Origin of the sequence: Actinopolymorpha singaporensis (genome assembly GCF_900104745.1) — a bacterium.
Lineage (GTDB): Bacteria > Actinomycetota > Actinomycetes > Propionibacteriales > Actinopolymorphaceae > Actinopolymorpha > Actinopolymorpha singaporensis.
Window position 1 is genome coordinate 2391692 of the sequence record NZ_LT629732.1, and the last position, 461373, is coordinate 2853064.

Here is a 461373-nt window from a genome sequence, read left to right on the forward strand (position 1 = left end):
CCCGAGATCTACCAGGACCTCGAGGCGTACCTGAAGACGCAGACGCCCGAGCGGATCGCGTCTCGAAACCCCGACTACTCGGCATACACGGTGACAAGGCCCCGGCTCGCGGCCGGCGACCTGCTGATCTGGACGACCCGACTCCTGCATGGAAACGGCCACAACACCTCACAGCGTCCGCGGTTCGCACAGTACCTCAGCATGAATCCCGTCGGCACCGATGAGGCTGCGCGTCAACAGCGGATCCAGTGCTGGCAGGCCAACACCCACCCGTCCGGCGCGGCGTTCCCGGGCGATCCACGCGGGATCGAAGAGAAGCGATCTGCGCCCGCCGAGTTGACTCCGCTGGGACGCAAGCTCCTGGGCGTCGACCTCTGGGACTGAACCATGACCGGCCTCCGTGCGCGAGGGCGCCGGTGTGTCGGGTGTACGAAGGGAGTCGGAGGTGGCCGTCCAGGGCTCAGCAACGAGTTCGGACACTGTCGAGAGGAGCAAGCTTCCGGCGCGTCCGGATGATTCCCGGCACGTGTCCTTGTGGTCGCGAGTGTGGCAGGAACGAGCGATGTATCTGTTCATCCTGCCCGGGTTCTTGTTCTTCGTTGTCTTCCGGTACCTGCCGCTGGCCGGCAACATCGTGGCCTTCGAAAACTACTCGCCGTATCAGGGAATCATCCAGAGCGAGTGGGTCGGGCTGAACAACTTCGTCCAGCTCTTCCAGGACCCGAGGGTGGGTCAGGCCCTCGTTAACACGCTCGTCATCAACGGACTCCAGCTGATCTTCTTCTTTCCCGCTCCCATCGCACTTGCCCTTCTGCTGAACAGCATTCTCTCGCCGACGGTCAAACGGGTCATCCAGACGATTGTCTATCTGCCCTATTTCATTGGCTGGGTCGTGCTGGTCAGCGTTTGGCAGTCCGTGCTTGGTGGCGACGGCCTGCTGAACCAGGCGCTGGCCGACCACGGCTTCGGTGCGATCAACCTGATGAGCAATCCGGAGCTGTTCAAGCCGATGATGGTCGTGCAGTACATGTGGAAGTACGTGGGTTGGGGCACGATCATCTTCCTCGCGGCCCTCACGAAGATCGACCCGGCGCTGTACGAGTCGGCCGTGGTCGACGGCGCCAGGCCGATCCGTCGAATGTGGCACGTCACCCTGCCGGGGATCAAAGGGATCGCGATCCTGCTGCTGATTCTCAACCTCGGAAACATCCTGACCACCGGGTTCGAGCAGATCCTCCTGCAGGAGCCAGCGGTGGGTGAGCAGGCCGGCCAGGTCCTCGACACCTTCGTCTATCTCGAGGGAGTCGTGGGCGGCAACTGGGGCTTGGCGACCGCCGTCGGCTTGTTCAAGGGTGTGGTCGGCACGATCCTGATCGTCGTGGCGAACAAGGTCGCGCACCTGCTCGGTGAGGATGGAGTGTTCTGATGGCACTACGCACGGCACCGCCACGGGCGTCCCGGCCGATCTGGATCGAGAAGGCGTCCGTCGGCACCAGTATCACGAAGGTCGTCACCATCGCGGTCATCGTCGGCGTGATGCTGTTCCCGTTCCTCTACGTCCTGTCGGTCAGCCTGTCCACCCAGGCGGACCTTGCCGGATCGTCGGTGACGCTGATCCCGAAACACCCAACGCTGGAGGCGTACCGGCAGATTCTGGCCGGTGGCGTGGTCACCCGCGCCCTGCTGGTGAGCGTGTGCGTCACAGTCGTCGGCACCGTCGTGAGCATGGTGATGACGACGACATTGGCGTACGGGCTGACCCGCACCCGGCAGGTACCCGGAAGCAGACTCGTCCTGCTCATGGTGCTCGGGACGCTGCTGTTCAGCGCCGGCATCATCCCCAACTACCTGCTCGTTCGGTACCTGGGGATGCTCAACTCCTACGGGGCCCTGATCGTGCCCGGACTGATCAGCGCGTTCAACCTGGTTGTCGTCCGGCAGTTCTTCATGAACATCCCCGACGAGTTGACCGACGCAGCACGGATCGACGGGGCCGGTCCCTTCCAGGTGTTCTGGCACATCATCCTGCCGTTGTCGAAGGCGGTCCTGGCCGTCGTCGCGTTGTTCTACGGCGTGGCCTTGTGGTCGGACTTCTTCAACGCGCTCATCTACCTGAACGACACGACAAAGTGGCCCATCCAGTTGGTCCTGCGACTGTTCGTCCTTCAGGGCCAGAACATCGCACAGAGTCAGCAGGTCGGCCAGCCGGCTCCACCGGCGGAGACCGTGCAGATGGCAGTCGTGATCATCGCGACCGCGCCGATCATCCTCGTGTATCCCTTCCTGCAGAAGTACTTCACACAGGGCGTTCTGTCAGGTGCGGTCAAGGGATGAGAAGCGACAACGCGGCCCCAATTAGATGCCCGTCGATGCTCCAGGAAGGTGAACAGCGATGGAATCTGGCGATCTACCAAGCCCAGGTATCGGCGTTGGTGGGAGAGTGGACAGAAGGATCTTCCTTTCGGGACTCGCGGGAGCGGGCCTGGCGTTCCTGGGCGGGTGCGGAAAGGCGGGCTCGTCGAGTGCCAGTTGTGTCTCCGAGCTGAAATTTCCGGCGAGCACGGTGAAGCACCAACCGGAGGAGGTCGTGTCGAAGGTCAAGAACACGCCGATCGCGTGGACGGCCTACCCGAAGCCGTACGTCACGATGCCGGAGCCCCCCGGCAAGGGCGGCACGGTGTCCACGTTCCAGATCCTCTTCAGCTCGCCGCCGCCGGGGCTGGGCAAGAACCCGTGGTGGCAGGAGCTGAACAAGCGACTCAACGTCAAGTTGCAACCAACTCTCGCGCCGTCGCCGGACTACGCCACGAAGCTGCTGACCCTGGCTGCGAGCGGCAACTTCCCGGACATCACCTACATCAACTTCAACCAGAACGGCCAGTACAACGGTGCCGGCTTCCAGAAGTTCATCGCCCAGGGCGCGTTCCACGACCTGACGCAGTACCTCAGCGGTGACGGGCTCAAGGACTTCCCCAACCTGCAGCGGATCCCGCCGCTGACGTGGCAGGGCAGTTCGTTCCAGGGAAAGCTCTACGGTGTCCCGTATCCGATCCAGGCCGTCAACGGGCAGCTCGGCATGTACCGCAAGGACTGGGCCGAGAAGCTCGGCGTGGACAACCCTAAGAATGCCGACGAAGTGCTGGAAATGTTCGTCGCCTTCGCCACCCAGGACCCCAACGGTGACGGGAAGAGGAACACCTACGGCCTGGACGGGTTGCGCCAGAGCATGTGGATGGGCATGTTCCGCGCTCCGAACAACTGGCGCCTCGGCAAGGAGGGCACCCTGCAGAAGGACTTCGAGACCGAGGAGTACAGGGCGGCGCTGGAATTCACCAACAAGCTCTGGAAGAAGGGCGCGATCCACCCCGACGCGCTGACCCTGACGCTGAACCAGAACCAGGACCTCTTCCATGGTGGACGGACGGGGTTCTTCACGCAGGGTGGGTGGGGCTTCTTCGGCAACCAGCCGAACACCGACTACACCCAGACGAGGCAGAACAACCCGAAGGCGAATCCCCAACCATGGCTGCCGCCAGGTCACGACGGCGGGAAACCCGCGATGGCGATCGGAACGGCGAGCTACGGCTTCGGCGGTATCCCGTCGTCCGTCAAGGACGAGAAGAAGATCGTCGAACTGATCCACATCATGGAGTACTGGGCGGCTCCTTTCGGCAGCGAGGAGTTCACCTTCATGTACAAGGGCATCGAGGGCAAGATGTTCAACTACGTGAAGGGTGCGCCGGTCGCGGTGTCCAACGGCAACCAGAACTGGGCGAACGGCATCAACTACCTGTGCGGCCCGGGTGAGATCAACTACTTCTACGCCAACCAGCCCGGCGAGGCCGAGCGGATGCAGCACTGGCAGGAGGAGTCACTCGACGGCGCGACGGCGGACCCGACCCAGGGCCTCTACTCGCCGGCATGGGTGCAAAACGCGGCGAGCCTGGTGAAGATGGAGCAGGACGCGTTCAACCGGATCGCGACGGGCGCCCAGCCGATGTCCCACCTCGACGAGGTCATCAAGACCTGGAAGCGCCAGGGCGGCGACCAGGCTCGCAAGGAGTTCCAGGACGCCCTCCAGAAATGCAAGTGACGAGCTGAGCGCTGACGGTCGAGCACCCCACCAGGGGTCAGGTAACAATCGGAAGGGCAGGCGGTCGCCCGACGCAACGTCGAAGGCCGATGGTACGGAGGGGGTGCGCGGGATCAGGTCGCTACAGGACCGGCACGACCACGGGCACCCAGGGTGCTGAGACCGCCTGCCGGCCGATCTGGTCCCGGCGGGACTTCACCGCCCAGGCTCCGGACCGGGGGTGGCTGGCCGACCTGACGTATGTGCTCACCCACTCCGGCTGGTCCGGAATAGCAAGGTGAGGTGCGGCGTAACGGTGTGCTGGCCGTCGACGTCGGTGGTGTCCTCCTGCGCCACCTCGGACCCGAGGTGTCGCAGGAGCGGTACGACACGAACCCCAGCTCCGCACATGGTGCCGGGGCGGTGACGGTCTGTTCGTCCAGCGCGGCCTGGATCGCCTCGGCATTTGCGCGCCCATCTGGGGTGTGTTCTTGACCGCGATCGAGGTGAGTTTGCGGCGTCCGGCGTTGCGAAGTCCGATCGGTCCGCCGCAGCGGGCCAATAGCTCCAGCACCGCCGGGTGCTGCACCTTCGGACCGAGGACTCGTTCCAGGGCCGGCTGGATCTGGGTGAGCAGGCCGCGGGTGCGGTTGGCGAGGCGGGTGGCCTCACCGGCGAGGTCGTCGTCGTAGCCGACGAGGACCTCCAGTTCGGCCAGTGTCTCCTCACCGGTGTCGACCCGCCGCAAGGTGTGCGGCAGGGTGCGGGCCGCGTCAGCGATCACGTAGGCGTCGCGGGCGTCGGTCTTCGCCGCGCCGGGGGGCAGGTCGGCGATCCGCCGCATCGCCAGACCGGGCAGGTGGGCCACCTGATGGCCACAGGCGCGGGCGACGCTACCGGCAACGCACCGATCGAGGCGGGCTGGTCGACCACGACCAGTACCGAGCCCTAGGTGGTGAGCTTGTCGAACAGCTGCCGCAGCCTGGCCTCGGTGTTGGGCAGCGGTGCGTCGTCGTGCAGCCGCGTTCCGTCTGGAGCCAGCCCAACCGCGTGGTGATCACCCTTGCCCAGGTCCAACCCGAGGAACACCCCGTAGCCGCCGTGCACGCCCTTCGCCTCCCAGTCCCGTGCCACTTCCTTCAGCCGCTGGTCCAAGCGCCGGGCTGCCGGCAGCCACGTTACGAAGAGACCTACCCGAAGGTGGCCGTGTCCCTATCAGCGGTCCGCTGACGCCACCCGACCCGGCGACAAAACCCCGGATCATGCCTACGACTGGGGCAGTAAGTCATACCGAGCCGGGCGACCGAGGAGTCCCCGACCGGGGACGATCAAAAAGGTAACGGGGGCACACCCTCAGCGGCGTCCGCGTACGACGGCCACGCCCGGGCCCGACGAGCGTCTCGACGAGCCGGGCGCCGAGGTGTCGCGCGTGCTGTGTGAAGCCGTCGGCCGCGGTGTGGTCGTCAAGGGGCTCATCTGGCGTTCGCACTGGGACCGGTTGGCGTTCAGCGCGGAGCAGAACCGGCATTTGGGCGAGGACATCAATGCCGCGGGCGGTGAGTGCATCCGCGACATGCGGGTGCGTCCGGGCGGGTCTCATCATCAGAAGTTCGTCGTCGTCCGGCACGTCCGACACCCCGAGCGGGACGTGGCATTCGCCGGCGGTATCGACCTGTGCCACAGCCGGCGCGACACCAGCGAACACCACGGCGACCCGCAGCGGCAGCCGATGAGCGAGGTCTATGGATCTCGTCCGTGATGCGGACGAGCGTGGGGGGATCGCCGACGACCGCGAACGGCCTTGGTGGTCGGCGGTGCGACCGCCCGGTCCAGCCGGGCGATGGCGGCACCGACACGCCGGCAGTCGTTCGCAGAGATCGAAGTCAATCCAGGTCAGGGCCCGCGTCAACACGGAGCGTAACGCGGCGTCATCCTCACAGACCGCAACTGTCTACACGGCGGCCACCACAGCGATGGTTCCTGCGGCATGCGTGTCATGCTCGGTGCGCGGCTCCGGTCCGGTCGCCACCGATGGCGGGGGTGGGCCGGCGGTGCCGGCAGGTGCGGTGGTGAGCTTGGGGAACGAGCGGTCCAGCGCTGTCACATCCACCCGTCGACGCCGAGGAGTTCGCGTGTCTCCTGGTCGGCGTCGGGCAGCAGGCTGTCGGTCAGGGGATGGGCGGGTCGTTCTCCGTAGATGGAGGATTTCATCCACGTGGGCCCGTAACCCAGGATGAGCAGACGCCGGACGGTCCCGTCCGGACGGTTGGGCATGGCGCGGTGCCAGAGAGCTCCATGAGCGAAGACGCATCCTCCGGCCGGCACTCGCAGCACCACCTGGTCGGGTTTGTCTGCGTAGTCGTCCAGGGGAAGGTCCTGCCCGATCCGCTGGTGAGAGCCCGGCACGACGCACAGCGGACCGTTCGAGTCATCCGCCTCGTCGAGGTAGACCAGAGCCTCGACGGTGTGCGGGCGGCTGAAGAACGGCGGCAGCGGGTCTGGGATGAGCCGCTGGTGGAAGTGCCATTCGGTCTCCTGGTCCGGCTGGTCCGGATAGACGACCCGTGCGGACACCCCGCGCATCTGCACCTGCGGTCCGAGGACCGCACGAACGACCGACAGGATTGGCTCGAACCGCAGAAGGTCGAGGAAGGCTGGGTGCTTGTCCATGAGATGCCGGACGAAGACGCCACCAAATCGTCGGGAGCCTTCACTGTCGGCCTTCGGTGACCGGGCGCCGGACTCGGCTTCCACCACCTCGTCGAGCGCGGTCCGCAGGGCTTCGAGTTGGTCTCGTTCTATCATGCCTTCCCGCAACAGATACCCATCCTCGACGAGCCGGCCGATGCTTTCCTGTGACGCGTGCACTCGTATCGTTCGGTGTGGGTCACCGAAATCGTGACTGCGGAGGCGGTAGTTCAGTACGTACGACTCTTCGTTTTTGGCGGCGGTCATAGTACTCCTTGTCTGTGAGCTCTCACCCGAGGCGATGGCTTCTCAGGAATTGAGGAAGAACTGCTCCGGCCTGTCGGGGCCGGGGTCCGGGTGAAGGTACGCGAGGATCATCGGGTCCGGCGCGTTCTTGAAGTTGTCGGTCTTGACGCCGTACACGCTCAGGGGAAGTACTGTTCCGATCACGTAGAACTGCTGCTTGGCGATCTTGAGGATTTCTCGGAAGATGTCTGTGCGACGGTCGGCGCCGGGCTCTTCGAGTAGCTTCCAGTACAGCTGCATCTGCCGGAGTGGTGCGGCCGGTGGCTTCTCGCCGGACTGTCCACGGCTGGTGAACCATGTCGCCCACGGAACGGCGTAGTTCGACTCCGCGTTCGCTGGAAAGTACCATCGCGGGTCCAGCATGGCGTCCTTGAGGCCGCCGTCGCCGCCCCACACGCTCGCGTCGTGTTTGTTGGCTTCCTTGCGGGTGTAGAACAAGGAACGGTCGATGCTGTTGATTTCGATGTGGATACCTAGGTTCTTCCAGTCGTCACGCACGAATCCGAGCGCGTCCACCGCCTGGGTGTCGCCGTTGTTGACGTCGAAGGTGATGAAGATCGGTTTGCCGTCGGCGCCCAGGCGGGCGCCGTTCTTGTCGCGCTCGTAACCGGCGGCGTCAAGCAGCTTGTTTGCCTTGTCGAGGTCGTACTCGGTGTATTGGGTGGCCATCTCCTCGTCGTAGAACTCGGCTTGCTCCTGACGCGGTGCTGCCTGCCAGGGCTTGCCTGTTCGCTGGAAGACGGCCTCGATGAGCTGGGTGCGGTTGATGGCATGGGAGAGCGCGATACGAAAGTCTCTGTTCTGGAAGGTGCGCCGCGTCGCCGCGTCCCTGTGGGTGAGGTTGAGGGCGATCACCATCCAGTTCATCCGGGTGAAGGTCATCGGGAAGATCTTGTACCGACCCCGGTCACGGTAGCGCGCGATGACGGGCTTGTTCTGCAGGGTGTTGACGACCGGGTAGTGAAACTGATACTCGCCGTTCATGACCTTCAGGAGCATTGTGTTCGGGTCGCCTGCGGTGTCGTAGACGATCCTGTCGATGTAGGGCAGTTGCTTCCCGTCGGTGTCGACCTTCCAGTAGTACGGGTTGCGCCCGACCGAGGCCTGGTTTCCCCTGCCCACTGGTGAGGTCAGGTGCCAGGCGTTGAGGGTTGGCAGGTCAAGGTTCGTCGTGTAGTCGGCCTTTGACAGGAACAACTCCGTCCACTTGGAGAAGTGCTGCTTCCTGGCGTCTTGCTTGGCGCTCGGGTTGTATTTCGGGTGGGACTTCCCCAGGTAATGGCGCGGATAGCTCGCGGTGTCTCCGAACACCGTGCCGTAGGACTGTGATGCCATGCGCTGAAGGAAGAGGCCGTTCGGCGTGTCGAAGCTGACGCGAAAGGTGTGGTCGTCCACCTTCGTGAGCTGGGCCGGCTTTCCGTCGGCGCTGACCATGAAGCTGACCGGGATGGGGAAGAGGTCCTTGTTGAGCATGCAGTCTTCCCAGGAGAACATGATGTCCGCCGCCGTGAACGGCTTCCCGTCGGACCACCTGACGCCCTTTCGTAGCGTGAAGGTGAACTCCTTGCCGTCGGGGGACGCCTCGACCGACTCCGCGACGTTTGGGACGACCTGGTTCCACTTGCTGTCCCACCGCACGAGGCCCTCGTATCCGGCCGTGTAGTAGATCCAGTAGCTGTTGGCCGGGCCCAGGAAGCCGGTGCGCCAGGTCCCGCCGTACGTGCCGACCTTCTCGACAGGGGTTACGACCAGCGGCTTGTCAGGAAGCCGCCTGCTCAAGGGCGGAAGTTTGCCTGCCTTGACCTGCTCGGCCAGGGCGGGAGCTTCGCGCGTGTCGCCGGATCCGCCGCCGTGCTGTTCGTGGCGGGACCTGGGACTGGTGGACAGGTCGCAGGCGGCAGCGGATGCGGTGACCAGAAGGCCCGCCCCGGCAGCTTGGAGGACGAACCTCCTGGAGGGACGGGGAGTCTCGGATGGGAGAGCACTCATGCTCATACCTCCGTGATGTGATCCCACCTCGCCAGGAGTCTTGTTCTGGGACCGCGCAAGGTCAATGCGTCAGGCGGGCGCCCATCGCGTATTGCGGAAGTTGGCCACGCGTCGGAGCAACTGACGTGGCGGAGGGCCCCGCCGCCACTCTCAGAGCCGCTCGCCGACGAACGTCCACGTCGAGAACAGCGAGGAGTCCCACGCGTTGCCGATGCCGGGCGTCCAGTAGATCCAGCCTGACCGGCCGGAGCCGTCGTTGTCGTTGACGAGGAAGTCCATGCCGATCCGGGTGCCGACGCCCGGTTCGATGCCCAGCTCGGTCATGGGCAGGGCGAAGGTGTAGACGATCCCGCTGTTCTCGCCGCGTCGGCACACCAGCCTCGCGCCGGGGACGTCGCTCGACCCGCCGCTGAAGCGGTGCACCTGTTCGCCCTGGGACGTCAGAGCCAGTCCGTACTCCTGGGCGCCCGGGGGCATGCCCTGCTTGACGTTGTCCGGATCGAACATCAGCTGCACGCTGTCACCGTTCCAGATGTCGCCACCGGTGTACGGCTGGTGGAACACGTCGTCGGTGACGCTGACGGCGAAGTAGAAGTTGTCCTCGTCCCACATCGCCCAGGCGGTCGCCGAGCATCCGGCAGGAGTCCAGTTCGGGATGCCGACCACCTGGTCGGGGCGTTGGACGTGCACCGGTGCGGCTGTCCGGAAGCCGTCCAGGGTCCCGTCGATGGGGGGTGTTCCGCGTACGACGGCGGTGACGAACAGGGTGGTTTGGGCGGTGACCACGCCGGGCGCGGCGGGAGTGGTCGCGCTGATCCGGACGGGGTAGGTGTTGTCGGGGTTCGTCGGGGCCTGTTGGAGTCGGTAGCGCAGGACGGTCGACGCGCCGGGTGCGAGTGGCCCGTAGGGCAGTTCGGGTTCTGCGACGCTCCAGCCGTCGGGCAGGGTGAGGGTGGCGGTGCCGTGTTGGTCGACGTTGACGCGGTTGGTGATCGTCACGGTCAGGTCGGGCAGGTTCACGGGCAGGTCGGCGAGGTTGTCGATACCGATGTCCAGCGGGGTCAGGCCGTGGACGGAGCCGGCCTTGACGATCCGGGCGAGCCGCTCGGGGGAGAGGCCGGGTGCTACCAGGAAGACCGGCCGCCCGGTGAGCGGCACCTCCACGGGGCCTCGTCCGGTGTCGAGGCGGTTGCCCATGACGTCGTGGGGCTGGATCTGGTGCGCACCGGCATGCAGGTTCAGGCTGCCGTTCTCCGCGGTGCTCCACACCACCGCCGTGGCGCCCTGCTCCGCGCCGAACACGTAGGCCCGGACGGCTGACCCCATGGGCACGCCCACGGAGGGGCGGTGGTCGCGCAACCGGTCGGTCAGGGCCGCGTAGGCGGCGTAGGCGACCCGGGGATGGAGGGCGTCGTCGAGGATTCCCCAGCCCTCACCGCCGTATTGCAGGGTGAAGTCCAGGACCCGTTCGACTCCCGCGGCGACCGCCTCGACGTTGGCGCGGACGATGTACGCGGCCTGCTCCCACGGCGAGACACCGCCGTGGACGTTCCAGCCCGTCTCAGTGACCCACAGCCTCACCTGCCTGCCGTCGTTGCGGTCCAGGAACGTGCGTGCCTGGTGGATCTGCTCGACGAACTTGCCCTCCTCCGGTCCGGCCGGGCCCGGGTAGAGATGGATGGCCATGGCGTCGTAGGAGCCGATGCCGGCGACGTCGACCACCTGCTGGTCGAAGCTTTCCCCGCCGTTGGACACGACCACGAACGCATCCGGGTCGGCGCGGCGGATCGCGGCGGAGGCGGCGCGGACTAGCCGGCCGAACTCCTCGGCGGTGCCGAACCAGAAGGTGGGCGGCTCGTTCCACACCTCCCAGTGGCGGATGCCGTAGTCGTCGTCCCAGCCGAGGACGCGGGCAAGGGTGCCTCCCGGTTTGTAACGGGACACGACCTGAAAGCAGTAGTTCGCGAAGTTGTCGATGGCCTCCGCCCAGGGCGTCGGGTGGGACTGGCCCTGGTAGCCGTCGGGCAGCGACCAGCTCGCCCAGTAGTCCAGCAGGGCGAGGAAGAGAACCTTCTTGTTCCGCGCAGCGATGACGGCCGGGTCGAACCGCTCCCAGTGCCATTCGCCTTCGCTGGGTTCGATGGTGTCCCAGAAGATCTCCTCCCGGCTGAACGCGATGCCCGCCTCGGCGACCAGTTGGAGGCGGGTGGCGATGGTGGTCTCGTCGAAGCGGATCCCGATGAACGAGCCGCCACCGCCGATGCCCCATGGCGAGTCCGGCTGGAGCCGGTCCGGCGATTGGGGCACCCGAGCCAGCGCGGTGGTGGTGGTCGCGACCGTCGTTCCGTCGCTGGCGCGGAGCGTGGCGTCGGCGGTGTAGGCGCCGTATGCGTCGGCTCCGACGGGTGCGACGTACTTCACCGGCTCGGCCGAGGCGACGCGGAGCGTTTGGGTGTGGCGGGACACGATGATCCCGTCGGCGTCCCTGCCGACCAACTCGACCTCGTAGGTGCTGGGCCGGCCGGAGGGGTCGCGCAGCACTTCACGAAGGCGCATCGGTTCGTCGCCCGCGAAGACGTTCCCGGGCTGTACGTCGGTGAGGTCGAGGGTGACCGGTGTCGCAGCCCAGGCGTGTGGCAGGCGGTGGATGCTTTCCGGCACCAGTCCGGATCCCAGCGCCGAGGAGGCCAGGACCAGGCCACCGCCGCGCTGGAGGAACCGCCGCCGCGACCATTTCGGGGTGTTCGCCCTCGCGTTCATCTCGACCTCTCCTTACCCAGATTCCTCGGACTGTCAGGTTCCGCGGCCAGCTCAGGGCCGCGTTCTCGGCGCTCCGTGCTCAGATCGAGTCCAGCCCCGGCCGCGCGGGCTCCGCGCGCACGGCCGGGATGGTGACCGCTTCAGCCTCGTAGAGCGGAGGGTGAGTCGGCGGCCGGTGGGACAGGTCGACGTGCGTACCGGTCACGCGGTCACCTCCGCGGTCTCGACCGTGGAGCGTAGGTGAGAGACAGGCCCGACGGCGTGGGACTGGTCCGTACTTGGCCGTCACCTCGTCCAGCCACGGCACTACGCTTGGTGACACTTGGGCTGCGCAGTCCTCATCGACCAACGACAGATGGAGGTGGCGGATGTCGCACCCGCCTGAGGTTCGCCCGCACGCACAGGGTGGAGCTGGAGCCGCGTTGCCGCGGCGGAGGGTGTTGCAGCTGTCAGGTGTCGCCACGGTGGGGGCCGCGCTGCCGGCGTTGGGTGGCGTGAGCGCCCAGGCGTCGAGTTCGGTGCGTACGGTCGAAGTCGACACCAGAGCGGTGACGGGCGCGTTCAACCGGGCCCTGTTCAGCTGCACCGGCTACGCCCAGCTGAAGCTCGACGGGTCGGCCCTGGCGTTGGACAGCTACCGCCAGCTCCACCCGGTAGGAACGCAGGCCCGCATCGAGGTCATGATGAACCAGGCCTCACCGGCGCCGGGAGAGTTCCGCCCCGACCAGATGCTCCGGTTCGTCGACAACACCGGCGACGCCTACGTCAACCACGTCGAGGGTCTGGGCATGGAGCCGGTACTGCTGTGCGCGTACAACACCGGCTGGCTCACCCGGACCGGAGCGTTGAACGAGGCGCCGACCGACCCGAGGGCGTGGGCCGACATCGTGGCGAACGTCGTCTCACACTTCAACGGCGAGGGCACCGACCCCGGCTACCGGTTGCGCGTCCGCCATGTCGAGGTGTGGAACGAACCGAACCTGGAACAGTTCTGGCTCGGCAGCGACGAGGAGTACTTCGAGCTGTTTCGGATCACCGCGGACCTCATCCACGCCCGGTTCCCGGGAGTGCTGGTCGGCGGACCGGTGTTCTCGCCGGGGATCGAGGGCTACTACGACTACGGTAAGGCGTTCATCGACGCGGCTGGCGAGCACATGGACTTCTTCGTCTACCACTCCTACGGCGACACCCCAGCCAAGGTCGTCGCGGACCTGGGGCTGTGGGAGTCCTACATCCGCGATCACACCACCAAGGCGGACCCGAAGCTGATGGTGACAGAGTCGGAGTCGTTCTTCGACTCCGACGCGCTCAAGGTGCAGGACCTGATGAGCCGGCAGTTCTCCCTCATCGAGAACGGCGGCCACCTGCTCGGCTGGCACCAGTTCACGCTGCTGGAGTATCGCGAGGGCACCTACACCTTCGGCCTGGTCCGCCGCGACGGCTCGGTGTTCGATCGCAACTACTGGCCCTACTGGATATTCCGCGATGCCCGAGGCGAGACTCTGCGCGTCCGGACGCAAGGCGCCCGGTCCCCTGGGGAGCACGTGGTGGCGACCCGCGACGGGGACGGCCGTCGCTTCAGCGTCGTGTACTGGCGTGACCCGGCCCTCGCGGCCGGAACCCAGCCGACCCGGTTCACGATGGAGCTTCCGGGCGACGGGCGCGACCGAATCCTTGTCGTGTCGATGGTGAGTGGTACGTCCGGGCAGGTCGTCGCGGCGCGACGCGTCGACGGGCACACCGGGCAGCTGACCGAGACGGTGCGGCTCGCCCCCGGCGCCGCCGTCGCCCACACCCTCGTCGATGCCGGCGATGCGAGGGCGCCGTGGCTGGGGCTGTCCGCGAGCGCGCCGAGCGTCACCGTCGGGTCGACGTTCACCGCCACCGCCCGCCTGGTCAACACCACCCCTGCCGCGATCGGCGGGGTCCTGCGGCTGGTCGGCCTTCCCGGGGACTGGCAGGTGCGGCTCGTCTCTGGCGCGAAGGAGTTCGCGGACCTGGAGACCGGAGGCGTGGCCAGCGCGGCATGGGAGATCTCGGCCACCTCAGCCGTGACGGACGTCGCCTACCACGCGGACGTTCAGGTGACCGGCGCCGACGCCACGCACTCCATCCCCCTCCGGATCAACGCCACCGCGAGCTGACCAGACCACGTCGTCGCCGTCAACGACACCTTGCGCCAGTGCCTTCACATCCGCTGAGCACCTCGAGAACCTGACTGGAGGCCTCATGCCCCCCGATTCGTGGATCGGCCGACAACTTCGGCGGAGGGAGCTCCTTGCCTATGGGGCGGCGATAGGCGCGGCACCACTCGGACCGCGGATGGGCGATGGATTCGTTCGGCAGAAGTTGGAACCGACCGGTGACACCTGTTTCAGGGCGGTCGTGAGCACGTTCGACCTCGACGGCCAAGACAAGGGTGTCCGGGTGGCGCTTGCCTCGTTGCAGGGGCTGGTTGCGCGCCGCCGACCGGAGATCTATCTGCTACAGAGCTGGGACGATGTACGCAGCAATCACGGCTACCTGCGGTGGTACATGGACAAGGCCTGGGTCAAGGAAGAACACCGCTACGACGATCCGTACCGGCTGATCGCCGCCTTCCGTGATGCTGCCCATGGGCTCGTGGTCGTCGATCCCGAGCAGGAGCACACGCTCAACGTGGCGACCAACGTCGCCGGTGTGGAGAATCTTCTGATCGTCTACCCGGACCAACTGCCCGAGGTGGACCTGCCGGTGGTATGTGACCTGCGCGGGAAGTTCGCCGATGCGGCCGGCGCCTACGCCTGGGCATACAAGCGTTGCTGGCCGAGGCAGAGCCGGGCGATGCTGTGCTGTTTCCACACGTCCGTCGCGCACGACTTCCAACGGGACTACGCCGTCCAGCACCGTCTGCACACGTTCTGGCTGCCAGGCCCGGACGACCCCGACCACAGCCCGGATCTGGAGGCGCACGTCGAGAGGCTGCTGCACGATGCACCTGCGAACATTCCGGTCCTGGGGTTCTGGAGTGCGGTGAGCGACGACGGCGCTCCGCGGGGAGTGGGGGAGTACGCGGGGGTCAGGCTGGCCGGCACGTACGCGAAGTACACCTGGGTGTCGGACTGGGCTGGCAACTACAGCTTCCACGCGGCCGCGCCGGTCGACGCGACGGTATTCGAGCGCCAGCCCGCTCGCCGCAAGACCTTCCGCCCCTACCGGCCGGACGTGACCTACGTGGCGCTGATCATGATCGAGAGCGGGGACGCGCCCGGCTATCTGCAGTACGGGCTGCGGTTCTTCCAGTGGGACGACCCGACTCGCGGGAAGGTGCCATTGTCGTACGGCATCACACCAGCGGCGCGGAAGCTCCTTCCCGGGATCCTGCAATGGCTGTACGAGACCGCCACACCGAACGACTACTTCTTCTCCTCGATCTCCGGGGCCGGGTACTGCTACCCGCTGGAGGGGTACGGCTCAGCGAGCCCGGTCGACCAAGACGGCCGTCGGGTCACCGAGCACGAAGCGGTCGCGGAGTACTTCCGGGCCACCGACGAACGGATGTCCGGCCTCGACATGGACATGCTCGGGCTGTACTCCCACCCCTGGACGCCATGGACCGATGCCGACGACACGTTCGTTGACGACACGATCGTCCCCCACATGCCGAAGGTGACAGCTGTCCTTGCAGACATGGGACGCAACGACGGCACCACCCCAGCCAATGCAAACCGGATGGCCGCGGGCGGCGTCAGTGTTCACCACACCCTCACGCGCTGGCCGAACCAGGCGTGGTACCCGCCGTACGACACCACCAACGACGAAGCCGCAGCGCAGTGGCTCGCTGACCAGATCCGTACGAACGCAGCCGGGGGAAGGTTCGTCCAAGCGATGTTCTACAGCTGCACTACGGGCCTCGGCGACTGCGACGGGTCGCCGACCTCCTCCAACCAGATGGCTACGTCTTCGTCACAGCCGACGAGTTCGACCACCTCTGGAGAACAGCGAACGACCAGAACGGACCGAGTTGAAGCCGCATCTTGCACAAGGGTGGAAGCTGGTGGGACTGCGCTGCATCGAGGTCAACTGCACGGCGGGCCTCGGTGCGATAGCCGCGCCCCCAGATGGTGCGGTCGGGGACGTCGAAGGCGGCCGGCAACTCGAGGCCTCGTCGTACGGCATCCTCGGCGTGCGCCAGGACTGTGGCGTCCCCTGTGACGATGCGCGTGCCGCCGGTGGACGAAGGTCGTGCGGGCGCCGAGCTACTGGTGGAGCGGCCCAGAACGGACGGTGGACCGGGCACCGCCACCTACCAGGAATACCTGGATCGCTTTGTTGCGGAGGTAGAGCCAGCTCTCATCTCCTTTGATCATTACATGCTCGTCGGCCCGAGCCCGGGTGTCCGGGAGACTACTTCTACAACTGGGTGCTCGTACGCAACAAGTCCTTTGCAGACCGGGCTACCTTCATGGGTGTTCATCCTGGCCTGCCAGCACTTCGGTTTCCGCCTACCCACCGAGGCAGAGCTGCTCTGGCAGGTCAATGTCAGCCTCGCCTACGGTTGCAAGGGGACCCAGTACTTCACCTACTGGACGCCTGACGGCGACGGGCTCTACCAGGGGCGGGCAGTACGCCGCCGTACGGCAAGATGACGCCGCGATGAGGAAAACCACACGCAACCCATCGGGACCACGGAGCGTTGTTCCCCTGGATGGTTGCGCAGGGGGTGCGGGCCGCGAGGGGAGAGCTGGTTGCGTATCCGTTGGATCGGTGTGGCCGCTGCCGCGTTCGGACCGTGTCGACTTCCGGAGTGGCGCTGTCGCGGGCATGCCCGACCAGGAAAGTCTGAATTTCACGGAACGTTGACGCCGACTTGATGAGGTAAATTCCGACTTCCGCTGTGTCGGCAACAGGTCGGCCTGGATCGAGGCCTGGGGTAGTGGATTCGTCTCGCCCTGCTGGTGTGACTGTGCCGAACGCATCGGGAAACAATGGGCGGGCAATCGCGTTCTTCTTTGCACGTTCTTGCCTGCAAAAGTCTACGTCACAATTGAACCTTGGCTCTGTAAAGCAGAGACTGAACCACGATGAACGGGGGATTTGTATGGAACGCGTCAAGACACTGGGAAACTGCGGGCGACGACCTAGGCTGGGACATGTCGTCGCCCTAACTGCGTTGTTGTTTCTGTGCGGGGGCACGGCCGCTTGTGGTGCTGAGCAGAAAAACGACGCTGTATCCTCGGCTACACCCTCCAACACTGCAACGCCGTCTCACACGCCGTCACAAACGCCGTCACAAACCCCAACTCCCACCTCAACACCGTCCCCGGCGGCTCTCACTCAGGGCACGCCGTCGCCGACACCCACTACCGTCTACCGGGTCGTACGCACGACTGAAACCATCCCCTATGAGTCGCGGACCGTAAACTCTGCGGCCCTTAAAAAGGGGACCATTAGGCTAAAGCAGAACGGCCGGAATGGGCTCCGGACCAAGGTGTTTCGAATTGCTGTAAGAGGTGGCGTCGAGGTCGGGAGAACGCTTGTGAACACCACGGTGCGAGAGCCTGTCACCCAGGTAACACTCCGCGGCACACGGGTCCCTCGTCCCGCCCCACAACCCAAATCTGCGTGTGATCCTAATTACACAGGCGCTTGCGTGCCAATCGCCAGCGATGTCGACTGCGGTGGAGGCAGCGGCAACGGCCCCGCGTACGTATATGGCACCGTGAAGGTCGTCGGCACAGACATCTACGACCTCGACCGCGATGGTGATGGATATGGGTGTGACTAGTTGTACTGCCCACACAGGTTGGTCACGGGGAGACACGAGCTCGATGATCTGGAATGGGTGAGGACCTCCGGGTGAGGTGTCGAGCTGCCACAGCTATCCACACCAGGCGTCGTCCTGCAGGCGAGCTGGAACACGATGCAACCCGCGCACGGCGGGACGGGCGGTTGGCACCAGGACGGTTCGGGTGCGTACGACTTCGGCAAGCTCGGTTACCCGGTGGCGCTGATCCAGTTGTGGGTGTCGTTCCTGCTGGCGGACCAGACGCGACCGGGCACCGGGAACATGGAGTTGATCCCCGGCAGCCACCGCAGCTCGGTACCGTTGCCCGCCGACATCCGGGCGGCTCGTGGGGACACGCCGATCGGGCACGTGATCTGTGCGCCGACCGGGTCGGTGCTTGTGTTCCACAACGGTGTCTGGCACCGGACGTACCGCCACGACGGGGACCGGGACCGCTTCACCGCGCACTACGTCTACAGCCCGCCATGGGTACGCCCGGCCGACCGGTTCACGAACTCGGGCGGCTTCCTGGAACGCACCACACCCATGCGCGGGCTTTGATGGGCGAGTTCGAACGGCCCGACGCACCCTACGGCGCCGGCTACGACCCACTGCCGTTCGGCTGACCGGCCGATCCTGCCGGGGCCCTTCCCGCGCGTCACACCTGCCGGAGGAGGTCCGTCTCCGCGTTGTCGAGAACCTGTTGCAGGTGAAGACCCCGGCGTACGTCGAGCTCGGGTGAGGCGTGGTTCTCGACCGCCGTCGCGAACTCGTCGTACATCGTCTTGAACGCGTCCTGGTCCACACCCGTCAGGCAGTCGACGTCGGCCGCCCCACCCGGGCCGAACACCTCGACCTCGGCACGGTTCGACACGTGGGCGTGGCCGTCCGCGCGGTGTTCGATGTGCGCGTACAGCGACGCCTCGCTGAAGTGCCCGCCCTCGTGCTCGAGCATGATCCCGACCCAGCCGCCGGGGTCACCGTGCGCACGTACCGCGAGCACCCGGCCGAGTGCCGCGTCGAGGAGATCCACAAGATCGGTTCCGTACGCCCTCAGCACACCGCGCTCCACCTGCCAGAGGCTTGCCCATCGTGGATCGGCGAGCACGCCGGAGATCACCCGTCCGCTGCCGCCCTGCGGCCTGGCACGTGGAGCGGTGAAGGTCAGGAACTCCCGCACCGCGACGGCGTAGCGCCATGTCAACGCCAGTTGGGAGACGACGCGGGTGGTGGCCACCGCGTCCGCCACCTGCTCGGCTCCGGCGAGGTCGCCGCCCAGGGGCTTCTCCAGCAGAAGAGCCTTGCCGGCGTGTGCCGTGCTCACGGCGAGGTCGGCCTGCACCGCCGGGGGCACGGCGAACGCGACCGCATCGCAGTCTCGGAGGAAGTCGGCGTAGCGGGTGTATGCCGACGTCCCGGTGCGCTCGGCGAGGTTCTGGATCAGTGCGGGCGAACGCCCCCAAACTCCAGCCAACCGCACCTTCGGACAGCCCGCGATGGCCGGGGCATGAATCCCGGCGGCTCGGCGCCCCGCTCCCGCGAGGCCGACGGCCACGACCACCACTTCACTCTACGAGCGTGGGCGGGAACCGCGAGCACCGCGCCCAGCACGTCGGGCCGGGGTGCGGACTCGTCCCTGCTCTCCTGCAGTACCAGGGCGCGAGCACCACCGCGGCGACGCCCAACGGCGCGAGGATGAAGAAGCGCCAGGGCCGGCCAAGCGATGCGGTCAACACTCCGCCCAGCACCAGTCCGGCCACCATGTCGGCGTCCAATTGGGTGGCCTTCCCGTACGTGCGCTCGAGTGGGATTCGCGCGACGCTGGTATTGCCGCTGGCGCTCGGCGACACCAGCATTTGGCACCGCTTCCGTCCTCGCGGTGAGGGCGGACAGCTTCACTGAACGCAACATCCAACTTGCCCAAGCAGTCGTCGAGCTTGCGGCTATCGGCATGTATCAGGCCAGCCGTGCGCAGCAGGGATGGCTGGGCCCGCGAGCTCGACTCAGCCCAAGCGAGTTCGACGAGATCGACCAGCGGTCCGCGGCCCTGACCGTGACCGGCGCCCGCGGCAGCGGCCACGAAAGCTACCGCTGATCCACCCGGTGTGCTCATCCGCCGTCACCAGGGAAGGAAACCAACGTGTCTGACGACAACCTGACAGCCACCCAACGTCTGGTCGGGGACTCCGCCCCGAAGCTGGCCGCGCTCACCGACGACATCTTGTTCGGCCACGTGTGGGAACGCGCCAAGCTGTCGAAGCGGGACCGCAGTCTGGTCACGGTGGCCAGCCTGGTCACTTCCGGCTGCACCGATCAGCTCGTCGCTCATCTGCGCCGGGCGAAGGACAACGGCCTCACCGAGGACGAGCTGAAGGAGGCGATCATCCATCTCGCCTTCTACGCCGGCTGGCCGAAGGCCATGTCGGCCGTCCAGATAGCCAAGAAGGTCTTCGCCGACAACTGACTCGGCACGTCCAAGTAGACAGGAACCTCTCATGGTTGACGACCACGCCGCCGGCCCAGGCGCCGGCCAGGTCGCTGTGATCACCGGTGCGTCGTCCGGGATCGGCGCCGCGACGGCTCGTGCCCTCACCGCTCAGGGCTACCGGGTGGCGCTGCTGGCCCGTCGCGTCGACCGCCTCGAGCAGCTGGCGACTGAACTCGGCAGCGGGACCCTGGCGATCGCCGCCGACGTCACCGACCGCGATGCCCTGCTAGCGGCAGCGGACCGTGTCCAGCGGGAACTGGGCGGGGCCGACGTGCTGGTCAACAACGCGGGCGTGATGTTGCTCGGCCCCTTCGGGTCCGAGCAACGCGAAGAGGCACGGCGGATGGTCGAGGTCAACCTGCTCGGCGCGATGACCGCCACCGAGGTGTTCCTGCCGCAGCTGCGCCAGGGCGGTGGAGACCTGGTGAACATCTCCTCCGTCGCCGGCCGGACCGCCCGCGCCGGGAACGCTGCCTACGCCGCCACCAAGTGGGGTATGAACGGCTGGTCGGAGGCACTGCGGCAAGAGCTGCAGCCGGACATCCGCGTCACCGTGATCGAGCCCGGCGCGGTCGCCACCGAACTCACCGATCACATCACCGATCCCTCCACCAAGCAGAACACCGAACAGTTCTACGCCCAGCTGGCCATCACCGCCGAGGACGTCGCCGATGTGATCGCGTTCGCGGTCACCCGCCCCCGCCGGATGACACTCAACGAGATCCTGATCCGGCCGACCGCTCAACCCGGCTGACGAGCGACGCCCCAGCCGACCCGAAGGACCCAGCTGAGACGTCTGCTAGTGCCATCGGCTCTGTTGGGGACGGCAGATCGCGTTCCTCAGCCGCGCCCTGACGCTGATCCTGGTCACCCTTTACGGCGCCACCCGCCGTGGAGGTCGGCTGGGTGCTCGCGATCTACAACGCCAGGGGCTTCGTCGCCTCCCTGCTGCTCCCCGCCTACGCCGCCAAGAAGCCAAGAAGTACGACTACCTCGGCCCATGCTGGCCTGTGGCGTTTGACGCTGCTTCTCGCCGTCGTCCTGGCGACGGTCACCTCGCTCCCGCCGGCCACCATCGCACTGGTCGTGATCGGCGGACCCGCCGGCGTCGGCAGCTCGATGCTGTACGCCCACCTACGCCACTCCGGAGCCCGGCCCGCCGAGGGCTGATGCTCGCTCCAGGCGTCCCTGCCGTCGAGCACGTACCGTCCGTGCTCGATCAACTCCCGGGCCCGCACGTACCCGCACTCGTTCAGCGTGACCGCCATGCGTCGTCACCGTCCCGATGAGCCCGTAGACTGCGGTCAAGCACACGCTGGCGGCCGGACGGCGGGCAAGGCCGAAAGCCCTGTCCTTTTCGGGTCGACCGGACCGCCCACATCCCGGGCCGCGGTCGTGAACCCGGCTCCCCGGATCGGTCGTGAGCCCGGGGTTTCCGCGTCGAAGGAATAACAACGGCCGCGGGCTGGGGCAGCACAGGGAAATCGGCGGAAGGAATGGCGCCGTGAAAAGGATCATCGAGTTCGACTCGGCCCCACCGGGATGGTACGCACGCTGGCGGATGAGCCATGAGGTCACCCGATCGTCCCCGCTGACCGTCTGGGCGTTGGTGGAGGACTCCGACTCCGGCGCCACACAGGTCGTCGGCGTCGACGCCCTCGGCCAGTGGCAGGGCAGCCTGGAGAATGAGCCCGGCTGGGACTTCGTGCGTTACTTCTACCTGCCCGTCGACGCCGGGCAGCCGGACGACCTGTTCAGCCCGGCGCAGACCGAGATGGAGCGGGTGCCGCACCCCCAACGGTGACTGGTGTCCTGAGTCATTACTGATGACGAGCGGGTGCAGTTGCAGGCGTGGTCGCGTCGGCCGTCCTCGGCTCAGGCTCTGGCTACGCGGTCGCGGGTCGTGCTGGCCTGTGTGCAAGGGCCTGATGAATCGAACGGTCAGATCGCTTGCGGGGCTCGGGATCTCGCGTCGCCGACGCCGATGTGGAGCGAGTGATCACCACGACCCTGGAGGCCACACCCAGGGACGCCACGCACTGGTCGACGCGGTCCCTGGCCGCGGAGGTCGGTCTGTCGAAGGATCCGCAGTTCATCGCTAAAGTCTGCGACGTCGTCGGCCTGTATCTGGACCCGCCCGAACGTGCGGTCGTGTTGTGTGTCGATGAGAAGAGCCAGATCCAGGCCCTGGACCGCACCGCGCCGGTGCTGCCGATGCTGCCGGGCACCCCGGCCCGTGCCAGCCACGACTACGTGCGAGCCGGCACGTCCAGCCTCTACGCCGCTTTGGATCTGACCACCGGCAAAGTGATCGGCAGCCTGCATGCCCGCCACCGGGCGATCGAACCTGGTCGAACGCTGGTTCGGTGAGCTGACAGCGAAGAAGCTGCAACGCGGGACCCACCGCAGCGTCCGCGCTCCCAAAAAGACATCCGCGACTGGATCGGGACCTGGAACAACGAACCCCGCCCATACGTAAGGACCAAGACCCGCCGACCAGATCCTCGACTCCATCGCACGCTACTGCACACGCATTAACGACTCAGGACACTAGACCTTCCGGAGCACTAGACGCATGGGTGGCCGCTCCGCGTGGGTGGTTGCGGGCCGGGGTCTCGCTCGCGCAGATTCCCCGCGACCCGCATGTGCCAATGCCCAAGAGGTCGATGGTGGACTCCGCCGACGTCTGCGCCGGTCGGGGCACGACATATCACCATTAGCCGTCTGTGGCCCGTCTCTCGGACAAACAACCAGGCTCGACCGGCCGGCAGGGATAGGAATGAACCCGGGTAAACCCGGCAACGCCGTAGCTTCGTGGCTTCCGCGCTAGCGTCGACTGAGGGGAACTCGCGGACTACGTGCTGCGCGTCGATCGCGTCGCCTTGTCGAGCGGCAGGGCCTGAAGCGGAGGCACTCGGAGGGATGGGTGGCGAACGTGGCTATGCCCTTCGCGACGCTGATGGGGCAGGTGGCGGCGGGCTATGGAAATGACCGACGAGTCGCTCGTACGACAACATTCCACCAGCGTGCTCTGCGTCACCTGCGGCTTATGAGTCGGTCGAGGCACAAACCCGCTTGGCGCCTACCGCGAACCGGGGCTTTCCAAAAGGGAGGACAGCGATGGAAACCTTCGTGAGCGATTCCCGTGCCACCGCAGATTATCTTCCGATTGCCGACCATGGCGTGATCGGCGACCTGCGTACGTGTGCGCTGGTTGGTACGGACGGGACGATCGACTGGTATTGCTGCCCACGCTTTGATTCGCCGAGCGTATTCGCCTCGATCCTCGATGCTCGGCGCGGAGGAAGGTTCGCGCTGCACCCGGAAGACGTGATCAGGTCCAAGCAGCTGTATTTTCCGGATACCAATATCTTGATCACGCGCTTCTTCACGGCCGGTGGTGTGGCCGAGGTTCAGGACTTCATGCCGATCATGGGGGATGTCAGGGAGGTGGAGCGGCACCGGCTGGTTCGTCGTGTCGTGTGCACACGGGGCAGCGTGCCCTTTGTGGTCGAGGTTGCGCCCCGCTTCGACTACGGGCGCGAGCAGCACAAGCTTCGTTTCGAAGGCGGGCACGCCGTCTTCGAGGGGGAGTCGCTGACTCTGGCGCTGTCAGCCACGGTCCGGCTGGACCAATCCGATCAGGATGTCACCGCACGGTTCGTGTTGCGTGAGGGCGAGACCGCACCCTTCGTCCTTGACAGGCTGACCAGCAGCATCGTGCCGCGCGTCTGCCCCACGCGGGAGGCCGAGATGTTGTTTCGTCAAACCGTGCAGTTCTGGCGGAGTTGGCTCGCCCAATCGCGCTATGCCGGGCGCTGGCGGGAGGTCGTACACCGCTCTGCGCTGGTGCTGAAACTGCTGACCTACGCCCCTACAGGAGCTATCGTCGCGGCGGCCACGACGAGTCTTCCGGAGAAGCTCGGAGGAGAACGCAACTGGGACTACCGCCATACCTGGCTCAGAGACGCCGCCTTCTCGGTCTACGCATTGCTCCGCCTCGGGTTCACCCAGGAGGCACAGGCATTCATGGGCTGGCTCGGCGACCGGCTTCGAGACCATCGCGGTCCGGGGGCCGAGCCACTGCAGATCATGTACGGCATCGACGGGCGTGCAGACCTGGCAGAGTCAGAACTAACTCATCTGCAGGGGTACCGCGGGTCAGCACCGGTCCGCATCGGGAACAGTGCCGCCGCACAGCGCCAGCTTGACATCTACGGTGAACTCATCGATTCGGTCTACCTCTACAACAAGTACGGTGAGCCGATCGGGATCGACCTGTGGGACGATCTCACCAGAACCGTCGACTGGCTGTGCGAGCACTGGGACCAAGCCGACGAGGGAATCTGGGAGACCCGCGGAGGACCCAAGCATTTTACGTACACCCGCGTACTGTCATGGGTGGCGATCGAACGCGCGATCAGAATCGCCCGGCAGCGCGGCCTCCCGGCCAACGAGCCCCACTGGGCGAGGCAGCGCGACGCGATCTACCGGCAGGTTCTGTCCAATGGTTGGTCGAGAGACCGGCAGGCATTCGTTCAACACTATGAGGACGATGTGCTCGACGCGTCGCTGCTCATCATGCCGCTGGTCAAGTTCGTCGCCCCCACAGACTCTCGCTGGCTGGCCACGCTGGATGCCATCTCCAGCGACCTCGTCTCGGACTCGCTCGTGTACCGCTACGATCCCGATGCCAGCCCCGATGGTCTGCGCGGACATGAAGGCACCATGTCGCTGTGTAGCTTCTGGTACGTCGAGGCGCTCGCCCGAGCCGGAAGAGTCGAAGACGCCCGCCTGGTGTTCGACAAGATGCTCACCTACGCCAATCACCTCGGGCTGTACTCCGAACAGATCGGCACCACCGGCGAACAGCTCGGCAACTTCCCACAAGCCTTCACCCACCTCGCGCTGATCAGCGCCGCGTACAACCTCGACCGCGCCCTCAAATAGCCCTTCGGACAGCTGACCCCGCTGCGCCGAGAGCAAGGCACTGCGTGTTGCGTCTCACCGCCATGCCGCCCACTCATTCACGGTGAACCGGTCGCCGAGACGTCGCACTTCGACCGCGCCCTGCCCGGGGAAATGCGCGGGGAACAGCAGGGCACCTCGGTCCGCTGCCTCACCCAGCACGCGGCGGCGACTGTCCCGTGCGCGGGCTCGTCCTCGTCGAAGGTGGAGCAATCGTTTGGGCGTCGACGGTGTAGTGGTCGCCCTCCCACAGCACAACCTGCCCGGACAGGTGCACGGGGCGACGCTGTCTTCGAAGACATTGGCCATCCGGAGGCCGGAGCGGGTCCGGTGTCCATTGGCCGGGTTCCAGTAGTCGAAGTGGGCGCGTGAGATGACGTACTGGGCGGTGGGGAAGGTCGGTCGCCACTCTCCCTCAGCCGTCAGGCAGGTGTTCCAGCCAACGTGGTCGCCGTGGACGTGGGTGCAGATCACCGTGTCCACATCCGGCGGGCGGACACCGGCTGCTGCCAGCTCGTCGAGGTAGTGGGTGTGCAGATGGTGGAATGACGGCATGGCGGGCGCTCTGTTTGGGCAGCGGTGGGCGGTCGTAGGGCTGATACGGCTCGTCACCGATCATCGTCAGCGGCCCCGTGAACCTCTCTCTACGTAAGGTCTTCGCAGCGGCCAGACCTGCCAGTGAGGCTCCCACGATCACGATCACGATCACGATTACGATCCGACCGGACCGGCGAAACGCCCCCATTGCCGCGTCTCGGTAGCTCGCCGGGTCCGGGCCCGCCGTCCGTGGCGACGGCACAGATCGCGACACCGGCGTCTTGGACGGCGGCACAGCCGACACCCCCGCCGGTGAAGCATCCCCGCCGTCCAGCCGGTCGACCGCACCGCCTGCACTGGACATGCCGCCGCTGCCCGCAGTACCCGCTCCCGCTGACCATCGTCAGGTTCCGGGTCGTGTTACGAGTGCCTCCTCGCCTCGCATCCGGAAGACATCAGGGGCGAGGAAGGCACACTGCGCATACCCCTGGCGGGTGAGGTTCACGAAACACGCACGACTCGCCTGTCCTGACCCACCGTCTCAACGCATTCCGTGGGCGGGCAAGTGTTCAGCGTCCGTCTGGACGACCTTGCAGCCAAGTGCCCAAAGTCCATTGGGTTCCCGCGGACTGGCAACAGAGGGAGGTCACGTCGACCAAGCACGATGAACCGGATGACGTGATTTGACGCCGCCGGACCGCTGCGCTGCACCAGTGCAGCACTTCTGGCCGGCGTAGTGTCGGAGTAGTCGCACGTCGCGAAGCGCCAAAGAGGTAAGCGTGTTCATCGAGGTCATTCAGGGGCACGTCACGAATCCGGGAGCCCTCCGAGCCTCAGTGGAGCGTTGGGTTGAGTATCTCGCGCCGCGCGCCGAGGGATGGCTCGGCTCGACATCTGGTGTGGCGGCTGACGGGACGGCGATCGCGTTGGCGATGTTCGATTCCGAGGCGGCGGCCCTGGCGACGAACAAACAAGCCGATCAGGCAGCTTGGAGACGTGCGGCTGAGGTGCTCTTCACGGGAGGTGTGAGCGTTCACAACTGCAGCGATGTGATGACGATGCTCATCGGTTACCCCGACGAAGCTGGTTTCGTTCAGGTTCTGCAATGTAGGGTCGCGAACCCGGACAGGTGGCAAGCGCTGGTTGCCCAAAGCGAAGCAGTGCTGCGCAGGGAACGGCCCGAGATCCTCGGCACGGTAATCGCCGTTCATGATGACGACCCGGCCAGGATCACCGAGGCCGTGTACTTCACCAGCGAGTTCGAAGCCCGAGTCGGTGAGCAGAAGGCATTGCTCTCACCCGAAGTCAGCAGAGTGTTCCACGACATGAGGACAGACCTGACCTACATCGATATCCACGAGCCATGGCTGCACCGGCTGCCCATGTAAACCGAATGGTTCATCGCTGCTGGCATCATTTCACGTCAACCCTTGAGGTCAGATGACCGGTCAGCCACTGGCATCAACACTGGCTGGCGCGACGCGCGAAACGAGCGCGACACTGTGGTGGTGAGGAAGGAGATCGTCATGACCGTCCAGCTCAACCACACCATCGTCCGTTGTTCTGACAAGCACGCCTCTGCCAGCTTCTACGCCGACATCCTCGGTCTCCCGCAGCCGACCGCCTTTGGACCGTTCATCGTCGTGCAGGTCGACAACGATGTGTCGCTCGATTTCGCCGACGACCACGGAGAGCCGCATCCGCAGCACTACGCCTTCCTGGTCTCCGAGCAGGAGTTCGACGCCATCCATGCCCGTATCCGGGAGCGTGGACTCACCTGGTGGGCCGACCCCGCGCACAAGGTCGAGGGGGAGATCAACACGAACGACGGTGGCCGCGGACTGTACTGGGATGACCCGGACGGCCACCGCCTGGAGATCATCACGGTTCCTTACGGCGGTTGACAGACGTCAAGGACGCCAAGAAGCCCGAAGGGGAAGAGCAGCAAGGACGCGCGGCTTGTTCGTGTGCCCAGGTGATCAGGTTGTCTCGGCCAAATTTGGGGGCGAGGTGGTAGATGTCAGCGAAGTCGCGTCCTTCTGCCCGGCCGTAGAGGGCGAGGGTCCTGCGGGCTGCGAGATCGCGCTCGGCGAGGGTGGGGCCGAGAACAGTGTGTTGGGTTGGTTGGTCGGGTGGTGAGTCGCGCGCCAAGTCGGGACCAGCCACCGACGAGCAAAGGCCCGCCGGGCATCGCCCGGCGGGCCTTTGCGGTGCTACAGGGGTCGTGCTGGGCACTGCGTCAGCATCGAGGTCAGTCGACGTCGGCGGAGGGGATGGCGGCGCCCGGAACGTCGTCCGGGAGGTAGATCTTGGCGTCACCCGGGTAGGGCAGGTCCCAGTTGTGGGTCTGGTACCAGACGTAGCGGTTCATCTGCTCCGGGTGCGCGAAGTCGGCACGCGGGGTCTTGCCGCTGAAGTGCTGCTTCTTGGCCCACTTCTCCCACTCGACCGAGGCCGAGACCTGCGCCGGGGCGACCCTCGGAGCCGCCGGAGCGTTGGCCACCGTGTCGAGACCGCAGGCGGGCGGGGTCGCGACGTTCTCGGTCAGCGGGATCTGGTTCGGACGAGCGGTGAACGGCGTGAAGTCGGGCTTCGAGGTGAATGCGTCGAACATCGGCGTCGCTGCGGCGAGCTTCTGGTTCAGCGGCTCGGCACCGAGGATCTGCTGGATGGTGCGGATCATGCTGATCTGCGAGTAGTAGGTCGAGACGGTCTTGTCGTGCACCGCGTACGGGCTGATGACCTGGATCGGGGCGCGGTGGCCGTCGACGTGGTCCGGGCCGTTCTGGCTGTCGTCCTCGACCACGAAGATCGCGGAGTCCTTCCAGTACTTGCTGTGCGAGATGGTCTCGACGATCTTGCCGACCGCGAGGTCACCGTCGGCGACCTGGGCGCGTGGGTCGGGTGCACCGCCGGTGTGGTCGCTGGACAGCCAGAACATGTTGAGGTTGGCGGGGCCGAACTTCTCGAACTCCTGCTTCCAGATCAGGTAGCGGTAGATGTCGGGGATGTTCGTGTCGAACATCGGGGCGTCGTGGTTCGAGATCTCGTTGAGCGACGGGATCGGCGACTGCTGGTTGACGCGGATCGACGGGTCGATGAGCTGGGCGGGGTCGCCGCCATCCATCACGCTCGTCGCGGCGCAGTAGTACTTCTGCCACGTCGCACCGGCCGGCTTGTTCACGTAGTAGGAGAACTCGCCGAAGTTGCGGGCCGTCTTGCCGGCATCCTTGACCGAGGTCCACAGGAAGCCGGAGCGCTGGTGGCCGAGGACGTCGTTCTCGGTGTCGTAGGAGCGGGTGTACTCGCCGGCGCTGGACTCGGTGTACTCGGGGTTGTCACCCTGCATGAGCCAGTTGTGGCCCTCGGCAGAGTTCGTGCCCACGTCGTAGGTGTTGTCGTAGAGGCCGAACTGGCGCGCCAGCGCGTGCGTGTTCGGCGTCACCTTCTCACCGAACTGGGCAAGCGTCGGGTCGCCATTGCCCTCCGGCATGTCGCCGTGGACCTGGTCGTAGGTCCGGTTCTCCTTGACGATCAGGAAGACGTGCTTGATGGCCGACGGGTCACCGATGCGCTTGGGCACGGCGACGGCGGATGTCTGGTTGCCGTTGACGTTCGCGTGCTTGACGTCGGTGTCGCCAGGGCCCCAGCCGTTCTGCTCGAAGACCCGGGGGGTGAGTTTTGTCTTGATGTCGACGTCGCTCGGCAGGGTGAAGCGGGTCAGCGAGGCGGTCGTGGCGTGGGTGCCGTGACCGGTCGCCGGGGTGGTGCCGAAGCCCGCGTTGAAGGTGAGCTCCGGGCCGCGGGCGTCGATGCCGCGACGGTTCGCAACGACGACCTGCCCGTCGACCGAGAAGACGTCCTCGGGGTAGAAGTCCGTCGGGACGAGGCCGACGAAGCTGACCGGGTCGAGGGCACGCTCGCCGAGCTTGTATACGGCGACCGCGTTCGCGCGACCGAGGGTCACCAGGAGGCGTCCGTCGACAACCGTCATGCCGGTCGGCTCGTAGCCGACTTCGGAGCTCTGCCACGGCTTGGTCTCGATGGTCTGGACGACCTTGCCGATCGTGGTGTCGACGACCGAGATGGTGTCGTCGTTGGTGTTCGCCACGTAGAGGGCGGTGCCGTTGACGTACATCGCGGTGGGGTGGAGGCCCACCGGGATGGACGTGACGGCGGCACCGGCGTCGGCGGTGTCGATGACGCTGAGCAGGCCGTTCGTGGAGTTGCCCAGGTAGGCGTCGGCCGGAACGTCGGTGCCGTACGACGGGATCGTCGTCTCACCGGCCCGGGCCCTACGGCCGCCCTCGTCGGAGACGTAGAGCTTGGTGCCGACGAACTTCAGCTGACGCGGCGCGATGCCGACGTTCCACGTGTGCGTGATCGTGCCCGCGGCGGGGTCGATCGCGACGACGGTGTTCTGACCGTTGACGGCGGCGTACAGGGTGGTGCCGTCGGGCGAGAAGGTCAGGCCCGCGGTCAGAGCCTGGCGGCTCGGATTCGCGGCCGTCGGGATGGTGATCTTCGTGGGGGCCGACAGCGTGCCGTCGGCGGCGACCACGAAGCGGGTCATGCCGGTGGCGTTCGGCATGAACAGGAACTTGCCGTCGGGTGAGTAGGTCGGGCCCTCCTGGCCGACGGTGTTGTCCGCCAGACGGAGGTCGACGCCGGCCGCGGTGCCACCGCGCCAGATGAGCTTGTAGCTCTGCAGATCGAAGATCTGCAGCGAGACCGAGCGGTCGTTCGCCGTGGCGGCCAGGAAACGGCCGTCGGGGCTGACGGTGGAGCCCATGAACTTGCCGTACTCGGTGACCAGACGGTCACCGATCGGCTTGATGATCTGGTTGGAGGAGATCTGGAGGCCGTTGGCGTACTCCGTGCCGACCAGGTTCTCACCGAAGCCCGTCGTCGCGCCGTAGGCGACGCCGCTGCCGGCGACCGCCAGGGCGGCTGTGCCGGCGAGGGTGAGTCGGACCTTGCGGCCGAAGAGTCCGCGGCGCGGGGCCGTGGGTCTCTTACGCTGTCGCGTGACCTGCATGGGGGATGCTTCCCTTCTCAGTTTGCGTGGGAGTGCGGATCGAGCAGTCGAAGAAAGACCCTCGAGCTGCCGGAGCGGGTCGGTACGCCGAGCAGTGGTGTGCGACCCGGAAGAAGGCGTCCTCGAGTCCATCTCCGTCGGCGACGTACCGCCCGGATGCGTGACGTCGAGCTGGTCGATGGCGGAGCCGACTGCGCGCCGGGTGCCGCCACGAGCCGCCTGTGCAAGCGTGCTGTCGGCGAAGGACTGGCTGCGTGGAACTACCGGCTCAGTGGTTGCCCTTGACGGCGCCGACCGGGGCGGTCGGGTACGAGGTCTCGGTGTAGAAGTCGCCCTGGTAGTGGCCGGTGACGGTCACGGTGATGAGCGTCCCGCGCAGCTTGCCGTCGATCTTCAGTGACGGGCCAGTCGCGCCGGGGAGCGGCTTCTCGTCGGCGTACCACTGGATGTCCAGGCCCGGGTCAGCCGGCGACCAGGTGCCCGGGTCGACCGTCAGGGTCTTGCCGACCGAGGGACTGCCGGAGATGACCGGGGTCGGGTACTCCGGAACCGGGGTCGGCGTGGGAGTCGGGGTCGGGCTGGGCGTCAAGCCGAGCTGCTCGGGCGTGACCTTGCCCGGGCTGCCTTCGGCCTCCATCAGGTGCGCGGCAGCCGTGCTGCCCGCCGCCGGGACGACCAGGTGGGCCGAGACGCCGGGCGTGGTGGACGAGCGCGCCCCGTAGTAGGAGGAGCTCACGATCTGGCCGGTGGGCGTGACCAGCGCCAGGATGCGGTCGCCGGTGTTGGCCATCCCGTTCTGGCCCTCCACCTTGTAGATCGGCGCCGTGGCCGGCACGTCACCGTAGTAGCTGCGGAAGTTCGCCTCGTCCAGGACGTAGGTGTTCAGGCTCGCGCTTGAGGTGTATTCGATCCAGAAGACGGCGCTGCCGTGGGCCGGGATGGTCGCGTTGAGCGGGCCCGCTGCGACCGCGTTGCCGGCGACGCCGTCCGTCAGCGCGAACTTCGCGGCCGTCGCAGGCGTCGTGCCCGCCCCGTAGCTGATCTGGAGACCCTCGGCCGCGAGGTTGATGGCCGCACCTGTGGTGTTGGTGACCTCGAAGAACTCGTGGTTGTCGTCGCCCGGGTCGTCAGGGTGGATCTCGGAGATGAAGAGATCCTGTGCCGTAGGTACGACGGCGGCCGCGTTCGGGCCGGCGCTGACGGCATCGTCCGCGAATGCGGCGCCGATGCCGACGAGGGCCGCGGTCGCGATGGCGGTTGCCGCAGCGACGGCGCCGAGCGCGGTCCGGCGAGGGGACATGGGCGGGTCCTTCCGTTGGGGGTGCCAACGAAGGCTGATCGCGCGGCATGACCGTCGGGGTGCAACTTCCTGACTAGTAGATAGAGGAACGATGAAATGTCTTAACCGTCCGTTCGGCGCGCACCGCCCGTGCTGTACCGCCACCACGCGTGCGGCAGCGCCGGGCAGACGTGGATGCTCGGCGTACGAACTCGGCGCCGACGACGCTTTGGTACTCGAAGCACTTCGAGGCGCGGACAAGGCCGGCATCAACTGCCGACTACCAGGTGCCGGTCGGCAAGCCTGCTACAACACAGCCCGGTCCGACCTACTGCGACCCTGCCCAGTACACGACGGTGACGGGCGACGCGTGGAGTGAACGTCTGCGGCGTATTTGTGGCCCCAACAGCCGCGGAGCGCAAAGCTGCTGGTCAGCTAGCAGTTGGGACCTTCTTGCATGGCCGGCCGTCGCGGCCGTAGCCGTCTTCGCCTTCCAGGGCGCCTGGAACGACTTCCTGTGGCCCTTGGTGATGACCAAGAGCAACGACGTGCAGACGGTTCAACTGGGACTTACGGTGTTCATCCAACAGAACACGACCCAGTGGTCGCTTCTCATGGCGTCGGTGATCGTGATCAGCATCCCGGTTGTGGTCTTGTTCCTGTTCGGCCAGCGCACGTTCCAGGAAGGCGTCGCCGCAGGCGCGGTGAAGGAGTGACGACATGAACCAAGCGTCCTTGCGGCCGAACATCGTGTTCGTCCTGATCGACGACCTCGGCTGGGCTGATCTCGGCTGCTACGGGTCGACGTTCTACGAGACGCCGCACCTGGACCGTCTCGCGGCGGCCGGGGCTCGGTTCACCGACGCCTACGCGGCTGCTCCGGTGTGCTCGCCGACGCGGGCCAGCATCATGAGCGGCAAGTATCCGGCGCGGGTGGGTGTGACGCAGTGGATCGGCGGCCACGCGGTGGGACGGCTGCGGGATGTGCCGTACTTCCGCGAGCTGCCGATGGAGGAGTACTCCCTGGCCCGGGCCCTGCGTGACGGCGGGTACCAGACGTGGCATGTCGGTAAGTGGCATCTGGGTGAGCGGCGTACGTGGCCGGATCGGCACGGGTTCGACGTCAACGTGGGCGGCTGTGGTCTGGGGCATCCGCCGAGTTATGTGAGTCCGTACGGCATACCGACGCTGCCGGACGGTCCGCCCGGTGAGTATCTCACCGACCGGCTGACCGACGAGGCGATCAAGCTCGTGGAGAACGCGGGCGAGCAGCCGTTCTTCCTCAACCTGTGGCACTACGCCGTGCACACACCGATCCAGGCGCCCGAGGATCTGGTGGGGAGGTACGAGCAGAAGGCGAAGACGCTCGGACTGGACGAGATCGACGCCATCAAGCCTGGTGAGCCGATGCCGACCTGGCACCAGCGCCACCAGCACGTGCAGCGGCGGGTCGTGCAGTCCGACCCGGGCTACGCGGCTATGGTCGAGAACCTCGACGCCAACATCGGACGGCTGCTGGATGCCCTGGACCGTACCGGCAAGGCGGACAACACCCTTGTGGTCTTCACCTCCGACAACGGCGGGCTCGCCACATCGGAGGGATCGCCGACCTGCAACGCTCCGCTGGCCGAGGGCAAGGGCTGGATGTACGACGGCGGCCTGCGCGTCCCGTTGATCGTCCGCTGGCCCGGCACAGTCGAGCCGAACAACGTGCTGCCCGACCTGGTCACGAGCCCGGACTTCTACCCGACGTTCCTGGACGCCGCAGGCATACCCCGACCGGCGCAGATGCACGAACTGGACGGGCAGTCCATCCTTGCGGCACTGACAGAAGGCCACGCCGAGGACAGGCCGATCTTCTGGCACTACCCGCACTACGGCAACCAGGGAGGCACCCCAGGTGCTGCGATTCGCGAGGGCGACTGGAAGCTGGTCAGGTTCTTCGAGGACAACCACATCGAGCTCTACAACCTCGTCGACGACATCGCCGAGACCCACGACCTCGCAGACACCAAGCCCGGTGTGGCGGCCAGACTGAACGCCAAGCTCGGACACTGGCTCGAAGACGTCCAGGCGAGGATCCCCGCCCCAAACCCCGTCAGCGCCTACGCCGACCTACCCGGCTGACAACGCTCGACGTATACGTCGCGGCGTGAGCCCGCCTCCGCGACTCGGGCGGCTGGGACGAGGTTGCCCGGCTGCCGTCGCGGCCGTAAGAACGACCCGCTCTACCGCGCCCGGCGAACCTGCACACCCGTGCCGACCTGCTCACCGACAAGCAGGCCGCCCGACTCACGGCCCTGTTCACCATCGATGTGCACGTCGAGGTCGAGGCCACCTGGGGCATCTACGAAGTGAAACGGCGCCTCGGGGTCCCAGCCCTTGGGTTCCGGCCGGTGCGTCACGACGGCAATGGCGGGCCCGCCCCAAACCTGCTCCACCGTCACCGGCCGGTCACACAGCTCGGCCGCGGGCATCGGCAGGAACGGCGCCAGCCCCCACGGCTTGAAGTGCACGCCGACGGACCGGGTCCGGAGTGGGTAGCCGAACTCCAACGGCGTCCTCGACGGGGCGCCCTCGATGGGGGCGCCCTCGACGGGGCGCTGTCGCCGGACGAGTTGCGGCCGTACCGGGCTGGGCTGTCGTAGTGCCGGTGGTCAGCTGTGACATCCGTCCCGTGAGTCCCGGCTGCGAGGTAGCTAGGTTCGCGGTAGGGAGCAAGGCTTTGGGGGAGCCATGAGAGCAGTTGCATGGCACGGCAGGAGGGACGTTCGCGTCGACAAAGTGCCAGACCCGAAGATTGAGGAGCCTACAGACGCGATCGTACGAGTTACGACAGCAGGGATTTGTGGCTCGGATCTGCATGTGTACGAAGTTCTCGGCCGCCCGTTCATGGAGGAGGGCGACATTCTGGGCCACGAGACCATCGGAGTCGTCGAAGAGGTAGGACGCGAAGTAGGTCACATAAAGCCCGGCGATCGGGTAGTGATCCCTTTCAACATTTCCTGCGGGCATTGCTTCATGTGCGACCGCCAGCTCTACACACAGTGCGAGACGACCCAGGTCCGAGCGCAGGAAAAGGGTGCCGCGCTGTTCGGTTACACCAGGCTGTACGGCACCATCCCAGGGGGCCAGGCTGAGTATCTCCGCGTCCCTCAGGCGCACTTCGGGCCGATAAAGGTGCCCCATGGTCCGTCGGAGGAGCGGTTCGTCTATCTCTCCGACGTATTGCCGACGGCGTGGCAGGCAGTTGCGTACGCCGATGTGCCTCCCGGAGGGAGCGTCGTGGTTTTCGGCCTCGGTCCGATCGGGCAGATGTGTGCGCGCGTTGCTCGCCATGCCGGGGTGGAGAAGGTCTTCGGTGTCGACCTCGTTCCTGAGCGGCTGGAACTTGCTCGCCGGCACGGCGTGGAGGTTCTGGACCTTGGCAACCATGACGACATCAGCGACTCGTTGCGCGCCCTGACCGACGGACGTGGGCCCGATAGCGCCATCGACGCGGTTGGCATGGAAGCCCATGGTGCCTCGGTGGTCAAGCTGACCCAGCAACTCGTCGGGTTGCTACCGGGCCCGATGGCGATGTTGATGATCGAGAGGGCCGGCGTCGACCGGCTCAGTGCGTTGTACGCGGCGCTCGATGCCGTACGACGGGGCGGAACGGTCTCGATTACCGGTGTCTACACCGGAATGATCGATCCGCTTCCACTGATGGAGATCTTCGACAAGCAAATCCAGCTGCGTATGGGGCAGGCGAACGTCAAAAGGTGGATTGAGCCACTCATGCCCTTGGTGACCGGCGACAGCGATCCCCTCGGCGTCGAGGACCTGGCCACCCACCGGTTGCCGCTCGCCAGGGCGCCGTACGGCTACGAGATCTTCCAACGGAAGCGGGAGGGCGCCATCAAGGTACTGCTGGAACCCTCGCCATGAGCGAGACGTCAGGCGCGCCGATGCGTGACAAGGGCTGGTGATAGTGAGCCTCGACGGATCGACGTGTCCGTGGGTCGGCAGTCGTTCCGTCTGGGCCTTTGTTCGACGACCCTGCGCCTATCCAGCCAGCCTGCAGGGGTTCCGTCCTCAGGGCCGGAGGGAGAAGAACAACGGACACTCGGCGTCCGGGCCGGGAACCGGAACTGTCGCCAGCTCGATGGACCCTCTCGTGTCCGTCCGTACGACGGCCCATTCGCCCTCGTCGTAGACCGTGGCCAGGACGTGTCTGTCGTCCTCCCACGTCATGGCATTGATGTGGACCATGTCCCGGTCCTGCTTCTGGTAGTGGGCCACCACAGCACCGGTCTTCGCGTCCAGGATCGCAAGAGTGCCGAAGCCGATCCCGTCCCGGTGGGCGTCGGTCGCGAGGATGTACCGCCCGTCGGGGCTGAACTGCTCGAAGCTGAAGTCGCAGGTGCTCCAGAGCTGAGCGAACCCGTCGGCGCGGACCACTGCCGAACAGGAGCCGTTGTCCGACCTGTCCGTGGCCCCCGCGATCAGCCCGTGTTCGGTGGCATCCGAGGCGCCGAGGAGGCCTGGGACCCTCTCGGAGCCGGCCACCGTGGCGACGAAGACTTCCGGCCGCTCGCCGTCGGTCCCGTAGACAACGGCCGAGTCCGACAGGAAGCCGACGGGAGTGGCATCGGCCGGGACCGGGACGCGGAGCTTGCCCGCCTCCGATCCCAGAGTTGGTGCCACGACGAGCTGGGTCGTACGGTTCGTCGACTCCGCAGCCGTCACGTAGGCGACCTGGGAGCCGGACGCGTTCACGACGGCGCCGGCGCCGGGCTGGCCACGCAGCAGGTCTCCGTGAGCGTCGAGGAAGTTCAGGCGCGGACCGTTCTCGTCGTACGAACCTGCGAGCCAGCCCTGGGCGTACGGCGTGATCCAGCTGAACCGACCGTCGAGCGTCAGGCCTCGCGCGTCCGGAGTGATCAGCTCCGACCCGTCGAGGTAGCCGATGCGGGGGGCCGCGCCCCGGTCCAGACCGTCGAGGCTGAGCCGCACCGTGTCGTCGGAGGGGCGTTCCGTCGTAGAGGTCGTGGACAACGTGGTTCTCGGGGGGCGGCCACGGTGGGGTCGTCGGTCGGCCCCTCGACGATGCCGAGTCCGAGGCCCAACGTCATCACTACCGGAACGGTAACGGCCGCGACCACGGCGGCGACCGTGCCGCCCACCAGGGCGCGGCGGCGCTGCATCCGGCGGGCGCGTCGCTTGACCGCGGCAAGGTCGATCGAGGAGTCCCCGACCTCCTGGGAGCGTACGTCCAGCTCCCTGACCAGCAGGTCCTTGTCGAAGCCGCTCATCGCTCCTCCTCCCGATCCTTCGCGAGCATGGGTTGGGTGTGTACCCGCTGGCGCATCGCAGCGAGCGCTCGGCTTGCCTGGGACTTCACCGTCCCGACGGAGATGCCGAGAATCTCGGCGATCTCCGCCTCACTGAGGTCCTCGTAGTAGCGCAGCACGATCACCGCGCGCTGTCTGCGCGGCAGCGTCTGCACGAACTCCCACAGCGCGGATCTCTCGCCGTGGTCGTGCTGGTCGGTGACAGACCCGTGTTCGGGCACCTCGCCGGTGGTGAACTCCTTGCGTCGCCAGGCAAGGCGCCACAGGGAGTTGTTCTCGTTGACCAGGATCTTCCGAACGTATCCGTCCAGATGCTCCCGTCGTCGTACCTTGTCCCAGGAGAGGTAGAGCTTTGCGAGCGCGGTCTGCACCAGGTCTTCGGCGCTGTGTCGTTCTCCGGTGAGCAGGTAGGCGGTACGGAGCAGGCTGGACTGTCGCGCGGCCATGTATGCCTCGAACTCCGCGTCCTTGACGTCCTTCGCCGACCGGCGTGCCTCAGCTTCCACGGCTCCGACCACTCCGGATTCGATCACACCCAACGCGCTCACCGTCTCCTCGGGGCATTCCTGCCACCAAGACGCGAGTCCCCCGACATCGGTTGCAGGAACGCGGGCCCCGGCCAGCCACGGGATCCTTGGATGGCCCAGCCCGAGCCCGAGCCCGAGCCCGAGCTCGCGCTCGAGCCCGCGCCGATCCGAGGCCGGGTATTCAGCGCCTGGTCTGGTACCTGGTCAGGAGCACGCCGCCGGGAAACGTCCGGGTCTCCACCAGGTTCAGGTTCACCCAGTTGTCCAGAGCTGTGAAGAACGGCGTCCCGCCGCCCACCAGGACCGGGTGGGTGACGATCGCGTACTCGTCGATCAGCCCGGCCCGCATGGCTGCCGCGGCGAGGGTGGCGCCGGCGATGTCCATGGGACCGCCATCCTCGGTCTTGAGCCGGGTGATCTCGGTGACAGCGTCGCCGGTGACCAGGCGGGCGTTCCAGTCGACAGCGCTGGTCGTGGAGGAGAACACCACCTTCGGCATGTCGCGCCAGCGGCGGGCGTACTCGATGTGCGCCGGTGTGGCGCCGGGCTGCTGGTCGGCGGTCGGCCAGTGGGAGCTCATCATCTCCCACAGTCTGCGGCCGTACAGCGCCAGGCCCGTCGCCCCCACTCGGTCCGACCACCACTGGAACAGTTCGTCGCTCGGCACGCTCCAGCCGAGGTCGTCGCCGGGCGCGGCGATGTAGCCGTCCAGGCTCAGGCTCATGCCAAAGGTCAGGTACCGCGTCATCTCATCACTTCCTTGTCCCGGCGGCCTCCTCCGGCCAACCTCTCACCCCTGCTACGAACGCCTCGCACCGGATCCGACAGGCTGCCGGCAGAAAGTTCTCTTCGCGTCACGGCGTCGCTTTCCGCCGCCGACGGCACCACCCTGGCCGATCCGGACCCCAACCGGCCGGAGCAACGCTCACAGTGCCCTATGTAATGACGGGCTGACGAGGGGCCGGTGCATGCGGCAGGGTCCTACAGATCTCGACGGCACCAGTGCCGGATGAAAGACAGGGCCACGCATCGCACATTCCTGAGCGTGAGATCCGTACGACCTTTACGGCTCACGCAAGTTTGGTCCCGAGCAGCCGGGCCTTGTGTGAGGAGTCTGCAAGGTCAACCGGGTTCGCCGCATGAGCCTTCGGCCATCTCGTCCGACCACCGCGCATGCAGTCAGCTTGGGGCCATGGGTGAATCGAGTAATCGGCGGATCCGGCCTACACGCAGGGATCTGGTCAGTGCCGTGGTGTTGGGAGCGGTCGTCGCGCCGTTGACCTACGCAGGCTCCGTACGACAGAAACAGGAGGGCGAGGTACCCCTCGTTCACAGCGAGGACCTGGGCCTGGAGCTCGTCGGGTGGTCGCGGACCATGCCGCCCACGCCGTCGTTCCCGGCGAGGATCGACAGGTACGCCGCCTACGACGGAGGGACGAGGTGTGCCACGACGGCAAAGCCCGGTGTCGTCGACGTGAAGAACCTCATCCTCCGTACGTACGGCGACCGTCCCTGGAGCATCGGGCACCCCTGCACCGGCGGCGTCAGCGAGCACGCGGAGGGCCGTGCCCTGGACGTGGCGTTCAACGCGTACTCGCGCTCGTCCCGCAAGGCTGCCAACGACTTCTTCTGGTGGCTGCTGCGACCGGACAGCCACGGCAACCGGCACGCCATGGCCCGCCGGTTGGGAATCATGTACGCGATCTGGAACCGCAAGATATGGCGCGCATACCGGCCCGACGAGGGATGGCTGCCGTATTCGGGGACGCCCAACCCGCACACCAACCACTTCCACCTCAGCTTCAGCTGGGCCGGTGCGCTCCGTCGTACGACCTGGTGGACGCTGCGGTAGTCCTGGATGCCGGTCCGCTCCGGATGCCAACGCCTTGGGCGCTCATGGCTCGGAGGGCGGGGTCCATGGAATCCATTCGTCCGCGTCTGGGTCGTGGGTGAGCCAGTAGTCGGCGGGGCGGCTCGCCGCCCACCTCAGCACGGCGTCCTTCTCCCGATCCCGGAAGGAGCTACCGACGTCCCCGCGCTCCCAACGCGCCTCCCAGCCATGCCCCGACTCGCTGCGGCGGATACGGACGGTGCCTCCGGAATCAGTCATGAGTTCTCCCGCACCCAGTCTGCCCGCACCCGGCGGGTATGAGGCAGAACTCCTGCGGCGCGTCTCATACCTCTGAGGTGTGCGAGCGCTCACGACCGGCTCCGAACACGCGTCGGCCCGACCACCCCTGACGGGGCGGCCGGGCCGACGCGTGTTGTCGTACTGGTCAGGAAGCGTCCGGGGCGACGATGACCGGGAGCTCCTGTTCGAACATGTCCGCGAACGTCAGCGAGGGCAGGATCTTGCCCTGCGGGCGCGCGGCGTCGGCGATGCCGGCGGCCCAGGCGGAGGAGCGCAGCCGCTGGTTGGGTGTGCCGTGGTGGCCGTCGTTGGTGAAGGCGCAGTCGCCGACCTCGTAGAAGGTCTTCTCCGCCTGCAGCACCCGCTTGGTGTTGAGCGAGAGCCCGCGGGCGTGGGTGGCGAAGTAGGTGCCGAACGCGTCGGCCATCAGTTCGGTACGCCGGGTCGCTTCGGGCCCGGTCAGCGGGGAGTCGAACAGGTTGTCCTCGAACTGGACGTGGTGGCCGAACTCGTGCCCCATCACCGCACGCGGTCCGACGTCGCCGATGCCCATGGCGTTGAGGGCGTCGACGATGCCGTCACCGAAGATCAGCTTGTCGGGTACGCCCTTGACCAGGGGGTCGGGGTCGCCTTCGGCGGTGAACGCGAAGGCGTTCAGCGTGAACAGCGGGTTGTTGCCGCCGTCGAACATGCCGCTGTCGACCGCTTCGGCGATCTCCTTGGCGTGCTTGTCCGCCTCGGCAGGGGACTTGCTGAACGGCTCGCCGAGTGGCAGCTGCAGGACGCGGGAGACAGCTGCCGCGTCACCCATGATGCTGCCGTGCATCGACATCAGCTGGATGTCGCCGGACTGGATGTCCCAGAACCGCTTGACGTCCCGGAACGTGTGGGTCAGCTGAGTCCGGTAGTCGCTCCTCAGCGCGTAGCGCTGGTCGGTGTCGGAGCCGTACAGCAGTGCGTCGTACGTCGGGACGTCCAGCATCTCGATGTGGCCGACGAGGAAGGTGAACTCGTCCTTGGAAAGACCGTTGATCAGGCCATCGATGTAGGCGTCGAAGTCGGTCGGTCCGCACTGGTAGTCGTCGCGGTTGATGGCCCGGTCGACGGCTGCGCGTGCGGGGGACCGGTCGATCCCGAACCGGTCGGCGGCCTGGTCGCTTCGCGCCAGCGCGGTGCGGCCGGCGGTCGCAACGGCGGCGGAGGAGGGCGCTGCGGCGGAGGAGGAGGGTGCGGCGGCGTCGACGCCAGTGCCGGCGAACGCAGCTGTGGCTGTTCCGATCGTGAGGACGATGCTCGCGCCGAAGGCGGCGAGGAAGCGTGGGGACTGCTTCAAGAGGGAGTCTCCTTCGTACTGGCGCGGCGACGTGCGGCCGGAGAACGAAGGGACCCGGAGCGCTGGATCTCTCAACGCGAAGAACCCCCGTGCAGCCGGCCCTGAGGACCTGTTGGTCCTCCGGGTCGTGCGCGAACCAGATAGTGCACGCGTTCGGGACGTATTGCAAGGCTTCCGGTCGAACCGGACGTCGGTTTACCCGACCTGCCCCGTTGGAGAACGAATCGTTCCCGCCGACGGGCCGAAGAGTCGCCACTGACACAGGGCCTGGGGTACGGGAGACTGCCTTGCGTACTCCCTCCGATAGGAGAGCCCGGTGATCGAGACCTACCACGACCCCGCTCGTTCCGTCGGCGACCGGGTGGAGGATCTCCTCGCTCGGATGACGTTGGCGGAGAAGGCCGGGCTGATGTTCCAGCCCATGGTGGCGATGGGGCCCGGCGGGCGGCTGGCGGAGGCCAACGAGGCCTTCGGCCTGCCCAGCACGCAGCACCTGGTCGCCGACCTGTTCCTCAACCACTTCAACCTGCTGGGTTCCGTGGACGACCCGCGCCAGGTGGCGGAGTGGCACAACGGGCTGCAGGAGGCCGCGCGTCAAACGCGGCTTGGCATTCCGGTTTCGCTCTCGACCGATCCTCGCCACCACTTCACCGAGAACGTCGGTACGGCCTTCAGGGCAACGGCATTCAGTCAGTGGCCGGAGACGCTTGGCTTCGCGGCCCTGCGTTCGCCCGAGCTCGTGCAGGAGTTCGCCGACATCGCTCGCCAGGAGTACACCGCGGTCGGCTTCCGCGTCGCTCTCCACCCGCAGGTCGACCTTGCCACCGAGCCCCGCTGGGCGCGGGTGTCCGGCACGTTCGGCGAGGACGCCGACCTGTCCGGTGAACTCGTCGCCGCGTACGTCAAGGGCTTCCAGGGCGACGAACTCGGCCCCGGCAGCGTGTCCACGATGACCAAACACTTCCCCGGCGGCGGGCCGCAACTCGACGGGGAGGATCCGCACTTCGCCTACGGGCGCGAGCAGGTCTATCCGGGCGGCAACTTCGACCATCACCTCAGACCGTTCGAGGCGGCGCTGGCCGCGGGCACCTCGCAGGTGATGCCGTACTACGGCATGCCGGTCGGCACGGAGTACGAGGAGGTCGGATTCGCCTTCAACAAGGGCGTCATCACCGGCATCCTGCGCGAGCGGCTCGGCTTCGACGGCATCGTGTGCACCGACTGGGGGCTGGTCACCGACGCCGAGATCATGGGCCAGCCGATGCCCGCCCGCGCGTGGGGCTGTGAGCAGCTGAGCGAGCTCGAACGAGTGGTCAAGATCATCGAGGCCGGATGCGACCAGTTCGGTGGTGAGAGCCGTCCGGAGCTCGTGATCGAGGCTGTCGAGAAGGGGCTGGTGACCGTCGACCGGATCGACGTGTCCGTACGCCGGCTGCTGCGGGAGAAGTTTCGCCTCGGCCTGTTCGACAACCCGTTCGTGGATGTCGACGCCGTGGCGGGTGTCGTCGGCAGGCAAGACTTCGTTGCGCGCGGCGAAGACGTCCAGCGGCGGTCGGTCACCGTGTTGACCAACAAGGAGCACATCCTGCCGCTGCGCAAGGGAATCAGGCTGTACGTGGAGGGCGTCGACGCCGAGGTGGTCGCGCCGTACGCGACGGTGGTCGACTCTCCGGCAGACGCGGACGTGGCGTTCCTTCGGTTGGGTACGCCGTTCGAACCGCGGCCGGGTGGCTTCGAGGCGATGTTCCACGCCGGGTCGCTGGAGTTCGACGACGTCGAGAAGGCGCGCCAGGCAGCCGTCTACGCCGCGGTCCCCACGGTGGTGGACATCCACCTCGAACGCGCCGCCGTGATCCCGGAGATCGCCGACCAGGCGGCGGCCGTGGTCGCCACGTACGGCACGAACGCGCGTGCGCTGCTCGACGTGCTCTTCGGGGACGCAAGGCCCGAGGGCCGGTTGCCCTTCGACCTGCCCTCGTCGATGCGAGCGGTCGAGGGCAGCCGAAGTGACGTGGCTTTCGACACCGCCGAGCCGCTCTTCCGGTTCGGCCACGGACTGAGCCTCTGACCCGCCGCCGGCCTCCGTCCGCCGTCCGACGGCCGGCGTCCGCCGTCCGACGTCCGGCGGCGTCCCGTCGTCGGACGATGGCCTGGATCGGCCCCGGCCAGGGCAGGCGGATTGGTATTGACAACCCTCGGCTCCGACATTACGTTCCCGGTTGATCTTGCGGTGACCGCATCGGTCGAAGTGCCGCTGTAACTTCCCGGAGGAACGAATGGGCGCACGCGCAATGCTGGCCGCAGGACTCCTCGCGGCTGCCGGCTTGGTACTTACCAATGCCCAACCGGCGGCAGCGGAGGACGACCTCGTCCCGGTCGAGTCGTTGGGGACCCAACAACAGATTCCGAAGCCGACGCTGACCGCGACCGGTCCGCACCTGATCCTCTCGGACTCACCCGAGCTTCCCGACGCCGACACCGCGCTCCCCGGCGCGTTCTACCGGGACAGCGTGGAGGGTCTGGTCCGGGTTCTCGGCCACCAGCAGAACAACGCCCAGGTGCCGATGGTGCTCGGGGTGGCGGTGACGAACACCTCCGACGGGCCCGTGCTGTTGTTCGACCGCGGTGTAGGCCGCAGCGCGGACTACTGGCCGGACGTCGCGGGCCAGGCCTCGCTGACGGCGTTCATGAACGCCCATCACAGTGCGAAGTACCTCACCACGCTGAAGGCCGGCGAGACGTACTGGTCGACTCGGACCGTCGCACCGACCTACACCGAGGCCAGCATCCAGGAGTTCGCCGCGGTCACCTCCGGGACCGCCGACAACATCAGCCAGCTTCAGCGCGTCCTCGACCCGGACATCCCCACCGACCAGTTGCGGCTTCCGCGCGGAGCGGCACCGGCCCGGGTCACCGTGACCACCGTCGGCTACTGGTACACAGAGCCGCGCCCCGCCGACCCGCTCACGCTGCCCGTGCTTCCCGGCGACACCGACCATGTGCGTGGCACCTTCGACTACGCCGACCTGAACGGCACGGTCCCGGTCGAGTCCGACGGGGGGCTGCAGAGACTGTCCGTCGACTCCGCACCTCCCGGCAAACCGTGGAACGACTCGATGCCGGGTGAGTACCGCCTGGGCCACAGCGCGGTCGACGGCGATGCCGCGGTGTACAACGACGGCAACTACGGCGTGCTCTACCACCTCGACGTGGTGCTGAAGGGAGACCGCAGCTCGGCCGGTACGCCGGTCGGCCTGTTCCTCAATCCGGCTGGTGGCGGAGGTCACTTCGTCGTTGCCGTCAACGACACCTTGCACCAGTCTCCGTACGTCGACTGGCCCAGGGCGTGGCACTACGGCCAGGCCGCGTTCGGTGCACGCGACGTGCACCTGCGGCTCACCACCAGCCTGACCGGGGGGTCGGCCGGTCCTCAGGTGCTGTTGTTCGCGCCCAACTACACCTCCGCTTAGCAGAGGAGCTCACCCATGACCAGTCGTCCGCTCTCCCGTCGCGCCGTCCTCGGCGGCGCCGTCGCGTCGGCCTCTCTCGCCGTCGGTTCCGGTCTCCTGACCGGCCAACCCGCATGGGCAGCCGAGCGGTCGTCGGCGCGAGTCCACCCCAGGGGCCTGGCGGGTCCGAGCATCCAGCTCGACCCGACGTTCCCTTACTACCAAGGTCGGTCGCCGGACAGCATCGCCGACGAGCTCGCGGTCAACGGCTACCGGATCGTCCACTACTTCGTCGTGAACGAGCGGGACGTGAACGGGTCCGTCGTCGAGGCGTTGCGCCGGCGGGGGATCACCGTGTGGGCCATGGTCATCGGTAACGGTTCGTACTCCGTGTCCGGTTTCCCCGACGACTGGCCCACGTGGCAGATGCGGTTGCTGAAGCCTGTCGACGACGGCTTCTACCGCTTCTCCCCGTTCAGCCCCGACTACCTGAGCTGGAAGAAGCAGGTCGCGTCGAAGCTCCTCTCGACGTATCCGTTCGACGGCTTCGAGGTCGCCGAGCCCTATTTCCCGGAATGGAACGGCCTCGCCTCGGGTGTCTACGGCGACGTGGGCCCGTTGGCGCAGGACGCGTTCATGCGCAGGTACGGTCTGGAGATCCCCGACTTCGCAGATCCCTCGTCCCCGCGGTACTACAAGACCGACACCGAGCGGTACGCGAAGTGGATGCAACTACGGGTTGACGCGGTGAACGGGTTCCTCGCCGAGCTGGTCAACGGCGCCGGAGGCGTACGCGAGGCCCGGCCCGACATCCTCGTCGGCACCTGGTCCCTCGGCGTGGACGCGGGCCCTGAATCGGTCGCGCTCGAACGCGAGTATCAGGGACTCGACGCGGCCGCCATGATCTCCGCGGTGCGGCCCGACATCCACATCCTGCAGACCAACTGGCCGGACTGGGTTCGGCCCGACCTCCCGGCGACGTACCTGCGGACGTACCGGCCGTTCCTGGACCAGATCCGTGCCACTCATCCGGCGATCCCGCTCGGCGCCCAGACCGACATCGGTTCGACGCCTGCCATGACCCGTGACGACGACTGGCTGCGGACCTTCGCCCACACCGCGGGTGAACTCGGACTCGCGACGTGGACCGGGTACGAGTACCACCTCGGCGGTTACATCTACGACGACCGTCCCGTCCCGCGGCACGTCGAGCGGGTGACCGACGCCAGCGCCGTCATCTCGTTCCAGAAGCGGATCGACCCCGCGTCGGCGAAGTTGCCGCACAGCTTCGAGATCGTCGGCGGCCGGTGTCGGTTCGTCGAGCCCAGCGCGGTGAGCGTCGACGGAAACCGCGTCACCGTGGGCACGCTCCCACGTCGAGCGCCGGTTCGCCTTCGCATCACCAATCTCACCGACCAGCCGTCGACGTGGCTTTATCACAAGGACGATCCTGCGAACGCCGTCCCCGACGGTCTGGAGGTCGACATCCCGCCCGCCGGTCGCTGAAGCGGACTGGGCTCGTGCTCAGCGGCGCGGTTCGACAAGGATCGGGTTGCCGAGTTGGCGTTCACCGGTCGCGTCGGAGGGGCGGTTGACAACTCCGGCGTTCATGGTGGCCATCACGGTCGATCCGCCCCCGTCGAAATTGAGGGCTTGTACAGCGCCGAGCCGATGCATGATCGCGCTTCCTCTTGGATGCTCACGCCCTCGCTGTAGCCAGGTTGGCGGCCGTCGATCGCTACGAGCAGTAGCCTGCCCTGGGTGTCCACACCGATGACCGAACGCGGATTGCCGCGCACAGTCCAGTTGTAGGTGAAGGTCTGGTCGGTGCCTTCGTCCCCCACATCGCTTGCACTGTGGATGATTCCGTCGGCATAGGCGTTGATGGACACCTTCCCGTCTCGGACCAGGGTCGGGCCGGTCTGGATGATCGTCGTGTCACGCGTCAGGTGGACCGGCTTGCCCCTACCGTCGGTGACGGCGGTTTCTACTCGGACCGTGTCACCGACACGGACGTGGGTGGCAAGCCACGCCGCGTCGTCGCCGGTGCCCTGAACTGTGCTGCCCGTGGCAGGGACGGTCGTGCCGCGGGCGTCGTTCACTGCGACGACTCGATGCTTCGCGTCGAGCACGACCTCGGTTCCCGGACCGCTGGGTGTGTCCTTCCATTCGGGGGTGAATTCCACGAGCTCACTGGAGTCGGTGCACAAGACGTCGTGCATGGGGTGCTCAGTTGGTTGGTCGCCGCCGATACCGCCGCAGTTCCAGACCTGCCCGGGCACGCGGTTGATTCCATCGACAGGGATGGTCGACACCGCGGCGTACAGGGTGGTCGTCGACTGGTAGGTATCGACGTGGATTCCCTTGCCGCCGCGGGTTATCGCCACACCGCCGCGACCCTGTGTGGCGGCCCCCAGCACCTTGCCGTCCTTCACGTACAGGCCGCCGGGCGCCTTGTTGTAGAACCACTGCGTGTTGACTCCCGCCAGCGCTTGACAAGCGGGCACGATGTCGGACAGGTGGTCAAGTTCGTTCCAGCGTGGTGGTGGTCGTATCGCCTGCCAAGGAGCCTGATGCCGATCCTGTGGGTACAGATTGGGCCGGCGGCGCGACCAGCGTCACCGAGGCCAAGGCGGCAGCAGCGACAAGAGCCCGGGCAAGCACCTTCGAAGCCATGCCAACCTCCCGTGACGGCCACAAGGTCGTCCGGGACGCTAAGTCGGCTCGTGCAGACCGTCAACGAAATCGTCCAGCTTGGCCGCACCGATCCGCAGAGCAGAAGAGCAGGGTTCGGCGTTCTCACTGGCTGCGGCGCAGCGTCTGCTCCAGGCTGTAGCGGTCGCCCCGGTACAGCGACCAGGCGAGCTCGACTGCCCGCCCCCGTACGTCGAACGCCACCCTCTCGACCTGGAGAGCAGGTGTCAGCGCGGGTACCTCGAGCAGCCTGGCCTGCGCCGTGTCCACCACGGTCGCCCGCACCTGCTGCTGGGCGCGGTCGAGCGTGATGGAGTACCTCCTGAGCAGCGTCTCGTAGAGCGAGTCCTCCAGCGGAGTTTCCAGCAGGCCGGGCACCAGCCGTGCCAGCAGCCACACTTCCTCCAGGCACATCGGCACCGAACTGGCCAACCGAAGCCGTACCAGATGCAGCAGCGGCTCACCCGGACTCACGCCGAGCAGCCAGCTCTCCCGGGCACCGGCCAACGTCTGCTCGGCCCTGAGCAGCTTCGCGCCGGGCACGAGGCCGCGAGAACGCATGTCGTCGCTGAACGACGTCAGAAACTCGCGCTTGCGGATCGCCGGCTCCGCGACGTAGGTGCCGGATCCCTGGATCCGGTAGACCTCACCCTCACTCACCATCTGCTCGACGGCCCTGCGGACAGTCAGCCGGCTCACCCCGAGCTCCTCGCTCAACCTCCGCTCCGTCGGCAACTTCTGGTGAGGCTCCAACCTGTCGCGGATCAGGTCGAGCAGATGCGCGCGGACCACGGCATGCTTTGCGAGCCCGCTTCCGGAGCCGGACCGCCCCGTGGTCCCCGCACCCTCCGAACTACCCACGGCAGCTCTCGGCACGCCGGCAGTGCCGTCATCCACGCGCGCCGGCGGAAGCGGTCGCCTCCGCCAGCACGGCGATCGCGCGCGCTCCGTCGGCCGGGGTGACCCGCGGCTGCTCTGTGCCGGCGACACAGCTCAGGAAGTGCCTTGCCTGGCGGGTGAACCGATCCTCTCCGGTGACCTCGACGACCGACTCGGTCCCGTCGACGGCCACCTCGGTCAGCCTCATCGTGGCGTAGTCCAGCTGTAGGCGCCCGTGGGTGCCGGACACCGTGACGACTGCTTCCCCGGGTGCGGTCCGCCAACTGGCCTCGATCACCCCGAGCACGCCGTCTGCCGACTGCAACGACAGCACCGCACTGTCCTCGACCTCCAGAGCCGGGCCGCGGGAGGTGGCCGTGGTCGCCGTCAGCGCGCGTACCTGGTCGACCTCACCCAACAGGTACCGGAACAGGTCGACCGAGTGCACACACGTGTCCATCAGGACGCCGCCACCGGAGATCGCCGGCTGGGAGAACCAGGACGACTCGACGCCGTCGAGTGGTCCGGAGAACCGGTTCCGGAACGTCAGCACGGTGCCGATCCGACCCTCGGCGATGGCTGCCTTGATGGCCTCGATCTCGGGCTGGAACCGGTGACAGAATCCGACGGTGAGCACGGTCCGGTTGACGTGGGCGGCCTTGATCATCAGTTCACATTCGTCGAGCGTGCGCGCCATCGGCTTCTCGCACAGGACCGCGACTTTCGCTTCCAGCGCTCGCACCGTGAGTGCCTGATGCGTGGACGGCGGTGTGCACACGCTGATCGCATCGAGGTCGCCGTCGGCGAGCATCGCGGCGATGTCGGTGTACGCGGTCGCGCCGAACTCGGCGGCTACCGCCTCGACGGCGGCCGGATCGACGTCGGCGACCGCGACCGGGTCCACGCCGGCTCGGCGGTAGGCGTTCAGGTGGGCGCGGCCGATGCTGCCGGTTCCGACCACACCGATCCGCGGCTGGTGCGCGCTCATTCGTTCCCTCCGGGCATCGCGTCGGGCATCACGTCGGGCAGTACGTCGGTCAGGCGGACCGGCGCACCGATGGTGGCCGAGCGCTGCCCGGCTGCCAGGATCGCGAGCACCTCCAGCGTCGCCTGCCTGTCGATGGGAGCCGTCCCGGTCCGGGCCATTCCCACCGCCGCCGACATGGTGTTGGCGTAGAACGACTGGTAGTCGGCCACCTCGGTCTGTACGACTCCCTGAGGTCCGTACGAAGTGAGGTGGAACCCGGCCCTGGCATCGCGCAGGGTGCCGACCACGATCCGCGGCCCGGTCTCGTCCTCGATCACGGTGATGTCCCGGTCAGCGCTGCTGAACTGCTGCACCTGCGTCGCCCCTGGGCCGCGGACGGCAAGCGCGGCCTCGACCGCGTGGATGCCGTAGTTGTACCAGTCACCGGGCCCGACGCTGACCAGGGTGCTGAGCTCACCTGCGCCGTCCTGGCGGAGTACGTCCAGTTCGGATGCGAAGCGGAGTGCCGAACAGCTCATCAAAGGAGTGCTCTTCTCCTCGGCCAGCGTGAACAGAGCGACAGCCTCGTCCACGGCGAGGGCCATCGGCTTGTCGACGTAGATCGGCACACCGGCTTCGAGGAAGGGCCGGGCCAGCTCCGGATGCAGTGCCCCGCCGTCGAAGTCGTCCAGGATCAGCGCCAGGTCGATGGTGCCGATCAGCTCGGAGGGCTCGGTCGCCACCCGGTCGATGCGGTACGTCCCGGCGAGCTCGGGCGCAGCGGAGTGCATCCCGGACAGCCCTTCCTTGCCGCTGCTCCATACGCCGACGACGCGAGCGTCCTCGACCTGCGGCGGCCCGCCGTCCACCCCGTTCAGGAGTCCGGCGAACACGCCGGCGTGGGACGTGTTGGTGCCCACGATGCCGACCCGAATCATCGATTGCGTCCTTTCCTGTGGCTTTCCTTGCAAGCTCTCCACCGGTCAGCTCACGAGCAGCAGGCGTACGGGAGGAGCGGTCATTTCATGCCGGTGACGCTGATGCCCTGGATGAAGTAGCGCTGCGCCACCATGAAGATCACCAACGCGGGAATCGTGAAGATCATGCAGGCCGCCATCAGGGGGCCCCAGGCGACACCGTGCTCGCCGAAGAAGTTGTAGAGGCCGATGGAGAGCGTGTAGTTCTCCTGGCTGTTGAGATAGATCAACGGCAGCAGGAAGTCGGTCCAGGTCGCGACGAACTGGAAGACGGCCACCGTCGCGATCGCGGCTTTGGCCTGCGGCAGGATCAACTGCAGATACACCCGCAGCTCCGAGGCGCCGTCGATGAGACCGGCCTCCCGAAGCGAGTCCGGGATGCCGGTGAAGAACTGCCGCAGCAGGAAGATGTAGAACGGCGAACCGAAGAACGCCGGGATGATGAGCGGCCAGAGCGTCCCGACCGCGCCGAGGCGGTCCCACAGCAGGTAGAGCGGGATGAAGGTCACCTGAGCCGGCAGCATCATCGTGGCGAGCACGGTGCCGAAGACCGGCGAGCGGCCCCGCCAGTGCAGTTTGGCCAGTCCGTACGCCACCAGCGGGCAGGAGATGAGCGTGCCCGCGACGTTGAGGACGACCAGCAGAACGGTGTTGGCCAGGTAACGCAGGAACGGCATCGCGTGTACGGCTTCGGAGAAGTTCCCCAGCACCCACCGATCCGGCAGCAACCTCGGCGGCACCCGGAAGATGTCGCCGCTGGTCTTGAACGCGGTCGTGATCATGACCAGGAACGGCGCCAGGAAGGCGAGGCTGATGATGATCAGGATCAGGTGATGGGTGAGCCGTCGACCCAGATACTGCCGACGTGGCCGGGGCGCTGGTCCGCCGCTGGTGGCCGTCCCCGGTCGGCCGGCTCGCAGGACGTCACTCGCTGCCATAGTGCACCCACCGCCTCGAGGTCAGCAGGATCAACAAGGTCAGCAACCCGATCACGAGGAACAGGATCCAGGCCATGGCGGCGGCCTGGCCCATCTTGAGGAAGACGAACGCGTTGTGGAACAGGTGCATGGTGTAGGTCAGCAATGAGTCTCCCGGCCCACCGTTGGCCCCGTTGCCTCTGCTCTGGGTCAGCAGGTAGGTCGGGGCGAAGATCTGGAGCGCCGCGATCACACCCATGATCAGCTGGAACAGAGTGACCGGGGTGAGAGCCGGCCAGGTGACGTACCAGAACCGCTGCCAGCCGTTCGCGCCGTCGACGGCGGCGGCTTCGTACAGCTGTTGCGGCACCTGTTTGAGGGCCGCGAGGTAGATCACGGCGGTGGCACCGATGCCCCACCAGATGATGATGAGCACCGCGGGTTTGGTCCACAGCGGATCGGCCAGCCAGTTGGGCTGCGGCAGGCCGACCCGGCCGAGGACCTGGTTGAGGTATCCGTACTGCGCGTTGAAGACCCAGCGCCACAGGTAGCTGGCCGTCACTACCGGCACGATCGCCGGAAGATAGACGATCGCGCGGTACAGCGGCTGTCCCCTGACCGGGAAGTTCAGTGCCAGAGCGACCAGCAGCGCGAACGCCAGGCCGAGGGGAACGCCGATGATGGCGAGGTAGGCGGTGTTGAACACCGACCCGAGGAACTTCGGGTCCTCCAGCAGGGTCGCGTAGTTCTTCAACCCGACCCAACGCGGGGACTGGAAGAGGTTGAACTCGGTGAAGCTGTAGTAGAGCGACACCAGGATCGGGCCGGCCATGAACACGACGAGCCCGATGATCCACGGCGAGGAGAAGGCGAACCCGGCCCACGCCGGCCGGCGGCTCGGCCGTCGCCTGGCGAGAGTTGCCTCAGCCATAGCTCTTGGCCGACTTGGCCACCTGGGCGTAGGCCTCGGCCGGGGTCTTGACCAACCGGGTGATCTTGTCGTCGGCGGTGGCCAGGTCGGAGGTGTACTCCGCCAGGCTCGGCTCGCTCGGGATCGAGGTCGCGTTCTTGTTGGCCAGCAGGTCGAGGAAGAGGTCGAAGTTCTTGATCGACTTGTACGCCGGGTCCGTCAGGAGCGACTTGCGAGCCGGAAGGTTGGACAGTGTCTTGGTGAAGGACAACATCGCTTCCTTCGACACGAGGTACTTCATGAACTCCCAGGCCTCGTCGGGGTGCTGGCTGTTGCTCGGGATGAAGAACGTCCCCGGCGCGACCAGGTTGGTCTTCGCCAACTCCGGCTTGTCATCGGGATACGGGACCGGAACCACTCCCCAGTCCAGGTCAGGTGCGAACTCCTTGATGAACGACGGCTGCCATTCCCCGTCGATCACCATCGCCAACTTGCCCTGGTAGAAGGGGTTCTGCGGCGACTGGTAGTCGCCGAAGCCGGACACGAACCGCTCGATCTCCTTGATGCCGTACTTCTTGATGACCGTGTCGACGTAGAAGTTCGCACCGGCGATGTTGCCCGGGTCCTCAGGCGTCGGCTTCCCGTTGTCGTACCACTTGCCGCCGTGGGTGACGCCCAGCAGTCGGTAGTCGGCTCCGGCACCGCTGGCTCCGGCCAGGCCCAGCTGGGTCAACCGCCCCTTGCTGTCGGTCTTGGTCAGCTTGCCGATGGCCTCGGCCCACTCGCTGGTGGTGGTCGGCGGGTTCTTCACGCCTGCCTCGGCGAACAGCTTCTTGTTGTAGAAGAGCGCTGAGTTGTTGACCGCGATCGGCAGTTGGTAGACCTGGCCCTTGTACCGGCACTGCGCCATCGAGGAGTCGGTGAAGTCGCCAAGGTCGAACGAGTCCTTCTTGATGTACTCGTCGAGGGACTTGATGACGCCCTTCTCCGCCCAGGCGCCGGTGGCGCTCCCGAAGTTGTCGGAGATGTCGAACGCGCCCTTGCTCCCGGTCATCGCGGCCAGCTGGGCCTGCGCGTCCGGGTTCGACACTCCCTTGACGACGATCTTGGACTGGCTCTGGTTGAACTTCTTGATCACCTTCTCCAGCGCCTTCGCCTCCTGCCCGGTCCACAGGTAGGAGAACCGAAGCGTGACCTTCCCGCCGGACGAGGAGGAGTCGCTGGAACACGCAGCCAGACCGCTGAGACCTGCCGCGGCGATGCCCATTCCTACAAAACGCCGACGGGAGAGTTGACCTGCTCCAGACATGGGAACCTTCCGAGAGTTCGTCTGTGGAGACGTCAGCATGCTGACGCTAGCCTCGATGGATCAGGGAGTGGTCTGTACCAATGGGGGGTAGTCGATCGTGAAACGTGGAGGGGAAGGTCACGGCCTGTGGTCATGGGCTGCCCGCCCGACGGCGTCGTCGGGCCGCAACGGCTGCGTCGTCTGCGGCCCACCTGGGCTCGACCATTCGACCTCTTTGGAGAAGCTTGGTACCTACCAATTCAGTGGCCGATTCTGGATGATCGGTCCATGACAGGTCAAGGGGCCAAGCGAGGTCGTCTCGGTCCTTGTTACCTACGGCTCGAAGATGTGGACCCCGCGGCCCGCAACCAACCGATGGCCTGAGTCCCGGACGATCACCGCTCGTCTGCGGTCGGCGCCCGCCCGCCGCCCGCGGCGCCGTTCCGCCGGGCGGTTCGCTGTGCGAGTTCGGCCTCGAGGACGGTAGGTGACCGGCCGTTCGTGAACAACCATCCGAGGCCGATGCCGGCGAGACCGCTGACAGGGGCGACGTACTGCGCGGCAACGGTGGGGTCGTGCTCGATCAGCGCCCAGATCACCATGGCCAGGACGCCCACGACCAGCAGGATCGTGATGGCTATGCGGGCGGCGTCGATGCGTGCGTAGTGGCTGCTCGGGCCGCCCCCTCGGGGTGGTGGAGGTGGCGGTGACACTTGTACGGCATGCTCTGCCGCGATCGCGAGAACTCGGGCTGTCTCCTCGGCGTCCGTCGCACTCATGAGCAATCGGCCGACTGCCTGCTCGGCGGCCGTCTGCTGCCGCATCACGGGCTCGACGGAATAGTTTCCGAACAGTCCTCGGACGCCGCGCTCGGGAACCTCCCGCCAGCCGACGAGAATGCTGCTCCCGGTGAGATCAGGGTTCGTCTGCTTCTGAAGACCTGTCACCTCGGCCTCGCGGCTTGAGTTCATCGAGTTCTCGTCTCCTGGCTTCGGAGATGCGCGACCCCATCCACTGGGCACATGGTGATCGCGGAGACGAAGAGGGTCAAGTTCGACTCCTGGCGCCGGTCCAGGAGCAGTCGGAGGCTTCGAGTGAGTCAGCGATTACTGCCGGAGGGGCACTGCGCGGGGGAAACTTCCGGCGCGTGTTGTCGATGCCCGGCCGGTAAAGACTTGTACAATCCTTCGACGCGAGTCGATGCTCCCGACCTCTCGTCAAGCCCCGCTTGCGGGCCGGCACACGCGGAGGACGCCGACCTACCGACAACGGAGCTCGCGGGAAGGGCCGGACAGTGAAAGAGATGATTCGTGCCGCCGGGTTGGTGAAGCGGTACAAGGCGGTGGAGGCCCTTGCCGGCCTCGACCTCACCGTTCCCGAGGGCCGGGTGCTGGCGCTGCTGGGGCCGAACGGCGCCGGCAAGACGACCGCCGTACGCATCCTGGCCACGCTTCTGGAGCCGGACGAGGGGACCGCCGAGGTCGCCGGAGTGGACGTACGGAAGGACCCCGACGGCGTACGCTCGCGGATCGGGCTGTCCGGCCAGTATGCCGCCGTCGACGAGTACCTCACCGGCTACGAGAACCTCGAGATGGTCGGCCGGCTCTACGGACTCGGCAAGGCGAGGTCCGGCCGTCGGGCGAGGGAGCTGCTGGAGCGGTTCGACCTGGCCGACGCCGGCGACCGGCCGTCGAAGACCTACTCGGGCGGGATGCGGCGTCGCCTCGACCTGGCCGGCGCGCTGGTCGCGGAGCCTCCGGTTCTGATCCTCGACGAGCCCACGACCGGGCTCGACGTACGTGCCAGGCAGCAGATGTGGGACGTCATCCGCAGTCTGGTGGATGCCGGTTCGACCCTGCTCCTCACCACGCAGTACCTCGAGGAGGCCGACCGTCTCGCACACGACATCCTCGTCATCGACCACGGCCGCGCCATCGCGCACGGAACCGCCGACGAGCTGAAGGCACAGGTGGGTGGCGAGCGGATCGAGCTCCTGCTGGCCGACCCCGCCGACCGGTCACGAGCCTGCGAGGCGCTCGCCGCGGTCGCGGTCGGGGAAGTGCAGGTCGACGACAACGGCCGTGGCCTCACCGTCGCGGTGGCGGGCGGTGCGCCGGCGTTGCGGAGGGTGCTGGGCGACCTGGAGTCCGCCGACGTACGAGTACTCGACGTCGGTCTGCGCCGGCCCACCCTCGACGACGTGTTCCTGAGCCTCACCGGACACGCCGCCGACGAGGTGGGGGAGCCCGCCGGCTCCGACAAGAGGCAGGAACAACCGGAGGTGGCGCGATGAGCAGCGGACCCGTCGGAGCGGTTGTGGACGGCTGGATCGTCGCTCGCCGCAACCTGATCAAGATCAAGCGCGTCCCCGACATTCTCGTGTTCGTGCTGATCTCGCCGATCATGTTCGTGCTCCTGTTCGCGTTCGTGTTCGGCGGTGCCATCGATCCCGGTGGCGCGGTGCCGTACCGCGAGTTCCTGATCGGCGGCATCTTCGCCCAGACCGTCGTGTTCGGCGCGACGTTCACCGGTGCGGGGCTCGCCGAGGACATGCAGAAGGGCATCATCGATCGGTTCCGGTCGCTGCCGATGTCCCGGTCGGCAGTGCTCACCGGGCGTACGACGTCCGACGTCGCGTACAACGTGCTGTCCCTCATCATCATGGGATCCACCGGCCTGTTGATCGGCTGGCGGATCCGCGAGGGGATTCTCAAGGCGCTGCTCGCGTTTGCTCTCCTGTTGTTGTTCGCCTACGCGATCAGTTGGGTGATGGCGTACGTCGGACTGCTGGTGCCGAGCCCGGAGGTCATCAACAACGCGTCGTTCATCGTGATCTTCCCGTTGACCTTCGTGTCCAACGCGTTCGTACCCACCGAGTCCTTCGCGAGCGGCCTGCGAGTCTTCGTGGAGTGGAACCCCGTCTCCGCGGTGACACAGGCATCACGTGAGCTGTTCGGCAACGTCGACCCGCGCGGACCGGCTCCCGACTCCTGGGCGCTGCAGCACCCGGTGATCTACACCCTTGCGTGGGTCGTGCTGATCCTGCTCGTGTTCGTGCCACTGTCGGTACGCCAGTTCCAGAAGTCCAGCCGCCGCTGACCTTCTCGGCGTCGCATCCGGGCGTTCGCGGTTTGCTCAGCCGAGGTAGAGGTTTCTGTGTGCGGCGACGAACGCCTCTATGGTCTGCGGTGGTACGCCCGTCACGCGTTCGACGTCGGAGGACGCGCGGTCGTAGCGGTTCTCACGGTGTAACCGGGCCATGGTGGCGATGTGGTCTTCGACGTGCGGGGGCAGGCCCAGCTTCGAGAGCACCTCGCTCTCCCATCGGTCCGGCGGCACGTCCACGTAGGAGATGGGACGCCCAAGAGCCCGGGAGAACTCCTCGGCCAGCTCTGTCATGTCGACCGTGCGCGGCCCGGTCAGCTCGTAGACGTGCCCAATGTGCGGAGCGGGGTCACGGAGCACGGTGGCGACCACCCTGGCTACGTCTTCGATGGCGACCGGCGACGTCCGTCCTGTCCCGAACGGCAACGCGACCGTGTCGTTCTTCCGGATCGACTGGGCCGCCAGGCTGGTGAACAGGGGATTGTCGAGGAACGACGTCGGCCGAACATGGACCACCGGCAGGCCCGACCAGTTGAGTACCTGTTCTGCCAGCCACTGCAGCCGCTGCTGGCGTGACTCCGTCGTACTGGTGGCGGTCATCTGCGACACGGTCATCTGCGACAGGTCGACCAGGCCGGCCAGCTGTCCGTGCGTGCGGGCCACGGTCGCGACCACCGTCGCTGCCAGTAGATGGTCCGGTGACACGGGCATGGCGAAGTACATCCGTGCCACGTCCTCCAGGGCGGCGGCGACGCTCTCAGGCCGGGTGAGGTCACCGACGACGACCTCCGCGCCGAGCGCACGCAACCTGGCCGCGCGGTCGTCGTCGCGGCGGACCATGACGCGTACCGGCACCTCCTGCGCGCGGAGCAAGGAGAGGACAGCGTGTCCCACGCCTCCGGGTCCGGGGAGGAGAACCAGCTCGCCGGCAACCATCGGTTGATCTCCCTCGCCACGTACGGATCCGAATTCGGTGTCAATCCAGCATTGCAGGAGTGCGGTGTGGATGGTGATGTCGTCGCGACCGGAAGAACTGATCGGTTTCCTGAAGGCACAGGCCGTCCGGCTGGACGATGATCAGAACGTCCCGAGCGGTCGGCCCGCCTCCAACGGGCGGTCGCCCGTTGGAGGACGCTTCGTCCCCCCTTGTCCGACAGGTGCGAATGAGACGCGGACGAAGGAGCGCGGGGCGATCAGCACGGGTGCCTGGGCGCCTTGGCGCGGCATGCCGGTCAGCCGACGCCGACCGTCAGGTTACGTGCCTTGCGTACGCCGGGACCGGTGAAGAAGACGATCCGCTCGCCGTGCGCGCCGACGTAGATCGGCGTGCTGTGCGGCGATCCGTCGGGGAGGACGGTGGCGAGGTGAGCGATCGAGGCGCCGTCGAGTACGCGGCGAACGTCGACATCAAGCATGACTGTGCTCCTTCAGCAGTGGTTGAGGTGGCTGAGTAGGCGGATCATCGGAGGACCCGGTAGTGCAGATGTGTGACGCCCGGCGCCGGGACGGCTTCGAGGAGTTCCAGACGCACGTGCTCGGGAAGTGACCGGAAGAAGGGCCGGCCGCCGCCGAGCAGGATCGGGACCTGATGCAGGATCACCTCGTCGACGAGGCCGGCCGCCAGGGCGGCGGTCGCGACGCCACCGCCCATGAGACCGACGTCCTTGCCGCCGGCAGCCTCCCGCGCGGCCGCGACCGCGTCCTCGATCCCGGTCGTGACCAGCGTCTGACGCTCCAACTCCGGTATCGGCCGATGGCTGAGTACCACAAGTGGCGCCGTCGGATGCGGCGTACCGCCGTTGGCCCACCCCGAGTCGTCGTAGGTGTTGCGACCGGCCAGGGTGGCGCCGACCCGTCCGGCCACGGCATCGAAGACGCGGGCGCTGGCCTCGCTCAACCTGAACCCGTCGAACACCCGACTCGAAGTGTCGCCGTCGAAGTACCAGTCGAACAGCAGCGGCGCGTCGCCGAGGCCGCGTCCGGCTCCGGGATCGCGACCGGTGATGTAACCGTCGACGGACACCGACAATGCGACGAAGACCTTGCTCATGCTGTGAATCCCTTCAAAAGTTCCTTCAAGAGACTCAGGGACCATATCAGCCAGGGTTCCCTGAGGGAACCCTGAGTGCTAGATTGTCGCCATGCAACGGACAAACTTCGGTGAGATGGCGTGCTCGATCGCGCGCACGCTCGACGTCATCGGGGAACCCTGGTCACCGCTGGTGCTGCGTGACGTGTACGTCGGGTTCACCAGGTTCGAGCAGATCCAGGCCGACCTCGGGATCTCACGGAAGGTCCTGACCGAGCGGCTGAACCACCTTGTCGAGCACGGAATTCTCCGGCGCCGGCCCTACGACGCCCGGCCACGGTACGAGTACGTCCTGACCGAGAAGGGCGCCGAACTCTTCGACCTGCTGATGGTCATGGTCGGGTGGGGCGACAAGTGGCTTGCCGGCAAGGCCGGACCGCCCGTGCTGTACCGCCACCACGCGTGCGGTGAGATCAGCCACGTCGACCTGCGCTGCGCCCGCTGCGGCGAGCCGATGCATGCCGGGGACATCGACCTGCTTCCCGGTCCTGGCGCAGCGACCTGACCCGTCGGACTATTCTGCGTTGCGGGGCGTCGACGTTTCACGGCATGTTGATGCCGGTGCGGTGAAGTAGCCTCCGGCAACCCGCCGTGAAGACGCGAGACTCGTCCTCGCGCTTCGGGCGTACTGGTTGAAGAAATTGCGCGATATTGGAGATGCGGTGGCGTACCCAACCGATCCACGCACCCGTGCTCAGCTGCCGGTGGCGCCGACCAGGCCGGCGTGGTACGTGATTCTTGGCAGCTGGCTGTGGGCATTGCTCCCGCTGTACCTGTTCGGCCTCCTGAGCTGGGTCCCCGTGTTGCACGCCTGGATGAGACTACGGCGGCGAGCACTGCGCAACTGGACCCTCACCCTCGGCGGCGTGACCGCGCTGGCGTTCCTGCTCCTCGTGCTCGACCCGTCCGACAGCGACGCGGACACCTCGTTCATGACAGGCCTGGCGACCACGCTCCTGTTCGCGGCGATGGTGGCGGGTTCGATCCAGTCGTTCCGTCTGCGCCGTGAGGTCTTTGGTGACACGGCCGGCCGCGGTGGCCGGGCCGGTGCGTCCGACTGGCACTCGATGGCGGCTGTGGCGCAGGTGGAGCACGCACGTGTCCGGCGCGCGGAGGCGCGGGCGCTGGTGGAGAAGGACCCGGGTATGGCACGCGAGCTTCGGATCGGGCGTCCCGACCTGTCGAACCGTGCCTACGACGACGGTGGACTGGTCGACGTCAACCACGCGAGCGCGCAAGCGATGGTCAACCTGTTGGAGTTGCGTCCGGAGTACGCCGAGGAGATCGTGCGTGCCCGCGAGGAGGCAGGCGGATTCAGCGGAGTAGCCGAACTCGGCGCCTACACCAGCATCCCGGCACCGATCGTGGACGGGCTGCGCGAACGCGCCGTCTTCCTCCGCTACTGACTACCTCCTGCTCTGGCGAGACGTCATCGACTCCGTGTTCGTCGCAAGCGACGTACAAGCGATCGGTGCTCTGCGCGCCCGCGCCGAACTGGGCTGCCGCGTGCCAGAAGACATCGCTCTCGTGGCGTTCGACGGCACGCAGGCCGGCGTCTATACCGACCCGAGCTGGTGAGGTCGTCCGTGGCCGGTAAGGATGTCGTGCAGGTGGCGGGGCCGCCTAGCATTGGCGGGGTGCTCACCGTAGGGGTCGACCTGGCCGCCGAGCCGGCGAAGACAGCTGTGGCGTGGATCGACTGGTCGCCGGAGGCTGCTTCGGTTCGCCGGCTCACCCTCGGCTCCGACGACGCTCTGGTACTCGAAGCACTCCGCGAAGCGGACAAGGCCGGCATCGACTGCCCGTTCGGCTGGCCGGGACCGTTCGTCGACTTCGTCACCGCGCACAAGAACGGTGACGTGGCCGACCCGCACGAGTTCGCCGGCCGGGAGGGGCGCCGCCGGCTGGCGCTGCGTACGACCGATCTCTTCACGTACGACAGGACAGGGCTGATGCCGCTGAGCGTCGCAGCGGACCGCATCGGCCACACCGCGATGCGATGCGCCGGGCTGCTCGCGCAACTGGCGCGGGACGGGCAGTCTGTGGACCGTTCCGGGGCGGGAGCCGTGGTCGAGGTGTATCCGGCGGCATCCCTGAAGAGGTGGGGTCTTCCCTCCCGGGGTTACAAGCGTGCCCGAAACGTCGACAGTCTGGGGGCATCCGTCGATGCTCTCCTGGCCGCGGCGCCGTGGCTGAGCCTCGGGAACTGCGAAAACCTGTGCCGGCGCTCCGACGATGCCTTCGACGCGGTGGTTGCCGCGATGACCGCGCGAGCCGTCAGCCAGGGGCTGGTCGAGCCGCTGCCCGACGAACACGCGTCCGTCGCCAGGAGCGAAGGTTGGATCGCCCTTCCGGCCACCTCCGTCGACGCACTCCGCCCGTGACACGTCGCAGCCGGACAGGAACCCAACTCCCGACTTCGGTGATTTCGCGACCAGCCTGAATGCCGACATCTGCCGGGATCACCGCGCCCTGGTCCGGCGCCCGCGCAACACCTACGTGACGTGGCCGGAGCCGGTGTAGAACTCTTCGGTGACCACCACCGAGAATCCGCTGCTGCTCGCCTTGGACCTGGCCGGAACGTTCGCGTTCGCGCTCAACGGGGCCCTCACCGCGGTACGCGTTGCCCGGCTGGACATCGTCGGAGTCGTCACTCTCGGCATGATCACCGCACTGGGTGGTGGCATCATTCGCGACATCCTGATCGACTACCTGCCGCCGGCCACCTTCAGCGACTGGCGCTACCTCGCCGTCGCCGCCGCCGGCAGCCTGATCGCCTTCGGATTCAGCCACCGCCTCCACCGGCTGTCCCGGTCGATCTTGGTCTTCGACGCCGCCGGGCTCAGCCTGTTCGCGGTCACCGGTGCCAGCAAGGCCCTCGACATGGGGCTGGGCCCTGCCCAGGCAGTCATCCTGGGAGCGATCACCGGGGTGGGCGGGGGAACGCTGCGCGACGTCATGCTCCAGCGGATCCCGACGGTTCTTCGCAGCGAGCTCTACGCCATTCCCGCCCTGGTCGCGGCGACCATGACCGTTCTCACCATCCGCTTCGGCGTCTACGGCATTCCCGCGGCGGTGAGTGCGGCCTTCGCCTGCTTCGCCATCCGGATGATCGGTGTTCGGTTCGGCCTGAACGCGCCCCGGCCGCCAGGGCAGGCCGACGACGAACCGGACGATGAGCGGTAGAAGAGACCGGGTGGTGATTCCCTTCAGGGCCGGGGAATCACGGTCAGCACGCGTTCGATGTGGACGCGGAAGTCGCGTATGAAGTCGGTGAGGAAGGCGGCTGTGGCCTCGTCGGAGACGTCACCGTCGGCTGTGTACATCTCGGGGCTGAAGGTGACGTAGGCCTCTGGGGCGGTCATCTGACGGGCGTTGCAGTAGCTCAGAACTGCGCGCAGGCTCTGTTGGGCCAGGGCGGTTCCGATCTTGCCCGGTGAGGCGCCGATGACGGCTGCGGGCAGGTGGTCGAAGGAGTTGTTTCCGTAGGGCCGCGAGGCCCAGTCGATCGCGTTCTTCAGGGCCCCGGGGATGGAGCGGTTGTACTCCGGTGTCACGAACAGGATGGCGTCGGAAGCGGCGATGGCGTCCTTGAGCGCCTTCGGCTCGGGCGGGTAGTCACCGTCGAAGTCGGGACTGTAGAGCGGCAGATTGCCGATGGGGATCTCGGTGAACTCGAGGTCCTGCGGCGCCAGCCGGATCAGCGCCCTGCTGAGGGTCCTGTTGATGGAGGCGGACGAAAGACTCCCGACGAAATACCCGACCTTGTACGTTCGCACGTCGATCTCCTTCATCTGGTGGGTTGGGATGCGTCCTTGCCGGTTGCTTCAGCCGGCCAGCCAGGCCATGGCGGCCACGACCAGCGCCTGGGTCCCGACGTCGAGAGTGGGCTGGATGACGGGGGCGAACTTCGGCGAGTGGTTGACCGGGACGTCCTGACTGATGCGGCCGGCCGCTGCCGCCCGTTGGTACGCCTCCTCCTCGATCCCGCCGAGCCCCCAGTAGGTGTACGGCACTCCCATTGCCGAAGGGATGTCGCTGAAGTCCTCGCTCGCGGTCTGTAGCTCCATCGTCCGCACCTTGTCGCCGAAGACCTCGGTGAACGCCCGCCTCACCCGGTCGGTCACCGTGGGGTCGTTGCTGGTCAGCGGAAAGCGGTCGAACAGTTCGAACTCCGGCTCCTGGGGGCACCCGGAGGCCTCACACTCGGCGGAGACGATGCGGCGTATCGCGTCCAGGACCCGGCGCCTGGTCTGCTCGCTGTAGGTGCGCACGTTGAGCTGCAGCTCAGCCGAGTCGGGGATGATGTTGCTCTTGGTTCCTGCGTGGATGCTGCCGACCGTCAGAACCGCTGTCTCCCCTGGTGGTGTCTCGCGGGAGACGATGGTCTGGAGCCGGACCACGATCGTCGCGGCCAGCACCACCGGGTCCACCGTCGCCTGCGGCATCGAACCATGCCCACCGTGCCCGTGCACGGTGATCCGCATGCTGTCGGCGGCCGACAGGACGGGCCCGGAGCAAGGGCCGAGGACTCCGGCCGGTGCCGGCAGGACGTGCTGGGCCAACGCCACGTCCGGGGTGGGAATCAGGTGTGCCAGACCGTCGTCGATCATGCCCGCGGCACCGTCGCCGGTCTCCTCGGCAGGTTGGAACAGCGCGATCAGCGAACCGTTCCACTGTCCGGTGCTGTTGGCCAGCAGCGTCGCGGCGCCGATCAGACAGGCCACGTGCAGGTCGTGTCCGCAGGCATGAGCGACCGGAACCTCGTTGCCGCTTGCGTCGGTGGCCGTGGCGGTGCTGGCGTACGACAGTCCGGTGGTCTCGCGTACCGGGAGCGCGTCCATGTCCGCGCGCAGCAGCACCGTCGGGCCGTTCCCGTTGCGCAGCAGGCCCACCACACCGGTGTTCCCGACACCGTCGTGCACGTCGAACCCGGTCCTGCTGAGCCGCTCGCCGATCTTCCCGGCGGTCCGCCTCTCGTGGTGGGACAGCTCGGGGTGTTGATGAAGATCCCGGTAGAAATCCTCCTGCCATCCACGGATGTCACTCAGTCCTGCCAGTACCGGCCCCAGAGCTGACGAGCCCGCCATAGTGCCCTCCTGTCAAGGCGGAGTTGGCAGGAGACCTACCCATCCGGTGCCTGGAACGTGGGTGTGGAGGGAACAGCCTTCGGGGGAGTAGCGTGAAACGGCGATGAGATTCCGCAAGCCTCGACGAGACGTGATCGTCGTCCTCCAGATCCTCGCCCTGGCGGCGGCCATCTACCTGACCTCGCAGATCGGGTTGGTGATCGGGCTCGGTCAGGGAAGAACCAGCCCGTTCTGGCCCCCCACCGGGGTTGCCGTCGTAGCGCTGCTCGCCTTCGGGATCGACCTGTGGCCGGGGATCCTGCTGGGCTCGGCGATCGTCGAGATGTTCACCGGCCCGGTGATCGTGGCGATCCCTACTGCTTTCGGTACGACACTTGCATGTGTATGTGCCTACTGGGCGCTGCGGAAGGTTGGTTTTCGTGTCGAGCTGGACCGGTTGAAGGATGCTCTGGCCCTGGTGTTTCTCGGTGCCTTCGCTGCCATGTTGATCAGTTCCACCGTCGGAACCACGCTTCTGCTGTACACCGGCGTGGTGTCGATCGACACCTTCCTCCCGACCTGGCTGACCTGGTGGACCGGAGATGCCATGGGGGTTCTGGTCGTCGCGCCGTTCCTGCTGACCATGGTCAAGCTCCCATGGCGCCGGTACCACGACATCGACTCCGTGCGTCTTGTGGAGTTTGTGGCTTTGCTGGTGATCACCTTCGGGCTGATGCTGGTTGCCGAGAAGGCGTTGGGCGTCATCTTCGTGGCATTTCCGTTGCTGGTGTGGGCCGCCTGGCGCTTCCAGCTACCCGGTGCGGCACCCGTGGGGCTCCTTGCGTCGGCGATGGCCATCCACGCCGCGGTGGTCGGATACGGGACCTTCGACGGCAGGAACCAGTCCGACACGATGATGATTCTGCAGTTGTTCAACGGGTCGGTTGCCCTGACCGGTCTTCTCTTGTCGGTCGCGGTCACCGAACGCAGGCGGATGCAGGCCGAACTCGAACGTGCCTGCGGTCAACTCGGTCAGGTTATCGAGCGCATCGACCGCGCGATGCGTCCCGACGAACCATCGCGGCTGCGCCGGTGGGCCGAGGACCGCACCACAAGCAAGTGAGCGTGAGCCGCGGAGTCTCCGGCGCCAACGGCGATGGCGCGGGGTGCCTCTACGGCTCCGGCTGGGCGTCAGTACCACTTGACCTCGAGCAGAAGGCCGTTCTGGACGTAGAACTTGCTGGCCCCCGGTGACAGCGCGGCAAACCCGGCCACGTAGTTCGGGCCCACGTCGACCAGCGTGTCCGGATCAATCCGCCGGGTCCGGCCGTTGGTCGCGTAGATCGCACCGTCGGCAGGGTCGTACTCCATGTTCACCGCGCGAGGCTGGAAGCCCGTCACCGTCGACCAGGGGTAGTCGAACTCCTTCACCGAACGGATCAGCGAGCCGTCGGTCGGCGAGATCTCGAACACCGTGCCGTACGTCATGCCGAACAGCCTGCCCTGTCCGTCGAACGTCAGCCCGTTCACGCCCTGCTCGTCCGGGAGCGGCGTCGACCGCCAGAGCACCGAGCCGGTGGCGGCGTCGAGCGCGAACACCTGCCCCGGATGCTTGGAGTTGTCCGAGGGGTTGCAGCAGCCGAGCGATCCGCCGTAGATCACGCCGTCGCGGTAGGTCAGCGTCGAGATCTGGTTGGCGCCGTCGACCAGGCCGGAGTTCCAGGTCCGCCGCTCCCCCGTCGCGGGGTCGTACAACGTGACGGCGCCGTTGTCCTGGGTGTTCTTCGGTGAGGTGCCGATCGCGACGTACTTGCCCGCGCTGACCACGGTCCAGGGTCGCTCCTGGCCGTACTCCTTGAGGTCGAACAGCTTCTTCGGGTTCGTGTCGCCGAACGGCAGGGCCGGGTCGTACTCCCACAGTTCCGCGTTCGCATAGACGCCGAAGTACATCTTGCCGTTGTGGGCGCCCATGCCCTCGATCTGGTGTCTGAAGACGTACTCGGTCCACTTCGTGGTCGCCGGGTCGTACGCCACCAGGCCGCCCTGGAAGTAGCCGCCGGCGTAGATCCGGCCGTCCGGGCCCTTCGCCAACGATCGCGGAGCGGTCGGCGTCCCGACCAGGCCGACGGCGTGCTCGAACGTGCTCGCCTTGGTGGCCGGGTCGTAGGTCCACATGTCACCACCGCCGGTCGAGCCGTAGATCAGCTCGTGACCGACCCGCTTGTCGACGGCCCGGGCGACCCCCTTTCCGGCGCCGAGGCCGCCCTTGTCGGCCTGCTCGGGCCCGCCCTTGAAGCCTGTCTTCGTCATCGTCCCCTTCCGGGGGTCGAACAGCGACAGCTCGCCGTCGGCGATCAGGTACACCCGTCCCTGGTCGTCGGCCTGCGAGATCGTCTGCCCCAGGTAGCCGGGGATCTCGTACTTCCACTTCAGGGTTTTGAGGTCGAGCACCCAGCCGACCTGCGCGGTCGTGCCGCCGGCGAACAGCACGTACAGGTAGCCGGCCTCGTCCTCCATCTGGTAGGCGTACTTGTCCGTGGGCATCCCGGGCGGTAGCGGGATCTCGACCCGCGCGCCGGTCCTCGGGTCCACCTGGAAGAGCCCGGTCGTCTGCCCGAGGCCGGCGTAGATCTTGCCGCCGCTCGCCTCGACCGACCGGACGAAGAGATACTTCGACCCGAAGTCACCGTAGTCGCGGTACTTCCCCGTCGCCGGGTCCCAGGAGAACAGCCGTCCACCAGGCAGCGGAGCCGGGCCGAAGCCCTCGGTCGTGCCGAAGTAGAAGACGCCGTGCTCGTCGGTGTCGCCCTCCCAGGTGAAGCTCGTCCGCGGCGAGGGACGGCCGAGGTCCTCGACCGCGTCCGCCTTCCAGGGAAGGCGATACACGTGGCCGTAGCCGTACGTGCTGACGTAGACCGTGCCGCGCTTGTCGATCGACACGCCCCACGCGCCCTGGGCGCCGAGGTCGGCCGGCACCTCGCCGGAGGGGGACCCGGGGACGTAGAGGGGCAGCATGCGCATGACGCGCTTGGTGAGCGTGTCGGTCTCAGCAAGGTATGCGGGCTTGCCGCTGAACGCCTGGTACGTACGAACGGTGCCGTCCGGCATCCGCGCGGTCTCGCCGCCCGCCGCGGTCGTCGAGTAGAGCGGGATCGTGCCGCGGTTCCACCACTGCGGCGTGGTCGGAGTGACCGCCGCTGGGGCTGCTCCGGCGCCGGCTGCTCCGGCGCTGGCTACTCCGGCGACGAGAGCCGTACAGACGATGAGGATCCTGCGCCACGGTCGTGTCCACCTGCTCATGGTTCACCTCGCGCGCGATCGGGAAGCTGCCCGGACGGTCCGCTGTTGTGGTCGTGACCGTAATCGCGCGGATCGGTCTCGTCAACGCGTTGGTGTGAACTCGTAGGGCTCTGCCGGGGCCCGGTCGGCCGCGCCGCCGTCGGCGTTGACACTGCCGTTAGCATCGGGATTCTTGCGGGCGTTGTGATCAACGAGTCACGGTCCCGGACCTTATGGGGGAGGTTCGACGGTGGGGAGCTCCTCGTGGTCACCCGACCATCCCGTCCTGGCGGTAGGCGTCGTCTCCGGAGTGCTCACCCGCGGAAGGAGCGCGCCATGCTGCAGCGCCGGATGAGCGAGCCCGACGGGGAGCCGTACGTGCTGGACCTCTCTCCGCTCGGCTGGATGCCAGAGGTCAAGCGGCACGAGATGGACCCGGGCCGGATCATCGCCGGGGCACGCGGGGCTTACGAGGTGGCGTACTGCGCGATCGAACGCCGCCACCCGGGCCTGATCCTCGACGACCGCATCCGCGCCGTGCCCCGACTGACGATTGTGGCGAGGGGATGACCCCCGGCACCGCGACGGAGGAGCGGTTCTGCACCGTCCTTCGGCTGATCTTCGCCGACCAGAGAGACCGTCGTGCGGCCGAGTCCGAGTTGGGTTCCTGGGGCGACCAGGAGTGGAAGCAGTTGCTCATGGATCTCCCGACCGACGCGTCCAGCTTCCTCGTCCGGTTCGAACGCCCCTGGGCCGACGTCATCGACGCCCTTCACCAGTGGTGGACGGCGGCCCGTGAACGAACGACGCCGGATGAGCTCGGCACGGACCTGGTGCTCGGCTTTGCCGGCTTCACGTTGCTGACGCTCGTGTCACTGCGTCATTCCGACGAGGTCCGGCATGCGCGTGGGACGGTCGGTGCCGCTTCGGGCGCGTCAACCCACGATTGCGACGGGATCTGCAAGCCGCTGGTCGCCGAGCCTGTCGTACGCGCCGCGATCCGCACGCTGTACGGTCCGCAAGCGTGGCTTGCCGGCCCGAGTGTCAGTCAGGAAACGACGAACGCGCGACCGACCGGGCAGGAGTGGGAGAAGGCGAGGTTCGACGAGCTCAGCTTCCACCGGCACGGCACCACGTCGTTCATCCTTGCCGGGACTGCCGAAGAGGTGCACGGCCGCGCCAGCAGGTTCGCCCTCAAGTGCCTGCTCTGTCCTTTCCTGCGGGCGGCGAGCGTGGTTCGGTCGACGTACGACTACATGGCGGAGTACGGCCTGCCCACAAAGAAGCTGAGGCATGTGGTCCGGGTATGGGCCAGCAGCCCGAACTGGATCCTGATGGACTTCGTGGAGGGGGAGACCCTCGCCGAGTACCTCGCTCGCCGTGGAGCGGAGGCGCCGGCCCGGTCGGGCCTGCTCCGTCTGGCGCCCAGGCGCTGTCGCGACCTCGCGCTCGAGCGACGAAGGGCGGCGGAGGAGCGGGCGGTCCGTGTCGATCTGCTCGAGAACGTCGGACGAGAACTCCTGGCGGCGTTGGCCGACCTGGAGCGAGTCGGTCTGCGGCACTGCGACCTGTCGCCGTCGAACATCATCGTGAACCAGGACAGCGGTCAGTTCGTACTGATAGATCTCGGTGTCAACTACCTGTACGTGCACGCCGTTGCCGGGCAGGGCGGGCCCGACGCGGGTTATGTCGCACCCGAGGTGCGCCGCAGCGGCACCGGTGCGTACACCTCCGATCTGTACTCCCTCGGGCAACTTCTCATCACCGCCGCCGCACCCAAGCGCCACCACGACGGCTTCGTACCGGACTCGTTGTACGCGGAGACTCCGATCCTGGCGCGGTTCATCGAGGATCTCGTCGACGGTGACCCGGCGCGTCGGCTGTCGCTGTTCAAGCCCGATCCGGCCGAGCCGCTGTACCCGCAGCTGCGCATCCTCCTGGACGAGGAACTCGCCGGGGTGCAGGCGGCACGGAGCGATCGTTCGGCCGCGCCCGGCCTGCTGGCCGATCTGATCGGCTTGTTCAGGCCGCTGTCGGGTGCGCCCGGCAGGCAGTGGCGGTTGTGGAAGGTACGCAGGCGCCAGGGCCTCTACCGGGACACGTCCCGAGGGATGCACGTACGCTGGCTGCTGTTCTGGGCATGGCTGTCGGGAGCGGCATGGTATGTCGGTGCGACGATCGTGCTCTGGTGGTGGGCGCGAGACCTCGGCTGGGACTGGGGCAACCAGGTTGTCACCGCGCTGCATCGACTGACCGGCGCGTCGCCGGACAGCTTTCCGTACCTCGACGACCTGCGGCAGCCGGACTATCGCGTCCCTGATCTGGTGACCAATCTGGCGGCCCGGATGGTGTGCCTGAGCTTCCTGCTGGTGTGTGCGCGCTACTACCAGAACCTGTTCGCGGGTCTCACCCCACTGACAGCCGGACTCGGGCAGGGTCGGCTGGGCAAACTCGCGCTCCTCGCCGAAGTACACATGCGGCTGGCTTCTGTGGTGGGGTTCGTGCTCGTGCTGCCGACCACCCTGATTCAGCAAGCCTGGTGGCCGGTGTGCACGACCATAGGAATGATCGTCACGTCCCTGTGCAACTGGACCTGTCGGAAGTTCGCACAGACGGCCGTGGCGGAGGCCCGCACGTCAGGACTGTCCACCGTGCCGGCCGGGCGGATCGCCGCACTGGAGGAGTTCTGCCGGTGGGCGCCGTCGTCGACGTTCTACACGTTCACGGTCGCGGTCATCCTGGTGTGCATGCAGGTCGGTGTCGCGACGGACCTCCCCGTCTACGCGGCAGGCGTCACGCTGACGAACCTGGTGCTCTTCTACGGCGTCAAGTGCAGTGGCAACAGTGCCGCCGACGTCCGGGCGGCGCTGGGCAGAGGGTGCCTGGCCGCCGAACGGCTGCGGTACACGCGGCATCTTCCCAACCCTGCCGACGTCGACGCGGCTCAGGACCCCGAGCACTTGGCAGCCGTGGACCGGCCGGAGTAGCGGGCCCAACCGGGGCTGAACGGATCCCGTTCGTCATCAGTTGGTGATGTTGGAACCCGTGTGGCCCGACCACCCGCCGAAGCGGTGCAGAGCCGATCCGGCGAGGGACGCGACCTTCTCGAGGACAGCGATGCACTGTGCACTGGGAACCCCGGAGTTCGGCCAGCATGCACCGATGGCGCCCACAGGCTCACGATCGATGATCGGGCACATCATGACGCTGTGGACCGGCGTCGGCAGGTGCACCACCTTGGCGGGGCGCGTGTCCTTGTGAATGTCGGGCGCGACGGCCGTCATCTGGTGACGTATTGCCCAGCCGCTGAGGCACTTGTCCATCGGGAAACGCTGGCCGAGCCACAACGGGATGTCGGAGTCCACCGACACGTGGTGGCACAGATCGCCTTCCCTGACGACCAAGCATGTGCCTGCTGCACCGGTGAGTTCTCGAGCGGAGCGACATACCTCAGCGTGAAGCTCCTCACGGCTGTCACACCGCTCGAAGCGGGTCTCAAGGTGGCGGAACGGATTCGCACGATCCATGCAGACCTCCCGTTCTACTGCGGGCTCGCCACGATCGGCGCCCACGAGCCCAAGCTAGGCCGCCGGTAGCGAACCCGGCATCGCAGGTGCCGGGGATCATGCACTCCTGAATGGCCCCCAGGCGAGCTCCGTGGAGGCCGGTATGTGCGATCACGATGGTTCGCACATGTGGTTGTCAGCAGCCCTTTACCGTCATATGCCCTAAGTCGTGATGAGCCGTCCACGGCAGTCTTCACGCTCTGGACGGCCGTGGCTGGAAGGTGCGGCTCAAGTCGTACGACGGTGGGGCGTGGCGTTTCCGCGAAGACGCAGCGGCCGCGGCGCCTCTACTGACAGAGGCCCCGCGGCCGGTCGCGCATTCGGTCGTCACTTCAGGGCGACGTAGTCACCGGCCGCAGAGACGGACGCGACGGTGGAACTGCCCGCGTACGACCACCGCCAGTAGCCGGTGGCCCCGGCCGTGGCGGTCGTCTTCAGGTAGCCGTTCGCATCGGTGTAGACGGTCTTGACCGTGACGTAGGTGCTGCTGCCTGCCTTACGGAACTGCATCTGCACCGGCTGGCTGGCGTAGCCGACGAACGTCGTGGCCTCGTCGGTGGTGGCCCGGGTCAGCCGCCCGGTCACGGTCAGCTTGCCGCCCTTTGCGACCGGCTCCGGAGAGGCGTTCACGCTCACCTTCGCGACCTTGTAGAGGGTGACGTTGTCGCCGGCCGAGACCGAGGCCGCGGTCGTGCTGCCTCCGCCGAACGACCACCGCCAGGCCCCCGACGTCGTGGCGGCGACGGTCGTCTTCAACGTGCCGTCCGTGGCCGAGGTGATCGTCTTGACGGTGGCGTATGACGTGGCGCCGGCCTTCCTGAACTGCAGGCGCACCGGCTGGCCGCCGTAGCCGACGGAGATCGCGTTGCCGTCGAGGTCCGTGGAGTTCCAGTTGGGCTGGGTGAGCCGCCCGGTGACGGTGAGGGTGCCGTTCTTGCGAACGGGCTCGGGGGTCGCGTTCGCAGTCGCCAGCCTGGTCTCCTTCAGGAGGAGGACGTCGTCGGCGGGATCGCTGTAGAGGTTGTACTGAAGGCCGTCGTAGGTGTAGCCGCTCATCCGCAACTGGACCGGGCGGCCGGCGGAGGAGTTGCTCAGGTCGTACAGGTGGATGACCGCCGTGCCGGTGCAGGTCAACGTCGTGGACGTACGCGTCACGCAGGTCATGTTGTAGTTGGTGGGCCCCTCCAGGTACTTGAAGAAGGGGCCGCCGACGCTGCGGAGGTGGGCATCGACCCAGCCCAGACCTCCGGAGTCCTCGGTGGCCTCGACGGTGACCGGGACGGTGCGGGCGATGGAGCCACTGGTGCCCATCACGATGGGCTTGTCGTTGTTGATGGTGGTGCTGGTGACCTTCGTGTCGTAGTACTCGGCGTTGGCCGGTGGCGCCAGCAGCAGGCAACCGGCGACCGTTCCTGCTGCGAGCAGGGCGACGGCGCGCACAGATTTCAAGGATCCCCCCTGAAGCAGAACCTCACCGCCACATGCGGTGCGCGCATCTTGCCACACGCCTCGGCAGGGGTGCACTCACTGCCAGGAGATCCCCGCGTAGCGGTCGAACTCGTCCCGGCTGCGCTTCACCGAGTCGAGTTCGTCCAGCTGGGTGTGGTCCTGTTCGAGCAGCAGGTACTCGAAATTCGGGCACTTGTCGGCGGCGTCGACGATGGCCTGGATGGGCATCATGCCAGTTCCGATCTCGGTGAAGCAGAGAGGGTCCTTCGTTTCCAGGAACGACTTGAGCGTGATTTCAGAATTCCTGTCGACGGTCCCGTCGAACATCACGGCAGGTTAAGGCGCGTCGCGGGGGAAGTCCTTCTGGTGGAGGAGAACCAGCCGGTCGCGGTACTTCTCGATCATCTCGACCGGGTCCTGTCCGCCTCGCATCATCCAGTACGTGTCCATCTCCACGAACACGAGTTCGGGATCGGTGTTCTGCATGATGAGGTCGTAGACCGTACGCCCGGCGACGAGCTGAAACTCCTGGTAGTGGTTGTGGTAGTAGAACCGCATTCCTCGTTGCCGGCAGAGCTCCCCGACCTGGTTGAAGAACTCCGCGCGGCGCAGAACGTAGTCCAGATCGTCGTACGGATAGAACTCGATGTCACAGCCGATCTGGCTGTTGCCCAGTTCGCGGTGGTAGTCGAGGACCGCCGGCAGGCGTTGCGGGTCCAGAGGATTGATGTGGCAGCCGACGACCTGCATGCCGAGCCGGTCCAGGGTGGCGCGAAGATCCTTGGCCGGGACGCCGAAGCCGATTCCGTCGTCGGTGTCGGCGTTGTGGTTTGCCCCCTCGAAGTTCCTGAAGCCGAGCTCGGCCAGCCGCTCCAGCGTTCGATAGGGATCCCGGGCCATGGACTGCCTGACGGAGTACAGCTGGATGCCCACTCTCACCGATACGCCCGTCACCTCCGCGTAGGTCGCTTCGTTGCTGCGTGAAGGGCAACGCTACGGCAGACGGCGAGTCCGTGTGGTGTCCGTTCGAGGACCCCGGCACCCCGGCACCTCGGCGGCGGGCGAAACCAAGGGGTCTACCAGGTGCCGCGATGAACGACCTCGCCGAACGGGCGGCGGTTCGGCCGGGCGATGGGGCGCAGCGGCCGGTCGGCCGGGTATCCGACGCCGAGCAGGTAGGCGACGATGTGGTCGTTCGGGACACCGAGGATGGCGCGAGCCCTGTCCTGGTCGCTGACCGAGGAGTGACCGGTGCCGATTCCCAGGTCGGCGGCGGCGAGGGCGATGGCGTAGGTCGCCTGCCCCAGGTCGTACTGGTCGATCATTCGGTTCCGGTCGTCGGCCGGCTGTGGAACGACCAGGGCGATCGCAGCAGGGGCGTCGGCGATGTGGCGGGCTCCCTGCCACACGGTCGACAGCTCGGTGAGCTGGTCCCGATCGGTGACGATCACGAAGTCCCAGTGCTGGCGGTTGGACGCCGACGGCGCCCGCCGGGCGGCCTCCACGATCCGATCAAGGTCGGCGTCACTGACCGGGTCGGGGCGGTACGAACGGACGTTGCGGCGAGCTCTGATCGCGTCCCACGTCTCCATGCTGTACGACCTCCGGTTGAGGCGATGAATCCGGCCGTGGGGGCCGGCTGCCGTACTCGGCTCGGCAGGTCTGACACTACTCAGGATGCCGGAGATCAGCCGCAGAACGCATCGTCACGAGGTCGTCGACCGCGTCGTCAGGATCGTCGCGATGGTTGGGCATGACGGCATGGCAGCGATCGCGACCTGACGGATGCCGAGACGGCCGACTGTGGCCGCGGCCAGTGTCCGACGGGAGATGGCGATCGCCGCGGTCGGTGTACTTGTGTCGCGAGGACGTCAGGACGGATCGCATGTCGTCGCCGCGGAGCGGATGGTCGGCACTGCGGTCGGATCGGATGCAAGGAGGCCGTCGCATGTCCGCCAGGGATACCGACCCTGCTCCGGACGCGTACGGGCTCCTACGGCGGGTTCGCCACGGCGAGGGCCGAGCCGGACACGATGAAGCGTTACCGGGCCGTCTGGGACATGATCAAGATCCATCTGTCCGACGGGCCGTTCTACCAGGGCACGGTCGCCAACTATCCGATCATCGTCTACGCCCCGCTGATGTGTTTGTCGATGGCGTCCTGTGCGGCCGGCGGGTCGCCGAGCGCCAGTGCGTCACGGAACTCCAGGTAAAACGATTTGTCATTGACAGTTTTCCGAGCACCGGGGGACACTCGTCGCCAATCCCGCGTCGTGATCCGAGGTCACTCGTATCTCACCTCGGATGCGGGCGCAGTTCCTCCCTGACACGAAGCGCCTCCCCACCGAGAAGTGAGGCTGATCCAGGGTCATGAACACCACGACCGGCTCCCATGTCAGCAGAGTCCAGCTCGGGCCGTTCCCGCCTGCGGCTCCCAGCGATCCCGGCGCACCGCACGTCCTGCGAGCGCGGGTCGACGTGGACGCCTCGGTAGTGGAAGGGCCCCTCACCCGGGTCTGGGAGAGCATCGGATACGACGAGATCAACTGGACGTACACGCCGACCGGCAGACGCCTGCTCCGCAAGTTCGCGAACTTGTCCCATGGCGGTTACCACGTCCGTCCGCACTACGTCTTCTGCTCAGGCAGCGGCTTCGGCATCCCGCACTGGGGTTCTGGCAACGTCTACCACGAGGACGACGAGGGGAAGCCGTACTACGACTTCACCATCGTCGACCAGGCGTACGACGCGATCGTCGGCGCGGGCCACCACGTACTCGTCGAACTCGGCTTCACCCCTCGCGACCTCGTGCCGCCCGAGGCTGCCGAACTCACTGTCACTCCGAGCCCGACCGTCTACACCTCCTACGAGGCCGGCACCTGGGGATACCCACCTCGCGACTACGGCAGGTGGGCCGGCCTGGTCGAGGCCCTCGTACGCCACTGCCTGGAGCGGTACGGCGAGACCGAGGTCCTCAGCTGGCTGTGGGAACTGTGGAACGAACCCGACATCAACTACTGGCGGGGCACCCCGGAACAGTTCAACGAGCTCTACACCGTCACCGCGCGAGCCGTTCGCAACGTGCTCCCGAACGCCAAGGTCGGCGGCCCGACCGTCACCAGCGGCGGCCTCGAGTTCCTCAAGGGCTTCCTGGACTACACCTCGAGCCGGAACGAGCCGCTGGACTTCATCTCCTATCACACCAAGGGATGCCGCTTCCCGACCCGGGAGTACCGCCCGATTGGCAGCCGGCCGAGCGAGCGACTGAACCCGTCGTCGACGAAGATGCTGTACGACCTGCGCGAGTTCAACCGGGCGATCGCGGAGTACGAGCCCTACCGTGACCTTCCGGCGATCGTCGACGAGTGTGACGCCGCTGTCCCCGCTCACTTCGGCCGCTACGACAACCGCAACTACGAGTTCCAGAACACCGAGTACTACCCCGTCTTCCAGGTCAAGCTGATGAAGAAGATCCTGGACCTCAACGCCAGCGAGATCGTGCAGGTGCAGCGGGCGACCTCGTGGAGCTTCTACTTCGAGGGCGAGCGGTTCTTCGAGGGCACCCGCTCCTTCCTCACCGCGGGCGGAATCGAGAAGCCGTTCCTGAACGCGTACCGCATGCTGTCGCTGCTCGGCGACGAGCGGATCAGGGCGACCTCCGACGCGGCCTGGAGCGTCCGTGCGCTGGACGACACCGACGGAAGCAGCATGCCCGAGGAGGTCGACGTCCTGGCCTCCCGCGCCGGCAATGGGACGTTGACAGCACTGGTGTGGCGGCACATCGATGACCAGTACCACACCAGCGAGCTGGAGACCACCGTCAACCTGTCCTTGCGCAACCTGGAGGGACGGACGTACCGAGTACGCCACTACCGGGTCGACGCCGAGCACAGCAACGCCCACACCGTCTGGAGGGCGCTGGGTTCACCCCAGGACCCGACCGGCGAGGAGCTCGCCGAGATCACCGCGAGGCAGGGACTGGAGGAGTTCGAGCCCGCCCGCACGGTCGAGGCCGACGCCGGCGGCGTTTCGTTCGAGATCTCCCTTCCGTTGCCGGCCGCGTCGCTGCTGAGTCTGGAGCCCATCGACTGAGCGCACGAGACCTCGGCGTGCGTGCGGAGACGACATGGGCCCGGCGCCGACTACGAAGCCTGAGGGCAGCGGCGCCGCGATTCGGGGGTTCAGCCGTCGACGTGACCGTTTGTGGTCCTGCACTGCCCTGCCCGTAATGAAATTTGAGTTCTACGATACGAAATCAGTCCTCTAGGTCCGGCGTCTCCGCCGAGCACCGCGGAGCACCCGTCGGCCTCCCCACGCGCGGACAGACGTGCACGCTGACGACCCAGGAAGGGACGACGGATGAGTGCTTCGGCCGGTCATGACCATGCCGCGACGGTCCTTGTTGTCGTGGACCCCACGAGTTCGGTGGCGAACGAGTCTCCGGTGCGGTGGTCGGTCGACTACCTGGCCGAGACCCTGGAAGGGGCCGGCGTCGTCGTGCGGCGGCCGTCGGGCCGGCGAAGGGACCGGCAACCGGACTCGCAGCAGGACTCCCAGCCGGACTCGCAGCCGGACTCGGCCGACGTGCTGATCCGGGTGGCAGGTGGGAACGCCGGTCCCGCGGAGTCCTTCGAGCTGAGCCGCCCGGACGGGGCCGACGGACAGGTGAGCGTGGCGGGAGCCGACGCGCGCGGTCTGGCGTACGGCGTGCTGGAGCTGGCCGACCGTGTGCGCTGTGCCGAGGACCCCGTTGCCGAGCTCCGCAGTACGGAGCCGGAGAGCAAGCAGCCGGCGACGCCGGTACGAAGCATCCTGCGGACGTTCACCAGCGACGTGGAGGACAAGCCGTGGTTCTACGACCGGGACTTCTGGTCGGAGTACCTCACCGAGCTCGCTGTCAACCGGATCAACCGCTTCCAGCTGGCGTTCGGGATGCAGTACAACTACGGGCATCACCCCGCGACGGAGAACTACTTCTGCTTCCCGTACCCCTTCCTGCTCGACGTTCCCGGCTTCGACGTCGGCGTAGGAAACGTGCCGGCCGAGGAACGCGAGGCCAATCTCGCCACGCTGAGGTACATCAGCGACGAGGCGAAACGGAGAGGGATCCATTTCCAGTTGGGGCTGTGGAACCACGCCGACGACCAGGGCGAGGGCTCGGCACCGCTGTATCCGGTCAGCGGCATCACCCCGGACAACCATGCGGCGTACTGCGCCGCCGCTCTCGACCTCCTGCTTCGGGAGTGCCCGTCGATCGACGGGCTGACGATGCGGGTGCACTACGAGGGCGGCATCCCGGAGCCTGACCACGAGGCGTTCTGGCAGACCGTGATGGGGGCGGTCGCCGCTGTCGGACGCCCGATCGAGATCGACATGCACGCCAAGGGCGTGGACGAGGCGCTGCTCGACATCGCCCGCGGGACCGGATGCCGGGTGGTGGTCTCGGCGAAGTACTGGGCAGAGCACCAGGGCCTGCCGTACCACCAGACGACGATCCGCGAACGCGAACGTGCCACGAAGGAACCCGGAACCGGGCTGATGGCGATCACCGCGCACCAACGCCGGTTCACCCGTTACGGCTATGGCGACTTCCTGCGCGAAGGCAGCGACGTCGGGCTGCTGTTCCGCATCTGGCCCGGCACGCAGAAGGTGTTGCTCTGGGCAGATCCGGTCCTGGCCGCCGGGTACGGCCGGCTGGGCACGATCGGCGGTGCGCTGGGGATCGAGTGGTGCGAGCCCCTGAGTTTCAAGGGCCGCAAGAACACCGGGGAGCCGAACGGCAGAGATCCCTACGCCGATCCGGCGTTGCGGCTGGACGGGCAGGACTGGCGCAAGTACCGCTACTCCTACCGGCTGTGGGGGCGGCTGCTCTACGACCCGGACGCCGATCCTGAGCAGTGGCGGCGGTTCCTGCGGGCGGAGTTCGGTGACGCGGCCGAGGCCGTCGAGAACGCGTTGGCGCCGGCGAGCCGGGTGCTTCCGTTGGTCACCGTCGTGCACGGCATCGGCGCGTCGAACAACGGCTACTGGCCGGAGATGTACCTCAACATGCCGATCGCCGGCGGTCCCAACGCCGACCACTATCGCGGTGACACGGCGAGTCCGCCGACCTTCGGCGGGGTGAGCTCGTTCGACCCCAGCATGTTCTACCGGGTGGACGAGTACGCCGAGGACGTCGTGGCCGGCCGCCGCGACGGGCGGTACTCGCCGATGGAGGTGGCCGACTGGCTGGACCGGCTCGCGGAGGAGGCCGAGCAGAATCTCGCGGTGGCGCGGGACAAGTCGGCACGGGCGGACGATCCGGAGTTCCGTCGGGTGGCGATCGACGTCGCGGCGCAGGCAGGGCTGGGCCGGTTCTTCGCCGGCAAGTTCCGGGCCGGTGTGGCGTACGCCCTGCACGAGCGCACCGGCGACGCCAGCCACCTGGGCGAAGCGGTGGCCGCGTACCGGGCTGCACGAGACGCCTGGGCCGGCGTGGCGGAGGTGACCACCGGCGCCTACCGGCCCGACCTCACCTTCGGTGACCTGCGCTCCGAGCACGGTCACTGGGCCGACCGGCTACCGGCGATAGAGGAGGACCTGGCCGACCTCGAACGGCGGTTCGGGCAGGCGAGGACGGCGGAAGCCGCCGCGGAGCAGGGGCCTCCGCTACTGCCCGCGGTCGAACGGATCCGGTTCGACCACACCCCGCCGCCGCCGTTCGCGCGCGGCGAGGAAGTGCGGATCGAGCTCACTCCGAGTGCAGCGTTCGACGGAACGGTGGTCTGCCACTACCGCCATCTCAACCAGGGTGAGGATTTCCGGACCGTCGACATGAGCGTCGACACCAATGCCGACAGGGGAGGGGACGGCATCGGCACCTACGGCACGAGTGTCGGCGGCAACTACACCGATTCCGACCATGCCCTCGTCTACTACTTCACCGTTCACCACCCCGCCGGGGACGCGTGGATCCTTCCCGGGCTCGACCAGACGCTGGCCAACCAGCCGTACCACGTGATCCGGCAGCGACAGGAGTGATTCCGGTGCCCAACGAACGGGCAGACGTCCCGCATGTGCTCGACGACCCACCGCCGTTCCACAGCAAGCTTCTCGACTACGGCGAACGGCCTTACTGGTCCGCGGACGGGACCAGGATCGCGTTCGTCGAGACGAACTACGGTGATGTCTGCGAGCTGGACGTCGAAACGGGCAAGGTACGCAATCTCAGGCAGGGGCCGGGAGAACACCACGCCTTTCTGCGCGTGCTGATCCTTGCCAACGGCGACTACCTCCTGATCGGCCCACGTACGTTCAAGGATCGTGACACCAGCCGGCACGTGGAGTCGGAGCTGTGGGTACTGGACAAGAACGCCGACCGGCCGCCGAAACCGCTCGGCGGTCGCATCTTCGAAGGTTGCGGTGTGTCCGCCCGGACCCCCCTGATCACCTATGCCGTCGGTGGCCGCAACGACCCGGATCGGCTCGAGCCGGATGCGTACGAATGCCATGTCACCGAGATCGTCTACGGCGACGACGGCCCCGAGTTCGGCCGGGACACGGTCTTCTACCGGACCCGGGGCACGCTCCGCCCGGAGCCACAGGACTTTCGCCGAGACGACACGGAAGTGGTGTTCGCGGAGTATGTCGCGGGCGCCGAGCCTCCTCACCCGCGATGTGTGGTCAGGGGTTGTCACGTCGAGACGGGGGAGTTCACGACGTACGTCGAGGAGGCGATGGTGCACAACGAGTGCGAAGGCATCTTCCCCGACCGCGACCACATCTGTCTGGAATCCTCCTGCGACACCGAATGGCCGCTGTTCCCACCGCGCGAACCAGTGGGAGACTCCCGCCGACCGAGCCCGCGACAACGCCCGGAAACTCCTCAGCTCTCCCGTTCCTGGTAGCTGAGCTCCGCCGACAGGTCGCTCGCTGCCTGCCGCAGCAGGGGCACGGCGCCGGCCACCACGTCGTCGGTGATGCGAGCTTCCGGGCCCGACACCGAAAGCGCCGTGGGGGTTGGTGTTCCGGGGACCGTCAGCGCGACACAGCGCACTCCCACTTCCTGTTCGCCGTCGTCGATGGCGTACCCACGTTTCCTGATGGTGGCGAGTTCCTCGAAGAACCTCCGTCGCCGGGTGATCGTGCGTGGTGTCCGGGCCGGCATCCCGGTGCGGTCCAGAATGGCCCGGACCTCCTCGTCGGTCTTCAGTGCCAACAGCGCCTTGCCCACCCCGGTGGCGTGCAGGGAAACGTGCCGTCCCACCTCGGTGAAGATCCGCATCGCGTGCTCAGACTGCACCTGTGCGACGTACACCGCCTCGTCACCGTCCAGCAAGGCGAGGTTGGCGGTCTCGCCGAGGGCCTTCATCAGGCTGCGCAGGTGTGGGCGAGCCCAGGTGCCGAGCATGCGGTTGGCGGCCTCGCCGAGCCGGATCAACCGTGGGCCGAGGGCGTACCGCCGTGACTCCTCCTGGCGTACGTACCCGCCTGCGGCAAGCGTCCGCAGCAGGCGGTGGATCGTCGGTGCCGGCAGCCCGGAGGAGGCGGCGAGTTGGCTGAGGGTGACGTCCCCGCCCGCATCCGCCAGGAGTTCGAGCAACTCCAGCGACCGCTCGACGGACTGCACGCCACCGGTTCGCCGGCCAGAAGGCTCTGTCATGTGTTGTTTCCTCCGCTTGGTGGGCGGGCCTCACCCCGTGGTGTCGGCCGACGTAGACGGTGCCCGTATCCGGTCACCGGAGGCCTCAGTATCTCGTTGACGACGTGAGACCTCCCTCGTAACCTCGGCGCTACCAGTAGTTCCACCATGTGGATTCCTTTTTCCATGGAACGCGACTCCCGAAGGGGGTCTGGTCGATGCCTGGGAATTTCGGTTCGAGACGCGACATCTCACGCAAGGACTTCCTCGCGCTGGGGGCGGCACTGGCCGGCGCCAGTCTGCTCCCCGGTTGCAGCGCCTTCTCCATGGATCCGGACACCGCCGACCGGTCCAAGTCCGGTGGCAAGGCGGGTGCGGGTGCGGGTGCGGCGGGCAAGGGCAAGGAATCCCCGATGCTGGCGGCGCGAGTGAAGGCGGGGAGCCTGCCGCCGGTGGAGAAGCGACTACCGGCGAACCCGAGAGTCATCCAGCCGCTGGAGCGGCTCGGTGTCTACGGCGGCACCTGGCGCACGGTCGAGGCGAGCACGGACCCGAGCTGGCTGTGGATGACGGTGTGCCACGACCACCTGATCTCGTGGGATCCGACCTGGACCAAGATCATTCCGAACGTCGCCGAGTCGTACGAGATCAGGGGCAACGGTCGGGAGTACGTCTTCAAGCTCCGTGAGGGTATGAGGTGGTCCGACGGCCAGCCCTTCACCGCCGACGACCTGCTTTTCTGGTACGAGAAGATCTACCTGAACAAGGAGATCACACCGGTTCTCCCGTCCACGCTGCAGATCAACGGCAAGCCGTTGGTGGTCGAGAAGCAGGACGACCAGACGGTGACGTTCAGGTTCCCCGAACCCAACGCCGTCTTCCTGCAGAACCTCGCCATCCACGGGCCGCCGTTCCGCCTGCTGCCACGCCACTATCTCGAGCGGTTCCACAAGGACTTCAACCCCGAACTCGGCAATGACTGGGCGCAGAAGTTCCTGGAGAAGATCGACGAGCTCAACAACGTGGACCTTCCGGTGGTCACGGGATGGGTGCCGAAGAACCCGCACGGAGACGGCGACCGTCAGGTCTGGGAGCGAAACCCCTACTACTTCAAGGTGGATCCGGACGGCAGTCAACTGCCGTACATCGACAAGGTCGTCTTCACGTTCTTCCAGGAGCAGGGGCCGCTCATCCTCCAGGCGGCCAACGGTGACGTCGACCTGTACATGCGGGCGGAGGTGACCACGCCGAAGAACCGCCCCGTGCTCGCACGCGGAACGCGGACCGGCGGCTACAAGCTGGTCAAGGTGAAAGACCCGACCCACAACACCGTCGGCATCTGTCTCAACCTCACCCACGAGGACCCCGACAAGCGAAGGATGTTCCAGAACAAGGACTTCCGCATCGGCCTGTCGCACGCCATCAACCGTCCGCAGATCATCGACCTGGTGTTCCTCGGGCAGGGCGTGCCATGGCAGACAGCGCCCAGGCCCGAAGTGCCGTTCTACAAGTCCGACGACATGGGCAAGCAGTACACCGAGTACAACCTGGAGCTGGCCAAACGGTATCTGGACAAGGCCGGTTACGCGCGGACCGACGCGAGAGGCCGCCGGCTCGGTGCGGACGGCAGGCCGATCGTCATCAGCGTGCTGATCCAGAGTCGCTACCCGGTGATGATCGACGCGATGGAGTTCGTGAAGGGAACCTGGGCGAAGGTCGGGATCGAGTTGCGCATCGACACCGCGAGCCCCGAACTCGTGGGTACCCGCATGGACGCCAACAAGTACGACTGCACCCTGGACGTCGGTGAGCTCGGCTACAAGGGGATGCTCACCGACCCGCGGTGGTTCTTCGCCACCGGCGGTTCGTCGTACGCGCCCTTGTGGTCACGATGGTACGAGGGCGGAACGCCGCAGGAGAAGCCGCCGGAGGCGATGCGCCGCCAGGCGGCGATCTACCGGCAGAAGGTGGTGGGTTCCAGCGACGTCGACACGCAGTACGCCGGCATGCGGGAGATCATCGAGATCGCCCGGGACGAGTTCTGGACCATGGGCATCAGCAGGCCGGCCGAGTCGTACGCGATCGTCAGCGACCGCATCCACAACGTGCCCGGTGACAACAAGATGTGGCTCGCCTTCAAGTGTCCGTACCCGGCGGTGACGAACATCAGCCAGTACTACCTGGAAGGGGAGTGATGCTCACCTTCGTAGTGCGCCGTGTGCTCTACATGGTCCCCACGGTGTTCCTGATCTCGGTCGTGACGTTCGCGATCATCTCCCTGCCGCCGGGTGACTACCTGACGACGTTGGTAGCGCAGATGCGGGCGCAGGGAGTCCAGGTCGACGCGGGACAGCTCGCCACCCTCGAACAGCGGTACGGGCTGGGTCAGCCGCTCTACGTCCAGTACCTCAAGTGGGTCTCGGCCATCGCCCTGCACCTGGACTTCGGCCAGTCGTTCCAGTACAACCGGCCGGTGGCGGACCTGCTCGCCCAGCGGCTGCCGCTCACGATCGTGATGGCGCTCACGACGCTGGTGTTCACCTGGGTGATCGCGTTCCCGGTCGGGCTCTACTCCGCCGTTCGGCAGTACTCGCTGGGGGACTACCTCTTCACCACGATCGGGTTCCTCGGCCTGGCCGTGCCCAACTTCCTGATCGCCCTGGTCCTCATGTATCTCGGATACCGCTTCTTCGGCCTCAGCGTGGGTGGGTTGTTCTCTCCGACGTTCGCCGACGCGCGGTGGAACCTCGGCAAGGTGGTCGACCTGCTCGGCCACCTCTGGGTGCCGGTGGTGGTGCTGGGGACGGCCGGCACGGCGGGACTGATCAGGATCCTGCGGAACAACCTGCTGGACGAGCTGCGCAAGCCCTATGTCGTGGCCGCCAGGGCTCGCGGCATCCGCGAACGCAAGATCGTGGTGAAGTACCCACTGCGGATCGCCATGAACCCGTTCGTCTCGACCATCGGGTGGATCCTGCCGCTGCTGGTCTCCGGCGAGGTCATCGTCGCGCAGGTCCTGTCGCTGCCCACCACGGGCCCGTTGCTGCTGAGCGCCCTGCTCAGCCAGGACATGTACCTGGCCGGGTCGCTCATCCTCATCGTCAGCGTCCTCACCGTCATCGGAACGCTCCTGTCCGACATCGCGCTGGCCTGGCTGGACCCGCGGGTCCGGCTGGGCACCTGACAAGCCGGGAGTGCGACCATGACCACACTGCCGGAGAACCCGCAGCCCCGGCGCACAGAGTCCGCAACGGCAACCGCCGACGCGCCCGAGTCCCGGCAGGCCGAAAGCCGGCCGAACCCGCCGCGAGGACGGGCGCACCAGCGTGGCTCGGCGAGCCAGTCGAGGCTGGTGTGGCGGGCGTTCAGGAAGCACCGGCTGGCCATGATCGGGGCCGCGGTCACCCTTCTCCTCTACCTGGTGGCGGCGTTCGCGGAGTTTCTGGCGCCGTTCTCGGTCGCGAGGTTCGACCAGGCCCACCCCTACGCGCCACCACAGCGCCTGCATGTCGTCGACACCAGCCAGGGTGGGTGGGAGTTCGGGCTCTACGTGAACGGGTACGTCGCGGGCAGGGATCCCGACACCCTCGAACGCGTCTACCGGGTCGACACGTCGAAGAAGGTTCGGGTTCGGCTGTTCGACCGTGGGGAGGAGTACCGGCTGTGGGGGTTGGTCCCGAGCCGGATCCACCTCGTCGGACCGGTGGACGACCGTGAGCCGATGTACCTCCTCGGCTCCGACCGGAGCGGGCGCGACCTGCTCTCCCGCCTGGTCTACGGCACCCGCGTCTCGATGACGATCGGCCTGATCGGCGTCACGATGGCGTTCGTGCTGGGGGTGGTGCTCGGCGGCATCTCCGGCTACTTCGGCGGCCGGACGGACACCCTCATCCAGCGCGCTGTCGAGTTCTTCATGTCCGTTCCCACTCTGCCGCTGTGGCTCGGGCTCGCGGCGGCGGTTCCCAGCGGCTGGGGACCACTGAGACGTTACTTCGCGATCACGGTGATCCTCGCGACGTTCGCCTGGACCGACCTCGCCCGGGTCACCCGGGGGCGCTTCGTCTCCCTGAGGGTGGAGGACTTCATCAGCTCCGCCAGGTTGGACGGCAACCGCCCGGCGCGGATGATCTTCCGGCACATGCTTCCGCTGTTCACCAGCCATTTGATCGCCTCGCTCACCCTGTCGATCCCGGGCATGATCCTGGCCGAGACCGCCCTGTCGTTCCTCGGACTGGGCCTGCAGGCGCCGGTCGTCAGCTGGGGAGTGCTTCTGCAGGCGGCGCAGGACGTGCAGGTCGTCGCCACGGCGCCGTGGTTGATGCTGCCGGGCGTGGCCGTCGTCCTTGCCGTACTTTCACTCAACTTCGTCGGGGACGGCCTGCGTGACGCGGCAGATCCCTACCGGCAGTAGGAGAAAACCCGATGGCGCCCGACGCACTGCTGACCGTCGAGGGACTCAGGACCCACTTCTTCACCGACGAGGGCGTGGTGCGAGCCGTCGATGGTGTCAACCTGAGCCTGCCGGCTGGTCGTACTGTCTGCGTGGTGGGAGAGTCCGGCTGCGGCAAGAGCATCACCGCCCGCTCCATCCTGGGCCTGGTCGATCCACCGGGGCGGATCGTCGACGGCCACATCTGGTGGAAGGAACGCACCGACCTCGCGGCGCTGGACTCCCACGGCGAGCAGATGCGCCAGGTGCGGGGCGCCCAGATCGCGATGGTCTTCCAGGAGCCGATGGCGTCCCTGTCGCCGGCGTACACGATCGCGAACCAGTTGACCGAGGCGATTCTGGCGCACCGGACGATGTCCCGGGACGAGGCGTGGCGGCGCGGCGTCCAGTTGCTGGAGCGGGTCGGCATTCCCCGCCCCGTGCAGACCATGAACAGCTACGCCTTCCAGTTGTCCGGCGGCATGTGCCAGCGGGTGATGATCGCCATGGCCCTGTCGTGCGAGCCGAGCCTGCTCATCGCCGACGAGCCCACCACCGCCCTCGACGTCACCACCCAGGCCCGGATCATCGACCTCCTGGTCGACATCCAGTCCGACACGGGCATGTCGATGATGTTCATCACCCACGATCTCGGGGTGGTGGCCGAGATAGCGGACGAGGTTGTCGTGATGTATCTCGGGACGGTCGTCGAGCAGGGAAGTGTCGACGACATCTTCCACGACCCGAAGCACCCGTACACCAGGGCCCTTCTCGCCTCCGTTCCCACCATGGGCAGGGGAGCACGCCAGCCGCTGAACTCCATCCGCGGACAGGTCCCACATCCGCTCGACCGGCCGGGCGGATGCCCGTTCCACCCGCGGTGCGACGACGCCGTACCGGGGCTGTGCGAGACCGTCGACCCGCCCGTGGTGGAGCTCGGCGGCTCTCGACGAGTCCGTTGCGTACGACACGACCCGGACGTGATGGCCGGCCACACCGCCGTGGTCCCGGAGCTCGGAGAGGAACGTCGATGACCTCTGCGCCACAGGAGCCGCTGTTGCGGGTGGAGAACCTGCAGATGCACTTCCCGATCAGGGGGCGGGGGCTGTTCGCCCGTACGAGGGGTCATGTCCACGCCGTCAACGACGTCAGCTTCACCATCCGCCCTGGCGAGGTGCTCGGGCTGGTCGGTGAGTCGGGCTGCGGCAAGACGACCCTGGGAAGATGCATCGTCCGCAGCGTGCAGCCCACCGGCGGTCACCTGCACTACCGGACCGAGGGCGGTGGCACGGTCGACCTGGCCGCGCTGGGAACTCGTGAGTTGCGCCCTTACCAACAGCGGATTCGGGTCGTGTTCCAGGATCCGTTCTCCTCGCTGAATCCCAGGATGACGATCCTACAGATCGTCGGTGACCCGTTGGTCGCCAACGGCCTGGCGCATGGTTCGGAGGTGGAGGACCGGGTGGCGGAGATCCTGAGCCGGGTGGGGCTGTCCCCGGGCCACATGCGCCGCTATCCGCATGCCTTCTCCGGGGGAGAGCGGCAGCGGGTCAACATCGCCCGTGCCCTGATCCTGCAACCCGAGCTTGTCATCGCCGACGAGGCCGTGTCCGCCCTGGACGTCTCCGTCCGGGCGCAGATCCTCAACCTGCTCAGGGAACTGCAGGACGACCTTGATCTGACGTACCTGTTCATCTCGCACGACATGTCGGTGGTGGAGAGCATCTGCAACCGCGTGGCCGTGATGTATCTCGGCAGAATCGTGGAGCTAGCGGACACCGACCAGGTGTACCGCCGGCCCGAGCACCCCTACACCGAGGCGCTGCTGTCCGCGGTGCCCCGGCCCGATCCGCGCCTACGCGGCACCGGCCGAAGGGTTCGACTGTCGGACAACTTCCCGGACCCGGCGAACCCCCCGGACGGGTGCTACTTCCACACCCGATGCCGGTACGCCGACAAGGAGCGCTGCGTCGCCGAGGCGCCAGACCTCCGCGCGGTCACCGGAGATCACCTGGCGGCCTGCCATCACTCCGAGGCGCTGCGGCTGGCCGGGGTGGTCTCCGAGCACGCAGATGAGTCCCGCTGATGACTCGGTGGCAACCGCCTTCGTCAGAGGTGAAGGACCACCAGCCGACGGTCGACCTCCACGCGGTAGGTCTCGGCCTCGTAGGGTCCCCGCTGGTAGCCGGCAGCGTCCAGGTCCGCCTCGCAGGCGGTGGCGCCTCCCTCAGTCTCGACGGAGGTCCCGGTCGTGGTCTCGACCGAGGTCTCGTACGTCGCGACCCTGGTCTTCGCCGGATCGAACCACGACCGTCCGGACCTGATGTCGAACTCCCACTGGTGCCACGGACATCGCACGATCTCGCCGCGCCGTACGTAGTCGTACTCTCCCGGGGTCCTCGAGCTCACCAGCCCGGACACGACGCCCTCGCACAGCGGGCCGCCCTCGTGGGGACACTGGTTGCGGATCGCGAAGAAGTCTCCGCCCAGGTTGAAGACGCCGATCGACCGGCCCTCGACCGACACGATCTTCCGCTGCCCGGGCGGTATGTCGTCCACCTGCGCGACCACGTGCTTCGGCATCGTCCCAACCCTTCGAAGGTCGCGGGGTCACCCGAGCCCGTACAGGTCCTTGGCGTTCCGGGAGAAGATCCGTTGCCGGTCCTCCTCCGGTAGCCGAACCCGGAACGCCCGGTCGGGATCGTCGTAGTCCCAGTGCGGATAGTCGGTGGAGAACATCACTCGCTCGGAGCCACCGAGGTGTTCCAGCACCGTTCGGATGTCGCGGGGATCGTGCGGTTCCTCGATCGGTTGGGTGGTCACCCAGACGTGCTCGCGGATGTACTCCGACGGTTTGCGCGTCAGCTGCGGCACCTCGTCCCTGAGCCTGCGCCAGTGCTTGTCGAGTCGCCACATCAGCGGCGGAAGCCAGGCGAAGCCACCCTCGATGAGGACGACTCGCAGGCCGGGGTAACGCTCGAAGACCCCTTCGCAGACGAGGCTCACCACATGTGCCTGGAACGCCTGTGCCATGTCGGTGTGGTCCTCGATGTAGTACGACGGCCAGCCCGAGGCGGTGACCGGCACGCCGCGGGCTCCGCCGCCGAAGTGAACGCCTACCGGAAGGCCGTGGCGCTCGGCGGCCTCGTAGATCGGCCAGTACTTGCGCCGACCGAGCGGCTCGGCCGTACGTGCGATCAGCAGTACCTGGACGAAGCCCGGCTGGTCGGCGTAGCGGTCGATCTGCTCGACCGCGAGCTCGGCATCCTCGTACGGCACCGCGATGCCGGCCCGCAGACGCGGCTCCTTTTCCAGCCATTCGGCGATCTGCCACTCGTTGGTGGCCCGGCACAGCGCCGAGGCGTAGTCCGCGTTGAGCTGGGTGCCGGCGGGTCCCAGACAGTTCAGGACGCCGTACTCGATGCCTTCCGGATCAAGGTGCTGCCTGCGCATGAACTCCAGATCGCCACCCGGTGGCCTCCCCGACGGTGGCCAGGAGTCGTGGCGGGCAGCAGCAGGACTTCCCTTGGGGTAGAACGATCCTGGATGGGTCCGCGATCCGAAGAGCTCGCCGTGTCTGCGCCAGCGAGCGGACAGGTAGGGGTCGAGCGCCCCCGGCCAGACCGCATTGTGAATGTCACAGTCGACCACCATGCCGCGGTTCCTTGTGGCGGTCGCGACCATGACGTGTCCTCTCGTCGTCGCCATGCTCCTTCGGAGCCTGCCGTGCTTCTTCAGAACGTGTAGGTGTCGTGGGCGTTGCCCGCAAGGATCCTGTGCTCGACCTCGCGCGGCAGGCCGGACGGGAGTACGCCCTCGTCGGAGTCGAACTGCCAGTGCGGATAGTTGGTGGCGAACATCAACAGCTCGTCCGAGCCGAGCTGTTCGATCGTCTCGACCAGGTGCTTGGGGTCGTCCGGCTCGTCGAGCGGTTGGGTCGTGAGCCGTACGTGGTCACGAATGATCTGCGAGGGCGGCCGATCCACCCACGGAACCTCACGACGTAGCCCCTTCCAGTTCTTGTCGAACCGCCACATCAGGCCGGGCAGCCAGGTGAAGCCGCCTTCGGTGAGCACCACCCGGAGACGGGGGTACTTCGTGAAGACACCCTCGCTCACCAGGCTGACCACCTGCGCCTGGAACGCCTGCGCGTAGGAGACGTAGTCCTCGAGGTAGTACGACGGCCAGCCCACCGGAGTCGTGGGGTTGCCACTCGTACCGCCGGCGAAGATGCCGACCGCCAGGCGGTTCCGCTCGGCGGCCTCATAGATCGGCCAGTACCGCCGTTTCCCGAGCGGCGTCTCGGCGCGCACCGGGAGCAGGACCTGGACGAATCCCGGATGCCGGCCGAGCCGGTCGATCTCCTCGGCAGCCGAGCCGGGACTCTGCGGCGGTACGACGATCGAGCCGCGGAGCCGGGTGTCATGGGCGAGCCACTCGGTCGCCAACCAGTCATTGACAGCCCTGGCCATCGCCAGCGCCCAGTCCTCGTTGTGGAGTGACGAGATCTCCAAACCACAGTTCAGTACGGCGTACCTGGCCTGCCAGCGATCGAGAAGGCGGTCGCGGAGCAGGTGGAGGTCTACCGACGGGCCGGGCAGCTTCGGGTACCGCTCCGCGCCGATCGTCCCTACACCGCCTTCCGCCATGTAATCCTGCCACCGTGGCTGGAGGAACGGCCTGAGAACGTCCACGGAGGAGACGGCCACGCGTACGTCACAGTCCACCAGCTCGGCCTCCCCCCATCGCGGGAGCCGGCCCGGAGTCACGGCGCCGGACGTAGCCATCATCTCGTCGCCCTCATGGAAGTGCCTCGTTGTCGGTTGTGGAACAAAAGTTCCACCTGGTGACAGCCTTGTCACGGTCTCCGGTGGCGTCAAGGTTCCGCCACGGCCGAAGCCTGACCCTGTGCGTAGTGCCTGCGTCGTACGCGAAGATGCTCAGCGCAGGGCGGCGACGGCGATCTTCGCGGCCCGTGCAATGGCGGCGTCCGCGGCGGGGAGGATCAGTCTGTTTCGCGGAGACCGGGTGAACACCGCCACGGCGTACGCCTCGCCGTTCGGGTACTCCACCACTCCGACCTCGTGCCGAAGTGCGATGAAGGTTCCCGTCTTGCCGGCGACCACCACGTCGTCGAACGGGAACGCCGCCGCGAGCCGCTGGGTCCAGATCTGCTGGGCGAGCACCGTCCGGATGTACGCGCACTGACCCGGCGACGCCGCCCGGTCTGCCCAGATCGCCGCGAGCAGGCTGGTCATGTCCTGGCAGGTGCCGACGGTGCTGCCGGGATCGGCCGGATCGAGGACGGGGATCTGGTCCATGGTGCCCGAGTCCCGCAGCCACGCGATCGCCTCGGCCAGGCTGGAGCAGCCGCTCTCCTGAAGGACGGCATCGAACAGGTCCCGGGTACCTCCGGTGATCCGGGTCTGGTGCAGGCCGAGATCGTCGAGCAGCGAACGAACCCGGTGGAGTCCCACGGCGTCGAGGAGTTCGTCCGCGGCGGCGTTGTCGCTGACGGCGATCATCGACCGGGCAAGGTCACGCCAGGAGACGGTGACGGCATCGGCCATCGCCGCGAACCCGGTGCTTCCCGGCGTTCGCCGCGAGGGTTCGAGGATGACGGTCGCCTCCGGCTCGATCTCGCCGGCGTCGACCATGCGGGCGTACGCGACGAGCAGTGGCAGCTTGAACACCGAGGCCAACGCGACCTGCTCGCGGGAATGGTGGCCGATCTCCCGGTCCTCGTCGTGCAGGTCGACGGCGTGCAGCCAGCCCCAGACCCCCGCGTCCTCGAAACACTGCCGGATCGCCAGGCTCTCCGCGTTGGTCGTGGGGGTCACGGCGCGGGCACCTCCGAGACCGGCCGCGGCGCCGGACCGAGGCCGCCCGGTCGCCGGGGGGTGCCGAGCACGTCCTGGAGTATGTCGGGGAGCCGCCGTGCCGGGCCGGTCAGCGTCCCGGCCCACGCCACCCGGAGGGAGAGAGCGAGCGGATCGCCGTCCAGCCGTACGATCCGGACCCCCTCGCCCGACCCGGGTGGGTCGGTCGTGAACGCCACCACCCCACCCGCGGCGATGAGCCCGCGCGCGACCCGCTCGTCCGACATCTCCCGCACGACGCGTGGCAGGAACCCGTGCCGCTCGCACATCGCCAGGAGATCGTCGTGCGCGGCGGGCGCCTGGTCGCGGGCGGGGAGCAGCAGTTCGTACCCACCCAGGTCGCGGAGCCGCGGGGAGTCGCGGACGGATCCGTCGTCGGGTACGAGACAACGCAACGGCACCTCCAGCGTCGGTCCGAGGGTGAGGCCGCGCGAGACGATCGGCTCGTGGAGGACGCCGAGGTCGGCGCGCCCGCCGAGTAGGTCCCGGATCAGGTCTCGGGTGGTCTGCTCGCTCACCTCGATGTCGGCCTCCGGGACGGCCCGCCTGCACGCGGCGACCACCTGCGCGTAGTGGCCGCGGCCCAGGCCCGAGGCGACGCGGATTCGGAGGACTTCCCTCTCCGGGTCGCGCTGCCGCCTCGCCAGGAGATGCAGCTGCTGGACCTCGTCGAGCACTCGCTGGGCCGTGGGCAACAGCGCGCGGCCTGCCTCGGTGAGCCGTACGCCCTGACTGTCCCGATCGAAGAGTCGCGTACCGAGTTCGTCCTCGAGCCGTCGCAGACCCTGCGACAGCGGAGGCTGGCGCATCCGAAGCCGCTGGGCGGCCCGGCCGAAGTGTCCCTCGGCGGCGATCGCCGTGAAGTACTCCAGATGCCGAACCATGTCCATGAGCAGGGATGATATCCAGGCCGGGATAGTCGTCCGCACCATATCCATATTGGCGCCGGATGGAGGCGATCCTGTTTGATCGCCGGGTGGAACTTGTGACGGAGTGGGAGCTGGAGCAGCGTCGCAGGCAGCGGCGGTTCCGGGCCATCGTGGGGGGCGTCGCCGTGACACTGCTGGTCGTCGGGGGAGCGGGCGGCGCCCTGATGCTCTTCGGCGACCCCGGCCGGGCCGCGGAGCGGGAATCGGCGGTGCGCGCCCAACAGCGGATGGACGCGTTCGCAACGGCCTGGGAGAAAGGCAGATGGGCGGCGGCGGGGAAGCTCACCGACAGCCCCACGAGTGCGGCGTCGCTTCTCGCGTCCGTACATCGCAACCTCGCGCCGACTGCGTTCACGATCGAGGTCGGCCGGCCGAGCGCGAGCGAGCGGGACGACAGCACGTCCGTGACCTTTCCTTTCACCGTACGGCTGAAGGTGCCGCGGGTCGGCCCGTTCACGTACGGGTCGAGGGCGCGAGTCGTGGAGACCTCTGCCGGCCGGGAGGTCGTCCACTTCGAGTCGTCGACGGTCCATCCGGAACTCGAGGCAGGCCAGACGCTCGCCGTCGCGAAGATGTCGACGCGCGGATCGGTGCTCGATCGCAACGGTGACGTTCTGAGCACGCCCTCACTCGTGGGGCGGGTGGACGAGAACGGCGTAGGGGTTTCCGGCCTGCAGAAGCGCTACGACGAACAACTCGGCGGCTCCGGACAGGCGTACGCGATCGCGATCACCGATCGCCAGACCGGCCATGCGGTGAAGCCCCTCCAAAGAACCGGGACCACGCGGCACGGCGAGGACGTGCGCACCACGATCGACCCCGGCGTGCAGCGCGCGGCGGCTAAGGCGCTCGAAGGAGTCGCCACGCCGGCGGCGATCGTCGCGACGCAACCCTCCAGCGGCGACATCCTTGCGGTAGCTAACCGGCCCGGCGGGTACAACCGTGCACTGGTCGGGGAGTACCCGCCGGGATCCACGTTCAAGGTGGTGACAGCCGCCGCCCTGCTCCGGACCGGCTTGCGCCCCTCGGACCCACTCGACTGCCCGAGATTCGAATGGGTGAACGGCTACCGCTTCACCAACCAGGACGAGTTCGTGCTGCCCCAGGGGTCGACGTTCAGGGACGCGTTCGCCCACTCCTGCAACACCGCGTTCGTGCAGGCCCGTGACCGAATCGACGACGCCGCCCTCGCCAGGACCGCGGCCGCGTTCGGCATCGGCGGCACCTGGGACACCGGTGTGGGCACCTACGACGGATCCGTGCCGACGAACAGCGACGTCAACGACAAGGCCGCCTCGATGATCGGCCAGGGTCGCATCCTCGCCTCGCCACTGGTGATGGCCTCGGTCGCCGCCACGGTGAAGAACGGGAAGTTCGTCCAGCCCAGGCTGGTCCCCGAGGCGGTCCGCCACCCCTACCGGGCACCGGAGTCACTCGATCCGGGCGTCGTCGACGACCTTCGGTCGATGATGCGCTCGGTCGTCACCGAGGGCGCGGGCAAGGCCCTGCGGGGGCTGCCCGGCCGCCCGCACGCCAAGACCGGCACCGCGGAGTACGGCGACGAGACTCCGCCCCGCACCCACGCCTGGATGATCGGCTACCAGGAGACCAGTGACATCGCGTGGGCGGTTCTTCTCGAGGGCGGTGGGTCCGGAGGCTCCGACGCCGGGCCGATCGCGGCAGCCTTCCTGAGGAACCTCAGCGGTAGCGGGCCTTCCTGACCTTCGGTCTGGGTCAGTGGGTCAGTACGGTCAGTACGGTCAGTACCCCCTCACGTCCGGCCAGTGACGCTCGACCCCGGCCCGGTCGAGCACCCGAGCGAACTCCGCGAAGCGGGCCTCGTCGCCGTGGACCTGCTGGGGTTCGGTCCCGGTTTCGATGCAGTGCGCCGCCAGCCGTCCGGCGACCTCGCCGATGTTCCACTCGACCGGGTGCAGCCGGAACGAGCCGTTGCTGATGTGGGTGGTGCCGAGGTTCTTCGCCGCCGGCAGGAGGTTGCGCATCCTCCTCGGAACCATCGCTCCGAGCGGGATCTCGAACGGCACGCTCTCCAGGTCGATGTAGGTGTCCCCGCCGGTGCTCGGATGCAGGTCGAGGTGGTAGCTGCCGATTCCGACCGAATCCGTACGGGAGACCCTGCCGTAGGGTCCGAGCACGTCGAGCGACACGTCGTTCTCGGTGACGGTGGTGAGAGCTCGGATGCGCCGGGACTCCCGGATGTACGGTGCCTTCGCCAGCCCGTCGACAGAACCCGTCACGTCGCCGCGCAACCGCAACCCCGGCCAGCCGGTCCCGCCGTCCGGCCGCGGCGCCTCGGTCTGCAGCCAGTACAGCAAGGAGAAACTGAGCTGCCTGGCCGCTGTCAGGCTGGCCTTGACGGTCTCCTCGTCGACGTCGACAACGTTGCCCAGCCAGTAGTCGTTCATCGGCCAGTTGACCAGGGTGATGTCGGAGTCGAAGCTGCCCGGCTCGTGCATCCCGCGGGCGAGGATGCGGCGGAAGAGCCACAGGTCGAGGTCTCCGCCGTCCTTGCTCTGGTCGGCGGTGACCTCCAGCGGGTCGTCGTCCGGATTGGGCACGAAGGTGCGGGGCACCGGTTCGAGCGTCCGAGGGTGCGGTGCCAGCAGGCCGAGCAGCGGGCCCGGCCAGAAGTCGGGACGATACTCCCGCCAGAAGGAGTACGTCTCCGGCCGGTCGATGGTGTGGTCCTCACCCGCGCGGTGGTCGATCGCGAAGCAGAACGTGAAGCCCTGCTGGTTCCCGGGCGCGGCTTCGGCCGGTGCGTGCGGCTCGTCGTACTCCTCCCGCGACTCCGCGCCGGTGACGTACTCCGTCTTCGTCAACGCCAGCAGGTCACCGCACTCGGTGGCGTCGATGACGTACGGCGCGGACACGGTGACATGGCGTCCCGTACGCCGGTCCTGCAACTCGACCGCGCGCACGTGATCACCGTCTGTCTCGGCGGACACCGGCACGGTCTCCAGCAACATCGTGAGCCGGCCGGCGGCGCGGTGGGGCGCGAGCATCGCCTCCAGGACGGCGAGCGCAACCCGGGGTTCGTGGCACAGTTTGCTGACCCGGCCGGCACCCGGGTTCAACCGGGGGTCCTCGGCGGCGCGGGCCCGCAGCGGGTAGTGCCGGCGGTAATAGGCGCGGATGCCCTCACGAAGCTCGCGGTACGTCGCGGTGGCGCCGAACTGCTCGATCCAGGGGTTCTCGTCCGGGGGAACCGCCTGGCTGGTCAGTTGCCCACCTATCCAGTCGGTCTCCTCGGTGAGTACGACCCGTCGCCCGGCGCGGCAGGCCGCGAGGGCGGCGGCCACACCGCCCAGCCCGCCGCCGACGACGAGCACGTCCGCGTTCAGTTCAGGCATCGTGTCCTCTTCTGGCTGAGTTCTGGTTGTGTTCTGGTCTCGGTCGGCGGGCGGAGGTCCGGCAACCCGAGCCTAAGGCCCTTCTCTGGTAAGCCGGCGTCGGCGCATGTCGTCGGCGTATCGAAAACCGCATACGGGCCGGCAACACCACGCCACCTTGACTTGGGGGCATGACCCACAGCGGACCAGTACCAAGAGCCGCCTCCCGCCTCCGATCCGTCGCGGCCCCCTCCTCGTCCGTCCCCACGAGGGGAATCACGATCTACGGGTGCGGCCAGGACGAGGCTGCGCTCTTCCGGCAGTTGGCGCCGCGCTTCGGCGTACTGCCGACCATCACCGAAGCAGGGGTGTCCGAGGTCAACATCGAGTTGGCGGTCGGGAACCGATGCATCAGCATCGGGCACAGGGCCCAGGTCACCAACCCCGCCCTGCTCGCACTCAGCGAGGCCGGCGTGGAGTACATCTCCACAAGAAGCATCGGATACAACCATCTCGACGTGGAGTACGCAGCGAGCATCGGCATCACCGTCGAGAACGTCGTCTACTCACCCGACAGTGTGGCCGACTACACGCTCATGCTGATGCTGATGGCGGTTCGTCATGCGAAGTCCACCATCCGACGCGTGGACGCTCACGACTACCGGCTGAGTGACGTACGCGGGAAAGAGTTGCGCGACCTGACCGTCGGCGTGGTCGGAACAGGGCGCATCGGCAGGGCGGTCATGGACAGGCTGAGTGGTTTCGGCTGCCGGGTCCTGGCCCACGACAGTCAGCCTGTGGCCACCGCCGACTACGTGCCTCTCGAAGACCTCCTACACCTCAGCGACATCGTCACGCTCCACACGCCACTCACTCCGGAGACTCACCACCTTCTTGATGGTGAACGTATCGCGCGGATGAAACCCGGTGCGTTCATCGTCAACACCGGACGTGGGTCGCTCGTGCAGACCGAGGCCCTGCTCTCGGCGCTGGAGAAGGGCGAACTCGGCGGCGCGGCGTTGGACGTCCTCGAGGGAGAGGACGGAATCTTCTACGCCGACTGCCGGGACAAATCCCTCGAAGGCCTGCCGCTGGCACGCCTGCAGCAACTGCCGAACGTGCTCGTCAGTCCGCACATCGCCTACTACACCGACCACGCCCTGAGCGACACCGTGGAGAACAGCCTCGTCAACTGCGTGAACTTCGAAAGCGGGGAGCATCATGGATAGGTTGAAGATCGGAATCATCTTCGGAGGAGCGTCCGAGGAGCATCCCGTCTCGGTCAAGTCCGCGCAGGAGGTCGCGAAGAACCTCGACACTCGGAAGTACGAGCCGTTCTGGATGGGGATCACGGCGGGCGGCGCCTGGAAGCTCTGTGACGGTCCCGGCGCGGGCTGGGAGGTAGGCGACGACTCGCACGCGGCGATGCTGTCACCGGACAGAAGTGTGCACGGTCTCCTCGTCCTGAAGCAGGGGCGCTACGAGGCGGTCAGGCTGGATCTCGTACTGCCCGTTCTGCACGGCAGGCTCGGCGAGGACGGTGCGATGCAGGGTCTGCTGGAACTCTCCGGCATCCCCTACGTCGGCTGCGACGTCCAGAGCTCTGCCCTGTGCATGGACAAGGCTCTCGCCTACACCGTCGCCGGAAGCGCCGGAATCGCAACGCCGAACTTCTGGACGGTCACCGCGGACGAGAAGCCGGATCCCGAACTGTTCGCCTACCCCGTCTTCGTGAAGCCGGCGCGTTCGGGGTCCTCGTTCGGCGTCAGCAAGGTTTCTCGTGCAGAAGAACTGGCCGCTGCGGTGCAGACCGCGAGGCAGTACGACTCGAAGGTGCTGATCGAGGAGGCCGTCGCCGGCAGCGAGGTCGGATGTGCCGTCCTGGGAGACGACCTGGAGCTGGTGACAGGCGAGCCGGATCGAATCGCCCTGTCCCACGGCTTCTTCAGAATCCATCAGGAGAGTCGGCCCGAGAGCGGTTCGGAGAACTCGACCCCGATCGTCCCCGCAGACATTCCGGTCGAGATGCGCCGAGCCGTTCAGGAGAAGGCCAGGGCCATCTATCGCGCGCTGGGATGCAGAGGTCTGGCGCGGGTGGACATGTTCCTGAAGGACGACGGAACGGTGGTCCTCAACGAGGTCAACACGTTCCCTGGCATGACTTCCTACAGCCGCTACCCGAGGATGATGGCGGCCGCCGGTTTGCCGCTTGCCGAGGTGATCGACCGGATCGTGTCGTTGGCGCTGCCCGGGAGGATCCGGTGAGGGACGGCTTCGTCTTCGTGGACGAGTGCGTGCCCGGAGTTCGCTGGGATGCCAAGTACGCCACCTGGGACAATTTCACCGGCAAACCCGTGGACGGGTACCTTGCGAATCGTATTGTCGGCACGAGGACGCTGTGCGCGGCACTGCAGAAGGCCCAGGGCATGGCGGCGTCTCTTGGCTTCGGCCTGCTTCTGTGGGACGGCTATCGCCCGCAGCGCGCGGTGGACTGCTTCGTGCGCTGGTCACGACAGGCGGAGGACGGCCGGACGAAGCTGCGGCACTATCCGAACCTCGAGAGAGCCCAGATGCTCGAGAAGGGCTATGTCGCCGCCAGGTCGGGTCACAGCCGGGGCAGCACCGTCGACCTGACGCTCTTTCACCTGGCCACCGGTGAACTCGCTCCGATGGGTGGTGACCACGACCTGATGGATCCGATCTCGCACCTCGGCGCACGAGAGATCACGCCGATCGAGGCGAAGAACCGGCGGTACCTCTGCTCGATCATGGAGGGCTCCGGGTTCACCCGGTACGACTGCGAGTGGTGGCACTACTCCCTCAGGGAGGAGCCCTACCCGGACACGTACTTCGACTTCCCCATCTCCTCACCGGTAGCCGCGGGCCTGCAGCTCGTAGAGATCTCTGCCCACCTGGACGACAAGCAGAGAAGGACCCAGGCATACCGAGAACACTCCACGTGATCTACTGACCGGATGCCAAGCGGGGTGGACCCGATGGGTGGTGTGCGCCGATGAGTCTGGACGTCGTTCAGGCGCTCAACGAGTGGGCCGGCTTGGGGTTGGAGCTGGTGGGCCTGATCGAGGAGGGGCAGTCAGGTGCCGCCTGTGTTCGCCGGCCGGACGGCAGGGACGCGATCGTCACGACGGCGTTCGCGTCCATCGAGCTGATGCGTCAGACGGCCGATGTGCTGGCGGAGGTTCGCACGCACGGGATCCCCGTCCCGCTTCATGAGTTCGTCTTCGACCTCGGCGACGGAAGGGTCGCAGTCGTGCAGGAGCGTCTGCCGGGCTCGACCGTGACGAAGCCCGACGCCGGCACTGTCGACGCCATCATCGCGATGAACGAGCGGTTCGCGGGCCTGCTGGCCAACAGGCCGGAGGTCGCGCCACCTCCGCTCAGCCTTGGCCGGCCCGGAGACCAGATCCCGGCGGAGCTGATCGAACGGCACAGCCCCCGAGCCCGGCGCCTGCTCCACGCAGTCCGCCGCGTGGCCGGCGACCCTGACGCCGAAGTAGTCGGCGACGACCTCGTCCATGTGGACCTGACGGTCGCCAACATGCTCTTCGACGCGACTGGTGCCATCTCCGGTGTGATCGACTGGAACTACGGCGTCGCCCGCGGCGATCGGTACTTCGGCGTCGTGAAGCTCCTGCACACGTTGAGTTTCGCCGCGGCTTCGCCCGACACCGACGTGGACTGCCGCCCCACCGCGGACGTGGTGGCCCGGGTGGAGGAGGTGCTCGCCCGCTGCCTCGACCCGGACATGCTGCGGCGGTACTGGGCACACCAGACGGTCAACATGCTGTATGTGAGCCGCCGGTGGGGAACCGAGGAGGCGTTCACGACCTACCTCGACCTCGGCGAGTCCAAGCTCGGCTGACCTCGACGCCAACCGACCGGGTAGTGCGGTGGGAGCGGACGTTTTCGAGGGGCGAGGTGGGGTAGCGGCTCGTCATGACTTCGCTGCCCGAACAGCATGGGTCGGCAAAGCGTCCCGACCGACCCGTCGTTCATCGTCGTCCGGATGGGGTGAGCGATGCGACCGTCGCCGCGCTCGGAAAGCTGTCCGAGGCGTTCGAGGTCGTGGAGCATGCGCGCGGCGTGCTGTTCGAGTTCCACCGCCTTTGCGGCACCGCCGACCTCACCCTCCAGGACGCGGTCGCCGAGCTACGTGAGGCCGGCCATCCGGAGCTCGCCGACGAGATCGACGACTGCCTGGTGGGGCGCGACGTCGTCGACGGCCGGTGGAGTTTCCAGCTCGTCGAGGCCTACGACCAGCACTACTGGAGCGTGTTCCGCGACGTCGAGCGCGCGGCCCGGCAACGGGTCGGCGATCTGCCGCGGCACCTGTTCGAGGCGGAGATGAAGCACCGCGAGCAAGGAGGAGCGCCTGACGGCGTTTCGTGAGGCGACCGGGTCCACTGCCCGGGGTGACCCCTGCCCGCCCGCCGAGGAAGGTTGCGTACCTCTTGTCCCGGCCGGTGTGTGGGCGCTGCCGAGCAACCAATTGAGTGGTGGCCTCACTGCCGCCCTTGCCAGAATCCACGTTCGGTGACCGGAAACATCGAACGTGGGTGGTGACACGATGTCCTGACGACCCGGCGAGCGCGGCCCGACGATTCCGTGATCTCGGGTAAGCTCCGCGACCGCCTCAGTGAACGCCTTGCCGATGACCGACAACTCTTCGAACGTCTCCTCGGCCATCCGGTGCCCCATGACTGGAGCTGGGCGACTTCGGCGTCCGTCTGAGCGCGCAGGGTCCCTGGCTACCGACGGGAACTCCGCCGTTCGGCGCGTCGAGACGGACCAGTTCGACATGTACCGCCTCGTCGACAACCTCAGGTGACGACGACTGGCCTGGGTACCGGGCCGGAGCCTTGGTTGTAGGAGACGTAGACGCCGGCGTCGCCGAAGCCCACGATGTCCCCGCGTCCGTCACCGGTCAGGTCGGCGACCACGCGAGGGTGGCGTTCGACTCGCCAGCTGCCCTCGTTGTAGGCGAAGTTCTGTACGACGTATTGCGGGGACAGGGGCCCGGTCGTGTCGAGGACGGCGACCCACACGCCGTCGTCGGCGAAGCCAACGATGTCGCTCGCGCCGTTGCCGGTCAGGTCGGCGAGCAGGCGCGGAGTCGTGGTGACCAGCCACTGATGGTACGTAGTACTGGTGCCGAAGAACGGAATCAACCGCTGTGCGGGCTCGAAACCACCGGCGCCGTCGTTGAGCGCCACCCAGACTCCGGCGTCGCCGAAGCCGATGATGTCGGCGCGGCCGTCGCCGGTGAGGTCGGTGACGAACCGCGGGTGGGCGTCGACGCGCCAGCTCTGGTCGACGCCGAAGTTGTCGAGTACGTACCGGGCGGGTCCGAAGTTGCCGGTGCCGTCGTTGAGGGAGGTCCAGACTCCGGCGTCGCCGAAGCCGATGATGTCGGCGCGGCCGTCGCCGGTGAGGTCGGTGACGAACCGTGGATGTTGGTCGACGCGCCAGCTCTGGTCGACCCCGAAGTTGGCGAGTGCGTACCGGGCGGGTCCGAAGTTGCCGGCGCCGTCGTTGAGGGAGGTCCAGACTCCGGCGTCGCCGAAGCCGATGATGTCGGCGCGGCCGTCGCCGGTGAGATCGGCGGCGAACCGCGGGTGGGCGTCGACGCGCCATCCTTGGTCGACGCCGAGGTTGTCGAGTACGTAGTGGGCTGCGCCGAAGTTGCCGGCGCCGTCGTTGAGGGAGGTCCAGACTCCGGCGTCGCCGAAGCCGATGATGTCGGCGCGGCCGTCGCCGGTGAGATCGGCGGCGAACCGCGGGTGGGCGTCGACGCGCCATCCTTGGTCGACGCCGAGGTTGGCGAGTACGTAGTGGGCTGCGCCGAAGTTTCCGGCGCCGTCGTTGAGGGAGGTCCAGACTCCGGCGTCGCCGAAGCCGATGATGTCGGCGCGGCCGTCGCCGGTGAGGTCGGTGACGAACCGTGGATGTTGGTCGACGCGCCAGCTCTGGTCGACCCCGAAGTTCGCGAGCACGTACCGGGCAGGTCCGAAGCCGTGGCCGTACGGGATCAGCCAGGGGTCACTGCCGTGCTGCACCGCTTCCGCTGTCGAGGCGAACACGTAATGCCCGTCCGGGTCGTAAACGATGTGGTCGGGCGTGGACGCGTCGGTGGGGCGCAGGATGCGGAACCATCCCTCGCGACCCGGCCCACCCGGGAGGACGCAGAACATGTTCGCGCCGGACGTTCGGGACACGACTTGCTGGTTCTCGTCGTAGATCACCACGTCTCCGCTCGGGCCGACTGCCTCGACCCACGGAAGTCCAGGCTCGAGTCCCATCCGCCGCCACCTCCCGTTTCCCAGCCTTTGCGTGCTGTCTGCGCGGCTGCCGGGCCGACCAGCGAACCGCACCCGGCCTGATCAGATTGTGAACCGTCGCAAAGACGAGTGTGGCCGTTCTTCCTCAAGTGAGCGAAGGCGGAGGGAACGTCAGCCTGCCGCGAAGCTGAGCGCCCACCGCCAGCGCGGCCGTGATCTCCGCTCGGTCCGCGGGCAGCCGCAGGCCGCGACACCACTGTTCGAACAGCGCAGGCTCGGCGCGAAGGGCCTGATGAAACTCCGCGACCTCCGGCGTCTCGGACAAGCCGTTCAGCCGGAGGTTGAGGGCCTTGCCCACGTTCAGCCGGATGGACACCTTCAACAGCCAGTCGAGGTAGGACGCGAGATCGGCGGCACGCCCGGCGCCTCGCATGGCCGCCACCTTGTGGGCGATCTCCTCGTACGTCTCGTCAGCGTAGGTGAACACCGCCCACGCCGCGTCCTCCGGCCCCAGTCGACGTACGAGCTCCGGGTCGGCCAGCCACTCCCGCAACGCCCCGGCCAGCACATGGAAGGCCTGCACTCCGTACGCGGCGGTCTCGAGGTCGACGTCCAGCCCGAGGCCCCGCTGCAGTGGCTCGTAGAGGTGTCCGCTTCCCGTCGTCTCCAACGCGCTCCGGGCGCTGGCCAGGAAGTGAGTGGGGGAGGCGCGCAGCGCGCTGGTCTCGATGAGCGCGACTGCGACGTTCTCCAGTGCCAGGCGGGCAAGCAGTGTCGCCAACGTGAGGTCGTCGTCGGCGTCGGTGAGCAGGCGGCGAGCGGCCTCGGAGTGGGCGAGGCTCGCGTCGTACCAGGGCCTGGCTCGCCGTGCGCACATGTCCGGGTGGCGGAAGGTGGCGCTGACGCGGGCGCGCAGGCCCGCGAACCAGCCGTCGGTGTCGGCGAAGATCAGCGAACGGGCGACGCGGGCGTGCCAGATGCCTTCGTCCACAGCGTTCTCGAAGTACTCGGCAGAGATCCGGTCGATGTCGGCGAACACCGGCGACGTCGGCAGTTCCGGGGTGGTGCGTCCCAGGATGTCGGCCACCCGGACCCGGGTCACCAAGCGGTAGCCCACGGGCCTGTCCAAACACAGCATGAGATCGATGTCACTGGCCTCGTTGGCGTCGCCCCACGCCACCGAGCCGAACAGGACCGCGGCTCGCACGTCGTCGTCGGGAAGCTTCGCCACCAGCCTGCGGGCGACCTCGGCCATGCGCCGGCTGATGGACGCGTCGTCGTTCACGAGCACCAGCTCCCTCCCCCGGACCGATGCCAAGACGAGGCCCAGGTCTGTCAGGCCTGTCCTACGGATCATGGCGGTTCGTCTGCGAGCCGCGTGGATGCACTTTGCCGCACCTATCGAGAAACGATAGATTCCGATCGTAGTTCGATCGGGGAGGGATGATGGGGAAGCTGACGGTACTTGCGCTGCGGGCCGTGCTGATGGCGTTGTTCGCCGGCTCGGTGTTCGTGCAGACGGTGATGGTGCCGCTGCTGGCGGAGGATCTGCGCGACCCGGACGCCGAGCTGGTGGCGTACCAACGCATCTGCGTCGTGGTGATCCTCGTCCTCGGATTCCTGGCGGTGGAGGTCGTCCTTGCCTGCGTCTGGCAGCTGGTGACCATGGTGGGCCGCGGGACCGTGTTCTCGTACGGTGCCTTCCGGTACGTCCACGTCGTGATCGGCGCGATCGTGGCGGCGGCCGTTCTGCTGTTCGCGCTCGCGGTCGTCCTGGCGCCGGGGGAGGCCGTTCCTCCGGGGATGGTCCTGCTGATCTGCGGTGCCGCGGTCGCGGTCCTGGGGGTCGCACTCGTCGTGGTCGTACTCCGGATGCTGCTCGCCCAGGCCGTTGCCCGCGATGTCGAGGCGACCAGGCTTCGGTCGGAGCTGGACGAGGTGATCTGATGCCGATCGTCGTCGACATCGACGTGATGCTGGCCAGACGGAAGATGTCGGTGGGTGAACTCGCGGATCGGGTCGGGATCACTCCCGCCAATCTCGCGGTGCTCAAGAACGGCCGCGCCAAGGCAGTGCGCTTCACCACCCTCGAAGCTCTCTGTGAGGTCCTCGAGTGCCAGCCCGGAGACCTGCTGCACTGGGAGAACAACGGTGAAGCGGACTGACATGGACACCCACGACGTGCTGGTTGTCGGTGCAGGACTGGCGGGACTTCAAACCGCCACGTTGCTTGCCCGGCAGGGCCATGACGTTCTCCTCGCGGAAAGGCGTCCGAGCCTCACGGGCGCCATCCGTACCACCGGGATCTTCGTCCGCAGGACGCTCGACGATTTCCCTTTGCCTGTGGAGTGTCTGGGCCCACCGATCAGGCGAGTGGTGCTCTACCCGCCTGGACTGCGCGGGCCGGTGGCGCTGGTCAGTGAGCGCGACGAGTACCGGGTCGGCGACATGGCCCCCATCTATGGGCGGGCGGCCGCCGCGGCAGCCGATGCGGGCGTACGCATCCTGCTGGGTACGCGCTATGCCGGCCGGCAAGGGCAGATCTACACCCTGGTCGGGAGGGGCGGGCCGACCCGGGTGCGAGCGCGGTTCGTCGTGGGCGCTGACGGTGCGCGGTCTCGCGTTGCCCGCGACCTCGATCTGGACCGAAACCGGCACCTGCTGATCGGGGCCGAGGAGGTGTACGAGATCAAGCGTGGTGAGGAGCCGCCGACGTTCCACTGCGTGCTCGATCCCTCGCTTGCCCCCGGATACCTGGCATGGGTCGTGAACGACGGCCGACATGCCCACGTCGGTACGGCTGGTTACGCGAACCGCTTTCCGGAGGGCCTTCGCCGGGCGCTCGAGCGGTTCGCGTCCTCGGCGCCCGGCCTGGATGGTGTCGAGCGTCCCGATGGTCCCGATGCGGTCGAACGGCGGGGAGGGCCGATCCCGGTCGGTGGTCTGCTGCGCCGGATCAGCTGCGCGGACGGGCTGCTTGTGGGGGACGCCGCAGGCGCGGTCTCCCCGCTCACGGCCGGCGGTCTGGATCCGTGCCTGCGCTTGTCGGAGCTCGCGGCTGCCGTCCTCCACGAGTCCCTGCGCTCCGGGCGCAAGGAAGCGTTGACGCACTTCGACGGAGCCGCGCTGCGTTCCCGTTTCCGCGGGAGGCTGGCGATGCGGTGGGGACTGGACAAGGTTCGTACGCCTGCCCTCGCGGACGCGGCGTTCGGGTTGCTGCGTACGCCTCCTGGGCGGGCGGCAGCGCGGCGGATCCTCTTCGGCGACAGGTCCTTTCCTGGTACGACCTGATCACTCCCTTCCTGGTACGGACCTGATCAGCTGACGTCAAGGACTTCCCGGAGTCGTTCTCCGGCTTCCTGCGGGTTTCTCGGTTGCCAGTCGATGGCGACCAGCGTGCGTCCGCCGGCGTCGATGTCGAGGGCATCCTCCGCAGAGGCGCGGGACAGCCTCTGTCGAGCTTCCTCCGACCGCCAGGTCCGGCTCCCCGCACTGCTGACGGCGAACAGCATGCGTGCCGCCAGAGTGTCGCCGTACGGAGACGGTACGTCGACCCATTCGCCGTGCCAGGGTTCGCCGAGTCCGGGCACCGGGCCGGGAGCCGTTTCGAGGTACTGCCGTTCGACCTCCGTGGTCAAGCGTTCCAGCAGGGCTGTGCGCAGAGCTCCCTCTCCGGCCCTCACGACCTCGCTGCCTGGCGCGCTCTGCGGCGCTTCGAGTGTCTCCTCGGCATGAGCCGACAGTGCCCGTCGCAGTTCGGCCATCCGCCGGGTGGACGACGGCACCGGGCCGGGCGCTGGGAAGCTGAAGAGGTCGACCGTCGTGGACGTGGGTTGGATCCACGTCCACGCCATGCAGAGCTGGTCCGTCCGCTGCGAACGGGACCAGGCGAGGAGTTCGCCCAGCCGCCTGCGCTCGAGCGCGGCGACGAGCGCCCGCTGTGGCTCGCGAGCGTCCCGACCGTGACACTCGCCGGCCACCACCCGTTCCGGGAGGCCGAACCGGAAGTCCGGACCGATCCGCCGTCCACCGCCGGCATAGATGTGCTGCGCGTCCGCAGGCAGCGCGTCGAGGTGAACGATGCCGGGAGCCGGCCCGTGGACCTTCTCGAGAGCCGTGGTCAGCGCTCCCAGTGCGACGACCTCCGTCGTGAACCGGCGGATGTGGGAGGAGCTGTCGGCGAAGGCCGCGTGCCGGGTGAGAGGTTCGCCCACGCGGTCGCGGTTGAAGAGAGTCAGTACGAGCGCCAGCTCGCGGGTCACCAGGCGCATCAGCTTGTGCCCGCCGTAGGGAACGGCAAGGGCGTTGCGCCGAATGGTCGCCGCGAGCGACACCTCCAGGAAGTCCTCGGCCCGGAGGATGATGTCGTCCACCCGTATCGAACGCGCCTTGGGCCGCGGGACGACGTCGAACCGTCGGAACCGAACCTGTCCCATGGCACCCCCAGGGCCCGGACCGCGCGCCAGTGCACGCCGGCATCTCCTCCCACGATGAGCGTGCGAACGGCCTCGATCAACAACCTGGGTCGAACGAATTTTCGATGGCCGGGATTGGTAGCGACGTACCACGCTTCTGGACACTCGGCCGGGGGTCGGGAAGGATGACAAGGCTTTCACCGTTCCTGTGAAGCGAGCACCGGACCCGAGCACAGCTCGCCGAGACCACGAGGATGTTCCGCTGAACACTCAGTTGCCCGACGGGCCTCCCGCTTCGCAAGGTGTCGACGCGCGCGGCGTGCACGCCTTCCTGGACGCACTGGAGCAGGCGCCGGAGATCGAGCCGCACAGCCTGATGATCGTTCGGCACGGCCGGCTTGTCGCTTCGGGCTGGTGGGCTCCGTACGCACCTGACCGGCTTCACCTGCTCTACTCGCTGAGCAAGAGCTTCACGTCGACGGCGGCCGGCTTCGCGGTCGCCGAGGGACTCGTACGGCTCGACGATCCGGTGATCTCCTACTTCCCGGAGTTCGAGGCCGACATCACCTCCCCTCGAAGCCGTTCGATGCTCGTACGCCATGTCGCGGCCATGGCCTCCGGCCACGTCGAGGAGACTCTGCCGCGGGCGATCGAGGCAGACCCGGACGAGATCGTCCGCGGATTCCTCCTGGTGCCGCCGGATCGCGATCCCGGCACGGTCTTCGCCTACAACCAGCCCGCGACGTACACGCTCGGCACCATCGTCCAGAAGGTGACCGGACGGTCGCTGACCGACTACCTTCGGCCGCGGCTGTTCGAGCCGCTGGGCATCGGTGAGGTCGCGTGGCACCAGCGGCCGGCCGGTCGTGACCTCGGCTTCTCGGGGCTGCACGCGACCACCGACGCGATCGCCCGGCTCGGCCTGCTCTACCTGCAGCAGGGGAGCTGGGAAGGCAAGCAGTTGCTGCCCGCCGCATGGGTCGAGGAGGCGACGCGTTCGCACCTCTCGAACGCGGACGGCACCCCGGAGGGGGCGAACTCCGACTGGCAACAGGGGTACGGATTCCAGTTCTGGATGTCCCGGCACGGCTATCGCGGCGACGGGGCGTACGGCCAGTTCTGTGTGGTCCTGCCCGGTCACGACGCGGTGATCGCGATGACAGCGGCGACCGTGGAGATGCAGACGCTGCTGGACGCGATGTGGGACAACCTCCTGCCGGCGTTCGGGTCGGCGCCGCTCGACGGCCGGGAGGACGACGACGCCGCGCTGGCGGAACGACTGTCCCGCCTGGCGCTCCCGGCGGCCGTCGGCCAGGCGGCACCGCCCGCTGACCCCGCGGCGTGGTCCGGCGCGGAGTTCACACCGGCCGGTGGCACGTGCGCCGATCAGGCGACGCTGACCGGGATCGCGGTCACGTCGACGGACGGCGGCTGGGCGATCTCGCTGAGTGACGCCGGCGAACAACTCGAACTCCGGCTGGACGGAGGTACTTCCTCCGGCTGGACGGTCGGTTCGGGTGGCGACGCAGCGGCGACCGTACCCACGGCCGTCAGTGGTGGCTGGGCCGACCAGGACACGTTGGCGTTCGACGTGGTGTTCCTGGAGACACCGCACCGGTTGGCGGTGACGTGCTCGCTCGCAGATCGTACGTTCACCGCACGGTGGCGGACCGTCCCGCTCCATGGTGGCCCGCTGCGATCGATGCGCGCGCCGCGTCGGTGACGCTGGGGACCGACGGTTCCCGGCCAGGACGGACAGGACGAGCAGGGGCAGAGCGAGCTACCGTTCCCGTGGTCGCGCTGACCGCCTGCCTTCGCCGGACTGGTTACCGCGGAGCGACGAGGAGGTCCAGGACGGCCACAGACGTCGGGCGACCTGCACCGGTAGCCTGCCGCCGAGGTGCATGGACTTCCACGCGCCGCGATACCCGGGCAGGATTCCGGAGGCGATCGTGACGTGTCCGAGGATCAGCGCGGTGCCGACGTAGGTTCCCCATCGGTGTACCCGCACGAGGATGGTGAACAAGGAGCCGCCGCTGAGCCACGCCAGGCCTACCCCGGAGACGATGACGACGAGGAGACACCCGGCGATCGCCAGGTTGAAGAGCCGTTGCCCTGGGTCGAAGTGCCCACGATGATGAGGGAACCTGCCCGTCAGGACCGCCACCGGCCAACGGCGGAACCATTCCAGGTCCCCTGGATCGGTGCGTACGGACTCGGCGAGAAACGTCCTGAGCGCGCGCCTGCCGGCAAGGAGGCCGACGACTGCCGCCGCTGCGGAAACCCATCCGGTGAGCGTGTGTATCCGGGTGTCGGGAACGCCCGACACCCTTGCCAGGATGCTTGGTCTGCCCTCGTTCCCGAGAGTGAGCCACCAGCCGGTGCCGAAGAGCACGACGAGGATCGTGTAGCTGACAGCATGGAACCAGCGCGTCTTCCGGTTGTAACGCCGCACGTATCCGGCTACAGGGCCCCCAGGGGAGGGCTCAGTAGCCATACCCGCCGCCGCCGTCGTTGGCCCCACCCTTCTTGCCGGAACCGTCGGAGCCGCCCTTCTTGGCGGAGCCGTTCGTGACGGTCACACTTATCCGGGCCTTCGGCCCGACCGGAGAGTGATCGGCGTGTTGCAAGGTGATCCCCACGGTGTGCTTGCCCGCCGGAAGGTTCTTGATCTGGTAGCTCGTCTTCGTGACCACGGTGTACTCGTTGGTCTTCCCGTCCACGAAGACGTGAACGTGGTCCTTCCCGGAGTCGGTCGGGCCGATGGGCACACCGGGATCGAACTTCAACGTGAACGGCACCTTGACCGACGCTCCCTCGGCCGGCGACAGAATCCTGATCTTCGCCGGCTGCTGTTTGTCGCCGGAGCCGTTGTCGGTGCTCGTCGTCGCCTGGCCGGCATGCCCACAGGCCGTGGCCACCAGTAGCGCTGCGGCACCGATCGAGATCTTGAACTGACGTGCTGACATTGACCTGTACCTCCACCGCTCGATGCGGTCCCACACCGTTCGACGCGGTTCGATGTGGTCCAACACCGTCCACCACGCAGATGCGCGGGCAGAGGTTCACCCGGACGCCCGCCAGCCGCCGGCGCGATCGTGGCGGCGCAGCACGCTGTGGCTCTCCAGCTTCTCGACCAGTTCGAACCCGTGCGCGTCGTACAGGGACCTCGGTCCGCGCCGCGCCGACGCCGGTCCGGTACATCGAGCACTCGGCACGCTTCGAGGCATTGACCCAACCTGCGGGTCTGCCCTCGACGTAGGCGAGGTAGCCGAACGCTCGGCCACTCCTGAGCAGCTCGACCATCAGTTGTCTGTTCTGCCGCCAGGGGCGGAGTTCGCCTCCAGCCTGGCCGCCCTCCGACACGTGTGGCCCGGCGCAGTAACAGACCCATCCTCAGGCCCTCCGTCCGTCTCAGCCAAGCTCGTCGATCAGCTGCTCCGCCCACGCGAGGTGGCCCGCTGTCCAGCCGAGGTCCGCGCCCCACGCGGCCTCGACGACACAGATGTGGAACCGGTAGAACTTCAACATCCGCTGGGCATGTTCGACGTCGTAGGTGCTCCGCGCGAAGTAGTGCGCGTGCAAGGTCGGATGCAGTTGCGCCGGACGCTCGTCGTCGGCGGGACCCCCACCGACGAACCGTACGAGGTCGTACAACGGGTCGCCGACCAGCGCCGCGCCCCAGTCGACGATCGCGGTGACTGCACCGGTCTCCGGATCGACGTAGACCTCGCCGTCGCCGAGGTCGGCGTGCAGGAGAACGCCAGGTGCGCTGTCCAGGTCGGCGGCGAAGGAGCGGCACAACTGCCGGGCACGGGATGCGAACTCCGCTGGTGCCGCATCCATCCGGGTCAGCGAGTCGAGAGCGTCGTCAACCGTCTCTTGCTGCCACCGCGACCACGCCACGAGGCTGCCTCCTCGAGCGTCGTCCGCGAAGGCTCCGAAACCGGGCAGGGCGACCCGGTGGAGCAGCGTGTAGTACTCCGCAAGCTCGTCGAGGGTACGGCTGATCGTCGATGCCGTACGTCCGACATCCTGCAGCGTCTGTCCGGTCGCGGCGCGCGTGATCATCCAGCGCCCGCCCGGAAGCCGCTCGTCGTTCCCCACACCCAGGATGTCGACCGTCGGGACGCCCGCGGCGCGGACGCGCTCCATCACCGCGGCTTCGGTGTGGACGTTCTGGTTGGCGCCCGCCTTGACGAACACCGTCAGGCTGTCGTCCACGGTCGCCTCGACGACGACCGTCGGTCCCCACGTCAGCAGCGCCTCGATGGAAGTGGGCTTCGTCCCGAGGAACTCGGCGACGACCTCGGCGGCACGATGATGCTCCGGCGACATCTCCACGCGATCACGGTAGGGCGACGGTCAACCAGTTATCACTCACCCGAGCGTGCGACCGAGCGATCGAGGGAACTGGGCACCCAGAGACGGTGACGGTCAGCGGCCGCGGCGATACGGTGAGGCATCGGCCGTGCCTGTTCCGGAGCACTCCTTCTCCACCCGAGGGCCTTCGCCCCGCAAGTCAGGGTTGCTGGTCCGTTCGGACGTGATTCTTTCCGGCCCATGGGTACCACCGCCCGGACGGAAGGAGTTGCTCGTGGCAGGCGATCGAACGGTCCACCGCGTTCAACCCGAGCGGGGCGAGAGGAAGCTCTCGCCCGAAGTACGACCGACCTGAGGAGCTGGTGTGTCCGGACTCTCCCTGCCGTGGCTGGTCTTGATCTTCGCCGGGGGCGCGGCCGCGATCTGGCTGGCCGGCATCCAGCTGTCGAACCAGACCGACGTACTGTCCACTCGCCTGCATCTCGGCTCGGCGCTCGGCGGCCTGATTCTGCTCGCGGTGGCCACCAACCTGCCCGAGATCGCCATCGTGGCCAGCGCCGCCCTGGCCGACAACATCGGTGTCGCCGTGGGCAACATCCTGGGCGGCATCGCCATCCAGACCGTCGTACTGGTCGTGCTGGACGTGTTCGGAGTACGCGGTAGCAAGCCGCTGACCTATCGGGCGGCCTCACTGGTGCTCGTCCTCGAAGCCGGCTTGGTCATCGCGGTGCTGGGCGTGGTCGTCGCCGGCTCCCAACTGCCCGACAACCTGATCGCGTTACGCCTCGCTCCCGCCCCGGTGCTGATCGCGATCCTCTGGGTCGTGGGCCTGCTGCTGCTGCAGCGCGCGGGCCGGTCGCTGCCCTGGCACGAGTCAGGCGAAGCGCCCGACAACCAGGAGCCGGCCCGCGGGCACAGCCGGCACAAGCGTGAACAGCAGGCCACGAAACGGGGCGTCAGCACGGGCAAGTCGGCCGCCATCTTCGGAGCCGCTGCGCTTGTGACCCTCGTGGCCGGTGTGTTCCTCGAACGCAGTGGCGACGAGATCGCCGGCCACATCGGTCTTTCCGGCGTACTCTTCGGCGCGACCGTTCTGGCGGCAGCCACCTCACTGCCGGAGGTATCGACCGGCCTGACCTCGGTACGCAACGGTGACTACCAACTGGCTATGAGCGACATCTTCGGCGGAAACGCGTTCCTGCCGGTGCTCTTCGTCGTCGCGACAGTCCTGTCCGGCAAGGCGGTGTTGCCGCAGGCGCAGGCCACCGACATCTACCTGACCGCGGTCGCGATCCTGTTGACCGTCGTGTACGCGGCCGGTCTGTTGTTCCGTCCGCAACGGCGCATCGCGCGGATGGGCCTGGACTCGCTGACCGTGCTGATTCTCTATGTCATAGCGGTGGCGGGGCTGTTCGCCGTCGCCAACGCGGGCTGACCAGGGGCCGACCCGCTTCCGGCCAGAGTCCGACGATCGTCCCGAAGCGGCACTCCCTTGCAGAGCCCCGACCTCGGCCGCCATGATGAGCGGCTCCGAGTGAGGGGGTGTGTCTTCGCCCGTGTCCGTTCTCCGTCGGTCTCGCACGGACCTTGGAAGGTTCGCTCGGGTGGCGTGGCAGGTGGGCCCGGTTCTCACCGTTGTCACCGCGTTCACGGTGTTGCTGGGCGCTGCCGCACCGCTGGGACTCGCCGGCGTGGTCGGTGCGGTGGTCGGTCGTGCGGGTGACGTCGCCGCCAAGGGGTTGATCTCCCCGGCCGGACGGTCGGCACTGTGGTGGTCCGCCCTCGCGGCCGGGCTGCTGATGGTGGTGTGGGTGGCGGGTTCGGTGCGATCGGCCGCCTCGACCGCTCTGGGCGAACGCATCGATGCCTCCCTCCAGCGGGAGCTGATGCGGGCGGTCGGTGAGCCGGTCGGCATCGGCCACCTGGAGGATCCTCGTACGGCCGAACTGATCTCCGTCGGCCGGGAAACCTTCCGCGGTTCGTGGGGTCGGCCAGGCCGGCTGGCGTCCACCGTCGCCGGGCTGGTGACCGGCCGGATCGTGCTCGTGGGCGCCTGCGTGCTGGTCGCGGGCTTCCACCCGCTGCTCGGAATCGCCTTGCTGGCCGCGGGATCGTGGACGGCGTACGAGGAGAAGGCGGCTTCGCGTGCCGAGGCCTCCCACCACTACGGGACCACCGAGGTCGCCCGGCGGTTGGAGTATCTCTACGGACTGGGGTCGAGTCCCGAGGCCGCCAAGGAAGTACGGATCTTCGGGCTCGCCGGTTTCCTGCGGGACCGGTACACGACGCTGTGGCAGCGGTCGATGGCCGACGTGCTCACACCTCTGCCGCGACGCGCGGTCGCCGCCAACGTCGTCACCGGTGCCGTGGTGGTGTGCGGCCTGGTCTGGATCGCCGTACGTGCGGGACGGGCGGAGGTCACCGCGGGGCAGGCGGCGGTATGGGTGCAGGCGCTGATGACCGGGCTCCGGGGCGTTCAGCAGTCCGCGTGGACCGGCCTGCAGACCGAGTTGGCGCTGGCCACGCTTCGCCGCTTCGACGAGGCGGTCGAGGCGGTCGAGGCGGTCGCGACCAAGGACCGGGACGCGGGAATGACGAACGTCCCTGCGACCGTTGCTGTCGCGGACCGGCCTCGCCGCGAGATCCGCTTTGAGCGCGTCTCCTTCTCCTACCCGGGCAGCACCGCTCCCGTGCTCGACGGCCTCGATCTGGTGGTGCCCGCCGGTCGCTCGCTCGCGATCGTGGGAGTGAACGGCGCAGGCAAGACCACGATCATCAAACTGCTGTGCCGGATGTACGAACCCACCAACGGGCGCCTCACCGTCGACGGAACCGACCTGACCGCGGTCGACGCTCGCGGATGGCGTCGTCAGGTGGCGGCGGTGTTCCAGGACGCCACCCGGTTTCCGTTGACCGCCCGCGAGAGCATCACCATGGGAAGGCCGCGCGCTGCTGTCGACCAACCCGGTGTCGAATCCGCTGCCGAACGCGCGGGCATCGCCGACGAAATAGCAGCGTTGCCCTCAGCCTTCGACACTCCGCTGTCGTCCCACTATCCCGGCGGCGCCGACCTGTCCGGCGGTCAGTGGCAGAAGCTGTCCCTGGCCCGGGCGCTGTACGCGGTCGATCACGGCGCACGCGTTCTGATCCTGGACGAGCCGGCCGCACACCTCGACGCCCGCGCGGAAGCCGGCCTCTACGCGCGGTTCCTCGAACTCACCGCAGGGCTCACCACGATTGTCATCTCGCACCGGTTCTCCACGGTTCGCCGCGCCGACTCCATCGTCGTACTGGATGGCGGACGGGTCGCCGAACGTGGCAGCCACGAGGAGCTGATGGCACTCGACGGCGAGTACGCAGAGATGTTCCGGCTGCAGGCCGAGCGCTTCGTCGACCGTACGGACGACTCCGAAGGAACGGCGGGGATCACCTCATGACGTCCTGGCGACAGACCTGGCGGTTGCTACTCGGAATCGGTCGGGAGATCGGCGTCGTGGTGTGCGTACTCCACGTCCTGGTGGTGGCCACGTCCTTCCTCGGTCCGCTGCTGCTCGCCCTCGGCCTGCGCCCGCTCGTGGACGGCGCGGTGGCCGGTGACCCACGCCGGCTCGTGGTCGGCGGCGTCCTCTCAGGAGTCGCGTTGCTGCTGACCGCGCTCGCACCGGTCGGCTATCGGTGGGCCGTGGTCCGGATGCGGGAACGTTCCCAGATGGTCGTGCAGCGACGTCTGCTGACCCTGTCCGCGTCCGCGCCGGGCCTCGGCCACATCGAGCTCCCCGCGTACCGCGACCGGCTGGAGTTGCTGAAGCAGCGGACCGACGACCTTGCGGACGGTCTTACTCTGTTGGCTATCGGGTCGATCACGGCCCTCCAACTGGTTGTCACCGCGTTGCTCCTGGGTCGGCTTCAACCCATTCTGCTGGTGATTCCGCTGCTCGCGATTCCGGCCGTACGACTGGCAGGACACGCGGAACGGCTGCGTGGCGCCGCGGACCTGCGGACGGCCGCGGACCGCAGGTCCGCTAAGGGCCTGTTCGCCCTGGCGGTGACCCCGACGGCGGGTGCGGAGATACGCGTCCACGGAGTCGGCGAGGAGCTGGTTGCCCGGCATGCCGCTGCGTCCCGAACGCGGCACCGGGCCGTCGAAGCGGCGCTCCTGCGTTCGGTCGCCGCCACCGCGGGGGTGTGGCTGTGCTACGCGGCCGCGTTCCTCGGCGCGGTGGTGTCGGTCCTGCGTCAGGTCGCGGCCGGGGAGGCCACCGGCGGCGACGTGGCCATGGTGCTCGGGCTGGCAGCCGCCGTGGTCGGCGCCGCTGGTCAGCTGTCCGGCCAGGCCGGTTCGGCGATGCGAGTACGCACCGCCGCAGATCACTACCGCTGGCTGGAACGTGAGGCGTGCAAGCACGACGGGCGTACGGCGGTGCCACCTGATCGCCTCGTCGACGGCATCACGCTGGACGACGTGCACTTCGCCTACCCCGGCGCCGATCAGCCAGTCCTGACCGACGTCTCGCTGCGCCTACCGGCCGGGGCGGTGGTCGCCCTGGTGGGCGAGAACGGTGCCGGAAAGACAACTCTGGTGAAGCTTCTCACCGGCATGTACGAACCCACCGCGGGACGGATCGTGGTCGACGGAGAGGACCTTTCCAACGTCGACCCGGACGGCTATCGCGAACGCATCACCGCCGGTTTCCAGGACTATGCCCGCTTCGAACTCGCCGTACGGGAAAGCGTCGGCGTCGGCGACCTGGCCCGGATGAGCGACGACAGAGCCGTCCGCGCGGCGCTGAAGGTCGCCGGCGCGGACTTCGCCGAGGACCTGCCTGCCGGCCTGGACACGCCACTGGGAGCCGGATGGGACGGAGGTGCCGAACTCTCGGGGGGTCAGTGGCAACGGCTCGCCCTCGCCCGGGCCGCGATGCGCCCGTGGCCACTGCTGGCTGTGCTGGACGAACCGACCGCGGCGCTGGACCCACACGCCGAACATGCGTTGTTCCAGCGCGTTGCCGACGGCGCTCGCCGAGGACGTGCCGACGGAAGGATCACTCTGCTCGTCTCACACCGGTTCTCCACCGTGCGGATGGCCGATCTGATCGTCGTGCTGTCCGGTGGCCGGATCGCCGAGTGCGGTAAGCATTCCGAACTACTCGCTCGCGGCGGGCTCTACGCGGAGCTCTACAACCTCCAGGCCGAGTCGTACCGCTGAGATCACCGGGAGCCTTCCCAGAGGACGACTCGGTTCCCCACCGAATCCTCGATCAAGGAGTGCCGGGGCATGTTCTCGCCATCGGTCGGCGGGTAATGCTCCGTCGCTCCGGCTGCCAGCGCGCGTCCATGGGTTTCGTCGAGTCCGACGACGCCCAACCCGAAGGCAGAGGTGTGCCCGAAGTGGGGCTCGTCGGCCGATCGGACCCTGATGTTCAGGAAGCCGACGGCCTCGCCTTTGCCGAGGACCACCTGACGACTGGGGCTACCCCAGTCCTCGAGTTCGGCACCCAGCACTTTCCCCCAGAACGCGCAGGCCGCGTCGAGTTGCGCATTGGAGTCCACTCCGATGTTGATCGCGACCAGGCGGAAATCCTTGGCGGTCCTCATCTGCGTACCATCGCCATCGATGTCGTGGGTCAGTTGACTCATCAGCGCCTCGATCCGTTCCGTACGTGAGTGAAGTGCGCTGCGTAGTCGAGTGAGGACTTGCCGCGCATCGGATGCGTCACCGTCGATCACCCTGGCGATGTCCTCGGTAGCAAGCTCCGCTTGACGCAGGAGGCGGATTCGCCGTGCGGTGTCGACCTGGTTGCTGTTGTAACGCCGGTAGCCAGTTCGATGGTCGGCTGGTCGAGGTGGCCGGCCCCGCCCGGCGAATGTGATCATGAGAAGGTCGCCAGTCCGGACAGACGACGAAGGGCAAGGAGAGTCATCTCCTTGCCCTTCTAAAGGTATAGCGCACCCGGGGGCTTGCGGCAAGACCCCGGTCGTGCCGCAGAATCACCGGGCCGAACCAAGGGACGTACCGAAACGGGGCGCAATGAACCCACAGAACACCGCTGTGTTCGACCTGCCCGACCACCTGATCCACAAGGCGGACCCGAGACTGATCGCCGGGGACGAGCAGCACTTCGCCGCCATCGAGGAGTGCCTCGAGCAGTCGATCGCCGAGCTGTCCGGCCGTCTCGCCACAGCCCGCAAGGCACCCGGAGGGAAAGGCCAGCAGGCGCTCGATCGGGACCTGGAGATCCACCGCCTGACCGCCCGCCTGCGTACCCTGCGCCGCTTCGGCCTGGACCTGTGCCTCGGGCACATCGTCAGCGGGCACCAACCCGATCCCGTCTACGTCGGGCGGCTCGGCCTCACCGACAGCGAGGGGCGCCGGCTCCTGATCGACTGGCGCTCTCCCGCGGCCGAGCCGTTCTTCGGGGCGACTCACGCCAACCCGATGGGGCTGACGAGCCGCCGTCGCTACCGCTGGACGCGCGGCCGGATCAGTGACTACTGGGACGAGGTGTTCACTCCTGACGGGCTGGAAGGACACGCAGCGCTCGATGACCAGTCTGCGTTCATCGCCAGCCTGGGCAGCAGCCGTTCGCCGCGGATGCGAGACGTGCTCGGCACCATCCAGGCCGACCAGGACGCGATCATCCGGGCGGGTTCCCGTGGTGCTCTCGTCGTCGACGGCGGGCCGGGTACGGGAAAGACCGTCGTAGCACTTCACCGCTCGGCCTACCTGCTCTACTCGGACCCTCGCCTGGGTGAGCGCCGGGGCGGGGTGTTGTTCGTCGGCCCGCACCAGCCCTACCTCGCCTACGTCGCCGACGTACTCCCCAGCCTCGGGGAGGACGGCGTGCAGACCTGCACTCTGCGGGACCTCGTTCCCGAGGGCGCCTCGGTGGTGCCCGAGGCCGACCCGAACGTGGCCCGGCTGAAGGCGTCCGCGGACATGGTGAAGGCGATCGAGCCGGCCGTCAGGCTGTACGAGCAGCCGCCCGGCAAGGGGATGATCGTCGAGACCCACTGGTCCGACATCTGGCTGACCCCCGCCGAGTGGACCGAGGCGTTCGAAGCGGCCGAGCCCGGCACACCGCACAACGACGCACGTGACCAGGTGTGGGAGGAGTTGCTCACGATCCTGGTCGACAAGCACGACAACGACGAGGAGGTTCCAGCGGACCTGCTGCGCAGATCCTTGCTGCGGAACAGGGATCTGGTCACGGCCTTCAACAGAGCATGGCCATTGCTCGAGCCGACCGACATCGTCGGAGATCTCTGGGAGGTCCCCGCCTACCTGCGCATGTGTGCTCCCTGGCTCACGCAGGACGAGGTACGAATGCTCCAGCGCGAAGACTCTCATGCGTGGACGCTGTCGGACCTGCCGCTCCTGGACGCCGCCCGGCAACGGATCGGTGACCCGGAGGCCGCCCGACGCAGGCGTCAGCACAAAGCCGCCGTCGCGGCCGAACGCGAACGCATGGACCGGGTTGTGGACGAACTCATCCAGTCCGACAGCGATGGCATGTTCGCACAGTTGCGCCAGCACGGCATCCGCGAAGCCCTCGTCGATCAGGACGCTCTGCCCAGTACCGACCCTGACGTGCTCGCCGGTCCGTTCGCGCACATCGTCGTGGACGAGGCTCAGGAACTGACCGACGCGGAGTGGCAGATGCTGTTGCTCCGTTGCCCTTCCCGAAGCTTCACGATCGTGGGCGATCGGGCCCAGGCCAGGCACGGCTTCACCGAGTCGTGGCAGGAACGACTCGAGCGGATCGGACTGGACCGGATCAAGCTGGCCTCGCTGAGCATCAACTACCGAACCCCGGAAGAGGTCATGGTCGAGGCCGAGCCGGTGATCCGAGCCGTCCTCCCGGACGCCAATGTGCCGACGTCCATCCGCAGGAGTGGCGTCCCCGTCCTGCATGGTTCCACTTCGGACCTGGGAGCCGTCCTCGACGCGTGGCTGGCCGAGCATGCTGACGGAACCGCTTGTGTCATTGGTGATCCTACGTTCCGGGAGAGAGCTCGGGTGCGGTCGCTGACCCCGGAGCTGGCGAAGGGACTGGAGTTCGATCTGGTCGTACTCGTCGATCCCGAGTCGTTCGGTGAGGGCATCGAAGGGGCGGTCGACCGTTACGTCGCGATGACCCGAGCGACTCAACGCCTCGTCGTCCTCACGAGCTCATGACCGTGGATTCGTGAGGAGCTGCGCGAAGCGTTCCAATGCCGCCTCGCCGTGGTCGAGCATCGTCTGGGCCTGGGTCGGCCCGAAGCGTCGTGCGACCGGCCCGACGAACGTGGCGTTGCTGAAAGCCGTTGCCCAGGCGTACCCGGCCTCTGCCTGCCATGGGTCGAGCGGGCTACCCGTCACGTGCTCCCAGGCACGGAGGTACGCGGAAAGCCCTGCGGCCGAGGGCCAGTCGCCGTACATCACGACGTCGAGCATGATCGGCCCGACCCGGGCGCTTCCCCAGTCGATCAGGCGAGGTGGAGCGGTCCCATCGTCTGCCACCACCACGTTGAACCCGTACACGTCGCCGTGCAGCAGGGTCGCAGGGAGGAGCCGTAGCCCGGTGTGGATCCGCTCGTCGTCGGACCAGCGCCGAAGCAGGTCCAGGGCGCGATCATGCACCGGGTGCGGCTCCGCGCGTTGGGCAGCGTGGATCCATGACGGGGAGAAGTCCAGCAGGGCTCCACGACAGAACGCCTCGTCGACCCGGGGGAGGTCCGGTGGCAGAGCGTTCGTTCGCCCCAGGTAGTGGTGGTGCATCCGAGCCAGGCTCGTGAGGACGTTGTCCGGAACCGCGGCGTCCCACGGCATCGGCGATCCCGGGTAGTACGGCGTCACCAGCCATGCACCGGACTGGTCGGTGCCTGCGTCGATCAACTCCGGGAAGGCGTCCGTGCCGGGTATGGCAGCGATCTCAGACAAGGTCGCCACCTCGGCCGCGGAGGCGCGCTTGGCAACGACTCCATACCGGTATCGGCGTCCGTCCGCCCCCACGGCGGTGACGTCCACATGCTCGACCAGGGCCGAGGCCACTCCGCCCGCAAGGGCGCGTCGCGCACCAACCTCGACGGCAGAGAGATCGGGATGCCTTGGAAGGAGCCACTCGGCGATTGCACCCCGGCGAACCGGAACGCCGCGATCGACGTGGCCGTCACTGACGGGACGTGTCAACTCTGGTAGGCCCGGGCCCGGGTCCGGTTCGTCGGCGACGGGTTCGACTCGACGCACTGCCTCCTCGACGTCCTTGTCCGTGGGTCGCATGGGCATCACCTGAGTGGTCGATGGGAACTCGGTCGCAGCGGCATCGCGTGGACGACGACCGGGGTACGCAGAAGCCGTGCCTACTCGCAGGACTGTAGAAGATGCTCAGGGGTTCCCCTCGGCCGGGCTCTCGTGCATCCGGCGCAACTGCGGGGACTTGGCCAGCGTGACGGCACCCACGACGATTGCCACGGTCGCCGCGACGGCCAGAACGAGGAACAGGCCACCCTCGGTCTTCTCCTGGAAGACGATCAGCCCCCACACGATCGCGACGGCCGGGTCCAGCAGCGTGACGCCCGGCTGGGACGCGGCGAGTTGCCCGGCGGCGTAGGCGTTCTGCAGCAGCCAGAACGCAAGCGTTGCCACCGCGATCGATCCGTACAGCTGCCAGCTGGTGAGCACCCCCGAGATCCCCTCGACGGTGAACACCTCGGTCATGCTCTTCATGTAGACCGCGGACAGGCCGAACGCGAGCCCGCATCCCGCACCGAGATACGCGGCCCGTCCGGATGGCTGCGTGGTGCGTCGGCCGAGCACGTACAACGCCACGACGAGCCCGATGTTGAGGCCGGAGCCCAGGAGCCAGGTGGACGCGGGAATACCGATGACGTGGCCTCCCTTCGGCACCAGGACGACGAGCAGTCCGATCAGCCCCACCGTCATCCCCGCGATTCCGAGCCAGTCGCGCCGCGTAAGGCGTGAGTCGAACAACCACGAGGCGCCGATCAGCGACAGTGGCAACTCCAGCACCAGGATCGGCTGTACGACCGAAAGCTTCCCGAAGCCCAGTGCCGCTGCCCCCAGGGGATAGGTCGCCAGGCTCAGTATCAGGCCCACCAGCCAGGCCGGGCTGTGAACCAGCCGCAGCAGCAGGCTCAGCTGGAACTGCGAGGCGGTGGGCACGCCCCGCGCGGCCTTGCGCATCAGCACGTTGGACGTCGCGTTGGTCACCGCCACGAGAAGAGCCAGGAAGATACTCAGGGGCACGACGGGCTTGTTCCCGTCCGGCGACCAAAATCAACGGGGCAGCTCGTCCGCGGGTCCAGAACCAGTCATGGTGCACCTGGCAGGATGTCGGCTGTGACCACGGATGAGGAGCAGCGTAAGCACGTTCAGGCGGGCTCTTTCGGGGTGGCGGCTGACGCCTACGAGCGTGGCCGCCCGCCTTACCCGGAGGAGGCGGTGGCCTGGCTGGTCCCCGACCACGCGACCACCGTGGTCGATCTCGGTGCGGGCACCGGCAAACTGACCCGCGCACTGCGAGCTCCCGGACGCACGGTCCTCGCCGTGGAGCCCTCTGCCGGCATGCGCGAACAGTTCTCCCAGGTGCTTCCTGATGTGCCGGTCATGGAGGGGACAGGGGAGTCGATTCCGCTCCCGGACTCGAGCGTGGACTCGCTCGTCTGCGCGCAGGCCTGGCACTGGGTCGATCCCGAGCTGGCGGTTCCGGAGGTTGCCCGCGTGCTACGCCCGGGCGGGCGGCTGGGCCTGGTGTGGAACCTCCGGGACGTGTCGGTGCCCTGGGTCGCGGAGCTGGACGGGATCCTGCGCGACTACGCGGCAGCGCCGACGGAAGATCGACAGGTGGAGCAGGTGGGCACGCCATTCGGCCCCGTCGAACGGCGGGACTTCCGCTGGAGCCATCCCATGACGCCCCGAGACGTCATGGACATGGTGGCCTCCCGCAGCTACGTGATCACCCTCGATGCGGCCAGCCGGGAGGAACTGCTGCTCCGTGTTCGGAAACTACTGGACACCGAACGCCCGACGGCGATGCCGTACTCCACCGAGTGCTACCGAGCCGAACTCGGACAGCTCTGACCGGAGGGACCGTCCGGCCCGCGGCGACCGGCGTGCACGGGATCAGTCGCCCAGCTGCCGCGACAATCCCTTGAGTACGTCGGCCAGGTTGTCGTCGACGACCACGTCCTCCAGGGTGAACGCGGACAGGAAGCCAGCGGTCGCGATCCCGCTCAAGGTGTCAAGGAGGGGTTGCCAGAAGCCCTCGGCGTTCAGAAAGGCCACGGGCTTTCGGTGAAAGCCGAGCTGTCGCCAGGTCCACACCTCGAAGATCTCCTCCAACGTACCCAGACCTCCGGGCAGGGCGAGGAAGGCGTCCGCAAGGTCGGCCATGATCGCCTTGCGCTCGTGCATCGTCGCGCAGACACGTAGATCCGTGAGGTCTGTTCGAGCCCACTCACGCTCGACCATCGCCTGCGGGATGACTCCGGTCACCTCGCCGCCACCGTCCAGCGCGCCCTGGGACAGTGCACCCATGAGTCCGGCTCGGCCGCCGCCGTAGACGAGGCCGATGCCTCTTCGCGCCAACTCTTCACCCACGCTGTGGGCCAGTGCCGCGAAGGCGGGAGAGTGGCCGGTCGTCGAACCGGTGAACACCGCGATCCGTCTCACTGATACGTCCTTCCGGTTCTGCTGGACCCTGCTGGCTTCTACGTCTCGGAACGAGTGGCGTTCGCCAACGGCGAAAGGTGGTTGGTGATGGCAACGCGATCGGCCGCGGCCTGCTTGGCGGGGCGGCCGCTGCTCAGGCCACCATCGACCACCAGGTCGTGGCCGGTGACGAAAGCGGAGGCGTCGCTGGCCAGCCACACGATGGCCGACGCGACATCCTCGGGAACGCCCACACGCCGGAACGGCTGCCAGGTGCCGAGCCTGTCGGCGAAGAGATCTCGGAGGGCATCGGGATCATCGTCGGCTCGGTCGTCGTCGACGCCGGCGGTCTGGCCTGGATGCCCGAAAGGATCGGGCCGGGTGAGACCGAGTTGACGCGTACGCCGTGCGCGCCGAGCTCGGCCGCCGCGCACCGAGTGTACTGGACCAACGCTGCCTTGGCTGCGGAGTAGTCGGTCGACGACCAGCCGGCCAGCCGCGCGCTCACGCTGCTCACGTTGACGATGCTGCCCGACCCCTGCTCGACCATGATCGGTCCTGCGTACTTGACGCCCGCGCAGGCGCCCAGGACGTGCACGTCGAAGGCGTACCGGAAGCGCTGCAGGTCCATCGAGAGGACGCTGGCCGGCGAGCCGCCGTCGCCGGCGCTGTTGACCAGGCAGTCGAGGCGGCCGAAGCGCTCGACCGCACGGGTGATCAGGTCGCGCATGTCTTCCTCGGACGTCACGTCCGTCGCCAGGAAGTCCGCCGCCGGACCCAACCGGGCCGCGATCTCCTCCCCCCGATGCCGTCGCCGTCCGGCCAGGACGACGCTGGCACCCTCGTTCACCATGCGCTCGGCCGTTGTGGCGCCGATGCCGCTGGTGGCACCGGTGACAACCGCGACCTTGCCGTTCAGTACACCTGGCATCTGGGACCTTCCATGACGACATTCGCGCAGGACAGACCCTAGCAAGATGTCCCAGATCAGGGATAGAGTCCCAGATGTGAACGACGCCGAAGTGGCAGCCGCGGACGGTTCCGGACCGGACGGGTGGGAAGCCCGCCTGCCGGGCCGGCTCGCCGAGTTGCGGGTGGAACGCGACTGGTCGCTGGACGAGCTCGCGCGACGAACAGGTGTCAGCCGCTCCACCCTGTCCCGGCTGGAGCGCGCGGAGATCAGCCCGACGGCCGCGCTGCTGGGCAAACTGTGCTCGGCCTACGAGAAGACGATGTCGCAGCTGCTGGCCGAGGTGGAGTCGGAGTCCCCGCAGTTGGTGCGATCCGGCCAGCAGTTGGTGTGGCGGGACGAGGCGTCTGGCTTCACGCGAAGGTCGGTGTCCCCACCCCAGCGCGGGTTGCGGGGGGAGGTCATGGAGGGCGTGCTTCAGCCTGGCGCCGACATTCCCTACGACCGGCCGCCCGTCCCGGGCCAGGAGCAGCACGTCTGGGTGCTCGAGGGCATCCTGCAGCTCACCATTGACGGCGACGTGCACCAGCTCCGCAACGGGGACGTTCTGCGGTTCCGGCTCTGGGGACGCTCACGCTTTCGCAACCCGAGCACGAAGCCGGTCAGGTACGTCGTGGTGATCGTCCAGCAGTAGGAAGGGCCCCTTCATGTATGCGGGCCCCTCGTCCGGAAGGAACTGAGACCAGTGTGCAAGGACGCCTTGCCTGGTGACGTCAAGGTGCGCGACGCCTCCACCGACGACGCCGAGGCGTGTGCGGCGATCTACGCTCCGTACGTCGAGAACACCGCGATCACGTTCGAGATCGACTCGCCCACGCCTGTGATGATGGCGGAGCGCATCGAGTCGGCGTTGCGCACCCACGCGTGGCTCGTTCTCGAGGAGCAAGGCCGGGTTGTCGGCTACGCCTACGGCGGGCCCTTCAAGGCAAGGGCGGCCTACCGCTGGTCGTGCGAGGTCAGCGTCTACCTCGAACTCGGCCGCCGCCGCTCCGGCGGTGGGCGCGCGTTGTACGAGGCACTCCTCGCCCGCCTGGCCGAGCGCGGTTTCCGCACCGCCGCCGCCGGGATGACGCTGCCGAACGACGCCAGTGTCGGCTTCCATCGCGCCATGGGCTTCGAACCCGTCGGGACGTACCGAAGGATCGGCTGGAAGCACGGAGCCTGGCGCGACGTCGCGTGGGTTCAGAAGGACATCGCCACTGGCGATGACCCTCCTGCAGAACCGCACTGACTGGCGTGCGCCTGCGCCGTCGGCGCCGCTGCGGGCGCCGACGACCAGGGCGCGTGATCATGACCGCCAACGCCAACGCGATGGCCGTACGCCCCGCGCTGGAGAGGCGGTGGGCCGACGCGCTGGCGGCGTTCGACTCCAGGCGCGAGGTCGGGGTGCTTGGAGAGCCCGAGCGCGCCGACACGGTGGACGAGCTCGGCGAGCTCATCCGGCGTGGTGGCGTCCAGCCGGTGCGGTGGTACGGCGTGTGGCTGTTCCTGGACTGGCTGGTGTTCGGCGGAGCGGAGTTGGACGCGGGCGACTCGAAGGAGGTGGCGGCGACGGCAGCGGTCGAACTCGAAGCAAGCCGGCGAGACCCGTACCGCCAGCTCAGCCGCGTCTTTCATCTCGTGGGCCACAAAACTTCGGTCTGACATCCGAAGATCAACAAGGTACCCCTCGTGCACAGAAGGCGCTCTTGACGCTCCTGAGTGCGAGCACACATGTGGGAGCGGCATGGCATCGAGCCTGCGTGGGCTGATGAGGCCCTAGCTGACCCGAACGCGTTGGTGTTGGATCCTGACCCTGCGAGCAAGTCGGGGCAGAGCGTGCGGGTTGTTTTGTCGGTCGATAGGCAGGGTCCTTACCGTCATCGTTCTGGAGCATGACGGCGTGATGTATGGCGTCAATGGATGGGACGCCAATGAGTTGGACCAGCGCAGGTACCGAGAGGGGCGATCATGAGTGAGCTTGAGGACCTGCTTCGCAGCGAAGCCGAGCATGCGGAGCAGAACAAGGACGCACCGTCCGCGCCGGGGACCAAGGTCACCAGGGGCCATGACCGGGCAAGGGTTCTGCAGGTGCGGCTCAACGAGGACGAGTTGGCTGCGGTGACGACCATCGCGGAGGACAGCAATCTTCCAGTTTCCACGTTGGTGCGGTCGTGGATCTTGGAGCGGATCCAGGAGCCGGAGTCCGGGCCGACCGCGACTATGGACCGGATCGCCCGTGACTTGGACCGGCTGAGGCGGCAGTTGGCTTCGTAGCCATCCCGGTGCAGCGCTCTCGCCGGACGTTCAGGAGATATATCGGCGCGCCTTCGAGGAGAGCTGTACTCGGTCCGTCAGCCGCAGGTTGGCCTCGCCGGACAACGGCAGGAGGCGGCGTTCGCGTGCCACCCAGCGGTCACCGCGAAGCGCCTCCACCGCGGCACGAGCGGTGATCCGGTCCTTCGGTGCTCCACGCAGGACCGCCCGGGACCGCCACGCCGCTCGCGAGGCGGGTCGCCGCAGCTAGGCGAACCACAGCGTGTTGCGGAGCCCCTCGGCCCTTCTGCGGTGTGGATCGCGGGCCCTGGAAGCAGCGTGGTGAACGGTCAGGTCAGGCAGGTAGCGCAGCTCCCACCCGGCAGCCATCCTCACCTTGTCGCCGCCGGTGAACGGTACGTCTCGGCTCATGCCGGAGACCTCACAAGGAGCCCGAGTAGTACGGGTCGCGCAGCAGCTGGGCCAGCCGCGCGACCGGCCGTCCGTCGTGGGCGATCCAGGCGAGCCGACCGAACGTCGTGAGCATCGAGTGCTCGGCGTCGCTGAGCGGCCGTACGCTCTGGTAGCCGTCGAGCATTGCCGAGCGTTGCGGGTCGCCCGTACGCGTGTAGCAGTAGGCGAGGTCGTAAGCCCGCCATCCGTATCCACACATGTCGAAGTCGAAGATCGTGACGTTGCCGTCCGCGTCGAAGTGGTAGTTGAGCGGCTGGATGTCGGCGTGGACGATGCCCCAGCCGGTCGGCCCAGGATCGAACGCGGCAAGGTGCTCACGGATCTCGGCGACGTAGTGACCGATGGTCTGCGCGTCGTCTGGGTGGGCGGAACGGATCGCTTGGTCCAGTTCGGCGAGCGGCCGGTCGAGTTTGGTGGCCTCGTCGAGGTGGTAGCGGGGATGTTTCGGCGTGTGGAGGTCGGCGGTGACATGGATGGTGGCGAGGGTTCGCCCGATGACGTACGCCTGGTCGGTGGTCAGCTTCCCTGGCGGGGCGCCGGGTGCCCAGGAGAACAGCGAGTAGAACCGCTCGCCCTCCGGGGCTGGGATCGTTCCCAGAAGGTCGCCGTCACAGCGCGGAAGGGGCCACGACACCGGAACCCCGTGCAGGTGGAGGTGGGTCAGCAGCTCGAGTTCGAACCTGACGTCGCTCTCGCCGCGGAGCCACCACTTTCCCCGGGTGTGCAGGCGAAACGCGTAACGTCGCCCACCGACGGAAACCTCGTAGGTGTCGTTGTGGCCGGCGAACAGCAGGTGGCAGTCGTCCGGTACGCCGACGTCGTACTCGTCGCCCACCAACCGTGCCACCCACTTCGGGTCGACCATCGAGTAGAGAATGTCGACGGCGTTACGGGATGCGGCCGTCGCAGTGGCGTCGGTCCCCGGTGTTCGCTCATCGATGGCCATGGCGGACTCCCTCGGTCTGGTCGGTCCCGGCACCGGGATCGAGTTCGGCGAGCAGCTTCTTCGGCGCCACGGTGCGGTAGCTCTCGTCGATCCAGTCGCGCACGAGGTCGAGGTCCGCATGGGGGAGAGGGACAGTCAACCAGCCCCACTGCCCGAGGCCGCTCATCGTCGTCGGGGTCGCTGCGCCAACGGTGACCGCCTGGTCGTAGGAGGCCCTGAGCTTCACCGACACAGCCGGCGTCGGGGCCTGCGGTCGGCTGAGCCACAAGAACATCGGCCCGTACACAAGGCCGTTCCCCCTCCGACGAGGGGGATGATCGATCTTGATCACGAGTTCGCCCCAAGGGGTGTCCTCGATCGCACGGGGCATGGCGAGGGCGAACGTCCGCATCTCGTCCCACGCCAGGGGGGCCATCGGCACACTCTAGGGGACCCGACGGGTGTCGACGAGTGCGCGGACGGCGCCGGTTACCGGACCTGGACAGCGTAGGTGTGGTGCCCGCCCGCGGGTCCTGCGACGCTTGAGGTCGGCGAGTGCAGTACGCATCGAACGCGACGGGAGTAGGGCGAGTATGACTGCTACGACGGCAGCGCTGGGATCCGAGCTCGACAGGCCCTACGAGGGGTTGCCGCCGACGGCCACCGCCGACTTCGCGCGGGACGGCTTCATCCACCTGTCGGGGGTGCTCTCTCCGGAGACCATCGCGGAGTACGAGCCCGTGGTCACCGGCGAGGTGATCCGGCTCAACACCCAGCACCTGCCGCTGGCGGAGCGCGACACCTATGGCAAGGCGTTCCTGCAGGTGACCAACCTGTGGGAACACAACGCGAAGGTCAAGGAGCTGGTCTACTCCCGGCGCCTGGCCGGGATCGCCGCGAGCCTCCTCGGTGTGCACGCGGTCCGGCTCTACCACGACCAGGCCCTCTACAAGGAGCCAGGCGGCGGCATCACGCCGTGGCACGCCGACCAGTACTACTGGCCACTGTCGAGTGACCGGGTGTGCACGATCTGGCTGCCGCTGCAGGAGACGCCGTACGAGATGGGGCCGCTGGCGTTCGCCCGCGGCAGCCACAACTTCTCCATCGGCCGTGATCTGGCGATCAGCGACGAGTCGGAGGCGAAGCTGAGCGAGCTGGTCGCGGCGCAGAGCTTCGAGCACGTGGAGGAGCCCTTCGCGCTCGGCGACGCGAGTTTCCACCGCGGCTGGACGTTCCACCACGCCGGACCGAACCACAGCACCGTTCCGCGCCGGGTGATGACCGTGATCTACATGGATGCCGACATCCGGGTCACCGAGCCGGTCAACGACAACCAGGTTGCCGACCGCGGCTGGATGCCTGGCACCGAGATCGGCCAGGTTCCCGACACCGCGCGCAACCCGCTGCTCTACGACGGCCTGCGGTCCGGCTGAGGCTTCTCGGGATCCTCCCGGAACGACACGAGGGACAGGTGGCTGGGATGCGCGGGGGAAGGGCGACGTTCGACCGAGACGGTGCGGCGTACCCGAGTGGGCTGTACGACACCGCCCAGGTGGCCGAACCGGTCGAGCACCTGGAGGACGTGGGCGAGGCGGAACTCGAACGCTGCCGGCGGGACGGGTTTCTTCCGGTGAGCCGCGCGCTGTCCCCGGAGACGGTGCGAGATGCCGTTGCCGGCCTGGAAGACCTCGCCCGCCCGAACTCGCCGGCAGACGTGCAGTACGAGGCCTGGGCGGAGACGCTTCTGGACACGCTGACCCCTGGCCAGCGGCTCGACGTGACGCGGAAGTTCATGTCGTTCACGGCACACGAGTCCCGTCTCACCGCGATCGCGAACGATCCCGGCATCCTCGACGTGGTGGCTCGCGTGCTCGGCGGCGCCCCGCGGATGTTCCAGGACATGGCGCTGCTCAAGCCGCCCGGTGGTGGGCGGGAGAAGCCGTGGCACCAGGACAACGCCTTCTTCCACCTGGTGCCCGGTACCCCGATCGTCGGCGTGTGGGTCGCGCTGGACGCGGCCACCGAGGACAACGGCTGCATGCGCGTCATCCGCGGCTCACACCGCGACGGCCCCGTACGCCACGTCCACCTGCGTGATCTGCAGATCTGCGACGGGAACGTGCCGATCGACCGCGGCGTGGCCGTGCCGCTCCCGCCCGGTGGCCTGATGTTCTTCGACGGCCTGCTGCAGCACGGGACGCCGAGCAACGACACGACGACGCGGCGGCGGGCGCTGCAGTTCCACTACACGGTGGACGAGGTGACCTCGACATCCGCCGAGGAGTACGCCGCGGTGTTCGGGATGGCCGACGGCGACGAGTGCTGACCTGATCCCAGGATCTACGGGGCGACGACGTGCGCCTCGACGAATGCCACATCGACCTCGACGCCCAGGCCGGTCCCGTCGGGCACCGCGACCGTACCGTCGTCGGCCAGTGTCAATGACTTCTTGACGACGCCGGCGCTGAGCTCACTCTGCGCGACGTTGAACTCCACCCAGCGGGCCTGGGGCAGCGTGGACAGGAAGTGCAGGCTGTAGGCATGCAGCAGGTCCGACAGCCAGGAGTGGGTGACGATCTCCACTCCGGCCGCCCTGGCGTCGGCTGCCACGATGCGCGCCACCGTGAGCCCACCGCACCGGGACAGGTCCGGCTGCACGACGGCGATCCCGTGGTCGCGGACCAGTCGCCGTAGCTCCCAGGCCGTCGCCTGCTGCTCACCCGCCGCGAAGCGCAGATGTGGGAACTCGGCCGCCAGTACGGCGTACTCCTCGGTGCACTCCGGATGCACGATGTCCTCGACCCAGTACGGCCGGACGTCGCTCAACGTCTCCAGCATCGCCGTCGTCTCCGCCGTCGTCCGCACGCGCGGCCGTCCGCCGTCCTCGACGTACCAGCCGGGGTCGATCATCAACGCTCGGTCGGGCCCGAGCGTCTCCCGCAGCGCGACGAGGTTGTCCCGGTCCGCGCTCGGGTCGATCCCGAATCCTCCCCACCCGAACTTCATCCCGGTGAATCCGAGGTCGAGGTATCGGCGCGCGGCCGCGGCGTTCTCCTCCGGAGTCGGCCGGAACAGGGTGGACGCGTACGCCGGCAACCGGTCGCGCCGCCGGCCACCGAGCGCCTGCGCGACCGACACTCCGGCAGCCTGCGCCCGAATCGACCAGAGGCAGTTGTCGACCGCCGACATGCAGTGCATGGCGACACCACGCCGCCCGTAGTAGGCGGTGGCGACGTACAACTCGTCCCAGATCGCCTCCACCTCCGTCGCGTCGCGGCCGAGAAGCTGTTCGTGGATGGTACGGAAGCCGAGCGCGCCCATCCCGCTGCCCTGCAGGACGCGTGCTGCGACCGGGCCCATGGTCTCCACGTCCGACCAGCCCTCGAGGCCCTCGTCGGTGCGAACCCGCACCACCAGCAGCCAGTCGCCCTGGTCGGTCGCCTCCGTCTCGCCCGCGTGGGCGCCGTAGGTCTGAGTTCCCCTTAGCAGGAACGGAGTGACGTCGGTGATTCTCATGCCGTGCCCGCGGGCGCCGAACGGCCGGGCAGGTCGGACGGCCAGGGGATTCGTCGTTCGGCCAGACAGGGCCGGAACCCCTCGGCGTGCGCGACCATCAGCCGGGCACCGGTGACCCGGTCGGAGTCGGCCATCTCGTCGGCGTAGTCGTGGCCGCGAAGGCGGCGCATCACGTCCATCTGGCTGGCGTGGGCACGGATCAGTTCGGCCTTCCGTGCCACGTGGTCGGCGGTGAGTTCGACGAAGTGGGTGGCCTCGAAACCGTATCCCGCGCCGGTGTCGACGTGGTAGATCCGCGGCACGTGGTCGTTGGCCGGGACGTGTGGTTCGAAAGAGCCGAGGTTGGTCCACAACGCGGTGTCAACCACGGCTTTCGCGGTCACCACGTGGTCGGCGTTGTAGTCGTTCGTCCAGTGGGTGAAGACGACCTCGGGATCGACAGTACGCAGCGCCGCGATCAGGTCGTGCCGCAGCGGTTCGTCGTCGTACAGGAAGCCGTCCTCGCGGCCCAGGCACAGATAGCTCGCGTCGAACGCCTTCGCCACGTGACGAATCTCGACCTCTCGCACTGCGACGGCCCGCTCGTGGGAGTCCGGCCCGGAGAACGGTAGTCCCTTGTCGCCTCCGGTGAGGGTCACGAACGCGATCTCGTGGCCTTGTTCGTGCAGCCGCAACAGCGTTCCGAGGCAGCGCATCTCGTCGTCGAGATGCGCGAACACGCAGGCATACCTCATGACTGGTCTCCCTCTGGCAGTCTGGCGAGCGAGACGGACAACGCGCCGTCCACGGTCAGAAACGACCCGGAGATGTAGCCGGCGGCGGGCGAGGACAGGAACGCCACGGCCGCAGCGACCTGGCCGACGTCGCCCATCGCGCCGAACGGCAACGCTTTGCCGGCCCGGGCGAGGTGTTCCTCGCCGTACAGAGCGACCTCGCCCGGGGTGGCGACCCAGCCAGGTACGACCGCGTTCACCCGGATCCGCCGGTCGGCCCACTCGTGCGCGAGCGTACGCACCACCTGGCCGAGCGCACCGTGCGCGGCGTTGTAGCCGAGGCAGCGGGCGAACGCGTGCTTCTCGTGCAGGGAACCGATCACGGTGAACGCCGCACCCGGTGGAGGCGGGGTGGGAGCTACCGCGAGGGCACGGAACAGTGCGAACGCCGCGAGCGGGCCGATGGCGAAGCTCAGCCGAACCGAGTCCAGGCTGAGGTCGAGGGCGGGAACGTGTTCCTCGTGGGCGAGGGCGTGCACGGCCGAGCGGACCAGCCCGGCCGCCGCCGCGACCGCTGCGACGTGTTCGCCGAACGCCGGTTCCGCGGCGTCGGCCGCGAGCGGCACCGCCGAGCCGCCGGCCTGCTCGATCGCGGCGACGGTCTCCTGCGCGCGGTCGGGGTCGCGGTCGACGCAGATCACCGTGTCGTGGGACCCGGCGAGGGCGCGGGCGCAGGCGCCACCGATACCGCCGCCCGCTCCGGTGACCACCGCGACGGTCGGGCTGTCACCGGTCGGGGCACCGCCCGACGACGGCGACTCAGCCATGGTCGACCGCCGCGCGCAGCAGGTCCACCAGCCGGTCGATCTCGGCGTACATGCGTTCGTCGACTCCACCGGCGACCGGTCCCCGCACCGCCGCGCTGCGGAAGACTCCCTGTCGCACCAGCAGGTACTTCTCGATGGCGACGAAGCTGTCAAGGCTGGTCTGCAGCGACACGATCTGGGTCAGCGGCCCGGCGATGCGGTAGGCCCGGTCGTGGTCCCCGGCGCTGAGAGCCCGCCACAGCGGGACCAGTGCCCACACCAGGTCACCGGCCGGCATGGTGCCGATCGCTCCACGACGGAAGCTGTCGACGAGATACATGCCGCCGTTTCCCTCCAGGACGCGTGCCTTCCCCCCGGTCGCGTCCAGCAGTTGGGTCAGCTTGGGCCCGATCGGATGGGCCTCCGGTTTGAACAGCACCCGGTCCGGGAGTTCGGCGTGCAGCCTGGCCTGCAGGTCGATCGACAGCGCTGACCCGACGTACCCGCTGGCGTCCTGAACGATCACCGGCACCTGCGCGGCGTCGGCGATCGCGAGGAAGTAGTCGAACAGTTCCCGGTCACCCGCCCGGCTCAGCGCGGGCGGCGTGGCCATCACCGCGTCCGCGCCGACTGCGGCCGCGTGCCGCGCGTGTCGTACGGCGGTGTGGGTGGACTCCGCACCCACGCTGACCACGGCGGACCCCCGCCCGGACGCCGCGCCACACAGCAGCGTCGCGAGTTCGTCCCGCTCGTTCGTGGACAGCCGGAGCACCTCCGACACCATCCCGATCGCCACACCGTCCGCGCCGTTGCCGAACAGCCACTCCACCTGGCGTACGAACGTGGCGCTGTCAATACCGCCTTGCTCGTCGAACGGCGTCTGCACCACACACACGACTCCGCTCACCTCGGCCCCGGTCATGAGGCGACCGTCCTCTCCGGCGCCGCCGCGCCGTCCCTGGGAACGCCCAACCCGAGCAGGGCAAGGGAGTCCCGCTGACAGATCCGGTCCACGTCGTCGTCGGTGATCTCGGCCGGGCCGAGCCCGCGGCACAGCGCGGCCGCCTTGCGAAGCCCGGCGGCCGCGACGTAGTCGTTGGGGACGACCACACCGACCGGCTCGCCGTCGAACGCCAGCACGACGGAGGTGCCGGCCGCCTCCCCGGCGAGCCGGTGCTCTTCCGGGGTCACGTCCCAGCTGACCTCGCCCCAGGCCCGGAGCTCGTCGCGGGCAAGCGGATCGCACACGTGCGTGCCGTGCTGACCGAGACGGGTGTATACGTCGACGGCCACTTGCGCCTGCGTCATCTACCGGATCCCGTCTCGTTCGGACAGCGTGGCGAACGCCACGGTGTGCGCCGGCAGGAGAATCTGGTGCTCGAACGCCTCGGCGGTGACGACGACCCGTTCCTCCAGCGGGTGCTGGGTGAGCGTGCCGGCACACCAGCGCCGTGCCTCGTCGATCCGGTGGACAGTCAGCAGCTTGGCGCCCGGCGTCAGCCCGGCGTACCGCAACGTGAGGATCCGGTCCCGGCAGGCCGGCCGGGAGAGGCTGGTGTTCGACACCAGCACCGACACCGTCCCTGGCCCGCTGGCGGCATAGGCGTGCAGGTCCGCGTGCGAGGTCTCGGACGCCACCTTGGTGTCGCCGAGCCTGCCCAGCAGCTGGTAGAGGAAGTACTGCGGACGCACCTGTCCGCGTTCACCGAACAGGCCGAACCGGTGCGGCACCTCGTTCCAGTGCCGCATCATGTGCGCGACACCCTCCGGGGAGAAGAACGGCGAGAACTCCTGTGGATCACACGCCTGGTCCCAGAGGTGGTAGTAGAACGACCAGGCCGGTCCCGCCTCGTCCATCGCGAGGACCGACGCCGCCACCAGAGCTGCCCGGCGTGGGTCGTCGGCCTGGTCGGCGACCGAGACGGCCTCGAACGACGTACTCCACTCGGTGACCATCAGCTCCGGCACCGGTTCGGGGAACCCCGCCACCAGCCGCATTCCCTCGGTCACGCCCGCGGCGTGCCGTGTCCAGTCGTCGGCATAGAGGTGCCAGGAGACGAAGTCGAGCGGAATGTCGTTGTCGCGGCAGTGCTTGACGAAGCCCGGCAGCGGTTCGTTCGTCACCCAGCACGCTGCCGTGCCGCCGACCTTGACGTGCGGTGCGGCCGCGCGGATTGCCGGCGCGGTCAGGTCGTAGAACCTCGCGTAGTCGTCCGGGTCGGGGATGAGGTACGGCGACCCGCCGTCCTCACCGATGTCGGTCTCGTTGCCGATCTCCCAGTGGGTGACGAGGTTTCGCTCGACGGAGTAGCGGCGTACCAACGCGGTGACGACCCGCTGCCACTCGGCCACGTCGTTCGGCATCCACGCCGCGTGGTCGATCCGGTCGTCGTGGTCGAACAGCGGGCCGGGCTTGAGGCAGATCGCCGCGACCAGCTTCGCCCCGGTGGCGGCGAGGGAGTCCAGGTAGGGATCCAGCCGGCTCCAGTCGAAACGCCCGTGCTCGGGATAGATGTCGAAGAACTGCTGGACGAAGATCCGCACCAGCCGCGGTCGTAAGGTTGCCGCGCCTTCGACCACGCGGGGAGGCAACGGTGAGGAGTTGATGCCGCCCACCCCGACGGTGTGCCGCCACAGCTCGACCGGGCCGCGTTGCTCGCGGACGTCGACGTGCACGGTCTCCCGGTCGAACAGGGCGAAGTCAGGTACCGGCATCGTGTCCTCCGACGTGGCTGGGACGCCTGCTCGGCGATTGTGCCGAGATTCTGCTGGAACCGGAGGTTCTGGGTGGTGATGTCCCGGTCGTTGTCTTCAATCGGTCGGCCGGAACGCCTGCCGAACGGTGCATATGCCGCACCGGGTCCATGGCCGGCCATGGCCTCAGGAGTGGATCGGGCGCCGCTGATATCCGCATTGGCGACCAGCCGATTGATTTGCTTTCATCTTCAGCGTGGATCACGTGACGGAATGGGACTCGGCGCGACACCGCGTACGGCGGTTCCGGGCCATCGTGGGGGTCGTCGCCATATCGTTGGTGATTTTCGGGGGAGTGGCCGGCGCCGTGCTGCTGCTCAACACCCCCGGCCGAACGGTCGAGCGGGCGGAGGAGGCGAAGCAGCAGGCGGCGAAGGAGTCGGTGGCCCGCGCCGAGCGGCGCATGAAGACCTTCACCAGCGCCTGGGAACGCGGCAAATGGGACGTCGCGGGGCAGTACACCGACAGTCCGGGCAGCGCGGCCTCACTCCTCGCCTCCATGCACCGCAACCTCGCGCCGAGACCGTTCTCGATCGAGGTCGGACGGCCGACTGCGAGCAGTAGCACCAGGAGTGAGCGGAAGAGCGGCGCCAAGGCCTACGTCGTGCCGTTCACCGTACGGATGAAGGTGCCGCGCGTCGGCACCTACACCTACGAGTCGAAGGCGCGCATCGTCCAGACCGCGGCCAGGGACGTGGTTCATTTCGAGCCGTCGATGGTCCACCCCGCGCTGAAGGTGGGGCAGACGCTGGCCGTGGCGAGGATGTCCACCCGCGGATCGATCCTCGACCGTACGGGTGACGTGCTCGCCGCGGCCACGCTCGTCGGCGAGGTCGACGCGAACGGCAGGGGAACCTCCGGACTGGAGAAGCGCTACGACAAGCAGCTCACCGGGTCCGGTTCCGGGTCGGCGTACCTGATCGCGATCACCGACCGGGAGACCGGACGCGCGGTGAGGCCGCTGCGCACCCCTGACGCGAAGCTGGGCAAGGACGTGCACACCACGATCGACCCGGACGTGCAGCGTGCAGCGGCCAACGCGCTCGGAGGGGTCACCACCCCGGCGGCGCTCGTCGCGCTCAAGCCGTCCACCGGAGACATCCTGGCCGTCGCGAACGAGCCGGCTGGGTACAACCGCGCGTTCATCGGGGAGTACCCGCCGGGTTCCACGTTCAAGGTGATCACGTCCGCCGCTCTGCTCAGGGCCGGGCTGAGCCCCTCCGATGTTCTGGAATGCCCCAGATACGAGTGGGTGTACGGGTGGCGCTTCACCAACCAGAACGAGTTCGTGCTGCCCGAGGGGTCGACGTTCCGGGACGCGTTCGCCCACTCCTGCAACACGGCGTTCGTGGGAGCCAGGGACAAGCTCGACGACCGCGCACTCGCCAGGACGGCTGCGGCCTTCGGGATCGGCGGCGTATGGGACACCGGCGCGTCCACGTACGACGGTTCTGTGCCGGTGAACACCGACGTCCTCGACCGGTCGGCGGCGATGATCGGCCAGGGGCGCGACCTCGCGTCTCCGCTGGTGATGGCGTCGGTCGCGGGCACGGTGAAGAACGGCAAGTTCGTCCAGCCGAGACTGGTGCCCGAGGCGGTCCGCCACCCCTACCAGGCGCCGGAGTCCCTCGACCCGAACGTCGTCACCGACCTCCGGTCGATGATGCGCTCGGTGGTCACCGACGGAGCCGGTGAGGCGCTGCGCGGCCTGCCCGGCCGGCCGCACGCCAAGACCGGTACGGCGGAGTACGGCAACGCCTCGCCGCGGAGGACCCATGCGTGGATGATCGGCTACCAGGAGGACAGCGACCTCGCGTGGGCGGTGCTCCTCGAGGACGGTGGGTCCGGGGGCTCCGACGCGGGGCCGGTCGCGGCGGCGTTCCTGAAGAACCTCACCGGCAAGGGACCCTCCTGACCGGCGCGGCATCGGCGTCGCACGTGGCCGGGGACTGTTGGGCTGCTGGTCGCGGCTACGTCCGCGACGGTGGCCTGTCCGCCCGCCCGGCCGCGTCCCCGAGGTCGTCGTCCGTCACCTCCGCGTCCGCCTCGGCGTAGGTGCCGGGCGGGGATTGCTCGCCGGTCTCCTCGGCGTCCTCGGCGTCCCCGGCGTTTTCGGCGTTCTCGGCATGGCCGGCCTCCAGCGGGAGGTCCTTGCCCGGCTCGTGCCCGCCTGGTTCGGGGTCACGCCACTCGTGGGCGCGGGTGGCCCGGTTTGCGGTTTCCATCGCCTTCGCGTCGGCCTTGAGGTCGTCGTCCACCCGAGGGCTGTGCCGGTCGCTGCCGCGCTGCATGGCGCACCTCCTGTGCAACTGTCCTCGAGGCGTAAGGGGCGGGTCTTCCCCTCTCCGTCCACGGTATGCATGGGTTCAGTGCGCATGCCGAAGACGTCCGGCGGGGGTGTTGTGCTCGACGTAGACCGCCGGCACGTCCCGGCCCGGCCGGCGGCCCAGCCAGCGTTCGGCGAGTTCGGCCTCGTGCGGTCGCTGCAGCACCACAAGGTCGACCGGCTCCTCCCGCAGGCGCTCCGGCGGCACCTCCCGGACCGTGCCTGGCCAGGGGAACGACAGCGCCCCGCCCGCACCGTCCGGCCCGCGGTCAGGTGTGACCGGAACCACGTGGCGGTGTGGACCCCGAACGAATGCGGTCGTCCACGACCCGTGCACGTGCCACAGGAGGATGTCCGTAAGGCTTCAAACTGCCCATCCAGACCGGTACGGAACCGGACAACCGGAACCCAGGAGGTCCCCGCGCCGCGGCGAGCAGCGCTCGGACGAGTTGCCGCCCTGGTCCCGATCGCCCACTTCGGCCGGACTTGACGACGCGCACGGTCTCTCCGGACGATGGGATCCGTGCATCACTCCGCCATCAGCCCGCGCACGGTCGTCATGCCTCCCCGGCTGCGACTGGCGATGGAGGTTGCCCGGCATCTGGCCGAGTCGGTGCTCGTCCCGCTCGGACTCTTCTACGGCATCGTCGTCGCCGCGGGTTTCCACGTCGCGCTGTTGGCTGCCGTCGCCTGGGCGCTCGTCGCGATGGGCGTGCGGGTCGTCAGAGAGAGGCGCCTGCCGGCCGTACTCCTCGGCACGACCGGGCTGTCCGTCGTCCAGGTGGGCGTTTCCTACGCCGCCGGGTCGGCGATGGTCTATTTCCTCCAGCCCACCCTGGCGACCTACGCCGTCGCCGCGGCGTTCCTGCTGACGGCGCTGCTGGATCGTCCGCTCATCCAACGGCTCGCCCACGACTTCTGTCCGCTGCCCCACGACGTGGTGCGGTCGGCTCCGCTGCGCAGGCTCTTCCAGCGACTGTCCGTGCTCTGGGGCGTCGTGCTGCTCGTCAACGCCAGCCTGACGCTCAGCCTGCTGCTGACCATGGGCACGACGTCGATGCCGGTGGCCACCGCGGCGTCGGTCCCGCTGTTCGCCGCCGGGTTCCTCCTCTCGCTGCTGTGGTTCCGCCGCTCGCTACGGGACGGCGGCTACCGGCTCGCCTGGTGCGACCCCACGCAGGCCGCGAGCCAGGGGGCATGAGCCTGCGCCGTGCCTGAGCGCCCGGCCGTCCACATCCGGTTGCGAGTGGGACCGGAACCATCTCCCACGTCACACCACACCAAGCCTCCTCCGCCGAACCCCGCCCGGCCTCGGCCGTCGGCCCACCCGTCAGCCCACCGGTCAGCAGGGCCCCGTGGTGATCAGTGAGCGCCTGGTTCCCGCATCGCCGGGTGCGCACACCTCGGTCGTGGTCATGACCATGACCCGCGACCGGGCGGAGGGACTGGCACACATGCTGAACAAGCTGGCCGACCTGTCCCCCAACACCCCTGTCATCGTCGTCGACAACGGTTCGTCGGACGAGACCGCGCAACTGGTCCTTGACGAGTTCCCGCGGGTGAGCCTGGTGAGGCTGCGGGAGAACGCCGGCGCGCCGGCTCGCAACGTCGGTGTTCAGCGCGCACAGACGCCCTACGTCGCGTTCAGCGACGACGACTCGTGGTGGGCGCAAGGCGCGCTTGACGAGGCTGCGCGACGGTTCGAGGACCATCCCCGGCTGGGACTCCTGGCCGCCCGCACACTGGTCGGCCCGGACGAGCATCCCGATCCCCTCACCACGCTCACGCGGGACAGCCCGATGGGGCGTGCGACGGATCTGCCCGGTCCCACGGTCCGCGGGTTCCTCGCCTGCTCCGCCGTCGTACGCAGGTCGGCGTTCCTGCACGTCGGAGGTTTCAACGACCTGCTCTTCTTCATGGGGGAGGAGACCATGCTCGCCTACGATCTGATGGCGGCCGGATGGGGAGTGGCGTACGTCGAGGAGGTCACGGCCCACCACCATCCCGCGCCGTCCCGCGGCCCGTCGTCGCAGCGACTGGCCATGGAAGAGCGCAACTCGGTCCTGACGGCGTGGATGCGGCGTCCTGTCAAGGTCGCCTTGCAGGCGACGACGGCGAAGCTGGCGGCGTCGGCGGTCACCCGGCACCCGTCACGTGGGGCCTTGCCGCAGGCCCTACGGCGGTTGCCGAGCGCACTGCGTCAGCGGAGCGTCCTCCCGGAAGCGGTGGAGGCGCAGGTACGCCTGGTCGAGAGTGGTGACCGCCCCTGACGTACGACGCACGTCGTGCGAGGCGGCCACCACAGACCGCGGGCCGGATCGGGCGACCTTCGCGGCCTCAGTCGGCGAGCTGGGCGGCGGAGATGGAGACGCGGACGGTCCCGTCCTGCACCCCGAGAACGTCCGCTGCGCTGACGTAGAAGTCGCGCTTGAACAACCCACTCGGGTCCACCTTGACGAATCCCGTGCGCAGGAGGTCCGCTGCCCCGGCAGTGGGGACGGCGAAGGGTTCCCGGTTGTCGAAGGCGGCGAGCACGTTGGAGACGACGCCACCGCCCCCGGGCGACGGAGCCTGCTGGCCCTGCTCGGTGGCGGCTTCGGGGTCGCCCATCTTCAGCTCGGCCACCTTGCCGAGCTTCTTGCCCTCGGCATCGACCACGGGCATGCCCTCACGCACCTGCGTGATGGGACCTTCGTTACCTGACAACGGCGTCGTCATGTCGTTCTCCCTTCACGGAAGCGGACCTGGCCGTTCGGAAACTGTCAGGAGCCCATACCCCAGGAGACGCGCCGATCACGTGGAACATGCTCGATGGACGTGGCCGGTGGCCTGATTCGGCCACCAGGGCAGCTCGGCTCACTCGGCGACGACGCGGAACGTCTGCATCTGCGGGTCCGCCGCGTCCGGAATGAGCATTCCGGCGGGCGGGCCGCTGGTGAGGTACTCCACGACCTCCGCCGTGATCCGCTCGCCCGGGGCCAGCACGGGCACTCCCGGCGGGTACGGGCTCACGAGCTCCGCCGCCACCCGGCCGACGGCATCTTCGGCGGAGACCTGTTCGACGCGGCCGAAGAAGGCATCGCGAGGAAGCATCACCGTCTCCAGTTCGAGCCCGTCGTGCGGACGCGGGAGGTGCACCTCGGGTTCCTGACCGATCTTGTCACGATCCTTCGCGAGGTTCCCGATCGTGTCCACGAGCAGGCGTTCGGTCTCGTCGTTGTCGCTGTGCGTCAACCGGAAGTTGATCCGGCACGTGTCGGCCGAACCCGCGTCGACGTGGTAGGCGGCGCGCAGGAAGTCAGCGGCCTGGTATCCGGTGATGCCCAGCCCACGCACGTCGACGGTGACGGACAGCGGGTCGTACTCGTACGCGCCGCCCTTGCCGACCACCTGATCGCCCAGCAGTTCCAGACCGGGCGTGTCGGCGACGACATCGCGTACCCGCTCGGCGCGGCGGATCGCCGCATCGAGCAACCCGTGTCCCTGCTCGACCATCTGCCGGCGCCACCCGTCCAGCGAGCCGTAGACGAGGGTCGAGGGACTGGTCGTCCCCAGGATGTCCTCGCGTTGTGACAGGACCGCCGGGTCGACCCGGTCGCCTTGCAGGTGGAACACCGAACTCTGCTCGATCGCACCACCCATCTTGTGCACGCTCGTGACGACCAGATCGGCGCCGGCGTCCATCCCCCAGGTCGGAAGGCCGCGGTGGAACGGCAGGTGCGCACCCCAGGCCTCGTCCACGATGAGAGGTACGCCGTACTCGTGGCAGACGGCGGCGACTCCCCGGATGTCGGCGCAGGTGCCCCAGTCCGTGGGCGTGATGAGCAACATTCCCTTGACATCGGGGTTGGCCTCGAGCGCCCGGCGTACGTCGTCCGGCTCCGGCGGGTGCGCCAGGTGGCGTTCGGCGTCGAACTTCGCGTGTACCCACACCGGATCGGTGCCGTTGACCACCACGCCGGACACCACGGACTTGTGGGCGTTGCGGGAGATGGCGAGCTTCTCGCCGGGGCCGGCCACCGCGAGCATCGCCGACTTCACCGAGAGAGAGCTTCCGCAGGTGGAGAAGAAGGCGTGCTCGGCTCCCACCGCGTCGGCCATCAGTTCCTGTGCCTGGGTGAGCACGCCCTGTGACTCGCGCCGGTCGTCCAGTCCGCCCAGCAGGAGCACGTCGGAGGCGAAGACGTCCTTTCCGAGGACCTCGAGCACGCGTGGATCGACCCCTCGGCCCTGCTTGTGGCCGGGCGGGCCGTAGTAGACGTCGCCTCGGCGGCGGAACTCCTGCAGCGCTTCCAGCACGGGAACCCGCGAATGGTCCATCGTCTGCTCCTCCGTACTCGCCGGGACGCAAGGTCTCGGCCGGATCGACGTACTCGGTCGTTCAGCGTGCGGTCCTACCCCGCCAAGCGGCCGACATACCCGCGGTGGTGGCCGGACCCAGACCTGGGACGCGACCCGCGACGAGACAGCGTGGTCCTCGCTGTCGGAAGTACATGGATCCCTCACGCCTCCGGCCAGGACCGGCTTCGCTCCGTGAAGTGTGGAGACGTACGGGGCCTATGACCCCCGTAGGTCTCCACACTTCGCCGCGTCGGATTCCTCTGCGGTCAAGGTGGATGTGCGGGTCGTACTCACTCATGGGCGGCGCGCCATTCGCGCTCCAGAATGGCGTAGGTGTAGCCGTCGACCCAGCCGAGCTCGGCGTGCCAGGAGTCCTCGATGCCGTGCTGCTCGCGACGCATACCGGCCTTCTCGAGGACACGCGCCGAGGCGGCGTTGTCGGCGTAGCAACCGGCGGTGACCCGGCGCAGGCCGAGGTGGCCGAACGCCGCTGTCAACAGGCCCTTGGCGAGGTGGGTGGCGTAGCCCCGGCCGGCGGCACGCGGGTCGACGATGTACCCGATCAGGCCGTCGGTTCCCTTGGGCACGCCTGGTTGACCCATCGCGTCGACGACCTCCAGGAATCCGATCGCCACGACCTGGCCGTCCGCCTCGGCGACGCAGGAGAAGTCCGTTGTGCTGGACGGTTTCGCCAGCCAGTCGCGGCGGAACTTCTCCGGGTCCACGGTTGTGGCGATCAGGAAGCGCTGGACCGCCGGATCGTTGCGGAACGCCAACAGCGGCTCGATGTCTGGTTCGCTCGCGTCGCGCAGCAGAAGTGGGCCGACTCGTAGCGGCCAGGGTCTGGTCGTCACGCCCACACCCTGACACAGCGGATCACCGTGCTGTCCAGCGGACTGCCGGGCTGTCCGGCGGATCGCCGCGAGGTGGATCACGTCGTCTTGACCAGGTTCTCGAGTAGGTCGGTGCTGTCCGGACGGAACAGCGCGCGGGCGCATTCGATCTGATGCGACCTGGCCGGCGCACCTGGGCCAAGTGAGTCCAGAGCCGCCAGCAGGTCGTGCGGGTCGTCCGTCCGCGTGACCGCACCCACCCGGGTGAGGTGGTCGGCAGCAGCGAGGCCGTGCCCCGGCAGCGGCACGTGGGCCACTACCGGCGTACCCGCCCCGAACGCCTCCGTGCAGGTCTGACCTCCGGAGTTCTCCACCAGCGCGTAGGAACCGGCCAGCAGTTCGGCGATGTCGTCCCGCCACCCGAGGGCGTGCCCGGGGCCCGTCGCCCGGTCGAGGTGGCCCAGCAGTCGTCGGTTTCTGCCGCACAGCACCAACGGGGAGTAGCGCCCGGACTCGGCGAGGGCACGAACGGTCAGGACCAGGTTGGTGGCGACTCCCCATGCCCCGGTGGACAGTACGACGAACGGCCTGTCCCCGCCGTCGATCCTGCCCCCACCGGCCGCGGCCTTGTTCAGGAAGCCAGGAGTCAGTGGTGCCAGCGGGCCGAGCCAGAACGCCCGCTCACCGACGTGCTCGGCGGCGAGCTCGCGTCCCTGCGGTGACAGGCACAGGTACGCGTCGTTCCCGGGTGAGAGCCACAGCGCGTGTGGTGCGAATTCCGTGAGCACCACGAGTGCGGGCGCCCTCAGTATGCCGTCCATCCGCAACCGGCCGACCACTGTCGCGGCGAGGTGGAAGGTCGTGACGACCGCGTCCGGGTCGGCTGCCCGGACGGCGTCACGTGCGGCCGGCACCAACAGGCGGACCAGTGGCTCCACAAGGTGACGCGCCTCGTCGGGATCGGCGAATCTGTCGTACACGCGTTGGTATCTGCCGGGCGCGTGTCGCAGGGTCACCGCGTAGCCGGAGCGGATGGCGCTGCCGATCCCCACCGGCAGCAGGCGCAGAAGGTCGAGCAGTTGCACCTGGTGGCCGCGTTCACGTAGGCGCCGGGCAATCTCGGCCGCCACCTGGTCGTGGCCGCCACCCATGCTCGCGGACACGATCAGGAGACGCGGGCCATCAGGTGCGACAGGTCGGACACCCGGGTCTGACATCGCCTTGCCGTCCTCGGTGGTCGCGCCGGCGGCCGCCGTGTCACAGGCGGGGCGTGCGGGTAGGAGCGGGAGGCGAAGCAGGTCGTCATGCGGTGCCCTCGGGCGGGCAACAGGCCCTTACGGACGGACGCGGTGCCAGGCTGTCACAGCGTTTGGTGGGAGAACAGCGGTTTCGGCAAGGAGGACATGGGTTCGGAGGAGTCGCGACCCGCGGGCGCGGGTGGAGACCAACGATTCAGAACCGGCGGGCCGCATGGTGATCAGTGCTGTCCTCGCGGCCTTCGCGGCGGCGAGCAACGCCATCGCGTCCGTTCTGCAACGGTACGAGGCGCGTACGGCACCGAGCAGGGAGGCGTTCCGGCTCGCCCTGCTTCGTGATCTGGCCCACAGGCCCCTGTGGTGGCTGGGGATCGCAGGCATCGCCGCGGGTGCGGTGTTCCAGGGAGCGGCGCTGCTCACCGGCCCGCTCGCACTTGTCCAGCCGATCATGATGGTCGAGTTGCCCTTCACGCTGATGCTCGCGGCACTGGTCTTCCATCACGGCCGGGGCAGGCGTGCGATGTCGGCGGTGGTCGGCATCACGGCCGGGGTGGTGGTGTTGCTGGTCTCGGTCGACCCGTCCGGTGGGACCACCGAGGTACGTGTGGGCCGATGGCTGGCCGCGTTGCCCGGGATCGCGTTGGGACTGGTCGCCCTGATCGGCATCGGCAGGGCGGTGAGAGGGATGGCCAGAGCTGCCGCGCTGGGGATGGCCACCGCTGTCATGTTCGCGTTGACGGCGGCGTTCATGAAGGACGCGACCGGGCGGATTCCCTTCGGCGCTGCGGCGTTCTTCACCAGTTGGCAGCTGTACGCCACGTGTGCGGCCGGGCTGGTCGCCCTTTTCCTGCTGCAGAATGCCTATCAGGCAGGGACGTTGGTCGTGGCGCAGCCCGCGGTCACGGTGGGCGACGCTCTGGTGAGCCTCGTGCTCGGCGTGGTGCTCTTCGAGGAGGACCTGCGGCTGGACGGGTGGTGGCTCGCCGTCGCCCTCCTCGGCCTGGGTTTGATCATCCTCGGGGCCGTTGAGCTCTCCCGGTCGCCGCTGGTGAGTGGTGTCGTCACCCCGCCGGACTCCGCCGAAGTACAGCGGTCGAGTTCGCCGGCTCCGGGCGAGGAGCCGTCAGATCCTGCGGATCCCGAGGGCTCCGCGGAGCCCGACGATCCGGCGGCTCCACCGTAGGCGACGTAGGCGACGTAGGTGGATGTGGGGAGAGCAGCGCAATGCGCAGGTTGACAGCGACCACGGCGGCGGCCGGGGCCATCCTCGTGGCCGCGGGAGCGGTTGCCGATCTTCTTCCGACCGCGACCGCGATCACTGCCGTACGCAGGTTGTGTCCGACCCTCGCCGGGCGCGGTGACCCGGGCCACGTCGCCCTCACCTTCGATGACGGTCCGCACCCGGTCGCCACCCCCCTCCTGCTCGACCGGCTCGACGAACTCTCCGTGCGGGCGACGTTCTTTCTCCTCGCCGATCAGGTCCTCAGGTGTCCGCGGATCGCGTACGAGATCGGCAGGTGTGGCCACGAGGTCGCCGTGCACGGTCTGCGGCACGACGCACCGACCAGACCGTGGCGCGCGAGGACCGATCTGGTGCGGGCGTACGAAACCATCGTCGACGGAACGGGTGCGAGGCCCGCTTGGTACCGCCCGCCGTACGGCGTCCTCACCACGTCTCGCGCCGCCGCGGCCAGACGGCTCGGGCTCCGGACCGTCCTCTGGACGTCTGACGGGCGCGACTGGGCTGCCGGTGCCGACGGTGACTCGGTGGCTCGTCGTGTCCTCGGCAGTCTGGACGGCGGCGGCACCGTCCTCCTGCACGACTCCGACGTCGCTGCGGTTCCCGGCTCGTGGCGATCGACGTTGGACGCGGTTGGCACCGTCGTGGGCCACTGCCGCAGGCAAGGCTGGGTTGTCGGACCGCTCCGCGACCACGGCATGTGACGAGGCGGTGAGAAGTACGGCGGCGAGGACAGTACGGGCCTTGGCGGGTCAGAGGCAGAACGGGTGACCCGCGGGATCGGAGTAGATGTTGCCCGGGACCGGGAAGCGGATGGCACCGTGTCGTTCGGCTCGTTCCATGGCGGCCGGAGCGCCGTCGGGGAAGCGGTAGTCCACGTGCAGTTGCGCGGGGTACGCGGGGTCGGGCCAACGGGCCGCTGGAAACCGCGCGTGCTGGAAGGCCAGGTTGGGCAGATCGTCGTCGTCGAGGTCGAGGACCACCCACTCCGGCGAGTCCTCGAGCCGGCTCTCGATGCCGAGGAAGCCCTGGTAGAAGCTCGCCAGCACGCGAGGACTGAGGCAGTCGAACACCAGCCGCTGGACCCTCACTCCTTCGCCGGTGAGGGTCTGGTCCGGATGGAGGCAGAACGGGTGCCCCGCGGGATCGGCGTAGGTGCGGAAAGTGGCCTGGTGCTTCAGCAGCGTGGCACCCAGACCGAGAACCAGCTTGTCGGCGGCCTCCGCGTCGGGGACCACGATGTCCAGGTGCAGCTGCTGCGGATACTCCGGATCGGGCCAGCGAGGCGGCCGCTGATCCGACCAGCCGTCGCCGTCCAGCGCCAACTGCAGCCGGCTGCCGCCGTCGGTTGTACGCCCTGCAACGCAGTCCTCGTCCGGTGGTCTCCTGGCGAGTTTGAGCCAGCCGTACGGCTCGAACTGCCGCATGCCGAGCAGTTCTCCGTAGAACTCGGCGAGTACTCGGCGCCCCTCCCTGCCGTTGATCAGCTCGGGTGCACCGATCGTGATCGTCATCGCGTCGCTGTCTCGAAGAAGATGTCCCATCGCCGTTCCTCAGCCTTCGTCGCCGGCCCGCCGGGCTCACAGAAGCTTCAGGGCTTCAGTCGGGTCCAGCAGGCACCAGCCTGCGCCACCGTGCCAGTGATGGCCGGCCTTGAGATGGTCGACAATCGCGCGTTGCAGGGTCGAACGACGAGGGAGTTCGGCAGGGTCGGTCCCCACCTTGCCGAAGACGAACCGGAGAATCACCGCGTCGTCCGGGGCAGGTTCGTACGCCGGCCGGAAGCGCCGCTGGAACTGCAGGATGTTGCTCTCCACCGGTAGATAGTCCGCCAGCTGGTCGTCCAGCAGCCAGGAGTGGCACACCGCGACGTGGTACTCCTCTTCCGGGAAGTGCCGTGCGAAGAACTCTCTCGCCATCGCGAACGATCTCTCACACGCGGCCGGAGTCATCGGCCCATAGGTCGCCGGGACGTGGACCGCGAGGGCGGGATCGCCAGGTCCATATGGCTGGCCGGCGGCGGTGACGGCCTTGCCGGTCCGGTTTCCGAGCTTCGCCCGCTGGAACTGCAGGCGTCCTAGCTGGTAGATCTCGCCTCGGAAGTGCAGCCTGAGCCAGGACGCCAGCACCGTGTCGAGCCCACCCGTGCCGTACCAGAAGCGGTGGTCGGCCAGGACCCGGCCGAGGTCGGCGAGGGTCGGGCGGGAGATGTCGTCGGGGATCTCGCGCTCCCGGTGAAACGCCCTGACGTGCGGCAGCGCGGCGAGGTAGACGTAGACGTAGAAGTACCGCTGCAGGGCGCCCATGGCCGGCGCGAGCTCTGGGAGCGGTACTTCCGGCGTGACAGCGCCCATCCGGCTGACGACCAGTTGAGTGCAGGACTCCAGAAACCGCCACACGCGCGGGTCCCGATCCCGGCTCGGCAGCAGTGCGGTGAGCTCGTCGATGTCCTCGTGCGGCACCGCCAGCTCCAGCAACAGCGGCGGCAGGTCGTCGGCCGCGGGCAGTACGACGTCGAACCGCGGTTCGCCGAGCGCTTCGACTAGCTCGACCAACTCCTTCGCCGCCGCATCGTCACGTACGAACTCGTCGATGACGTCCACGCCACGCATCCTCCTGGTTGCCGGGTCGCGGTGTCCAGGAAGTGTCCAGACGGATCAGTCGGCGTTCGAACGAGCGGCGACCCAGAGCTCCTCCCGGCCAACCATGACGGCGATGTCCACCTCGTTGCCCTCGGCGTCCGCGAGCGTCCACCACTCAGGTGCCTCGTCGTCGTACACGATGCGGCCGCCGGCCGCGACGGCCGCGTCGATGCGGGCTTGTGCCTGGTCGTCGGGAACGTACACGTCGATGTGCAGGCGGTTGCGTTGCCTGCGGCGGGCCTCCTCCGTCGCCGGCATCTGCTGGAAGAAGATCGGCGGGTTGAGCCGGTGTGGGTCGTAGATGTCGGTGACCCCTGGCCTCGGGTCGTACTCGTATCCGAGGACGGCCTTCCAGAAGTCACGGACGGCGGGGATGTCGACGGCGTCGATGCCGAACTGCACGAAGCGCAGGCGGTCGGTGTCCGCCGTCAAGCCCTGGTTGCGTGCGGCCGACTGGACCCGGCGGGCCAGGACTGGGAACCTCTCCTCCTCCCACTGGTCCTTGCCGGTGTCGATCGTTACGCCGTCCGCGCGCAGGTCCACCAGGAGTGGCAGTCCCGCGTCGTCGGCAAGCGCGGCCACGGCAACTGCGAGGTCGGCCGCTCCTGCGCGCGAGTCGACCGGGTAGAACGTCATCCCGCCGAACAGCACGCGCCAGTCGGCGGTGTCCGGGTCGTCGCCGAGGGTGTCCTCGGGCACCAGCGGGATGACGTCCACTTCGTTGCCGTCGGTGTCGGCGAGCGTGCCGTAGTACTCACCGGCGTACGCGGTGCGGCCACCTGCTGCCCTGGCCATCTCCACCGCCCGCAGGGCCAACCGGTGCGGGTGGGCGACGTCGACGTGGATTCGGTTGCGCAGTGGCCGCGGCAGGTCCTGCTGCTGAAACCAGAACCGCGGGTCCCGGCGCATCGGGTCCATGAGGACGTCGTCCCCAAGCTGTTCGTATCTCATGACGGAACGCCAGAACGCCATCGCCGAGGCTCTGTCGAGAGTGTCAATGGCGAGTTGCATCACCTGGGGCACGGACGGGTCGGCGGCCAGGCCGAGGTCGCGTGCGGCCACGGAGATCGCGCGCGCCGCTGCCAGGTCGGCGCGGGTGAACCCGGGGTAGCCATCTGTGCACAACCTCACGTGCACTCCATGCGCTCGGAGGTCGATTTCAGGTGCGCTGCCGCCGTCGACGGGCAGTTCGGCGATCCGCCGGACCAGTGCGGCGCCTTCGGTGTGCGACCGAGTCCCGAACCACGCGCTCGCGCCGAACCTGAGCACCCGCCAGTCCTCGAGCCCACCAGCTTGCTGGAACTGCCTCGCCGTCAGCCGATCGTTGTCACCCATGACCGCAGCATGCCACTGTTGGCCGGCCTGGCGAATCGTGGACTCGCAGCGAAGTGTGGAGACCTACGGGGGTTACAGCCCCCATAGGTCTCCACACTTCACGACGGGCAGAGCGGACGGGCGAGGTCTCGGGTAGGTAAGGCTCCCTCGGGTCAGAGGTCCTTGCGGAGGAGGGTGCAGGTGGTTTCGTACTTCCGGACGGTGCCGTCGGAGTCCTCCTGGTCCCAGGACGCGGGTTCGCAGCCGTACGCCACGTAGCCCAGCCGTTCGTACAGCGCGCGAGCCCTCGGGTTGTTCTCCTCCGCGCCGATCTCGGCCCGGGACAGGCCGCGTGCCCGGATCCGCTCCTCGGCCGCCCGGATCAGCACCGTCCCGATCCCGACCGAACGCAGCTCGACACGTACGGACAAGGTGGAGATCACCCCGGCCCCGGGAATCTCGTCCCAGTTGATCGCGCCCTTCCCAACCGGTACTCCGGCCGGCGTGCACACCACCAGATGGTCGACGACGCCCGTGCGCGCCCGCTCGAGTTCCGCAGGCATCTTCTCCAGGTAGAACCGCGAGTAGAAGCAGGCGAGCTCCGGAAGGTCGGCCTCGGTCATGTCCCGTACCGTCAGCGGCATCGTGACGACACCTGTGTGGATGGTCCCCATGCGTGTCACCCTTCGACGCGTACGCGGTCGACGTTCACCGACCTATCCTGGGACGTCGACCGATGAAGTGGAACCGAATATCGTCGCGTCGGTCGGACCGCCTGCGAGACGACGGACGGCCCGCCGGGATCCCGGCGGGCCGTCCTTGGGCGAGGCGTGCGGTGGGCGAGTGGATCAGTCGTTGTCCGCCGACCGGATGGCTGCGCCAGGCACCTGGTCCGGGGTGAGGATCTTCTTGTCACCCGGGTAGGGCTCGGCCCAGTCGTGTGCCTCGTACCACGAGAAGCGGTTCATCTGCTCCGGCGGAGCCGTGTCGGCCTTGGCAAGCGGACCGGTGAAGTGCTGCTTGCCCTTCCACGCCTGCCACTTCGACGCGGTGTCCTTCTGGTCCGCGGGCACCTTGCCCGACGGCGGCGGCGTGAAGTTCCGGTTCGCCGTCACCGGAACGTCCTCGCCGCATGCCGGCATGGTCTTCAGACCCAGAGTCAGCGACGTCCGGTTCGGCACGGCGTTGAACGGCGTGTTGTCGGGCGTGTCGCTGAACGCAGCCGCCATCGGAGTGGCCGCGCTGTCCTTCTGGTTCATCGGGTGGATCCCGAGGATCTGCTCGATGGTCCTGATCGCCATGATCTGGGTGTAGTAGCGGCTGTCCACGGTGCCGTGTTGTGCCCAGGGGCTGATGACCTGGATCGGGGCACGGTGCCCGTCAACGTGGTCGATGCCGTTCTGGGAGTCGTCCTCGAGCACGAAGATCGCGGACTCCTTCCAGTACTTGCTGTGCGAGATCTCGTCGACGATCCGGCCGGTCGCGAGGTCGTTGTCGGCGACCCCGGCGGCTGCGTTCACCGGGCCACCGGTGTGGTCGTTGGACAGCCAGAACATGTTCAGGTTGGCCGGGCCGTTCTTCTGGAACTCACGCCTCCAGATCTCCGTCTTGTAGATGTCGGGAACGTTGAGATCGAACATCGGGAAGCCCTGGACCGAAACCTTGTTGAGCGACGGGATCGCCGAACCCACCTGGATGGGGTACTGCGTGTCCTGTCCGGTCTCGACCATGTTCTTGTAGTCGCAGTAGTAGGTCTGCCAGTTCGCCCCGGCAGGCTTCTGCTCGAACGACTGGAACTCGCCGTAGTTCTTGACCGAATGCCCGGCCGCCTGTGCGCCGGACCAGATGAAGCCGGTCCGCTGGTGGCCGAGGACGTCGTTCTCGGTGTCGTAGGTGCGGATGTACTCACCGGCCATGGACTCGGAGTACTCCGGGTTGTCGGCCTGCATGAGCCAGTTGTGGCCCTCGGCGGAGTTCGTGCCGACGTCGTAGGCGTTGTCGTACAGGCCGAACTGCCTGGCCATCGCGTGCTGGTTCGGCGTCACGTTCAGGCCGTACTGCGCCAGCGACGCGTCGCCGTTGCCGCGCGCGTCGTCGCCGAACACCTGGTCGTAGGTCCGGTTCTCCTTGACGATCAGGAACACGTACTTGATCGTCGAGGGATCGCCGAGCCTCTTCGGCACGGCCACCGGTCGCACATTCGGGCTCGTGCTCTTCAGCACCGAATTGGGAGTCCAGCCGTTCTGCGTGAAGACCTTCTGCGTCTGGGCCTTGATGACCGTGTCGCTCGGCAGTGTGAACTTCTGCAGGCTCGACGTCGTGTCGTGGGTACCGTACCCAGCCGGGTTGTTCGGCCGGCGCGCGTCGATACCACGGGTGTTGGAGACCAGTACGTCATTGCCGACAGTGGTGATCTCGGAGGGGAAGTAGTCCGTCGGCAGCAGGCCGACGTAGCTGACCGGCGCCAGCGCCGTGGTGTAGCGGTAGACCGCGACGGCGTTGGCGCGGCCCAGGGTCACCAGCAGGTGGCCGTCGTCGGTGAGGGTCACCGCGTCCGGCTCATAGCCCACCTCGGATTCGGGCCAGGGCTGGGTCGCGATCGTCTGCACGACCTTGTCGCTGGTGGTGTCGATGACCGAGACGTCGTTGGTCGCGGTGTTGGTGACGAACAACGCGCCGTTCTTGGCGTACAGCGCGGTCGGGTGCAGTCCGACGTCGATGCTTGTCGGTTCGGCACTCGTGTCGGCCAGGTTGATGACGCTCACCGTGCCGGTGGTGGCGGAACCGGTGTCCGGGTCGGCGGGCACGTCGGTGTTGTAGGAGTTGATCGTGGTCTCACCCGGCTTGGCCGGGCGGCCACCCTCGTTGCTCACGTAGAGCTTGTTCCCGACCATCTCCAGGTCTCGCGGGGCGATACCGACCGCCCAGCTCTGCTGGATGGCCCCGGACGCGGCGTCGATGGCCACGACGCGGTTCTGGCCGTTGACGGCTGCGTAGACGGTCTTGCCGTCGGCCGAGAACACCGCACCGCTCGCCAGCGCGCGCTTGGGGCCGTCCGCCGGGATCGAGACGAACGTCGGGTTGGCAAGCGTGCCGTCGGCGTTCACAGTGAACTTGCGGTAGCCATCGGCCTGCCCCAACCACAGCTGCGAACCGTCGGGGGAGTACGTCGGGCCTTCCTGGCCGACGTCGTTGCCGCTGATCTGAAGGTCCGCCTTCGCGTTCTTGCCGACGAGCTGCTGGATGGTCGACGTCTTCAGGTCGATGATGCCCAGTGCCATCCCACCATCGGCGAGCGAGGCGGCCAGGTGGGTACCGTCCGGGCTGACCGTGGACGACATGATCTTGCCGTAGTTGATGACAAGACGCGTGCCGATCGGCTTGATGAACTGGTCGGCTGAGACCACCATGCCCTTGTCGGTGGTCTGGCCGACCTGAAGGGTGCCGAAAGCCTCGGTCGAGGCGTAGGCCATCCCCCCGCTGGCGATCGCGAGGGTGGCGGCGCCGGCCGCGATGACGCGGATCCGGTTGCCGGCGCGTCGGCTCGAGGGTCCGGAACGGACCCCCTTGCCGTTCCGGCGTTGACGCCTTACCTGCATGGAATTATCCCTCCGGAGAGTTGGCAAGCAGGTCGACGTTCCCGTCGAGCTGCCATAGGGGATTCGGTGCATCCCCGGTCGGGGTGCGAACCTGGAAGTAGCCGTTGACCTCCTTGGGTCCGTCCCCGTCCGCGACGTACCGCCCGTCGGCGGTCACGTCGAGCTGGTAGATGGCGGTGCCCACCGCCGTGGCACCCGGCAGGTGCCAGGTGACGACGCACCGCCAGTCGTTGCCGGGACCCTCGTCGGCGACGCGGTCGCCGCCCTTGTCGCAGGACGCGGTGGCCCGCAGCTGCGCTTCGGTGACGTCGGGCCGGTGAAGTTCCGCGGTCTGCAGTCGGTAGAGATGGGCGTACGCCGTGGCGAGGGAGTCCTGCAGCTTGGTGCGCACGATTCCCGTCCCGGCCGCGGGTGTCGTCGCCGCGAGGACCCCGACGGTCAGTGCGACCAGTCCGGCCAACGGCACGACGCCGGCCACGAGGATCCTTCGCCCCGATCCGTCGTACGCCAGGTCGGTGAAGTCGCGGCGCAGGAACAGCCGGTACGCCAGAGCGGTGGCAGCGACAGCCCACGCCAGGCTGACGACGAGCCCGATGAGCAGCGGGCCGGTCTGTGCCGGACCGGTGAACAGCCCTCGCCAGGCGAGGAACGCCTGGCTGGGAAGGGCCAGCCGAACGCTCACCGGCAGCGGCAGCATCTGGGCGAGCTGGAGCACGAACGCGAGCAGCGCGGGCATCAGCAGTCCCATTGGGGAGCGTCCCAGCGCGACCGAGCCGAGCAGCCCGACCCCGGCGAACGCCAGCATCGGCGCCAGGACGCAGGCCCAGGCCAGCAGCACCGTGCCGGCCGCGGATGCCGGGCTCAGACTGTGGCCGTCGAGGCCGACGAGGGGATGGTTGCCGACTGCCAGCAGTCCACCCGATATTCCGGACGCGGCGAGCCCGGCGGCCAGCAGCAGCAGAACCGTGAGGCTGGCAAGCGCTTTCGCGGCGAAGATCCGGCTCGGCGAGCGGACCGCGACCAGGAGGTGCCGCCAGGTGCCCAGCCGGTCCTCCGCGGCGAAGACGTCACCGGCGACCAGCGCGGTCAGCAACGGAAGCGCCCACGTGCAGGAGAAGGCGAGCACCACCAGCGAACCCGCCCAGCCGGTGGCGTGCATCCAGCGCCCGAAGACCGTGTCGGCCGGCAGTGCACTCTGCCGGCTCACCACCGCCACGAAGACGGCAGGAGCGATCCAGCATGCGAGCAGCAACACCCGGATTCGCCACTGGGACAGCAGTTTCACCAGCTCGAAGCGGTAGCCACGTGCAAGCGGAGCCGGTCGGGCCTCGGTCCGCGACGGTGTGGCAAACGTCGTGGTCGCGGTCATCGCAGAGTCTCCTCGGTCGGCTCCGACTCGGATGCCCCGCCATCTCCGGTGAGGGCGAGGAAGGCCGCCTCCAGCGGCGGGACCACCGGTCCCAGCTCACGTACCGCGATACCGGCCCCCACCAGCCGTACGACCAGATCGTCGAGGACGGGCACCGGCCCGCGAACCACGAGCACGTCGGTGGTGTCCGGTCGTCCGGCGACGTCGTTGGCGGGCGGTACACCGAGTCCCGGCGTGTGCAGTGCGACCCGCCGGGCGGCCCGAGAGTCCGAGGTCACCAGGCGGTAGTCGAGGGCGCCGCCCTCGGCTGCCAGCTTGCTCACCGGACCGGAGAAGACCACCCGGCCGGTGGAGAGGATGGTGACCTCCGAGCACAGAACCGCGAGGTCGTCCATCCGGTGACTGGAGATGACGACCGCGGTGCCGTTCGCAGCGAGTGCGTTGATGACGCGGTGCACCTGACGTTTGCCCGCGGGGTCCAGGCCGTTGGCCGGTTCGTCGAGTACCAGCAGCCGTGGTGAGGTCAGCAACGCAGCAGCCAGGCCGAGCCGCTGGCGCATCCCCAGCGAGAAGCCGCCGACCCGGTCGTCGGCGACATCGGTGAGCCCCACCTGTTCCAGCGCGTCGTCGACCCCCGCGGGGTCCTTGGTGTCGTACCCGCGAAGCGAGGCCAACGCGGACAGGTTCTGCCGCGCGGTGAGGGAGGGATAGAGCCCCGGTCCGTCGACGAAGCCCGCGACGCCTTCCGGCACGGCGAGGGTGCGACCGACCGGCGTACCCAGGATCTCCAGGCGGCCGCCGTCGGCAACCGCCAAGCCCAACAGCAGCCCGAGCAGAGTCGTCTTTCCGGCGCCGTTCGGACCGACCAGACCGTGGACCTGGCCGATCGGGACGTCGAGGTCGACGCCGTCGAGTGCGACCACGTCTTCGAAGGACTTCGTGATTCCGCGAGCCTTGACTGCGGGGGTGCTGTCCATGTCGGTTTCCACCCTCAAGAGTTAGCTAGCAGAAGGATGTTAACGATCTTGAGCGTCGGCAATAGGTCGGCGAGGCTAACTTTGGCCAAACACAGAAAGGCTTACCGGTCACACCGATCCCCGCACGGCTTCCCAACCGGGCTGGGGGATTGGGCGTCGGTATCGGCTGGGCCGAGTACGGCCACGTGGGTCGACGCCGCCGGCCGGAGACTGCAAGCTGAGCCGAGCCTGCACCTCCCGTACCGACGGAGGTTGCAGGCTGAGATGTTCGCTCACTCCCGCAGTCCCCGGCGGAAAGGCCCGCGACCAATGGTCTGCCACGTCAAGAAGGCGTTCTGCCGTGCCGGTGTGGTTGTTCTCGCCGGCCTGCTGATGGTCGGTGCGCTGTGCCCGCCTGGTTCGGCCGCCCCGTCGGCGGTGCGTGCGTCCGCGTCCGGAAGCACCGACCGGACGACGTGGGCCGAGCGTGCGTTCACCTCCTACGCCGCTCTCCAGCGCCATCTCTATCTCGGCGCCGACCAGCACCACCTGTACCTGGAGAAGTATCCGCACGACCCGGCCGACAACGCGTACTCCTATCTGTGGCCGATGCGGGAGGCGACGGCGGCGACCATCGATCTGTCGATCGTGCCGGGCACGGGCAGTCGATTCAGGTCCGACGTCCGCGATCGTTTCGCCGGCCTGAGCGCGTACCTGAATCCCGACCACGACCCGCCCGGTTACGCGTCGTACGTCGTCCCTCCGCTGGGAGGCGGCGGTGACCTGTTCTACGACGACAACTCGATCGTCGGCCTGGAGTTCGTCCGGCGCTACCTTCTCGAAAACCGGCTGGCGGATCGGCGTCGTGCCGAGCAGATCTTCGACGTTCTCGTCGGGGGATGGGACACCGACACCTCACACGCCTGTCCTGGTGGGATGTTCTGGGTGGACGCGACGTGGACGTCGATCCGGGCGGCGAACGTCACCGGACTCACCGCCGAGCTCGCCGCGCATCTGTACGAACTGACTCGCGACAAGTCCTACCTGGACTGGGCCGAGCGTCTCTACGACTGGAACCGTACCTGCCTGCGATCGTCGGAAGGCCTGTACCAGAACGACATCAGCCTCGACGGCACGGTCAACCCCACGCTGTGGATCTACAACTCCGGGGCGATGATCGGTGCGGGTGCGCTGCTCCACCGTGCCACCGGTGATCCCCGCTATCTCGCCCAGGCGCGCACCGACGCGGCCGCCGCGCTGGACTACTGGACCGACGGAAACCGGTACTACGACCAGCCGGCCGTGTTCAACGCCATCTTCTTCAAGAACCTCATGCTGCTCGACTCGGTCCGGCACGACTCTCGTTACCGCGCGGTCGTCGAGGCGTACGCCGAACACGTCTGGGGGCACAACCGCGACGCCGCCCTCGGACTGTTCCGCTTCCCGCCGTCGGGCGGCGGGCCCTACGACCCGTCGTACCGCCCGGAGACGCTCGAACAGGCGGCCGTGATCCAGACGTTCGCCCTGCTCGCCTGGGATCGCGGCCACTACCGGTTCGCCGCCTGAGCCAGGACGCGGGTGGCCGGACACAGCCGGCAGGAGCGAGTCCTGTCCGACCACACCGTAGGAGGAAAGCCGACCATGAAACCCTTCGTACTCGATCGACCGGACGGCCGCGACGACGGCGAGGACTGGACCGAGAACTACGAGGAGTTGCCCGGGGCGGCGAACGTCTCGATCATTCTGGAGTCCACCACCAAGGCCGGGGTCGGTCCGCGTCTTCATCAGCACCCCTACGCCGAGACCTTCATCATCCGCAGGGGATCCGCCACCTTCACCGTGGGCGAGGACCAGATCGAGGCCCACGCCGGACAGGTGCTGGTCGTGCCGGCGAGCACACCGCACAAGTTCTCCACCGGCGAGAGCGGCTACGAGGCCGTCCACATCCACGCCAACCCGCGCTTCGTCACCGAGTGGCTCGAGTAGTGGCCCGTCATCGCTCAGGGCCGGGCATGTGCCTGAGAGTGGCGAAAAGCCCGCGGGCTGGTTCCGAACTTCGACACGAAGGCCTGCCGCAGACTCTCAGCCGATCCGAAGCCCGTTCGGCGAGCGACCTGGGACAGGGGCAGATCGGTGGTCGCGGCGAGCCGAGCCGCCATTTCGAGCCGGGTGCGCCGTACGACATTGGCCGGGGTGTCACCGAGCTCGGCGCGGAAGAGCCGGTGGAGCTGGCGCGGACTCACCCCGACCAGCGCCGCCAGGGTCTCCGTCCGGAGATCTCCGTCGGGATGGGTCGCGGCATGGTCCATCACCCGGCGCACCGTGGCGTCCGCGGGCCGGGGGGTGCGGGTGAACACGCTCATCTGCGCCTGGTTGCCGGGGCGCTTGAGGTAGGCGACCATCCCCATGGCCACCCATCGAGCCAACTCGGGGCCGTGATCCTCCTCGACGAAGGCGAGGGTGAGGTCGAGCGAGGCGGTGACGCCGCCGGAGGTCGCGACGTTGCCATCCCGGACGAAGATCGGCGCCGGGTCGATCGAGACCCTCGGGTAGCGCGCGATCAGGTCGTCGGCGTAGAACCAGTGCGTCGTGGCGCGCCGCCCGTCCAGCAGTCCCGCCTCGGCGAGGATGGCCGTGCCGGTACACACCGAGGCGACCCGCCGAGCGCGCGAGGCCAGCCGCCGCACTCCCCGGACGAGGCGCGGGTCGGCAGCTGCGGAGAGATGGCCGTCCCCACCGGACACGATCAACGTGTCCACAGCGTCCTGGAGGTCGCAGAGATCCAACTGCGCGCGCAGGACCAGACCCGACTCGCACACGATGTCGCGCCCGCCCACGGTCGCCAGCCCTACCTGGTACGCCGGTCGCGCGCCGAGCCGGGTGGCCAGCATCAAGGCGGACGTGACGCACGCGATGTCGACAAGCTCGGCGCGTTCGTATCCCACCACCACAACCGATCGCGTGGGCATTCGGTCAGGCTAGACCATGCCGAAGCGGCTCAGGAGTAGGTGAGCCACTCTGCGTAGAACATGCCGAGTCCCGAGGCGACGAGGATGCCGCAGACGATCCAGAAGCGGATCACGATGGTGATCTCCGGCCAGCCCTTGAGAGTGAAGTGGTGCTGGATGGGCGAGCTCAGGAAGATCCGGCGCGGGGTGCCGGTGAGTCGCCTGGTCAGTTTGAAGTAGCCGCGCTGCAGGATCACCGACCCGTTCGCCGCGACGTACAACCCGCCGATGACGACGAGGAGCAGCTCGGTCCGGGTCGTGATCGCGAGCCCCGCGACGGCGCCACCGAGCCCCAGTGCGCCGGTGTCACCCATGATGATGCGTGCCGGATTGGCGTTCCACCACAAGAACCCGCCGCAGGCGGCTGCCAGCGAGAACGCGAGTACGGCGAGGTCGTACGGGTCGCGTGCCTGGTAGCAGCCGGGCACGTCGGCCGCGGCGCAGGACTGGTTGAACTGCCAGACGCAGATGATCGTGTAGCCCGCGAAGACGAGGACGCAGGTGCCGGCGGCGAGCCCGTCCAGACCGTCCACGAGGTTCACGCCGTTGGAGGTGGCCGACACCATGAACAGTGCCCAGAGCACGAAGAACACGGCCCCCAACCGGAGACCGGGCAGATCACGCATGAACGACACCAACGTCGACGCGGGCGTGAGTCCGTCCGCGTCGGGTAACCGGATCGCGACGACGGCGAACACGACGGCGACGAGCGTCTGGCCGACCAGCTTCGTGCGGCCACGCAGACCGAGGTTCCGTTCCCGGGTGATCTTCAGGTAGTCGTCGAGAAAACCGACCACGCCGAGACCGACCAGCAGGAACAGGACGAGCATGCCTGACGCCGACGGGCCCACACCGCCGACGAGGTGTGCGACCAGGTAGCCGACGGTGGCGGCGGCGATGACGACGGTGCCACCCATCGTCGGGACGCCCTGCTTGACCTGGTGCTCCATCGGCATCTCGTCGTGGATCGGCTGTCCGAGTCTCCTCCGCAGGAAGAATCTGGCCACGGCGGGAGTCGACGCCAGGGACAGGACGAGGGAGAGAGCGCCGCCGAACATGATCGCCTTCATGACACCGCCGTGGGGGAGGGGAACGGTAACGGGACCGGTCCCGTCCGACCACGGCCGTGGTCGGACGTCGTCGGCCGTGGATCACGGCTGACCTTGACGACGCCGTACCCCTGCCCGGAGGATGCCCGGACCGGCACCATCTCTTTGCGTTCGCGTACGTTCATCCAGAGTCACGTCGCATCGCGATGACGTGACAGGTGAGGAGGCACGGTGGCCGCCCGACTCAGAGCAGCCCTGACCATGCTGGCGGTGGCGGTGCTCGTGCCCATGTCCGGAGCGGTCCCGTCGGCTTCGGCCGTGCCCAAGAGCGCCTCGGTGGCCCGCCCGCCGGCCGGATCCGTCGCCACTCCCGACGTCCCGAGGGTGTGGCCGACCCCTCAGCGGGAGACGTCCCGCGACGATGGTTTCCCGATCACTCCGGTCGTGGGTCTGGTCCGAGGACGGACGACGGATGCCGCGGCGGAGAAGGTGGTCAGGGGTACGCTCACCCGGGCGGGCGTCAAAGACATCGTTGCCACAGACGGGCGGGATCCGCACACGCCGGTGACGGTGTGGCTCGGCGGAGGAGCGGAAGTCCTCGCGAAGCTGGGCGTCGACGGTCCGTCGGGGCTACCGGCAGAGGGTTACGTGCTCGCCACAGGTCGTACTCCCGACGACCGCAAGCACGTGGTGCTGGGGGGCGTCGACGTCGACGGTACCTACTATGCCGCGCAGACGCTCCGGCAGCTGGTGAGGCCGCACGCGGGCCTGGAGCAACTGCCCGGCGTCGCGATCCGGGACTGGCCGAGCATGCGGTACCGCGGCTCGATCGAGGGCTTCTACGGAACGCCGTACACCCAGGCGGACCGGCTCGACCACGTGGACTACCTCGGTGCGCACAAGATGAACACCTACGAGTACGCGCCGAAGGACGACCCGTTCCACCGCGAACGCTGGCGGGACCCCTATCCGGCGGACAAGCTGGCCGAACTCGGCACGCTGGTCGACCGAGCGCGTCGAAACCACGTCGACTTCACGTTCGCGCTGTCGCCGGGGCTGTCGATCTGCTACTCCTCCAAGGCCGACCTCGACGCCCTGCTGGCGAAGTTCGACGCGATCTACGCTCTCGGCGGCCGGTCGTTCAACGTTCCGCTGGACGACATCGACTACAACACCTGGCACTGCGACGAGGATCCGGCGAAGTTCGGGACCGGCGCGGCGGGTGCGGGCAAGGCCCAGGCCTACCTCCTGAACCGGGTGCAAGCATGGGTTGACAGCAAGGGAGACGTGGCACCGCTGCAGATGGTGCCGACGGAGTACTACAACACCACCGAGTCGCCGTACAAGAAGGCAGTTCGGGAGAACCTCGACCCCCATGTCGTCGTGCACTGGACCGGTGTGGGCGTGGTGCCGACCACGATCACCAACGCCCAGGCTGCCGCGGCCAGGAAGGTGTTCGGCCACCAGGTCCTGGTCTGGGACAACTACCCCGTCAACGACTACATTGCCGGCCGGCTGCCCCTCGGCCCCTACACCGGGCGTGAGCGCGGGCTGTCCGAGCACGTCGTCGGCGTGATCTCCAACCCGTCGAACCAGGCCGCGACCAGCAAGCCGGCGTTGTTCTCCTTCGCCGACTTCTCCTGGCACGACGCGACGTTCGACGACCGCACGGCCTGGGAGGCGGCGCTGAACGAGCTTGCCGGCGGGGACGCCGCCACGGCTGCCGCGCTGCGCGTGTTCGCGGACGTGTCGACCTACGACGGAACGCTGCACAAGACCCAGGCTCCCGAGTTGCGTCAGCGGATCGACACCTTCTGGTCTGCTTGGCAGACCGGTGACCGCGCTGCGGCGATCGCAACGCTGCGGGCCTACGTCCGATCTCTGGGCGCGGCGCCGAGCGTGATCCGTGCCGGAGTGACGGACCCGCGGTTCGTGCCCGAGGCGGCTGCCTGGCTGGACGCGACCGAACTGTGGGCGAAGGCCGGCCTCACGGCGTTGGACATGCTCGACGCCCAGGAGGCCGGTGACGGAGCGCGGGCGTGGCGGGACCGCCAGCAGATCGCACCGCTGATCGCACGGGCGAAGGCCATCCGGGACTCCAGGGCTCCGCACAACAGCACCTACCCGCGGATCGCCGACGGAGTGCTGGACAAGTTCATCGCCGATGCCGAGGAGGCGGGCGACCACTGGCTCGGGCTGACGAAGACCAGGCCCGTGCCGACGACGACGCTCGGGACCTACGCCGACAACGCGCCGGAACGCATGGTCGACGGCGACCCGGGCACCTTCTACTGGACCGACGGGCCGCCGTCGCCCGGGGATCTGGTAGGCGTCGACCTGCGCGCCGTGCACGAGATCGGCGACGTCGCCGTACTGATGTCGAAGTCGAGCAGCCCGAACGACTACATCCACACCGGCCTGCTCGAGTACTCCGCCGACGGTCGCTCGTGGACGACGCTCACCACCGGGACCACTGCGGAGGTACGGGCAACCGCGCCGGCGGGTACGAGTGCGAGGTACGTCCGCTACCGGGCCACCGGCGGCAACGACGGCTACTGGCTGGTGGTGCGGGAGTTCTCCGTCGAGGTACGCGACTCCCAGGACGTGACGTACTCGGTGTCGGGAGGGCCGCCCGCTGCCGAAGGATCGTCGCTTCGCGCCGCGGCCGACAGCGACGTCGACGCGTGGTACCGCGCGGCGAGGAGCCCGGCAGAAGGTGACGCGCTCCTGGTGACGGCGTCGCAGAGCAGGCCGCTGGCCGATGTCGTCGTACTGTCGTCGGCGGATGCCCGGGCGACAGTTCAGGTGCGCGACGGCTCGGGGCGCTGGCGCACGCTGGGCACCCTGGCTCCCGACTTCACCGAACTGTCCGCAGGCGGGCTGGAGACCGATGCCATCCGGCTGGTGTGGTCGCAGGGCGCCCCACCGCCCGAGGTGGCCGAGATCATCTTCCGGTACGCCGGCGGTGGTGGCGACGCCCACTGACGGGTGGCCCGCCCGGGGACGCATCAACGGAATGAGGCACGCGTGAGGCATTCACGGACCTTGCGCTCCATCCGACTATTCGTTCACGCTCAAGTACTTCCAGGGCAAGTGCGGCGGGAAGTCGAGCGGCAGGAGGTTGATCACCGTCCGCGACGACGAGGCCACCGACACGAAGCCCCTGAACGCGCCGGCCAGAGGGAGTTCCTGGCCAGAGGGCGCCCCCACGCTCAAGGAGCTGTACATGGAAGCATTGGACCTTACGAGGTCTGGCGCCTACGACGTCCTCCACATCAAGTACGAAGACGGTCGGTACGATCGGCGGCCGACCAGTTTCTACTACCTGGACCGAGGGTCTGACGGGTCGGAGGGTTGCGAGACCTTCACGCACTTCCGGCCGCTGTCGGCAAGTTCGGATTGACGGCGGGCCGGTCGTCCGTAAGAGCAAGGCTTGCCGAGGTGAGAACTCGACCGGATACCGGCAGCCGGCCAGGACGGATTCCGAACACGACCCGCAGTGTGACGGTGACGGTGACCGCCGGCTCGGCGAGGCCGGTACCGGCAGGCGGGCGGGTCTCGTTGACACCCAAATCGGGGCGCGGCTAGCGTCGAAGATTGATCTCGCGTGATGTCCGCCCACTGCCGTGCCGATGTGCGCAGAGCTCCCTCGTTTGGTCGACGTAGCCGTTCGGGCTGCCGAAAGGGAAAGTGATGCTGGATTCATTCCAGGAGCAGGGGTACGCGGTCTTCCCGGACTTCCTCGGCAAGGAAGAAATCGACACGTTGAAGGCGGCTGTCGACGTGCACGCGTCGGCCAGGCCGCAGCGCAACGCGTACGAGAACGAGCAGATCGGCGCGCTCACCTGGCATCCGCGGGCACTCGAGCAGGTGGACAAGGTGATGGGTGGCGAGCGGTACGTCTTCCACCACATCCACGCGGCGCGGCACGACGCCGGCACCAGGGGCGTTGCCTGGCACCAGGACTACGAGCAGTACCCCCAGACCAACCGTTCGCACCTGATGGTGCACGTGTTCTTCTATCTCAACGGGCTCAACGGCACGATCGGCGACCTGCTCCTGGTACCCGGATCGCAACACCACGCCGTGGACAGCAACGCGCTGACGTTCCTCGGTGACTCCGACCTGCCGGGGTCCATCACGGTCGACGACGTCTCGCCCGGCTCGATGCTGATCGTGCACTCGGGGATGTGGCACGCACGTCGCGCGAAGCCCGGTGGTGAGGACAGCCCGCGCTTCTTCATCGACATGTCGTTCTGCCAGTCCGGGGTGAAGTGGCCGTCGTACGGCCGCGGGGACGGCATGCTCGCCGACCTGCGGGCTCGGCACGAGGCCGACGGTGGCACCCGGCCCTGGTTGTTCGACGAGGAGCAGTTCTTCGACTCCACGGGCGCGCGCCAGCAGACCAGGAACCTGCAGGGCAGCGTCATTCTCGACCTTCCGCAGTGGCAGAACTCGTGAGGCTGCTCGTCACCGGCGCCACCGGCAAGGTGGGCCGGGCCCTCGTCGATCGTCTCCAGGGGACCTGCGAGATCCGCGCGCTCTGCCACAACAGGAGCCTCGACGTCGACGGCGTCGAGTCGGTGTTCGGATCGATCGCCGACCGGGACGCCGTACGCCAGGCGATGGCGGGGGTGACCCATGTCGTCCACCTGGCGACGTGCAAGGAGACGCCCGACGAGATCATGGACGTGGCGGTCAAGGGTCTGTTCTGGCTGCTGGAGGAAGCGCGGGAGAGCCCGGCGTTCGAGCGCTTCGTCCTCATCGGCGGTGACGCGGCCGTCGGCCACTTCGTCTACAAGCACCCGGTGCCGGTGACCGAGACGCAGCGGCACACCGCGTACGAGGGATGCTACGCGCTGTCGAAGGTGCTCGAGGAGGTGATGCTCGAGCAGTACCAGATCGCGTACGGCCTGAACTCCACCTGCCTGCGAGCGCCCTGGATCATGGACCGGGACGACTTCAGGTACTCCCTGTCGTTCGGCACCGACCAGTTCGGCGGCCCGCCGTGGCGCGAGCTCGTGGACGGTGACGTCCCGGAGGGTGCGGTCCCACTGGCGCTGGACGCCGACGGGCATCCGCTGAAGCGCAACTTCGTCCACGTCAGCGATCTGGTCGAGGCGATCGCCATCGCGCTGGAGCACCCGGCGGCCCTCGGCCAGACCTTCAACATCTGCATGGACGAGCCGGTCGACTACCAGCAAGTGGCGGATCACCTCGCGAGTACGCGTGGCCTGCCGGCCGTGAAGGTGCCGACGCCTCACCACTCGACCTGGCTGGACAACGCCAAGGCGAAGCTGCTGCTCGGCTGGAAACCGAAGTACGACACCGAACGCCTCATCGACGAGGCCTGGGACTACCAGCGAAGCCCCGACGACCCACGGATCGTCTGGTATCCCGGATAACGTGCGTCGTTCGCATCGCCCGCCGCCGCCCGGGCCGTCCGGTCGGCGGCGAGCGGGCGTTTCGGACACACGACGCGTACGCCCGGACGGATGGTCAGGGGAGTCGATGAAGATCGTCAGGCTGGAGACGTTTCTCGTCCCACCGCGGTGGTTGTTCGTCCGCGTGGAGACCGACGAGGGAGTGGTCGGCTGGGGCGAGCCGGTGCTGGAGGGACGAGCCGGCACCGTACGCGCGGCGGTGCACGAGTTGGGCGAGCTGCTGATCGGCGTCGACCCGCTGCGGATCGAGGACAACTGGCAGCTGCTCGCCAAGGGCGCCTTCTACCGCGGCGGTCCGATCCTGTCCAGCGCCGTCGCCGGCATCGACCAGGCGCTGTGGGACATCGCCGGAAATGTACGCGGGGCCGCTGTCCACGAACTGCTCGGCGGACCGGTCCGTGAACGAGTCCGCATGTACGGCTGGGTCGCCGGTGACGAGCCGGGTGCCATCGCAGACAGCGCGGCTCGGGCGGTCGCCGCCGGCCTCACGGCGGTGAAACTGCTTGGTTGCCCGGGCACTCTCGGCCCCATCGACACACCAGCCCAGACCGACCTTCTCCTGCGCCGGGTGGCGGCTGTCCGTGAGGTTCTCGGGCCCGATCGCGACCTGGCGATCGACTTCCACGGCAGGTTCTCGCCCCCGATGGCCCGCCGCGTCCTCCCGCTGCTGGAGCCGTTCGAGCCGCTGTTCGTGGAGGAACCGGTGCTGCCGGAGTTCGGCCACCTGCTGCCGGAGATCGTCGCCTGCACCAGCATCCCGGTCGCCACCGGCGAACGCCTGTTCTCCCGCAGTGACTTCCTCCCTGCTCTCCAGGCAGGCATCGCGGTCGCCCAGCCGGACCTGTCCCACGCCGGCGGAATCTCCGAGGTACGCCGGATCGCCGTGGTGGCCGAGACGTTCGGGGCGTCGCTGGCGCCGCACTGCCCGCTCGGGCCGCTCGCGCTGGCCGCGTCGCTGCAGGTTGATCTCGCCACCCCCAACTTCCTCGTCCAGGAACAGGCGCTCGGCCTGGAAGCCGACGGCGGCAGGCAGGTGCTGGCCGGACTGGTCGACGAGCGGCCGTTCACGTTGGTGGACGGCCACCTGGTGCGGCCACCCGGTCCCGGGCTCGGTGTTCAGGTGGACGAGCAGGCGGTACGCCGGGCCGCGGAGATCGGGCACAGCTATCGGATCACTCCGTGGCGCCACCACGACGGGTCCCTCGCCGAACTCTGAAGCCGGGCTTGAGGAGGGTGCTTCCGCGAGACGTCCTAGCCGAGGTCGCGAACCGCGCGTGTCTCGACGTCCCGGAGTGCCCTGTCGGCCACCTCGGCACTGACGGTGCCGCGGCGGCGGCTGTCCAGGACGTGTTGACGTTCGACGTCGGTGGCACGCCGCAGGACCTTGCGTAGCTGCTCGGCCGGGTCCCTCTCGTTCTCGGACGCCTCGGCCCGGCGGGCTTCCTCCATCGCAGTCTGCGCCGACACGTAGCCCTCGTACTGAAGTACGGCGGCGCGGCGTACCGTGTCCGCAAGGTGTTCGGGCTCGATGGGGCGGATCTCCTCCAGAGCCGTAGTGGCGGCCTCCCTGCGAAGCCGTGCCACCGAACGACTGTCGTCGTCCTCGCTTCCCACCCGCAGCCAGGTGGTCGACGGAGCAAGGGTGAGTCCCTGCACGAGCAGGGTCACCAGCACGCAGCTCATGGCGACCACCACGATGTCGTCCCGCCGGGACAAGCCCACCAGGAAGTCCGCGTAGGACCAGACGGAACGCCCGAGCAGCCAGCCCTGGGAGGTGGTCGCGTGGTGTGCGCGGCTGCGAAGGTACAACCCCAGCACCAGAACGGCGAGTACCCCGGAACCCCGCAGGTGGTCGGCGCCGACGTAGGCGACGAACGGAACGAGCACGGTCACGGTCGTCTCGGCGTAGGCGTCCCGGATCCGGGCGAGGGCGAGCTGCGCGACCACCCCGGCGAGCAGGCCGGTCAGCACCCCACAACCACCGCGAGGACGAGTTCGGTACCCACGCTGGTGAACCACAGCGAGCCGGCCAGCGGGTCCGGCGGAGAGACCACGGCGCCGAGGATTGCCGCGGTGGTCCAGGACAGTCGGCAGGCGTGAGCGACCACGGCGACCACAGCCGCGGTGGCCAGGGTGAGTCCGATGGCGAGCCAGGCAACGGCCGCCAGGTGCCGGCGGAACTCCGTCACGGTGGTGCGCTGCGTGGCGGCGAAGAGCAGAGGGGGAAGGACCACCGGCAGGATCAGGTCCGAATCCGGACTGGCAGCGACGTCAACCAAAACTTGACATCGTGCGTCCCACCGTCAGTCGTTGACGAGCACCTGGTACGCGTGGCCGTGCATGCCGACGTGGAGGAACCGGCCGGATGCGGAGATGGTGGTGGTGAAGTCGCCGAAGCTGACCGGATGCCGGAGAGGCAGGCTGTTGCGCACCCTGCCGGTTGCCGGGTCCAGGTGGTGCAGGTGCCCGCGCGATCCCACGAACAGCCGGGGTCCGCGCAGGGACACGCTGACCGGACCGGGTTCCTCGTCCTTGTCGTCGAGGTCGACCCACCAGCGGACCCTGGACCAGTCGTTCAGGTCGACTGCGTACACCCGTCCGTCCACCGCCGCGATCACCTCCGTGACACCAGCGGACAGTGACATCGCGTGGTCCCCGGCGCTGCCGGTCAGGGCAAGCCGGTGCAGCACCGCACCGGTTGTGGGATCGATGTCATAGAGCTGGCCCGCGGAGCCGGCGAGGAGCCGGCCGCCGCTCCACAACACCGAGACGGCCCGGGATGGCCGCCTGCCGGACTTCGTGAGGTCGGCACGCCATCGGGCCTTCCGGTCCGCCGAGGTCATGCCGTACACGTGGCCCGGAGTCCCGGCGAACACCATCGCACCGTCGCCGGCCAGAGTCGTCTCGTGGCCTCCGAAGCCAAGTGTGTGCTCGAGCCGATGCCTGCGCAGCAGTGTCGCGGTCGTCGGGTCGATCTCGGACACCTGGCCGGAGTATCCCGCGAGCAGCCGGTGTCCGTCCCACAGCACGCTGACCGGTCCTCGGTCGAGCGGGTTCGGCCCGTGCAGGGACAACTCCCACCGCGGGCTCAGGTCGGACAGCGCCAGACCGTGCAGACGGCCGTGGACACCGACGAACAACGTGGTTCCGTCGGTGGCCAGCCGGGTGTCACGACTGCCCAACATCCCCAGATCCGCCAGGCGGCGCCTGGTCCGGACGCTTCCCTTGGTGGCTTCGATCTCGTACGCGTGGCCGTTCGCGCCCGCGAACAGCCGCCCCCCGGACTCCACGACGTGCACCGGACGGTCGTCGGCCCCGTCGAGTTCCTGGCCCCACACCTCCGCGAGGTCCTGGTCCTGGGACACCACGCCCAGTCGGGGGGAGAACACCCGGACCACGATGTTCTGCAGTGCCGGCAGGAACGCCGAGAAGATGTTGTCCTCGAAGAACTCCCGTCGGCCCGTGTTCCACGCGGCGACCGGCTCCAGGTCGCCCGCCTCGGTGCGCACCATCGTAGGGAAGTGGCGACGGATGTCGCGAGCGCCGGACGACATCTCGCCGGTACGGATGAGCTCCTCCACCGCGGCCTGGGACAGCTGGGCGGCGCCGCTGGTCTGCCGGATGCCCTCGGCTCCGTCCCGGCCGGTCAGCAACGTGGCGTCACCCCACACCTCGTACGGCTCCGGGTGTGCCTGGGAGGCGACCCACAGGGAGTGGCTGTTGTAGTAGTCGTGTGCCATGGCGCAGGACAGTTGCGCGGCGTCGTTGGCGAGGAACCGGAGATACCTCTGGTACACCGTATGCGGGTCCTCCGGCCCGTCGACGACGAGGCCGCTGGCGCGTAGGCGCTCTTCGGCGGTCGGTAGCTCCTGCGTGGTCTGGGGATCGTTGGACGGCCCGGTGTAGCTGTCGTCGTACAGCTGGAAGCCCGCAAGGCCGGGTTGACGGTCCGCCGTCATGGCCGAGATGACGTCCAGGTCCGCCACGGGTACGAGATCCTGGCCGGCAGCCCATTCCACGAACCACTGCATTATCAACGTCTTGTTGACAAGGTGGCCCGCGGCGAAGGAGTCCTGAAGGAAGTGGTCGGCGTAGCCGGCGAAGGTCCAGGCCCGCCGCGCCAGCTCCGCGTCACCGGTGGCGTGCGCCTGCTTGGCAAGATCGCGGGCGATCAGGTGCGAGGTCTCCCAGCGATACCACGAGAACGGCGCGAAGTGGCAGGCGTTGCGCGCCAGCAGCCCACGGAAGTGGTCCTCGCGGAGCACGCCCAGGTCGCGGGTGAGCTCGTCCAGTTCGTCCCACTTCACCAGTCTGGTGACCATCTCGAAGTCGTACGGCGGGGAAGCCGAGCGGGCGAAGAACGCCCGCGGATCCGAGCCGCCCCGCAGCCGGCTGAGGTTGTTGTAGCCCTCCTGGCGGATCGTCTGCAGGATGGGCAGCAGGTGCCCCTCGTCCAGGGACTCCAGTGCGGGGGCGTTGGCCAGATAGTCGGGGAGAGCGTTCACCTCGCCGTAGGTCGCGAGCACGCGGTCCGGGCCGAGACGCAGCGTCCGGATCCACGGACACACGCGGCGGACCTGCTCCTCGGTGACCACGGTCGGGTCGTCCCGCCACAGTTCGCACAGGCGGATCTGGCGGTCGAGAATCTCCTGCCTGCGTCCGCCGGTGACGGCAGCGCCGGCGGGAAGCGGCGAGATCGCAACCAGGTCGTCGGTGGCCAGGTCGCCGAGGACCCTGTGCTCGTAGGAGACGTGGCGCTGGATGACCGGGCCCAGACCCGGGCGCACGACCGTCGGCCCGGCGGAATGTTCCGCGGCCCGCTGTCCGGCCACGAGCAGCTCCGCGCACCGGTCGGCGTCCTGCTCCGAGGTCGCGGCCGGCGCCACGCCGGAAGCCGCGGCACGCGCCTGCTGAACGACGTGAGCGGCCTCGTGGGCCAACAGCCGGAAACCGGCCGTGGTCTCGGGTCGGTAGGCGCCCGAGCGGAAGAAGACGTGGCTACCGCAGGTGAACGCGTCCGCCCGCAGCACCCTGGCGTGGCGATCTGCCGCGGTGTCGGTGTGGATCCGCACCGCGGACAGGTCGGCGCGCAGCCCCTGTCCAAGACGTTCCAGCAGGGTGGCCGGCAACTGCCGGCCACCCCGCTGGTCGCCGTGTTGGCCGAGCAGTGACAACGGTCCGGTGAGACGTCCCATCGAAGGCCCCAGGCTGTGATCGCGACGCATCGTCTCTCACGGTAGCGTCGCATCGGCCTTCACGCGCGTTGCCAGGCACGGCACGGATCCCAGACTCGGCGCCAACCGCGTCGGCGCACCGGATGGCTCAGTCCACGATCTTGTCGTAGCGGTACGGGAGATAGGTGCCGCGGGAGTCCTGAATCGGCCAGTCGTAGACGCTCTTGTGCGGCTGGTCCGGGTTCCCGCTGTGCTCCCACACGGTGAAGCTCGAGTGCGACGTGTCGTTCCACTTCACGAAGATCATCACGTGCCCGCCGGCGCCGCCGGTGTCCGGGCCCATGATCCCGAGCAGGTCGCCTGGCTTCAGGTCGTCCTTGCTGCGGAGTACGTGAGTGACGTCGGGCAGATCGATGGTGCTCCGGCCCGGAGCGTCGAGGTGCAGGGCCATCGAGGCGTAGCCGGAGCAGTCGGATCGGTACATGACTCCGTCCGGCGCCGCCGCGCTGCCGTTCATGTCGTAGCTGATCGACGGAGTCAGCCAGGTGCGCGCCCGCGCCAGGACCTCGGCCCGGCTGATGGTGCCGTCGGTGACCGACTTCGGTGCAGGCTTGGCCTTGTGGGTAACGGCCCTGGGTTTCACCGTGGCGGCCGGCTTCTTCGTCGCGACCTTCCTGGGCTCTGCCTTCCTCGTCCTGACCGGCGACGGCTTGGGCTTGGCCTTGCTCTTGTGATTGATCGCCTTGGGCGTGGTTTTGGGCGTTGACTTCGGGGTGGCGCGTTTCGTCGGCGCCTTGGTGGGCGTCGGTCGCGCGGTGGTGGGCCGGGCGGCCGGCGTCCTGGTGGGCGCCGCCGCGGCCAGATCAGCCGAGGCGTCCTTCGGTGGCGGGCTGTCGGACCTCATCGCGCCGACGGCGGCGGTGCCGCCGACCGCGACCAGAGCGACGGCCAAACCGGTCAGAAGATATCGAACGGCACCAAGCCGCTGAAAGAAATTCAAGGGAACTACTCCTTCTCAGCCGCAGAAGGGGTAGACCTTGGCATACGGACCTAACGCCCCATTCGGTTCCGGCGAATTCGATCCAGGCTAAGTGGTAGGCTCTCGCCGCAGCATGATCAACTAATGGCGACATCTGACGGAAGAAACCGTTTCAGGGCGGTTCGTCCAAGCCGTTTCGGGCGTTTGTTCGCAGATGCCGGTGTGGCATATCCCACATTAGCCGACCGAAACCGGCCCCAGAATTCGGTACCGATAAACATACAACTCATCCGGTTGAGGATCTCTCGGGGGTTATGCCGGTTTTCGCCGTATGTGAATACCTCGGTCCGAGGAGTAGCCCGCCCGGCCGCTGGCGGCGTCACTTCCTCCGGGACCGCCTGGTGCCGAGGGTGCTCTCCCGCGGCACGAGTTCGAACTCGGCGACCACCCGCCGCGCCGGGCGGTCGAGGCCGTCGATGCGCTCGACCAGCATGTCCACCGCGGTACGGGCGATCATCTGCTTGTCCGGGGAGATCGTCGACAGCGACGGGGTGCTCAGCCGGGCCGCCTCGATGTCGTCGATCCCCACCACCGCGACGTCCTCTGGCACCCGCCAGCCACGTGAGTGCAGTGTCCGGATCGCTCCGAGCGCCACCCGGTCGTTGAAGCAGAAGAGCGCGTCGAAGTCCCCGGCCGAGGCGAGCAGCTCGTCGACGGCGGCGGCGACGCCTTCGGGTGAGTGTTCGAGCTGGTGGACGACGAGCGCTGGGTCGAACGGCAGGTTCGCCCGGCCGAGTGCGTCGGTGTAGCCCTGCTGCCGCCGACCGGACTCCTGCGGGCGCTTGGCCCCCTGGGGTTGCGGCGGCGCCCCGATGACGGCGATCCGGCGGCGGCCGAGTCCGATCAGGTGTTCGGTGGCCGCCGCTGCCGCCGCCCGGCTGTCGATGGCCACGCTGTCGGCGGACCGCTGCAGCCGTTCGCCGAGCAGGACCAGCGGTGTCCGGTCCGGCCGGTTGCGCAGGTAGGAAGCCGTCAACGACCAGGGCTGCAGGATCATCCCGTCGATGAGGTGGCTCCGGAACCCCTCGGCCACCAGTTGCTCGCGTTCGCGCGCACCTTCGGTGCAGTCGATGAGTACGGTGAGGTCGCGGGTCTCGGCTTCCTTGACGATGAGGTGGGCGATCTCGGCGAAGTACGGACTGCGCATCGACGGAAGCGCCAACGCGATCAGGCCGGTACGCCCGCGACGAAGGTTTCGGGCCGAGATGTTGGGCCGGTAGTCGAGTTCGGCCAGGGCGCGTTCGACCTTCTCCTTCGTCTCGGGCGTCAGGTAGGGATAGTCGTTCAGGACGTTGGAGACCGTCTTGATCGACACTCCCGCCAGCTTGGCCACGTCCTTGATCGTCGCGCGCATTCGACCCACTCTCCTCGGCTGCCCGGGGGTCCGCCTGAGAGTACAACCCGACCCGTCGGGGCGCGGAGTTCCCGATCCTGGCAGGCCTAGGAGGAGCCGTACTTGTGGGTGCCGTAGTCCTCTCCGGGCTTCCAGTCGTCGAACTTCCAGTCGTCCTCGCTGACCTCGGCACCCTTGCCCGCGACCACCTTGATCGCCCGCGCCCGCTCGGCGGTGAGTTTGCCGGCGTACTCGGTCAGCGCCTTCCGGATGTCCTTGACCTGCCCGCCGAGTGCGCCCTGGACGAGGGTTCCGAGGTTGGGGTCGATCGGCTTCATCTCGGCGATCACGTCGGACACCGCGGCGTTCCGCGCGACCGGACTGGGCGCAAGCCTGACTTGCCGTCGGTAGAACTCGGCGGCCTGCTTGAAGGTCGGGTGGACGTTCGCCTTGTCCACCAGGCCGAGGTCGACCGGCATGGCGTCCATCTGCTCGGCCTCGCGGAGCATGACGTCCTCGGTGGCGAAGCGCCCGAGTAGTTCGGAGGCCTTGCCCGCCACCTCGGAACTTGCCGACAGCCAGAAGTCACCGGCCTTCGGCGCGCTGTAGAGCACCGGCGCCCGTCCGGCCTCGGCGACCGGGACCGGCGCGACGTCGAGCTTGTCCAGGAACTGCTTGAAGCCGTCGTTGACCACCCCGACGTTCCAGGGGCCGTCGAAGAAGACACCGGCGATCCCGGTCGTCCAGCGTGCCCTGGCCGTACGGGCGTCGAGAGAGGACGAGGCGGGGAAGAGAACACCGTCACGCTTCATCGACGCCAGGAACTCGATCGCGTGGACGAAGGCGTCGCTTCCATAGGTGTACTCACCGGTACGCGGGTCGACGCTGCCGACGCCTCCGGCCGCCTGGGCGAGGTCCTCGACGTGTTCTCCCATCCGGGGCGCGAACTGCAGCGGCGCGATCCATCCGTACGCCCCACCGCCGGTCCGCTTGATCGCGCGGGCGGTCTTGCGTACTCCGTCCCACGTGGTGACGTCGCGTGCAGGGTCGGCACCGGCCTTCTTCATCAGGTCGGTGTTGAACCACGTCAGTGTGGTGTACTGGCGGAAGGAGACCAGCGGCAGGGAGTACAGCTTGCCACCGTAGTGCGTGAATCCCTCCAGGAACGCGGACTTCGGTATCGCCGCCAGCGCCTTCTCGTCCAGGTCGATCGGCGCGAACCACCCCTGCTTGCGCAACCTGGCGGCCGGGACACCCAACCCGGCGGTCGTGAAGACGTCGGGCATCTGCTTGCTGCTGAACGCGAGCTGCAGTGCCTGACCCTGCTTGTTGGGGTTGTAGACCGTGTACTCCACGTGGACACCGGTCGACTTCTCGAACTCCGCGAAGATCTTCTCGTGCAGATCGGCCCGCGGCTGGAAGTGGTCCCACCAGCGCAGCGTTCGACCACGTCCGCCGCCCCCGCCACCGGAGGACCCGCTCGAGCGTTCGGTCGTACTCGGAGCCGTGTTGCAGGCACCGAGGCCGGCCGCACCGAGCAGGGCACCACCCGACGCGGCCAGGAACTTCCGGCGATTGACCATTCGGTTGACCATGCTTGCTTCCTCCTGCTCGGCGCCCGGCGCTCACGCGCGGGCGCTGCTGCCGCGATCAGGCTTCCTGGCGGCGGACGGTGAACGGGGCGAGATGGTTGTGCGGTGCGCGTCGCGGTTCGTACGCCGCGCGAGGAAGGTCGTCCACGACCCGGGTCGACCACCACAGCAGTTGCTCGGTCAGTGCGGCCCGGACCTCGGCCACTTCCGGGTCGTCCCACCGGTTGAACAGCTCCATCGGGTCCTCGGTCAGGTCGTGGAGCTCCCCTTGGCCGGTCACCTCGTAGACGAGCTTCCACCGGCCCTGCCGGACCATGCGGGACGTGCCGCTCTGGGTGACGCTGTTGAGCTCGTCGTACTTCGTTCCCTCGTAGGGAAAATGCAGCGGCGGCCGCTGGTCCTCGTCGTAGGGGATCCCGCCGTACCCCGCGTTCGGCGTAGACGCTCGCGAACTCCTCGGCCGGGTAGTTGCCGCCGGTCAGCACCGGCCACAGGCTGCGCCCCTGCACGCCGTACGGGATGTCCGCACCGACCGCCTCGCACAGGGTGGGGAACAGGTCGGCCAGGGACACGTGGTCGACAGTGTTGTCCGTGGCGACCACGTCGGGCCCGGCCAGCACGAACGGGATCCGCATCAGCACCTCCGGCATCCCGGCACCCTTGCGCTGCAGGCCGTAGTCACCGACGTAGTCCCCGTGGTCGGCGACGAAGACGACGAGGGTGTCGTCAAGTACGCCTTGCGCGTCGAGGTGGGCGAGCAGTCGGCGGATCTGGTCGTCGATCAGCCGCAGCATGCCGCAGTAGGTGGCGCGGTAGCGGCGCCAGTGCCGGTCGTAGCCCGGTCGCTTCTCTTCCAGCAGGTCGGCGAGCCACCTCCACGCACCGCCCTTGGCCTGCGCCGCCTCCGGCCCACAGGCGCGGTCGGGGACGTCCTCTTCGGGGAACATCGAGAAGTAGGGTTCGGGTGCCTGGTAGGGGTTGTGCGGCTCCGGAAAGGACACCCAGCCGAAGAACGGCCGGTCCGGATCGCGGCGGTCCAGCGCCTCGATCGCGTCGGAGACGATGCGGTGCGGATACTGGCACTCCAGCGGAAACGCTGTCGGTTCGAGCGTCGGGCCGTGGTCTATCCAACGCAGCCAGGCGGAGAACTCCCGCTGTTCGTCGGTGGAGTCCGGCCCACGTTCGTGCCAGTACGGACCGGCGAAGGAGTCGAAGTCGTCAGCGCCGCGGTACATGTGCGTCTTGCCGGCGAAGTGCAGGGAGTAGCCCGACGCGGCGAGCACGTCCAGCAGGTCCTCGCCGCGGAGCACCTCGTTGGTCGCGGAGTTCTGGCGTACGCGATGGGCCGACGGGAAGCGCCCGGTGAGCAGGCTGGTCCGCGCGGGCACGCACGCCGGGGCCGTCGTGTAGGCGTTGCGGAAGCGCGCCCCTGACGCGGCCACCGAGTCCAGGAACGGCATCGTGTCCAGCCCGAATCCCTCGCCGGCGGTGAAGCCGGCCCGGTGCTGGTCGGTCATCACCAGCAGGATGTTCGGACGTGGCGCGCTCACGGTGCCGTCTCCTTCCCGGGCGGTTTCTGCTGCTGTCGTTGCGCCTGCCGGGTGGCCCGGCGGTAGGCGTCCACCTCCTCCGCCGGGATCGCCCGGCTCGGCCGGGTGACGATCTCGTGGATCTGCTCGACGGGCAGCTTCGGCGTACGGTCCTCGGTGAGCAGGCCGTTGCGCTCCTGCTGGGTGTCGGTCAGCTGTGTGTAGCAGAAGCCCGCCAACTCCGGAGAGTCGAGAATGGCGCCGACGAGTTCGCCGAACCGGTCGCGCAGGGCCTCGGGGGAGTCGACCGTGCTGTAGCCGAACCACTTGTCGTCGGCTCGGGGGAGGTAGGACAGGCCGCCGAACTCGGTGAGCACGACCGGTTGTCCCTCGCGTTCCGGCTCGGTGAGCAGAACCTTGTGCCGTCCAGGTCCCGGCCCGTAGAGGGTCCGGCGGATCTCCTCGGGGCTGCCGTACCGCTCCTGGATACTGGCGCCACGAGGGGTGTAGTCGTGCACGCCCCAGATGTCGCTGTCGGTGTGCTCCCAGCCGTCGTTGGAGATCACCGGGCGGGTGGGGTCGATCGCCCTGGTCAGGTGGTAGAGCGCGGTGGCGAAGCTGCGCTGCTGCTCGGAGGTGGCGATGTGGGGGACGCCCCAGCTCTCGTTGAGGGGCACCCAGCACACGATGCAGGGGTGGCTTCGGTCCCGGCGTACGGCCTCGGTCCACTCCCGGGTCAGCCGGTCGACCGCACGGGTGGAGTACTCGAAGGTGTTGGCCATCTCACCCCAGACCAGAAGGCCGAGGCGGTCGCACCAGTAGAGGAAACGGGGATCCTCCACCTTCTGGTGCACGCGTACGCCGGTGAAGCCGAGCCCCTTGGTCAGCTCGACCTCGCGGCGCAGTGCGTCGGCGTCGGGGGCGGCGAGGTGTGACTGGGGCCAGAAACCCTGTTCGAGCACCATCCGCAGGTAGTACGGACGGCCGTTGAGCAGGAACAGCCCGTCCCGGATGCCGACGCTGCGCAGGCCTACGTAGCTGAACACCTCGTCGCCCGGTTGCTCGCCACCGTGCAGCGCCAACGTGGCGTCGACGAGAGTCGGTGACTCGGGCGACCACAGCAGCCGGCCGGCCCGGCCGCCGAGCAGGTCGGGAACGGTGAGGACGATGTGGGACGTCTGCTCGCCGACCTGGACCGTCTGCCGGGCTAGGAGTTCGCCGGTGAGGTCCAGCCGGACGTCGAGCTCGACCGGCGAGGCCGGCATCCGGTTGAGTGTCAACTCCAGCTGGACGGTGCCGGCCTCCAGGTCGGAAGTCCACGCCAGGCCGGCGATGTGGAGAGCCGGAACGGTCTCCAGCCAGACGGGCTGCCAGATTCCGGTGGTCCGGTCGTAGAAGATCCCTTCCGGCTCGGGGGACCGGCACTGCTTTCCGCGCGGCTGGCTCGCGTCGGTGGGCAGGTCCTCCGCACGGACGACGACGGTCTGCTCACCTCCGTCGCGCAGTGCCTCGGTGACGTCGAAAGTGAACGGCGTGTGTCCGCCCTCGTGGCCGCCGACCCGGGCGCCGTTGACCCACACCGTTGCGGAGTAGTCGACGGCGCCGAAGTGCAACAGGATCCGGTCGCCGTCCGGCGGTGGGACGGCCGTGAACGTTCGTTCGTACCACACCACCGGGTGGAAGCTCGGGTCGTGCACCTCCGACAGCTTCGACTCCGGCGGGTACGGAACCCGGATGTTGCGGTCGAACACCTCCGCCTTGCCGGACTCGAACCACCGCCGTGCCAGACCCTCGTCGCCGTCGTCGAAAGCGAAGCGCCACAGTCCGCAGAGGTCGGTCCACGTCTCGCGCCGGACCTGTGGGCGCGGATGCGCGGACGGATCGGCGGACGAGTCGGCCGTCGGGTCGGGGGCCGGGTCGGCCGTCGGGTCGGTGGCCGGGTCGATCGGCGGGTCGGTCACGAGTGTCCTCTCGGTGGCACGCGTTCGTACCTTGCCTTGGGGGTCGGCAGCTTCGCCTACCAGAACGCGTCACGTGGCTTGGTGCGGTCCTCGGTGGCGACCAGGACGTCCATGAGTTTCTCCTGCAGGACAAGCCGGTCCGTGGCGTGCGCCGGGTCGTCCCAGAGGTTTGTGACCTCATGGGGGTCGGCCGCGAGGTCGTAGAGCTCACCGGTCCGGCCCCTGCTGCCGGCGGGCTCGCCGTGGTGCACGACGAGCTTCCAGCGGTCGTGTCGCAACATCGTGGTGTGCACTGGCGGGTCGTACGGGTGACCGCTGTTGCGGTACTGCGACAAGGCCCAGTCCCGCGTCCACGCGCCGGAGTCGCCGCGGGCCAGCGGAAGCAGACTGGCGCCCTGGCCGCGGGCAAGCGGCGGGAGCCCGGCTACCTCAAGCAAGGTGGGAGCGAGGTCGATCCACTGCACGAGCTCCGTACGGCGTTCACCGGTCGGCAGCACGCCGGGCCAGCGGATCAGCAACGGGACCCGGACCGAACAGTCGTACATCATGGGGCCCTTGAGCATGAGCTGGTGGTCCCCGAGCATCTCACCGTGGTCGCTGGTGAAGACCACGACCGTGTTGTCGGTCAGGCCCTCCTCGTCCAGAGTGGCGAGGATGCGGCCCACCTCGTCGTCGACCAGAGTGACCATGGCGTAGTAGGCGGCCTTCACCTGCTGGAGTTCTGCCTCGGTGTACTCCACGAAACCCTTGGCGTGTCCGGCGTAGGACTCCTTCGACGCCTCGGTGTAGATGGCCGGCTTCGTCGCCAGTTCGTCGGGTGTGGTCACCGGCCGGGACAGCGCCTGCGGGTCGTAGCGGTTGACGTACTCCGGCGGTGCGCCGAAGCCGTGATGGGGGTCGAAGAAGTTCGCCACGAAGCAGAACGGCTTGTCGCGTTCACGTCCGGCACGCAGGAACTCCTGGGTCTCCAGGCCGATCCAGCGGCTGTAGTGCGCCTGCGTCGGCATCGTGTCGAACGTCACCGGCGAGGCCGGGTCGAGCGCGGCGGCGTGCAGTTCGGGGTGCGCGGCCCGCAGCCAGCGGTGGTAGGCGTTCTCCGACGAACCGGGGTAGGGGTCGTGCGCCCACCGGAAGACCCGGAAGCCGTCGTCGAGCCGCCGCTCCGTGCGCCCGGCGAAGCATGCTGACAAGTGCAGCTTGCCTACCAGCCCGCAGTCGTACCCGGCATCGGCCAGGTCCCTGGTGAACAGGCGTTCGTGGTCGGGCAGTCCCACGCCGTTGGCCCACAGGCCGTGATTGGCGACGTAGCGGCCGGTCATCAGGCTGGCCCGCGACGGTCCGCAGACGGGGTTCTGCACGTAGCAGTTCTCGAACAGCACTCCCTGCTCTGCCAGCCGGTCCAGGTGGGGGGTCTCGATCTCGTCGTTGCCGTACTCACGGACCGCGTCGAAACGTTGCTGGTCGGTGCAGATGAACAGGATGTTGGGTGTCATGACTTGACCGCTCCCGCGATTCCCTCGACGAAGTAGCGCTGCAACAACACAAAGATCACCACGACCGGCAGCAGCGAGATGGTCGCCGCGGCCGCCATGCCCGACCAGTCGGTGGAGTTCTCGCCGACGAACGCCAGCATGCCGACGCTCAGCGTCCGCAGATCCGGCCGGGAGAACGTGAACACCAACGGCAGGAAGAACGCGTTCCAGGTGGCGAGGAACGTCAACAGCGTCACGGTGGCTGTCACCGGCATCGCCAGCGGCAGCATGACCCGGAAGAAGATCGACCAGAAACCCGCGCCGTCCACGACCGCGGCCTCCTCGAGCTCACGCGGGATCTGGCGGAAGTAGCCGAGGTAGAGCAGGATCGCGGCGACGTGGGCGCCGCCGCTCAGCGCGACGACCATCCCGCCCAGGGAGTTCAGCAGGCCGAGCCGCTGGGAGATGTCGACCACCGGGATGATCGTGTAGCCGGTGGGCACGAACAGGGTCGCCACCAGCACGACCATGATCGCCTTCCGGCCGGCGAACCGGTGACGCGCGAGCACGTAGCCGGCCATCGCGCAGCGTACGACGACCACGACGACTGTCACCAGCGTGACGACCACGGTGTTCAGCAGGTAGCGGCCGAAGTGTGCGTCGTTCCAGGCCCGTGCGTAGTTGTCCCACACCGGTGACTTCGGAAGCAGCGACAGCCCGGAGACGAAGACCTCCATCTGGTCCTTCAGGGACGCCGCGACCATCCAGACGAACGGGTAGACCCACAGCGCGCATCCGATGGCCAGAAAGCCCGCGGCGATCCACCACGGCAGCCGGCGCGCGACCCGGCGCGCGACCCGGCCCGTGACCCGGCCCGCGCTCATGCTGTGCCTCGCGACTGGCGTACGGCCCTGATCCCCAGCAGCTGGAACAGGCCGACCAGGCACACGAACAGCCCGAAGACCACGGCAGCCGCGGAGGCGTAGCCGAGTTGGGGAACGGTCGCGGCGAACGCCCAGCGGTAGATGTAGATCTCCACGACCTCGGTCGCGTAGAACGGCCCACCGCCGGTCATGGTGAGCATCAGGTCGAACACCTTCAGCGTCGCCTCCAGCGACAGCAGGGTGATGATGACGAGGAAGGGCCGCAGGAGCGGCATCGTGACGTGCCGCATCAGCTTCCACGGGCCCGCGCCGTCGATCCGGGCCGCCTCGTACACCTCGTTCGGAATGGTCTGCAGCGCGGCCAGCCAGTAGACGAGGGTGATACCGAACCACTTCCAGACGTAGACGCCGCCGACGGTCCACAACGCGGTGGAGGAGTCGCCGAGGAAGTTGACGCCTTCGGACACGAGCCCGAGCCTTGTCAGCAGCAGGTTGACCGGTCCGCTGGCGGGATCGAAGACGAACTGCATCACGACGCCGACGATCGCGGTGGTGGTCACCACCGGAAGGAACAACGCGGTCCGGAACAGCGTCGAGAACGGCATCTTCGGCGAGTTGAGCACGATCGCGACCAGCAGGGTCGCGACCACCTGCAGGGGAACCGTCACCACCATGAACAGCACGGTGATCTTGAACGAGTTCCAGAACAGTGGGTCGGCGAGCACGTCACGGTAGTTCTGCAGACCGATCCAGCTCTTGTCCGCGCCGAACCCGTCCCATCTGAGGAAGGAGTACCAGTAGCTCGCGGCGATCGGGTAGACGGTGTACAGGCCGTACAGCACGACGGTCGGCGTCAGGAACAGCCAGATCCACAGCCGGGACCTGCTCGCGTCACGCGGCCTGCGGCCGGCAGGGCGCGACGTCCGTTCCTGGACGTCGTTCTCCAGCGTCGCGACGCTCAACCGGGCACACTCCCCATGGTTAGTACTACGTTGTACGAAGTCTTCTACAACTGCCCCGCAAAGATCAACTCCTCCGCGTCCGCACCCCAGCACAGGTCGGGAAAGGTGTCGAGTCATGCGAAGTCAGCGAACCTTCCGCGTAACGGCGTACCTGAGTGTGCTCGTCGTCCTGGTGGCGTCAGCCGAGGCCGGTCGGTCGGTCGCGCAGGCGTCGGGGCAGGAGCCGCGGCCCGTTTACGTCGCGCCCACCGGTGAGGCGGCCGACCCGGGCGTCGTGCGGGACGGCCAGGACTACTACGCCTTCATGACCGGTGGCCTGGCTCGCGTCGCCCTGGCCGACAATCCGAGAGGCCCGTGGCAGAGCATGCCGAACGCTCTGTCCCGGTGGGGTGAATGGGCGTCCGGGAAGGGCGCGGTGTGGGCTCCCGACGCTGTGCGGACCTCGGCCGGCTGGGTGCTGTACTACGCGGCGCAGGCAGAGGGATTCGCGGGCCAGCGCTGCATCGGCACCGCCGTGGCCGACCAGCCGGGCGGCCCGTACGAGCCGGCGGCCACCCCGTTGGTCTGCCCGATCCTGGGTGGTGAGGACCCCGCGGCCGACCGCCCCGACCAGACGTCGGGCGTGATCGACCCGTCGCCGTTCCAGGACGAGGACGGTACTCGCTACCTGCTGTACAAGACGCAGAAGACGCCGGGCACCATCCGGATGTTCCCGCTGTCACAGGACGGCCTGCACGGACGCGGCGAAGCCAGCCACGAACTCGTACGGCACTCCGACAGCATCGAGAATCCCGTGATGGTGCGACGCGACGGCCACTACTTCCTGTTCGCCGCCGCCAACTGGTACGACCAGTGCCGCTACTCCACGGTGTGGCGGCGTTCGGCGGACCTGTGGTCGTTCGCCGACAAGGACGAGCACGTGCTGCTCGACCAGGCCGGAACCGGCCTGTGCGGGCCCGGCGGAGCAGACGTGGTCACCGGTGGAGGCGGACCCGACCGGATCTTTCTGCACGCGTGGGTGTGCTCGGCCGGCAACGAGCCCTGTCGGTTCACCGGAGTCGTGACCGACCCGAACCGGCGGCGGGTGGTCTACGCGGCGGTCCTGTCCTGGGGGGCGGACGGCATCACCCCGCAGGTGCCGGCCTTCCTCCCGCCCGCGTAGAGCGCGCCGCGGGCCGGGATGGGACGATGTCGAACCCGACGAGGTGAGAGGGGTTCGGTCGTGGCCGCTGACCGCATGGAGGAGCTTTCCGTACGCGCGGCGGTTCTGGACTCGCCTGGGACGCCGCTGCGGGTCGAGGAGCTGTCGCTGCAGCCGCCTCGGGCGGGGGAGGTTCTCGTCCGGGTCACCGCCGCGGGTCTGTGCCACACCGACCTGCACTACCTGTCAGGTGACCTCGCGTGTACGACCCCGATCGTGCCCGGTCACGAGGGGGCCGGTGTGGTGGAGCAGGTCGGCGCCGGTGTCACGTCGGTGCGGCCCGGCGACTCGGTCGTACTCATGTGGCGGCCGCGCTGTGGCCGGTGTGCGTACTGCTCCTCCGGCCGGCCGGCCCTGTGCGATACCGCGCACGTCCAGATCACCACCAACGGCCTGCTGGACGGTACGACCCGGCTTCGCCGCGGCGACCAGGAGGTCAGGCACCTGCTCGGCGTCTCGTGTTTCGCCGAGCGCTGCGTGGTGGCCGAGCAGTCGGTGATCCGGATCCCGGACGACATCCCGCCACGGATCGCCTCACTCGTCGGATGCGCCGTGATCACCGGCGTCGGGTCGGTGCTCAACGTCGTCACCGACGCCGCGCGCAGCGGCATCCTCGTGATCGGGGCGGGCGGGGTCGGGCTGTCCTGCGTGCTCGGCGGCCGGCTCGCCGGAGCGTACCCCCTGATCGTCGCCGACGTGGTACCGCGGCGGCTGGAGCTCGCGGCCAGGCTCGGCGCGACCCACACCATCGACTCCGGCCGGAACGACCTCGGGCAGGCGGTCCGGGAGATCTGCCCCGAGGGTGTGGACTGGGCGCTGGAGGCGGTCGGCCGGGCACCGACGCTCGAACAGGCGGTGGCCTGCCTGCGCAAGGGCGGCACGCTGGTCGCGATCGGGCTCGGCGCGGTCGGAGCGACGTTCGAGGTCCCGATCAACCAGCTGGTGCAGCAGGAGAAGCGGCTGGTCGGCAGTCTCTACGGGAGCGCCAACACCGTGACGGACGTGCCGAAGCTGCTGGAGCTGTACAAGGCCGGCCGGCTTCCGCTGGAGGAGTTGGTCGGCCCGACGTACCCGCTGAGCCAGGTGAACGACGCCTGTCAGGCTCTGGTTGACGGTGCCGTCGGCCGGATCGTGCTCGAGGTCGACCGTTAGTCAGGGCGAAGAACCGAGGCGATCACCTCCGGGTGCGCGTCATGCCCACAGCGTCGGTAGCCAGGTCAGGGTGGCGGCCAGAGACGCGACAACGGCCGCAAACATGACCAGGACGACTACGGTCCACTTCGCGCCCAAGGGCTTTATCTGCTTTCCGGAACGCTGCGCCTCGGCCACCCTCGTGAACCACCTGGCGAAAATGACACGCATGATCACCATGGACATGGTTGCCAGGACGAAAAGCTGGAGTCCAGTGGCGTCGTTGTCATCACTTCTCCTCGACCTCCCATAGACGTAGAGGCCGCAGATCAACGACGTGAACAGTCCGACGACGAACCTTGCACCCACTCCCAGCGGTTTCCCGGAACGAGGCGAACCAGTGGCAGAGTGCCGAAGGCCACCGCAAGTGCGATGCCGGCCCCAACTGCCATGACCCGCACCTGGGTGAGGGAGAACGCGGCTTCCGGATACGCGGCTACCACGAGTACGTCAGGTGTCAACGTCGCTCCCCATTGCTCGACGTCGCGAAGTCGAAGTGCGGCTCCCCGTCCTCAAGCACCCCGAGAGAGTAGTACGTCCGGCAGTGCCACGATAGCGACCGGCGGTCGCGAGCGTTGCCCGGTAATGGCCCGGTAGCGTCCGGCGCGGCTCGACGTGGTTTGCTCGGTCTCCGGGTCACCGCCGCACGGCGACGTGGCGTGCGGTCGATCGGAAATCGAGGGAGCTTCGAAGTGTCTGGCGTGCTGGCCGGGTTCGCCACCATCGGCATGATCATCCTGGTGGGGTTCATCCTCGCCCACCTCGAAGTGCTGGACGCGACCGCGCAGCGTGTCCTGACCCGGACGGCGTTCTTCGTCGCCAGCCCGGCACTGATGGTGACCGTTCTCGGCCGCAGCGACGTGCACCAGCTGCTGTCGGCCAACCTGATCGCCTCGCTCGGCAGCGTGTTCGTGGTGGCCACCACCTACGTCCTGCTGGCCCGGCTGGTGTGGAAGCGAAGCCCCGCCGACACCGTGATCGGAACCTTCTCCGCCGCCTACGTGAACGCCGGCAACCTGGGCTTGCCGATTGCCGCGTACGCCCTGGGCGATGCCGCACTGATCGCGCCGATGCTGCTCGCGCAGTTGCTCGTACTCCAGCCGAGCGGGCTCACGGTGCTCGACGCCGTCACCCACGTCCCGCACCCAGGCATGTCCCGAGGTCGCAGGCTGCTGCTGCGGGTCACCAGGCCGTTACGTAACCCGCTGGCGATCGGTTCCCTCGTCGGCCTGGCGCTGGCGATCTCCGGGGTGAAGCTTCCGGTGGCCCTCAGCGGACCGCTCGGCCTGCTGGGCGGGATGGCGGTACCGTCGATGCTTCTGGCGTACGGCATCTCGCTGCGGCTGGGTCCCCGGCCCGGCGCCGGCGAACCACCGGTGCACGTCGCCACCATCCTGGCGCTGAAGCTCCTCGTCCAGCCGCTGGTCGCCTACCTGATCGGGGCGTACGTCGTCGGGCTCAGCGGGCACGCGCTCCTCGCCGTGACAGTGATCGCCGCCCTGCCCACTGCCCAGAACGTCTTCACGTTCGCCATGCGTTACGGGCGTGGGATCGTTCTCACCCGGGACGCGATCTTCTTCTCCACCATGTTGTCGCTGCCGGTGATCATCCTGATCACCTGGCTGCTCGCCTGACGGTCAGGGTGTTGCGGCGCACGTCATGCGCGAGGGACGGCAGCGACGGCGGCGACATGGTTCCCCGGGAAGACACCCGGTGACCGACCGCCTGTGACACCCGTCAGCCGGTCGGGGCGGGCTCCGGTGCCGTCAGGTCCTGGTGGGTGGTGAGGAGTTCGTCCACGAGGTCCTGCAGCGTCACCAACCCGAGCAGGCTCCCGTCCGGGCCCTCCACGACAGCCAAATGGCTGCGGGTCACCCGCATGGTGGTGAGGGCCTTGTAGATGGGCGTGCTCGCCGGCATGCGCGTCACCGGTGCCGTCATGAGGTCCCGTGCGGCGTGGTGCGGACGTGACAGCACGTCGCGTACGTGGACCACGCCGACGACCTCTCCGGCCTGACGTACGAGGAGCCGCAGGTGACCAGTCGCGCGGGCGGTGTCCCGGATCTCGGCGCCGGTGGTGTCCGGGGCGACCCCGGCGAGCTCGGCGGTCGGGGTGACGACCTCGCTGATCGGGCGGGAGTTGATCGCCAGCGCCGTGGCCAACTGATGGCGGCGTTCCTCGTCGAGGGCGCCCGCGGCGGCCGAGTGGTCGACGAGCTGGCGCAGCTCCTCCGGGCCGTGGCCGGTGGGAACCTCGTCGACCGGCTCGATGCCGATGCGGCGCAGGCACCAGTTGGCGAGGCCATTCAGGGCGAGCAGCGCCGGCCGGGTCAGCCACATGAACGCCCTCATCGGCAGCGCCAGCATGATTGCCGACTTCTCCGGATGGGAGATCGCCCACGACTTCGGTGCCATCTCCCCGACCACCAGGTGCAGGAAGGTGACCACGACCAGCGCGAGCACGAACCCGGCGACGTCGGCGACGGCCTCGGGAGCGCCGACCGCCTCCAGCGCGGGTGTCAGCAGGTGGTGAACGGCCGGCTTGGTGAGCGCGCCCAACGCCACCAGACACAGCGTGATGCCCAGCTGGGATCCGGCCAGCAGCAGTGACAGGTCGCGCGAACTGCGCAACGCGGCGCGGGCCGCCACACTCGTGTGCGCCGCCTCTTCCAGCCGGTGCCGGCGGGCGGCGATCAGCGCGAACTCGATCGCAACGAAGAACGCGCTCGCCACGATGATGAGGACCGACAATGCCAATGCGAGAAGGGGATCCAGGTCGCTCATCGGATGGCCCCCTCTTCGGCTCCGGTTCCGGCTTCGGCTTCGGCGCAGGCCAGGGTCCTGTCGTTCTTACGCAAGGTGAGCTTGACGCTCCTGGGCACCCGCCGGTCGACGTCCACCACCTGGATCACGAGCGTCCCGGGGCCTGAACCGTCCTCGTCCACGGCGGGCGAGCCCGTCAGGTCGAGGGAGTACTCGTCACCGGGTTGGGGCAGGCGCCCGAGGGTCTGGATCAACAGCCCGCCGATCGACTCGTAGTGCCCCTGGGGCAGGTCGTGACCCACCAGGCGTTCGACCTCGTCCACGCCGTAGGTGCCCGGAACCAGCCAGGTCCGGTCAGCGATGACCTGGTGCTCACCGGTGTCGTCCGGGTTGTGTTCGTCGGCGATCTCGCCGACGAGTTCCTCGGCGATGTCCTCCACCGTGAGTACGCCGGCCAGCCCGCCGTACTCGTCGACCACACAGGCGAACTCCTCACCGGCCGCGCGCAGCGTGGTGAGCACCTGGGGCAGGCGCAGGAACGTGGGCACCACGACGGGTGAACGCGCGAACCCACGCACAGGAAGTCGTCCGGCCTCGCTCTCGTGGCGGTCGCCGTCGACGGCCAGCAGGTCGCGCAGATGGACGACACCGATGATGTCGTCGGCGTCCGCCTGGTAAACAGGCAGTCTGGAGTGCGCGGTCGCCATGACCGCCAGCGCGCCGGCGACGGTCTCGTCCGCGCTGACACTGACGACCCTGGGTCTCGGCACCATCGCGTGTCCGGCGGTCGCGTCGGTGAAGTCCAGACTGCGGTCCAGCAGCACGGACAGGTCCTCGGCCAGCTCTCCGGTGTCGCGGGAGTGCTCGACGATCCGATGCAGGTCGCGGGCGGTCGCCGCGTGCTCCACGTCGTCCACCGGCGTGATGCGTACCGCCCGGAGCAAGACGATGGCGGCGCGGTCGAAGACGTGCACGACCGGACCGAACACCTTGAGATACAGGACTGTGGACCGGCCCAGCGCGCGGGCCACTTGTTCGGCCCGGGCGATCGCCCAGTTCTTGGCCAGCAGTTCGCCGAACACCATCTGTACGACGGTGACGAACAGCAGCGCGACCACGGCCCCGACGGCCGCGCCGGCCCCGGCCGGAACCCGGAGCCCGCCCAGCACCTGGGACAGGCCCGATCCGATCATCGGCTCGGCAACATAGCCGGCCAGCAGGCCGGTGACGGTGATTCCCAACTGGGCACCGGACAGCATGAACGAGGTGCGTCCGGTGATGCCGAGTGCTCGGCGGGCGCCGACGTCGCCGTCGGCGGCACGAACCTTGAGGCGGTTGCGGTCGACCGCCATGTAGGCGAACTCCTGGGCCACGAAATAGCCCGTGGCGGCGGTCACGGCCAGCACCACCACGACGCCGGTGAGGATGCTCAGCGCGACGGTCACCGACGGGCCGCCCTGTGGTGTGAGCCGGCGGACGCGGGTCGTACGTCCGGGCGGCTTGGGGGCCTCGCGGGACTCGTGCGGCTCGGGGGATGAGGAACGGGCTCGGTCAGCGCGACGCCCCGCGGGGCGCCGCGCGTACTACTTGGGTGCGGGTCCATTGCTCTCTCACTCGACTGCGGGTACTGGAACAGACGATCGGCGAACTCGGAATTGTTCCCCTGACCGGCGCCTGAATTGGCGCCGTCGGAAGCCGAGGGTTCGTCACGTCAGTTCGCGGAGTGCAGCCGCGGCGTCCGCCACGCATTCGGCGAAGCCGGGCGGTTCGTCGGTGGAGACCCAGCGCGCGAACGCGACGTGGAAGACGGTGACCGCACTGTGGGCGGCCAGGCTCGCGGTCGGCTCGGTCACCCCGCGACCGCGCAGTGCGCCGGCCGTGGCTTCGGTCAGGGCCGCGAGCTTGAGGAGTTCGCGTTCGTGCAAGCTCGGGTTGACAGCGATGATCCGGGCTCGGCGGACCGCGTGCTCGTGCCTTTCTGCCAGCAGGCCGCCCGCCGCCACCATCCCGGTCAGCGCGGCGTCGAGCGGGGCGAGGTCGGCCGGCGCTGCCGCGATCGCGTCGTGCGCCGTGCGTTCCATGACGTCGGAGCCTGCGAACAGCACCTCGCGCTTGTCGGTGAAGTGCCGGAAGAAGGTGCGCTCGGTGACCCCGGCCCGCTCGGCGATGTCGCCGGCGGTGGTCCTGTCGAAGCCGCGCTCGGCGAAGAGATCCATCGCGGCACGGATCATCCGGCCCTGCGCGTCCGGCTCCCAGCGGCCCATGGCGAGGAGTGTAGTGATGACAGTTACTGACATGAGGTGCTACGGTCCAGGTCGAGTCGCTGACGTCAGTCACTGACATGATCGTCCCTCTGCCAAGAAGGGAAGTCCGCAATGCGCGTTTTCGTCACCGGCGCCTCCGGCTGGATCGGCTCGGCGGTCACCGACGAGCTTCTCGCCCACGGCCACAAGGTGGTCGGCCTCGCTCGCTCCGACGAGTCCGCCGCCGCCATCGAAGCCAAGGGTGCGACCGCCCACCGAGGCGACATCGACGACCTCGACAGCCTCGCTGCCGGCGCGGCGTCCGCCGACGGCGTCGTCCATCTCGCCTTCAAGCACGACTTCTCCAACTACACCGGCGCCTGGCGCACCGAGCACGCGGCCGTCCAACGCATGCTCGACACGATCGAGGGCGGCGACCGGCCGTTCCTGATCGCCTCGGGGGTGGCGGCCGGTGTCTCCGGCCGACCGTTGACCGAGGACGACGAGTCGCCGTACTGGGGTGCGGACTCGATGCGGGGAGGCAGCGAGAACCTCGCCCTGGACTACGCCGGTCGCGGGGTACGCGCGGTGGCGCTGCGGTTCGCGGCGAGCGTGCACGGCATGGGCGACCACGGCTTCGTCGCGAGACTCGCCGAGATCGCGAAGGAGCGCGGAGCGTCCGGATACATAGAGGATGGTTCGAACCGCTGGCCGGCCGTACACCGATCCGACGCAGCGCGGATGGTCCGGCTGGCGCTGGAGAAGGCGCCGGCGGGCGCGCGGTTGCACGCCGTCGGGGAGGACGGTCTTCGTACTCGCGACATCGCCGCTGCCCTCGGCGACTACCTGGGCCTGCCAACGGTGCCGGTCGCTTCGGAGGACGCTGCGGCACACTTCGGCTGGATCGCACGCTTCTTCGGCTTGGACGCCGTCGCGTCGAACGTCCGTACCAGGCAGCTCCTCGGCTGGGAGCCGACCGGACCTACGCTGTTCGAGGACATCGCCGCCGGGGCGTACGCGCTGCCGGAATAGGCCGCCCGGCCACCGGCCGCCGGCCAAGGGTGCGGACTACGGTCAGGTGATGCTCGACCTCCTCGTCTGCGGCGGAACCGTGGTCGACGGCGACGGCGGCCGGCCGTACCCGGCGGACGTGGCGATCGAGGGCGACCGGATCGTCGCGGTCGAGCCGCTTCCCGGTGCGGCCGCCCGCCGGCGTATCGACGCCCGCGGCCACCTCGTCCTTCCCGGCCTGATCGATCCGCACAGCCACAGCGACTGGTCGATCCTCGCCAATCCGGAGGCACAGAGCACGATCCGGCAGGGTGTGACGACCGAGGTCGTAGGCAACTGTGGTGTCACGTACGCGCCACTCGGGCCGGCGTCGGCACGCCAGGCCGCGTCGACGCTGGCGGCGTTCGGATACGACGGTCCGGTGGACTGGCGCGGATTCGGCGAGCTCCTGCACAGCGTCGGCGCGCTCGGCACGTCGCAGAACCTCGCCTGGTTCGTCGGGCACAGCGCGCTGCGCGAGGCCGCCGGGGTGGGTTCGGGAACGCCCACCGGCGAGCAACTCACCACGATGCGTGGCCTGCTGGCGGAGGCGCTGGACGCCGGAGCGCTCGGCATGTCGACCGGGCTGGAGTACGGCGCCGGCCGCTCCGCCGGCACCGAGGAGCTTACCGAACTGGCCGGGGTGCTCAGCGAGTACGACGCGAGGTATGCCAGCCACATTCGCAACCGGGACGCAGCGCTCGGCGAGGCCGTGGAGGAGTTCTTCACGGTCGCCCGCGCCGCCGGCGGGCGCGCCCAGCTGTCGCACCTCAACGTACGCGAGGACACCGGAGCGGCGCCCGACGCGTGGCACCGTGCGGTCGAGCGGCTCGCGGCCGAACGCGCCGCCGGTGGCGACGTACTGGCGGACATGACGCCGTACGACGAGGGGATCGGCATGGCGACCGGGCTGCTGCCGCCATGGCTGCTGGCCGACGGCCCGCTGGAGGCGGCCCGCATGCTGGCCGATCCCGGCGTACGGGACCGGCTGCGCGGAGACTGCGACCGCTACTGGAGGTTCGTGCACCGGGGCGGCTGGGCTCGGGTGAGATTGCTGGCCAGTCCGGCCACGCCGGAGCTGGAGGGGCTGGCCTTCCCCGAGATCGCCGAGCGGCTCGGCGGCGACGAGTGGGACGCCTACTTCGACCTCCTCGCGGCGGCCGGGCCGGACCTTGCGGCGGTGCAGTTGCTCGGGCGGCTCTTCACGGGGGAGCACGTCGCCGAGGCGGTGGCGCATCCGCTGTTCTGTCTGGGCGTCGACGCGTTCACCAGCCGGGTCGACGGTCCGCTGGCGGCGCGGTCGCGACATCCGTTGTTCTTCGCGGGGCACGTGCACTACCTGGCGCACCACGTGCGCGACGCCGGCACGTTGCCGGTGGAGACCGCCGTGCACAAGATGACCGCCATGGTCGCGGACCACTTCGGGCTGGCCGACCGCGGCCGGCTTCGCCGAGGCGCCTACGCCGATGTCGCCGTGGTCGACCTGGTCGGGCTGCGCGAGCGGTCCACAGTCACAGCTCCCCACGCGTATCCCCACGGTGTCCCGTTCGTCGTCGTCAACGGCACCGTGGTCGTCGACGACCACGACCATACCGGGGTCCGGGCCGGCCGCTACCTTCCTCGCCTCCGGTGATGGGGGCGGGCTCGCCCCGGTCAGCCGCGCACGTCCTCGGCGATCTTCTTCGACAGCGACGCGCGAACGCATCCCGCGACCAGCCTGGGCAGGTCGCTGTCGCCGGCCAGCTTGCTCAGCTCGCCCGGCGAGGAGGGCAGACCGACCGTCTCCGCTCCCTTCGCGGTGCGGTTGTCGACGTAGGGCGCGAGGTCGGTCCACACGCCCTGGACCTCACGGCAGAAGATCGACGCGCCGGTGGGACCGATACCAGGTACGAGCTGGAGCAGCTTGGTCACCCCGGCGGCGTCCTCCGCCTCGGCGTGCAGACGGCGCAGGTCGCCCTTCCAGCGTTCGAGAACGAGGTCGGCGCCCTCACCGAGCATCGTCGACGTGCGTTCGTCGTAACGCCGGTAGTGCCCGCGCCCGAGAGCGTCAACCCGGTCCTGCCAGCTCGCGTCGCGCATCGCCTGCGCCGTTCGGTATCCGGCCCGGAAGAGCTCGCGGGCCGCCGCGACGGCGATGTCCGCGCCGATCCGGGCCGACAGCAACGCCGAGAGGACGAGCAGTTGGTACAGCGGCGAGGGTGCGTCACGCAGCCTGATGCCGGCCTCCTCGGCGTACGTCGTGCCGTGCCGGCTGATCACGGCCTGGGCGATCTGTTGCGGGGTAGCCATGAGGTGCTCATACCCTCGTTCGCGACAGGGATACGTGCGACAGTCACTGCGACAGTCACTGGGAGGAACCGATGAGGATTCGTGAGATCCGCGTTGCCGGCCTGCGGGGCGCGACGCCACCCGGCGGCTGGAGCGCGGAGTTGCAACCGGACGACGTCGTACACACCCTCGTGGCCGTCCACACCGACGACGGCCTGGTCGGCGTGGGCAGCGTGTTCACCAGCGAGGCGCTGGTCAGGGGAGCGGTGGAGGTCCTCGAACCACTGCTGCTGGGCGAGAACGCTCTGGAGCCCGAACGCGTCACCGAGAAGCTGCACCAGAACACGTTCTGGCTGGGCCGGGGCGGCTCGCTCACGCACGCGATCAGCGGCATCGACATCGCGTTGTGGGACATCCTGGGACAGGCGACGGGCCAGCCGGTGGGCCGGCTGCTCGGCGGACGCTACCGCGAACGTGTTCTGCCGTACGCGTCGCTGCTCATGGACGAGCCGGCGCCGCTGGCCGAGGAGCTTGAACGCCTTGCGGGACAGGGTTTCCGAGCGTACAAGATCGGTTGGGGCCCGTTCGGGCGAGGCGGTGCGACGACCGCGCAGGACGAACGCATCGTGGCCGCGGCCAGGGACGCGATCGGACCGGACGCCCTGCTCGCGGTGGACGCGGGTGGCAGCGACGCGCACTGGCAGGGCGACTACAAGTGGGCGTTGCGCACCTCCCAGATGCTCGCGGCGTACGACGTGGCGTGGTTCGAGGAGGCGTTGCGACCGGACGCACTCGAGGACTTCGTGGCGCTGCGCCGCAACGCGCCGGTGCCGATCTCCGGTGGCGAGGTGCTCACCCGACGCCAGGCGTTCACGCCGTTCCTGCGGGCCGGTGCGTTCGACATCGTCCAGCCCGACGTCACGAAGGTGGGCGGCCTGTCGGAGTCCCGCCGGATCGGCTGGTCGGCACAGGAGCACGGAGCCCGGCTCGTTCCGCACGGCTGGAACACCGCGGTCGGGCTGGCCGCCGACCTTCAGCTGGTGTCCGCGCTGCCCGACACCGACCTGGTGGAGTACAAGACCGGATCGCCCTACATCGACGAGCTCGTCGAGGACGGCTGGAGGCTGGACGCCGAAGGCATGCTCGCCATCCCGTCCGTGCCCGGCCTTGGGGTCACCCTCGACCCCGAAGCGGTGGCGTGCTTCACCGGCGGTGCCGACCTGCTCGGCTGAGCACGACGCCGGCCCTCGCGGCCCAGTGGGTGAGGTCGGCCGGGACCGGACGCGCCCGCCGGGCTCGGTTGCCGTTACCGGCAACGGAGTTCGCGGTCGGCGGTCCGGCGGCGAGCATGGGAGGCGTCGACGAGAGGTGGTGTCGCGCCGGTGAAGATCACCGCGGTGAAGTGCGCTGTACTCGGAACCAACCCGGTCGTCCGCATCGTGACCGACGAGGGGATCGACGGGCACGGAGTCGTCGAGTCGAGGAAGTACTACCTCAAGCCCGTCGTCGGCTTCTACGAGCAGTACCTCCTCGGCCAGGATCCGACCGAGGTCGAGCGGGTCATGCTGCGCATCCGCCGGATGGGCGGCACCAAGCCGTGGGGGAGCGCGGTGAGCGCGATCGAGATCGCGCTGTGGGACCTTGCCGGCAAAGCCGCGGGCCTACCCGTGCACCGGCTGCTCGGCGGGCGGGTACGCGATCGGGTGCGCGTCTACAACGGCGGCGTGCGGTTCCCGCGCAAGGGACACCGGCCCGAGGACTTCGCCGACGTGATGCGACAGATGAAGGCGGCACCACAGGGATTCACCATCATCAAGCAGGGCATCGGGTTCCACGACCCGATGGCGGCGGAGGTGGAAGGCTTCCTCTACGGCGAGGTGCGCACCGGCCCGCCGCATCCCTCGCGCGGACCGATGACCGAGCGCGGCCTCAACCACGCGGTGGAGTGCGTGCACGCGATGAAGGAGGTCCTCGGTGACGAGGTGGGTCTCGCCCTGGACTGCGGGCCGGGATGGACGGTGCCGGACGCGATCAGGTTCGCCCAGCGACTGGAGCCGCTGAACCTCTTGTGGCTGGAGGATCTGCTCGCCGGTGACTACGTGCCGTACGCCGACGCCGGCGCCTACCGCGAGGTGACGCGGGCGACCTCGACGCCGATCCACACCGGCGAGCAGCTCTACCTGCGACAGTCGTTCCTCGAACTCGTCGGCAACCGCGCGGTGCGGGTGATCGGCCCGGACCCGTGCGACGTCGGCGGGCTGGCCGAGCTGAAGTGGGTCGCGGAGTACGCCGACATGCACGGCGTACTGATGGCACCGCACGGTGTCGGCGACGGCGTACTCGGCATGGCCGCCCTGGTGCAGGTGTCGGCGACGCTGCCGGACAACTACGTAGCGTTCGAATACCCCGTCGCCTCGCACGACTGGTGGTACGACATTGTGGAGGGACTGCCCGACCCGATCGTGCGCGACGGCCACATCGAGGTGTGGGACCGGCCGGGCCTCGGCGTGACGCTGGTGCCGGAGGCGGCGAAGAAGTACCTCGCGGACGAGGACCGCGACTTCTTCGACTGACGTACGTCAACGTACGCCTGACAGCACCGGCTACCAGCGCGGCAGGGTCGGGTCGTAGTCCGGCCGCACGCGGCGCATGTAGCCGGTGTCGTCACGGACCTGTCGTCCGGAGCGCAGGTAGTCGGCGTGCCGGCGTTCGAGGGCGTCCAGGTCGAGCTCGACACCCAGCCCCGGCCCGGTGGGGACCGTCAGCGCACCGTCGGCGAACCTCAGCACACCCGGCCGCACCACGTCGTACGCGCCGTTCCACGGGTAGTGCGTGTCACAGGCGTAGGTGAGTTCCGGTGTGGCCGCGGCGGCGTGCGTCATCGCGGCCAGGCTGATGCCGAGGTGGGAGTTGGAGTGCATCGACAACCCGATGCCGAAGGTGTCGCACAACGTGCCGAGCGCGACCGTTCGGCGTAGCCCGCCCCAGTAGTGGTGGTCGGAGAGAATCACCTGGACGGCGTCGAGTTGGACGGCCCTCGGCACCTGCTCGAAGGCGACCACGCACATGTTCGTCGCCAGCGGCAGGTCGGTGCCGGTGGCGACCTCGGCCATGTCGTCGACGCCGAGGACCGGATCCTCCAGGTATTCCAGGACGGCCTCGAGTTCGGCGGCGACGCGCTTCGCGGTCGGCACGGTCCAGGCCCCGTTGGGATCGAGCCGGACCGGATGATCCGGGAACGCCGACCGCAACGCCTTGGCGGTGGCGATCTCGATGTCCGGTGGGAAGACCCCGCCCTTGAGCTTGAGCGAGCCGAAACCGTACTCGTCGATCATCCGCCGCGCCTGTGCCACCATGCCGTCCGCGTCGAGCGCCTCGCCCCAGGGGTCGGGTGTGCCGTCGTACGAGCCGTCGGGATGGTCGGCCCACTTGTAGAACAGGTACGCGGAGTAGGGAACCGTCGTACGCACCGCCCCGCCGAGCAGGTCGTGGACGGGGCGGCCGGTGAGCTTGCCCTGAGCGTCCAGGCAGGCGACCTCGATGGCGGAGTGGACCGCCGTGCGCTGCCGCTGGGTCGGTCGCGGCAAGGCGTCGTTGACAGCGGCGTCGATGACCGCCTGGAGTGCTGTCGTGGCGAAGACGTCGTGGCCCACGAGCCGCGGGGCCACCAGCCGGAGGAGGTCCAGGTGGCGGGCGTCGCCGGAGGACTCGCCGAGCCCGACGACGGCGTCGTCGTCGAGGACGAGGCGAAGGACGGTGCGCAGCGCCAGCGGCTCGTGGACGCCGTTGGAGTTGAGCAGCGGCGGGTCCGGGAAGGCGATCGGGGTGATGATCAGCTCGCGGATTCTCACCGTGTCGAGCCTACGGACGAAGGGCCGCGGGCCGAAGGACAGCAGGCGTACGAAGGCCAGATCGGCCAGCACGGGTCGGTCCGGTCAGGGTAGGTTCGGCCTGGTGAGCGAGCTGAGCATGTACGCACAGGCCGAGGAGGTTCTTCGGCGTCATGGCTACGGCACGTCGGATCTGGCGTTCGTGGGAGCCGGCGCGCAGAGCGCGTGCTACGGCACCGACGAGGTCGCGGTGCTGCTCAGCCGATCCGCGGACGCGGACCGGGTCGCCGATCTGACCGGCCATGTCGTTCCCGGTAGCGAAGCGAGTACGACGTGCAACAACTACGCCGTCCTTCGGTGGCTGGCCACCCGGGCCGCCGACGCGGGGGTGCGGACGCCGCGGTTCCTTGCCGTCGGCGAGGAACCTCGCCCGTACGCGGTGGTCGAACGCGCCACCGGGATCCTGGCCGCCGACCACCCGCGGGTGGCGGAGCACGCGACCGCCTGGTTCGGTCAACTCGGTGAGGAGCTCGCGAGGACGCACCTCGTGCGGACGACGGGGTTCGGCATGTTCGTTCCGGACGGGGCAGGCGGGTATCGCGGCCGGTTCGGGACCTGGGTCGAGTACCTCGACAACTGGCTCGGCGTGCATCTGTGCGTGGGCCGGTCCCGTCCGGAGGACCAGAAAGTCCTGGACCTCTTCCTCGCGCAGGGCATCGTCACCGAGGGGGACCTGGCGCTGGTGGCGGCGAAGGTGCGGGAGGCGCAGGAGTGGCCGGTGGCCTCGGTCCTCACCCACTACGACAACCGGCTGGACAACCTCGTCGTGGACTCGGGTGGCGCGGCCGACACTGACAAACCTGACGGCCCTGACGGCCCTGACGGCGCGGGCCGGATCACCGTCCTGGACTGGGGCCTGTCGCTGGCCGGGATCGGGATTGCGCAGGAGCTGATCAAGCTGTTCGAGACCGAGCCCACCTCGGTCGAGAGCCCTCGGGTGGCGGCGTTCCTGCGGGGATACGGGCTGTCGCTCGCCGAGGCGGTGGAGGCCGTCGAACGCGGGAAGCTGATGCTCGTCATGGACGGACTGGGGATGTCGTACGGCTGGGCCGACGATCCGGACCGACTCGGCGGCATCCGGGCCTGGCTGCGTACGGTCAGCCGCCTCTGCCGCGAGTGGGCCTAGGGCCGAGCCTGGGGACGCGCTTCCAGGGCGTCGAGGTCGCGCTCGGCGTAGAGCCGGTGCTGCCATTCCTCGTTCAGGACGCACAGCAGGACATCGCGTACGGGGAAACTGATCGGCGGCGGCCACCCCGGACCCTCGACCGGCTCGGTGTTCGCCGCCAGCGACTCGTCGGTCAGGCCCTCGACGACCTCGCGTACGGTCGCCATCCGGTCCTGGCGCAGCGCGAGCACGGTGTCAAGCGGCGGTTGAGCCTCACGGTCCCAGGGAACTCCTGGGGTTTCCGGCATCTCGTCCCAGGGCAGGTCCAGGGGGTCCCAGGGCGACGGATCACCGAGGATGGCGCGCCTGACCCAGGCGTCGGTGGCGAACACCAGGTGCCGCAGCGTCTGGACGAACGACCACTCGCCGTCGACCGACTTGTGCAACAGAGCCGGGTCGAGCCGCCGGGCTCGCACCACCGTCGCTTCCCACAGGCGTTCCACGACGTCCCAGGCCTCGCGAAAGCCGGCGGGGTCGATCGGCCGCATCCGGGCGCGGTCGGGATGGCGCCGGTCCAGCTCGGCCTCGACCAGCGGCGCGACGTCCACGCCGTTGATCGTGAGGTTTCTGACCTCGCCGGTGATGTCGACGTCGACCAGTTCGACGCCACGCATCACCGCGCCGGAAAGCCAGACGCCGCGGAAGGTGGCCCCGGTCAGGTCACTGTTGCGGATCTGCGCTCCCCGCAGGTCGACCCGCTCGAACCGAGTGTCGCGCAGGTCCTTGTCCACGTACTCGGCCACGGCCAGACCGTACCGCCGCCGGCTGGCGCCCCGCCAGTGTTCGGCGCCGGAATCGCTCCGCGGTCATCACCTCAGCGGGCGTCGTCTGCCACGACGGCGCCGCGACGTAACGCGACGACCGCCTCGGCCGCCGCCTGCTGGTGGCCGCCGGGGACGGTGGCCAGCTGGTCGAGGAGCTCGGCCACCTGACGGATCTCGCGTACGACGTCACCGACCAGTACGCCGCTGCCGCCGACCGCGACGTCCAGCGGCAGGCCGGACCCCCATCGATGCACCGGCACACCGAGTGCAGGTTCGGGATGCGGCGTCGGGGTCAACCCCTCGGCGATCTCGTCGGCCTGGACCTGCCTGGTGATGGCCCGAACGGTCTCCCACCGCCGGGTCAACTCCGCCGTGGCGAGGCCGGTTGAGGCCGGCCCTCCGAGGCGGGTGCGGGTGGTGAACCAGGACGCGGCGGAGGCGAGCGAGGCGGGGTCCAGGTCGTCCAGGAGGCCGGCCACCAGACACTCACCGAGCAGCAGCCCGGAGGGATGGAACAGTCGCCGTATCCCCTCACCGGACGGCGTCAAGGTCAGGTTGACGAGGTGCCGTCGGCGGCGGAGCAGGGCGAGCACTCGGTCGAGTTCGGTGCGGACACCGGTTGTCACCACCGCGAGCGAGTCGTGCAGGTCCTCCACTGTCGTGGAAAGTTGGTCACGCCGTACGAGCAGGCGCCGCTGGGTCACCGGGCGCTTCGGCTTCGGGCGCGGCCCATGGGACGTGGCAGGCTGGAGTCTTTCGAGCGGAAGGTCCAGAAGTGCCAGTGCGTCCACTGCCCGTTTCGCATGTCCACGCTGCGTGGGCTCCCAGTCCGGCAGGTCGAGGTGATCGAGCACCGCGGGTCCGCCGCGCAGTGTCGACGGCGTGAGCTGGAGGCGTCGTCCAGTGCTGTGGATGGCCTCGACACAGACGGTGCCCCGTTTGGTGCCGACGGCCAGAACGACCGCAGGGCCGTACTCCGGACGCCCGGTGTCGACGACGACATCCCCAGGCTTCAGTACGGCGAGTCCCGGGCCCGGATCCGTGCGTCCGGCTGGGGCGTGGGGATCGGCACCCGGATCGGGTTCGGCGTGCCGTGGCGAGTCGGCGAACTCCGTGAGGTCCTCCTCGACGTCGGCAAGCTCGGCTTGACGTTCGGCCAGATCGCTGCGCAGGATCGCCGCCTGGTCCAGCGCACAGCGGTGCCGCAAGGACGACTCCACCGTGGCGTACGCCTCGTCCATCGAGCCTGTGCGGACGAGGTTCAGCGCCATCGCCGGCGTGACCCGGAAAGCCGACCGGATCGCCGCGAGGTGGCCCCCGGCGAGCGCACCGACCCGCTGGAAGGGGACGTACGGCGACCACGGCACCACCACGTGGCCCACCTCGTCGATGCCGCGGCGCCCTGCACGGCCGGCGAGCTGGGCGAACTCGCCCGCGTCGAGCACCTCTCCGCCGGCCCGGGCGACCCGGTCGATCACCACGGTGCGGGCGGGAAGGTTCACTCCCAGGGCGAGGGTCTCCGTCGCAAAGGCAACCTTGACGAGCCCCTCCCCGAACGCCGCTTCCACGACGTCGCGCTGGACCGGTGCCAGACCGCCGTGGTGAGCCGCGACGCCGGCCTCCAGCGCGTTCTGCCAGCCGGCGGCGTCGATCGCGCGAAGTTCCCCGCCCGACAGGGGTGCCAGCGCCCGGCTGACGAGCGACCGGATCCGTACCCGTTCGGCCTCGGTGGTGAGCTGGAGATCACTGGCCAGGCAGTCGGCGACCGCCTCATCGCAACCTGCCCTTGACAGCACGAACCAGATCGCCGGGAGCAGGTTGTTCGCACGCAGGTGGGCGATCAGGTCGTGCCGGGTGGGCGGCACAGGCCGGCCCCGGTCCCGGGCTCGCAGACCCTCGCCCCGGGTGTCCCGCCGCGCGCCGTCGAGGAGTTCGGCCGTGGTGTTGAGCTGGCCGTCGACGAACACCGGCAGCAGCATCGGCGCGGTCCGGCGCAAATTGCCGACGGCATAGAGATGGTTGAGCCTCACCGGCCGCTGGTCCGCGACGACGAGTTCGGTGGGACCATGGACCCGGGTGAGCCAGTCGTGCACCAGGGCGACGTCGGGGATGGTCGCGGACAGGCACACCAGCGCCACGTCTGCCGGAGTGTTGATCACCACCTCCTCCCAGACCGCGCCGCGGTCGGTGTCCTGGAGGTAGTGGAACTCATCGAGCACGACGACGCCGAGTCGGTCCAGCGCCGCCGCCCCCGACGGGGGCCGACCGTCGGTGGACCTGTTCGCAGCCGCGTTCGCTCCGGGTGCATGCCTGGTGCCGCGTACCTCGTACAACATCGCTCGCAGCACCTCTGTCGTGACCACGAGCACGGGCGCACCGGGGTTGACCGTACGGTCCCCGGTGATGAGCCCGACCCGCTCGGGACCGAGGCGGGCGGACAGGTCGCGGTACTTCTGGTTGCTCAGGGCCTTCAGCGGGGTGGTGTAGACGGCGGTGGTGCCGGCGTCGAGGCTGCGCGCCACCGCGTAGTCGGCGACGAGCGTCTTGCCCGCACCGGTCGGTGCCATGACGAGAACGGACCGGCCGGAATCGAGGCCGTCCATGGCCTGGATCTGGAACGGGTCGGGCTGTACGCCGAGATCGTCGAGGAAGGCGCTACGAACGCGAGGGCTGTGAGCGTGCGGGAGAGTTCGCGGGGAAGTCGAGGTCGACTGGTCGGACAAGATGGGCTCCGCGGAGTCGTGAGCCACCGTCTCGTCCGTGCGGTCAGCGAGCCGGGCGGGGCGGTGGCGCGGGCATGATCGGCAGGCTCAACGCCGACACCCCCTTCCTCTGCCACTTCGTCACTTTGCGACCGGCCGTGGATCCCCGCGGTCCTCCCACGGGCTCCGGCCCAGGTCGAGGCCGCGGCCAGCCTGCCCATGGCGATCCTGACCCGTCAAGCGGATTGTTCGCCGAAGCCGAGCCCTTCGAGGTACTCGTGCAGACGCCGAACGACTATGTTCGTGATCCTCTCAGGGCGCCGTGTCAGCGACCGTCGATGTGTCGCCACGCGTAAAGATCGCGCAGAGCGCCGATCTGAGTACCGTGGTGATCCACCTCGGTGAGCGTGCCGGCGATGAAGTGCGCGGCCGGGCGCGCGGGACCCGGCGGTCCCACCGCGAGCGGAAGGACTCCGGCGGCGTACGTGTACCCCGCGGTCGCCACCTCGAGCTGGTCGTCATCGGCCCGCTCGATCGCCTCGCGGAGTCTCTGCCAGCCCTCACGCAACGCGGTGACGGCTTCGGCAGCGCGGGTGAAGACCGGGTGATCGGTCAGGTAGGGGGACGTCCAGCCGCTGGCCATGGTGCGCGTCCCGCCCAGGAAGTCGATGTCGCACAGACGGCCCGGCATCGATCCGATGTGCCAGTACAGCCACGCGATGGTGGTCATCGGGACCGGGGCCGGCTCAGGTATCTCGAAGTCGGCCACCCATTCACCGACACCGAAGGGATTCGCTGTCCTGCACTGGCCTTGCCGACGAATGCTCCAGGTCACCGTGAACGGCTCCCAGAAGAACTCGTCATCGGTCAGCTCCTCCCAGGCGCGGGCAAGGGTGAAGTGCTCGATCGAGCGCATCATCTCCAGCAGCGTGTCGGCTCGTTTCCCGGTCATGAGCGCGCATCGTAGTCAACGCCTCTTCCCACGCTTTGATGCAGCGACACAAACGACGATGCGCCCGCCCTGCTCGACTGGTAGAAATTGTCGGATGTTCGCGCTGGTGCGGTTCTCGATCACGACGGCGCCGAGGGCCGGCGGTGGCTTGGTGGGGCTGGCTGCCCTCAGCGCTGCGACAAGCCTCGCCGTGACCGTCCTGGTCGGCCAGGTGATCGGCGCGACACCGGCGTTCGTGGCCGGCGACCCGGACCACTCGTCGATGCCGGCGTTCGCTCTGCTGGTGGCCGCCCTGGTCCTGGTCTTCACCCTCGACGGTGTGCTGACGGTCGTGCTGAGCATGCTGTCCACGCGACTGACGTACGACGTGGACGTGGTGATCCACCGGGCCATCACGGCGACCATGACAGCGTCGGCGAGGATCGGCCATCTGGAGTCACCGGCGGTGGAGGACGAGTCCCGCCGTGCACGAGGTGTCGGCAACCGCGCTATCTGGGTGGGCCTGGTCGCGCTGGCGGAGCTCGTTCGTTCACGGCTGCTGGCGATCGGTTCCGCGGTGGTCGTGGGTGCGTTGTTCTCCTGGCCGGTCGCCCTGGGATTGCTGGCAACGACGTGGCTGGTCGAATGGTGGTCGGCGCGCATCTCGGGAATCGAGCAGGTGACCTGGCGTGCCGGCACCCGCACCGGCCGGGAAGCCGACTACGCGTACGAACTGGGCATGGGGACCGCGGCCAAGGAGCTTCGGGTGTTCGGGTTCGCGCCCTGGTTGAAGAACCGGTATGTCCGCGACTGGCGCTCGGCGATGGTTCCGTTGTGGCGGGTACGCCGGGCGGCGACCTTGCGGACCACGGCCGTGTATGCCGCGCACCTGGCCGTGCTGGCCGTCGCCGTGTGGCTGCTGGTACGGAATGTCAACGCGGGCTTGCTGGGACTGACCGAGGTCGCGACCGTGCTGGCTGCTCTGCTGCGCTTGGCGATGTCGGCGAACGGCACCGCGGCCGCGTCGATGGAACGCGCCACCTCGTCGTTGCGCGCGCTGCAGCGGCTGCCGAAGACCGCGCGGGCGGTGCGGGCGGGCGACACCGCGTTGGAAGGTGGGCGCCCCCGCCGCGATGCCGGCGAGACTGGCCCTGCCGACGTCCCGTTCGATCCGCCCAGGCCGCGAACCGGTCCACCCGACGTACGCCTGGAGGACGTGTGGTTCCGCTACCCGGGTTCCAACGTCGACGTGCTGCGTGGACTCACCCTCCGGCTGGGTGCCGGTGAGGCGATCGGCCTGGTCGGCCTGAACGGCGCGGGCAAGTCGACGCTCGTGCATCTGCTGGCAGGCGCCTACCGGCCGACCGCGGGCCGCGTCGTCGTCGACGGCGTGGACCTCGCCGACCTCGACGACCAGGAGCTCGCGGCCTGGCAGCGCAGGCTGGCGCCGGTCACCCAGGAGTTCCTGCGACTGCCGTTGACCGCCAAGGAGAACGTCACTCTCGCCGAGCCGGCGGACGCGGCCCCTGACCGGCTGGTCGCGGTGGCGGCAACCGCGGCGATCGACTCGGCGATCGCGGACCTCCCGCGGGGTTGGGACACCGTGCTGGACCGGTCGGTCACCGACGGCGGAGAGCTCTCCGGTGGGCAGTGGCAGCGCCTGGCCCTGGCACGCGCGTTGTACGCCGTGGACGCGGGTGCGGGCTTGCTGGTGCTGGACGAACCCGCCGCAGCGCTGGACGTACGCTCCGAGGCCGAGCTGGTCGACCGCTACCTGCGGATGGCCACCGGTGTGACGTCCCTGCTGATCTCGCACCGGTTCTCCGTCGTACGCAACGCCGACCGGATCTGCGTTCTGGACAAGGGTGTGATCGCAGAGCAGGGCACGCACGCGCAGCTCCTGGCGACCGGCGGCCGGTACGCGCAGATGTTCGAGCTGCAGGCCGCGCGCTACGTGGGAGGTACCCCGAATGCGTGACCGCTGGGAGTCGCTGGCGACGCTGGTCCGGCTGACGTTCGCGGCGTCACCGTGGCTGGCCACGACCGAGCTGGTGCTCGTGGTGGTGATGGCAGTCGCCGGTCCGCTGCAGGCGTACGGCGTGGCGCGGATGGTGAACGCCGTGACCGGGCAGGGTTCGGTGACGGCCGCCGCCGTGATCCTGTTCGCTGCGCTGGCGCTGGCGTTCGGCGGCCTGGTGCTGTCGGAAGCCGTACGCCACCGGCTCGAGGACGGCATCGAGCTCAGCCTGCAGCGTGAACTCCTTGACCTGGCCACCGGTCCGCCCGGGATCGGCCACCACGAACAACCCGAGATTGCCGACCGGATCGGTGCCGCCAAGGAGGAGTTCCGCCGGCTGAGGGGCACCGCGGGCACCATCGGCAGCGGGCTGGCCGTTCTGGTCAGCACCGTCACCGGGCTCGTCCTGCTCGCCGGCATCCATCCTTTGCTGTTGCTGCTGCCCCTGTTGGGATTGCTGCGGCTGTGGGCGTCGGCATTCGGCGCGCGGGAGTTCCGGCACGCGATCACCGCGACGATGCAGCACCACCGGCGCCTCGACAGACTGGCCGAGATCGCCGCTCATCCCCGGCACGGCCTGGAGGTTCGTGCGTTCGGCCTGCGCGGACTGTTGACCGACCGGATCGGCGAACTGTTCGAGCAGCAGAACGAACCACGGTGGCAGGCGCGGCGCAAGGGGCAGTTGCTGGAGATCGCGGCCCGGGTGCTGTTCGGCCTCGGTTACGGCGCGGCGATCGTCTTCGTCGTCTGGCTGGCGCGTGAAGAGCACGCGACCGCCGGCGACGTGACCATGGTGATGCTGCTCGCGCCGCAGACCGACCAGGCCGCGCAACGCCTGTCGGACACGGTGAGGGTGCTGATCGCGTTGCTGGACGTGGCCGGGCACCTTCGCTGGCTGCGCCGGTACGTCGGCGAACAGGTCGCGTGGGAAGGCGCCGCACAGCCCCCACCCGCGTTGAGGCACGGCATCGGGCTGCGCGAGGTGTCGTTCACCTACCCGGGCACGCAGCGCCCGGTGGTCCGGGATCTGACCGTCCACCTACCGGCCGGGAGTACGGTGGCCCTGGTCGGGGACAACGGCGCGGGCAAGACGACCATGGTGAAGCTGCTCAGCCGGCTCTACGATCCCAGCGCGGGCACCATCCTCGTCGACGGCACCGACCTGCGCACCATCGACCACGAGGCCTGGCGGAGCAGGATCTCCGCGGGCTTCCAGGATTTCGTACGGTACGAATACACCGCGCGTGAGGTGATCGGACTCGGCGACCCGGCCCGGCTGCCTGCACCTGATCAGGGCGATCCTGGTGAGAGTGATTCGGCGTACGACGCGGCCATCGAGGCCGGAGACGCGCGCGCGGTGATCGACCGGCTGCCCGACGGTCTTGACACCCGGCTGGGCACGAGGTTCGGCGGCGCCGACCTGTCCGGCGGGCAGTGGCAACGCCTCGCGCTCGCACGCGCGTTCCTGCGCGAGCGACCACTGCTGGTCCTGCTCGACGAACCGGCGGCGGCGCTCGACCCCGAGTCAGAACATGCGTTGCTGGATCGGTTCAACGCCGCGTCCGCCGCCACCCGCGCCACCGGCGGCATCACCCTGCTGGTCTCCCACCGGCTGTCGACCGTACGGATGGCCGACCTCATCCTCGTCTTCGACGAAGGCAGACTCGTCGAGGCCGGCGACCACGACACGCTCATCGCCGCCGCGGGTGCGTACGCCGAACTCTTCGAACTCCAGGCCAGCGCCTACCGATAAGGCATGCCGGAGCGCGGTGACACGATCCGCGGGTACAGCTGTCGACGGGAGTGATCCATGGAGGACGAGCCGTCGGAGTTCACCCGTCGACTGCATGCCGGGTTCGGTGTCTCCGCATCGACGGTGGTGGAGACTGCTCGGCGGGCGACCGGCGAGGGCGTCCGGGCCTGTGAGCGCATCGTTCGCGGCCACGTCAACGAGGTGTACAGAGTCCGTACCGACAGCAAAACCTTCTTCGTACGCATCGACCGGTCCGGTGACGCCGACTTCGCCGCCGAGGCCTGGGCCATGGGCGAGGCCCGCCGCGTCCACGTCCCGGTGCCGGACGTAGTGCTCGTCGACCGCGCGCGGGACGACGAGGAGGAGCTTCCGGTGATGGTTCTCTCCGCCCTGCCGGGGCGTCCGCTGGCAGACGTCGAGGCGGAGTTGTCTCCAGTACGGTTGCGTGCGGTCCTCACGGACGCGGGGAGGCTGCTCGCGACACTGCACTCGGTTCGTACGCCCGGGGTGTGGAAGCCGGAGGCCGACGGCAGGTGGAACACCTGGGACGAGATCAGGGATGGCGTCCTGGCCGAGCGTAGGTCAGAGCGTCCGGAACTACGGTCGGCCGGACTGTCGGAGTCCGAGGCAACCGTCGTCCTGGAGTTGGTCGCACGCTGCGTCGACGAGTATCCGTGGAACGACCCTGTGCTCTGCCACGGAGATTTCGTTCCCGACCACATCTTCGTCGATGACGATCTCCGGATCACCGGGTTGCTGGACTTCGGGATGTTCCACGGCGGCCCGCCCGTGAGCGATCTCGCGTACCTGCGGCTCGTCCGGCCCGACCTGAACCAGGATGGTCTGCTCGCGGGGTACGGCGTCAGCGCCGAGGACCGGGAGTGGCTCCGGCAACGGGATCTGCACGCGGTCACCCACGCTGTCGGGTACGTCGCACACAGCGTCAGGGTGGGCAACGCGGTGCAGACTGCGGCTTACGTGAGGTCCCTACGTTCCCTCGTGGATGACCTTCGACAACGCCGATAGCCGCGCTACGTCGAGAGCTCAGCGGCCGTTCCTGACCGCATTCCACAGCATGTCGCGTTCGGTCGTGCTGAGCTGTCCGGTCCCCGCGAGACGGTCCAGCCACCGCTTGACGGTCGCTGTATCGGAAGTTCTGCCGGCACGGCGCAGGAGGAGGTCCTGGAGGGTGCATCCCGGTTCCAGGAACCGGTTCCGCACCGTCGTGGTCTTTCCGAACAGCGTCACGTAGTCACGGTTGTCCGGTGTGGAACACCTCGTCGCCGCCGGGGTGTAGCGGCCGAGGTGGAGGAAGTTCGTGAATCCGTCGGGCCGCAGGAGCGTCCACATCGCCCCGTCCGGCGATGGTTCCAGGCGGAGCTGGGCGTCGGTGACGGTCGTCTGCTGGGTGAACGCCAGCGGATCGACGACCACCAACGAACTACCCGCACTCACGTAGAGATAGCCGTTGGGGTGGAAGACCAGCTCGCCACCACTCGCACCGAAGCCGCCGCTCACCTTCAGCCGTAGGGATCTGGTCACCGCGAGGGTGCCGGGATTCGCCTCGAAGAGCGTGCCGTCCGCCAGCCCGTACAGATGCCCGTTGTGGACGGTCAGCGCGTTCACCGACCCGGCACCAGGGACAGGAGAGACGGAGCGGACCACGGTCTTGGTGTCCGGGTTCCACCGAACGAGTTTCGCGTCGCCAGGGGCCGGTTCGGTCCCGGTGCCGCCCTGGGTGGACGTTCCGGCGTAGACGGAATCATCGAGGAACGCCAGCGACGCGATCGTGTGGTCGGGTACGACGTTGCGGGTGACCTCCACGGTCTTCGTGTTCGGGTCGAGGACGGCGATCGCGCCCCCACGCAGGCCGTAGTCCGGCTCGGTCCCGTACCAGATCTTCCCGTCGTGTTCCTTGGCCTCGATCGGCCGGATCTGGCTATCGGTGTCCTGCAGCCTGGCGTAGGTCGTCAGGGGAGTGCCGGTCTCCTCGGGGAGGCTGACGAGTGAACCGTTGGGGTAGGTGCCGGCGAACACCGTTCCGTCATGGAGCGTCCAGTCCTCGACCTGGCCGACGCGGGCGACGGGTGACGAGGTCCCGGTGGCCACGTCGTACGCACTGGTGTTGCCGTTGAGGAACGCGTCCACGAACACCTTCGAGCCGTCGTGGTTCGGCAGGACATGCTGCAGAGGCGACGGCGACGCGGTGATCTGGAACTGCAGCGAGCCGGACTCGCCGGAATCGATGTCGTAGCGGAAGCCACCGCCGGAGTAGTTGCCCGCGAACGCGTAGAGCACATCGTGGCCGTTCTCGGTGTCCCAGCCGTAGCCGATGAGCGCTCCGCGCCGGGAAGTGACCCCCGTGCGTTCGACGGTGTGGGTGGCCAGGTCGTAGCGAACGACGTGCACCGCGCCGTTGTAGACGGAACTCGTGTAGACGCCGCCGCGCATGGCGGTCGAGACCCCGCGCGCGGACATCGGATACGAGGTGGTCACCTGGCCGGTGTCGCCGTCCACGACGGGTATCTCGGTGTTGGTGTTCGTGTCGACGGCACGCAGCATGCCGTCGTAGTTCACCAGAATCTGGCCGTCGGCGTAGTCCAGGTCGGCGACCGCGGAGGCGGGTTTCGCGTTCGGGGCAAGAGGAATCTCGCCGATCTGCTTTGTCGTGAGATCGAGCCGGAAGACCTTGCCGACCGGGGCAGTGCCGACGTAGAGCGCGTGGTGAACCGGGTCGTACGCGGTGGATCGGGCGTACTTGATGTCCGGGTCGTCGGTGATGCGGCCGAGGTCGGTGAAACCACTGCCGGGCTTGAAGGACCACACGTGCGCGTCGGGGTAGGAGCCGCCGTAGACCGTCCCGTCGCCCGCGACGGACAGGCCGTACAGATAGGTCGCCTCGGATGTCGCCTGTCCGAGGTCCGTCATCTGCTCGGTGGCGGGATCCCACTGGAACAGCCGTCCCTCGTAGAAGGTACCGACGTAGACCTTTCCGTCCGGGGCGACCGCGATCGTCGCGTCTCCGGAGGCGCCGGTCATCGTGTACCGCCCGAGTTGCGTGGTCGGGTCGGGGAAGGTGGTGGCCGAGACGTTCAGCTGTGCGTTCTCGCCCATCGGTGCGGCGTACGCGGCCAACCGGCCGTCCGGAAGGTGCCCGAACGCGCCCTCGACCACCGTGAGCGAACTCATCGGCGATCCGAGGTCCTCGAGCTCGCCTCTGGGTGCCGCGGGAGCGACGTAGCTGGACGGCAGGGGACTGTTCTCCGAGTCGTCATCTGCCGCTGCGTGGGCCGAGGCCAGCGGTGTGGCAAGCGTGCAGATGGCTGCGGCAGTCACGAGCGCGTGGGTCCAGGTACGCCTGACGGGCATGGCTCCTCCAAGGCGGACGGTTTCGGTTAGGACCGTAACCCCTGACCCGAAGCCGTCAAGGGAGCCGAGGCGGAGTTGGCCATCCCGGTCAGGGAGGTGGTTCGCTCGGCGGGCGCGAGCGAGCACTGTTGTCCGGGCCGGCGAGTCGGCCGCTCAGACGTCCCGGGAGTTACGGCCAGGCCCGTCGAGGTTCCACGCCAGGATCCTGCGCGGGTGGAGGCGGGCGAGGACGTTGCCGAACCCCTCGCGCAGGGGCTGGTCGGCCACCAGGAGCTCCGCGCGCGCTCGGATCTCCAGTCCACGGCCGGTCTGCCCACCTGGGCCGACCGGCTCGGTTGCCATGTCGTCCACGACGAACGAAACCCTGGCGTCGGCGCGGATGTTGCGAACCTTCTGGGTGGCACCGAAGTTCGGGCCGCTGACCTCGATGCGATGGGTCGCGGTGTCGACCCAGAAGGCGACCGGCGTGACCTGCGGACCGCCGGGTCCGAGGGTTGCGAGTCGTCCCAGCGGTTGGCCGAGGAGGTAGCGGAGTTCGGTCTGGGTGAACGTCATGACTCGATCGTGAATCGTCAAGCGCGGTTGAGGTCAAGCGCGGTGCTTTGGCGGAGGTGAGGTCAATGAGGAGGCTGGGTGGTGGAAGTCCTTGTGGACAACCCTCGCGATCGCCGAGTGCTTTGTCCTATTGTGTCCAGGTGTCGAAGCGTGCTGCGGAGTGCCTGATGTCGCGGAGCGTTCGGCGACGGGGGGCCGAACAGTTCAGTCGAGCTATGCGCGCAAGGGGTCTTCATGGGAATCGGTGCCAGCCTCCTCCTCTTCGCTGTGGGGGCGATCCTCGCCTTCGCGGTCGACTACAGCCTTGCCGGAGTTGACATCGCCCTGATCGGGTGGATCCTCATGGGTGCGGGCTGTCTGGGGCTCCTCGCAACACTGGCGATCTGGATGCCGCGCCGGGTCAGGAACGCCCCGGTCACGCGCGGCGCCCCGCCCCGCCGCGACTACACCCCCGAGCCGTACCGCCCGGAGCAGCCGAGCCGTGCTGAAATGTCGTACCGCTCGGAGATGCCAAGAAACGACGTGGAGTACTTCGCCGGAACGGCCGCTGACGGCCGGGAGGTGTGGCTCGTGGGGCGGGTAGAACGACGCGAGCGACGCGGAGATGGCGAGTGGCTGTACATGCGGCCGACGCAGCCTTACCCGGGAGCGAAAACGTCCTCGCCTGGCTGGGTCTCAGCGGACGACACGCGCACGCTGCCGAGGTACGACCGGTAAGGCTGGAGCAGCGGTCCGAGGGCAGGCGGTCCTCACCGTTGACGGCGGAGACTGCCGCGGCTCGTCGCGTCACCCTCCGCTCGGTGCCCGAGACCGTAGTGGCTCCGGCGGTATGGCGATCCCGTCAGCGCTGCGCCTGCAGCATCAGGTTGCGCGGGGTGTGAGAACGATCGCAGAAGCTGCCGACCCGAACGTCGAACCCGGCTTCCTCCAGCGCGGCGGCGAGATCCATGACGAGCCAGAGTTCCAATGGACGACGGAACGCGTGACGGACCAGTTCCAGCCGCCGTACCTCGTCGCGGCGGCGCCCTCCCACAGCGAGCCAGTACGCCCAGTCAACCGACGCCGGCAGGTTCACGCCCTCTCGGTCTGCGAGCGCACGGCAGAAGGAGGAGAAGTCACCCGACAGCCAACGCGCCGGCACCGGCCGGAGGCGCCGGACCGCCTCACCTTCCACGCAGTCGCGCAGGGCGATGAAACCCAGCTTCCAGGTCTGGTCGCGGGCGAGACGGGCCCGATCGTGCGGCGGGGCGGTGACGGTCTCGGTGGTCGCCAGTCGGAGAGCATCCGTGTCCAGGGGAAGAGTCGGTGCATGGCCGGCTAGCGACTGGTAGCTGCCGCCGGTACCGACGTGATAGCAACAGGGCGCGATGGAGTAGCTGTGCGCCCCCGCACGACGCGCTCGGCGTACGAGCGAACGATGCAGTTCACCACAGGCGTGCAGAGCGACGACCGCCCGCCCGGTGACGTGACGGTGTGCGGCCTCGCTCCGAGCATCCGCCCGGATGATTGTCTGGTCCACGCCCATGCGAGTTGCGAGCCGCGCAGCACTTTCTGCCAGCTCGGCGTCGATCTCCAACGACTGCACCGGACGCCGGTCGAGGTGTGCGAGCAGTCGTCCGAGGTGCCCCTTGCCGGCACACCAGTCCAGTACCGGTGTATGGGATGCCGGGACCTGGGCCGCGAACGCCTTGACCTGTTCGTACTTGCGTCCGGGGATGGTGCGGCAGAGGCGCGGATCCGTTGACGGGAGGTCTCGTCCCGCAAGAGGTGGCAGCGTTACCAGGTGGGTGAGCGTGGTGATGTCCGGGAGCCAGCGGGCAAGCCACCGGCGGGACAGATCCGGGTCATCGGTCAGTCTGTCGAGGGTTGGCTCGTCGAGAGCCAGAACGGCTTCCGTCAGATCCGGCCGGTGCGCGCACCAGTCGGGTCGACGCACCCGGAAGGGAGCCGGCCGCCAGAACTCCTGATGCGTGGTGAGTACCGAGTGGAGTTCTGTCAGGCGCTTCCGATGTGCGTGGTCGAGGGAACGACGTACTGCTGAGAACGGCCCCGAACTGGGCATGCCGACACCCTTCGCGTGGTGTTGGCCGCCAAAGCTGAAGGGGCGGCGGTCGCGCCGAGTCGACGCGACCAAGTGCTGCGCGAGCTGTTACTGCCTGAAGACTGTGACAGATGAAGCCCGTGTGGGACAACGGCAACGGGCAATACGGGGTGGTACTCGATTCGGGTCCAGCCGCGTGAGCTGTCAGGGGACGCTTGACGGGAGGGGTGCGGGCGGCGCCGGCGAGACGATTCGTTCCAGCATGTCTGCAAGGTGAGCTACGGGGAGCCGGCCGTCCAGTTCGAGGGTCGCACCGGTGCGGAGAAGCGGCTCCACCTCCTCGACGTACTGCCGAATCTGCTCCTGCTGCCGCAGAGATTTGCCGTACGGGTTGTTCGAACGTCGCCGTACCCGGTCGAGCAGCACCTCGAGCGGAGCGGTGAGCAACACGATGTGTTCGAACCGGTCGTAGAAGTGCCGTTGGTTGGCGACGGTGCCGGAGACGACGACTTGGTGGTGCGCGGCGAGCAGGCCGGCCATCCGCGGCTCGTCCCAGTTGCCGTCGGAGAGGACCCACCCGTCGTAGTCGGTGTCGACGGTCAGCACACCGCGGCGCCGTAGCTCCTCGAGAACTGTGGACTTGCCGGCCCCGGACATGCCAGTGACGAGTACGCGCGCCATGGCAGGCACCGTAACGGTCCCGTCTGCCGGGCGGGCTGACGTCGGAGCAACGGTCTCCCTGGACTGCGCCTGACGGAGGGTCGGTTCGCGCCGGTTCAGCGGGCCGCTGCACCTGATTTCCGGAGCTGGGTGGGTACTGGACGGATCGCCGCTTCGTCGGCATCGTCGTGGTGGCGGATGGAATCGAGTCCACACCAGCCAGCCAGGAGGTCCTTGTGCAGCAGTCGCCGTCTCCTCGACCGCACCGCCCAAGCAGTGCGACGCCGAACTCTCTGGCGGGCTTCAACGACACGGACTTTCTTGGCAAGGTCCTTCCCGCTTCGGGGCAGTGGCACCCCGTACCTGACGTGTCCGATCGCGCCTTCTGGAACGCGGTGGACTCGTCGACCCGTGAAGCCATCCTGCGGCGGGCGGAGGAGTTCCGTGCGCGGGAATGGCCGGTGTTGACGGCCCGTGGATGGCGGGACTTCGTCGAGACCGGCAACCGGACGAGGTATGAGGACCGCTACTTCGCCCGGCGCCGGCGTACGGTCGCATCCGCCCTCGCGGCCTGCCTCACCGACGACCCCGGATGGCACGACGACGTGCTCGACGGCGTGTGGCTGATGCTGGAGGAAACCACGTGGTGCGTGCCCGCGCACGACTTCTCCGCAAGGGAGCAAGGGCCCCGGCTGCCCGACCCGGATCGTCCGTTCCTGGACCTGTTCGCGGCCGAGACCGGCGCGCTGCTGGCCTGGACGCTGCACGTTCTCGGTGCCCGGCTGGACGAGCGGTCACCGCTGGTCGGGCGCCGCATCGTGGAGGAGGTGCGCCGGCGGATTCTGGTGCCTCAGCGTACGGATGACACGTGGTCGTGGTTCGGGCGTTCGGGCCCGGTGAACAACTGGAACCCATGGATCAACTCCAACGTGCTCACGTGTTCGCTGCTCCTGGACAAGGACCGCGATGACCTCGTGACGACCGTGAGCCGCGTACTGGAGGGCCTCGACGTCTTCGTGTCCGGCTATCCGGACGACGGTGGGTGCGACGAAGGGCAGATGTACTGGTGGCGTGCGGGCGCCTCACTGTCGGAGTGCCTGGAGCAGTTGTACGACGCGACCGGCGGCGCACTCGACGGATACGCCGTGCCCAAGGTTCACGAGATCGCGCGGTACCCGCACCGCGTCCACATCGCCGACGACTGGTACGTCAACGTCGGTGACGGACCGGCGCGCACCGAAGCAGCGGACACCGTCGAGCCACACGTCCTCTACCGGTTCGGGCGTCGTGTCGGCGACGACGAGGCGGCGGCCCATGCGCGGTACATGCGTGGCGACGGCGCGGTCACGCTGCCGCGGCTCAGCCTCGGCCGTTCCCTGTTCGCGCTGGCCGATCGCGACTGGTCGGAAGCTGCACCGTCACCTGCGCCGCTGGTCGCGCAGGCGTGGTGGCCGCAGACCCAGTTGCTCACCGCGCGGGAGACCGGCGGGCGGGCCGAGGGTCTGTTCGTGTCGGTGAAGGGCGGGCACAACGGCGAAAGTCACAACCACAACGATGTCGGCACCGTCCTGGTCGCGGTCGACGGGCATCCGGCCCTGGTCGACGCCGGCGTCGCGCAGTACACCCGCCAGCACTTCGGCCCACGGCGGTACGAGATCTGGACGATGCGCAGCGACTACCACAACGTCCCGAACGTCGACGGACACGAGCAACTGCCTGGCAGTGAGTTCCGTGCCCGCGACGTGACCGCCGATCTCGGGCCCGAACGGATCGACGTACGGCTCGACCTCGCCGGTGCCTATCCGAAGGACGCCGGGCTGGTCCACTGGTGGCGGCGGGTGAGGTTCGAACGCGGGGAACCCGCGCACGTTCGCTGGCACGACGAGTGGGAGCTCGACCACGAACCGAACTCGATAACGCTGCACCTGATCACGTCGGCCGAGCCCGCGCTGGGCGGGGAGACCGAGGGGAGCGGAAGCACTGGCACCATCCGCGTGCCGACGCCGGGTCGCGCGTTGCGGATCGCGTACGACGCGAGTGCCTTCCCCTCCCCGGTCGTGGAGAGGATCGATCTCGACGACCGTCGGCTGAGCGGCGTGTGGGGTCCCGCGTTGTGGCGGATCGCGCTGAGCCCCGATCGGCCCGGCAGGCGTGGCGAGTGGACCCTCGACCTGCGTGCCGAGCCGGGCGCCTGACTGTCGGGTGCTACGGCGTCCGGAGCGAACTCACTCGACTCCGGGAACCAACCGGATCTCGCGGACCACGCCGCCGTCCAGCGCCGCCAGTGCCTTCTGGTACGCCGGGCTGTCGTGCGCGGCCTCGGCGGCCTCCATCGAGTCGAACCGGATCACCACGGTCCGGGTCTCCTCACCGGCCTCGTAGACCTTCGCGGGAAGGCCACGGGCGACGAAGGTGCCACCGGCCTCGGTGAGCGCGGGTCCGGCCAGCTCGGCGTAGGCCGCGAGCTTGTCCTCGTCGAGGATCTCCCGGTAGATGCTGATCCAGTACGCAGTCATGCGGGCCATTGTGTCGCGGCGGCCCAGGGCGGCTCGCAGGGAGGTCGACCTACCGGTCAGCCGGTCAGTCGGCCGCCGTCGCCTCGACGTAGTAGGCAGTCGAACAGCGGCCGCAACGCCGACGTCTTGTCCTCGGGAAAATTCCTGGGAGAACACGACTTCGTCATCAGAGCCGAAACCGACAAGCTCACGTACCACTGCCATTTCCACCGCCTCGCGATCGTCTGGACGTGCCCGGATTGGTCCGAGTCCGCCGGTCGCGATTGGTCTGCTCGTCGGCGCCAGACCTCCTTACGGTGAAGCGCATGGAGTACAGAAACGTGGGCGGAGTGGACGTCAGCCAGCTCTGCCTGGGCGCGATGATGTTCGGAACCAGGGTCGACGAGCGGACGTCGTTCGACATCCTCGACCGGTTCGTGGAGGCCGGCGGCACCTTCCTCGACACGGCGAACTGCTATCAGTTCTGGGAGGGGGACGGGCAGGGGCACGAGAGCGAGGAACTGCTCGGCCGGTGGCTGCGCAGTCGTGGCCTGGCCTCGGGCGAGGGGCGGGATCGGATCGTGGTCGCCACGAAGGTGGGCGCCCGGCCGATCACCGGGCCCGGTCGCGGCGACTTCCCGGAGAACCGCGAGGGGCTGTCCGCCGAGATCATCCGCGAGCAGATCGAGGTGAGCCTGCGCCGACTCGGCCTGGAGCACGTCGACCTGTACTACTCACACCACGAGGACCGGTCCGTGCCGCTCGAGGAGGCGGTGGGGGCGTTCGGCGAGATCGTCCAAGCCGGCAAGGCAAGAGCACTCGGGGTCAGCAACGAGCCGGCCTGGCGGGTGGAGCGTGCACGCCAGATCGCTTCCCACAAAGGTCTTCCGTCCTACACGTACGTCCAGCAGAGGCACACCTATCTCCAACCGAAGCCGGGCTTCCACGACGAGTTCATGCCGATCCTCGGTGAGGAACTACTCGACTACGTGCGGTCCGAGCCCGAGCTGACGCTGGTCGCCTACTCGCCGCTGCTGTCCGGCGCCTACAGCGGCCGAGCGGACCGGCCGATCCCGTTGCCGTACGCCCATCCGGGGAGCGCCGGTCGGTTGGCGGCGCTGGAGGACGTCGCCACCGAACTCGGTGCGACGCCCAACCAGGTGGTGCTGGCCTGGATGCTCGCCGGTACGCCGTCGATCCTTCCGTTGTTCAGCGCCAGTTCCGTCGTCCAGTTGGAGGAGTCGTTGGGGGCACTGGAGTTGAAGCTGTCCGAGGAGCAACGGGCTCGCCTCGACCAGGCCTGACCGCCTCAGTCGTCGGCTCGGACGATCACCACCGGGCAGTACGCGTGCATGGCCACGCGCTGACTGACCGATCCGAGCAACGTGCCGGCGACTCCACCGTGGCCGCGGGAGCCGACCACCACCAGCAGGGCACCTCGGGACGCCTCGATCAGGGCAGCCGCCGGGTGCGCCATGACCGCCTTCGTCTCCAGTTCGACCGGGCTGTCGGCGCCCACCCGGCCGGCTGCCGCGTCGAGGATCGACCGAGCCTCGGCCTCGAACTCCTCGTCCGCGTAGACGAAGAAGGGTGGTGCGACCCTGGTGACCGGCTCCCAGGCACAGATGACCTCCACTCGGGCCCCGTGCGCACGCGCCTCACCGGCCGCCCACTTCAGGGCGCGTTCCGAGCACGGTGATCCGTCGAACCCGACGACGATCCGCGAAGCCTCGGTGTCGGTTCGAGAGGTCATGTCGGGCTCATTCCCGCACACGTCGGACACCAATCCGGGGCGTTCCGGCCTCCGACGAACCTGCCGAAAACCCCCACCGAAACGACCGTCTTTGCCCATCTTCGTCCGGTTTGGTTGACATCCGGTCCGGCCCTGATCAGGCTGTGGCGATCCGAAGTGCTGCCGCGGACCCGATGACGGGGGCTGGACACCAATGGGAGACCGGCGACGACACCTCACGAGGCGAGACCTGCTGCTGTCCACCGGAGGTGCCGCGCTCGCCGCGACCTCGTTGGTCGGCTGTGACCTGTTGAGCACCGACCCGACCAGCCGGTCCAAGGGAAAACCCTCCGGCGTGAAGGGGAAGGAGGCGCCCAGCCTGGCCGCACAGGTGAAGGCAGGCAGGCTGCCGGCCGTCAAGGACCGGTTGCCCGCACGTCCGCTCGTCCTCAGGCCGGCCCACGAGACCGGCTCGTACGGCGGAACGTGGAAGACGTTCATCCAGGGCATCGACGGCTCGTCGGTGTATGAGAACATCGGCTACGACCCACTCGTTCGCTGGGCACCGGACTTCTCCGGAGTGATCCCGAACATCGTGTCGTGGGAGGTCGATGCGGACGGGCGGGATTACGTCTTCCATCTGCGCAGGGGAATGCGGTGGTCGGACGGCAGGCCCTTCACCGCCGACGACATCGCGTTCGCCTTCGAGGACGTGCTCTCCAACGAGGAACTCTTCCCGGTCTTCCCGGAGTGGCTGGCCCCGGGCGGGAAGCCCGCCCGCTTCACCAAGGTGGACGACATCACCTGCCGGTTCTCCTTCGCCGAACCGCACGCGTTCTTCCTCGAACGCCTGGCAAGCCCCGAAGGCAACATCCTCGCCGCGTCTCCCAAGCACTACCTGAAGACGTTCCACAAGAAGTACAACCCGGACCTGGACAAGCTCGTCAGGCAGGCGAAGCTCACCGACTGGAACCAGCTGTACTTCGGCAAGGGAGGTGACGGCACGTCCGGTCTGGCCATCTGGCAGAACCCCGACCTGCCCGTCCTGTTGCCGTGGGTCGTCGCGACACCGTTGACCAAGGACCGGCTGGTCGCGAAGCGCAATCCGTACTACTGGAAGACCGATCCCGACGGCAGCCAGCTGCCGTACCTGGACGAGGTGGTCGTCGAGGTCGTCACCAGCCCGGAGACGGCGGTGCTGAAGGTGAGCAACGGAGAGTACACGCTTCCGTCCACCGACATCCTCACCCCGTCCAACAAACCGGTCTTCGCGCGGAGCACCGACAAGGGTGACTACCGGTTGATCAACCAGATGACCTCCGACATCAACAACGGAGTGGTCTGCCTCAACCTCACCCACAAGGATCCGGTGACCCGGAAGCTCTTCCAGAACAAGGACTTCCGGATCGGTCTGTCGTACGCCATCAATCGTGCGGAGCTGATCAAGGCCGTTCACCAGCGACAGGGAAAGCCCTACCAGTCCGCGCCCCGGCCGGAGTCGGACTTCTACGACGAGAAGATGGCCACGCAGTACACGAAGTACGACGTCGCGGAGGCGAACCGCCGCCTCGACAGCGCCGGGCTCACCCGGCGGGACAGCGCCGGTTGGCGGCTTCGCCCGGACGGGCGACGGGTCGCGTTCACGGTGGAGTTGCCGACCGGGTTCGATCCCACGTATCCGGCCACCGCCGAACTGGTGCAGAACTACTGGAAGGCGGTCGGTGTCCAGTTGCGGGTCCAGGCGCAGGGCGGACCGCTGTTCTGGAAACGTCTCTTCGCCAACGAACACGACGCGGTGCTCTACAGCGCGGAGAACGGCCTGTGCGACGCGATTCTCGACCCGGGATGGTTCTTTCCGATCGGTGGCCGCTGCTACTACGCGCGTCAGTGGGCCGACTGGTACGCGACCGGGGGCAGGAGCGGTGAGAAGCCGCCGGCCGCGCCGCACCGTCAGATGGAGTTGTACGACACCATCAAGGTCACCATGGACGAGAAGAAACGCCGGCGGCTCTTCGCAGAGGTCCTGCGCATCTCCGCGGAGGAGTTCTACACGATCGGCACGGTCCTGATCGCCGGCCGCTACTCGATCGTGCAGAACAAGATCCGTAACGTCCCCGATCCCATCCCGGAAGGCTCGCTCTACCCGGACCCCGCGCCGGCCGGCCCGGAGCAGTTCTACCTCCGCACCTGACGTCACGCTCACTCACGTCGTTGCCCATGGGCCGGGTCGGTACAAGTCCCACAGCGTCTCGCAGGAGCAGGTACGGTTCCTGTTCGCGACGGCACCGTCCTGTCCGTCCGCCGGCACGCACGACGAGAAGGAGGTGGCCGATGAGCCGCCCGGTCAACGTCGGATTCATCGGTTGCGGCAGCGTGATGAACGGGCCGTACATGAGTCTGGCCCGTGAGCTGCGAGAGCGCGGCCGCATCCGCACGGTCGCCGCGTGCGACGTCGACCCCGATCGGGCCCGGGCGACGGGGGAACGGCACGACATCCCGTGGGTCAGCACCGACCCGCAGCAGATCATCGACTCCCCGGACGTCGACGCCGTACTCGTCCTCACCTCGATGCCCGAGCACGGGCCGCTGGCGCTGGCTGCACTGGAGGCCGGCAAGCATGTTCTGGTCGAGAAGCCCATGAGCGTGACACTCGACGAGGCCGCGAAGCTGGTCGAGGCCGCCAAGGAGAGTGCCGGTCACCTGGTCTGCGCCCCGTCGGTGATCCTGAGCCCCACCTACCAGGACATGTGGCGGCACATCACCCGCGGCGACATCGGCCGGGTGCACCTCGCCCGGGCACGCTACGGATGGGCGGGTCCCTGGTGGGGGCAGTGGTTCTACCGCTCCGGTGGCGGTCCGCTGTTCGACCTCGGCGTCTACAACGTCACGTCGCTGACGGGGTGGCTCGGCCCGGTGCGGCGGGTGGCCGCGATGGCGGGCACGGCGACGCCGGAGCGGGTGGTCGACGACGAGCTCATCAAGGTCGAGGTCGAGGACAACTTCCAGATCCTGCTCGACTTCGGCGACGCGACGTTCGCCTCCATCACCACAGGATTCTCGATGCAGGCGTACCGCGGACCCGCGATCGAGGTCTACGGCAGCAAGGGAACCGTCCAGATGATGGGCGACGACTGGGCGCCCGCGGGATACGAGCTGTGGCAGAACGACGTCGGGGCCTGGAAGATCCACGGGGACCGCGACCCGCGCTGGCCCTGGACGGACGGTCTTCGGCACCTCGTCGACTGCATCGACAACGACGTCGCACCGTCGATCACGCCTGAGCACGCGTACCACGCGCTGGAGGTCATGATCAGGGCCATCGACGCCGGCCGGGACGGGCAGACGAGGACGATCGAGAGCATCTTCACCCCGCCGACGTTCGACACCGGCGACGACCGGCAGGACGCCCACCTGGTGCACGCTCCGGAACGGTAGGCGCCGAAAACCGGTGCCCCTACCGCGATGACTTCCTGGCCGCATTCGGGTCTACGTCCTCGACACGAACCACTTGTGTCGCCCTCCCCGGAAGGAAGCAGCCGATGACCGCACTGGTCCTGAAGATGTCTGTCTCGCTCGACGGTTACGTGGCCCCCGAGGACGGGAGCCCGGACTGGATCGCGGCCGGAGGATCCGACGACGCCCTCGACTGGACCGTCGAGACCGTGAGCAACGCCTGCGCGCACCTCATGGGTGCCACCTCCTACGCGGTGATGGCCGCCCACTGGCCCGGCGACTCCGGGCCGTTCGCCAAGCCGATGAACGAGATCCCGAAGGTCGTGTTCTCGAACACGCTCACATCCGCCGACTGGGACCGGACGACGATCTCCGCCGGAGAACTGGGGGAGTCCGTCAGGCGGCTCAAGGAGGAGCGCTCCGGGGGATATCTGCTCGCCCACGGCGGGGCGCGGTTCGCGCGGTCGCTGGTGGCGTCCGGTCTGATCGACGAGTACCGCCTTCTCGTCCACCCGGTGGTTCTGGGCGCGGGCGAGCGGCTCTTCCTCTCCCCGCTCACCGTCGAGCCGTCCAAAACCACCGTCTTCAGCGGCGGAGCCGTCGCGCACGTCTTTCGCGGCAACCACCCGCAGGCAGGCTGATCGCCTACCGGCGGTGCGCCGGCGCCGCACCGTGCCGGTCACGCCGTACGGGGCGGAGGGTTCGTGGTGCGGTTCAGTCCGAACGTGTCGTCGCCACTGACCACCACGCAGGCGTGGTCGGGAAACAGTGGCGGAGCGTCCTGGTCGAGCAGGGCGACGAACGGCGGGATGTACCGCGCCGACAACCCCATCCGTCGTCTGCTCGAGGTGTTCCGGTGCGACTGGTGGAGCAGTCGCTCGTTGAAGAGGAAGAACTGCCCCGGGCGTAGCACCATGTCCACTGCCGCGTCCTCGTCGACGTACGCCGGGTCGGCCTCCTGCCCGAACGCCACGCCGTCGCGCGCCGGGACGTGGGGGACGACCCGACGGTGGGAGCCGGGGATGATCCGGACGCAGGAGTTCTCCGTCGTCACCTCGTCGATCGCCATCCACACGGACAGGTTCAGCGGTGGCTCGATCGGCCAGTAGTTGGCGTCCTGGTGCCAGGGAATCTCCTTGCCGCCGGGTTCTTTGGTGAAGAAGTAGCTCGCCCACACCACGAGGTCGTTTCCGACCAGCGCCCGCAGCCTGCCGAGGATCTCCGGCCGGGCGATGAGGTCGTGGACCAGCCGATGGTCGAGGTGCCTTGCCTGCAACGGGTTCTTCGGGTTCGGACCAGGGGTCGGGATCACCTCGGTGTCGATTCGCTGCCGGATCGCGTTCATCGCCGCAGGGGGCACCGCGGTGTACGGGCCGAGGTAGCCCAGCTCGTGGAATTGTCGAACCTCGTCGCGGCCCAGGCTCGGAACGGTCGTCGGGGCGGATGCCGGAGCGGGTGGCGAAACAGGCGTGGGGGCTGTGGTCATCTCTGCATGCTGGACGCCGGCACACGTGCTCCGCGTCGCCACTGACCGAGACTGGCCACATGCGTCCGGTGATCGGGCGTCCGCCAGAGTGCATGCTGTGACCTGAGTATGCGTGTAACGGGTAACACCCCTGCCTCGGTATGGAGCCGCGAGGAGGATCCCGATGAGCCCTGAACCTGCGACCCATGCATCCCATCGCGCCGGCGCCCTGAACCGCCGCCGCTTCCTCGCCACCACCGGCGGGGCCGCGATGGCGTTCACCTCACTCACCGGGTGCGACCTGCTGTCCACCAATCCCACCAACGGCAGCAGGGACGCCGGCCACGACCGCGGCGACTCCAGCGCGAAGGAAGCGCCCGGCCTCGCGAAGCTCGTCAAGGCGGGCAAGCTTCCCCCGTTGCCCGAACGCCTGCCGAAGTCGCCGCTCACGGTCACCCCGGCGGAGCGAACCGGCCACTACGGCGGTGACCTCACCAGCGCCATCCTCGGCCCGGCCGAGGCGGTCCAGCTCTATCGGATCGTCGGGTACGACTACCTGATGCGCTGGAGTCCGCAGTGGAAGTCAGCGCCGATCCCGAACATCGCGAAGTTGGCCGAGGCCAGTCCGGACGCCCGGCGGTTCACCTTCGAGTTGCGGGAGGGGATGCGCTGGTCGAACGGCGACCCGTTCACCGCGCACGACATCGTCTTCGTCCAGAACGACGTCTTCAACAACGAGGAGCTGTATCCGGCCGGCCCGAGCAATCCCGGGACCGCCCAGGCTCTCGACGACCACACCGTGCGGTTCACCTTCGAGGACCCGAACGGACTCTTTCTGCAGGAGCAGGCGTCCACGATGGGCCTGGACTATGTCACCAGGCCGTCACGGTATCTCAAGCAGTTCCACGCGAAGTACAACCGCGACGTCGCGGCGGAGGCCAAGAAGGAGAAGTTCGCCAGTTGGACGGAGTACTTCTCCGCGAAGGCGGACCGGTGGGTCAACCCCGACCTGCCGACGGTGTTCCCGTGGCGGATCACCCAGGGCGTCGGTGAGGGAACGAGGGTCGTCCTCGAACGGAATCCGTACTACTGGAAGGTAGACCCGGACGGGCGCCAGTTGCCCTACATCGATCGGGTCGTCTACTCGGTGGTCTCCGACCCCGAGGTCCTGCTGACGCACGTGCTGGCCGGCGACATCGACTTCCAGCTCCGCCCGACCAACACGCTGACGAACAAGCCGGTGCTGGCCCGCCGTCGTGAGCAGGGGCACTACCGGTTCAGCCGGGCCGTGCCCTCGAACATGAACACCATGGTGCTGTGCCTGAACCTCACCCACGGCGACCGGGCACTGCGGGGCATCTTCGCAAACAAGGACTTCCGGATCGGGCTCTCTTTGGCGATCAACCGTCAGGAGATCATCGACACCGCGTACCAGAAGCAGGGCCGGCCGTACCAGGCCGCGCCGCGTCCGGAGTCGGAGTTCTACGACGAGAAGTTCGCCACGCAGTACACGGAGTACGACGTGGCCGGCGCGAACCAGCACCTGGACCGGGTGCTGCCGGACAAGGACGGCAAGGGATTCCGGTTGCGCCCGGACGGCAGGCGGCTGGAGTTCACCGTCGAGTTCGCGAACGGGATCTGGCCGGAGTACCCCACCGTTCTCGAACTCATCCGCACCTACGCGGCGCAGGTCGGCGTCGACCTGAGGATCAAGGGTGAGGACCGTGCGCTGTTCGACGTGCGTACCGGCGAGGCGCAGAAACACGACGCGGCGGTCTGGCAGGGCGCCGGCGGATGGAACGACATCTACCTCAATCCCTACTTCTACCTGCCGGTCAGCGCGGGGGCGACCTACTTCGGCCGCGCCTGGTGGGACTGGTACGTCAGCGGCGGCAAGAACGGCGAGGAGCCGCCGGAGCCGACGAAGCGGCAACTGACTCTCTTCGACCGGTTGAAGGGCACCGCGGACGCGACCGAACGCACCTCCCTGATGAAGCAGATCCTCGCCATCGCCCGCGAGGAGTTCTACGCCATCGGGATCAACCTCCAGCCGGAGGAGTACGCGACCGTCAACGACCGGTTGCGCAACGTCCCGGACAAGATGCCGAACTCCTGGGTGTATCCGACTCCGGGCCCGACCAGCCCCGAGCAGTACTTCGTCAACTGACTCCGGTGGGAGTGATCGAGCAATGCGCCACGAGGAAGTCGTCTCCGACGTCACGGTCGTGGGTGGTGGGCTCGCGGGGTGCTGTGCCGCGATAGCGGCCGCCCGCCAGGGCGCGAAGGTGGCGCTGATCCAGAACCGCCCGGTCCTGGGCGGGAACTCCTCCAGCGAGATCCGGGTCTGGGTGTGCGGCGCGACCGCGCACGGCACCCACCACTACGCCCGGGAGACCGGGATCATCGGTGAGATGCTGGTGGAGAACCAGTTCCGCAACCCGGACGGCAACCCGTACTACTGGGACCTCGTGGTGCTGCAGACCGTCCGCGACGAGCCGAACATCAGTCTTTTCCTCAACACCGACGTTCGTTCCGTCGAGGCCGACGGACCCGAGCACGAGCGGACCATCCGTGCGGTGACCGGCTGGATGATGGGCTCCGAACGAGAGATCCGGTTCACCGGCCCGACGTTCCTCGACTGCAGTGGCGACGGCCTGGTGGGCTTCCTGGCCGGTGCCCGCTACCGGACCGGATGCGAGGCGCGCGAGGAGTACGACGAGTCCTGGGCGCCGGAGCAGGCCGACAGCACCACGCTCGGCAGCACCATTCTCTTCTACTCCAAGGATGTCGGGCATCCGGTGAAGTACGTCCCACCGGCGTTCGCCCGCGACATCACCCGCACGTCCATCCCGGAACGCCGGATCATTCGCACCGATCTCAACGGTTGCGCGTACTGGTGGATCGAGTGGGGTGGTGAGCGGGACGTCGTCCACGACAACGAGGAGATCCGCGACGAACTGCAGGCGGCGATCTACGGCATCTGGGACCACATCAAGAACTCCGGGAAGTTCGACGCCGACCACCTCACCCTGGAGTGGATCGGTGCGGTGCCCGGCAAGCGGGAGTACCGCAGGTTCGTCGGCGACCACACGCTGACCCAGCACGACGTACTGGGACAGGAGTTCTTCCCCGACCGGGTGGCCTTCGGCGGCTGGTCGATCGACCTGCACCCTCCGGGTGGGATGTACGCCACCGAGCGAGGGTCGCGGCACTGGCACCCACACGGCAACTACCACATTCCGTTGCGGAGCCTGTACTCGCAGAACGTCACGAACCTGTGGATGGCCGGCCGCAACATCAGCTGCAGCCACGTGGCGTTCGGTAGCACGCGGGTGATGGCCACCTGTGCGGTCGTGGGTGAGGCGGCCGGGACGGGAGCGGCGCTGGCGACCCGCCGTGGGGTGTCACCGCGGGAACTCGCCACGAACGAGATCGACCTGGTGCACCGGGCGATGGTGCGCGGCGACGCTGCCCTGCTGGGTGTGGAGAACACCGACCGGGACGACCTCGCGCGCTCCGCGGCGGTGCAGGCCTCGTCCACCCTGCGACGTCTCGTGGTCGACACGTCCGCCGGCACCGTCCCGCTGGACAGCCACCTGGGCCTGGTGGTCCCGGTCGACCCCGCGCTCGGCTTCGTCGAACTCCTGCTGGACGCCGAGGAGGACACCACCGTCAACGTCGAGTTGCACAGCACGGGGCAGCCGCAGAACTACCTTCCCCTCCACCTGGAGACCTCGGCAACCGCTCGCGTCGGCGCGGGACCGAAGCAGTGGGTGCGGTTCGCGCTGGACTGGACACCGGACGGGCCGCAGAACGCGTTCCTCGTCGTACGCCGGAACGACGCCGTGTCGATCCATCGCAGTGACAGCGCCGAGCCGGGCACGTTGTTCTTCCGGCACCGCACACCGCCGCCGGAGGAGAAGTACACCGAGCAGTGGCGGGAGTGGAAGCACATCCTGCATCGAGAGAGCCTGTGCCTGCGAATGGGATCGCCGACCCGGGCCTACGACGCGGCTCACGCGGTCGGCGGCTACGCGCGCCCCTACGGCGGCCCGCGGATGTGGGTGTCGGAGCGGATGGAGTGGGACGAGCAACCGTGGCTCGGGCTCACCTGGAACGACGACGTGACCTTCGGCGAGGTCGCGGTGATCTTCGACGACGAGGTCGAGGAGGACCTCATCAACCTGCACCACCACCGGACGCCGTTCGACGTGCTGCCCGGCCTGGTCCGCGACTACCGCGTGCAGGCGCTGGTTGACGGTGAGTGGGCCACGATCGTTTCGGTACGCGAGAACCGCCGTCGGCACCGGGTGCATCGCCTCGACGACGCCGTCACCACTCGCCGGCTTCGCGTGCTCGTCGGGGCCACCAACGGCGCGCCCCGCGCCCACATCGTGGCGCTGCGCGTCTACGCGGACCCGCGCTGAGTGGCCGGCCGGCGTGACGTGCGTGGGCGCCAATCGCACTAGGGTGCCTCGCATGCGGGACGAGTGACTACGGGGAGCGACGCATCACCAGGCTCTGGCTCGTGGGCTGGAAGTGCTCAGGGTGCTGGTGGACGAGGGCGGTCCGATCACCGGTACGGAGATCGCCCGCAGGGTGGGCCTGCACCAGAGTTCGACCTCGCGCATCCTGTCCACGCTGACCGAGGTCGGCTACGTACGCAGGACGGCACGAGGGTTCGCCCCCGACTTCGGCGTGCTGTCGCTCGTCTCGGCGACGTCGCAGTTCCCGCTCATCCGGAAGCCACGAGCGGTGATGAGGAAGATCGCCGCCGGCTGCGGCGGGCTGAGCCCCACCTTGAGCATGCTGTGGCGCAACCAGATGATCTACTTCCTGCGTACGTCGGAACGCGGCGAGACGATCGACTTCTGGTGGTCGGACTTCCCGATCCACCTGTCCGCGCCGGGCCTGCGGCTGTTGCTGAACCTGCCTCGTGAGCAGGCGCTGGAGATTCTGCGCGGGTCCCGCCAGAGGTTCGGCTGGGGTGGGCAGCCGGGCGTCGTCCCCGAGACCGAGGAGGCCGTACTCGACCTGGCCGCCGGCAACCTCGCCCACGACGTGATCGTGTTGCGCGGATGGAACCGCCCAGGAGAGACCGGTGCGGCGATACCGGTCGACGTCGACGAGGACCACCCCGTCGCCCTCGCGCTGACCGGCCCGTCGGACGTCGCCGACATCCCCACGCTGCAACTGTGGTTGCACGACGCACGCCGTTCGGTCGAAGCCGTCGTACGTCAGCCGTGAGCTGATCACCGCTTCTCGCTCCGGATGCCAACCGTGGCGCCGGACCAGCCCGGCCTGGGTCGTTAGGATCGGCGGGTGCCAGGAAGCCAACGCCTTCGTGCCCGCGTGGGCTTGGTGGAAGAACTCGTGGTGTGGGCGGCGGTCCTGGCCGGCATCGTGGCCCGGGTCGACCTGTGGTGGCAGGGCCGCGCGTTCTGGCGCGACGAGTTGGCGCTGGTGCAGAGCCTGGACACCTACCCGCCGGCGAAGTTGCTCGGCCCGCTGTCCGACACGCAGTCGGCCCCACCGGGCTGGCTGCTGCTGGAACGCCTGGTGACCACCGTGTTCGGCACCGGTGAGCGCGCCTATCGGCTGATACCGCTGCTGGCCGGCTGCGCCACGCTGGTCCTGGTCGCGCTGCTGGCAAGGAGATTCGTCCGCCGTACCTGGACCGCGGCGATTCCGGTGCTGGCGCTGGCAACGTTGCCACAGCTGGTCTTCTACTCCGCCCAGGCCAAGCAGTACACCACGGACATGCTGCTGGTCACCGGGATGCTGCTGCTGGCGGTCGGCCTGCTCCGACCGCAGAGTGAACCGTCCGGGGAACGGTCCGGGGAGCCATCCGGCGATCCGTCCGGCGAACCGGCCCGGTGGCGCGAGCTCGGCTGGTACGCACTGATCGCCGTCGGTCCGTGGTTCTCGCACGGGTTCATGCTGGCGGCACCGCTGGCCGCCGCCTGGGTCGGGTTCGTCCAGTGGCGCAGGGGAGTGCGGTCGATCATGGGCCTGCTGGTCCGGCTTGCGGCACCCGGCGTCTCGTTGTTGCTGGCCGCGTTGTGGGCTCGCCACCTCACCTCGCTCGCGCCCGACTTCGCGTCGTACTGGATGCCGTTCATGCGCGCCGGCGACCGTGGCCGTTTCCTGCACTGGAACCGCTTCCTGTGGGAGGACTTCGGCATCCGGGAGTTGGGCTTCGACCGGCCCTGGGCGCTCGTTCTGCTCGGCGTTCCCGCGGTGGGCCTGGTTGCGGCGTGCGTGCGGCGATGGTCCCGGAGCACCGCACCGCTGCTGGTCCTCCCGCTGTTCACCGCGTACGCCTTCGCACTCGTCTCGATGTATCCGTTCGGGCGTCGCCTCGTGCTCTTCTGCGTACCCGGCGCGCTCGTGCTGGCCGGTGTCGCCGTGGACGCGTTCGTCGGTGGCGTGCGGAGGCTCGCGCCGTCCTGGACCGCGCAGGTCGTCGGGCTGGCCGGTGTCGCCGCTCTCGGACTGGTCGCCTGGACCACACCGGCGAGCCTGGACCAGAACCTCCGCTACCAGTACGGCGTGGACGACTACCGCGTGGCGTTGCAGTTCGTGAAGTCGCGGTGGAAACCGGGGGACGTGCTCGTCACCGGGAACGGCGACCGGGTGGCGTTCCGGGTCTACGGCCGGCGGCTCGGCCTGCCTGCCGACCGGGCGTACCGGGGCATGCGGTCCCACGACGAGACCAAGCGGGTCGGCTGCCCGTTGCCGAAGGAGATCACCTCTGCCGAACGCGTCTGGCTGGTCACCGGCGACCGGGTGTCGATCTACCCGGGGGACCGGAGCCGCTACACCGTGATCGTGCCGTTCCTCGACCGCTACCGCCGGGTCTACTTCGCCGACAGGGGGCACGTGACGATCCAGGTGCTGCTGCCCGGACCGGCCGGCAGCGCGGAGCCCCCGAAGGGTCGGTGCCTGGAGTTTGCTCCCGTCGGGCCGCCCGGCACGCCGGCTCGCCCGCCCGCACTTCCGATCGACTGACCGAGGTTCGTGTACGTCAGGCCAGCCGGCGCACGTAGGGGATGCGCAGCAGCAGCCACGCGGTCCCCGCACACACCGCGAGTACCGCGACGATGCCTGCCGAGTGGTAGCCGATGCTGGACCACGGCGAGCTGAACCTCGGTTGGTACTCGCGGATGAACGCGATCGGGATCGGGTGCATCAGGTAGATCCCGAGCGTGAGGTCGGCCAGGCGCTGCCCGACCGGTCGCTTCTTCGGCTTGTCGGCCGCGCGGTCTCGCGACGGGTCGACGGGTTCACCGTCACCGAAAATCGCCCGCATGAGGAAGACCGCCGCGATCGCCATGATCATGGGTCCGAGCAGGTGGTGGTGGTACAGCATCAGGCCGTACCGGTTGCCGAACGCCATGTGCATCACCCAGTTGCCCATGGCGTTCGCCAGCATCGTGACGACGAACGTCACGCCCGCGATCCAGCCGACGCGTCGGCGGCCGGCCGGCATGGGCATGGTCAGCAGGACGTACCCCAGCAGGTAGTAACCGATCCAGGGCAGGAAGTAGCTGAACGCGTTCGGCTCCAGCGAGAGCCCGTTGAGAACTCTGTGCAGCTTGTCGAAGAACGTCATGGCCATGATCAGCGCGGTTGCGGTGACGAGATACCTGCGCGGTGCGGCGTTGACGAAGATCCGGAGGTACGGCGTGATCAGGTAGAGGCCGACGATCACGAAGAGGAAGTACAGGTGGTAGTACGGCCGGCCGAGGAGCAGGAGCTTGGAGAAGTCCGTCCAGACCAGGTCCACGTCGGTCATCCAGCGTCCGAACCAGATGTAGAAGACCGACCAGGCGACGAGCGGGATCGCGAGCCTGGAGGCACGGCGGGCATAGAAGTCCCGCAGCGACTGGTTACGGCCGGCCTGCAGGAGCACGGCGCCCGAGGCCATCACGAAGAGCGGAACACTGAACCGGCTGGTGGCGGCGACGAGGTTGCCGAAGTGCCACTCGCGGTCGGAGACCTTCCCCCACTCCCACACCAGGTGGGTGCAGACGTGGCCGGACACCACCGCGATCGCGGCTGCGACGCGTACCCACGAAAGCCAGGGAACGTAGCGGCGGGCAGGGCGGTCCGTCGTCGTCGACTCCGGCGCGGCCACGGCTTCGGCCGACGCTGCGACAGATGACGACATCAGGTGCCCCCTCGAGGTGATGCGGCCGAGGCAGGACACTGCTCACTGCGTCGCCGGCTCGCGAACATATACCGCGAGCCGGCGTACGATCCTGCGTCGACTGCCGGAAAGTCGCCAAAGGTTACCAACGGAGACTCGTCGGTGGCGACCTGTGCGGTCCCCCGTCCCTCCGGCAGCGTCTCGGCGGGTACGCTCGATCCCGGTCAGGACCAGTAGACGACGACCTTGTCGCCGACCCGGGCTTCACCGAACAGCTGCGCGAGCGCGTTCCAGTTGCGGACGTTCACGCACCCGTGCGAGCAGCCGTTGTAGCCGCGTGCGGCGAAGTCGGAGGAGTAGTGCACCGCCTCGTCGCCGCTGAAGAACATCGAGAACGGCATGCTGCTGTCGTACATGTTGGAGTAGCCGTGCCGCACCTTCGCCCGGATGTGGAACAGGCCCTCCCTGGTCGGTGACGAGGGGCAGCCGAACCGTACGTCCATCGTCAACCGGACGTTGCCGTCCACGACCCAGCGCAGACTGCGGGTGGACTTGTCGATGCAGACCGTACGTCCGGTCGTGCAGCGCGGGTCGAGGGGAGCGGAGTGCGGCTTGGGCTTCGGCGGATACAGCTCGTCGTGGGTCGGGGTCCGGCTGACCTCACGCAGGCTGCGCCAGGTGGCGCTGTCGACGTAGCCGAGGGGTTCGAGGCCGTGCTTGCCCTGGTAGCCGTAGACGGCCTGGCGGGTGGAAGTGCCGAAGTAGCCGTCGACCCACTCGGTGGACAGCCAGTCGAGCTGGTGCAGGCGGGCCTCGAGTTCGCGTACCTGGTCGGTGCGGGCACCGACGCTCATCAGCGCCTCGGGCTTGGGCTTGGTCGTCGGCTTCGGGGACGGCTTCTCCGTCGCGGTGGGGGTCGGCGTCGCTGTCGGTGTCCGGCTCGGCTTGGGCGTCGGCGTTGGGCGGGTGGCGCGTGGGGTGGCGGTCGGCTCGGCCGGGGCCTTCTCGGCGGCCGACGGCGTGGGTGACGGACGTGGCAGTCCAGCGACCGGACGGTGCGCCCGTGCGGAGGAGTCCGTGGTGGCCGGCGTCTTGTGTGCGAACGGTGGGAGGCCGGCGCCGTACGCGACGCCGCCGAGCGCGGCGACCGCGAGAACGACGGCGGCGAGCACCGCTGCGAAACGACGATGGCGCATCGGACCCCCAGGGCTCCCGGACGACTGCACTGCACGGCGACAACATCCAAGGATGTCGTGGAGATCAGGAAGGTTGCACGCCCTGGCCTCGAGAGCGGTCACGATCTGGTCACGCAGCAGTGAAGTTGGCCAAGACCGGCCGCCCTCGTTCCGGGTTCGGGTTCGGGTTCGGTTCGGGCCAGGAAGTGCTCAGCAGGAGCGGGCAATTCGGTTGACGTCCAGGGTCGCCGGTTGCTGCGCTGCCGGCCCGGCCGCGTTGGGCCAGGGACTCCACGGCTGGGAGGTGCCCGACTGCACGGTCACGTTGACCCACTCCGGCTATTCGTCGGCCGGCAGCACCGCCGGTGACTTCCGCGGGCTGACGCCGCTGGTCGTGATGGACGCACTCAAACAGGCGCGAACCGTCGTGGCCGGAACCGGTGCACCGGTTCCGGCTGGAGATTCCGGCCGACACGCTGGGATCGCTCCTGCCCGTCTTCTCCCAGCTGAGTGCGGTACCCGAAGCGCCGTCGACACGTGGATCTGGCTGCGTGCTGGAGGGACGGATCCGGGCGGCCGCGGTGCACGACCTGCAACAACGGTTGCCGGGCATGACACGCGGCGAGGGCGTACTGGAGTTCGCGTTCGACAGTTACGAACCGGTCCGCGGCCCGGTTCCCTCCCGGCCCCGGACCGACCACAACCCGCTAAACCGCAAGGCGTACCTCCTTCACGTCGTACGACGGGCGTGACTCGGCACCAGCCCTGCTCAGGCGAGGATGCCCACTCCTCCCCACCGCGTCGGGACGCCGACGTGCGGGATCCGGCCGGACGTGCCGGTGATCCAGGACAGGCGGGGCTTGTTGCGAAGGAATGAGAGGTACGCGGGGTCGAGGCGGAACAGCGAGTGGCCGTCGGGTGAGACTCTGGACGCAGGGGGTGGTTTCGATGCCGAAGTTTCTCGTTCAGGCGACCTACACGACCAAGGGTTCGGAGGGCCTGGTCAAAGAGGGCGGAACCGGGCGACGGGACGCGGTCGAGCAGGTGACCAAACAGTTGGGCGGCAAGGTCGAGTCCACGTACTTCGCGTTCGGCGACGTCGATCTCTACAGCATCCTGGACTTCCCGGACAACGTGTCGATGGCGGCGGTGGCGCTCGCGGTCAAGGCGAGTGGGGCGATCCAGACGAAGGCGACCGTTCTGCTGACACCGGAGGAGATCGACGCCGCCGCGAAGAAGTCGGTGGAGTTCCGTCCACCCGGCGCCTGACGGCACCCCACAGAAGAGTCCTCGGAAGATCTGGACACCGGGTCGTCACCGTTCTGTGGTGGGGCGTGCCTTCTCCGGCTTCTCCTTTGCCGACAGTTGTCACTTGCCGGCGGGTCTCCCTTGTCGACCATGAGTTGGCGAAAGCTATGCCAAGTCGATCTTGTCGGCGGTGATCACCGAGCCTAACGTCACGGTTGGGCGTCCACCTTGTTCGGTCCTTCCCCGTACCCGTCTTCCGCGCGGGCCGACGCGTGTGCGGACACGGTGATCACACTCCTGGGAGCTGCCATGTCCGTGGATGTCGCTGCGATCGTGTCCGTACTGGAGGCCATTGGGGCAGCCTGGCAGGCAGGTGAGACCAGCCAGACCATCCTCAGCGATCACGCCCAGAGAGTTCGGCTGGGTTGCGTACCGGAGCCTGGCCAACCCTCGGCCCAGGAGCGCGAGCGCATCTCGCAGATAAGGCTGGGCAGGCACATGCGTGCGCTTGCCGCGCAGACGGCCCCCGGAGCCGTCGACTGGCGCAACCACGACGGCGGAAACTATGTCACTCCGATCAAGGACCAGGGCAACTGCGGCTCGTGTGTCGCGTTCGGTGTCAGCGCGGCGGTCGACGCGAACATGCGCATCACCCGGGGGCTACCGCTGTCGCACCCCGAGGCGGGAATCCTTCAGGACATCTCGGAGGCTCAGCTCTACTTCCGCAACGGACGCACCTGCGCCGACGGCTGGGACGTGCCACCGGCCATGTCGTACTGCCAGGGCATCGGTGTGGTGCCCGAGAGCTCCTACCCGTACACCGGAAAGGACCAGACTGCCTATCTGCCGAACGACTATGCGCAGGTCATCACCCGCATCTCACAGGTGCGGACGCTGACTGACCACGCCGACATGAAGTCGTGGCTGGAACAGCACGGACCACTCGTCACCTACTTCACGGTCTACGAGGACTTCCAGGCCTACCGGGGCGGCATCTACACCCACGAACACGGTGACTACCAGGGCCTGCACTGTGTCTGTGTCATCGGGTACGACGACAGCCGCGGGGCCTGGTTGTGCAAGAACCAGTGGGGCACCGGGTGGGGTGAGTCGGGGTACTTCTGGATCCAGTACGGCCAGTGTGGGATCGATGCCACGATGTGGGCGGTCGACGGGTTCGACGTCCTCTACTCCGCCAAGCCGTCCGCCGCCACGACACTCACCGGGTTCGCTGTCCACGGCAGCGCGTCCCGCCTGTACTACCTCGGCGAGGAGCAGCACGTGCACGAACTCGGCTGGAACACCGGCTGGTACCAGTCGGACGTCACGACCCGGGCGACCGGCGCGCCAAGAGTGGGCCGCGCGCCGATGACCGGCTTCGCCGTGGATGGGAACGATTCCCGGGTCTACTACCTCACCGACGACGGCAGCGTGCATGAGTTGTGGTGGTCCGGCGACAACTACTGGGACAACGGCTGGCACGCGACCAACCTCACGGCGGTCACCGGAGCCGACCGAGCCCGCCCCGGCAGCGGGATGTGCAGCTTCGGCATCGGTGGTACGGCCTCGCGGGTCTACTACATCAGCGCGGACGGCCACATCCACGAACTGTCGTGGAGCGGCAACTGGTACCACGGCGACGTCTCGGCGCTCACCGGTGCGCCGCCCGCGGTGACGGGGAGCGGCCTCACCGGCTTCGCCATCAACGGCAGCTCGCCGTGCGTCTACTACATCGGCGAGGAAGGCCACGTTCACGAACTCTCCTGGAGCGGACAGACCTGGCGGCACCTCGACGTCTCGGCCCTCACCGGCGCCCCGTTCGCCACCGCGGCCAGCGGCATCGCCTCGGTCGCGTACAACGGTGACTCGCCGCGGGTCTACTACATCAGCGCCGACGGCCACGTGCGGGAGCTCTCGTGGAGCAACGGTTGGTACGCAGGCGACGTGACCGGCGCGACCGGCGCCGGACCTGCCGCTGTCGGTACCGCCGTGACTGCCTTCGGTCACGCCGGCAGCAACATCTGGATCTACTACCTCGCCGAGGGAGGCAACGTGAACGAACTCGGCTGGCAGGGAAACTGGTTCCACAACGATCTCACGGCCATCACCCAGAGTCCGCCGGCCGCACCGGTCAGCGCTCTGCAGGCATTCGGCCGCGACGGCACGAATCCCCGTGTGTACTACCAGACCTGGGACGGCCATCTGCACGAACTCTTCTGGGAGAGCCACTGGGGCCAGGCAGACCTGACCGGCATGCCGACCGGGTGAGCGGCGACGGCGCCGGTCACGGCTCGGCGGGGGCGACCAGGGCGTCGGGGAGGCCTGCCCGGCGAAGGGACTCGGCGACGAACCCGTCCGCCTTCAGCTCCTCGACGAGTTCTCGGAGGAAGCGGACCGTCTCCGGGGCCCGGTCCCTGGTCGTTCCCACTGCCTGCCGGATCTGCATGAAGCGTTCGTCGATCAACCGGAACTCCGGGTGCGCGACGACGAACTCGGACAGCGGCTGCCTGATGCCGGCGCCGGCGTCCAGCCCATGCTCGCGAAACACCTCGACTCCCTCGTCGCCTCGTACGACCTCCGCATGCCGGAGCGTGCGGGAAAGGTAGAGGTCGTAGGCGGAGCCGCGTTTCACGCCGATCCGCACACCCGGTCGGTCGACGTCCGCGACGCTTGACAGGGGCGAGTCGCGGGGTACGACGAACACGCCCTCGATCACGACGTACGGCCCGGTGAACGCGACCTCGGCCTCCCGTGCGGGTTCGATGGCCAGGAAGCAGAGGTCGGCGTCGCCTGCCGCCATCGCGCCGTACGACGTGCGCGCCGCGTCGAAGCAGAGCAGTCGTACGGGCAGCTCCAGCCGGGTCGCGACCTCGTGCGCGATGTCGACCGTGACGCCGCTGGGATTCGCCGGCGTCCCCTGCGCCAGTACGGGATTGCCGAGGTTGATCGAGGCCCGCAGGGCACCCGTGGGGGCGAGGTCCTTGGAGATCGCAGCAGTGCCTGCCGTCATGCGGGGAGCGTATCGAACGGTCCTGCGGGTGTGGTGGTCAGCGGCGCGTCGCGCCTCGCTCGAATGCGTAGCATGCTGCGGTGCCCACTGTTCGCCGCCCGTTCCCCCTGCTGGATCTGGTGCCATCGGTGCTGCGCGAAGTGATCCTCGACTTCCACTGGGAACCCGAACGCCTGTGGCGGTCGGAGTTGCAGCCTGTCATGGTGCCGACAGCCGAGATCGAGTGGCACCTGCGGTTGCCGTTGTGGGCGTACGACGGACAGCCGTTCGCCGTCAGTCCGCTGGAGGTCGCGGCGGATCCGGAGCGGTATCACGAGCAGTACGCCCGGACGATGGTGGCAGATCTGGGATGTCCGCTGCACTTCCTCGACCGGCCAGGTGGTCTCACCGTTCTGGATGGCGCGCACCGGCTTCTGAAGGCATCCCTGTCGGGCCATGAACACGTGATGGTGAAGAAGGTGCCGATGGATCTGCTGGACGAGATCGTCGTACGCTGACGAACTCATGGCGCACATGAATGCGGGAGTCGACAAGCCGAGACCAGAGGACCTGCCTGGATACACGACAGCCGTGACCTTGAGCAGCAGCGGCCGGATCGCTTTTCTGAACAGTGACTGTGATCCGGAGTTTCCGTGGTGGTTCCGTCTCCTGGTGGAGCATCCGGCCGGCTGGACCGTTCCGCTTCCGCCGGAGCTTCGGTTGGCGGGCCCGCCGGCCTGGTCGGAGGACGGGAGTGTCCTGTCGGTCGGGGCGTTTCGCGGTATTCGGCGCGGAGTCGTCGTGCTTGAGCCGGACTCCGGCAGCTGGTGGTGGGCGACACCTGATGATCAAGCTTCGTATGTCGGCGTTGTGCCTGCGCCAGGTGGCCGGTACGTGGAAGCTGTCCGGGTGGGGCTGGACGGGGTACGGAACCACGTACGCGTCGACCGAGAGGGTGGCGCGCTTAGCCAGTTGGACTCTTCGGATGTGGAGCGCCTCCTCGATGTCCGGGTGAGCTGTCGGCTGGTGCGCTGGGAAGTGCCGGCGGGAACTTTGGAGGGTGTGCTCATGACGCCTGCCTCAGGGGGTGGGCGGACGTTGCCGCTGGTGGTGGACCTGCACGGTGGACCGATCGGCGCGTTCCAGGCAGGCGATGTCGGCAACATGGCGGGCTGGTGTGCTCGCGGATTCGCTGCGTTTCGGCCGGAGTTTCGCTCGAGCGGCATCCTGGGGCCGGACGCGATGTGGCAGGCCTTCCGAGGTGCGGGTCTGCCCTGCAGCGATCTGGAGGTGGAGGAGGTGCTCGCCGGCGTGGCGGCCGTCGCTGACACCGGCCTCCTCGACACGGATCGGATGTTCGCCATCGGGCACAGCTACGGTGCGTACCTTCTCAACCGAATCGTTACGACCGACCATCCCTTCCGCGCGGCGGTGTGCTGGGAAGGGATCGCCGACCTCCGGCTCCTGGACGCTGCCAGCCTGCGAACGCAGTCCAGGTGGCGGGGCGGGACGCCGGCCGATCGGCCCGACGTCTGGGCCGCAGCGTCCCCGGTGGAGCGTGCCGCTCAGGTCAGGGTGCCGATGCTGCTGATCTACGGCGAACACGGTCTTGCTGTGCCTCACGGTGAGAATTGGCTGACCGCCCTTCGCCGCCACGGTGTTCGGAGCGAGTACGTCGTCTACGCCAACGAAGGACACGTCATGACCGATCCACGCAACGAGGCGGACCTCCTCGACCGCGCGCGGACGTGGTTCCTGTCCGTGCTCTGACAAGTCGCGCAGTTCCCCTTTGTGCAAAGGGAAGTCCCGCTCTGTGGAGAACGAATCCTTGTCGGTGGTGGCCGGTAGGGTTCGAACATGTCTTCGAGGTTCCAGGTGTCTTCCGGTGTTGGGGGTGGCGGTAGGCCGCCGCATCCGTTGCTGGCTGCCCTGGAGTTGCTGGCCGCTGCCAACGACGTGGTGTTGTCGACGTCGGTGGTGTCGTTGACGGCCGAGCAGGCCGGTCAGGCGCTGGAGGTACTGGGTAGGGAGGTCGCCCGGCTGCAGGCGGCCCAGCTGAAGGTCGTCCGTCAGGCGGAGGCCTGTGACGTCGGCAGGCTGACGGGTGCGCCGAACGCGGCGGTGTATTTGCGGACGGCCCTGCGGATGAGCAAGCACGAGTCCTCTGCCACCGTCGGCCTCGCGCGCGACCTGGACAGGGAGGTGCCGTCGACCGGGGAGGCGTTGGGTCGGGGTGCGGTGTCGGTGCGGCAGGCGCAGGTCATCGCCGATGCGGTCAAGAAGCTCCCCGACTACGTGGGTCCGGAGGAACGGGTCGAGGCGGAGGGGTTCCTGATCGAGGCGGCCCGGTTCCACAATCCTGATGAGCTGCGGGTGCTGGGTACGAAGCTGCTGGAGCGGATCGCGCCGGAGGAGTACTACCGGCAGCTGGGCGAGGAACTGGCCAGGAAGGACCGCACAGCCGAACAGAAACGGTCCCTGCGCTACTCCCCGAACGGGGTTGCGCAGTCGGAGTCGGTGCACATCAGCCTGCCGGCGTGGGAGATGGAACTGCTCCGCAAACTCATCGAACCCCTCGCCGAACCCGTCAAGGGGGCAGACCCGGACCACCGGCCGATCGACCAACGCCGCGGCGACGCGTTCGCGGAGTTGTTGAGCCTGCTGGCAGCTGCGGCGCAGGCGCCTGTCCGTGGCGGCAGACCACCGCAGGTCGCGGTCACCATCCCACTCGAGGCGCTCCTGAAGGGCACGGGTGCGGGGACGGTCGACGACACCGCCACCGTGATCCGTCCCAGGCCCTGCACCTGCCCCTGCACCGACCCCAAGTACGCCAAACAGAGCACCAAGAAGCCCGCCGAGGCCGGAGAGCCGACATCAACGGAAGCCGGAGGTCAGGAGGAAGAGCAAGCAGATCAGGAGAAACGGCGACCACCCGGCACCGACGCGCCCGCGGACGGGATACCACCACCGCGAGAACGCGGCCACCGCTCACAACCACACAGCGAACCGGAAGCCAGCACCGGAGCGGATCCAGAGACCGGACCGGATCCGGAGGATGACGCCGCCCCGGAGGGTGTGGCGGGGCCGGGGACTGCCGTCGACCCGCATGACGGGTGCCCGACGTGTGGAGGTGGCGGGTCAGCCCGCTACCTCGGCGCCGACGGCAAACCCATCTCGGTCGCCACCGTGCGCCGACTCGCCTGCGAGGCCGACCTCATCCCCGTCGTACTCGGCGGGGACGGGCAGGTGCTTGACCTCGGCCGCTCCGACCGGTTCTTCAAAGAACACCAACGCCGTGCACTGGCCATCCGCGACGGACACCACTGCAACTTCCCCGGCTGCCAGATCCCCGAACCACGCTGCATCACCCACCACATGACCGCCTGGGACCACGGCGGCCCGACAGACCTCGCCAACGGCGTACTGCTCTGCCGCCACCACCACGTCACCGTCCACCACAAAGGCTGGCAAGTCCGCATGGGCACCCACGGCCACCCCGAATACACACCCCCGGAATGGTCCGATCCGAAGCGACGCGTCCTTCGCTCCTGACCGCCGACCGAGAAGACGCCGACTCTCGCCGGAGACCTCAGGAATGGTCGCCGGCCGTGGTGCCTTCGGTGACGTTGGCCAGCATCCGAGCGAGCACGCCTCGTACGACCTCGAGTTCACGATCGTCGAGGCCGGCTCGAAGCCGACGGTCGTGCGCGACGGCCACATCACGGAGCCGGCGGAACGCGGCCTCGCCCTCGTCGGTGAGCTCGACCAGGTGAACCCGCCGATTGGCGGGGTCGCGTCGCCGGGTCAGCAGGCCGTCGGCCTCCATGCCGTTGAGGTGGTGAGTCAGGGTCGCCCCCTGGATGCCCACGGCGGCCGCGAGCTCGCGCTGGTTCGCAGTCGATCGGGTCTTCAACGCCAGTAGCACCTGCCAGGTCGGCAACGAGCCACCGGCAGCGGCCAGCGCGGCGTCGAACGCCCGGCTGACGGCGCGCGCGGTGTTGGTCAACTGCACGCCGATCGGTGGCCCGGGTGGACCGGATGGCTTGGCAGGCACGCCTCGACCATAACAGAATCCTTCGGCATCGAACGCATTGACACCTAATCATTCGATATCTAACGTTCAAGGCCTACGGGCAGGCCAACGATGCGAAGGAGAGATCGATGACCACGACGACGACCGAGGCACAGATCAGGGAACTCGGCGAGCGCTGGGCCGACGCCGAGCAACGCGGCGACGTGGCACTCCTGGACGAACTCAGCGTGGACGAGTTCGCCATGGTGGGCCCGGCCGGCTTCATTCTCGACAAGCCCCAGTGGCTCCACCGTTACCGGGCCGGCGACCTGGTGACCCACTCGCTGGAGTGGGACGAACTCGCTGTCCGCGACTTCGGGGGCACCGCCCTCGTCATCGGGCGGCACACTCAGCGAGCCGCCTACCGGGGCAACCCTGCCGACGGGAGTTTCCGAGCCACTCACATCGCCGTACGCCGGGACGGTCGTTGGCGGCTCGCAGGGATCCACATGAGCCCGATCGCCGGCCCGCCGCCATCCACCGCCGCCCAGACTCGGGAGGACCTGTCGTGAAGCTGAGCGTCACCATCTCCGAGTACACCTGGCCGGACGGACCCAGCCGGCTGGCTGCCCACCTGGGAGACGTCGCTCACGCGGCGGACGAATTGGGCTTGGACACCGTGTGGGTACCCGACCACCTGCTGCAGGGCGTGCCGGGCACCTCGCTGGAGGACGAGATGCTCAAGGCCACCCTCGGCGAGGCGGTCTCCGCTGCGGCAACGATCCCAACTTCCAGGACGCCTTGCTCGCCAACCCCCGGTTGACAGCACTGGCCCGGAACCCGTTTGACGGCACGACACAGGTCCGCGACCCTGTGCCGGTGGGCAGGATCCGCGAGGAGGCCGTGACCGTCGACGACGGCGCCCGGCTGTGGACCATGACGTCCGGGCCGTCACACGCCGCACCAGTGGTGTTGTGCCACGGCGGTCCAGGGTTGTGGGACAACCTCGGACCGGTTGCCGCCATGCTGGACTCGACACGTCTCGTACATCGGTACGACCATCGCGGCTGTGGACGGTCCACCGGCCCGGACGACTACCGGCTGGAGCGGGCGGTCGCCGACCTCGACGCGCTGCGCCGGCACTGGGGCCACGAGCGGTGGACGGTGTTCGGGCACTCGTGGGGAGCGACCCTCGCCCTGGTGTACGCGTGGACACATCCTGATCGCGTGCACACGCTGGTCTACTGCGACGGCGTCGGCCCGGGCTCGGAATGGCGTGAGCCCAACCGAGCGGAGGTCGCCCGACGTCTGACTCCTGAGCAGATCCACCGCCGGGACGCCCTCGAACGGCAGGAGCGTAGTTGGGAGGAGGAGGTCGAGTTCCGCACGCTGTACTGGCTGCCCGACCACGCCGACCGATCGAGGGCGGAGGAGTGGGCGCGGGCGGAGGCGTTGGCTCCGTACGACATCAACTGGCGGGCCAACGCAAGCCTCGCCCGCGCTGCTCCGGACGTGGTGACCAACGCGGCGAAGGTGACCGCGCCGACGCTTCTCGTCCACGGGGAGCACGACCCGCGTCCGATCGCCAACGTCGCAAGGCTCGTCGGCCTGATGCCGAACGCGACGCTCGCCCCGATTGCCAATGCCGGCCACTCGCCGTGGCTGGAGGCGCCGGGCGACCTCGCCGCCCGACTCACCGCGTTCCTCGGCGAGCACAACTGAGCGCGATCTCAACGGCGCCGTGCGACCACGCGGGTGAACCCCAGCAGCCGCCCGGCGTCGGCGCGCAGCATCTCGGCATCCTCCCGCGGCTCGCCATAGTCGCGGTCGCATACGTCGTTCCAGTGCAGCCAGTCCTCCCAGCCGCGGGGTAGCCGGTCGGCGAGGTCGACGGCGACCTGGCCGGTCTTCTCCCAGTGACGGCGCCACCAGTCCGGGCTGTGGAAGGAGCAGAAGTCCCACTTCCAGTAGGGCGACAGATGTGCGGGCGGGTACGACGGTGGTTCCTCGGCGAGACCTGGGACCACCATGCCGATCAGGCCGCCGGGCTTGACGAACTGTGCGTAGTAGCCGAGGTACAGGTCGTCGGTTCCGAAGTAGTGGTAGGCGTCGATGCTGACCAGGGCGTCGAAGAAGCCTTCCTCGAAAGGAAGTGCGTGTGCCTCGGCGTGGACCGGATGCACGCGGCCACGTAGGTCGGCCTCCTCGATGCGCGACCAGTTCTCCGCCGGGTCGATCCACAGGTCGGTGGCCCACACCCGCACGTCGAACTCACGGGCGAGGAAGATCGACGTGAGCGCCTTGCCGCAGCCCATGTCCAGGACTCGCATGCCGGGTTCGAGCGGCATGACGTCAGTGAGTGACTCGGCCAGCCACACGGGGTTGGGCCCCATGGCGTTGTCGACCATCCAACGGGCGGAGTATCGCCCCGACCGGGGATGGCGCTCGTTCGTCAGCAACCGTGTCAGCTCGTCGTCCTCCACGCCGCGGAGTCTGGCGAGGCCATACGCGCGAGGCAACCGAATTAGGGTCCGTTCCGCGGCCGATGCCGTAGTACGTTCGATCGATGCGTTCGGTACGGCCGGCAGAGGGCACGTCGGCGTCGGCAGCAGCCGTCACATCAGCGTCGGCCATGCCGGGTTCGGCGTTCGTCGGGCGGGCCGCCGAGGTCGATGCGGTGGTCGCCGCGCTGCGGCGGCCGCCGGCGATGGTGCTGATCGAAGGCGAGGCCGGCGTCGGCAAGTCCCGCCTTGTCCGCGAGTGCCTGGCGTCGCCCGCGTTGAGCGGCCGGGTCGTGCTGGTCGCTGCCTGTCCGCCGCTGCCGGAGCCGTTTCCCCTGGGACCGGTGCTGGACGGCGTACGGCGGCTGGTGCCACCTGGAGGCCCGCTGGAGTTGAGCCCGCTGGGCGGCGCGCTGCGTCCGGTGTTTCCCGAGCTCGCCGAGCGCCTTCCACCCGCGGTGGACGTACTCACCGATCCGACCGCCACCAGGCACCGGCTCTTCCGCGCGTTCGCCGAACTCCTGGAATGCCTGCGGGTGGACGCGCTGGTCGTGGAGGACGTCCACTGGGCGGACCAGGCGACGTGGGAGTGGCTGCTGACGACGTACGCAACCGGTGACGCCCGCATCCCCGTGGTTCTCACCTACCGGCCCGCGGACGTGCCGGCCGGTTCTCTGCTGCGGCGGCTGGTCACCAGGCGGCCGGCGGGGATGGCCCAGCTGCGGATCGACCTCCAGCCCCTCGACGTCGGCGGAACGCGTGACCTCGTGGCGGCGATGTTCGCCACCGACCAGGTGTCGGAACAGTTCGCTGCGTTCCTGCACGCCCGTACGGACGGGCTGCCGCTGGCCCTTGAGGAATGCCTGCAGTTGCTGCGCGACCGCCGGGACATCGTCGAGCGTGGCGGCCAGTGGACCCGCCGGGTCCTCGACCAGCTTCAGGTGCCGCCGACCGTGCGCGACTCCGTACTCGAACGCGTGGAACGCCAGGCTCCGGAGACCCGGTCGGTCCTGGAGGCGGCCGCGGTCCTGGCCGCGCCGGCCGACGAGGCGACGCTCACAGAGGTGCCCGGCCTGGACGCCGAGGCGGGCCGGCGTGGTGTCGCCGCCGCGTTGACCTCGGGCCTGTTGCGCGAAGCCGGGCCGGGGCTGTTCGTGTTTCGGCACGTACTCGCCTCGCAGGCCGTGGACGAGGCGGTTCCCGTCTCGCGGCGGCGCCACCTGCACCGGCGGGCGGCCGAGCGACTCCGGGGCCTCGACCCGCCTCCGGTGGCGCGGTTGGCCCGGCACTTCAAGGAGGCGGGGGACCGCGAGGCCTGGACGGAGTACGCGGAGGCGAGCGCCGATCTGGCGCTGGAGTCCGGTGACGACCGGTTCGCCGTCACGGCACTGCTGGAACTGTTGGCGGCCGGCGACCATCCGGCGGACCGGGGTACCCGACTGGCCCGAAAGCTCGGCGAGGCCGCGCACCTGGGCTCGGCCGCGCTCGGCGACCTCGCAGCACAGGTCGTCGACGCGCTGCGGAGCGCGTTGGCGGCCGGCGTCGCCACGTCGGCCACCCGCGGAGAGCTTCGGCTGCTGCTGGGCCGGATGCTTCGCGAGATCAGTGAGGAACCCGAGGCGTACGCGGCGATCGAGGCAGCCGTCGACGACCTCGGGCACCGCCCCGACCTCGCGGTGCGCGCGATGCTCAACCTGGCCATGCCGTTGGTTCCGGACTGGCCGGCCGCCCGCCACCTCGCCTGGCTGGAACGCGCGACCGAGGCCCTGCCTGCGCTGGGGTCTCGGGTCGACCGGCTGTCGTTCGCCGTCAACCGCGCGAGCAGCCTGCTCCTGCTGGGAGAGGAGGCGGGGTGGCAGGCGGCGGCGGAGGTTCCACAGGAGGCGGCCGGGCCGGCGGAGCGGCCGGTCGTCGCGCGAGGTCTGCTGAACACCGCCCAGCTCGCGCTGGTCTGGGGACGCTACGACGAGGTACGGCCGCGGCTGGCGCCCGCCCTGCAACACCTGGAGGCCGCCGACTACCAGCGGCTGCGGGCGACCGTCCGGGTCACCGAAGCCTTCCTCGACTGGTACACCGGCGACTGGGGTTCCCTCGACGCCGTGGCGAACGAGCTCGCGACCTCGGAGACGTCTGTGACGCTGGACCAGTTGCAGGCACGGCAGATCCTGGGAATGGTCGCTGTCGCCCGCGGTGAACGCGACGCCGCGCGGCGGCACCTGACCGAGGTCACCGGGGAGTACGCCCGGCTCGGAGTGGTCGACCCGCTGGCCATGCCGGCGTCGGCGGCGCTGGCCCGGCTGCACCTCGCCGACGGCGCGGCCGGCGAGGCGCTGGTGGTGCTCGGGCGCGACCTCACGACCATCGAACGCAAGGGCGTGTGGTGGTGGGCCGCCGACATCGCCCCGGTCGCGGTGGGCGCACTGGTCGCGAACGGGCAGGTCGATCAGGCCGCGGACCTGGTCGGCCGGGTCGCCGCCGGGCTGGGGGCCCGTGGCGGCCCGGCACCGGCGGCCGCGCTGACGGTGTGCCGGGCTGCCGTCGCCGGGACGCGGGGACGGATGGACGAGGCGGCCGCGCTGTTCGCCGACGCGGCCGCGGCATGGCGGACCCTGCCTCGTCCGTACGACGAACTCCTCGCCAGGGAAGGCGAGGGCCGGTGCCTGGTCGCGGGGGGCGAGGAACGCCGGGGTCTCGCGCGGCTGTCGGACGCCGAACGGCAGTTGCGGTCGCTGGGCGCCCGGTGGGACGCCGACCGGGTTGCACGGCTGCTACGCCACCACGGAGTCGACGTGGCCCGCACGTGGCGACGAGGCCCGCGTGGCTACGGTGACCAGCTCTCGCCGCGGGAGCTGGAGGTGGTCGGGCTGGTCGCCCGGGGGCTGACCAACCGGCAGATCGGCGAGACGCTGTTCCTCTCGCCGCGTACGGTCGGTCATCACCTTCGGGCCGCGATGCGCAAGCTGGGCGTGTCCACTCGTACGGCGGCAGCGATCGCCGCGACGCAGGCCGGTCTGCTCGCGGGGTACCGGCCGACCGGTCGCACTGCCGGGCCCACTCGGGAGCGGCCGCCGGAACCGGACAACCAATAGGTCATCTGCCCGGTCGCTGAAACTTCAGCCAGACCCGATCGTGTTCGGGTGGGCGGTGACCAGGACGACGAGCAGAACGACGAACCGTTCGACGAGCAGTTCGACGAACAGTTCGACGAACAGCAGAACGACCACCAGAAGGACGCGCCGGGTGCAGGCGTTCCGGTGATGCCGCACCGGCCGGAGCCGCCCGGGCGACGGGTCCCGCCGCGTTCGGATCCGCCCGGGCCCGGTGCTCCTCCCTCCCACGCCGACAGGGGCCGTACGACGTCGTGTCCCGACGGGCCCCCGGCCGCCGACGAGCGCTTCGAACCACTGTGACAACGCAAGAAAGAGGTCATGTCATGGCCGGTCCGGCCCTTGGCCGTCGCATTCTTCCCCGGGTACTCGCGGCATCCGCGGTCGTCGCGCTCGCGCTGGCCGGGTCTCCTGGTCGGTCCCCGACCGTGGTCGCCGCGGCCGCGTCCACCACCTCCACCGCGACCACCTCCACCGCCACAGCGGCCCTCGCGAGTACGCCGCGCGAGGCGTCGCCGGGTCCGACGGTCACGCTGATCACCGGCGACCGCATCCAGCTCCGCTCGGTCGGGAGTGGGCGGACGACCGCGACGGTGGAGCCGGCGCCGCGGCCCAGCGGTGTCGTTCCGCAGTTCCAGGTCAGCACCCGGGAAGGCCGGACGTCCGTCATCCCCACCGACATGGGCCCCCTGCTGCGGACGGACGTACTCGACCCGGCGCTGTTCGACGTGACGGCGCTGGCGAAGCAGGGCTACGACGACGCGGCCAGCCCGAGCCTGCCGCTGATCCTCACCTATCCGAAGGAGGCGTCGCGCACCTACCGCACGAGGACGGTCCCCGGGGGTCGTGAGCGTCGCGTCCTGGACAGCGTGGACGGTGTAGCGACCGAGGTGCCCAAGGACGAGGTGGCCAAGCTGGGGAAGGCGGTGTTCGAACTCGCCGAGGCCGCGCAGCAGACCGGCCGGCGTGCGTCCTCGCTGACCGCCGCGCAGGCCGGACCGCTCGCCGGCGTACGGAAGATCTGGCTGGACGCGCGGGTCAGGGTGGCCTTGGACCGGAGCACGAAGCAGATCGACGCACCTGCCGCCTGGGACGCCGGCTACACCGGCTCCGGGGTGAAGGTCGCCGTACTCGACACCGGCATCGACACCACCCACCCGGATCTGGCCGGCCGGGTCAGCGCCTCGCACAACTTCACCGACACCGGGGACGCCGGAGACAGGTTCGGGCACGGCACGCACGTCGCGTCGATCGTCGGTGGGTCGGGCGCGGCCTCCGACGGTGCCCGCAAGGGCGTGGCGTACGGCGCGGACCTGGTCAACGGCAAGGTCCTGGGTGACGACGGGTACGGCGCCACGTCCTGGATCATCGACGGGATGGAGTGGGCCGCCGGCGTCGAGCACGCCGACATCGTGAACATGAGCCTCGGCTCGGATCCTTCCGAGTACGGCAGCAACCTCGTGACGGCGGCCGTCGACCGGTTGAGCAGCGAGGACGGCACGTTGTTCGTCGTCGCGGCCGGCAACAACGGATGCGACGCGTGCGTGCTGGCGCCCGGCGACGCCCCGAGTGCGCTGACGGTCGGTGCGGTGGACCGGCAGGACCAGCTCGCCGACTTCTCCAGCCGCGGTCCCGGCCCCGTCAACCTCTCCCTCAAACCGGACATCACCGCGCCCGGTGTCGGGATCTGGGCTGCCCGCGCCGAGGACGCCCAGCTCGGCGGATCCGGGCCGTACCTCGAGCTGTCCGGGACGTCCATGGCGACCCCGCACGTGGCCGGCGCCGCAGCCCTGCTGTCGCAGGCCCGTCCCGAGCTGACCGGGAGGGAGCTCAAAGCCGCGCTGATGTCCACCGCGGTGCCCACCGCGGGGCTGCGGGAGTACCAGCAGGGCGCCGGCCGGGTCGACGTGGCCCGCGTACTGAAGAGTCCGGTGCTCGCCGAGCAAGGGTCGCTTGACTTCGGCGTCGTCGCGCTGAAGGCCGGCGGCGGGACCGCCCCGGTGGACCGCGACGTGAGCTACCGCAACATCTCCGGCCAGCCGGTGACGCTGAACCTGCACGTCCAGCTTCGGGACGAGACCGGCGCCCAGGTCGGCTACGCGTCGGTGGAACCATCCCAGCTGACCGTCCAGCCCGGTGCGGTCGGCACCGCCAACGTCGTCGTCGACCCGGGAACCGCCGAGCCCGGCAACTACACCGGAGCACTGGTGGCGGACGTTCCGGGTGCACAGTCGCTGCACACGCCGACCGGGTTCGTGGGCCAGCCGCAGCTGTTCGACCTGCGGCTCAAGGGCATTGCCCGCGATGGCCGGCCCGCGCTGGCCTGGGTCGGTTCCCTCAACGGCTCGCCCGTCGTCAATGTCGACACCGGCGAGACGATGACGAAGACGTGCAGGGCCGAGGATCCGACGGTCGAGGTCTGCATGCGGGTGCCGGCCGGTACGTACTCGGTGCTGGCCTTCGTCCACACCCGCCCCGCCGGCGTACCGTCGAACGGCTACGGCGACGGCCTCGACACGTCGCTGGTCGGCAACCCGGAGCTGAAGATCACCGGTGACACCACGGTGACTCTCGACGCTCGCAAGGCGGTCGAGGTCAAGGTGGACACCCCGGCGAACCCGGAGGCCAGGGCCAACCTCGGCGGCGCCGTCGAGCTCAGGTGGTACCGCACGGCTCCCGACGGCACGGTCGCCGGTGACGCCGTCCTCAACGCACCCGGGTCGCAGGGCGAGGAACGCTTCTTCGTGCAGCCGATGAGTGACCCGTCGGTCGGGTTCTTCGAGGCCACCTCCAGGTGGCGGCTGGAGGCGCCGAACGTCACCCTGTCGGTGCCGGGTGCCAAGGACGTGAAGCTCGACCCGCAGTACTACCCGATGAACTGGTTCAGCGACTTCAGCGAGCAGTTCCCGGTGCTCGACGGTTCGGCCAACCTGCGCGTGGTCGACGCGGGTCAGGGGCGGCCCGAGGACCTCGCCGGTCTTGACCTGAAGGGCGCCCTGGCGCTCGTCCGGCGCAGCGACGACCTGCCGGTGGCCGAACAGTCGAACACCGCGGCCGATGCGGGTGCGCGGATGGTGGCGGTCTACAACGACAGTCCCGGCGCCAACGGCAACCCCGGTGGCTACGCCGACCTCGCGCTCAAGGTGCCGACGGTACGCCTCACCGGAGCCGAAGGCGGTGCGCTGCTCGGTCTGCTCGGCAAGGGAAAGTTGACAGTACGGGCGACCGGCAACGTGGCCAGTCCGTACGTCTACGACCTTGTCTACGCTGAGCCGCACGGCGTCCCCGCCCAACCGCACTACAGCGCCGATCCGTCCGACCTGGTGCGCGTCGAGGAGGACATTCACAGCCTGTCGACCGACCAGATCACCTACAGCGAGGGAGCGTTCGCCTTCCGGCCGCAGGACCAGATGTCGATCACCTTCCAGCGCCCGCTGTACGGAGCGCCGCGCTCGCGCGTCGTCTACCACACGTCCGATCCCACGACGAGGTGGTCCTACGTGAGGACTACCCCTGAACAGCCGTACGGCTACCACGAACCGCATCCGGAGGGCGCGCAACTCCAGCTGAACACCCCGCTGACGGCCTACGCGCCACGCGAACGCACCACGCAGTCGTGGCTCGGTGCGCCGGTCGCCACCGGCCTCAACCCGAACTTCCCGGTCGTACGCGACGGCGACCTGCTGGTGCTCGGTGAGTCGTTCCCGTCGCTGTTCCAGGGTGTCGGGATGCTGGACGGCGCGAACCACCCCTCGGTGGCGGCGTCGACCGAGGGCGACGACGGCTTCGCCACGATGTTCCGGCTGTCGCGGGGCGACGAGACGGTGTGGGAGACCGAACACATCCCCGGTGGACTCTTCGGTTACGTGACACTTCCCACCGGCTCCGAGGACACCTACCGGATGTCGTTCGACGTGGCCAACCGCGCCCCATGGGCGCAGCTTTCCACCCGAAGCCGTTCGGAGTGGACGTTCCGGTCCGCGGCCACCGACGCGGCCGAGCCGCTGCCGCTGCTGACCTTCGGGTACGACGTCGAGGCCAACCTGCGCAACGAACTGACACCGCCGGCGCGCGGGTCGAACCAGGTGAAGGTGAGGGTCGGCCACCAGGCGGGAGGGAGCATTCCCGTGAACCGGCTGACGTTCGAGGTCTCCTACGACGACGGCGGCCGGTGGCAGCACCTGCGGGCCGTCCGCCACGGTGATGGCCGCTACACGGTGGACCTGCCGCCGAACGCGCCGGCGAAGGCGCGGTACGCGTCGTTCCGGGTCCACGCACAGGACGCGGACGGCAACCAGCTGACGCAGGAGATCATCCGTGCGGTAGCGCTCCCACATGGCAGGTGAGATCGTTCCCAGTCGAGTCGGAGGCGCGCTCGGTCGGTGTCGACCGGGCGCGCCTCCTGAGTTTCGCCCGGCTGACCCTCGGCCGAGTCGGCTAACGACTGGCCGCAGCGCACTCCACTCTGAGGACCCGGACGTCGTAGTTGGTGAGTGTCACCGGCACCGTCTTCGCCGCGTCGAGGGTGTGGATCGGCGTCGTACCGGACGTCGGATCGTAGACCTCCACCTGACGTGGAGGACCGGCGAGGTGAACAGTGACCGATTCCGAGCCGATGGCCCGCTCGCTCCACACCACGAGGAAGTGGTCGCCGTCACTCCTTCGAAGCAAAAGGTCGTGTGTCGTGGGTGCTCGGTCGCTGATCGAGTAGGCAAGACCGCCCCCGGGGGCCGCCCCAGCCCCGTTTGCCAGCACTGACGTGAGGTTGTGCAGGTAGACACCCGAGCGCTTGGGCCGGTAGTCGTGGTCGACGAATCCCCAGTAACCCTGCACGGGGTCGTCGCGGAGCATGTAGACGAACGTGTGCTGGTAGCCGCGGGCGAACTGCGAGAGGTAGAGGGCAAGCAACAGCCGTCCCTGGTCTTCCTCTGTGAGGCTGTTCGTGCCCTGGGTGGCCCAGCCCGTCTCGGTGGACACCTTCGGCAGCGCTGCCCGGTCGGCCGCGGAAGTGTATCCAGGGAAGCCTTCCCGCCAGGTCATGCCGTACTCGCCGTAGATGCCGTCGATCCAGTCCTCGAAGTCCGGCGACGCGTTCTCCCACGCCATGTTGTCGATGATGGCGGGCTTGCGGCAGATGTAGTTGTGTACGTTGGCGAAGTCGGCGTAGCGGGTACCGGCCGGCATGAGCGTCCCCGCACCGTCCGGGATGGTGAGGAACTGCAGACCGACGTTGTTCGGTTCCGATCCGCCGGCCTCACTGGAGTGGAAGACCGGGAAGCGCCGCAACAGTGCATCGGCCTTGGTGCGTCGGTAGAGCTCCTGCTGCCAGCGGGCGACGGGAGTGAAGTCCTTGTCCCACACGGACGTGTCCCCGCCGAAGGTGACCGCCCAGTTGTTCGGCTCGTTCGGCCCCTCCAGCGCGAGCAGAGCTCCGGCCCGGGCCAGCCGGCGGGACGCCTCGAGTTGGTCGGCCAGCCAGGCCTCGTCCGGACCGCTGCGTACGATCACGAACCGGGCGCCGGTCCGCTGGTGCACCGAGATCAGGCCGTCCACGAAGGCCGCCGACACGTTGTCGCTGTCGCGAATGTTGCGAATGCCGGTGTAGGTCAGGGCGTCCGCCACCCGAGCAGGGTCGTCGACACCCTGCCCCATGTGTGCACAGACGCAGATCGAGTCGAGGAAGTCGGTGACCGGTGCCGCTTCCACGACGGAGGGCCGGGTCGAAGCGCCGGCCGGTGACGCAACCGTCGACGCCGCCGCGCCCGCGGCGACCGCCGCGGCACCACGTAGCACCGATCTACGGGAGAATCTTCGCTTGGTCACGGTTTCGGAAGCTATGGTCGTCACGCGGACCGGTCAACGACCTGGTCCGGGTCGGGCCGTTCCTCTTACGGACGTGGGTGGCGCAGCGGGCGCCACCGAGTCGACAGTCGCCCCGGCCCGCACGTGCGTAGCCACGCGTCGGCGGGCAGGGTGTCGTCGCGAGTGCGAGCGATGTAGTCGGTCATCGGCGTGTGCGGCTCGGCGTGCTTGCCGTTCGGACGGACCGAGGCCACCAGTTCGCCGAAGCCGGCGGCCGCGGCCGCCGCCCGCAACGCACCGAGCATCCGGTGGGACATCGCGGCGCCCAACGGGTCCGGGCGAGCGGCAACCTCCAGCGCGGTCACGGTGTCGGGCCTCGTGCCGTTCCGTTGGTCGCGGAAGGCCCAGGTCAGCACGCGACCCAGCCACCGGCCGGCAGTGCCCCACGGCGTGCGGTGTGAAGGGCGAACGGCGCCGCAGAACGCCCGGGCCACACCTCCTCGCCCTCAGTGGCGACCAGGCACAGGTGCGGGGAGGTGGACGGTACGTGCAGGAACAGGGCAGCGGCGATCTCGTCGTGCCCCATGAACACCGGCCAGGTGTCAGGCATCGCCCACATCGCCGCCTCGAGTTCGGGGCGATCCGCGAAGGTGGTGGTCACCAGGGCTGACATGTGGCGAGTATCCCAGCGTGTACCCGGCTGCCTGGTCCGTGGCTTCCCGGACCAGGCAGCTCGTCGTCAGGCCGGGACCGGCACGGCCACCGGGGTGCACATGTGCCGCATCCAGCGGTGGGTGTGCGGTGTGGCCAGGGTGGGGGAGTGCGCCTCGGTCGGCATCGGGGTTGCCGGGAAGGACGCGGTCGGGGCCGGCTGGGCGTGCGCCGACACGGCGCGGGCCGCCTGGGTGCGGCCCGCCTGGGTGCGGCCCGACTGGGTGCGGGCCGACTGGGTGCGGGCCGACACGGTGCGCGCCGACGTCGCAGGGACCCGCGCAGGCGCCGTCCGGCAGTTCTGCCGCTGCAGCGCGGTTACGTCCTGCGCGCGGCGGGGCTTGGGGACGTTCCGGCGTACGACCGTGGAGCCGACCGGCTGCTTGGTCTCGTGGACCGAACGCGTGCGGCGTGCGGCCACCTTGGTTCCGGTGACGGCTGCCGGACGCCGGCAGCGCAGCCGCACGGCCGTGGTGAGCGTGGCGGCGCCTCCGAGCAGCCCCGCACTGTTGACAGCAAGCAGTGCGACGTCCACCTGGAACGCGCCGTACGCGAACCAGACCACGTTCCCCACGAGCGAGGCGGTGAGGAAGGCGACGGAGACCTCGTCCGCGCTGCCGGCACGCCGCAGCTTGCGGGTCTGGTCGAACAGGGCACATGCCTGTGCGAGGCCGATCGAGGTGGCCACGGCGCTCAGGATGGTAACGATCATCGGCGTTGCTTTCGTCGTCGGGCAGCGGCCTGCGCCGGGTGGTGTCCGATCTGCGCGACGTGCGCGGACGGGCCCGGGCCACTGGCTGGCGATGGACTGTGTACTGGGGGCGAAAGTCCCTGGTGCGGAGGGCCTTTCTTCGTTCGCATCCCAGGAAAGCGCGCGGTGGTGCACGGGTGAATCACGAGTTCGAGCCAAATGAGTGAGGGCGGACCGGCCGGGAGGACGGGGAGGTGTGCAGCCACCTCACGTGTTCGGGTGAGGCGAACCCGTCCGGGCCGGCACATGGGTCCGCGTCCGTACGTCTATGTCAAGACGATGTTGCGGAGAGACACCTGTGCGGGACTGTTCGTGTTCGCTGCGGAATGTCCGAATCGGAGGTCACCTGACCGGGGAGGCATCACCCTCGGCTGAGGACCTCCCGGGTCAGCTGCACCCGTGAGTTGACGCCGAGCTTGCCGAAGATCGACCGCAGGTGGGTGCCGATGGTGTTCGGCGACAGACTCAGAGTCTGCGCGACGTCACGGTTCGTACGCCCCTCCGCCACCAGCGAGGCCACCCGGCGTTCGGTGTCGGTGAGCGCGTCCCACCCGGTGCTGGGTCGGCGGCTCGTCGCCATCCAGCGGCGCCGCCGCGCACCGGTCGACTGGAGGTGGCGCTGGACCCGGCGCGCCTCGCCGGTCGCACCGAGGGCGACGTAGGCGTCCCAGGCCCGGTCCAGTTCCGCCACCCCCTGATCGCGACGGCCGTGCGCAACGAGCGCCCGGCCGTGGTCCTCCGCTGCCGAGGCGCGACTGAGGAGCCGGGGACTGGCCCGCAGAACGCCGACCGCCTCACCGAGCAGGTCCACGTCGTCGTCGACCAACGCCCGGGCGTGCAGGGCGCCCCCGGTCGCGGTGGCGACTCCAGGGTTGCGGTCGGCGTACTGCTGGGCGAGCAGGGCCGCCCGCCGGGCGAGTTCGGTGTCCTTGCCACGCAACGCGATCCGGACGACCTCCGGAAGGTCGGCGTAGCCCGCTCCGGTGTGGCGGGCCAGCGCAGCCGGTGAGTCCGCCGCCGCGCCGAGAAGCCGGGCCGCACCCTCCGCGTCACCGCCGGCGTCCAGCCACAACACGTGCGCGAGAGTCGCCTGGGCGGAGGCCAACCGGACCTCGGATCGGGTCCACCGGGTGGCCTGAGTCATGTACTCCTCGGCCTGTCGCAGATCGCCGCGCAGCAACGCGATCCGGGCCAGGAGGGCGTACGCCTGGACGCGATAGCCGTACTCCTGCAGGTCCTCGGCCAGTCGCACGATCGTGCGCGCGCCGGCTTCCGCGTCCTCCATCCGCCCGGCGGCCAGGTCGATCGCGGCCTCCCACCAGCCGAACGCCGGTACTTCCCACGTCCCGCCGTGTTCCTCGGCCTCCTGCCGGGACCGGGTGAGTCCGTCCCGCGCCTCGTCGTAGCGATCGAGCAGGGCCAGCGCGAGCAGCTCGGCCGCCTGAGGCGGCCCGCCGTGGACCGCGCGTACCTGCTGGAAGCAGTCCAGAGCGTCGCCGTACCGGCCGTCGGTGGCCGCGGCGTGCCCGAGGGCACGGAGGGCGGTCGTACGGGCGTTGCCGTCTCCGACCTCGTCGGCGTCGGCGAGGGCCGCGTGGGCGGTGTTCACCGCCGCGTCGGGGTCGTCGGACCGGGACATCGCCAGCGCCCGCTGCGCCAGCAGCAGAGCCCGTACCTGCGGGGAGATCCCGTCCAGCTCCAGCGCCTGGGTGACCCGGGCGAGGAGTCGGTCGTCCAGACCGAGATCCCACAGCGGACGGGCGAGCCGGGAATGGATGCGCGCGGCGGTCTCTGCGTCCGGGGACGTGCGCAGCAGTTCGTCCGCGGTGAAGATGGCGTCCTGCACCCGTCGCGCGCGTACGAAGATGTCAACCACCTCTTGCCCCACCTCCAGCCGGAGGGGATCGCGCCGGGGCAACAGGTTGTAGGCATGGGTGATCAGGCTGACAGCGGTGGCCGGCGACTGCGGCGCGACCTCGGCGGCGGCGCGGCGCAGGACGTCCGCCGCCTCCCGGTCTCCGGCCGGCGCACCCGCCATGAGGTGGTGCGCGGCGTCGACGGCGGTGCGGCCGGTGGCGAGCAGGTGTTCGGCCGCCGCGCGGTGCAGCACCCGCCGCGCCGTCGGGGTCAGGTCCTCGTACGCCGCCTCCCGGATCAGGTCGTGCCGGAATGCCACGTGCAGTCCGGTGTCGACGAGCATGCCTTCGGCGAGCGCGCCATGCAGGCTGGGCAGGAGATCGGACACGCGCACGCGCCGCAGTGCGGCCGCGTCGTCGATGGAGAACGTGCCGCCCAGGACCGATCCGGCCTGGAGCAGGCTCCACACGTCCTTGTGCGGTCCGGAAAGTCGCCTGCGCAACGCTGTGCGCAGTTTGGTGGGTACGCCGGGACCGGACGCGGTGACGTCGCCGCCCTCGACCATCTCCTCGCTCAGCACACCGTCCAGCAACTCGGTCACCAGGAACGGGTTTCCGGCCGTACCCTCGAGCAGGCGCGTCAGCCGTGGACCCGGCTCGGTGCCCAGCCGGTCGGCCGCCAGTTCCCTCATCGCGGTCGGGCTCAACGGTTGCAGGGTGATCTGATGGACTGGCATGTCGCGCGGGATCACCTGGGAGAGTTCGGTGCTCGTCGCCGGAGTGTCCCGGGCGGTGAGCAACCAGACGATGGGCGACGCCGCCAGCCGGGGAGGCAGCAGCCTCAGCGCGAACAAGGTCAGCGGGTCCGCCCACTGCACGTCGTCGATCGCGATGAGGATCGGCGTGCGCTGGGAGCGTTCCTCCAGCGGCGCCGCGATCCGGTCCACCAGCCACAGTTGCTGGTCCAGCAGCGGCCCCACCGCGGCCCGGTCTCCCTCGGACAGCAGCGGTGGGTGACCGCCCCGAAGTGCCAGCAGCAGCGGAGCCATCGGCGAGATGCGGTCGAGTTCCTCGGCCTTGCCGACACAGGCGGTGAAACCGTTGCGTTCGGCCTGTGCGCGCACGCTCTCCAGCAAGGCGGTCTTGCCCAGGCCGGCCTCGCCGCTGACCACCAGCACGGTCGACCGGCCGGTCGAGGCCGTCTCCTCGAGCACACGCAGCGCCTTCTCCACCTCGGCCGAGCGGCCCCGAAGGAGCGTCTGCGTCACGGTCGACTCCTTCTGCTGATCTCGTGCTCGCGGTGGGCTGTGACTCTCAGCGTCGCACGCTCGCCGCTGCCCCGCGATCGGGCCGGCCACCCTCTTCTTGTTTGCGCCGGTTCGTCAGCGTTTCGGCGGCAGGTGCTTGGCGTACCTGCGGCACGGGACGGGGATGGGGCCGTGCTCACCGGCCGCGGCGTAGTCGAAGGGGCCGTCGTCGCACCAGCCGTGGCGTTCGTAGAAGCGACGCGCCCGGGCGTTTCCCGGAACGACGGCGAGCCAGGCCTGTGTATGACCGGCGTCGCGGATCTGTCGTTCGGCCTCGTCGAGGAGCAGACCGGCCACCCCGCTTCCCCGATGGTGACCGGCGACGTACATCTGTTCCACTTCGTCCGCCGCCACCATGACGAAGCCCGCGACCTCGCGCGAGGTCACGGCGACCGTCGCGTCGCCCACGCGCTGCGCAGCTCTGGTGCGGAACGACTCGGGGTCCCGGGCCGAGACCAGGGCCTCGGGCACCCGGCCGTCGTGGCCGTCGTGCCAGCCGGCGTTCCAGATCTCGGCGATGGCGGGCGCGTCCTCGGCCTGTGCTCGGCGCAGGTGAAAGCTCGGGTTGACAGTCACGAGACGTCCGCCTTCGTCAGTTGGTCGGCTGGCTCCAACGGGTAGTCCAACCCGGGGTGACCGCGGAGCCTGGGCGGCGCTCACACCTCGACTGTAGGGGCCACGTCGAACGGGTTGTTGCGTACTGCCTCGTCGGCGAAGTGACATGCGACGCGATGGCCGGGCGCGACCTGATCCAGCGGAGGTTCCTCGGTACGGCAGCGTTCCCGGGCCATCGGACACCGGGTGTTGAAGCGGCAACCGGGGGGAGGAGCGAGCGAGCTCGGAACCTCACCAGCCACCACGGTGTCCCCGTGCTTCCGACTGAGCGTCGGGTCAGGGACGGGGACGGCGGAGAAGAGACCCTGCGTGTAGGGGTGGTGCGGTCGCGCGTACAACGAATCGCGCTCGGCGATCTCCACGATCTTCCCGAGATACATCACTGCCACCAGGTCGCTCATCTGCCCGACGACCGCGAGGTCGTGAGCGATGAACAGGTAGGACAGACCCAGCCGGTCCTGCAGATCGGTCAGGAGCTGGAGGATCTGCGCCTGGATCGACACGTCGAGGGCGGACACGGGCTCGTCCAGGACGAGGAAGGAAGGCTCGGCCGCCAGCGCCCGCGCGATCCCGATCCGTTGGCACTGTCCGCCACTGAACTCGTGCGGAAAACGGGAGACAGCGTCTGTAGGAAGGCCCACCAGGTCGAGCAGCTCCTCCACCCGCTCGCGTTGTCGTTGCTTGGGAACCAGGTGGTGTACGAGGAGGGGTTCACGAAGGAGCTGGCCCACCGTGTGCCGGGGGTTGAGGGAGCCGACGGGATCCTGGAAGACGATCTGCATCCGTCTGCGTAGTCCATTGAGTTCGCGCCGGCTCAGTGCCGTCAGGTCCCGACCCTCGAACCGGATCAAGCCCGCGGTCGGGCGTTCGAGGAGCAGTACAGAACGGCCGGTGGTGCTCTTCCCGCAGCCACTCTCACCGACCAGGCCGAGCGTCTGGTGGGTGTCGAGGGAGAGGTCAACCCCGTCGACCGCGTGGACGGTCTCCCGCCGCCGGATCACCGCGCCCGCGCCGCGGACCTGGTAGTGGACCACGAGCCCCTTGACTTCCAGCAGCGGAGTCCGCGCTGCCGTCACCGGTGGCTCCACAGCCACAGGCGTTGTAGGCGTCGTTGGTGTCGACGTCATCACGCGACCTCCGTTGCATCGGTGACCGGGTGCCAGCAGGCGATCGAGTGGCCCGGGCGTATGTCGTCCAGGGGAGGGGTCCGGGTACGACAGGTCTCGGTGGCGCGCTCACAGCGCGGGGCGAACGGGCAGGCGTCGACTCGCTCGGTCACGCGGGGAGGCAGGCCGGGAATGGCGTGGAACTTGCGGGTCCTTGTTGCCGTCAGTCTCGGCACGCACCGTAGCAGACCCAGCGTGTAAGGATGGGCGGGGTGAGCGAACAGATCGGTGACGGCTGCCGTCTCCATGACTCTGCCCGCGTACATCACGACCACTCTGTCGCAGTGCCCGGCGACGATGCCCAGGTTGTGCGTGATCAGGATCGCGCCGACGTTCGACTGCGCCACGAGATCGTCGAACAACTTGAGGATCTGCGCCTGAATGGTCACGTCCAGGGCGGTGGTCGGTTCGTCCGCGATCAACAGCCGCGGCCGGCACGCCATCGCCAGCGCGATCATCACCCGCTGAAGTTGGCCGCCACTCAGGCGGTGTGGGTACTCGCGCATGCGGGTCGCGGGATCGGGAATTCCCACGGACCGAAGAAGCTCCACCGTCCGATCGTGGCGTTCGGCGCCGGACAGGCCAAGGTGCAGTGACAGCACCTCGTCGAAGTGGTCTTCCACGGTCAGTACGGGATTGAGGGAGGTCATCGGGTTCTGCGGGATCATGCCGATCTGCCGGCCGCGGACACGCCGCACCCGGTGCGGTGGCTGGGCCAGCAGGCTCTCGCCGGCGAAGACGATGTCGCCCCCGGTGACTCGCCCGGGAGAGGGCACCATCCGCAGAACGGACTGCGCCGTCACGCTCTTGCCGGAGCCGCTCTCCCCCACGACGCCGAGCCGCTCGCCGGCGTCCACCCTCAGGTCGAGTCCCTGTACGGCGTAAATGGTGCTGCGCTCCAGTTGGAACGAGACCTGAAGGTCGCGTATCTCCAGTAGCGGCTGGCCGCTCAGGTCCTGAGGTTGCTGGTCATCGCGCATGTCCGCCTACCTCGAGGTCGGGTCGAGGGCGTCGCGCAGACCGTCCCCGGCGAAGCTGAACGTCAGGGTCGCGAGCGCGATACAGACGATGGGCAGGAGAGCGACGGTGAGGTTGATGGTGAGGTACTGCTGACCGTCGTTGATCATCTTTCCCCAGTCCGCGGTCGGATCCTGAACACCGAGTCCGAGGAAGCTGAACCCGGCCGCTGCGAAGACGGTGGCCGGGACCTGCTGGACGAAGAAGACGATCAGCGGCCCGACCGCGCTCGGCAGCACGTGCACGATGATGACTCGCCACGTCGGCACACCCATGGCTCGGGCGGCGACCACGAAGTCACGATCTCGCAGTGCGATGTACTGCGCGCGTGCGAGCCGGGCGAACCCGACCCACGCCGTCACCCCGAGAAAGAGAAGCAGCTTCAGTACGCCGGACCCGAACAGCGCGATCAGCAACAGGGCAAGCAGAATCTGCGGCACCATCGTGAAGATCTCGAAGGCCCGCAGGGTGATCGCGTCGACGATGCCCCCGAACCACCCGCTCGCGATTCCGATCGGGATTCCGATCAGTGCACCGACGAGCGGTGCGCCGACGGCGATGGTCATCGAGGTCTGCGCGCCGTAGATCGCCCGGCTCAGCAGATCCCTGCCCAACTCGTCGGTGCCCAGCAGGTGATGCAGGTTCGGGCCGACCAGAGACTGGCTCAGGTCCTGGGCGGCATAGCCGTACGGAGCTATGACTGGTGCCAACGCGGCGACCAACAGGATGAGTACGGCGATTATCCCGCTCACGAGCGCGAGCCGGTTGCGTCGGTAGCGGTACCACGCCGCGTGCCAGAATCCGGACTTCGAACTCCGTGCGGTTGAGCGTCCCAGTGCCATGGTCATCGGGAGAGCCCCTCCAGTCGCACCCGAGGATCGACAAGTGTGTAGGCGACGTCGCTCAGGATGTAGCAGGTCCCCCACAGGACCGCGACGATGAGCACGAGAGCAAGGATCAGAGGATAGTCCCGGTGCAGGCTGGCCGTGGTGAAGTAGCTCCCGAGCCCAGGTAGAGCGAAGGTCGCCTCGATGAAGATCGACCCGGTCAGGATGTTCGGGATGTTGGGCCCCATGATCGTGATCAGCGGAATGAGTGCCGTACGTAGGATGTAGCGCACGGTGATCCGCCGTTCAGACAGCCCGCGTGCACGTCCCATGCGTACGTAGTCGGCATAGGTCACCTCGAGGGTGCTGGCCCTGGTGTATCTGGCCATCAGCGCCATCGGATACAGCGAGAACGCGATGACGGGCAGGATGACGTCCTGTGGCTGGCCCCACCCGCCTACGGGCAACCACCCGAGCTTGACCGAGAACAGCGAGATGAGCAGGAAGCCCACGACGTAGTTGGGCAACGCCACACCCACGGTCGACACCGCCGAGGTGAGCAGCCAGTCCAGCCAGGTGTTGTGCCGTAACGCCGCGGCACAACCCATCACCAGACCGCCGACGTAGGAGACCAGGATCGTGAGGCCGCCGATGACGAGCGTGATCGGCCAGGCCTTGGCGATCAGCCCGGTCACCGTCATCGTCGGCTGCTCGAAGGGAATGCCCAGGTCGCCGTGCAGGAGGGCCCACAGCCAGTTGAGGTACTGCCGCCAGATCGGCTGGTCCAGCCCGTACTTGCGCATGACGTTCGCCATCGCGGGACCCGGCAGTGGCTGCTGGGTCTGGTCGAACGGCCCGCCGGGCACGGCGTGCATGAGTCCGAAGATGAGCATCGTCACGACGAACATGACCAGTAGCAGGGTCAGGAATCTTCGGGCGAGATAGGCAACCAAGGCCGCACCACCACCTTCCGCGGTCGATGCGACGGGTCAGGAGATGCCGTTCGGCTTCTGACGCGGCCAGTTCTGTTTGTTCTGTGCGACGTAGAGGCCCTGGAGAGAGTCGCTGGTCGCGCCGAACCCAGGCCACTGGATACCGTCGTAGCCGTTCTTGTTCTTCGTCAGAGCCTTGCCCTGCATGTAGGGGGCATAGTAGTAGCCGTAGAGCAGGTGGAAGACGAACACGCCCGGCGCTTCCTTGGTCAACTGCACCTGCGCCTCTGTGTAGATCTCCTGGCGTGCCTGAGCCTTGCTCTCCGCCGCACCCTTCGCCAGGAGCTGGTCGTACTGGGCGTTGTTCCAGTTGTGCCGACCATCGCTCTTGTACACGCTCAGCATGTTCGACGCGTCGAAGTAGTCCATGCCGTAGGAGACGAAACCCATCTGGATCTCGGTCGGCTTCTTGTTCATCCGCGCGTAGAAGGTCGTCTTGTCCAGCTGCTGGAGCTGGATGTTGATTCCGAGCACGGAGTTCCAGTTGTGGGTCAGCGCCTGCACGACCGCCTCGGTGTTGGAGACGGCGTTCGCCCACCAGTAGAACTTCACCGACGGGAAGCCCTTGCCGTCGGGGTACCCCGCCTGCGCCAGCAGGGACTTGGCCTTCGCGGGGTCATAGTTGGTGTAGGGCTTCAGCGGATCCTCGACAGCGAAGGGATAGCCCGGCATGAGGTAGCCGTACGCCGGCGTGGCGAGGGGTGCGAGCAGACTCTTGATCAGGGAGTCCCGGTCGACGCTGTGTGCCAGCGCCTGGCGGACCCTCACGTTGTGGAAGGGTGGCTTCTTCGTGTCGAAGAAGGTGTACCAGATCTCGAAGTCGTTCGGGTTCTTGTAGAGGTGAAGGGCCTTCGTCTTCGGGTTCTTGGCCGCAATCTTCAGGTCCAGCGGAGTCACGCTCAGCTGGTCGACCTGGCCGGTCTGGAAGCGCGGAAGCATGTCACCGCCAGCGTAGATCTTGCCCACCACAGTGTCGATCGGCGGCTTGAAGGGACCGGTGTACTTCTTGTTCGGCCCGAGAACGACCTGGGCTGTCGGGTCGAACTTGGTGAGCTTGTACGGCCCACAGGTGACACAGGTCGCCGGGTTGATGTTGTAGCTGCCCGAACCGTACTTGTTAAGGGCCGCGGCTGACAGCGGTGTGGTGTAGAGGCAGGCAGACGGGATGTAGGCGACCGGCCCCTCCGTCTCGATGACGAGGGTGTACTTGTCCTTCCCCTGCTTCACACCGATCGAGCTGGTCGGCACCTTCCCCGCGACCGCGTCGGTGTAGTTCTTGATGACACCGGACCAGAACCAGCTGAAGTCCCATGCGTGCTTGGGATCGGCGGAGTACCGCAGAGTCTCGACATAGTCGGCGGCGGTCAGTTCCTTGCCATCCGACCACATGATTCCCTTCCGAAGGTGGAACGTCCAACTGTTGTGGTCAGCAGACTGTTCCCAGCTGCTGGCCGCGCCCGGGACGATCTGGTAGTTCTGGTTCAGCCGTACCAGGGGGATGTTGAACTGGTCGGCCAGCGGGGCGCGAGAGTAGACGTTCTCATAGAAGTCGAGGGCCTTGTAGCTGGCGCCCGTCGAGTCGAACGGCAGCACGTAGTACTGGTCCCCGGCGGATGCGGCACCGGCGGGAAGCTTCAGGCCGAGTGCGTTCTTGGTTCCGGCGCCGCTAGTGGTGTTCTGGGTATTGCCGCAGGCGGCGAGGCTCAGCGCCGAGGCGCCTATCAGGAACCCTCGGCGGGTCAGGTGTGGAAGGCGGGCGGACTGTCCGCTCGAAAGATTGCTCATTGCCGGTACCTCCATGATTGTGGAATCGATGCCACACGTGCCGACCTCGAGTCAGCGAGCAGTCACCTTTACCCCCGACCACCCCTGGCCGAGGCCAGGAGGTGAATGAGCACCCCGTTCCACCGCTGCTAGGTGGCGCGCCCTTCCTTCACGTCGGCGCTTTCGTCGCCGCTGTCATCTGGCGACAGGTGCAGGTCGATCATCTGCGGGATGTTGCCGCGGTCACGCGTCCGTAACAGCCGCACTATCGAACGGTGGCTGTCGAGAAGCCTCTCTACTGGTGGTTTTCGGACCAACGCCCGCCGGTAACCGAACTCCCAGAAGAAGTTGTGGAGAATGGTCCCGATCGTGACCAGGAACTGGTTCCCGGTGGCGCGGAGCAGAACGTCGTGGAACTCCTCGTGGAGCGCGGCGGCCTTGCCCGGGTCTTCGGCGTGCACCATCGCCGAACTGATTTCGTCGAGGTGGTCCACCTCCGACACGGATGCCCGGTCGATTACCAGCTCATAGATCCCGCGCTCCCAGATCGCACGGACCTCGAGGTAGTCGTGCTCGGTCAGGCCGTCCGATCCCATCCAGGCGGCGATCTGTGCGAACACCTCTGTGTCAGCGACGTCCGCGACATAGGTGCCGCTGCCCTGCGTCACGCGCAGCATCCCCAACGCCTCCAGTGATGCCACTGCCTGCCTCAGGACGTTGCGACTGACTCCGAGCGACTGGGCGAGGCTGGGCTCCGCTGGAAGGCGGGTTCCGACCGCCAGGCGGTTGGTCAGGATGTAGTCGCGAAGGGCTGCGGCGGTCTGGTCGGTGAGGCGCTCGCGAGAGACGACGTTCAGACCACTGCTTCGGAATGGGTCAATCATTCTCTGTCTGCCTCATTCTCTGGGTGCGAGAAAGATACGACCGAGCGAATTAGGTGTCAACGGCTACTTGTCGAAGAAGGCCTGGGAAGCATGGTCGCGTTCGGGTCAACAGAAGATTGCGCGTCCCCAATCGGCCAAACTTTGGTTCGTTCATGGTTGCCGCGTTACCTGGGAGAGAAACGGAGGGGAGGCCCGTGCCCTCAGCCGTTTCCTGATTATGGGTCCGCTGTGTGTCCTGGTGGAGCGAACACGAGAAGCGCGGCACCTACCGCCTTCGTCAGTCGGTCTGCAGATGCGGTCGGAGCCGGTCGGCGATCCGGTCGGTCTCGTCGAACGACAGCCTCGGCACCGTTCCCCAGTCGGTGCCGCCACCGGGCAGCGTTCCGGCCACGTGGAAGTGAACGTGTGGAACGGTCTGGTGCGAGGGCACGCCGTTGTTCTGCCAGACGGCCACGCCCTCGACGTCGAAGGCCTGCACGATCGCGGCCGCCGCGCGTTGGGTGAGCTCCATCAGCGGGGCGTACTCGTCCGGAGCCAGGTCCAGCAGAGTGGGCCGGTGCGCGGTCGGGATCGCGAGCACGTGCCCCACGCCGCGTTGTTCCCGCGTGACCAGCAGAGCGACCTTGTCCAGCTGCTTCAGGACGGTGAACGGCCGGTCACCATGGAGGTACGCACAGAACGAACAGTCGTCGTCAGGAACGATGAGAGCCACGGGCTGAAGTATCCCGCACCGGCCGCGCGATCGCGATGATGTCCTGTCAGGTCAGGATGCTCGCGAGCTGGTCGTTGGTCTCCCGGTCGGATCGGGAGGTGTTCCACTCGAAGTGCTGCTGCGCCCGTACGACGGCGCTGACCTGGGCCCACCGGCGTACGTGCTCGCGGTCGAGTTCTGCCGCCTCGGCGAAGATCACCAGCCAGCGGAGTACGGCGGGTTCGAAGTCCTCCGGGGCGATCAGGCCGAGGTCACGCCCCCCGACCGCGGTGGTGCGGAGCAGGGTGAACGCGTCGTACGCCGGGTCGCCGACCCAGCCGCGGGGGTCGATGACCTGCCAGGGTTCCCGTACGCCGCGCAGCACGTTGTTGAGGTGCAGGTCTCCGTGCACCATCGTGTCCGGCTGGTGCCGGCAGAGGTCCCGGACCGTCTCGCGCGCGGAGTGGACGACGCGAGCAGGGAGCCGGCCCGCCGCCCGGTCGACGATCTCGGCCCACTCGGGCGCCCGGTCGGCGACGCGCGGCAGATCCGGGGGAGCGGGGATGGCGAGCCGGCGGACGAGGCCACCCGCGACTCGGATCGCCTCGTCGACGGGTTGCACTTCGTAGGGCCGCTCCGGGCCCGCGCGCTCCAGCAGCATCGCGAACCGCTCGTCGTCGCGTTCCCACAGTTGCACGGCGCCGCGCCCGGCCCACGTCTGGTAAGCCTCCGGCTCGTGCACGTTCGCCGGATGCGGGTAGGACACCTTCAGGACGACGTCACCGTGGGCACCGGACTTCGCCGGCTGAACGATTCCGACCTGCCCGCTGACCGCCGGGCCGTCGGGTACGCAGTTCCAGCGTTGGAGTAGTTCGTCCAGCAGGGCTGGTAACGATGCCAGCCATACGGCCCCGCCCTCGCGTGGGACGGTCGCCCGCCGTAGTTCCTCCGGAATCTCCGTCACCACGAGTGTCGCGACCTCCCCGATCACGCAGTTCAGCTACGCGTCGACCCCACCGCCCGGCAAATCCTCCCACCACGAGGTCCCCGGCACTAGCGTCGGCGACCGTGCCTCTCCGCGAACGGGTCGGCACCGCGGCTGAGGCGTCGACCTCCGTCCACGGTGAGTACGACTCCGGTGACGAAGGACGCCTCCTCCGATGCGAGGAAGGCCACCGCGGCGGCAACCTCGGACGGTCTGCCTGCCCGGCCGACCAGGGTGGGCGGACGCTCGATCCCCGACCCGCCCTCTCTCAGGCTCTCCCGCGCCGACGCAGTGTCGATGACACCGGGTGCGACGGCGTTGACCCGGACGCCACCTGGGGACATCTCGACGGCGACCGCCCGGGTCAGTGCGGAGATGCCACCCTTGCTGGCGCCGTAAGCGGCGTAGGTGGCAAGCGGGAGGTGCTCCTGGATGGCGGTCACGTTGACGATCGCGCCGCTGCCACGCGGGAGCATGTGCCGGCCGGCAGCCCGGCACAACATCGCAGTGGTCGTCAGATTAGTGGCCAGAACCCGCGCCCAGGCGTCCTCGTCCAGATCGACCAGGCGGACGCGCGGCCCGTGGTCGACGGCGTTGTTGACGAGTACGTCCACCCGGCCGAAACGTTCGAGCACCGCCGGGATGACACCCTCCCGCTGCGACGGGTCGGCCAGATCGGCCACATGGAGTCGTGCCGTGCCGGCGCAGCACCCGGACTCGGTGATCCGCTCCACCGTGTTCGCGCCGCCTTCGCGATCGACGTCCACCACGACCACGAGCCCTCCGTCGTGGGCAAGCCGACGGGCGATCGCACTGCCGATGCCCGATCCGGCACCGGTGACGACCGCAACCTGTCCTTGCAGTGTTCCCATTTCCCCGTCGCTCCGTTCGGTCACTGCTTCACCGCGCCGGCGATCCCCTCGACGAAGTAGCGCTGAAGGAGGAGGAACACCACGACCACGGGAAGGAGGCTGATCGTGCTCGCCGCGTTCATCTGCGCGTAGCTGGTGTAGTTCTCGCCCTGGAACGAGTACACCGCCACCGCGAGAGTGCGCAGGTCGGGCTGGCTGAGGGTCAACACCAGGGGGAGCAGGAAGTCGTTCCAGCTCGCTATGAACTGCAGGATGACGACGGTAGCCGTCACCGGCTTCGCCAGCGGGAGAAACACCCGAACGAAGATCGTGAAGAAGCCGGCGCCGTCCATCGTCGCCGATTCCTCGAGTTCTTTCGGGAGCTGCCGGAAGTACCCGGCGTAGAGAAGGAGCTGGATGATGTGAGCCTGACCGCTCTCGGCGAGGATGATTCCGAACAACGTGCCGTCAAGGTGGAGTTTCCCGATCAGGTCGAAGATCGGGATGATCGTGTATCCCTGTGGGAGGAAGACGAGGGCACCGAGTACGGCGACCAGGATTCGCCGTCCGGGGAACGCGTATCGGCCGAGGACGTACCCCATCGTCGCCGTCGTGAAGACGACGATCGCGACGCCGCTGAAGGTCACGACGACCGTGTTGAGGAAGTAACGCCCCATCTCGGCATCGATCCACGCGTCGGTGTAGTTGCTGAAGAACCACTTGGTCGGGAACAGCCCGAGACCGGCGAAGACCTTGCCGTTCGGGCGCACCGACGCCGACATCATCCACAGGAACGGATAGATCCACGCCAATGCGATCGGCGTGAGGATGGCGTACGTCACCATCCGCCGTACCCGCCCTCGCGGTCGCTGCCGACCCGCACCGACGCTGGGCACACCCGCCCTTGCCCGGGGGACCCGCGCCATCAGCTCGGAAATGGTCATCGTGACTCCACCGTTGTTCCGGGTCCGCGGCGGAGCCTGCGGACGGCGGTGATCTGGGCGATGGCGAGCACGATGAGCAGGAGGCCGAACAGTACACCTGCGGCGGAGGCGTACCCCAGGCGTTGTGCGGAGACCTGTCCCTGCGCCCCGAAGGCCGTGCGGTAGATGTAGAGCTCCATCACCTCGGTGGAGAAGTACGGACCGCCGTGGGTCAGCGCCTGCATGAACGCGAACACCTGCATGTTCCCGACCAGCACGATGAGAGTGATGATGACGGCGAACGGCGCCAACAGCGGCGCCGTGATGGAGACGGAGCGTCGCCACCAGCCGGCTCCGTCGACCTGGGCGGCTTCGTACAGCTCCGCCGGGATGGTCTGCAGGCCGGCGAGCCAGTAGATCATCGGCTGGCCGAACCACTTCCAGACGAAGATGCCGATCGCGGTCCACATCACCAGGTGCGGGTCGGTGAGGAAACCCACCGGGCGCTCGCTGAGGTGGAATGCGCGCAGCACCTCGTTGGCCGGGCCGTTGAACGCCGAGAACACCATGCTCATGACGATGCTGACGATGGCCGTGGTGGTGACGACAGGAACGAAGAACAAGGTCCGGAACAGTGGAGCGAGTCGTAACGACCGGTCGTTGAGGACGATGGCGACGACCAGCGACAGGAGGAGTTCGACCGGCGTCGCGACGCCCGCGAACCACGCCGACCGTCCGAAAGCCTTCCAGAAGTACTCGTCCCCCATGAGTTCGCTGAAGTTCTGCCAGCCGACGAAGTGTTTCGCCTGCTCGAATCCGCTCCAGTCGAAGAACGCGTAATACCACGACATGACGAGCGGGTAGAAGGAGAACATCACGACCAGGACGAGCCCGGGAAGCATCAGCAGGTAGCAGGGTCGGGCCGCCCAGATGCGCCGACGGAGTGAGCCACGGGGCCCCTGTCCTGCCGGCTCGCGACGTACGGCCGAGACCGATGCCATCGGATCAGTCCTGGTAGAGCTTGGTGTAGGGAGCGCGGGGATTCCAGTCCTCGAACACCCAGTCGTCGCGCGAGACCTTGGCGCCGCGTGAGGCCGCCTTCTTGATGGCGTCCTCCAGCGACTTCTCCAGCCGGTCCTCCATCTGCTTCATCGCCTTCTCGACGCTCCCGCTGATTCGCCCGGTGTAGAGGCCGACGAGGGTGTCGCTGAACGTCGGCTGTGCCGGCACCTGCACCTCGTAGACCTTGCTGACGTCGGGGTTGCGTACGGCGGGTTCGGGTCGGATGACGGTGTGCTTGGCACCGAGATCCATCGCGTTCTGCTGCAGCGCGTCCAGCCTGGCCTTCTTGATCGCGTCCGGGAAGGACGGCGGATCGGCCGCGCCGTCGTACTGCGCCCACTGGACCTGACCTGCGGCGGTCGACAGGTAACCCATGATGTCGCCGATGACCGGCCCCAGCTTGGTCTTGCTGGAGTACACCCACGCGTTGGATCCACCGGGCCCGAAGGTGAGCGGCCAGATGTCGTCGGGGTTCTTCTGCGGCGGGATGTTCAGTCCCAGCTGGAAGTCGGGGTTGTCCTCCCGCCAGGGAAGGATGTTCCACGGACCCTGGAACATGATCCCCGCCTGACCCAACGGCATCCGCGACCGTGCACCGGGGGCGTCGAGGTTGACCGAGTCCGGGTGCGCGCTGCCGTCCTTTCTGATCGCCAGGATGAGCTCGATGGCCTCGACGACGGTGGGGTGGGTGACGTTGTACTTGCCGGTCCGCCAGTCGATGCCGTCGGCCCCACCGTGCACTCCGGCCATCTCGCAGAGAGTGCTGACCGGCCCGGACAGTCCACCCGGCTGGGCCAGACCGAAGATGATCCCGTAGTACTTCCCGTTGCCCTGCTTGGCGACGGTTCTGCAGACCTCGCGCAACTTCGGCCAGGTGATCACCTCCGTGTCGAGGTCTGCCCCGACGTCCTTCACCAGGTCGCGGTTGAAGAGCAGGAGGTTGTTGATCCGGCCGTTGCCAGTGAGCGGCAGTGCGTACGTCTTGCCACCGAAGTCGGTCACCCCAGGAGCGAACGAGTAGCTGGGGTAGCGCGCCTTCACCTTGTCGAAATCGGGGATGATGTCGTCGTACGCACCGATCCAGTGGTTGGAGACGGCCATCCCCATGGTGATCTGACCCGGCAACTGGAACACGTCGGGCACGGTCCCGTTACGCACGCCCAACGTCACCACCTGGGTGATCTGGTTCCAGTTCGTGCCGTCGTACTTCACCGAGATGTTCGGATGCTTCTTCTGGTACGCGGGAAAGAACTTCTCGAAGAAGCGCGCCTTCATGTCTCCGGAGTCCATCCAGCGCAGCCGGACGTTGCCGCTCGGCAGCTTGGTCGTCGCGTCCGGGATGTCGAACGCCGACGAGGGCGTCCGGCGGGCAGGCTGTTTCGCACCGTCTCCGGCGGGTTCTGATGTGTCGACGCAGGAGGCGGTGACCAGGCCCACGCCTCCGGCGCCGACGAGGTGCAGCATCCTTCGTCGTGAGATGGGTCGATCACGCATGTCACAACCTCCTGCGGGCTTCACAGCGGCATGATGGTGGCGTCGTCGGGCGGGTTCGTCATGAAGTCCAGCAGGTCGACGACCCGATTGGTGACTGCCGAGTAGTTGGCGGCCAGCGAGACACCGATGCTCTGGGCCGACTCGCGGGCGGTCGCCCGCACCGCGGCCGGATCGTTGCGCCGAACGATCGCCATGAACTCCTGGTCGATGTTCCAGTCGGCTCGGGCCGAAGTCTCCACAGGCGGGACCCCCCGACGGAACACCGTCGCCTTCGCCAGGTTGACCCGAACCAGAACCTCCCGCGCGGCGACGTCGACCCCGTTCGACCCCGGAATCCCCGGGAACAACGCGTACGTGGAATGGACGCTTCCGGCGGCTCCGTTGGCAAAGCCGAGAGTGACGGCGCTGGCGTCCCAGTTCGGCAACTCCTCCTCGGGAATCGCGTTGTCCGCGTACGCCGCGAAGACGGTGCTGACGTCACCGGCCAGGAAGCGCATGAGGTCGATCAGATGCGTAGCCTGCTCGAAGATCTGGCCCCCGCCGGTTCGCCTGTCCCGGATCCAGGGGAGGGGCGGGATCGTCCAGTACCACCATCCGGCCAGCATGGTCGGCGGGAGTCCGGCCAGCGCGTCCCTTGCCACGTCGGTCAGCGGACTGTAGCGCCACTGATAGCCCACCGTGCAGAGGACGCCGTGCCGCTCGATGACGTCCGCGGCCGCGGTGGCCGTGGTCACCGACGGGGCCAGCGGCTTCTCCACGAAGACGTTGATGCCTCGCTCGGCAGCGAAGGTGAGCTGGTCGAGGTGCTCACTGGCGGGGGTGCAGAAGTACGCCACGTCCGGCCTGGTCCGATCGAGCAGTTCCCGGTAGTCGACCGATCCGGTTCCCCCGAACTCCGCGGTGAACTCCTCGACTGCCTCCGCGCGCACGTCGGCCGCACCCACGATGCGCACGTCCGGAACGTCCTGCAGCTGCTTCGCGTGCAGGCGACCCATGCGACCGGTGCCCACGACGGCGACCGAGATTGTCATGGTCGCGCTCCCTCACGCAGGTGTCGAACGCTCCGGCGGAGGTCCTCAACGTCGTCGACGGGACGGCACTCCAGGCCCAGCCAGCCCGTGTAGCCGTGCTCGTTGAGCGCGGCCAGGACCGCACCGAAGTCGATGTCGCCGTCGCCGGGAAGGCGTCGATCACTGTCGGACAGATGCACCAGGGCGAGTTGGTCACCGACTGCGGTGATCATCTCCGGTATGTCCTGGCCTTCGCGTTCGCAGTGGTAGGTGTCCACCATCGTGGCGATACGAGGTGACCCGATCGCGTCACAGATGGCGGCACCGACACCAGGGTCGGTGAGGAAGTGGGTCTCGTCGTGGTTCAGTGGCTCGATGGTGACCCGCACGCTGAGGTCGGCGATCCGCTCGGCGATCTCGGCGAGATTCCCCATGAGTACGGCGGTCTCCACCACGTGCAGGGGGAGTACCGGCTCGAAACCACGTAGGCGCGCCGCACCGAAGACCGGTACCAGGATCAGGTTGGAAGCGCCTACCGCGTCCGCTGTCTCTGCGTACTCGACCACCCTCTCGACCGCGGCGGCGCGGTCGGCCGCCCCGGCCGACAGCAGGCCCGGCTCCCGGAGTTGGGAATAGACCGCGCCGATCGGAACGCCACTTCCGGCGAGTCGGTCACGTACCGATGGTTCGCTGACGGTGGCCATACGCAGGTCGATGCCGTCGAGTCCGGCTTCCCGGACGACGTCGAGCTTGTCGCCGATCGGACGCTGGCCCAGCATCTGTTCCGCACAGGAAAGTCGCACGGCCAGGCACCCCCCTCGTAGTCGGTGGGGCTGCGGAATTGCGGACTGAACCGATGGAGCTGCAGGACTGCAAACACCTGGGCCCGATCGATCGATCGGGATTGATTGAGTGATTGTTGCAACCAACTCTGGTCGGTTAACGTATTGATCACTTTCAGCCCTGTCAAGGGTGGTGGACGCAGGAGGTCGGGAAGATGCGGCTCGCCAACGGATACTCCGGCGCCAACCATCGCAGCGTGAAGCAGAGCAACCGGGCGGCCATCTTCCGGGCCATCCATCGAATGGGGCCGATCGCGCGTGTCGACCTCGCTCGAGAGACCGGGCTCAACCCGGCGACGGTTTCCCACATCGTCGAGGAGCTCATCGCTTCTGGGCTCGCGAGCGAGACCGGTGTCCGGTCCCCTCAACGTGCCGGCCGTCGGCCGATCAGCCTGGAGATCAACCCGACGGCCGGCTTTGCCGTCGGCCTCGACCTTGCCCGGCACACGATCACGGGCGCGCTGGTGGACCTGTCGGGCGTGGTGCACGCCCGGGTCGAGGAGGAGGCCGACAGCCCGTGGCGGGAGGAGACCGCGGTGCCGATCGGCAGCCGGGTCGTCGAACGCCTGCTCCGGCCCCTCACGTCATCGCAGCGCGACAGGGTCGTGGGCGTCGGGATGGGGATCCCGGGGCCGGTGAGCATCCGCACGGGCAACTACCTCGCGCCGCGTTCCTTCGACTCGTGGCGGCCTGTCGCGCTGGCCGCCGAGCTCGAGCGCCGATGGCAACTACCGACCTTTGTCGACAACAACGCCAACACGAGCGCCCTCGCCGCTTTGTGGTTCGGTGCAGGACAGGGGACGCAGAACTTCGTGTTGCTCAACCTCGGGGTCGGCGTGGGAACCGGCCTGGTTCTCGATGGTGACGTCTACCGCGGCAACCACGACCTGGCGGGGGAGGCCGGGCACCTGAGCGTCGACCTCGACGGTCCCCGGTGCGCCTGCGGCAACAACGGCTGCCTGGAAACGTACGTCTCCGTCCCCCGGGTGTTGCAGGCCGTGCGGTCGGGTTCACGGCGAGGGCGAAAGGGTCGCGCGGCGGACGTGACGCTGCCCGAGGCCGTCACTGCACTGCACGCCGGTGACCCGCACGTGGTCGACGTCTTCGCCCACGTGGCCAGACATCTGGCCGCCGGCATCGTGACGATCATCTACACCCTCGACCCCGAACTGATCCTGCTCGGCAGGGAACTCTCCGCCGCCGGCGACGCATTGGTCGTCCCGGTTCGCGAGGAGGTCCGCAGGCGGATCTTCCCGGCCATGCGGGACACCGTACGGATCGAGGTGTCGAACCTGGTCGACGCGCCGACGATCGGCGCCGCCACCCTTGCGTTGCGGGAGATCTTCCAGGCGCCGCTGGGCGCCCGCGTCCGACGCGGATTTTCGTGACGTACGTCCTGCTGGTGTGCTCGCGGCGGTCGTCGGACTGGGTTTCGTCAAGGTTCTCTATGGTTTCGAGGATCTCGCCGACCGGATCTGGCGGGGCCCGGACTGGCTGCGCCCGGCCGCCGGCGGTCTGCTGCTGGGCGGGGTGCCGTTGTCCTGCTGGCGTACACCGTCGGCATGGTCATGCTCAGGCGGCGAGGGGTCCGCTGGCCCGTCGGTCGCCCATTTTCGACGCGGCGATGTCGAACTGGGCCGGCCACACCCTCATGCTGGTTCACTTTCTCGCCGTCGGCCTGATCTTCTTCTGGCCGATTCTCGGTGTCGATCCCGGTCCGCACCGGGTGAGTCATCCGATACGGCTGGCGGAGTTGTTCGTGGGTGTTCCGTTCCATGCCGTCTTCGGGATCGCGGTGATGATGTCGTCGACCCTGATTTGCCGGCTACTTCGCGCATCCGCCTTCTGCCTGGGGAGTCTCGCCGCTGCAGGACCACTCCACCGGTGGCGGCATCGCGTGGGCGTTCACCGAGGTGCCCACCGCGCTCGTCCTGGCGGTGGTGTTCCTCGACTGGTGGCGCAGCGACCAACGCCTGGCACGGCGCACCGACCGAGCAGCCGATCGCGACGACGACGCCAAGTTGGCGGAGTACAACGCGCACCTGCAAAACCTCGCCCGCCGTTCACCGCGCGACCGCTGACCAAAAGGGGCGTAGAGCGCGCGCGAACCCTTCCGTGGCGATCAGTGCCACTACTGTCGCAGTGATCGGGCAGTGCGCGTCACCGGACGAAGGGACGGCTGCCATGCCGTGGGTCAAGCGTGTTCTCCTGTTTGCGTTCGCCGTCGCCCTCGGGTGGACGCTCAGCGCTACTCATCCGCAGACCGCCGGCGCGGCCAGGATCGAGGCGAGCTGTGCCAACTCCACGTCCGACGCTGCGAACATCAACGCGGCCATAGCCGGAAGCAGGGTCGGGGACCAGATCATCATCACCGGTCAGTGCCTGATCAATCAGACGATCAAGCTCCTCGGCGATCGTTCCTACCGCGGTGAGAGCAGGACCGGAACTGTTCTCCGGCAGCAGGACGGGGCCAACATCAGAGCGATCCTCGCGTCGGACAGTTTCCTCGACAACGATCCCAAGACCGGAACCCCCGTGTCCGTGCGGCAGTTGACCCTGGACGGAAATCGCACGCACAATTCCGCGCCGACGTCGGGGATCATCCTCCGGTCGTGGCAGACGGTCGTTTCCGACGTGCAGATCACGTCGATGGGCGGCCACGGCATCTGGTTCACAAACGAGAGCGCCAACGGCACCCGCCTGACCAACACCTCGGTCAACGGGCAGATCACAGGCAACTTCATCACCGACTCGGGCGGACACGGCGTCTATGTCGACGACCCGGGAAACTCCCTCACGGACTGGAACCTCAGCGGCAACTGGATCGCCAACTCTGGTCTGGACGGCATTCACCTGGACAACGCTGCCGGCTGGGTGGTCCACAACAACCACATCTACGGCGTCCCCGAGAACGCTATCTACGCCAATCGCCTGTGGGGAACCTCGATTTCGGACAACTACGTCGAGGACTTCGGCCGCTCCGCCCGGGCCGGCACGTGGTACGGAATCCAGGCGACGGTCCAGGGTGGAGTTGCCTCGACGATCGCCGACAACAAGGTCTTCAACATCAACGGAGAGTCCAACCCGGCGTCGACGTACCGCTACATCGGCGTCTCCAAGGTCAACTACGGCACAGGTGTGCTGAGCGTGACCGGAAATGCCGTCCGCGGCGGCGGATCTCCCAACGGCACAGGGTTCTATTACGCCCGCGGGAGCGGTGACTCACTCCTTGTCAGTTCCACCGGGAACATTGTCACCGACGTCGGCACGGGTCGGCGATCCGATGATGACCACGTTCAGATCACCCGCGGTATGTAGGTGTCGTGCCGATGAACTCGTCGGCGACCCACCGGGCGACGTTGGTGGGGTAGGGCGCCGGTAGGCCCAGGATGACGTGCCCGAAGCCGGCGTCGACCGCTTCGCCGATCGCGTCACGGGTGTGGCCCGGCTGGTCGTAGGAGACCGGCAGGTGGATCGAGCGGACGATGGAGGCGGGGTCCCGGCCGATCTCGGCGCAGTACTTGTCCAGTAGCGTGCTCCGGCGGACGAGGTCGTCGACGGGACCGCCGCCCGGGATGTTCCTCAGGTCGGCGTGCTCGGCGACCACGCGAAGCGTCGCCGACGAACGGCCGCCGATCATGATCGGCGGATGGGGACGCTGGACGGGCTTGGGTTTTCCGTACGCCCCGGTGAGTCGCACGTACGTGCCGTCGAAGTCGAACGGCTCGTCCGACGTCCACAGCCGACGGATCACCGTGCACGCCTCGGCGAGACTTCCTACGGCGTGTTCGGCGTCGTGGAAGGGCAGCCCGTGTGCTTCGTACTCGCGACGGGCCAGCGGGTGGCTGGGCCGTGAGCCGGCACCGATGCCGAAGTCGAGCCGTCCGCCGGAGACGACGTCGACGGTGGCCGCGATCCTGGCCAGCATCGCCGGCGGCCGGAAACGGTTGCTGGTCACCAGTACGCCGAGTCGCATCCGGGCGGTGTGGGCGGCGAGCGCCGAGAGCAGTGTCCAGCCCTCGTACGTCGGGCCGTTCGGGTCGCCGAAGATCGGCATCAGGTGGTCGAACAGCCAGGCGTGCTCGATCTCCGGGATCGCGTCCGCCTCGCGCCAGACTCGCAGGATGTCGGGGTAGTCGACCTGGGACGGAGCGGTCATGATCCCGAAGCTGGGCCGGGATGTGCGCTGGGTGTGGGGCATCGGTTGGCGGTCCTTTCAGCGGCGGCGCAGGGACGGGTCGAGCAGCGCCGGCGGGGTGTCGTGCTTCTCCTGCGCTGCCAGGTCGACCCCGGGCGCGACGATCTCGTCGATCGCGTCGAGGACGTCGACGGCGAGCACGGTGTCGGCGGCGGCGAGCTGTGAGCGCAGGTGGTCCAGCGTTCGGGGGCCGACGAGCGCGCTGGTCACCGCGGGGTGCGCGGTCACGAACCCCAACGCCAGTTGGATCATGGACAGGCTGGCCTCGTCGGCGACCTTGGCCAACCGCTCGACGGCATCCAGCCTGGCGCGGTTGGCGGGGATCGCCAGGTCGAAGCGCTCCGGTAGGAACGCCGAACGGCTGGTGGTGATCTCCCGGCCCGCGCGGACCGCGCCGGACAGCCAGCCCGAGGCCAACGGGCTCCACGCCAGGACGCCGAGCCCGTACTGCTCGGTCACCGGCAGCACGTGGGTCTCGATCCCTCGTTGCAGGATCGAGTAGCTGGGCTGTTCGGTGACGTACCGGCTCAGGTGGTTGTCGCGGGCGGCCCACTGCGCCTGCACGATGCGGTAGGCGGGGAACGTCGAGGAGCCGAAGTAGCGGATCTTTCCCGCACGTTGCAGATCCGTCAACGCAGACAGGGTTTCCTCGTCGCTGGTGACCGGGTCCCACCGGTGGATCTGGTAGAGGTCGACGTGGTCGACTCCGAGGCGGCGCAGGCTGTTGTCCAGTTCGGCGACCAGCCAGCGGCGCGAACTCCCTCTGTGGTTGCGCTCCTCGCCGATCGGCAGGCCGGCCTTGGTGGCCAGCACGATGTCGTCGCGGCGCCCGGCGATGGCCCTGCCGACCATCTCCTCCGACTCGCCGTCGCCGTACCGGTCGGCGGTGTCGATGAGGTTGATGCCGCCCTCGAGCGCGGCGTCGACGATGGCGGTGGCCTCGTCCTGGGTCGTACGTCCGGCCCTGCCGAAGTTCATCGCGCCGAGCGCGAGGGAGCTGACCTGGACTCCGGTGCGGCCAAGGGTGCGGTACTGCATGACCATGTTCCTTCGCTCTGGCATCATGGGTGCAAGCGGAACGTTGCTCCGGTTACGATACGGAACGACGTTCCGCTTTGCAAGGTCGATGACGGAAGGGATCGGTTCGGTGCGCGAGGGAGACAGCGTCCGGGGAACTGGGCAAGGGGCCGGGCAGGGCGCCGGGCAAACCCGGGCCAAGCGGGCGGACGCCCGGCGCAACGAGAAGGCCCTGCTGGACGCGGCCGCCGCGGTCTTCGTCGCGTCTGGCGTGGAGGCACCGGTACGCGAGATCGCTGCCCGCGCCGGCGTCGGGACGGGCACGATCTACCGGCACTTCCCGACTCGGGCGGACCTCATCATCGCCGTGTTCCGGCACCAGGTCGACGCCTGCGCCGAGGCCGGTCCGCGGCTGCTGGCGACCGGCGAGAGCCCGTACGTCGCTCTGACGAAGTGGATCGACCTCTTCGTCGACTTCGTGGTCACCAAGCACGGGCTCGCTGCCGTACTGCGGTCCGACAGCGCCGGCATGGACACCCTGGGTGCCTACTTCCTCGACCGCCTGCTGCCCGTGTGCACCGACCTGCTCGACGCGGCGGTCACCTCCGGCGAGATCCGGGACGGTGTGGAGGCATACGAACTCATGCGTGGTGTCGGAAACCTCTGCATCGGCGCGGACAACGATCCCCGCTACGACGCGCGCCGGCTGGTCGGACTCCTCGTCGCCGGCCTTCGTCAGCCGCGGTGACGGATCAGCCGCCGGACCGCGTCAGCTGCCGGACTGCATCAGTCGTCGGCCCAGGGCGGTGACGGCGCGTTGGAGTTCTGGTGAGGCGAGGACGCGGAAGGGTGCCGGGATGGTGGCGAGCTGGCGGGCGTACCACTGTGGTTCGTCCGTCGTCGCCCGAAGACGGGTTCGGCCCTCGGCGTCGGCCTCGATCCGGCCAAGGCTTCGGCGTACCCACCGCGACGTCTCCTCGACCGTCGCGTCGACCACGACGTCGACCTCGTACGTCCACCCCTGGGAGAGGTGTTCTTCCAACGTACGTAGGGCATCCAGGTCCGGCAGCGGGGTGAACGACTCGGCCAGAGACTCCACCGACACGATCCGGTCCACGCGCAGCACCCGCCGCGCCTGCCTGGTGTGGGACCAGGCCAGGAGGTACCACCGGCTGTGCCGGAGTACGACAGCCCAGGGGTCGACGTCCATCTCCCGGTCGCCCGCCCGGCCCAGCCGGTAGGTCAGGCGGAGTCGCCTGGCCGCCACGCAGGCTTCGACGAGCCGGGTGGTCAGCTCCGGACTGGCCGACGGCTCGTCGGTGGGGCGGGGAGCAGGCACGTCGCGGACGCTGCGGACGGGCTCGGCCACCCGCTCCGGCAGGGCGCGCACGATCTTGGCGAGGGCGCTGCCCACCAGGTCGGCCGGGTCGGCGGCCCCTCGGTGCCCTTCGAGGACCGCCATCACCAGCCCGACCGCCTCGGCGGCGCTGAACATCAACGGTGGAAGGCGAAGACCCCGCCCCACCCGGTAGCCGCCGTAGGGTCCACTGACCGACTCGATGGGCAGGTCCGCTTCCCGCAGGATCGCGACGTAGCGGCGGGCGGCGCGTTCGGTGACCCCGAGCCGCTCACCCAGCCGCTGGGCGGTGATGCCCGGGCTGTTCTGGATGAGCTCCAGAGCCAGCAGGGCCCGGGCGGTAGGGCTCAGGTAGTCGGTCATTGCTCGCTCATCACCTCGCTCTTTACCTAGCTCATCGCCAGCACCGGTCCCGGCAGCGGAACGTCCGGGACCCACGGTAGCGTCCCGCGCATGGCAACCGACAGCGGCGCGATCCTGCGCGAACCTCCCGTGGCCGGCAACGAACTCGACACGCTTCTCGGCACCCTCGAGCGACTTCGCGGCTACGTGGCGTGGAAGTGCGGCGGCCTCGGCCAGGCCGGACTGCGAGCCACCCTCGGTCCGTCGACGGTGACCCTGGGTGGCCTGCTGAAACACCTGGCAGCCGTGGAGGACGACATGTTCTCGGTCAAGCTGCACGGCCGGTCCCCGCAACCTCCGTGGGACACCGTCGACTGGGACACCGACCCCGACTGGGAGTGGCGTACGGCGGCCGACGACAGCCCGGAGTACCTGACGACGCTGTGGCAGGACGCGGTGGGCAGGTCCCGCGTCCTGGTGGCGGAGGCGGTGGCAGACGGCGGTCTGGACCGGCTCGCCCGCTTCACCTGGCCGGACGGCCGGACGCCCAACCTGCGAAGGCTTCTCACGGACATGATCGAGGAGTACGCCCGGCACGTCGGCCACGCGGACCTCATCCGGGAGTCGGTCGACGGGCTGGTCGGCGAGGATCCCCGGTGAGGTTCGACAATCCTCGGGGTTGACGTGGTCTGCGCCCGGCAATAGCGTGCCGGTACGCGCGATGGGCGCGACCGGTCCGCGGAAAGGGCTGTGCCCACCCACCCAGCGGTTTCGAAGGTGACGAACCTTCTTTCAGCCTGACCCGGGCGGACCCCAGGCGACGTACGAAAGAGGTTCGTATGGACGTCATCCATGCCCGGTCGTTTCCGCCCCGTCCCAGCCTGGAGCAGTACCGCAAGCAGGCCAAGGAGCTGTTGAAGGCCTGCCGAGCAGGTGATCCGGACGCGCTCGAACGCGTCAACCGTGGGTTGCTCGCGGCCGGCCGGGCGCATCGCACGCGGGACCTGTCCGGTCACACACTCACCGACGCGCAGTTCGTGATCGCCCGCGAGCACGGCTTCGCCAGCTGGCCGAGGTTCGCCGCGCACCTGCAAGGGCTGGTTGACGGCGCCGTCGGTCGGTACGAAGCGGCCGTGGACGCGATAGTCACCGGGGACCTCGGCGCGCTGACGGAGTTGCTGGATCGCCACCCGGACCTGGTTCGCGCGCGGTCGACCCGAACACACCGGGCCACCCTGCTGCACTACGTCGCCGCCAACGGCGTGGAGACGTACCGGCAGAAGACTCCGGCCAACGCGGTCCAGATCGCCGAGCTGCTGCTGGTGCGTGGCGCGGAGGCCGATGCGGGCGCCACCATGTACGGGGCCGACGACGCGACGACGATGGAGATGCTCGTCTCCAGCATTCATCCGGCCCTGGCCGGGGTGCAGGCGCTCCTGGTGGACAAGCTGGTCGACTTCGGTGCGGCGGTGAACGGGCCGGGCGACGACAACCGGCCGTTGCTGACCGCACTGGCGCACCAGTACCCGGCTGCCGCGCAGGCGCTGGTCCGCCGTGGCGCACGGATCGACGACATCGTGTCGGCCGCCGGGCTCGGCCGGGAGGATCTCGTCCGCGACTACCTGGACGACGAGGGCCGGCTGCGCCCACACGTGCGGGTCGTCGGACTTCGGCCCCAGCTGCCGCGGCGGCCCGAGGCCAACGTCGCCTGGGCGTTCGTCGTCGCCGCGGCACTGGGGCACACCGACGTCGTCGACTTCCTGTCCCGGCGAGGAGCCGACCCGGGCGCGAGGGCGATGGCCGGCCTCACCGCGCTGCACTGGGGGGTCGTCAACGGTCACCTGGAGGTGGTGGACCTCCTGCTCGCCCGCGAGGCTCCGCTGGAGGACAGCGACAACTACCACCACGCCACAGTGCTGGGGTGTGCGGTCTGGGCGGTGCAGAACGGCACGCACCCCCACCGACTCACCATCGTCGAACGGCTGCTGTCGGCCGGGGCACGGGTGGACGCGATCAGCCGGCCGACCGGTGACGAAGGCGTCGACGAACTCCTACGACGACACGGTGTGGCGCTCGGCTGACACCCACACCGATCTCGCCCTGTGAGTTGGTGGTCAGACGCAGGTCAGTTGTTTCGTGGCGCCGTTGCTCAGCGTGCACTCAGGAGACCTTGCCGACCTGTTCCGACCAGCGTTTGCGGGTCAGCCGAGCAGGGCCATGAGGCGCCCGGCCTGGCGTTCCACCGTGCCTGGGGGATTGCGGCGGTGGTCGACGTCGAAGCTCAGCAGGAACAACCAGACCAGAGCAAGGAGCCGACGACAGTCACGCAGGCGAACGGTTTCGTCGGATGTCAACTCGAAGTGGCCCAGGAACGTGGTGATGTCCAGCGGATGCTCCACCCAGCTGCCGACATGCTCGGTGACCTCCGCGAGCTCGAATGCCCGGTCGCTGCGACCGGCGTCCTCGAAGTCGACGATCCGGACCTGGGAACCGTCCCAGAGACAGTTGGCGAGGTTGCCGTCCCCTGGTCCGAATACCGGCGGGACGCCGGAGGTGCCGTTCGCGTCGAGCCCTGACTTCTCCAGCCACGTCAGCCCGGCAGTCATCGCGCGGGCCACCGGGTTGCCGACATCAGCCGGTTTCTCGGCAGCCCACCGGCGGACATGGCCAAGGAGTCCGGCCTGCTGGCCGGGCCGGATCGGTACCTGCCGTAGCACGTCGACCGGCAGGGCCGTGTGGATCGTTCGCATGGCCCTCGCCAGTGCCGACGTCTGCCCAGTGCTCAAAGGGAGCCCGCGCAGCGGAGTGCCGGGAAGCCGGGACATCACCACCGTCGATCCGTTCACCCCGAACTGGGCTTTCACGGGTTCGGGTGCGAGGCCGGGGACGTGCTCGTGCAACAGCGTGAGAGCACGCCACTCGCGTTCCGCACCTCCGCCGTCGGCTTCCGGAAACCGCTTGACCACCTGGTCATCGGTGAGTTCGACCGCATGCGTACCCCACGCTGTCTGGCTCATGCCGGACGATCCTGCCAGGCTCGTGCAGCCGAGGCCCATGGACTCCGATGGCCGTCAGCGGTGAGTGTGCTGCCCAACCTCGTCCGAGCGTGTCTGGTGGGGTACGGCCGGTTGGGTCTCCCCGCTCGCCTCCTGGCCACGCGCCTCCAGTTCGGCCGGTTCGACGTCGGCTGACTCCACGCCGGACGGGCGGGACGCGGCCGACTCCACCTCGGGCGTGCCGCGGTCGGACGTACCGCGGTCGGACGTACCGCTGCCGGACGGGGCAGTCCTGGTCGCGGTGGAGAGCTGCTGGACCAGTCCGCCGGCCGCGGTGTCGAGGAACCTCAGCAACTCGACCGGGAAGGGGAGAACGACGGTCGAGTTCTTCTCCGCCGCGACCTCGACGATCGTCTGCAGCAGGCGCAACTGGAGGGCCGCAGGCGTGTCCGCCATCTCCTCGGCCGCCGAAGCCAGCTTCTTCGACGCCTGGAACTCCCCGTCCGCGGTGATGATCCGGGAGCGTCGTTCGCGTTCGGCCTCGGCCTGGCGCGACATCGACCGCTTCATCGTCTCGGGTAGCGCGACGTCCTTGATCTCCACCCGGTCGATGGTGATTCCCCATCCGACCGACGGGCTGTCGATCATCAGTGCCAGTCCCTCGTTGAGGCGTTCGCGGTTGCAGAGCAGGTCGTCGAGTTCGCTCTTGCCGATGATCGAACGCAGGGACGTCTGCGCGACCTGTGACACGGCGAAGTCGTAGTCCTGGACGTTCACGATCGCCCGGATCGGGTCGTCGACGTTGAAGTACACAACGGCGTCCACCCGGACGGTCACGTTGTCCCGGGTGATCCCCTCCTGGGCCGGCACCGGCATGGTCGCGACCTGGATGTTGACCTTACGCATGCGGTCGACGAACGGGACGATCATCGTGAAGCCTGGTTGCCGAGGGGGAGGGAGGACCCGGCCGAGCCGGAAGACGACCCCTCGCTCGATCTGGCGTACGACCCGCGCGCTCGCGAAGAACGCAATGAGGACCAACGCGATGACTAGAACAATCGCGACAACCATGCTGACCTCCCGATGTCAGCAACCGGGCGTCCCACGAACGTGGTCACCCATAACCGATCGTATGCCGGATCGGAGGTGAGGAAACCGCCGGTTGACACCGGGCGAACCGCACGTGAGGACCGAGTGCGGGGCCGGGACACGCGGAGTATCCCGACCGGCCCTGCCAGGCGGATCAGCCGGTTGGCAACAGGATGAGGAAAGTGGCGCCGTGCCCGGTCGACAGGTTCACTACGTCGCCACCTACGGACCTGGCGAGCCGTCGGGCGAGGGGGAGGCCGAGACCGGCACCGTCGTGCATGTCGGCCGGGTCGCCGCGCCAGCCCGGCGTGAACGCGAGTTCGGCGTCGGCGCCGCCCAGTCCCGGCCCGTCGTCGCCGACCTCGATCTCGAGGAGATCCTCCCTCCGTCGCGCGCTCAGCCGTACCTGACCGGACGCGTATCGCACCGCGTTGTCGAGGACCGGACTGACGATCCGTTCCAGGACGTCGGTGCCGACACCGCAGTAGAGGGGAGACTGTTCGGTGGACAACGACAGCGACGCCTCGCAGGTCGTCTGGCGCCGGGCGACGACAGAGGCCAGCACTTCGTCCACCGCACATCGCCCAGGAGCGTCCACCGTGTCGGAGCGGGCGGCGAGAAGCAGCGTTTCGATGATTCGGCGCATGCGATCCGCACTGTCCCGGATGGCGCCGTGAGCGCGTGCGAGTTCGTCGGCTGAACGCTCCCGGTCGATCAGGAGTTCGGTCTCGGCGGCGATGTGCGCGAGTGGCGTACGCAGTTCGTGGGAGAGTTCGGCCGAGAGTTGCCGTTCGTGCCGGAGTACGGCCGACAGCCGGTCGAGCAGGCCGTCCAGACTGGCGGCGAGGGCGGCGAGTTCGTCTGGCCTGGATGCCGTGCCGAACCGTTGCGTGGTGTCGTGGGCGCTCCACTCGGCTGCCTGTCCGGCCATCCGGTCGACCGGCGCGAGCGCCCGGGTGACCGTCATTCGTGCCATGACGTAGACCCCTACGAGGAGCAGTGCGGCGAGGGCGATCGAACCCGCCAGCGCCAACCGCGCGGTGCGTTGGTACGGGTCGAAGGAGGTGGCGGCGACTATGGTGCCGACCTGGCGGCGGGCCACACGCACCGGAAGCGCGTACAACCTGGCCGACGTGTTGTGCCGGGCGTCCCGGAAGCGTTCGCCCCGACCGGCAAGAGCGTCGGCGTCGTCGCGCAGCACACCCGGGCTGTCTCCGCCCTCGACGAGCCGGTGACCTTCGTAGATCCAGATCCCGGTGTCAAGCGCCGTGTCGTTGGGAACCTCCCGTACGTCGAGCCGGTCGCCGGGGCCGACGTCGACGGTGGCAGCGGTCGCCTCGGCCCGGGCCCGGAGCACGTCGTCGGCCTGGCTGTGCAGCCGATTGGTGAGGCCGACGTTGAACGCCACCGTGAGTACCGCCACCCACGCGGCGACTGTGAGCACTCCGATGAGCGCGAGCCGCCCGCGCAGCGTGGTCGGACGGATCACCTGAGCCGGTACCCGAGTCCGCGGGCCGTCTCCAACTCCAGCGTCGACCCGACGTCCCTCAGCTTGCGGCGAACCCGGGCGGCGTACTGGTCGAGGGTGTTGTCCGCGACCAGCGCGCCGTCCGGCCAGCCGGTGGCGAGCAACTGGTGCCGGCGCACCACCGACCCACGGGCTGCGAGAAGCCGGGCGAGGATCCGGAACTCGGTGGGGGTCAGCGACACCACCACTTCCCGCACGCTCATCTCGTGGTTCACCGGATCGAGCGCCAGGTCGTCCACCACCTGGCCGGCGTCGCGGCCGGCCCTGTGCAGTGCCGCTCGCAGCCGGGCCACGAGTTCGGCGAAGTGGAACGGCTTGCCGAGGTAGTCGTCGCCCCCGGCGGAGAACCCGGAGAGCCGGTCGGTGAGGCTGTCCCGGGCGGTGAGGAACACCACCGGCGCAGTCACTCCGCGTGCGCGAAGAGCCTGGCAGACGTCCCGGCCGTCGGAGTCGGGCAGGCCGATGTCGATCACTGCGGCGTCCAGGGTCTCGATCGGGGCCCGCAGAGCGGCGCCGCCGTCCACTGCAACCGTCACCGCAAACTCGGCCTCCCGCAGACCACGCACGAGCACATCTCGAAGCTCGTGGTCGTCCTCCACGACGAGTACCCGCGGTCTGCTCACGGGCGCCATTATCAGCATCGTCACCTTCTGCGACGAGAGGTGGGAGACCGGACGCGGGACACGACGCCGCCCCGCGCGGGGGCTCAGACCGTGACGGAGTCGGGTTCGTCCAACTCTTCGCGGTCCCCGGACTGGTTCTCGGTTCGGTCCACCTTGGTCACCGACAGGAAGATCACGAGTGCGAGGATGACGGCGAGGAAGATGAAGCTGGTGCCGGTGGTACCCAGCCCGAAGCCACCGTTCTTGGCCGGCTGGGACATGCCGTCACCGATCGAGGCGCCGAGCGGGCGCGTCAGGATGTATGCGGCCCAGAACGCCAGCACCGCGTTCAGCCGAAGCCCGAGGTGCGCAACCGCGATCAGGGCGATCAGCGCCGCCACGATGCCCACCGTCGGCCAGTAGCCCACGCCCAGCTTCTCGTCGAACAGGTCACCCGCCGAGGTTCCGAGGGCGAAGGTGAACAGGATCGCCAGCCAGTAGAAGGTCTCCCGCCGGCCGGTCACGATGGAGTGGATGGACAGCGTGCGCTCGGTGGCGTACCAGACGGCGAACGTGATTGCGAGCAGCACTGCGAACAGTACTGTCGTGATGACAAGGGGTACTCCCAGGTCGTCGGCCAGCTTGTCGCTGATGAGGGTGCCGACGACGCTGATCAGGACCACCGAGAGCCAGTAGATCCCGGGGACGTACCGACGCGCGCGGAACTGGAAGAAGAGGGCGATGATCAGGGCCGCGCTCATGACGTACGAGGTCTTGTCCAGGCCGAAGCCCAGTGTGTCGTTCATGTAGTCCGCGGCGGTCTCTCCCACGGTCGTACAGAGAATCTTGATGATCCAGAAGTACAGCGTCACTTCGGGGACCTTGTTCAGCATGGTCCGCGCCGTGGTCCGCGATGGGCGGTCGGTCCGGGTCGGTCCTGTCACAAGGTCCGGTGGCGTTTCTCGGGTCATGGCGCCAGACTCCGGGTGCGGTCCTGACAACAACCTGAAAGCGTCCCGGGTCTGGCGGAACCCTCACAAAGTACGTATGGACAAACCTTTACTCGGCGCGTCACCGATCGAATCCAGCCGTGGCTACGATCTCGGCGTACTGCGTGATGCTGCCCGGCGCCGGGAGGTGGCTGTGACGAGTGGGGCGCTCTTCCTCGCGGTGTTTCTCGCCTGCGCGGTCGAGGCCGTGGAGGCCCTGACGATCGTGTTGGCGGCGGGGACGGCGAGGGAGTGGAGATCGGCCGGTTACGGCGTCGGCGCCGCCCTGGTGGTGCTCGCCGCCGTGGTCGCAGTGCTCGGACCGGCGTTGTCCGTGATCCCCCTCACCGGACTGCGACTGGTGGTGGGTGGCCTGCTGTTGGTGTTCGGCCTGCAGTGGTTGCGCAAGGCGGTGTTGCGCGCCAGCGGTCACAAGGCGCTGCACGACGAGGCGGCCATCTTCCAGACCGAACTGGCCGCGGCCCGGTCGGCACACGCGCGCCGACGCGGATTGGTCGGTGACTGGTACGCGTTCACCCTTTCGTTCAAGGGTGTCCTGCTCGAAGGTCTGGAGGTCGCGTTCATCGCGGTCACCTTCGGCAGCAACCAGCACGACCTTCCCCTGGCGGCGCTGGCGGCCTTGCTGGCGATCGTGCTGGTCGCCGGAGCAGGTTTCGCCGTCCATGCTCCACTGGCGCGGGTCCCGGAGAACACCATGAAGTTCGTCGTCGGCGTGATGCTGACCTCGTTCGGGATCTTCTGGGGCAGCGAGGGAGCGGGCGCGCACTGGCCCGGCGCGGACGCGGCCCTGCTGGTCGTCGTGCCCGCGGTCGCGGTGTTCGCGGTCGGGCTGGTGTTCGTGATGCGCGGTGTGGGCAGGCCGTACGCTGCGCCGGTCATCGCGCAGGTGGAGGTGAGGAAGCGGTGACCGGTCGGCTGCGTGCGTTCGGTGCGTTCTGGTACGACTTCGTGGTGGGCGACGACTGGCGAGTCGCCGTGGCCGTCGTCATAGCGCTGGCGGTGACCGCCGTGGTCGCGCGTTCGGACGTACCGGCCTGGTGGGTGATGCCGGTGGCGGTCGGGATCGTGCTGCCCTGGAGCCTGTGGCGCGCGCGCCGCCCAGGTCGCCGGACGGAACGCCGATCAGTCTGACGTCGGCCGGGCAGGCAGGCCCTTCGCGACGAGGAAGCCACCTCTCCCATCTGCAGCAGCGACCACGCCAGCGGCTCCTGCGACTGTGACGGTGACGACCTGTTCACGTTTCGCGACGCCTCGCCAGGGGTCCTCGGTGCTGGGCGGTCGTCGGTCGAGGGTACTGGTCCGACATCGGGTACAAGTTCGGTGAAGCTTCCCGGCCAACCACCGATGAGTTGGGGATGCGGGCTCGGTCTGATGGGCAACTCGAGAGCAACCGAACCATCGAGAACGCGAGGAGCTCACCGTGAGCACGGAATGGACAGCCCAGTCGAGCGGCACCGGCGAGTACGCCGAGGTCAACGGCATCAACCTCTACTACGAGACGCACGGGACCGGCCGCCCGATGATCCTCCTGCACGGCGGACTCGGGTCGGGTGAGATGTTCGGGCCGATCCTGCCCACGTTCGCCGAGAACCACCAGGTGATCGCAGTCGACCTGCAGGGCCACGGCCGTACGGCCGACATCGACCGGCCGCTCGACATCCGGCTGATGGCCGACGACATCGCGGCCCTCGTCGACCACCTGGGGCTGGACCGCCCGGACGTCGTGGGCTACTCCCTCGGTGGCGGGATCGCCCTGCACACCGCCGCGAAGTATCCCGGGAAGGTGCGCCGCCTGGTCGCCACGTCGGCGCACGTACGGCGGGACGCCATCCCGGCGGAGATGCTCGCCCAGCAGGGCCAGGTGAACGCGGCGGCGGCTGAGTTCATGAAGGACACCCCGATGTACGAGCTCTACCAGCGGGTGGCGCCGCGTCCGGAGGACTTCGGCCGGTTGCTGGACAAGATCGGCGCGGCGATGGCCCAGGACTTCGACTACTCAGAAGAGGTACGCGGCCTGCAGGTGCCGACGTTGATCGCCGCCGCCGACGCGGACATGGCGCCGCCGAGCCACTACGTCGATGTGTTCAAGCTCCTCGACGGCGGGCTGCGTGACGGTGGCTGGATGGGGGAGGGCCGGCCCAAGGGCGGGCACGCGCTGGCGATCCTGCCCGGGCTCACCCACTACAACATCCACGACTCGCCGCTGTGGGCCGCGACCGTCCTCGCCTTCCTGGACGCCCAGCCCTGACCGACTCCGCGGATGGTGGGCAGGCCGGGGGAGAAGGCCTGCCCACCGTTGCGCAGCGTCCGTCAGACGGGGACTTCGGCGGCGAGGTACTCGAGGACGGCTCGGGCGTTGGCGAGGTAACCCACTCGGTCGACCTCGGCCGCGGACAGCCACCGCCGCCCGGTGCGGGACTCGTACATGACGGCCGCGACGCGATCGACGGTGCCGGGGTGCCGCAGCCATCTGACCGTACGCGCGGTGTCGCCGGCGTCCCGCCCGGTCTCGCCGGCGGTCCGCCCGGTGTCGCCGGCGTTCCCTGCAACGCGATCGGCGTCGTCACCAGTTCCACGCGGCCTCTCGCGCCGGGCCGCGTGTCGACCTCCGGTGGGGCGCCATCGCTCTGCCTGCACCGGGGGACGCTAACCCGGACGGATGAACGGAAGGCGACGAGAAGGTGTCCGGCGTCCGCGCGAGGGGGCAAGGCTGCCTTGCGGCAGTGCAAGGCAGCCTTGCGCGGTAGCCCGTCCCGGCTCACTCGCTCCCGAGGAAGATCGGGTTGGTCATCGCCACCATCGCGTTCGGCACGGTGGTGTTGACGCCCCCGGAGGCACGGCGTACTTCGACCCGAACCCACTGGCTGTAACGGGAGTACGTCGTCCAGCTGAGGGTGGCGGTGCCGGAGTCGGGGACGGTCAGGTTTCGCTTCGGGCCGTTCTGGTCGTGGACCGTGAGCGTCGTTCCCGGCGCCCCGGAAACGGTCACCTCGACCACCACCGGCGTCCCGGTGTCGACGGGTAGCCGGCCCCCGATGTTCGCCGTACGCCCGCCGGCCTTCGCGGTGAAGCTCACCTCGACGTCCTTGGACTCGACGAGGTACGACCGGCCGGCCTTCAACCCGGCGAGCAGGTCGCGAGCACGCAGGCTGTCCGCGAGTACGACCGTGTGCGGGAGGCCGACGATGTTGCCGGGACTGTGCGCGTCGGAGTCACCGATGGCGGGGATCCACCGCCCGGAACGCAGCAGGCCGTCCCAGATGGTGACGGACCGGTCGTCCTCCAGGTCCCACGGGCCGTTCCACACCTCGGCGAGGTCGGCGAGTTCGTAGCCGAACTCGTAGCTGCACGCGAAACAGCTGGCGAACGGATGCGCCGCGGTCACCAGACCGCCGTTGGCGTGCACCTCGTCCACGAACCTGCGGAAGTCCTGCGGGTCGTTGGCGCGGTAGCGCCAGTCGATCCACTTGCCGACGGGCAGACCGATCGCCGCCCAGTGGCCGGACCGGGTGGTGATCTCCTCGCCGTTGACGATCAGCAGGTCGTCGGTGGCGTGGTCGCCCCACATCAGGTGTGCGCTGGTGGTGTTGTGCTCGGTGGACACGATGAAGTCCAGCCCGGCGGTGCGGGCGTCGGCGACCAACTGGTCAGGCGTACGCCGGCCGTCGGAGTAGATCGTGTGCAGGTGGGAGTCGCCGCGGTACCACGCTCGGCCGCGCTCCCTGGCGCGCGCCGACGCCGGAGCCGGGTTCGGCCGGAACGGCGCGTCCGCGGGGCCGAACGTCAGCGTGATGTCCACCCGGTAGTTCATCCCCTGCGGGGCGACGGTGTACGGGCCGAGGATCACGTGCCACGTACCTGGTCGGATGGGACCGGGCAGGTAGCCGGGCGTGGCTGCCGACGCGCTGATCGAGAACCGGTCCCGGAACCCACCGGACCAACCTCGGAAGCCGCGGGAGTTGCCGATCTCGAAGCCCTCCGAACCGAACATGCCGATGTCGAGTGCGTTGCCTCGGTAGCCGTCTGGCACGGACGGCTTGTCGTAGGAGTAGACGACGTCGATCTGCTTGACGCCACGCGGCACCTCGACCGGCAAGTAGTACCAGTCGGGGATGCTCGGCGTGAACGTGCCGGTCACGGTCCGGGTCGTCTGCGTCCCGCCCTCCTCCGGGGCGGCGAAGGCCACCCCCGGCAGCATCTGACCGGTCGCGCCGGCAGCCGCCAGCAGACCACCGGCTCGCAGCAGACTCCTTCGATTCAGGTTCTCGGGCATGTCCGACCACCCTTCCACCGGTCATGATCAACAGGAGCCGATGCTAGGGCCGTTCGGGCCGCGTCGGGGCGACGTCGGGATGAACGCTCACCGGCCACGGGGTGGCGAGACCGGTTGTGGTCAGCCGGGAGTTCGCGGCAGCGTCCCGACGTAGGCGGCGAAGCGGTCAAGGCTGGTCAGGAAGCCGTTCCTGGCTTCGGGCCGGGCGAGCATCGCCGGCACGTTGGTCTGGTGGGTGACGACCTCGGTCCGCTCGTCGTCGACCTCGACGAACGTGATCGTGGTCGTCATGCCGCCCTCGACGTCGGGTTCGGTCCAGACCAGCTTCTCCGGTCGCCGTACCTCCACGTAGACGGCTCGCATCGTGTAGCTGCTGCCGTCGCTGTCGTTGACCATCACCGTCTCGAAGGCACCACCTGGCCGAAGGTCCACGGTGATGCCGTCGACCGGTGTCGTGGTGCCCGCCGGCCCCCAGAACCGTGCGAGGTGTTCGGGCGTCGTCATGCAGTCGAAGAGCAGCTCCCGGCTCGCGCGGTGGACGCGCCGGTAGGTGAACTCGCCGGGTCGGGTCATGTGTCGTACTCCTGGTCGTCGTCCCGAAGAGTGGCAAGGTGCTCGTCGAGCCGGTCGTAGCGTTCCTGCCACACCTGGCGGTGGCGGTCCATCCATTCGGCCGCGGCGTCGAACCGGTCGCGTTCCAGTCGGCACGGTCGGGACTGGCCGATCCGCGAACGTGACACGAGCCCGGCTCGCTCCAGCACCTTGAGGTGCTTGGAGACCGCCTGCTGGGTCAGCTCGAACGGCTCGGCCAACTGGTTGACCGTCGCCTCGCCGTCGGCAAGTCGGCTCAGAATGGCCCGTCGGGTCGGGTCGGCCAGCGCGGCGAAGGTGACCGTCAGGTCGTCGGTGACCGTCACGGCAGTCGCCGACCCGTCGCGAGGAGCAGCAGATCCCTGGCCGGCGCCGCCACCAACTCACCGGACCCGGCGGACCAGTCCAGGTCCGTGGCGGACAGGCGGAGGCCGGCCATCCGGAAGCCGAACGGGTTGCTGCCGTCGGGACCGGCGTGCTCGGTGCCGGTGACGAGATCGAGGACAGTCGTGAGCGCGTCGCCCGGAAGCGGGTACTCGATGTCGAGCGGCCGGGCGATGTCGAGTCCGTGGATGACGTCGTGGCTGAGCGCTCCGGCCAGGCCGCCGCCGGGTGGGCTCCATGGGGTGTGCACGTTGTCGGCCAACGCGGCGACGAGCTCCGCGGGCGGAAGCCGGCTGTCCCGTTGGGCGATCTCGTCCGACATCACCGTGAACTGACCGCCGGCCCGCTGCATGGCTCGCACGAACTCATCTTCGGAGATCCGGAACGGCATCGTCAGGTGGGCTGCGACGTGGGCCACCGACCACCCCGCGCACAGCGACGGTGCACGCCACTGAGCATCGTCGAGCTTGCCGAGCATGTCGGCGAGCGCTCGGCGCTCGGCGGCGATCAGGTCCATCAACACGGCTACGGCTCCTCACGCATCAGTACAACCGATCGGATGTACAACTAGACAGTTGTATAGGTCTTGTGGCGAGGGTCTGTCAACCCCTTCCGTGCGCGGCTCCGCGTGGTAGCAAGGAGGCAGAGTCCGGCGAGAGCGGACTCGTCACCGTGATCGGCTGAACGGGGGATCGACGTGTTACGCAAGCTCCACGAGTTGGGCGTGAAGTCCGATTACATGTACATCGCCGGAATCGCCAGCGTCGGCCTGGCCGTCGGGTCGTGGTTTCTGTCGTACAAGAGGGGTGAGGAGCTGAGTCGCAGGATCGGCTCCGGCAGAGGGCGTGCCTACAGGAGGGGAATGTCACTTCGACGCAGGGGCTCTTCTCTCGACCGCGCCGACCGCTGGGGGATTTTTGTCGGCGAATGGGCGCCTACGTTCGTCGCCCTCGGAAACGGCCTGCGCAGCTACGAGCACGAGGACAAGGAAGAGGAAAACCTGCGCCATCTGTCAGCCGCGTAGTCGGTAAAAACGTAGCGCCGACCGCGTCCCGGTGTCACCATGCAAGCAAGGTGGACAGTGGAGTTGACATGACGCGGTGGGGAATCTACTGGATAGCGACTCTCGCTTTTGCACTCTGGGCGTTCCAGGCGCACCACACCACCCTCATGGCCGTGGCGCTGGCCGTGGCGGCGTTGGTGATGGTGGTGGGGATCAAGGACGCCAAAGACAGGCTGTGACGGACTCCTGAAACAGACGTGTGGCGCCCGTCAAGCTGGTTTTGACAGTGAGGGCGGTGGGGGTGCGAGCTGAAGTCGCGCTCAATCCTCCGCGCCCCCCTCGGGTCCGGTCGTGGCGAAAGGATCGCCTCGAAGAATCGCGAGATTGTGTGCGACCAGGGTGGGCAGGTGTGCCGTGGCATCGCCCTCCGTCCACATTTCCAGGCCCACCCGAAAGGCGCTCACGGTGGTGGCGGCGAGCAGCCGCGGCCGCGGTGTCGCGGCGCCGACGCCGATGCGGGTGGCAGCGAAATCGCGCACACACCGCTCGAATCCCGCGAACACCGTGTGCAGTCCCAGTTGAAGTGCCGGTGTGTCCGACACGAGCCGAAGTCGTGTCAACTCCCGTTCGGGTTCGGCTGCGTACTCCGCGGCTGTCTGCTCGATCACGAACAGCACGGATTCCGGCAGGAACTCGGTGGCCGGCCTCTCGTCCAGGAGGTGGCGCGCGAGGACCAGCCGCGCCCGGAGCCGGTCGAAGACGAGGTCCTCCTTGGCGCCGAAGTAGCGGAAGAACGTCCGCAGGGAGACCGCCGCCTCCGAGCAGATGTCGTCCAGTCGCACGGGTTCGTATCCACGTTCGGTGAACATTCGCAGGGCGACGTCCTCGATCGTGGTCCGGGTGAGCGCCTTCTTGCGCTCCCGAAGGCCGGCCGGCCGCTCCGTACCACCCGTGCTCACCGAAAGTGCTCCTCGTTGACAGTTGCCAGTGACTGGCGTAATTCTGGATCGCATGCCGAGCGCAGTCGAGAACCCCGAGCGTCAGCGAAGTGGCCAGAGCACGGTGGTGGTCGTCGACTATGACCGCAGGGTCGTGAGCCCGGCGGACGACAGCGGGATCTCGCTGGTGTCGACGGTGCTCACCGAGGAGTTCACCGGGTCCCTCGCCGGGAACGGAGTCGCCGACCACGTGCGGGTGGTACGCCGGGACGGGACCGACACGTTCACCGGCATCGAGCGGTTCGACGGTGCGCTCGATGGCCGGCCGGGTTCGTTCGTACTCACCGCGCAGGGATACACCACGGCGAGGGGAGTTGTTCACGGACGCTGGGAGGTCGTGCCCGGGTCGGCCACCGGCGAACTGGTCGGGCTCCGGGGGCACGGGGTGTTCACGTTCATCCCTGAGTGTGAGGACGCGGGGAACGCCGCGGCGAACGACGTCGCCGAGCGAGGCGCCGCCGCCGACACCCTCACCTACTGGTACGAGGCGGTCGACTGAGCGGCCCCGTCAGCGTGCCCGAGCCATCTCCGGCGAGGACTGAAGCTCGGCGAAGAGACGCAGTCTGGCGTTTGCGATGGGGATGGCGTCGTCGGGTAGGTCGTCGACGATGCTGAGAACGTGGTCGATCTGCCAACCCAGCCGCAGGGCGTTCGACGTCGTCATCGAACGACGGACCACTGCGAGGTCACCGGCCCAGCCCGCCTCGGTCAGGGCGTCGCAGTACGCCGACCGCAGGAGGTCCCACACCTTGTCCGGCGGCAGTTCGCGACCTGCCACATCCGCCGCCAGGTGACCGGCGTCGTGCCCGACCGGGCCCCGGCCGACGTACGCCCAGTCGATGATCACCACATCCTCCCCGACGGTGCCGATGTTGGCGTTGTGGAAGTCGTAGTGGGTGAGGACGTGCGGAAACCCCTGCAGCAGTTGGCGAATCTCCGCCGGGTCGGTGGTGCGGTCCGCGACCGCGTCCCGCAGATCCGGGTCGAGACCACGCTCGATCGCCGACGGCCAGGCCGGATGCGCCAGCGTGCGGGCGTTGTCCAGGCCGCGGCGGCGGACGTGGGTGGGGATCCAGTCCTCCGACAGCCACGGGTGCTCCGCGCCGGCCGTGGCGACCTGCCACCGGGCCAGGCCGGCCGTGGCGCGTACGCAGATGTCCATGGTCGCCGGGACGTCCACCGTCTCCAGCCACACGTCCCGGCAACCGTCGTGGTCGTCGACGGCGTAGCAGCGCGCGGCTCGTACGCCGGGAGCCCATCCGGAGGTGGCGAGGTCGGACTCGTAGAACGCGGCCTCCCGTCCCCACCACTGTGGGTCTCCCGGATCGGGCCTGCCTCGCCACACCGGATCGGTGCCGAGGTGACCGGGCCCGGTGCGCTTCACCATCGTGCTGAACGGAACGCCGGACGGCTCGGGACTCAACGGGTCCGCCGTGAACCGCCAGATGCCGCCGTTGGGATAGCGGTCCTCGTCGCCTCCGAACCGGTCGCTCCGCCATGTGGTGGCCGATCCGGACCCGGGCATCGCCCGTAACACGCCGGAGGGTGGGACCTCGCGGATCGGACCGAACCGTGCCGGCTGCGGTGGCTCGGCAGCAGAACGATCCTCGTCGCGGTGCGGCATGGTTCTCCCGTCGGGTCGGGTGGGCGGCTCGCCGGTCCACCCGACCCGACGGAACCCCTCGACGTCAAGACCACCTGAGACCGGGGTCCGCAACGTGTCAGGTCGGAAAACGCATCGTGTGTACGCACAGGAGGCGGATACGGTCGTGGCCATGCGCGCTCGACCGGTGCCGATGCTGTTCCTGTCCGGCCCGCCCGGCGTCGGCAAGACGACGGTGGCGTGGGAGATGTTCGGCCGGCTCGTCGACAGCGGGCATTGGCCGGCCTTCGTGGACCTCGACCTTCTCGGTGCCTGCTGGCCCGTTCCCGAAGACGACCCGTACAACGAGCGGATGAAGGCGCGCAACCTCGCCGCGATGTGGCAGAACTATCGAGCCGCCGGGGCGCGATGTGTGCTGGCCGCCGGAGTGATCGAGTCACGGGACCGTCTCGCGTTGTATGCGGGCGCGGTTCCGAACGCCGTTCCAGTTCTGTGCCGGTTGCGTGCGGGCCGGCAGGAGTTGGCGGCTCGGATCGACCGTCGCGGACGCGAACGCGGAGCGGACCTCGACAAGCTGACGCGACGGGCCGCGCATCTGTCGGCGCAGTTGGAACGCGACGACATCGAGGACTTCTGCGTCGAGACCGACGGACGCGGTGTTCCCGAGGTGGCCCGCGACGCCGTCAAGGAGTGGCTGCGGCTGGCCGGAGACGTCGGCGGACCGTAGCGGTGTAAGGGCGCTTCGCGAAGCGATACGGCACAGAACGTCAGAGTAGGTCAGCAGTTTCCGACCTTGTGCCGATTTTCCGGCTCGGTTGATCGAATTCTCGCCTATGCTCGCCTCAGCGATCTGGGGGGAGCGCTGTGACCTCACTTCGAAAGTGCCGCCGGGCGAAGGGTCCGGCACCTGTGCCTGCTGGTGAGTCCCGTCGTCCGGCAGTGTGCAGGCACGCGTTGACAAGGCGTCGTGCCGCTCGTCGAGTCGCCCGTGAGGCCGAGCAACAGCCTCCGACGCCCGACGGTAGACGATCTTTCGCCGTTCCCGCACAGGCTGGGATCGTTCCCACTACTTTGGTGCGCAAGCCCTTCGGGCCGTTCTTACATACGGAGTGACGGGTCGAGATCCCCGGCACTCCGCATGTTCGGGAGCAGTTCGCAACCTCCTCGACGCGGTGTGTCCGCTCGGTTTCGACGGGCAACTACCGGGCACCCGGGCGACGGCGCCACCGCGCCGAACCCGCCGACCTGACCACTCCCTGCGGTATCCCGCGTCGACTGGCCGGTCGGTCTTTTCGAGGCAGACAGAGCAGAGCAGGAGTAGCCCCACCCCATGACCCGCGACACGGTCCTGACCAGCCGTCGAAAGTCGACCGGCGCTGCTCGCGAGCACAGCGAGAAGGTCGCCTGCGTCACGAGGTCCCTGGTGGTGGTGAGGCAGTCATGACGGCAGCGCGGCGGCGCAGCGGTCGGGAAGAGGGACGACGACCGCGTGGGTCCGAGCAGGAACTCGAGCAATTGAGAGAACGGGGGTTCTGATGAGTGCAGAACCGATTGTGAAGATCCGCACCCTCCGCCGCGTCGAGCACAGGTCGCGACCGCTGCCGAGCAGTTGGCCGCGCGTCCAGCTGGCCGGGGTGACGACCGATCTGCTGGACGAGAACGACGCGGTCTCGCTGATCATCGACCACGCGGTGACTCCGCACGAGGACGTGCTCGCCGTCGTCTCGGCGAATCTCGACCACCTGCATCACTTCGGTTCCGGCCGTACCTCCGCTCGACTCCAGCGTCAACGAGTGATCAACCTTTCGATCGACGGGCGGGTCGAGTGGTTGACCCTGCTGGACGGGGCACCGCTGGTCCGCCGGGCCGGTGAACTCACCGGACGGCTGTGGCCGCGGCTCGCCGGAAGCGACATGATCTGGCCGCTGCTCGACGAGGCCGAGCGGCGGGGCCTCTCGGTCGGCTTCCTCGGCGGCTCACCCGAAACCCACGAAGCTCTGGCGCCGGTGATGGCCGAACGCTGGCCGCGGTTGCGGGTCGGAGGTTACTGGGCGCCGACGCGGAGTCAGCTCGGCGACGAGGACGCCGCAGCGAGCTTGACGCGCGACATCCGAGCGGCCGGGGTGGACATCCTCGCCGTCTGTCTCGGAAAGCCGCGCCAGGAACGTTGGATCGCCACCCACGCCCACGAGTCGGGTGCGTCGGTCTGTCTGGCCTTCGGGGCCGTGGTCGACTTCCTCGCCGGCCGGGTCAACCGGGCACCGGGCTGGATCGCGGATCACGGTCTGGAGTGGGCATGGCGGCTGGCCAACGAACCACGTCGACTGACCCGGCGATACCTGATCCAGGGCCCGCCGGCGTATGTGTCCCTGCGGCGGGACAGCTACGTGAAGATGGCGACGACCTACTTCTCCGAACCGGCCATGTCCAAGCACCCGGTGCTGCCGCGAACAACGCCGACCGGGGAGTTCTCGCCGGCCCATTCGCACGTCGACGTCGCCGTGATCGCCGTGACGCACAACAGCGCGGACGACATCGAGCCGCTGATCAGTTCCGTCCGCCGCCAGCTCGACGACCAGTCGATGCGGATGATCGTGGTCGACAATGCCTCGACCGACGACACGGTGAGCCGGCTCAGCCGCCACCCGGACGTGATCGCGGTCGCCACCGGCGCCAATCCGGGATATGCGGGTGGGATCAACGTCGCGCTCGAGTACGCCCGGCCGGCGGATGCCGTGCTCATCGTCAATCCGGACCTGGAGCTGGCGCCGGGATCGGTGCGTACGTTGCGCGAGCGACTCGCCCGTCCGGGCGTCGGTGTGGTGCTGCCGCGACTGCTCGAGGCGAACGGTGAGCTGTACGCCTCGATCCGCCGTGAGCCGTCGCTGCCGCGAGTGGTCGGCGACAGCCTGTTCGGAGAGCGGCTGCGCGGGCGGTCAGGGTTGTTCAGCGAGATCGAACTCGATCCGCGCCGTTACCGGCAGCCGCACGCCATCGACTGGGGCACGGGTGCGGCGATGCTCGTCGACGCCGACCTGGCGTCGAAGGTCGGCCGCTGGGACGAGTCGTACTTCCTGTACTCCGAAGAGGTCGACTTCCTGCGCCGGGTCCGTGAAATGGGCGCGGAGGTGTGGTTCGAGCCGGACGCCACGATGCAGCACCGACGTGGCGGCTCGGGGGTCTCGGATCGGCTCGAAGCTCTCCTCGCCGTGAACAAGGTGCGCTACTACGAGGCCTGGCACGGTGCCGCGCCTGCGGCGGCCTTCCGCGTGACCCTGGTCCTGGCGTCGCTGCTCCGGCTGTCACAGAAGCGACACCGGGCGTCGCTGCGGTATCTGATCGACCGTTCGTCCTGGTCCGACCTCGTCGCCGGCATCCGGGGAGCCGGCCAGTGAGCAGTGAGGTGCGGGGGAGTGTGATCATCCCGGCTCACGACGAGGGCTCGAACATTCTGCGCACGCTGGAGCCGCTGTGCCCACTGATGAGCCGGGGCCTGCAGGTGATCGTCGTGCCGAACGGTTGTACCGACCGTACGGCCGAGCTGGCCCGGGCGATCCCGGGCGTCGAGGTGATCGAGCTGTCCCGCGGGTCGAAGACGGCCGCGCTCAACGCCGGGGACGAGGCGGCGACGAGTTGGCCGCGGCTCTATCTGGACGCCGACATCACCATCGGCACGGACGCGGTGGCCGAACTGCTCGAGCGGCTGTCCATGCCCGGTGCATTGGCCGGCCGGCCGCGCAGCCGCTACCTGACCGTCGACTGCAGCGCGCTCGTCCGGGCCTACTACCGGGCCCGGGAGAGGATGCCCGAGCTGTCGGCCCACCTGTGGGGTGCGGGTGCGTACGCGCTGACCGAGGCGGGTCATGCCCGGGTCGGCCGGTTCCCGGAGGTCGTGGCCGACGACGTCTACGTCGACAGCAGGTTCGACAGGGCCGAGATCACCTTCGGGACGACGGGCGCTGCGGTGGTGCGTTGCCCGCGGACGGCGCGGGCGCTGCTGCGAACGCTTCGCCGGGTCCGCCGCGGGCCGGCCGCGCTGGCCGCAGCGGGCATCGTCGAGGCGTCGTCCGTCCAGATCGGTGGCCTGCGGGTCCTGCTGAGTTCCGTGCGCAGCATCGGGGCGTTGGCCGACGCCGTCGTCTACGCCGCCTTCGTCCTGCTCGCGCGAGTCCAGCCCACCAAGGCGCCGGACCGGGAGTGGGAGCGGGACGACACCCAACGGGTGGCGCCGGCCTAGGGCCGGTCAACCCGGATCGTCGGCGGAGTGAACGAGGTGTTCCAGAAGGCGGTTCGGTGCGGCTAACCGGCCTGCCGCTGTGGAAGCCGGAACGGCCGGGGGAGCCGCCAGATCCTCCGGTCGGCCAGCACAACGGCGTAGGCGGTGACCAGCACGCTGACAAGGCCCAGCCCGCCCAGTTGCCGGACCCGGCTGCCGCGCATTGCGACGGGGCCATCACCACCACCGGTCACTCGCCAGGTGACCAACGAGGCGGTGGAGGCCCCGGCGGCTTCCTGACGTTCCCGAAGCTGCGTACGCAGCACCCCCATCGTGGCGGTCAGTGTGCGCTGGGCCTCGCCTGCGTCGGTGGACCGGGCGGACACCCACAGGTACGGCTGGTCGTGGATGGGAAGCTCCTCGTTGCCGCGGTTGTCGAGCACCACGGAGTAGTCACCGGTGCCGCCCGCGCGGCGGATGAGGTCGCGCGTGGCCGGGTTGGTAGCGGACAGCGCGGAGGCCTCGGCGAGCATCACCAAGCCCGGCGTGAAGCTGGCGTAGGCATTGCGCGGGAACTTCGTCGTCGGACTGAGCAGGGTGACCACGGCCCGTGCCTCGTACACGGTCGGTGCGGTGAGCTGGAGGAAGCTCCACAGTCCGCACAGCCCCGCCACGAGCAGAGCCCACACGGGCCGGCGGAAGGCGGCCGTCCAGATGTCCCGCAAGGTCATGGTTCCCCCAACGCCCGTACCTGCCGTTCGCAACACCGCGATTCGCACCGGGAATTGCTCTTTCGCCCAGTCGCGAACCGCGCTCTTCGTATCATCGGTGATGGCCCGCGATCTTGTCGGGAGATCGACAACACGGGCAACAGCTAGGGGGGCCTGGTGGACCTGCTCGACTCGGTGAGCATCCTGCTACGGAGATGGATGCTGACCCTACCGCTTCTGGTGTTGACGATTGCGGGGGTCGTGGCCGGCTACGTCGTCCTCCCCTGGAGCTACGAAGCCCAGTCCTCGGTGGTGCTGCTCTCCTCCGCCTACCTGTCCAAGCAGGCGGGCGGAAACCCGTACCTGGTGTTCGACGGATCGCTGAAGGTCACGGCCGAGGTCGTGGGCCGGGAAGTCATGTCCGACACCGTCGTCGACCAGATGAAGGCCAGGAAGCTCACCTCCAAGTACGAGGTGATGGTTCCGCCCGACTCGGCAGGCCCGGTGTTGTCGATCGACGTGACCGGTTCCGACCCGGCGAACGTGCGTGCCACCCAGGCCGCCGTCACCCAGCACGTCGTGCAGCGGCTGGCCCGGATCCAGTCCGAGGCGGGAGTGGAGAGCCAGGCCCGCATCAGGATCAGTGACGTCTCCACGACGCCACCCACCCGACAGGCGAAGGGCAAGCTTCGTACGCTCGCGATGGCGTTGTTCGCGGGGCTGGTGCTCACGATCGTGGTGCCCCTGTCCGCGGAGGCGATGGCGGCGAGGCGGCGGCGCACGCCGCAGGCCTCCACCCGAGCGCAGGGGGACGTCCGGTCGCCGGTCCGCCCGCCTGTGGTGAGCACTCATGCGGCAAAGGGCTGGAGTGGCCCATCCGGGCCTGCCCGCGCGACCCGATCCGACCATCTCGTACGGTCCGGCCGTGCGCCGGTCGTTCCACCCCGAGCCGGATCCCCGGAGCGAGACCATTGAGCCGGGTGTTGTCCAGCCTGCTCGTCGCTCCGCTGACCGGTCACCGGTCGCGTTCCGAGCGGTCGCCTGCGGGTCTCGGCCGGGTCGGCCGGGTCGGCCAGGCCCTGGTCAGCCGAATCGATCCGGCTACGGTACTGAGCGTATTCGTCGCAGTCCTCATGCTGCTGCCCAGCAGGTACGTCGTCGGCCCGCTCGGGGCGGCCGGCACCCCGGCCGGGCTGATGGCCGTGGCCTGCATGCTGTGGTATCTCAGCGCCCTGATCACTCCACACACCACGCCTGTGCGCGGTCGTCAGCCGTTGCGTACGGTCGTGGTGTTCTTCGTCGGGTCGGTGCTCGCCAGCTATGCGGCCATGCAGACCGAGCCCAGGCCGGCCCTCGAGATCAACGGAGCAGACCGCGGGTTGATCCTCGCCGCAGGCTGGGCCGGGATCGCGCTGCTGGCCGCCGACGGCATTTCCCGCCTGGAACGTCTGGAGGTGCTGCGCAGGCGGCTGGTGACCGGTGGGTCGATCGTCGCCGCACTGGGGCTCGTGCAGTTCTTCAGCGGGATCGACATCGCGGGTTACCTCGCGGTGCCCGGACTGACGGCGAACTCCGACTCCTCCAGCGTCCTGCGCCGCGACGAGTTCAACCGGCCGATGGCGACCGCGACGCACCCCATCGAACTCGGCGTGGTGCTCACGATGCTGCTGCCGCTGGCGCTGCACGGTCTGCTGCACGCCAGGCCGGGCACGGTCTGGCGGCACCGGATCCAGGTCTTCTTGTTGCTGGCCACGATTCCGATGACGGTCTCCCGCTCGGCGATCCTCGGGGTGCTGGTGGCGGCCGTGGTGATGGTTCCGGTCTGGTCGGGCAAGATCCGCGCGGTCGTGTTGATCGTGCTGGGGTGTGGAACCGTTGCCATGCAGGCGGTGGTGCCCGGCCTGATGGGCACCATCCGCAACCTGGTCACGTCGATCGGTAGCGACTCCAGTACTACCGCTCGTACCGACGACTACGGCGCGGTGCTGGCGGCGGTGACCCACCGGCCGTGGTTCGGCCAAGGGCTGGGCACCTACCTGCCGATGACGTACCGCATCCTCGACAACCAGTACCTCGGCTCGGTGGTGGAGACCGGCCTGGTCGGCCTGGCAGCGCTGCTCGCGTTGTTCGCGGCGGGCTGGCTGCTGGCGCGGGGCGCGCGAAGGGCGAGCAGCAACCCGGAAGTACGCCACCTGGCGCAGTGCTTCGCGGCGACGATGGCGGTCGCAGGGTTCTCGTTCGGGACGTTCGACGCGCTGAGCTTCCCGATGGTCACCAACCTGACGTTCCTGATGCTGGGTTGCTGCGCCGCCCTGTGGCGGCTGGCCAGGGAGAACCCCACGGCCGGGTTGTCGGAGACAACCGCCGCCGTGCCTGAGCCGCGCTTCGCAGAAGCACTCGGCTCGCTTCCCAGAACCCCCATCCAGCCCCGACCTGAGCCGTTGGTCGAGCCGCGGTACTGGCGGGAGACCGAGCCGGAGACTGAGCCGGAGGGCGTGTCGGAGGAACCGCAGAGGACGCACAGGGCCACGAGCCGGGACAGAGGGCACCCGGCGCAGTGGAGGAGACAGGCGACAAGCCGGCAACGTCCGGGCCGGCACCGGAAGAGCTGAGCTGTCAGGAGCGTCACCACCGCCCCGCCCTCGGTCCTCGGGCCGGAGACCCTCGCGTGTGTGGCAGAAACGGCAACGGCAACGCGGCCGCGCGAGCTTGCGCGGCCGCGTTGCCGTACATCCCAGGTTCGGGATTCGGGTCAGGCGAGCGCCTTCTGTACGGCCTGAACCACCTGTTCCTGTTGTGACAGGGTGATCTGCGGGAACATCGGCAACGACAGGATCTGCCCGGCGGCCTCCTCGGTGACGGGGAAGTCGCCTGCCGCGTGGCCGAGCGAGCGGAACGCCGGGGTCAGGTGGACCGGCACCGGGTAGTGGATGCCGTACGCCACCCCGAGCTCACCGAGCACCGCGGTGACCCGCTCCCGGTCGGGCACCCGCACGACGTACAGATGCCAGACGTGCTCACCGTCAGAGCCTGCCTCGGGCAGCACCAGTCCCGGCAGCCCGGCCAGCATCTCGGTGTAGCGTGCGGCGGCGTCGGCACGCTGCCGGTTCCACCGCTGCAGCCGGCGCAGCTTGGCCCGCAGCACCACGGCCTGCAGGGTGTCCATCCGGGAGTTGAACCCGAGCGTCTCGTGGACGTACTTGCGTTCGCTGCCGTGGTCTGCGAGGAGCCGCACGGCGCGGGCGAGCTCGGCGGAGTCGGTCACCACGGCACCGGCGTCGCCGTAGGCGCCGAGGTTCTTGCCTGGGTAGAAGCTGGTGGCCGCGATCGCGCCGATCGTCCGGCGTCCGTCGCGGATCGCGCCCTGTGACTGGGCCGCGTCCTCGACCACCGTGGGACCGAGGTCGAGCAGGTCGGCGACCGGCGCCAGCCGCCCGTACAGGTGGACCGGCACGATCGCCCGTGTCCTCGGACCGATCGCCGCCGCCGCGCGCTCGGGATCCATCAGCAGGGTGTCCTTGTCCACGTCGACGAGGACGGGCCGGCCACCCGCACGTACGACCGCCTCGACGGTGGCCACGAAGGTGTTCCCAGGTACGACGACCTCGGTGCCCGGGCCCACCCCGGCGGCCCGCAGTGCGAGCTCGATCGCGTCGGTGCCGTTGCCCAGCCCGACGCAGTGCGCGACTCCGCAGAATGCGGCGTACTCGTCCTCGAACGCCGCGACGTCCGGGCCCTTCACGAACGCCGTGGCCGCCAGCACCCGGTCGAAGCCGGCGCGAATCTCGGCGTCGATCTCGGCATGCGACGCACGCAGGTCGACGAACGGAACAGTGGTCGTGTCGCTCATGTCATCCCCCAGAAAATGTTGCTTACGTGGTGCGTAGGAAGCGTGCGGGCGAGCCGACCCAGACCTGCTCGGCCGGTACGTCGGTGAGGACCAGAGAACCCATCCCCACAAGGGATCCGGGCCCGATGCGCAGCCCTTCCCGCACCAGCGCGCCGGCACCGATGTAGGCCCCGGTGCCGACCCGCACGCCACCGCCGAGGCGTACGCCGGACGCGACGGTCACGAAGTCCTCCACCACGTCGTCGTGGGTGAGCGTGACGTGCGGCATCACCGCGACGTGTGCACCAAGCCGCACGGACGCGGTGAGGACCGTCTGTGCCAGCAGGACACAGCCGGGACCGAGCGTGCACGACGGCCCGACCGAGGCCGTCGGGTGGACCAGGGTGGCGTACCGATCGGCCCGGACTCCCAGACGGTCCAGCCGAGCCACGATCCGGGCGCGGCTGCCGTAGTCGCCTGGTTTGCCGACGCACACCACAAGCTGCGCGTCCGTACGCCGGGCCGTGTCCTGGACCGAGTCCTCGACCGGGCCGAGCACTCGCACCCCGTCCACGACGGTGCCGTGGGTCGACGGTGCGTCGTCGCAGAAGCCGAGCAGCCGCCAGCCGGGGTGGACGGCCGCGAGCTGGGCGGTTTCGCGGGCGAAACCGCCGCTGCCGACGATCAGCAGATCACGTGCCGGCATCGGGTTGCTCCATCGTTTTCAGGTCGGCGAACAGGCCGCGCATGCGGTACAGCAGGGCGGCCACCGCGGCCACCGCGACCACGCCTGCCGACGCCAGTGCCAGGAGGTCGAACGGGATCATCCGGTGGGCGAGGACGGCGGCTCCACCCACCCCTACGGACACCAGCACCGGTAGGCCGAGCCCCCTGCTGACGGCGGCGAGCCGGATGCCGTGGCGGTGCAGTTCCCACAGGTAGAGGGGGAGCACGAGCGCCGCCGCGACCAGGACGTGCGCCGCGCCCACCCCGGCGATGCCGCCGAGCCGCGCGCCGACGACCAACGTGGGCACCAGCGCGACCAACCAGAGCAGCTGGATGGTGAACACCGCGCGACTGCGGGCCAGCACGACGAAGTAGTCGTACATCAGCTCGAACAGGATGCGGAACGCGCCGAGCAGCGCGAGCCACACAAGTCCGTGCGCCGCGGCGGACCAGACATCGCCGTACACGAAGCGGATCAGTGGTTGGGCGGCGCCGCTCAGCAACAGACATACCGGCAACGTGAGCCCGGCGAGCAGCCCGGCCGTGGACAGGAACGTACGCCGCATCGCGGGCAGGTCCCCCTGCAGCCGGGCGAACGCCGCCGGGGCGACTCCGCGCACCGGCTGGGAGAACATCTGCACCGGCCAGCTCGACAGGTTGAACGCGAGGACGTAGAAGCCGAGGGCAGTCGCGCCCAGCATCCTGCCGACGACCAACTGGTCGATGCTTCCCGCCGCGAACAGCACCAGACTGGACCCCGCCAGTGGCAGGCCGAACCTCAGCAGCCTGCGGGCCACACCGGCGTCGAACCCCAACCGCAACGGCTGCGGTGAGAAGCGCACATACAGAACACCGGAGCTCAGCGCGCCCACGAGCCGGCCGACCGCCAGACTCATCGCGCCCATGCCGACCAGCGCGAGCGCGATCGACACGGCCGCACCCGCCCAGTTGTTCACCTGGTCGGCGATCATCTTGCGGTCCTGGCGAAACTCGCGTTGCACAAGGGCGACCGGCGCTGCCACCAGCCCGTTGATCACGACGTTGAACGTCAGGACGCGAACCACGCCGGCCGCGTCCGGCGCGCCCATCGCCGCAGCGAACGCCGGCGCGCCGAAGTAGCAGGCCGCGTACATGAGCACGCTGGTGACCACCGAGATCGTCGCGACAGTCGACGCGATCTCCTTCGGGTCGCCCGGCCAGCGCACGATCGCGAGGGAGACGCCGAGTTCGTTGAAGCTGATGATGGCCAGGAGAGCGACCATCGCCACTGCGAACGCACCGAATTCGTGCGGGCCCAGAATCCGGGCCAGCGCGATGCCGATGGCGAGGGTACCCAGCCGGGACACGGCGGTGTTGACGAAGCTCCAGCCGACTGCCCGGAACGCCCGGGCGAACAACGGATCCTCGTCGCGGATCGCCAACCTCCTCACCGCTGGTTCCCCCGCTCCTTCAGCTGGTTGAAGTCGTCGGCGGCCACGGTCCCGCGAAGCCGCTTGTACCGTCGGCGCACCTTGTACGCGACGACCCCGGAGATCGTGCGTACCGCCTCCACGCGCGGCCGGCTGCCGCCGGCCGCGCGTTCCAGCGCGTCGAGGTAGATGGCTTCCTGGAGGAGAGCGGCGCCTCCCAGGCTGAAACGTTCGGTCACCAGCTTCAGGCCGAAGTCGCCCAGGTCCCTGCGCCGGGCCTCGTCGGCGGCGAGGTCGCGCAGGATCCGCTCCAGGGCCGCTGCGCCGTCGCCGCCCAGCCCGTACCACCCCTGGTGCAGGAACGTCCGGCTCGACTCCGGGGTCAGTAGCTCGAAGAAGCCGTCCTCGCCCTGCACGATCAGGGGTTGTCCGAACGCCAACGAACGCAGGGCGGAGCCGCCCATGCCGAGGGTGATCGAGGCCGCCGCATAGGCGGCCCGGGGGTCGTCCAGGGCGCCGGTGAGTACGACGGCGCGGCGGCCCGCCCGCTCGTTGGCGTCGGCCGCCCGGGCCTCCACCTGCCCGCGCGCCGGTCCGTCGCCGACGACCACCAGCCGCAGCGGCAGCTCCCTGGCCAGGTCGCCCACCACGTCGACGGCGGTCAGGACACCTTCCAGTTTCAGCTCCGGGACCAGTCGGCAGACCACCACCAGGTCCAGTAGATGGGCGTCGGCCGGGTCGTCAAGCCCGTGTTGCGCACGGAACACATCGGTTGGATGCCCGGGACGGTTGGCAACCAGGTCGACCGGCGGCTCGAGCAGGTTCACCAGGCCGGGGTCGAAACCGCCGCCGGAGTGCCGACTTCTGCCGGCACGCCGCCGGAAACGCTGCTCCAGCACGGACCGCCGGATCTGCGCGGTACCCACGGCGAGCGACAGGTCGGCCGGCAGGAACGGCGCGACCGACATCGACATCACCGTGCACGTCGCTGCGACGTCGCGCCTACGCCTGGTGGCGAAGTACGCCTCCACACCGGGCGGCCACTCGTACCCGTGCACGACCTCGAACCCGCGTTCGTCGATCAGGGAACGCAACCGCCGCACGGTGGTAGGGGAGGGGCGCCGTCGTTCGGAGGGCAGCTCCAGGTGCTCCAGGCCCAGGTCAACCACCCGTTGCACCAGTGGGCCCGGCTCGCTGATCACCGTCACCTGGTGGCCGAGGTCACGGACGGCCCCGGCGAGTTCGACGGCGTTGAGCTGGCTTCCGCCGAGCCCCATGGCGTGCGGGTAGACGAGGACCTTCATCGGCCGGCCGCGGTGGCGATGACCTGCACCACGCGATCCTGTTCTTCCTCGGTCATCTCGTGGAACAACGGCAGGATCAGGGACCGGGTGGTGAGCCGGTCGGTCACCGGCAGGTCGGCCGTCCGGCCCGACGCCGAGGTGACGTACGCGGGTTCCCGGTGCGCGGCCATGATGCCGCGCCGGCCGGAGATGCCGGCCGCCAGCAGTCGTTCCAGCAGCGCGTCCCGGCCGACCGGGAAGTCCTCCGGCAGCACGATCCAGAACGACTGGTAGTTGGTCCGCCCGTACAGCGGATCGCGCACAGTGTGGATGCCGGGCACGTCGGCGAGCAGCCGCTGGTAGCGGGCCGCCAGGTCACGGCGGCGCTCGACCACCCCGGTCAGCCGGGTGAGCTGGACCAGGCCCAGCGCTGCCTGCAGGTCGGTCATCCGGAAGTTGAAGCCGGTCTCGAGGTACTCCTCGATGACGACGGTGCCGCCGGCGTGCCGGTCGGCCGCACTGACGCTCATCCCGTGTTCACGCAGCCGCCGCGCCCGCCGCGCGACTTCCTCCGACGCCAGCGTGAGCATGCCGCCCTCGCCGGTGGTCAGCAGCTTGCGCGGATGGAAGGACCACGCGGCGAACTCGGCTCCGGTACCGACCGGGCGGCCGCGGTAGACCGAGCCGGCCGCACACGCGGCGTCCTCGACCACCGGGATTCCGCGCGCGTCGCACACCGCACGAAGTTCGTCGAGGTCCACCGGAACGCCGGCCTGGTCCACCGCGATCACCGCGCGGGTGCGTTCGGTGAGCACCGCCTCGACGGTCTTGGCGGTGAGGTTGCCGGTGGTCGGGTCGACGTCGGCGAACACCGGTTCCGCGCCCACGTAGCGGGCGGCGTTGGCGGTGGCGATGAACGACAGCGACGGAACCACCACGTCGTCGCCGGGCCCCACCCCGGCCAGCAGCAGCGCCAGGTGCAACGCGGTCGTGCACGACGAGGTGGCCACGCCGTGCGCCGCGCCCATCCGATCCGCGAACGCCTGCTCGAACGCCGCGACGCGTGGGCCCTGCGCCACCCAGCCGGAGCGCACCACCTCCGCGACGGCAGCGGCCTCCTCATCGCCCAGGACGGGCCTGATCACCGGAATCATGTGGTCCCCCCACTTGGTTCAACAGGCCCGCGACCTCGCGGGCCCGGTGCATCCAGTCGTGCCGTGCGGCGTACGCCCGACGACGCACGGCGAGGTCTGCCCGGTCAGGACCGGCCGAGGCGGCCAGTTCCTCGTGGACCGCCTTCACGAACGCATCGCGCGACGACTCCGCCCTGATCAGGGCGGCTCCTTCGGCGTCCTCACGCAGCCAGTCCGTGGCGGGCAGCGACGTCGACACCACCGACCGGCCGGCCGCGAGGTATTCCAACGTCTTCAGCGGGAAGCTCGCCCGGTTGAAATCGTCCACGACGTACGGCGTCAGGCCCACCGTGATCGCCCTCATGTAGCGGGGCAGTTCGGTGTGCGGTCGCATACCCGTCCAGACCACGTTCGGGCGCGCGGTCAGCGCGGCGAACCGCTCCGCCGGGCAGGAGAAATGTCGCGGACCGACCAGCAACAGCGGATGTCCGGCGTCGGCGATGTCCTCCAGCAGGCCCAGATCGAGCCGGCCGTTGATATGTCCGACGAAGCCGGCGACCGGGCGGTCGAACCTTGGAATGTCGTCCGGCCAGGGAAGATCGTCGACCCCTTCGTAGGCGCTCGCCGAACATCCGTTGGGGACTACGGTCGCGTCGAAGCCCATCGCGGCGAATCGTTCTCCCAGCACAGGGGATACCACTGCGATCGTCGTGGCACTCTCCGCCTGCCGTCGCTCCCCGGCGAGCAGCCGTTCGCGCGGGAGACCGAGCAACTCCGCGCCGGCCGCGAGGTCGTCGGTCACGTAGTACAGAGTCGGGACCCCTGGAAATGTGGTCAGCAGATTGTCCGGCACAGCGGCCACAACCGCCGTGACGGGCTGTCCGAGCTTTGCCACCGCCCGCCGCACCTTCACACGGGTCAACCAGGCGGTGACGTGGTGCATGCCGGGACGCTGGGCCCCCGGGAGCACGCGCGGCACCAGCCGCCACAGACCCGGTTTCTCCTGTCGTAGCACCGGACCCCGCACTTTCGTGCGGTTCATGGCCGCACCTCGAAGCTCCGCAAGGCGGTACCACAAGGGGGTGAGAGCCGACCATGGCGGGTCGACGTACAGCACGGGATGCCACGCCGACAGATGTTCTGCCATGAGTCGGTGGGTACCAGCGACTCCGTCGAACTCCCTGCCGGAGAAGTAGACGATCACGCAGGGACCCGCCGCTCGGCTCTCCACCAGGCCACCAACCGGCGCAGGCCCTCCTCCAGGTCGACCTCGGGCTTCCAGCCCAGCGCCCGGTGGGTACGGGAGATGTCGGCCAGCCGCCGGCTCACGCCGTTCACCGCGCGCGCCGGGCCGAACTCGAGCCCGAGATCCTCGGCATCCATCACCCGCATCAGGGCCTCGGCCAGCTCGCGCAGGCTGGTCTCGGCGCCGAACCCGATGTTGAACACCTGGTCGGTCACGTCGGCCCGTGCGGCCAGCAGGTTCGCCCGCGCGATGTCGTCGATGTAGACGAAGTCCATCGTCTGCAGGCCGTCACCGAGGATCAGCGGGGGCTTGCCGTACTCGATGCGTTCCATCCAGCGGATGAGCACCTCGGTGTAGAGGCCGTGGATGTCCATCCGCGGGCCGTACACGTTGAAGTAGCGCAGGGCCACGTAGTCCAGGCCGCGCATCGCGTGGAAGCTGCGCAGCATGCCCTCGTTGAACGCCTTCGCCGCGCCGTAGAAGGTGTCGTTGTCGTACGGATGCTGGGTTTCCGGCGTCGGAAACTGCTCGGCCAGCCCGTACACCGACGCCGACGAGGCGGCCACCACCTTGCGCACGCCCAGGTCCGCGGCCGCCTCGATCACCTCGAACGTGCCGTCGACCAGTACCTCCAGTGCGAGCCGCGGTTCCTCGGCGCACTGGGTGATCCGGATCGCCGCCTGGTGGAACACCAGGTCGGTGCAGGCCATCGCCGATCGCAGCAGTGTGCGGTCGCGGATGTCGCCCTCGACGAGGTTCACCCGGCCGGACTCCAGGGCGGCGGCCAGGTTGTCCCGCCGTCCGCGCACCAGGTTGTCCAGCACCACCACTTCGGCGGCCCCCGCCGCCACCAGTTGGTCCACGATCGTCGAACCGATCGTGCCCGCGCCCCCCGTGACCAGGCAGCGGCTTCCCTCGATCATCAGCTGTCCCCCTCGACGAGTTCCTTCGATCCGCCGGCCGCGATGCTGCGCGACGCGGCCTCCAGCAACCGGACGACCCGCAGGCCGGCTCGCCCGTCCGTCAACGCGGGCCTGCCTTCGTGGATGGCCGTGGCGAACTCCTCCATCACCGACCGCAGCGCTTCCCGTTCCGGCAGCGCGGGTACCTGGATGTCCCCGACGCGGTAGGAGATCAGGGCTGCGCGGCGTTCGTCCGGCGCGAGGCGCGAAGCCGGCGTGAGATCCACGCCGCGGTCGTGCACCGACACCCGCTGCTGCGGGTTCAGGTCGTCCCACACGATGGTGCGCCGGGAGCCGCCGATGACTGTGGTACGGATCTTCGTCGGGCTGAGCCAGTTCACGTGGACGTGCGCCATCGTCTCCCCGGCGAACCACAGCGTGAGGTAGGCGACGCACGCACGTCCGGCGACGATCGGATCGGCGGCCTGTGCGGCCACCGCGACCGGGCGCATCCCCTGCGGGAGTACGAAGTCCAGGATGGACAGGTCGTGCGGCGCGAGGTCCCACAGCACGTCAACGTCGGGTTGCACCAGCCCCAGGTTGATGCGTACCGAGTCGACGAACTGCACCTCGCCGATCTCACCGCCGTGCACGAGCTCACGGATCTTCCGGACGGCCGGGGTGTAGCAGTAGGTGTGGTCGCACATCAGCGTCAGCCCCGCCTCCTCGGCGAGATCGACCAGCTTCGCGGCCTCCGCCGAGGAAGGCGTGAGCGGCTTCTCCACCAGGACGTGCTTTCCCGCCTCCAGGGCGGCGCGCACCAGGTCGAAGTGGGTGGCGGCCGGAGTCGCGATGGCCACGGCCGCGACGTTCGGGTCCGCGAGCACCTGTTCGTAGGAGTCGGTCGTACGAACCGTGGTGTAGGGGCCGAGGACGGACCGGGCGCGGTCGGTGTCCAGGTCGCACAGCCACTCCAGCCGCAGGGTCGGCGTCGCCTGCGCGTTGCGTACCAGGTTGGGGCCCCAGTAGCCGGCGCCGATCACCGCCAGGCCGATGGGCTTCATCGAAGTTCCCCCTCTTGCTGCGTTCTCAGTCGTTCTCAGTGGTTCTCAGCGAGGTGTTTCGGTCGTTGTCGGGCATGCTTCGGGCACACTCCGTCGTTCGCCGGGTCGCGAAGTGGGAGGTGAATATGCCGGGTCAGGACCGACTGCCCGGGCACTGCGACGATCTTCGGGCACTGTCTGGCTCGACGGAGGCGTTTTCGGGTAATCGGATCGGATCGTCACGCAGAGCAGCAGAATCGAGGTGACGTACGCCGCGGGGGTGGCCGACAGCGGCCTCGTTCCCGCGTTCGGGTCACGGCTGCTCGTACGTCAGGTATCCGTCACGTTCCATGTAGAGCTCGCCCGTGCGAGGGCAACGCCACTGACGTACGCCGGAGCCGGAATCTCCCAGCGGACCGAGCGGTTCCCCGGAGCGTCCCACCCAGCCGATCCGCCGGGCGGGAACTCCGGCCACGAGGGCGAAGTCCGGCACGTCCCTGGTCACCACCGCGCCGGCGGCCACCAGTGCCCAGCGCCCGATGGTGCGCCCGGCGACCACGACGGCACGCGCACCGATGGAGGCGCCCCTGCGCACGGTGACACCCTGGGCATCCCAGTCGTCCGGCCGCTTGAGCTTGCCGTCCACGTCCGTCGATCGCGGGTAGAGGTCGTTCGTCAGCACCACCGCCGGGCCGACGAACACCTCGTCCTCCAGGACAGCGGGTTCGTACACCAGCGCGTGGTTCTGCAGCTTGACGCGATCACCGATGCGCACGCCGGGCCCGACGTAGGCGCCTCTCCCCACGATGCAGTCGCTGCCGAGGACAGCGTGCTCGCGCACCTGCGCCAGGTGCCAGACGGTGGTGTCCTCGCCGAGCGTGGCACGCTCGTCGACATCCGCGCCGGGCTGAACGCGTGCCTCACCCACGATGTCCTCCAGATAGGGATTCGGCGGCGCACCCCCTGCGGGTCGCCCGTACTGCGAAGCTGATCAGTATTGTGGTCGCCGCGTACGGCGAGGCGCAGGCGATTGGCCGTTTGCCCGGCAGGTTCGAGGCGCGCCGAGAGCACTGCCGCGAGGGGAGCAATGCGCTGAACGGGCCGGATTCGAGATGACCCTGCACGTCAGGACGTCAGGGCGTGGAACGGATTCCGATGCGGCGGGCGAGCACCTCGAACGGGTTCCGTGACTCGTCGGCCGAGCGCCCGAAGACGTGCACGTGGACGTGGGGCGTCTCCTGGCCCGCGCGAGCGCCGTCGTTGAGGAAGCAGCTCAGTCCGGTCGAGCCGAACCTTCCGGCGAAGTAGGCGCGCACCTCCCGCAGGCGACGCGCGTACGACAGGACTTCGTCCGGCAGCAGCGATGCAGGACTCGCCACGTGGCGCATCGGGAGTACGAGAAGGTTCGCTTCCGTGAGCGGCCGGCGAGGGCGGATGACGCGTACCTCGTCGGCACGCCAGAGTTCCTGGTCCCGGGCCACCTCGGGCACGCAGCCGTCGCAGTCTGCCGGACTCGCCTGGAGGTCGGGGCCGGGCCCCGCGTCGGCACCCGCCGCAGCGAACGCGGTGGCCAGCCGGCAGTCGAGCCGCATCCGCTCCGGAGCCGGGAGGGCCGCGACGCGTTCGTGGGCCGGCAGCGCCATCACCCGAACCGGCTTCACCCGTTCGTTCGGAGCCCGCCCGAAGACGTGGATCGTCGGCTGGTCCCACTCGGCCCGCGGCTCGCCGATCCCGTCGCCGCGCGGGACCCACGACCAGGCGAAGCTCACCCCGAACCCGTCACACCCGAGCGCCGCATGCAAGCCCGCCCGGCAGGTGCGGTAGGCGTGCAGGAGGTCGGTCGCGACGTCGGAACGGTCGATCGGAGCGCCGTCCTTCGGTCGCAGCGCCAGATGTCCTTCGGTGAGCGCCTGCCCGGGTCGCAGGATCTGCCAGTACGCCGATTCCGACAGCACGGCATGCGTCGTCATCCGCCTGACCGTAGGCGATCGAGTGGGTAGCGGCCAAGCAGCGTGTCTCTGCGGGCTGCCTTGTCCTCGGCGTACTCGGATTGCCAACTCACACCCGCGAAGTGGACCACCCGCCGGCTCGAGAGCGCCCAGGATCTGCCGTGTGTCCTCATCACCTGGGTGAGAAGGCCGAAGGTGTCCCAGAACATCGCTCCCCGAACGCACTGGGTCATCGCGGGCGACAGGCCCAGCAGTTCGACCGTCGAGCGGAACGGCGGATCGTTGCGTACCAGCACACAGAACGGATGAACGCGGTCGCCGTAGTCGACGTCGAACCGGTGTCGTCCTCGTTTGCCCAGATGGCTTCGACGGCGAACGCGTCGGGGGTGCTGTCGAGTTCACGCGCCATGGCGCCAAGGGTGTCGTCGCTGACGAAGCAGACGTCGCTGTCGGCAAAGAGGTACGCGTCGCAGTCGGGTTCGGCGAGCACGGCGTCGCGCAGGATCTCGCCATGGGTGTTGACGGACGCGTCGAGCGAGTAGCCGGAGGCGCGGATGCGGACGCCGAACCGCCGCGCCCAGTCCAGCCGTTGTACGTCTCCGGAGTCGTTGTCGAGCACGAGGACACGCAGTTCGGAACGGTCGGGATGGTGGGCGATCAGCGACCGCAGAAACAGATCGGCGTAGTCCGTGGTGCCGTGGTTGATCGTGACGACCTGGATCCGCATGGTCGCGAAACTACGGTGTCCTCACCGATCCGTGCCAGCAGTTTCTACGCGTGGTGTCGTTGGTGGAGGGCGGCGCTGTGTCGAGTGACCGGCGGATTGGCCAGTGGCCGCCCGGTCGACGTTGCCGGGTGGCCCGCGTTCGCAACTGCCCACAGGTGAGCCGACAACCAGTCCAGGCAGGGCGGCATCTCGCCCTTCCACGCCCCGAAGTTGTGCCCACCGGACGGCAGGATGATCGACGACGCCCGCATGGGCGGCTTCACCATCGACAGGAACTTGCGAGTGTCCGGCAGCACCTGGGTCTCCGTCCGGCTGGTCGTGACGAGAACCGAGACCGGCGGTGCCGGCCGGTGGCGCAGCATCCATTCGGGGTCGTTCATGTGCTGCAGGTGCCTGTTGCCGCCGAACAGGTCACCGGTCGTGAAGTCCATGATCGCGTGGTAGTAACCGGACAGCGACACCGCCGAGGTGAATCGGTGCGGGTAGTTCATCGCCAGCTTCACCGCGCAGAAGCCGCCGGTGGAGTCGCCCATCAGCCCCCATCCAGCTCCCGGCCGGGCAACGCGGAACTTGGCCGAGATCGCGTCGGTGAGGTCCTGGGCCAGGAACGTCTCCGCCTTCGGTCCGTGCGCCACGTTGGTGCACTCGGTGTCCCGCGGCGGTGTGACCGTCTCGTTCGTCATCACCAGCACCATGGGCCGGGCGCGGTGGTGTTTGATCTGCGACTCCATCGCCCACGGATAGTTCATCCGCATGATCAGGTTGGAGGCGGTGCTCGGGTAACCGGGCATCACGACCAGGCCGGGCATCCGCCTGTGGGCGTAGGCGGGGGAGAAGTACGCCGGCGGGAGGTAGACGAACGCCTGCGAACTCAGCCCCGACTTGGCACCGCGAACCGTCACGTCGAGGATCTCACCGGACGTCCTGGCGGTCGCCGCCGGGAGGATTCCCGACCGAATCCGAACGGAGTCGTACCGCTTCCCCGTCTGACCCTCTCCACCGGTGACCGGTGGTTGTGGGTCGACACCCTTGACCACCACGTTGTCGGCGTTGTTGGCCGTGCCCAGGACGTCGGACAGAGAGGTGTAGAACTGGAAGTTGTCGTTCACGGCCACTGCGGCCATCGCGAGCGCCGCCAGTTGGGCGGCCACCAGCACGCCCAGCCGAGCGAGCAGGGAGCCGGGCCCTCGGCCGTTGATCCGGGTCAGCGCCCACAGTGCGAAGCCGATCACGACGAGCCCGGACGCCACGCACACAGCAAGGAACCCACTGCTGGTCAGTCCCATGATGATCTCCGTTCCTGCCGCGCGGGGTACGCCATCACTTCAACGGACATACCCGGCCCGCGGCTCCCGGGTTGGAAGATTCTTGACCGTCCGCTGACCGATGCCGTGGGACTGGTGGCCCCGCGTGCGACCACGCAGCCCCCGCTTTGTCGTTGCGGGGGGATCGCGGGAGGATGCAGCGGGACCGCCTTTGCGGTACGCAGACCTGAGGGGCCCCTCCAAGGTGTCCCACAGACCCGCACCAATGGGACGAAAGCGGAAGGGGCCAGGCGACATGGGGGAGACACAGACAGCCAAGGTCGAGGCGTGGCCGAGCCTGCGCGTGGACGACTGGACCTCCACCCGCGACACGCTGCACATGTGGACGCAGATCGTGGGCAAGGTCAGGTTGTCACAGGCACCGTTGCTCAACCACTGGTGGCAGGTGACGCTGTACGTGAGTCCGCGGGGGCTGACCACCGGCAGCATCCCGTACGGCGACAGGCTCTTCGACATCGAGTTCGACTTCTGCGACCACCAGCTCCTCATCCGGTCGAGTGACGGCGGCGTGCAGACCGTCGCCCTGGAACCGAAGTCGGTCGCCGACTTCTACCAGCAGACCATGCAGGCCCTTGGCAGGCTGGGCTTCGAGATCCAGATCCTCGCCCGGCCCAACGAGGTCGAACCCGCGATCCCGTTCGCCGAGGACACCAGGCACGCTGCCTACGACGCGGAAGCCGTCCACCTGTTCTGGCGGCAACTCGTCCAGGCGAGCCGCGTCCTCGGGATCTTCAGGTCGTACTTCGTCGGCAAGGTGAGCCCCGTGCACCTCTTCTGGGGTGCGCTGGACCTGGCGTGCACGCGATTCTCGGGACGGCCGGCGCCCGATCATCCGGGCGGTGCGCCCAACTGTGGCGACTGGGTGATGGTGGAGGGCTACTCCCGCGAGCTCAGCAGCTGTGGCTTCTGGCCCGGTGGCGGCGAGGAGGGCGCGTTCTACGCCTACGCCTACCCCGAGCCGGACGGCTTCGCGGACTATCCCGTCGAGCCGGCTGCGGCCCAGTACAACCAGCAGTACCAGCAGTTCCTGTTGCCGTACGAAGCGGTCCGGACGGCCGACGACCCCGACGAGACCCTGCTGCGGTTCCTGCACACGACGTACGCGGCGGCGGCCGACCGCGGCAACTGGGACCGCGCCATGCTGGAGGCCGACCCCGCCCGCTGGGACCAGTACCGCTGACCGCCACGCCGAACCGTCAGGCGCGACGACGGATCGAGCCGGCGTCGCGCCTGAGCATCACAGGCCGGTGGTGCCGTCGACCCGTTCGCGGAGGAGGTCCCCGTGGCCGTTGTGCCGGGCGTACTCCGGTCCACATGGCCGCGATGATGCCGCACCTTCCTCACGAACACCAGTTTCGACGAGGATTCGAGCACCGCCACCAATGCATCGGTAGCGGTGCTCGGAATGTGCATGGGAATACGTGTTTCGTGCATGGTGACGGCGTCGACTCTGCGGCAGGCTTCGTGGAAGGGCCCGAGTTCCAGACGCCGCTGGTGAGTGCGGAGGACGGCAGAACATGGACATGGAGACGGCGCTGAGCGAGCTCGGCGTGACCGACGATCTGCTCGACGCGAAGACGAAGGCGCAGCTCGACAACGACGGGTTCGCACCACTTCCCGGGATCCTGTCGCCGGAGCAGGTGGCTGCGTTGAGGAAGCGGCTGGCCGAACTCTCCCGCATCGAGGGGAGCCGTGCGGGGGAGGAGGTGCACCAGGAGGCCGGTACCGACCGGCTGTCGGATCTGGTCAACAAGGACCCGATGTTCGAGGTGTGCTTCACCCATCCGGTGGTGCTCGCGGCCGTTCGCCATGTGCTGGGGGAGTTCCGGCTTTCCTCGCTCAACAGCAGGGCGGCGTTGCCGGGCCGGGGTCACCAGGGGCTGCACGCGGACTGGGGAGTTCTGCAGGAGGGGCAGGGCTACCAGGTCTGCAACTCGATCTGGCTGCTTGACGACTTCACCGCCGAGAACGGCGCGACGCGGGTGGTGCCGGGCTCGCACCGCAAGCGTGGCATCGGGCCTGCCGACGAACTGGACGGGGACCCGCGAGCCACCCACCCGGACGAGGTGCAGTTGATCGCGCCCGCCGGAACGGTGGTGGTGTTCAACAGCCATCTGTGGCACGGCGGTACGCGCAACAACAGCGACCGGCCCCGCCGCGCGTTGCACTCCTACTTCACCAGGCGCGACCAGCCGCAACAGCTCGACCAGGCGGAGTATCTCCGCGTCCGAACGCGTGACCGGCTGAGCCCTGCCGCCCTCTACGTCCTCGGGGTCTGGGACGAGCTCGGGACGGCTTCATGACCGACGCCGTCTCGCCGGTACGCGTGGACGCAGACGCGGACCCACCCCTGGACGACTGGATCGAACGCTTCCACCGCGACGGCTTCCTGGTGGTCGAGGACGCCCTGCCGGACGATCTCGTGCGGGAGCTTCGTACCGACCTCGACGACGCGATCGGCGCCGCGCCCAACAACGCCGGTCAGGTCGAGATCCAGGTGCGGATGTTCGAACGCAGCAAGGCGCACCTGCGACTGTTCGACCACGAACCCGTCGTCACGTTCGCCGAGCGACTGATCAGTCAGGACCGGCCGGGCCTCGGTCCGGACCACGTGCACGTCGTGCACAACAACGCCTTCCGCACGCCGACCCAGGCGGGCATCTCGACCTGGCACCAGGACGACCCGCCGCACTATCTGGTGACCCACGGCGAGCCGCCGGCCAACGTGCGGCTGCCCGTACTCCTGTTCACCTGCAACTACTACCTCACCGACGTGACCGAGCGGCGCCACGGCCCGACGCAGTTCGTGCCCGGGTCACATCTGTTCGGTGCACACTGCCCACCCACGTTGGAGGGAACGCGGTGGGAGCAGGACGTGGTGACGGCGTACGGCAGGGCGGGTACGGCGATCATGTTCAGCTGTCAGGTCTGGCATCGCGGCCACCCCAACCTGAGCGAGCGAACGCGGTACGTCAGCCAGGTCTCCTACGCACATCGCCTCATCGGCCACCGCTACTTCCCCTTCATGAACTACGTGATGCCCGAACACGTGTACGCCGGGGCGAACCCGCGGCTGCGGCGGCTGCTCGGCTTCCTGCCGACGGGCGCCTACGGTTAGCGGATCCGGACAGCACGTACGCGTAGGGGCGTAGGCGCCTGTCAGCGACCGAACCGGACCGACTCGTGCACGGCCATGCCGGTCGTTCCGGCAGCGTCGCGTGCCGTGCTGAGCCAGCGGATCTCGTCCGCCCGCCCGTTGGCCACCCGGCTTCCCCACCGCTCGAACATGTCGGGAAAGCGGTCGGTGTCCAGCGGTTCGCCCTCGTGGAGTACGCGCAGTGGTTCGAGAGCGACCGCGCCACCCGGCGCGGGTATGGTCCACGCGCCCGGCTCGCCGTGCGGCCGGTCGGTCCGGGGGGCGCCGTCGACGAAGATCTCGACCGGACGCGGATCCCCACCCACCCGCCACTCGGCCACTCGCGCCCACCGCGCACCGTTCGACCGGTCGACAGTGTTGAACACGACCGTACGGTCGGGCAGATGAACGCGGCCCCACTGCAACCGGCGAAGCCCCAGCAGCCTCGGCGGCAGCCGCAGCCACACCCAGTCGGAGTACCCGAACCCGGCCAGCCGGGTGGCGGCCCCCGAACCCTTGTCGTCCCAGGAGACCTCGGCTCGCGCGGAGGGTACGGCCACGTGCCAGTGCACCCGCGAACTGATCGGCGGATCGGCCGGATGCCAGGTGGGTGTCGGCGCGCGGTGCACCAGCCGGAAGATGCGCCCGTCCCGGGTGGCGATGGAGTACTCCATCCCGCCGTCCGGCAGCCGTCTGGGTGCCCCGGCGATCGGGCGTCCGCGCAGCACCTCGCGACGGCCGTCGGGTAGGTAGTGTTCGACCGCGCCGTAGGGGATGTGCACTCCGGCGACGCGCAGCCATGCGAGGTAGGCGATCACCACGTCACCGTCGGGGCCGACCAGGTCCGCGTAGAGCTTGCGGAGGAGGAACCCTCGGCGCACCAGCGCACGACTTGCGGTCGTCCCGCCCAGCGCCCGGCTCACCACTGCCCCACCCGACGCCAGTGGAGCCCCGAGACCACGAAGACCAGTATGGTCGCGACCCCGATCACCGGAAGTATCGGCCACAGCAACCCCCTGTCGTAGGAGAACATCGACCTCGGCCAGGCGGGTTCGCCTCGCGAGGTGTGGATCAGGGCCAGTGCGACCGCGGTTACCACCAGGCTGAAGAGATGGCCGGAAGTGAGGCCACCTGCCCACGGCACCCCGAACGTCTCGTCCCGGAGCGAGTCCACCGCGAACCGGCCCATCGCGTACAGCAGCATCACCACTCCGGTGACCACGCCGGCCGGCGCCGGCCGCAGGCTCACCAGCGCGGCCGTCAACACCGCCGCGGCTGTGGCCGCCGCGGACAGCACCTGCACCGGGATCCGCGGGCATACCCGGTCCGGGCCAAGCTGCCGGACGACCTTACTCTCCGGCGCGTACCAGCGGATGCCGTGCGGCCACTCCCGGCCGAAGCAGCATCCGTAGGTGAGGCAGCCGATCCGGCCGATCACCGAGCAGACCAGAACGGTCGGCACCATCCGGTCCAGCAGCCACAACAGGCTCACCTGCTCGACGGCCGCGAAGACGGCGGAGCCGGCGAAGAAGCCGATGTAGGTGCCCCAGGAGACGAGCCCCACCGTACGAATCGCCCGCCAGGCGCCGAGCGTCCTGACCTGCTCCCAGGCCACCACGAACCACAACAGCCGGCCGCCCAACGCCATCGACGGCACCAGGACCAGCGCGTAGGTCAGGAGAGCATGAGGGCCGAGACCGTCGGTGGCGAGGCGGCCGAGCATCAGGGTCATCGCCACCGCCGTGCCGGACGCGACAAACAACCCGTACGTGACCCAGATCGTCGGCCCCACCCGGAGGAGGACCGGCTGGTTCGCCAGCCACTCCACCGGCCCGCGAACCCTTTCCCACAAGGGAAGCAGGAGGTGTGCGAGATGACGTGATCGCGGTTGGTACTGGTCGTAGGTGCCGGCGAAACGACGGCGCAGCACCGGTCCCTCGTACCCGACCACGTAGTCGACGACGCCCAGCGCGAGCAGGCCGCAGGCGAGGAGTTCGCCGGGTGAGCGGTCGAGCAGGGCCAGCCCGGCCGCGGCCGCGACGTACCCGACGTAGACGGGATGCCGGCTGAGGCGGTACGGCCCACTGGTGACCAGGCGCACCGGCGGCAGGTGGGAGACCGGCCAGCCGCCGCCGACCACCCGCAGCAACACCATCGACCAGGCCATCCACGCCAGACCGGCGCCCAGCAACGCCGCACCGCCGACGCCCCAGTGGCGACCGGGCAGCTCCGGCAGCGCCAACGCGACGTTCAGCGAGTTGCCCAGTGACCACAGCAGGAGGGGAAGTAGGCCGAAGAAGACCGCGACGTAGCCGGCCATGATGCCGGCGGTGGACGTACGGCCGCGCCGCGGAATGGGAGCGTTCCCAGGCTCGAAACCGCCACCAGGCAGGGGTTCGTTGACGACGGTGTTCATGAGCCGGCCGCCTTCTGCTCGGCCCCGCGCAGGTCGCGCCATTCGGGCGTGTAACCGCAGTGCCAGAACATGCATGGTCCCTCGACCTCGCCGCGCGCCATCATCGCCTCCATCGCCGACCAGGTTTTGGCCCCGAAGATGGGGTCGACTGCGATGCCGTTGGTGGCGGCCACCCGTTCACAGAGGTCGACCAGCCGGTCGGGGTAGTCCCCGAAGCCGCGGCCCACCTCGGTGGTGACGATCTCCAGCGGAGGCAACCGCAGCGCCGGTACGCCGAGCCACCTCGTCGTCCAGCGAGCCAGCAGCCGGGCGAGCAGGTCGATCCGGCCCGGGTAGACCTGGACGCCGACCACCCGCACCGGCGGATGGCCACGAGCCGCCAGCAGCGCGGCACCGACCAGGAAACCGACGATGGTGTTACCGGTCGCCACCGACACGAAGATGGCACGTGGCAGGGGCCCCTGCTCGGCGAGCTCGAGTACGCCGCGCGCGTTGCCCAGGATGGCGCTCGGATGGCAGACGCCCGGCAGGACGACCAGCGGACGCCGCCCCGCCGCCCGCCCGGCCGCGTAGGCGCCGGCGGCTGCCCGGGCAGCCGCGACCCGGCTCGGCCCCAGCAGCCGGATGTCGTCGCGGATGCCGGCGAAGTGTCGCTCGCGGTCCGAGGGTGCCATCGGTGGGTCGTCCACCACCAGCACCGTGGACCTGATCCGGTGCTCGCGCAGGATCGGGGTGATGTCGAACGCGAGGTTGGTGATGTTGCCGGCGAACGCGATCAGTTCGTCGTGCCCGACGGCTCGCAGGTGACCGAGCAGTCCCTCGATCTTGCGGGTCTTCGCCCCTCCCCGGCCCAAGCCGGAGAGGTCGTCACGCTTGACGAGCACGGGCCCGGCCGCCGACTCACCCGCCGACACCGGGCTCGGCCACCGGCCCAGCGGCACCACCGGCAGCGTGGTCAGTCGATGCAGGGCACGGGCCGGGTCGGTCGCCGGGGCGTCTCCGGTGCCGCCTGGGTCGAACGGGCCGAACGAGCCGAATCCGTTGGAACGCGCGCCAGCAACCGTCATGGTCCCTCCAGCCCACCGACCGCGGCGACCGCCGTCCGTGCACGACCGTCCGTGCACAACCGCCGGTGGTGCACGTAGTTCACTGTCGCCGCAGGGACGAATCAAGACCTGCCGCAGGACGGCGTTCTTCGGTACCGCCACCAGGCAGCGGATGCCGGTCAGCGATCAACAGCCCCGGTGGCGTAGTAGGCCTTGCAGACCCCGTCGCTGTCGTAGGCGGTGGCGATCTCCAGCAGCCGGGTGCCGTGCCGCACGGTCAGCAGCGGTGAGCTGTAGTTGGGGCAGTAGTTGTCGTACGGATCGGGAACGCTCACCGGCGCGGGGATCGGCCGCCACGGTCCGGCCGGCCCGTCGTCGCTGACGAAGACGGTGTGCCCGTTGCCCTCGGCGACGGTTCCGTCCGCGGCGTACAGGATCTGCCCGGTCAGGAACAGCCTGCCTTCCCGCCCGGGGCCGGGCTCCCAGGTGATCGTCGGGGTGTGCTCGAAGTACGTGCCGTCGGTCGCCCGAACGGTCGGGCCGAAGTCCTTCGGGTCGCCCCACTGCGCGCCGTCAGCCGACTCGCGGTAGTGCGCCTTGCAGTCGTACGACGGTCCGCACACCTCGTACGTCATCAGGTAGCGGCCACCCGCGATCCGCCGGACGATGGGCATTCCGGGGCGCGCGGCCGGGTCGTTGCTCGCCACCACCGGCACGCGGCCGGTCCAGTGCACGCCGTCGGCCGACGACTGCGCGACGAGCAGTTGACTGTGTGCGGGCTGGTCGGTCTCGTCGGAGTAGAACACCACGAGCCGCCCGTCCCTGGTCACCGTGAACTCCGGCTCCCACAGGCCGCCGGTGTTCTGGGCGACCACAGGCGTGGCGAGGTGGGACCAGGTGTGACCGTGGTCGCGGCTGGCCGAGATCCGGATGCTCATCAGCCGCGGGTCGGTGGACTGCCCGGCCGAGGACGCCCACAGGAGGGTGCCGGCGGCGAGCTCACCGACCCGGCGCGGAAGTTCGTACAACGTGGCGCAGCACAGTCCCCTGCCGTTCGCACTGGCCGGGTCGGCGACCGTGCCGATCTGCCCGAACGACCGGCCCTCGTCACGGCTGGCGTAGATGGCGCCCAGACCGGTGTTGCCGTCGAACGTCACCACGCTGCCCAGGATCGTCCCGTTGGCGGGCCCGGAGTGCTGGAGGCGGACGAGGCGCGGGTAGAGGCCGACGTTCTCGCGAAGAAGCGTTCCGGTCGCGCCGGTCGACGCCTGTGCCGCGGGCACGTTCGTCGTTCCCGCGACGGCACCGACGACGAGCACCGCGAGTGCGATCAGCAGGAGCCAGGCCCTCGGGCCAGGACGGTGTGCGACCATGGCGAAGCCTCCGTTCTCGGTGGTGTGCACCCAACGAGCAGGCAGCACTCCACCCTGCCACGGAGGGCGGACCCCCGTGATCGACGAAGTCCAGGACTGGTCGACCATGCGGCGCCGGCGGGATTCGCGTGCTGGGATTGGGCGATGGACACACCAACTGCGGGTGTACGGGAGAACGTCGCTCGAGCCGGTACCGCCGGGAAGGTCGTTCGGGAGCTGACGCTGACCGACGGCGAGGTCGCTTTCTACCACCAGTACGGTTACCTCCTGCTGCCGGGGTTCGTCGAGCCGGCTGTGGTGGAGGCGCTCCGGACGGAGACCCTCGACGTACTGGAAGCGAACGGGGTCTCGCGAGCCTCGTTGGAGCAGGCCAGCGGGGTGGGCGACAAGCTGCGGCAGTGTTCTGCGTACGTCGCCGGGTCGGCGCTGGACGAACTCATCAACTGCCCGGCGACCCTGGCCGTCGCCTCGCGGCTCGTCGGTGGCCGAGCGGTGCGCTATCTCCCGTTCACCGCGGTGAAGGCCGGCGGTGGCGGCGGTACCTTCCATCTGCACCAGGACAACAGCTACACCCGGCACGACCCGGCGATGGGCTCGATCAACATCTGGGTCGCCCTGGACGACATGACCCCGGACAACGGCTGTCTGCAGATCGTTCCGCGCTCCCACCTGGGCGAGCAGTTGCAGGCACGCGGCAGCGACGACGGGGACGCCCACCGCCAGGTGGACGTCGACCCGGCCACGGCCCTGCCGATCCGGATGCGGGCCGGTGACGCGGTCGCGTTCTCGCGGTGGACCGTGCACGGCTCCGGGCCGAACCACACCGACCGGCCGCGAGTGGCGTACGCGCTGCAGTACCACCGCGAGGACGTGCGATGGCTGGACGCCCAAACCGGCGAGTGGCACCTCCTGCTCGACACCCCGCGTACGAACACCGAACCCGTGGCCAGGCTGGACGACCGACCGAACTGACCTTCTCTGGCAACGTTCCCAGAGAAGGCCTCCGGGAACGTTCCCACAACAAGATCACGCCGCCTTGCGCACCTGGGGGCCATCACCGTTGCAGCGACCTGCTGTTCATGTCGTTGCTCCATCGTTCGGTGACTGGTCTACAGGGTGCCCCGACTGGCAGGGGACCGTGCCGGCCCGGGGGTGACGACGCGCACCTTCGCCGTACGGCGGCCGGGATTGCGCAGGGCACGGACGCCGGTGCCGCGGAGCCAGAACCCGGCGCCGCGGCCGAGGATCGGCCCGGGCTCGCTGTCGCGCAACTCCAGTTGCACCCGTCCGCGGATGACGACGCCGAACGCGTCGCACCATTCCGCCGGGACCACCGCGACCCGCGCGCCACCGCGCAGCGCGAGCGTCCGCACCGGACTATTCGATGCTGTCGGCCGGCAGGCGCTCAGGCAGCCCGAGCCGCGGGAACTGGTCGGCGTGGAAGGTGATGATCTCGGTGATCGCTCCGTCGGTGATGCGCAGGACGTCGATCGTCAGCGGCAGGTATGCGTCCTCGCTCTTCCGCCAGAGGTAGAAGGCGACGGCGGGCTGCCGGTTCACGGTGGTGGGGGCGCCGCGCAGGCCCGCCGTACCCTCGAAGCCTTCCTCGACCCAGTTGCTCACCACCGTGTCGCGGCCGACGTAGAGGCCCGGCGTGGGGGGCATCGCGAAGCGGACGTCGTCCCGCAGCAGTGCGGCGAGCCGGTCGACGTCCGTGGCCACGCTGGCGTCGGTGTAGCGGCGTACCAGCTCGCGCGTCCTGGCGTCCTGCTCGCCGCCGGTCCAGTCCTGCCGCTCGGCGGGCAGGTGTTCCCGCAGACCGGCGCGGGCCCGCTGCAGCGCGCTGTTGACGGAGTTGACGGAGTCCCCGAGGAACTCGGCGACGTCCTTCGCCGGCCAGCCGAGCACGTCCCGCATGATCAACACGGCCCGCGGGCGGGGCGCGAGGTGCTGAACCGCGACCACGTACGCCAGCTCGACCGTCTCCCGCGCGACCGCGACGCTTTCCGGCTCGTCCGCGTCCCCTGCGGGCAGCTCGTCGAGCAGCCGGTCCGGGTAGGGCTGCAGCCACAGCACCTCACCGTCCGTCGCAGGCTCCGGGCGGTACTTCGCGAGCAGGTCCAGGCAGGCGTTGGTGGCGATCCGGTACAGCCAGGCCCGGAACGTGGACCGGCCCTCGAAGGTCTCCCGCCGCCTCCAGGCACGCAGGAACGTCTCCTGCACGGTGTCCTCGGCGTCCTCGAACGATCCCAGCATCCGGTAGCAGTGCACGTGCAGCTCCCGCCGGTGCCGCTCCGTCAGCCCCGAGAAGGCCGGCTCGTCGACCTCGCCCAGACCGCTCACCACCGGGTCGCTCCCGCCCTGACCGTTCATGCCCAGCTCCTCCAGCCGCGTGCCCGCACTCATCCCGTGATCCTTCCGTGTCGCGCCGGGTGCCGTCGTAGGTGAGACGGGCGCGGGCGCGAGAACTCATCACCGGGGTCAGCCGGCAGGCTGATCCGGTGAGCGCGGGAGGCGGCCGGCTCTAGGTGTTCGGCGTACGGCCGGCACGGGGAACTCGGCCGGCAGCGGTGTTCATCGAAGCCAGCTTGTCGATCAGCGCACCGGTCCGCATCGCCGCCGCCTGCTGCAGCGCCATGATGCGTGCGGGATCCCAGGACCCGGCCGCCTGGGCACGAGTCTTCTCGCGCACAGTCGCGGCCAATGCGTCCCATGCCCCGTTGACGGCTGCAACCACGGCGGCGGCCAGATCCTCGGCCGGAAGCCGAACGGCTTTCGGAGTGAGATCGACGCTCGCGACCCGTCCGTCCGAGGTCACCGTGGCGCGGACGAGGCCCTCGCCGTCGGTGCCTTCGGCGGACACCACCTCGGCGTCGGGTCCGGCCTGCTCCCCGGAACGCAGGTGCGAGGCCACGGCTTCGCGGGCGATGTCCAGCACTCCGGTGAAATCCCGCGCGGTGAGGTGGGGTTGATCTGTCATCGAAAGACCTCCGGACGGTTCAGCCGAGCAGGGCCTCGATGACCTTGCTGAGAGCGAAGTTGATGGCGAGGCCACACAGCTTCTTGGCCACCGGAATCCACAGCAGGGAAGCGCCGAAGGTGGCCACGGCCGCGGCGATCGCCTCGGCTATCTGGATGACGAGCAAGGTCAGCTGGACGATCACCGTGATCTTGAGCGCCAGGACGAGACCGGCCGCCACGAACAACGCCGGACCGACCAGCGTCGCTCCCTGACTCCCGTCCTTCAGCACCATCGGCCCGCGGTCGGGATGGGAGAACTGCTGGGAGAACGCGTCGACGTCGTGCCCCTTGTTCTGGCTGGTCACCGTCTGGAACGGGGAAGCCGTACGACCGTGGGTGGCGGAGGCCTGGGAGCCGAAGCCCACCCAGGCCGTACCGAGCTCGAACATCCTGACCTCATCGGACTTGGGCCACATGTAGCCCAGCTCGTTGAGGAAGTCGGCTCCCCAGCCCGGCAGCATCAGTGGCGAGCCGGCCATCAGACCTCCACCCCGTCGAGGGTTCCGTCCAGGTCGGACAGCGCCTCGGCGTTGCCCTGCTCGGTCCGCTCGTCGTTGTCGCCGGCGTACTTGAGCCGCTCGCCGAACTCGATGATGTCGTCGTGCGAGCCGGTGAACGACTCGTCGGCAAGCGCGAACACGGCGCCGTAGGCCATGCCGATCAACCCGCCGACCATGTCGTCGCCGAAGATGTCGCCCATGCCCTCCGACCTGCGTTTGAGGGCCGCCCAGGCCGCGTGACCGTCGTCGCCGATCCGCATCAGGTCCTTGCCGCCGTTGCGCAGCGCCTCCGGGTCGTTTCGGCGTTCGTCCGACATGCTCGTCACCCCTCCTCGGCCTGGCGTCGAAGTTGCACGATGGCGTCGTCGTACCGCTCGGTGAGTGACGCCACGTGCTCTGTGAGGACGTTCTGCACCTGGTCGAGGTCTGCGGCGATCACGTGCGGATCGACGACCTGGTCCTCGCCGGCCGCCTGCGTGGTCCTGGAACGCAGATCCTCCAGCGCGGCGTTGATCGACTCGGCGAACTGCTGCCCGAGCTGGTCCGGGCCGGCACGCAGTGCCCTCGGGTCGAGCTCGATCGACTCGAGCCGGCCGCCGGCGCCGACCGTCGCCACGATCCGCCCGTCCGCGGCCTGGCCCACTCCCCGGAGGTCCTCGCCGGCATCGTCCGCCAGGCCGGCTGCGGGCGCGTCACCGGCCAGCAGGTCGTCGAGCTGCTTCCGCGCCGCGGCGAAGCCCAGATCGAATTCGTTCTGGTCGGTGAGTTCGATCTCGTCGTCGTCCAGTGGCCGGCTCATCTGGTGCCCCTCCCGCTCCGGTCAATCTGCGTCGGAGTCCCACAGCAGTTTGAAATCGAGGCCGGCAAGACCGAGTCCCCTGAGTTCGTCGACCACCGGCTCGGTGTAGAAGACCGCACCGGATCGTTCCTGCGGAATCTTGAAGATCGACCGCTCCGGAACTGCCCGCGATGAGAAGACGTACTTCTCGATCACCATCAGGTCCCCGTCGGGGAACCGCACGAGCTGTGAATGGTTCTCGTCCAGTGCGTCCAGCACCACGAGTGGATTGAACAAGGCGATCCGCGCGTCCGGACACGTGAGCGGCAGGATTTCCCCGAAGGGTTCGAGCACCGGTCCGGCGAGGTCGATCGCCTGGTCGCGAAGGACCAGGGACCAGCTACCGAGCCAGGGAAAGTCCGCGCGGCGGAGAGGAGAACCCGTGTCCTCGTCGGTGGTACCGATCCCGACCGGAACGGGCGCCCAGTCCGCCGCTCGGGAGGTCGCGTCGAGCTCGCCCAGCTGCTCCAGGTCGTCCTCGTCCTCGGCCGTGAGGAACTCGTACTCACCGTCGGGGTACAGCTGGAAGATTCTCACTGTCGGATCTCCACTTCACGATCAGGGCCAGATGCCCTTGTCGAGCTGGGCGCGGACGTAGTTTAGGACAGCGACCACCTGATCCTCGTTCTTACATCTCCTGAGCAGGCCCCACAGCGCGTCGTAGTACGCCCGGCTGTGGGTCGCCTGGTGCGGCGACTTGCTGAACGGGTTTGGATACTTCGACGCGTCCCTGCCGTGGGGGAGCCAGCTGCCGTTGACCGGTTCGTCGAGGTGGATCTTGTACTTCTCCAAGATCGCCCGTGCACGCCTCGCGGAGACATAGTTGGACGCCTTCGGCACCAGGTGCGCGGCATCGTCGGTGAGTTTGCCGGCGGCGTCCTTCATGCCGCGTCTTCCGGCCACCTCCAGATTGTGGCCGAGATTCTTCGACAGGTACTTCTTCTCCACCAGCCGCAACAGATCCGCCGCCGCCTCGGTGATCTTTGCTCTCTTCGCGGCTGCCAGGAGAGCCGACTTCGGTACGCTCGCCATCCCCGTGCCCCCACGTCACCGGTGTCCATCCGATTGATCTTGGGATCGATCGAGTGTGGCACTTTTCCGGCCGGCCACGCCGTGGCGCCTGTGGACAACCGCAGGGGAAGAGCCGGGTGGGTTCTGCCCCGGGCGCCGGAGTACGTCAACGGGCGGTGCTGGACCCCAGCCGTGCGGACGGTCGCTGGTACAACGCACCGGACCTGCGCGACGGTGTGACGACCGTGCCGACGCGGGTGAAGCCCATCCGCTCGTAGTAGTGGTGGAGTTCCTGGTTGCCCCGGTGTACGTCGACGCGCAGCCAGGACTTCCCGGCCCGCGCGGCCAGGTCGGCGGCCCAGGCCAGCAGGTGGTCGCCCACGTGGTGACCGGTGACCCGGCCCGCGATCGCCAACCGGAAGATGTAGAGCGCGTCTCCGGGGCCGCCGGGCCAGCCGTGAGCGAAGTCCGGGTCGGCGTCCGGGCTGAGCGTGATGGTCGCGACGTACCCCTGGTCGTCGGAGCCGACGTAGAGGTGGCCGTCGGCGACGTACCCCTCGATCCGGCGGGCCCGCCACCCTCCGTCGCGTTCGAACCTCGCCGGCCACTGCTCGACGCCGTGCTCGGCGAGCCGTCCGGCTGCGTCGTTCAGCAGCGCGAACACGCCGGGCAGATCCTCGGCGGTCGCCTGCCGCATGGCGGGCAGCTGGTCGGGGCCGGGCTCGGTGTCGGGGCTCATGGCTGTAGGAGCCTCCCCGTCAGTTCTCCCGCCCAACCCCCTCGAAGAGCTGGACGAGAGCACTGGTGTCGAGCGCCCCGAGTCCGGCCGAGCGGGCGTCCTCGTTCAGGCCGACCACGGCCCGCGCGACCGGCGGGGTGATGCCGGCATCCTCGAGGACGGCGAGCCCGAGCCGGTTGTCCTTGGCGAGCAGGTCGACGGTGAACGCGGGGGACCAGTCACGGGCGGCGATCTTGGGCGCGATCTCGCGGAACAGGTTGCTCACCGACGCGGCACCGGAGTCGGCGAGCGTGGAGTAGTACGTCTGCGGATCCAGGCCGAGGCGTTCGGCCGCCGCCATCGTCTCGGCGGTGATCGCGTTGATGGCGCCGAACATCAGGTTGTTGAGCAGCTTGAGGATGCTGCCGGCACCGACGTCGCCGACCCGGATCACCCGGGACGCCACCTTCTCCAGTACGGGTCGGGCAAGGGCCAGGTCGGCCTCGGCGCCACCGACCGGGAGGGTCCAGGCACCGCACCGGTGCGGGCGGCCCAGCACCGGCGCGTCCAGGTAGCCCACGCCGGCCTCGGCGGCCGCGGTCGCCATCGCCCTGGCCGTCCCGGGGTCCACGGTGCTCAGATCAGCGATCACCCGCGGGCCGCTCGCCGCCGCGAGCACTCCGCACTCACCCGCCACCACGGTGCGGACGACGTCCGGGCCCGGCAGGGACAACAGGACGACGTCGGCCTCGGTGGCGAGCTCGGCGACGTCCGTGGCGACGACGGAGCCGGCCGCCTCCTGCCGCCGTACGCTCGCCTCGTCGACGTCCCACACGACCAGCCGGTGGTGCGGCCGGAGCACGTCGGCGACGGCCGAGCCCATCGTCCCGGTGCCGACGATCCCGACGGTGCCGGTGCTGCCGATGCCGGCTGTCTCCTCGACCATGGGTGCCCTCCTCGTGGGACGTCCTCGAACCGGCCCACTATGGTGCACGAAGTCCCGGCGAGGAGGATCAGATGCAGCGCGTACGTCTGGAGTACGGCGACAGCCACCTCGACGTCGAGCTGCCCGACCACGCCACCGTGGTCCGGTCCGGTGGTGCGGCCCACGAGCCGGCGGGCCTGGCGGACCCGGTCGCCGCGACCCGCGAGGCGGTCCGAAACCCGCTGGGCACCGAGCCCCTGACCGCGCTGGTCGGACCCGGCTCACGGGTGACCATCGCCTTCCCCGACCGGGTGAAGGGCGGCGCGCACGCCACGGCCCACCGCAGGGTGGCGATCCCGGTGGTGGTCGAGGAGCTCGAACGCGCGGGCGTACGACGTCAGGACATCACCCTGGTGTGCGCGACCGGCCTGCACCGCAAGAACACCCGGGAGGAGTTCGCGGCCTACCTCGGTCAGGACGTGCTCGATCTCTTCGAACCCGGCCAGATCGTCAACCACGACGCGGAGGACCCCGACGGCATCGTCGCTCTCGAAGCCTCCGCGCTCGGCGACGTGGTCGAGGTCAACCGCCGCGTCGTCGACTCCGACCTGACCGTGCTGATCAGCCACGCCGCCGGCAACCCCTACGGCGGATTCTCCGGTGGCTACAAGATGCCCGCCACCGGGCTGACCACCTGGCGGTCCATCCGCTGCCACCACACGCCGGCCAGCCTGCACCGCGACGACTTCGTTCCGATTTCACCGCACAGCCACTTCCGGCACCAGCTCGCCGCGATCGGCGCGCGGATCGAGGAGGCGATGCCGCGGCCGTTCTTCACCGTCGACGCCGTGCTGAACGCCCGGTCCGAACAGGTCGCGGTGCTCGCGGGCAGCATCCCGGCCGTGGAGGAGGCGTCCTGGCCGCCCGCCACCCGCCGGACCGAGCTGACCCTGCCCGGCGGGCCCGCCGACGTACTCGTCCTCGGGATGCCGCGCAGCTTCCACTACGGCAACGGCATGGGCTCCAACCCGGTCCTGATGATGCAGGCGACAGGCGCGTCCATCGCCCGTGCCAAGGCAGCCTTGACACCGCACCCGGTGGTGATCGCCGCGTCCGTGTGTGACGGGTGGTTCAACGACGCGGAGTTCCCTTCGTACGAACGAACCTACGAGCTTCTGCAGACCGTGCACCGTCCCGCCGACCTGGCGAAGTACGAGGACGAGCTGTGCACCGACGAGGGCTACCTCGACCGCTACCGCAACGCGTACGGCTACCACCCGTTCCACGCGTTCTCCATGGCCTACATGGGCGGGCTCGCCCGTGAGTACGCGCGTGCCGTCTACGTCGCGGGTGCGGTCAGCCCCGGCCACGCGCGGGGTATGGGAGCGATTCCAGTACCCACCGTCGAGGAGGCGCTGGCCGAGGCGCGCCGGCATGTCGGAGCCGACCCCCGCGTGCTCGTGGTGCCGAGTTTGTCCAAGCCCGCTTACCACCTGCGCAGCGAGCGGCCGACCGGCTGATCCGCCGCCCGCGGCGCGGGAAGGAAGCCGGTCACGCCCGCAGGAGGGCGTTCATCGTCTTCGTGTGCAGCGGGGAGGTCACCGCGCCGTCGACCAACGGGTCCTTGGTCTGCACCATCCACTCCGCCAGCTTCGCCGACAGCTCGGCGACGACGCCGGCCTGCTCCGGCTCGTCCACCAGGTTGGTGAGCTCTGCCGGGTCCGCCTCCAGGTCGTACAGCTCGAGCGACGGGTGGTACGACGCCAGGCCCTCGGTCTGCACCTTCGGCCGACAGCGCCTCATCCAGCCCTGGCTGGGATCCATGAACGCCGGCGCGGAGCTGAAGTTGGCGATCAGCTTGTGGCGTTCGGTCCGGACGCAACGGCGAGGGTCGTAGTAGTCGTGGTAGGTCATCTCGCCGAAGATCTCCTGCCGTCGTGGGTGCTCCTCGCCGTTCAGCAGCGGAAGGAAACTACGGCCGTGCACGTTGTCGCCGGCCGCGCCACCGGTGGCCGCCAGCAGCGTCGGAAGCAGGTCCACGTGGGACACCAGGGCGTCGTGCACCTGCCCGCCGGTCCAGCCGCCGTCGGGGTATCGGATGATCAGCGCGACCTCCAGCCCAGGGTCGTACAACGAGCACTTGGCCCGGGGAAGCGCGAGGCCGTGGTCGGTGGTGAAGACGATGATCGTGTTGTCGGACGCGCCCAGCCGCTCCAGCTCGGCCAGCACCCGGCCGGCGGCGGCGTCCATGTGCCGCACGGCTCCCTGCAGTTCCGCGAGCTCGGTGCGCGCCGACGGGGTGTCCAGGAGGTACGGCGGGATCGCCACGCCCAGGCTGTCGTCCGGCTCCAGGTGGTTGCCCAGGAAGCCCATCACCCCGGGCTCGTCGCGGTCACCGGCCATGCGGTGCGGCTCGAGGAACCCGACCTGCAGGTAGAAGGGCCGGTCACCCTCGACGAGCTGCCCCAGCTGGTCGACCGCGGCCAGTGAGACCGGCTCCGCCCGGTTGGCGGTCGTGTCCACGTGGTCGAAGCCGAGCCGGGCGGCGAGTTCCTCGTCGGCGCGTGCCCGCGACTCGTGCTGCACGCCGAGCAGCACGCTGCGATAGCCCTGGTCGCGCAACAGGCCACCCAGGTGGCGTTCGGCGGGGTGCAGGTCCCAGGCGAAGTCCTGGTGCGTCAGCCCCAGAACGCCGTTGACGTGCGGGTAGCGGCCGGTGAACAGCGAGGCCCGCGACGGACTGCACTGCGGTGCCGTGGTGAACGCCCGGTCGAAGCGCACACCGTCGGCCGCCAGCGCGTCCAGATGCGGGGTGGCGACGGTCTGGTTGCCGTAGCAGCCGAGAAACCGTCCGAGGTCGTGACAGTGCATCACGACGACGTTGGGCCGGGTGGGGTCCTGGGGCATCGAAGTTCTCCTTCGCCGGAAACGCGCTCGAGTGGCTTCGACGCCCCAGTCTGCCCGGGTGCGTTCGAGGTCGGCCTACTGGCCTACGTGGGGCCTACTCGGCCAGGTGGTCGAACTCGATGGCGAGGCAGTTCACCTCGTCCACCGGCCGGCGTTCGGGGAGTTGGGCGACGAGCACGCCGCCGGCCTGCTCGAACGGCACCTGCCCGCCGCCGAGCAGCCGCACCGAGCGGGCCCGGTCGTCCGGGCGCAGGCTGTGGATCACCGTACGACCGTCCTCCGGCCACCGCATCTGGAACGCGTAGAGCGTGTCGCACTTGCGGGTGAAGCGGAGATCGGCGCTCGTCCACTCCACCGCGTCCTCGCGGAAGCCCTCGATCCTGACCGCGCTGCCGCCCTCACCAGACACCCGAAACGGTCGGGTGCCGTAGATGCCCTCGCCGCACACGTCGATCCAGCGGCCCATGGACGTGAGGATGTGGGTGCACTCGTCGTCGAGCGTGCCGTCGGGCCGCTGCGGGATGTTCAGCAGCAGGTTGCCGTTCTTCGACACGATGTCGACCAGCAACTCGACCACGTGGCCGGCGGTCTTGTAGACGTCGCGGACGTTGTAGAACCAGTCGCCCACCGAGGTGTCGGTCTGCCAGGGCTCGGGTTTGATGTCGGGTTCCTGGCTGCGTTCGATGTCCATGACGCCGACGGAGTAGAGCTCCTGGCGGCGGTCCTTCTGGTTGTAGACCGCCTGGTTGACCCCGCCGTTGCGGGCGGCGCTGGCGTTGTAGAGGTAGGCGATCGCCTGCAGGCCGATGTCGTAGCCGTTCTTCTCACCGAACGGCACCGGGCCGTCGGAGTACAGCAACTCCGGCTGGTAGAGGTCGATGATCTCCTTCATCACCTCCAGCCAGTGCTGGTGCCAGCGCTTGTTGCCGGTGTACCAGTTGGCGATGTCGAGCTTGCCGGGGTGTTCGGGGTCGTAGTGCTCGCGGTTGGGCAGGTAGAGCTCTTGGTACGCCTCGTCGTTGCCGTCGTACGGGATTCCGGCGTACGGGCCGGACCTGTCGGAGCCCTTGTTCGTGTTGGACCAGGAGAAGGCGGCGCCGTGGTGTTCGGTGAGCCCGAACTTCAGGCCCCGCGCGTCCGCTGCGTCCTTCCACAACCGGGTGATGTCCTTCTTCGGGCCCATCTGGACCGAGTTCCAGCGGTGGATCCGCGAGTCGTAGTTGAAGAAGTTGTCGTGGTGGGTGGCCTGGCCGACGAAGTACTTCGCACCCGCCGAGACGTAGAGGTCCATCAGTCCTTCGGGGTCGAAGTTCTCCGCCTTCCACCGCGTCACGATGTCCTTGTAGCCGACCTTGGACGGGTGGCCGTACGTCCGCAGATGGTGGCGGTACTGGTCGTGGCCCTCGATGTACATGTTCCGCGCGTACCAGTCGCCGTACATCGGGACCGACTGGGCGCCCCAGTGCGACCAGATGCCGAGCTTGGCGTCGCGGAACCAGTCCGGGCACTCGAACTGGCGGAGGGAGTCGAAGGTGGCCGCGAAGGGCGCGGCGGGGGTGTCGGTGGACATCGCGGTACGGCGCTCCTGCCTACGGCCGGAAAGATCGGATGTTTCGTAACCGTAACGTCGGCGGGGAGGGTGTCAAGAGGTCTGCGGGCGGTCGACGTCCAGTACCTGACGCAGCCAGAGTTCGGTCGAGCGTACGTGCAGCAGGGCCGCGGCCTGCGCGGACGTACTGTCACGGGCCTGGAGCGCGGCGTAGATGCGCTCGTGTTCGGCCATGGTGCGCTCGGAGGCGTCGGCCTCGAGGATGTCGCGCCATACTCGGGCGCGCAGTGACCGGCTGGACACTCCCCGCACCATCGACGCCAACGTCTCGTTGCCCGACGCCTCGCCCACCAGGTCGTGGAACTCCGCGTCGAAGCGCACGAACTCCTCGTGCCCGTTGGCCCGGCGCATCCGGCCCAGGCTGGCGCCGATCTCCTGCAGATGGTCGGCGGTTGCGCGGTCCGCGGCCAGCGCGGTGACCGCCGGCTCGAGCACGCGCCGGACCTCGATGAGCTCCAGCGCGGAGTCGTCCCGCATCATCTCGACCGCGAAGCCGATGCCGTCAAGGAGAAGTTGCGGCCGCAGACTCGTGACGTACGTGCCGTCACCGCGGCGTACGTCGAGAACCCGGGCGGTCACGAGGGCGCGCACCGCCTCCCGCGCACTGCTGCGGGAGACGCCGAGCCGCTCGGCCAGGGTGGCTTCTGGGGGAAGGCGGGAGCCCGGTCCGAGTTCGCCGCCGATGATGAGTTGGCGAACCTTCTCGATCGCCGCCTCCGTCACCGGAGCTGCCACCGGATCTTCCTTTCGCCCGGGCCCGCGGACGCGGACCTGTCCCCACCCCTTATTTCTCGCATGCGCGCAGGGGCCAACACAAGACTTATCTTTGCGGATCGGCTGCACCAGACTCAGGGGCCATGGACGAGCTTGAGTACGCGGGCACTCCCACCCTGATCGTGATCAGCGGCCCCGCCGGTTTCGGGAAGACGACCCTGGCGCACGCGGTGGCGCGGTCGGTCGGCTGCCCGGCCATCTGCCGGGACGAGATCAAGGAGGGCATGGTGCACGCCCACCCGGAGTTCGACGGGGCCACACCTGGCGATCCACTCACCCGGCGGACGTTCCCGCTGTTCTTCGAGGTTCTCGAACTCCTGCTGAAGGCCGGCGTCACCGTGGTCGCGGAGGCGGCCTTCCAGGACTGGAACTGGAAGCGTGGCCTGGAACCCCTGCAGGGGGTCGCGGACATCCGCATCGTGCAGTGCACGGCCGACGTGGAGGCCGCCCACGCCAGGAACCTTCGCCGCTTCGCCGACACCCCGACCCGGCGCGCACACGCCGACGCCCAGGGGCCGCAGACGCTGGAGGAGGCGACGAAGCACTACGAGTCGTTCGTACGACTGTCCCTGCCGGTGCCGACGATCACCGTCGACACCACCGACGGCTACGACCCGGCACTGGAGGAGGTCGTCGCTTTCGTCGGACGCTGAGCGCCCTGTCGCGCCCTCAGCCCCGGAGAGCGGATTCCCTGGCCCTCGGGACAGAAGAGGAACAGCGTGCAGCCGGTGGTGGTCGCCGGCACGTGCCATGACCCGGCGGGTGCGTGCAGGAACGTTCCGGCGGGGTAGTCGCGCGCCCCGTCGTTGAACGTACCCGCGACCACGTAGACCTCCTCCGGTCCGGGCTCGGGCACGTCCCGGCGCGGCCACGACGTGCCCGGGTCCATCTCCAGGACGTTGGCGTGTGCGCCGGTCGGGCCCTTCCACAGGGGCCGGAGCCGGATTCCGGGGAAGAGTTCGCGAACGGGGGACTCGTCGACGGAGGTGGAGGTGTAGCCCTCCTGATCGAGGATTTCTGCGTGCATGCCTTCGACGCTGCCCGAGCCGGCCAGGACAGGGCAGTGTCTGCAAGGACTCCGTGGGGTACTTTCCTGCCATGCACCGCGTGGTGGCTCTGGTGCGGCCGGTGCAGTCGACGTTCGAGCTCGGTTGCGCGGTCGAGGTCTTCGGCACGGCGCGGCCGGGCGTGCCCCGGCACTACGAGTTCGGGGTATGCACGGAAACGCCGGGGTCGGTGCCCACGTCGGCCGGCTACGCGAGGTGTTCGCGCTCGCCCGCACCGGGTTGCTGGACGGCCGCTCGGCCACGACGCACTGGGCGAACGCCGAGCGGCTGGCGCGGGAGTTCCCGCGGATCGAGGTGAAGCCGGACGTGCTCTACGTCGACCACGGCGACCTCGCCACGAGTGCTGGTGCCGGTGCGGGCGTCGACCTGTGTCTTCATCTCGTACGCCGAGACCACGGTGCCGCGTACGCTTCTCTGCTCGCGCGGCACATGGTGATGCCGCCGCACCGCGAGGGCGGGCAGACGCAGTACGCGCCGCCCGCACCGGCCTCGGACGGACTGGACGGCCTCCTCGAATGGGCCGGTGCACGCCTCGAAACCCCTTTGTCCGTGGACGATCTGGCCGCGTACCTCAGCATCTCGCCTCGCACCCTGGCGCGGCGGTTCGCCGACCGGCTCGGCACCAGCCCGGGTGCGTGGTTGCTGTCCCAGCGGGTGGCCCGGGCACGCATCCTGCTGGAGGAGACCGACCTGCCGGTGGACACGATCGCCACCCGCGTGGGCCTTGCCTCGGCGGTCAACCTGCGCCGCAGGTTTCGGGACCAGGTGGGTACGACCCCCGGCGCCTACCGGCGCGCGTTCCGGGCTCCCGGTGACCTCGCAACCCACCCCGGTCAGGAGCCGGAGCCGGGAGTCAGGAGCTCCATGAGGTGTCCGTCGGGGTCGCGGAAGTAGGTGCCCCTTCGGCCTTCGTAGCGCTTGCTGTGATAGATCCGCCCCTTCTCCTCGCAGGCAGGATCGCCGTAGTAGGTGATCCCACCTTCCTGGATGCGAGCGACGGCGGCGTCGAACTCCTCCTCGCTGACCATGAACGCGTAGTGGTGCGGCTCGATGGCGTCATGGTGGTCGTAGTCCAGGGTGACGTGGTTGGCCAGCGTGACAGGTGTGAAGTGGGCCACCGGCGGGTCCACCGTGAGGCCGAGGATGTCGGCCAGGAACTTCGCCGAGGTTTGCGGATCGCGGGAGGGGACGATGGTGTGGTTCAGCTCGACCGGCATGAGTGCAGCCTGACAACTGCGTGCCCGGCCACGCGTCATCCTGCCGGAGACAGTTGCCGTACGCCTCCTGCCGTATGCCCGCCTGAGTGTGGTCGGGGCCGGCCGGCGGTCAGTCGCCGGTCGTCCCGTCGACGATCTCGCGGATGATGTCGATGTGCCCGTTGTGGCGGGCGTTCTCCTCGACCAGGTGGTGCAGGATCCAACGCAGGTTGATCTCCCGCCCGTCGCGCAGCGGGTGGGCGGCCACCATGTCGAGGTCCCACCCGGCGATCTGCGTGTCGTGCTCGCGGGCAAGCTGTTCGTAGTCGGCGATCACCTCGGCCAGCGGCATGGTGAGGCGATAGTGGAACTCCCGGTCGGGGTCCTCCTCGGTCCAGGGGCCTTCGTCCTCGTGTCCGAGCAGTCGCACCTGGATCCAGGAGTACTCCACCCAGCGCAGGTGACTGATCAGCCCGGAGACCGTCATCATCGGCGAGGTCGGCAGCGGCGCCCTGGCCGCGTCGGCATCGGAGAGGCCTTCGCACTTCGCGATCGCCGTCTTGCGGGTGTAGTCGAGCATGGTCAGCAGCGTGGAACGCTCGTCGAAGGTTGCGGGTACGTCGGTGCGGTCTGTCGTCATGTGCTGATCCTGCCCGGTGCCGCCGCCGACCGGCGAACCGGTTTCACGCCGGACGGCGGCTGGAGACTTGTATCAACTGATTGACACAAGCGTCCTCGTTGGGTCTATGCTCCGCTTGTATCAAGTCGCTGACACAAGGAGCGCTGTCGTGTCCGGTGGTTTCGCGTTGGCTCTTCCGCTGGTGGCGTTGGTCGCCTGCCTTGCCGTGGTCCTGTGGGCTGTGCCGCGCCGCCGCGCGCTGGTCGCCGTCGACGAGGCCGCGCACCCGGGGCTCGCGCGACTTCGCCGCTCCACGTTGCTTGGACGCGGTGTGGCGATGGTGGCCGGGGTGATCGCCGCGGTGGCGACCGCCTCGACGGGCGGGCTGGGCCGCGGGTTCGCGCTCGCCCCGGCCGTGTTCGCCGCAGTACAGATCGTGGGCGTACTCGCCGCTGATCTCCTCGCCCGCGACGACGCCCGCACGCAAGGTACGGCAGGACTGGAGGTCCGGCGGGTGCGCGACTTCTCGCCTCCGCGGCTGGTGCGGTTCATCGTCGCGACGGGCGCGGTGCTGGCGCTGTTCCTCGCCTGGGCAGGGGTCGTGGCGGTGCCCGACGATCTCGGGCGGGCGGGACGGGCCCTCACCTACTCCTGCACTGTGGGCTGCGACCACAGGACGCTGAGTCCCTGGCCGGGTTCGTACTACTCGGTTCCGATGGTTGCCGCCTTGCTGCTCGTCCTCGTGCTCGCCGGCACCGCCGTCGGGGCGACGGTACGACGGCCGCGCAACGGTGCGGCACCGGAGATCGTCGCGGTCGACGACGTGGTCCGCCGGCGTTCGGTGGAGTCCGTGCTCGCCGCGGTGGGCGTCGCGTTCACCGGCAGCCTCGCGGGTACGGCACTGCTGGTCGGTGGCCGGCTGGCGGGTCTGGGAGCGAACCACGGACCGGCCGCCCTGCAGGTCGTGGGCTGGAGCACGCTCCTGGCGGGCCTGGCAGCGCTGGTGTGGCTCGTGTGGTGCCTGGTCGCGCTCCTGCTTCCCGGCGCGAGCGCCAAGCCGGCTCCGCGTTCCCTCCTTGCCTCGCCTCTCACCAGTGGGCGGGAGCGGGCGCGGGGATGACCGTCGGGCTGCGTGTCGATGGGAACGATCCCACACCTCCGTACGAGCAGCTACGCCGTCAGCTGGCCAACCTGATCGAGACCGGCGCGCTCACCGACGGAACCCGCCTGCCACCGGTGCGCCAGCTCGCCGCGGACCTGGGGCTGGCGACCGGCACGGTCGCTCGCACATACCGCGAACTGGAGACGGCAGGGCTGGTTCGATCACGTCGGGCAGCAGGTACGACCGTCACCGCCGCGCGGCCGGGGCTGTCGAGTGCCGACCAGCGGGCCCGGCTCGAGGATCTGGTGGCGACGGCTGTTGCCCGGGCCCGCCACCTCGGGGCGAGTGATGCCGAGATCCGCGCAGCGACCGAGTCCGCGCTCCGCCGGCCATCGGGCTGAAGCGGGCGGCCGGCCGCAAACTGATCGACCGTGGACCTCAGCCCACCTAGGGTGTGCGCGTGCCCCACTACACACACGTACTCGGATGGCTGGTGGGCCTGGAAGGCGTCGCTCTCCTTCGAGCGCAGGCCGGCGACCCTCTGGGCTCGAGCCGTGAGTTCGTGCAGGCTCGCCTTGACGAGGTTCGCGCGATGCTCGCGGATCCCGACCTGTCTGCACGGCCCGGTGGGATGGTCGGTGACATCGGCACGCGCGACGGCTACGCCCAATGGGTCCATTCCTACGACGACCCCGGCAACCCGCTGATCGCGGCCGAGGAACCGGTGGTGCGTCCTTTGCTGGACGCGCTGAAGCTCGGCCGGGTGCTGGACGCCGCATGCGGGACCGGTCGGCACTCGCACTACCTTGCTGAGCTGGGACACGAGGTTGTCGGCGTCGACTCCTCGCCGGAGATGCTCGCCCGTGCCCGGGCCAAGGTCCCTGCCGGTGAGTTCAGGGAAGCTGCGCTTGACGAACTGCCCTTTCCTGACGGGAGTTTCGACTCCCTTGTATGCACCTTGGCGCTGACGTACCAACCGCGGCTGGAGCCGACGTTGGCGGAGTTCGCGCGCGTGCTGCGGCCCGGTGGTCAGATGATCCTCTCCGACATCCACTGGCTGTCGCTCTACCTCGGCGGCGTCTCGTCGATCGACGGTCCGGATGGGAGACTCGCGATGCCCGCCAGCCGTTTTCTGCCGTCGGACTACCTCCGTGTCGCGATCGCCTCGGGGTTCACGGTCCGCGCCTGTCACGAACCCAGGTGGGGAGACGTCCCCGGCGGTCACGGTGGTTCGGACGCACAGCGTTACTGCCCGGAAGCGGTACGCGTGGCGTGCCGGGACACTCCAGCGCTGATCGTGTGGCACCTGGAGCGGGCAGCGTGAACGCGAGCCCGCAGGAGCCCCGCTTCGTCGAGTTTGCCGACGACGCACTGCCGGCCGAACTGCGGTGGCAGGTGCTGTCCTTCCTGCGGATCGTGTGGCCGGAAGGCTTCACCGGCGACCTTCGGTACCGCGACTGGATCACCCGTGCCGAGTACCAGCCGTACCACCTTCTCTACGTCGCGGACAGCCTGGTGGTCAGTCACCTGGAGATCGTCGATCACGAGGTCGGGTGCGATGGAGTGACCTACCAGGCCCAGGCTCTGACGAGCGTGCTCACGTTCCCGCCGTTTCGGCGTGAAGGCTGGGCGAGCAGACTCGTGGCGACCGCATGCCGACGAATCGAGGCCGGCGATGGCGATCTCGGACTCATCTGTTGCTCACCCGAGAAGGTCGGCTTCTACGCCGCGCCTCCGGCTGGGCGCCGATTCCGGGTGTCCAGGTGATGGTGGGTGACGGGGAGAACGCCTGGCCGACCGGGCAGTCGGCGCTCGCCACATTCCTGACGGACAAGGGACAGCGTGGCCGCAACGCCCTCAGTGGGTCCCCGTTCCGGCTCCGGGACGAGGTGTGATGCGTAAGCCGGATGTGGACCCTGGCGCGCTGAACGCCTTGCTGGGCGAGATCTTCGGGTCGCAGCAGGAGTTCACCTGCCGACGCACACCCACCGGATCCTCCACCCAGGTCTACCGGGTCGACCGGGGTGCCGAGACCTTCTACGTTCGGATCGCGGAGGAGGAGCAAGCCAGCCTTGCTCCGGAGGCCGAACTACACCGTGCGCTTCACTCGGCCGGGGTGCGAGTACCCGCGGTGGTCCACTACGAGCCGTTCGACGAGACGCTGACTCGCTCGGTGATGGTGACCAGGGAGGTGCCCGGCGCACCGTTGAGTGCCTCCGGCCCGGCTCGGGCGGTAGCCGACATCGGTCGTTCGGCCGGACGCGACCTGGCGCGGATCCACGACGTACCGGTGCGTGGTTTCGGCTGGGTCTGCCGCGAGCACGACCGGGCCGGCTGGCCGCTTCGCGCGGAGCATCGTACGTACGCCGAGTACGTCGACCCCTCGGCTGCCGCCGGCCCACTTTCCGGGGTTTGTTTCTCCACCGACCAGGTTCGCACCGTCGAACGCCTGTTACAGGAGGCCGTCGAGGTCGGGCCCGCCGCAGAGATCGGGTCGGTGGCACATGGTGACTTCGATGCCGGTCACATCTTCGAGAAGAACGGCGCATACACGGGACTGATCGACTTCGGTGAGATCCGGGGGACCGACTACACGTTCGACTTCGCGACGCTTTGCCTGAACGCTGAGGAGAACCCGCCGGTTGCCCAGTTGCTGGGACACGTGGAGGACGGATACGCCGAGGTGCGTGCGCTCCCGGACGACCACCGGCGTCGGCTCTACCTGGCGTGTGTCCTCAGCGCCACCCATCGCCTGTCCACCTGGTACGAACGTGACGGCGAGCGAGCGTTCGACGGGTGGTTCTTCCGATGGATCAGGGACTGCCTGGTCGCCATGCTCGACTCTGGGCGGGTGCCAACGATCGATTGACGCGCGAATCCCGCTGCTGCCGTCGGCTATGCCGGCGTCGGGGCGCGCAGAGCCTGGCGGAGCCGGCCGAACACCGGTGCGAGGCTGTCCGGGGCGGGCCATCCGTTGATGCACGCGAGCAGCTTGGAAGTACCGCTCGCGTCGAGGAGCGAAGTTCCAGGCGCGCCAGGGCATCGGTGTCGTAACGGCGGTAGCCGCTGGGCTGCGTTCGGTCGGCGGCACGGTCCCGCGATCGGAGTAGAAGCGGATGGTCTTGACCGTGAGCCCGGTCAGCCGCGCCAGTTCCCCGGATCGTGTAGAGCCTGCCGTCGTTCATGCGCCCACCCTCAAGCGTCCCTTTGGTGGAGGGTCAAGCGCTCCGGCGCCGCTTCCGCGTGGGTGGGCGGTGGAAGAGCAGCAGATCCCGGACGTACGACGGAACGGCGCGCCACGGGAGGTCGTACTCGTCCCCGGAGTCGGCGAGGACGAGGGTGCTCTCGTCCCGCACGGCACACATGACGGCGACCCCGCTACCGGTGGCGAGCTCGACCAGGACGTCGGCCCGGTCCGGAAAAGCCGGTGCCGGGCGTACGACGATCTGGTACGTCACTCCTGCGAGCCCGAGCCGCCGGGAGATCTCCGCCGTCAACCGGTCGATCCGCCTGGCCAGGCGACGTCGGTCCGCGCGCTCGTGACTCTCGGTCATCGGTGGGCCTCCGCCGCGAGACGTGGACAGGGCGTGGCCAGGAACACCCCTGCCACGAAGGTCCGACCCTATCCTGCGGAAGACCCCAGGCGCCGACTCGCTTCGCGGACGTCGCGAAGGTGGCTGGCTGCCCGTAGACGTCCGCGCCGTTCACGTCCGGGTCGGGCCACCTCTCAACTTATGGTCTTGACCGATATGCCGGTCCGGCCGACACTGATCATCGGTTTCGCCTGGGGACCCCCGCCAGCGACGGGCGAAGGAGTCGATCGGACATGACAACGGCACGCGCGGGCAGACCCGAACGCAGGAGCCTTCTGAAGTGGGGCGGTGGCACCCTCCTGGGAAGCTGGCTGCTGTCCGGGTGTGACCTGCTGTCGACAGACCCGTCGGACAAGAAGCGAAGCGGCCCGAAGGGCGCGGCTTCGGGCAGTGACGTCAAGGAGGCGCCGGCGCTGGCCGCCCAGGTCCAGCAGGGGAAGCTGCCTCCGCTCGCCCAGCGGCTTCCGAAGAAGCCGGCGGTCGTCAAGCCGCTGGAACAGCTCGGCAACTACGGCGGCACGATCCGGATGGCCACCACCGTTCAGTCCGGTGCGCACTTCCTCATCATCGCGCGGGAGGGCCTGGTGGAGTGGGCTCCCGGCTCGACGGACGTCGTGCCCGGCCTGGCGGAGTCGTGGGACATCGGCGAGGGCGGCAAGGTCTACACGTTCCACCTCCGCGAGGGCGCGAAGTGGTCCGACGGCCATCCCTTCACCGCCGACGACCTCGTCTTCTTCTACGAGTCGATCCTCTCCAACAAGGAGCTCACGCCCGTCTTCCCGACGTGGCTCATCATCAACGGCAAGCCAGGCGTGATTTCCAAGGTCGACGACCACACCGTGCGGTTCTCCTTCGACGGTCCACACGGACTTCTCCTACGCCAGATGGCGTTCCGCGGCGCCTTCCAGGGAAGTCTGCTGACGCCGAAGCACTACCTCAGCCAGTTCCACGTCGACCACGCACCGAAAGCCGAGCTTGACAAGAAGGTGAAGGCGGCCGGACTGAAGTCGTGGGTGGACCTGTTTGCGGCGAAGGCCTCGGCCGGCGACAACCCTGACCGGCCGGCGATGGGCCCGTGGAAGCTGACCCACCAGATCACCGCCAGCGATCCCCGTTTCGTCGCCGAACGCAACCCGTACTACTGGAAGGTCGACACCAGGGGCCGCCAGCTCCCGTACGTCGACACCATCACCCAGGCGAAGCTGAGCCCGGAGACCATTGCGCTGCAGGCGATCGGCGGCGATTTGGACATCCAGTTCGAGACGCTCAACGTCCGCGACCTGCCGGTGCTCGCAGACTCCGCGAAGAAGAACGGCTTCCGGCTCCTGCGCTGGGCGAGCGACGCTCCGTGGATCGCGATGTACATGAACCAGAGCGACAAGGACCCGGTGCTGCGCGGGTTGATGCAGAGCCTCGACTTCCGCGCCGGGTTGTCCCACGCTCTCAACCGCGAGGAGATGAACAAGATCCTCTACGCGGGCGCGGGCGGAACGCGTCAGCCATGTGCGGTGCCGCAGGACGACTACTACATCAAGGGCTCCGGCAACCGGTTCACCACGTACGACGTCGCCAAGGCCAACGCGTACCTGGACAAGGCGGGATTGGACAAGCAGGACGGCAAGGGTTTCCGGTTGCGGCCCGACGGCAAGCCGCTGGAGCTTTCCATCACCACGTTCACCTTCGAGTACGGCGGGACGGCCGACGCCTCCGACGCGTACGAGATCGTCAAGGCGAACTGGCAGAAGGTCGGGGTGCGGACCAACTTCCAGAGCGTCAACGGACCGCTGTGGTCCGAACGCGCGACCAGCAACCTGCTCGACATTCCCGGCTACACCGTGGCGGGACTGCTGTGGGACGTGGACCCGGTCTGGTACGTACCGACGTCGAGAGCCTCCTACTGGGCGCCCGCGTACGGCGAGTGGTACGAGACCGGAGGCAAGAGTGGGATGGAGCCACCGCCGCAGTACCGCCGCCTGCAACAGCTCTACGACCGGATGGCGAGCGAGGTCGACGAACAGGCGCGGCTCGCGATCGGCCGGCAGATTCTCGAGGCGCACGACGAGAACGTCTGGATGATCGGCACGGTCACCGCGCCGTTCGCCCCGGTCGTGGTCAGTGCCGACCTGATGAACGTGCTGAGCGACGCGGTGCTGAGCTACCGGCTGCAGTTCATGGCGACCAGTGCAATGGAGCAGATGGCGTACAAGAACCCCGACGACCACTGACGAACACCCGCGATCAACATCAGGCATCGAAAGGGCAGCGCCCGATGTCGTACCTCTGGTACTGGCCGGACGGAGGATGGGACTTCGCGGCCTGGAAGGCACGCCAGACGTGGGAGCCGGTGGTCAGCGAGCAGTCGGGTTCGGCCGAACCGCTGCCGCTGCTGGCCGGCCGCTCGCCCGAGGAGCGGCTCGCCGGCTGGGAGCAGGCGCGCGCGGGCTGGCAGTCCGTGTCCGCCGAGATCCTCGGCTCGGTGACCGACGAGCCGCCCGCAACGATGTCATGGGAGTACCTCGGGGACGAGTTCGTGGTCTCACCGCCCGCGCCGGGCCATCCGTACGCGATGCGCAGGCTGCGCTACCTGCTGACCCGCGAGGAGTGGGGTTACGCCTGGCTGCTGACGCCGACGGATGCCACCGAGCCCCGTCCCGCCGTCATCGCCCTGCACCAGACCACCGCGTCCGGCAAGGCGGAGGTGGTCGGGCTGGAGACCACCGGCAACACCAGCCACGTGCGGTACGCCGCCGAGCTCGCCGCACGAGGGTTCGTCGTGCTGGCACCGGACGCGATCGCGTTCGGGGAGCGCCAGGCCGGCCACGCCAACGCGCGCTACCGGTCGGCCGAGGAATTCTTCGCCGCCCACCCCGACGGGTCGGTGATGGCGAAGATGTCCTTCGACGTGTCCCGGGCCGTCGACCTGCTCGAGGTGGTTCCGCAGGTGGACGGGCGCAGGATCGGCTGCATCGGCCACTCCCACGGGGCGTACGGCACGGTGTTCGCCATGCTGGGCGAGCCGCGGATAGCGGCCGGCGTCGCCAGCTGCGGACTGAATCTCCTACGGCAGGACCCGTCGCCGCACCGCTGGTGGCTCCAGACCGCGCTGATCCCTCGCCTCGGCCTCTACGCCCCGGCGGTCCAGCAGACGCCGCTGGACTTCCACCACTGGCTGGCGCTGGTGGCGCCCAGGCCGCTGATGGTCGTGGCCGGCACGCGGGACGCGATCTTCCCCGACGTGGGCGAGGCGCGCTGGCTGGACCAGGTACGCGAGGTGTACGGGGCGTACGGAGCCGAACAGTCGTTCGTTCGGTGGGTTTTCGACGGTCCACACACGTTCCCGCCCGCCGCCCGGCACCAGGCGTACGGCATGCTCACCGAGGCACTCCGACTGAGCGAAACCTGACGTGCCGAGCTGGCGAATGGCCGGAGTCGGACATTCGGGCGACGAATCCGGAATAGGACGCCGGCTCACCGGTGTTCGAGCAGCCGATGACCGGACGGTACTTCTGGCGGCGCCTGCACGTCGATCTGCGACGGCAGGCCAGCTGTGCGTGTCGGCGCTGCCCAGCGCTGTAGTACCCGCCATCCCGCCATCTCTTCCCGCCTTTACTTCCGGAGGCTCCGCACCATGGTCGACTCGGCCACCGAAACCAGCGCGCCCAGACGGCGCGTCTCCGTACCCTTCTGGGCGCAGGTCCTGCTCGGCCTGGCGCTCGGCCTGATCCTCGGCGGCATCGCCCGCGGGTTCCAGGTCAACTGGCTCGCGGAGACCCTGACCCAGATCGGTTCCATCTTCGTCCAGCTGCTGAAGATCACAGTGGTACCGCTGATCTTCACTGCGATCGTCGCGAGCATCGCCAACCTTCGCGAGGTGCGCAACGCCGCCCGCCTCGCCGGGCAGACCCTGCTGTGGTTCATGATCACCTCCCTCATCGCGGTGGTCATCGGAATGGCGATCGGCCTGATCACCAACCCCGGAGCGAACAGCGGGCTGACCCCGGAAGGCGCGTCCTACAAGGGTGGAAGCGGCACCTGGCTCGACTTCCTGAGCGGCCTGGTCCCGGCCAACTTCCTCGGGCTCACCGCGAACACCCAGACCGGCGACACCGGGCCCACCACCTCGCTGGACTTCAACGTCCTGCAGTTGGTCGTCGTCGCCGCCGCCATCGGTATCGCCGCGCTGAAGGTGGGCGACAAGGCCGAGCCCTTCCTGGCGTTCAACCGCTCGGCTCTGGAGATCGTGCAGAAGGTGCTGTGGTGGATCATCCGCCTCGCGCCGCTCGGCACGCTGGGCCTGATCGGCAAGGCGGTTGCGACGTACGGCTGGAACCTCCTCGCCCCGCTTGCGGTGTTCACCGTCGACGTGTACGTCGGTTGCGCGCTGGTGCTGTTCGGCGTCTACTCGATCCTCGCCCGGGCGCACGGGCTTTCGCCGGCGAAGTTCTTCTCCGGTGCGTGGCCCGCGATCCAGCTGGCGTTCGTGTCCCGCTCCTCCGTGGGAACGATGCCACTGACCCGGCAGGTCACCATCCGCAACCTCGGCGTGCCCGAGTCGTACGCGTCGTTCGCGGTGCCGTTCGGCGCGACCACCAAGATGGACGGCTGCGCGGCGATCTACCCCGCCCTCGCGGCCATCACGGTGGCGCAGATCTTCGGCGTGCCGCTGGGCATCAAGGAGTACCTCCTCATCGCGTTCGTCTCGGTGTTCGGCTCCGCCGCCACCGCCGGGCTCACCGGCGCGATCGTGATGCTGACGCTCACCCTGTCGACCCTGGGTCTGCCGCTGGAGGGCGTCGGCCTGCTCATCGCCATCGACCCGATCCTGGACATGATGCGGACCGCGACCAACGTCGCCGGGCAGGCGCTGGTGCCGACGCTGGTGGCAAAGCGGGAAGGCATCCTGGACGAGGCGATCTACAACTCCGAGCGCACCGACCTGGTCAACGAGCCGGAGCCGGAGCGAGAGCGCGTGGTCGCGACGGCATAGCCACGAGATCGGCTGCGTACGTCGCAGTCTCCCTCGACGACGCCCCTGTCCTCTCCGGAGGCCAGGGGCGTCGCCGTTCCCGGATTGAAGCACCGTCTCGCTGCCAGGGCGGGAAGGCGGTTGTGCCACACCAGGCGCAAGAAGGAACTGGCCTGGCACGAGGGCTTTCGCTCCGCAAGTTTTCACTCTCCTCGGCAGCTTTACGAAGAAGTGCAGCCCACTCCCTGAAGAGTCGCTCTTCAGGTGTACGACGTCGTTGTCGCGATCTATGGTCAACGAATGAGTGAGTACGCCGACGCAATCCGTGAACTGGGTGACTGCGGCGTCATCCGTGCGTTCCAGTGGGCATGGGGCAGCGCGCGAAAGTCCACGCTGAAGTCGTTTGATCCCAAGACGGGACACGATCAGGGCTGGCTCGGATACACCGCCTACAAGATCTTCACGGCTCGACTGGATCGTGTGTTCTCGACCGGCCACTTCGAAGTTCGGTCCAACCAATCTCAGGCCGAGCGGCAACTCCTCGTGTCCACAGGGCTGTCCGAAACTGAGTACCTGACGATGCCTACTCTTCCTTCAGGCTTGGTTGTCCATGACGATCTCAATGGATCACAGGGTTGGCGTCGTGAAAACTGGCGGACGCTGTTGCAGTCATTCGGCGGTCAGCACGTGGACCGCATCATGTGGTCGCAGAAGAGCCAGACCAAACGGGGGGTGGCTCGTCAACCGGATCCCGACCAGCAACCGTTGCCGAGGGACGTCCTCGACCTCCGGATGGCCGCTGATTTGGGAGACGAGATCTTTGCGCCACCGGAGACCGCGCACCAAGCGGTGACGCTCGTCTGTGCTTACGCAATACACCTCGCTTCCGGGGAAACGGAGCTTCACTTGGGACGCCCTCGCCAGAACCGGCGTGGCGAGAAGGCCTGGTACTGGCGCAAACGAATAGATCCGGGCGGAGACAACGACGGCGACGAGGGAGGCGTACTCCAACCGTCTCGCGCACCTTCCCCGCTGCCCGCAGACAAACTCACGCTGTGAGCGCGCTGGCGCGGCACTTGGTCTCGCCGGCGCGCTCACCTAAGCATGGGTTCGCGGTCACTACTCGCAGTGGTGTTCGACGAGGGGCCGACCGAGGTCGCCGTTGGTGAACTGCCCGACCGCCCACAGGCAGTTCGTTCCTGGGATCGTTGCCACGTCGGCGAAGGCGTTGGCGACCGAGCCCGGACTGGCGCTCGGCGAGGCCGTCCACGTGTCGCCATTCCAGTGAGCGGCCAACGTCTGCCCGGCCTGGCTGCCCACGGTCCAGATGTCGTTCGAGCCGACCACCCGGACGTCACCGAGGGAGGCGTCCGCAGGAAGGCCAGACATGTCCACGGCCGACCAGGCGTCACCGTCCCAGCGCAGTACGAGCGGTGTCTGCTCCGCACCGTCCTGTTGCCAGCCGACGGACCAGACCTGACCGCGCGGACCGGTCGCCACGCTGGACAGCAGGGAACCCTCACCGGGGGCCGGGCTCTTGACGACGGTCCATCTGGTGCCATCCCAGCGCTCGGTCAGCGTACGCATCGTCCCGTCGCCGGTGTCGTAGTCACCGACCGCCCAGACGTCGTCCGCGGAGGTCGCGGCGACGTCGAGAAGGAAGCTGCCGAGCCCGTCCGTGCCGGGACTGGGGCTGGCAACCGTCGACCAGGTCCGCCCGTCCCAGTGCTGGACCAGAGTTCTGCCCGTGAAAGGCCAGGCGATCGTGCTCCCGACCGCCCAGGCGTTCGTGGGTGACAACGCGACCACCTTGTTGAGCGTCGCGTCCTGGCCCTCGACCGTCGGGCTCGGCACGATCCGCCACCGGGCGCCGTCCCAGTGGAGCACCAGCGTCCGGTGCTTGCCGTCCGGGCCGATGTCGTAGCCGGTGGCCCAGACGTCGTTCGGGGACGTGCCGGCGACGCCGAACAGCCAGTTCTCCCGGGCACTGCGGTTGGGACTGGGAATGCGCAGCCAGCGCGTGCCGTCCCAGTGCAGGGTCAGCGTGCTGACGGTCGAGTTCCCACCCGTGTAGCCGACCGCCCAGGCGTCCGAAGGACCGAACGCCACGACCCCGGTCAGGTCGGCCTGTCCGCGCAACGCCCGAACCGGTGACACCTCCCAACCGTCGCTGTCGGTCTGTGCCGACGCAGCCGTGGCCGCGCCGGTGAGAAACGTCGTCGCCATGAGTACGCCGGCGGTCACCGCGCCGATCCAGCGTGCCCGTGACCTTGTCTTCCACACGGGGATCACCTCCACGAAAGCGCATCCGTCTACCTGGGGATGCCGATGCGGAGCCGAAGGTTGCCGACGCGACCAAAAGGTGACCTACGCCGTGAGACAGGCCCTCAGACATCTGATGAATGAGCGGTAGCATGCCGCCCGGGCTGATGCCGGCTCCGTGTCTCGGCATCGTGAACAAGGGGTGGGTAGACGTGCGACTCCACTACTCGAAGCCGGCCAGGATCTGGACCGACGCACTCCCGATCGGGAACGGCAACCTCGGCGCGATGTGCTTCGGCGGCGTGGAACTCGACCGTTTCCAGCTGAACGACGACACGTGCTGGTCCGGTTCGCCGGCGACGGTGGCCGGCAACCCGCCGGTCGACGTGGACGCCGCGCGGGAGGGGCTGTCTACCGTCCGGGAGGCCCTCGACGCGGGGGATGTGCGCGGGGCGGAGGCGGCCGTCCGCAGGCTCCAGTACGGTCACAGCCAGGCGTACCAGCCGTTGGCCGACCTGTGGCTCATGCAGGACACGCGGGAGGACGGCCCGGCCGGATACCGGCGCGCACTGGATCTGCGTACTGCGGTCGCGTCACACCGGTGGACGCAAGCCGGGATTGACATCATCCAGGAGTCCTGGTCGAGCAGACCGAACGCCGCCCTCGTGGTGCACCGGCGGGTCGAGCCCCTGCCAGGCTCAGCAGACGCCGACGCCGACGCCCGGTTGCCCGAGACCACCGTCCGGATCGACTCGCCCCACCCCACCGCCACCTGCACGACGATCCCTTCTGACGCTGAGGCCGGCGCTGACGGCGCTGACGGCGCGGCGGCCGACGGGCTCGAGCTGGTCGTCCGTATGCCGTCCGACGTGATCCCCTCCCACGACAGGTCGGATTCGCCGGTCACCTACGACGACGCGCCGCGTGCGGCGGTCACCGCGGTAGTCAGGCTTCGGGTCGTCACCGACGGCCAGGTCGCCGTACGCGACGACGGGCTGACCGTCGTCGCCGCGAGCCGGTTCGTGGTACTGGTCGCTTCGCAGACCGACTACGTGGACCCGCTCACCGCGCCGCACGGTGACGTCGAGGCCCTGCGGGCCCAGGTGTCCGAGCGGCTCGACGCGCTGGTCCGGCGGCTCACGGACGGCGGTGCCGACGGCGGTGTCGACGGGGGTGTCGACGGGGGTGTCGACGGCGGGGTGAATGCGCTGCGCGCCGAGCACGTGGCAGACCACGACGCGCTGTTCGGCCGGGTCGAGCTTCGCCTCGACGGTGCCGAGCACGAGCACCAGGGCGGGCAGCTGGACGAGCTGCCCACCGACGACCGCCTCGCGCGGCACGCCGCCGGCCTGCCGGACCCGGGACTGGCGGCGCTGCTCTTCCAGTACGGCCGCTATCTGCTGATCGCGAGTTCGCGGCCGGGAATGCTGCCGGCAAACCTGCAGGGGATCTGGAACGCCTCGGTCCGCCCGCCCTGGAGCAGCAACTACACGGTCAACATCAACCTGGAGATGAACTACTGGCCGGCCGAAGTCGCGAACCTCCCGGAGTGCCATGCGGCGTTGACGGACTGGCTCCGGTACGCCCATCGGACCGGACGCGCGGTGGCCCGCGACCTGTACGGTCTGGACGGTTGGGTTCTGCACCACAACTCCGACGCCTGGGGGTTCGCGCTACCGGTCGGCGACGGTACGCACGACCCGTGCTGGGCCTCGTGGCCGCTGGGTGCGGCGTGGCTGTGCCGCCACCTGTGGGACCACTACGACTACAGCCGGGACGAAACCTTCCTGCGCGACGTCGCGTGGCCCCTGGTCAGAGACGCCGCGGTGTTCTGCCTGGACTGGTTGGTGGAACGCCCGGACGGGACGCTCGCGGTCGCGCCGTCGACCTCTCCGGAGAACCACTTCGTCGCAACGGACGGGAAGCCGGCAGCCGTGTCGGTGTCCACGACCGCCGACGTGGCGATGATCCGGGACCTGCTGGACCGAGCTCTCGACCTGCAAGCCGCGCTTGACAGGTCCGGCCGAGGCGGCAGGGGCGGCAGAGACGACGGTACGGACCGGCAGGACAAGGAATGGCGGGAGCGGGTGGTCGACGCCCTGGACAGACTTCCCGCCGAGCGGGTCGGAGCCGACGGCCGGCTGGCCGAGTGGTCCACCGAGCTTCGCGACGCCGAGCCGGAACACAGGCACATGTCGCACCTGTTCGGCGTCTATCCGGCCGAGCGGATCGGGCCCGAGTCGACTCCCGATCTCGCGGCGGCGGCGCTAGGGACTCTCACCGCGCGCGGCGACTACTCGACCGGCTGGTCGCTGGCGTGGCGGGTCTCCTTGCGTGCTCGGCTGCGAGACGCAGACGGTGCACACACCGCTCTTCGGGCGTTCCTCGTGCCGATGCCGGACGAGGTCCCGGAGAGTCCTGTGAGGGGACCGGGCGGGGTCTACCGCAGCTTGCTGTGCGCGCATCCGCCGTTCCAGATCGACGGAAACTTCGGTGTCACCGCAGGGATCGCGGAGATGCTCGTGCAGTCCCACGACTCCACCCACGAGGTCACCGAGCTCCACCTGCTGCCGGCACTGCCTGATTCCTGGCGTACCGGTGCGTTCTCGGGGCTGCGGGCACGAGGTGGCGTCACCGTCGACGCGGAGTGGACCGACGGCGTGATCGACCGGGTCTTCGTCACGCCCGACACCGACCGGCGGATCGTCGTACACGCCGGAGGCGAGCGCGTCACGATCGATGCTCGCGCGGCGGAGCGACGTGCGGTCGAAGGGACGGTCCTGGCCGGCGAGGTTGCGCGGGGATGAACCATCACCTAGCTTCATGATGATCACTTGCTCGGCGCCACTCGTACGGCTCGGACGCTTCACGTCCCTTTCAAAGGAGAAGGCATGCCGCAGGATCCCTCGTCCCCGTTCACCGGTGCCCTGAGTCGACGGGCCATGCTGGCGGCCTCCGGAGGCGCCGCCGCGGCCCTCCTCATGGGCGGTACGGCCAACGCGCAGGCAGGCGGATACCAGAACCCCGTCGAACCGACGAACCATCCCGATCCCGCGGTCCTGTTCGCCGACGGAGCGTTCTACCTGTACTCCACTGCCGGGAGCATGGGTGCGATGCCGGTGCTGACGTCGCCGGATCTGGTCAACTGGACGAAGGTCGGCAACGGCATGCCCGTGATCGCAAGCTGGTCGGTGTCCGGTCGGCACTGGGCACCGGAAGTGATGCGGATAGGGGATCGTTACCACTCCTACTACACCGCGCGTCGCGCCGACAACGGGCAGCAGGCGGTGTCGGTCTCGGTCTCGGACTCACCCGCCGGACCGTTCGTCGACGACCGGTCCGCACCGCTGGTCGGACAGGCCGACGAGGGCGGAAGCATCGACGCGTCACCGTTCCGCGACACCGACGGCTCGTTGTGGCTGCTGTGGAAGAACGACGGCAACGCGGTCGGACTCCCGTCGTACATCTATTTGCAGCGGCTGACCGACGACGGCCTGGAGCTCCAGGGAGACCGGCAGCGGATCATCGGCATGGACCAGCCGTACGAGAAGTACACGATCGAGGGCGCGTCGGTGATCGTGTACCAAGGCGCGTACTACTGCTTCTACTCGACCGGTGAGTACTGGAACGACAGTTACGGCGTCTGCTGGGCAACGGCTTCGAAGATCACCGGGCCGTGGACCAAGCAGGGGAGCGGGCCGATCCTGTCCGGTAATGAGGTGGCCTCCGGACCCGGTCACGGCATGCCGATCAAGGTCGGGCCGCACTGGTGGTACGTCTACCACGCCTGGGAGCCCGACGGCGTGCCCTCCGGCCGGCTCGTCTGGCTGTCCCGCTTGAAGTTCGGCGACGACGGACCGGTCATCGACGGCCCGCGCGTGCAGAACCCGTTCGCCCCCATCGTCCTGCGCCGCGGCTGACCGCCATGCGCCGCCGGGACTGCACACCTGACCGCCTCTGCTGAACGCCGTTCAGTGATCCGCGCCGCCGCGCCGGGCGGCGGCGCGGCGGGCGACGTAGCGCTCGATCTTCTGCGCCTTGCCGCAGTCGTTCATGTCGCACCATCGGCGGCTGTGGTTCTTCGAGGTGTCCAGGAACAACCAGGGGCAGCGTGCGCACCGCGAAACCCGGCGAAGCTGGTCGCCTACCAGCAGATCGGCGGCGGCTGCCGCGATCGGGTGCACGACCACGGCCAGGTCATCCGGCCGCGGCCACGCCCATCGCAGCGGGGGTGATCCGGGGCGCGGGCCCGACGTGTGGTGACCGTCGCGGTCGTCGGGATCGGGCCCGGCCAGGGTGGCCGCAGCCATCGCGTCGGTGACGAACGGGCGCAGGCGCGTCCAGTGCTTCGCGGTCTGCGTGGCGTCGGGCCCGCTCTCGGCGATGTGGCCGAACAGTTCGTTGAGGACGTCGCGGAGTTCGTGTGCGCTCTCGAGGGCTTGGAAGGCCTCGTCGGGTCGCCGCCGCGCCAGGCGGCGAAGCCGGCCGGCCTGCGACTCGCTGATCATCCTCACCTTGGTGGACCAGCGCAGCAGGTCGTCGTAGGTCGCCGCGTGGTCGTGCCGCTGTGGCCCGAGCGGGTCGTCGACGGTGTTGGCGAAGTCCAGTGCGAGGTGGCCGCCGACGATCGGCAGCTCCCTCGGGCCGGACGGCCGGGTCGAAGCTGTTTCCATCAAAGTCAGTTTTACCAGTTGCGGTGCCGGTGCGCACCTGGCATGTTTCCGGTGTGACCCAGTTAGCCGGAAACGCCGACATGGGGAACCGGGCTGCGGAGTCCGGGTCCGGTTCGGCCGCCGTGGCGTTGTGCGGGGTTCAGTTCGTCGACGTGCTCGGCGTGACGGTCGTGGTGACGGCCCTGCCGCGGATGCTGGCCGATCTCGGCGCGACTCCGGCCGCGGGCACGGTGGTCGTCACGGCGTACGCGATGTTCTTCGGTGGCCTGCTCATGGTGGCCTCGCGGATCGGTGACCGCCTCGGCCATCGCCGGGTGGTCCTCGCGGCACTCACGCTGTTCGCCGCCGCGTCGGTCCTGGGCGCGCTGGCCGGGTCGGTGTGGATGCTCGCCTCGGCAAGGGCACTGCAGGGCGCCGCGGCTGCCGCGTCGGTCCCGTCGGCACTGCGGCTGCTGACGACGGTGGTCCCCGAAGGTCCGGTACGCCGGCGCGCGGTTGCCGGGTGGAGCGCGGCCGGCGCCACCGCAGGAGCGTCGGGGTTCTTCGTCGGTGGTGTGCTGACCGAGGTCGTGTCGTGGCGGGCGGTGTTCTGGTTGAACATCGTGCTCGCCGCCGGGCTTGCGGCGGGCATCGTGGGAACGATCCCACGCGACCACTCCGGCGCTTCGGAAGATCGCATCGGCTGGTGGTCGTCACTGCTGCTCACCGGGGGAGCGATGGGAGTCGTGGCCGGCACTACGATGCTCGGTGAGGGCAGGTCCCGCGCGCTCGCTGTGGCGGTGACCGTTCTGGGGCTGTTGGCCGCCGCGGGTTTCGTGCTGCTCGAACGCCGGTTACGCCGTCCGCTGGTCGCCCGAGCCGCCTGGCGTTCGAGCGGTCTGCGATGGGGCGCCTTCGGGTCGTTCTTCGTCACCGCGACAACCAGTTCGTCGGTCATCGTGGCCACCCTGTACCTGCAGGGCAAGCTTGGGTTGACACCGCTGCGCGCGGCGACGCTGCTGGTGTCGTTCAGCATCCTCGCCGTCGTCGGTTCGACTCTCTCGCCTCGCCTGGTCGCGGTGCTCGGCTGGAGTCACACCGTGTCCGCCGGCCTGGGTGTCGTGGCGGTCGGCACGCTGGTGTTCGTCGTCTGGCCGCAGGTGACCGGGATCGGCCTGGCCGCCGCGATCAGTGGCCTGGGCATCGGCATCACCTCGGTCGCCGCCAACGACATGGGCACCACCGTCGACGTGCACCTCAAGGGAACCGCTGCCGGGGTACTGAACACCGCGGCTCAGTTGGGCGCCGCGGTCGGCGTGGCCGCGATCGGGCTGATCGCGACGACAAACCAGCCCCGGGTCGCGTGGCTGGTGGTCGCGGCACTCGCGGCGGGTGCCGCCGTGGCCACCGCCTCCAGCAGGGTCGGCGGACGTTGAACGAGATCCCTCCCGTCGGCCGCGGACGGGTGGCCGTATTCGGCGGCCGGACCTGTTCTCCTTGACCGTCCTTCACGGACCGGGGTTACGTGGACGCGCGGCACCCGTCCGCGCCCAGCCACACCAGGAGGCCAGCGATGCACGACGCGATCGACCTGCGCGACCTCGCCGATTGGGAGATCCGCCAACTTCGTGAGACCGGTTTCGACGTGGCCGAGGAGGAGCGCCGACTGGCCGACCTCGCTGACGGCAGTGCCGCGGACCTCGGCGCCTTGCTGGACGACCTGGCGAAGAAGGAGGCCACCGACGACCGATCCGGGTGGTCCTACGTCGAACCCACCGACTGGGAGGAGCTGGCCGCGACCCTCACCGAGCCGGCACCGTCCGTGCCGCCCACCGGTGACGACCTCGCCAACCGCATCCACGGCGCGTGGCTGGGGCGGGTCGCCGGCAACATGCTGGGCAAGCCGGTCGAGTCCGGCGACCACTGGACACCCGCGCACCTGCGCTCCTACCTCGAGCTCGCTGATGCCTGGCCGCTGGACGACTACATCCCCCTGATGGATCCGGTGCCCGAGGGATACCGGATCCTGCCGAACGCCTCCCAGACGACGCGCGGCAACGTGCACGGCAGCTCACGCGACGACGACGTGGACTACACGGTCCTCGGACTCCATCTGCTCGAACAACATGGAACCGATCTCACACCGCACCTCGTGGCGGACGCGTGGCGGCTTCTGCTGCCACTGCACCAGACCTACACCGCCGAACGTGTGGCCTACCGCAATCTGGCACTCGGCCTGCACGCGCCGGCCACGGCGGTCTACCGCAACCCGTACCGCGAATGGATCGGTGCGCAGATTCGCGGCGACGCGTTCGGCTACGTGTTCCCCGGTGACCCGGCGTCGGCGGCTCGCCTCGCCTACCAGGATGCCGTGCTCTCCCATGTCGCCAACGGCGTTTACGGCGAGATGTGGGCGGCCGCGGTGGTGGCCGCCGCGTTCACCGCGGGTTCGGCCCGGGAGGCGCTGGAGGTCTCGTGCGGCGTGGTGCCACCCGCGTCGCGGCTCGCCGAAGCGCTGCGCGACGTACTGGACATGCATGCCCGCGGACTGACCTGGGAGGCTGCGCGGACCGAGATCGGTGAGCGGTACGGTCACTACGGCTGGGTGCACACGATCAACAACGCCGCCGTGGTCGCCGCCGGACTGCTGTGGGGCGACGGCGACTTCACGCAGACGATCACGTTGACCGTGCTGGGCGGCTGGGACACCGACTCCAACGGCGCGACGGCCGGTTCGGTGGCCGGCGCCCTGGTGGGTGCCGGTGCGATCCCGGCGCACTGGGTCGACCCCCTGGAGGACCGGCTGCGCAGCGCGTTGTTCGGGTTCGACGGATCCCGGATCTCCGACCTCGCTGGGCGTACGACCCGGCTGGCCGAGCGGTTCCGCGTGCGCTGATGGCAACCACCGCACCGAGTCGCCGGGACGTCCTGCGCCTGTCGGCCGCGGCGGCGGTGGCCGCCACGCTCACAGCGTGCTCGTCGGCGGGGAAGAGCGGAGGACCGAGCGCGTCAGGTGGCCGGTCCGGCCGGCCAGCCGTGGGCAAGGGCTCGTTGACGAAGCCGCCGAAGGTCCCGAGCCGGCTGAAGGAGGCCCCGTCTCTGGCGAGGCGCGTGCGGGCCGGCGACCTTCCACCGCTGGCGGAGCGCCTTCCCGAACAGCCGTACGTCGTACCCCATCGCTGGTTGTCCCCCGGCAAGTACGGTGGTGGCCTGCTGCTGGTCGGCACCAGCACCGAGGACGGGTCGAACAAGGAGTTCATGTACGGCCACTCCTTGCTGCGGTGGCTCAACGACGGGTTGGACATCGGGCCCGGGCTGGTGCACAGCTGGGAGCCGAACGCCGACTCCACCGAGTGGACCCTGCATTTCCGCAAGGGACTGCGCTGGTCGGACGGCAGGCCGTGGACGACCGCCGACATCATGTACTGGTGGGAGGACCTGGTGCTCGACAAGGAGCACCCGGAGGTGCCGCCGGACGACGTGCGGTCGGGTACGGACACGCTGGCGAAGTTCACCGCGCCGGACGACCACACGCTTGTGCTCACCTTCGACGCGCCTGCGCCGGTCCTGCCCGAACGCCTCGCGGCCTGGGTGAACCGTGGCAACGGCGCCACCTGGATGCAGCCCAAGCACTACGTGTCGCGGTTCCACCCGAAGTACAACAAGGCGATCACCAGCAAGGCCTGGTTCAACACCCACGACGACTTGGCCAACTGGGCCACCAATCCCGCATGCCCGACGATGACCGGGTGGCGGCTCGCGAGCAACCGCGAGGGCCGCGCGGTGACGTTCGAGCGCAATCCCTACTACTGGTGTGTCGCGCCCGACGGGTGCCAGCTTCCCTACCTGGACACGCTCACGTTCACCACGGTCGTCGACCCACAGGTGCGCAAGCTCCAGGTGACAGAAGGAAAGGTGGACTACTGTCACGGGCCGTTCGTGGGCATCGGGCTGCCGGACGTGTCGTCCCTGAAGCAGTCGTCGAAGCGCAGCGGCATGCAGGTGCATCTGTGGAACTCCGGGTCGGGCACCGGCACGTTGTTCTTCTTCAACTACGACTATCCCGACGAGAAGCTGCGCACCTTGATCCGGAAGCCTGCGTTCCGGCAGGCGCTGTCGCACGCCTACGATCGGGAGGAGGTGCGCAAGTCCGTCTACTTCAACACCGGCGAGAAGACCACCGGCACCACCCACCCGACGGCGTACGAGTACATCGTCGACGAGACCGGGCGGAATACGTACGCACGCTGGCGCGACTCCTACCTGACGTACGACCCGGAGAAGGCCAAGTCGATGCTGGACGAACTCGGCGTGGTCGACCGGGACGGTGACGGCAAGCGGGAGTTGCCCGATGGTTCCAGGCTGAAGATCACCCTCGACTACCCTGCGGACACCGACCGGACCAACATCGTCAAGAACGACGTGATCAAGAAGAACTGGCGCGCCGTCGGCATCGACACCGAACTCAACCCCGTCCCGCCCACGACGTTCGGAGAGCGCTGGGAGGCGGGCCGGCTGATGTCGTACACCACCTGGGAGGTCAGTGACACCCCGCTCATCTACCCGGCCCCTGTGGTACCGGTACCACCCGCGCACTGGGCACCGCTGCACGCGCAGGGTTTCGCCTTGCAGACAGCCGATCCTGGCAAGCTGAAGGCACAGGCGCACGAGGATCCGTGGAAGCGGCAGCCGCCGTGGCTGCTGGCCGAGCCGGACAGTCCGATCGACCGGTTGTGGAAGCTGTACAGGAAGGGCCGGGTCGAGACCGACCGGATGAAACAGGTCCGGCTTCTGTGGGAGATCTACAAGGTGCACATCGAGGAGGGTCCGTTCCTGATGGGCTGCGTGGCCGACGCGCCCCAGGTGACCGTGGTGCACAAGGACCTGCGCAACGTGCCGGCACGGGAGAGTCTCGCGGCCGGCGGCTGGGTGAATGCCTGGACCCACCCGACCCCGGCGGTCTACGACCCCGAGACCTTCTACTGGACCAATCCCGATCAGCATTCGTAGGACGCACACCTGCCCGCAGAGGTCGGGAACTGGCCGCAATGGTTCCTACGGTTGCGGCCATGACCAACCAGCTCCCCACGCGGCTGACGTGGCAGCAGGTGTGCGCCCGGCGCCTGCAGGTGCACGCCCTGGCCCGCCCGGCCAAGGATGCCCGTCCGTCCGAGATCGTCGCGGCGACTGCCGGCACCCATGCGCAGGTGATGTCGGCCGCCGAACTCGGGATCGCGCTCCGGATCGAGGGCGCCACCCGCGTCGACGTCCGGCACGCGTTGTGGAACGAGCACAGCCTGATCAAGACGTTCGGGCCACGCGGCACCGTTCACCTCCTGCCCGCGGCCGAGCTCGCCGTCTGGACCGGCGCGCTGTCCGCCGTCGCGCTCGGCCCGAGCCCACTTCCGGACTCGGTGCGGATGAGCCCGGACCAGACCGAGGCCGTGCTCGACGCGATCGGCACCGCGTTGCTGGGTACCGAGCTCACCGTGGACGAACTCACCGAAGCCGTCGCGGACCTCGCCGGGCCGTGGGCCGCGGATCCGGTGATGCCGGCGTTCCAGACGTACTGGCCACGGTGGCGGCAGGTCCAGCACCTCGCGGGGCATCGAGGGTCGCTGTGCTTCGGACCGAACCGCGGCCGCAACGTGACCTACACCAACCCGCGTCGCTGGCTTCCGTCGTTCCGGCCGGCCGCGGCCGAGGAGGCGTTGCCCCGGCTCCTGCGCAGCTACCTGCGTGCGTACGGCCCGTCGACTCCCCAGCGGTTCGCGCACTGGCTGAACGCGCCGGTGTCGTGGGCACACTCGGTGTTCGAATCCGCGACCGGGCAGCTGTGCCAGGTCGACGTCGAGGGGAGCCCTGCCTGGTTGCCGGCCGGCGAGTCGGACGTGCCGGACGAGATGCCGAGCGGGGTACGCCTGCTGCCGTACTTCGACGGATACGCCTACCGGGTGGGGAACCAGCCGCCCGAGCACCTATGTCCGGGACGCGCTGCCGACCGGATCCTCGGCGGAAACTTCCAGGTGCTCCTGGTCGACGGGGTGGTCGGCGGACTGTGGCACCAGCGCCGAAGCGGCCGGCGGATCGCGGTCACCGTCGAGCCGCTGGTGGACCTGACCCCTGCCCAGCGCGGGGAGCTCGACTTGCAGGTGTGCCGGGTGGGTGAGGTGTTGCAGGGCAACGCGACGTTGACGATCGGCCGGGTGACCGTCGGCAGCCACGGCTGAGACCGACTCGGCCGGGTCGGCCGACTGAGAACACCGTCCGGCAGATGCCGGAAGTAGTCCGCAGAGTGAGGCGCAGATGCGAGGCGGTTCGGGGCTGTCGGCTGGCACCTGCGCCCGCTATGGTGTCGGCGTGGCATCGTTTCGAATCAGTGAGGCCGCCGAGCTCCTGGGCGTCAGCAACGACACGGTACGTCGTTGGGTGGACGCAGGCCGGCTCGCCGCGGACCGGGACGGGCAGGGACACCGGGTGGTGGCCGGGCAGGACCTGGCCGCGTTCGCCCGTGCGCAGGCAGGCGACCCGGACGCGGACGAGGGCACCAGGTTCTCCTCCGCCCGCAACCGGCTCCGCGGCATCGTCACCGCCGTCGCCAAGGACACCGTGATGGCCCAGGTCGACATCCAGGCCGGGCCGTTCCGGGTGGTCTCGTTGATGAGCCGGGAGGCGGTGGACGAACTCGGCCTGGAGGTGGGCTCGGTGGCCGTCGCGGTGATCAAGTCGACGAACGTCGTGGTCGAACGCGCGGACCGGTCATGAGCGCGCGCCTGCGCCCCGCCGTCGCCGTCCTCGCCGCGGCAACGCTGGCCGGGCTGGCCGGGCTGGTCGGCCTGGCCGGCTGCGGGGGCGGTACGAACTCCGCCGGCGACGACTCCGGCAACCCTCCCGGCAGGAGTGCCACCAGCACGAAGTCCCACATGCCGAAGGTCTCCGGGACGATCACGGTGTTCGCCGCCGCCTCCCTGACCGAGTCCTTCACCACGCTGGGCAAGGAGTTCGAGGCCGCCCACCCGGGCGTCACGGTGCGGCTCAGCTTCGGCGGCAGCTCCGCCCTGGCCACCCAGATCAACCAGGGCGCCCCCGCGGACGTGTTCGCCTCGGCCGCCCCGGCCAACATGCAGGCCGTGACCGAGCAGGGTCACGGGGCCGGCAGCCCGACCACCTTCGTCCGCAACCAGCTCGTGATCGCGGTGCCGAAGGGAAACCCGAAACACGTGCGAGGGCTGGACGATCTGACGAGGCCGGGGACGAAGGTCGCGCTGTGCGCGGAGCAGGTGCCCTGCGGCGCGGCAGCACGAAGGGCCCTGACGGCGGCCCACGTGAAGCTCACTCCGGTGACGCTGGAGCCCGATGTCAAGGGCGCCCTGACAAAGGTCAGGATCCGCGAGGTCGACGCGGCACTCGTCTACCGCACGGACGTCCGCTCGGCCGCCTCCGACGTCGACGGGGTGGAGTTTCCCGAGTCGGCCAAGGCGGTCAACGCGTACCCCATCGTCGTTCTGAAGGACGGCCGGAACCCGAACGGTGGCAGGAGATTCGTCGACTACGTGCTGTCCGGTCGTGGACGGGACGTGCTCACCCGCGCGGGGTTCCGGACTCCGTAGAGTCCATCTCCATGACGGGATTCGCTTCCGGCAGGGAGCTCAGCGCGCGGTTCTACCACGAGGCCGTGCGGCCGGTCCTGGACGCGACGTCTCCGGGGTTGCCGCACAGCGCGGCGCTTCTCGGCCGGGGCTCGGAGGTGCTGGGCTTCGACGACGAGATGTCCGCGGACCACGACTGGGATGCGCGCGTGCTGGTCTTCCTCTGTGAGAAGGACCAGGCCCGGCACGGTGATGCTCTCGACGACGCACTGCGGGCGCGGCTGCCCGCCAGGTTCGCGGACCATCCGACCAAATACGAGATCCACACCCTGCGTGGCTATTTCCTCACCCACCTGGGTTTCGACCTCGACGACGAGCTCGATGCGCACGACTGGCTCACCTTTCCCGAGGAACGACTCCGGATGTTCACCGCCGGCGCCGTCCACCACGACGACGTCGGGCTGCAGGCTGTCCGTGACCGGTTCGCCTACTACCCGCACGACGTCTGGCTCTACCTCCTGCTGGCGGGTTGGTGGCGGGTCCATCCCGAGGCCAACCTGGTCGGTCGAACCGGCTACGTGGGTGACGAACTCGGGTCGGCGATCATCGGTGCTCAGCTGGTGCACGACCTGATGGCGTTGTGTTTTCTGATGGAACGCCAGTACGCGCCGTACTCCAAGTGGTTCGGCACCGCCTTCTCCAAGCTCGCCTGCGGCGCCGGGCTGTCGCCCGTACTCACGCGGGCTCTTCGGGCGGTCAGCTGGCCCGAACGCCAGGAGGCGTTGGCAGTGGCCTACGAATCGGTCGCGGCCATGCACAACGCGCTGGGTGTCACCGAGCCCGTCTCCACCGAGGTGCACCAGCTGTGGAACCGCCCGTTCGAGGTCGTCTGGGGAGACTTCCCCGGCGCGCTTCGGACGCGGATCACGGACCCGGCGGTGGACCGCATCGCACGCCGCTGGCCGGTCGGACGGATCGACCAGGTACGAGACCTGTTGCCGGTGCCGCGCCACCGGCAGGAGTTGCTGCGCCTGTACGAGGAGCCTGACGAGAGGTAGTCGTTCGCGCCCGCGGGGGAGTGGGGCGTACTGTCCGCGGGATGAGTGAGCTGGTTCCCGTGCTGTGGATCTGCGGGCCGCCGGGAGTAGGCAAGTCGGCGGTCGGCTGGGAGGTCTTCACCCAGTTGGTCGGCTCCGGTGTGAACGCCGCCTACGTCGACCTGGACCAGCTCGGCATGTGTTATCCCGAGCCCGCGGACGATCCGGGCCGCCACCGGATGCAGGCGACGAACCTCGCTGCCGTCGTGGCCAACTACGCGGCCGCCGGGGTCAGGTGTGTGGTCGCCTCGGGGCTCCTCGACCCCGAGAGCGACGCACCGGTGGGGCCGCTGCCGCGGGCGGCGGTGACCGTGTGCCGGTTGCGGGCCGCCGACGACGTACTCCGTGAGCGGTTCGTCGGCCGCGGCGTCCAGGCCGAGCTGGTGGACGCCGTCCTACGGGAGGCGGCGGCGCTGGACGCCGGCGACTCCGGCGACGTCCGAGTCGACACCACCGGCCTGCCCGTCCCCGAGGTGGTACGCCTGGTGCGTGCGCGGATCGGGCAGTGGCCGGGCCCGGCAGGGACGGTCTCGGCTGCCGGGCCGGCGCCGCGACGGATCAGCCACGCACCCGGTCCGATCGTGTGGGTGTGCGGCGCCAGTGGGGTCGGCAAGTCAACGGTGGGTTGGCAGTTGTTCGAGCACGCGCGGGCAGGGGGCGTGCCCGCGGCGTTCGTCGACCTGGACCAGCTCGGCCACTTCCGGGTCCAGGCCCCTGGCGTGGATCCCCACCAGATCAGGGCGAACAACCTCGCGGCAGTGTGGGACACGTTCCATGCCGGCGGAGCTCGGTGCCTGGTCGTCAACGGGCCGGTCGACGACCCCGCCTCGGTACGCACCTACGCCGACGCGGTGCCGGCCGCGACGCTGACCGTGTGCCGGCTCCACGCCGGGACGGAGGAACTGACCCGCCGGATGCTGAGGCGCGGCCGGGGCGGCAGCTGGTGGCAGCCCGGCGATCTGCTGAGAGGCCAGCCGGACTCCTTCCTGCGGGAGATGGCGAACGACGCGGCGACGGCCGCGGCCCGCCTGGAGCAAGCCGGGGTTGGCGACCTCCGGGTCGACACGGACGGGCGTACGGTCGAGCAGGTGGTGCAAGCCGTCCTTGCCCGTACCGGCGGCTGGCCGGCTACGGCCCGACCGATGTCTGCTTGTCCCGGGCGGCGGTGACCCCGGACACCGTGACTGCCAGCACCATCAGTGCCGAACCCAGCAACAGCCAGCCGGTGGGCATCGGCTCGGACGGCACGAGGGCGTCCAGCGCGATTCCGCACACCAGCTGGCCGGACAGGGCCGCCAGCACCGTCCGCAGTACGCCGATCGACCTGGCCGCGATCATGTTCGCGCCGGTGACCACGAGGGCGAGCACGCCACCGAGGTAGGCCCACCAGGTTGCCGGCCAGCCGGCGAACGGCAGGGCACCCACAGTGGCGAGCACTCCCGCGGCCAGGCCGAGCGCGGTGGTGCCCACCGTCGCGTTCACCAGCGACGCCGCGCCCACGTTGCGGGCAACCGTCGCCAGCCTGGCGTTCAGTGCGGCCTGGACCGACCGTCCCATGCCGAGGACCAGGACGAAGACGATCACCGCGAGCGCCACGTGGGCTGCCGAATGACCGATCTGAGCGACGGCCATCGCGACGACGGCCAGCGCCGCCCCGGCCACCCTTCCCGTACTCACCGGGAGTCGACCGGAGGAGCCGAGACCGACCCGGTCGGCGGCGAGGCCGCCCACTCCGGTGCCGCAGACCGAGACGACGGTGAACAACGCAACTCCGAGGATCGGCGCGGCCAGGGCAGTACCGGCGACCGAAGCCGCTCCCAGGACGCCGCCCAGGTAGGCCCACCACGGCAACCGTTCGCGAGCGACGCGCCGCAACGAGGTTCGCACGGCCGGTGAGGCGAAGGCGATCACGAGCAGGAGCACGGTGGCGAGTCCGTTGCTGACCAGCGCCGCGGTCACCGGCGTGCCGAGGCCGGTGGCCAGGCGGCCGTTCACCAGTGCCTGCGCGGCCGAGGCGGCGCCACCGGTGACGGCGACGGCCACCGCACCCGCTTGTCCGACGACGCCCGACAGCAACCGCCGGTCGTGCGTGTCGTCGGTCGGCGCCGTGCGGGAGACGCCAGGGTTCGGTGTCCGCGGTGGCGAGGGGCTCACTCCCACTCGAAACCGGGTCCCTGCGGAGCAAGCGCGCAGCCGCCCTCGAGTCGCGGGAACGCCGACGGCGACGACCGCAGGCCGGTCTCCAGCCAGACCGCGGTCGGTGCGCACAGCAGCAGGCTCAGCGCAGCCGGACCACCGCCGTGAGAGGCGTACGGTACGCCGAACGCCGAGGCCAGCGCTCCGACCGCGCGGATCTCGGTCGGCCCGCCCGCGCGGCGGAGGTCCGGCTGAACGATGTCGCAGCCACGGCGTTGGAAGAACTCACGGAACTGGCGGGCACCGTAGAGATTCTCACCCGCAGCGACCGGGATGAGCAGCCGGCTGGTGAGTTCGGCGTAACCCGCGAAGTCCTGTGCGGGCAGTGGTTCCTCGAACCACGTCACGCCCAGCTCGCCGAACGCCTCGCCCCGGCGCAGCGCCTCGCTGAGTGTCAAGACCTGGTTGGCGTCGACCATGAGCGCGACGTCGGGGCCGACCTGCGACCGGACTGCCTCGATCCGGCGTACGTCGTCGTCCAGGTCACCGGCGCCCACCTTGATCTTCACCCCGCGAAAGCCCTGCGCGACCGCCTCGCCGCACTGCTGCCGGAGTTCGTCGAGGTCGTAGTTGGACCAGCCGACCATCGCGTACGCGGGTACGCGATCGCGGTGGGCGCCCCAGAGTTGGTACGTCGGCACGCCGTGGGCCTTGCCCAGCAGGTCCCACAACGCGACGTCGACCGCGCTGATGCCGAACGTCGCGAACCCCGCGGTGCCGTGGTACTCGGTCTCCATCTTCAGCGACTCCACGATCGCCGGGATCCGGGTGGCGTCCTGGCCGACCACCAGCGGAGCGAGCACCTCGTCGATGAAGACCGACAACGCCTTCGGCGCCCCGTCGATCCGCCCGAATGACGACGAGCCGCGCCCGACCAGTCCGCCTTCGGACTCGATCTCCACGCTCACCGAACCGCCGCCGGTCAGGGTCTGCAGGGCGTCGCGGATCGGCCGGGCCGCGTGCGGGCGCACCGAGTAGGCCGTACGCACTTCCTTCACCCGCATGACTGTCTTCCCCGCCTCGTCTCGTTGCGTTGGTTCTGCGGCTTCGTACGCTGTCACCAGTCGGAGACGGAGTTGTCCTCCCGGCGGAGGATGTGCGTGCCCGCCATCTGATAGGGCTCGGCGAGTGCCGCCTCGTCGTCCAACTCCACGCCGAGGCCGGGGGATCCGCCGCTGTAGAGGTTGCCGCCCTCCAGCCGCATGTCGGTGGTCACGATGTCGGCGAGGATGTCCGGCCGCCAGGTGAGTTCCTGGACGGCGAACAGCGGTGTGGACAGGTCGAAGTGCAGGCAGGCCGCGGTTGACACCGGCCCGAGTGGGTTGTGCGGGACCTGTTCGATGTAGTGCGTCTCACACCAGCCGGCGACTTTGCGTGCCTCGGTGAGGCCACCGCAGATGCACAGGTCCACCCGGCAGTAGTCCATCAGGTCCTGTTCGACGAGTTCGCGCCAGTCCCACTTGCTCGGAAGCTGCTCGCCGGTGGCGATCGGCACCGAGATGTGCTGGCGCAGGTAGGCGAACTCCGAGGGGTTCTCCGCCCGCAGTGGATCCTCGATGAAGAACGGCCGCATGGGCTGGAGCTCGCGGGCCAGTTCGATGGCGTACGGCGGAGTGGTGCGCTGGTGGAAGTCTACGCAGATCTCGACCTCCGGGCCCACCGCGTCCCGCAGCGCGCCGAAGGCCTCCACGGTCCACCGCACCGCTCGGGACTGTTCGTAGATGCCTTCCGCGCCCTGCCTGCTGCCCTCGCCGGCCCCGAACCGGATGAACTGCCAGCCCTGTTCGACCTGGCCCTTCGCGTAGTCGACCATCGCGTCGATCGCGCCGCGTGGGCCGTGGCCGGCGCCAGGTTGCTGAACGTGGCAGTAGCAGCGTGCGTAGTCGCGGGTGCGTCCGCCCAGCAGGTCGTAGACAGGGACGCCGAGTACCTTGCCGCGCAGGTCCCACAGCGCGATGTCGATGGCAGCCACAGCGGCGGAGTGGACGTGCCCGCCACGGAAGAAGTGGCCGCGCCACAGCGTCTGCCAGATGTGTTCGATCCGGGTCGGGTCCATCCCGCGGAGGATGGGTGCGAAGCTCTCGACCATCCCGCGTACCGCCAGCTCACGGCCCGTGACCCCGGCCTCACCGAGACCGGTCACACCCTCGTCGGTGTAGATCTTCACGAACGTGTAGTTGCGGCTCGGGCGCTCGCGGTCGTGGACCAGGAAAGTCTTGACGTCCGTGATCTTCATGAGTCTCCTCATGGACGTACGGGGCCCGGCGGGCCGGACGCCCGCCGTGATTTCCTTCGATACTAGGGCGAACCACGCCCGAGTCGGTCGGTGGGCAAACGCTGTCCGTTGTCGGACAACTGTCGTCTGCCGTCGGCGGTGACGAACTGGACCGGCGCGGCCGGGCACTGCCCGCCGGGCTGCTGTTCAGGCGGGCAGTTGTCACAATGGGGTCCCGCTCGCATGCAGGCGCAAGCCGAGCTTGCCTGCGACAGTTCGGGTTTTGAAACGTTGCACAGGACACTGCTAGCGTGCCCCGTCCGGAACCGGCCGAGGAGGACTAGTGAGTTCACAGAAATCCGCCAGACCGACCGTGGAGAAGGAACAACCATCCGGGGTGTTGCGCCGAGCGATCGCCGCGTCGGCCATCGGGAACGGAACCGAGTGGTTCGACTACGGCATCTACTCGTACGGCGTCATCTACATCTCGGCCGCGTTCTTCCCGGGTGACACCCAGAACGCGACGCTGTTTGCTCTGTTGACGTTCGCGGTGTCGTTCCTCGTCCGCCCGCTGGGTGGTCTGATCTGGGGGCCGCTGGGTGACCGGCTCGGCCGCAAACACGTGCTCGCGCTGACGATCCTGCTGATGTCCGGTGCGACCCTGGCGGTAGGGCTCATTCCCACCTACCACTCCATCGGACTGTGGGCGCCCGCACTGCTGGTCGTCCTGCGGATGATCCAGGGGTTCTCGACCGGTGGCGAGTACGGCGGTGCGGCGACGTTCATGGCCGAGTACGCGCCCAGCCGGCGTCGTGGCTTCTTCGGCAGCTTCCTCGAGTTCGGCACCCTGGCGGGCTTCTCGCTCGGTGCTCTGCTGATGCTCGGCTGCTCGTTGGCGCTCGGCGACGAGACCATGCACGCGTGGGGCTGGCGGTTGCCGTTCCTCGTGGCCGCGCCGCTGGGTCTGATCGGCGTCTACCTGCGCTCCAGGCTGGAGGACACGCCGGTGTTCCAGGAGCTGGAGGCATCGGGTGAGAAGGAGAGGATCCACCACCCGTTCCGGAGCCTGATCACGGAGTACTGGCGGCCCATCCTCCAGCTCGGTGGGCTGGTGATCGCACTGAACGTCGTCAACTACACCTTGCTGACGTACATGCCGACCTACCTCAAGACTGAGATCGGCCTGAGCGCGAACGTCTCGCTGGTCGTCCCGATCATCGGCATGCTGGCGATGATGCTGTTCGTGCCGTTCGCAGGTGCGTTCTCCGACCGGTTCGGCCGCAAGCCGATGTGGTGGCTGTCGCTCGGCGGGCTGTTCATCGCGGTCGTGCCGATGTTCATGCTGATGGCGACGAACGTCGTGGGGGCGATCATCGGGTTCGCCGTCCTCGGCCTGCTCTACGTCCCGCAGCTGGCGACGATCTCCGCGACGTTCCCGGCGATGTTCCCCACCCACATCAGGTATGCCGGGTTCGCGATCGCCTACAACGTCTCGACGTCGTTGTTCGGAGGCACGGCACCGGCCGTCAACGACTGGCTGACGGCGAAGACGGGAGTCGCGCTCACGCCGGCGTTCTACATGATGGCCGCCTGCGCGATCGGCGCCATCTCGCTGGTCCGGATCCCCGAGACCAGCCGGTGCCCGATCAACGGAACCGAGGTGCCCGGCACCGAGGACGCCCCGCCGCCGGTCGCGCTGGAGCCGGCGGGCGCACCTGCCCCGGCTGCGGCCCGCTCCACCTGAGTGCAGGGCCAGGCATGCTCGGCTGACCCGGCTTGCTGGACGAAAGTCCTGCCCCGACGCGATCGGCGTCGGGGCAGGACTGCGTCTGGCTGAAGGATCCTTTCGCCGAAAGGAACGACTCGTCGGCAGGCGCCGCCACCGCTGAGGGAGTTCGTCGAAAGACGTCTGCCGTAGGAAGTGTCCTACCGGACCTACCCGGCGGGTGCGCATCGGACCATGGATCATGGTGTCAAGAAGTACACATCGTGGTGGTGTGACCTCACCGTGGTGTGGTTGATCATGTCGAGTGAGACGGCGATCTTGCGGGAGGAATGCATGAAGGTACTGATCGTCGGAGGCGGGATCGGGGGCCTCACCGCCGCGCTCAGCCTGCACGCGGCCGGTCTCGACTGCGAGGTCGTCGAGTACGTCGTGGAGCCCCGGGCGCTCGGCGTGGGAATCAACCTGCAACCCCACGCCGTCCGTGAACTCACCGAACTCGGCCTGGGGAATGCGCTCGCCGAGATCGGCATACCGACGAGCCGGATGACCTACACCGACAGGTTCGGCGGCACGATCGTGACGATTCCGCGCGGGAGGTTCGCGGGATACGACTGGCCGCAGTACTCCGTCCATCGCGGCGAGTTGCAGATGATGCTCCTTGCCGAGGTACGCGAACGCCTCGGCGGGATCTCGACCGGACTGGCGCTGGAGAACCTCGAGGAGGACGGCGCCGGCGTCACGGCGCACCTGCGCGACGTACGGACAGGGGAGCACGTGTCGAGGAGGGCTGACGTACTCGTCGGTGCGGACGGCCTGCACTCGACGGTCCGTGCCCGGCTCCATCCGGACGACGGACCGCTCCTGTGGAGCGGGATCCGGATGTGGCGCGGAGTGGTCGAAGGTGAGCCCTACCTCGACGGCGCCACGATGATCGTCGCGGGTTCCAACCGATCGGCGAAGTTCGTGCTCTACCCCGTCTCCGCTGCCGCCCAGGCCCGCGGGCGGGCGCTGCTCAACTGGGTCGCCGAGGTGACGCTCGCGGAGCCGGGCCCGGTACCCGTCGCGGACTGGTCCCGGCTCGGCCGGCTGGAGGACGTACTCCCGCACTACGACGGCTGGCGGCTTCCCGGCCCCGACATCGCAGCGATCATCTCCCGTACGGAACGGATCCTGGAATATCCCATGGTGGACAAGGATCCTTTACCTCATTGGGGGACTGGACGGGTCACTCTGCTGGGAGACGCCGCGCACCCGATGTATCCGGTGGGTTCCAACGGCGGATCGCAGGCCGTCCTCGATGCTCGCGTCCTGGCGAGGGAGCTTGCGATGGCCGACGACCCGGTTGCCGGACTGGCGGCCTACGAGGCCGAACGGCGAACCGCCACGACCGAACTCGTACTCGCCCAGCGCGAACTGCCCATGGAGCAGACGATCGAGCTGGTCACCGAACGCGCGCCCCACGGCTTCGACGACATCGCCGACGTGCTGACGCCGGAGGAACTCGCCGACATGTTCGACGCCCAGCGGCGGCTCAGCGACACGGACGTACAGGCGCTCAACAGCCGTCCGTCGTGGAATGTCGTACGGCAGAAGGCCTGAGGGCTCCTGCGAAACCTGCGCGGTCAGAGCCAGCCGGCATCGTGGGCCGCGCGGAAGGCCTCTCCGCGGGTGCGTACGCCGAGCTTGGTGACAGCCGCCGCGAGGTAGTTGCGAACCGTGCCGTGGGAGAGGTTCATCCGGCGGGCCACGACCGTGAGCGGGGTGTCGTACTCGGCGAGGCGCAGCACCTCCAGCTCGCGCGGGCTCAACGGGCATTCGGGGGCGCTGAGCGCGTCGGCGGCCAGTGCCGGATCGACGTACCGACCGCCCGCCGAGACTCGCCGGATCACCTCGGCGAGCGCACCACCGGGAGATCCCTTCGGCAGAAAGCCTTTCGCCCCGGCGGCGAGTGCCTTCTGCAGATGCGGCGGCCGGCCGCGGCCGGTGAGGATGACGACGTGGCAGGAGGGGAGGACGCGACGGAGTTCGGCGGTGACCTCCAGCCCGTCCAGCCCCGGCATCTGCAGGTCGACTACGGCGACGTCTGGCCGGTGCGCTCGGGCCGCCTCGACCGCGGTCGCGCCGTCGGCCGCCTGCGCGACGACCTCCAGGTCGGGTTCGAGGTCGAGCAGCGCGGCCAGCGCGGTGCGGATGAGTTCCTCGTCGTCGGCGAGGAGCACGCGGATCACGATACGTCCGGCGGTCCGGCCGAAGCGGTCGGCGGGGGATCGACCGGCACGGTCGCCGCGAGCGTGAACACGTCGTTCACCTCCTCGACGTTCATGGAACCGCCCAGCTCGGCAAGCCTGTCGGCGACGCCACGCAGCCCGAAGCTGTGGCGATCGGGACCGGACCGGTCCGCGCCGTCGTTGGAGACGGTGAGCGTCATCTGGTCCGCGTCCCGTGCAATCGCGACAGTGGCCCACGTGGCCCTGCTGTGCCGGAGTATGTTCGTACCCGCCTCTCGTAGTGTGAGCGCGAACGCAGTGGCGATGTGGGCAGGCAGGTCATCGACGGAGTTCGTTGCCGTGCAACGGATTCCGGACGAACGCAAGACCTGGTTGACAGCACTCAGCTGATCGGACAGGTCGATCGAACGGTAGCCGTGCACAGCCTCGCGTACCTCCGACAACGCGGTGGCGGCCAGGCGTTGCACCTCGGCCGACTCGTCCGCGGCCCGGCCGGGATCCGTGCCGGCCAACCGTGCGGCGAGTTCAGCCTTCAAGGCGATCACGGCGAGCCGATGACCGAGCAGGTCGTGGACGTCGCGGGCGAAGCGCAGGCGTTCCTCGGTCACCGCAAGGCGAGCTTGCGCGTCCCGCCCGGCTCGTGCCTGCAGGAGCAGGCTCCACAACCAGATCTGCAGCCCGCTCAATGCTGCGACGGACACCGCGAGCGAGGCGGTCACCACCAGGAACGCCCACACCGCCGCACCCGTCGCCAGGGCCACGACTGTCGCGCAGCCGAGCACAGCGGCGGCCACCGCCAGCGCGTGCCGCCGGCCGGTGAGCATCGGCGAGAAGCCCGCTGTCGTTCCGCCGAACCATGCCCACGTCAGCCACTCGGTGCCACCGACCGGCGCGACCAGCGGCACCGACGCCACGCAGGTGGCACCGAAGGCCGCCAGCAGCCGACGGCGGGTACGGGCGGCCAGCCACGGCGTCGCGGTGGCGTAGAGGCAGCCGGCCAGGGCGACCCCGAACGCGGTGGTACCCACGGCGCCGAGCACGGCCCACGCCGGCCGCTGTTCCCTGAACACGGCGAGGTACGGCATCGCCATACAGGCGAGCCAGCCCGCGGCGAGTGACCCGATGGTCGCCCACCGGGCCCGCCGCAGCCGGGGGTCCGTGGCGTCGGCGGGTTCGCTGCCCGCAATCGCGCTCAGAGTGGTCACGCCCAGATCGTAGGCGGCCGGGACACCGGACCGCCTCACCCGCCACAGTGCCGCGGCAAGACCTGCGAACTGCACGGGCAGACGATGACAATCCGCATCTGGGGGTTGCGCCCGGCCGGATCCACGCTCGACCCATGACGACAGATCAGCTCACCAACACCGCTCCTCCCAGGCGCCGGGACCGTCCACTGTGGATCGCCGTGCGGCACTACCTCGAGATGGTAGTGGCCATGGTCGCCGGCATGGTGCTGCTCGGCCCGGTCTGGACGACGGCAACAGCAGTCTTCGGCGGCCGGGAGATCCTCGACCGTTCCGACGTCGGCGCCCTGGTGATGGCCACGAACATGGCCGTCGGGATGGCGATCTGGATGCGGCACCGGCGGCACGGCTGGACCCCGATCGCGCAGATGAGTGCGGCGATGTACGTGCCGTTCGGGTTGTTTCTCGTCCCGTACTGGCTCGGTGCCGTCTCCGGCGACGTGATGCTCGTCGGTGGTCACCTGCTGATGCTGCCGGCGATGGCGGTGGCGATGCTCCTACGGCCGGGGGAGTACGCACACCATAACCACCATCGGGTTCCGGCCCCCGGGCCGAGCAGAGCCCGTCGCGTCGGGGCCGCCGTCGCCCGCCGCTGGCCGAGCCTGCTCGCCCTGGTGGTGACGGTGAGCGCGTGGGTGAACGACCCGCTCCCGGTGGAGCCGTGGCTGTTGCTGGTCCTGTCCGGCGGCTACCTCGTGTTCGGGCTGTGGCGCCGGGAGTTCGGCAACCGCCGGGTGCTCGCGATCCAGCTGGCCGGGCTGGCGGCGTACGTGCTGCTCGCTCTGGCCGCGGCCGGCGCCGACGAGAGGCTCGCCGCGGTGCTGGTCGCCGCCGGCTGGCTGGCTCACGCCGGCTGGGACCTCGCCCACCACCGCGCCCGGGCGGTGGTGCCGCGGGCGTACGCCGAAGGGTGCATGGTCTTCGATGTCGTCGTCGGCGTCACCATCCTGCTCGCGCTGTGGCCTCGATGAGAAGGCCGCCGCCATGCCGGCAGTGCTGAAGCCCCTGCCGGCAGTACTGGACGGTGCCGGACCGGCTGCGGACAGTGATCTGGACACCGGCCGCACCGACCGCAGAGGATGCGTGGAACCGCTCCCGGGTTTCGTTCTCCTGCTCCGCTCCCAGGTTCCGCTCAATCTCTGTGCCGGAAGGGACCAGCATGGCCGCGCCCCACCACGCTCCGGCGGTTCTGCGCACGAATCGGCCGCGCCGCCTGCGTTCGGCGTTCTTTGTCGTGGTGGCACTGCTGCTGGCGTTGTCCGGAGCGGCCTGCGCGGGTGACTCCGCGGACTCGACCGGCGGTGACGGGAAGCTCACCATCACCGTGGAGGGCCCGAACCAGTGGAACGACAGTGGTTCGTCGTTCGGCAAGCCCTGGGAGGATCTGGTCGCGGCCTTCGAGAAGGCCGAGCCCGGCATCAGGGTGAAGACCGTCGTCCTTCCCCTGAACAGTTTCAGCCAGACGATCTCCACCCACCTGGCCGCCGGGACCGCGCCGGAGCTTGTCTTCAACCAGGCGCCGCACCAGCCCTACATGGTGACCGCGCTGGACGGCTACCTGAAGAAGCCGAACCCCTACATCAAGAAGGGCCCCGGTAGTCGACGGTGGCTGGACGTGTTTCGCAAGCGCTACTACGGAATCGGCAACCCTTCCAGTCGCAATGCCGAAGGACATGTGGAGTTCGTACCGTTCAACCTGGTCGGCACCGGGATCTTCTACAACCGCGACGCTTTCGACAAGGCCGGGCTCAAGGCGCCCGTCGCGACCTTCGAGGATCTGATCGACGCGTGCGGACGGCTGAAGGCGGCGGGCTACACCCCGCTGGCGATGGACCGCTCCGACCTCGGCCCGGGCTGGACCATGACGACGATCAGCGGGATGCTCCTCGACAGTTGGGTCGACAAGCTCAACGTCTACACCGTGGACGGCAAGCCTGGTAAGGCATTCTCGTCCACCGGTGCGCCGGTGGTCGCCGGGAAGTCGATGGCCAAGGCGGTGCTGACCGGTGAGCTCACCACGAGGACGCCCGAGGTGGTGGAGTCCCACAAGCTCATCAAACGGATGTGGGACGCCTGTGTGGACAAGGACTGGTCCGGCAACACCGAAGGGCTCAACGGCGCGGTCGTCGGCCTGCGCGACTTCGCGTCCGGCAAGGCCGGGATGGCGTGGGGTGTCAACTTCGGCGTGAGCGCGCTGAAGGACGTGAAGTTCTCCTTCGCCAGCATGCCCTTCCCGCAGGTCACCAAGGAGTCGACGCGGCTGGCCACAGGTGCGCCGGCGCGCTTCGGAGCCGGGGTCGGCGGCACGAGTTACATGGTTCCGTCGACCATCAAGGGCGACAGGCTGGCCGCTGCGGTCAAGTTCCTGCAGTTCGTGAGCACGCCTGCGAACATCCAGCCCTGGCTGTCCCGAACCGGCGGCATCTCCGCGGTCGAGGGAGCCAGCGGTGCGACTGCAACGAAGGCGTTCGCCGACGGTGACTGGGGTGACTCGATCCCGCTGGCCGTACCGGGAGGTCCGCCGGGCGTGACCACGCTCAGCCTGTACGAGGGTTGGCTACTCGGTACGAAGTCCCTGCCCCAGCAGGAGTCCTACCTGCAGGACATGTGGACCAAGGGCCAGCGACAGGCCGTCAAGGACAACAAGTGGGACAAGGAGCCGTGGGCGAAGTAGTGACCGCAGCGGTCGAGCACCGGGGCGGCTCACAAGGTCGTGGTGGCCAGCCGAGTCCGGAAGGGCGGACCGGTAGGCGCCGACGGCGCACCCGCTTCCCGTGGTACGCCTATCTCGCGCTCGCCCCGCTCTTCGTGACCCTCGGGGTGTTCGCGTACTACCCGGCCGCCAGTGGAATCTGGCACTCGTTCTACGAGTGGCGGCCGGGGTTCGACTCGCCCTTCGTCGGGCTGGGCAACTACGCCACGATGATGGCCGACGACCTGTGGTGGAAGTCGTTCCGCAACCTTGGTTTCATCTTCGTGTTCGGTGTCACCATCGCGTGGGCGCTGCCGCTGCTGGCGGCCGAACTGATCATCAGCCTGGACAGCAAGCGGGCGCAGTTCACCTTCCGCACCCTGCTGATCGCGCCGATGGCGTTCCCGGGAGTGGTCACGGTCTTGTTGTGGGCGGCGATGTACGAGCCCGGCAACGGCGTGATCAACCGCGTGCTACGCGGCGTCGGCCTGGTCTTCCTCGCGCAGAACTGGGTCGGTGACCCGAAGTACGCGCTGATGTCCCTGCTGTTCATCGGGTTCCCGTTCGTGGCCGGCCTGCCGTTCCTGGTGTTCCTCACCACCTTGCAGAACGTCTCGGCGGAGATCTTCGAGGCGGCCGAACTCGACGGGTGCGGCCGGTTGCGCCGGTTGGTCGCGATCGACCTGCCGTTGATGGCCGGCCAGCTGAAGCTGCTGGTGTTCCTGGCCACGATCGGAGTTCTGCAGTATGGCTTCGCGGCCTACCTGCTCACCGGTGGCGGGCCCGACAACGCCACCCAGGTGCCCGTCCTGCGCATGCTGGGCGTGGCGTTCCAGGGCAGTCAGTGGGGTTACGCCGCGGCCTTGTCGACCACCTTGTTCGCGATGACCATCGCGCTGAGTGTCGTGATCGTGTTCGTACGCAGGAAGGGCGACGCCGATGTCCGCCCGCTCTAGTCGCCGTCGCCGTCGCCAGCAGGCCGTGATCAAGGCCGTGCTCGGCCTGATCGTGTTCGTGGGGCTGTTCCCGTTCCTGTTCATGCTGGTCACCTCCTTCAAGACCAACCAGCAGTACTACGAGTCCTGGTGGCTGCCCACCTTGCCGCTGCACCTGGAGAACTACACCCGCGCCTGGATCCAGATCCGCCCGTACTTCGTCACGTCGGTCGTCGTGGCGGCAGCGGCCATCGCCGGGGCGCTCGTCCTGTGCACGGTCGCGGCGTTCGTCTTCGCCCGCTACCGGTTCTTCGGTCGCAGCGTGTTGTTCGGGCTGGTCGCCGCCCTGCTCATGGTGCCTGGCATCGCGAGCCTGATCCCGATGTTCGTGCTGATGCGTGACCTCGGCCTGCTGAACACGCGCGTCGTTCTGGTGATCCCACATCTGGTCGGCGGGGCGGTCCTCGGGACGCTGCTGATGAAGACGTTCGTCGAGCAGTTGCCACAGGAGTTGTTCGACGCTGCCCGGGTCGACGGTGCCGGCGGGCTCCGGCTGTTCGCGTCGATCATGCTGCCGCTGTCGTTGCCGGTGGTCGGGACGATCGCGCTGGTCACGGTGATCGGCGTCTGGAACGACTTCTTCTGGCCGCTGCTCACGGTCACCGAGAACGAGCTGCGCACGGTGTCGGCCGGACTGCAGTTCTTCCAGACCCAGAACGCCACGGAGTACGGGCCGCTGTTCGCGGGCTACGCGATCGCCAGCGTCCCGCTGCTCGTGTTGTTCGTCTTCTTGTCGAAGTACTTCCTTGCCGGTCTGCAGGGCGGAGTGCCCGGGATGGGCGGCAACAAGTGAGGACGACCGAACCGGTGACGCCAGGTGCGCCGCCGAGGACAACCCAGTGGAGGTCCGTCATGCTCGGGCGGTTGCGTCACCGAAGCCTGCTCACGCTCGCGTCCGTGCTCGCCGGACTCCTCGCGGTCACCACGGGTATGTCGACGGCTGCGGTCGCATCGCCCGCTGTCACCGTGCCGGGGAACGCGTCCGCGAGTGCCGACGCGAACGCGGACGGCATCGCGGCGGTGTCGGCGCAGGAGACGACGGTGGAGGTCAGCGGAAGGGCGACCGAGGCGGGCGACCAGGTGTCGATCTACGCCCTCGGCGCCGAGGCGGACGCGGCCGACTACACCGGCGGTGAGTTGGTGGCGCGGACGTCCGCGGGAGCCGGTGGTGCGTTCGACGCATCGTTCCCCCGAACCGACCAGGCGGGGCACGACCGGCTGTACGACCAGTACGTCGCGGTGGTCGGTTCTGGCGCGGAGGCGAAAGTCGTGGGCGGCCCGAGGTACGTCGACCGGCTCGACTTCGCTCCCGCACGTGACTTCGACTATCCGAAGGCGGCCAGCAAGAAGGGCCTGCAGGTGGAGATGACCGACGACGCGGAGGAGCTCGGCGTCCAGCACGCCGGGATCAACGTGGCGTTCAACGAACTGATGCGCAACGGGCCGGGCGACGACCCCTCGAAGGTGGTGTCGTTCGAGTCCGGCGGCCGGACCTTCTACTTCGACGCGGACGCGGTCGCCCGCCTCGACGGGCAGATCAAACCGCTGTCGGACAACGGCATCCTCGTCAACCTCATCCTGATCCTCTACCGGAGCGGCGACCCGAACTCCGCCTGGCCGGTTCTGCACGACCCGGACGCGACGGTGGGCTCCGGCACGGTCTACGCATTCAACACCCGGACGGCGGAGGGGGTGGCGTACTTCACCGCGGCCATGGAGTTCCTCGCCGACCGTTACACCCGCGCGGACCAGGCGCACGGACGAGCCGTCGGCTACATCGTCGGGAACGAGGTCGACGCGCAGTGGGTGTGGGCGAACTCCGGTGACAAGCCGTTGGGCGAGTTCCTCACCACCTACGCCCGGGCGGTGCGAATCGCCTGGCAGGCGACGCAGAAGTTCTGGGCCGGCGCCCGCACCTACATCTCGCTCACCCACTGCTGGACCACTGTGTGCGGGGACAATCCCGACCCTGCCAACCCGACGAGGTTCTACGCGGGCAAGGACGTGATCGACCAGTTGAACGCGCTCACCAAGCGCACCGGTGACGTCGGCTGGAACGTGGCCTACCACCCGTATCCGCAGGACCTGTTCGACCCGGCGTTCTGGAACGACCAGGCGGCGACGCCCGGCTTCGACACGCAGCAGATCACGTTCAAGAACATCGAGGTGCTGCCGGACTACCTCGCCCAGGACGACCTGACCTATGCGGGTTCGAAGCGGCGGATCATCCTGTCCGAGCAGGGCTGCAACACCCCCGGCGACACAGCAGACGCCGAACGCCTGCAGGCCGCCTGTTATGCGTACGCCTACTACAAGATCCGCTTCCTGGACGGCATCGACGCGTTCATACTCCACCGGCATGTCGACCACCAGCAGGAGGGCGGGCTTCGGCTGGGCCTGTGGACCTGGGACGACCAGCGGTCCGAAGCGGCGATGCCGGGTCGGCACAAGCTCAGCTACGACGTGTTCACCGGCATCGACACCGCGCGGTCACTGGAGGTCACCGACTTCGCGAAGGCCGTGATCGGAATTCGCGACTGGGCAGACGTCATCCCCGGCTTCGATCCGGGCAAGCTCGCCGAGCGAACACCGCCCACCCAGGTCGGTACCAGGAACGGAGCAAGGCCGGTACGGCCAGACGTCCTCGCCGACTTCGAGACGGGTCTCGACGGCTGGCGGGTCTCCGACAACGCGGCAACTGTACAGACGGTGGCCGGCGGCTACCACGGCCGGCGGGCGCTGCGGGTGCGGTTCGACGCCGCAGCCCTGCCGGCCTGGTCTCGCGATGCCAAGACGTGGAAGGGCGCGGACGTGGTACTCCCCAAGCCGGTGAACGCGGACGCGACGCCGCGGCTGAGTCTCGCCGTGCGGGTGCCGAAGCCGGCGGCGGGGGAGTTCAAGCCCGGCAACGCCTTCTACGCCAAGGTTCGTGCGTACGCGGGCGACGGGCAGGTGGCGTACGGGCTGGCCAGGCTGGATCCCGATCGGGGCTGGAACGTTCTGTCCCTGGACCTGTCCGGTTGGCAGCCGAGATCCCAGCTCGCCCGGGTGAAGGTCTGGGTACGCGGATCCACCGACGACGACTGGCGCGGCAGCTTCGACCTGGACTACGTCGCGTTGTCCGGCGAGGTCGCGCCGGCAGGGGCGGTCCCGAACATCGACGTCTCGGCGACGCTCGCCGAGCACCACCCTGTCGGGTCGAAGCTGTCGGTGACGGTGACCAACAACGATGTACGGCCGCTGGCAGGCAAGCTGGCCTTGCAGCCCTGTGGCGGTGTGTCGGTCACGCCGGAAACGCTGGACGTCGGCGGCATCGGGACCGGCGCAGGCGAGACGTTCGACACCACCGTGACGGCTTTCGACCCGGCCGACCCCGACCACCCGGTGATCTGCGCGGCGTACGAGGGACTGGTGCTTCCGGTGGAGTTCACGGTGCCACCTGCCACGCCCACGTCGCTGTTCACCTTCGACGACGGTGTTCAAGGCTGGGTCGCGGGGGAGAACGTCACGTCGGTGGCTCGCGTGGGCAGCTTCGCCAACGGGCCCGGGTCTCCACACGGTGGATCCGGTGCGCTGGAAGCAACCGGAGCTGCGGCGCCGGCCTCGGCACGCAGAACCGTCGCCGTCGACCTGACCTCCCCGCTGGACCTGTCCGGCGCGAAGAGCGTCGTCGCCTGGGTGGACTCCTACGGGGGTGCGCCCGGAGCGACCGGCTACGAGGCGACGCTGACTGTGGTCAGCGGGTCCGAACGCCGGTCGACGACAGTGAGCACCTTCACACCGGACAGGTGGAACGAACTTCGGGTCGACGTCGGCGACTGGGCCCAGCGCAACAAGGTGACCAGGCTCGAGGTCGGCTTCCGGGCGATCGGGTCGGACACGCCCTGGAGCGCGAGGTTCCAGGTCGACGACGTCGCCTACCTCGACTGACGAGTGTGGGGGCGTTCAGGTGAGCAGGAGGACGGCATAGGCCGCGAGCCAGTGCTCGACCATGTAGTCGCTCCCCGCGACATGCGGCAACGCGACGTCGGCATGACGCCGCATCGCCGTGAGAGCGGCGTCCACCCGAGGGTCGTCCCCGGGAAGGGACTCGGCGATCCGGCGCCAGCACCACGCGCGGCTCGCGTTCAGGCCGTGCAGGTGCGCGATCTGGCCGTCGCTGTCGTCCGACACGACCGCAGGGGTGAACAGGGCCGCCGGGCTTGCGTCGGCGAGTCCGGGCAGGAACCGTTCGAGCCAGTTCGGAAACTCCTCCGCCGGCATCAGCTGGGCCATGAGTTCGGCCTCGGTCAGCGCCGGTGACAGGAAGTCGCTGCCGGATGGCTCCCACGCGCCGGGGTAGTCGCGGTCGTCGCCGAACCACCGGTGCGTGGCCGTTACGAGTGCGTCCAGCAGGTCAGGGGCGCCGTCAACGGCACGCATCCGGGCGTACGGAAGTGACAGGGACACGGCGAAGGCGCTGTTCGAGTGGATGCCGTACCGCACCGGATAGGTCGCGTTGGGTAGCCACCGGAGGAAGTTCCCGGTCAGGGTTTCGGCCAACGGTGTGAACCGTTGTGACCACCGCCGGGCGTCCGGGTCGTCCCAGCTCGCGAGCTCGTGAGCAAGGCGGAGTGCCCACCCCCACCCGTAGGGGCGCTCGCGGCGACCTCCGACCCGGTCGACCATGAACGCGGCCTCGGCGGCCAGGCCGTCGGCGCTGAGGTGGCTGTCGAGGAGGGACCGGATCTCCGCCTCCGGTAGCGCGCCGACGGGGACGCCGCGGCCGGCCGTTGCGAGCAGGCGCACCAGCAGCCAGTACATCTCCACGCACGAGTGCCAGTCGTAGCTGCCGTAGAAGACCGGGTGCTGTGCTCGCGGCCGGTGGGGGAAGTCACCCGGCTCCTGCATCGTGTGCGGGACGGCGTACGGGAACTCGCGGTCGATGTTGTCCATCGCCACCCGTGCGTAGCCGGCGGCGTCCGCCTCCAGCAGTTCCCGCCACTCCTGCCGCTCCTCGATCACCGGGCATCGCTCCTCGCCTCGCCGCCGCCCGACTCTACCGAGTGGCGGTGGGGCGTCAGGCGTCGACGACGGGGTACTCCGGCGCCGGCGGCATGCCGGTGTAGCGGTGACCCGGCCCCAGATAGCTCATGGTCACCGCGCGGCGCGGATTCCCTGACGTGTTCGCCGCGCTCCCGTGCAGCAACAGGCTGTGGAAGAACAACGCCGAACCGCGTCTCATCGGTACCGGCACCAGCGCGGACGGGTCGTAGTGCTCGGCCGGTACGACGAAGTCGTCTCACGTCTGCACGTGCGGCAACGCGCCGTGCCGGTGACTGCCGGGGATGACCGTCAGGCAGCCGTTGTCCATGGTGGCGTCGTCGAACGGGATCCAGCACGACCACAGCGACATCGGCTCGATCGGCCAGTACGGCGAGTCCTGGTGCTGACCCTTCTCCGAGCCGACCGCCGCCGGTTTCATCAGCGCGGTGGCGCGGAACAGCCGCGGCGGTTCACCGACGAGCGACCGGACGAACCGCAGCACCTTCTCGCTGGTGATCAGCCCGTGCAGCAGCTCGTCGTGGAACAGCCCGTCCACCTTGCGGATGTCCCCGCCGTCGGGGCGTACTTCGCCGGACCGGTCGAGCGCGGGCTCCCGCTGCAGTCGGATGCCGTCCGGAGCCGCCAGTCGGCCGCCGGCGTACTCGCTGAGGCGAGCGGCGTAACGCGCACAGTCGTCGGCGCCGACCAGACCCTCCACCAGGAAGAACCCGTCGCGCCCGGCCTGCTCGCTCACCTGTCGCCCCGCCGCCACGTCGCTCACCATCGCCGTACCTCCCCGTCCTCTCGCCTACGTCGGTGCGCTGTGGTCCAGTAGCTCGTCGATGGAGTACGGACGGTTGTCGGCCACCGAACGCCAGACCGCCTCGCCCATCGCCACCGCCAGCGCACCCTCGCGGCTGTCGGCCGGTATGCGCAGGTCCAGCGACTCCTGCGACGGGCCGAGCAGCAGGTCCCGCCGGATCAGCGGGTCCGCCCCGCCGTGCCCACCCTCGCCACCGGCGATGTCGTGACGCCGCGCCTGCCCGAACATCGGGTGGTGCACGATCTGCCCGGACTCCGGCGTTTCGCCCTTCCCGTCACGGAAGTCCACGCTGCACGCCTCCAGCCGCCCGTGCGTGCCGTTGATCGCCAGCCGGTAACCCTCCCAGGCGCCGGAGAACAGCACCGAGTAGCTCAGGCTCGCACCCGAGCGGTAGCGAACGACCGCGGAATAGGTGTCCTCGATGTCGATGGCCTCGTCGTAGATCCAGTTCCGCGTGCCGGGTGGGTACTGCACGGTGTACGGAAGGCCGCCCAGGCCGGTGCGCGGCTTCAGGTGGTCGTCCTCGGGCACGTCGCCGTCTGCCAGCCAGCGTTGGTGGTACGGACAGTCCCGGCGCGGGTCGTCGCCCTCGCCCGTCTCCGGACGGTGCGGGCTGCCGGGCCCGTAGTAGTTGAGCGCGCCGTAGGCGAACACCTGCTCCGGCACGTCGCCGACCAGCCAGTTGACCATGTCGAAGTGGTGGCAGGCCTTGTGGATCGACAGCCCACCAGAGATCCGGCGTTCGCGGTTCCACCGGTGGAAGTAGCTCGAACCGTGGTAGGTGTCCACGCTCCAGGTCAGCTCGACGCTGGTCACCCTGCCCACGGCACCGTCGAGCAGCATCCGCTTCAGCTGACGGTTGCGTTCGGTGTAACGCAGGTTGTGCGCCACCCTGATCGATCCGCGGCTGGCGCGTTCGGCGGCGAGCATCTCGCGAACCTGCGCACAGGTGGCCGCCATCGGCTTCTCGGTGATGACGTCGCGGTCGCGGCGCAGCGCGGCGATCGCGTAGACGGCGTGGGTGGCGTCGGGGGAGGTGACGAGCACGACGTCCGGGCCCACCTCGTCCACCATCCGGTCGAACTCGGCCGGAGCGTAGAACGGGACGTCGGTGGAGGTCAGGTCGCCGAACGCGCGTACGCGGTCGGCGTCCACGTCGAGGATCGCCACCAGCTCGCCGTGTTCGGGCAGTTCCGACAGCTCGGACGGCCCAGCCGGCTCGGCCGGGTCGGCGTGCTCGGCGGGCCGCGTACCCGTGGCGTCCAGACCGAGCAGGGGTAGCGCGAACAGCGACAGTCCGCGGTTGGACAGTCCGCAGAGCGCATATCGGGTACGCCGTCCCGCCGGTGTGCGGCTCATCGGCCGAGCCCGAGGTGCCGGGAGAAGAACGCCACGGACCGGTTGCCGCCCCAGCCGTGCCCGCCGGGGAACAGGTCGAGCTCGAGGTGGTCGCCTGCGTCCGCCGCGCGGTAGATCTCGCGAACCCGCTCGTGACAGGCCATCGCCGACTCCAGCCGGAAACACTCGTCGTAGGCTCCGACGTCGACCAGCAGTGGACGCGGCGCAAGCAGCCCTTGCAGGTCCGGCAGGTCGACCAGGGTGAACAGGCCGGGGGTGATCTGGGAGCCGCAGTAGTTGAGGTCGCGGAACCCGAAGACGGCGAACAGGTCGCTGTAGCAGATGATCTCGGCCGCGCGCAGCCGCTCGTCGGTGAGCGCGCTCCACAACGTCATCGTGCCGCCGCCGGACAGGCCCATCACGCCCAGCCGGTCGGCATCCACGAACGGCAGGGTGACCGCGTGGTCGACCAGGCTCCGCCCGTGGGCGAGGTTGATGCCGAGCGGAGTCATGCCGAGCATCGTCGCCTGCAGGTAGTAGAGGTTGCACCAGTCCCGGTTGCCGGCCACGTCGTGGTGGTGCGGTTTGCGGCGGTCGTCCTGGTCGCCGTACCCCATCCAGTCGATTCCGAAGGTGACGAACCCGTCCTCGGCCATCCGGCGGCCGTAGGAGGTGTGGGTGTCCAGGTCGGCGTCGCGGTACTCGGGGGAGGAGGCGTTTCCCATGATGACCTCCTTGCCACCCGCGGAGTGGCCGTGCCAGCACAGCAGCGCCGGACGTCGTTCACCCGGCGCCAGGTCGGCCGGCCGGTTGACGTAGGCGTAGGCGTCGAGGTCCTCGCTCACCGACAGCAGCCAGCGCTGGGTGAGCACCGTGCCGTCCTGCCACTCCGCCACCAGGTCCGCACGCCGCTCGGACGGCGCGGCGGGCGGGAGGCCGAGCGTGGCCAGCACGTCCGGCAGGGCGCGTGCCCGCCAGGCGGCGACGTCCTCTCCCGGCCGGTAGCCGTGTTTCGGGTGGTTGTGGTCGGCGAGGGTGCGGAACATCTCGTACGGGCTGGTGTTGCCTGGCTTGCCTGATCCGTGTGGCATGACCTTGGACGCTAGTGCAGGCGCCCGCGACCCGTCCACGGCCCGTGCGCCGCGTGCCCGGGGTCGGCCGTGTCCTTCGCACCCGGGAAGGGCGGTGCACTCCTACTCGAAATAACGCGAAATGGGCCAGCTTTTTGTTGAGCGCTCAGCACTTGAAAATTCAGTCCCTAATTCCGCCTCATAATTTGAAGCCAATGCTGTCCGAAGCTGGCCACCCCGCTTCCCCGTGTATTGACTCCCGTCGTACGCTCAACGCCTCCGGCGGGGGAATCGTGTGTGTCGCGCCAACCGAATTGTCGTCAGTAGGAAAACGAACTGCCCTATAAACGTGTTTGTCGGCGGTTCGATGCTTTCGAAGGGCTGGTGAAGATGGCGTCTGTGACCAGAAGGTCGCTGCTCAAGGGGGCCTTGGCGGCGGGAGCTGCGGTCGCCGGCGGGTCGGTTCTGGGTAGCTGTGGCCAGGCGCCGAACTTCAATCGCGGGGTGAAGAAGACCCTTAATTTCTGGGCATTTACCGACTCGCGGATCGCCTGGCAGAAGAAAGCGTTCGAGCTGTACAAGAAAGAGAAGAATCCGGACTTCGAGATCAACTGGCTCATCCTGCCGTTCACGCAGATGCACGACCAGTTGCTCATTACCGCCCAGGCCGGATCCGGCGGCCCGGACATGGCCGACGTCGAAATCAGTCAGTTCCCCCGTTACATCAAGGGGGACGTTCTTTTTGTCGATCTGGCGGCAAAGCTCAAGCAGATGGGTGAATGGGACAACCTCTACCATCCGTCCGCGACCGACCCCTGGACCTGGCGCGGCCGTACGTACGGCATCGGCAACGAACTGAACGCCTGCCTGCTCAGCTACCGCTGGGACGTGTGGAAGAAGGCGAAGGTCGACACCAACATCTCCACCTGGGAGCACTTCGCCGAGGAGGCGAAGCGCTTCCACCGTGACACCGGCAGCTACCTGATCGACCAGGCCTACCTCGACTGGAGCCAGTGGTGGATGCAGACGCTGCAGCAACGCGGTGGCTTCTTCCACCCGAACGGCCATCCGGCCTTGGACACCCCCGAGGGCGTCCGCACGCTGACGTGGATGCAGAACGCGATGAAGGCCGGGTGGTCGACCCTCCGACCGACGGGTCAGTCCTACAACGTCGCGCTGTCGCAGGGCAAGATCGCCTCGCTGATCGGCCCGTCCTGGCAGTTCAGCGGGTACGTCCAGCAGAACATCCCGGAGACCAAGGGCAAGTGGCACCTGATGCCGTTCCCGCGGTGGGAGGCGGACAGCGGCGCGCGCACCGCGACCTGGGGCGGCACCGGCGTGACGGTGCTCAAGACCGGCAAGTACGCCGAAGAGGCCCGCGACTTCGTGTTGTTCGCGCACACGTCGGCGCGGGCGCTGCTGGACGACTTCGAGATCCGGCAGGTGTGGCCGACCTACAAGCCCGCGTTCGCCGACAAGCGGCTGTCCCAGCCGCTGCCGTTCTTCGACAACCAGCGGGTGGGCGCCTTGATCCACCAGGTCTCACCGGAGATTCCCACCGCGTACATGTCGCCGTACTGGCCGGAGACCACCAGCACCTTCGTGCGGGTGGGCCTCACCCCGCCGATGCAGAACCTGCGCATGTCGCCGCGGTCGGCGCTGACCGCGGCGCAACGGGAGTCGGCGGACACCATCAGCTTCGTGACGGCGTAGGGCCGAGGGAAGGAGAGGTTGCCTGATGGCGACGTCGACATTGAGTGCGCGCGTGTCCCGACCGCTGGCCCCGGCGCGGACGTGGTGGTGGCGACGACAGAGGAAGGTGGCGCCCTATCTGTTCATCGCGCCGTTCTTTCTGCTGTTCCTGGTGTTCGGCCTGTATCCGATCGTCTACTCGTTCATCCTGAGCTTCACCAAGGGCTTCGGGTTCGAGCACCGGACGTTCGTGGGACTGGGCAACTACATCCACTTGATGTCCGACCCGCGGTTCCTGATGGCGCTGCGCAACACCACCATCTACGCGCTCGGCAGCGTGGTCCTGATCGGCGGCCTGTCCCTGCTGATCGCACTGGCCATCAACTCCCGGTCGGTGCGCTGGAAGACGTTCTACCGGACCGCGTTCTTCTTCCCGGTGCTGACCTCGGAGGTGGTCATCACCGTGATCGCCGCCCGGATCCTGGACGATCAGTTCGGTCTGCTCAACACTGCGCTCGGATGGTTCGGCGTCGGGCCGTTCGCCTGGCTGACCGACCCGAAGCTGGTGATGCTCGCCATCGTGCTGATCGGTGTGTGGACCTGGACCGGCATCAACGCGTTGTACTGGATGGCCGGCCTCAACGGCATCGACGACGACCTCTACGAGGCGGCCTCGATCGACGGGGCCAGCAGTTGGCAGGCGTTCCGTCACATCACCCTGCCGCTGCTGAAGCCGATCGCGTTGTTCGTGGTCCTGCAGGCGATCATCGGCTCGTACAACCTGTTCGCCCTGCCGTTCCTGCTGACCAACGGTGGGCCGTCGGACGCGTCGCTCACGGTGACGCTCTACATCTACAACCAGGGCTTCCAGTTCTTCAACGTCGGCTACGCGAGTGCGATCGCCTACGTGATGACGTTCTTCCTGCTGATCGTGTCGTTGGTCAACATCAAGGTCTTCCGCGGCAGGTCCGCGCCCGGCGAGTGAGGTGGAGTAAGTGGCAGTCATTCACAAGGTGTCCGCGCGGACTTACGTCGAGACCGCCCCGGCGGTGGGGACGAGGCGACGCTGGCCGGCCATCTCGTTCGTCGTCGTCAACGTCCTGCTGCTGGTCGGCGTCCTGGTCGAGGTGTTGCCCTACCTCTACATGGCGTTCAGCGCGTTCAAGAACAACGCGGAGATCTTCGGCGTCCCGCTCACTCTGTGGCCGCGGACCTGGACGTTCACCAACATGACGCAGCTGTTCCAGGGCTTCCCGGTCGCCCGGTGGATGCTCAACACCGCGATCGTCGCGGTGGTGGGCACGTTCCTCGCGGTGATGCTCGCGTCGCTTGCGGGCTACGCGTTCGCCAAGCACGACTTCAGGTTCAAGAACCCCCTGCTGTTCATGATGCTGGCCACCATCCTGCTGCCCAGCCAGGTGCTGCTGGTGCCGCAGTTCCAGATCATGCGAACGCTGGACTGGTTCAACACCTACGAGGGCCTGATCATCCCGCGTGCGGTCACGGCGTTCGGCATCATCCTGATGCGGCAGTACACCCTGTCGATCCCGAACGAGCTGCTCGACGCCGCCCGGGTGGACGGCGCGAGCGAGTTCGGCATCTGGTGGCGGATCGTCGTACCGCTGGTCCGTCCCGGCCTGGCCGTGCTCGGCATCCTGACGTTCCTCGGCCTGTGGAACGACTACTTCTGGCCGCTCATCATCACCACCGACCCGAAGATGTTCGTCATGAACCTCGGGATCTCCTCGTTGATCGGACCGTACGACTTCCGCTACGGAATGTTGCTGTCCGGTGCGCTTCTTGCGTCGCTGCCGGTGATCCTGGTGTTCATCTTCTTCCAGAAGCAGTTCGTGGCCGGGCTGACGAGGGGTGCCCTCAAGTAGCTCACCGGGCAGGAAAGTCTTGCTGGAGTTCCGGTTGGCGTTCGAATCGGTGCGTTCTCGTCGTACGTTGTGAGTCGTACGTTCCGAGTCGTCGGTTTCGGTCTCAGGAGCAGCCCATGACGGCGAACCCGCGAGGTATCGCACTCAACCCGGCCGCGCAGGCGTTCGCCGAGGCGACCGACGCACCGCCCTATCTCCACGATCTGCCGCCTGAGGAGGGGCGGGCCGTGGTGGACGACGTCCAGTCCGGGGACGTCGACAAGCCCGAGGTGTTCGACCAGTGGGTGACCGTGCCGGGCGGGCCCACCGGGTCGGTTCGGGTGCGGATCGTCCGTCCGCCGAGGGCGCGGGGCCTGCTGCCGGTCATCGTCTACGTGCACGGTTCCGGCTGGGTGTTCGGCAACGCCCACACGCACGACCGGCTGGTCCGCGAACTCGCCACGCAGGCGAACGCCGCGGTGGTGTTTCCGGAGTACGACAGAGCACCCGAGGCGCGTTACCCGGTCGCGCTGGAGCAGTGCTACGCGGCGGCGCAGTGGGTGTGCGCGCAGGGGGCGCTCCAGGGGCTGGACTCCTCCCACATCGCGGTGGCCGGTGACTCCGTGGGCGGAAACCTGGCGATCGCCCTTACCCTGTTGGCGAAACAGCGCGGTGACGTGCGCTTCGTCGCGCAGGTCGAGTTCTACCCCGTGACCGACGCGGCGTGCGACAGCGCCTCCTACCAGGAGTTCGCCGAGGGATACTTCCTGCGCAGGGACGCGATGCGGTGGGCCTGGGACCAGTACACCACCGACGAGGAGGAACGCTCGCTGATCACGGTGTCCCCGCTGCGTGCCCGCCTGGACGATCTTCGTGACCTGCCGCCCGCGCTGGTGATCACCGCGGAGGCGGACGTGCTCCGCGACGAGGGCGAGGCGTTCGCCGTCAAGTTGCGGAGGGCCGGCGTGCCCACGACAGCCGCACGCTACGCCGGGACGATCCACGACTTCGTGCTGCTGGACGCGCTCCGCGAGACCGGCGCGGCCCGGGCCGCGGTCGCCCAGGCGGCGACGATGCTCCGCGAGCACCTGAAGGCCTGAGTGGCCGCTCAGGTCGCGTGGGCCGCCCGGTCGTAGGCGGCGCGGGGCATCTGGGTGGCGAGCTTGCCGCCGCTGACGTCGATCAGGGTTCCGGTCACGTAGCCGGCCTGGTCGGAGGCGAGGAAGCAGACCAGGTTGGCGATGTCGTCCGGCGTACCCCACCGGCGGATCGTGAGCAGGTCCAACAGCCTGTCCTGTTCCTCCGGTGAGCGTTCGGCGAAGTGGTTCATCTGCGTGGGCACCATGCCCGGGGCGTAGGCGTTCGCGGTGATGTTCCACGGGCCCAGCTCGCCGGCGAGCGCCCGGGTGAAGTGCGCGACCGCCGCCTTCGCCGAGGCGTACGCCGAGCCGCCCGCGGTGGGGACGATCGCGGCGAACGACGAGACGTTGATGATGCGGCCGGAACGCTGCTCCTTCATCACCGGGACGACGGCCTTGCACATCAGGAACGTTCCGGTGAGGTTGACGTCCTGGCAGCGGCGCCAGCTCTCCTCCGACAGCACGTCGACGGGCCCGCCCGCGACGATGCCGGCGTTGTTGACCAGGATGTCGATGCGGCCGTGCCGGCGTACGGTCTCCTCGACGACCTCCTGGATGCGGGCGAGGTCGGTGACGTCGCAGACGAACTGACTCGCGGGTACGCCGCTCTCGGAGCCGAGCTCGGCGCCCAAGGCGTCCAGCTCGTCGGGGTGGACGTCCAGCGCCACGGTGGTGACCCCTTCGGCGGCCAGCCGGCGCACCAGCGCGCGGCCGATCCCGCGCCCGGCGCCGGTCACCACGGCGACACGTCCACTCAGATCGATGTGCATGCCCGTCAGCCAACCACGAAGGCGGGCGGGCGGTGGCCGAGCTGTCCGGGCATGGTCTGCCCTGTCTCGCTCCTCGGGCCGGGTGTGAGGCGGGCCAGGGCTCAGCGCACCCCGTGCGGACGGAACTGGATGCTGATCCGCGGCCCGACCACTCCCTTGGTCTTGGGCACGCAGTGCTCCCAGGTGCGCTGGCAGGAGCCACCCATCACGATCAGGTCGCCGTGGCCGAGCGGATGACGGATCGTCTCTCCGCCGCCGCGCGGTCGCAGCAGCAGGGAACGCGGGGCGCCGAGAGAGATGATCGCGACCATGGTGTCGTCGGTGCGGCCGCGACCGATCCGGTCACCGTGCCAGGCCACGCTGTCGCTGCCGTCGCGGTAAAGGCACAGTCCGGCGGTACGGAAGGGCTCGCCCAGCTCCTCGGCGTAGTGGGCGTCCAGGGCGGCCTTCGCCTCGTCGAGCAGTGGGTGGGGAAGGGGCGCGTCCTCGTCGTAGAAGCACAGCAGCCGCGGGACGTCGACCACCCGGTCGTACATCTGCCGCTTCTCGGCGTACCACGGGACCGTCTCACACAGCCGCTCGAACAGCTGGTCGGAGCCGCGCACCCACCCGGGCCGAAGGTCGATCCATGCTCCATAGCTGAGCGGCACCCGGCGGACGGCGCCGGCGAGCTCGGCCAGGCCCGGCTCGTCGGCGTAGTCCAGCAGGGAGCCCTGGAACGCCGCGGTCACGTCTCCGACCCTACCCGATGCTTCGAACAGACGTTCGCCGGAGGCGGTGCCCGGAGTGTCAACCGGACGTTTCGGACCGCCCCGCCGCATGGAACCTGATCCGGTGGAGCGGTTCAATAGCGATCACCTGACAGCCCTGACAGCGAGTTCACGGGAAGGATGCCGATGACGCCTGCCACCGCCGACCCGCGGACCGCTCCGGCGCCGCCGCGGCGCAGGAGGGAGCCGTGAGCCGGCATCGTTTCCACGGCGACCCGGCCCGCTTCGAGGTGGTCGCGGCGTACGTCGGTGAGCGGTTCCCGACGGCGAAGTACGTCGCGGACGTGGCCGGTGGCCAGGGCATGCTGGCGCGGCTGCTGCGCAAGCGGTACGGCATGGAGTGCGAGGTGGTGGACCCGCGCGGCTGGACGCTGAAGGGTGTGCCCGGCCGGGCGGAGGAGTACTCCGCGGCGATGGCCGACTTCTACGACGTCGTGGTCGGCCTGCATCCGGACGAGGCGCTGCGGGAGGTTGTCGACTCAGCCGTCACCCGTCCGGTCCTGGTGGTGCCCTGCTGCAACTTCTGGGATCGCTCCCACCGGCTGGGCCAGGCCGAGCTCCTCGCCGCGGTCGCCGCGCACCACCGCGGCCTCGGTGGCCGCTGCGAGACCGTACGACTGGACTTCCGAGGGCCGAAGAACCTCGGCCTCGTCCTCGAACCCCCCGCTGCGCCTGGCCGCGACGCCTGATTCGTTCCCGGGGAGCCGCGGCGACCGAACGCGGACGCGGATCGGCCGACGGCTGTCATCCGCACTGGTCGTTAAATACAGTCCGGACCGAAACATCGCACCGGCAGACTTCGACGTTCGTCCGCCCCGAGCCCGCGGGAGGCACGCCATGCCAGGTTCCGCGATCGTGTCCGCTGCTGCCGCCACCGCCGCCGTCGCACTCACCGTCGCAGCAGCGTTTCCGGCCGTCGCGCCTGGCTCGGCGCGAGGTGTGGCCGAGAAAGAGAGTGCGGCCGCCCCGGTCACCGACCTGGGCCCGGCGTCCTCGGTCACCGTCCTCAACGGCTCCGAGCCGATCGGCGACCGCATCTACGTCAACACCGGCGGGGTCAGCCCGACCGTCGTCGGTGCGTACGACCCGGCGCAGAAGCGGGTCACCCAGCGATACACCTTGCCGACGGGGCAGGGCGCGTGGGCGACGACCGCCGTGGGCACCGACCTCTACGTCGGTACGTACGCACCGGGGGACCTCTACCGGGTCGACACCACCGGCACGTCGGTGCAGAAGGTGGCGGACGTCGGCCCGGACGACTTCATCTGGGCGCTGGACACCTCCCCGGACGGCAAGGTCTACGGCGGGACGTACCCGCGCGGCCGGGTCTTCGAGTACGACCCCGCGACCGGCGCGAAGCGCGACTACGGGACGGTGGTGGCGGGTGAGCAGTACGTCCGCAGCATCGCCGTCGACGACACCACGATCTACGCCGGCGTGGGGTCGCACGCGCACCTGATGGCCATCGACCGTGCCACCGGTGCCGGCAAGGACATCCTGCCCGCGGAGTTCGCCGACCGTACGTTCGTCGCGACCCTCGCCCTGGAGGACGGCGTACTCGCGGCCGGGCTGTCGGCGACCGGAACGATGCTGCTGATCGACACCGCCGATCCGACGCGTTACGAGGTCGTCCAGGCGCCGAACGACTCCTACATCACCGCCATCAGCATCGACGCGGCGAACAACGACGTCTACTTCGGAACCCGCCCGTCCGGCACGCTCTACAAGTACGACCGGGACACCGGCACGCTCACCTCGCTGCTGGTTCCCTACGACGGCGCGTACTTCGGCCGGATCATCATCGACGGACGGACGCTGCGCGGCATCCTCACCAGCAACGTGGTGAGCTATGACCTCGACACGGGGGAGTACGACGGCGTCGACATCACTCAGGCAGGCATGCCGCCGGCACCCGAACTCGCGATGGCGATCGCCACCGACGGGCCCCGCGTCTACGTCAGCGGCAAGGCCGGGGTTCAGGTGCACGACCTCGCGGCGGGGACGTCGAGCCGGGTGTTCCTGCCCGGTGAGGCGAAGGCGATGACGCCGGTACGAGGAGAGCTGTGGCTGTCGGTCTACACGCTGGCCTACCTGTTCCGGATGTCGCCCGGCGGCGAGCCGGTCCGGGTTGCCACGCTCGGCAACGACCAGACCCGGCCACTGGACGCGGCGTACTCGCCGAGCGACGGGTTGCTCGCGGTCGGAACCCAACCGGAGTACGGCAGGTACGGCGGCGCGCTCGGTCTCTACGATCCCGGCGTCGGGCATCTGTCGGTGTACCGCGACATCGTCCCCGACCAGTCGGTGCGGTCGGTGGCGATCAAGAACGGAACGGTCTTCCTCGGCAGCAGTATCCGCAACGGACTGGGCACCACGCCGCGGGCGCCCGAGGCGAAACTGGCCGCCTTCGACCTGGCCACCCGCACGGTGACGTACGAGCTGGTACCCGTTCCCGGAGCCAAGGAGATAGTCGACCTGGTGGCCACCGGCGACCGGGTGTACGGCGTGACGGAGACCGGGCTGATGTTCGAGTACGACCCGCGCCGGCGACAGGTGCTGCGGACCGCGCAGGTCGCGGACGGTGCACCGGCACTGGTGTTGGTCGGGCGGACCATCTACGGAGCCGACACCCGCCACGTCTTCCGGGTCGACCGGTCCACCCTCACGGCCACGACGGTGGTGGACGACCTGCACACCGAAAGCTACAGCGGCGCCATGATCGCCGCCGCACCCGACGGCTCCGCGCTGTACGCGCTGCGCGGACGCAACCTGGTTCGGATCGGACTGGAAGGCAACCGATGACCCATCCCGAACGCAACAACGACGGCATCACCAGGCGTCGCCTGCTCGGCGCGGCCGGCGTGGCCGGTGTAGGGGCGGTCGCGACGACGCTTCCGGCCGGCATGACGCCCGCGTATGCGTCGGGTGCGACGACGGCCGACGCTGCTTCGGACCGTACTTCGGCCCCCGCTTCGGGGGCCGCGCCGACCGTCACCGACCTCGGACCGGCGGTGCTGGGCGCGCCGATCGTCGGGGCCACGGTCGCCGGTGACAGCGGCTTCGTGGTGACCCGTGGACTCGAGCCGCCGATCCTGGCCGAGTACGACCTGGACACCGGGAGGGTGGTTGCCAACCACGAGTTGACGACCGGGCTCGGCGGCTGGGGCACGGTGTCGGTCGGCGGGTTCGTCTACGCGGGGATGTACTCCGTCGCGGACATCCACCGGCTGAACCTCGCCACCGGCGCCGTCGAACGCCTTGGCCGCCTGGGCAACGAACAGTTCGCCTTCGACCTGACGGCCTCGCCGGCCGGAAAGATCTATGCCGGGACGTTTCCGGGCGGGAAGGTGTACGAGATCGATCCCACTGGGTCCGGTGGTCCCGTCATCCGCGATCTCGGTCAGGCGGTGCCGGGGCTGCAGTACGTCCGCTGTGTCGCGGCCGGCCCGGACGGCACGGTGTACGCCGGTACCGGCACGTCGGCCCGGCTGGTGGCGATCGACCCGGTGTCCGGCGCCCGGACCGACATCCTGCCGGCGTCGCTGCACAGTGAGTCGTTCGTCTACGACGTCGCGGTGAGCTCCGATCACGTGGTCGCCGGCACCGAGCCCCACGGCCAGCTCGCCGTGATCGACCGCACCAACCCCGCGAACAACAGGACCGTCATCACCGGCGAACGTACGATCGACGCGATCACCATCGACGGCCACACGGCGTACTTCACCGCTCGCCCGAGCGGTGCCCTGTACGCATACCGGCTGGACAACGGGACGCTGACCCGGCTCGCTGTCCCGGTTGCCGCGGAGGAGACGCGCGGAGTGTTCGTCCGGGACGGCGTCGTGCACGGTGCGTCCGGCGCGGGGCTGTGGTGGACCTACGACGTGGCCGACGGTGAGGTGAACGTGGTCGACCTGGTCGACGTCGGCCTGCAGAACGGGCCGGAGCCGCCGCAGTCGGTGTCCTACTCCGGCGACGGTGGCGCGGGGCAGGTGCTCGTCGGCGGCAACTTCGGCTTGCAGGTACACGACCTGGGCCGGAAGACGAGCCGGCGCGTGCGGGTGGACGGCGAGGCGAAGTCGATGACGCCGGTCCGCGATCGCACCGTGATGGCGATCTATCCGGGCGCGCTGGTCGACGCGTACGACCACCAGTCCGCGAAGGTCGCCAGGATCGGCGAGATCGGCGGCCTGGCCAACCGGCCTCGCTCGATGCGCCTGCACCCACCGGGTCGCCTGCTGCTGATCGGCGTACGCAACGAGTACGGCGTACCCGGTGGTGCGCTCGCCGTGGTCGACGTCCGCTCCGGCACGATCGACCGGTACGACGACCTCGTCGCCGGCCAGGCGGTCGCGGCGGTGGCGAGTCACCGCGATCTCGCCTTCCTCGGTACAGAGATCGCTGTGGACGGTGCGCCGCCGGTCGCGAAGGAGGCGGTGCTGGCCGGGTTCGACCTCACGACGCGTCAGGTGGCGTGGACGTGGAAGGCGGTGCCCGGGGCGACCGGGTACGTCAGCCTGGTGCACCATCACGGCCTGCTCTACGGCGTGACGGCGCAAGGCGTCTTGCTGGTGGCGGATCCGGTCGCTCGCACGGTGGTCGGCTCGGGGCGGATACCGGCCGGGCGGCCCGGCTACCTCACGGTCCGGGCCGGCGCCGTGTTGACCGTGACCAGCGAGGTGCTTGCCCGGGTGAACCCTGACGCGACCACGACCACGCTGGTTTCCGGGCTCGCGGGTGACTGGTACAACGAGCCGCAACTCGCGGTTAACGAGGACTCCGGGGATGTCTTCACGGTGCGCGGCCGCAACCTCGTACGCATCCATTTCCCGGCGTAGGCTCTCGGTTTCGGCTGTCTGCACGCTGGCTTGACACGCGTGGTGCGCGACCGGAATTCGGTCGATTTCCTTTGTGTGTGGGTTTCCGGCGCGCATGAGTCGATCTTGTTCGGTAGAATCGAACGCGTGAGCGATGGCGGTGAGTGCTTCGACGGCCACCTGGGTGATGAGCCCGGTGGCCGTCGGGTGCTGCCCGCGGGGTTTGCTGATCTGCCGGCGGGTCCTGGGTTGGCGGCGGCGGTGGCGGGGGTCGACGTGGCTGGGTGTAACGGGTTGGAGCTGGAGGAGCTGATCAAGGCACGGCGGCGGCTGATCTGCTGGCTGGAGGCTGAGTGCCTGTCCGATGTGAACGCGCTGGCCTACGCCGAGCCCGGCAGGGTTGACGGGCCGGCCGGACGCAGCGCCACCCCGGATCCGATGACCCCGGAGGTCCTGGAACCGCTGCTGGGGTGGACCGGCTACCGGGCGCACCAGTACGTGGCCCTGGCCGCCACCCTGCCCCGGCTGCCGCGGGTACGTGAGGCCCTCGCGTCCGGTGGGCTGGAACTCAACGACGTGCGGATGATCGTGGACCGCATCACCGACGCCAAGCCCGACCTGTGGGGTGCCATCGAGGACGCGATCTTCCCCAAAGTCCTGGAACTGCGGGGCGGGTTGCTGCGGGCCAAGGTCGAAGCCGAGGTCGTCAAAGCAGACCCCGACGCCGCCGCCAAACGTCACCGGGCGGCCAGGTCCGGGCGGAACGTGGCGATCTGGCCCGCCGTCGACGGCGTCGCCGACCTCGCCATCCGCGGCCTGTCCGCAGACCAGGCCGCCGAAGCGTACGGCCACATCGACGCCATCGCCCGCGCAGCCAAAGCAACCGGAGACTTGCGCACCCTCAGCCAACTCCGCGCCGACGTCGCCGCCGCCCTGCTCACCGGCACCGCCGACATCAAAGACTGCTCGGTCCCAGCGGCCACCAACCACACCTGGCAGGACCAGGCAGCGCAGGGTGCGGTGCAGAAGCAGACCAAGAAGGGTGAGGCTGAGCAGCACCAGTCTGAGCAGGACGAGGCTGAGCAGGACGAGACGCCGCGGGACGAGGCTGGGCAGGACGAGGCTGGGCAGGACGAGGCTGGGCAAGACGAGACGCCGCGGGAGGAAACGCCGCGGGACACTGAGCAGTGCACCGCGGAAGGCGACGCCTGGCAGGAGTGCGGCGAGCAGGGGTGCTGTGCGGTTCACCGGTACCCCGACCACGACCTGCACAGTGCCGGCTGTGACTGCGGTGACTGCGCTCCCGCCGGAACCGGAAACGCCACGGCTGACTACATCCCCTGCCACTGCTCCACCGTCCACGACACCGCAGCACACGAGGCCGCCGCGCGCAGCGCTGCCGCAGAGGACGCAGATAGCAGCCCCATCGGGCAGAACGCAGCGGAACGCGGCGCAGCCACAGGCAGTGCAGCTGCTCACACCGCTGCTCCCGACGGCGGGCGGCCTACCGCGGGTCAGATCCCGCGGCAGAACCGCCGACCCGCCGGGTCTGCCTGATCCACCGACAGGTAACCCGACACCACCAACACCACCCTGGTGCCCCTCACAACCGAGCTGGGGGCCCATACGAACGCGGGCGAAGATCCAGCTGAACGTGCCGCTGACCACGCTGATGGGGCTGTCCGCCCAGCCGGGTGAGCTCGGCGGGTTCGGGCCGGTCATCACCGAGGTGGCCGCCAGGATCGTCGCCAACCACCTCGACAACCCCGAGGCGAGATTCTCCGTGGGGGTTACCCACCCGGTCACCGGGCGGTTGTTGCATCTGCATCCGCTACCCACCCGATTTCTGCGCGGGCTGCAGGCAGAGCTGGTGCATGCCCGCGACCAACGCTGCGCATGGACCACCTGCAGGAGACCCGCCGCAACCTGCCACCTCGACCACAACACCGAACACCACCACGGCGGAGAAACCGCCGTGGACAACATCGCGCCACTCTGCCCACGCCACCACAAAGCCAAAACCGAACGCGACTGGAAACTCCACCAGACCGGCCCCGGCGACCACACCCTCACCGACCCCCACGGCCGGCACTACCACAGCCGAACACCATCCCTCACCGACCCGGTGGTACCACCCGAGCGAGCAGTCGCCACCGCCGGCACACCGACGGCCGACAATGACCTGCCGCCGTTCTGACTCGATTCAGTCCTCTGCGATCGAGTGCTGCTCGCAGCTGTGCGAGCGCCTCCACTCGCCAGTAGGCCCGATCGGGATACTGGTCGTCCCGGCCCAACGCATCGTCGTGACCCCCGCCCACATGAGGATGCGGAACTGGCGAACGAGATCCTGGTCGGCTCCTGGGTAGTGCTCTGCAACCTCTTCGGGGACACAGCCGAGGTCGTACTCGACCGGTCCACGTTTGCACGTACCGACGTCTATGAACAGCGGACCCTGCCTGGTGCTGAGCAGGTTTCCCGGATGCGGCTCACCGTGCAGCAACTGCTCCTCGCAACCCCAGTCGCCGAGCAGCGCACCTACCCACCTGAAGGTGTCGCTGAGGAGTTCGCGGTCGGGTTCGCGCAGGTCCGGCGTCAACTCCGGGTTGGCGACCTCACGTGCCCAGCCCGCGACCCGAGCTGTGCGACCCGCGCAAGCACGTCGCACGGAGTGAGGCGTACGGCGATGCGGTCCGAGTTGTGAACGACGACCGCATCGCGGACCTCGAGGCCGAGCGCGGCCGCAGTCGCCGCGGCGGCGTCGACCGCGCGCCGGACCTCGGAGGCTTCCATGAGTCAGGCGGCGGCGAGGGCGAGCAACGACTCGACGACGGCGGGCAGGTCCGGGCCGGTGACGTCGGGGGCGCGGAAGATGTCGGGGAACGGCCTACCGGAACGATCGATCCACGCGGTGGTCAACCCGGCCCGGGCGGCACCGTCGGTGTCCCAGGGATGAACTGCGACCAGTGCAGCCCGGTCGGCGGGTACGCCGCACTCACCGACCGCCCACAGGTACGGCTCGGGCGCGGGCTTCCATCGCCGCGGCTCGCTCACCGACAGCCGGCGTTCGAACAGGTCGAGTACACCGGCGCGCTCGAACGAGCCGCGGGTCATCTCGGCCGCCCCGTTCGTGAGCGTCACCAGCCGAACCCCGGCCTCGCGCAGCCGGCGCAGCCCGGCCGGGACGTCGGGATGCACGTCGAGGGCGGGGAAGCCGGAGATGACCTCCGCAACGGCCTCCTCACGTTTCGCCTCGTCGGCGAAGCCCGCGCCGGATCCCGCCAACGCGGTGCGCAGGGCGGACTTGGCGACGGCGGCGAAGTCGGCGTACTCACCCACGCTGGTGAGGGCGAACCCGTCGCGCAGGGTCGCGGCGAACCACGAGTCCAGCAGGTGGCGCGGCGCGCCCACCGACTCCAGCCGGTCCCGCAGCGGGGAGAGGTCTGTCAAGGTCTCGTTGACGTCGAACACGACGACTTCGGGGCGGTGCGGCACGTCTTCTCCTCAGGATGAGAGAGAGTCCAACAGCGGGCGGTGGCCGGCGATCGCGTCGTCCAGCAGTGCCTTCGCCACCTGCGGGCTCGGCACCAGTGGGTCCAACGCCAGCGCCTGCACGGCCAATTCCCGGGATCTCTCCATTGCCGCGCGTACTGTGAGTTCCTGTTGATGCGCTCGTTCTGTGAGTACGGCCGCCAGCGCCGGCGGGAGGTCACCCACCGCCAGGGGAGTGACGCCCGCCGCACCGACGACAGCGGGAACCTCCACGACGGCCTCCCGCGGGAGGTTCGCGATCGCGCCCGCGTTCGGAACGTTGACGGCGAGCTCGACGAGATCGCGGCCGGTGAACAACGCCTCGGCGATCGCGACCAGGCGTTCGGCCTCCTGCCCCTCCGACACCGCGTCCAGCGGCACCGCCCCGGACGCCTGCGCGTGCAGCTTGTCCCAGAGGCCGGACTTCTCGTCGATGTACGACCGGGTGGCGTCAAGGCCGGGTTGCAGGCCCCAGGGCAACTCCCCGGCCGGAGTTCCCGGCTCACCGCGCAGGTACCACCCGAAGAACTCCGCGACGTGCCGGTCACCGGGTGCGGGGAACAGGCCGAAGACGTCCAGCAGGTCGGCCGTCACAGGTTCGCCCAGCGGATGGTCACGGTCGCCCTTCGCGGCGACCTCCGCGGCCAGCGCTCGCAGGCGCGGATAGAGATCCTCCCGCCCATGACGGAGTTCGAGCAGCCAGCACAGGTGGTTCAGACCGGCGAAGACCGCGGTGACCTCCTCCCGCGGCACTCCGAGCACGCCCGCGAGCATGGAACGGGTGTGCATCGTGCCGTGGCACAGGCCGATCGTGCGCGGGTGCGCCCAGCCGGTGATCGCCCGGACGTTGGCCGTCAGCGGGTTTGCGTAGTTGACCAGCCAGGCGTTCGGGGCCAGGTCGGCCACGTCCTGACCGATCCGCACCAGCTCCGGCACCTGCCGGAACGCACGAAGCACGCCGCCGGGCCCCACCGTGTCGCCGACCGTCTGCCGGATGCCGTACCGCAAAGGGATGTCGAGGTCGGCGCGCCATCCGTCCGCACCACCGACCGCGATCGTGGTGGCGACCAGCGTGGCCCCCGGCAGCGCCTCCCGTCGGTCGACGTGCGCCTCGACGGTGAGCCGGGCCCCGCGTTCGGTGGCGATGCGCCGGCCGAGCCGGGCCATCGTGGTGGCAGCGTCCTCCTCGATGTCGACCAGGTGCACCTCGGCACCGTCGAAGACCGGTGAGGCCGCGAGGTCGGCGAGCAACCCGGGCGTGAACACCGTGCTGCCCGCACCGATCAACACGACCTTGATTCCCGACATCGGCCTACGCCACCCGCCTCACCTGATACCGGCCATAGCGGCCTACTTGATTCCGGTCAGCACGAACGCGTTCACGATCCGCCGCTGGAAGAACAAGAAGACCACACAGACCGGAACGACCGCCATCGTGGCCGCCGCCATCACCAGATCCGAGCGCTGCGCGTGCTGGCTGTTGAAGTACGTCAGCGCCAGGGGGACGACCATCTTGTCCTGGTCGTTGATCACGATCAGCGGCCACAGGTAGTCGTTCCAGGAACCGAGGAACGTGAAGATTCCCAACGCGGCCAGCGCAGGACCGGTCAGCGGCAGGATCACCCGCCAGTAGATCGCGAACTCGCCCGCGCCGTCGAGCCGGGCCGCGTCCACCAGGTCGTCCGGGATCGCCGCGATGAACTGCCGCATCAAGAAGATGCCGAACGCGCTCACGATGCTGCCGACCACCAGCGCCCACAGGGTGTTGAGCAGGTGCAGGAAGTTCATCACGAGGTAGCTCGGGATCAGCAGCACCGGCGCCGGGATCATCATCGTGGACAGCAGCACGACGAAGACGACGTTCTTCCCGGGGAAGGTGAACTTCGCGAAGATGTAGCCGGCGATCGAGCTCGTGAACAACGTCAGTACCGTCACCGACACCGCCACCAGCAGGCTGTTGCGATACCACACGAGGTACGGCGAGTTCTGCAGCACGAATGCGAAGTTCGCGAACGTGGGGTGCTCGGGCAACAGGCTCGGCGGGACCTGGATGATCTCCTGCGCGGTCTTCAGCGAGTTGCTCACCATCAGCACGAAGGGCGCGACGAAGCCGATCGCCGCAACGCTCAGCACCACGTACAGCACGATCTGACCGGCACCGCCGGACCGGTGACGGGACCGGCCATGGCGGGTCGAGTCGGACGCGGACGCGGGTGTGGGCGCCGCCGCCGGGACGCGGCTGGTCAGCGGGCTCGCCATCAGTACTCCCAACGGGTTCGCAGGATACGCATCTGTACCAGCGCGATGACGAGGATGATCACCATCAGGATCAGCGACATCGCCGTCGCGTATCCCAGCTGGAAGTCACCGAACGCACGTTGGTAGATGTGCAGGACGACGGTCTCGCTCGACCGCAGCGGCCCGCCGGCGGTCATCACCTGGACCCGAGTGAACTCCTGGAGGTAGCCGATCGTGGTCAGGCAGAAGACGAAGACGAACGTACGCTGCAGCAGTGGGAGCGTCACGTGCCGGAAGCGGGACACCACACCGGCACCGTCGACCTTCGCCACGTCGTAGAAGTCCAGCGGGATCGCCTGCAGCCCGGCGAGGAACACGATCACGTTGAAGCCCAGGTCCTGCCACACCGAGGTGACCATCACCGACCACAGCGCGGTGCCCGGGTCGCCGAGCCACGACTTTCCGGACAGCCCGACGAGATTGAGGACGGCGTTGAGCCAGCCCGCCTGCGGGTCGTAGATCGGCACCCACACCAGGGACGCGGCCACCGCGGAGGCGATCGCGGGAAGGAAGAAGACCGTGCGGAACAACGCGCGCAGCCGGGTGATGTGGTTCAGGGCGAGCGCGACCGCCAGCGACAGGACGATGTTCAGCGGTACGGCGACCACGGCGTACTTCCCGGTCACGGCGAGGGAGTTGAGGAACGCCGGATCGTCGGTGAACGCGTACGTGAAGTTGCGCAGGCCGATGAACGGCGACACCGGCGCGAGCTGGTTGTACCTGTGCAGGCTGAGCCAGATGGCGATGATGATCGGGACCAGCGAGAAGATCGCGAACAACGCGAGGATGGGAGCGAGCCAGCCGTAGACGAACGCCAGTTGCCGCCGGCGGCCGGGCAGTCGGTGGGTCGTGGCCGCGGATGTGGTCGCGGTCGTGTGGGTGGCCGCCATGTCAGGGCCCGATCTTCTCGTCGATCATCAGGTTGATCTGCTTCTCCGCTTCGGCGATCGCCGTCACCGGGTCCTGCCGGTGGAGTTCGACGCTCACGAACGCGTCGTGGACGTAGGTCCAGAACTGGTCCCGGTCGTGTACCCGGCCGACCCACCGCCCGTGCGGCAGGACGCCGAACGGAACTTTGAGGTAGGGCGCCTTGGCGAGCATCTGCTCGTCGTCTCGCAACTCCTTCAACGCCGGCACGGTGGCGGAGGTGAGGTTCCAGATCCGGGCGTTGTCCGGGCGGGCCATGAAGCCGACGAACTTCCAGGCGGCCTCGCGTACGCGCGGATCCGCCTTCACGTTGACCACCTCGCCCCAGCCGGACTCGGCGGCGAACTTCAGCGTGTCACCGGCGTAGGGCGGCTCGGCGACGTAGGCGAGGTCGGTGAACTTCGGGAAGTCCGCGCGCCCGGACGCCACCACCCACGGACCCTGGTGGGCCATCGCCGCCCGGCCGCGGAAGAACATCGTGTACGGGTCGCCGGTGTACCAGGTGGTGTTGTCCACCTTGTGTCTGGTGACCAGCTCGGTCTCGTCAGTCCACGCTTTACGCGCCTGCGGGCTGTGGAAGTCGACGTGCACGCCGTCCGCGTCCCAGAAGTCGCCGCCGAGTTGCAGGATCATCGACAGGAACGTGAACGTGATGGAGTCGTTGCCGGTGAAGGCGTACCCGACCTGGTCGGCCCGTCCCTTCGAGTCGATCTTCGTCAGCCGCTCACCGGCCTCCAAGAGTTCGGCCCAGGTCGCGGGCGGCTGCCTGATGCCGGCTTGCTCGGCCAGCTTGGGGTTGTAGAGGATGCCGCCGTTCTCCAGGTTGTACTCGTGCGGAATGCCGTACAGCTTGCCCTTGAGGGTGTAGGCGCCCACAGCAGCCGGCCAGAACCTCGCCGTCGGCCCGCTGCCCGACAGCTCCGACGGCACCTCGTCCAGCAGCTGGTTCACGGCGTACTCGGTGACCCAGGTGCCGAACATCTGCTGGATGTCGGCGACGTTGCGGGCGCGGTAGGCGGCCTGCAGCTTGCGGGCCAGCACGTCGTACGGGAAGTACTGGTAGACGATGTGGATGTCGGGGTGCTCGGCCTCGAAGCGCCTGATCATCGTGGTGTTGGCCGCGACGAAGCTCGGGTTGTTGTGGCTCCACCAGGTGACGTTCAGCTTGCCGTCGACCGGCTTGGAGACGACGGTCCCCTCGCTGGTCGCTCCGGAGGAGCACCCGCCGAGCACGGAGCCGGCGGCGACAGCGGACAGGCCCGCCGCGGAGCGGGCGAGGAAACCCCTGCGGCTCAATGCCATGGTGGAGACCGCCCCTGAGAACGCGCATCACTGCCGACGTCTGCGGAACGTATTCACCACACCTGGCCGGGTCAAGCCGGTGTGTCCGCCTGCGGCCGACGGACGAGGCTCCGGCAGGTCGGTTACGCTTCGCCGATGCCCGAAGCCAGTGACGTGCTCGTCGTCGGCGAGCTCAACGTCGACGTGATCGTGTCCGGTGCCGACGCCGTCCCGACGTTCGGCCAGCACGAGCAGATCGTGGACGAGTGCCGGGTGACGCTGGGGTCGTCGTCGGCGATCTTCGCCTGTGGAGTACGCCGGCTCGGTCACGCCACCACGATGGTGAGCGTGGTCGGGGCGGACATGTTCGGCGACGTCGTACGAGATGCCCTGCATGAGCGGGACGTGGACACCTCCGCGGTCGTCGTCGACCCCCGCACACCCACCGGCGTCACGGTGATCCTGAACACCGGTGCCGACCGCGCGTTGCTGACCGCCCCGGGCAGCATCGGAACAACCCGGCGCGAGCACGTTCCGGCCGAGCTTCTGCGCCGTGCGAGGCACCTGCACGTGGGCAGTGTCTTCCTGCAACGCGACCTGCGCCCGGAGCTGCCGGCGCTGTTCGACGAAGCCCGGGCGGCCGGCCTGACCACGTCGTTCGACCCGAACTGGGACCCGGCGGAACGCTGGACCGACCTGCTTCCGCTGCTGGAACACGTCGACGTGGTGTTCGTGAACGAGGCCGAGGCGGAGCAGCTCACCGGCGGCCTGCCCGCGACGAAGGCGGCGTACGCACTTGCCGAACGGATGCGCCCGGGCGGGACGGTCGTCGTCAAACGCGGCGAGCACGGCGCGTTGGCGGTCCGCGACGGCACGGACACGGCGGTTCCGGCGTACGAGGTGAACGTCGTCGACACCACCGGGGCGGGCGACTCCTTCGACGCGGGCTTCGTGCACGGCATGTTGTCCGGCGCCGAGCTGGGGGAGTGCCTCGCGCTGGGTGCCGGATGCGGGTCACTGTCGACCCGGGCCGCCGGCGGCACCGACGCCCAGCCGGACGCTGGCGAGCTCACCGCGCTACTGTGGGGCTGACAGCCTGCTACGAAGCCGACAGGTAGTCGCTCGCGACCTTGTCGAGCACGGCCTCGTCGCCCGCGTAGATGCCGTCGGGCCGCGGCCAGTGCACGACGACGTCGGTGAAGCCGAGCTCGGCTGCCCGGCCCACCGCGTCGGCGAACGACTCGGCGCTGGAGAGTGCGAAGTGGTCGTCGCTGTCCAGCGACAGGTAGCGGTCGATCGTGGCCGGGTCGCGGCCGTCCTGGGCGGCGATGTCCTCGAAGCGGGTGGCCAGCTCCGCGACCCCCCGCCACCACTGCGGCAGGTCGCCCTGCCCTCCCTTGCCGTAGGTGATCCACCCCTGGCCGTACCGCGCGGCGAGCCGCATGGACCTGGGTCCGTTCGCGGCGACGAGGATGGGCAGCCTCGGCCGGTGCAGGCTGCCGGGCTGCGTGCGCGCGTGCACGGCCGAGAAGTAGTCGCCCGCATAGCTCACGTCGTCCTCGGTCAGCAGCCGGTCCAGCAGTTCGAGGAACTCACCCAGACGCGCGACGAGCTGGGGCGGGGACAAGGTGTCGTGACCGAGCACGGTCGCGTCGAAGCCCGTGCCGCCGGCGCCGATGCCGAGGAGGAACCGGCCCGCGCTGACGTCGTCGAGGCCGAGGACGTCCCGCAGGAACGACACCGGATGCCGGTAGTTGGGCGAGGCGACGTAGGTCCCCAGCCTGATCCGCGAGGTCACCATCGCGGCGGCGGTCAGGGTCGGGACCGTGCCGAACCACGGCCCGTCGGCGAGACTGCGCCAGGCCAGGTGGTCATATGTCCACGCGTGGTCGAATCCGTACTCCTCGGCCCGCCGCCACCGCGGGGCAGCCTCCGACCAGCGGTGCTCGGGCAGGATCACGATGCCGTGGCGCATGAGGCCCCACTGTAGGGGAGCGGCAGGCTCCGCCACGGAAAGCGCCAGGGCGTACCACGAAATCCCGGTGCTGGGGCAGGTGAACGGTCATCCGGCCACGTTCAGACATGGTCTTGTGACTCAGCGCGTTGCTCCCTAGATTGATCACTTCCATGGCCGAGGTGTCCCTACTCGTGTCCTGAGTGCTCTCCCTACTCGTGTCTTGAGGTACGCATGCGACGCAAACTTCAAGCAGGACTCGTGGTTCCGCTCGTCGCGGCGTTGGCCGCGGTAGTCGGCCCCTCCGCCTCGGGGTCGCTGGCCAAGGCGAGCGACCCGCGCGAGGACAACCTGCCCACCCCCGCCTCGGTGCTCGGGTTCGAGCCCTGCACCGACTACAAGCTGGCCACCTACGAACAGATCACCGACTACTTCGGTGCGCTCGACAAGGCCAGCGACCGGCTGCAGATGACGAGCATCGGCAAGACCTCCGAGGGCCGTGACCAGGTGCTGGGCATCGTGTCCGCGCCGGACAACCTCACCCCGGACAACCTGAAGAAGTACCGCGGCATCGCCGAACGCCTGGCACACGCCCGCGGGCTCACCGACGCGCAGGCCAAGGACCTCGCAGCGGAGGGCAAGACCGTCGCCTGGATCGACTTCGGCATCCACTCCACCGAGGTCGCGCCGACCCAGACCGCCCCGCAGTTCGCGTACGACCTGGTGCGCAGCGAGAGCGCGGAGGCGAAGTCGATCCGCGAGAACGTCATCACGTTGTTCAACCCGAACGTCAACCCGGACGGGACGACGCACGTCTCCAAGTGGTACATGGACCACGTGGGCGGGCCGTACCAGGACTCGAGCTACCCGGAGCTGTACCAGAAGTACGCCGGCCACGACGACAACCGCGACTGGTTCATGTTCAACCTGCAGGAAACCCGCAACCAGGGCGACATCCTGTGGCACCAGTGGTACCCGCAGATGGTCTACAACACCCACCAGACGGCGGCGTACCCGGCGCGGATCTTCATCCCACCGTTCAAGGACCCGAGCAACCCCAACATCCCGGCCGAGGTGATCCGGGGCATCAACCTCATGGGCGACGCAATGACCCAGCGGCTGGACCGCGAGGGCAAGGTCGGCGCGGTGTCCCGGCAGCAGTACGACCAGTGGTGGAACGGCGGGCTGCGTTCGGTGCCGGCGTTCCACAACCAGATCGGCCTCCTCAGCGAGACCGCGCACGCCTCCGCGACGCCGAAGTTCGAGGACCCGGCGAAGTTTCCGAAGGAGTTCCCGTACCAGGGCGTGTCGACGTCACAGCCCTCGGCGTTCTACCCGAGCCCCTACAAGGGCGGTTGGTGGCACCTGAAGGACAGCTGCTCCTACATCGAGTCGACCGGCTGGGCCTACCTCAACACCGCCGCGACCGACCGTGAGGGCTGGCTGTACGGCGCCTACCGGATGGGCAAGCAGGCCATCGAGGCCGGCGGGAACGTCGCGTACGTCATCCCCGCCGACCAGACCGACTTCGCCACCGCCGCCAAGATGGTGGACGTCCTGCGCTGGGGTGACGTCGAGGTCGAGCAGGCAAGCGAGGCGTTCGCGGTCGGCGACCGCACCTACCCCGCGGGCAGCTACATCGTGCGGGAGGCGCAGCCGTTCCGGCCGTACGTCGTCGACCTGCTCAACCCGCAGAACTACCCCGACCGGCGCAACCCCGACGGCACGCCGGAGCGCCCGTACGACATGGCGGGCTGGACGCTGCAGTACCAGATGGGCGTCAGCGTCGACAAGGTGGACGCGAAGATCGACGTGCCGTCCAGGCAGGTGACGTGGGCGGGCGTGCCCACGCCGGCGCTGCCGAGCAGCACGCCGGGATACGCGTACGCCCTCGACCCTCGGGTCAACGACTCCTACACCGCCGCGATGAACCTGCTGCGCTCCGGTGAGAAGGTGACCCGGACCACCGAACCGGTGGAGACCGACCGGGGCACCTGGCCGGCGGGCACGTTCCTGGTCCCGGCCGGGCGCACGGGTGAGGTGAAGGTGCGTGGGCAGGCTCGTAGCCTCGGGCTGACGGTCGCCGGAGTGGCCACCGAGCCGGCGAGGACTGTTTCGGTCAGCCGGCCCCGAGTCGGGCTCTACCACGGCTGGGGTGGCAACTCCGACGAGGGCTGGACCCGCTACGTGCTGGAGCAGTTCAAGTTCCCGTACGCCCAGGTGCACGACGCCGACGTGCGGGCGGGCTCCCTGGCGAAGAAGTACGACGTTCTGGTGCTGCCGGACGCGACGTACTCCCGGATGCTGAACGGCCTGCGTGAGGGCACCCTCCCGCCCGAGTACACCGGCGGGATGACGGCCGCGGGCGTGGCCAACCTGAAGAAGTTCGTCGAGGACGGCGGGACGCTCGTCACGGTCAACGACGCCGCGCAGCTCCCGATCCAGGCGTTCGGCGACTTCCCGGTCACCGACGTCACCGAGGGAGTGCCGTCCACGAAGTACTACTCGCCGGGCTCGGTGGTGGCGACCGCGGTGAAGCCGACCACGCCGGTGACGTGGGGCCTGCCGGAGAAGCTGGACGCGTACTCCTCGACCAGCCCGGCGTTCACGGTCACCGGTGACGCCGGATCGGTGAGTACGCCGGTGACCTACCCGCAGGAGAACATCCTGCGCAGCGGCTGGCTGCTCGGTGAGGACCTGATCGCCGGCAAGGCCGCGGTGGCCGACGTGACCTACGGCAAGGGACGCGTGGTCCTGCTCGGGACCAGCGTGCAGCACCGGGCGCAGGCGCACGGCACGTACAAGCTGCTGTTCAACTCGCTGCTCCTGGGAGGAGAACGCTGACCGCGAGGAGCCGCTGAGCGTGGTTCGCGTCCTGGGTCCCCGTGCACCGTGGCGGTCGCCGCGCTGCACGGGGACCTTCGCGTGTCCGGCGATGTGCCGCGCCCTGATCCGGGCCTTGAGATGGTGTCGGTGCGTTTGGATAGGTTGGCCGGAACGTCGTGGAAGTCGACGAAGAAGGCGAAGTGCTGGCGGGGAGTTCAACCCCGCGCGAGCGGCAGGAGGTGCGTATGGGGGCAGAAGACGGCCTGACCGAGGGGGGAGCACCAGAGCAGTTGCGGATGCTCTGGCCGGCCGGGGAGGCGCCCGCCGCCGAGGCCACCCAGCTGCCGGATGGCTACGCCCTCCGCCAGGGCCGCGCTGACCAGGACGTTCCCGCGTTCCGGGAGCTGATGACACGGGTCGAGCTCGGCACCTGGGACGACGACAAGCTGACCGAGGTGCTGGAATCCGTCGTCCCCGACGGCTGGCACCTGGTCGTGCACGAGCCGACGGGCATGGTCGTGGCGACCGGCATGTCGCAGCGCCGGCCGGTGCCCGATCTGTATCCGAACGGTCACGAGGTCGGCTGGATCGCCGCGCACCCGGACCACAGCGGCCGGGGACTCGGGCGAGCGGTCACCGCCGCGGCGACGGCGCGCCTGGTCGAGCTGGGGGCGAAGTGTGTCTACCTGCAGACCGACGACTTCCGGCTTCCGGCGTTGCACACGTACCTCCGGCTCGGTTTCCGTCCGCACCTGTGGGCGGCCGGGATGGTCGAGCGGTGGCGGGAGATCTGCGAGCGGCTGGGAGAGCCGCTCCAGCCCGCCGAGTGGCCGGTCGAGGGTTGACCCGTGCCGAGCGCGCACGGCCCGGCCCGGCTCGCCGAACTCCCGCTGGGCGCGATCCGGCCCACGGGCTGGCTGGCCGACCAGTTGCGGCTGCAGGCCGACGGCCAGACCGGGCAACTGGAGAACGTCTGGCCCGACGTCGGGCCGGACAGCGCCTGGCTCGGCGGTGACGGCGAGGGCTGGGAGCGCGGGCCCTACTACCTCGACGGTCTCGTGCCGCTGGCGTACATCCTCGACGACGCCGACCTGAAAGCCAGGGCGCAGAAGTGGGTCGAGGCCATCCTGGCCGGCCAGGGCGACGACGGTCAGTTCGGGCCGGCCGGCGACGACTGGTGGCCGCGAATGGTGGCGCTGAAGGTTCTCACGCAGTACGCCGACGCCACCGGCGACGAACGCGTGCCGGCGTTCCTGCGCAGGTACTTCACCTTCCAGGCGAGGAACCTGCCGCAGCGTCCGCTGCACGGCTGGGGACGCGCACGTGGCGCGGACAACGTCCTGTCCGTCATGTGGCTGTACGACCGAACGGGGGAGGAGTGGCTGCTCGACCTGGCTCGGCTCTTGCTTGCCCAGACCCACGACTGGGCGACGTTCCTCACCCGTGACCTGCCCGCCGGGCCCGCGCCGGCGTTTCGCCACCTGACGCACGGAGTCAATGTCGCGATGGGCATGAAGACGCCCGCCGTGGCCGCGTTGCTCGACGACGCCGTTGACGACGCCGCTGGAGGGGGCCGACGCGCGGAGCAGATCCGGCAGATGCTGGCCAACCTGATGCGCCTGCACGGACTCGTGCACGGCTGCTTCTCAGGCGACGAGTGGCTCGGCGGCCGTGAGCCCCACCACGGCGTGGAGACCTGCCTGGTGGTCGAGTTGATGTTCAGCCTCGAGCAACTGGTGCGGATCCTCGGTGACGGGAGCCACGCCGACCTGCTGGAGCAGATCGCCTTCAACCTCCTCGCGGCCAGCAGCGACGCGCGCATGCTCGCGCACCAGTACCACCAGCAGGCCAACCAGGTGCTGGTCTCCTTCGCCGACCGCGACTGGAGCTTCAGCGGACCCGACGCCAACGTCTTCGGCCTCGAACCCCACTTCGGCTGCTGCACCGCCAACCTCCACCAGGGCTGGCCGAAGTTCGCCCGGTCGCTGTGGATGCGGGCCGGCGACCGGACCCTGGCTGCCGTCGCCTACGCGCCGTGCCGGGTCGACGCTGAGTTGGGCGGGCGTCCGGTACGACTGGACGTACGCACCGGCTACCCCTTCGACGACGTGGTGGAGATCGGGGTTTCCACGGCGGTGACGCACGAGTTCGCGCTGCGGCTGCGGATCCCGGGCTGGTGCCGGGAACCGAGCCTGACCGTGGGGCAGGAGCCGCTCCCCACGACGCCGGACGACGACGGCTACGTCACGGTGCGGCGCGCGTGGGCCGACGGCGATGTCGTCCGCCTCGGGCTGCCGATGCGGTTGCGGACCGTGCCGCGGGACAACGGCGCGGTCGGCTTCCGGCTCGGCCCGCTGGTGCTCGTACACGCGGTCGGTGAGATCTGGCGCCCGGTGCCCGACCACGCCGGGCTCGCCGAGTGGGAGATCACCCCCCGCACGTTCTGGAACCTCGGCGCCTGGGTGGACGACCCCGCCGGCATCGAGTCGTGGCCGGTCGAGCGCCGACCCGTCGGACCGGTGCCGTACGACGTGGACGCGGCTCCGGTCGTGGTACGCGGCCGCGGAGCGTCGCTGCGCCGGTGGCGGATGCGGGACAACTCGGCGGGCCCGCCGCCGGCGAGTCCGGTCGCCACCCGGGCGCCGGTGATGGAGCTGCGGTTGCTGCCCTACGGCTCGGCCCGGCTCCGGGTGGCCGAGCTGCCCACCGTGACCGTGACGCCCGAGCCCGACGACGACTGAGCCGCCGCCGTCAGGGTGCCGCGAGCAGCGACCCGGTCCGGAGCAGGTTGGTGTTCTCTCAGTGCCGACGGTGGCGTTTCAGACCGTGAGTGACAGCCAGACGTCCGGCGGAATCTGCGGCTTGCCCGGCACCGGCCGGCGTTCCTCGGCCCAGGCGTCGCCCACCGCCTCGGTGGCGACCCGCCGCCAGAACCTCGCCGCTCCGGGGTTCTCCTCCTGGAACGGAATCTCCCACTTGCCGGGGTGCAGACGGAGCAGGCGGAGCGCGACGGCGTGCCCCACACCACGGCGGCGTACCGCCCGCACGACGAAGAACTCGCCCATCAGCCGGCGGTCGTCCTTCAGGCCGCGCACCAGCGCGAACCCGGCCGGTCCGCGGTCGTGCAGAACGAGGTAGCCACACCGGTCCGGGTCGTCGAAGTAGTCGGGGACCCGGGTCCACGTGAACAGGCCCGCGGCGTCGGGCATCGTGCCGCGGAACTCCGACAGGTCGTGCGCGTACAGCTGCCACAGCCGGTCGATCGTGGGCCGGTCCTCGTCCGTCATCCGGCGCAGCGTGATGGAGGTGTCGTTCACCGGCTCACCATACGGAAGCTTCCGCGGTCGTGTGCACGGCGGCACTGACGTGGTGTCGGTGGTCGCTGCTATACCGAGTCCTCCATGGTTCGCCGGCCATGGATCTCCTGCCGACCACGGAGGAAGCGATGAACGAACGGCCGGGTACGCCGACCACCGAAGGGCATTCCGTCGAGTGGGCGCTCGCCGTGCTCGGGCGTGACCTTCCGCCAGGGCTCGGCCGGGTGCGCCGCCATCGCCGCCTGGCCGGGGGCGCGTCCGGTTCGGCCGTCCACCTGCTGTCTGTGGACGGCGAGCGGGAGGTCGTGCTCAAGGTGAGCACCGGTGGTGCTCGTGCCCGCCGGGAGTTCGGCTTCTACCGCGAGGTGGCGGCCTTGCTGCCGGTGCGCACACCGCCGTTGCTCGCCGGCGCCGAGACGGACGACGGGCAGACCGTGCTGCTGCTCACGAACGCGCGCCCCGCGCCGCCGCCGGACCGATGGTCCGCACGCGACTGGGAGCGGGCGGCGGCCCAACTCGGCGCCCTGCATCGGCCGGAGGTCGCCGAGAGCGTCAGCGGGTTCGGCTGGCTGAGCCGCGCCGAAAGAGACGGATCCGCCGCGGCTGCCCATACCGCCCGTGCAGCCTGGCGGCGGCTGGGCCACGAGTCTCTCGCCCGACCGCTGCTCGACCGGGACGGCGAGTTCGGCAACGCGCTGTCCCGGTTGCCGACCTGTCTGTGCCACGGAGACTGGCATGTCGACAACCTCCTGCTCGACGCCGACGACGAGTTCGTGTGGATCGACTGGCAGGAGGCCGGCCTGGACCGTGGGCCGGGAGACCTGGCGCTGTTGTGGCAGCGTGCGGAGTTCGATGGGGCTCATCCACCGAGGGAGGCGATGTTCGCCGCCTACGCGAAGGCACGGGGGATCCCGCTCGACGCGACCCTTCGGGCGGCCACGGTGGCGGCGGAGATCCGGATGATTCTCTACGGCTGGCCCGACCACCTGCGAGCCGTCGACCCGGCCCGACGCGACATCGTCCTCGGCCGGCTGGCCAGGCTCGCCGCCGAGTGGGAGACCCTGGGACGTGCCCCGGTCACGGCGACGGCGGTACGCGACGGCTGAGGGCGCGTACCTCCGGAAAGCTCGTCGACCGGGAGGCGGTGAGCAGCGGCCGGGCGGAACCATGCACCGCATGGTCGAGGAACGCCACCAGGTAGGCGTTCTGCACGGTCAGCGCGCGGTGCCCGTCGATAGGCCCCAGGGCCAGGAGAGCGCGCAGCGGACGTGCGAGGTAGTACGCCCCGTAGTCGGTGAAGTTGAAGTGCCGCGCGCCGGTGATCGAGTAGGCGTACTCCTCACCCGTGCCGGCCCTCAGCAGGGAGCGCGCGACCGCGAGGTCGCCGCGGTCCTGGTCGCTCGTTGCCGAGCAGGTCCCGGTGACGCAGGAGTTCTCGCTGCCGAGGATCATCAGCGGTGCCCGCAGCCCGGCGTGTACGACAGGGCCGAACTCCTTGCCGTCGAGGTCGACCGCCCCCGCGCAGGCGATGTCGGTTCGGCAGGCCTCCAGCGACGCCGCTCCGCCGAAGGAGTGCCCGACGTAGGCGACCCGGCCGGCGTCCACGTGCCCGCGAAGGTCGACCTGTCCGCCGGACCTGTCGAGGGCAGCCACACGGCGAGCGGCGAACCTCGCGTCGGCAGCCCACACGGCGACGATCCGGTTCGCCTCGGCGGTGGCCCGGGCCGAGGTGCCCTCCAGGTCGTTCGGGTTGCCCGCGTCGGTCGCTTCCACTGCCCGGCCGTGCACGACGCTGTGGTTCGCGCTGTAGGTCGGCGTGACACCCGCGACGAGGTAGCCGTGGCTCGCGAGGTTCTCCGCGATCGCGGTGTACTGCGGCGCGGCGAAGCCGAGGCCGGGCTCGAGCACCACCACCGGGAATCTCCCGTTCGCGACCGGGACGCCTTCCCGCGCGTGGGTCCGGAGCTTGTCGAAGCTGCTCTCGGCCAGCCCGACGGGGCCCGGGAAGTGCAGTTGGCTCCACGCTCCTGGCGCGTAACCGGCGCGGTGCCCGCGCCTGGCGTCGGCCCGGGAGACGGGATACCACAGCCAGACCGACAGTTCGCGAGCCGTGCCGGGGCGTGGTGCGAGCGGGTCGGTCCGCCCGGCGTCGGTCCAGTCGTACGCCACCCGCCCCACGGCGAACCTCCCGGTCGGCGAGGGCAGCGCCACCGGCCGGGAGCTACGGACCGCGACGTGACCGACGTACCCGGCGCAGAGCACCACCACCGCGAGGGCCGCTACGAGCACGACGGTGAGCATGCGCCGCATCAGGCCATGTCGGCGTCGCGCCGCTCGGCGGGTCACGGCTCGACCGTCAGGGCCAGTACGTGCGCGGCCCGGTGGGGCGGAGGGGCCGGGAGGCGTACGTGCAGGTCCGGCCCGGACCAGGCGTGGTCGAGATCGGCGTCGGTGCCGAGCAACCGGATCCGGCGACGGCCGGCCAGAGCCGCGAGGTCCCGGACCACGATGTTGTCCCCGAGCGACTCGGTGAGCAGGATGGCGTAAACGGTGTCGCCGGTGCCGTTTCCGTCACCGGGACCGGGATCGACCCGGTGGGTGAGTCGCACCCGCTGCCCGTCTCCGGTCGTCGTCTCCGGTCGCGTCCACGACCTCGTGCCGTAGATCGCCTCGCCGTGCACCTTCAGCCACGCGCCGAGTTCCCGCAGCGGTCGCTGCTGGGACGCCGGAATCCGGCCCTGCCCGTCCGGTCCGACATTGATCAGCAGGTTGCCGCCGAGGCTCGCCACCTCGGCCAGCAGACACACGAGGTCGGTGCCGGTGAGCAGGTCCCCGGCCGGCTCCTCGGCGTTGTAGCCGAACGACCTGCCGATGCCGCGGGTGAGCTCCCAGGCCGAGGTGACGGGTGTCCGCGGTACGTCGTACTCGTGGGTCCGGATGTCGTGGTGGAACGTTGGCGTCGGGGGGGTGATCTTCCTGCCGCCACGTGCCGCGGCCTTCAACGCCGCGCTGACGAACGCCAGATACAGCGCTCGAAACACCTTGTTTCGTGACGTGCTCGCTTGTGTCCAGCGGTCGTTGACAAGGCCGTCGCCCACCCGGTCGTAGTAGAACGCGAAGATCTCGTGCGGATCCGGGTCGGCCGGCCAGCCCATGTCGTTCCACAGGATCGAAGGTTGGTACGCCTCGATCAGTTCTCGCCAGTGGGCGGCGGCGTAGCGGCCGTAGTCACGGCCGAGGCTCTGCGCTCGCATCAGGTCGGTCATGGTCCGGATCGGCCGGTCGGTGAACGTCCAGTCGATTCCGCCCGCGTAGTAGAGACCCATCCGCAAACCGCGCGCCCGCACCGCGGCGGTGAGGTCGCCGACGAGATCCCGGTCGGCATGGAAGTTGGCCGGCATGTGCGGGTTGGGCACAATGGTGGGCCACAGCGGATAGCCGTCCAGGTGCCTGGTCACCATCACCGCATACCGCGCGCCGGCCTCGGTGAAGAGCTCGGCCCAGGCGTCGAAGTCGGCCCGGGTCGCGCCCTCGTCGAACTGCCGACGGAAGTCGAAGTAGGAATGGTCGCTGCCGTAGGTGCGTTCGTGGTGGCGCGCCGTCGGGGAGCCGGGCACCCGCAGCGAGTTGAGATACCACTCCGCGTAGGGAATGCGCCCGGCGGTGTCCCTGCCCGCCGTGAGGTCGCGCATGAAGTCGGCGAAGTCGCCGCTCGTGGGGTCGGCATAGGCAGGCACGGAGTACAGCCCCCAGTGCACGAAGATGCCGAGCTTCGCGTCCTGGTACCACGACGGGACTGGGCGTGCATCGAGAGATCGCTTGTCCGCTTGGAAGTTCACCGAGTTCCGTCCGGTCGTCAGCGAGTCGCCGGTCCGGCGGTCGCGCGGTTGACGAGCTGTCGCAGCTCGCGGGCGTAGGCGTCCAGGTCGAGGTCGGGTCGCCGGGCGTACGCGTCGACCACGGCGTTGCGCAGGGACAGTACGAACACCGCCAGCACGGCCGGGTCGAACTCCCCGAACTCGCCGCTGCGCTGACCCTCGCGGAGTAGCTGCTCCAGGCCGGCCAGGTCCGCTCCGGTCCGGCCACGGTCGGCCGGCGCGATGCGTCGGACCAGCGATGCGGAGCGGGCGATCTCCACCATCGACACCAGGTGACTTCGGTTCGTGCGGAGGAACTCGATGTTGGCGTCCAGGAAGGCGTTCAGGGTGCCCCTGGCGGTGGTCTGTGCCGCCACCTTCGGGCGTACGACGTCGGCGAACCTCGCCTGGATCATCCGGAGAACCTCCGCCGTCAGGTCGTCCTTGCCGGCGAAGTGGTAGGAGATCAGCCGGGTGCTGCTGAGCCCGGCGCGGTCGGCGATGCGGGCGAAAGACGCCCCGGCGTAGCCGAGGTCGGCGATCGTCTCGATCGCGGCGTCCACGATCTGTGCCCGCCGGGCGGCGTTGGTGAACGTCGCCCGGTCCCGCTCTCGACGGTCCTCGTCGTCAGCGGCGGGACCGCGATTTACCTGCACGAGTAAAAGCTAACACGCCTGAGTACGCCTACCTGCCCGACGAATCCTGGTGTCACCCGCGGTCGACATCGAGGTCGCGGAGGCTGTGCCGGAACGACAGTTGGCGCCCGTCGTCGCGGGTGTTCCCGTCGCGGCGCCAGCCCGTCGCCTCGTAGAACGCCTGGCCGCGGGCGTATCCGGTGACCGTCCACAGCACCGCCTCGCGGTATCCGGACTCCGCCAGCGCCCGGAGAGCTGTGCGCATCAGTGCGGTCCCGACGCCGCCGCGCCAGTGGGTTGGGTCGACGGCGATCGTGTCGAGTTCGCCGAGCTTCGGGTCGATCGGGTCACGGCTGGGACCGACACCCACCAGCCCGACGATCCGAGGAGGGCCGTGCGTGTCCTCGGTGGTTTCCGCGACCCACCAGCGGTTACGGCCACTCGTGAGGTCGTTCTCCCAGCGCCGGATCCGGGCCTCGTCCAGCCTGATCGTGCCCATCAGGTCACCGAACCCGGCGTTCCACGACTCGACGTAGATCCGCGTCACCCGCTCCGCGTCCGTTCCGCGCGCCTCGCGTATGCCGATCGCCATGAGGTCAGTCTGCCGGGCTTCCGATTCGGTGGCTCGCCTCAGGGCCGGGAGGGGCGCACACTGAACGCATGCCGAACCCGCGCATCCCGAGGCGCACCCTGTTGCTGGCAGGTGCGGCCGCCGTGGTGGTGGTTCCCGCCGTTGGAGTCACCACCGCGGCGGCCGGAGACGCACGTGACCGGGCGAGGAGCGCGCGGCACTACCCGGAGCTGGGGCTCGACCTTGTGCCCGCACCGGCTGGAACCGTTCCCACACTGTCCGCGAGTGCGGCCGTTCACGCGTACGAGCACCGCCAGGGTCGCGCGACCTGGCAGCCTCCCCGGCGCCCGCGCACCGAGGTGATGCTCGCCAGTACGACCGGTTCGGTCGACCTTCGCGGGCCGGGTGAGCCTCCGGCCGGTCCGTTGGACAACCGGCTGGTGTGGGTGCTCACCTGGCGCGACGTCGACGCGGAGGTGCACGGCCCGGCCACTCTCTCCAGGGCCGAACGCGAAGCCGTCCGGCAGCGGCTGCGGTTCGACGGCACCGCTGTCGTGGACGCCACCACGGGCGAGGTTCTCGTCGTCTTCGAGGAAGGGCACGACCGGGGTCGGCCGGTCTGATCGAGGGCGATGACCTTCACGGGCGGGAGATCGGCGTGTTACCTGTCGGACACAGGTGACCCCGAAAGTGGTTTCGCATCCCCTCCCTCGAAGGAGCGCCATGCCACCCACTCCACCGACCGACGTCGAGTTGGACATGCTGATCCGCGCCCGGCTCGCGTCGCTGGGAATCGACCTCGACCAGCTTCCGGCCGGCACCGGCACGGACCCGCAGACCGGCGCACCCGGCCGGGACGCCGCACTGGCGTCGTTGCGTTCGTTCGTCCGGGGAACCGTCGGAACGCTCGCCGGCTACCAGCTTCCGGCGCCGGCGGGTACCGCCGCAGACACTGCGGACGCACTGTCGCAGCAGCACGCGCCGATGCTCTATCCCTCGATCAGCACGGAATGGCGGCAGTGATGGTCAACGAACCCGTCGACCGGCGCGTGGACCGCCGGGCGTTCCTCGCCCGCTCCGCAGCCCTGGCCGCGGCCGGCGCCGCCGGTGCGGTGGGCGCGGTCGCCCTGCCCCCGGCCGCCGGCGCGGCGACAGCCACCGCGACGGCAGCCACCGGGGTGACAGCCTTGACGCGCGGGCCCGGTGGGCGCGACCCGAACCTCGACCAGCCGAACGCCTACGTCCGCCCGCGCCCGCAGGCGCTGGCCGACCCGACCGAACTCACCCTGGCCGAGGCGGCCTGGATGATCAGGGAACGACGGCTCACCCCGGAACGACTCCTCGAGGCCTACCTCGCCCGGATCGGCACCTACGACTCGACCTACCAGGCGTTCAACGTGGTCCTGGTCAGCCAGGCGATGGCGGCCGCGCGGGCGGCGGGAAGTTCGCGCCATCTGGGCCCGCTGCACGGCATTCCACTGGCCATCAAGGACAACTACTACACGCGAGGCGTACCCACGACGGCGAACTCCTTCCTGTTCGAGGACTTCGTTCCGCCGTACGACGCCACCCCGGTGGCCCGGCTGACCGGGAACGGCGCGATCCTGCTGGGCAAGACCCAGATGGGCCCGCTGGCGACCACCAGGGCGACCACTCCCGCCGGCGTGGTCACCACGGTGAACGCCTGGGCGCCGGCCAATCCGCGCGTCGACCCAGGCGGCTCCTCCACCGGCACCGCGACCGCCGTCGCCGGGCGGATGGCGACGTCGGGTACGGGCACCCAGACCGGTGGCTCCATCACCGCACCGTCGAACGCACAGAACCTCACCGGCCTCAAGCCGACCATGGGCAGGGTGTCGCTGCACGGCATCATCCCGCTCACCTACACCCGCGACCACCCCGGACCGCTGGCGCGCGACGCGAAGGACGCGGCGATCATGCTCACCGCGATGGCGGGGGAGGACCCGCAGGACCCGCGTACACAGGGACTTCCGCCGGTGCCCGACCTGATCACCGCCGCCAGTCCGGTGCGGAGCGGAGGCAAGGTGAGCTTGCGGTGGCAGACGAGGATCGGCGTCCTTCCCGGTTTCGCGGACGGGAGTTCGGAGACGGCGCAGGCGCGCAAGGCGTACTTGACGAAGCTGGCATCGGTCCCAGGGGCACGACTGGTGGACGTGCCGTTCCCCGACGAGTGGGATCTGCTCACCGGCTCGGAGTTCAACAACGTCCGGCTGCCCGAACGCAGCGAGCCGTTCATGCCCTATCTGCGCGAGGACCTGCGCGGATTCGGGGTGTCGGTGCTGGGCTGGCTGCAGGGCGCGCTGCTCGGCGGGAACGAGTTCCTCACCGGCCAGCGGGCCAAACTGCTGTTGCTGGAACGCGTTCTGGACCAGATCTTCGACCGCTGTGACGTGGTGGTGCAGACCGGTCCGGTGCCGTTCGACATCCTCGGGCTGCCCGAGATCGCGTTCCCGATCGGGTTCACCGCAGCAGGCTTGCCGATCGGGACCATCCTCGGCGGCCTGCCCTACGGCGAGGAACGCTTGTTGTCGGTCGCTGCGGCCTACCAGGCGGTCACCGACTGGCACTGGCGGCGGCCGGCGGATCCGCCGGTGCCGACCGCGGACGCCCGCCGCGGTGAAGCCCTGTCCGGCCGGGGTACCGTCCGGGCCGGCGCAGCAGATCCGGCGCGGGGCCGGCTGAGTGCCGACGAGGTGGCCGCCACCATGCAGTAGGCCGCCATGCGGTAGGCAGTCATGCAGGAGAACGCCCGGCAGCAGACGTCATCCACGAGGGATCGACAACTCGCCCTCGACGACCTCGGTGGCCACCTCCGTGAGCTTGCGGCGGTGGCCGCGGGCGTATCCGCGCAGGGTGGTGAACGCCGCCGCGACGTCGACGCGGTGACGTTCGGCGATCACACCCTTGGCCTGTTCGATGACGATGCGGCTGTTCAGCGCGGTCTGCAGTTGGGTGACCAGGACGTCGTTGTGGCGTACGGCGCGTTCCTGCAGGATGCCGATGGTGGCGATGTCGGCCAGCGCCTGGCCGATCCGCAGTTCGTCGGACTCCAGCGGACCGGCCTGTTCGTTGAAGAGGTTCAACGCGCCGATCGTCTCGTCCCGCAGCCGCAGCGGGACCGCGTGCACGGCGTGGTAGCCGGCGGCGGACGCCTGCTCGGCGAACCGCGGCCACCTGCTCTCCCCGGCCAGGTCGGGAACGACCACCTGCCTGCTCGTACGAAAACAGTCCATGCACGGGCCCTGCTCGGCCTGCAGCTGGAACAGCTCCAGCAGGCGGGCCTGCGCGCTCGAGGACGACACGAGATGGAGCCTGCCTCGGTGGTCGGACAGCATCAGCCCGGCGGCGTCGACCGGAAGCAGGTGGACGCACTCGTCTGTCAGCCGGTGGAGCAGGTCGATGACGTCGTAGTCGTCGACGAGGGAGTCGGCGAGAGTCACCAGGACCTCGGCAAGCTCGCGTGCTCGGCTGCGATCCCCGTCACTCACGGCGTTGACACCCCCTCGGAGTTCTGTTTCGTCATGGCGTTTCTCCTGCAAACCGAAGTCGTCGCGCGACCACGTCGCGGGCCACCTCGTCGATGGGACGCTCGTTGGCGAAGGCGTACGCCCGCAGCATGGCCAGGGCCTGCGCGGCGGACACGCCGGCCTGCGCGAGGATCACGCCGGTCGCCTGATGGATCTCCGCTCGGTGAAGGGGGAGGTCGGTGATCCCGTACATCGCCTCGGCTTCGTGGGCGGGCAGTCCCTCTGGATACTCTTCTCGTCGGTCGAGCAGTGTCCACATGGCCGCGTCGGCCATCCGCAGCGCGTTCGTCAGGGCCTTCAGCGGCAGTTCGCCGGGCGCGAGGCTGTAGAGGTCCATCACGCCGACCTTGATCGCGCCGAGTTGCAGCGGGAGGACGTACAGGCCGCGGGCCGCTGTGCGCTGGGCGTGCAGGGAGAAGACCGGCCAGCGGCGGTCGACCCTCTCCTGCAGGTCGGGGATGAGTACTGGGTGGCCGGACGCGAAGGCCTCCATGCACGGCCCCTCGCCGAGGGTGAACTGCAGCTCGTCGATGCGACCGGCGACCTCGTCGCTGGCGCAGATCGGCTCCTGGCGATCAAGACCGGTCATCATCGTGATGGCCGCGCCGTCGATCGGTAATGCAGCGACGCCCGCCCGGCACACCCGAAGCGGCGCCCCGTCGCCACCTTCGGCGACGATGGACGCCAGGGCGTCGCCCAGCGGGTCGTCAGCCATCGCCGACGTCCAGGTCGATCTGCGGGCCGACGTCCGAGTCGACTGGCGGGCAGCCTGCTCGGCGGGTGTGAACGAGTGGCTGCCGGCTCATGCATCGCCCTTCTCCCCGCGGCAGGAACGGGGCCGCTCTCGTCGGTCCCCCGCAGGTCGAACCGACGCACCGATGCAGTGACGGTCTCCGGTGTTGTCTCCGGTGTCACAGCGTACGCAGGTCCTGGTTTGACACAAGCCACAGTCGTACGACGTCGCGGCCGAACGACCAGACCAGCGACGCGAGGGCCAGCGCCACCAAAGTGGTGGCGGCTGCCCGGGGAAGCAGACCGGAGCCCGCGACCAGGAGCGCGACGCCCTGGTACACCCCGACCAGTTTGCGGGCCTGGCTCGGTGGCAGCGGTCCGCGCAACCACGGCGCCGCCCAGGACGCGGCGACGAACACGTATCGCAGGCAGCCGATCGCCACCACCCAGCCGCCGAGCAGCGCCGCTACGAACCCACTCAGCACCAGGACGAGGAATGCGTCGACCTCGATGTCGAACCGCCCGCCGAGTTCGGAGGAGGTGCCGGTGGCCCGTGCGACCCGGCCGTCGACGGTGTCCAGGACGAGAGCCACGGCGGCGAAGGCCACGAGCGCGGCCGGTGCGGTCCGGCCGAGGTTGTCGGCCGCCAGTGCGGTCACCGGCGCGATGAGGACCACGCGGACGAGGGTCACGGCGTTGGCCGGCCCGAACCTTTCGGTCCGCGGACGCCGGAACGCCACGGACAGCACGCCCCAGCTCACGACCGCATAGGTCGTTCCGGTGAGCAGGCCGGGTACGCCCAGCCCGACGGTGGCCCACAGGCAGGCCAGCAGGGCGAGCTCGGCCGCCGTACCCGCGGTCAGTTCCCATCGAAACACGGTCGGGGAGTCCAGTCGGTGAGTGCGTCGGTGTCGACGTCGCCCAGCCAGTCACGGAAGGCCGGGTAAAGCGCGGCGAGCATCGGGTCGGCGTGGTCGGATCCGGGCACGTCACCAGAGCCTAGTAGCGCCCGCGTCGGGAACCGGCCTTCCGGTCCCGGACTGAGAAGCCCGCCGCGGCCGGTGTCAGCGCTACGTTGACGCGGCAGACATCGCGAAGATCAGGGTCAGGTCGAACAGGGTCCGAGCGGTGTTCGGGTCACCGACGAGGAAGGTTCGCGTTCATGGGTCTGGAGTCGTTCGAGCTCGGTGGTCGGGTCGCCCTGATCACCGGCGGGAACCGCGGTCTGGGGCTGGTGATGGCCAGGGCGCTGGCCGGCGCCGGCGCGGACGTCGCCGTCCTCAGCCGGCAGCAGGCCCAGGCGGAGAAGGCGGCGGCCGACATCGGTCAGGAGACCGGGCGGCGCACGCTGGGCATCGGCGCCGACGTCACCAAGGCCGCCGACGTGAACGACGCCGTGGCCGCGGTGGTCGCGGAGTTCGGGCACCTGGACATCCTGGTCAACAACGCAGGGGTCAACATCCGCAAACCGGTGGAGGAGTTCGACGAGGAGAGCTGGGACCTCGTGCAGGCCACCAACCTCAAGGCTCCCTACCTGTGCGCCCGGGCGGTCTCCCCGCACATGAAGGCGCAGGGGTACGGGCGGGTGATCAACGTGGGTTCCATGCTCGGGGTGTCCGCGCTGCCCGACCGTACGGCGTACTGCTCCAGCAAGGCCGCGGTCATGCAGCTGACCAAGGTACTCGCGCTGGAGTGGGCCGGCCACGGCATCACCGTGAACGCGTTGTGCCCGGGGCCGTTCGCCACCGACCTCAACATCCCGGTGATCGAGAACCCCGAGACCAACAAGTACTTCGTCGACCGGATCCCGTTGGGACGTTGGGGAAACCCGGAGGAGCTCGCCGGGGCGGCGATCTTCCTGGCCTCGGCGGCGTCGAGTTTCATGACCGGTTCGACGCTGGTCGTCGACGGCGGCTGGACCGCCCAGTGAGTGCCGCACCGAACACGTCCGCGCCGCTTCGGGTCGGCCTGTCGGTCTACGGAACGACCTACAGCATGGGCCTGCACCCCAGGGCCGGGCGGCCGCCGGTCACCGCACGGGACGTGATGGACCAGGCGGTCCGGTTCGGCCTGGCGGGAGTGGAGTTGCCGGCCACGATGCTCGCCGGCAGTTCCCGAACAGCTCCGGGCACCCTTCGCGAGCCCGGCGAGACCCCCGACCGCGCCGGGCACGCAGGGGACACGGCCCGCGACGACAGCCCCGAGGCGCTCGGAGAGTACGCCCGCGAGCGTGGCTTGTTCGTCACCGTCGACACCGCCGGGTTCGACCCGGAGGCGCTGGGCCGGGTGTTCGAGCTGGCCGTACGGGTCGGCTCGCCGGTGGTGCGTACCGTCGTCGGCGGCGCGAAGATCGGCGGCGACCGGCGCCCGCTCGCCGGCCGCTGGCAAGCGTTCCTTGACGACGTGACGACCAAGCTGCACGCCGCCACCGAGCTCGCCGAGCAGGCCGGCGTCACCCTGGCCGTGGAGAACCACCAGGACCTCGCGTCGGAGGAACTCCTCGGCCTGTGCGAGTCGATCGGCTCGGCCCACTTCGGGATCAACCTCGACACCGGCAACCCGCTGGCCACAGCGGAGGAGCCGATCGACTACTTCCGGCGGGTCGCCCCGTACGTGAAGAACGTGCACCTGAAGGACTACTGGACCTGGCTCAGCGAGGAGGGCTACCGCCTGGTCAGGTGCCCGCTCGGCCAGGGGCTGACCGACTTCCCGGCCCTGCTCGGCCTGCTCGCCGAGCACGCGCCCGGGGTGAGCATGGCGATCGAGTTGGGTGCGCTGGAGGCCCGCCACATCCGCGTTCTGGCGGCCGACTTCTGGCCGGACTACCCGCCACGGACGTCCGCGCAACTGGCGCAGGCGCTGGGCGTCGTCCAGGCGAACGCCCGGCCCTCGGGTGGTGACTGGCGTACGCCGTTCGAGCGCGGCGAGTCCGTCGAGGAGATCGTCGCCTACGAGGAACGCCAACTGCTGCAGAGCATCGCCTACGTCCGAACCCTGCAGGACTGGCACGGAGGGCGGGCATGACGGCCGAACAGGCGCACCAGGACCAGGAGCAGGACCTGGCCGGAAGGGCGGCACTCGTGACGGGTTCGAGCCGCGGGCTCGGCCGGCACTATGCGCTGCACCTCGCCCGGCGCGGCGCGGACGTCGTCATCCACGACGTCGACGACCGGGCGGCGGCGGAGTTCGGCGAGGCGGAGTCCGGTGAGGCGGTCGCCGCGGAGGTACGCGCGCTCGGCCGCCGGTCGGCGTTCGTCACCGCGGACCTGACCGACCCGGCCGCCGCCGAACGGCTGGTGGCGACGACCGTCGAAACCCTCGGCCGGCTGGACATCCTGGTGAACAACGCCGGCGGTGACATCGGCGCCACCGGTCCGCGCCCGGACCCAAACGACGCCCTCGACATCGATCCCGACGACATCCGCGCGGTCGTCGAACGCAACGTGCTCACCACGATGTACACCTGCAAGTTCGCCGGACAGCACATGCGGGACCGGCGTACGGGCAAGATCGTCAACGTGGGTTCGGTCGCCGGGCACATCCCCGCCCGCAACGGCATCATCTACGCCGCGGCGAAGGCGGCCAACTCCCACTACACCCGCTGCCTGGCCGAGGAGCTTCGCCCGTTCGACGTCAACGTCAACTGCATCTCGCCCGCGCCGACGTACACCGGGCGGTTCCTCGCCACCAGGAACGTCGCGGACCAGAGCGACCGGTCGCGACTGCAACAGGTCGCCCAGCCCGGCGACATGGCCGCGATCGTGTTGTTCCTGGTGAGTTCGGCCTCCGATCACCTCACCGGGGAGACGATCGTCTGCTGGTGACCGGCCTCGGGGTCCCCGCCGATGTCCCCGCCGATGTCAGCGCCGATGTCAGCGCCGAGGTCACGCCCACGGCCGGCCCGCAGTGACGCGAGTACGCCGGCGGCCACCCCCGCCACGACGACGGCCGCCGCGGCGCCGGTCAGCGCGTCCGGGTGCACGATCGACTGTCCGCGCAGCGCCTGCCAGGTGAGCAGTGCGAGCACCGCGACGTACGCCGAAACCGTCACCACGAGCAGCCGCAACCTGACGGCGGGCGCCCGCAGCGCAGGCAGGCCACGGGCCAGGAACTCCAGCACCAGTGCGGCGAGCGGGATCAGTTGCAGTGCGTGCATGCCGACGAAGTGCGGGATCCGCAGGTCGCCGCCGACGGTGCTCCAGCCCAGCAACGGAAGCCCGGGTCCGCCGTCGGCGAGCCCGACGGTGTGCGCGCCGGCGATGTCGGCGTCCGTCGCGATCTGTTCGGCAGTCGGTATCACCATCAGGAAGCCGAGCGCCATCCCGAGCAGGGCGAGGATCCCGCCGGCCCGAACGGCCAGGGTGCGGGCGCGGTCCGGGCCGGGATTGCGGAACAGGATCACGCACACGACCAGCGTGGCCACCCACACGAACCCGATCGAGATGCCCATCGACCGCCACAGTGCGGCGTTCAGCGGGGTGGTCTCGTTGAAGTGGCTCGTCGTACCGCGGAGCACCTGGCCGACGATGACCACCATCTCCGCCACCAGTCCGACGGCCGCGACGGTCCCCATCCACCACGCGGTCCGGCGCAGGCGGCGAAGCTGGGCGATCAGCCACGCCCAGGTGACCGAGTAGATCAGGATCGAGAGCGCGAACTTCGTCGGCTTGGCCCAGATCGGCATGCCGGTGAGGACGCGGTGGTCGGCGAACAGGCCGACGACGCCAACGACGGCGACGGCCGCCATGGCCACGGCGAGCGTCATCAGCGGGCGGTGCCAGGCGAACGCCTGGGCGAACGTCACCCCGGCGAGGCGGTCGCGGCGTTCGGGTTGTCCGCGGCGGTCGGGTGTCGAGGTCGGCGGCAGGGGTGGTTCGGGTACGGCGGTCATGGAGTTCCCCCGGTTCGGATGGTGGGCGGTCAGCGCGGTGGTGTTCGGTAGCGGTTGCCGGATACGTGTTCCTGCGCGAGCCGGCGCAGGGCGGCGAGAAGCGCGTCGCCGAGGACGGTGCCGACCAGGGCGGTCTCGACGAGTTCGTCCTCGTCCTCGATGCCGGTGACGACGTCGAGGTCTGTCTCGGCGGCGACCTCGGCCGCCTCGGCGTAGCGGTCGAGTGCTGCGATCGCCCGGTGCTGGCCCAGGCGGTCGAGCCGGGTGAGCACGTCGGCGGCAGCGGTCCTGGCCGGGCTCGTCCTCTCGATGCGCCAGCCGCGGCGTTCGAGCAGGTCGTCGACCGTCTTCGCCGCCTGGACGTGTTCCTCGCCGGTCCGGTCGGCTCGGTCGGTCTTGTCGGCCCCGGCGCCCGCCTGGAGGTCGCCGAGCGAACCGATGGTGGCGCCGAGCTTCTGGCGGACCGTCCTGTCCGGGTCGTCGATCACCGAGAGCACGGCACGGGTGGTGGCGATGGACATGCCGCCCACGTCGGTCAGTGCGCGGATCAGGGTCAGCCGCCGAACGTGGGACTGGTCGTAGCTGGCCTGGTTGGGCGGGGTGAGGTGCCCGGCGGGGAGCAGGCCCTCGCGCAGGTAGTACTTGATCGTGGCGACCGGGACCCCGCTCACTCGGCTCAGCTCTGCCATCCGCATACGGATAGCGTAACTATCCGATAGTGCCACTGCCCATAGTTTTCCGAAATTACTTCGGGGGCCGGCCCGGTGTCATTCCTCCGCGAGCGCGTCGCGTCGCCGGCGGGCGGTGGTGGCGGCGCGACTGGCCCTGGTGAGGGCGCGTTCCAGCGAGCCGGTCCGGTGCTCGGCTCGCTCGAGTTCGGCCCGCGCCTTCTCCAGCTCGTCGGTCAGGCGTTCGACCGCGGTCCGCATGTCCTCGACGTGATGCTCGTTGGCGTCGAGTTCGGCCTCGGCCTGCGCCCTGGCCTCCTCGGCTTCGGCCAGCTCCGCCTCGGCCCGTTCCAGCTTCTCGCGGGCCTCCTTGCGCCGGCGTTCCTCCGCGCGCTTGTCGGCCTGGGTACGTTTGCGTGCCGGAGCCTGCTTCTTCGTGGTCTTCTTCCCGGTCGCCCGGCGCTCCCGGGCGGTACTGATCGGAGTCACCTCGGCCGGCTCGCCGGACTCGTCCACGACGCCGAATCCCACGTGCCGGAGCGCGCTGGTCAGCCGGCCCGTACGCAGCAGTCCCGCGGCGTCGGCGTCGACCGAGGCGGCGTCGAGGGTCTCCGCGAGCCGGTCGCCCACGGTGTCGGTGACCTTGTGCCCGGACTTCTTCGCGAGCTCGCGCGCCGCCCGGCCGAGGTCGCGGACGAGCGAGATCCGCTGCGAGGTGAGCTCGCGCATCCGGTCGCCGTCGCGGGACGCGTGCGCGTCCCGCAGGTCGTCACCGAGCTGGACGAGCTCGTCGACGCGGTCCTCCTCGGCGCGGACGAGCTGGTTGGCGAGCCACGCGGCGAGTGTGGGCTTCTTCAGCTCCCTGATCGCCTTGCTCGCCGCGGCGTCGCCGTCGGCCCTGGCCCGGTCGGCCAGCTTGTTGCGGGCCGAGGTGAAGTCCCCCGGTGGCAGGCTGTACAGCTCCCACGCCGCTTCGTCGAGGTCCACCCCCTCATCATGACGCGTACGACGACGTGCAGGTGGACACGAACGACAACGGCGTGGTGGCCACGGCGTCGAGGAGGGACACCGGCCGGTTCCGGTCTCGCGGCCCCGGAGGCCATGGCGCACGGCAAGCTGACGACCGGATCATGGACAGGGTGCGTCGTGGACCTGCCGGCAGGTGTCCACTCACGGGACGTCGACGACGTGCTGTGCTGCCGAACCACGAGTACACCACCTGAGCGTCCGACGAGGAAGGGACCCCGCGCGATGAGAAGCGAACCCGAACGCTGGCGGGCCGACTACGCGCGCGACGGTTACCTCGTCGTCGAGGACTGTCTCGACAAGGAGACGTTGACAGCGCTGCGGGCAGGCGTGGACCGGATCGTCGACGACCCCGACAGCCTGCCGGCACACCTGCGCGCCCACGTGCAGCTGGAACGCGAGTACGTCCGGCCCGACGTCGCCGAGGACCGCGACGTCACCCGGCTCGGCCGGGCGGTGCGGCTGGTGATGGAACTGCCGGTGTTCGAGCCGGTGTTCGCCGAGCTCATCCGCTACGAGCCGCTGCTGGACGTCCTGCAGGCGCTGTTCGGCAGCACGGAGTTCCACTTCCACAACTACAAATGCGTCAACAAGGCCCCGGGCGCGAGTGGTGCCTTCGTCTGGCACCGCGACCTTCCGTACCTGTACCACTCCACCCCGAACCTGCTCACCGCGATGCTGTGCCTGGACGACATGACCGAGGACAACGGCGCCACGGTCGTCCTGCCCGGCAGCCACCTGCTCGCCGACGAGACCGTCGCGGTGGGCGACCAGGACATCCGCGAGGACGACCTGCCGCCCGACCTCGAACGACGTACCGTCACCTGCCCGGCCGGCTCAGCGGTGATCTTCCATGTCAACCTGCTGCACGGCGGCGGAGCCAACACCTCGACCACGCCTCGGCGCAACGTCATCGGCATCTGGGCGGGGCCGGACACCTACCCGACCGGCGCGGCCCGCTACGCCTACCAGGGCCTGTATCCGCGCAGCGTGGATCCCGCCCGGCAGCGGCAGCTGCGGATGGCACTGGGCGACAGCGCATCCGACGCCGGGCTCGGGGTGGGGCTCAGCCGGCCCCGAGCAGCGGCAGGCACGGGGTGAGGCCCTCGATCGTGACCGGAACCATGCGGTGGCGTTACCAGTCGGCGCGTGTCAACCGCAGCCTGCGCTCGACGCTGAGCTCACCTCGGACCGCGTGCCGCTTCGTGCCGTCGTCTATGTAGCCGAGCCTGCGGGACACCGCGTACGAACTCGCGTTGTGGTCGAACGCCGCCGACACGGCCTCCTCCGCGCCGAGCCCGGTGAACGCCAGATCGAGCACGGCCGCGCGCATCTCGGTGCCGATGCGCTTGCCCTGGTGAGTGCGGCCCAGCCAGGAGCCGGTGCTGACCGTCCTGGTGACGGCGAAGTCGGAGGCACCGATGGTCTGCTGCCCCACGACCTCACCGTCGCGGAAGACGCTGAGATTGAGCTGCCAGGCCTGCGGTGTCCAGCCACCGAGCCGCAGCCAGTGGTGCTGGATCACCCCGCGCGCGACCTCGGCCGGCGGCCGGTCGGTCCACGGCACGAGGAACGGCATGACGGCCGGGTCGTGGATGCCGGCCGCAGCCACGTCGGCGAGGTCGGCGAGCTCCTCCGGCGTGGGCAGCCGAAGCTCGAGCCGGGGGGTCGTGAGGCGCAAACCTACCAGGGGGAAGTGGTCGACGAGCATCCCTCAATCCTGGCCGCCGAACGATCGGCACGGCATCCGCTTTCCGCATACGCGCCGTCCTCGTCCGGCCACCGTCCGACCGGTCGCGGTGGTGAGGCGGCGATGGCAAGGACGCGCCTTCGCGGGCGGGTATATTCGGCGGGGATCGGTGTGCTGAACCCAGGGATGTGGGCATGGCGGAGTACGACGGACGCGGCGTCCACGGGCACACCGTCGAGGTGATCGGCCGCCGGATCCTCACCGGGGAGATCGCCGAGGGCGCGACCATCGACGGCGGCGCCCTGGAGTCCGAGCTCGGCATCAGCCGCACCGTCGTCCGCGAGGCGTTCCGGGTGCTGGGTGCCAAGGGCCTGGTCACCGCCCGGCAGAAGCGGGGGACCTATGTCCGGCCGCGCGCCGACTGGAACCTCCTCGACGCCGACATCCTGCGCTGGCAGTTCGCCGGCCGCTCCGACGTCGCGTTCTTCTCCAACCTGCAGGAGATCCGCGGCATCGTCGAGCCCGCGGGCGCCCGGCTCGCTGCCGAGCGCCGCACCGACGAGGATCTGGCCGCCCTGGACGCGGCGCTGGCCGCGATGGTGGCTGCCGGTGACGACCCGGAAGCGATGACCAGGGCGGACCTGGCCTTCCACCGCGCCCTGCTGGCGGCGGCCCACAACGAACTCCTGGAACGCATGGAGGTCGTCATCGAGGTGGGCCTGTCCGTCCGCGACCGGCACATGCACGGGTCCGGCGCCGCGGAGGACTCCGTGCCGGTGCACCGGTCGGTGCTGGCCGCGGTCCGGCGGGGGAGTCCGGCGCGCGCGGAGCGGGAGATGCGCGCCCTGCTCACCCGCGCGGGGGACGACCTGTCCCATCTCCGGCGTACGCGCAGGGGAGCCTGACCGGCCGCCGCCCCGCGCCGCCCTGGAGACCGCGCCCACGCCTCAGCGGATTCCCGCGCTGCCCGCGCCGAGGTTGACCTCGTAGATGTGTTTCTGGCTGAAGAAGTAGACCGCGACCATCGGCAGGGTGAGGAAGAGGGCGCCCACCATCACCAGGTTGTACGGCGGGGTCTGCGCGTTGGTGGAGGTGCCGGACAGGAACTGCACGCCGAGTGCCAACGGGTACTTGCTCTCGGTGTTGAGGTAGATCAGCGGGCCGAAGAACGAACCCCACGACGCCGAGAAGCTGAACACCCCGACCGCCACGATCACCGGCCGCATCAGCGGCAGCACGATCCGCGCGAAGATCCCGAAGTGGCCGAGGCCGTCGACCTGTGCGGCCTCGTCGAGTTCGCGCGGGATCCGGGTGATGAACTGCCGCATCAGGAAGATGTTGTACGCGCCGCCGAAGAGGTTCGGCACTATCAGCGGCAGGAGCGTGTCGATCCAGCCCAGTCCGCGGAAGAGCACGAACTGCGGGATGATCGTCACCTCCATCGGGACCATCATCGTGGACAGCAGCACCACGAACAGCGCCGACCGCCCGGGGGCCCGCAGCCGGGCGAAGGCGTAGGCCACCATCGCGCTGACGAACATCTGCCCCAGGCAGGCGAACGTCACGATGACCAGGCTGTTGAGGATCCACCGGGCCATGTCGGCGTCGGAGCCCAGCACCCGCACGAAGTTGTCGAAGTGGAACTCCCGCGGCAGCAGGGTGAACGCCGCCTTCTGCACGGTCACGTCGGAGGACAGCGCGATCGACACCATGAACACGAACGGCGCGGACAGCACCGCGGACACGACGGTGAGGACGCCGTACGACACCGCAGCCTCGCGTCGGCCGTGACTGCCGACCGGTCGGCTGCGCCGTTCCTGGTGCGTCTCCTCCGCGAGGGCGGTTTCCGCCAGCGGCGGCGCGGTCATCGGCGTACCTCCGACTCGTAGAAGACCCAGCGCGAGGACGACCGGAACACCACCGCCGTGCAGATCATGATGACCGCGAACAGCAGCCAGGACAGAGCCGAGGCGTATCCCATCCGGTAGTTCTTGAAGCCCTCCTCGAAGATGTACGGCACGAGCGTCTCGCTGGCGTTGTTCGGCCCGCCGCCGGTGAGGATGTAGACCTGGCTGAACACCTGGAACGCGCCGATCAGCCCCATCACGACGTTGAACAGGATGACCGGCGACAGCATCGGAAGCACGATGCGGAAGAACCGCTGCCGCGGGCCGGCGCCGTCGATGGTGGCGGCCTCGAGGAGTTCGGCCGGGATGCCCTGCATGGTCGCCAGCAGCAGGACGACGCCGGTGCCCACGCCCCACAGGGACATCAGCACCAGCGCCGGTATGACCCAGGCCTCCTCCAGCAGCCACGCCGGGCCGTGTACGCCGACCAGCCCGAGCGCGCGGTTGACCAGGCCGGCGTCGGGAGCGAGCACCCAGCCGAACAACATCGCACTCGCCACCAGCGGCACCAGCGCCGGGAGGTAGACGATCGTCCGGTAGACCCGCATGCCCGGTACCGGCTTGTTCAGCAGGGCCGCGAGCGCCACCGAGACCACGGTCGACAGCGGGACGGCGACGAACGTGTAGTACGCGGTGTTGCGCAGCACCTTCCAGAACAACGGGTCCTGGGCGAACATCCGCACGTAGTTGGCCAGGCCCACCCACCGGGGCGGGGTCAGCAGGTCGTAGTCGGTCAGGCTCAGGTAGGCGGAGGCGAGCAGTGGCCCGGCGAGAAACACGACGAACCCGAACAGCCAGGGCGAGACCATCACGTAGAACCACACTGCCTCGCGGCGGCGTTGCGTCCACCGCGGACGGAAGGTGGTGTCGGTGTCTACCGAATCCCCCACCGAGAGCTCAGCCGCCCTGCTTCATGACCGGCCCGAGCCGCTGCTGGATCGTGGCCAGCGCCTTCTCGGGCGTGACCTTGTTGTTCATCATCAGCTCGATGTTGTCGGTGAAGACCTTGAGCATCTCGTTCCACTGCGGGGTGAGCGGTGGCACGAAGATCGCGTCGGCGGAGTCGGCGAACGCGTTCATGTTGACGTCCCGCTTTGCCCACTTGGGCTTGAGGAACGCGTCGCTGCGCTGGACGAGCACGTTGGCCGGCGCGTCCTCTGCGTTGTCGATGATCGGCCGCTGGCCCTCCTCGCCGGCCATGAACTCGATCACCTTCCACGCGTCGGCCGCATGCTTGGAGCTGCGGGAGACCGCGAGGCCGTTGAAGAAGGCACTGGTCGCGGGCTGCTTGCCGTGCCAGAGCGGGGAGATGTCCCAGTCGAGTCCCTTGACGCTGTTGGCTGCGGAGATGTTCCAGAACCCGGTGATCTCCATGGCAAGCTTGCCCTGCGCGAAGAGCTGGTCGGGTCCCACACCCTGGCCGTAGTTGGCGAAGTCTCGGGGCGTGGGGGAGACCTTCTCCTTCCAGGCAAGGTCGTTGTACCACTTCATGGCCGCGACGTTCTCGGGCGTGTTCACCACCGGCGCGCCCTTGTCGTCCAGGATCCGGCCGCCGTTCTGGTACATGAACGTCATCCAGTACGGCCACCAGGAGATGGTGGCGAAGCCCCACTGCTTCACCTTGCCGTTCTCGCGGACGGTGAGCTTGCGCGAGGCGGCCAGCAGGTCGGCCCAGGACCAGTCGGCGGTGGGATAGCCGACGCCGGCCTGGTCGAACAGCTTCTTGTTGTAGTAGAGAACCATCGCGCCGGAACGGTCCGGGATGGCGTACTGGCGATCGTCGTACTGGAAGATCTTCGGCACCGTCGGCCCGAACATCTTCGTCAGGTCCAGCTTGCTCGCCTTCACCTTGTCGTCCAGCGGCAGGATCTGGTTCTTGCTCGCGAACGCCGACGTCTGCTCGGCGAGTTCGAGGATGTCCGGGCCCTTGCCGCCGGCGATGGCGGTGGAGATCTTCTGCGAGTAGTCCTCGCCGCCCGGCGCCATCTGGAGCTTCACGGTGATGTTGGGGTACTTCTTGTGTGCCAGTGCGAGCCGGTGCTCGTAGACCTTCTTGTCGACGTCGCCGCCCCACGCGCTCATGGTCAGCTGCACCGGTCCGGCGGACGGCTTGTCCTCGCCGGACGAACCACAGGCGGCGATCACGGGGATGGTCGCGACCGTGCAGGCGAGAGCGACCGCGACCGAACGCAGCTTCCTGGCAGAGGGCATAGGGGTGCCTACCGATCCGTGTGACGGCCGATTGTGTGAGCGCCAATGGGCGAGCACACATTAAGTCATATTTCATCCTCCTGTAAACGGCCTGCCGCAGACCGTCCTGATGTGGAAACGGAGTGGCCGGTCAGGCGTCGGAGCCGGTCTGGCGGCTGATCTCCCAGTGGTGGCCGAACGGGTCGGCGACCCGGCCCACCCGCCAGCCGTGGTCCTCGTGCATCTCGGCGATCGTGGTGGCGCCGGCGGCGACCGCCTGGCCGAAGAGCCGGTCCGGGTCGGCGACGGTGAGGATCATCCGCACCGGTCCGCCGGACCCGTGCGGGATGCTCGCCGTGGGACTGTTCTCGGGGTCGTCCTGGACCCAGAACGCCGCGCCGTCCACCTCCAGCCGTGCGACCACCGGCCGGCCGTCCTCGTCGTCGAGCCGGTAGGCCTCGGCCGCACCGAACGCGGCTCGGTAGAAGTCCACCGCTGCCTGCCCGTCGCGTACGGACAGCCACGGCGCGATCGAGGTGCGGGTGGGTGTGGCGCCGGCGTTCTCGGTGCTCATCGTGTACGCCCTTTCCGGAGCGGGACGCGCGGTTGGGCGTCGCCTACGGGTTTCCGGCTGCTCGACGCAGCCATGCGGCCGGGTCGTCTTCCCCGAGATCATGCCGGGCCGCGGCGTACGCCGGGCCGAGATCGGCGTCGGGGTCGTCGAAGGTGAGACTCATTCCGGCCCAGCCCAGGATGCTGTGCACCCACGTAAGACGAAGGTCCTGCAGGTGACGGTCGTCCAGGCCGCCAGGCGCCCAACCATCGACGAACGCCTCCACGAGAGGTGTCGGGTCTGCCGCGCCGAACCTCAGGAGTACCTCCAACGCGGTGGCCGCCTGGGAGCAGGGCGGCGCCGCGCCGAGACTGGGCCAGTCGATCAGCAGGAACGATCCGTCCTGGGCGCGGAGCAGTTCGCCACCCCACCCGCCGAACGAGGTGGGCGGCCGCCGGATGTGTTCCCGGACCCGATCGACGAACTCGCGTACCCACCGCGGACAGTCCGGGCGGGCGACGAGGTTGTCGTAATGGGGTCTCCACCACCGCGTCGCCATCTCGATCGTGCGTTCCGGACTGTTGGCCCGCGGCACGCTGCGCCAGTCCAGGCCCTCGACTCGTCGCGTGCAGTCACCGAACCAGCGGGCCAACTCGACCGCACGCGGGCGGTCGTCCGCCCACATCCGCGCCATCGCCTGGTTGGCCCGAGGTGGAGGGGTCAGCTCGGCGGTGACATGGAAGTCGTACTCCGAGCCCGGCAGATCCTCGCTGGTGTACTCGAACTCCAGCACCTCCCGAACACCCATGGACCGCATGGCTGGGAACGCTCCCACCTCACGCCACACCGCGGGGTTCCCGGATATCCCGAGCTTGAGCACCCGCGCCCGCCGTCCGGACGTGAACGTCACCCGGAAGACGTCGGCGTCATCGGACGGGATCCACTCCACGTCCTTGACGTCGCCGTAGAGGGCACGAACAATCTCGCGGGCACCCGCCTCGTTCGGCGTACGCTGCCATCGACCAGCCACCGGCGCACCGTACCAACACTGACCACCGCGCGATCACAACGAACTCCTCAGGTGGCTCCAGGGTGCCCGGGTGGAGGACGGCGAGAGTGAGGCGCGGCCGGGTTGTGCCGGTGAGCGGGCGGAGGTGCTGCGCCGCACGCAGGTGCGGGACGAGCGGGTGTTCGGCTCACGGGAGGTGGTACGCGAGCGCTACGCAGCGCGCTACCTGCCCGGCCAGGAGTTGTACCGCGCGCAGGCCCGGCCGCTGGACCCGGCCGACGTCGTACGCGACCTGACCGATCCGCTGCGGCCCACGGTCCTGCGCCGGCCGGATCGAAGCTGACCTCCGCCGTTCCCCGCCGGTGTTAGGGTCCGCTCGTGGTCTCCTCGGCTCAGCTGGTCACCTTCGGGTTGGCGTCGTTCGTGTTGATCGTGATCCCCGGTCCGAGCGTGTTGTTCGTGATCGGCCGGGCTCTGGCCTACGGCCGCCGGACCGCGCTGGCGTCGGTGGTCGGCAACGCCGTCGGGGTGTACGTCGTGGCCGCTTGCGTCGCGCTGGGAGTGGGAGCGCTGGTGCAGCGGTCCGAGGCGGTCTTCGCGGCGCTCAAGTACGCCGGTGCGGCCTACCTCGTCTGGCTGGGGATTCAGGCGTTCCGTCACCGGCGTTCGCTTGCCGAGGCCTTCGCCGCGGTCGAGCCCCCGCGCAGCGGCTGGCGGGCGGCACGAGAGGGCTTCGTCGTCGGGGTGGCGAACCCGAAGGCGTTCGTCATCTTCGCCGCCGTGCTGCCGCAGTTCGTCGACCGGCAGGCGGGCGCGGTCCCGGCGCAGATGCTGGTGCTGAGCCTGGTGTCGTTCGCCACCGCGATGGTCTCCGACAGCGCGTGGGCCGTCGCCGCGAGCGCGGTCCGGTCGTGGTTCGGCCGGTCACCCCGGCGCCTCGAACTCGTCGGCGGTGTCGGCGGCCTGTCGATGATGGGGCTGGGGCTGTCGATGGCGGTGTCCGGCCGCAAGGACTGAACTTCCGAGGCGCCGGCGCGCGGCTCAGGTGGACCGGCCGCGGCGGAGGGCTCGGCGCCACCAGGCCGGCCGGTCGTCCGGCGTACTTCCGCGGCCGGTGAAGCGCCGTCGGCGCGACTTCGCCGGCGCCTGGCCGGTCGGGTCGGCTCCGGCGTCCGCGGGAGGAGGCGCCTCTCCCTTGGCCAGGCGCTCGGCGCGTTCGGCCCGCCAGCGCTCCACCACCTGGTCGGCGTTGGCCGGCCGCACCGGGATGGGTGGCCCGAGCGGGGCCCGGAGCCAGGCGACGATCCGGAGGTTGAGGTCGGCCACGGCGTCGCGTACTTCCCGCTCCGTACGTAGCTTGCGGACCGTCTCGGGCAGCCGCTCGACCTCCTTGCGAAGCTGCAGGGGGAGTGGCAGCAGGTCCTCGCCCGAGTGGCCCTCCTTGTGCAGGTGCCGCATCACCCAGACCTCGTCGTAGGGCTTGTCCAGGTCCGTGAGCGGTTTGCCCGCGCCGGGCAGATTGTCGAACTCGCCACGTTCTGTCGCCTCACGGATCTGCTGGTCGACCCACGACTCGAAGCCCATCCCCGGCGGCTTGCGCTTGGTCATGGGGCCAATTGTCCTGCGGCCGGACGGCAGTCCGCCACCACGGAGACGGGGCCAGGGACACGATCTTGAGTGCAGGGGCACGGGTGTGCGGCGAGCGGATCACCGGCGTGCTAACCTCATGGCTTGAGTTGCAGTTGTGGTACCCATGAACGTTCACGCGCTCGTCGGTTGCGACCGCCGGGCGCTTTGTTTTCCGGACTTTCCTCCGGAGGGGCACTCGTAGCGGCGACTCCGACCCGCACACAGGGTGCGGGTTCGGCAACGCATCCCTGAAGGAGCAAGCATGGCGACTGGCACGGTCAAGTGGTTCAACTCGGAAAAGGGCTTCGGCTTCATCGAGCAGGACGGCGGCGGCGCCGACGTCTTCGCTCACTACTCGAACATCCAGTCCACGGGTTACCGTGAGCTGTTCGAGGGCCAGAAGGTGGAGTTCGACGTCACGCAGGGCCAGAAGGGCCCGCAGGCGGAGAACATCCGTCCGGTCTGAGCCGGAGTCGAAGGTAACGCCCTTTACGAGCGTTGACCGTTAGAGGACTGAGCCCGCACCCACATGGTGCGGGCTTTTTCCTTGTCCGGATCGGTTCCGTCCGCGTTCTGTTCGCGTGCGAGATCGCCCGTCTGCGGGATGATGAGCGCTGAGTCCTGCCGATCTTGGAGGTGGCGATGCCCGACGCGTGGGGGATCGAGAGCCGGTACGTCGACGCGACCGACAAGAAGCAGCAGGTCCCCCCGGAGGTGGTCGAGCGCCTGCGGGAGATCATCGGCACGCCCACCGACGACGCCGGACCGCTGATCGTCGGTGAGGGTGAGCAGACTCACACCGGCCCGGGCGAGGTCGTGCTGGAGGACGGCGGGACCGTCCTCGTGCCGACCGGGACGCCGGCCGATCTTCCCCTCGGCTACCACACGTTCGTCGACCGTTCCGGGACCGAACGCCGGCTGATCGTCGCCCCCCGCCGCTGCCACCTTCCGCAAGGTTGGCGGGCCTGGGGATGGGCCACCCAGCTGTACGCCACCCGGTCGGCGCAGAGCTGGGGGATGGGCGACCTCGCCGACCTTGCCCGGCTGGCCCGCTGGTCCCGGCAGCGCGGCGCGGGCTTCCTGCTCGTCAACCCGATCGGCGCCGTCGCGCCGTCCCTGCCGCAGCAGCCGAGTCCGTACTTCCCGGCCAGCCGCAGGTTCCGCAATCCTCTCTACCTCCGGGTCGAGGACGTGCCGGGCGCCGAGCTGGCGGCCGACGACGTACGCCTCGCCGCTGCCGCCGGCCGCGAGTTGAACGACCATCGCACCATCGACCGGGACGCCGTCTGGCAGTTGAAGCAGTCCGCTCTGGAGGCCGTCTGGGGCGCCGGCGGCGCGAGCACGGAGTTCGATCGGTGGTACGCCGCCCAGCCGGCCTCGCTGCGGCAGTTCGCCACCTGGTCGGTGCTGGTCGAACAGCACGGCGCCGACTGGCAGGAATGGCCGGCCGAGCTGGCCCGTCCGCAGGGGCCCGCGGTCGCCGAGGCCGGGGAGCGGAACGCCGACCGGGTGCGCTTCCACGCCTGGCTGCAGTGGCTGGTGGAGGGCCAGCTCGCCGCGGCCGGACGCGACCTCGCGGTGATGCAGGACCTGCCGATCGGGTTCGACCCGCACGGCTTCGATGCCTGGGAGTGGCAGGACCTCGTGGCGCTGGAGGCGTCGGTCGGCGCCCCGCCGGACGAGTTCAACCAGCTCGGCCAGGACTGGGGCCTGCCGCCGTTCATCCCGTGGCGGCTACGGGCGGCGGGCTACCAGCCGTTCATCGACACGATCCGGGCCAGCATGTCCGCGGGCGGAGGCCTGCGGGTCGACCACGTGATGGGGCTGTTCCGGTTGTGGTGGATCCCGGACGACAGCGGCCCCGGCGGCGGCGCCTACGTCCGGTACCCGACCCGCGACCTGCTCTCCCTGGTGGCGCTGGAAAGCACCCGAGCCGGTGCAGCGGTGGTCGGTGAGGATCTCGGGACGGTCGAGGAGGGCGTCCGCGAGCAGCTGGCCGAGCGCGACATCCTGTCGTACCGCCTGCTGTGGTTCGAGGAGGACGACCCGGCGACCTGGCGGGCGAAGTCGATGGCCGCGGTGACCACCCACGACCTGCCCACGGTGGCCGGTCTGTGGGACGGCAGCGACCTGGACACCCAGCGGCGCCTCGGTCAGCAGCCGAACGAGGAGAGCACCGCGGCGATCCGCGACCGGCTGGCGAAGGCCGGTGGACTGGACGGCGACGCCGACTCCGACGCCGCCGTGGTGGCCGCGTACGAACTGCTCGCTCGGGCGCCCGCCACGCTGCTCACCGCGACGCTCGACGACGCGCTGGTGGAGCCCGAACGCCCCAACATGCCGGGCGCCGACGAGGTCCGCGACAACTGGTCGCTGGCCCTGCCGGCCACCCTGGAGGACCTCGAGTCGCACCCGACCGGCGGTCGCATCGCCGAGATCCTCTCCGCCGGTGTCGCAGGCGCCGCGGTCACTCCCGACAGGCCGGGCACGAACGCACCACGGTGAGCCGAGCGACGCGGAGGCGGCCCGTGGTTACCCGGGCTCGTGCCGGGTAGGCGCATGACACGTTCGCCCGCCCGCCGCGTCGACAGGAGCTCACAGTGTCGGGAACCCAGCCCAGCGACAGCGGGCCGCGTGACCGGCCCGCGTCCGGCTCGACCGGCCCGTCCGACCGGCCCGGTGACGGCGGCATCGCGTACTCCCGCCCTCCCTACGACGGCACCGGCCGCTCGATCCTCGCCGGTGTGCTGATCGGGATGGGCGTCGCGACGTTCGTCGACGAGACGCTCTTCCACCAGTTGCTGCACTGGCACCACTTCTACGACCGCTCCACCCCGACGGTCGGCCTGGTCTCCGACGGCTACTTCCACGCCGCCGGGTGGCTGGCGATCGTCGGTGGTCTCTTCATGTACGCCGACCTGCACCGGCGGCACGCGACGGTGCCGAAGCGGGTGTGGGCCGGCGGACTGCTCGGCTGGGGCGGCTTCCAGGTGTACGACGGGCTGTTGCAGCACAAGGTGCTCGGCCTGCACCAGATCCGGTACGGCGTCGAGATCCTGCCGTACGACCTGGTCTGGAATCTCACCGGGGTCCTGGGCGTCCTCGTCGGACTGTTCCTGCTCCGCGGTGCACCGCGCGCCATCGCCGCCCGATGACGGGGCCGGCGACAGCCGCGCAGGCGATGGGCAAGCACACGATGGGCGAGCACACGATGGGCGAGCACACGATGAGCGGGACCTGGCTGGCGCTGGTCCCGGTGGTCGCCGGTGCCGTGGCGTACGGGCGGGCGGCCGGCCGGTTGCGGGCTCGCGGCGTCCGGTGGCCGTGGCGGCGTACGGCAGCGGCCGCAGCCGGCCTGGCGGGCCTGCTCGCCATCCTGACCCCGGTGCTGACGCTGACCCCGCTGATGCCGCCGGGGGCGCACTTCCCGGTGCACGTTGTGCGGCACCTGGTCCTCGCCATGCTCGCGCCGCTGTTGCTGGCGCTGTCCGCCCCGGTGACGCTCGCCCTGCGGACACTCGGCGGAGACGCCCGGCGGTTGCTGCTGGCGCTCCTGCACAGCCGGGTCGTGCGGGTGGTCACCTTGGCGCCGGTCGTGCTCGTACTCGAGGTCGGCGGGATGTACGCGTTCTACCTCACCCCGCTCTTCGCCGCGGCCGGCCGAGAGCCCGCCCTCGGGTTGCTGGTCGACGTACACATGCTGCTGGCCGGATGTCTGCTGACGTGGTATGTCGCGGGGCGCGACCCGATGCCTCGCCGGCCCTCCACCCGCACCGCCGCGGTGGTGCTGCTGCTCGCCGCCGGCAGTCACGACGTACTCGCCAAACTGATGTATGCGGAGACGTTGCCCCGTGCTGCCGGCGGCGCCGAGCAGGTGCGGCTCGGTGCGCAGGTGATGTTCTACGGCGGAGACGCGGTGGAGGTGTTGCTGGCGACGGCGCTGCTCACCGGGTGGTACGCCCGCGTTGGCCGCCGGTTGCGCGCGGAACGGCGGCGGGCGGCCGCTCAGGCGCCTGCGGGTTCGGTTCCCGCCGGCGCGGCACCGAGCGGTTCGGTGCTGGACGGTTCGGCGCTGGGCGGTTCGGTGCTGGATCGTTCGGTCGGCTCCGCCGCGGCCGTGGCCTCGGACCTGCCCGCACCGTCGGCCGGCTCGGGGCGCAGCGCTTCGTCCAGGGTGGGGTAGACGTCGAACACCCGGTCCAGGCCGGTGATGTGCAGGGCCCGGCGCGGACCTCGGGGCGGTGCGGCCAGGCGCAGGGTGACGTCGAGTGCGTCGGCGCGACGCTTGACGGCGAGCAGCGTGCCCAGGCCGGTGGAGTCGAGGAACGCCACCTCACTCAGGTCGACCACCACGACCGGGCGGCCGTGGTGGATGAGCGGCAACAGATCGGAGCGGACCTGGGGGGCCGTGGCCACGTCGATGTCACCGGACAGGGTGACGACGAGGTGGCGGCAGGTCTCGGCGGTCCAGGAAACGTCGACGGCGGGAACGAGCACTCCAATCCCGGGAACGTTTTCAGGGAGGTTGCCGGGGAAACTGTCAGTCGGGCTGTCCGAAAAGCTGCCCGGAGAATCGCAATGTGGTTGGAGGGTCGGGGTCGGCTTGGTCATGGCCGGTCCTTCGCAGGGGTGCACGGATGCGGCCTTTCGGCCACCGGCTGTTTTCCCAACCGCTTGCCACTGTAGCGCCGTACTCAGCGTTCGAAAGGCCGGGGAGGGACAGGAGGCTTGCCACTCACGCGGTTGATGAGGTCGGTGGCCACGTCCCGTAGCCGCCGGTTGTTGTTCTGCGAATGCCTGCGGAGGATGTCGAACGCCTGGTCAGCGTCGCAACGCTGCTGGCCCATCACGATGCCGACGGCCTGGTCGATGTAGGTACGGGAGACCAGCGCCTGCTCCAGTTGCGAAGTCAGGTCGGCCTGCTCGGTGTGACGCACAGTGAGCGCCAGCGCCGTCGACGCCTGTGTGGCGAACGTCTCCGCCCGGGCACGCTGGTCCCCGTCGAAAGCGTTCGGCCGGTCGAACGCGTAGAAGTTGAGCGCGCCGAGAGTCTCGTCGCCCACTTTCAGCGGCAGGCTCAGGGAACACAGGACGCCGAGCTCGGCCGCGGCGGCGCTGTACTTGGGCCACGTCGTGTCCGTGGCCTGGCATTTCACCTCGAGGATGTGGCCGGTGTCGAGCGTGGCGATGCACGGGCCCTCGCCGAAGTCGTACTGCTTCTGGTCGACCAGGGCGGCGCGGTCGTCGCTGGTGGCGATCGTGATCGCCTCGCCGTCCCGGCGGATCGTGATGCCGCACGACGCGGGGGGGCTCGTGACCTCGGAGGCCAGCGAGGCAACCTGCTTGAGGAACTCCTCCAGCCGTGGGCCGGTGAGCAGCAGGGACTGCAGGGACCCCAGCAGACCGCTCAGGTCGACCGCCGGCGGATTGGGCTCCGGGCGCTGATCCATCGGCGTCCGTCTCCTCACATTCCAACAGAAAGCGAGCAAGGCGACCGGTCGCACCTTGAGTGCCCGCTGAACTGTCCACCGTACGGGATCCGGGCCGGAAATGCCGATCGCGCCGGCCAAGGGGGCAGGGGCCGGCGCATGACCAGCCTCTATCAGCGGTTCGTCCCGTGCAGGGCCACCGGGTCACCCACCGTGATCGACCCCGGAGTGGCGACCGTGGCGAGCACGCCCAGGCAGTTGTCGTGCGCGGCCGCGATCATGCGGAGCACCTCTGAGGAGTGCGGGAGTGCGCCCTGGGCCAGGTTGACCATGACGCAGCGTTCGAGGGGCCGCACGAAGGTGAGCCGCACGGTGCCGATTCCGGCCTGCCGGCCCACCCAGTCGTCCTCGGCGAACGGCCGGCAGCCTGGCGGGGTCCGGACCAGGAGGTTGGGCCGGAAGCGGCGCTCGTCCACGGGCACGTCGGGTACGGCAGCTCGCACCCAGTCCAGCGTTGCCGTGGTGAGGACGCTGATCGGCAGCTCGTCGAAGTGCGAGATCTCGCCCTCGGGTGCCAGCTCGACGTCGTCCCGGTTCAGGTAGGAGCGCAGGAACGGGTTCGCGTCAGGTACGGGGTCGCCGTCCTCGTCGAGAAGGACGGGTTCGTCGGTGCCCGGAGCCAGCCGCGAGCCCAGCTGAAGCAGGCCGTCCATCCTGGTGAACCGCCGGGTGCTCTTGCCCGACCCCAGCTTCCCCCGTGCGTCGCGGACCGCGAACCGGCGGTCACCCACCAGGCCGCGCGCGTCGAGGTCCGCCTGTCGCAGCAGCTCGCCGCCGACCGACTTGATCGGATACCGCCAGACGCGTTCGACGACGCCGACTTCCTCCGCCCCGATTCCCTCCACGCCGAGACCGTAGCCGTCGGTGGAGGCGGGGTGGAAGGACAGGTCAGGCGCTGAGCTGGCTGAACATCCAGCGGTGGCCTTCCGGGTCGGCGGCCCGGTAGAGGATTCCGTGACCGGTGTCCTCCACCTCCGACAGCATCGCGGCCCCGCCGGCCTTGGCTCGGTCGAAGTGCGCACGCACGTCGCCGACCTGCACGAACACGCCGTTCACGATGTACGGGGTGTCCATCCAGCGCCTGGCGGCCTCGCAGGTCCGCACGTGCGTGGCGGGGCTCTCGTACCCGTTGGCGAAGTCGACGAGCATGACGACACCCTGACCGGTGCCGTCGCCGTGGGCGAGTTCGGCGTGCGTGATGCGCCCGTCGTCGTCGGTGAACCGGAAGCGCTCGGTGAAGCCGAACGCGGTGGTGAGGAACTCGATCGCCGCACTCGCGTTCTCGTAGGCGAGCATCGGAACCACGGTGGGGAGCTTCGTCTCGGTCATGCCGCGCAGCTTGCCAATTGTTAGCCAAAAGTGCAACTATTTCGGCGTGGTGAACCAAACGGAATCGCGGGTGGACGAGGCGTTCGGCGCCCTGGCCGACCCGACCCGCCGCCGCGTCGTCGAGTTGCTCGGCGCCCGGCCCTACCGCGCCGGCGACCTGGCCCGCGAGGTCGGCACGTCCGCACCGGTGATGAGCCGGCACCTGCGCGTCCTGTTGCGGGCCGGCCTGGTGACCGACGAGCGGCCACCCGACGACGCCCGGGCGCGGATCTTCTCGCTGCGTGCCGACCAGCTCGCCGCGGTGTCGGCCTGGCTGGACCAGGTGCAGGCCCACTGGACCGAGCAACTCGGCTCGTTCCGCCGGCACGTCGAACGCCGGAGCCGCTGGTGAGCCGTACGTCCGCCCAGGCCAGCGTCGAGGTCGACGTCGACCGGTTCACCGCGTTCACGATCTTCACCGAGGAACTCGACCTGTGGTGGGTGCGCGGGCCGATCAACCACCACGACAGTTCCCGGCTCGCCGAGCTGCGGATGGAGCCCGGTGTCGGCGGCCGCGTACTGGAGATCTACGACGAGTCCACCGGAGACGTCCTGGAGACCGAGCGGATCACCGTCTGGGAGCCGGGCGCCCGGCTGGTCCTGCGGGGCAGCGTGCAGGACACCGAGACCGACGTACGGTTCGAGCCGACCTCGACCGGTGGCACCCGGGTCCACGTGTCGCAGTACCTCCGTCCCGGCGGCGACCCGGCGACCGTCGGGTTCGGGTGGGCCAACATGCTGCGCACCTTCCTGGCGTGGAGCCTGCGCCGCGACACCGCGCCGCGTACACCACGCGAGGTCGGCCGGCTGGGACTGGCGCTGTACTACCGAGACCCGGTGGCCGCGGCGCGCTGGCTGCGGGAGGTGTTCGGGCTCGGCTCCTGGGACGTCGACCGCACACCCGCCGAGGGCGAGCACGCAGAGTGGGTCGACTTCCACGTGGGCGACAGCCTGGTGATGCTCTTCCGGCAGGAGCACGAGGACGGCGGTGCGGACGGCGGTGCGGTCCCCGGGATGGACGGTGGCGGACCGGAGCCGCGGCGTACGCGCGTTCCATGGGTGCACGTGGACGACCTGGACGCGCACTTCGCCCACGCCCGCGACCACGGGGCGCGGATCGTCGCCGGGATCGGTTCGCACCCGTTCCGCAGCTACGTCGCCGAGGACCTCGAAGGACACCAGTGGGTCTTCGCGCAGGCCCGGCCGACCATGCGCTGACCGGCATCCCGCGCACAGCCAGACCGTTCGGGTTCGGCCGAAGGGTCGGCTGCCTACAGTCGTCCGGTGAGCACGACCGAAACCCCCGATGTCCCGTCCGCGTCATCGGCGTCCCGGCCCTCCGGCTGGTTGCCGGCGCTGGCCGCCGCGACCACCGTGCTGTTGTGGGCCTCGGCGTTCGTGGCGATCCGCCACGTGGGCGCCCACCTTTCGCCCGGAGCGCTGTCGCTCGGGCGGCTGCTCGTCGGCAGCGTGGTGCTGGGCGTGGTGATGCTCGCCCGGCCGTCGCCCCGGCCGGCCCCGTCGATGTGGCCCCGGCTGGTGGTGTGCGGAGTGTTGTGGTTCGGCGTCTACAACGTCGCGCTGAACGCCGCCGAACGCCGGGTCGACGCCGGCACCGCGGCGATGGTGGTCAACGTCGGGCCGATCCTGATCGCCCTGCTGGCCGGGCCCTTTCTCGGCGAGAGGTTCCCGGCCGCACTGCTGCTGGGCAGCGCGGTCGCGTTCGCCGGCGTGGTGGTGATCGGGGTGGCGACGTCCTCGGGGTCGGGTGCGGACACCGCGGGCGTGGTGTTGTGCCTGGTGGCCGCGGTCGCCTACGCAGTGGGGGTGGTGGCGCAGAAGCCACTGCTCGCGCGGCTGCCGGCGTTGCAGGTGACCTGGCTGGCATGCGTCATCGGGACGGTCGCCTGTCTGCCGTTCGGGCCGGAGCTGGTACGCGAGGCGGCCGCGGCCCGGCCGTCCACTCTGGGGTGTGTGGTGTTCCTGGGGGCGTTCCCGACCGCGATCGCGTTCACGACCTGGGCGTACGCGCTGTCGCGGACGAGTGCCGGCCGGATGGGTGCCACGACGTACCTCGTACCGCCGGTGGCGATCCTGCTCGGGTGGCTGCTGCTCGGCGAGGCGCCTGCGTCGCTGGCGTTCGCCGGGGGAGCGCTGACGCTGGTCGGGGTGGCGCTCACCCGGCGGGGGACGACGAAACGGGCCCGTCAGGCAGGCGTGGCGGTGTCGACGGGCTCGGTGTCCTCGGCGGACTCGGCGGCGGTCTCGTCGCCGTACGACCGAAGGTGACGGAACATCACGCCGGACACGACGGCGACCGCGGTGAGGACCACCGCGCCGACGACCGCGGTGATCGCCAGGCCGCCGGTGAACGCATCGCGCGCGGACCCCAGCAGGGCCGCGGCCAGCGGCTCGGGCAGTCCGCCGGCGGTGACCACTGCGCCGGGGAGGCTCTCCCGCGCCGCGTCGGCGGCCACGGCCGGGACCCCGGCGGGAACGCTGACCTGGGCGCCGTAGAAGGCCGCCGCGATGCTGCCGAGCGTCGCCACGCCGAGGGCGACGCCGAGTTCGCCGCTGGTCTCCGACATGCCGGAGGCGGCTCCGGCCTTCGTTGGTGGTGCCGCGCCGACGATCAGGTTGACCCCCAGCGCGGACGGCGCGGCGATCCCGACGCTGGCCAGTGCGAAGCCCACCAGCAACGTGACCAGTCCGTAGCGACCGGCCGCCAGCGCGACCACCAGCAGCCCCAGCGCCGCGATCGCGAACCCGCCCGCCGAGACGACCGCCGGGCGGAACCGGCGGGCCAGCTGCGGGGTGAGCATCGAACTGATCGCCATCGCGACGTTCACCGGAATGGTGGCCAGGCCCGCCCGCAGCGGCGACAGACCGGCGACGAGCTGGAGGTACTGGCTGATCAGCAGGAACGTTCCGGCCATCACGATCGCGCCGCCGAAGTTCATGCAGAGCGCGGTGCTGAACCGGCGTGAGCGAAAGAGCTCCAGGTCCAGCAGAGGATCGTCAAGACGAGTTTGACGACGGCAGAAGAACACGCCGAACGCCAGGCCGGCCACGACCGCCAGTGCGGGCCCCGCGTGCCAACCGCCGTGGGCGAGCTCCTTCAGGCCGTACACCACCGGGAGCACCGTGGCGAGCGCCAGGGCCACGCTGGCCAGGTCGATGCGGCCGGCCGGCTCGTCCCGGAACTCCGGCAGGAGGGCGGGTGCCATGGCCAGCAGGAGCACCATCACCGGGACGCCGAGCAGGAACGCCGAACCCCACCAGAAGTTCTGCAGGAGTACGCCGCCGACCAGCGGCCCGACGGTCATGCCGACCATGAAGCACGTCATCCACACCGCGATCGCCACGCCCCGCTGGTGCTGGTCCCGGAACATCGTCCCGATCAGCGACAGGGTCGACGGCATGAGGGTGGCACCGGCGACGCCGAGCAGGGCGCGGGTGGCGATCAGCATCTCCGCGGAGGTGGAGTACGCCGCGAGCACCGACGCGACAGCGAACGCCGTACCTCCGATCATCAGCAGTCGCCGGCGGCCGATCCGGTCGCCGAGGGTGCCCATCGTGACGAGGAAGCCCGCGATCATGAAGCTGTAGATGTCCATGATCCACAGTTGCTGGGTCGCGCTGGCGTCGAGACCCTCGCTCAGGTGGGGAAGGGCGAGGTAGAGGACGCTCATGTCGAGTGAGAGCAACAGCGTCGGCAATGCCAGCACGGCCAGCCCGGTCCACTCTCGTCGGCTTGCGCGGGGGCCAGGTGCGGTCGACTGGGAAGTCACGACGTTCCTTTCGGTCGTACTGCCGGTCCCGTCTCCTGGCCGTGCCGGTGGTGCCGCCGCGCAGCGAGTACGACGGTAGGTCCTCGGCCCGGGCGGGGAACAACCGGATCGTGTCCTCGGAGGAGACTCCGCGACGGCCGGAAAGTCATCGCCGGGGTTGGTCCCGGGAGGTTCGGGCGTCGACGGATAAACCTTGACGGCTATATAACCAGAGCGGCATATTAGTCCCTGGCGCGCGGGAGTCTCGCTCTCTCGGCGCTCTCTCGGACCCACTGCGCCGACCTCGTACGCACCGTCTCTTGGTAGGAGATCCATGGACCGCTCAAGTTTTCGACCGAGCCCACCCGCCCCGGCGGAGGTCGTCCCTGACGACGACCGCTGGATGCTCGTCCTCGTCCGCGAACTCCGCCACTCACCCGAACGTGTGTGGGCGGCGCTGACCGAGGCGGACCGGGTGCGCGAGTGGGCGCCGTTCGTCCCCGACCGCGATCTCGGCCGGACCGGTTCCGCGACACTGACGATGGTCGACGGCTCCACGTCGGACGACCTCCCCTCGACCGTGCGCCGGGCCGAGCCGCCCCGGTTGCTCGAGTACACCTGGGGTTCGGACCTGCTGCGGTGGGAGCTCGACGCCCAGGGAGCGGGCACCCTGCTGACCCTGAGGCACTCGGTGGGCGATCGGGAGATGGTGGCGAAGGTCGCCGCGGGCTGGCACCTGTGCCTCGACGTCGCCGAGCACCTGCTCGACGGGGAGCCCGTGGGCCCGATCCGCGGTATGGAGGCGATGGACTTCGGCTGGAGCGACGTCCACGACGCGTACGTGCGGATGCTGAAGGAACGCTAGCCAAGCCGTACGGGAGCCGGATTGGCGGAGTGGTGATCGGCAGCGCGCGTACCGCGTCGTCTTCCCGTGACCAGCGTGGTTCCGCCTATCGTGAGCCCATGTCGAAGTCGCAGGTCCTGGAGGTGGCCGGGCGTAAGGTGACCATCACCAACCCGGACAAGCTCGTCTTCCCTGCCGGCGGCCACACCAAGCTCGACCTGGTGCGCTACTACCTTGCGGTCGCCGACGGAGCCCTGCGCGGTATCGAGGGCCGCCCGATGATCCTGAAGCGGTTCGTCAAGGGGATCGAACAGGAGGCGTTCTTCCAGAAGCGCGCACCCGGCAACCGGCCGGACTGGGTGGAGGTGGCCAAACTCCACTACGCCTCCGGGCGTTCCGCGGAGGAGGCCGTGGTCCGCGACGCGGCCGGGCTGGCGTGGGCGATCAACCTCGGCTGCGTCGACCTCAACCCACACCCCGTGCTGGCGGAGGACCTCGACCACCCCGACGAGCTACGCATCGACCTCGACCCCGTCCCCGGCGTGGAGTGGAAGCAGATCCTCGACGTCGCGCTCGTCGCCCGGGAGGTGCTGGAGGACCACGGGCTCACCGCCTGGCCGAAGACCTCCGGCTCGCGCGGCTTCCACATCTACGCACGGATCGAACCCCACTGGACGTTCCGCGACGTGCGCCTCGCCGCGGAGACCGTCGCTCGTGAGGTGGAGAACCGCGCACCCGACCTTGCCACCAGCAAGTGGTGGAAGGAGGAACGCCAGGGCGTGTTCGTCGACTTCAACCAGAACGCCAAGGACCGCACGGTGGCTTCGGCGTACTCCGTGCGACCCACCTCCGACGCCCGTGTGTCCACGCCGCTGCGGTGGGACGAGGTGCCCGGCTGCCGGCCCGAGGCGTTCACACTGTCGACCGTCCTCGAACGCTACGCAGAACTCGGCGACCCGTGGGAGGACATCGGCACCGCCCACGGTTCCCTGGAACCCCTGCTCGACCTCGCCAGGCGGCTCGGCCCCGCAGAGAAGCCCCCCAAGGGGACCGGCCGGCGGCAACAGACGATGCCGCTGGTCGAAATAGCCCGGGCGAAGACCAGGGAAGAAGCTCTCGAAGGGCTGGAACGCTGGAAGGCCCGTCACTCCACCGTGGTCGGGCATCTGCACCCCGCCGACATCCTGGTCGACGGTATGCGCGGACGAAGCTCGGTCTGGTACCGCATCCGGGTCAACCTCCAGCACGTCCCCGAGGCGCAACGGCCACCGCAGGAACCCCTCGAGGTCGACTACGACCCGTGGGCGAACGCCCCGTGGGCGCAGGAGCGGGACAGCCGGTAGTACGCCGGTAGGCCGCGCGCCAGGACGGACAAGCACGGCCTTCCCGATCGCAAACACCCAGCTGCCCGCATGACCGGCACCACCGGTCGGAACTCCGGGTCCAACGGCCGGAAAACCCTGCTCGGAGCAGGCAGGATGGCGGGCAGTCGACCGTGCCCGGTAAGGCATTCCTGCCTGTGCGTAATGATGGAAGCCCTGGACCCCTAAGGACCGATGGTCGCTCGCGGTGACGACTCCCGCGCTGGTGCGTGCGAGGATGGGGAAGAGAATCGAGGTCTTCTGGTGACTCTCATCGCGAACGAGCGAGTACGGGGATCCTTGGAGCGGATCGCCGAAAGCGCCGCCGCGCTCACCGGCGCGGCGTATTCGGGCATAGTGCTGGTCGACGGCGAATCGCCCGAACTCGCCGTCTCGCACGGCCCGCACCACTCGACCTACGACTCGCTGTTGCTCGGCGCGGAGTCGGGCGTGCTGCGGCAGGTGCTCGGCAGCGACGGGCCCACGCACGTCACCGACGTCCACGGCCTGCCCGTGCCGCTGCAACGATCGCGGGAAAGTCGGAAGGCCGAACGAGCCGGCAGTACGCCTTCGACGCCGACCGGCGGCCTGCTCGGCGACCGCATCCTTTCTCCGGAGTGCGGTGAATTGTGCGGGGCGCTGGTCGTGGCCGCCAAACGCAGTGGCACCTTCACCGCCGAGGACGCCTGCGCGGTCACCGTCCTCGCCGACGCGGCCGGAGCGACGATCGAACAGGCCCGGATCGCGGCCCGGGAACGACGACGGCAGCAGTGGCTTTCCACCAGCGCCACGGTGACCAGCCTGCTGCTGAAGCACGTCGACCCGAAGGAGGCCCTGCGCGAGATCCTGCGGGGTGGCTTCCGCGAACTGTGCGGTGCCGACGTCTCCGCCGTGATGTGCGCCGATCCGGTCCGGCCGCACGTACCGCTGGTCATCGCCGCGGACGGGCTCGGGCTGGACGACATCCCGGTCACCGAGATGTCACCGGACAGCCTGACCGGGCGAGTGCTTCGTACCGGCGAGGAGATCATCAGCTCCGACCTGTCCGCGGTCGAGGGGTACAACCCCCCGCCCGTGTGCGCCAAGCGGCTCGCCGCGCTCGGACCCGGGATGCTGCTGCCACTGCAGGCCGGTGAACGGATCCTCGGCGTCCTCCAGGTCGGCTGGCGCCGTGGCTCTCCGCAGGGCCTGTCGGCGCTGGAGCAGGGTGAGCAGGTCGAGCTGGTACGCAGCTTCGCCCGTCAAGCCGCGCTTGCGCTGCTGCGGTTGCACTCGGAGGAGGACCGCGACCAGCTGCTGGTGCTACGGGAACGCGACCGCATCGCCGGCGAGCTGAGCGGCGGCGTGATCGAACGCCTGTCCCAGTCGCAGCTGGACCTGCACAGTGCCCTCGGTCTCGCCCGGCAGCCCGAGGTCCGCAGCCGCCTGCGGTCGGCCGTCGAGCGGCTGGAGGACACGGTACGGGCGATGCGTGAGATCGTGTTCCAGACCCAGGACGAGACAACCACGGACGTGCCGTCGACTACTTGGCAGCCGGTGCTGGAAGAGATCGACTCCGCGTGTTCGGCGGCCGGTCTGCATCCCCGGCTGGTGCTCGCCGGCCACCTGGACCGGACGACCCTGACCAGGTGGGTGCGGGCTGAACTCGCCGCTGCGGTTCGGCACTCGCTCGCGCTCACGCCGCATCTGTCGTCGACGTCGGTGGAGGTGTGCATCGAGGTCACGGTTGACGATCTGCTGCTGACCGTCTCCGATCAGGTGGGCAAGCCGGCTGCGACCATCGACGCCGAACGCATGGCCCCGCTGGAACAGTGCGCACGCGAACACGGCGGCCGGGTCTCCGTGTCGCAGACCGAGAACCACACTCGCATCGAATGGCACCTCCCCACCTGACCTCAGGCGGGGTCGACAACGGAGACCGCTCCGGAGCCGTGGGCGTGGGCCGGCTCGGCGCCGGAGTACACCCGCCACAGCTGGGCGTACCGGCCGTCAGCGGCCACCAGGTCCCGATGCGTACCGTCCTCCACCACCCGGCCGTGGTCGACCACGACGATCCGGTCGGCGCGTTCGGCAGTGGTGAGCCGGTGCGCGATGAGCAGCGTGGTGCGCTGCCGGGCCAGCGTCTCGGTCGCCTGGATGACCAGTGCCTCAGTGCCGGGGTCCAGCGCCGCGGTCGCCTCGTCCAGCAGCAGGATGTCGGGGTCGACGAGGTACGCCCGGGCCAGCGCGAGCAGCTGCCGCTGCCCGGCGGACAGGTTGCGCCCGCGTTCGCCCACCGTGTGCAGGTAGCCGTCCCGCATCCGGGCGACCGCCTGGTGCGCGCCCACCGCCCGCGCCGCCGCCTCGACCTCGGCGTCGGTGGCCTCCGGCCGTCCGTACGCGATGGCGTCACGGACGGTGCCCGGGAAGAGGAACGCCTCCTGGGGTACGTAGCCGAGCCGGTGACGGTATCCGTCGAGGTCGAACTCGCGGACGTCCGTGCCGTCCACCCGAACGCTTCCGCCGGTCGGGTCGTAGAACCGGGCGACCAGCTTCACCAGCGTGGTCTTCCCGGCGCCGGTCTCGCCGACGAGCGCGACCGTCTCACCCGCGCGTACTCGCAGGTTGACGCCCTGCAAGGCATCGCCCGCGGCGTTCTGGTAGTGGAACCGCACGTCGTCGAAGACGATCTCGCCGGTGAGCCGGCCGACCTCCTCCGGGTGCTCGGCCTGCGGTGTGGTGGTGGGCGTACGCAGCAGCTCGCTGATCCGGCGCAGGCCAACCCGCGCCTGCTGGTAGCCGTCGAAGACCTGCGAGAGCTGCTGGACGGGGGAGAAGAACAGGTCGAGGTAGAGCAGGTAGGCGATCAGCGCGCCGGCGGTGAGGCTGCCGTCGTGCACCAGGCCGGCACCGACGCCGAGGACTACCGATGCCGCGGCCAGGTTGAGGAACTGCACGAACGGGAAGTACGTGCCGATGTAGCGCTGGGCCCGCAACCTGCTGACCCGGTAGGCGTCGCTCTTCTCCTCGAACCGGTTGGCGTTGTGCTCCTCGCGGCCGAACGCCTGCGCCACCCGCATCCCCGCGACGTTCTCCTGCAAGCTGGTGTTGACGACGCTGATCCGCTCCCGCGCCTCCTGGTAGGCCACCGAGGACTTCGCCCGGAAGATCAGCGTGGCCACGATCAGCACCGGCATCAACGTGAGCACCGCGAGGGCGAGCTCCCAGTTGATCCACACCAGCGCGACCAGGACGCCGACGAACTGCAGGATCGCGACCACCGCGGTCAGGAGCGAGGTCTGCAGGAACGACGACAGTGCGTCGATGTCGGTGGTCATCCGGGTCATGATCCGGCCACCCATCTCGCGCTCGTAGTAGTCGAGACCGAGGCGCTGCAGGTGGGCGAACAGCTTGACCCGCAGGGAGTACAGCACGCGTTCGCCGGTGCGGCCGGCCACCCTCGTCTGGCCGATGTTGATCACCCAGTCGGTGATCACGACGCCGAGCGCGACCGCGGCCGCCACCAGAACGACCGAGACCGCGTGCCGCTGGACCCCGGCGTCCACTCCGTGCCGGATCAGCAGCGGCAGGCACAGCGAGGCGATCGCGTCCGCTGCCACCAGAACCAGCGCCAGCAGCAACGGCCGGCTGAACGGCCGGAGGGCACGCGGCAGGGTGAACCCCGGGTCGGGTTTCTGCGCGTCCTCCATGCTCACCTCGGGGACGTCGCGGACCGGTGGCAGTTTCTCCACCTGGGCCAGCACTTCCGGCGTCGGCGGCATGCTGGCCAGCCAGCCCCCGCCCATACCGCCGCCCATACCGCCACCGCCGCGGCCCCCACCGCCACCGAACCCGCCGCCGAGTCCGGTCGCCTGCTGCACCCGGGTCAGGTGGCTGGGCGTGTCGTCTCCGCGGCGTACCCACAGCTCGGGGGTGATCCCGTCGACCTGGGCAGCCGTGTCAACCTCGGCTTGCGGGGTGTCGATCTCGGCCTCGCCGGCCTCGATGCCCTCGGCGTCCTCGCCCGGCCCGGACAACAGCAGCCGGTAGAGCGCGCACCTGCTGGTCAGTTCCTCGTCGGTGCCGACGTCGACGACGCGGCCCTCGTCGAGCACCGCGATCCGGTCGGCCAACTGCAGGGTCGAACGCCGGTGGGCGATGATGATCGTGGTCCGCCCGGCCATCACCTGGCGCAGGGTGGCGTGGATCTCCGCCTCGGTCTGGGAGTCGACCGCCGAGGTCGCGTCGTCGAGCACCAGCAGGGTCGGGTCGCTGAGCAGTGCCCGGGCCAGTGCGACCCGCTGCCGCTGGCCGCCGGACAGCGTGAGCCCCCGTTCGCCGACCACGGTGTCGTAGCTGTCCGGGAGCGCCTCGATGAAGTCGGTGGCCTCCGCTGCCCGGGCCGCGGCGCGCACCTGTTCGTCGGTGGCGTCCGGACGTCCGTAGGCGATGTTGGACCGCACGGTGTCGGAGAAGAGGAAGCTGTCCTCGAACACCAGGCCGATCCGGGCCCGCAGCGAGCTGAGGGTCAGGTCGCGGACGTCGTGCCCGTCGACCAGGACCGAGCCCCGCTGTACGTCGTAGAAGCGCGGCAGCAGTTGGGAGATCGTCGACTTGCCCGATCCCGCCGTACCCACCAGCGCGACCGTCTCGCCGGCGTTCACCTTCAGGGAAAGGCCCGACAGCACCGGGTCGGAGGCGAGGTAGCCGAAGTGCACGTCGCGGAGTTCGACCGCGCCCGGGCCGACCGGAAGCTCGATCGCGTCCGGCTTCTCGGTGATCACCGGGCGGGAGTCGATCACCTCGAACACCCGGATCACGCTGGCCCGGGCCTGCTGGCTCATGACCAGGAAGTTGGACAGCATCCGCACCGGCGCGACGAGTTGGCTCAGGTAGCTGGAGAACGCCAGGAAGGTGCCGAGGGTGATGTTGCCGCGTACGGCGAGGTAGCCGCCCAGGGCGAGGATGCCGACCTGGCCGAGCAGCGGGACCGCCTGCAGCGTGGGGCCGTAACGACTCGTCAGCCGGATGGCCCGCAGCCGGGAGCCGAAGAGGTTGCGCGCCTGGCGTTCGAGGCGGCCGAGCTCGCGGCGTTCCTGGCCGAAGCCCTTGACGACCCGGACGCCGGTGACCGCGGAGTCGACGATGCCGGCGACCTCGGCCGCCTGCTGCTGTGCGTCCCACGTGGCCGGGAAGAGCCGGCTGCGACTGTGGTAGCCGATCATCAGCAACGCCGGCGCCACCGCGAGCGCGACCAACGTGAGCAGCGGCGACAGCCACACCATGATGGACAGCGAAATGACGAACAGCAGCAGGTTGCCCAGCATCATCGGCAGCATCTGCAGCAGGCCCTGCACCATCATGATGTCGCTGATCGACCGGCTGACCACCTGCCCGGTGTGCAGCTCGTCCTGGCGGGCGCCGTCCAGCCGGGACAGCGCGCGGAACAGGTCGCCGCGGATCGCGTGCTGGACGTCGAGCGCCAGCCGGCCGCCGAGGTAGCGGCGTACGAAACCCGCGCCGAACGTCGTCAGGCCCAGTGCGAGCAGTACGCCGATCCACGGCAGCATCGGCGCCGTCCGGGCGATGATCACGTGGTCGACGATCTGGCGCTGGACCAGGGGGACGAACGCGCTCGCGGCCATCGCCACGATCGCCCCGCCGAAGCTGGCGAACACCAGAGGCCTTGACCGCCAGCAGTAGCGGGCGAGGCGGCGTACCCACCTGTCGGCGGAGGACTGACCGGGGGCTCCAGGGGCTCCGGGGGATCCCGGGGATCCGGGGGAGCCGGAGGTGCCGAGGTCGGGTCGGCCGGGCTGTTCGGCTTGGTGGTTGCCGGCGGAGGTGCGCCGGCCCGGCTGCTGGGAGCCGTTGGACGAGGCTGTCGTGGCGGCGGTCATCTGGTGGCGGGCACCTCGGCTTCCGGCGACGGTGGGGTCTGGAGGTCTGTGGGTTCCTTCGCGGCGGCGGCTTCCTTCGCCGCTGTGGCTTTCGGGGCCTGGTCCTTCGCGGAGGGGGAGTGCCGGGCCCAGCGCGCGTCCATCGCGTCGTCGACCTCGGCGAGCTGGCCGAGGAGTGCGTCCGGGGCGGAGATCTCCGCCAGCAGCGGGCGCAACCGGTCGCCGTAGGCGATCTCGGCTTGAGCAAGCGCTTCCCGTCCCTCCGTGGTGAGGGCGAGGCGTACGACGCGGCGGTCACCGGGTTCCCCGCGCCGGGTCAGCAGCCCGGCGGCGACCAGTCCTTCGACGACGACGGTGATCGCGGGCTTGCTGGTGGCGAGGCGGGTCGCGATGTGGGTGGAGCGCTCGGTGCCCCGGGAGACCAGCTCCAGGATCCGGAACTGCGCCAGGCTCAGCCCCGCGTCGGCACGCTCCAGCAACCGCGCCAACCGGACGATGGCTCGCACGGCACGCTCGACCGAAGGTTCGTCATCTTTCACAGTTAAGGAGGCTAACCGTTAGGGCGGCGAATGTCCCGCCCGTCCGGCCTGATCCGGCCAGTCCGGGACATCCCTCCCTTCGCCACGGCGGGGAGCCGGACGCTTCATGGACGACCGGGGCTCCCGCAGTGCTAATTTGGGCGAGTGACCAAATCGGCTGAACGATCCTTCTCGCGCGGCGAGGTCGCGTCATGAAGGTGCTCGACACACCGCAGCCGCCGAGCGGGCTGCGCCGGCTCTTCTTCCGGCTGCCCGTCCACCTCTACCGGGCCCACCTCGGTCGCCTGCTGGGCGGCAGGTTCATGCTGCTCACCCACACCGGCCGGGTGTCGGGCCGTCCTCGCCAGGTGGTGATCGAGGCGATCGAACATGACCCGCGCGACGGGAGCTACGTCGGCCCGTCGGGGTACGGCCGGCGTTCGGACTGGTACCGCAACGTCCTCGTCAACCCGGACGTGACAGTTCAGGTCGGCGGGCGCGTGCGGGCGATGACCGCGGCCCCGCTGCCGCCGGCGGAGGGTGGGGAGCTGATGGCTCGGTACGCCGCCCGGTATCCGCGGCTCGCGCCCAGGCTTGCCCGCTTCATGGGCTTCGAGGTGGACGGCAGCCAGGGTGACTACCGCGCGGTCGGCGAGCGCATTTCGTTCGTACGTTTCACTCCTCGGCACCTATCATCTCCGGGTGACCGAGGGACCTGAGCTGACCACCGAGCGACTGCTGCTGCGCAGGTGGCGGGAAAGTGACCGTGCGCCGTTCGCGGCGATGAACGCCGACCCGGCCGTGATGGAACACTTCGTCAATCCGTTGAGCGAGGCCGACAGCGACGCCTTCGTCGACCGGATGGAGGCCGGCTTCGAGCGGGACGGCTTCGGCCTGTGGGCAGTGGAGGTCCGCGAGACCGGCGACTTCATCGGGCTCACCGGGCTGTCCCCGGTGGGTTTCGACGCGCCGTTCGTCCCGGCGGTGGAGGTCGGCTGGCGGCTCGCCCACCATGCGTGGGGTCGCGGGTACGCACCCGAAGCCGCCAGGGCGGCGCTCACATTCGCCTTCGAGACGGTCGGCCTGACCGAGGTGGTGTCGTTCACCGCGCCGGTCAACGAACGTTCGCAGTCGGTGATGCGCAAGATCGGCATGCGCCGGGACCCGGACGGCGATTTCGACCACCCGCGCGTTCCGGAGGGGCACCCGATCCGTTGGCACGTGCTGTGGCGGATCACCGTGGACGACTGGCGTACGGCGTGAGCCTTGGCGGCGTCGGGGACGTGACCGCGGGGCAGGTGGCCGAGGCGTTCGAGCTGGGTACGCCGACCGGGGAGCTGGTTCTCGTCCAGCACACGGTGTCGCGGACGTGGCGGCTGACCACGAGCGCCGGCCGCTTTCTGGTGAAGGAACTCTGGCCGGACGGGGACCCGCCGTGGGCCGGCGAGCTCAACCGGACAAGGGACTTCGAGGAACGCGTCGCGGCCGCGGGTATCCGGATCCCGGTGCCGGTGCCACCGCCGGCCAAGGCGTACGGCTGGACGTCGCGGGTCGCCGGACGCGGTGCGTACCGTGTCACCGAATGGATCGAGCACCGCAAGGTCACCGCCGATGACGACCTCGGCGAATGGCTTGGACTCACGCTCGCGGCCCTGCACAGCCTCGAGCTCCACCCCGGTAACGGCGGCGACCTCGAGCCCTTCTACTACGTGCACCCGGCCGGTCGCTGGCACGAGTGGGCAGCACAGGCACGGCGGCAGGGCCGTCCCTGGGCAGCGGAGTTCGACGGCCGGCTGGACGGCTACCTACGTCTGACCGAACGCGTGCGGACGACCTACTCCGGCATCGGCGACCACGTGCTGACCCACCGGGACATGGTTCCGTTCAACGTCCTGATGACACCGACCGGGCCGGTACTCGCCGACTGGGACGTGATCGGCCCGGACAGCGCGAGCCTGGAGACCGGGTTCGCCGCCGTGACGTTCGCGTTCCGGGATCCCCACGCCGTCCGGCACACGCTCGCGTCCTACGCCGCGCACGGCGGCGTGCTCGTCGGCGGCCTCGGTGAGAACCTCTTCGCCCACAAGCTCGGCAGCGAACTCGGCCGGCTGGCGGACCTGGTCGACGCGGTTGTCACCGGCACTCCGCTGACCGGATGGATGACGCGGTACGCCGATCCGGCCGCGGGCGTCGCGGACGCGATGGCGGAGGTGGCGGCCGCGGAGGACCGGCTTCGGCGGCTGGCCGCGGACCTCGGCGTCTGACGTCGGCCGCCGGGTCAGGGCCGCGGGGGTTCGCGGCGCAGCGACACCCGGCGGTGGGCGATGCGCCAGCCGTCCGGCGTACGCCGCACCACGTCCTCGTAGACCCCGCTGCCGACGGATCCGTCGCGCCGTACGCCGAGGAACTTCGAGCGGGCCGTCACCTCGCCGTCGTGCTCGGCCACGACGACGTTGGTCACCAGATGCGCGACGGGATTCCGATCGCCCAGGTCGAGCGCGGAGGCGCGGATCGCCTGTATGCCGTTCAGGGTCTCACCGCCCATCGGTGTCAGGTCGTAGCCGACGTCGTCGGTGAAGACCTCGCCGAGGCGGTCCAGTGCGCCGTCGTCGACGAGATGGCCGTGCAGGGCGAGGAGTTCGTGGATGGCGAGCCGGTCCTCGGTCGTCAGGGTCATGCGCGGATCCTGCCCTGCGCCGAGCAGGGACTCGCCGACCGCCTCGCGAACGCACCGGTCAGCTCGGGGTCACCGGGGCGGTGGGGGAGGAGGCTGGGCCGGTGCCGAGCAGGTTCGTGGCCGCGACGGTGAAGGTGTACGCGACACCGGCGGAAAGGCCGGGCACCGTCGTCTCGGTGACGTCCGCGGCGACGGTTGCCGGATCCAGCGCGGTGCCGTCGCGGTAGGGCGTCACGACGTACCCGGTCAGCGGAGCTCCGCCGTCGAACGCCGGCGGCCTCCACGTCACCGTGGCACTGCGTGCGTCCGCTGCCGCCGACACCTGTGTGGGCGCGTCCGGTGGCGAGGGCAGCGCGTACACCTCGAACTCCGCCAGCCCCACGTTGGGACCGCTCCCGCCCTCGACCTGGAAACGTACCCACCTGAAGGTCTTCGGGGCGAACGTCACCGTCGCGGCCGCGCCGTCCGGCGGGACGTCGCGCACCGCGACGGTGCTTCCGTCGTCGAAGGTCAGCGTCCCTCCGTGCACGTCGTCGATGCCGGCCCGGTCGTGCAGGACGATCCGGTCCGCGGTGACCGCTCTCTCCCAGCTCAGCCGCACCCACGGGTTCTGTTCGCCTGCCGACGCCCAGTCACCCGCGTCGGGGCTGCCGACCACGCCGTCACGTACCTTGTCCGGCCCGTAGTTGTCGTTGTAGGAGGACGAGGCCGTCGCGGTCACCCCCGGCCAGCGGGCGGCGTTCCCGCGCAGCAGTCCCACGTCGAGCGCCAGTCGGATCCGTTTCGTCGCCCGCACGCCGGACCCGTCGGTGGCAGTGGCCGACACGAGCACGTCGCCGTCGCGGTCCCGGACGGTCAGCACGCCGTCGGCGTCGACCGAGGCCTTGTCGGTCGGCGGGCCGCCGGGCTCGGTGACGGCCCAGACGGCCTTGTGCAGCGAGCGTTCCGGGCTGAAGGTTGCGGTCAGCCGCACCGAGGAGTAGGGCTCGGCGATGACGTCCGGCCCGGCGATCTCGATGCGTCGCACGGGCAGGCACAGGCCGAGATCCTGGCCGTCAAGGGCGGCTTGCGCCGCGCCGGCGATCAGCGCGTGACCGGCGTCGTTGGGATGTACGCCGTCCGCCGCGATGTGCCGCGACGCCGACCACGTGCCGCGTACGTCCACCGCGTGCGCGTTCGGGAACTCCCGCGCCACGTCAAGCACGACTTGCGCGTATGCGTCGGCGACCTCCTGGCTGCCCTTGTCGTACGGCGCGTACTGGTCCCAGGCGGTGGGAGCGATCCCGGGATCGGCCACCAACACCACCGGGACGGGCCGTCCGGTCTCCGCCGTGCGTGCGTGGGACACGATCGACCGCAGGTGGCTGCGATACTCGCTCAGCCGCTGGGGGTCGGATCCGTACAACCGGACGTCGTTGATGCCGGTCTCCACCACGACCACATCGGTGGGCCGGAGGTCCGGTGCCGCCAGCAGGAACTGCTCCTCGGTCTGGGCGGAGAGGCTGCTGGAGACGGCCCGGTTGGTCAACGGGCGGCAGGTCTGCGCCGCCACGATCGCCGGCCAGGCCCGGTCCGGCCGGGACGCGCCCAGACCGGCGACGTAGGAGTGGCCGAAGGCCAGCACCCGCCCGGTCGTCTCCCGAGCAGCCGTCTCCCGGTCAGCCGTCTCCCGGACAGCCGGCTCCCGGCTCACCGACGCGACGGCCGTGCCGGCAGGGATCACGACCGGGTCGGTGCGGGCGGACGCGGGACCGGTGCCGACGACGTTCGTGGCCGCCACCGTGAACTCGTACGCCTGACCGGCGGCCAGGCCGGGCACGCGGGCGCTCTCCACTCCCGCCTCCACCCGCACCGGGTCCAGTGCGGTGCCGTCGCGGTAGGGCGTGACGACGTAACCGGTCAGCGGCGTGCCGCCGTCGAACGCGGGCGGCACCCACGAGACCGTGGCCGCGCCCTCCGTGCCCGCGGCGGGAGTGGCGGTCACGTCGAGCGGGACGGTCGGCACCGACGGCCGGGCGGAGACCTCGAACTCGGCCAGGCCCACGTTGGGGCCGGATCCACCCTCGACCTGGAACCGCACCCAGGTGAACGTCCTTGCCGCGAAGTCCACCGCCAGCGGCTTCCCGTCGCCGGGCAGGTCACTGACCCGCACGGTGCTTCCGTCGCTGAAGCTCAACGTGCCGCCGTTCGCGTCGTCGACCCCGGGCCGGTCGTACAACGTGATCCGGTCGGCAAGGACAGGTTGCGCCCATGCCAGTTGCACCCAGGGGTTCTGTTCACCGGCGGAGGCCCACTCTCCGGAGCCCGCGCCGAATCCGTCGTGCACCCGGGCGGGACCGTAGTTCGCGTCGTACCGCGACGAGGCGGTTGCGGTGACGCCCGGCCACCGGGCGGCGTTGGCGCGGGCGAGCTCCGGGTCGAGTGCGATGGTCACGGCGGCGGTGGCGCTGACGTGGCCCTCGTCCGCCGCGGTGGCCCGGACGAGCAGGTCGCCGTCGCGGTGATTGACGGTGAGCAGACCGTCCTGGTCGATCTCGGCCTTGTCGGTGGGCGACCCGTCCGGTTCGGTGACCGCCCAGGTGGCTTCCTTCCGGGTGGTGTCGGCGGGGGTGAACTCAGCAGTGAACCGCACCGAGCCGTACGGCTGGGCCACCTCCCTGGGGCCGGCGATCTCGATACCCGTGGCAAGGACGGGCTCACCGCGTTCGGGTCCGGTGCCGACGAGGTTGCGGGCCGCCACGGTGAAGTCGTACGCCTTCGGGTCGGACAGTCCGGTCACCACCGCCTCGTTCGCGGTCTCGGGCACCTCCACGGTGTCGGTGACCTGCCCGCCGCGGTAGGCCCGCACGACGTAGCCGGTGATCGGCGCGCCGCCGTCGAAGGCCGGCGGCCGCCACGAGACGCTCGCCTGCGTTCCCGAGCGCTCGACCGAGACGTCCCTCGGCGCGTCCGGCGCGGAGGGCACGGCGTACACCTCGATCTCGGACATGCCCGGGTTGAGCCCGGTGCCGCCCCGGATCTGGAAACGTACCCAGGTGAACGTCTTCTGCTCGAACGTCACCGTCTTCGGCCCGCCACCGACGGGCAGGCCCGACACCGGGATGGTGCTGCCGTCGCTGAACGTCAGCGTGCCGGCATTGGCGTCGTCGTCGCCCGGCCGGTCGTAGAGAACGATCCGGTCCGCGCGGATCGGTTTGTCCCAGTCCAGCTGCACCCACGGCTCGCGCTCGCCGCGCGAGGCCCAGTCACCGCCGTCCTTGGAGCCGATCACGCCGTCGCGCACCTTGTCGGCCCGGTAGCCGTCGCTGTACTCCGACGACGCGGTCGCGGTCACTCCCGGCCACCGTGCCGCGTTGCCACGCAGCAGTCCGACGTCCAGGTCGAGCGTCACCTTCCTCCACGCGCGGATCGTGGGCCCGCTGTCGGAGTTCGTCGCGGTGACCAGCACCTGGCCGTCGCGGCGGTTGACCGTGAGCAGACCGTCCTGGTCGATCTCGGCCTTGTCGGTGGGTGAGCCGTCCAGTTCGGTCACCTTCCAGTACGTCCGCTGCCAGGTGGTGTTCTCGGGGGTGAACACCGCGTCGTAGCGCACCTTTCCGTAGGGCTCCCGGATGGAGTCCGGCCCCTCGATCGCGATGCCGGTCGCGTAGGTCGGCCGCTTTCCCTGCGACGGTGACTCCGACGGGGGGAGCTTGCCCGTGCCCCACCGCTTGTCGGGAGTCGCCCCCAGCCAGAGCTCGAGCGTGCCGCCGTCGGCGAGTTGACTGTGCCGGAACCACGACGACGTGAGCAGGCGGTCGTCCAGCTTCGCCTGCTGGATGTAGGGATGGTCGGCGCTGTTGCCGTGGGTGAGGATCCGGAACCGCTTTCCCTTGTAGTACTTCTGGTTCAGCGTGATGGTGATCTCGTCGAACACCGGCGAGGTGATGTCGTACACCGGATCGGCGTGCCCGCCACCGGTCACCTCGAACAACCCCATCGCCATCAGGGCGCTGATCGCACCCATCTGACCCTGGTCCTCGTCGTGGTGGCCGTACCCGTCCGTGGTGGAGGTCGCGCCATACGTGTGTTCCTTCACCTGGCGCACCCAGTACTGCGTCAACCACGGCTTGCCGACGTAGTTGAACAGGTGCGCGACCTGCAGGCCTGGCTGGTTGCCGTAGCTCACGTAGCCCTGCCCGTAGACGCCGATGAAGTTCGCCGGGCGGGAGCGTTCGAACGCGTAGTTGAGTCGGTCGGCGTACGCGGTCTCCCCGCCCATCAGGTTGGCCAGGCCCATGACGTCGTGGGAGGTGAACCACGTCGCCTGCCAGGAGTTCGCCTCCACGAAGTCGCTCGGGCTCAACGGATCGAAGTCGGCGAGGAACGTGCCGTCGGCGTTCTTCGGCCGGATGAACCCGGTGGCGGCGTCGAACAGGTTGCGCCAGTTGCTGGAACGCTCCCGCAGGTAGGTGTAGGCGTCGGTGTCGTCCCACGCCTCGATGTCGTTCAGCCCGACACCCGGACCGGCCGACGGCCCCGAGCCGCCCATGGCCTCGAACCGGACCCAGGACGCCTTCCGCCCACCGACGTCCACCCGAAGCGGCTCACCGTCGTCCGGCACGTCGGCGACGTCGAGGGAACTGCCGTCGCTGAACGTCAACCGCCCGGAGTTCACGTTCGCGTCCGGGTTCGCCCGGTCGCTCAGCACGATCGTGCGCAACGTCCGGGGCCGGTCCCAGCGCAGTTCGACCCACGGGTGCTGCTCGCCGGCCGACGCCCACTCGACGTTGCGCCCGTCCTTGCCGCCGGAGCGGATCGGGCGACCGTCGATCGCCCGTTCGGCCGCGTAGTCGGCGTCGGAGGCCTGCGTGGACGCGCGCACCTTCGCGTACTGTGCGACGTTCACGCCCTTCTCACCCAGCTCGCGGGCGAACTGCGCCAACGTCCAGTCCTGGAAGGCGTACTCCAGGGTCTGACCGGCCCCGCCGTTGAGCCCGGCACCGGACCGGTACGGGACGTATCCGCGGTCGAGGTAGCTGCGGATTCCGCCCGCACCGCTCCACCCGGAGTACTCCAGGGCACCCTTGTCGAACAGGCCGCCCACCGACTGGGCGTCCATCATCGCGCGGTAGGCGAGCTGGGGGTCGAAGTCGCGAATCCCCTTGTTCCACGCGCCGACGATGAACGACGTCACGGGTGAACCCGTCATGATCAGCGAGTCGTTGCCGGCGACGGGTCCGCGAGGGAGCAGCCCGCCGTCCTCGTACATCCGCAACTGCGACTTGACGAAGCTGCTGTAGATTTCCGGGTAGGCCAGGCCGAGGACGGAGTTGAGGTTCCACTGGGTGAGCCAGAGCGCGTCGTAGTTGTACATCGCGAAGTCCGGCCGGCCGTCGTCACCCAGCGGGATCTGCCTGACCGAGTTGTGGTTCCAGGTGTCGTCCATGTACTTGCCGTCGACGTCGCTGACGACGCTGCGCCCGCACAGTACGTGGAACAGGTCGGTGTAGAACTTGACCTGCTGCTGGTGGGTGCCGCCCCCGACGTCGATCCGGCCCAGCATGTCGTTCCAGTGCCGCTGGGAGGCGTTCTTCACCTCGTCGAACGACCAGCCCGGGAGCTCGGCCCGGAGGTTCTTCCGCGCACCGGCGGTGCCGGTCAGCGACAGCGCCACCTTCAGCTGCACCACGTCGCCCGCCGAGAGCTGGTTGTACCGGACGTACACACCCATGTTGTCGCCGGATAGCTCCTCGAGCGGAGCGCCGCCACGGGCCAGGCTGCCGTCCGCCCACCCCCGCATGGAGTCGAACGCCCGGTCGAAGGAGATCACGAAGAACAGCCGGGTGTCGTGCTCCGCGTAGGCGCCGCCGTGCTGGTCGACGTATCCCTCGATCTCGTGGTCGTTCACCTTGGTCACATGGGCGTCCTTCATCACCGCCTCGCCCAGCAGGCCGCCGAGGTTGACGATGATCTCGCTCTGCCCGGCCCGGCCGAACGTGTACCGGTGCATGCCCACCCGGTCGGTGACGGT

418 protein-coding genes and 11 pseudogenes (2 of these 429 only partly in view) are annotated in these 461373 nt (G+C 68.8%); 201 read left to right on the top strand and 228 right to left on the bottom strand.

All coding sequences use genetic code 11. The annotated features are described in order from the left end of the window. The 4 genes from BLU27_RS10850 to BLU27_RS10865 all read left to right on the top strand — a co-directional run. Window positions 1-384 carry the 3' end of a phytanoyl-CoA dioxygenase family protein gene (locus tag BLU27_RS10850; protein ID WP_206744647.1) on the top strand. The gene continues 525 nt to the left of window position 1, outside the view, so 384 of the gene's 909 nt are visible here — the last part of the coding sequence; the start codon falls outside the window, past its left edge; its stop codon occupies window positions 382-384. Between the two features lie 178 nt (window positions 385-562). Then, window positions 563-1426, top strand: a complete 864-nt coding sequence (locus BLU27_RS10855; RefSeq protein WP_092652926.1) for an ABC transporter permease — start codon at window positions 563-565, stop codon at window positions 1424-1426. Further along, window positions 1426-2334, top strand: coding sequence for a carbohydrate ABC transporter permease (locus BLU27_RS10860; protein ID WP_092652928.1), 909 nt, complete (start codon window positions 1426-1428; stop codon window positions 2332-2334). Before BLU27_RS10855 ends, BLU27_RS10860 begins: the two co-directional genes overlap by 1 nt. Window positions 2335-2440: 106 nt before the next feature. After that, a complete protein-coding gene (locus BLU27_RS10865) occupies window positions 2441-4093 on the top strand; it encodes an extracellular solute-binding protein (protein ID WP_157728404.1) in 1653 nt (550 codons plus the stop codon). A 383-nt stretch (window positions 4094-4476) separates the two neighbouring features. Here the strand turns inward: BLU27_RS10865 and BLU27_RS10870 are convergent. Continuing rightward, window positions 4477-5179, bottom strand: a pseudogene (locus BLU27_RS10870) (IS110 family transposase); the annotation flags it as partial. 322 nt (window positions 5180-5501) lie between these two features. Between BLU27_RS10870 and BLU27_RS10875 the strand changes: the two are divergent. Beyond that, window positions 5502-5831: a phospholipase D-like domain-containing protein gene (locus tag BLU27_RS10875; protein ID WP_197681771.1), complete on the top strand. Its 330-nt coding sequence runs from the start codon at window positions 5502-5504 to the stop codon at window positions 5829-5831. Window positions 5832-6172: 341 nt separating this feature from the next. On the opposite strand, the gene BLU27_RS10880 is transcribed toward BLU27_RS10875, so the two are convergent. The 4 genes from BLU27_RS10880 to BLU27_RS30855 all read right to left on the bottom strand — a co-directional run bounded on the left by BLU27_RS10880 (window position 6173) and on the right by BLU27_RS30855 (window position 12020). Continuing rightward, window positions 6173-7027 carry a phytanoyl-CoA dioxygenase family protein gene (locus tag BLU27_RS10880; RefSeq protein WP_092652932.1) on the bottom strand — a complete coding sequence of 285 codons (855 nt, stop codon included), beginning with the start codon at window positions 7025-7027 and terminating at the stop codon, window positions 6173-6175. A 42-nt stretch (window positions 7028-7069) separates the two neighbouring features. Then, window positions 7070-9061 (bottom strand): ABC transporter substrate-binding protein, encoded by a 1992-nt coding sequence (locus BLU27_RS10885; protein WP_092652934.1) that lies wholly within the window; start codon window positions 9059-9061, stop codon window positions 7070-7072. Between the two features lie 144 nt (window positions 9062-9205). Continuing rightward, entirely contained in the window at window positions 9206-11815 is a 2610-nt protein-coding gene (locus tag BLU27_RS10890) for a sugar-binding protein (RefSeq protein ID WP_092652936.1), read from the bottom strand. 79 nt (window positions 11816-11894) lie between these two features. Further along, on the bottom strand, window positions 11895-12020 hold the full coding sequence (locus tag BLU27_RS30855) for a hypothetical protein (protein ID WP_277869292.1): 126 nt from the start codon (window positions 12018-12020) through the stop codon (window positions 11895-11897). 259 nt (window positions 12021-12279) lie between these two features. Between BLU27_RS30855 and BLU27_RS10895 the strand changes: the two genes are divergently transcribed. From BLU27_RS10895 to BLU27_RS10915, 5 genes are all read left to right on the top strand, one after another. Continuing rightward, window positions 12280-13959, top strand: a complete 1680-nt coding sequence (locus tag BLU27_RS10895; protein WP_157728408.1) for a GH39 family glycosyl hydrolase — start codon at window positions 12280-12282, stop codon at window positions 13957-13959. Between the two features lie 241 nt (window positions 13960-14200). Then, window positions 14201-16009 (top strand): GxGYxYP domain-containing protein, encoded by a 1809-nt coding sequence (locus BLU27_RS10900; protein ID WP_172804930.1) that lies wholly within the window; start codon window positions 14201-14203, stop codon window positions 16007-16009. Window positions 16010-16011: 2 nt separating this feature from the next. Next, window positions 16012-16443, top strand: coding sequence for a hypothetical protein (locus BLU27_RS10905; protein ID WP_157728410.1), 432 nt, complete (start codon window positions 16012-16014; stop codon window positions 16441-16443). Between the two features lie 452 nt (window positions 16444-16895). After that, entirely contained in the window at window positions 16896-17582 is a 687-nt protein-coding gene (locus tag BLU27_RS31200; RefSeq protein ID WP_092652944.1) for a G5 domain-containing protein, read from the top strand. Window positions 17583-17717: 135 nt separating this feature from the next. Continuing rightward, window positions 17718-18143 carry a phytanoyl-CoA dioxygenase family protein gene (locus BLU27_RS10915; protein WP_197681772.1) on the top strand — a complete coding sequence of 142 codons (426 nt, stop codon included), beginning with the start codon at window positions 17718-17720 and terminating at the stop codon, window positions 18141-18143. 97 nt (window positions 18144-18240) lie between these two features. On the opposite strand, the gene BLU27_RS10920 is transcribed toward BLU27_RS10915, so the two are convergent. Further along, window positions 18241-19143, bottom strand: a complete 903-nt coding sequence (locus BLU27_RS10920; RefSeq protein WP_092657546.1) for a Gfo/Idh/MocA family protein — start codon at window positions 19141-19143, stop codon at window positions 18241-18243. A 243-nt stretch (window positions 19144-19386) separates the two neighbouring features. Between BLU27_RS10920 and BLU27_RS28935 the strand changes: the two genes are divergently transcribed. From BLU27_RS28935 to BLU27_RS10955, 7 genes and pseudogenes are all read left to right on the top strand, one after another. Further along, window positions 19387-19677 carry a hypothetical protein gene (locus BLU27_RS28935; protein ID WP_157728412.1) on the top strand — a complete coding sequence of 97 codons (291 nt, stop codon included), beginning with the start codon at window positions 19387-19389 and terminating at the stop codon, window positions 19675-19677. Window positions 19678-19722: 45 nt separating this feature from the next. Further along, the gene (locus BLU27_RS10930) at window positions 19723-20046 is read left to right on the top strand and encodes a carboxymuconolactone decarboxylase family protein (protein ID WP_092652948.1); all 324 of its coding nucleotides are present in this window, start codon (window positions 19723-19725) and stop codon (window positions 20044-20046) included. Between the two features lie 31 nt (window positions 20047-20077). Further along, the gene (locus BLU27_RS10935; RefSeq protein ID WP_092652950.1) at window positions 20078-20824 is read left to right on the top strand and encodes an SDR family oxidoreductase; all 747 of its coding nucleotides are present in this window, start codon (window positions 20078-20080) and stop codon (window positions 20822-20824) included. Window positions 20825-20976: 152 nt separating this feature from the next. Beyond that, the gene (locus BLU27_RS29835; protein ID WP_197681773.1) at window positions 20977-21240 is read left to right on the top strand and encodes a hypothetical protein; all 264 of its coding nucleotides are present in this window, start codon (window positions 20977-20979) and stop codon (window positions 21238-21240) included. A 334-nt stretch (window positions 21241-21574) separates the two neighbouring features. Beyond that, entirely contained in the window at window positions 21575-21874 is a 300-nt protein-coding gene (locus BLU27_RS10945) for a hypothetical protein (RefSeq protein WP_092652954.1), read from the top strand. 15 nt (window positions 21875-21889) lie between these two features. Then, window positions 21890-22624 (top strand): annotated as a pseudogene (locus BLU27_RS31205) (transposase). Between the two features lie 566 nt (window positions 22625-23190). Further along, on the top strand, window positions 23191-25020 hold the full coding sequence (locus BLU27_RS10955) for a glycoside hydrolase family 15 protein (RefSeq protein WP_092652956.1): 1830 nt from the start codon (window positions 23191-23193) through the stop codon (window positions 25018-25020). Window positions 25021-25074: 54 nt separating this feature from the next. Here BLU27_RS10955 and BLU27_RS31210 read toward each other — a convergent pair whose 3' ends face one another. Together BLU27_RS31210 and BLU27_RS30995 are read right to left on the bottom strand one after the other, a co-directional pair. Continuing rightward, window positions 25075-25521, bottom strand: a complete 447-nt coding sequence (locus tag BLU27_RS31210; RefSeq protein ID WP_422386086.1) for an MBL fold metallo-hydrolase — start codon at window positions 25519-25521, stop codon at window positions 25075-25077. Then, on the bottom strand, window positions 25454-25939 hold the full coding sequence (locus BLU27_RS30995) for an FAD-dependent oxidoreductase (protein WP_338417598.1): 486 nt from the start codon (window positions 25937-25939) through the stop codon (window positions 25454-25456). The genes BLU27_RS31210 and BLU27_RS30995 overlap by 68 nt, the downstream gene beginning before the upstream one ends. 415 nt (window positions 25940-26354) lie before the next feature. On the opposite strand from BLU27_RS30995, the gene BLU27_RS10975 reads away from it, so the two are divergent. Both BLU27_RS10975 and BLU27_RS10980 read left to right on the top strand, forming a co-directional pair. Then, window positions 26355-26963, top strand: a complete 609-nt coding sequence (locus tag BLU27_RS10975; RefSeq protein ID WP_092652958.1) for a hypothetical protein — start codon at window positions 26355-26357, stop codon at window positions 26961-26963. Window positions 26964-27101: 138 nt separating this feature from the next. Continuing rightward, on the top strand, window positions 27102-27479 hold the full coding sequence (locus BLU27_RS10980; protein ID WP_092657548.1) for a VOC family protein: 378 nt from the start codon (window positions 27102-27104) through the stop codon (window positions 27477-27479). Window positions 27480-27826: 347 nt separating this feature from the next. Here BLU27_RS10980 and BLU27_RS10985 read toward each other — a convergent pair whose 3' ends face one another. Both BLU27_RS10985 and BLU27_RS10990 read right to left on the bottom strand, forming a co-directional pair. Then, complete coding sequence (locus BLU27_RS10985) at window positions 27827-30613, bottom strand: bifunctional YncE family protein/alkaline phosphatase family protein (protein WP_092652960.1); 2787 nt, start codon at window positions 30611-30613, stop codon at window positions 27827-27829. Between the two features lie 268 nt (window positions 30614-30881). Next, the gene (locus BLU27_RS10990) at window positions 30882-31913 is read right to left on the bottom strand and encodes a lamin tail domain-containing protein (RefSeq protein WP_157728414.1); all 1032 of its coding nucleotides are present in this window, start codon (window positions 31911-31913) and stop codon (window positions 30882-30884) included. Between the two features lie 149 nt (window positions 31914-32062). Between BLU27_RS10990 and BLU27_RS28945 the strand changes: the two genes are divergently transcribed. From BLU27_RS28945 to BLU27_RS28950, 3 genes and pseudogenes are all read left to right on the top strand, one after another. Further along, the gene (locus BLU27_RS28945; protein ID WP_157728416.1) at window positions 32063-32608 is read left to right on the top strand and encodes an ABC transporter permease family protein; all 546 of its coding nucleotides are present in this window, start codon (window positions 32063-32065) and stop codon (window positions 32606-32608) included. A gap of 4 nt (window positions 32609-32612) precedes the next feature. Further along, a complete protein-coding gene (locus BLU27_RS11000) occupies window positions 32613-34019 on the top strand; it encodes a sulfatase (RefSeq protein WP_092652966.1) in 1407 nt (468 codons plus the stop codon). Window positions 34020-34046: 27 nt separating this feature from the next. After that, a pseudogene (locus BLU27_RS28950) lies at window positions 34047-34246 on the top strand (ISL3 family transposase); the annotation flags it as partial. Here BLU27_RS28950 and BLU27_RS29840 read toward each other — a convergent pair. Next, window positions 34238-34306, bottom strand: a pseudogene (locus BLU27_RS29840) (dihydrofolate reductase); the annotation flags it as partial. The pseudogenes BLU27_RS28950 and BLU27_RS29840 sit on opposite strands and share 9 nt — an antisense overlap. A gap of 322 nt (window positions 34307-34628) precedes the next feature. Between BLU27_RS29840 and BLU27_RS11010 the strand changes: the two are divergent. Further along, entirely contained in the window at window positions 34629-35822 is a 1194-nt protein-coding gene (locus BLU27_RS11010) for a zinc-dependent alcohol dehydrogenase (RefSeq protein ID WP_092652968.1), read from the top strand. A 147-nt stretch (window positions 35823-35969) separates the two neighbouring features. On the opposite strand, the gene BLU27_RS11015 is transcribed toward BLU27_RS11010, so the two are convergent. The 3 genes from BLU27_RS11015 to BLU27_RS11030 all read right to left on the bottom strand — a co-directional run bounded on the left by BLU27_RS11015 (window position 35970) and on the right by BLU27_RS11030 (window position 38503). Then, complete coding sequence (locus BLU27_RS11015; protein ID WP_157728418.1) at window positions 35970-36932, bottom strand: hypothetical protein; 963 nt, start codon at window positions 36930-36932, stop codon at window positions 35970-35972. A 253-nt stretch (window positions 36933-37185) separates the two neighbouring features. Further along, entirely contained in the window at window positions 37186-37776 is a 591-nt protein-coding gene (locus tag BLU27_RS11025) for a SigE family RNA polymerase sigma factor (RefSeq protein WP_241827908.1), read from the bottom strand. A 160-nt stretch (window positions 37777-37936) separates the two neighbouring features. Continuing rightward, a complete protein-coding gene (locus BLU27_RS11030; RefSeq protein WP_092652974.1) occupies window positions 37937-38503 on the bottom strand; it encodes a dihydrofolate reductase family protein in 567 nt (188 codons plus the stop codon). A gap of 501 nt (window positions 38504-39004) precedes the next feature. Between BLU27_RS11030 and BLU27_RS11035 the strand changes: the two genes are divergently transcribed. Continuing rightward, window positions 39005-39607: a VldE C-terminal domain-containing protein gene (locus tag BLU27_RS11035; RefSeq protein WP_092652976.1), complete on the top strand. Its 603-nt coding sequence runs from the start codon at window positions 39005-39007 to the stop codon at window positions 39605-39607. Between the two features lie 42 nt (window positions 39608-39649). On the opposite strand, the gene BLU27_RS28955 is transcribed toward BLU27_RS11035, so the two are convergent. After that, window positions 39650-39865 (bottom strand): hypothetical protein, encoded by a 216-nt coding sequence (locus tag BLU27_RS28955; protein ID WP_157728420.1) that lies wholly within the window; start codon window positions 39863-39865, stop codon window positions 39650-39652. Window positions 39866-40031: 166 nt separating this feature from the next. Further along, the gene (locus tag BLU27_RS11040) at window positions 40032-41219 is read right to left on the bottom strand and encodes a neutral zinc metallopeptidase (protein WP_092652978.1); all 1188 of its coding nucleotides are present in this window, start codon (window positions 41217-41219) and stop codon (window positions 40032-40034) included. Window positions 41220-41535: 316 nt separating this feature from the next. Here BLU27_RS11040 and BLU27_RS11045 point away from each other — a divergent pair, with 316 nt between their 5' ends. From BLU27_RS11045 to BLU27_RS11055, 3 genes are all read left to right on the top strand, one after another. Beyond that, on the top strand, window positions 41536-43287 hold the full coding sequence (locus BLU27_RS11045) for a glycoside hydrolase family 3 protein (protein WP_197681775.1): 1752 nt from the start codon (window positions 41536-41538) through the stop codon (window positions 43285-43287). Between the two features lie 208 nt (window positions 43288-43495). Then, on the top strand, window positions 43496-44689 hold the full coding sequence (locus BLU27_RS11050) for a hypothetical protein (protein WP_157728422.1): 1194 nt from the start codon (window positions 43496-43498) through the stop codon (window positions 44687-44689). 15 nt (window positions 44690-44704) lie between these two features. Beyond that, window positions 44705-46174 carry a hypothetical protein gene (locus BLU27_RS11055; RefSeq protein ID WP_197681776.1) on the top strand — a complete coding sequence of 490 codons (1470 nt, stop codon included), beginning with the start codon at window positions 44705-44707 and terminating at the stop codon, window positions 46172-46174. An 18-nt stretch (window positions 46175-46192) separates the two neighbouring features. Here BLU27_RS11055 and BLU27_RS11065 read toward each other — a convergent pair. The 8 genes and pseudogenes from BLU27_RS11065 to BLU27_RS11100 all read right to left on the bottom strand — a co-directional run bounded on the left by BLU27_RS11065 (window position 46193) and on the right by BLU27_RS11100 (window position 54271). After that, a pseudogene (locus BLU27_RS11065) lies at window positions 46193-46890 on the bottom strand (phosphodiester glycosidase family protein). 577 nt (window positions 46891-47467) lie between these two features. Beyond that, window positions 47468-48352 carry a UTRA domain-containing protein gene (locus BLU27_RS11070; RefSeq protein WP_092652986.1) on the bottom strand — a complete coding sequence of 295 codons (885 nt, stop codon included), beginning with the start codon at window positions 48350-48352 and terminating at the stop codon, window positions 47468-47470. Continuing rightward, the gene (locus BLU27_RS11075; RefSeq protein WP_092652988.1) at window positions 48252-49229 is read right to left on the bottom strand and encodes a Gfo/Idh/MocA family protein; all 978 of its coding nucleotides are present in this window, start codon (window positions 49227-49229) and stop codon (window positions 48252-48254) included. The genes BLU27_RS11070 and BLU27_RS11075 overlap by 101 nt, the downstream gene beginning before the upstream one ends. Further along, complete coding sequence (locus BLU27_RS11080) at window positions 49226-50146, bottom strand: Gfo/Idh/MocA family protein (RefSeq protein ID WP_092652990.1); 921 nt, start codon at window positions 50144-50146, stop codon at window positions 49226-49228. Before BLU27_RS11080 ends, BLU27_RS11075 begins: the two co-directional genes overlap by 4 nt. An 80-nt stretch (window positions 50147-50226) precedes the next feature. Continuing rightward, window positions 50227-51123: a carbohydrate ABC transporter permease gene (locus BLU27_RS11085; protein WP_092652992.1), complete on the bottom strand. Its 897-nt coding sequence runs from the start codon at window positions 51121-51123 to the stop codon at window positions 50227-50229. Then, entirely contained in the window at window positions 51110-52033 is a 924-nt protein-coding gene (locus BLU27_RS11090) for a carbohydrate ABC transporter permease (protein WP_092652994.1), read from the bottom strand. Before BLU27_RS11090 ends, BLU27_RS11085 begins: the two co-directional genes overlap by 14 nt. After that, the gene (locus tag BLU27_RS11095) at window positions 52026-53321 is read right to left on the bottom strand and encodes an ABC transporter substrate-binding protein (RefSeq protein WP_157728424.1); all 1296 of its coding nucleotides are present in this window, start codon (window positions 53319-53321) and stop codon (window positions 52026-52028) included. The genes BLU27_RS11090 and BLU27_RS11095 overlap by 8 nt, the downstream gene beginning before the upstream one ends. 374 nt (window positions 53322-53695) lie before the next feature. Further along, the gene (locus BLU27_RS11100; protein WP_092652998.1) at window positions 53696-54271 is read right to left on the bottom strand and encodes a hypothetical protein; all 576 of its coding nucleotides are present in this window, start codon (window positions 54269-54271) and stop codon (window positions 53696-53698) included. A 332-nt stretch (window positions 54272-54603) separates the two neighbouring features. Here BLU27_RS11100 and BLU27_RS11105 point away from each other — a divergent pair, with 332 nt between their 5' ends. Further along, window positions 54604-55593, top strand: coding sequence for an ATP-binding cassette domain-containing protein (locus BLU27_RS11105; protein ID WP_197681777.1), 990 nt, complete (start codon window positions 54604-54606; stop codon window positions 55591-55593). Beyond that, window positions 55590-56399 carry an ABC transporter permease gene (locus tag BLU27_RS11110; protein WP_092653002.1) on the top strand — a complete coding sequence of 270 codons (810 nt, stop codon included), beginning with the start codon at window positions 55590-55592 and terminating at the stop codon, window positions 56397-56399. Before BLU27_RS11105 ends, BLU27_RS11110 begins: the two co-directional genes overlap by 4 nt. A gap of 36 nt (window positions 56400-56435) precedes the next feature. Here BLU27_RS11110 and BLU27_RS11115 read toward each other — a convergent pair whose 3' ends face one another. From BLU27_RS11115 to BLU27_RS11125, 3 genes are all read right to left on the bottom strand, one after another. Next, entirely contained in the window at window positions 56436-57341 is a 906-nt protein-coding gene (locus tag BLU27_RS11115) for an NmrA family NAD(P)-binding protein (RefSeq protein ID WP_092653004.1), read from the bottom strand. 296 nt (window positions 57342-57637) lie between these two features. Beyond that, a complete protein-coding gene (locus BLU27_RS11120) occupies window positions 57638-57820 on the bottom strand; it encodes a pyridoxamine 5'-phosphate oxidase family protein (protein WP_197681778.1) in 183 nt (60 codons plus the stop codon). 44 nt (window positions 57821-57864) lie between these two features. Then, on the bottom strand, window positions 57865-58500 hold the full coding sequence (locus BLU27_RS11125) for a dihydrofolate reductase family protein (protein ID WP_241827909.1): 636 nt from the start codon (window positions 58498-58500) through the stop codon (window positions 57865-57867). A 46-nt stretch (window positions 58501-58546) separates the two neighbouring features. Here BLU27_RS11125 and BLU27_RS11130 point away from each other — a divergent pair, with 46 nt between their 5' ends. The 5 genes from BLU27_RS11130 (at window position 58547) to BLU27_RS11150 (ending at window position 61680) form a co-directional block, all read left to right on the top strand. After that, a complete protein-coding gene (locus BLU27_RS11130; protein WP_092653008.1) occupies window positions 58547-58999 on the top strand; it encodes a winged helix-turn-helix transcriptional regulator in 453 nt (150 codons plus the stop codon). A 157-nt stretch (window positions 59000-59156) separates the two neighbouring features. Then, window positions 59157-59900 carry a ComEA family DNA-binding protein gene (locus BLU27_RS11135; protein ID WP_197681779.1) on the top strand — a complete coding sequence of 248 codons (744 nt, stop codon included), beginning with the start codon at window positions 59157-59159 and terminating at the stop codon, window positions 59898-59900. 34 nt (window positions 59901-59934) lie between these two features. Beyond that, window positions 59935-60072: a substrate-binding domain-containing protein gene (locus BLU27_RS11140; RefSeq protein WP_197681780.1), complete on the top strand. Its 138-nt coding sequence runs from the start codon at window positions 59935-59937 to the stop codon at window positions 60070-60072. A gap of 59 nt (window positions 60073-60131) precedes the next feature. Next, the gene (locus tag BLU27_RS11145) at window positions 60132-60878 is read left to right on the top strand and encodes a DUF429 domain-containing protein (RefSeq protein ID WP_092653012.1); all 747 of its coding nucleotides are present in this window, start codon (window positions 60132-60134) and stop codon (window positions 60876-60878) included. Between the two features lie 148 nt (window positions 60879-61026). After that, window positions 61027-61680 carry a trimeric intracellular cation channel family protein gene (locus tag BLU27_RS11150; RefSeq protein WP_092653014.1) on the top strand — a complete coding sequence of 218 codons (654 nt, stop codon included), beginning with the start codon at window positions 61027-61029 and terminating at the stop codon, window positions 61678-61680. 23 nt (window positions 61681-61703) lie between these two features. Here BLU27_RS11150 and BLU27_RS11155 read toward each other — a convergent pair whose 3' ends face one another. Together BLU27_RS11155 and BLU27_RS11160 are read right to left on the bottom strand one after the other, a co-directional pair. Continuing rightward, entirely contained in the window at window positions 61704-62273 is a 570-nt protein-coding gene (locus BLU27_RS11155; protein ID WP_092657558.1) for an NADPH-dependent FMN reductase, read from the bottom strand. Window positions 62274-62321: 48 nt separating this feature from the next. Beyond that, window positions 62322-63584, bottom strand: coding sequence for an amidohydrolase (locus BLU27_RS11160; protein ID WP_092653016.1), 1263 nt, complete (start codon window positions 63582-63584; stop codon window positions 62322-62324). A 103-nt stretch (window positions 63585-63687) separates the two neighbouring features. On the opposite strand from BLU27_RS11160, the gene BLU27_RS11165 reads away from it, so the two are divergent. Next, complete coding sequence (locus tag BLU27_RS11165) at window positions 63688-64686, top strand: MASE1 domain-containing protein (RefSeq protein WP_092653018.1); 999 nt, start codon at window positions 63688-63690, stop codon at window positions 64684-64686. A gap of 68 nt (window positions 64687-64754) precedes the next feature. On the opposite strand, the gene BLU27_RS11170 is transcribed toward BLU27_RS11165, so the two are convergent. Next, window positions 64755-66863 (bottom strand): outer membrane protein assembly factor BamB family protein, encoded by a 2109-nt coding sequence (locus BLU27_RS11170; RefSeq protein ID WP_092653020.1) that lies wholly within the window; start codon window positions 66861-66863, stop codon window positions 64755-64757. A gap of 315 nt (window positions 66864-67178) precedes the next feature. On the opposite strand from BLU27_RS11170, the gene BLU27_RS11175 reads away from it, so the two are divergent. Further along, window positions 67179-67412, top strand: a complete 234-nt coding sequence (locus BLU27_RS11175; RefSeq protein WP_197681781.1) for a hypothetical protein — start codon at window positions 67179-67181, stop codon at window positions 67410-67412. Beyond that, entirely contained in the window at window positions 67409-69829 is a 2421-nt protein-coding gene (locus tag BLU27_RS11180) for a protein kinase domain-containing protein (RefSeq protein ID WP_092653022.1), read from the top strand. The genes BLU27_RS11175 and BLU27_RS11180 overlap by 4 nt, the downstream gene beginning before the upstream one ends. Before the next feature lie 36 nt (window positions 69830-69865). Here the strand turns inward: BLU27_RS11180 and BLU27_RS11185 are convergent, their stop codons facing one another. The 5 genes from BLU27_RS11185 to BLU27_RS11205 all read right to left on the bottom strand — a co-directional run bounded on the left by BLU27_RS11185 (window position 69866) and on the right by BLU27_RS11205 (window position 73449). After that, window positions 69866-70414 carry a GAF domain-containing protein gene (locus BLU27_RS11185; protein WP_157728426.1) on the bottom strand — a complete coding sequence of 183 codons (549 nt, stop codon included), beginning with the start codon at window positions 70412-70414 and terminating at the stop codon, window positions 69866-69868. Between the two features lie 321 nt (window positions 70415-70735). Beyond that, window positions 70736-71848, bottom strand: a complete 1113-nt coding sequence (locus BLU27_RS11190) for a hypothetical protein (RefSeq protein ID WP_092653025.1) — start codon at window positions 71846-71848, stop codon at window positions 70736-70738. An 84-nt stretch (window positions 71849-71932) separates the two neighbouring features. Beyond that, window positions 71933-72184: a hypothetical protein gene (locus tag BLU27_RS11195; RefSeq protein ID WP_092653027.1), complete on the bottom strand. Its 252-nt coding sequence runs from the start codon at window positions 72182-72184 to the stop codon at window positions 71933-71935. Between the two features lie 9 nt (window positions 72185-72193). Beyond that, window positions 72194-72796, bottom strand: a complete 603-nt coding sequence (locus tag BLU27_RS11200; protein ID WP_157728428.1) for a sugar phosphate isomerase/epimerase family protein — start codon at window positions 72794-72796, stop codon at window positions 72194-72196. A 137-nt stretch (window positions 72797-72933) separates the two neighbouring features. Next, a complete protein-coding gene (locus BLU27_RS11205; RefSeq protein WP_092653031.1) occupies window positions 72934-73449 on the bottom strand; it encodes a nitroreductase family protein in 516 nt (171 codons plus the stop codon). A 441-nt stretch (window positions 73450-73890) separates the two neighbouring features. Between BLU27_RS11205 and BLU27_RS11210 the strand changes: the two genes are divergently transcribed. The 4 genes from BLU27_RS11210 to BLU27_RS11225 all read left to right on the top strand — a co-directional run bounded on the left by BLU27_RS11210 (window position 73891) and on the right by BLU27_RS11225 (window position 79743). After that, window positions 73891-74070 (top strand): hypothetical protein, encoded by a 180-nt coding sequence (locus tag BLU27_RS11210; RefSeq protein WP_092653033.1) that lies wholly within the window; start codon window positions 73891-73893, stop codon window positions 74068-74070. Between the two features lie 157 nt (window positions 74071-74227). Next, entirely contained in the window at window positions 74228-75949 is a 1722-nt protein-coding gene (locus BLU27_RS11215; protein WP_092653035.1) for a GH39 family glycosyl hydrolase, read from the top strand. Window positions 75950-76216: 267 nt separating this feature from the next. Then, a complete protein-coding gene (locus BLU27_RS11220; RefSeq protein WP_157728430.1) occupies window positions 76217-78877 on the top strand; it encodes a hypothetical protein in 2661 nt (886 codons plus the stop codon). Window positions 78878-78882: 5 nt separating this feature from the next. Beyond that, window positions 78883-79743, top strand: a complete 861-nt coding sequence (locus BLU27_RS11225; RefSeq protein ID WP_157728432.1) for a TolB-like translocation protein — start codon at window positions 78883-78885, stop codon at window positions 79741-79743. Here the strand turns inward: BLU27_RS11225 and BLU27_RS11230 are convergent. Then, window positions 79722-80498, bottom strand: a complete 777-nt coding sequence (locus tag BLU27_RS11230; protein ID WP_092653041.1) for an IclR family transcriptional regulator — start codon at window positions 80496-80498, stop codon at window positions 79722-79724. The genes BLU27_RS11225 and BLU27_RS11230 overlap by 22 nt on opposite strands. A gap of 197 nt (window positions 80499-80695) precedes the next feature. On the opposite strand from BLU27_RS11230, the gene BLU27_RS11235 reads away from it, so the two are divergent. Genes BLU27_RS11235 through BLU27_RS11255 form a run of 5 tightly spaced genes read left to right on the top strand, consistent with a single transcriptional unit; the run spans window position 80696 to window position 86992 of the window. Next, on the top strand, window positions 80696-82672 hold the full coding sequence (locus BLU27_RS11235; RefSeq protein WP_092653043.1) for an ABC transporter substrate-binding protein: 1977 nt from the start codon (window positions 80696-80698) through the stop codon (window positions 82670-82672). After that, on the top strand, window positions 82672-83661 hold the full coding sequence (locus tag BLU27_RS11240) for an ABC transporter permease (protein ID WP_092653045.1): 990 nt from the start codon (window positions 82672-82674) through the stop codon (window positions 83659-83661). Before BLU27_RS11235 ends, BLU27_RS11240 begins: the two co-directional genes overlap by 1 nt. Window positions 83662-83679: 18 nt before the next feature. Then, the gene (locus tag BLU27_RS11245; protein WP_092653047.1) at window positions 83680-84888 is read left to right on the top strand and encodes an ABC transporter permease; all 1209 of its coding nucleotides are present in this window, start codon (window positions 83680-83682) and stop codon (window positions 84886-84888) included. A gap of 11 nt (window positions 84889-84899) precedes the next feature. Next, the gene (locus BLU27_RS11250; RefSeq protein ID WP_092653049.1) at window positions 84900-85940 is read left to right on the top strand and encodes an ABC transporter ATP-binding protein; all 1041 of its coding nucleotides are present in this window, start codon (window positions 84900-84902) and stop codon (window positions 85938-85940) included. Further along, the gene (locus tag BLU27_RS11255) at window positions 85937-86992 is read left to right on the top strand and encodes an ABC transporter ATP-binding protein (protein WP_092653051.1); all 1056 of its coding nucleotides are present in this window, start codon (window positions 85937-85939) and stop codon (window positions 86990-86992) included. Before BLU27_RS11250 ends, BLU27_RS11255 begins: the two co-directional genes overlap by 4 nt. A 23-nt stretch (window positions 86993-87015) precedes the next feature. Here BLU27_RS11255 and BLU27_RS11260 read toward each other — a convergent pair whose 3' ends face one another. The 5 genes from BLU27_RS11260 to BLU27_RS11280 all read right to left on the bottom strand — a co-directional run bounded on the left by BLU27_RS11260 (window position 87016) and on the right by BLU27_RS11280 (window position 91675). Continuing rightward, on the bottom strand, window positions 87016-87489 hold the full coding sequence (locus BLU27_RS11260) for a Rieske (2Fe-2S) protein (RefSeq protein WP_092653053.1): 474 nt from the start codon (window positions 87487-87489) through the stop codon (window positions 87016-87018). Between the two features lie 27 nt (window positions 87490-87516). Further along, the gene (locus tag BLU27_RS11265; RefSeq protein WP_241827910.1) at window positions 87517-88560 is read right to left on the bottom strand and encodes an amidohydrolase family protein; all 1044 of its coding nucleotides are present in this window, start codon (window positions 88558-88560) and stop codon (window positions 87517-87519) included. A gap of 80 nt (window positions 88561-88640) precedes the next feature. Beyond that, complete coding sequence (locus tag BLU27_RS11270; protein ID WP_241827911.1) at window positions 88641-89555, bottom strand: amidohydrolase family protein; 915 nt, start codon at window positions 89553-89555, stop codon at window positions 88641-88643. Between the two features lie 291 nt (window positions 89556-89846). Continuing rightward, the gene (locus tag BLU27_RS11275) at window positions 89847-90746 is read right to left on the bottom strand and encodes a serine hydrolase (protein WP_197681782.1); all 900 of its coding nucleotides are present in this window, start codon (window positions 90744-90746) and stop codon (window positions 89847-89849) included. After that, the gene (locus BLU27_RS11280) at window positions 90743-91675 is read right to left on the bottom strand and encodes a LysR family transcriptional regulator (protein ID WP_172804932.1); all 933 of its coding nucleotides are present in this window, start codon (window positions 91673-91675) and stop codon (window positions 90743-90745) included. Before BLU27_RS11280 ends, BLU27_RS11275 begins: the two co-directional genes overlap by 4 nt. An 86-nt stretch (window positions 91676-91761) precedes the next feature. Between BLU27_RS11280 and BLU27_RS11285 the strand changes: the two genes are divergently transcribed. Then, the gene (locus BLU27_RS11285; RefSeq protein WP_241827912.1) at window positions 91762-93435 is read left to right on the top strand and encodes a penicillin-binding transpeptidase domain-containing protein; all 1674 of its coding nucleotides are present in this window, start codon (window positions 91762-91764) and stop codon (window positions 93433-93435) included. Window positions 93436-93474: 39 nt separating this feature from the next. Here BLU27_RS11285 and BLU27_RS11290 read toward each other — a convergent pair whose 3' ends face one another. Next, on the bottom strand, window positions 93475-95088 hold the full coding sequence (locus tag BLU27_RS11290; protein ID WP_092653063.1) for an FAD-dependent oxidoreductase: 1614 nt from the start codon (window positions 95086-95088) through the stop codon (window positions 93475-93477). Window positions 95089-95258: 170 nt separating this feature from the next. Between BLU27_RS11290 and BLU27_RS11295 the strand changes: the two genes are divergently transcribed. The 5 genes from BLU27_RS11295 to BLU27_RS11315 all read left to right on the top strand — a co-directional run bounded on the left by BLU27_RS11295 (window position 95259) and on the right by BLU27_RS11315 (window position 99477). After that, on the top strand, window positions 95259-96296 hold the full coding sequence (locus BLU27_RS11295) for a D-isomer specific 2-hydroxyacid dehydrogenase family protein (RefSeq protein ID WP_092653065.1): 1038 nt from the start codon (window positions 95259-95261) through the stop codon (window positions 96294-96296). Next, entirely contained in the window at window positions 96289-97332 is a 1044-nt protein-coding gene (gene vanA / locus BLU27_RS11300) for a D-alanine--(R)-lactate ligase (protein WP_092653067.1), read from the top strand. The genes BLU27_RS11295 and vanA overlap by 8 nt, the downstream gene beginning before the upstream one ends. Then, window positions 97329-98030 (top strand): D-Ala-D-Ala dipeptidase VanX, encoded by a 702-nt coding sequence (gene vanX / locus BLU27_RS11305; RefSeq protein WP_092653069.1) that lies wholly within the window; start codon window positions 97329-97331, stop codon window positions 98028-98030. Before vanA ends, vanX begins: the two co-directional genes overlap by 4 nt. 50 nt (window positions 98031-98080) lie before the next feature. After that, complete coding sequence (locus BLU27_RS11310; RefSeq protein ID WP_092653071.1) at window positions 98081-98950, top strand: aminoglycoside phosphotransferase family protein; 870 nt, start codon at window positions 98081-98083, stop codon at window positions 98948-98950. A gap of 149 nt (window positions 98951-99099) precedes the next feature. Then, window positions 99100-99477: a hypothetical protein gene (locus tag BLU27_RS11315; RefSeq protein ID WP_241827913.1), complete on the top strand. Its 378-nt coding sequence runs from the start codon at window positions 99100-99102 to the stop codon at window positions 99475-99477. A gap of 431 nt (window positions 99478-99908) precedes the next feature. On the opposite strand, the gene BLU27_RS11320 is transcribed toward BLU27_RS11315, so the two are convergent. After that, window positions 99909-101387: an FG-GAP repeat domain-containing protein gene (locus BLU27_RS11320; protein ID WP_092653075.1), complete on the bottom strand. Its 1479-nt coding sequence runs from the start codon at window positions 101385-101387 to the stop codon at window positions 99909-99911. 124 nt (window positions 101388-101511) lie between these two features. Continuing rightward, a complete protein-coding gene (locus tag BLU27_RS11325; RefSeq protein WP_157728434.1) occupies window positions 101512-102651 on the bottom strand; it encodes a nucleotidyltransferase family protein in 1140 nt (379 codons plus the stop codon). Between the two features lie 161 nt (window positions 102652-102812). Here BLU27_RS11325 and BLU27_RS11330 point away from each other — a divergent pair, with 161 nt between their 5' ends. The 3 genes from BLU27_RS11330 to BLU27_RS11340 are packed head-to-tail and all read left to right on the top strand — an operon-like array spanning window position 102813 to window position 104657. Beyond that, window positions 102813-103313 carry a DUF2975 domain-containing protein gene (locus tag BLU27_RS11330; RefSeq protein WP_092657561.1) on the top strand — a complete coding sequence of 167 codons (501 nt, stop codon included), beginning with the start codon at window positions 102813-102815 and terminating at the stop codon, window positions 103311-103313. Then, entirely contained in the window at window positions 103313-103531 is a 219-nt protein-coding gene (locus tag BLU27_RS11335) for a helix-turn-helix domain-containing protein (protein ID WP_092653079.1), read from the top strand. The genes BLU27_RS11330 and BLU27_RS11335 overlap by 1 nt, the downstream gene beginning before the upstream one ends. Then, window positions 103518-104657: an FAD-dependent oxidoreductase gene (locus BLU27_RS11340; RefSeq protein ID WP_197681783.1), complete on the top strand. Its 1140-nt coding sequence runs from the start codon at window positions 103518-103520 to the stop codon at window positions 104655-104657. The genes BLU27_RS11335 and BLU27_RS11340 overlap by 14 nt, the downstream gene beginning before the upstream one ends. A gap of 26 nt (window positions 104658-104683) precedes the next feature. Here BLU27_RS11340 and BLU27_RS11345 read toward each other — a convergent pair whose 3' ends face one another. Beyond that, on the bottom strand, window positions 104684-105739 hold the full coding sequence (locus BLU27_RS11345; RefSeq protein WP_157728436.1) for a hypothetical protein: 1056 nt from the start codon (window positions 105737-105739) through the stop codon (window positions 104684-104686). A 361-nt stretch (window positions 105740-106100) separates the two neighbouring features. Here BLU27_RS11345 and BLU27_RS11350 point away from each other — a divergent pair, with 361 nt between their 5' ends. Then, window positions 106101-107504, top strand: coding sequence for a serine hydrolase domain-containing protein (locus tag BLU27_RS11350; protein WP_241827914.1), 1404 nt, complete (start codon window positions 106101-106103; stop codon window positions 107502-107504). A gap of 57 nt (window positions 107505-107561) precedes the next feature. On the opposite strand, the gene BLU27_RS11355 is transcribed toward BLU27_RS11350, so the two are convergent. The 3 genes from BLU27_RS11355 to BLU27_RS11365 form a co-directional block, all read right to left on the bottom strand. Beyond that, a complete protein-coding gene (locus BLU27_RS11355; RefSeq protein WP_092653085.1) occupies window positions 107562-108278 on the bottom strand; it encodes a cytochrome b/b6 domain-containing protein in 717 nt (238 codons plus the stop codon). Next, a complete protein-coding gene (locus tag BLU27_RS11360; protein WP_092653087.1) occupies window positions 108268-108750 on the bottom strand; it encodes a hypothetical protein in 483 nt (160 codons plus the stop codon). Before BLU27_RS11360 ends, BLU27_RS11355 begins: the two co-directional genes overlap by 11 nt. A 445-nt stretch (window positions 108751-109195) precedes the next feature. Continuing rightward, window positions 109196-110119, bottom strand: coding sequence for a phosphotransferase family protein (locus tag BLU27_RS11365; protein ID WP_092657565.1), 924 nt, complete (start codon window positions 110117-110119; stop codon window positions 109196-109198). 349 nt (window positions 110120-110468) lie between these two features. On the opposite strand from BLU27_RS11365, the gene BLU27_RS11370 reads away from it, so the two are divergent. The 3 genes from BLU27_RS11370 to BLU27_RS11380 all read left to right on the top strand — a co-directional run bounded on the left by BLU27_RS11370 (window position 110469) and on the right by BLU27_RS11380 (window position 115310). Next, the gene (locus BLU27_RS11370; protein ID WP_092653089.1) at window positions 110469-111539 is read left to right on the top strand and encodes a sodium:calcium antiporter; all 1071 of its coding nucleotides are present in this window, start codon (window positions 110469-110471) and stop codon (window positions 111537-111539) included. 169 nt (window positions 111540-111708) lie between these two features. Beyond that, complete coding sequence (locus tag BLU27_RS30860) at window positions 111709-113541, top strand: ABC transporter ATP-binding protein (protein WP_092653091.1); 1833 nt, start codon at window positions 111709-111711, stop codon at window positions 113539-113541. Next, entirely contained in the window at window positions 113538-115310 is a 1773-nt protein-coding gene (locus tag BLU27_RS11380; RefSeq protein WP_092653093.1) for an ABC transporter ATP-binding protein, read from the top strand. The genes BLU27_RS30860 and BLU27_RS11380 overlap by 4 nt, the downstream gene beginning before the upstream one ends. Before the next feature lie 2 nt (window positions 115311-115312). On the opposite strand, the gene BLU27_RS28960 is transcribed toward BLU27_RS11380, so the two are convergent. Then, window positions 115313-115978, bottom strand: a complete 666-nt coding sequence (locus BLU27_RS28960; protein ID WP_157728440.1) for a VOC family protein — start codon at window positions 115976-115978, stop codon at window positions 115313-115315. Window positions 115979-116132: 154 nt separating this feature from the next. On the opposite strand from BLU27_RS28960, the gene helR reads away from it, so the two are divergent. After that, window positions 116133-118280 carry an RNA polymerase recycling motor ATPase HelR gene (gene helR, locus BLU27_RS11390; RefSeq protein WP_092653097.1) on the top strand — a complete coding sequence of 716 codons (2148 nt, stop codon included), beginning with the start codon at window positions 116133-116135 and terminating at the stop codon, window positions 118278-118280. Here the strand turns inward: helR and BLU27_RS11395 are convergent. After that, the gene (locus BLU27_RS11395; RefSeq protein WP_092653099.1) at window positions 118275-119369 is read right to left on the bottom strand and encodes a phosphotransferase; all 1095 of its coding nucleotides are present in this window, start codon (window positions 119367-119369) and stop codon (window positions 118275-118277) included. The genes helR and BLU27_RS11395 overlap by 6 nt on opposite strands. A 99-nt stretch (window positions 119370-119468) precedes the next feature. Next, a complete protein-coding gene (locus BLU27_RS11400; protein WP_092653101.1) occupies window positions 119469-120350 on the bottom strand; it encodes a DMT family transporter in 882 nt (293 codons plus the stop codon). A gap of 93 nt (window positions 120351-120443) precedes the next feature. On the opposite strand from BLU27_RS11400, the gene BLU27_RS11405 reads away from it, so the two are divergent. Then, window positions 120444-121184, top strand: coding sequence for a class I SAM-dependent methyltransferase (locus BLU27_RS11405; RefSeq protein ID WP_197681785.1), 741 nt, complete (start codon window positions 120444-120446; stop codon window positions 121182-121184). 42 nt (window positions 121185-121226) lie between these two features. On the opposite strand, the gene BLU27_RS11410 is transcribed toward BLU27_RS11405, so the two are convergent. From BLU27_RS11410 to BLU27_RS30095, 3 genes and pseudogenes are all read right to left on the bottom strand, one after another. Continuing rightward, on the bottom strand, window positions 121227-121775 hold the full coding sequence (locus BLU27_RS11410) for an LOG family protein (RefSeq protein WP_092653105.1): 549 nt from the start codon (window positions 121773-121775) through the stop codon (window positions 121227-121229). A 38-nt stretch (window positions 121776-121813) separates the two neighbouring features. Continuing rightward, window positions 121814-122188 carry an SDR family oxidoreductase gene (locus tag BLU27_RS31215; RefSeq protein WP_197681906.1) on the bottom strand — a complete coding sequence of 125 codons (375 nt, stop codon included), beginning with the start codon at window positions 122186-122188 and terminating at the stop codon, window positions 121814-121816. Continuing rightward, window positions 122116-122685, bottom strand: a pseudogene (locus BLU27_RS30095) (SDR family NAD(P)-dependent oxidoreductase); the annotation flags it as partial. The pseudogene BLU27_RS30095 and the gene BLU27_RS31215, both read right to left, overlap by 73 nt. Window positions 122686-122761: 76 nt before the next feature. On the opposite strand from BLU27_RS30095, the gene BLU27_RS11420 reads away from it, so the two are divergent. The 4 genes from BLU27_RS11420 (at window position 122762) to BLU27_RS11440 (ending at window position 124980) form a co-directional block, all read left to right on the top strand. Further along, the gene (locus tag BLU27_RS11420; protein ID WP_197681786.1) at window positions 122762-123358 is read left to right on the top strand and encodes a helix-turn-helix domain-containing protein; all 597 of its coding nucleotides are present in this window, start codon (window positions 122762-122764) and stop codon (window positions 123356-123358) included. Between the two features lie 51 nt (window positions 123359-123409). Continuing rightward, window positions 123410-123955 (top strand): GNAT family N-acetyltransferase, encoded by a 546-nt coding sequence (locus BLU27_RS11425; RefSeq protein WP_197681787.1) that lies wholly within the window; start codon window positions 123410-123412, stop codon window positions 123953-123955. 59 nt (window positions 123956-124014) lie between these two features. Continuing rightward, on the top strand, window positions 124015-124368 hold the full coding sequence (locus BLU27_RS11430; protein WP_197681788.1) for a hypothetical protein: 354 nt from the start codon (window positions 124015-124017) through the stop codon (window positions 124366-124368). A 306-nt stretch (window positions 124369-124674) separates the two neighbouring features. Beyond that, window positions 124675-124980, top strand: coding sequence for a DUF6290 family protein (locus tag BLU27_RS11440; protein WP_092653109.1), 306 nt, complete (start codon window positions 124675-124677; stop codon window positions 124978-124980). Between the two features lie 246 nt (window positions 124981-125226). Here BLU27_RS11440 and BLU27_RS28965 read toward each other — a convergent pair whose 3' ends face one another. From BLU27_RS28965 to BLU27_RS11450, 3 genes are read right to left on the bottom strand one after another with little or no spacing between them, the layout of a single operon-like run. Beyond that, entirely contained in the window at window positions 125227-125391 is a 165-nt protein-coding gene (locus tag BLU27_RS28965) for a glycosyltransferase family 2 protein (RefSeq protein ID WP_157728444.1), read from the bottom strand. Between the two features lie 10 nt (window positions 125392-125401). Continuing rightward, the gene (locus tag BLU27_RS11445; protein WP_157728446.1) at window positions 125402-126379 is read right to left on the bottom strand and encodes a phosphotransferase; all 978 of its coding nucleotides are present in this window, start codon (window positions 126377-126379) and stop codon (window positions 125402-125404) included. Next, window positions 126366-126794, bottom strand: a complete 429-nt coding sequence (locus BLU27_RS11450) for an MmcQ/YjbR family DNA-binding protein (RefSeq protein ID WP_092653113.1) — start codon at window positions 126792-126794, stop codon at window positions 126366-126368. The genes BLU27_RS11445 and BLU27_RS11450 overlap by 14 nt, the downstream gene beginning before the upstream one ends. A gap of 157 nt (window positions 126795-126951) precedes the next feature. Here BLU27_RS11450 and BLU27_RS11455 point away from each other — a divergent pair, with 157 nt between their 5' ends. Beyond that, entirely contained in the window at window positions 126952-127791 is an 840-nt protein-coding gene (locus BLU27_RS11455; RefSeq protein WP_092653115.1) for a phytanoyl-CoA dioxygenase family protein, read from the top strand. A 47-nt stretch (window positions 127792-127838) separates the two neighbouring features. Then, a complete protein-coding gene (locus tag BLU27_RS11460) occupies window positions 127839-128684 on the top strand; it encodes a phytanoyl-CoA dioxygenase family protein (RefSeq protein ID WP_092653117.1) in 846 nt (281 codons plus the stop codon). Between the two features lie 14 nt (window positions 128685-128698). On the opposite strand, the gene BLU27_RS11465 is transcribed toward BLU27_RS11460, so the two are convergent. From BLU27_RS11465 to BLU27_RS11490, 6 genes are read right to left on the bottom strand one after another with little or no spacing between them, the layout of a single operon-like run. After that, window positions 128699-129874: a mandelate racemase/muconate lactonizing enzyme family protein gene (locus BLU27_RS11465; protein WP_092653119.1), complete on the bottom strand. Its 1176-nt coding sequence runs from the start codon at window positions 129872-129874 to the stop codon at window positions 128699-128701. Continuing rightward, entirely contained in the window at window positions 129871-130608 is a 738-nt protein-coding gene (locus BLU27_RS11470; protein ID WP_092653121.1) for a PIG-L deacetylase family protein, read from the bottom strand. Before BLU27_RS11470 ends, BLU27_RS11465 begins: the two co-directional genes overlap by 4 nt. Further along, complete coding sequence (locus tag BLU27_RS11475) at window positions 130605-131414, bottom strand: SDR family NAD(P)-dependent oxidoreductase (RefSeq protein WP_092653123.1); 810 nt, start codon at window positions 131412-131414, stop codon at window positions 130605-130607. The genes BLU27_RS11470 and BLU27_RS11475 overlap by 4 nt, the downstream gene beginning before the upstream one ends. Continuing rightward, window positions 131407-132315 carry a dihydrodipicolinate synthase family protein gene (locus BLU27_RS11480; RefSeq protein ID WP_092653125.1) on the bottom strand — a complete coding sequence of 303 codons (909 nt, stop codon included), beginning with the start codon at window positions 132313-132315 and terminating at the stop codon, window positions 131407-131409. Before BLU27_RS11480 ends, BLU27_RS11475 begins: the two co-directional genes overlap by 8 nt. Then, window positions 132312-132701, bottom strand: a complete 390-nt coding sequence (locus tag BLU27_RS11485; protein ID WP_092653127.1) for a hypothetical protein — start codon at window positions 132699-132701, stop codon at window positions 132312-132314. Before BLU27_RS11485 ends, BLU27_RS11480 begins: the two co-directional genes overlap by 4 nt. Further along, complete coding sequence (locus tag BLU27_RS11490; RefSeq protein ID WP_092653129.1) at window positions 132702-134108, bottom strand: GH39 family glycosyl hydrolase; 1407 nt, start codon at window positions 134106-134108, stop codon at window positions 132702-132704. Window positions 134109-134343: 235 nt separating this feature from the next. Here BLU27_RS11490 and BLU27_RS11495 point away from each other — a divergent pair, with 235 nt between their 5' ends. After that, window positions 134344-136062: a penicillin-binding transpeptidase domain-containing protein gene (locus tag BLU27_RS11495; protein WP_241827917.1), complete on the top strand. Its 1719-nt coding sequence runs from the start codon at window positions 134344-134346 to the stop codon at window positions 136060-136062. Between the two features lie 55 nt (window positions 136063-136117). Here the strand turns inward: BLU27_RS11495 and BLU27_RS11500 are convergent, their stop codons facing one another. Both BLU27_RS11500 and BLU27_RS11505 read right to left on the bottom strand, forming a co-directional pair. Continuing rightward, a complete protein-coding gene (locus tag BLU27_RS11500) occupies window positions 136118-136438 on the bottom strand; it encodes a hypothetical protein (protein ID WP_092653134.1) in 321 nt (106 codons plus the stop codon). A 75-nt stretch (window positions 136439-136513) separates the two neighbouring features. After that, window positions 136514-136762 carry a hypothetical protein gene (locus BLU27_RS11505; RefSeq protein WP_197681789.1) on the bottom strand — a complete coding sequence of 83 codons (249 nt, stop codon included), beginning with the start codon at window positions 136760-136762 and terminating at the stop codon, window positions 136514-136516. Between the two features lie 234 nt (window positions 136763-136996). Between BLU27_RS11505 and BLU27_RS11510 the strand changes: the two genes are divergently transcribed. Beyond that, the gene (locus BLU27_RS11510) at window positions 136997-137674 is read left to right on the top strand and encodes a VC0807 family protein (RefSeq protein WP_157728448.1); all 678 of its coding nucleotides are present in this window, start codon (window positions 136997-136999) and stop codon (window positions 137672-137674) included. 154 nt (window positions 137675-137828) lie between these two features. After that, window positions 137829-138743, top strand: a complete 915-nt coding sequence (locus BLU27_RS11515; RefSeq protein ID WP_241827918.1) for a glycosyltransferase family 2 protein — start codon at window positions 137829-137831, stop codon at window positions 138741-138743. Between the two features lie 67 nt (window positions 138744-138810). Here the strand turns inward: BLU27_RS11515 and BLU27_RS11520 are convergent, their stop codons facing one another. The 4 genes from BLU27_RS11520 to BLU27_RS11535 form a co-directional block, all read right to left on the bottom strand. Further along, a complete protein-coding gene (locus BLU27_RS11520; protein WP_157728450.1) occupies window positions 138811-139191 on the bottom strand; it encodes a hypothetical protein in 381 nt (126 codons plus the stop codon). A 138-nt stretch (window positions 139192-139329) separates the two neighbouring features. After that, window positions 139330-140793, bottom strand: coding sequence for an aminotransferase class I/II-fold pyridoxal phosphate-dependent enzyme (locus BLU27_RS11525; protein WP_092653140.1), 1464 nt, complete (start codon window positions 140791-140793; stop codon window positions 139330-139332). Window positions 140794-141104: 311 nt separating this feature from the next. Beyond that, window positions 141105-141668, bottom strand: coding sequence for a GNAT family N-acetyltransferase (locus BLU27_RS11530; protein ID WP_197681790.1), 564 nt, complete (start codon window positions 141666-141668; stop codon window positions 141105-141107). A 77-nt stretch (window positions 141669-141745) separates the two neighbouring features. Continuing rightward, the gene (locus BLU27_RS11535; RefSeq protein ID WP_172804935.1) at window positions 141746-142810 is read right to left on the bottom strand and encodes an MGDG synthase family glycosyltransferase; all 1065 of its coding nucleotides are present in this window, start codon (window positions 142808-142810) and stop codon (window positions 141746-141748) included. 307 nt (window positions 142811-143117) lie between these two features. Here BLU27_RS11535 and BLU27_RS11540 point away from each other — a divergent pair, with 307 nt between their 5' ends. Together BLU27_RS11540 and BLU27_RS11545 are read left to right on the top strand one after the other, a co-directional pair. After that, window positions 143118-144086: a DMT family transporter gene (locus BLU27_RS11540; protein ID WP_172804936.1), complete on the top strand. Its 969-nt coding sequence runs from the start codon at window positions 143118-143120 to the stop codon at window positions 144084-144086. 41 nt (window positions 144087-144127) lie between these two features. Then, window positions 144128-144847, top strand: a complete 720-nt coding sequence (locus BLU27_RS11545; protein WP_092653146.1) for a polysaccharide deacetylase family protein — start codon at window positions 144128-144130, stop codon at window positions 144845-144847. A gap of 48 nt (window positions 144848-144895) precedes the next feature. Here BLU27_RS11545 and BLU27_RS11550 read toward each other — a convergent pair whose 3' ends face one another. From BLU27_RS11550 to BLU27_RS11580, 7 genes are all read right to left on the bottom strand, one after another. Beyond that, window positions 144896-145687, bottom strand: a complete 792-nt coding sequence (locus BLU27_RS11550) for a VOC family protein (protein ID WP_092653148.1) — start codon at window positions 145685-145687, stop codon at window positions 144896-144898. Between the two features lie 36 nt (window positions 145688-145723). After that, window positions 145724-146746, bottom strand: a complete 1023-nt coding sequence (locus tag BLU27_RS11555) for an acyltransferase domain-containing protein (protein WP_197681791.1) — start codon at window positions 146744-146746, stop codon at window positions 145724-145726. Window positions 146747-146800: 54 nt separating this feature from the next. Then, window positions 146801-148120, bottom strand: coding sequence for a VOC family protein (locus BLU27_RS11560; RefSeq protein ID WP_092653150.1), 1320 nt, complete (start codon window positions 148118-148120; stop codon window positions 146801-146803). Between the two features lie 152 nt (window positions 148121-148272). Then, window positions 148273-148773: a GNAT family N-acetyltransferase gene (locus BLU27_RS11565; RefSeq protein WP_092653152.1), complete on the bottom strand. Its 501-nt coding sequence runs from the start codon at window positions 148771-148773 to the stop codon at window positions 148273-148275. A gap of 174 nt (window positions 148774-148947) precedes the next feature. Continuing rightward, window positions 148948-151725 carry a bifunctional YncE family protein/alkaline phosphatase family protein gene (locus tag BLU27_RS11570; protein ID WP_241827919.1) on the bottom strand — a complete coding sequence of 926 codons (2778 nt, stop codon included), beginning with the start codon at window positions 151723-151725 and terminating at the stop codon, window positions 148948-148950. Then, a complete protein-coding gene (locus tag BLU27_RS11575; protein WP_092653156.1) occupies window positions 151703-153067 on the bottom strand; it encodes an ABC transporter permease in 1365 nt (454 codons plus the stop codon). The genes BLU27_RS11570 and BLU27_RS11575 overlap by 23 nt, the downstream gene beginning before the upstream one ends. Then, window positions 153064-154044, bottom strand: a complete 981-nt coding sequence (locus BLU27_RS11580) for an ABC transporter ATP-binding protein (protein ID WP_092653158.1) — start codon at window positions 154042-154044, stop codon at window positions 153064-153066. The genes BLU27_RS11575 and BLU27_RS11580 overlap by 4 nt, the downstream gene beginning before the upstream one ends. Before the next feature lie 309 nt (window positions 154045-154353). On the opposite strand from BLU27_RS11580, the gene BLU27_RS11585 reads away from it, so the two are divergent. Together BLU27_RS11585 and BLU27_RS11590 are read left to right on the top strand one after the other, a co-directional pair. Beyond that, the gene (locus tag BLU27_RS11585) at window positions 154354-155589 is read left to right on the top strand and encodes a glycoside hydrolase family 76 protein (RefSeq protein WP_157728452.1); all 1236 of its coding nucleotides are present in this window, start codon (window positions 154354-154356) and stop codon (window positions 155587-155589) included. A 75-nt stretch (window positions 155590-155664) separates the two neighbouring features. Beyond that, window positions 155665-156009, top strand: a complete 345-nt coding sequence (locus BLU27_RS11590) for a cupin domain-containing protein (RefSeq protein ID WP_092653162.1) — start codon at window positions 155665-155667, stop codon at window positions 156007-156009. Between the two features lie 14 nt (window positions 156010-156023). Here the strand turns inward: BLU27_RS11590 and BLU27_RS11595 are convergent, their stop codons facing one another. Together BLU27_RS11595 and mraY are read right to left on the bottom strand one after the other, a co-directional pair. Further along, complete coding sequence (locus BLU27_RS11595; RefSeq protein WP_092653164.1) at window positions 156024-156992, bottom strand: GlxA family transcriptional regulator; 969 nt, start codon at window positions 156990-156992, stop codon at window positions 156024-156026. Window positions 156993-157021: 29 nt separating this feature from the next. Further along, window positions 157022-158101 (bottom strand): phospho-N-acetylmuramoyl-pentapeptide-transferase, encoded by a 1080-nt coding sequence (gene mraY, locus BLU27_RS11600; protein ID WP_092653166.1) that lies wholly within the window; start codon window positions 158099-158101, stop codon window positions 157022-157024. Window positions 158102-158311: 210 nt separating this feature from the next. Here mraY and BLU27_RS11605 point away from each other — a divergent pair, with 210 nt between their 5' ends. The 4 genes from BLU27_RS11605 to dgoD all read left to right on the top strand — a co-directional run bounded on the left by BLU27_RS11605 (window position 158312) and on the right by dgoD (window position 164740). Beyond that, window positions 158312-161065 (top strand): glycoside hydrolase family 84 protein, encoded by a 2754-nt coding sequence (locus tag BLU27_RS11605; protein WP_241827920.1) that lies wholly within the window; start codon window positions 158312-158314, stop codon window positions 161063-161065. A gap of 708 nt (window positions 161066-161773) precedes the next feature. Continuing rightward, window positions 161774-162541 carry a phytanoyl-CoA dioxygenase family protein gene (locus tag BLU27_RS11610; RefSeq protein WP_092653168.1) on the top strand — a complete coding sequence of 256 codons (768 nt, stop codon included), beginning with the start codon at window positions 161774-161776 and terminating at the stop codon, window positions 162539-162541. Further along, the gene (locus BLU27_RS11615) at window positions 162526-163485 is read left to right on the top strand and encodes an NAD-dependent epimerase/dehydratase family protein (protein ID WP_197681793.1); all 960 of its coding nucleotides are present in this window, start codon (window positions 162526-162528) and stop codon (window positions 163483-163485) included. The genes BLU27_RS11610 and BLU27_RS11615 overlap by 16 nt, the downstream gene beginning before the upstream one ends. Window positions 163486-163591: 106 nt before the next feature. Then, entirely contained in the window at window positions 163592-164740 is a 1149-nt protein-coding gene (gene dgoD, locus BLU27_RS11620) for a galactonate dehydratase (RefSeq protein ID WP_092653170.1), read from the top strand. Between the two features lie 35 nt (window positions 164741-164775). Here dgoD and BLU27_RS11625 read toward each other — a convergent pair whose 3' ends face one another. The 12 genes and pseudogenes from BLU27_RS11625 to BLU27_RS11675 form a co-directional block, all read right to left on the bottom strand. Continuing rightward, window positions 164776-165495, bottom strand: a complete 720-nt coding sequence (locus BLU27_RS11625) for a cation:proton antiporter domain-containing protein (protein WP_092653172.1) — start codon at window positions 165493-165495, stop codon at window positions 164776-164778. Next, a complete protein-coding gene (locus BLU27_RS11630) occupies window positions 165489-165803 on the bottom strand; it encodes a cation:proton antiporter domain-containing protein (RefSeq protein WP_092653174.1) in 315 nt (104 codons plus the stop codon). Before BLU27_RS11630 ends, BLU27_RS11625 begins: the two co-directional genes overlap by 7 nt. A gap of 24 nt (window positions 165804-165827) precedes the next feature. Further along, window positions 165828-168719, bottom strand: coding sequence for an eCIS core domain-containing protein (locus BLU27_RS11635; RefSeq protein ID WP_206744649.1), 2892 nt, complete (start codon window positions 168717-168719; stop codon window positions 165828-165830). Window positions 168720-168846: 127 nt separating this feature from the next. Continuing rightward, window positions 168847-169698: an NlpC/P60 family protein gene (locus BLU27_RS11640; protein ID WP_157728456.1), complete on the bottom strand. Its 852-nt coding sequence runs from the start codon at window positions 169696-169698 to the stop codon at window positions 168847-168849. A 358-nt stretch (window positions 169699-170056) separates the two neighbouring features. Next, window positions 170057-171091, bottom strand: a complete 1035-nt coding sequence (locus BLU27_RS11645) for a LacI family DNA-binding transcriptional regulator (RefSeq protein WP_092653180.1) — start codon at window positions 171089-171091, stop codon at window positions 170057-170059. 86 nt (window positions 171092-171177) lie between these two features. Further along, entirely contained in the window at window positions 171178-172665 is a 1488-nt protein-coding gene (locus BLU27_RS11650; protein ID WP_092653182.1) for an extracellular solute-binding protein, read from the bottom strand. Window positions 172666-172720: 55 nt separating this feature from the next. Continuing rightward, on the bottom strand, window positions 172721-172978 hold the full coding sequence (locus BLU27_RS29850) for a sulfatase/phosphatase domain-containing protein (protein ID WP_197682015.1): 258 nt from the start codon (window positions 172976-172978) through the stop codon (window positions 172721-172723). A gap of 271 nt (window positions 172979-173249) precedes the next feature. Continuing rightward, window positions 173250-174179: pseudogene (locus BLU27_RS31220) on the bottom strand (sulfatase-like hydrolase/transferase); the annotation flags it as partial. A gap of 29 nt (window positions 174180-174208) precedes the next feature. Beyond that, window positions 174209-176152, bottom strand: coding sequence for a glycoside hydrolase family 2 protein (locus tag BLU27_RS11660; protein WP_241827921.1), 1944 nt, complete (start codon window positions 176150-176152; stop codon window positions 174209-174211). Between the two features lie 56 nt (window positions 176153-176208). After that, on the bottom strand, window positions 176209-177645 hold the full coding sequence (locus BLU27_RS11665) for a sulfatase family protein (RefSeq protein WP_092653184.1): 1437 nt from the start codon (window positions 177643-177645) through the stop codon (window positions 176209-176211). Then, window positions 177642-178508: a carbohydrate ABC transporter permease gene (locus BLU27_RS11670; RefSeq protein WP_092653186.1), complete on the bottom strand. Its 867-nt coding sequence runs from the start codon at window positions 178506-178508 to the stop codon at window positions 177642-177644. The genes BLU27_RS11665 and BLU27_RS11670 overlap by 4 nt, the downstream gene beginning before the upstream one ends. After that, on the bottom strand, window positions 178505-179470 hold the full coding sequence (locus BLU27_RS11675; RefSeq protein ID WP_241827922.1) for a carbohydrate ABC transporter permease: 966 nt from the start codon (window positions 179468-179470) through the stop codon (window positions 178505-178507). The genes BLU27_RS11670 and BLU27_RS11675 overlap by 4 nt, the downstream gene beginning before the upstream one ends. Window positions 179471-179585: 115 nt before the next feature. Between BLU27_RS11675 and BLU27_RS11680 the strand changes: the two genes are divergently transcribed. Both BLU27_RS11680 and BLU27_RS11685 read left to right on the top strand, forming a co-directional pair. Continuing rightward, the gene (locus tag BLU27_RS11680) at window positions 179586-180632 is read left to right on the top strand and encodes a glycoside hydrolase family 43 protein (RefSeq protein ID WP_092653190.1); all 1047 of its coding nucleotides are present in this window, start codon (window positions 179586-179588) and stop codon (window positions 180630-180632) included. 60 nt (window positions 180633-180692) lie between these two features. Beyond that, window positions 180693-181823 (top strand): zinc-binding dehydrogenase, encoded by a 1131-nt coding sequence (locus tag BLU27_RS11685; RefSeq protein WP_197681795.1) that lies wholly within the window; start codon window positions 180693-180695, stop codon window positions 181821-181823. A gap of 39 nt (window positions 181824-181862) precedes the next feature. Here the strand turns inward: BLU27_RS11685 and BLU27_RS11690 are convergent, their stop codons facing one another. Beyond that, the gene (locus BLU27_RS11690) at window positions 181863-182171 is read right to left on the bottom strand and encodes a hypothetical protein (protein ID WP_092653194.1); all 309 of its coding nucleotides are present in this window, start codon (window positions 182169-182171) and stop codon (window positions 181863-181865) included. Window positions 182172-182554: 383 nt separating this feature from the next. Between BLU27_RS11690 and BLU27_RS11695 the strand changes: the two genes are divergently transcribed. After that, window positions 182555-183496, top strand: a complete 942-nt coding sequence (locus BLU27_RS11695) for an AEC family transporter (protein ID WP_092653196.1) — start codon at window positions 182555-182557, stop codon at window positions 183494-183496. 103 nt (window positions 183497-183599) lie between these two features. Here the strand turns inward: BLU27_RS11695 and BLU27_RS11700 are convergent, their stop codons facing one another. The 3 genes from BLU27_RS11700 to BLU27_RS11710 form a co-directional block, all read right to left on the bottom strand. Then, window positions 183600-184595: a hemolysin family protein gene (locus BLU27_RS11700; RefSeq protein WP_422386090.1), complete on the bottom strand. Its 996-nt coding sequence runs from the start codon at window positions 184593-184595 to the stop codon at window positions 183600-183602. 47 nt (window positions 184596-184642) lie between these two features. Then, the gene (locus BLU27_RS11705) at window positions 184643-186070 is read right to left on the bottom strand and encodes a hemolysin family protein (protein ID WP_092653200.1); all 1428 of its coding nucleotides are present in this window, start codon (window positions 186068-186070) and stop codon (window positions 184643-184645) included. A gap of 261 nt (window positions 186071-186331) precedes the next feature. Continuing rightward, window positions 186332-186889, bottom strand: a complete 558-nt coding sequence (locus BLU27_RS11710; RefSeq protein WP_092653202.1) for a TetR/AcrR family transcriptional regulator — start codon at window positions 186887-186889, stop codon at window positions 186332-186334. Between the two features lie 111 nt (window positions 186890-187000). Here BLU27_RS11710 and BLU27_RS11715 point away from each other — a divergent pair, with 111 nt between their 5' ends. After that, window positions 187001-187900, top strand: a complete 900-nt coding sequence (locus BLU27_RS11715; protein WP_092653204.1) for an SDR family oxidoreductase — start codon at window positions 187001-187003, stop codon at window positions 187898-187900. A gap of 49 nt (window positions 187901-187949) precedes the next feature. Then, window positions 187950-189551: an N-acyl-D-amino-acid deacylase family protein gene (locus BLU27_RS11720; protein WP_092653206.1), complete on the top strand. Its 1602-nt coding sequence runs from the start codon at window positions 187950-187952 to the stop codon at window positions 189549-189551. 20 nt (window positions 189552-189571) lie between these two features. Here the strand turns inward: BLU27_RS11720 and BLU27_RS11725 are convergent, their stop codons facing one another. Next, window positions 189572-190207 (bottom strand): endonuclease, encoded by a 636-nt coding sequence (locus BLU27_RS11725; protein WP_092653208.1) that lies wholly within the window; start codon window positions 190205-190207, stop codon window positions 189572-189574. A 71-nt stretch (window positions 190208-190278) separates the two neighbouring features. On the opposite strand from BLU27_RS11725, the gene BLU27_RS11730 reads away from it, so the two are divergent. Together BLU27_RS11730 and BLU27_RS11735 are read left to right on the top strand one after the other, a co-directional pair. Then, entirely contained in the window at window positions 190279-191418 is a 1140-nt protein-coding gene (locus BLU27_RS11730) for a mandelate racemase/muconate lactonizing enzyme family protein (protein ID WP_092653210.1), read from the top strand. Window positions 191419-191568: 150 nt separating this feature from the next. Then, window positions 191569-192759, top strand: coding sequence for a mandelate racemase/muconate lactonizing enzyme family protein (locus BLU27_RS11735; protein ID WP_092653212.1), 1191 nt, complete (start codon window positions 191569-191571; stop codon window positions 192757-192759). 30 nt (window positions 192760-192789) lie between these two features. Here the strand turns inward: BLU27_RS11735 and BLU27_RS11740 are convergent, their stop codons facing one another. Further along, window positions 192790-194037: an enolase C-terminal domain-like protein gene (locus BLU27_RS11740; protein WP_092653214.1), complete on the bottom strand. Its 1248-nt coding sequence runs from the start codon at window positions 194035-194037 to the stop codon at window positions 192790-192792. Between the two features lie 103 nt (window positions 194038-194140). Between BLU27_RS11740 and BLU27_RS11745 the strand changes: the two genes are divergently transcribed. Beyond that, the gene (locus tag BLU27_RS11745; protein WP_157728458.1) at window positions 194141-195202 is read left to right on the top strand and encodes a phosphotransferase family protein; all 1062 of its coding nucleotides are present in this window, start codon (window positions 194141-194143) and stop codon (window positions 195200-195202) included. Here the strand turns inward: BLU27_RS11745 and BLU27_RS11750 are convergent. The 3 genes from BLU27_RS11750 to BLU27_RS11760 all read right to left on the bottom strand — a co-directional run bounded on the left by BLU27_RS11750 (window position 195199) and on the right by BLU27_RS11760 (window position 199659). Beyond that, window positions 195199-195984, bottom strand: coding sequence for a DinB family protein (locus BLU27_RS11750; RefSeq protein ID WP_092653218.1), 786 nt, complete (start codon window positions 195982-195984; stop codon window positions 195199-195201). The two genes, BLU27_RS11745 and BLU27_RS11750, sit on opposite strands and share 4 nt — an antisense overlap. Window positions 195985-196055: 71 nt before the next feature. Continuing rightward, entirely contained in the window at window positions 196056-198728 is a 2673-nt protein-coding gene (locus tag BLU27_RS11755) for a DEAD/DEAH box helicase (protein ID WP_157728459.1), read from the bottom strand. A 304-nt stretch (window positions 198729-199032) separates the two neighbouring features. After that, complete coding sequence (locus tag BLU27_RS11760; protein WP_092653222.1) at window positions 199033-199659, bottom strand: DinB family protein; 627 nt, start codon at window positions 199657-199659, stop codon at window positions 199033-199035. A 94-nt stretch (window positions 199660-199753) separates the two neighbouring features. On the opposite strand from BLU27_RS11760, the gene BLU27_RS11765 reads away from it, so the two are divergent. From BLU27_RS11765 to BLU27_RS11775, 3 genes are read left to right on the top strand one after another with little or no spacing between them, the layout of a single operon-like run. Then, the gene (locus BLU27_RS11765; protein WP_157728461.1) at window positions 199754-201616 is read left to right on the top strand and encodes an ABC transporter ATP-binding protein; all 1863 of its coding nucleotides are present in this window, start codon (window positions 199754-199756) and stop codon (window positions 201614-201616) included. Then, entirely contained in the window at window positions 201609-203408 is a 1800-nt protein-coding gene (locus tag BLU27_RS11770) for an ABC transporter ATP-binding protein (RefSeq protein ID WP_092653226.1), read from the top strand. Before BLU27_RS11765 ends, BLU27_RS11770 begins: the two co-directional genes overlap by 8 nt. Before the next feature lie 57 nt (window positions 203409-203465). Further along, complete coding sequence (locus BLU27_RS11775) at window positions 203466-204434, top strand: phosphotransferase family protein (protein ID WP_092653228.1); 969 nt, start codon at window positions 203466-203468, stop codon at window positions 204432-204434. A gap of 18 nt (window positions 204435-204452) precedes the next feature. Here BLU27_RS11775 and BLU27_RS11780 read toward each other — a convergent pair whose 3' ends face one another. Next, complete coding sequence (locus BLU27_RS11780) at window positions 204453-206597, bottom strand: hypothetical protein (RefSeq protein WP_157728463.1); 2145 nt, start codon at window positions 206595-206597, stop codon at window positions 204453-204455. Between the two features lie 333 nt (window positions 206598-206930). After that, window positions 206931-207332, bottom strand: a complete 402-nt coding sequence (locus BLU27_RS11785; protein WP_092653232.1) for a PPOX class F420-dependent oxidoreductase — start codon at window positions 207330-207332, stop codon at window positions 206931-206933. Window positions 207333-207566: 234 nt separating this feature from the next. Here BLU27_RS11785 and BLU27_RS29860 point away from each other — a divergent pair, with 234 nt between their 5' ends. After that, the gene (locus tag BLU27_RS29860; protein WP_197681797.1) at window positions 207567-208049 is read left to right on the top strand and encodes a DUF6458 family protein; all 483 of its coding nucleotides are present in this window, start codon (window positions 207567-207569) and stop codon (window positions 208047-208049) included. Window positions 208050-208173: 124 nt separating this feature from the next. On the opposite strand, the gene BLU27_RS11795 is transcribed toward BLU27_RS29860, so the two are convergent. Together BLU27_RS11795 and BLU27_RS11800 are read right to left on the bottom strand one after the other, a co-directional pair. After that, window positions 208174-209394 carry a methyltransferase gene (locus tag BLU27_RS11795; RefSeq protein ID WP_092653234.1) on the bottom strand — a complete coding sequence of 407 codons (1221 nt, stop codon included), beginning with the start codon at window positions 209392-209394 and terminating at the stop codon, window positions 208174-208176. Between the two features lie 183 nt (window positions 209395-209577). Continuing rightward, window positions 209578-210054 carry an AAA family ATPase gene (locus tag BLU27_RS11800; RefSeq protein ID WP_092653236.1) on the bottom strand — a complete coding sequence of 159 codons (477 nt, stop codon included), beginning with the start codon at window positions 210052-210054 and terminating at the stop codon, window positions 209578-209580. 347 nt (window positions 210055-210401) lie between these two features. Here BLU27_RS11800 and BLU27_RS11805 point away from each other — a divergent pair, with 347 nt between their 5' ends. After that, window positions 210402-212228, top strand: a complete 1827-nt coding sequence (locus tag BLU27_RS11805; RefSeq protein ID WP_092653238.1) for a heparinase II/III domain-containing protein — start codon at window positions 210402-210404, stop codon at window positions 212226-212228. A gap of 30 nt (window positions 212229-212258) precedes the next feature. Here BLU27_RS11805 and BLU27_RS11810 read toward each other — a convergent pair whose 3' ends face one another. Next, window positions 212259-212549 carry a DUF1330 domain-containing protein gene (locus tag BLU27_RS11810; protein WP_092657579.1) on the bottom strand — a complete coding sequence of 97 codons (291 nt, stop codon included), beginning with the start codon at window positions 212547-212549 and terminating at the stop codon, window positions 212259-212261. A gap of 305 nt (window positions 212550-212854) precedes the next feature. Between BLU27_RS11810 and BLU27_RS11815 the strand changes: the two genes are divergently transcribed. After that, on the top strand, window positions 212855-213832 hold the full coding sequence (locus BLU27_RS11815; protein WP_092653240.1) for an aldo/keto reductase: 978 nt from the start codon (window positions 212855-212857) through the stop codon (window positions 213830-213832). Between the two features lie 5 nt (window positions 213833-213837). Here the strand turns inward: BLU27_RS11815 and BLU27_RS11820 are convergent, their stop codons facing one another. Further along, entirely contained in the window at window positions 213838-214281 is a 444-nt protein-coding gene (locus BLU27_RS11820; RefSeq protein ID WP_092653242.1) for a universal stress protein, read from the bottom strand. Window positions 214282-214474: 193 nt separating this feature from the next. Here BLU27_RS11820 and BLU27_RS11825 point away from each other — a divergent pair, with 193 nt between their 5' ends. From BLU27_RS11825 to BLU27_RS11835, 3 genes are all read left to right on the top strand, one after another. Further along, window positions 214475-216451, top strand: a complete 1977-nt coding sequence (locus BLU27_RS11825) for an ABC transporter substrate-binding protein (RefSeq protein ID WP_092653244.1) — start codon at window positions 214475-214477, stop codon at window positions 216449-216451. Between the two features lie 140 nt (window positions 216452-216591). Beyond that, window positions 216592-217695 (top strand): Gfo/Idh/MocA family protein, encoded by a 1104-nt coding sequence (locus BLU27_RS11830; RefSeq protein ID WP_092653246.1) that lies wholly within the window; start codon window positions 216592-216594, stop codon window positions 217693-217695. 104 nt (window positions 217696-217799) lie between these two features. Beyond that, entirely contained in the window at window positions 217800-218354 is a 555-nt protein-coding gene (locus BLU27_RS11835; RefSeq protein ID WP_092653248.1) for a dihydrofolate reductase family protein, read from the top strand. Between the two features lie 38 nt (window positions 218355-218392). On the opposite strand, the gene BLU27_RS11840 is transcribed toward BLU27_RS11835, so the two are convergent. Further along, entirely contained in the window at window positions 218393-219199 is an 807-nt protein-coding gene (locus tag BLU27_RS11840) for a phytanoyl-CoA dioxygenase family protein (protein WP_092653250.1), read from the bottom strand. 163 nt (window positions 219200-219362) lie between these two features. Here BLU27_RS11840 and BLU27_RS11845 point away from each other — a divergent pair, with 163 nt between their 5' ends. From BLU27_RS11845 to BLU27_RS11860, 4 genes are all read left to right on the top strand, one after another. Beyond that, complete coding sequence (locus tag BLU27_RS11845) at window positions 219363-221345, top strand: ABC transporter substrate-binding protein (RefSeq protein ID WP_092653252.1); 1983 nt, start codon at window positions 219363-219365, stop codon at window positions 221343-221345. Window positions 221346-221367: 22 nt separating this feature from the next. Next, window positions 221368-223605: an FAD-dependent oxidoreductase gene (locus BLU27_RS11850; RefSeq protein ID WP_092653254.1), complete on the top strand. Its 2238-nt coding sequence runs from the start codon at window positions 221368-221370 to the stop codon at window positions 223603-223605. Between the two features lie 94 nt (window positions 223606-223699). Further along, a complete protein-coding gene (locus tag BLU27_RS11855) occupies window positions 223700-224425 on the top strand; it encodes a helix-turn-helix domain-containing protein (RefSeq protein ID WP_092653256.1) in 726 nt (241 codons plus the stop codon). Window positions 224426-224500: 75 nt separating this feature from the next. After that, window positions 224501-226189 (top strand): glycosyltransferase family 39 protein, encoded by a 1689-nt coding sequence (locus BLU27_RS11860; RefSeq protein ID WP_092653258.1) that lies wholly within the window; start codon window positions 224501-224503, stop codon window positions 226187-226189. A 16-nt stretch (window positions 226190-226205) separates the two neighbouring features. Here the strand turns inward: BLU27_RS11860 and BLU27_RS11865 are convergent, their stop codons facing one another. Next, on the bottom strand, window positions 226206-227351 hold the full coding sequence (locus tag BLU27_RS11865; RefSeq protein WP_092653260.1) for an acyltransferase: 1146 nt from the start codon (window positions 227349-227351) through the stop codon (window positions 226206-226208). A 203-nt stretch (window positions 227352-227554) separates the two neighbouring features. Further along, window positions 227555-228526 (bottom strand): L,D-transpeptidase family protein, encoded by a 972-nt coding sequence (locus BLU27_RS30355; protein WP_241827923.1) that lies wholly within the window; start codon window positions 228524-228526, stop codon window positions 227555-227557. 419 nt (window positions 228527-228945) lie between these two features. Between BLU27_RS30355 and BLU27_RS30360 the strand changes: the two genes are divergently transcribed. The 3 genes from BLU27_RS30360 to BLU27_RS11885 all read left to right on the top strand — a co-directional run bounded on the left by BLU27_RS30360 (window position 228946) and on the right by BLU27_RS11885 (window position 232021). After that, on the top strand, window positions 228946-229257 hold the full coding sequence (locus tag BLU27_RS30360) for a hypothetical protein (RefSeq protein ID WP_241827924.1): 312 nt from the start codon (window positions 228946-228948) through the stop codon (window positions 229255-229257). Between the two features lie 196 nt (window positions 229258-229453). Next, window positions 229454-229774 (top strand): GYD domain-containing protein, encoded by a 321-nt coding sequence (locus BLU27_RS11880; protein WP_092657583.1) that lies wholly within the window; start codon window positions 229454-229456, stop codon window positions 229772-229774. A 288-nt stretch (window positions 229775-230062) separates the two neighbouring features. Then, the gene (locus tag BLU27_RS11885; RefSeq protein ID WP_092653262.1) at window positions 230063-232021 is read left to right on the top strand and encodes a C1 family peptidase; all 1959 of its coding nucleotides are present in this window, start codon (window positions 230063-230065) and stop codon (window positions 232019-232021) included. A 16-nt stretch (window positions 232022-232037) separates the two neighbouring features. On the opposite strand, the gene BLU27_RS11890 is transcribed toward BLU27_RS11885, so the two are convergent. Then, complete coding sequence (locus tag BLU27_RS11890) at window positions 232038-232763, bottom strand: transporter substrate-binding domain-containing protein (RefSeq protein WP_092653264.1); 726 nt, start codon at window positions 232761-232763, stop codon at window positions 232038-232040. Window positions 232764-232843: 80 nt separating this feature from the next. Between BLU27_RS11890 and BLU27_RS11895 the strand changes: the two genes are divergently transcribed. The 4 genes from BLU27_RS11895 (at window position 232844) to BLU27_RS11905 (ending at window position 236294) form a co-directional block, all read left to right on the top strand. Beyond that, window positions 232844-233260: a hypothetical protein gene (locus BLU27_RS11895; RefSeq protein WP_092653265.1), complete on the top strand. Its 417-nt coding sequence runs from the start codon at window positions 232844-232846 to the stop codon at window positions 233258-233260. Window positions 233261-233586: 326 nt separating this feature from the next. Further along, window positions 233587-233757, top strand: a complete 171-nt coding sequence (locus BLU27_RS28970; RefSeq protein ID WP_157728467.1) for a hypothetical protein — start codon at window positions 233587-233589, stop codon at window positions 233755-233757. A gap of 53 nt (window positions 233758-233810) precedes the next feature. Then, window positions 233811-234512, top strand: a complete 702-nt coding sequence (locus BLU27_RS28975; protein WP_157728469.1) for an alpha/beta hydrolase family protein — start codon at window positions 233811-233813, stop codon at window positions 234510-234512. 87 nt (window positions 234513-234599) lie between these two features. Then, window positions 234600-236294 (top strand): HNH endonuclease signature motif containing protein, encoded by a 1695-nt coding sequence (locus tag BLU27_RS11905; RefSeq protein WP_092653269.1) that lies wholly within the window; start codon window positions 234600-234602, stop codon window positions 236292-236294. A gap of 37 nt (window positions 236295-236331) precedes the next feature. Here the strand turns inward: BLU27_RS11905 and BLU27_RS11910 are convergent, their stop codons facing one another. Next, window positions 236332-236796 carry a MarR family winged helix-turn-helix transcriptional regulator gene (locus BLU27_RS11910; RefSeq protein WP_092653271.1) on the bottom strand — a complete coding sequence of 155 codons (465 nt, stop codon included), beginning with the start codon at window positions 236794-236796 and terminating at the stop codon, window positions 236332-236334. 107 nt (window positions 236797-236903) lie between these two features. On the opposite strand from BLU27_RS11910, the gene BLU27_RS11915 reads away from it, so the two are divergent. Genes BLU27_RS11915 through BLU27_RS11925 form a run of 3 tightly spaced genes read left to right on the top strand, consistent with a single transcriptional unit; the run spans window position 236904 to window position 238476 of the window. Beyond that, window positions 236904-237326 carry a nuclear transport factor 2 family protein gene (locus BLU27_RS11915; RefSeq protein WP_092653273.1) on the top strand — a complete coding sequence of 141 codons (423 nt, stop codon included), beginning with the start codon at window positions 236904-236906 and terminating at the stop codon, window positions 237324-237326. Then, window positions 237323-237577: an LLM class flavin-dependent oxidoreductase gene (locus tag BLU27_RS11920; RefSeq protein ID WP_092653275.1), complete on the top strand. Its 255-nt coding sequence runs from the start codon at window positions 237323-237325 to the stop codon at window positions 237575-237577. The genes BLU27_RS11915 and BLU27_RS11920 overlap by 4 nt, the downstream gene beginning before the upstream one ends. A 56-nt stretch (window positions 237578-237633) precedes the next feature. Further along, window positions 237634-238476 carry an alpha/beta fold hydrolase gene (locus BLU27_RS11925; RefSeq protein WP_157728470.1) on the top strand — a complete coding sequence of 281 codons (843 nt, stop codon included), beginning with the start codon at window positions 237634-237636 and terminating at the stop codon, window positions 238474-238476. 8 nt (window positions 238477-238484) lie between these two features. Here the strand turns inward: BLU27_RS11925 and BLU27_RS11930 are convergent, their stop codons facing one another. Then, window positions 238485-239237, bottom strand: coding sequence for an SAM-dependent methyltransferase (locus BLU27_RS11930; protein ID WP_197681798.1), 753 nt, complete (start codon window positions 239235-239237; stop codon window positions 238485-238487). A gap of 83 nt (window positions 239238-239320) precedes the next feature. Between BLU27_RS11930 and BLU27_RS11935 the strand changes: the two genes are divergently transcribed. From BLU27_RS11935 to BLU27_RS11945, 3 genes are read left to right on the top strand one after another with little or no spacing between them, the layout of a single operon-like run. After that, window positions 239321-242344, top strand: a complete 3024-nt coding sequence (locus tag BLU27_RS11935) for a helix-turn-helix transcriptional regulator (protein ID WP_092653279.1) — start codon at window positions 239321-239323, stop codon at window positions 242342-242344. 48 nt (window positions 242345-242392) lie between these two features. Next, complete coding sequence (locus tag BLU27_RS11940; protein WP_092653281.1) at window positions 242393-242665, top strand: hypothetical protein; 273 nt, start codon at window positions 242393-242395, stop codon at window positions 242663-242665. Window positions 242666-242688: 23 nt separating this feature from the next. Next, a complete protein-coding gene (locus BLU27_RS11945) occupies window positions 242689-246708 on the top strand; it encodes a S8 family peptidase (RefSeq protein WP_092653283.1) in 4020 nt (1339 codons plus the stop codon). Between the two features lie 91 nt (window positions 246709-246799). On the opposite strand, the gene BLU27_RS11950 is transcribed toward BLU27_RS11945, so the two are convergent. The 20 genes from BLU27_RS11950 to BLU27_RS12045 all read right to left on the bottom strand — a co-directional run bounded on the left by BLU27_RS11950 (window position 246800) and on the right by BLU27_RS12045 (window position 267873). Next, a complete protein-coding gene (locus tag BLU27_RS11950) occupies window positions 246800-248185 on the bottom strand; it encodes a glycosyl hydrolase (protein WP_157728472.1) in 1386 nt (461 codons plus the stop codon). A gap of 65 nt (window positions 248186-248250) precedes the next feature. Then, window positions 248251-248529: a hypothetical protein gene (locus BLU27_RS11955; RefSeq protein ID WP_157728473.1), complete on the bottom strand. Its 279-nt coding sequence runs from the start codon at window positions 248527-248529 to the stop codon at window positions 248251-248253. Window positions 248530-248573: 44 nt separating this feature from the next. Next, entirely contained in the window at window positions 248574-248837 is a 264-nt protein-coding gene (locus BLU27_RS11960) for a hypothetical protein (protein WP_092653289.1), read from the bottom strand. Window positions 248838-248903: 66 nt separating this feature from the next. Continuing rightward, window positions 248904-249587 carry a hypothetical protein gene (locus BLU27_RS11965; protein WP_092653291.1) on the bottom strand — a complete coding sequence of 228 codons (684 nt, stop codon included), beginning with the start codon at window positions 249585-249587 and terminating at the stop codon, window positions 248904-248906. A gap of 400 nt (window positions 249588-249987) precedes the next feature. Next, on the bottom strand, window positions 249988-252750 hold the full coding sequence (locus BLU27_RS11970; protein ID WP_172804939.1) for a helix-turn-helix transcriptional regulator: 2763 nt from the start codon (window positions 252748-252750) through the stop codon (window positions 249988-249990). A 114-nt stretch (window positions 252751-252864) separates the two neighbouring features. Beyond that, window positions 252865-253365: a GNAT family N-acetyltransferase gene (locus BLU27_RS11975; RefSeq protein WP_241827925.1), complete on the bottom strand. Its 501-nt coding sequence runs from the start codon at window positions 253363-253365 to the stop codon at window positions 252865-252867. An 80-nt stretch (window positions 253366-253445) separates the two neighbouring features. Continuing rightward, window positions 253446-254480: an ABC transporter ATP-binding protein gene (locus tag BLU27_RS11980; protein WP_172804940.1), complete on the bottom strand. Its 1035-nt coding sequence runs from the start codon at window positions 254478-254480 to the stop codon at window positions 253446-253448. 50 nt (window positions 254481-254530) lie between these two features. Next, complete coding sequence (locus tag BLU27_RS11985; protein WP_092653299.1) at window positions 254531-255550, bottom strand: ABC transporter ATP-binding protein; 1020 nt, start codon at window positions 255548-255550, stop codon at window positions 254531-254533. A 6-nt stretch (window positions 255551-255556) separates the two neighbouring features. Continuing rightward, complete coding sequence (locus BLU27_RS11990) at window positions 255557-256435, bottom strand: ABC transporter permease (protein WP_092653301.1); 879 nt, start codon at window positions 256433-256435, stop codon at window positions 255557-255559. Beyond that, a complete protein-coding gene (locus BLU27_RS11995) occupies window positions 256432-257367 on the bottom strand; it encodes an ABC transporter permease (protein WP_092653303.1) in 936 nt (311 codons plus the stop codon). The genes BLU27_RS11990 and BLU27_RS11995 overlap by 4 nt, the downstream gene beginning before the upstream one ends. Window positions 257368-257403: 36 nt before the next feature. Further along, complete coding sequence (locus BLU27_RS12000) at window positions 257404-259191, bottom strand: peptide ABC transporter substrate-binding protein (RefSeq protein WP_157728475.1); 1788 nt, start codon at window positions 259189-259191, stop codon at window positions 257404-257406. Window positions 259192-259319: 128 nt separating this feature from the next. Continuing rightward, on the bottom strand, window positions 259320-260054 hold the full coding sequence (locus BLU27_RS12005; protein ID WP_092653307.1) for a FadR/GntR family transcriptional regulator: 735 nt from the start codon (window positions 260052-260054) through the stop codon (window positions 259320-259322). 277 nt (window positions 260055-260331) lie between these two features. Then, window positions 260332-260766 (bottom strand): HIT family protein, encoded by a 435-nt coding sequence (locus BLU27_RS12010; protein WP_197681799.1) that lies wholly within the window; start codon window positions 260764-260766, stop codon window positions 260332-260334. 46 nt (window positions 260767-260812) lie between these two features. Next, window positions 260813-261736: an aminoglycoside phosphotransferase family protein gene (locus BLU27_RS12015; protein WP_197681800.1), complete on the bottom strand. Its 924-nt coding sequence runs from the start codon at window positions 261734-261736 to the stop codon at window positions 260813-260815. Window positions 261737-261798: 62 nt separating this feature from the next. Further along, window positions 261799-262602, bottom strand: a complete 804-nt coding sequence (locus tag BLU27_RS12020; protein ID WP_092653311.1) for an SDR family NAD(P)-dependent oxidoreductase — start codon at window positions 262600-262602, stop codon at window positions 261799-261801. 20 nt (window positions 262603-262622) lie between these two features. Next, complete coding sequence (locus BLU27_RS12025; protein ID WP_241827926.1) at window positions 262623-263525, bottom strand: carbohydrate ABC transporter permease; 903 nt, start codon at window positions 263523-263525, stop codon at window positions 262623-262625. Next, window positions 263522-264406 carry a carbohydrate ABC transporter permease gene (locus BLU27_RS12030; RefSeq protein ID WP_241827927.1) on the bottom strand — a complete coding sequence of 295 codons (885 nt, stop codon included), beginning with the start codon at window positions 264404-264406 and terminating at the stop codon, window positions 263522-263524. The genes BLU27_RS12025 and BLU27_RS12030 overlap by 4 nt, the downstream gene beginning before the upstream one ends. A 103-nt stretch (window positions 264407-264509) precedes the next feature. Next, window positions 264510-266060 (bottom strand): ABC transporter substrate-binding protein, encoded by a 1551-nt coding sequence (locus BLU27_RS12035; protein WP_092653315.1) that lies wholly within the window; start codon window positions 266058-266060, stop codon window positions 264510-264512. A 20-nt stretch (window positions 266061-266080) separates the two neighbouring features. Beyond that, complete coding sequence (locus BLU27_RS12040) at window positions 266081-267091, bottom strand: Gfo/Idh/MocA family protein (protein ID WP_092653317.1); 1011 nt, start codon at window positions 267089-267091, stop codon at window positions 266081-266083. Continuing rightward, window positions 267088-267873, bottom strand: coding sequence for a sugar phosphate isomerase/epimerase family protein (locus tag BLU27_RS12045; protein ID WP_157728477.1), 786 nt, complete (start codon window positions 267871-267873; stop codon window positions 267088-267090). The genes BLU27_RS12040 and BLU27_RS12045 overlap by 4 nt, the downstream gene beginning before the upstream one ends. Window positions 267874-268067: 194 nt before the next feature. Between BLU27_RS12045 and BLU27_RS12050 the strand changes: the two genes are divergently transcribed. The 4 genes and pseudogenes from BLU27_RS12050 (at window position 268068) to BLU27_RS12060 (ending at window position 271230) form a co-directional block, all read left to right on the top strand. Beyond that, the gene (locus BLU27_RS12050; protein WP_092653321.1) at window positions 268068-269300 is read left to right on the top strand and encodes an ROK family transcriptional regulator; all 1233 of its coding nucleotides are present in this window, start codon (window positions 268068-268070) and stop codon (window positions 269298-269300) included. 59 nt (window positions 269301-269359) lie between these two features. After that, window positions 269360-269722: pseudogene (locus tag BLU27_RS31225) on the top strand (cytochrome c oxidase assembly protein); the annotation flags it as partial. A gap of 28 nt (window positions 269723-269750) precedes the next feature. Then, window positions 269751-269993 (top strand): annotated as a pseudogene (locus BLU27_RS30365) (cytochrome c oxidase assembly protein); the annotation flags it as partial. Window positions 269994-270096: 103 nt separating this feature from the next. Next, window positions 270097-271230 (top strand): right-handed parallel beta-helix repeat-containing protein, encoded by a 1134-nt coding sequence (locus BLU27_RS12060; protein ID WP_157728481.1) that lies wholly within the window; start codon window positions 270097-270099, stop codon window positions 271228-271230. Here BLU27_RS12060 and BLU27_RS12065 read toward each other — a convergent pair. Further along, window positions 271214-272071 (bottom strand): LLM class flavin-dependent oxidoreductase, encoded by an 858-nt coding sequence (locus BLU27_RS12065; protein ID WP_241827929.1) that lies wholly within the window; start codon window positions 272069-272071, stop codon window positions 271214-271216. The genes BLU27_RS12060 and BLU27_RS12065 overlap by 17 nt on opposite strands. 57 nt (window positions 272072-272128) lie before the next feature. After that, a complete protein-coding gene (locus BLU27_RS12070) occupies window positions 272129-273148 on the bottom strand; it encodes an aldo/keto reductase (RefSeq protein ID WP_092657593.1) in 1020 nt (339 codons plus the stop codon). 109 nt (window positions 273149-273257) lie between these two features. On the opposite strand from BLU27_RS12070, the gene BLU27_RS12075 reads away from it, so the two are divergent. Continuing rightward, window positions 273258-273875, top strand: coding sequence for a TetR/AcrR family transcriptional regulator (locus BLU27_RS12075; protein ID WP_241827930.1), 618 nt, complete (start codon window positions 273258-273260; stop codon window positions 273873-273875). Window positions 273876-273896: 21 nt separating this feature from the next. Here BLU27_RS12075 and BLU27_RS12080 read toward each other — a convergent pair whose 3' ends face one another. Then, window positions 273897-274847 (bottom strand): helix-turn-helix transcriptional regulator, encoded by a 951-nt coding sequence (locus BLU27_RS12080; protein ID WP_092653327.1) that lies wholly within the window; start codon window positions 274845-274847, stop codon window positions 273897-273899. A 90-nt stretch (window positions 274848-274937) separates the two neighbouring features. Here BLU27_RS12080 and BLU27_RS12085 point away from each other — a divergent pair, with 90 nt between their 5' ends. After that, window positions 274938-275486 carry a DinB family protein gene (locus BLU27_RS12085; RefSeq protein ID WP_092653329.1) on the top strand — a complete coding sequence of 183 codons (549 nt, stop codon included), beginning with the start codon at window positions 274938-274940 and terminating at the stop codon, window positions 275484-275486. A 179-nt stretch (window positions 275487-275665) separates the two neighbouring features. Then, on the top strand, window positions 275666-276907 hold the full coding sequence (locus BLU27_RS12090; protein ID WP_092653331.1) for an ankyrin repeat domain-containing protein: 1242 nt from the start codon (window positions 275666-275668) through the stop codon (window positions 276905-276907). A gap of 120 nt (window positions 276908-277027) precedes the next feature. Here BLU27_RS12090 and BLU27_RS12095 read toward each other — a convergent pair whose 3' ends face one another. The 5 genes from BLU27_RS12095 to BLU27_RS12115 form a co-directional block, all read right to left on the bottom strand. Further along, on the bottom strand, window positions 277028-277843 hold the full coding sequence (locus tag BLU27_RS12095; protein ID WP_092653333.1) for a phosphotransferase family protein: 816 nt from the start codon (window positions 277841-277843) through the stop codon (window positions 277028-277030). Between the two features lie 54 nt (window positions 277844-277897). Next, entirely contained in the window at window positions 277898-278893 is a 996-nt protein-coding gene (locus tag BLU27_RS12100) for a slipin family protein (protein ID WP_092653335.1), read from the bottom strand. Between the two features lie 172 nt (window positions 278894-279065). Continuing rightward, window positions 279066-280400 carry a HAMP domain-containing sensor histidine kinase gene (locus BLU27_RS12105; protein ID WP_092653337.1) on the bottom strand — a complete coding sequence of 445 codons (1335 nt, stop codon included), beginning with the start codon at window positions 280398-280400 and terminating at the stop codon, window positions 279066-279068. Continuing rightward, complete coding sequence (locus BLU27_RS12110) at window positions 280397-281062, bottom strand: response regulator transcription factor (protein ID WP_241827931.1); 666 nt, start codon at window positions 281060-281062, stop codon at window positions 280397-280399. Before BLU27_RS12110 ends, BLU27_RS12105 begins: the two co-directional genes overlap by 4 nt. A gap of 83 nt (window positions 281063-281145) precedes the next feature. After that, window positions 281146-281934, bottom strand: coding sequence for a COG4705 family protein (locus BLU27_RS12115; protein WP_092653341.1), 789 nt, complete (start codon window positions 281932-281934; stop codon window positions 281146-281148). 154 nt (window positions 281935-282088) lie between these two features. On the opposite strand from BLU27_RS12115, the gene BLU27_RS12120 reads away from it, so the two are divergent. From BLU27_RS12120 to BLU27_RS12130, 3 genes are all read left to right on the top strand, one after another. Further along, window positions 282089-282958: a hypothetical protein gene (locus tag BLU27_RS12120; RefSeq protein ID WP_197681801.1), complete on the top strand. Its 870-nt coding sequence runs from the start codon at window positions 282089-282091 to the stop codon at window positions 282956-282958. After that, window positions 282955-283182 (top strand): hypothetical protein, encoded by a 228-nt coding sequence (locus tag BLU27_RS12125; protein ID WP_092653345.1) that lies wholly within the window; start codon window positions 282955-282957, stop codon window positions 283180-283182. The genes BLU27_RS12120 and BLU27_RS12125 overlap by 4 nt, the downstream gene beginning before the upstream one ends. Before the next feature lie 289 nt (window positions 283183-283471). Beyond that, window positions 283472-284299, top strand: coding sequence for an alpha/beta fold hydrolase (locus BLU27_RS12130; protein ID WP_241827932.1), 828 nt, complete (start codon window positions 283472-283474; stop codon window positions 284297-284299). A gap of 62 nt (window positions 284300-284361) precedes the next feature. On the opposite strand, the gene BLU27_RS12135 is transcribed toward BLU27_RS12130, so the two are convergent. The 5 genes from BLU27_RS12135 to BLU27_RS12155 form a co-directional block, all read right to left on the bottom strand. Continuing rightward, a complete protein-coding gene (locus BLU27_RS12135; protein WP_092653347.1) occupies window positions 284362-284688 on the bottom strand; it encodes a hypothetical protein in 327 nt (108 codons plus the stop codon). Window positions 284689-284809: 121 nt separating this feature from the next. Continuing rightward, window positions 284810-286324 carry a CehA/McbA family metallohydrolase gene (locus tag BLU27_RS12140; protein ID WP_092653349.1) on the bottom strand — a complete coding sequence of 505 codons (1515 nt, stop codon included), beginning with the start codon at window positions 286322-286324 and terminating at the stop codon, window positions 284810-284812. A gap of 120 nt (window positions 286325-286444) precedes the next feature. Continuing rightward, window positions 286445-286897 carry an SRPBCC family protein gene (locus BLU27_RS12145; RefSeq protein ID WP_157728483.1) on the bottom strand — a complete coding sequence of 151 codons (453 nt, stop codon included), beginning with the start codon at window positions 286895-286897 and terminating at the stop codon, window positions 286445-286447. After that, window positions 286894-287241: an ArsR/SmtB family transcription factor gene (locus tag BLU27_RS12150; RefSeq protein ID WP_092653353.1), complete on the bottom strand. Its 348-nt coding sequence runs from the start codon at window positions 287239-287241 to the stop codon at window positions 286894-286896. The genes BLU27_RS12145 and BLU27_RS12150 overlap by 4 nt, the downstream gene beginning before the upstream one ends. Next, window positions 287238-287816, bottom strand: coding sequence for a maleylpyruvate isomerase family mycothiol-dependent enzyme (locus BLU27_RS12155; protein WP_092653355.1), 579 nt, complete (start codon window positions 287814-287816; stop codon window positions 287238-287240). Before BLU27_RS12155 ends, BLU27_RS12150 begins: the two co-directional genes overlap by 4 nt. A 207-nt stretch (window positions 287817-288023) precedes the next feature. On the opposite strand from BLU27_RS12155, the gene BLU27_RS12160 reads away from it, so the two are divergent. Together BLU27_RS12160 and BLU27_RS28980 are read left to right on the top strand one after the other, a co-directional pair. After that, window positions 288024-288323 (top strand): hypothetical protein, encoded by a 300-nt coding sequence (locus tag BLU27_RS12160; protein WP_197681803.1) that lies wholly within the window; start codon window positions 288024-288026, stop codon window positions 288321-288323. A 50-nt stretch (window positions 288324-288373) separates the two neighbouring features. After that, window positions 288374-288541, top strand: coding sequence for a hypothetical protein (locus BLU27_RS28980; protein ID WP_157728485.1), 168 nt, complete (start codon window positions 288374-288376; stop codon window positions 288539-288541). A gap of 81 nt (window positions 288542-288622) precedes the next feature. On the opposite strand, the gene BLU27_RS12165 is transcribed toward BLU27_RS28980, so the two are convergent. Continuing rightward, window positions 288623-289261, bottom strand: a complete 639-nt coding sequence (locus tag BLU27_RS12165) for a TetR family transcriptional regulator (protein ID WP_197681804.1) — start codon at window positions 289259-289261, stop codon at window positions 288623-288625. A gap of 52 nt (window positions 289262-289313) precedes the next feature. Here BLU27_RS12165 and BLU27_RS12170 point away from each other — a divergent pair, with 52 nt between their 5' ends. Further along, window positions 289314-289799 carry a DUF3224 domain-containing protein gene (locus BLU27_RS12170; protein WP_092653361.1) on the top strand — a complete coding sequence of 162 codons (486 nt, stop codon included), beginning with the start codon at window positions 289314-289316 and terminating at the stop codon, window positions 289797-289799. Window positions 289800-289808: 9 nt separating this feature from the next. On the opposite strand, the gene BLU27_RS12175 is transcribed toward BLU27_RS12170, so the two are convergent. Next, window positions 289809-290825 (bottom strand): phosphotransferase, encoded by a 1017-nt coding sequence (locus tag BLU27_RS12175; RefSeq protein WP_206744650.1) that lies wholly within the window; start codon window positions 290823-290825, stop codon window positions 289809-289811. A gap of 250 nt (window positions 290826-291075) precedes the next feature. Between BLU27_RS12175 and BLU27_RS12180 the strand changes: the two genes are divergently transcribed. The 3 genes from BLU27_RS12180 to BLU27_RS12190 all read left to right on the top strand — a co-directional run bounded on the left by BLU27_RS12180 (window position 291076) and on the right by BLU27_RS12190 (window position 295140). Further along, a complete protein-coding gene (locus BLU27_RS12180; protein ID WP_157728487.1) occupies window positions 291076-291630 on the top strand; it encodes an AAA family ATPase in 555 nt (184 codons plus the stop codon). Window positions 291631-292438: 808 nt separating this feature from the next. Further along, the gene (locus tag BLU27_RS12185; protein ID WP_092653368.1) at window positions 292439-294298 is read left to right on the top strand and encodes a WecB/TagA/CpsF family glycosyltransferase; all 1860 of its coding nucleotides are present in this window, start codon (window positions 292439-292441) and stop codon (window positions 294296-294298) included. Then, on the top strand, window positions 294295-295140 hold the full coding sequence (locus BLU27_RS12190; protein WP_092653370.1) for a glycosyltransferase: 846 nt from the start codon (window positions 294295-294297) through the stop codon (window positions 295138-295140). Before BLU27_RS12185 ends, BLU27_RS12190 begins: the two co-directional genes overlap by 4 nt. A 62-nt stretch (window positions 295141-295202) precedes the next feature. Here BLU27_RS12190 and BLU27_RS12195 read toward each other — a convergent pair whose 3' ends face one another. Next, entirely contained in the window at window positions 295203-295850 is a 648-nt protein-coding gene (locus BLU27_RS12195) for a hypothetical protein (protein WP_092653372.1), read from the bottom strand. A gap of 198 nt (window positions 295851-296048) precedes the next feature. On the opposite strand from BLU27_RS12195, the gene BLU27_RS12200 reads away from it, so the two are divergent. Then, window positions 296049-296804, top strand: coding sequence for a hypothetical protein (locus tag BLU27_RS12200; RefSeq protein WP_157728489.1), 756 nt, complete (start codon window positions 296049-296051; stop codon window positions 296802-296804). Between the two features lie 5 nt (window positions 296805-296809). Then, window positions 296810-298441 carry an O-antigen ligase family protein gene (locus BLU27_RS12205; protein WP_092653376.1) on the top strand — a complete coding sequence of 544 codons (1632 nt, stop codon included), beginning with the start codon at window positions 296810-296812 and terminating at the stop codon, window positions 298439-298441. A gap of 140 nt (window positions 298442-298581) precedes the next feature. On the opposite strand, the gene BLU27_RS12210 is transcribed toward BLU27_RS12205, so the two are convergent. The 12 genes from BLU27_RS12210 to BLU27_RS12265 form a co-directional block, all read right to left on the bottom strand. Further along, a complete protein-coding gene (locus BLU27_RS12210) occupies window positions 298582-299679 on the bottom strand; it encodes a DegT/DnrJ/EryC1/StrS family aminotransferase (protein WP_092653378.1) in 1098 nt (365 codons plus the stop codon). Between the two features lie 22 nt (window positions 299680-299701). Next, window positions 299702-300364, bottom strand: coding sequence for an acetyltransferase (locus BLU27_RS12215; protein WP_092653380.1), 663 nt, complete (start codon window positions 300362-300364; stop codon window positions 299702-299704). Beyond that, complete coding sequence (locus BLU27_RS12220) at window positions 300351-301814, bottom strand: lipopolysaccharide biosynthesis protein (RefSeq protein ID WP_197681805.1); 1464 nt, start codon at window positions 301812-301814, stop codon at window positions 300351-300353. Before BLU27_RS12220 ends, BLU27_RS12215 begins: the two co-directional genes overlap by 14 nt. Beyond that, the gene (locus BLU27_RS12225) at window positions 301811-303097 is read right to left on the bottom strand and encodes a glycosyltransferase (protein ID WP_092653382.1); all 1287 of its coding nucleotides are present in this window, start codon (window positions 303095-303097) and stop codon (window positions 301811-301813) included. The genes BLU27_RS12220 and BLU27_RS12225 overlap by 4 nt, the downstream gene beginning before the upstream one ends. Beyond that, window positions 303094-304230 (bottom strand): DegT/DnrJ/EryC1/StrS family aminotransferase, encoded by a 1137-nt coding sequence (locus BLU27_RS12230; protein ID WP_092653384.1) that lies wholly within the window; start codon window positions 304228-304230, stop codon window positions 303094-303096. The genes BLU27_RS12225 and BLU27_RS12230 overlap by 4 nt, the downstream gene beginning before the upstream one ends. Continuing rightward, window positions 304196-305251, bottom strand: coding sequence for a glycosyltransferase (locus BLU27_RS12235; RefSeq protein WP_172804941.1), 1056 nt, complete (start codon window positions 305249-305251; stop codon window positions 304196-304198). Before BLU27_RS12235 ends, BLU27_RS12230 begins: the two co-directional genes overlap by 35 nt. Before the next feature lie 158 nt (window positions 305252-305409). Next, complete coding sequence (locus BLU27_RS12240) at window positions 305410-306378, bottom strand: NAD-dependent epimerase/dehydratase family protein (protein WP_092653388.1); 969 nt, start codon at window positions 306376-306378, stop codon at window positions 305410-305412. Then, window positions 306378-307421, bottom strand: a complete 1044-nt coding sequence (locus BLU27_RS12245; RefSeq protein WP_092653390.1) for a Gfo/Idh/MocA family protein — start codon at window positions 307419-307421, stop codon at window positions 306378-306380. Before BLU27_RS12245 ends, BLU27_RS12240 begins: the two co-directional genes overlap by 1 nt. 292 nt (window positions 307422-307713) lie before the next feature. Beyond that, window positions 307714-308328, bottom strand: a complete 615-nt coding sequence (locus BLU27_RS12250) for an acyltransferase (protein WP_197681806.1) — start codon at window positions 308326-308328, stop codon at window positions 307714-307716. A 205-nt stretch (window positions 308329-308533) separates the two neighbouring features. After that, window positions 308534-309370 carry an HIT family protein gene (locus tag BLU27_RS28985; RefSeq protein ID WP_157728493.1) on the bottom strand — a complete coding sequence of 279 codons (837 nt, stop codon included), beginning with the start codon at window positions 309368-309370 and terminating at the stop codon, window positions 308534-308536. A 208-nt stretch (window positions 309371-309578) separates the two neighbouring features. Then, window positions 309579-310076: a glycosyltransferase family 2 protein gene (locus tag BLU27_RS12260; RefSeq protein WP_092653394.1), complete on the bottom strand. Its 498-nt coding sequence runs from the start codon at window positions 310074-310076 to the stop codon at window positions 309579-309581. 44 nt (window positions 310077-310120) lie between these two features. Continuing rightward, window positions 310121-311362 carry an alpha/beta hydrolase gene (locus tag BLU27_RS12265; RefSeq protein ID WP_092653396.1) on the bottom strand — a complete coding sequence of 414 codons (1242 nt, stop codon included), beginning with the start codon at window positions 311360-311362 and terminating at the stop codon, window positions 310121-310123. A 274-nt stretch (window positions 311363-311636) separates the two neighbouring features. Between BLU27_RS12265 and BLU27_RS12270 the strand changes: the two genes are divergently transcribed. The 3 genes from BLU27_RS12270 to BLU27_RS12280 all read left to right on the top strand — a co-directional run bounded on the left by BLU27_RS12270 (window position 311637) and on the right by BLU27_RS12280 (window position 314519). Then, window positions 311637-312581, top strand: a complete 945-nt coding sequence (locus tag BLU27_RS12270) for a DUF5996 family protein (RefSeq protein WP_092653398.1) — start codon at window positions 311637-311639, stop codon at window positions 312579-312581. 337 nt (window positions 312582-312918) lie between these two features. Continuing rightward, the gene (locus BLU27_RS12275) at window positions 312919-313704 is read left to right on the top strand and encodes a phytanoyl-CoA dioxygenase family protein (protein WP_092653400.1); all 786 of its coding nucleotides are present in this window, start codon (window positions 312919-312921) and stop codon (window positions 313702-313704) included. Further along, window positions 313701-314519 (top strand): phytanoyl-CoA dioxygenase family protein, encoded by an 819-nt coding sequence (locus tag BLU27_RS12280; RefSeq protein ID WP_092653402.1) that lies wholly within the window; start codon window positions 313701-313703, stop codon window positions 314517-314519. The genes BLU27_RS12275 and BLU27_RS12280 overlap by 4 nt, the downstream gene beginning before the upstream one ends. Before the next feature lie 41 nt (window positions 314520-314560). On the opposite strand, the gene BLU27_RS12285 is transcribed toward BLU27_RS12280, so the two are convergent. The 4 genes from BLU27_RS12285 to BLU27_RS12300 all read right to left on the bottom strand — a co-directional run bounded on the left by BLU27_RS12285 (window position 314561) and on the right by BLU27_RS12300 (window position 319372). Further along, window positions 314561-315460 carry a hypothetical protein gene (locus BLU27_RS12285; protein WP_157728495.1) on the bottom strand — a complete coding sequence of 300 codons (900 nt, stop codon included), beginning with the start codon at window positions 315458-315460 and terminating at the stop codon, window positions 314561-314563. Then, on the bottom strand, window positions 315457-316953 hold the full coding sequence (locus BLU27_RS12290) for a prolipoprotein diacylglyceryl transferase family protein (RefSeq protein ID WP_172804942.1): 1497 nt from the start codon (window positions 316951-316953) through the stop codon (window positions 315457-315459). Before BLU27_RS12290 ends, BLU27_RS12285 begins: the two co-directional genes overlap by 4 nt. Then, entirely contained in the window at window positions 316950-318020 is a 1071-nt protein-coding gene (locus BLU27_RS12295; RefSeq protein WP_092653408.1) for a pyridoxal-phosphate dependent enzyme, read from the bottom strand. Before BLU27_RS12295 ends, BLU27_RS12290 begins: the two co-directional genes overlap by 4 nt. A 158-nt stretch (window positions 318021-318178) precedes the next feature. After that, window positions 318179-319372 (bottom strand): sialidase family protein, encoded by a 1194-nt coding sequence (locus BLU27_RS12300; RefSeq protein ID WP_092657600.1) that lies wholly within the window; start codon window positions 319370-319372, stop codon window positions 318179-318181. A gap of 144 nt (window positions 319373-319516) precedes the next feature. Here BLU27_RS12300 and BLU27_RS12305 point away from each other — a divergent pair, with 144 nt between their 5' ends. Next, complete coding sequence (locus BLU27_RS12305; protein ID WP_092653410.1) at window positions 319517-320344, top strand: phytanoyl-CoA dioxygenase family protein; 828 nt, start codon at window positions 319517-319519, stop codon at window positions 320342-320344. 137 nt (window positions 320345-320481) lie between these two features. On the opposite strand, the gene BLU27_RS12310 is transcribed toward BLU27_RS12305, so the two are convergent. The 10 genes from BLU27_RS12310 to BLU27_RS12355 all read right to left on the bottom strand — a co-directional run bounded on the left by BLU27_RS12310 (window position 320482) and on the right by BLU27_RS12355 (window position 326406). Beyond that, window positions 320482-320745, bottom strand: a complete 264-nt coding sequence (locus BLU27_RS12310) for a hypothetical protein (protein ID WP_197681808.1) — start codon at window positions 320743-320745, stop codon at window positions 320482-320484. A 4-nt stretch (window positions 320746-320749) separates the two neighbouring features. Next, window positions 320750-321778 carry an RNA polymerase subunit sigma-70 gene (locus BLU27_RS12315; protein ID WP_092653412.1) on the bottom strand — a complete coding sequence of 343 codons (1029 nt, stop codon included), beginning with the start codon at window positions 321776-321778 and terminating at the stop codon, window positions 320750-320752. Between the two features lie 118 nt (window positions 321779-321896). Continuing rightward, entirely contained in the window at window positions 321897-322352 is a 456-nt protein-coding gene (locus BLU27_RS12320) for a YbaB/EbfC family nucleoid-associated protein (RefSeq protein ID WP_092653414.1), read from the bottom strand. Between the two features lie 19 nt (window positions 322353-322371). Beyond that, window positions 322372-322872, bottom strand: coding sequence for a WXG100-like domain-containing protein (locus BLU27_RS12325; protein ID WP_092653416.1), 501 nt, complete (start codon window positions 322870-322872; stop codon window positions 322372-322374). Beyond that, a complete protein-coding gene (locus tag BLU27_RS12330) occupies window positions 322872-323210 on the bottom strand; it encodes a hypothetical protein (RefSeq protein ID WP_092653418.1) in 339 nt (112 codons plus the stop codon). The genes BLU27_RS12325 and BLU27_RS12330 overlap by 1 nt, the downstream gene beginning before the upstream one ends. A gap of 5 nt (window positions 323211-323215) precedes the next feature. After that, the gene (locus tag BLU27_RS12335) at window positions 323216-323692 is read right to left on the bottom strand and encodes a YbaB/EbfC family nucleoid-associated protein (protein WP_092653420.1); all 477 of its coding nucleotides are present in this window, start codon (window positions 323690-323692) and stop codon (window positions 323216-323218) included. 21 nt (window positions 323693-323713) lie between these two features. Continuing rightward, the gene (locus BLU27_RS12340; protein WP_092653422.1) at window positions 323714-324268 is read right to left on the bottom strand and encodes a hypothetical protein; all 555 of its coding nucleotides are present in this window, start codon (window positions 324266-324268) and stop codon (window positions 323714-323716) included. A gap of 21 nt (window positions 324269-324289) precedes the next feature. Then, entirely contained in the window at window positions 324290-324763 is a 474-nt protein-coding gene (locus BLU27_RS12345) for an AHH domain-containing protein (RefSeq protein ID WP_092653424.1), read from the bottom strand. Between the two features lie 145 nt (window positions 324764-324908). Then, window positions 324909-325481, bottom strand: a complete 573-nt coding sequence (locus BLU27_RS12350) for a GNAT family N-acetyltransferase (RefSeq protein ID WP_092653426.1) — start codon at window positions 325479-325481, stop codon at window positions 324909-324911. 19 nt (window positions 325482-325500) lie between these two features. Beyond that, the gene (locus BLU27_RS12355) at window positions 325501-326406 is read right to left on the bottom strand and encodes an NAD(P)-dependent oxidoreductase (RefSeq protein ID WP_092653428.1); all 906 of its coding nucleotides are present in this window, start codon (window positions 326404-326406) and stop codon (window positions 325501-325503) included. A 71-nt stretch (window positions 326407-326477) separates the two neighbouring features. On the opposite strand from BLU27_RS12355, the gene BLU27_RS12360 reads away from it, so the two are divergent. After that, the gene (locus BLU27_RS12360) at window positions 326478-327905 is read left to right on the top strand and encodes a lactate racemase domain-containing protein (RefSeq protein ID WP_092653430.1); all 1428 of its coding nucleotides are present in this window, start codon (window positions 326478-326480) and stop codon (window positions 327903-327905) included. Between the two features lie 31 nt (window positions 327906-327936). Here the strand turns inward: BLU27_RS12360 and BLU27_RS12365 are convergent, their stop codons facing one another. From BLU27_RS12365 to BLU27_RS12375, 3 genes are all read right to left on the bottom strand, one after another. After that, window positions 327937-329292 carry a sulfatase family protein gene (locus BLU27_RS12365; protein WP_092653433.1) on the bottom strand — a complete coding sequence of 452 codons (1356 nt, stop codon included), beginning with the start codon at window positions 329290-329292 and terminating at the stop codon, window positions 327937-327939. Window positions 329293-329386: 94 nt separating this feature from the next. After that, window positions 329387-330862 carry an alpha-L-fucosidase gene (locus tag BLU27_RS12370; RefSeq protein WP_092653435.1) on the bottom strand — a complete coding sequence of 492 codons (1476 nt, stop codon included), beginning with the start codon at window positions 330860-330862 and terminating at the stop codon, window positions 329387-329389. Window positions 330863-330934: 72 nt separating this feature from the next. Then, window positions 330935-331636 (bottom strand): FadR/GntR family transcriptional regulator, encoded by a 702-nt coding sequence (locus BLU27_RS12375; RefSeq protein ID WP_197681809.1) that lies wholly within the window; start codon window positions 331634-331636, stop codon window positions 330935-330937. 122 nt (window positions 331637-331758) lie between these two features. Between BLU27_RS12375 and BLU27_RS12380 the strand changes: the two genes are divergently transcribed. Further along, entirely contained in the window at window positions 331759-332328 is a 570-nt protein-coding gene (locus tag BLU27_RS12380) for a P-loop nucleotide/nucleoside kinase family protein (protein WP_092653439.1), read from the top strand. Here BLU27_RS12380 and BLU27_RS12385 read toward each other — a convergent pair. Continuing rightward, entirely contained in the window at window positions 332283-332702 is a 420-nt protein-coding gene (locus tag BLU27_RS12385; protein WP_197681810.1) for a cupin domain-containing protein, read from the bottom strand. The two genes, BLU27_RS12380 and BLU27_RS12385, sit on opposite strands and share 46 nt — an antisense overlap. Window positions 332703-332889: 187 nt before the next feature. On the opposite strand from BLU27_RS12385, the gene BLU27_RS12390 reads away from it, so the two are divergent. After that, window positions 332890-333636 (top strand): GlxA family transcriptional regulator, encoded by a 747-nt coding sequence (locus BLU27_RS12390; protein WP_197681811.1) that lies wholly within the window; start codon window positions 332890-332892, stop codon window positions 333634-333636. Here BLU27_RS12390 and BLU27_RS12395 read toward each other — a convergent pair. Then, the gene (locus tag BLU27_RS12395) at window positions 333576-333959 is read right to left on the bottom strand and encodes a VOC family protein (protein ID WP_092653441.1); all 384 of its coding nucleotides are present in this window, start codon (window positions 333957-333959) and stop codon (window positions 333576-333578) included. The genes BLU27_RS12390 and BLU27_RS12395 overlap by 61 nt on opposite strands. Window positions 333960-334068: 109 nt before the next feature. Continuing rightward, on the bottom strand, window positions 334069-334578 hold the full coding sequence (locus BLU27_RS12400; protein ID WP_092653443.1) for a DinB family protein: 510 nt from the start codon (window positions 334576-334578) through the stop codon (window positions 334069-334071). 148 nt (window positions 334579-334726) lie between these two features. On the opposite strand from BLU27_RS12400, the gene BLU27_RS12405 reads away from it, so the two are divergent. From BLU27_RS12405 to BLU27_RS12425, 5 genes are all read left to right on the top strand, one after another. Further along, window positions 334727-335677, top strand: coding sequence for a hypothetical protein (locus tag BLU27_RS12405; protein WP_092653445.1), 951 nt, complete (start codon window positions 334727-334729; stop codon window positions 335675-335677). Further along, a complete protein-coding gene (locus tag BLU27_RS12410) occupies window positions 335674-336060 on the top strand; it encodes a GntR family transcriptional regulator (RefSeq protein WP_092653447.1) in 387 nt (128 codons plus the stop codon). Before BLU27_RS12405 ends, BLU27_RS12410 begins: the two co-directional genes overlap by 4 nt. Window positions 336061-336119: 59 nt before the next feature. After that, complete coding sequence (locus BLU27_RS12415) at window positions 336120-336983, top strand: class I SAM-dependent methyltransferase (protein ID WP_092657602.1); 864 nt, start codon at window positions 336120-336122, stop codon at window positions 336981-336983. Next, window positions 336980-337426, top strand: a complete 447-nt coding sequence (locus tag BLU27_RS12420) for a GNAT family N-acetyltransferase (RefSeq protein ID WP_092653449.1) — start codon at window positions 336980-336982, stop codon at window positions 337424-337426. The genes BLU27_RS12415 and BLU27_RS12420 overlap by 4 nt, the downstream gene beginning before the upstream one ends. A gap of 127 nt (window positions 337427-337553) precedes the next feature. Next, a complete protein-coding gene (locus BLU27_RS12425) occupies window positions 337554-338528 on the top strand; it encodes a phosphotransferase family protein (RefSeq protein ID WP_092653451.1) in 975 nt (324 codons plus the stop codon). Between the two features lie 349 nt (window positions 338529-338877). Here BLU27_RS12425 and BLU27_RS12435 read toward each other — a convergent pair whose 3' ends face one another. Continuing rightward, window positions 338878-339213 carry a hypothetical protein gene (locus BLU27_RS12435; protein ID WP_092653453.1) on the bottom strand — a complete coding sequence of 112 codons (336 nt, stop codon included), beginning with the start codon at window positions 339211-339213 and terminating at the stop codon, window positions 338878-338880. A gap of 272 nt (window positions 339214-339485) precedes the next feature. Between BLU27_RS12435 and BLU27_RS12440 the strand changes: the two genes are divergently transcribed. From BLU27_RS12440 to BLU27_RS28995, 5 genes are all read left to right on the top strand, one after another. After that, window positions 339486-341477 carry an ABC transporter substrate-binding protein gene (locus BLU27_RS12440; protein WP_092653455.1) on the top strand — a complete coding sequence of 664 codons (1992 nt, stop codon included), beginning with the start codon at window positions 339486-339488 and terminating at the stop codon, window positions 341475-341477. Window positions 341478-341521: 44 nt separating this feature from the next. After that, window positions 341522-342655: an alpha/beta hydrolase family protein gene (locus BLU27_RS12445; RefSeq protein WP_092653457.1), complete on the top strand. Its 1134-nt coding sequence runs from the start codon at window positions 341522-341524 to the stop codon at window positions 342653-342655. Between the two features lie 86 nt (window positions 342656-342741). Continuing rightward, a complete protein-coding gene (locus tag BLU27_RS31230; protein ID WP_422386101.1) occupies window positions 342742-342828 on the top strand; it encodes a putative leader peptide in 87 nt (28 codons plus the stop codon). 52 nt (window positions 342829-342880) lie between these two features. Next, complete coding sequence (locus BLU27_RS12450) at window positions 342881-344239, top strand: dicarboxylate/amino acid:cation symporter (protein WP_092653459.1); 1359 nt, start codon at window positions 342881-342883, stop codon at window positions 344237-344239. Between the two features lie 279 nt (window positions 344240-344518). Then, a complete protein-coding gene (locus tag BLU27_RS28995) occupies window positions 344519-345277 on the top strand; it encodes a hypothetical protein (protein WP_157728497.1) in 759 nt (252 codons plus the stop codon). A gap of 60 nt (window positions 345278-345337) precedes the next feature. On the opposite strand, the gene BLU27_RS12455 is transcribed toward BLU27_RS28995, so the two are convergent. Continuing rightward, on the bottom strand, window positions 345338-346516 hold the full coding sequence (locus tag BLU27_RS12455) for a hypothetical protein (RefSeq protein ID WP_092653461.1): 1179 nt from the start codon (window positions 346514-346516) through the stop codon (window positions 345338-345340). Between the two features lie 176 nt (window positions 346517-346692). Between BLU27_RS12455 and BLU27_RS12460 the strand changes: the two genes are divergently transcribed. Together BLU27_RS12460 and BLU27_RS12465 are read left to right on the top strand one after the other, a co-directional pair. Then, window positions 346693-349287 (top strand): glycoside hydrolase family 95 protein, encoded by a 2595-nt coding sequence (locus BLU27_RS12460; RefSeq protein ID WP_172804943.1) that lies wholly within the window; start codon window positions 346693-346695, stop codon window positions 349285-349287. Between the two features lie 84 nt (window positions 349288-349371). Then, on the top strand, window positions 349372-350400 hold the full coding sequence (locus tag BLU27_RS12465; protein WP_092653465.1) for a glycoside hydrolase family 43 protein: 1029 nt from the start codon (window positions 349372-349374) through the stop codon (window positions 350398-350400). 51 nt (window positions 350401-350451) lie between these two features. Here BLU27_RS12465 and BLU27_RS12470 read toward each other — a convergent pair whose 3' ends face one another. After that, window positions 350452-351153 (bottom strand): CGNR zinc finger domain-containing protein, encoded by a 702-nt coding sequence (locus tag BLU27_RS12470; RefSeq protein WP_092653467.1) that lies wholly within the window; start codon window positions 351151-351153, stop codon window positions 350452-350454. Between the two features lie 80 nt (window positions 351154-351233). Here BLU27_RS12470 and BLU27_RS12475 point away from each other — a divergent pair, with 80 nt between their 5' ends. The 8 genes from BLU27_RS12475 (at window position 351234) to BLU27_RS12510 (ending at window position 360987) form a co-directional block, all read left to right on the top strand. Then, window positions 351234-352568: an MFS transporter gene (locus BLU27_RS12475; RefSeq protein WP_092653469.1), complete on the top strand. Its 1335-nt coding sequence runs from the start codon at window positions 351234-351236 to the stop codon at window positions 352566-352568. A 137-nt stretch (window positions 352569-352705) separates the two neighbouring features. Further along, entirely contained in the window at window positions 352706-354028 is a 1323-nt protein-coding gene (locus tag BLU27_RS12480) for an ADP-ribosylglycohydrolase family protein (RefSeq protein WP_092653471.1), read from the top strand. Continuing rightward, the gene (locus BLU27_RS12485; RefSeq protein WP_092653473.1) at window positions 354028-356142 is read left to right on the top strand and encodes an ABC transporter substrate-binding protein; all 2115 of its coding nucleotides are present in this window, start codon (window positions 354028-354030) and stop codon (window positions 356140-356142) included. The genes BLU27_RS12480 and BLU27_RS12485 overlap by 1 nt, the downstream gene beginning before the upstream one ends. A gap of 59 nt (window positions 356143-356201) precedes the next feature. After that, complete coding sequence (locus BLU27_RS12490) at window positions 356202-357362, top strand: winged helix DNA-binding domain-containing protein (RefSeq protein ID WP_197681812.1); 1161 nt, start codon at window positions 356202-356204, stop codon at window positions 357360-357362. 130 nt (window positions 357363-357492) lie between these two features. Then, complete coding sequence (locus BLU27_RS12495; protein WP_092653477.1) at window positions 357493-357897, top strand: TOBE domain-containing protein; 405 nt, start codon at window positions 357493-357495, stop codon at window positions 357895-357897. After that, a complete protein-coding gene (modA, locus tag BLU27_RS12500; RefSeq protein WP_092653479.1) occupies window positions 357894-358742 on the top strand; it encodes a molybdate ABC transporter substrate-binding protein in 849 nt (282 codons plus the stop codon). The genes BLU27_RS12495 and modA overlap by 4 nt, the downstream gene beginning before the upstream one ends. Before the next feature lie 11 nt (window positions 358743-358753). Continuing rightward, window positions 358754-359779, top strand: coding sequence for a DUF4037 domain-containing protein (locus BLU27_RS12505; RefSeq protein WP_092653481.1), 1026 nt, complete (start codon window positions 358754-358756; stop codon window positions 359777-359779). Between the two features lie 41 nt (window positions 359780-359820). Further along, window positions 359821-360987, top strand: coding sequence for a hypothetical protein (locus tag BLU27_RS12510; protein ID WP_092653484.1), 1167 nt, complete (start codon window positions 359821-359823; stop codon window positions 360985-360987). Here the strand turns inward: BLU27_RS12510 and BLU27_RS12515 are convergent. From BLU27_RS12515 to BLU27_RS12525, 3 genes are read right to left on the bottom strand one after another with little or no spacing between them, the layout of a single operon-like run. Next, complete coding sequence (locus BLU27_RS12515; RefSeq protein ID WP_172804944.1) at window positions 360947-361972, bottom strand: DMT family transporter; 1026 nt, start codon at window positions 361970-361972, stop codon at window positions 360947-360949. The genes BLU27_RS12510 and BLU27_RS12515 overlap by 41 nt on opposite strands. Beyond that, a complete protein-coding gene (locus BLU27_RS12520; protein ID WP_092653488.1) occupies window positions 361969-363018 on the bottom strand; it encodes a mandelate racemase/muconate lactonizing enzyme family protein in 1050 nt (349 codons plus the stop codon). The genes BLU27_RS12515 and BLU27_RS12520 overlap by 4 nt, the downstream gene beginning before the upstream one ends. 53 nt (window positions 363019-363071) lie before the next feature. Further along, window positions 363072-364250 (bottom strand): mandelate racemase/muconate lactonizing enzyme family protein, encoded by a 1179-nt coding sequence (locus tag BLU27_RS12525; RefSeq protein ID WP_172804945.1) that lies wholly within the window; start codon window positions 364248-364250, stop codon window positions 363072-363074. Between the two features lie 322 nt (window positions 364251-364572). On the opposite strand from BLU27_RS12525, the gene BLU27_RS12530 reads away from it, so the two are divergent. After that, complete coding sequence (locus BLU27_RS12530; RefSeq protein WP_092653492.1) at window positions 364573-365973, top strand: MFS transporter; 1401 nt, start codon at window positions 364573-364575, stop codon at window positions 365971-365973. A 216-nt stretch (window positions 365974-366189) separates the two neighbouring features. After that, a complete protein-coding gene (locus tag BLU27_RS12535; protein ID WP_197681813.1) occupies window positions 366190-367554 on the top strand; it encodes a flavin-dependent oxidoreductase in 1365 nt (454 codons plus the stop codon). Window positions 367555-367577: 23 nt separating this feature from the next. Here BLU27_RS12535 and BLU27_RS12540 read toward each other — a convergent pair whose 3' ends face one another. Next, on the bottom strand, window positions 367578-368174 hold the full coding sequence (locus BLU27_RS12540) for a response regulator transcription factor (RefSeq protein ID WP_422386091.1): 597 nt from the start codon (window positions 368172-368174) through the stop codon (window positions 367578-367580). 5 nt (window positions 368175-368179) lie between these two features. After that, a complete protein-coding gene (locus BLU27_RS12545) occupies window positions 368180-369388 on the bottom strand; it encodes a sensor histidine kinase (RefSeq protein WP_241827933.1) in 1209 nt (402 codons plus the stop codon). A gap of 134 nt (window positions 369389-369522) precedes the next feature. Between BLU27_RS12545 and BLU27_RS12550 the strand changes: the two genes are divergently transcribed. The 5 genes from BLU27_RS12550 to BLU27_RS12570 all read left to right on the top strand — a co-directional run bounded on the left by BLU27_RS12550 (window position 369523) and on the right by BLU27_RS12570 (window position 377044). Further along, the gene (locus tag BLU27_RS12550; RefSeq protein WP_092653495.1) at window positions 369523-370398 is read left to right on the top strand and encodes a hypothetical protein; all 876 of its coding nucleotides are present in this window, start codon (window positions 369523-369525) and stop codon (window positions 370396-370398) included. A gap of 188 nt (window positions 370399-370586) precedes the next feature. Then, on the top strand, window positions 370587-372101 hold the full coding sequence (locus tag BLU27_RS12555) for an ABC transporter substrate-binding protein (RefSeq protein ID WP_092653497.1): 1515 nt from the start codon (window positions 370587-370589) through the stop codon (window positions 372099-372101). Beyond that, on the top strand, window positions 372089-373075 hold the full coding sequence (locus BLU27_RS12560) for a carbohydrate ABC transporter permease (protein WP_241827934.1): 987 nt from the start codon (window positions 372089-372091) through the stop codon (window positions 373073-373075). The genes BLU27_RS12555 and BLU27_RS12560 overlap by 13 nt, the downstream gene beginning before the upstream one ends. Beyond that, complete coding sequence (locus BLU27_RS12565) at window positions 373059-373907, top strand: carbohydrate ABC transporter permease (RefSeq protein ID WP_092653499.1); 849 nt, start codon at window positions 373059-373061, stop codon at window positions 373905-373907. The genes BLU27_RS12560 and BLU27_RS12565 overlap by 17 nt, the downstream gene beginning before the upstream one ends. A 71-nt stretch (window positions 373908-373978) precedes the next feature. Beyond that, the gene (locus BLU27_RS12570) at window positions 373979-377044 is read left to right on the top strand and encodes a DUF5722 domain-containing protein (protein WP_157728499.1); all 3066 of its coding nucleotides are present in this window, start codon (window positions 373979-373981) and stop codon (window positions 377042-377044) included. A gap of 15 nt (window positions 377045-377059) precedes the next feature. On the opposite strand, the gene BLU27_RS12575 is transcribed toward BLU27_RS12570, so the two are convergent. The 4 genes and pseudogenes from BLU27_RS12575 to BLU27_RS12595 form a co-directional block, all read right to left on the bottom strand. Then, entirely contained in the window at window positions 377060-378118 is a 1059-nt protein-coding gene (locus tag BLU27_RS12575; RefSeq protein ID WP_197681814.1) for a DUF2891 domain-containing protein, read from the bottom strand. Between the two features lie 55 nt (window positions 378119-378173). Then, window positions 378174-378923: pseudogene (locus BLU27_RS12585) on the bottom strand (phytanoyl-CoA dioxygenase family protein). 24 nt (window positions 378924-378947) lie between these two features. Beyond that, window positions 378948-380321: a Gfo/Idh/MocA family protein gene (locus BLU27_RS12590; RefSeq protein ID WP_092653507.1), complete on the bottom strand. Its 1374-nt coding sequence runs from the start codon at window positions 380319-380321 to the stop codon at window positions 378948-378950. Beyond that, window positions 380318-381391, bottom strand: coding sequence for an alpha/beta hydrolase family protein (locus BLU27_RS12595; protein ID WP_092653509.1), 1074 nt, complete (start codon window positions 381389-381391; stop codon window positions 380318-380320). The genes BLU27_RS12590 and BLU27_RS12595 overlap by 4 nt, the downstream gene beginning before the upstream one ends. 378 nt (window positions 381392-381769) lie before the next feature. On the opposite strand from BLU27_RS12595, the gene BLU27_RS12600 reads away from it, so the two are divergent. The 4 genes from BLU27_RS12600 (at window position 381770) to BLU27_RS12615 (ending at window position 386024) form a co-directional block, all read left to right on the top strand. After that, window positions 381770-383083 carry an ABC transporter substrate-binding protein gene (locus tag BLU27_RS12600; RefSeq protein WP_197681815.1) on the top strand — a complete coding sequence of 438 codons (1314 nt, stop codon included), beginning with the start codon at window positions 381770-381772 and terminating at the stop codon, window positions 383081-383083. Window positions 383084-383108: 25 nt separating this feature from the next. Continuing rightward, complete coding sequence (locus BLU27_RS12605; RefSeq protein WP_092653511.1) at window positions 383109-384047, top strand: carbohydrate ABC transporter permease; 939 nt, start codon at window positions 383109-383111, stop codon at window positions 384045-384047. Window positions 384048-384057: 10 nt separating this feature from the next. Continuing rightward, a complete protein-coding gene (locus BLU27_RS12610) occupies window positions 384058-384945 on the top strand; it encodes a carbohydrate ABC transporter permease (protein ID WP_197681816.1) in 888 nt (295 codons plus the stop codon). Window positions 384946-385061: 116 nt separating this feature from the next. Beyond that, complete coding sequence (locus tag BLU27_RS12615; protein ID WP_092653513.1) at window positions 385062-386024, top strand: alpha/beta hydrolase; 963 nt, start codon at window positions 385062-385064, stop codon at window positions 386022-386024. 8 nt (window positions 386025-386032) lie between these two features. Here the strand turns inward: BLU27_RS12615 and BLU27_RS12620 are convergent, their stop codons facing one another. After that, entirely contained in the window at window positions 386033-386833 is an 801-nt protein-coding gene (locus tag BLU27_RS12620; RefSeq protein WP_092653515.1) for an SDR family NAD(P)-dependent oxidoreductase, read from the bottom strand. Window positions 386834-386934: 101 nt separating this feature from the next. Beyond that, window positions 386935-387564: an alpha-ketoglutarate-dependent dioxygenase AlkB gene (locus BLU27_RS12625; RefSeq protein WP_092657616.1), complete on the bottom strand. Its 630-nt coding sequence runs from the start codon at window positions 387562-387564 to the stop codon at window positions 386935-386937. A 227-nt stretch (window positions 387565-387791) separates the two neighbouring features. Here BLU27_RS12625 and BLU27_RS12630 point away from each other — a divergent pair, with 227 nt between their 5' ends. From BLU27_RS12630 to BLU27_RS12650, 5 genes are all read left to right on the top strand, one after another. Further along, window positions 387792-388292, top strand: coding sequence for a hypothetical protein (locus tag BLU27_RS12630; protein ID WP_092653517.1), 501 nt, complete (start codon window positions 387792-387794; stop codon window positions 388290-388292). 148 nt (window positions 388293-388440) lie between these two features. After that, window positions 388441-390405: an NHL repeat-containing protein gene (locus BLU27_RS12635; protein WP_092653519.1), complete on the top strand. Its 1965-nt coding sequence runs from the start codon at window positions 388441-388443 to the stop codon at window positions 390403-390405. After that, entirely contained in the window at window positions 390402-392438 is a 2037-nt protein-coding gene (locus BLU27_RS12640) for an SMP-30/gluconolactonase/LRE family protein (RefSeq protein WP_092653521.1), read from the top strand. Before BLU27_RS12635 ends, BLU27_RS12640 begins: the two co-directional genes overlap by 4 nt. A gap of 39 nt (window positions 392439-392477) precedes the next feature. After that, complete coding sequence (locus BLU27_RS29875) at window positions 392478-393974, top strand: 13E12 repeat family protein (RefSeq protein WP_197681818.1); 1497 nt, start codon at window positions 392478-392480, stop codon at window positions 393972-393974. 97 nt (window positions 393975-394071) lie between these two features. Further along, the gene (locus BLU27_RS12650) at window positions 394072-394614 is read left to right on the top strand and encodes an HNH endonuclease (protein WP_092653523.1); all 543 of its coding nucleotides are present in this window, start codon (window positions 394072-394074) and stop codon (window positions 394612-394614) included. A gap of 6 nt (window positions 394615-394620) precedes the next feature. Here the strand turns inward: BLU27_RS12650 and BLU27_RS12655 are convergent, their stop codons facing one another. From BLU27_RS12655 to BLU27_RS12680, 6 genes are all read right to left on the bottom strand, one after another. Continuing rightward, complete coding sequence (locus tag BLU27_RS12655) at window positions 394621-395082, bottom strand: phosphotransferase (protein ID WP_197681819.1); 462 nt, start codon at window positions 395080-395082, stop codon at window positions 394621-394623. Between the two features lie 128 nt (window positions 395083-395210). Continuing rightward, entirely contained in the window at window positions 395211-395909 is a 699-nt protein-coding gene (locus tag BLU27_RS12660; RefSeq protein WP_092653525.1) for a haloacid dehalogenase type II, read from the bottom strand. Window positions 395910-395918: 9 nt separating this feature from the next. Then, a complete protein-coding gene (locus BLU27_RS12665; protein ID WP_092653527.1) occupies window positions 395919-397253 on the bottom strand; it encodes a family 4 glycosyl hydrolase in 1335 nt (444 codons plus the stop codon). Window positions 397254-397295: 42 nt separating this feature from the next. Then, window positions 397296-398204, bottom strand: a complete 909-nt coding sequence (locus BLU27_RS12670; RefSeq protein ID WP_092653529.1) for a carbohydrate ABC transporter permease — start codon at window positions 398202-398204, stop codon at window positions 397296-397298. After that, window positions 398204-399133 carry a carbohydrate ABC transporter permease gene (locus tag BLU27_RS12675; protein ID WP_092653531.1) on the bottom strand — a complete coding sequence of 310 codons (930 nt, stop codon included), beginning with the start codon at window positions 399131-399133 and terminating at the stop codon, window positions 398204-398206. The genes BLU27_RS12670 and BLU27_RS12675 overlap by 1 nt, the downstream gene beginning before the upstream one ends. Window position 399134: 1 nt before the next feature. Then, window positions 399135-400472 carry an ABC transporter substrate-binding protein gene (locus BLU27_RS12680; protein WP_092653533.1) on the bottom strand — a complete coding sequence of 446 codons (1338 nt, stop codon included), beginning with the start codon at window positions 400470-400472 and terminating at the stop codon, window positions 399135-399137. Window positions 400473-400607: 135 nt separating this feature from the next. Here BLU27_RS12680 and BLU27_RS12685 point away from each other — a divergent pair, with 135 nt between their 5' ends. Continuing rightward, window positions 400608-401543: a carbohydrate kinase family protein gene (locus tag BLU27_RS12685; protein ID WP_092653535.1), complete on the top strand. Its 936-nt coding sequence runs from the start codon at window positions 400608-400610 to the stop codon at window positions 401541-401543. Between the two features lie 7 nt (window positions 401544-401550). Here the strand turns inward: BLU27_RS12685 and BLU27_RS12690 are convergent, their stop codons facing one another. Beyond that, window positions 401551-402426, bottom strand: a complete 876-nt coding sequence (locus BLU27_RS12690; RefSeq protein ID WP_092653537.1) for an LLM class flavin-dependent oxidoreductase — start codon at window positions 402424-402426, stop codon at window positions 401551-401553. A gap of 240 nt (window positions 402427-402666) precedes the next feature. Here BLU27_RS12690 and BLU27_RS12695 point away from each other — a divergent pair, with 240 nt between their 5' ends. The 3 genes from BLU27_RS12695 (at window position 402667) to BLU27_RS12705 (ending at window position 407972) form a co-directional block, all read left to right on the top strand. Continuing rightward, a complete protein-coding gene (locus BLU27_RS12695; RefSeq protein WP_172804946.1) occupies window positions 402667-405249 on the top strand; it encodes a M14 family metallopeptidase in 2583 nt (860 codons plus the stop codon). 227 nt (window positions 405250-405476) lie between these two features. Continuing rightward, a complete protein-coding gene (locus BLU27_RS12700; RefSeq protein ID WP_092653541.1) occupies window positions 405477-406076 on the top strand; it encodes a GNAT family N-acetyltransferase in 600 nt (199 codons plus the stop codon). 3 nt (window positions 406077-406079) lie between these two features. Then, window positions 406080-407972 (top strand): beta-L-arabinofuranosidase domain-containing protein, encoded by a 1893-nt coding sequence (locus tag BLU27_RS12705; RefSeq protein ID WP_092653543.1) that lies wholly within the window; start codon window positions 406080-406082, stop codon window positions 407970-407972. 78 nt (window positions 407973-408050) lie between these two features. Here the strand turns inward: BLU27_RS12705 and BLU27_RS12710 are convergent, their stop codons facing one another. After that, the gene (locus tag BLU27_RS12710; RefSeq protein ID WP_241827935.1) at window positions 408051-408548 is read right to left on the bottom strand and encodes a GNAT family N-acetyltransferase; all 498 of its coding nucleotides are present in this window, start codon (window positions 408546-408548) and stop codon (window positions 408051-408053) included. 128 nt (window positions 408549-408676) lie between these two features. Here BLU27_RS12710 and BLU27_RS12715 point away from each other — a divergent pair, with 128 nt between their 5' ends. After that, window positions 408677-409654 carry a phosphotransferase family protein gene (locus tag BLU27_RS12715; RefSeq protein ID WP_157728502.1) on the top strand — a complete coding sequence of 326 codons (978 nt, stop codon included), beginning with the start codon at window positions 408677-408679 and terminating at the stop codon, window positions 409652-409654. Here the strand turns inward: BLU27_RS12715 and BLU27_RS12720 are convergent. Genes BLU27_RS12720 through BLU27_RS12735 form a run of 4 tightly spaced genes read right to left on the bottom strand, consistent with a single transcriptional unit; the run spans window position 409626 to window position 413632 of the window. Beyond that, a complete protein-coding gene (locus BLU27_RS12720) occupies window positions 409626-410849 on the bottom strand; it encodes an alpha/beta hydrolase (protein ID WP_197681820.1) in 1224 nt (407 codons plus the stop codon). The two genes, BLU27_RS12715 and BLU27_RS12720, sit on opposite strands and share 29 nt — an antisense overlap. Before the next feature lie 41 nt (window positions 410850-410890). Then, the gene (locus tag BLU27_RS12725) at window positions 410891-412387 is read right to left on the bottom strand and encodes an alpha-L-fucosidase (RefSeq protein WP_172804947.1); all 1497 of its coding nucleotides are present in this window, start codon (window positions 412385-412387) and stop codon (window positions 410891-410893) included. A 17-nt stretch (window positions 412388-412404) separates the two neighbouring features. Then, window positions 412405-413061, bottom strand: coding sequence for a TetR/AcrR family transcriptional regulator (locus BLU27_RS12730; protein ID WP_092653552.1), 657 nt, complete (start codon window positions 413059-413061; stop codon window positions 412405-412407). Between the two features lie 52 nt (window positions 413062-413113). Further along, entirely contained in the window at window positions 413114-413632 is a 519-nt protein-coding gene (locus tag BLU27_RS12735) for a GNAT family N-acetyltransferase (RefSeq protein WP_092653554.1), read from the bottom strand. A gap of 68 nt (window positions 413633-413700) precedes the next feature. On the opposite strand from BLU27_RS12735, the gene BLU27_RS12740 reads away from it, so the two are divergent. The 3 genes from BLU27_RS12740 (at window position 413701) to BLU27_RS12750 (ending at window position 416346) form a co-directional block, all read left to right on the top strand. Continuing rightward, window positions 413701-414234 (top strand): hypothetical protein, encoded by a 534-nt coding sequence (locus tag BLU27_RS12740; protein ID WP_092653556.1) that lies wholly within the window; start codon window positions 413701-413703, stop codon window positions 414232-414234. 100 nt (window positions 414235-414334) lie between these two features. Next, on the top strand, window positions 414335-414634 hold the full coding sequence (locus BLU27_RS12745; RefSeq protein ID WP_092653558.1) for a hypothetical protein: 300 nt from the start codon (window positions 414335-414337) through the stop codon (window positions 414632-414634). Next, complete coding sequence (locus BLU27_RS12750; protein ID WP_241827936.1) at window positions 414634-416346, top strand: amidase; 1713 nt, start codon at window positions 414634-414636, stop codon at window positions 416344-416346. The genes BLU27_RS12745 and BLU27_RS12750 overlap by 1 nt, the downstream gene beginning before the upstream one ends. Window positions 416347-416394: 48 nt before the next feature. On the opposite strand, the gene BLU27_RS12755 is transcribed toward BLU27_RS12750, so the two are convergent. From BLU27_RS12755 to BLU27_RS30865, 4 genes are all read right to left on the bottom strand, one after another. Next, the gene (locus BLU27_RS12755; protein ID WP_092653562.1) at window positions 416395-417120 is read right to left on the bottom strand and encodes a GAF and ANTAR domain-containing protein; all 726 of its coding nucleotides are present in this window, start codon (window positions 417118-417120) and stop codon (window positions 416395-416397) included. Between the two features lie 31 nt (window positions 417121-417151). Further along, complete coding sequence (locus tag BLU27_RS12760; protein ID WP_092653564.1) at window positions 417152-417874, bottom strand: GAF and ANTAR domain-containing protein; 723 nt, start codon at window positions 417872-417874, stop codon at window positions 417152-417154. A 196-nt stretch (window positions 417875-418070) separates the two neighbouring features. After that, window positions 418071-418769, bottom strand: coding sequence for a CDP-alcohol phosphatidyltransferase family protein (locus BLU27_RS12765; RefSeq protein ID WP_197681821.1), 699 nt, complete (start codon window positions 418767-418769; stop codon window positions 418071-418073). Beyond that, on the bottom strand, window positions 418751-418879 hold the full coding sequence (locus BLU27_RS30865; RefSeq protein WP_277869294.1) for a hypothetical protein: 129 nt from the start codon (window positions 418877-418879) through the stop codon (window positions 418751-418753). Before BLU27_RS30865 ends, BLU27_RS12765 begins: the two co-directional genes overlap by 19 nt. 174 nt (window positions 418880-419053) lie before the next feature. Between BLU27_RS30865 and BLU27_RS12770 the strand changes: the two genes are divergently transcribed. From BLU27_RS12770 to BLU27_RS12780, 3 genes are read left to right on the top strand one after another with little or no spacing between them, the layout of a single operon-like run. Then, window positions 419054-419821: an SDR family NAD(P)-dependent oxidoreductase gene (locus BLU27_RS12770; protein WP_092653566.1), complete on the top strand. Its 768-nt coding sequence runs from the start codon at window positions 419054-419056 to the stop codon at window positions 419819-419821. Then, window positions 419818-420915, top strand: a complete 1098-nt coding sequence (locus tag BLU27_RS12775; protein WP_241827937.1) for a sugar phosphate isomerase/epimerase family protein — start codon at window positions 419818-419820, stop codon at window positions 420913-420915. Before BLU27_RS12770 ends, BLU27_RS12775 begins: the two co-directional genes overlap by 4 nt. After that, complete coding sequence (locus BLU27_RS12780) at window positions 420912-421715, top strand: SDR family NAD(P)-dependent oxidoreductase (RefSeq protein ID WP_092653568.1); 804 nt, start codon at window positions 420912-420914, stop codon at window positions 421713-421715. Before BLU27_RS12775 ends, BLU27_RS12780 begins: the two co-directional genes overlap by 4 nt. Here BLU27_RS12780 and BLU27_RS12785 read toward each other — a convergent pair. The 3 genes from BLU27_RS12785 to BLU27_RS29000 all read right to left on the bottom strand — a co-directional run bounded on the left by BLU27_RS12785 (window position 421682) and on the right by BLU27_RS29000 (window position 424437). Continuing rightward, window positions 421682-422782, bottom strand: coding sequence for a hypothetical protein (locus tag BLU27_RS12785; protein ID WP_197681822.1), 1101 nt, complete (start codon window positions 422780-422782; stop codon window positions 421682-421684). The genes BLU27_RS12780 and BLU27_RS12785 overlap by 34 nt on opposite strands. Before the next feature lie 29 nt (window positions 422783-422811). Continuing rightward, window positions 422812-423477 (bottom strand): MerR family transcriptional regulator, encoded by a 666-nt coding sequence (locus tag BLU27_RS12790; protein ID WP_092653570.1) that lies wholly within the window; start codon window positions 423475-423477, stop codon window positions 422812-422814. A 72-nt stretch (window positions 423478-423549) separates the two neighbouring features. Continuing rightward, window positions 423550-424437, bottom strand: coding sequence for a hypothetical protein (locus BLU27_RS29000; protein ID WP_157728504.1), 888 nt, complete (start codon window positions 424435-424437; stop codon window positions 423550-423552). A 264-nt stretch (window positions 424438-424701) separates the two neighbouring features. Between BLU27_RS29000 and BLU27_RS29005 the strand changes: the two genes are divergently transcribed. Then, complete coding sequence (locus BLU27_RS29005) at window positions 424702-425577, top strand: phytanoyl-CoA dioxygenase family protein (protein ID WP_157728505.1); 876 nt, start codon at window positions 424702-424704, stop codon at window positions 425575-425577. A gap of 34 nt (window positions 425578-425611) precedes the next feature. On the opposite strand, the gene BLU27_RS12800 is transcribed toward BLU27_RS29005, so the two are convergent. Continuing rightward, entirely contained in the window at window positions 425612-426187 is a 576-nt protein-coding gene (locus tag BLU27_RS12800) for a GNAT family N-acetyltransferase (RefSeq protein WP_092653574.1), read from the bottom strand. A gap of 173 nt (window positions 426188-426360) precedes the next feature. Between BLU27_RS12800 and BLU27_RS30870 the strand changes: the two genes are divergently transcribed. Continuing rightward, the gene (locus tag BLU27_RS30870; protein WP_092653576.1) at window positions 426361-427071 is read left to right on the top strand and encodes a FadR/GntR family transcriptional regulator; all 711 of its coding nucleotides are present in this window, start codon (window positions 426361-426363) and stop codon (window positions 427069-427071) included. Between the two features lie 42 nt (window positions 427072-427113). Here the strand turns inward: BLU27_RS30870 and BLU27_RS12810 are convergent, their stop codons facing one another. From BLU27_RS12810 to BLU27_RS12830, 5 genes are all read right to left on the bottom strand, one after another. Next, complete coding sequence (locus BLU27_RS12810; RefSeq protein ID WP_092653578.1) at window positions 427114-428034, bottom strand: carbohydrate ABC transporter permease; 921 nt, start codon at window positions 428032-428034, stop codon at window positions 427114-427116. Further along, window positions 428031-428963, bottom strand: coding sequence for a carbohydrate ABC transporter permease (locus tag BLU27_RS12815; RefSeq protein WP_241827938.1), 933 nt, complete (start codon window positions 428961-428963; stop codon window positions 428031-428033). Before BLU27_RS12815 ends, BLU27_RS12810 begins: the two co-directional genes overlap by 4 nt. 7 nt (window positions 428964-428970) lie before the next feature. After that, window positions 428971-430284 (bottom strand): ABC transporter substrate-binding protein, encoded by a 1314-nt coding sequence (locus tag BLU27_RS12820; RefSeq protein WP_092653580.1) that lies wholly within the window; start codon window positions 430282-430284, stop codon window positions 428971-428973. 130 nt (window positions 430285-430414) lie between these two features. Then, a complete protein-coding gene (locus BLU27_RS12825) occupies window positions 430415-430837 on the bottom strand; it encodes a VOC family protein (protein ID WP_092653582.1) in 423 nt (140 codons plus the stop codon). Between the two features lie 43 nt (window positions 430838-430880). After that, window positions 430881-431846, bottom strand: coding sequence for a hypothetical protein (locus BLU27_RS12830; protein WP_092653584.1), 966 nt, complete (start codon window positions 431844-431846; stop codon window positions 430881-430883). Window positions 431847-431916: 70 nt separating this feature from the next. Between BLU27_RS12830 and BLU27_RS12835 the strand changes: the two genes are divergently transcribed. Together BLU27_RS12835 and BLU27_RS12840 are read left to right on the top strand one after the other, a co-directional pair. Continuing rightward, a complete protein-coding gene (locus BLU27_RS12835) occupies window positions 431917-432168 on the top strand; it encodes a nucleoside/nucleotide kinase family protein (RefSeq protein ID WP_092653586.1) in 252 nt (83 codons plus the stop codon). Between the two features lie 35 nt (window positions 432169-432203). Next, the gene (locus BLU27_RS12840; protein WP_092653588.1) at window positions 432204-432842 is read left to right on the top strand and encodes a LysE family translocator; all 639 of its coding nucleotides are present in this window, start codon (window positions 432204-432206) and stop codon (window positions 432840-432842) included. 24 nt (window positions 432843-432866) lie between these two features. Here the strand turns inward: BLU27_RS12840 and BLU27_RS12845 are convergent, their stop codons facing one another. Next, a complete protein-coding gene (locus BLU27_RS12845) occupies window positions 432867-433433 on the bottom strand; it encodes a DnaJ family domain-containing protein (protein WP_092653590.1) in 567 nt (188 codons plus the stop codon). 283 nt (window positions 433434-433716) lie between these two features. Between BLU27_RS12845 and BLU27_RS12850 the strand changes: the two genes are divergently transcribed. The 4 genes from BLU27_RS12850 (at window position 433717) to BLU27_RS12865 (ending at window position 437637) form a co-directional block, all read left to right on the top strand. Next, entirely contained in the window at window positions 433717-433920 is a 204-nt protein-coding gene (locus BLU27_RS12850) for a cold-shock protein (protein ID WP_092653593.1), read from the top strand. A 176-nt stretch (window positions 433921-434096) separates the two neighbouring features. After that, window positions 434097-435959, top strand: coding sequence for a 4-alpha-glucanotransferase (gene malQ / locus BLU27_RS12855; RefSeq protein WP_092653595.1), 1863 nt, complete (start codon window positions 434097-434099; stop codon window positions 435957-435959). Between the two features lie 95 nt (window positions 435960-436054). Next, window positions 436055-436609: a DUF2243 domain-containing protein gene (locus BLU27_RS12860; protein ID WP_241827939.1), complete on the top strand. Its 555-nt coding sequence runs from the start codon at window positions 436055-436057 to the stop codon at window positions 436607-436609. Then, window positions 436606-437637: a cytochrome c oxidase assembly protein gene (locus BLU27_RS12865; RefSeq protein WP_092653597.1), complete on the top strand. Its 1032-nt coding sequence runs from the start codon at window positions 436606-436608 to the stop codon at window positions 437635-437637. Before BLU27_RS12860 ends, BLU27_RS12865 begins: the two co-directional genes overlap by 4 nt. Window positions 437638-437663: 26 nt before the next feature. On the opposite strand, the pseudogene BLU27_RS31235 reads toward BLU27_RS12865, so the two are convergent. From BLU27_RS31235 to BLU27_RS12885, 4 genes and pseudogenes are all read right to left on the bottom strand, one after another. Then, a pseudogene (locus BLU27_RS31235) lies at window positions 437664-438065 on the bottom strand (STAS domain-containing protein); the annotation flags it as partial. An 83-nt stretch (window positions 438066-438148) separates the two neighbouring features. Next, entirely contained in the window at window positions 438149-438904 is a 756-nt protein-coding gene (locus tag BLU27_RS12875; protein ID WP_092653601.1) for a GAF and ANTAR domain-containing protein, read from the bottom strand. A gap of 152 nt (window positions 438905-439056) precedes the next feature. Further along, a complete protein-coding gene (locus BLU27_RS12880) occupies window positions 439057-439788 on the bottom strand; it encodes an MOSC domain-containing protein (RefSeq protein WP_197681824.1) in 732 nt (243 codons plus the stop codon). A gap of 43 nt (window positions 439789-439831) precedes the next feature. After that, window positions 439832-440272 (bottom strand): VOC family protein, encoded by a 441-nt coding sequence (locus BLU27_RS12885; RefSeq protein WP_092653603.1) that lies wholly within the window; start codon window positions 440270-440272, stop codon window positions 439832-439834. Between the two features lie 49 nt (window positions 440273-440321). On the opposite strand from BLU27_RS12885, the gene BLU27_RS12890 reads away from it, so the two are divergent. The 3 genes from BLU27_RS12890 (at window position 440322) to BLU27_RS12900 (ending at window position 442600) form a co-directional block, all read left to right on the top strand. After that, the gene (locus tag BLU27_RS12890) at window positions 440322-440663 is read left to right on the top strand and encodes an ArsR/SmtB family transcription factor (RefSeq protein WP_241827940.1); all 342 of its coding nucleotides are present in this window, start codon (window positions 440322-440324) and stop codon (window positions 440661-440663) included. Next, window positions 440660-441529, top strand: a complete 870-nt coding sequence (locus tag BLU27_RS12895) for a VOC family protein (protein ID WP_092653607.1) — start codon at window positions 440660-440662, stop codon at window positions 441527-441529. Before BLU27_RS12890 ends, BLU27_RS12895 begins: the two co-directional genes overlap by 4 nt. A gap of 66 nt (window positions 441530-441595) precedes the next feature. Next, window positions 441596-442600, top strand: coding sequence for a DMT family transporter (locus BLU27_RS12900; protein ID WP_092653609.1), 1005 nt, complete (start codon window positions 441596-441598; stop codon window positions 442598-442600). Here BLU27_RS12900 and BLU27_RS12905 read toward each other — a convergent pair. Beyond that, window positions 442519-444102 (bottom strand): MFS transporter, encoded by a 1584-nt coding sequence (locus BLU27_RS12905; protein WP_241827941.1) that lies wholly within the window; start codon window positions 444100-444102, stop codon window positions 442519-442521. The two genes, BLU27_RS12900 and BLU27_RS12905, sit on opposite strands and share 82 nt — an antisense overlap. A 313-nt stretch (window positions 444103-444415) precedes the next feature. Here BLU27_RS12905 and BLU27_RS12910 point away from each other — a divergent pair, with 313 nt between their 5' ends. From BLU27_RS12910 to BLU27_RS12920, 3 genes are all read left to right on the top strand, one after another. Further along, window positions 444416-444946, top strand: coding sequence for an SRPBCC family protein (locus BLU27_RS12910; protein ID WP_092653613.1), 531 nt, complete (start codon window positions 444416-444418; stop codon window positions 444944-444946). Between the two features lie 98 nt (window positions 444947-445044). After that, window positions 445045-446268, top strand: a complete 1224-nt coding sequence (gene ligD, locus BLU27_RS12915; protein WP_092657630.1) for a non-homologous end-joining DNA ligase — start codon at window positions 445045-445047, stop codon at window positions 446266-446268. Between the two features lie 282 nt (window positions 446269-446550). Continuing rightward, complete coding sequence (locus tag BLU27_RS12920) at window positions 446551-448179, top strand: GAF domain-containing protein (RefSeq protein ID WP_157728508.1); 1629 nt, start codon at window positions 446551-446553, stop codon at window positions 448177-448179. Window positions 448180-448181: 2 nt separating this feature from the next. Here the strand turns inward: BLU27_RS12920 and BLU27_RS12925 are convergent, their stop codons facing one another. Together BLU27_RS12925 and BLU27_RS12930 are read right to left on the bottom strand one after the other, a co-directional pair. Beyond that, window positions 448182-452165: an ABC transporter ATP-binding protein gene (locus tag BLU27_RS12925; protein WP_092653617.1), complete on the bottom strand. Its 3984-nt coding sequence runs from the start codon at window positions 452163-452165 to the stop codon at window positions 448182-448184. Continuing rightward, complete coding sequence (locus BLU27_RS12930) at window positions 452162-452704, bottom strand: MarR family winged helix-turn-helix transcriptional regulator (protein ID WP_092653619.1); 543 nt, start codon at window positions 452702-452704, stop codon at window positions 452162-452164. The genes BLU27_RS12925 and BLU27_RS12930 overlap by 4 nt, the downstream gene beginning before the upstream one ends. 191 nt (window positions 452705-452895) lie before the next feature. Between BLU27_RS12930 and BLU27_RS12935 the strand changes: the two genes are divergently transcribed. From BLU27_RS12935 to BLU27_RS12945, 3 genes are read left to right on the top strand one after another with little or no spacing between them, the layout of a single operon-like run. Beyond that, a complete protein-coding gene (locus BLU27_RS12935) occupies window positions 452896-453402 on the top strand; it encodes a nitroreductase family deazaflavin-dependent oxidoreductase (protein WP_092653621.1) in 507 nt (168 codons plus the stop codon). Beyond that, window positions 453386-453946, top strand: a complete 561-nt coding sequence (locus tag BLU27_RS12940) for a GNAT family N-acetyltransferase (RefSeq protein ID WP_197681825.1) — start codon at window positions 453386-453388, stop codon at window positions 453944-453946. The genes BLU27_RS12935 and BLU27_RS12940 overlap by 17 nt, the downstream gene beginning before the upstream one ends. Continuing rightward, entirely contained in the window at window positions 453943-454947 is a 1005-nt protein-coding gene (locus tag BLU27_RS12945) for a phosphotransferase (protein WP_157728509.1), read from the top strand. The genes BLU27_RS12940 and BLU27_RS12945 overlap by 4 nt, the downstream gene beginning before the upstream one ends. Window positions 454948-454961: 14 nt before the next feature. Here BLU27_RS12945 and BLU27_RS12950 read toward each other — a convergent pair whose 3' ends face one another. Beyond that, entirely contained in the window at window positions 454962-455360 is a 399-nt protein-coding gene (locus BLU27_RS12950; protein WP_092653625.1) for a nuclear transport factor 2 family protein, read from the bottom strand. 58 nt (window positions 455361-455418) lie between these two features. After that, window positions 455419-461373: the 3' portion of a glycoside hydrolase domain-containing protein gene (locus tag BLU27_RS29880; protein WP_241827942.1), read on the bottom strand. 588 nt of this gene lie beyond the right edge of the window; only the last 5955 of its 6543 coding nucleotides appear in the window; its start codon lies off the right edge, out of view; its stop codon occupies window positions 455419-455421.

Coding starts and splice junctions, on each gene's coding strand:
- BLU27_RS11455 (WP_092653115.1), top strand. CDS start 126,952: ATGACTGCTACGACGGCAGCGCTGGGATCCGAGCTCGACAGGCCCTAC.
- BLU27_RS12785 (WP_197681822.1), bottom strand. CDS start 422,782: ATGACCGCCGTACCCGAACCACCCCTGCCGCCGACCTCGACACCCGAC.
- BLU27_RS11490 (WP_092653129.1), bottom strand. CDS start 134,108: ATGCCGGTACCTGACTTCGCCCTGTTCGACCGGGAGACCGTGCACGTC.
- BLU27_RS11905 (WP_092653269.1), top strand. CDS start 234,600: ATGTCTTCGAGGTTCCAGGTGTCTTCCGGTGTTGGGGGTGGCGGTAGG.
- BLU27_RS12565 (WP_092653499.1), top strand. CDS start 373,059: ATGTCCGCCCGCTCTAGTCGCCGTCGCCGTCGCCAGCAGGCCGTGATC.
- BLU27_RS11310 (WP_092653071.1), top strand. CDS start 98,081: ATGAGTCTGGACGTCGTTCAGGCGCTCAACGAGTGGGCCGGCTTGGGG.
- BLU27_RS11090 (WP_092652994.1), bottom strand. CDS start 52,033: ATGGCTGAGGCAACTCTCGCCAGGCGACGGCCGAGCCGCCGGCCGGCG.
- BLU27_RS12510 (WP_092653484.1), top strand. CDS start 359,821: ATGAGTGAGCTGGTTCCCGTGCTGTGGATCTGCGGGCCGCCGGGAGTA.
- BLU27_RS11095 (WP_157728424.1), bottom strand. CDS start 53,321: ATGTCTGGAGCAGGTCAACTCTCCCGTCGGCGTTTTGTAGGAATGGGC.
- BLU27_RS12950 (WP_092653625.1), bottom strand. CDS start 455,360: ATGACCCTGACGACCGAGGACCGGCTCGCCATCCACGAACTCCTCGCC.
- BLU27_RS12370 (WP_092653435.1), bottom strand. CDS start 330,862: ATGTCCACCGACACCCCCGCCGCGCCCTTCGCGGCCACCTTCGACTCC.
- ligD (WP_092657630.1), top strand. CDS start 445,045: ATGTCGAAGTCGCAGGTCCTGGAGGTGGCCGGGCGTAAGGTGACCATC.
- BLU27_RS11645 (WP_092653180.1), bottom strand. CDS start 171,091: ATGCGCGCGACGATCAAGGACGTGGCCAAGCTGGCGGGAGTGTCGATC.
- BLU27_RS12355 (WP_092653428.1), bottom strand. CDS start 326,406: ATGGTCGAGGAGACAGCCGGCATCGGCAGCACCGGCACCGTCGGGATC.
- BLU27_RS11525 (WP_092653140.1), bottom strand. CDS start 140,793: ATGGACCATTCGCGGGTTCCCGTGCTGGAAGCGCTGCAGGAGTTCCGC.
- BLU27_RS11115 (WP_092653004.1), bottom strand. CDS start 57,341: ATGGTTGCCGGCGAGCTGGTTCTCCTCCCCGGACCCGGAGGCGTGGGA.
- BLU27_RS11195 (WP_092653027.1), bottom strand. CDS start 72,184: ATGTTCGACGGGACCGTCGACAGGAATTCTGAAATCACGCTCAAGTCG.
- BLU27_RS12230 (WP_092653384.1), bottom strand. CDS start 304,230: ATGATTCCGGTGATCAGGCCCGTCCTGGGCGATGAGGAGGCCGCTGCC.
- vanA (WP_092653067.1), top strand. CDS start 96,289: ATGGATAGGTTGAAGATCGGAATCATCTTCGGAGGAGCGTCCGAGGAG.
- BLU27_RS11775 (WP_092653228.1), top strand. CDS start 203,466: ATGGAGGACGAGCCGTCGGAGTTCACCCGTCGACTGCATGCCGGGTTC.
- BLU27_RS12005 (WP_092653307.1), bottom strand. CDS start 260,054: ATGATTGACCCATTCCGAAGCAGTGGTCTGAACGTCGTCTCTCGCGAG.
- BLU27_RS11670 (WP_092653186.1), bottom strand. CDS start 178,508: ATGAGCGCGGGCCGGGTCACGGGCCGGGTCGCGCGCCGGGTCGCGCGC.
- BLU27_RS11295 (WP_092653065.1), top strand. CDS start 95,259: ATGACCCACAGCGGACCAGTACCAAGAGCCGCCTCCCGCCTCCGATCC.
- BLU27_RS10915 (WP_197681772.1), top strand. CDS start 17,718: ATGCAACCCGCGCACGGCGGGACGGGCGGTTGGCACCAGGACGGTTCG.
- BLU27_RS30995 (WP_338417598.1), bottom strand. CDS start 25,939: ATGTCCAGTGCAGGCGGTGCGGTCGACCGGCTGGACGGCGGGGATGCT.
- BLU27_RS12735 (WP_092653554.1), bottom strand. CDS start 413,632: ATGGCGATCGGCATACGCGAGGCGCGCGGAACGGACGCGGAGCGGGTG.
- BLU27_RS11710 (WP_092653202.1), bottom strand. CDS start 186,889: ATGGGCCGCTGGGAGCCGGACGCGCAGGGCCGGATGATCCGTGCCGCG.
- BLU27_RS12200 (WP_157728489.1), top strand. CDS start 296,049: ATGCTGACCCTACCGCTTCTGGTGTTGACGATTGCGGGGGTCGTGGCC.
- BLU27_RS11580 (WP_092653158.1), bottom strand. CDS start 154,044: ATGGACAGCACCCCCGCAGTCAAGGCTCGCGGAATCACGAAGTCCTTC.
- BLU27_RS11680 (WP_092653190.1), top strand. CDS start 179,586: ATGCGAAGTCAGCGAACCTTCCGCGTAACGGCGTACCTGAGTGTGCTC.
- BLU27_RS29860 (WP_197681797.1), top strand. CDS start 207,567: ATGGGAATCGGTGCCAGCCTCCTCCTCTTCGCTGTGGGGGCGATCCTC.
- BLU27_RS12865 (WP_092653597.1), top strand. CDS start 436,606: ATGACGGGGCCGGCGACAGCCGCGCAGGCGATGGGCAAGCACACGATG.
- BLU27_RS11880 (WP_092657583.1), top strand. CDS start 229,454: ATGCCGAAGTTTCTCGTTCAGGCGACCTACACGACCAAGGGTTCGGAG.
- BLU27_RS12145 (WP_157728483.1), bottom strand. CDS start 286,897: ATGACCCGACCCGGCGAGTTCACCTACCGGCGCGTCCACCGCGCGAGC.
- BLU27_RS12675 (WP_092653531.1), bottom strand. CDS start 399,133: ATGGCGGCCACCCACACGACCGCGACCACATCCGCGGCCACGACCCAC.
- BLU27_RS11430 (WP_197681788.1), top strand. CDS start 124,015: ATGACCGCCAACGCCAACGCGATGGCCGTACGCCCCGCGCTGGAGAGG.
- BLU27_RS28960 (WP_157728440.1), bottom strand. CDS start 115,978: ATGATCACATTCGCCGGGCGGGGCCGGCCACCTCGACCAGCCGACCAT.
- BLU27_RS12305 (WP_092653410.1), top strand. CDS start 319,517: ATGGACACACCAACTGCGGGTGTACGGGAGAACGTCGCTCGAGCCGGT.
- BLU27_RS11170 (WP_092653020.1), bottom strand. CDS start 66,863: ATGAGCAGGTGGACACGACCGTGGCGCAGGATCCTCATCGTCTGTACG.
- BLU27_RS11840 (WP_092653250.1), bottom strand. CDS start 219,199: ATGACCACAGCCCCCACGCCTGTTTCGCCACCCGCTCCGGCATCCGCC.
- BLU27_RS11960 (WP_092653289.1), bottom strand. CDS start 248,837: ATGTCAGCCCTGGTGACCACCACCTTCGCGGATCGCCCCGAACTCGAG.
- BLU27_RS11105 (WP_197681777.1), top strand. CDS start 54,604: ATGATTCGTGCCGCCGGGTTGGTGAAGCGGTACAAGGCGGTGGAGGCC.
- BLU27_RS11265 (WP_241827910.1), bottom strand. CDS start 88,560: ATGGTGGTCGACTGTGACATTCACAATGCGGTCTGGCCGGGGGCGCTC.
- BLU27_RS12315 (WP_092653412.1), bottom strand. CDS start 321,778: ATGAGTGCGGGCACGCGGCTGGAGGAGCTGGGCATGAACGGTCAGGGC.
- BLU27_RS12700 (WP_092653541.1), top strand. CDS start 405,477: ATGGGGGCAGAAGACGGCCTGACCGAGGGGGGAGCACCAGAGCAGTTG.
- BLU27_RS11780 (WP_157728463.1), bottom strand. CDS start 206,597: ATGAGTTCGCTCACGGTGGTCGAGGGCGCGTTCGGGCACCTTCCGGAC.
- BLU27_RS12670 (WP_092653529.1), bottom strand. CDS start 398,204: ATGGCGAGCCCGCTGACCAGCCGCGTCCCGGCGGCGGCGCCCACACCC.
- BLU27_RS12595 (WP_092653509.1), bottom strand. CDS start 381,391: ATGCCACACGGATCAGGCAAGCCAGGCAACACCAGCCCGTACGAGATG.
- BLU27_RS12225 (WP_092653382.1), bottom strand. CDS start 303,097: ATGAAGGTCCTCGTCTACCCGCACGCCATGGGGCTCGGCGGAAGCCAG.
- BLU27_RS12020 (WP_092653311.1), bottom strand. CDS start 262,602: ATGGGAACACTGCAAGGACAGGTTGCGGTCGTCACCGGTGCCGGATCG.
- BLU27_RS10905 (WP_157728410.1), top strand. CDS start 16,012: ATGCGCGTGCCGCCGGTGGACGAAGGTCGTGCGGGCGCCGAGCTACTG.
- BLU27_RS12450 (WP_092653459.1), top strand. CDS start 342,881: ATGGTCGACTCGGCCACCGAAACCAGCGCGCCCAGACGGCGCGTCTCC.
- BLU27_RS12300 (WP_092657600.1), bottom strand. CDS start 319,372: ATGGTCGCACACCGTCCTGGCCCGAGGGCCTGGCTCCTGCTGATCGCA.
- BLU27_RS11210 (WP_092653033.1), top strand. CDS start 73,891: ATGAAGCGTTACCGGGCCGTCTGGGACATGATCAAGATCCATCTGTCC.
- BLU27_RS12745 (WP_092653558.1), top strand. CDS start 414,335: ATGCCACCCACTCCACCGACCGACGTCGAGTTGGACATGCTGATCCGC.
- BLU27_RS12425 (WP_092653451.1), top strand. CDS start 337,554: ATGCGTAAGCCGGATGTGGACCCTGGCGCGCTGAACGCCTTGCTGGGC.
- BLU27_RS11205 (WP_092653031.1), bottom strand. CDS start 73,449: ATGGAGACGTGGGACGCGATCAGAGCTCGCCGCAACGTCCGTTCGTAC.
- BLU27_RS10890 (WP_092652936.1), bottom strand. CDS start 11,815: ATGAACGCGAGGGCGAACACCCCGAAATGGTCGCGGCGGCGGTTCCTC.
- BLU27_RS12445 (WP_092653457.1), top strand. CDS start 341,522: ATGTCGTACCTCTGGTACTGGCCGGACGGAGGATGGGACTTCGCGGCC.
- BLU27_RS12030 (WP_241827927.1), bottom strand. CDS start 264,406: ATGCTTCCCGGGCTCGTCCTGGTCGTGATGTTCTCCTTCTACCCGCTC.
- BLU27_RS11485 (WP_092653127.1), bottom strand. CDS start 132,701: ATGACGCAGGCGCAAGTGGCCGTCGACGTATACACCCGTCTCGGTCAG.
- BLU27_RS12345 (WP_092653424.1), bottom strand. CDS start 324,763: ATGGCGAGCGTACCGAAGTCGGCTCTCCTGGCAGCCGCGAAGAGAGCA.
- BLU27_RS12925 (WP_092653617.1), bottom strand. CDS start 452,165: ATGACCGCCGCCACGACAGCCTCGTCCAACGGCTCCCAGCAGCCGGGC.
- BLU27_RS11595 (WP_092653164.1), bottom strand. CDS start 156,992: ATGCCCACGCGATCGGTTGTGGTGGTGGGATACGAACGCGCCGAGCTT.
- BLU27_RS12465 (WP_092653465.1), top strand. CDS start 349,372: ATGCCGCAGGATCCCTCGTCCCCGTTCACCGGTGCCCTGAGTCGACGG.
- BLU27_RS12115 (WP_092653341.1), bottom strand. CDS start 281,934: ATGCTGAACAAGGTCCCCGAAGTGACGCTGTACTTCTGGATCATCAAG.
- BLU27_RS12665 (WP_092653527.1), bottom strand. CDS start 397,253: ATGTCGGGAATCAAGGTCGTGTTGATCGGTGCGGGCAGCACGGTGTTC.
- BLU27_RS12440 (WP_092653455.1), top strand. CDS start 339,486: ATGACAACGGCACGCGCGGGCAGACCCGAACGCAGGAGCCTTCTGAAG.
- BLU27_RS11235 (WP_092653043.1), top strand. CDS start 80,696: ATGCCTGGGAATTTCGGTTCGAGACGCGACATCTCACGCAAGGACTTC.
- BLU27_RS11520 (WP_157728450.1), bottom strand. CDS start 139,191: ATGACGACGCCGTTGTCAGGTAACGAAGGTCCCATCACGCAGGTGCGT.
- BLU27_RS11290 (WP_092653063.1), bottom strand. CDS start 95,088: ATGCCTGAACTGAACGCGGACGTGCTCGTCGTCGGCGGCGGGCTGGGC.
- BLU27_RS11480 (WP_092653125.1), bottom strand. CDS start 132,315: ATGACCGGGGCCGAGGTGAGCGGAGTCGTGTGTGTGGTGCAGACGCCG.
- BLU27_RS12400 (WP_092653443.1), bottom strand. CDS start 334,578: ATGACGACAGACCGCACCGACGTACCCGCAACCTTCGACGAGCGTTCC.
- BLU27_RS11395 (WP_092653099.1), bottom strand. CDS start 119,369: ATGCCCATGCGACCCACGGACAAGGACGTCGAGGAGGCAGTGCGTCGA.
- BLU27_RS11565 (WP_092653152.1), bottom strand. CDS start 148,773: ATGGGGACCATCCACACAGGTGTCGTCACGATGCCGCTGACGGTACGG.
- BLU27_RS12385 (WP_197681810.1), bottom strand. CDS start 332,702: ATGCACGCAGAAATCCTCGATCAGGAGGGCTACACCTCCACCTCCGTC.
- BLU27_RS12615 (WP_092653513.1), top strand. CDS start 385,062: ATGACGGCGAACCCGCGAGGTATCGCACTCAACCCGGCCGCGCAGGCG.
- BLU27_RS10990 (WP_157728414.1), bottom strand. CDS start 31,913: ATGTCCCCTCGCCGGACCGCGCTCGGCGCCGTCGCTGCGGCAACCGCC.
- BLU27_RS11800 (WP_092653236.1), bottom strand. CDS start 210,054: ATGGCGCGCGTACTCGTCACTGGCATGTCCGGGGCCGGCAAGTCCACA.
- BLU27_RS12590 (WP_092653507.1), bottom strand. CDS start 380,321: ATGAGCCGCACACCGGCGGGACGGCGTACCCGATATGCGCTCTGCGGA.
- BLU27_RS12095 (WP_092653333.1), bottom strand. CDS start 277,843: ATGAGCCAGACAGCGTGGGGTACGCATGCGGTCGAACTCACCGATGAC.
- BLU27_RS12490 (WP_197681812.1), top strand. CDS start 356,202: ATGACCAACCAGCTCCCCACGCGGCTGACGTGGCAGCAGGTGTGCGCC.
- BLU27_RS11120 (WP_197681778.1), bottom strand. CDS start 57,820: ATGCTTGATGTCGACGTTCGCCGCGTACTCGACGGCGCCTCGATCGCT.
- BLU27_RS11460 (WP_092653117.1), top strand. CDS start 127,839: ATGCGCGGGGGAAGGGCGACGTTCGACCGAGACGGTGCGGCGTACCCG.
- BLU27_RS12640 (WP_092653521.1), top strand. CDS start 390,402: ATGACCCATCCCGAACGCAACAACGACGGCATCACCAGGCGTCGCCTG.
- BLU27_RS11260 (WP_092653053.1), bottom strand. CDS start 87,489: ATGCCGAAGCACGTGGTCGCGCAGGTGGACGACATACCGCCCGGGCAG.
- BLU27_RS12620 (WP_092653515.1), bottom strand. CDS start 386,833: ATGCACATCGATCTGAGTGGACGTGTCGCCGTGGTGACCGGCGCCGGG.
- BLU27_RS12390 (WP_197681811.1), top strand. CDS start 332,890: ATGCACGGAAACGCCGGGGTCGGTGCCCACGTCGGCCGGCTACGCGAG.
- BLU27_RS11255 (WP_092653051.1), top strand. CDS start 85,937: ATGACCTCTGCGCCACAGGAGCCGCTGTTGCGGGTGGAGAACCTGCAG.
- BLU27_RS11815 (WP_092653240.1), top strand. CDS start 212,855: ATGGAGTACAGAAACGTGGGCGGAGTGGACGTCAGCCAGCTCTGCCTG.
- BLU27_RS12475 (WP_092653469.1), top strand. CDS start 351,234: ATGGGGAACCGGGCTGCGGAGTCCGGGTCCGGTTCGGCCGCCGTGGCG.
- BLU27_RS12485 (WP_092653473.1), top strand. CDS start 354,028: ATGGCAACCACCGCACCGAGTCGCCGGGACGTCCTGCGCCTGTCGGCC.
- BLU27_RS12685 (WP_092653535.1), top strand. CDS start 400,608: ATGCCCGAAGCCAGTGACGTGCTCGTCGTCGGCGAGCTCAACGTCGAC.
- BLU27_RS12270 (WP_092653398.1), top strand. CDS start 311,637: ATGGGGGAGACACAGACAGCCAAGGTCGAGGCGTGGCCGAGCCTGCGC.
- BLU27_RS28955 (WP_157728420.1), bottom strand. CDS start 39,865: ATGACTGATTCCGGAGGCACCGTCCGTATCCGCCGCAGCGAGTCGGGG.
- BLU27_RS12680 (WP_092653533.1), bottom strand. CDS start 400,472: ATGGCATTGAGCCGCAGGGGTTTCCTCGCCCGCTCCGCGGCGGGCCTG.
- modA (WP_092653479.1), top strand. CDS start 357,894: ATGAGCGCGCGCCTGCGCCCCGCCGTCGCCGTCCTCGCCGCGGCAACG.
- BLU27_RS28985 (WP_157728493.1), bottom strand. CDS start 309,370: ATGACGACGCATGCCGTGCTGTCGGAATCGGCGTACTGGCAGATCCTG.
- BLU27_RS12750 (WP_241827936.1), top strand. CDS start 414,634: ATGGTCAACGAACCCGTCGACCGGCGCGTGGACCGCCGGGCGTTCCTC.
- BLU27_RS11765 (WP_157728461.1), top strand. CDS start 199,754: ATGTTCGCGCTGGTGCGGTTCTCGATCACGACGGCGCCGAGGGCCGGC.
- BLU27_RS11175 (WP_197681781.1), top strand. CDS start 67,179: ATGCTGCAGCGCCGGATGAGCGAGCCCGACGGGGAGCCGTACGTGCTG.
- BLU27_RS10880 (WP_092652932.1), bottom strand. CDS start 7,027: ATGACCGCCGCCAAAAACGAAGAGTCGTACGTACTGAACTACCGCCTC.
- BLU27_RS28975 (WP_157728469.1), top strand. CDS start 233,811: ATGACGCCTGCCTCAGGGGGTGGGCGGACGTTGCCGCTGGTGGTGGAC.
- BLU27_RS11715 (WP_092653204.1), top strand. CDS start 187,001: ATGCGCGTTTTCGTCACCGGCGCCTCCGGCTGGATCGGCTCGGCGGTC.
- BLU27_RS12325 (WP_092653416.1), bottom strand. CDS start 322,872: ATGGCCGGCTCGCCACTGATGCTGCCGGGCTGGGGAGCCGACTTCCTC.
- BLU27_RS11010 (WP_092652968.1), top strand. CDS start 34,629: ATGAGAGCAGTTGCATGGCACGGCAGGAGGGACGTTCGCGTCGACAAA.
- BLU27_RS11445 (WP_157728446.1), bottom strand. CDS start 126,379: ATGGCCATCGATGAGCGAACACCGGGGACCGACGCCACTGCGACGGCC.
- BLU27_RS12050 (WP_092653321.1), top strand. CDS start 268,068: ATGCGGCTCGCCAACGGATACTCCGGCGCCAACCATCGCAGCGTGAAG.
- BLU27_RS12825 (WP_092653582.1), bottom strand. CDS start 430,837: ATGAGCACCGAGAACGCCGGCGCCACACCCACCCGCACCTCGATCGCG.
- BLU27_RS12875 (WP_092653601.1), bottom strand. CDS start 438,904: ATGGATCAGCGCCCGGAGCCCAATCCGCCGGCGGTCGACCTGAGCGGT.
- BLU27_RS11635 (WP_206744649.1), bottom strand. CDS start 168,719: ATGGGACGTCTCACCGGACCGTTGTCACTGCTCGGCCAACACGGCGAC.
- BLU27_RS11055 (WP_197681776.1), top strand. CDS start 44,705: ATGACCAGTCGTCCGCTCTCCCGTCGCGCCGTCCTCGGCGGCGCCGTC.
- BLU27_RS12810 (WP_092653578.1), bottom strand. CDS start 428,034: ATGACCGCGCCGCCGCTGGCGGAAACCGCCCTCGCGGAGGAGACGCAC.
- BLU27_RS12780 (WP_092653568.1), top strand. CDS start 420,912: ATGACGGCCGAACAGGCGCACCAGGACCAGGAGCAGGACCTGGCCGGA.
- BLU27_RS11220 (WP_157728430.1), top strand. CDS start 76,217: ATGAGTGCTTCGGCCGGTCATGACCATGCCGCGACGGTCCTTGTTGTC.
- BLU27_RS10855 (WP_092652926.1), top strand. CDS start 563: ATGTATCTGTTCATCCTGCCCGGGTTCTTGTTCTTCGTTGTCTTCCGG.
- BLU27_RS11550 (WP_092653148.1), bottom strand. CDS start 145,687: ATGGGACATCTTCTTCGAGACAGCGACGCGATGACGATCACGATCGGT.
- BLU27_RS11935 (WP_092653279.1), top strand. CDS start 239,321: ATGCGTTCGGTACGGCCGGCAGAGGGCACGTCGGCGTCGGCAGCAGCC.
- BLU27_RS11610 (WP_092653168.1), top strand. CDS start 161,774: ATGCTGGATTCATTCCAGGAGCAGGGGTACGCGGTCTTCCCGGACTTC.
- BLU27_RS11240 (WP_092653045.1), top strand. CDS start 82,672: ATGCTCACCTTCGTAGTGCGCCGTGTGCTCTACATGGTCCCCACGGTG.
- BLU27_RS12215 (WP_092653380.1), bottom strand. CDS start 300,364: ATGCCGGCACGTGATCTGCTGATCGTCGGCAGCGGCGGTTTCGCCCGC.
- BLU27_RS11465 (WP_092653119.1), bottom strand. CDS start 129,874: ATGAGAATCACCGACGTCACTCCGTTCCTGCTAAGGGGAACTCAGACC.
- BLU27_RS11585 (WP_157728452.1), top strand. CDS start 154,354: ATGGTCTGCCACGTCAAGAAGGCGTTCTGCCGTGCCGGTGTGGTTGTT.
- BLU27_RS12335 (WP_092653420.1), bottom strand. CDS start 323,692: ATGAGCCGGCCACTGGACGACGACGAGATCGAACTCACCGACCAGAAC.
- BLU27_RS12555 (WP_092653497.1), top strand. CDS start 370,587: ATGGCCGCGCCCCACCACGCTCCGGCGGTTCTGCGCACGAATCGGCCG.
- BLU27_RS12140 (WP_092653349.1), bottom strand. CDS start 286,324: ATGCCCGAGAACCTGAATCGAAGGAGTCTGCTGCGAGCCGGTGGTCTG.
- BLU27_RS11890 (WP_092653264.1), bottom strand. CDS start 232,763: ATGACGGCAGGCACTGCTGCGATCTCCAAGGACCTCGCCCCCACGGGT.
- BLU27_RS12120 (WP_197681801.1), top strand. CDS start 282,089: ATGGACAAACCTTTACTCGGCGCGTCACCGATCGAATCCAGCCGTGGC.
- BLU27_RS11760 (WP_092653222.1), bottom strand. CDS start 199,659: ATGACCGGGAAACGAGCCGACACGCTGCTGGAGATGATGCGCTCGATC.
- BLU27_RS11230 (WP_092653041.1), bottom strand. CDS start 80,498: ATGACAGAGCCTTCTGGCCGGCGAACCGGTGGCGTGCAGTCCGTCGAG.
- BLU27_RS11030 (WP_092652974.1), bottom strand. CDS start 38,503: ATGACGCGGTACCTGACCTTTGGCATGAGCCTGAGCCTGGACGGCTAC.
- helR (WP_092653097.1), top strand. CDS start 116,133: ATGAACCCACAGAACACCGCTGTGTTCGACCTGCCCGACCACCTGATC.
- BLU27_RS12180 (WP_157728487.1), top strand. CDS start 291,076: ATGCGCGCTCGACCGGTGCCGATGCTGTTCCTGTCCGGCCCGCCCGGC.
- BLU27_RS11165 (WP_092653018.1), top strand. CDS start 63,688: ATGAGATTCCGCAAGCCTCGACGAGACGTGATCGTCGTCCTCCAGATC.
- BLU27_RS11160 (WP_092653016.1), bottom strand. CDS start 63,584: ATGGCGGGCTCGTCAGCTCTGGGGCCGGTACTGGCAGGACTGAGTGAC.
- BLU27_RS12290 (WP_172804942.1), bottom strand. CDS start 316,953: ATGAACACCGTCGTCAACGAACCCCTGCCTGGTGGCGGTTTCGAGCCT.
- BLU27_RS11440 (WP_092653109.1), top strand. CDS start 124,675: ATGAGTGAGCTTGAGGACCTGCTTCGCAGCGAAGCCGAGCATGCGGAG.
- BLU27_RS12820 (WP_092653580.1), bottom strand. CDS start 430,284: ATGCCCTCTGCCAGGAAGCTGCGTTCGGTCGCGGTCGCTCTCGCCTGC.
- BLU27_RS11650 (WP_092653182.1), bottom strand. CDS start 172,665: ATGGTCAACCGAATGGTCAATCGCCGGAAGTTCCTGGCCGCGTCGGGT.
- BLU27_RS12850 (WP_092653593.1), top strand. CDS start 433,717: ATGGCGACTGGCACGGTCAAGTGGTTCAACTCGGAAAAGGGCTTCGGC.
- BLU27_RS11945 (WP_092653283.1), top strand. CDS start 242,689: ATGGCCGGTCCGGCCCTTGGCCGTCGCATTCTTCCCCGGGTACTCGCG.
- BLU27_RS12000 (WP_157728475.1), bottom strand. CDS start 259,191: ATGAGCAATCTTTCGAGCGGACAGTCCGCCCGCCTTCCACACCTGACC.
- BLU27_RS30355 (WP_241827923.1), bottom strand. CDS start 228,526: ATGCGCCATCGTCGTTTCGCAGCGGTGCTCGCCGCCGTCGTTCTCGCG.
- BLU27_RS12080 (WP_092653327.1), bottom strand. CDS start 274,847: ATGACCGACTACCTGAGCCCTACCGCCCGGGCCCTGCTGGCTCTGGAG.
- malQ (WP_092653595.1), top strand. CDS start 434,097: ATGCCCGACGCGTGGGGGATCGAGAGCCGGTACGTCGACGCGACCGAC.
- BLU27_RS12740 (WP_092653556.1), top strand. CDS start 413,701: ATGCCGAACCCGCGCATCCCGAGGCGCACCCTGTTGCTGGCAGGTGCG.
- BLU27_RS12085 (WP_092653329.1), top strand. CDS start 274,938: ATGGCAACCGACAGCGGCGCGATCCTGCGCGAACCTCCCGTGGCCGGC.
- BLU27_RS11720 (WP_092653206.1), top strand. CDS start 187,950: ATGCTCGACCTCCTCGTCTGCGGCGGAACCGTGGTCGACGGCGACGGC.
- BLU27_RS12635 (WP_092653519.1), top strand. CDS start 388,441: ATGCCAGGTTCCGCGATCGTGTCCGCTGCTGCCGCCACCGCCGCCGTC.
- BLU27_RS11475 (WP_092653123.1), bottom strand. CDS start 131,414: ATGGCTGAGTCGCCGTCGTCGGGCGGTGCCCCGACCGGTGACAGCCCG.
- BLU27_RS12210 (WP_092653378.1), bottom strand. CDS start 299,679: ATGAGCGACACGACCACTGTTCCGTTCGTCGACCTGCGTGCGTCGCAT.
- BLU27_RS12605 (WP_092653511.1), top strand. CDS start 383,109: ATGGCGACGTCGACATTGAGTGCGCGCGTGTCCCGACCGCTGGCCCCG.
- BLU27_RS12040 (WP_092653317.1), bottom strand. CDS start 267,091: ATGACAATCTCGGTCGCCGTCGTGGGCACCGGTCGCATGGGTCGCCTG.
- BLU27_RS12715 (WP_157728502.1), top strand. CDS start 408,677: ATGAACGAACGGCCGGGTACGCCGACCACCGAAGGGCATTCCGTCGAG.
- BLU27_RS11085 (WP_092652992.1), bottom strand. CDS start 51,123: ATGGCAGCGAGTGACGTCCTGCGAGCCGGCCGACCGGGGACGGCCACC.
- BLU27_RS28995 (WP_157728497.1), top strand. CDS start 344,519: ATGAGTGAGTACGCCGACGCAATCCGTGAACTGGGTGACTGCGGCGTC.
- BLU27_RS11080 (WP_092652990.1), bottom strand. CDS start 50,146: ATGATTCGGGTCGGCATCGTGGGCACCAACACGTCCCACGCCGGCGTG.
- BLU27_RS12195 (WP_092653372.1), bottom strand. CDS start 295,850: ATGACCTTGCGGGACATCTGGACGGCCGCCTTCCGCCGGCCCGTGTGG.
- BLU27_RS12550 (WP_092653495.1), top strand. CDS start 369,523: ATGACGACAGATCAGCTCACCAACACCGCTCCTCCCAGGCGCCGGGAC.
- BLU27_RS11730 (WP_092653210.1), top strand. CDS start 190,279: ATGAGGATTCGTGAGATCCGCGTTGCCGGCCTGCGGGGCGCGACGCCA.
- BLU27_RS11885 (WP_092653262.1), top strand. CDS start 230,063: ATGTCCGTGGATGTCGCTGCGATCGTGTCCGTACTGGAGGCCATTGGG.
- BLU27_RS11915 (WP_092653273.1), top strand. CDS start 236,904: ATGACCACGACGACGACCGAGGCACAGATCAGGGAACTCGGCGAGCGC.
- BLU27_RS28965 (WP_157728444.1), bottom strand. CDS start 125,391: ATGAGCCGAGACGTACCGTTCACCGGCGGCGACAAGGTGAGGATGGCT.
- BLU27_RS12885 (WP_092653603.1), bottom strand. CDS start 440,272: ATGACCGAGACGAAGCTCCCCACCGTGGTTCCGATGCTCGCCTACGAG.
- BLU27_RS12070 (WP_092657593.1), bottom strand. CDS start 273,148: ATGCAGTACCGCACCCTTGGCCGCACCGGAGTCCAGGTCAGCTCCCTC.
- BLU27_RS11785 (WP_092653232.1), bottom strand. CDS start 207,332: ATGACGTTCACCCAGACCGAACTCCGCTACCTCCTCGGCCAACCGCTG.
- BLU27_RS11725 (WP_092653208.1), bottom strand. CDS start 190,207: ATGGCTACCCCGCAACAGATCGCCCAGGCCGTGATCAGCCGGCACGGC.
- BLU27_RS12280 (WP_092653402.1), top strand. CDS start 313,701: ATGACCGACGCCGTCTCGCCGGTACGCGTGGACGCAGACGCGGACCCA.
- BLU27_RS11180 (WP_092653022.1), top strand. CDS start 67,409: ATGACCCCCGGCACCGCGACGGAGGAGCGGTTCTGCACCGTCCTTCGG.
- BLU27_RS11130 (WP_092653008.1), top strand. CDS start 58,547: ATGCAACGGACAAACTTCGGTGAGATGGCGTGCTCGATCGCGCGCACG.
- BLU27_RS11450 (WP_092653113.1), bottom strand. CDS start 126,794: ATGGCCCCCCTGGCGTGGGACGAGATGCGGACGTTCGCCCTCGCCATG.
- BLU27_RS12245 (WP_092653390.1), bottom strand. CDS start 307,421: ATGAAGCCCATCGGCCTGGCGGTGATCGGCGCCGGCTACTGGGGCCCC.
- BLU27_RS12470 (WP_092653467.1), bottom strand. CDS start 351,153: ATGGAAACAGCTTCGACCCGGCCGTCCGGCCCGAGGGAGCTGCCGATC.
- BLU27_RS12240 (WP_092653388.1), bottom strand. CDS start 306,378: ATGATCGAGGGAAGCCGCTGCCTGGTCACGGGGGGCGCGGGCACGATC.
- BLU27_RS11050 (WP_157728422.1), top strand. CDS start 43,496: ATGGGCGCACGCGCAATGCTGGCCGCAGGACTCCTCGCGGCTGCCGGC.
- BLU27_RS11075 (WP_092652988.1), bottom strand. CDS start 49,229: ATGAGCGCGCACCAGCCGCGGATCGGTGTGGTCGGAACCGGCAGCATC.
- BLU27_RS12100 (WP_092653335.1), bottom strand. CDS start 278,893: ATGGTTGTCGCGATTGTTCTAGTCATCGCGTTGGTCCTCATTGCGTTC.
- BLU27_RS10860 (WP_092652928.1), top strand. CDS start 1,426: ATGGCACTACGCACGGCACCGCCACGGGCGTCCCGGCCGATCTGGATC.
- BLU27_RS11335 (WP_092653079.1), top strand. CDS start 103,313: ATGCCGATCGTCGTCGACATCGACGTGATGCTGGCCAGACGGAAGATG.
- BLU27_RS12720 (WP_197681820.1), bottom strand. CDS start 410,849: ATGCTCACCGTCGTGCTCGTAGCGGCCCTCGCGGTGGTGGTGCTCTGC.
- BLU27_RS11865 (WP_092653260.1), bottom strand. CDS start 227,351: ATGTCGTCATCTGTCGCAGCGTCGGCCGAAGCCGTGGCCGCGCCGGAG.
- BLU27_RS12435 (WP_092653453.1), bottom strand. CDS start 339,213: ATGACCGAGAGTCACGAGCGCGCGGACCGACGTCGCCTGGCCAGGCGG.
- BLU27_RS12360 (WP_092653430.1), top strand. CDS start 326,478: ATGCAGCGCGTACGTCTGGAGTACGGCGACAGCCACCTCGACGTCGAG.
- BLU27_RS11270 (WP_241827911.1), bottom strand. CDS start 89,555: ATGGCGGAAGGCGGTGTAGGGACGATCGGCGCGGAGCGGTACCCGAAG.
- BLU27_RS11850 (WP_092653254.1), top strand. CDS start 221,368: ATGCGCCACGAGGAAGTCGTCTCCGACGTCACGGTCGTGGGTGGTGGG.
- BLU27_RS11245 (WP_092653047.1), top strand. CDS start 83,680: ATGACCACACTGCCGGAGAACCCGCAGCCCCGGCGCACAGAGTCCGCA.
- BLU27_RS12155 (WP_092653355.1), bottom strand. CDS start 287,816: ATGGACCTGATCGCCGCCGAGCGCCGAGCGCTCGCCGACATGCTCGGC.
- BLU27_RS12060 (WP_157728481.1), top strand. CDS start 270,097: ATGCCGTGGGTCAAGCGTGTTCTCCTGTTTGCGTTCGCCGTCGCCCTC.
- BLU27_RS10935 (WP_092652950.1), top strand. CDS start 20,078: ATGGTTGACGACCACGCCGCCGGCCCAGGCGCCGGCCAGGTCGCTGTG.
- BLU27_RS11665 (WP_092653184.1), bottom strand. CDS start 177,645: ATGACACCCAACATCCTGTTCATCTGCACCGACCAGCAACGTTTCGAC.
- BLU27_RS11835 (WP_092653248.1), top strand. CDS start 217,800: ATGACCGCACTGGTCCTGAAGATGTCTGTCTCGCTCGACGGTTACGTG.
- BLU27_RS29850 (WP_197682015.1), bottom strand. CDS start 172,978: ATGGTCCGGCAGGGCCGGTGGAAGCTCGTCTACGAGGTGACCGGCCAA.
- BLU27_RS12790 (WP_092653570.1), bottom strand. CDS start 423,477: ATGCGGATGGCAGAGCTGAGCCGAGTGAGCGGGGTCCCGGTCGCCACG.
- BLU27_RS12910 (WP_092653613.1), top strand. CDS start 444,416: ATGGACCGCTCAAGTTTTCGACCGAGCCCACCCGCCCCGGCGGAGGTC.
- BLU27_RS10985 (WP_092652960.1), bottom strand. CDS start 30,613: ATGCAGGTCACGCGACAGCGTAAGAGACCCACGGCCCCGCGCCGCGGA.
- BLU27_RS12380 (WP_092653439.1), top strand. CDS start 331,759: ATGGACGAGCTTGAGTACGCGGGCACTCCCACCCTGATCGTGATCAGC.
- BLU27_RS29005 (WP_157728505.1), top strand. CDS start 424,702: ATGAGAAGCGAACCCGAACGCTGGCGGGCCGACTACGCGCGCGACGGT.
- BLU27_RS31230 (WP_422386101.1), top strand. CDS start 342,742: ATGACCGGACGGTACTTCTGGCGGCGCCTGCACGTCGATCTGCGACGG.
- BLU27_RS11845 (WP_092653252.1), top strand. CDS start 219,363: ATGAGCCCTGAACCTGCGACCCATGCATCCCATCGCGCCGGCGCCCTG.
- mraY (WP_092653166.1), bottom strand. CDS start 158,101: ATGAAGGCGATCATGTTCGGCGGCGCTCTCTCCCTCGTCCTGTCCCTG.
- BLU27_RS12025 (WP_241827926.1), bottom strand. CDS start 263,525: ATGACCATTTCCGAGCTGATGGCGCGGGTCCCCCGGGCAAGGGCGGGT.
- BLU27_RS11470 (WP_092653121.1), bottom strand. CDS start 130,608: ATGAGGTATGCCTGCGTGTTCGCGCATCTCGACGACGAGATGCGCTGC.
- BLU27_RS12935 (WP_092653621.1), top strand. CDS start 452,896: ATGAAGGTGCTCGACACACCGCAGCCGCCGAGCGGGCTGCGCCGGCTC.
- BLU27_RS12690 (WP_092653537.1), bottom strand. CDS start 402,426: ATGCGCCACGGCATCGTGATCCTGCCCGAGCACCGCTGGTCGGAGGCT.
- BLU27_RS11825 (WP_092653244.1), top strand. CDS start 214,475: ATGGGAGACCGGCGACGACACCTCACGAGGCGAGACCTGCTGCTGTCC.
- BLU27_RS12505 (WP_092653481.1), top strand. CDS start 358,754: ATGACGGGATTCGCTTCCGGCAGGGAGCTCAGCGCGCGGTTCTACCAC.
- BLU27_RS12185 (WP_092653368.1), top strand. CDS start 292,439: ATGAGTGCAGAACCGATTGTGAAGATCCGCACCCTCCGCCGCGTCGAG.
- BLU27_RS11500 (WP_092653134.1), bottom strand. CDS start 136,438: ATGCAGCGCGGCAGCGACCGGCACAGCCCTCGGGTGGACGACGACCTC.
- BLU27_RS11830 (WP_092653246.1), top strand. CDS start 216,592: ATGAGCCGCCCGGTCAACGTCGGATTCATCGGTTGCGGCAGCGTGATG.
- BLU27_RS11280 (WP_172804932.1), bottom strand. CDS start 91,675: ATGGACATGGTTCGGCATCTGGAGTACTTCACGGCGATCGCCGCCGAG.
- BLU27_RS11125 (WP_241827909.1), bottom strand. CDS start 58,500: ATGGTCCCTGAGTCTCTTGAAGGAACTTTTGAAGGGATTCACAGCATG.
- BLU27_RS12520 (WP_092653488.1), bottom strand. CDS start 363,018: ATGCGGGTGAAGGAAGTGCGTACGGCCTACTCGGTGCGCCCGCACGCG.
- BLU27_RS12410 (WP_092653447.1), top strand. CDS start 335,674: ATGACCGTCGGGCTGCGTGTCGATGGGAACGATCCCACACCTCCGTAC.
- BLU27_RS11965 (WP_092653291.1), bottom strand. CDS start 249,587: ATGATCGTTACCATCCTGAGCGCCGTGGCCACCTCGATCGGCCTCGCA.
- BLU27_RS10955 (WP_092652956.1), top strand. CDS start 23,191: ATGGAAACCTTCGTGAGCGATTCCCGTGCCACCGCAGATTATCTTCCG.
- BLU27_RS11380 (WP_092653093.1), top strand. CDS start 113,538: ATGACGTCCTGGCGACAGACCTGGCGGTTGCTACTCGGAATCGGTCGG.
- BLU27_RS31200 (WP_092652944.1), top strand. CDS start 16,896: ATGGAACGCGTCAAGACACTGGGAAACTGCGGGCGACGACCTAGGCTG.
- BLU27_RS12760 (WP_092653564.1), bottom strand. CDS start 417,874: ATGGCTGACGACCCGCTGGGCGACGCCCTGGCGTCCATCGTCGCCGAA.
- BLU27_RS28970 (WP_157728467.1), top strand. CDS start 233,587: ATGATCAAGCTTCGTATGTCGGCGTTGTGCCTGCGCCAGGTGGCCGGT.
- BLU27_RS12035 (WP_092653315.1), bottom strand. CDS start 266,060: ATGCGTGATCGACCCATCTCACGACGAAGGATGCTGCACCTCGTCGGC.
- BLU27_RS12845 (WP_092653590.1), bottom strand. CDS start 433,433: ATGACCAAGCGCAAGCCGCCGGGGATGGGCTTCGAGTCGTGGGTCGAC.
- BLU27_RS11770 (WP_092653226.1), top strand. CDS start 201,609: ATGCGTGACCGCTGGGAGTCGCTGGCGACGCTGGTCCGGCTGACGTTC.
- dgoD (WP_092653170.1), top strand. CDS start 163,592: ATGAAGATCGTCAGGCTGGAGACGTTTCTCGTCCCACCGCGGTGGTTG.
- BLU27_RS11320 (WP_092653075.1), bottom strand. CDS start 101,387: ATGGGACTCGAGCCTGGACTTCCGTGGGTCGAGGCAGTCGGCCCGAGC.
- BLU27_RS11795 (WP_092653234.1), bottom strand. CDS start 209,394: ATGCCCAGTTCGGGGCCGTTCTCAGCAGTACGTCGTTCCCTCGACCAC.
- BLU27_RS12170 (WP_092653361.1), top strand. CDS start 289,314: ATGCCGAGCGCAGTCGAGAACCCCGAGCGTCAGCGAAGTGGCCAGAGC.
- BLU27_RS11545 (WP_092653146.1), top strand. CDS start 144,128: ATGCGCAGGTTGACAGCGACCACGGCGGCGGCCGGGGCCATCCTCGTG.
- BLU27_RS12090 (WP_092653331.1), top strand. CDS start 275,666: ATGGACGTCATCCATGCCCGGTCGTTTCCGCCCCGTCCCAGCCTGGAG.
- BLU27_RS11215 (WP_092653035.1), top strand. CDS start 74,228: ATGAACACCACGACCGGCTCCCATGTCAGCAGAGTCCAGCTCGGGCCG.
- BLU27_RS11985 (WP_092653299.1), bottom strand. CDS start 255,550: ATGCGCGATGACCAGCAACCTCAGGACCTGAGCGGCCAGCCGCTACTG.
- BLU27_RS11250 (WP_092653049.1), top strand. CDS start 84,900: ATGGCGCCCGACGCACTGCTGACCGTCGAGGGACTCAGGACCCACTTC.
- BLU27_RS11590 (WP_092653162.1), top strand. CDS start 155,665: ATGAAACCCTTCGTACTCGATCGACCGGACGGCCGCGACGACGGCGAG.
- BLU27_RS12770 (WP_092653566.1), top strand. CDS start 419,054: ATGGGTCTGGAGTCGTTCGAGCTCGGTGGTCGGGTCGCCCTGATCACC.
- BLU27_RS10980 (WP_092657548.1), top strand. CDS start 27,102: ATGACCGTCCAGCTCAACCACACCATCGTCCGTTGTTCTGACAAGCAC.
- BLU27_RS12350 (WP_092653426.1), bottom strand. CDS start 325,481: ATGAGCCCCGACACCGAGCCCGGCCCCGACCAGCTGCCCGCCATGCGG.
- BLU27_RS12065 (WP_241827929.1), bottom strand. CDS start 272,071: ATGACCGCTCCGTCCCAGGTCGACTACCCCGACATCCTGCGAGTCTGG.
- BLU27_RS12525 (WP_172804945.1), bottom strand. CDS start 364,250: ATGAAGATCACGGACGTCAAGACTTTCCTGGTCCACGACCGCGAGCGC.
- BLU27_RS12260 (WP_092653394.1), bottom strand. CDS start 310,076: ATGCGGATCCAGGTCGTCACGATCAACCACGGCACCACGGACTACGCC.
- BLU27_RS12535 (WP_197681813.1), top strand. CDS start 366,190: ATGGATCATGGTGTCAAGAAGTACACATCGTGGTGGTGTGACCTCACC.
- BLU27_RS11100 (WP_092652998.1), bottom strand. CDS start 54,271: ATGAACTCAAGCCGCGAGGCCGAGGTGACAGGTCTTCAGAAGCAGACG.
- BLU27_RS11575 (WP_092653156.1), bottom strand. CDS start 153,067: ATGACCGCGACCACGACGTTTGCCACACCGTCGCGGACCGAGGCCCGA.
- BLU27_RS10885 (WP_092652934.1), bottom strand. CDS start 9,061: ATGAGCATGAGTGCTCTCCCATCCGAGACTCCCCGTCCCTCCAGGAGG.
- BLU27_RS12175 (WP_206744650.1), bottom strand. CDS start 290,825: ATGCCCGGGTCCGGATCGGCCACCACATGGCGGAGCGACCGGTTCGGA.
- BLU27_RS11360 (WP_092653087.1), bottom strand. CDS start 108,750: ATGTCAGCACGTCAGTTCAAGATCTCGATCGGTGCCGCAGCGCTACTG.
- BLU27_RS11330 (WP_092657561.1), top strand. CDS start 102,813: ATGGGGAAGCTGACGGTACTTGCGCTGCGGGCCGTGCTGATGGCGTTG.
- BLU27_RS12395 (WP_092653441.1), bottom strand. CDS start 333,959: ATGCCGGTCGAGCTGAACCACACCATCGTCCCCTCCCGCGATCCGCAA.
- BLU27_RS12235 (WP_172804941.1), bottom strand. CDS start 305,251: ATGAACCGCACGAAAGTGCGGGGTCCGGTGCTACGACAGGAGAAACCG.
- BLU27_RS30870 (WP_092653576.1), top strand. CDS start 426,361: ATGGCGGAGTACGACGGACGCGGCGTCCACGGGCACACCGTCGAGGTG.
- BLU27_RS12800 (WP_092653574.1), bottom strand. CDS start 426,187: ATGCTCGTCGACCACTTCCCCCTGGTAGGTTTGCGCCTCACGACCCCC.
- BLU27_RS11810 (WP_092657579.1), bottom strand. CDS start 212,549: ATGACTGCGTACTGGATCAGCATCTACCGGGAGATCCTCGACGAGGAC.
- BLU27_RS12295 (WP_092653408.1), bottom strand. CDS start 318,020: ATGACGGTTGCTGGCGCGCGTTCCAACGGATTCGGCTCGTTCGGCCCG.
- BLU27_RS12275 (WP_092653400.1), top strand. CDS start 312,919: ATGGACATGGAGACGGCGCTGAGCGAGCTCGGCGTGACCGACGATCTG.
- BLU27_RS11355 (WP_092653085.1), bottom strand. CDS start 108,278: ATGGCTACTGAGCCCTCCCCTGGGGGCCCTGTAGCCGGATACGTGCGG.
- BLU27_RS11000 (WP_092652966.1), top strand. CDS start 32,613: ATGAACCAAGCGTCCTTGCGGCCGAACATCGTGTTCGTCCTGATCGAC.
- BLU27_RS12480 (WP_092653471.1), top strand. CDS start 352,706: ATGCACGACGCGATCGACCTGCGCGACCTCGCCGATTGGGAGATCCGC.
- BLU27_RS12330 (WP_092653418.1), bottom strand. CDS start 323,210: ATGTCGGACGAACGCCGAAACGACCCGGAGGCGCTGCGCAACGGCGGC.
- BLU27_RS12265 (WP_092653396.1), bottom strand. CDS start 311,362: ATGGGACTGACCAGCAGTGGGTTCCTTGCTGTGTGCGTGGCGTCCGGG.
- BLU27_RS12320 (WP_092653414.1), bottom strand. CDS start 322,352: ATGACAGATCAACCCCACCTCACCGCGCGGGATTTCACCGGAGTGCTG.
- BLU27_RS11560 (WP_092653150.1), bottom strand. CDS start 148,120: ATGGGTGACAACGATCGGCTGACGGCGAGGCAGTTCCAGCAAGCTGGT.
- BLU27_RS11365 (WP_092657565.1), bottom strand. CDS start 110,119: ATGTCGCCGGAGCATCATCGTGCCGCCGAGGTCGTCGCCGAGTTCCTC.
- BLU27_RS11820 (WP_092653242.1), bottom strand. CDS start 214,281: ATGACCTCTCGAACCGACACCGAGGCTTCGCGGATCGTCGTCGGGTTC.
- BLU27_RS11540 (WP_172804936.1), top strand. CDS start 143,118: ATGGTGATCAGTGCTGTCCTCGCGGCCTTCGCGGCGGCGAGCAACGCC.
- BLU27_RS11990 (WP_092653301.1), bottom strand. CDS start 256,435: ATGACCATGGCACTGGGACGCTCAACCGCACGGAGTTCGAAGTCCGGA.
- BLU27_RS12365 (WP_092653433.1), bottom strand. CDS start 329,292: ATGCCCCAGGACCCCACCCGGCCCAACGTCGTCGTGATGCACTGTCAC.
- BLU27_RS11110 (WP_092653002.1), top strand. CDS start 55,590: ATGAGCAGCGGACCCGTCGGAGCGGTTGTGGACGGCTGGATCGTCGCT.